Origin of the sequence: Halobaculum sp. EA56, from assembly GCF_051195075.1 — an archaeon.
Lineage (GTDB): Archaea > Halobacteriota > Halobacteria > Halobacteriales > Haloferacaceae > Halobaculum.
In genome coordinates, this window is record NZ_JBNTJX010000002.1 from 55208 (window position 1) to 486082 (window position 430875).

Below are 430875 nucleotides of genomic sequence, written 5' to 3' on the forward strand. Positions count from 1 at the left end.
CCGGCCGGTACGTGACCGTCTCGACGGCGCAGTCGGCCGGCAGGTCGGTCGGCTCGTGAACGACCACGTTCGCGTGCGCGGCGGCGTCCGCGAACGTCGTCTCCCGCGGCGTCTCGGCCGCATCCGGGTCGGTCAGCCGCGCGTCGGGGTCGGCGACGCGCCAGCTCCGTCCGCTCATCGACGACCTCCGCGTCGGGCACGCGGCCGGGACCCTCGCGGCGGTCGGAGCCGTCGTCGTGGTCGTCGCTGTCGTCTCGCCGGTCGGGGACCGTGTCGCATGCCGTCCCGGTGAGCGCGTGGGATCAAAAGGGCTCGCTGAAGCTCGTTTCTATCGACGAGCTGTCACCTCCCGGCGCCGGCACCGCCCCGCGGACCGACGGCCACGGAGCCCGGGGGCACGGGCTCGGTCGTCGGCGGTCGACGCCCGTCAGCGGTCGACGCCCGTCAGTCGGGGCGTCCGCGGGACCGACACCGTCATGGTCGTCCCGTCGTCCGTGTCGGTCGCCTCGACCGATCCGCCGTGTCCGGACACGATCCAGCGGACGAGCCACAGGCCCAGGCCGCTCCCGTGGAGGAGGGGTGACTCGGTCCCCGCGTTCAACACCTCCGCCTCGTGGTCCGGGAGGCCCGGCCCGTCGTCGGCGATCCGGATCTCGACGGCGTTCGGGACCGACTCGACGGCGACCGCGACCGTCGGCTCCTCGCCGCCGTGTTTGACGGCGTTCTCGACGAGTTCCTCGACGGCGCGCTCGAAGCTCGGCAGCAGGTCCGCGGTGGCTCGCCCGTCGGCGTCGACGGACACGGACGCGGCGGGGTAGTCCCCCGCGACCGACTCGACCACCCCCTCGACGAGCGTCGGCACGTCCACGGACTCGTACTCGAACTCCGCCGAGACGACCCGGTCCAGCTCGCGCGCCTTCTCGCTCAGTTCGAGGAGGCCGTCGATGTGGTCGAGGACGACCTCGCCCGCGGAGTCGTCCTCCAGCTCCTCGGCCATGAGCTGCGCGTGCCCGCGGACGACGCACATGTCGTTCCGGAGGTTGTGCCGGAGAACGCGGTTGAGTACGGTCGCGAGAGCGGTCTGTCGTTCGAGTTCGGCCTCGTGTCGCTCCCGCTCGAGTTCGCGTTCGAGCAGCCGGGCGACGAGTTCGGCGAACAGCAGTTCGTCGTCGTCGAACTCCTCGCGGGCGTCCGACGCGACGAAGCAGACCGTCCCGTAGGGGTCCCCGTCGAGGACGAGCGTCGTCCCCTGATAACAGCGGAGCTCGTGGGTCTCGTAGGCGGGGTCGTCGGCCCATCCCTGTTCCGGCGCGTCGTGGAGCGCGATCTGGCCGTCCGCCTCGACGGTCCGACGGCAGTACGTCTCGTTCAGGTCCAGTTCCAGGCCGGCGTGGAACCGTCCGTCATTCGGGTCGGTGCTGGCGAGCGCCTCCCAGTGGTCGGTCTCCCGGTCGACCCGGGTGAGGTGGCCGTTCTCCACGCCCAGGTATCGCCTCCCCAGTTCCAGGGCGTCCTCGGCCTTCCGGTCGAACGGGACGTCCCTGCGGACGCGCTCGTAGAGCTTCTCCCTCGCCTCCGGGGCGGCAAGTGCGGTGTCGCTCATGTGTTGGCTCCGTGATCTCCGGGCGGCCTCTCCTGGGTCCGGGGCGCGCTTCGATCTCGGATTTCGAGACGACAGCCCGTCGTTCACTCGTTCTTTCTTCGAAAAATATCTGGTGGCCCACGAATACGCGAACGCGATCGCAAAAATCTCCGGTACGCTCGCCCGACGACGCCGTCCTGCGGGCGGATGTCCGCGGTCGGCCGGTACCGTCGTCCGACCGCGCCCCGGCCCACCGGGTCGTCGACAGCCAGCGAACCCGACCTACCAGGCCGACCAGGCGGTCGTCCTCGTGTCGCGGGCGTACACCCGCTTCACGTCCTTCGCGTACACCATGTCGCCGTCGTGGTCGAACTTCTCGTGGCGGTAGTCGTCGCTCGCCTCGTCGCGCACCTGCACGCCCTCGATCTCGATCTCGTCGTCGCCGAACGAGACCGTCTCGCCGACGACGAACTCGTAGTCGCCGGGGACGTACACCTTCAGCGAGCGGGTCTCGTCGCGGCGGCCGTCCTTCGGGTGGACGGTGATGTTGACGGCGACGTTGTCGACGACGCGCGTCCAGACGGTCGCGGCGTGGTCGAGGTCGGACTCCTCGACGCGGCGATCGCCCGACAGCTCGATCGAGGTGACGCGCACCTGCTGGATCGCCTCGTCGGTCTCGACGATGAACTCGTCGCCGGTGGCGACGTGCTCTGCGGGGTCGCCCGACAGCGACGCGGTGTAGGACTCGCCGTCCTGAGAGACGACGACGTCCACGTCGACGGTCTCCGGCTCGGGGACCTCGATCTTGTGGGTGTGGCCGCACGCCGTACACTGCACCGTGGCGTGGCCGCCGGGCTTCAGCACCTCGTGGGGCGTCTCCTCGGCACAGCCCGGGCACTCGGCCGGGACCTGCGAGGGAACGTCGGAGTCGCTCATGTCGGTGGCTACCGCCTCGGGCCGTAAGAAGCCTCGTTTCTCCGGATGCGCGTGCGGCGGCGTGTCGCGGCGGGGGCGCCCGTCGAACGGCCGCGGAGCCGAACCGCTATACGCCGGGCGGCCCACGACCCGATAGCAGATGACGACCCCCCCGGCCGATCCGGACCTCCGCCTCGCCGTCACGACGCGCGCGGAGACGTTCGAGCGCCTCCGCGAGCGACTGGCCCCGCACGGCATCGCCGTCGAGCACGTCCGCGTCGACGAGCGGGTGCTCCGCGTCGCCGGCGGCGACGGGGACGGGACAGCCGGCGGCGGCGACGGGGACGATCCGGCCGACGAGTTCGCGGGCTTCGACGCGGGGTGGGTGTACCCCTCGCGGCTGATGGAGGGGGCGGTCGTCGACGCCCGCCTGGGCGTCCCGTGGGTGAACGGCCGCGAGGCGGTCCTGACCTCGCGCAACAAGGCGGGGACGCTCGCGCGCCTCGCGGACGCCGGCCTCCCGGTGCCCGACACCCGGCTGGTGTCGAACCCGGTGGACGACGACGCGGTCCTGGCGGCGGCCCAGGAGGTGGGATACCCCCTCGTCGTGAAGCCCAACTCCGCGACTCGCGGGGTCGGCGTCGCGAAGGTGGGCGACCCCGACTCCCTGCTTGGGGTGACCGACTACCTCGACCTGGTCCACGACTACCGCGCGACCGGCGACAAGTCGTTCCTGCTTCAGGAGTTCCTCCCCGGGGCGACCGACTACCGCGCGATGGTGGTCGACGGCGCCTACGCCGGCGCGGTCGAGCGTCGCCTCCCCGAGGCGGCGCTGGCGGAGGGGAGGTGGAAGCACAACGTCCACCGCGGGGCCGTCGCGGAGGGCGTCGACCTCGGGGGCGACGCCCGGCGGCTGGCCGAGCGGGTCGCCGGGACGCTCGACGTCCCGCTGCTCGGCGTTGACCTGCTGGAGTCGGACGGGCGCCTCGTCGTCTCCGAGACGAACGCCAGACCGACGGTCGACGCGGCCGAGAAGTACCGGGAGGGGTTCGACGCGGACCTCGCGGCGCTGGTGCGGCGGACGGCGGAGCGGTAGGTCGGCGGAGCGGCAGGTCGGCGAACCGGGGCGGGCGGCGTCCTCGCGCTACTCCACGTCGATGTCCGCGGAGGGTTCGACCGCGTCGAACGTCACCTCGAGGACGCCGTTGTTGAACGACGCCGACGCGGAGTGCTCGTCGACGCGGACCGGGAGGCGCACGCGCTCGTCGAAGCGGCGGCCCTCGCCCTCCGCGGAGATGGTGAGGACGGTCCCGTCGCACTGGAGGTCGATCCCCTCCTTGTCGACGCCGGGCAGGTCGGCGACGACCCGGAGCGTGTCGCCCTCCTCGTACACCGACACGTGGGTCTCGCCGGCGAACCCGGCGTCCCCGCCGGCCCCGGCGCCGGTCATCTCGCTCATCATCCGCTCGATCTCCTCGAAGATGTCGCCGAACGGATCGTCGCGGTCGTCGCGCATTCTATCCGTGGTAGTTCGTTCCACCGAATAAGCCTTCTCCCCGCGTCTGACGGCAGACTCGTGAACTGACCGACACGTCGTCGGCCGTGCCGCGACACCCGCAAGCGATAAGTTCCCGGACATCAGTAATTCGGATATGAGTAAATCGTACCTCGCGGCGGGCGACGACGTCGACGACCCCGTCCGTGTCGGGCTGAACGGGTTCGGCCGGATCGGTCGCAACGTCTTCCGCGCCGTGCTGGAGGATCCCCGCATCGAGCTCGCCGGGATCAACGACGTGATGGAGGGCGAGGAGATGCGCTATCTCGCCTCCTACGACTCGGTCATGGGCCGCCTCGACGGCGTGAGCTACGACGCCGACGCGCGCGAGCTGAGCGTCGGCGACACCGCCGTCCCGGTCCTCGACGAGCAGGACCCCGCCGACCTCCCGTGGGACGACCTCGACGTGGACGTGGCCCTGGAGTGTACCGGCGTCTTCCGGACGAGGGGGGACGCCGAGCGCCACGTGGAGGCCGGCGCGGACGTGGCCGTCATCTCCGCGCCGCCGAAGGGCGAGGAGCCGGTGAAGCAGCTGGTGTACGGCGTCAACCACGAGGACGAGTACGAGGGCGAGTCGGTCGTCTCCAACGCCTCGTGTACGACCAACTCCGTGACGCCGGTCGCGAAGGTGCTCGACGAGGAGTTCGGCATCGAGTCGGGGACGCTCACGACGGTCCACGCGTACACCGGCAGCCAGAACCTCGTCGACGGGCCGAAGGCGAAGACCCGTCGCGGCCGCGCGGCCGCCGAGAACATCGTCCCCACCTCGACGGGCGCGGCACAGGCCGCCACCGAGATCCTGCCGCAGCTGAAGGGCAAGCTCGACGGCATGGCCATGCGCGTGCCCGTCCCGAACGGCTCGCTCACGGAACTCGTCGTGGACCTGGAGGCGTCGCCGTCCGCCGCGGAGATCAACGACGCGTTCCGCGACGCGGCCGACTCGGGCCCGCTGGCGGGCGTGCTCGGCTACACGGACGACGAGGTGGTCAGCCGCGACATCCTCGGGCTCCCCTTCTCCTCGTACGTCGACCTGCAGTCCACGAACGTCGTCGGCGACGACGACGAGGGGATCGCCAAGATCCTCACGTGGTACGACAACGAGTACGGCTTCTCGAACCGCCTGCTCGACGTGGCGGCGTACGTCGACGCCTACTGAGCGGCCGGACCGCCCGCGCGAGTCTCCCCTTCCCGCACGAGTCTTCCCTCTCGGTGAGTCGCCCTCCCGCAGAACCGTCCGGGAACGCCGACGGCGTCGCCGTTCCCCGGCTATCTCCCGGCGACGGACGCCGATTCGCCCGACGCCCCGTCGGGGTTCTCGGCGTCGACCTCCGTGTACGCGTCCGACACGACGAGCCGGACCCCGCCCTCGTAGTCGGGGTCCACCTCGGCGCTCCAGCCGTGAACGCGCGCCAGCGTCCGGACGTTCGGAAGCGCGATCCCCGCCTCCGCGTCGGGCACCGCCCCGCCGTACTCGAAGAACGCCTCCGGGTCCATGTCGGGGTACTCGTCCCCGTCGCCGGCGACCGAGAAGCCGTCCTCGCGGAGGCGGACCGCGATCCGGTCGGCGTCGTTGTGGACGCCGAAGCGGAACGCGCTCGCGAGCAGGGAGGCGAGGCGGTCGGGGTCGGCCTCGATCCGGCCCTCCGCGTCGCGCACGAGCTCCGCCTCCCCCGTGTCGACCGACGACCAGGCCTCCTCGACGGCCGCGCCGAACGACACCGGCTCGGTCGCCTCGACGGTCCGGCCCTGCCGGGCCACGTCGGCGAAGTCCTCGACGAGCCGCTGCATTCGCTGGGCGGTCCCGGACGCGGTCCGCAGCGACTCGCGGGCCGACTGCACGTCCCCGGACTCCAGCTCGGCGCCCGCGACGTCGACGCGGCCCGCGACGATCTGGAGGGTGTTGAGCAGCTCGTGACGCATCGCGGCCGCGAGCGATTCGAGCTGGTCGTTCTGCCGCTCCAGCTCCCGCCTGCGCCGCTCGGTGTCGGTCACGTCGCTCACCATCGCCAGCTTCCCGACCGAGCCCCCGGCGCGCACGAACTCCGTGGTGGAGACGAGGTAGTATCGCGCGTCGCCCCCGTCGCGGCGTTCGAGGAGTCCCTCCTCGTCGGCGACGGCCGAGGCGAGGTCGGGGAGAAGCGATCCCAGCTTCCGTCCCTCCGCGCCCCGCAGTTCCGGGAACCGCTCGCGGGCGAGGCCGTTCGCCTCCCGGACGCGGTCGTCGCCGTCGAGGTAGATCAGCGCGTCGTCGACGCCGTCCGACAGCTGTATCGAGAGGAACCGGTCCTCGAAGACGTACAGCGTGCCGACCGCGAACACGGCGACGCCGACGGGCTCCAGGCTCAGGTCGGGGATCCGCGCGCTCGCCATCTCGACGAGGTCGAACGCCACCGGGAGGGCGGTCGCGCCGACGAGCGCGGCCAGCGGCCGCGTGTCGAAGTCCGCCTCGAGGAACTGGTCGAACAGCATGAAGAAGCCGACCGAGACCAGCGAGTACGACAGCCCGGTGACCACCCAGTGGACGAGCCCCTGCTGGATCGCGAGGTGGGGGAACGGCGTCGCCATGGGTTCGGCGGTGAAGTACAGGTTGTGGTAGGGGTTGGTCAGCTTCACGGCGACGATGCCGACGTAGACGGCGACGGCGAGCCGGCGGTACGTCCGGTTCCGGTGGAACGACCGGCCGGTGTACGCCGAGCAGAAGTAGAGCCACCCGCCGACGGTGGTGAGCCCCACGATCAGGCCGGCCAGGTACAGCGCGTACTGGAGCGGCCCGGTCGGGGCGAGCAGGTAGCCCAGCTGCGCGGCCGCCCAGCCGCCGCTCGTGACCAACAGCGCCACGAGCCCCACACGCGTCTCGCGGTCGTCCACCGCCCTCGCGCGGCGGAGCGCGACCGCGCAGCCGACCACCGCGACGACGTACGCCAGCACGTACCAGTAGAACGATCCGCTGCTCACGAGTTCGACCATCTGTCCGGAGACGATCCCTCGGTCGACTTAGGTGATGGCCTCGGATTATCAGAACGGATTGACGGCGGGCCGGGTTTGCCGCGTTCACCGGCGGGCGTCGAACGGTTCGGCGTGCTCGACCCGCCCGGGCCCCTCGCGCTCGGACGGACTCCGGCGGTCGCCCCCGGTCGGGGGGACCGCCGCGCGGACCGGAAATACCAAACCATTACTCGTCCCCGGCCGACCTCGCGGGTATGACGCTCCGGAAGCCGCCCCTCCGCGAGGCCCACGCCGAGCGCGGCGCGAAGTTCACCGAGTTCGGCGGGTGGGACATGCCCGTCGAGTTCGACTCCATCCGCGCCGAGCACACGGCGGTGCGCGAGGCCGCCGGCACCTTCGACGTCTCTCACATGGGCGAGATCGAGGTCGCGGGCCCCGACGCGACGACGCTCATGCAGCGGCTCACGACCAACGACGTGACCGCCCTCTCCCCGGGCGACGCGCAGTACGCCGCGATCGTCCGCGAGGACGGGGTCATGCTCGACGACACCGTCGTCTACCGCCTCCCCGACGAGGAGCGCGGCGGCAGCACGGTCCCCGCGTACCTGTTCATCCCGAACGCCGGCCACGACGCCGAGATGCACGAGCGGTGGGTCGACCACAGGGACCGGTGGGACCTCGACTGCGAGGTCCGAAACGTCACCGAGGACTGGGCGATGTTCGCGGTGCAGGGCCCCGAGGCGCCGGGCCTCGTCGCCGACGCGGTCGACGAGGGCGGCCCGGACGTGCTCGACCTCTCGAAGTTCTCGGCGACGTTCGCGCCGCTGGCGGGCGCGGAGTGCTGGGTCGCCCGCACCGGCTACACCGGCGAGGACGGCTTCGAGGTGCTGTGTCCGTGGGAGTCGGCCGGGGAGGTCTGGGACCTGTTCGCGGCCGGGACGACGCCGTGCGGCCTCGGCGCGCGCGACACGCTCCGCATCGAGCAGGGCTTCCTCCTGTCGGGGCAGGACTTCCACCCCGAGGACGAGCCGCGGACGCCCTACGAGGCGGACATCGGCTTCGTCGTCGACCTCGACACCGACTTCGTCGGGCGCGACGCGCTCGCCGAGCAGCGCGAGGCCGGCGTCGAGGAGACGTTCGTCGGCATCGAACTGCTCGACCGCGGGGTGCCGCGCCACGGCTACGACGTGACCGACGAGGACGGCCACGTCGTCGGCACCGTCACGTCGGGAACGATGAGCCCCTCGCTCGACAAGCCGATCGCGCTGGGCTACCTCCCGACCGACCTCACCGACCCCGGGACCGAGGTGACCGTCGTGGTGCGCGGCCAGCGCAAGCGCGCGAAGGTCGCGCGCGTCCCGTTCGAGTAGCGCCGTCGACACGGGGGCGGCCGTTTCCCCCGGCGACCCGGTCGGGTTCGGATACACCCAAGTACCCTGCCCCCGGCAACACGGGTATACGATGAGCTTCGAGGTACCCGACGACCTGCACTACCGCGAGTCACACGAGTGGATCGACCCGGAGACCGGCCGCGTCGGCATCTCCGACTTCGCGCAGGACGAACTCGGCGACGTCGTGTTCGTGGAACTGCCGGGCGTGGGCGACGCTCTCGACGCGGGCGCGGAGTTCGGCGTCATCGAGTCGATCAAGGCCGTCTCGGACCTGTACGCCCCCGTCTCCGGCGAGGTGACCGCCGTCAACGAGGCGCTGTTCGACGCGCCCGAACTCGTCAACGAGGACCCCTTCGGCGAGGGGTGGATGCTCGAACTCGACTTCGAGGAGGGGGACCTCGACGACCTCCTCGCGGCCGAGGAGTACCGCGAACAGATCGAGTAGGGACGGGGCCCCGGCGACGCCGGGACGTGCCTCGCGCCGTCGCCCGCGCGGGCGCCCGAGAACCGTCCGGCGCCACGTCGACCCGCATCGCGTCGACCGTCCGGCCCCCCTCGACCGAGCCTCCGCCGTCGCGATGTCTGAAACGGCCCTTTTAGTCTCCGCGGACTTCTTGGGCCGCTGTCGTGTAGTCGGCGGCATGTCCCTCGACCGCCGCTCGTTCCTCGCGACGACGGCGACCCTCGCGGCCGCCGCCGCCGGCGGCTGTACCGGCTGTGCGGCCTCCCCGACCGCCTCCCTCCGCATGACCGCCGAGACGGACGCCGGCCTCGCCCGCGAAGCCCTCCACACGTTCGGCGCGGACGCCGGCGACGGGGCCGAGGCAGAGCCGGATCCCGCCGGCGACCTGGCGGTCCGCGTCGTCGAGGAGGGGGCGGCGACGACGGAGGGCACCGACGTCCCGCTCCCGACCGACCGCCCGGTCGTCGTGGCCGGCGAGGGCGTGTACCGCTTCGCCGCAGAGCGCGTCGACTCGCGGGAGGTGCGCTCGTTCCCGGTGACGGTCAACCCGATCCGCGTCGACAAGGGCGAGGAGACGCCCGGCCCGGCCGACCGGATCCGGTTCGCGGACCTCCCGGCGGTGGACAGGGCACAGTTCCGGGAGTTGGGGTTCGTGGACGAGCGCCCGTTCGGGATCGGGACGAGCCTCTCGTACCGGCCGGCGGCCGTCGAGGAGTCCGTGCTCGTGCCCGAGCCGAAGTATCCCGTGATCGTGTGGCCCGACGGCCCGGCGCGGATCGAGGTCGACGGCGGCTCCACCTACACGGTGTACACGTACGAGCTGACCGCCGAGCGGATCGACTCCGTGGCAGCCTTCGGCGCGGACGTCCGGGAGCGGTTCGGCTTCTCGCTGGCGGTGCTCCCGCGCGAGGAGCGGGAGATCCTCGACGCGGCCGTCGATCCGGAGACGCCGGCACCCGACGGGGACGACTACTCCGGGTACCACGTCGCGGCCGACGAGGAGCCCTCGGAGTCGTTCCGGTCGCTCGTGGACCGCTTCCGCGCCCGCGACCCCGTGCGCTTCGAGTGGGAGCCCGACCGGGCGGCGTGGCGCGCGAGCGGCGAGTACGTCGTGCGCTACGACGGGGCCGTCTACTGGGCCGACCTCTCGGTGGAGGAGTCCGCGTTCACGGAGACGCCGACGGGCACCGCGGAGTGACGTACGGGGGGACCTCACGCGTCGTCGGCCGGGCCCGCTCCGCGGCGGGGTCGGGGCGTCCGCGTTCCGGGTCCGGCCCGCGGCGACGACGGCGCGTCCGCGCCACAGCCGGCCGCACCGCCCGGGAACGAACGACTCTTGGTGGGCGCGTCGTAGGCACGTGTATGGACAGACGTGGACGCGGAACGCCGGCGGACCCGCACGGACGTGACGGGGTGGACTCCCGATGAGCGGACGGAGCGCGGACGCGACCGGGTCGCCGTTCGCTCCCCACACCGCCGAGGAGACGGCGGCGATGCTGGAGGAGCTCGGCGTCGACTCGGAGGCCGACCTGTTCGACATCCCCGACGAGGTCGCCTTCGACGGGGAGTTCGGCATCCCGCAGCGCGGCGAGCGGGAGGTCGTACGCGACCTCCGGGAGACGTTCGCGCGCAACGACGACCTCACGGAGTTCCTCGGGCGGGGCCACTACTCCCACTACGTGCCCGCGGTCGTCGACGACCTCTCCTCGCGCTCGGAGTTCCTCACCAGCTACACGCAGTACCAGCCGGAGATCACGCAGGGCTTCCTCCAGGCGCTGTTCGAGTACCAGTCGATCCTCGTCGAGCTGACGGGCCTGCCGGTCGCCAACTGCTCGATGTACGACGCCGCGACCGCGCTGGCGGAGGCGGCCCTGCTCGCCGACCGCGTCCGGAGCGCCTCCGGGTCGACCGTGCTCGTCCCCGAGGACCTCCGCGACGGCAAGCGCGCCACGCTCGACAACTACGTCGACGGCTCCGACCTGACGGTGGAGACGTACCCGTACGCCGACGGCACCGCCGACCTCGACGCGCTCGCGGGGCGCGTCGACGCGGACACCGTCTTCGTGTACGCGGAGACGCCGACCGTGACGGGCGCCGTCGAGCCCGCGCTGTCGGCCGTCGGCGACCTGGCCGACGAGCACGACGCGCTCTACTGCGTCGGCTCGGACCCCGTCGCGCTGTCGCTGCTGGAGGAGCCGGCGTCGGTCGGCGCCGACGTCGTCGTCGGCGAGGCGGGCGCGCTCGGCCTCCCCACGAGCTACGGGATGGGCCTGGGGCTGTTCGCCTGCCGCGACGACTTCCTCCGGCAGGTGCCCGGTCGCCTCGTCGGCGCGAGCGAGGACGCCGACGACCGCCGCGCGTTCACGCTCACGCTCCAGACGCGCGAACAGCACATCCGCAAGGAACGGGCCACCTCGAACATCTGCACGAACCAGGCGTGGGTCGCCCTCCGGGCGGCGATGCATGCGGCGTACCTGGGGCCCGACGGGCTGTCGGACCTCGCGGAGACGTGCGTCCGCGAGGCGGCGGCGCTCGCGGACGACCTGGACGCGCTCGACGGCGTGACGGCGCCGCTGCACGACCGCCACCACTTCCGCGAGTTCGCCGTCGGCGTCGACGACGCGCCCGGCGTCGCCGCCGGCCTGCGCGAGCGCGGCTTCGCGGTCCACGTCCTCGACGACGAGACGCTACAGGTGTGCGTGACAGAGGTGAACGCGGGGGCGGCCGACGACCTCGTCGCCGCGTTCGCGGAGGTGACGGCATGAATTATGATCAGGCCCGCTACGGCGACGACGAGCGCAACGAGCCCCTGCTCTCCGAGAAGGACTCGACCGAGGTGGACCCGGGTGCGGGCTCGGCGCTCCCCGACGACCTGACCCGGGACTCGCTGGAGCTTCCGGGGCTGTCCGAGCCGGAGCTGGCGCGCCACTACACGCGGCTCTCCCAGATGAACTGGAGCGTCGAGGCGGGGCCGTACCCGCTGGGCTCGTGTACGATGAAGTACAACCCCTCGTTCGCGGACGACGTGGCCGCCGACCCGAACGCGGCGGTCCACCCGGACCGCGACCCCGGGACGGTGCAGGGGAACCTCGAACTCCTCCACGGCCTCCAGGAGTACCTCGCGGAGATCGGCGGCATGGACGCGGTGACGCTCCAGCCGCCCGCGGGCGCCGCCGGCGAGTTCACCGGCATCGCGATCGCGAAGGCGTACCACGAGCACAACGGCAACGACCGCTCGGAGGTGATCGTCCCGGCGTCCGCCCACGGCACCAACTTCGCCACCGCGGCGATGGCCGGCTACGACGTGGTCGAACTCCCCTCCGGCGAGGACGGCCGCGTCGACGTGGAGGCGCTGGAGGCGGCCGTCTCGGAGGACACCGCCGCGCTGATGCTCACCAACCCCAACACGGTGGGGCTGTTCGAGCGCGACATCGTCGAGATCGCCGAGGTCGTCCACGACGCCGGCGGCCTGCTGTACTACGACGGGGCGAACCTCAACGCCCTGCTCGGGCGCGCCCGCCCCGGCGACATGGGCTTCGACATCATGCACTACAACGTCCACAAGACGTTCGCCACGCCGCACGGCGGCGGCGGCCCCGGCGCGGGGCCGGTGGGCGTGGTCGAGGAGCTCGCCGAGTTCCTGCCGCGGCCGCGGGTGCGGCGGGTCGGCGCGTCCGGAGCCGCCGCCGGCGACGCGGCGACCGCCGCCGACGGCGGCGCGCTCGCCGACCCGGACGACACGGACGAGGCGTCCGACGGGAGCGCCGACGGCGCCGACGGCGACCCCGAGTACGAGCTGTTCGCCCCCGAGCGCTCCATCGGAAAGGTCCACGGCTTCTCGGGCAACTGGCTCGTGCTCGTCCGGGCGTACGCGTACATCCGGCGCCTCGGCGACGAGGGGCTGCTCGACGCCAGCGCGAAGGCGACGCTGAACGCGAACTACCTCGCCTCGCTGCTCGACATGGAGGTGCCGTACGGCCCGTTCCACCACGAGTTCGCCGCCACCGCCGGCGACCGCGACGCCGCGGACGTGGCGAAGGGGATGCTCGACTACGGCGTCCACCCGCCGACGACGAAGTGGCCCGAGATGGTGCCGGAGGCGATGCTGACGGAGCCGACCGAGGTGGAGAACAGGCGGTCGCTGGAGGACCTGGCGCGCGCGTTCAACGAGGCGATGGCCGACTCCGACGAGGCGCTCCGCGAGGCGCCGACGAAGACGGCGTCGCGCCGGGTGGACCAGACCTCCGCGGCGCGGAACCCGCGGCTGTCGTGGCAGGCGCTGGGCGAGGCGCGCGGCGCCTCGGGGAACGCGAGCGGGGAGTGACACGACCCGCGAGCGGGGGGAGAGGAGGAGTAACGACTTCGCCGTCGCGCTCACGGGACCGCAGGTTCGGACGCACCGCTCGACGTGGCGAGCGTTCGATACGACGGTCGGCGGCGACGCTCCCGGGCGTGCGGTGTGGACGCGTCAAAATCGAAGTAACCGGTCTGCGTCGCCGCCGCGGCGACGCGAAGTCGGCTTAGTTGCGGACGACGTTCGTCGCGCGCGGGCCCTTCGGGGCCTGTTCGATGTCGAATTCGATCTCCTCACCCTCCGTCAGATCCGGACCGCCAACGTCCTCCATGTGGAAGAACACGTCGTCGTCCTCGTCCTCGGTCGAAATGAAACCGTAGCCGCCAGTGTCGTTGAAGAAGTCAACCGTTCCGTTTGCCATTGCAAACAAACGTAACGGGCGTCGGGGGATAACCCTTCCGAGGGTCGTGGTACCACGAGGGTTCGGTCGGCCCGCGGACGCCCTACCTCGACGCGCTCGCCTTCAGCTCCGGGAAGTACCGCCCGTGGAAGTCGAACGGCACCGCGTGCGGGAGGCGCGCCCTGGCCCGCTCCGTGAACGTCTCGCCGTCGAGCACGACGAGCGACGAGCGACCGGTCGCCGGGTCGCCGTCGACGCCGACGCCCTCCTCCAGCGTCACCGCGAGGACGACGCCGTCGTCCTCGACGTCGCCGTCGGGGTTCGGGACGAAGATCGGCTCGCCGAAGTAGCCGCCGTCGTCGAACTCGGTCGCCTCGCCGGTCTCGGTGTCGAGCTTCAAGATCCCCCGCGCCCACTCGTTCACAGGGCGGTCGGTGCTCATCGCGTAGACGTAGCGGTGGCGCCGACACCACCGCGCGGGTGACACCGTCGGCAGCGCCGTGCCGCCGTCGTACAGCGTCTCCCGGGTCACGCTCGCGTCGCCGACGCGGTAGCGCCCCGACCCGGCCGCGCTCCCGAGGTCGACGACGAAGCGGTCCACCCCCGCGCCGAGGGCGCCGAAGCTCCCCGCGCGGAGCCGGTCGAGGTACAGCGAGTCGACCGTCGTCGCGTCCGGCACCGTCTCCAGGTCGAAGACGACTTCCCGGCCGCCGTCGCGCTCGAAGGCGTTGACGTGGTGGAAGCCGAAGACGGCGTCGGTCGTCGGGTCGGCGACCACCTCGCCGGTCGTGCGCTCCAACACGATCACGCGCGTCCCGCGCTCGGGCTCCCACTCGAACTGCTCGATGAAGGGGCGCTGTCGCCCCGGCGTGAACAGCCGGAGGGGGTCGAGCCGGAGGGGGAACTCCGCGATCACGACGTACCGCGGCGTGAGCGCGAAGCTGTGGAGGTACGCCGGCTTCTCCGTCGGGACGCTGCCGACGTGGCGGCGCTCGCCGTCCGGCGTCAGCGCGTGGACGTGGTAGCGGCTCGTGCGCCCGAACGCCGTCTCGACGTTGACGAGCGTGCCCGTCGCGGGGTCGCGCTTGAGGTGCGCGCACGCGAGTTGCCCGGTCGGGGCGTCCCCCTCGTACTCGTCGTCGCCGAGGGCGTCGAGGGTGTCCGGGTCGAACCGGACCCGCCGGGGCGACTCCGTGAGCGCGAGGTAGTCGTCGCCGACGCGCTCGACGACGATGTTCGCGTTGTCGTAGGGGTCGCGGAGGAACGTGGCCAGCCGCGAGCGGAGGGTAGTCTCGCCGGTTGCGAAGCCGCCGTCGAACTCCCCCGCGCGGGCGGCCTCGTAGGCGTCGGTGCGGAGGAAGCGGTTGCGGTAGTGGACGGCGTCGCCGTCGACGGCGTCGCCGCCGGCGCGCCCCCCGCCGCGGTTCCCGGGGTCGAAGGTGAACCGGTACAGCATCGCCAGCCCGTCGAACCAGTGGTCGACGGCGCTGCCGTCGGGGAACGAGAACGCGCCCGGCCCGTTGCGGATCAGGCTGCCCGCGAGCCAGTCGGGGAGCGACCCATCGACCGGGAGCGTCTCGGCGGTCTCCTCGTGGAGCGAGTGGAAGCCGGGGTGGGCGGTCACACCCACGGCAGGGGCGCGAGCGGCTAATCGGTGTCGGCGGTCGCGCCCCGCCCCGGTCGGGACGGTCGCCGGGTCGCCTCATACTGTCGGACGTAAGCATTTCAAGAATTTCGCCACCTCGGGGTGGCGAATATCTTCACGAAGTTACGTCCGACAGTATCAGCGGACGACCGTCACGGGGACCGGCGAGCGTCGGGTCACCTTCTCGGCGACGCTCCCGAGCAGCATCCGGCTCAGCCCGGTCCGGCCGTGGCTGCCCATCACGACCTGATCCACCTCGGCCTCGTGGTCCTCGATGTACTCGAGGATCGTCGGCGCGGGCCGGCCGACGAGCCGAACGGTCTCCGCCTCAACGCCCGCCTCGCGGGCGCGCTCGGCCGCCTCCTCCAGCAGTTCGTCGCTGGCCTCCTTGGCCGACTCCTCCAGCCGCTCGGAGTAGTACGGCTCCATGCCCTCGTCGTCGCCGGCGGAGATCCACCGCGTCGGGTCGACGACGTTGACGAGCACGAGCGTCGCGTCGGGGTGGACCGCCAGCGCGTGGTCGAGCGCCTTCGTGGAGTGGTCCGACCGGTCGAGGGGGACCAGGATGCGTCGGGTCACGTCGCCCCCCTCTCGGGGGAGGGACTACGGCGTTTCGGTCGCCTCGACGCCCGCGGCGGCTCGCGCGTCCCGCGGTCGGCCGCCGACCGACGGCGGTCGCCGCGCCGGTGTGGCAACCGGTGACAATTAAGGGGCCTTCAGGAGTGGAAACCGATTATAGAATATTATCATTATAGTTCGTTACATTTATTGTGTCCTCGCGGCTCGACGGAGGTGAGGCGACACAGCATGGGTGTACACGACCGGAAACACGCCGCACGCGCACAGCATCCGACGACCGACAGCGACCCGCCGACGCCGCCCACCCCACCCGAACGACCCACACCATGACGTTCAACCCGAACCCCGAGACCGACCTCGACGAGATCGACGACCGCGAACTGAGCCTGTTCTCGACGGAGGCCGACGACCGATGAGCCGTCGCGCCACCCGCCCCGCTCCCGGCGGCCGGCCGTCCGGGGAGACGGACGCGCCGCTGGTCCCGGATCTGGGGACGCGAACGGGCCGCACCGACACGACGACCGACGCCGCCGACACCCGTCACGACCGCGCCGAGCGCCGCCGTCGCCGCGACCCCTTCGAGATCGCGCTCATGGAGGACTCCGAATAATGCACCCCTCAGAACTCGACCAGGACGTCTTCACGAAGGACATCGACAACCCGCAGGGCGCCGAACTGCGCCGGATGCTGGACGAGCAGGACTACGTCTTCGCCCCCGGGCTGTACCACGCGCTCGACGCCCGGCTTGCGGAGATGGCCGGCCTCGACGCCGCCTACATGTCCGGCTACTCGACCGTCCTCGGCCAGTTCGGCTTCCCGGACCTGGAGATGGTGACGATGACCGAGATGGTCGAGAACGCAAAGCGCATCGTCGAGGCGACGAACCTGCCGGTGATCGCCGACTGCGACACCGGCTACGGCGGCACCCACAACGTCCGCCGAGCCGTCCGCGAGTACGAGAAGGCCGGCGTCGCCGCCGTCCACATCGAGGACCAGACCACGCCGAAGCGCTGCGGCCACATCGCGGGCAAGCAGATAATCTCCCGCGAGCAGGCACGCTCGCGCTTCGAGGCGGCCGTCGACGCCCGACAGAGCGAGGACACCGTCGTCATCGCGCGCACCGACGCCTACGGCTCGGCCAACGGCGACTGGGAGGAGCACCTGGAGCGCGGTCGCATCTACGCCGACGCCGGCGTCGACCTCGTCTGGCCGGAGATGCCCGACCCCAGCCGCGAGGACGCCGTCGAGTACGCCGAGACGATCCACGAGACGCACCCCGACCTGGACCTCGCGTTCAACTACTCCTCCTCGTTCGAGTGGGGCGCCGAGGAGGACCCGCTCACGTTCGAGGAACTGGGCGACCTGGGCTACACGTACCAGTTCATCACGCTGTACGCGCTCCACTCGGGCGCGCACGCGGTCTACGAGGACATGCAGAACATCGCCGAGAACGGCGCCGAGGCCCAGTGGGACCTGGAGGAGCGCTACATCGGCCACGAGACCGAGAGCCACCACGCGCTCTCGTTCGTCGACCGCTATCAGGACATCGAGACGCGGTTCGACCCCGAGGCCGAGGAGCGCATCGAGCGCTCCGCGGGCTTCTCGGAGGACCAAGCGGACCCCATCTCGACGGCCGACCGGAGCGAGGAGGAGGTCGAGTCCACGAGCGACGACGACTGACGGCGCGTCGCCACGCGCCCAGCCGACGCCGTTCTTTTTCCGTCCCGCGCTCCGCCGGCACCGCCGGAACTACGTCCCCCCGGGGCCAGACCCGACCGATGAGCGACAGCGACGCGGCGGACGGTCGCGCGGGCGACGGGGGAACCGCCCCCGACGGCGGCGCCGACGGCCGGACGGTCGACCCCCCCGACGGGGAGGACCCCGAGGCGACCGTCGAGGACCTGATCGAGCATCTGGAGACGCTGGAGGAGGTCGTCGACGACACGGACGAGCGCCGGAAGGTCCGCGCGGCGATGCGGACCGCCCGCGACCTGTCGACGTCGCGCCCCTCGGTGTTCGGGAAGGTCGTCCGCGGGTTCGACCGCGGCGACATCGCGGAGGCGCTGCTCGGGAGCGTCCTGTTCGGCATCCCGATGCTCGTCGAGGGTGGCACGACGGAGGTGGGCGCGTACCTGGCCGGCAACCCCGTCTACCTGACCGGGACGGCTGTGGTGACGGTCCTGCTGGTCGTCGGGATCATCTACGTCGCGGACTTCCAGGACGTGCGCGTCCACCGGCCGATCCTCGGCGTCGTCCCCAGACGGCTGGTCGGCGTTCTCGGCGTCGCCGCGCTCACGGCCGTCGTCGGCCTGACCGCGTGGGGGCGCGTCGACTGGGCCGACCCGGCGGTCGCGTTCGGGAGCACGCTCGTCGCCGCGCTCCCGATGGCGGTGGGGGCGGCTCTCGGGGACCTGCTGCCGGGGTGACCGCCGGGCGGGCGGGTCGCGGGGTCGGTCGCGGACGGCGGCCCGCGGGCGGGACGTCGTCGGGGACGGGGAGCCGATTCCGCCGTCCTACGCCGTGATGGCGGCGTCGCGGTCGCCGTTGATCCGCGTGAGGCCGTAGTCGCAGTCGTTGCAGCGCCACTTCGTCTTCTCGCCGAGGTGGAGCGTCATCGCGGCGACGCGCCAGAAGTCCCGGTCCTCGCCACAGCGCGGGCAGTAGAACTCCTTCTCCAGGCTCATGTCCGAGGGTGTGGGTGCCGAGACTTTCAAGACTCCGGTCCCGGACGGCCGTCGGGAGAGCGATACCCCGAAGCCCCCCGACCCCGATCACCGCGTATGACCTTCGAGACGACGGTTCCCGTCCGCTACCGCGACCTCGACCCGATGGGCCACGTGAACAACGCCGTCTACGCCACGTACCTGGAGGAGGTCCGCACCGCCTTCTTCCGCGAGGAGGTCGGCGTCGACCTCGCGGACGCCGACGCCGCGCTCGCGTCCCTCGACGTCGACTTCCGCGCGCCGATCGAGGGCACCGGCGAGGTCGCCGCCAGCCTCGACGTGGCCGACGTGGGCACCACCAGCCTCACCGTCGCGTACGAGCTCCGCGTCGACGGCGACCTCGTCGCCGAGGCCGAGACGGTGCAGGTCGCGATGGGCGATGACGGCCCGGTCCCGCTGCCCGAGGACGTCCGGGCCGCGGCCGAGCGCCACGCGACCGAATGAGCGGCGCGGATGGCTCGGACGCCGCGGACAGTCCGGACGGCGCCGGCGACGCGGACGCGAGGGGCCCGGCGGACGCCGCGAGCGCAGCGACCGGATCGGGCGCGACGGCCGCCGCCCGGACCGCCGGCCGCCGGCGCCTCGCGCTCGCGGCGATCGGCGGCGGCAACTTCAGCCAGCTCGGCGCGCGGATCCTGCTGGGCGCCGTGGTGCCGTTCGTCCTCGTGGAGTTCGACACGACCGAGGCGACGGTGGGGCTGGCGCTCACGGGGATGTGGGCGACCTACGCCCTCCTGCAGTTCCCCAGCGGCGTCCTCGCCGACCGCGTCGGCGAACGGCCGCTCGTGCTCGCGGGCGTCGTCGGCGCCGCCGTCGGCACCGCGCTGGTCGCGCTGTCGCCGTCGGTGCTCGCGTTCGGCGCCGCGACGGTGGTGCTCGGCGCGGGCGCGGGGCTGTTCTTCTCGCCGGCGACCGCGCTGCTCTCGCGGCTCTACGACGAGCGCGGGGGCGCCCTGAGCGTCCTCACGGGCGCCGGCGCGGTCGCCGGCGCGGCGTTCCCCGCGGCCGGCGGCGCCCTCGCCGAGCGGTTCGGCTGGGAGGTCGCCGTCGGCGCCGGCGCGGCCGTCGCCGTTCCGGTCGTCCTCGCGACGGTCGCGTTCGTCCCGGCGCTGCCGCCGGCGAACCCCGAGCGCGACCTCGCGGCGCTGGTCGACCCGGGCCGGATCGCGGGGATCCTCTCGCGGCCGCCGCTGGCGTACACGACGGCGCTCGCCGTGCTGTGCGGCTTCACCTTCCAGGCGGTCTCGTCGTTCCTCGCGGCGTTCCTCGTCGCCCACCGCGGGCTGGCCCCCTCGACGGCCGCGGCCGCGTTCGGCGCGGTGTTCGGCATCTCCGCGGTCGCACAGCCGGTCAACGGCCGGGTGTCGGACGCGCTCTCGCGGGACGCCGCCGTCGCGCTCAGCGTCACGCTCGCGGGCGCGGGCATCGCCGCGCTCGTGTTCGTTCCCGGTCCCGCCGGAACGGTCGCCGGCGTGGCCGTGCTCGGGGCGGGCGTCTCCTGGCCCGGCCCGATCCAGGCGCGGTTCATGGACCGCCTAGGCGACGCCGAGCGGGGGTACGGCTTCGGCCTGCTGCGGACCGTCTACATGTTCCTGGCGGCCTCCGGATCGGTGGTCACGGGCGCGGTCGCGAGCGCGGCGGGGTGGCCCGCCGCCTACGGGGTGGTGCTCGCGCTGCTGGCGTGCTGTCTGGGGCTGCTCGGGGCCAACCGAGCGTTGGGGCTCGGCTGGTGACTGCGGCCCCCTCGCCAGGGGATGTCAGTCGTCGTCGGGGCCGCCCGGGCCGGCGACGGGTGCGCCCGTATCGGGCCCCCGCTCGGCCGTCGCCGGCTCCAGGCGGACCGCGCACTGCTTGAGGTTCGGCTCGTCCGACTTCGGGTCCGTCTCCGGGAGGGTGAGCTCGTTCGTCCGGGGGTGGTGGACCGGCAGCCAGACGAGCCCCGTCGGAACCGCCGGGTCCGGCTCCGGGCGGACCGGAACCCGCCCGCGCCGGGAGGAGAGCGTCGCGGTCGTGTCCGCGTCCGCGTCCGCGTCGACCCCGTGCTCGGCGAGCGTCTCGGGGTGGACGCGCGCGAGCGGCCCGGGCTCGGTCACTTCCCCGCGCGAGCGCACGCCCGTATTGTACCCGCCGGCCTCCCGCGCGGTCGTCAACGTCAGCGGGTACTCGTCGTCCGTCGGTTCGGCGAGGCCGCCGTGGGTCGCCGTCGAGAACCGTGCCCGCCCGGAGGGCGTCTCGAACTCCCATTCGCCCGGATCGGTGAGGTAGCGGTACCCTCCCTCCGAGACGGCGTCGGGGGCGGGCCACCGCACCGCGCCGACCTCGTCGAGCCGGTCGTACGAGATGCCGGAGCAGTCCGCCGGGGTGCCCGCCGTCAGCGCCGCGAACTCCTCGAAGACGGCCTCCGGCTCGGTCGCGGGGAACAGCCCCGGGGCGATCCGCTCGCCGATCGTCGTGACCGCGTCGAGGTCCGTGCGCACGTCCGGCGGGAGGTCCGTGACGGGGCGGACGCGCGAGACCCGCCGCTCCATGTTCGTCGTCGTGCCGTCGGACTCGCCCCACGTCGCCGCCGGCAACACCACGTCCGCGAGCTCGGCCGTCTCCGTGCGGAAGGCGTCCTGCACCACGAGGAAGGCGTCCGAGAGCAGGTCGCGGACGCGGCCCGCGTCCGGCATCCCCGCCACGGGGTTCGTCGCGACGGCGTACACCGCCTCGACGGGACCGTCCGCGACCGCATCGAGCGTCCCGACCGGGCCGGGGCCGGCGTCGTCGGGGAGTCGGTCGACCGGCACGTCCCACGCCTCGGCGATCAGCCGGCGCTCGGCGGGGTCGTCGAACGGGCGCTGGCCCGGCCACGAGCCCTTCGAGGAGCAGATCCGGGTGCCCATCGAGTTCGCCTGCCCCGTCAGCGAGAACGGCCCGGACCCGGGGCCCATGTTCCCCGTCGCCAGACACAGGTCGACGAGCGCCGCGGCCGTGTCGGTGCCCTGGACGCTCTGGTTCACGCCCATGCCCCAGTAGATCAGGGTCCGGTCAGTCAGCGCGGCCGCGAGCGCGTCGACCGTCTCCTCGTCGACGCCGGCGGTCGCGGCGGCCGACTCGACCGGCGGGAGCGACGCGACGAGGTCGTCGAAGCCCTCGGTCGCCGCCTCGACGAACTCGCCGTCGACCTCGCCGCGCTCGACGACGCGCGCGAGGACGGCCCGCGCGAGCGCGAGGTCGGTTCCCGGCTCCGGTGCGACGTGGTCGTCCGCGACGCCCGCGGTCTTCGTCTCCACGGGGTCGACGACGATCAGGCGCCCGTCGTCGTCGCGGGCGCTCTCCTCGATCCACCGGAACATGACCGGGTGCGCGACCGCCGGGTTCGCGCCCCAGACGACGTGCGTGTCGGCGTCCTCGATGTCGTCGTAGGTGCAGGGAGGCGCGTCGCTGCCGAAGGCGTCGTAGTAGGCGGTCACGGCGCTGGCCATGCACAGCGTCGTGTTCGCGTCGTAGTACCGCGTCCCGAGGCCGCCGCGGGCGAGCTTCCCGAGGGCGTAGGCGGCCTCGTTCGTCTGCTGGCCGCTCCCGAGCACGGCGACGCCGTCCGGGTCGGCGGCGGCCGCGGCCGTCAGCCCCTCGACGGCGCGGTCGAGCGCCACGTCCCAGGTCGTCGGGTGGAGCCGGCCGTCCTCGCGGACCAGCGGCCGGGTGAGCCACTCGCCGTCGGGGTCGGCCGTCTCGCTGACCCCGCGCTGGCACGCCAACCCCCGGTTCGTCGGGTGGGAGACGTCGCCGCGGACGGAGCCGATCCCGTAGCCGGCGTCGACGCCGATCTGGAGGTGGCCGCAGCCGACCGCACAGCGCATGCAGGTGGTGGGGACCGGATCCGTCACGGCTCCGCCTCCGTGGCGTCGTCGGGGGCGGCGACGAACTCGACCGCGTCGCCGAGCAGTTCCGGCGCCGCGTCCGCCGGGGCGTTCGTCGGCGACCGCGGGTCCGTCCCCCCTCGGCCCCCCGTCGGCGGCTCCGTCGCCGCCGCGGCTCCCTCCTCAGTCATCGCTCGGGAGGGGCTCGCCCGCGGCGTCCGTCGGGGCCGGGCTCTCGCCGTCGGCGAAGGGGTACCACGACTGCTTCGCGTCCGTGAGGCAGGGGTCCTCGTAGTCGGTCTCTTCGGGCTCGGCGAGCTCGACCAGCGTCTCGTGGCCCGTCGCCTCCACCCACTCGCGGAACGTCTGCCCCTCCGAGCGGAGCGCGGCGAACGCCTCCACGAGGTTGCGGATCAGCCCGGGCACCTCGTCGGCGGGCACGCGCTGGCGGACCCACTCGATGAACGCCGGCTCGGCCCCGATGCCGCCGCCGACGCCCACGTCCATCGCCTCGACCATCTCGCCGTCCTTGCGGGCGCGCATCCCCTGGAGGCCGATGTCGGCGGTCATCGCCTGCCCGCAGTCGGCGGTGCAGCCCGAGAAGTGGATCTTCAGTTGCGTCACGTCGCCGGGCGTGTCGACGTTGCGCCGGAGCCACCGGAGCATCGTCGCCATCCGCGCCTTCGTCTCCGTCAGCGCGAGCGAGCAGAACTCCGTGCCGGTGCACGCGACGGCGCCGCGGTCGAACAGCGTCGGCTCGGGCGTGTGCGTCTCCAGCAGCGGCTCCGCCAGCAGGTCCCCGAGTTCGTCGTCGGGCACGTCCAGTATCAGGGGGTTCTGCCGCCGGGTGAGCCGGACCTCGCCGGAGCCGTACTCGTCTGCCAGGTCCGCCAGCTCGATCGCCTCCTCGGCGCCCATCCGGCCGACCGGGACGCTGAGCCCCACGTAGTTGCGGCCGTCGACCTGGTCGTGGACGCCGACGTGGTCGTGCTTCCCGCGGGTCGAACTCCGCCCGGCGTTGTAGGTGTACTCGTCGCGGAGGTTCGTCCCCGCGTGGGCCGGCTCGAACTCGACGCGCTCGACCAGCGCCTCGCGGATCGCGTCGGTGCCGAGGTCGTCGACGAAGAACCGGCCGCGGTTCCTGTTGCGGTTGTCGCGGTCGCCCTCCTCGTGGTAGAACTCGACGAACGCCCGGACGACCTCGTAGGCGTGCTCGGGACGGACGAAGAGGTCGAGCGAGCGCGCACGGCGCGGCTCGCGCCCGCCGAGGCCGCCGCCCGCGCGGACGTTGAAGCCGCGCACCTCCTCCCCCCCGACCAACTTCCGCGCCGGCTCCAACGCCACGTCGTTGATCGAGTCCTGCGCACAGCCCTCCCGGCAGCCGGTCACGGAGATGTTGAACTTCCGGGGCATGTTCGCGAGCGCGTCGTCGCCGCGCAGGTCCGACTGGATGCGGTCGAGCAGCGGCCGCGTCTCGACGTACTCGCGGGCGTCCTTCCCGGCGACCGGACAGCCGGAGATGTTGCGCATGGTGTCGCCGCCGGCGGACCGGGAGGAGACGCCCACCGCCTCCAGTTTCTCCCATATCTCCGGGATGTCCTCCAGCTTCAGCCAGTGGAGCTGGATCGACTGCCGGGTGGTGAAGTCGATCCACGCGTCGCCGAACTCGGGGTTCTCGACGGGCCCGGAGGCGTACTCGCGGGCGACCTCGCCGACGGCGCGGAGCTGTCCCGGCTCCAGCACCCCGCCGCAGTTGGTCAGCCGCATCATGAAGTAGCTCTCCTGGCCGCCGCGGTGGTGGAACACCCCCCAGAACTTGAACCGCGAGAACCACTCCTCGCGCTCGTCCTCGGGGATCGACTCCCACCCCTCGGCCGCGAACTCCTCGATCTTCTCGCGCACCGCGTCGCCGTACAACTCGTCCTTCCACCGTTCTTTTTTGTTTGTCATAGTCGAGTGCCCGGATAGTCGGGAATCGAGCTCGATAGCGCCCGAACGTATTCGATGTACGGTTGATTCGGGCACGATCGTCGGTAAAAAGTCCTCTCCTGTACCGTCCTTAATGTCATCAGAAGTCTTGAGAAGCGACGCCGAACGGACGATCAGCGGGACGTATTACCATGACTAGTGGATGACACACACGGATCGTCCAGTTTCGGGCGTGAGCCCCGGAGGGTTCGCGACCGTGTGTCGGGTCCGGCCTCGGCGACCGGCCGGCGAGCCGACGGCCCCCGGGGTCGCTGTCCGTCCCGAACGGTTCCGGCGGCGCCGGAGGTGGGATTTATCGCGCTCGCCGACGACCGCGCAGTCAGTTCCGCCCCGCGTCGCGGGCGCCGGAGCGCCACCATGGACCACGACACACAGCGCGACCGCGCGCGGACGTTTCGGGCGCTGCACGAGGACGCCGACGGGCCGCTCGTGCTGGCGAACGCCTGGGACGTCGCGAGCGCGCTCGTGTACGAGCGGCTGGGGGTCGCGGCGATCGGCACCTCCAGCGCGGGCGTCGCCGCCTCGGTGGGGTACCCCGACGGCGAACGGATCCCCCGGACAGAGACGCTCGCGGCGGTCGAGCGGATGGCCGAGCGCGTCGCGCTCCCGGTGAGCGCCGACATCGAGGCCGGGTACGGCGACGCGCCCGGGGGCGTCGGCGAGACGGTCGCGCGCGTCGTCGACGCCGGCGCCGTCGGCGTCAACCTGGAGGACGGAACCGGCGATCCCGACCGTCCCCTGCGCGACCCCGCCGACCACGCCGCGCGGATCGAGGCCGCCCGCGCGGCGGCCGACGACGCCGGCGTCCCGATCGTCGTCAACGCCCGGACGGACGTGTTCTGGGCCGGCGTCAGCGACCCGGACGACCGGCTGGAGCGCGCGGTCGAACGGGCGAACCGCTACCTCGACGCCGGCGGCGACTGCGCGTTCGTCCCGGGCGTCACGGACGCGGAGACGATCGCGGCCCTGGCGGACCGGATCGACGCCCCGCTCAACGTGCTCGGCGGCCCCGGCGCGCCGTCGGTCCCGGCCCTCGGGGAGCTGGGCGTCGCCCGGGTCAGCGTCGGCTCGGGGCCGATGCGCGCGACGCTCGCGACCCTGGAGGCGATCGGCGAGGAACTGCTGGAGACGGGGACGTACGACCGCATGGCCGACGCGCTCCCGTACGACGAACTGGCCGACCTGCTGGCGGACGGACTGGCCCGGCGCGAGCGCTGACGCGGGGCTAGCCGCCGTTCACCGTCGACTCGGTGCTCACCCCGTTCTTCGCGTCGGCGTCGCCCTCTGTGTGCGGGGCGGTACGCGGACCGCTCCGCCGGTTTCCGTGACCTCCCTCGCTTCGCTCAGTCGGCCACGCCCTGTTCGTGGGCGGCTCGGCCCGGAGACCTCGCCGCCGTCCTACCGTGACCTCGTTCGCTCCGCTCACTCGGCCATGCCCTGTTCGTGGGCGGAGCGGCACAGGACCGCTCCGCCGTCCTACCGTGACCTCGTTCGCTCCGCTCAGTCGGCCACGCCCGGGTCGTGCGTCTCGAACCACTCAGTCAACTCCTCGATGCGATGCGTCGCCCGCTTCGGCTTCCCGATGTTGTGGTGCTCGTTCGGGTAGATCACGAGCTTCGCGTCCACCCCCCGCTTGCGCACGCTGACGTACAGCTGCTCGGCCTGCGTCGGTGGACACCGCCAGTCCTCCTCGCCGGCGGTGATCAGGAGGGGGGTGTCGATCTCCCCGACGCGGGTGATCGAGGAGATGTCGCGGTACGTCCCCTCGTTCTCCCAGGGCATCCCGAACTCCCACTCGTGCCAGTTGTGGTTGTCGTCGGTCCCGAAGTTGGAGTAGAAGTCGTAGATGCCGTGTTCTGGCGCGGCGGCGGCGAACCGGTCGGTGCGGGTGACGACGTGCGCGGTCGTGATGCCGCCGTAGCTGAAGCCCGTGCAGAACAGCCGGTCTGGGTCGGCCACACCCGCCTCGACGAGGTGGTCCATCGCCGAGACCACGTCGTCGGTCTCCAGTTCGCCCCTGCTGCCCTTCAGGCGCTCGGAGAACTCGCGGCCGTAGGAGGTCGACCCGCGGTAGTTCGGCTTGGCGACGACGTACCCCCGGCTCGTCCAGTAGCTCACGTCGAAGCGGAACGCCGGGGCGTCGTAGCTCATCGGCCCGCCGTGGATGGAGCAGATCACCGGGGCGGGGTCGTCCGCGTCGGCGTCGTAGTCCGCCGGGTAGTAGACGACCGCCTCAACCTCGTCGCCGTCGTCGTTCTCGTAGGCGACGACCTCGCAGTCCGGGAGGTCGCCGGCGCGCTCGTCGACCCAGTCGCCGTTCAGGTCGCTGACGCGTTTCGTCGGGCCGCCGGCGTCCTCGCTCCGGAGTTCCGCGCCGGGGACCGCGAACACTTCCGGCGGGCTGTCCGCGCCCGTCAGCCCGAGCGCGACGGTGTCGCCCGCGAGGTCGAACGCCGCGATGCTCCGGTCGCGCCCCTGTCGGCCGAAGGCGCGCCGGGCGTCGCCGTCGACGGGGCACACCGCGAGCCTGGTCCACGCCTCGTCGGCGACCGGCGTGACGACCGTCCCCCCGTCGAGCCACGCGAGCGGCCCGCCGCCCAGCGGGAGCGTCCGGTCCAGGGATCCGGAGACGGACTCGAACGCGGCGTCGGCCTCGTCGGGCGCGACGTACACCTCCGTCGGCTCGTACCAGTTCTCGTAGTTGCCGCCGCCGAACGCGAGCAGGTCGCCGTCGGGCGACCACGTCGGGGAGCTACACCGCAGCGACCCGTCGGTGATCACGCGGCGGTCCGCGCCGTCGGGCGCGACGGTGCACACGTCGTAGGCGCCGGAGTCGTCGGGGTCGTCGTCGACGCAGGTGGTGAACGCGATGCGGCCGGTCGGCCCCCAGGCGGGCTGGAGGCCGGCGAGCGGCTCGGCCGAGCCCGCGCCGGCGGCGTCGTCCAGCCGGTCGAACGACTCGGCGTCCGCCTCGTCGGCGTCGAGGTCGCCGACGAACAGGTACGTGGTCACGTCGTCGAGCCACCCGGCGCCGTCACGCTTGTGCTGGAGGCGCGTCACCTCGATGGGGCCCCCGTCCTCCCGCCGGTCGAGGTACTCCTCCTCCTCGTCGGTCGGGTCGCGCGCGGAGACGACGAGCCGCTCGCCGTCCGGCCCGAGGTCGAACTCCCTGACGCCGCGCTCGAAGGCGGTCAGCTGGCGGGCGTCGCCGCCGCGGACGAGGTCGAACGCCCACACCTGCGACACGGGCTCGCTGTCGTCACCGTTTCCGCCGTCGTCGCCGTCCCCGACCTCGTCGGGGTCCTCCGTCTCCTCGTCCTCGTCTTCGCCCCCGTCGTCGACGCGGCCGCGCCTGCGGTCGAGGTCGTCCTCGCGGGCGGCGAGGAAGGCGAGCGTCTCGCCGTCGGGCCCCCACGTCGGCGACGACGCCGAGGAGGCGCGAGTGAGCCGGTGGGGGTCGCGGCTCCCGTCGGTCGGGGCGACGTACAGGCCCGTCCGCGTCTCGTCGGCGGCGGGGTCGGACTCCTGTGCGGTGAAGGCGACGCGCTCGCCGTCGGGCGACACCGCCACCTCCGCGAGCAGCCGGAGGTCGTAGAACGACTCCAGGTCGATTCCGTCCTGCATACCCCGCGCGTGTCTTGTCGGCCACTTCACCGTTCGGGAACCGGCCGGCGGGGCGGCGGGGCGGCGGGAACCGCCCCCCGGTCGGGGGAGGGCCTCGACCGCTCCCGCGTCGGGACGACGCCGTGGCAAGCTACTTCCGCCTCGCCGCCGACCGTCGATCCATGTCCGTAACGCTGTACGCGCTGGACGGCTGTCCGTGGTGCGAGAAGGTGCACGACGCCCTCGAGGAGGCGGGCGTCGAGTACGAGACGATCTGGACGGAGGGGCTCCACTCCGAGCGCGACGAGGTCGCCCGCGTCAGCGGCCAGCGGGCCGTTCCCGTCCTCGTCGACGAGGAGCGCGGCGTCACGATGAACGAGTCGGCGAACATCCTCGAGTACGTCGAGCGGACGCTCGCCGCCTGAGCCGCGGATGACGATCTACACCGGCCGCGGCGACGAGGGCAAGACCGACCTCCGCGACATGTCGCGGGTGTCGAAGACCTCCCCCCGGATCGAGGCGTACGGCACCGTCGACGAGGCGAACGCGCTGATCGGCACGATCCGCCCGACGGGGTACGACGACGTGGACGAGATGCTGCGCGACGTGCAGGACCACCTCCACGTCCTGCAGGCGGACTTCGCCAATCCCGACCCCGACGAGGGCGACCCGGTCGTCCGCGAGCGCCACACCGAGCAGCTCGAGGCGTGGATCGACGAACTGGACGAGGAGCTGGAGCCGCTCAGGAACTTCGTGCTCCCCTCGGGGAGCGAGGCGGGCGCGAAGCTCCACCACGCCCGGACGGTCGTCCGTCGAGCCGAGCGCCGCGCCGTCGACCTCGCGGACGACGAGCCGGTCAACGCGGAGGCCGTGGCGTACCTCAACCGGCTCTCGGACGCGCTGTTCACCTTCGCGCGCGTCGTGAACGCCCGCGACGGCGTCCCCGAGGACGCCCCGGACTACGAGTAACGGGGAGGGCCGTCCCGAGGGGCGCGACGCCGGCGCCGGCGTCGCGCCGCCCACAAACGATTTATTCGTCGTTCGTCAAAGGACAGGTATGTCCAAGCACTTCGAGGACGCGCGGTACTACCTGGGGCGAGCCGCCGACCACGCCAAGGAGGGCGTCAAGGAGGAACTGGAGCCGCTGGAGGAGCGCGTTCGCGTGCTCGTCGGCAAGGAGACGGAGCCGGAGCCCTCGCGGCTGGAACGGCTGGAGGCGGACCTGAAGGAGCTGTCGACGACCGCCGAGGGCGAGGCGAAGGCGGCCGTGCAGGACGCCCGCGACCGGCTGCGCGACTACCGGGAGAGCCGCTCGGAGGAGTAGAGCGCGGCCGCGGGGACCGGCCGGCGGTCGCGCGCCGACCGCGACCCGCCGACTCAGAACGTCGGCTCGTCGGTCGAGTCCTCGTCGAGCGCGGCGGGGTCCTGCTGTTCGTCGATGGCGTCGGTGAAGAGGTCCCCGTCGGCCTCCCCCTCGTTCGCGTTCTCCTCGACGTCGTACGCCTGGAGGCCGCGGGTGAGGAAGTCCTCGATGGCCTCGTTCCGGTTGAGGAACTCGCCCTGCTCGGCGAGGCGGGAGATCTCGCTGTCGATTCTGTCGGGCAGGTCGACTTCGATCTTCGTCACGCCCGGGGGTGGGAGGTCGGACGGGATTAATCCTCGGGTCGGGGCGGCCGTCGCGACGGGCCGTCCCGGACGGTAAGTCTTAAGCCCGCCACCGGGTTACGACGAGGTGCGGGTTGGTGGTCTAGTCCGGTTATGACGGCTCCTTCACACGGAGCAGGTCGGCGGTTCGAATCCGCCCCAACCCAGTTCTGAGGCGGCACAATGCGACGACGACTCGCGAGCGGCGCGAGCGAGTCGAGGAGCTGTGCCGCCGGACGGTGTCCGGCGGATTCGAAGCAGAGAGTGAAGCGAGCGAACGCGAGCGGAACGACCGCGGTTCGAATCCGCCCCAACCCACTCCTTCGGGACGTACCGACGGCGAGCGACGCGACCGACGTAGCGATTTTGGACCCCGGGTCGCTCACGCGGTCAGCGCGCTCTCGACTTCCGACCGGAGGGTGTCCTCCTCGACCGGCTTGGTGACGTAGCCGTCGGCGCCGGCCTTCACCGCCCGTTTCATCTGGTCGCGCTGTTCGACGCTGGTACACATCACGATCCGCGTCCCCGGGTCGCGCTCCTTGATGTCGCTGGTCGCCTCGATGCCGTTCACCTCGGGCATCATGATGTCCATGGTGACGAGGTCCGGCCGCGTCTCCTCGAACAGGTCGACCGCCTCGGAGCCGTTCTCGGCCTCGCCCACGACCTCGAAGTCGTCCTCGAGGATACCGCGGATGAGCGTCCGCTGGAACCCCGAGTCGTCCACGATGAGTACTCGCCTGGTCATGTCCGGAACTCCGCGCTTGCGCTCATAAGCGTTCACCCGGAGACTTCACGCGTGAGATTCGGACGACCCGGAACCGCGCGAGGGCGACGCGGCCGGCGGTCGCGACGGCCGGATCGTCCGCACGATACGGAAGGCTTAGTAATTCCTGCCCACTGAGTTAATACATGGGAGTCGTCAGCGTCTCCATGCCCGACAGCCTCGTCGACCGCATCGACGAGTTCACCGAGGAGCACGGCTACACCGGACGAAGCGAGTTCCTCCGGGAGGCCGCCCGCGACCTGCTCGGGGAGTTCGACGACCGGAAGCTGGAGGACCGCGAGCTCATGGGAATCGTCACCGTCGTGTTCGACTACGAGGGCACCAACGTCGAGGAGCGCATGATGCGGCTGCGCCACGAGCACGAGGACATCGTCGCCTCGAACTTCCACAGCCACGTCGGCGACCACAACTGCATGGAGCTGTTCATCCTCGAGGGGAACCTGGAACAGATCTCGACGTTCGTCGGGAAGATCCGCGCGACCACCGACACCAAGACGGTCGACTACTCCGTCACCCCCATCGGCGACGCCGAGGGCATCGTTTGAGCGGGCGGCCGTCGCGGCGGACCCGCCGCCGACCTGTCGTCGCGGACGGCGTATCGTCGCGGATCCCGATCCGGACCGGGCACGGAACGTGTTTCTGAACGAATAGCTCTGTCGCGAGCTGACGGGATCTCGGCGCGGTTCGACCGGAAGGGGCGCTCTATCCTCCGAAAACCGGTATTGGTTTGCTATACCATGGCATACCTCCGGGAGCCGGGAACCGAACCAAGCTTCAATACACGGGGGATCGTACCCCCGTATCGGAGTTATGGACATCGAAGACATCGCCGTGCCGGAGTTCGTCGAGGTCGACGCGGACGAACGACTCGGGAAGATCCGCTCCCTCTTCGACCGCGAGAACCCGAAGGGTATCATCGTGATGGACGACGGCGAGTACGCGGGCGTCATCGGCGAACGGGAGCTGATCAACTCCCGCGTCGACGACGACACCCGGGCGGCGGCGCTGATGAAGGCCGCCCCGGAGGTGTCCCGCACCGAGGACGTGCGCGAGGTCGCGCGCGTGCTGGTCGAGGGGAACGTGAAGGTGGCCCCCGTCTACCAGGGCGAGAAGCTGTACGGGATCGTCACCGTCGACGCCATCCTCTCGGCCGTCCTCGACAACCTCGACGCGCTGACGGTCGAGGACATCTACACCGCCGACGTCGTCACCGTCCCCGAGGACGCCCACGTCGGCCAGGCGATCAACCGCCTCCGCGAGAACGGCATCTCCCGGCTCCCGGTCGTCAACGACGACGGCCGGCTGGCGGGGATCCTCACCACCCACGACATCGTGGACTTCGTCGTCCGCGACGCCGAACGCCAGGGCCGCGGCGACCGGCGCGGCGACCTCGACCGGATGCTCGACCTCCCGGTGTACGACATGATGTCCTCGCCGGTGTTCACCGTCACGGGCTCGGAGTCCGTGCGCGAGGCCGTCGAACTGATGATGGACAACGACGTGAGCGGCCTCGTGGTCACGCCCGAGGAGCGCGACGACCTCGTCGCGGGCGTGCTCACCAAGACGGACGTCCTCCGCGCGCTCACGTTCACCGAGGAGGACGCGATGGACGTGCAGGTGACGAACGTCGGCCTGCTCGACACGCTCTCGCGCGAGGACATCCGCAACTCCATCGGCCAGGTGTCCGACAAGTACCAGGAGATGCGCGTGCTCCACGCGCACGTCCGCTTCCACGAGCACAAGGAGAAGCTCCGCGGCACGCCGCTCATCCAGGCGCAGATCCGGCTGCGCACCACCCACGGCCAGGTCGGCGGCTCCGGCGAGGGCTACGGCGCCGAGCACGCCTTCCACGTCGCGCTCGACAAACTGGAGCGCAACGTCCTCGAGGTGAAGGGCGTCACCGCCGACGAGCGCTACCGCGGCCAGCTCCTCCGCAAGCTCGGCGAACTGTAGCCGGCTCCCGACCCGACCGCACGGCGATACCGCGGCGGCGACCGCGCCGCCGCCGGGCTACCTGTCGAACAGTCCGCCCCAGTTCTTCCCCGCTCCCGCGTCCCCGAGCCCCGCGTCGGCGCGGAAGGTCCCGACGGCGTCGGCGTCGGCCTCGCCGGCGTCGACCCGGAGGGTGTCGGCCTCGCCCTCCGTCTCGACGACCACCTCGCTCCCGCGGGTGTACGCGTACGCCCCCAGAAGCGCCGCCCCGAGCAGCAGGGCGAGCGCGCCGACGACGCGCAGGGCGTCGTCGACGAGCGAGAGCACCGAGAGGACGCCGCCGATCAGCGAGAGGAGGCCGCCGACGCCCGTCGCGCCGGCGGAGTCGGGCATGCTCGCGCCCATCGCATCGAAGGAGACGACCGAGCCGCCGATCACCATCGCGAGTCCGCCGATCACCGTGTACGCGATCGGACGGACCAGCCAGTCGGTGCCCGTCGACGACAGCGACACGTCCGCGACGTTGACGCGGTGGACGTCCCGGAGGGTGGCCCGGTCGTCCGCCTCGGGGGCGTACGCGAGCACGCGCCGGTCGGTCGCGACGAGGTGGCCGTTCGCGACGGGGAGGCTCGCGCGCTCCTCCTCGTCTGCGTGCAACAGCGCGTCGAGGCGCGCCTCGACGCCGTCGTGCGTGGGCGCGTGCGCGTCCGTGTGAGAATCGAGGTCGGGGAGCGGCTCCGGGTCGGCCGGCGACACGGCCGTGTCGGCCCCGCCGTCGTCGTCGCTGCCGAAGTCGAAGCCGCCCATCCCGGGTTACTGCCCGGCGAGGCGCTCGGCGATGCGCCGGGCGCCCTCGGCGGCCGCGAGGTCGGGCTCGTCGGGCACGACCACGTTCACGTCGCGGTCGAGCTCCGCGCTGAGCCGGCGCTCGAACTCCTCGGGGAGGCCGGGGATGCACGCCATCCCGCCGGTGACGGCGATGTCGTTGCCCAGGGAGAGCTGGTACACCTTCATGTAGTCGTTGGCGAGTTCGGGGAGGAACTCGTTGGCGACCTCGTTCACCGCGGCGTCGAGATACCAGTCGAGCGCGTCGACGACCGAGTGCTCGATGGTGAACTCGTGGGAGCCGCCGCCGGGCTGCTGGATCACGTCCGAGAACGGCTCGAAGTTCCCGACGTCGCCGTGCTCCTCCTTGTACTCACGGGCCGTCGTCAGGTCGACGTGGACGCGTCCCTGCGTCTCCTCCTCGACGTTGGCGACGATGCGACGGTCCACGTCGTTGCCGGTGACCGAGCCGGTGGAGAACGGCACGAGCTGGTCGCCGCGGCGGTAGGCGCACGCCTCGAGGTTGGTCGACCCCATGTTCACGGAGACGAACACGTCGTCGACGGCCTCGACGCCGTCGCCCATCGCCGGGATGGCGCCACAGAGCGATTCGGGGTACGCCCGCATCGTGTGGGCGCCGATGTTCGAGGACTCGATGACCTCGGTGAGGTTCTCCAGCCCGTCGTCGTTCTCCATCGTCGGGACGGCGTACACGACCGCCGAGTCGGCGGGGACGCCGTTGGCCGCGAGCAGTTCGCGGAAGAACCGGTCGGCCAGCTCCGCGCGCTCGTCGTCCTCGGGGAGGCCCGACCGGAGCATGTACTCGACGCGGTCGGGGTACTCGGCTGCGGCCTGCTCCCCGAACAGGGCCTTCTCCTCGCCCGTGATGGCGTCCTCGTAGGTGGCGAGACACGTGAGCGTCCGCACCGTCGTCAGCTCCTCGCTCTCGTCGTCCTCCGGGTACCGGAGGACCGTGCGCGTGGAGCCGAGTTTGACGCCGATCGGGGTCGGGTTGCTGGACTCGAAACTGTCGTCGTCTGCGGATTCGGATTCTGCTGCCATGGGTCTATCGGAGCGCGGCGAGGCGGGCGACGAACAGCAGGCTCGTGCGGTGGTGGCCGATATCGAGTCGCTGCCCCTCGGTGTCGTCGAAGGCCTCGAGGTGCGCCACGAGGGCGTCCTCGACGGACTCGTCGAGCCACTCCACGTCCCGGTAGAAGGCGAGCGCCTCGCGGGCGCGTTCGCGCCCGCCGACGCCGACGAGGTAGCGGAGCCAGTCGAGCGCGAGCCGGGTTCCCACCACCGAGCCCGGGAGGCTCGGGAGGTAGGGCCTGCTCGCGCCGCCGGCCGCTGCCTGAAGGAGAAAGGCGTCCTCCACCTGCGCCGCCCGCACGCGCGCGTCCGCTCGGCCGAGGAAGTCGTCCGGCTCCGTCCACCGGTCCGGTTCCCCGTCGGCGTGCGTCGGCGCCGCCGCTCCCGTCAACGCTCGCAACTCCTTCGGGTCGTAGTCGCTCGGTCTGAGCATGTCCTGGTTCGTCCGCACTCCCTTTGCCGCTGCCTTCGGGTAGACCGAAACACGGTATATAGGTTCTCACCCGAATATCACGCCTGAAACCGGAGGACGGGCCGCGGACGGCTCAGCCCCGGTACAGCGACTCGACGCCGTGGTCGTCGACCCAGGCGAACGCGAACAGCCGCCGCGCCGGGAGCCGGTCGAGGGTGCCGCCCGGGGGCGACCCGTCGGCGCCGACCTCGGCGTCGTCGCCGGCGTCGCTCCGGTCGACGGCTTCCCCCGTCGCAGGGTCCCACAGGACGCCGCCGCCGCGGACGCCGTCGGCGGCCGGGTCCCAGTCGAACCCGGGGTCGCGGAAGGCGTGGATCCCCGCCTCGTCGGCCGCGAGGACGACGGCGTCGACGCCGCCGACGCGGAGGGTCACGACGCCCCCCGCCTCCGCGACGACCGGACGGGGCACCCCGACGGCGTCGCCGTCCAGTTCCAGCCCGCACACGACCGCCTTCGGGTCGAGCCGGTCGACGGGCCACCCGCGACGCTCGGTCCCGTCGCCGCGGTGGGCGGCCAGCCCGAACCCCTCGGCCGCGACGTACCCCTCGTAGGGGTCCTCCTCGTAGTCGATGGTCGCCGGGTCGTCGCCGTCGCCGGCGGCCTCGCTCTCGCCGCCCGGCGGCGCCAGCACGACGCCGTCGGGGTGGCGCTCGCGGAAGCGCGAGAGCGGGAACAGCGGCGCCGCCACCGGGTCGAGCCGTTCCCCGGCCAGGTCGCCGTCGATGCCGACGCCCGCCGACTGCTTCCACTCGGAGTCGGTCTCGCGGTCGTACAGCACGAGGTCGTCGTCCGCGAGCTTCCCGGAGACGCCGAACGACAGCGTCCGGTCGGCGACCCGGCGGTCGTAGACGACGGCCGACCCGCACAGCGGGCACCACGTCACCGCGACCGGCCGCCCGCCCACCTCGTCGTTGACGACCTCGTGGTAGTGGAGGTAGCGCACGGGGTAGGCCCGGGCGTCGCCGTCGACCGCGACCGCGACGACCTCGTCGTCGGCGTCGCCGTCGTACTCCCCCGGGGGGACGAACGCGGGGTCGTCGACAGCCGGGATCGCGTCGCGGGGGACGACCTGTCGGACCTCGTCGGGCTCGGGGGCGGGCACGTCGGCGTCCCGGGTCGCCTCGTCGCTCATGTCCCCGAGAGCGTGAACTCGACGCGCTCCCTGTCGCCGCCCTGTGTCGTCCGCCCCGTCACCGTCACCTCGCCGATCTCGTCGGTGGCGCCGACGTGCGTGCCGGCGCAGGCGGTACGGTCGAACGGGTCGTCCTCGTCGCCGACCTCCACGATCCGCAGCTCCGTGATCGAGTCCGGGAGCAGGTCGATCCGAGTGCGCTCGGTGTCTAGTTCGGCCTCCGCGACCTGGCGGTCCATAGTGTAGTGGCGGACGGGGAGGCCGTCGTCGACGAGGGCGTTCATGCGCGCCTCCACGTCCGCGAGGTCCGTCTCGGAGAACTTCGGGTGCTCGGCGTCGAGGCGGGCGCGGTCGGCGTACAGCTGGTTTCCGACGGTCCGGGCGCCGAACTCCTCCAGCAGCACCGCCGACAGGAGGTGCTGTGCGGTGTGATAGCGCATGTGGGCGTACCGGCGGTCCCAGTCGAGTTCGCCCCGGACGCGGGTCCCCGCCGGCGGCGCCGCGCCGTCCAGGTGGTGGTACACCGTGTCCGTCTTCTCCACGTCGGTGACGGCGAACTCCTCGCCCGCGGCGGCGCCGTCGGCGGGACCGTCGCCGGTCGGGCCGACACCCGCGTCGTCGTCGACGACCGCGAGGGCCCCCGTGTCGTTCGGCTGGCCGCCGCCGGTCGGGTAGAAGTGGGTGCGGTCGAGTACCACCCGGTCGTCGAGCGCGCGCTCGACGGTCGCCTCGAAGGAGGCGACGGTGCTGTCCTCGAGGTAGGCCTGCTCGGTCATACCGGGAGGGAGCCGCCGGGCCCACTTATCGGTTGGCGACCCGGCGGACGCCGCGGGGACGGCGCCACACGACCGACGGCGACGCCTCCACGGGACGGGACCGGGCCGCTCGGGCGCCCCGATCCGCGCGCCCACGGGCGAACCGGGGTGTCGTAACGACTAAGGACGAAACAGGCCGTATCGTTCCGTAATGAGACAATCGTCCGTCGCTTCCCGAACAGTTCTGCACCGGAGGTGGGTCCCGTGGGTGTCGAAATAAAGGGCTCGCGCGTCACCGACGAGGAGTTCGCGGAGATGGAACACTTCGTCCGCGAGTACCTCGCCGCCTCCGTCGAGAGCGAGGACGACGGCGGGCGGATGCGGTGGTACCCCTGGCACTCCGCCGAGTACCGCTTCAACCACATCCGCAACGTCGTCGACATCGCCGAGCGCATCGCCGCCAAGGAGGGCGCCGACGCCGACGTGGTGCGCGTCGCCGCGCTGTTCCACGACGTGGCGAAGCTGGAGGCCGACCAGGACGTCCACGCCGAGGAGGGCGCCCGCGTCGCCCGCCAGTACCTCGAGACGCACGGCGACTACCCCGAGTCGTTCGTCTCGGCGGTGTGTGCCTCCGTCGAGGACCACTCCTACCAGGGTCCGCTGTCGGACCTGTCGCTGGAGACCAGATGCCTGATCGAGGCGGACCTGCTCGACAAGGTCGGCGCCAACGGCACCGCCCTCATGCTCCTGCGGATGGGCTACGAGGCGCGCACCCACATGGACGCCGCCGAGATGGTCCAGCGCGTGCTGGAGCGCGGGCGCGAGCACGCCTCGCGCGTCGAGAGCGACACCGCCGAGTCCATCGCCCACGAGCGCATCAAGCGCGTGAAGTGGTTCCGCGAGTGGCTGGAGGACGAGGTGGCCGGGATGGACCACGCCCGATACGGCGCCGACGAGGACTGACCGGCGAGCGAACCCGGGGCCGGCCGCGCCGGGTCCCGCCCGAGCGGGGTCGGCGGGAGCCGACCCTCAGAGCGTGTCGAGCACGCCGAGCACGCGCTCCTCCGCCTCGCGGCCGGGGTCGTGCTCGCTCCCGTCGCGGTCGCTCTCGCGGTGGTCCGCGACGGTCCGCTCCATCGCCTCCGGGAGCGGCGTCGACTCCCAGCCGAGCGACGAGAGCTCGTTCGTGTCGAGGACGTGCGGGTAGTCGCGGTAGAGGACGAAGTCGTCGGGCGAGAGGTCGGCCGCCGCGAGTTCGCGCTCGCCCGCGTGGACGACCTCGACCTCGGTGTCTGCCGCCTCGGCGATCAGGTCGACCGTCCCCTCCATCGTGACCAGCGTGCGGTCGCCGACGTTGTACGCCTCGCCGGGGGTCCCCTCCTCGGCGACGATCCGCAGCGCGCTCGCCACGTCCTCGACGTACGCGCGGTGCCAGAGGTTCTGGCCGTCGCCGGGGACGACGACGCGGTCGTGCGTCAGCACGCGGTCGATCCAGTAGTCGAGCCGTTCGGTGTAGTCGTGCGGGCCGTATACGATGCAGGGGCGAACGCTCATCGCGTTCACGCCCGCCTCGGCGGCCTCGAAGACGGCGCGGTCGCCCTCGGCCTTCCGGTTGCCGTACGTCCCGTGGGAGTCGTCGGTCGCCTGCTCGGGCGTACACGGGCACAGCGGTGTCTCGCCCTCGCGTTTGGGGATCTCCTCGACGCCGTAGGCCGACCCCGAGGAGACGTACACGTAGCCGTCCACGTCGGCGAACAGGTCCGTGGCGACGCGAACGTCCTCCGGGTAGTAGGCGACGCAGTCGATCACGACATCGGGCTCCACCGAGAGCTTCGCCGCCCTCAGGTCCGTGTCGTCGCGGCGGTCGCCCTCGACGTGCGCGACGCCCTCGCGGTCGGCGAACGGGTTCTCGTGGGTCCCCCGGTTGAAGATCGTCACCTCGTAGCCGTGGTCGAGCAGGTCCTCGACGACGTGTCGCCCGATGAAGCGCGTGCCCCCGATGACCAGCGCGGAGTCTGCCATGGCGGGGTCTCGCGCGCGCCGGTGGAAATAGGACGCGGTGTCGGCCCGCCCCGCCGGGATCTCCCGGTCGCCGCGACGCCGTCCCGCCCCCGGCTACTCGGTCAGCGCCTCGATCGCCGCCTCCTCGCTCGCCCGGTCGAGCGAATCCTCCGGGCCGGTCACGCCCGCCTCGACGTGCGCGAGGGCGGTCTCGGCCACGGACTCCGCCGGCGGCGTCGGCTCCCACCCGAGCGCCGCGAGCTTCCCCGTCGACGCGAGCATCGGCGAGGGCGCGTACAGCGGGACGTCCCCCGGGTCGACGTCGTGGGCGGCGAGTTCGCGCTCGCTCGCGTGGACCGGCTTCACCTCCGTATCGAGCGCGTCCGCGATCAGCTCCAGCGACCGGTCCAGCGAGTACGCCGTCCGGTCGGCCGCGTTGTACGCCTCGCCGGGCTCGCCCTCCTCGGCGACGAGCAGGAGGGCGTCCGCGAGGTCCGCCACGTACACCCGGTGGAGGAGCGAGCCGCCGTCGCCGGGCACGAGCACCTCGTCGTGTTCCGCGACGCGGTTCACCCAGTAGCCGAAGCGCTCGGTGTAGTCGTGGGGGCCCTGAACGAGCATCGGCCGGACGGCCATCGCCTCGACGCCGTCGGCGGCGGCCGCGAAGACGGCGCGGTCGCACTCGGCCTTCCGCGGGCCGTACGTCTCGGCGGAGTCGTCGTCCTCCTGCTCGGGGTCGCACGGGTGCAACGGGGTGTGGTCCTCGCGCATCGGCACGTCGCCGGGGACGTAGGCCGACCCCGAGGAGACGTACACGTAGCGCGCGTCGGCGAACACGTCGGTCGCCTCGCGCACCTCGCCGGGGTGGAGGCCGACGAGGTCGACGACGACGTCCGGGTCGACCGCGTCGCGGGCGGCCGCCAGGTCCGCGCGGACGGTTCGGTCGCCGGTCCGGTTCTCCACCCCGTCCCGGTCCGCGAACGGGTCGTCGTGCTCGCCGCGGGTGAGCGTCGTCACGTCGTAGCCGCCGTCGAGGAACGCCTCGACGGTGTGGCGGCCGATGAAGCGGGTGCCGCCGACGAACAGCGCGGCGTCGTAGCTGGCCATGGGGAGTCCAGCGACAGCGGGGGGAAAACCGTTGGCGTCCCGGCCGTCCGGGGGACGACCGACGGGACGCTCAGACGATGGAGTTCCAGATCGGCTCGACGAGGAAGAACAGCGCCTGGTAGGAAGCGTACGCGATGACGAGCCCGGAGGCGACGATGGCGCTCTTGGGCTTGTCGACCTCCATGTCGTTGCGAGCCTCGACGCGGCGGGACTCGTACTCGAAGAAGTCCGAGATGACCATCCCGAGCACGAGGACCGACAGCACCATCCCGCCGTGGGGGTGGACGACCATGAACGCGAACGAGAGCACGACCAGCAGGACGTTCACGACCTCGTGCGGGAGGTACCGGCTGAGCTCCTCGTCGTCGTCGCCCTCGGCGGCCGCGCGCTCGAAGCTCTTCTGGGCGAGCAGGCGCGTGACGACGTTGACCAGCACGACCGCGAGGATGAGGAACGGCAACACCCCCGCCACGGACTCCAGCGCCCCGAGGGGGACGAGGAACTCCAGCGGTGACGGTAACATGGGGGGAAATCGGTCCACGACTCATTAGAAGCTTTCCAATCCCGTGCGGCGCCGCGGGCGGGCGGCGGTCGCGGCCCCGCCTCACTCGGAGCGGGCCATCCCGGGGGTGCGCACGAACGGGACGTGCCCGTCGACGGCGACCTCGATGTCCGTCTCGGGCGGCACGACGCCGGCGACCGCGCCGTCGACGATCAGGCGCACGTCGCACTCGTCGCGCTCCACCCGCAGGACCGTCCCGTCGTCGACCACCCACGTGTCGCTCCGGGTCGCGAACGGCGACACCGGGACGACCGACAGCCCGGTGCCGGGCGCGAGGACGGCCCCGCCGGCGGCGCGCGCGTAGCCGGTCGACCCCGCGGGCGTGGCGACGACGACGCCGTCCGCGCGGAACCGCTCGACCGTCCCGTCGCCCGTGCGCACGGCGTACTCGGAGATGCGAGCCGGCTCGACGGTCATCAGCGTCGCGTCCAGCAGCGCCCGCTCGCGGGGCTCGCCGCCGACGGAGACGCGCAGGGTCGCGTGCGAGGCCGTCCGCCGCTCGCCGGCGGCCGCCTCCGACAGCACGGCGTCGGCGTCGACCTTCGGGACGGCGTAGCGACCCACCCCGGCGGCGACCGGAAGCACCGGCGCCGCCGGTCCCGACAGCGCCGTCTCGACCAGCGCGGACTCGCCGAGGGTGACGACCGCGTCCGGGTCGGCGTCGGCGGCGACGACCGCGCCGCCGGCGGCCTCGACCGCCTCGCGGAGCGTGCCGTCGTCGCCGACGAGCGCCGCGCGGAAGTCGCTCATGGTGGCGGGGTAGACGTGGTGCCGACTTAACCGACGGGGTCTCGGGCGGCGGTCGAGCCGACGGCGGTTCCCGGGTCGGCTGCGGCGCCCCGACCGGCCGACGGCGACTACTCCGCGACGGCGCCGTCGTCGTCGTAGGGCCAGTCGCCGATCACCTTCATGCCGGCCGCCTGGTCCTCCGCCTCCAGCGCGGCCGCGATCTCGCTCGGGTCGCGGCGGGCGACCGCGGTTCCCTCGTCCGCCAGATCGGCCACGAGCGCCGTCAGGAGGATCGCCTGCTCGCGGAGGTTCCGCGGCTCCAGTTTCTCCAGGGTGTCGGCCTCGGTGTGGCCCCAGCCGCGCCCGCGACCCTCGGTCTCGCCGGAGACCATGTACCCCGGAACGCCGTGGATCACGAACGGCCAGTGGTCGCTGTGGGGCACCTGCTCCTCGCTCGTCGACACCGGGTGGTCGAACCGGTCCGCGAGGCGGTCGGCGGCGGCGGTCAGGTCGTCGAAGCCGTGCGTCGACAGCGACAGCGTCCGCCCGAAGACGTTGGAGTCGACGTTCACGATCGCCTCGATCGCCTCGCGGTCCGCCCGGTCGGCCTCGACCGAGGAGCCGACGAGGCCGACCTCCTCGGCGCCGTAGGCGACGAACCGGACGCGGGTGTCGAGTTCGTCCTCGACGGCGGCGAGCGCGTTCGCCACCTCGACGATCGTGGCGGTCCCGGCGCCGTTGTCCATCGCGCCCTCCGCGATGTCGTGGGCGTCGACGTGCGAGGAGACGAGCACCTCCTCCTCCGTGTCCGGACCCAACTCGGCCATCGCGTTGCCGCTCGTGGCGTCGGGCGTCTCGCAGTCGACCGAGACGGTGACCGAGTCGCCCTCCGCCCGGCGCGCGAGGCGCGCGCCGACCTCCGCCGAGACGCCGACCGCGGGGATCTGCCCGATGGGGTCGTCCTCGGTGCCGACGGAGCCGGTCGGGGGGAGACACCCCTCGACGTGGTTTCGGAAGACGAACGCGGCGGCGCCGTGCTCGACGGCGTAGTAGTACTTCTCCCGGCGGTGGACGAACCGGTCGAAGTCGTCGGGCACGTCCGTGGACACCATCACGACGTTGCCCGCGACGTCGCCCTCCTCGAAGTCCGAGGGGAGGCCGTGGCCCAGGTCGACGAACTCCGCGGTCGCCTCCCCCGCCGGCGACCGCGGGAGCGCGATGCACGGCTCCCGTCGGACGCCGTCCGCGATCCCGGCGTCGCCGCGGACCCACCCCTGGAGGTCGAACTCCTCGATGCGGGCGTCGCGACAGCCCGCCTCGGCGAGCGCGTCGCGGACGAGTTCGAGCCCCTCGCGCTCGCCGGGCTGGCCGGCCATGCGGTTGCCCACGTCGACGAGGTCCTCCAGCAGGTCCCAGCCGGCGTCGCTCGTGAACGTCTCGCCGATCCAGTCGGTCCGCTCCGTGAGGTCCGTCACGCCCGCCCGGTGCGCGTGTCCGGGCAAAGAGGTTCGGGAGGCGGCCGGCGCGACCGGCAGTCGCGCGTCCGGCTGGCGGTCGGTCGGTCCGTCGACCCCGCCGCTACCGCGCCACCCGGACGAACTCGAAGGCGTACACCCAGTTGAGCAGGACGTACGTCACGACGCCGAGCGTGAGCGAGACGATCCACGTCCCCGCGGCCCACCGACCGACCCGCCTGTGGGGCGTCTCCGTGCGCAACTCCTCGGGCGTGTGGGTCCACCCGAGCACGACGGCGTACAGGACCACCGGGACCGTCAGCACCGACAGCAGGATGTGGACCGCGAGCATCGCGAGGTAGGCGGCCTCGACGGCGCCCGCGTACGCGCCGAGGAACGCCGTCTCGCGGATCACGATGTGCTTCTCGCCCGGGCCGCCGCCCACCTTGGCGAGGTACATCACGAGGAACACCATGATCAGCCCGAAGGACGCGCTCATCGCGGCGGCGTGCTTGCGGACCTCCCCGCGGCGGATCCAGCGCCAGCCGAGCACGAGCAGCACCGTCGTCACGGTGTTGACCGCGGCGATAGCGTGGCTCAGGACGTTCACCTCCGCCTGCGTCAGCGTCGGGAACACCGAGTCCGGGACGACGCCGGCGAACGTCCCGATCACCAGCGCGTAGCCGACGACCGACACCACCGCGACCGTGGCGCGCGGGTACTCCTTCACCGTCCCCACGGGACCGCTCGCGTCCGCTGTTGCCATTGCCGGGGCTTGGACCGGCGACGCCTTGCGTCTTCGGGTTCGCGCGCCGAACGGTCGGGCTGCCTCAGGCCGGAGGCGTTTTCTTGCCCGCGCCCGCCCCGGGTCGCATGGTCACCGACGCCTCGCGCGAGGCGGTCGACGCCGCGGTCGCCCGCCTCCGCGACGAGTGGGGCGAGTGCCCGGTCGCCGAGCCCCGCTGGGAGGTGACGCCGGCCGAGTGGGACCGCGACCGGACCCGCTTCGAGGCGGACACCCTCGGCGGCGCGGGCGCGTGGGTCCGCCGCGCCGACGGCGCCGCGCTCCTCGTCCGCCACGTCGACGAGGACGGCTGGTCCGAACCCGGCGGCAAGCAGGAACCCGGGGAGTCGCTCGCGGAGACGGCCGTCCGGGAGACCCGCGAGGAGACGGGCGTCGAGATCGACCTCGGCGGACTGGTGATGCTCCATCGGGTGGCCGTGGAGGCGCCCGATCGGCCGACCCTGTTCCGACTGATCGCGGCCTTCGACGCCGACTACGCCGGCGGGGATCCGAGGCCCCGCGAGGGCGAGATCGCCGAGGTCCGCTGGGTCCACGACCACCCGGACGACCTGCTGTACCCCGAGGTGGCGGAGTACCCGCTGTAGCGGGTCGCCGTCGGTCCTCGGCGGGGAAAGGCCTACACGCTCCGACGCGAACCCGTCGGTGTGACCCTCCCCGCGCTGCTCGGCGCGGCCCTCTCGTGGGCCGTCGACTGGTGGGAGCTGTGGGCGCTCATCGCCGTCGGCCTCCTCGGCGTCCGCCTCGCGCCCGCCGTCGTCGCCCGCTCGGAGCGTCCCGAGCCCCTGCCCGAGGAGGTCGCCCGCGCGGTCGAGCGCGTCGGCGTCCCGGTCGAGCGCGTCGGCGTCCTCCGTCGCGACGGGCGGGTGCTCGCGTACGCCGCGGGGCTGACCGCCGGCCACGGCCGGGTGTTCGTCTCGACCGGCCTCCTCCGGGAACTCGACGCCGAGGGCGTCGCCGCGGTCGTCCGCCACGAGCACGCCCACCTCGCGCGCGGCCACGTGCCGATCAGGCTCGGGATCCCCTGCGCGTACGCCGTCGCGTGGGCAGTCGACGCGACGCTGTTCGGCCGCGCGGGCCTGCTCGTCGGCGCGGCGCTCGCGGTGCCGCTGGCGTACCTCTCGGTGCGCGTCGCCCGCTGGAGCGAATTCGACGCCGACGCGGACGCCGCGAGACACGCCGGCGGCGACTTCCGGGACGCGCTCGCCCGCCTCGCCGCCGCCGGCCACCTCGGGCGGACCGCCCCCGCGGGCGGTCGGCTCCGGCGGGCGCTCGCGGCGCTGTCGATGCACCCGCCGCTGCGCGAGCGGCTCCGGCGGCTGGACGAGCGAGACCGGCGCGAGTCCCCGGGGGCGACCGACCCGGACGCGACCCCCGACGCGCCGCCGGCTCCGGCGGCCCGCGGCGACGACTGACCGGATGTCGGGAGCGGACGGCGGTCGGCTCGCCGGGGCGACCCGGCCGGTGCGCCCTAGATGACGCCCGTGAACGTCGCGACCTCGGTCGCGGCGTCGCGGTTGACGCCGTCGCCGAGGATGGTGTAGCGGTCGCGGATGCCGTGTGCGGTCGTCAGCGCCTCGATCACGGTCTCGCCGTCGATCCCCAACTCGCCGGCTGTCGTCGGCGCGCCGATCGCCTTCAGGGCGTCGCGGATGGCGCGCCACTGGCCGGTCTCGCCGGTGTGGAGGTACTCCGTGAGGATGGAGCCGACGCCCACCTGATGGCCGTGCAGCGCCGGCGACTCGGCGACGCGGTCGAGCTGGTGGGAGAACAGGTGCTCGGCGCCCGAGGCGGGCCGCGAGGAGCCGGCGATCGACATCGCGACGCCCGAGGAGACGAGCGCCTTCGAGACGATCCACGACGACTCCTCGAGCCCCTGCTTGATCGAGTCGGCGTTGTCCACGAGCATCTCGGCGGTCATCTCCGAGAGCGCGCCGGCGTACTCGCTGTACTCGACGTTCTTCAGCCGGCGGGCGAGCCGCCAGTCCTTGACGGCGGTGTAGTTGGAGATGATGTCGGCGCAGCCGGCGGTCGTGAGGTCCCAGGGCGCGTTCGCCATGATCTCCGTGTCGGCGATGACCGCCAGCGGCGGGTCGGCCGCGACCGAATGGCGGGTGTCCCCCTCGGGGATCGACGAGCGGCCGGAGACGATGCCGTCGTGGCTCGCGGCGGTGGGGACGGAGACGAACCCCACCCCGAGCTCGTCGGCGGCCATCTTCGCGAGGTCGATCGGCTTGCCGCCCCCGAGCGCGACCAGGAACGTCGCCTCGGCGGCCTCCGCGGCCTCGACCACCCGTGCGACGGACTCGAAGCCGGCCGACTCGACGGTCACGGTCTCCACGCCGTCGAACTGCGCGCGCACCCGGTCGCCCGCGAGGTCGTTCGGCGTCGGCGAGGTGACGAGCAGGGGTGTGCCGGACAGCGACAGCTCCGCGACGGCCGTCCCGACGTCGTCGAGGACGCCGTGCCCGACGAGGACGTTCCGCGGGAGCTTGATCCACGTCGACTTCGCGAACATACCCTCCCGGTTCCGACCGGGGCACAAAGGCGTTGTCGTGTCGCCGGTGCGGGTCCCCGGCGTCGCCCCGCCGACGCGGCCGGCGCTCCGGTCGCCCGTCCCGCCGAGGGTTGAAGTCGGATCCCGGGGCCAGTCGCCCGCGTGACCTGATGACCGCTCCGGCGCGGGCGCGGGTGTGCGGCGGCACGCGTCGGAGGACGGGAGCGACCAGTTCGAGAGGGGGACGCTCCCGACGCGCGCCGTCGCCTGTCTGCCCCTAGCCGCCTATCCGGACGCGAGATCGGCGAACGCCGCCTCCGCGAGCGGGCCGAGCGTGCCTGCCGCGTCGGCCAGGAAGACGACACCGAAGCCGGCCAACAGCAGCGCGGACAGCGCGGCGACGGCGGGCGCGAGCGCCTCCACCCGGCGGCGGGCGGCGACCAACGCGCCGGGGAACGCAGTTATCCACAGCCCGATGCCGGCGAAGAAGCCGACGAGCAGCGTGGGGCTCCCCGTCTCGACGATCAGCCCGCCGGCGAGGGCGGGAACCTCCGCGACGGCGAACACGTCGATCCGGCCGGGCTCCAGCAGGCCGACGCCGACTGTGAGCCAGAACAGCACCTGATACGGGTTCGCCAGCGCCAGCGCCAGCGCCTTCCGGAAGCCCGCGGACTCGCCCTCCTCGACGGCCGCCTCGACGCCGAGGAACGAGCCGCGGACCGCGCGGGCGGCGCCGTACGCGTAGTACAGCATGAGGACGCCGCCGGCGCCCACCATGACGCCGCGGACGAGCGGCGCCCGGTCGAGGAAGCCGACGACGCCGACGAGCGCGAGCAGGAAGAAGATCCCGTCGGCGGTGGCGGCGCCCAGGCCGGCCCGGAAGCCGGCCGACCACCCGCGGAGCACGCTCTCCTCGGCGATGACGGCGTTCATCGGGCCGGGCGGCGCGGCCAACGCGAGGCCGAAGACGACGCCGGCGAGCAGCGACGCGAGCGCGGACACTACCCCGATCGGGGCGCCCGGCCGTGAATAACGCCGCGGTTTCGGGCGGCGGCGCGTCGGAGGTCGCGGCCCCGGGGCGACCTCACACCAGCGCGAGCACCGCGTTCGACACCGCGCCGACGAGGGTCTCCCAGATCGAGAACCCGGTGACCAGCGACAGCACCGTGTCGAGCCCGAAGAACGCGAACAGCGCCGCGCCCGCGAGGTGGGCCTTCCGCACGTCGAAGCGGTGGCTGAACCGGTGGAACACGTACGCGTTCGCCAGGCTCACGGGGATGACCGCGGCCATCTCCCCCACCCAGATCGCGGACGTGGCACCGTACTGGGCGGCGAGGCCGATGGTGATCAGCTGGGTCTTGTCGCCGAACTCGCCGGCGGCCATCATCGCGAAGATGGAGAGGAAGCTCCCGACCCGCCCGGATATCTCCCGGCCGAACAGGCTGACGCTCCCGTCGACGCCCGAGAGCACCTGCCCCCCGTCGGGCTCGGCGGCGTGCGGTCCGGCGCCGGACTCCGGCGCCGACCGGACGAGCAGCACGGCGAACGCGAGGAACATGACCGCGGTGAACGCGTCGAGCAGCGCCGCCGACAGTATCGACTGAAGGGCGGCGCCGAAGGCGATCTCCAGGGCCGTCCAGCCGGCGAAGGCGGCGCCCGCGGCCGCGACGACCACCGACGGGCGGTAGCGCGTCGAGAGCCCGGCGATGATGAACTGCACCTTCTCGCCGGGGAGGACCGCGAGCTGTGCGACCGCCGCCACGACGACGATCTCCCAGTACCCGCTCATGCCCCGCCGACCCCCCCGTTGGTCGTGGCGCGCTCGTCGGCGCCCTCGGCGGACCTGACCCGGACGGCGGCCGCGATCGCCTCGGGGAGGCTCTGTTCGCGCCCGGCGCCGTCCGGGTCGACCGTGACCGTCACCATCCCGAAGGGGGCGACGTCACGGACCTCGACGGTCGTCCCCGGGGTGATCCCGGCGCGGTCCAGGTACTCCAACTCCTCGTCGTCCCGGTCGCTGACGCGCGCGATGACGACCCGGTCGCCCACCTCGAACTCGGTGAGCGGCCGGGTGTCGTCCTCGGCGGGCGGTTCCAGATCCGCGCCCGGGATGGGGTCGCCGTGGGGGTCGACCGAGGGGTCGCCCAGCGCCGCGGCGACGCGCCGCTCGAACTCCTCGCTGATGTGATGTTCCAGCGCGTCCGCCTCCTCGTGGACCTCGCTCCAGGAGTAGTCGAGGTGCTCGGCGAGGTACGCCTCAAGCAGGCGGTGGTGCCGGATCACCTCCAGCGCGACCGTCCGCCCCTCGTCCGTCAGCTCCGCCCCCTTGTACTTCTCGCGCTCGACGAGCCCGCGGTCCTCGAGCGTCTCCAGCATGCTCGTCACCGTCGGCGCCGTCTTCCCGAGTCGGTCCGCGATCGCCGACGTGGACACCGGCGCCCCGTCCTCGGACTGGAGCACGTAGATAGCCTTCAGGTAGTCCTCCATCACGTCGCTCAACATTCAGTCGGGAGGGATTAGACGAGTCTAACTGATATAATCACCGGCTCGAATACCCGGGCGGGGGCACGTCTCGGGCCGCTTCCTCTCCGGTCAGATGCCCTTCCCCATCAGGTGACTGCGGAGCACGTCCGGCGTCTTCACGCCGGCGTCGGGGTTGACGATCACGACCGCGTCGTCGCGGCCGAGGTCGCCCGTCCCGGCGAGGTGCCACGCGCCCGCGAGCGCGACGCCGCCGGCGCCCCCGACCTCGATCACCTCGCTCTGAGCGACCGTGACGGCGCTCTCCAGGGCGTCGTCGTCCTCGACCGTGAGCGCGTCGCCGTCCGCCTCGTCCAGCGCCGCGAGCGCGAGGTCGCCGCCGGCGGGCGATTCGATCTCCAGTTCGCCGACGATCGTGTCGGGGCCGTTCCACGGCTCGACCCGGTCGGCGTCCGACCGGTGAGCCGTCGCGATGGGCGCACAGCCGGCGGCCTGGACGGCGTACACGTCAGGAAGCTCGTCGGCGAGCCCGAGCGCGACGAGGTCGCGGAGCCCGCGGACGACGCCGACGACCAGTTCGCCCGTGCTCGCGGGGAGGACGACCGCGTCCGGGAGCGGGGCGGCGCCGTCGGCGGAGTCGGCGTCGTCACCGGTCCCGTACCCGTCGACCGCGCCGAGCAGTTCGTACGCGAGCGTCTTCGCGCCGTCGTGGCGGTACGGCGTCGTGAACTCCTGGAGGGAGTGGTACTCGGCGGCCAGTTGCTCGTCGACCGCGGCGGCCGCGTCGCCGTACCGGCCGCCGACCACGCGCATCTCGCCGCCGTGGACGTTCACCATCGCCTTGTTCGAGAAGGCGGTCCTGGAGGGGACGAACGCGTACGAGCGGAGGTCCGTCCGGCCGGCGTACGCCGCCGCCGACTGTCCGGCGTTGCCGGCGGCCGCCAGCGCGAGCGGCTCGCGGCCGCGCTCGGCGGCGGCGGTCACCGCGAGGCTCATCCCGCGGTCGACGAAGGTGCCGGTGGGGTTGCGCCCCTCGTCCTTCACGAACGCGGCGGCGACGCCGAGTTCCTCTGCGAGGCGGTCCGTCCGCACGAGCGGGGTGTCGCCCTCGCCGGCGGTGATCGCGGCGTCGACCGGGAACGGAAGGAGCGCGCCGAACCGGTACTGTCCCGGTCCCGACCGGTCGCCGAACGCGGCAGGATCGACCGCGTCGAGGTCGTACGTCGGAGACAGCGGCGCGCCGCAGTCGGGACAGCGGCCGTGCTCGTCGACGCCGAACGGCTCCCCGCAGTCGGTGCACGACAGGCCGTCGAACGCGTCCGTCGTCTGCATCTGCCGGCGCTTGGGCCCGCCGCCGCATGGATGTGCTGGTTCGGTGTGGCGCTCGCCGGCCGACCGGAGGCGTCGACTGAGCCCCCTGGTCGCCGGACGGGACCGGGTACGCCTTTGTGCCGGAGGGCCCAAGCCGGGGTATGTCGAACTCGCCGAACGTCGTCGTCGCGGGCGCCGGCCTCGCGGGGCTGGTCGCCGCCCGACACCTCGCCGACGCGGGCGCGGAGGTCACCGTCTACGAGCGCCGTTCGGAGGCGGGCGGCCGGGTCCGCACCCGCCACGAGGACGGCTTCACCCTCGATCGCGGCTTCCAGGTGCTGTTCACCGGCTACCCGGCGGTCCGGCGGGAACTGGACGTGGACGCGCTCGACCTCCGGGAGTTCCGCCCCGGCGCCGTCATCTGTTCGACGGGCGAGGGCACGCGGAGCGTGCTCTCGGACCCGCTTCGCGACCCCCGCGCGTTGGTCGAGTCCGTCTTCAACCGGCGCGTGACGACGACCGACAAGCTCCGGACGCTCGCCCTCCGACAGGACCTCTCGACGCGCGACGAGTCGTGGTTCTTCTCGGGGCCGGACGCGAGCATCCGCGCGTACCTCCGCGACTGGGGCTTCTCCGAGCGCTACGTCGAGAACTTCGTGGCGCCCTTCTACGGGGGGATCACCCTCGACCGCTCGCTGTCTACCTCCAAGCACGTGTTCGCGTACACCTTCCGCGCGCTCTCGGAGGGCCGGATCGGCGTCCCCGCCGAGGGGATGGGCGCGGTCGCGAAGCAACTCCGGGAGGCCGCGGAGGAAGCCGGCGCGACCGTGGTCACCGGCGAGGGCGTCGAGGGCGTCGATCGCGACGACACGGGCGGTCCCGGCGACGGTCCGGCCGGCGGGAGCGACGGCGTCGTCGTCGAGACGACCGAGCGGGCCGTCGAGGCCGACGCCGCGGTCGTCGCCACCGACCCGCGGACGGCGCGCGAGTTGACCGACGTGGAGGCGATCCCGACGGAGGGCGTCCCGTCGACGACGCAGTACTACCGCCTTCCGGACTCGACACCCGTCTCCACGGGACGGAAGATCCTGCTCAACAGCGACGAACCCTCGCCGAACGTGGTCGTCCCGCTTTCGGACGTGGCGCCGGAGTACGCGCCCGACGGCGAGCAACTGCTGTGTGCGACGTTCCTCGGCGACGACGCCCGGTTCCGCGACGCCGACGACCTCGCCGCCGACGCGCGCGAGGCGCTGTCGGCGTGGTACCCCGAGCGCAGCTTCGAGGGGCTGGAGCCGATCCACACCGACCGGATCGAGTTCGCCCAGTTCGCCCAGCCGCCGGGCGTCCACGAGGGGTTGCCGGACGTGACCGACCCCGAGGGGCCGGTGTACCTCGCCGGCGACTACACCGAGTGGTCGTCGATCCAGGGGGCCATGGAGAGCGGCCGGACGGCCGCCCGCGCCGTCTGCGACGACCTCCGGTGAGCGGGGGACAGCGAGCCGAGCGGGGCTACTCCTCCATCGGTCGCGGCGTCACGTCGAACTGCGTGAGGAAGCGCCGGACGGCCTCGTCGGTCCCGACGATCACCAGCCGGTCGTCGGCCGCGATCGTCCGGTCCGGATCGAGACTCACGGTGAGTTCGCCCTCGTGCTCGATGGCGATGACGCGGCAGCCGGTCCGCTCGTAGATGCCGCTCTCGGCCAGCGTCCGCCCCGCGAACGGCTCCGCCGGCACCCGGTCGATCCGGATCTGGCTGCCGGCGCCGAGCACCTCCTCGCCGCGGAGTTCCCGGGCGACCATCCGGGCGCTGATACGGGGGACCGAGAGCACGTAGTCGGCGCCGGCGCGCAGCGCCTTCGTCGTCGCCTTCGCGTCGCTCATCCGCACGAGGATCTCGACGTCGGGGTTCAGTGACCGCGCGAGCACGGCCGTGAGCAGCGCCGTCGAGTCGTCCGGGACGCACACGAGGATAACCCCGGCGTCCTCGACGCCCGCCTCCCGGAGCGTGTCGCGGGAGCTCACGTCGCCGACGACGTCGACGTCCGGCCCCTCGACGACGTCGACGGTCGTCGTCGGCACGCCGGCCTCCTCCTCGACGACGGACAGCGCCGCGCGGCCCACCTCGCCCAGCCCCGCGACGACGACGCCCTCGTCGCGGCTGCGCGGACGGACCGGTCGGGCGGTCTCCCCGAGTTCCTCCAGCGCGTCGTGGTCGCCGGACACCAGCAACACCGTGTTCGCGCTGATGACCGCGTCGGGGTCCGGGGGGAGCTGGAGCTCGCCGTCGATCCACGCGCCCACGACGTTGGCGCCGGTCCGCTCCCGGATGCGCGAGTTCCGGATGCTGACGCCGTCGAGCGCGCTGTCGCGGCTCACGGAGATCTCCGTCACCTCCAGCCCCTCGGCGACGCCGACCGTGTCGTGGAGCTCCGAGGTGTACAGCGACATCGCCTTCCGCGCGAGGCGCTGGCCGAGGACGGCACGCGGTGAGAGGACGCTGTCGGCGCCGGTCGCCAGCAGCACGTCCCGCAGGGAGCTGTCGTCGGTCAGGGCGATCACCTCCACGTCCGACCGGATCGACCGGACCGTGAGGATCGTGTCCACGTTCGCCTCGCCAGCGTCCGTGATCACCGCCCGTGCGCCGCCGATGCTCGCGCGCTCGAACGCGCTCGTCTCCTGGGGCGAGCCGTGGATCGCCGAGTAGCCCTCGTCCGAGAGGTCGATCGCCTCCTCCTCGTCCGAGGAGACCAGCACGTAGTCGATCCCGAGCTGTTCGAGCTCCTCGAGGAGGACGGCGGAGTCGCGGTCGTACTCGCAGATGACGACGTGGTCGTTCTTCGGCGAGAGCCGGCTGTCGAGGTCGACTTCCGCCCCGGTGAACAGCGGGATGATGATCACCCGGAGCGTGAAGAACCCGACGCCGATGCCGCTGAGCTGCATGAACACCATGAACAGGTTCATCCACGGCGTCTCCCACGGCGAATCGGCGCCGTACCCCGTCGTCGTCATCGTCTCGGTGACCGTCTGGAACGACCGGAAGATCGACTGGGGCCGCCCCTCCAGCACCCGCATTCCGGTGTTGTAGAGGACAGTGTACAGCAGGACGAGCGCGGCCAGCCCGATCACGTAGTAGATGATGAGCCGGCTCCGTCGCGAGAGGTCGCCGGTCCGCGACGACCAGGGCATCCAGGGCATGAGGACTGTCCCCCGCTTGCGGGGCCTCCTACGAATCAGTTGCTGCCGGACCCCCGGATGGAGCGGGGTCCGGCCGGCGACCCGGGCGACGACTCGACGTCGACGCGGTCGCGGGCGGCGCGTTCGGGCGCCGGCCTCACCGCCGCCAGAACGCCGGCGTGAACACGACCAGCACCGAGAGCACTTCGAGCCGGCCGATCCACATCAGGAACACCATGTAGAGCTTCGCCGGGACCGAGAACGCCAGGAAGCTGTTCATCGGTCCGACGGGGCCGAATCCCGGCCCGACGTTCCCCAGCGTCGCGATGGCGACGCTCATCGCCTCCAACCCGGTCAACGAGACGTCCGGCGTCCGGAGGCTGTCGAGGTACAGCAGGACCGTGGAGAGCACGAACAGCAGGAGGAACAAGACGATGAACACGAACACGTCCCGGATGGTGTCGTCGTCGACGACCTCCTCGGCGAGCCGGATCGGCCTGACGGCATCGGGGTGAACCGAGGTGAACAGCGCCCGCCCGATCTCCTTTCGAACGAGCACCCAGCGGACGATCTTGATCGAGCCGGCCGCCGAGCCCGCCGAGCCCCCGAGGAAGTACGCGAACAACAGGATCGTCTGCGCGGAGGCGTCCCACGTGTTGAAGTCCATGCTCGCGTACCCCGTCGTGGTGACGACCGCGATCACCTGGAAGAGGCCCTGCCGGAGCGCGTTCTCCGGGTTGCCAGGGATCGGATCGACGGTCGTCGGGGTCTCGGCGAGGCCGACGCCGAGGAACAGCATCGCCGAGACGAGCGCGCCGACGGCGCCCATCGCGAGCAGGTACCCGCGGAACTCGGCGTTCTCGACCAGCCGGCGAGGCTCCCCCCGAAACACGTACCAGAACAGCGCGAAGTTCGTCCCCGCGACGACCATGAACGGCATCATCGCCCACTGGATCGCCGGCGCGAACGCCTCGGCGCTCCGGGCCTCCGGCGAGAAGCCCCCGGTGGGCAGCGTCGTGAGCGCGTGGGCGACCGCGTTGTACAGGTCCATGTTCGGCGCGACCCCCGCGAGGTGGAGGACGTAGTACACGAGCGCCGCCAGGAGCGTGAAGCCGGCGTAGATGCCCCACAGCGCGCGGGCCGTCTCCCGGATGCGCGGCGTCAGCTTCTCCAGGGACAACCCCGGCGCCTCCTCGCGTATGATCTGCGCCCCGCCCACCGACAGCTGCGGGAGGATCGCGACCATCAGGACCAGGATCCCCATCCCGCCGAGCCACTGGGTGAGCTGGCGCCACATGAGCATCGCGCGCCCGTGGCGCTCGACCGATATCTCCCCGAGCACGGTCGCGCCCGTCGTCGTGAACCCGCTCATGCTCTCGAAGAGGGCGTTCACCGGACTCGCGACGGTGCCCGTCCCGGCGACGAGGTACGGCACGGCCCCCGCGGCGGGGACGAGCAGCCACGCGAGGCTGACGAGCAGGAACCCCTCGCGGTTGCCCAGTTCGCCGTCGCCGCCGACCTGCTCCATGAGGGTCCCGGTCACGAGCATGAGGGCGCTGGTCGCCACGAACGGGAGCGGGTCCTCGGCGTAGTAGAGCGCGAGCGCCAGCGGGAACAGCGGCGTGACGCCGATGTACTTGAGCACGGTCCCGACGTAGGCCACGCTCACCCGGTAGTTCACGGAGACGTCCGGCAGACTGACCATCGAATAGCCCTATCAACTGACGGGCGCCTGATGGTCGTTTCGGGACGCGACGGCCCGACCGACCGCGACGGGTCGCGTCCCGGCGCGGGCCCGCCTCGCCCTCCCCTACTCCTCGCGCAGGAACGCGTCCTCGCCGTGGCGCTCGATCGCCGCCAGCAGGCCCTCCCGCTGGCGGTCCAGTTCGGGCGTCGTCTCGGCGTACACGTCCGCGAACATGTCGGCGGGGTCGGCCTCGAAGCGCTCGGCGGCGTCGATGACCTCGGCGACACGGTCGTCGGCCTCCTCGCGCACCGACTCGATCAGGTCGTCGTCGGCGATCCCCTCGCGCCGGAGGAACCCCTCCATGCGGGGGATCGGGTCCCACGCCCGCCAGGGCTCGGCCTCCCCGTCGTCGCGGTAGACGCTCGGGTCGTCGGCGGTCGTGTGGGCGCCGAAGCGGTACTCCACCGTCTCGATCAGCGTCGGCCGGTGGTCGTAGCCGCGGCCGCCGGCGTCCCCGTCGCTCCCGCCGTCAGCGTCGCCGTCGCCGTTGCCGCCGGCGGCGCGCGCCTTCCGCGCCGCCTCCGCGACGACCCGGTACACCGCCAGCGGGTCCATCCCGTCGACGCGGACGCCCTCGAAGCCGTACGCCTCGGCCTTCTGTGCGAGCGTCCGGCTCGCCGTCTGCTCCTCCCGGGGGACCGAGATGGCCCACTGGTTGTTGTGACAGACGAACACGCTCGGCGCGTCGAACACGCCCGCGAAGTTCAGCGCCTCGTGGAAGTCGCCCTCGCTGGTGGCGCCGTCGCCGAAGTGGGCGCACGCGACCCGGTCGTCGCCGCGGTAGTCGAACGCCATCGCCGCGCCGACGGCGTGGGGGAGGTGCGCCCCGATGCCGATGTTGAGCGGGAACACGTCGATGTCGGCGAGGCCGGCGGTGCCCGCCTCGTGGCCCATCCAGTAGGCGAGGTACTCGGCGGGGAACCCGCGGGCGATCACCGCGCCGTGCTCGCGGTACTGGTAGAACACCGGGTCGTCGTCGCGGAGGGCGTGCGTGGCGGCGACGGAGCTGGCCTCCTGGCCCTCGATGGCGGCGTAGGTGCCGATCCGGCCCTGGCGCTGGAGGCTGACCGCCCGCTCGTCGAAGCGGCGCGCGGTCACCATGTCGCGGTAGATGTCGACCAGCGTCTCCTCGGGGAGGTCGGGGACCTCGCCGACGACCTCGCCGTCCGGACCGAGCACGCGGTACACCTCGCCCATCGGGTCCGGGACCTCCCGCGCGTCCGCCGCGCGGTCGCCCCCGGCGACCGCTGCCTCCTCGCCGCCCGCCTCGTCGTCGGATCCGGTGTCGCTCATACCCGCACGTGTGACCCCGGGAGGGTAGCCGTTTCGGCGCCGGCTACGGCTCGATGACCGCCCGGCCGTCGATCTCGCCGTGCTCTAAGCGCTCGGCGACGGTGTTCACCTCGTCCAGCGAGTAGCGGCTCGTGTGCAGGTCGACCTCGCCGCGCTCGACGAGCGCGACGAGCTCCTGGAGCTCGGTGTACCGGCCCACGAGCGTCCCCTTGTAGCTGAACTCGCCGTTCACGAGCGACTGCGCCGGCTCGTGGATGTGGCCGCCGTAGCCGATCACGTGGTGGTCGCCGCCGGCGGCGACGATGTCGGGCGCCAGCCCCGTGGTCTGGTCGGCGCCGACGAAGTCGAGCACCTGCGCGGCGCCCACGTCGTCGGTGAGGTCGGCGATCACGTCCGGCACGTCCTCGCTCGCGGGGTCGACGGTGTGGCGTGCGCCGAGGTCGGCGGCCAGCTCGCGCGCCGACTCCTTCAGGTCGAGCGCGACGATGTCGGCGGCGCTCATCGCGTCGAGGCACTGGAGGCCGATGTGGCCGAGGCCGCCGACGCCGATGACGACCGCGGTGTCGCCGGGGTTGAGCTCGCGGGCGGCCTTCTTGACCGCGTGGTAGGCCGTGATCCCCGCGTCGGCGTGGGGCGCGATGTCGGTCGTGTCCACGTCGCCCGGCAGGGGGATGACCGCACGCTCGTTCGTGTGGAGGTACTCGGCGAAGCCGCCGTCGTGGGTGAGCCCCGGGAAGCGGACGTTCTCGCAGTACATGTCCTCGCCCTGCCGGCACGGGCGGCACGTCCCGCAGGTCATCACCGGGTGACAGATGACGCTGTCGCCCTCCTCGACGGTCTGTACCTCCGGACCGACCTCGACGACCGTCCCGGCGTTCTCGTGGCCGAGCGTGAGCGGGAGTTCCTGCGGGACGTACTCCTGCCACATCCCCTCGATGATGTGGTTGTCCGTCTGGCACCACCCCGCGCCCTCGACCTCGACGATCACGTCGTCGGAGGCCTCGGCCGTCGGTCGGTCGACCTCGTCGATCGTGAGGGCGTTCGCCATGTCGTCGGTGTACTCGTGGAGTCTAGCTGCTTGCATTGTGGTATCGTGTAACGTGATACGCGCACTGGCTCAAAAAGCCTCGCAGTGCGGAGGGCGTCTCCCGCTCGGTGCGTCCCGGGGTTCGCCGCCCGTGCGGCGGCGTTCGACGGGGCCGGGGGCGCCGTCCGGTCACGAGTCCCCCTCGCGAGGGACGCGGTCGGCCGGGTCCGCGTCGCCGACGGTCCACCCGACGGTGACTGCGGCGCCGACGAGGGCGACACCGACGCCCGCGAGCAGCGGCGTCGCCGACGACGCGGTCGCCAGCGCGGCGCCGGCCAGCGCGACCGCGACGAGCGCGGCGCCGGCCGCCCTCGTCGCGAGCGGCGACAGGCAGCGTCGCCCGGAGCGGTCGGTCGCGTTCAGGTACGGTCGAAGCTCCGAGAGCGCCGGCGTCGGCTCGACGACGCCGCGGCCGGCGTCGTATCGGACCACCCCCAGGTCGTCCAGCTTCGAGAGGTGGAACTGCTGGAGCGCGTTGTACACGCGCCGTCGCTCCTGGGACCCGACACGCTCGACGGGCTTGTCGTTCTCCCACGCCGCCACCTGTCGGGAGAGTTCCCGGAGGCCCACGCCCGAATCGCGACCCATGAGCCGGCGGACCACGAGGCGGCGTCGCTCGTTCGCGAGCGTCTCGAACGCCTCGCCGTCGCTCACTCCCCCGGGCGAGGCTCCATCGGCCGGCGTCCGTCGGGAGGAGTCCCGTGTCGCACACGGACGTCCCGATCCGTCCGGGGGAGCGTGTATGTGTGTACTGGTATCACGCATCACATGTACGGACCCGCCGCGACTCCATAGCGGTAGTCCCTATGTCCATAGGATCCGGGGCGAGTTCGTCCCCGGGCGGTCCGGCTCCGCTCCCCGTGCCCGACGGCCGCGGCCCGACGCAGTACGTGGATCTCGGACGCGGAACGTCGGGGAGACGACGGCCGCACCCGAGCCCCGTTCGGGGCATGAACGCGCAAACTCGCGGGGCCCGTGACCGGAACGACTCGCCGGAGGAGCCGGGGGAACTCACCGGAACGACTCGCGCCGACCCGCTCAGCGGTCGGTCGCGGCGCCGAAGAGCGCCTCGAAGAGGCGACGCTGGCCGGCGCGGAGGTGCTGGCTGAACGTCGGCTGGGAGATGCCGAGGGCGGCCGCGCAGTCCTCGGCGCCGTTGTCCCTGGGCCAGTTGAAGTACCCGCTCGCGTACGCCGTCCGCAGCGCCTCCTCCTGTCGCTGCGTCAGTTCGTCGAGCGGGCCCGCCTCGGAGTGGCCGACCCGGAGACACCGGTCGCGCTGCCGGTGGGCGAGCAGCTCCGACCCCGGGTGTCGCTCCGTGAACCGTTCGACCACGCGCCGGATCGTGACGTGGGAGGGGACCTCCGCCACGACGCGCCCCTCCCCGTTCGAGGCGGTCACCGATCGCGTGACCGCGCCCGCGTCCGCGAGCGTCTTCGTCACGCACGGCCCGGCGACGACGAACTCGAAGAGCCCGCCGTCGTCGGTCTCCCTGACGAGGTGCGCCTCGTCGATGGCGGGCGCGTCGGCCACGAGGTCGAGCACGCGCTCGGGCGCGGTCCCGCTGACGGTGAAGAACTCGAGCAGCCGGTCGTCCGACCGGTGGGCCATGTCCTCCAGCTCGACGGTGCAGCCGATGGACTCCGAGGCGGCGACGAAGAAGCAGTCCGGGTCCCGCACGAGGAGCTCCAGCTCGACGGTCCGCGGTCGTGCCTCGGCGGACTCGATTGACATGTTCATCGATACCACACCTCACTGATTAAGCGTTTGGCGAGTGGGTGATCGGGGGCCACGACCGACGGGTCGGGGTGGTCTCTCCCCCCTGCATCGCGGGCGGGGTCGGGTGAGTGGTAGCCGTGAACTACCGGGCGCTGGCCGCCTTTGTGGCACCGCTGGCCGCCTTTGCAGGGTCGGTCGGGCTTCCTTACACGCGATCTGGCTGTTCATGAATAAGCCCGATCGGCGGCGAGGGGAACCCGTGCCGACGGGGAGCGCCGTCGGCCACCGAGGTCACCAATGGAACGCAGAAACCTGATGAAGACGGTTGGCGGTATCGGCATCGTCGGCGCGCTCGGGACCGGCGCGGCGGCGGCGGACGAACATCGCGGCGAGGAGGACGGCGACGGGGACGGCCGCGGGTCCGGCGGTCGCGGCGGCCGATACACACCCTACGGCGGAACCGACGTGAAGACGGCGCCCGAACTCGGGACGTTCGACCACGTCCTCGCGTACCTGGCGGAGGGGATCGTCGACGGCCCGACGACCTCGCCGTACGCGGACCCGGACAGCGAACACTACGACACCGGCGGGGTAGAGGGCGACCCGCTCCTGGCGAAATTCTGGCACTTCGACATCCAGAAGCGGACGGTCGAGGAGATCATCGCCGACCGACAGGCGCACCACGACTTCCTGATCGACCACTTCGGGATCGACATGCAGGGCGCGGAGTACGGCGACGTGCGGACCGTCCCGCCGGGGACGTTCGCCCCGCCGCTGGGACAGCGTGGGAAGAAGGCACGCTGGGCGTTCCCGGGCGAGGGGCCCGACGAGTACACCGGCGAGGAGGTCACCGACGGCATCACCGAGGACAACATGTTCGACACGTTCGTGTGGATGCCGGACCCGGACGTGGACGCCACGGACGCCGTCGTTCCCGAGACGTCCCTCATGTTGGAACCGAAGGTCGCCTACACGAACTACGTCAAGAGCGGGGCCGCCGTCCCGGCCAACGACGAGGACGAACTCGGCGGGATGACCAACCGCGACACCTTCACCGCGAACAAGGTTCGGGACGGCGGCTACTGGATCTTCGCCGTCGAGGACGACGACGTTCCCCGGGAGTTCATCCGGGACAGCCTGGAGGACACGGACCACGGACGGCCGCAGTTCTGGTACAACACCCAGGCCGACGGCCAGCTCCGGATGGGACGTGGCGTCGCCGGTGGCAAGGACCCGGACGTCGACCCGCCGGACAAGCTCTTCCTCGACGAGGTCGGCCCGGACGCCGAGTTCCACAAGGGCCTGCCAGAGGAGATGGGCACGTTCTGGGGGCACTACAACATCAACCGCGGGGAGAACCGGGACCCGATATCGATCCACTACCGCTCGGGGTTCCCGACGGAATTCAATCCCCACAGCGGCATCCCGCGGGCCTTCATGTGCGAACTCCAGTGCGAGGAGTTCGTCACCGACCGCAATCCGCAGGGGCTGGGTCGCGTCCACGGCTCGACGTACCCGACCGGGACGACGGTGAACGGGAACACGAACGGCCACAACTACCGGGAGCACGGGCCGCCGGAGGGCGCCCCGGCCTCGACGATCCGCAACGTCCTGACGTTCCCGCCGAGCCTCACTCGCGGGCGCGCGAGCGACCCGGAGGGCGAGCGCCGGTACAACGTCGCCCCCGGATGGCCGGAGGCGATGCCCGACAGCCAGCACGACATCCCGGGATACCCGGACGCGCTGAACTGAGAGACACATGACGAGCTACGACGAGTGGACGGCGGCGCAGGACAGCACGACGGTAGCCGTGGACGACCACGACCTCGAGGTCGCCTACCGCGACGAGGGCGGCGGCGATCCGGTCGTCTTCCTCCACGGTATCCCGACGAACTCGTACCTGTTCAGACACCAGTTCGACGCCGTCGCCGCCGAGCGACGGGCGATCGCCCCGGACATGGTGGGGTACGGCAACTCCGCGATGCACGACGGCTTCGACCGGTCGATCCGCGCCCAGGAGGAGGCGGTCCGCGGCCTGATCGACGACCTCGGCCTCGGCACCGTCGACTTCGTCGGCCACGACCTCGGCGGCGGTGTCGGCCTCCGCCTAGCGGCGCGCTCACCCGACGCGGTCGACCGACTCGTGCTCTCGAACTCGGTCGCGTACGACTCCTGGCCCATCCAGATCGTCACCGACCTGGGGCTCCCCGAGTCGGCGCGGGAGAACAGCGTCGAGGACGTCCAGGGGATGCTCGACGGCCTCTTCCGGGACACGCTGTACGGCGATCCCGACGACGCGTTCGTCGAGGCGATGAAGGCGCCGTGGGCCTCCGAGGAGGGCGTCACGTCGCTCGTGCGCGACGCGAGCGGGACGAACACCAGTCACACGACCGAGGTCGACCCCGCGGACGTGACGGCGGACACGCTGCTGCTGTGGGGGATCGAGGACGAGTTCCAGCCCGTTCGGTGGGCCGAGCGACTGGAGGATGACATCGGCTCCTGTGAACTCGTGCGCCTGGAGGAGGCGAACCACTGGGTGCCCGAGGACCGCGGCGAGGCGTTCCGCGAGCACCTGACGGACTTCCTGCTCGGGGGTGGCTGACGCGGCGGGACCCCGTCGCGACCCGAGCCCGGACGTCGAGGGTGTCGGGTCGCCCCCGGTCGGGTCGGGCCGGGTCGACAGGCTCCGGCTCGTTCGCCGACGGCTGTGCGAGGGACGGTCGAATCGTGCAAACAATCATGAGGGATGACAACGAGTGACATAACACATGTACGTGACCGACGACGGCGAGGAACTGTTCGTGATCGACTCGCACGTCCACCTGTGGGACGCGAGCGAGGAGAACATCGTCCACGAGGGCGGCGAGCAGTTCATCCAGTGCTTCTACGACTACCACACGGGGTTCACCCCCGAGGAGCGGCAGTGGAGCCTGGATGAGTACCGGAAGTACGGCAAGGAGCGGATGACGGAGGACCTGTTCGGCAACGCGGCGGTGGACATGGGCGTCTTCCAGCCGACGTACCTCTCGGAGTTCTACGACGAGGGGTTCAACACGACCGAGCAGAACGCCGAACTCGCCGAGGAGTACCCCGAGCGGTTCGTCCTCAACGGGAGCTTCGACCCCCGGGACGGCGAGGAGGGGCTGGAGTACCTGGAGGAACTAGACCGAAAGTACGACCTGCAGGGCGTGAAGCTGTACACGGCCGAGTGGCGCGGCGACTCGAAGGGGTGGCGCCTCGACAGCGAGGAGTCGTTCAGGTTCCTCGACAAGTGCGCGGAGTTGGGCATCGAGAACATCCACCCGCACAAGGGGCCGACGATCCGCCCGCTCAACCGCGACGCCTTCGACGTGGCCGACGTGGACGACGCGGCCACCTCCTTCCCGGAGCTGAACTTCGTCGTCGAGCACGTCGGGCTCCCCCGGCTGGACGACTTCTGCTGGATCGCCGCCCAGGAGCCGAACGTGTACGGCGGGCTCGCGGTCGCGGCCCCGCTGGCGGTCCACCGCCCGCGCAAGTTCGGCGAGATCATGGGCGAGCTCCTGTTCTGGCTCGGGGAGGACCGCCTGCTGTTCGGGTCGGACTACGCGCTGTGGAACCCCGACTGGCTCGTGGAGACGTTCATGGAGGCCGAGCTCACCGACGAGCAGCGAGACGAGTACGGCGTCGACTTCGGCCTCGAGACGAAGCGGAAGATACTCGGGGAGAACGCCGCCGAGCTGTACGACATCGACATCGAGGCGAAGAAGGAGCAGTTCCGCTCGGACGACGTGACCGAGGAGTTCGGCCTCGCCGACCACTACGCCGGCGGCACCGACGCCGCGCCGGCGGACGACTGATGTCCTCGGAGTCGCCGCCGGCGGACACGGAGTCGGCCCCCCCCACGACGACGCCTCCCGCGGTTCGCGAGCGCCTCGACCGCGTGACTGACCCCGAACTCGACACGTCCATCGTCGAGCTGGACTACGTCGAGGAGATCCGGATCGACGCCGGCGACGGGAGCGACGGCGACGAGGTGTTCGTCGCGTTCACGCTCCCGACGGCGTGGTGCTCGCCGGCGTTCGCGTGGATGATGGCGGTCGACGCCCGCGAGGCGGTCGAGTCGCTTCCCGACGTCGCCCGCGCGGAGGTCGAACTCAGAGACCACATGCACGAGCGGGAGATCACCCGCGGCGTCAACGAGGGGCTCCCCTTCGAGGAGGCGTTCCCCGACGCCGACGGCGGGGTCGAGTCCGTCCGGCTGGAACTGGACCGCAAGGCCCGGACCGCCCGCCAGCACGACGCCACCGGGGCGCTACTCCAGGCGGGGCTGACCCGCGACCAGGTCGCCGGGGTGACCCGGTCGGATCTGGAGTTCGCGGACGCGCCCGAGGGCCGGGTCCGCGTATGGGTGCGGGACGGTGCCGTCGCGGTCGAGGCGGACGCCGAGCCCGTCGAGCGATACCTGGAGAAGGCCGAGGCGACCGGGCTGCTCGACGACGAACACCCCGAACTGTTCCGGACGCCCGAGGGGGAGCCGTTCGACGGCGACGAGGTCGACCTCGTCCGCAAGCGGACCCGCCTCGCCGGGGTGAACATGGGCGGGCAGGGGACCGTCTGTGACGCGCTCAACGACGCGCGCCACGCGGAGGACCGCCCGCCGCTGTCGATGCGCGAGGGCGCCCCGGTCGCCCCGGGCGACGAGGAGGACCGCGCGGACGCCGACTGAGCCGGACCCCCACCGTCTCAGAACCCGATCAGTCCCTTCGGACCCGGCGGCGGACCGCGCGAGCCCCCGTCGCGGTCGCCGTCCCCCTCGTCCTCGGGTTCGCCGTGGCCCTCCCTCGCCAGCCCGTACCGTCCGCGGTCGGCGAACTCGGCGGCGCTCCAGCCGCACTCGGGACAGACGCCGTCGCTGTGATCGAACTCGACACCGCAGCCGAGACACTCGTTGATCGCGGCCATCGATATCACGTAGCACGGACGCGTCAAAAGCGTTCGCCGCGTCGGCGGCGCCGGCCTCGCCGTCGCCGGCTACAACAGCCGCCGGAACTCCCCGAGCGGCGGGAACTCCAGCGGGTCGTCGCCGTCCCGGTCGGTTCCGCTCCCGCCTCCGCTCCCGGCGGCGTCGGCGTCCGTCCCGTCCCGGTCGCCGTCGTCGCCGCCGCCCCCGTCGGGCGCGACGATCGGCCGGAGCGCGTCGGCGTCGACGACGAACGGCGAGCGGAACTCGCTCGCGGTCAGCCGGTTCACCTCGACGCCGGCGGCGAGTCGGCTGAACGCGGGGAGCATCAGCAGGTCGGCGCCGCGGTAGGCGCGCTCGGCGTACAGGTAGCACGGGCGCCTGTCCCCCTCGATCGCGATGGCGGGGTGGTCGTGGCCGATCACGTACAGGCCCGCGGCCTCGTCCCCGGGCGGGGCCTCGTGACCGTGGCGCACGACCGCCGGGCGCCCCCGCACCCGGACGTCGAGCTCGTGGGCGTCGTGGACGGGGCCGTCCCACGCGGCCGACAGCGACGTGTCGTGGTTGCCGCGGACGAGCACGGGCCGGGCGCCGGCGTCGCGGCAGGCGTCGACCAGCCCCGACAGCGACCGCTCGGCGGCGACGGAGACGCGGTCGAACCGGTGGAGCACGTCGCCGGCGAACACGGCCTCCCCCGGGTCGAACCGGTCGAGCAGGGCGGTCAGTCGGTCCGTCAGGTCGGCCGCCTCGCCGAGGGGGTACTCGACGTTCGACGCCTCCGCGCGCCCGACGTGGAGGTCCGCGAGCACGAGCGCGTCGGCGTCGCGGAGGTACGCCGCGCGGTCGCGCAGGCCGGCGTTCAACACGGCCTCGCCTACCGGACGGTCGGAGTTAGCCCTGTCGTCGCCGGGGACGGTCGCGGGACGGGACCGGGTCGGGCGACGGGGGCGGATCCCGGAACGGGAGCGGCCCGGGTCTGCGGTCGCGGGCCACGACGACCGTAGCTACTTCACGCCCCGGCCGGAACGGGCACCCCATGCACGTGGCAGTCATCGGGGCCTACGGGAGCGCGGGCGCCGCCGCCGCCGAGACGCTCTCGGGGCACACCGACCCCACGGACCCGGACGCGCCGCTGGACAGGCTCACGCTCGTCGACGACGGCGAGCCCGGCGGCGGGCTCTGCATCCTCCGGGGCTGTATGCCCTCGAAGGAGGTGCTGTCGGCGGCCGGCCACCGCTATCGCGCGCGTCACGACGACCGGCTCGCCGGCCCGGCGCCGGGGATGGACCTCGACCGCGTCGTGGAACGCAAGGACGAGCACGTCTCCTCGTTCGCCGAGCATCGTCGGTCGGCGGTCCACGACATCGCCGCGATCGAGGGGGTCGACTTCCGGCACGAGACCGCGCGCTTCGTCGGACCCCACGAGCTCGAACTCTCCGGCGGCGAACGGCTCGCCCCCGACTACGTCGTCGTCGCCTCGGGGTCGACGCTGAACGTCCCGGACCTCCCGGGGATCGACGAGGTGAGCTACATGGACAGCGCGGCCGTGCTCGACGCGACCGACCTGCCGGACTCGGGGGTCGTGATGGGCTTCGGCTACGTCGGCCTCGAACTCGTCCCCTACCTCGCGGAGGCGGGGGTCGACCTCACGGTGATCGAACACGACGAGCGGCCCCTCGACGACGCGCCCGCGCCCGTCGGCGACGAGATACTCGACTGCTACCGCGAGGAGTTCGGCGTCGAGATCCTCACCGGGACCCGCGAGGAGTCGCTGGAGGCGACCGCCGACGGCGGCGTCCGCCTGCACACCGACCGCGACGACGACCGCGCGACCGTCGAGGCGGAGGAGCTGTTCCTGTTCACCGGCCGCCGGCCGAACCTCGACGGGCTGAACCTCGACGCGACCGACCTCGACCCGGGGCCGGACTGGGTCGACGCGACGATGCGCGCCGTCGACGACGCGACCGGGCGGACGTTCGTCGTCGGCGACGCCAACGGACGCCGGCCGCTGCTGCACGTCGCCAAGGAGCAGGGGTACCTCGCGGCCGACAACGTCCTCGCGGACGCCCGCGGCGACGACCTCGCCGAGTACGACCCGATCACCCACCGGGTCGTGTTCTCGGCGGCGGCCGTCTACCCCTACGCCCGGGTGGGCCACAGCGCCGAGTCGGCCCGGGCGGCCGGTCACGACGTGATCGAGGTCGGACGCGAGGCGGCCGACGACGGCGTGTTCGAGACGAAGGCGGCGTCGCGCGGGCTCGCTCGGCTGGTGGTCGACGCCGACGACGGCACGGTGCTGGGCTACCTCGGCCTGCACCTCCACGCGGACGTGATGGCGAAGACGATGCAGGTGATCGTCGAGGACGGCGCGGACGTGCGGGAGGTCCCGGACCGGGCGTTCCACCCGACGACGCCGGAGATCCTCGACGGCCTGTTCCGCGAGGCGAGCGGGGCGCTGTAGCCGGACGCGGCGGCCCCCGGAGCCCGGGTCGGAACTCAGTCCGGGTCCGAGGGGCCGTCCCCGCTCTCCCGCCCCGCGCCCGGCGGCGGCCCGGTGTCGGCGGACGCCTCCCCGCCGGATCCGTCGCCGCCCGCGAGCACGTCCGCGACCGCCGCGCTCCCGGTGAGCCGGACGACGTAGTAGGCCGCGACCAGTACCGCGAGCAGCAGCGAGAACGCCCCGGCGGCGACGAACGCCTGGTCGATGCTGGCGTACTCGCCGGGGCGGAAGGAGATCACCTTCCGGGTGATGGCGATGAGCGCCGCGCTGATGACGATCCGGACCACCGGCTCGTTCCGGGAGAACGCCACCACGGTCTGGTGTATCTCGACGATGATCAGGAGGACGAGCACCGTGTCGATGATGTCGATCACCTGGTTGGGGTCCGTGAACTCCCCGCTCGCGAGCAGGTCCACGAGCACCAGCAGGAGGTCGAGGAAGCCGATGGCGAACAGCACCATCAGGAAGTACGCCGTGCCGACCTCCAGCAGCTTCATCCCCTGTTCGGAGGGTTCGACGGCGTCCTCGATGCGCACGGGCCACGACAGGGACGGAACCGACAAAACGGTACGGGCACGCCGGACCGACCGTCCCGGAGCGACACGGGCTTACCGGCCGGGCCGCTCGATCCGGTATGGACGCAGGCGACGACCCCGAGGGCGACGACGGCTCGCTCGACCCGTGGGCCGACGACGGGGACGACTGGGCCGACGAGGCGGGACCATCGGCCGGAGCCCCCGAGGGCGACGCGGACGCGACGGCGGGGGACGACTGGGAGTCGACCGGCGGCGGGGGCGCGAGCGTCTCCGCCGGCGAGGGCGCCGCGCTCGGCCCGCGACGCTACCGGGTGCTCGACCGCGACGCCGACGCGGAGGCGCTCGTGCTCGTCGACCTCGACACGCCAGACCCCGGACCCGGCCCCGCCCCGGACGAGGGGTTCGAGCCGGTCAGGGTCGCGGCGACCGGCTACGACGGCGCCCTCGCGGAGACCGTCGACTCGCTGGATCCGGGGTACGTCGTTCGGGCGCGCCTTCGCTGGCCCGGCCACGGCGCCGGCGGCGGGGACCCCGACGCCACGCCGCTGGCCCGCTTTGACTCGGCCTCGATCGAGCGCGAGAGCCGCTACCTGTTCGCCGACGCCGTCGAGAACCTGTTCGAGGCCGCCCGCGACGCCTGGCAGGACGCCCGCGCCGCCGGCGAGGGGATGGCCTCGCGCGTCACCCGCGACACGGACGGCGAGCCGAACGGCGCGCTGTACGTGTTCGCCGAGGCGGGCGCGCGCGACCTGCTCGGGGAGTTCCGCTCGGGGACCACCCCCCTCGAACCGCTGGTCGAGCGCGTGAACGAGGACCTCGGGGACGACGAGCCGCGGGAGGTGTTCGTCCTCCGGCCCGAGCGGGGCGCCTTCGTCGTCGTCTACATCGCCTTCGAGCGGGACGGCCTGCTGGCGCGGACCGTCCGCGACACCTACTTCTGAGCGGTCCCGGACCCCCGACGGCCGCGGACCCGGTGCCGCCTCACAGCCAGTCGGCGTCGGGGTCGACGAGCCCCCGCGGCTCCTCCCCGCGGAACGCCCGGCGGATGTCGCGCGCGAGCGACTCGTTCAGGTCGCGCTTCGCCTCCGCCGAGTACCAGCCGACGTGCGGGGTGACGACGACGTCGTCGCGCCCGAGCAGCGGGTGGTCCTCGCCGGCCGGCTCCGTCTCCAGCACGTCGAGGCCGACGGCGGCGACCTCGCCGTCGTCGAGCGCGGCCTCCAGGGCGGACTCGTCGACGACGCCCCCGCGGCCGGTGTTGACGACGACCGCGTGCGAGGGGAGCGCCGCGAACGCGTCCGCGCCGACCATCCCCCGCGTCTCGTCGGTCAGCGGCGCGTGCACGGAGACGTGGTCGGCGCGGCGACACAGCGCCTCGAACGACACCGGCTCGACGCCCCGGTCGCGCAGTTCCCCGGGGTCGACGTACGGATCCGACGCCACCACCCGGTCGACGAGGGGGTCGATCCGCGCGGCGAAGCGGCGCGCGATGGGGCCGAAGGAGACGACGCCGACGGTGCAGTCGGCCAGGCGCGAGACCGGGTACGGCGGCTCCCAGTCCCACGCGCCCGCCTCCGCCCGGTCGGCGTACGCCGGGATCCCCCGCGCGAGCGACGTGAGCAGGCCCACCGCGTGGTCGGCCACCTCGTCGAGGCAGTAGTCGGGCACGCGGATCACCCGCACGCCGTGGTCGGCGGCCGCCCGGACGTCGATGCCGTCGAGGCCGACCGCGCCGCGGGCGAGCACGCGCAGGTTCAGGTCCGCCAGCACGTCCGCGGTGACGGGGACCCCGACGTTCACGACGGCGGCGTCCGCGTCGGCGGCGTGCTCGCGCAGCGCTGACGGCGTCGAGAGGTCGGCCGTCCGGACGCGGCAGTCCACCACGTCGCGCAGGCGGTCCGGGTCGTACTTCGGGTCGTCGGCGACGACGATCAGTTCGTCGGCGGCGCTCACGGCCGTCCCTCCGTCATGGGCGGATCCTCGGTCGGCGGCGTGAAAAGCGGGCGGGGCGGTTCCCGGCGGCTCGAAGCCCGCCGCTCCCCCGCCTTCCGGCCCCATTCCCGGACCCGGGCCGCCCCCGCCCCCTCCCCGCGCTCGCTTTCGATGTCACCGCCGGGCGGACGCCGGCGGGTCGAGCGACACGCCGCTGTCAACCGCGCCGCCGACGTGCTCGATCATCGCCCCCGGATCGCCGAGACGCCACCGGCCGTCGTGGACGGCGACGACCTCGCGGCCGTGCTCCGAGGCCGGGAGCGTGCCGATCGGATGGTCGTAGGTCGCGTCGAGGTAGACGTACTCGCGGCCGCCGGCCCGCACCGTCGCGACGGCGTCGCCGCCCGCGTCGGCCCCGACCCCGGGCGCGTCGGGCGCGACCCCGACGGCGGCGTGGCCGGGGAGGATCACCAGCGCGGGGTCGCAGTCGAACGGCGGCGCGGCGAGCACGCCCGCGAGCAGCGCGGCGTAGTCCTCGCAGTCGCCCTCGCAGTCCACGAGGGTCTCGGGGACGTAGCGGGGATACTCGACGGCGCCTGTCGACCCGGCGTCGGTCGCGTACGGCAGCGAACGGACGAACGCGAGCGCGCCGCGGAGCCGTCCGCCGGCGGTGTCGACGCCGGCGGCATCCAGCCGGGTCGCCAGGGCCCGCGCGACCGACCCCGCGAGGTCGTCCTCCAGCGCCGCGCGGAACGTCTCCCCCAGCGTTCGCTCGGCGGTTCGCGCTTCGCGGTACCGGTCCGCCGGCACCTCGACCGAGAGCGACCGCGCCGCGCCCCGGTCGCGCCAGCGGAACCGGAGCCGGTAGCTCCCCCCGCGCCGCACCCGCGAGACGGACCGTCCGCGTGCGGTCCCCCGCGGCCGCAACGAGTCGTCAGCCGGCGGGGTTCGTCCGCCGCTGACACATCGCTCCACGGCGCCCGCGAGGGCCGCGCCCGCCCCCGCGAGGAACCGCCGCCGGCCGTGGTCGGTCCCCCTCTCCCCCGGTTCGCCTCGTCCGTCCGTTCGCGGTGATGTAGATGCCACTCTCGGTGGTCGTGTGTCGCGGTCGGCCGCCGCTCGACCCGGTGCTCGTTTCGAGACCTCCCTCCGCGACCGTGGATCGGGACGCCTCCGAGAAACCGGTTGCTAAGAGGTGAACCGAGCGTCTCCGTGTGAAACAGTGTCGAGGGAACTCGCCCCCGACCGGGCCGAACGGCCGCCGGACCGCACGCTTTCCGGGGGTGGCATCACGAGAACCGGGAGTGGGCCCAGAGGGATTCGAACCCTCGACCGCCCGGTGTCCCATCCGGCGGCCAGGGCCGGCCGGAGTATGAGCCGGGTGCTATACCGGACTAAGCTATGGGCCCTCGTCGCCCCGGTTGTCGCGCCGCCGGCAAGTAGTTTCCCTTCCGGGTCGCCGTCGGCGGGACGAACCCGGTCGCGGCTACGGGACGCGAGTGAGAGAGAAGCGCCGAAGCCAGGACTCGAACCTGGGACCACCTCGTCTCTGCGGGAGACAGCGGAACTGAATCCCGTAACAGCGAGGCGCTCTACCAGCTGAGCTACTTCGGCTCGCACCTGCATGTACCGGGGTGAATTTGAAAGTGCTTTCGTTTCGTCCCGGCGCGAGCGGGTGATTCCCACACCGCAGCCGGCCGTGCCGGGCGGGACCGACACGCTCGTAATCCGGCCGGCGGAAGGGGCGGGTATGACCGATCCGGACGCCGACGGCGACGCCGGCGCCGACCCCGCCGACAGCGACCGACCGGACGGCGGACCCGACGACGACTCGGGGACCGACCTCGACGCCGTGCTCGCGGCGGTCCGCGAGCGCGTGACGCCCGATTCCGACGAGCGCGCGCGGCTGCAGGCGACCGCCGCGGACCTGGCCGACCGCGCCCGCGAGGCCGTAGACGACCTCCCGTCGCCGGCCGACGAGGCCGACGTCCTCACCGTGGGGTCGACCGCCCGCGGCACGTGGCTCGCGGGCGACCGCGACATCGACCTGTTCGTCCGGTTCCCGACCGACCTCTCCCGGGAGGACCTGGAGCGGTACGGCCTCCGCGTCGGCCACGCGGTCTTGCCAAAGGGCGAGGAGGAGTACGCCGAACACCCGTACGTCGTCGGCGAGCGCGACGGGTTCGACGTGGACCTGGTCCCGTGTTACGACGTGGACTCGGCGGGGGACATCCGTTCGGCCGTCGACCGGACGCCGTTCCACAACGAGTACCTCGCCGCCCGGCTGGACGACGACCTCGCCGGCGACGTGCGCGTCCTCAAGGCGTTCCTGAAGGGGATCGGCGTGTACGGCAGCGACCTCCGCACGCGGGGGTTCTCCGGGTACCTCACCGAGCTGCTGGTGCTCGAACACGGCGGCGTCCGCGAGACGCTCGCGGCCGTCGCCGACTGGCACCCGCCCGTCAGGCTCGACCCGGAGGGCCACGGGAGCGCCGAGTTCGACGACCCGCTCGTCGTGATCGACCCGACCGACCCCGAGCGCAACGTCGCCGCCGTCCTCTCGGCGGACAACCTCGCGCGCCTCCAGCACCACGCCCGCGACCTGCTCGCGGACCCCCGGACGGACCCGTTCTTTCCCGACCCGACCGACCCGCTCGCGCCCGAGGCGGTGCGCGCGCACGTCCGCCGCCGCGACACCGCGCCCGTCGCGGTCGTCTTCGACGTGCCGGACCTCGTGGACGACCAACTGTATCCGCAACTGCGTCGCTCGCTCGCCGGGCTCGACCGGGAGCTCTCGGGGCTGGGCTTCGACGTGCTCCGCTCGGCGACGTTCGCGGCCGAACGCGACGGCGACGGGAGCGACCGCCGGGCGGTCCTGCTGGTCGAGCTCGCGGCCCGGCGGCTCCCCGCGGTCGCACGCCACGAGGGCCCGCCAGTTCACGTCCGCGACCACGCCGTCGGATTCCACGACAAGTACGCCGACGACCCGGACGTCTACGGGCCGTTCGTCGACGACGGTCGCTACGTCGTCGAGCGCCCGCGCGGCCCCGAGGAGCGCGACGCGGTCGCCGTCCTCGACTCCGACCGGATCCTCGACGCGGCGCTGGGCGCGCGTGTCGAGTCCGCCCTCGAACGCGGCTACGACGTGCTCGCCGGCGAGGAACTGGCGCAGTTGGCCGGCGGCGACGCGGGCGACGGCGGCGACTTCGGCGTCGACCTCCGCGAGTACTTCGAGCCCGAGGTGTAGCGGCGACCCGACCCGCCCGGGCCGACGCCCCGCCCTACCCCAGGTCGAACCGCTCGCGGAGGTCCTCGACGACCGGGACGCTCCGATCCTCGGGGTCCTTGTCCGGTTCGATCGGCGGCCGACCGTCGAACGTCTCGTGGACCATCGCGACGCCCTCCGAGAGCGTGTCGAGGCCGTACCCGCCCTCCAGGACGAACGCGAGGCCGGCGTCGACCTCCCCGGCGAGCGTTCGCATCCGTTCCGTCATCAGCGCGTACCCCTCCGTCGAGACGCGCATCCGCGAGATGGGGTCGTGGCGGTGGGCGTCGAAGCCCGCCGACACGATCACGAGGTCAGCGTCGAACCGCCGCGTCACGGGTGCGATCAGGTCGTCGATGGCCAGCAGGAAGTCGGCGTCGCCCGCGCCCGCCGGCAGCGGGACGTTCAGCGTCGCCCCCGCGCCGTCGCCCTCGCCGGTCTCCTCGGGGTCGCCGGTGCCGGGGTAGAGCCCCTCCTCGTGGATCGAACTGTACAGCACGTCGCCGCGGTCGTAGAAGATGTCCTGGGTGCCGTTCCCGTGGTGGACGTCCCAGTCGAAGATCGCGACGCGCTCCGCGGCGCCGTCGTCGACGACCGACTGGGCGGCGACGGCGGCGTTGTTGACGAAGCAAAAGCCCATCGCGTCGTCCTCGACGGCGTGGTGGCCCGGCGGCCGTCCCAGCGCGAACGGCGTCCGGCGGCCCGGGTCGCCGGCGTCGGCGAGCGCCTCCTCGGCGGCCCACTGCGCCTGTCCGGCGGCCGCCCGGGCGGCCGCCCAGGTGCCGCCGGAGGCGACGGTGTCGGGGTCCCAGTTGCCGCCGCCGGACTCGCAGAACTCGACCACCTCGTCGACGTAGTCGGCGTCGTGGACGGCGTCGATGGCGGCGCGGGAGGCGGGGTCGGCCTCGACGTACTCGACGCCGTGCTTGCGCTTGAGCCCCTCGCGGATGGCCCGGAGGCGGTCGGGGTTCTCCGGGTGGCGTTCCCCGGTGTCGTGGTCGAGACACGTCTCGCTGTAGCCGAACCGCATCGCTACCCCTCGAAGAGCGCGAAGTACGTCTCGATGTCCTCGGCCTGGACGGTCCGTCGGTCCGCGTGACGCGCGAGGAGGGCGGCCGCGCGGGCGACGTTGTCGGCGTAGTCCTCGAGGATGTCCGCGAGCGCGACGCGGGCGTCCATGGAGACGCGGTAGGAGTCGTCGATGTCGAGTCGGGCGATGCGGTCGACGGGGGCGATGGGGAGCGTCAGCTCCGAACGCGCGACGACCTGCTCGACCCCGAAGTCCGCCGGCATCAGGGTCTTGCGCCCGTCGGCGGCCGCCCGCTCGGCCGCGTCGGCCGCCAGCGACGCCCCGTGCCGCTGGACGCGCCCGGCCAGCTCCTCGGCCGCGCCGGCGCTGACCCGGAGGTCACCCGCGTTCCGGCGGATGACGTCGTCGACGGGCGCGAACGGCAACTCGACAGTCATACACGTACGCCGGAGTGTGGCGTGTATAACGGTTTCCCTTGGCGTGATTCGTGGGGCCGTGCCCCACGCGGCGCGCCGACGCCCCGCCTTCTCGTCGGGGACCTTGCATGCGGGTGATTACGGTCGCGCGTGTCGCCGACGAGGGAGCGCCGGCGGGCGTCAGAACACGTCGTCGGCGTCGATGGTGCCGTCCTCCTCGACGCCGCGCACGGTGACCTCCTCGCCGAGTCGGAGCTTCGCCGAGGTCTCGACCGAGCGGGTCTGCGTGCCGTCGTCGAGGACGACGGGGTCGCCCGCCTGCACGACCGTGCCGGTGAACTCCACGACGCCGCCGGCGTCCGCGTCTCCGTCGTCGCGGTCCGCCCCGTCCGCGGCCTCCGTCGTCGCCGCCGCGGCGGCCGAGCCGCCGGAGCCGCTCGCGTCCCCCGAGTCGAACGAGTCGAGCCCGCCCTGCCCGGCGTCGCGCTCGGCCGAGCCGGAGGCCGCCGCGGCGATGTCGCCGTCGGCGTCCTCCAGCACGGTCACCGAGGAGCGCCACCCCGCGGATGCTTCGAGGTCGTCCTGCCAGCCGTCCTGGATCTCCACGTCGGTGAAGACGACGCGGTCGGCCAGGTCGATGTCGCGGTCGGCCTTGTCGCCCCACAGCGCCACCCGGATCTCGCCGGTGTCGTCCTTGACGCGGACGTTGCGCACCTGACCCTGGGAGCCGTCGTCGCGGTCGAACGTGCGCTTCTCGCTCGTCTCGATGACGCCGCCCGCGATGTCGACCACGTCGTCGAGCTCCAGGTCCGCGATGTCGGTCGTCTCGGGGACGTACTCGACCTCGGCGTCGACCTCCTCGATCGCCCCCCGCGAGCCGACGTGGAGTTCGAGGTCGCCGTCGCGCTCGCGGACGTAGCCGTCGACGATCTCGACGGTCTGCCCGGCTTCCAGCTCCTCGACGCGGTCGGCCATCTCGTCCCACATGGTGACGCGCACCCGCCCCGTCTCGTCGCCGACGGTCATGTTCGACACCTTCCCCTCGGAGCCGTCGTCGCGGTCGAACGTCCGGACGGTGTCGACGTCGAGGATCACACCGAGCAGGTCGACGTCGGAGGCGCCCAGCGTCAGGTCCTCGACGCGGTACTCCTCGACGGCCTCCACGTCCACCTCGGCGTCCGCGTCGGGCTCGACCTTGTCGACGGCGACCTCCAGCCCGCTGTACCCCTCCTTCGGGCGGCCCATGATCCGGAGCACGTCCCCCGCCTGGAGGTTCTCCTTCGCGTCGACGGCGACCTGGTCCCACAGGGAGATCGTGACCCGGCCGGACTCGTCGGCCACCTCCACGTTCAGGACGTGGCCGTCGTCGTCCTCGCCGTCGCGCTCGAAGGTGCGCACCTCGCCGACGGTCATCACCTTCGCGAGGAACTTCACCTCGTCCATCCCCGGCTCGATGTCGGCGACGCTGTTCACCTCCTCGTCGCGCAGTTCGTGCGCGATGAGCATCGCCGCGGTCTCCTCGTCGGCGAGCCCGCCCATGTCCTCGACCTTCTGCTCGACGGCGGCCTCGAACTCCTCGAAGGGGACGTCGGCGTCCAGGTCCTCGTAGACGTCCTCGATAGCGCCCATACTCGTATCCCCTCCCAGGCGAGTGTGCCGCATAAGGGTTCCCGTTCGTCCGGTATCGGCTCGCCCGGTGCCGGTTTCGTCGCCCCGTCCGTCCCGGTCGCGCGGGCCCGCGATCACGTCGCCCTCAACCGCGTCGTCCTTTGTCGCGTCGTCCTCAGCTGGAACGCCCTCTGCCGCATCGGCTCGTGTCGCGTCGCGCTTGCGGGCCGGCGCCTCGTCGGTCATACGCCGGGTGGGTCGGGATCGTATTTGAGGGTTCGCGGCGTCGGGTCGGGGCCGGGCGCCGTCGCCCGCTCAGCGCGTCACGTCGGCCACGGTCCGCACCTCGTCCATCGACTCGTGTTCGACGACGACGGACGCGGGGAGCCCGCCGGCGAACTCGACGGCGGCCTCGTAGCCGCGGTAGACGATCTGCTGGGTGCAGACGTCGCCGCCCTCGCGGACCGTCGTCACGCGGACGCGGAGCTCGTCCGCCCCGCGATCGTACTCGGCCGCCTCCAGCGACGCCTGCATACAGCCGTTCTTCCCGCGGATGACGCCGGTGACGGTCACCAGGTCGTCGTCGAACGCGACGGACGCGGACTCGCCCTGCTCGTCCGCGTCGCCGGTGCGGTCGAACGAGCGGTTCGTGATCCGCGGGAACTCCCCCTCCCCGCTCGGCGTCGCGCTCTCGGTCGGCGTCTCGGACTCGCTCGTCTCGCCGCCGCCCGAGCCGCCGCCTCCGCTTCCCCCGGTACAGCCGGCCAGCGCGGCCGACCCGACGCCGGCCGCCGCCGCGAGGACGGTTCGTCTGTCCATGTTTCAGGGAACGACGGCTGAACGCAAAAGTCCGACGTAGACGCAAGGGCGCGTTTGTGTCTCGGTGGTCGGTCGCACGGGTCGGCAGGATCGGAATCCCTTTACGTGGCGCCGGCGTCGGTCGAGTTGAGTCCGGGTAGGGTAGTGGACTATCCTCTTGGCTTGCGGAGCCAGGGACCGGAGTTCAAATCTCCGTCCGGACGTTCCTTCGCTCACTTCGTTCGCTCAGTCACGTCCGGCCTGTTCACGTTCGCTTCGCTCACGTGAACTCCGTCCGGACGTTTCTACCGCGCCGCCACACCGCGAGCGACTCCCGTCGCTTACGACTGCGTCGCCGCCCGTCCCGCCGCCACGGACAGACTGAAACGCTCGCCCGCACGAGTTCCGCTGTGGCTACCAGCGACGCCCCCGACGAGTCCGCCCGCGTCGCGGCGCTCCGCGCCGGCATCGCCCTCTACACCGCCGGCGAGTTCCACGCCGCTCACGATCCCTGGGAGGCCGTTTGGCTCGATCTGACGGAGGTGGCCGCCGCGGACGACGCGCCCGAGTCCGCCGTCCGCGACGAGCGTCTGTTCCACGGCCTGATCCAGTTCACCGCCGCACAGTACCACGCCCGGGGGCGCAACTGGTCGGGCGCGGTCGGGCTCGCCGAAAGCGCGGGGACGTACCTCGCCGGGGTGCCGGACGACTACCGCGGCGTCGACGTGGCGGCCGTCCGCGACGCGCTCGCGCGGCTGGCCGCGGACCCCGAGCGCGTCGAGCGCGGACCGGCGCCCCCGATCACACACGAGGGAGAGCGCGTCGCGCCCGGGTCGCTGTCGCTCGACGCCGCGGCGCGGGCGGCCGAGGCGCTCGCCGAGGAGCACGACCTCGACGCCGACGCCGTCGCGGACGCGGCGCGGTTCGCCCGCGCGGAGGAGCGGGCGGGCCGCTCCCGGTTCGCCGCGCTGTTGTTCGACCTCCTGCGGGCCGACGACCCGGGGACCAGGGGGCTGGTGTACGACCGGCTGACCGGGCTGGTCGAGCGGGAACGGCGCAAGGAGGAGGACGTGGAGGGGCTGTTCTGAGCGAGGGGCGGTCAGGCGGAGTCCGGCTCGGCCTCCTCCTTGGGTTTCCCCTCGAAGGTGTACTCGGCGGAGTTGTCCTGCGGGTCGTATCCGAGCACCTCGCGGGCGCGCTCGATGGAGTAGTACCTGCGGTCGTTGTCGGAGATGCCGTACACGATCTCGTAGCCGTAGTCGGCGCGGAGGCACCGGTCGAACAGGTGCGCGCAGTCGCGGTGGGAGAGCCACATCGCCTGCCCGCGCTCGTACTCCTTGGGCGGGTGGTCCTTCGTGAGGTTGCCGATGCGAACGCACGCGACCGTCAGGTCGTGGTGGTCGTGGTAGAAGCGCCCGAGCGTCTCGCCGGTCGCCTTCGAGACGCCGTAGAGGTTCGAGGGTCGCGGGAGCTCCGAGCCGTCCAGGCGGAACTCGTCGTCCGTACGGTACATGTCCGGCGTGCGGTCGTCCGTCTCGTAGGCGCCGACCGCGTGGTTCGAGGAGGCGAAGACGACGCGGTCGACGCCGGCGTCGGCGGCCGCCGCGAACAGCTTCTGGGTGCCGTCGATGTTGTTGGACAGCACCGAGTCCCACGGTGCGTTCGGTCGGGGGTCGCCCGCGAGGTGGACGACCGCGCCGACGCCCTCGACGGCATCGCGGACGGCCGTCTCGTCGGTCACGTCGGCGACGACGACGTCCTCGTCGCCGATCCCCGCGGGGAGCGCGTCCGCGGCGAGCGGTTCGCGGTCGAGGAGGCGCCAGTCGTACGCCCCGCCGAGGCCGGCGAGGATCGCGCGGCCGACGCGCCCGCCCGCCCCCGTGAGCAACACCGGTTCGTCCATTCGGTCGAGTCTCCGGCCAGCGAGGGTAAGTATCGTGCGGTTCGCGGGGCGCCCTCGCGGCCGCTGACAGGTCCGCCCGGCGTCCGCGCCATCCCCGAGCCCGGTACGCATTTCCCGGCCGCCGCCGACGATCGGGCATGGCAACCGACGCCCGGCAGGCGTGCTTCGAGGCCGGCATCAAGTTCGGCTCGCTGTACCACCAGTTCGCGGGGACGCCCGTCTCGCCCGCCAGCACGCGCTCGCTGGAGACGGCGATCGCCGAGTCGATCGAGAACCAGCCGTACTGCGAGGACGTCGCGGTCGCCATCGACGACGACGCCGTCGCGGCCGACATCGACCACGAGAACGGCTACACGGAGCTGTCGGGGCACCTGATGGAGGTCGACATGCGGGTCGAGTACGGGGGCGTGACCGTCCGCACCCGGATGGAAATGGAGGACGGGTACCCCCTCATGAAGCTGGTCGAGGTCGTCGACGGGGCAGACGGGGACGACGAGGAGTGAGGGGAGACGGGGCGGCTCCCGGGCCGCCCGCCGCGGCGCGACAGCGCTCCGAACCGGCCGCGGCGCGGATCCGACCGCGTCGGACCGCGCCGTGGGCGATTTCACTTTCACTTTCGGGCGACCGCTTAAGCGGGTCGGCGGCGAACCGGCGCTCATGGCGCAGGCGACGTTCGACGACGACGACCTGTTCGGGGAAGCGGCCGACGAGATGCGCGCGGACGTCGAGGAACACCTCCGCGCGGCGAAGTCGAAGCTGCCGACGGCGGACGCCGTCTGGGAGACGGACGCCGACAACGTCCTCGGCGCGCTCAACGGCCTCCGGTCGGCGCTCGACACCGGCGACGCCGTCGAGGAGCTCCGGCAGGCGAAGAAGCAGTACGTGCTCGGCGAGCGCGCCGGCGCGTTCGAGGACGACGACGAGCTGGCCGAGGAGATCGAGGGCCTCCAGGAACTCGTCGAGACGCTGGAGGAGGCGCACGGGCAGGTGGGCGACCTGACGAGCACCGTGCCGCAGATCAAGAGCGACCTGGAGGACGCCCACGCCGACGGCGTCGACGCGGACGCCGACGCGGACGACACGGAGGAGGCGGAGGCGTAGACGCGGCCGGCGGCGGCCCTCCCGCCCCGGCTCCGTGACCGCACACGCCCGCACCGCTATCGCTCCCGCCTCCCCCGCTCCCGCCCGGCGACCGCGCCGGCCACGTCACACAGCGCGTCGCTCGCGCGGTCCAGCAGTTCCTCCCCGAGCGCGGCCGTCCCCCCGGTCGGGTCGCCGACGACGCCGTTCCCGGTGAACTCGTCGCTGTCGTGCGCGAGGTTCACCCCGCGGACCCACTCCCCCCAGCGCCCGCTCCCCCCGTCGCGGGCGTCCGCGACCCGGTCCTCGCGGACGAGGTCGGGGGCGACGTGTCGCAGCATCGCGGTCTCGAGCGGGCCGCCGTGGCCCATCCGGCCCGCGTGCTCCCCGACCGCCTCGAACCAGGTGAACGAGACGGCGTAGGCGTCGGTCGCGTCGTCGCGCGAGACGCGACGGGCGACCTCCGCGAGCGCCTCGACGTTGCCGCCGTGGCCGTTGACGAGGACGACCCGGTCGACGCCGTGGTGCGCGAGGCTCTCGACGGTCTCGCGGACGTACGCGCGGAAGGTGTCCGGCGACACCCACAGCGTGCCGTCGAACGCGCGGTGTTCCTCGGCGACCCCGACGTGGACCGGCGGCGCGACGAGGAGGTCGCCGTCCCGGTCGGAGCCCTCGCTGTCGCGGTCGGGTCCGCCGGTACCGCGGTCCGGGTCGTCACCCTCCGACCCTCCGCCGTCGGCTCCGTCCCCGCTACCGTCCACGTTTCCGTTCTCCGCCCACCGCTCAGCGGCCGCGTCGGCGACCGCTTCGGCCGTCAGCGCGTCGGTTCCCAGCGGCGCGTGCGGGCCGTGCTGTTCGGTGCTCCCGACCGGGAGCAGCGCGGCGTCGACGTCGGCGTCGCGGACCTCCGTCCACGTCGCCTCCGAGAGCTTCATGCCCCGCACTCCGTCCCCGCGGGACTTGTAGCCGGCTATCGCGCGCAACGGTGGTAGCCGGCTATCGCGCGCAACGGTGGCGGCGGCCACGCGGAACGCGACGGATCGCGGGCGCGGCCGCCGGGGCGCTCGACCGCGGTTCCGTGGGGGTTATGACCGCCGCGCCCCAACGCGAGCGCAATGGGAATCCTCGAGGACAAGGACAACGCGCGGCTGTTCTACCGCTACTTCTCGCGCGTCTACGACACGATCAACCCCTACATCTGGGACGACCGGATGCGCAACCGGGCGCTGGAGTGGTTCGACGCCGACCGCGACGACCGCGTGCTCGACGTGGGCGCCGGGACGGGCTTCGCCACGGAGGGGCTGCTCAACCACGTCGACGAGGTGTACGCGCTCGACCAGTCGCGCGGGCAGTTCGAGCAGGCGTTCCGGAAGTTCGGCAAGCGCGGGAAGGTGCGCTTCCACATGGGCGACGCCGAGCGCCTCCCGTTCAAGGACGACTCCTTCGACAAGGTGTGGTCCTCGGGCTCCATCGAGTACTGGCCGAACCCCGTCGAGGCGCTCCGGGAGTTCCGCCGCGTCACGAAGCCCGGCGGCACCGTCCTCGTGGTCGGCCCGGACTACCCGAAACTGAAGCTCTTCCAGAAGCTCGCGGACGCGATCATGCTGTTCTACGACGCCGAGGAGGCCGATCGGATGTTCCGGGAGGCCGGCTTCGAGGGGACGCGCCACTTCATCCAGCAGCGCCACCGCGGCGCCCCGCGGGCGATCACCTCCGTCGCGACGGTCCCCGAGGACGCGCCCGGCGGCGAGGGCGACGCCGAGCCGCTCGCGGACACCGCTGGCGAGACGGCGGGGGACGAGGAAGCCGGGGAAGCCGAGGGGCCGGCCGCGACCGACGACTGAGCGGCCGCGGTACCCGACCCGCGCCCTTCACGGCTCACCCCCCGACCGCCCGCAGTGTCGCGATCCGGTGGTCGCGCCCGTAGATCGAGACCTCGACGAGCGCTCCGGACCGGAGGCGTGGGCTGTTCGTTCCGGCGACCCCGAGGGAGGCCGTCTCGCCCGCGGACCAGCCCGGGTCGCTCGCGGCGTTGAACGGCCCCGTCGGTCCGCTCTCGAACCCCCGCGCGGCGAAGAACGGGACCGGCGGCTGGAACCGGAGCGGGTCGCCGTCGACGCGGACGACGACCCGGAGGTCGCGGACGTCCAGCGCGTCGCCGCCGCGATGCGTGAACGTGAGCGTCCCGTCCTCGACCGCGAGATCGACCGCGGCGGTCGGCGGGGGCGAGGCCGGCGACGCCGCGAGCGCCGCCGCGCCGACCGCCGCCGAGAGCGCGACCGTCGCGAGCACCAGCAGCGCGACGCCGACGCTCGCGGCCGTCGCTCGCTCGTCGGCCGGGACGGCCGGCGTCGTCGGATCCATCGACGGGTCGCGGTGGTCCCCCTATCGGACAAGAACCCTCGGCACGCGACCGCGTCGTGTTGGCTCCGTTGGGGCCGAGTCACGTCCCGTCGTCGATCGACGGGGACCCGGTCGAGTTCGAGAACGCCTCCTCGACGGTATGCGGGTCGCTCGGCTCGACGCTGACCGTCGAGACCTCGGCGGACCCCACCTCGACGACCGTGACGACGAACGACCCGCGGGGAGAGACGGTCCAGAGGACTCCGTCGTCGCCGGTCGTCCCGACCTCGACGCTCTCGCCGCCCTCGCGGCCGATCTTCACGATCGCGTCGATCGGATCGCCCGTCTCGGGATCCGTGACGGCGACCCGGAGCGGCCCGCCGGGGAACGTCCGATTCACTGTGAGCGTGAGATCGAGCGTTCGCGACACCGGCTCGCCGGTGTCGATGCCGGCGAGGTCGACACGTTGCCACTCGAGGAACACGCGCTCGCTTCCGCCGCCGACGAACGCGGTCAGCGTCCCGTTGGGGTACCGCAGGTCGAACAGGAACGTCCCGCCGGAGCCCTGTCCCGAGACCGACCCGCCGGTCGCGGCGTAGACCTCGGGGTAACTCCGCTCGGTCACGTTCTGCGCCACTTCCTCGTTGATCCCGGTCTCGTCGCGGTCGCGGAGGTCCCCGCGGAAGGCCTCCCTGACGTATTCGTCGCCGGCGACCGTGGAGAGAACGACGCTCTCGCGGGTGGTTGCGACGTATATGCGGGTCGACGCGCCCGGCTCTCCGCGAAGCGCCGCGGCGGCTCTCTCCCGCACCGGCCCGTCGAACGTCTGGAGGTCGTAGATGATCGAGAACACCCGACTGTCGTCCAGGGAGAACTCCTCGGTTTCGTCGGCGAGCCGGTTCAGGAGTCTGACTCGTTCTTCGAGCGTCCGTGCTGTCGCGCGTATCTCCGCGAGTTCCACGAGCAACTGCCGCGCGGTGAGTTCGCCGTCGGCGTATCCCCGAAGCGCGGCCCGTTGGCGGCTGTGGAGCGTGATGACGTCCTTGTCGACCTCGTTGAGGCCGTCGAGGATCCGCTTCTGTCGCTCGTCGGTCGTGTTCGCGCTCTCGATCCGCTCGCGCATCGCGATCGTCTCGATCCGGGCGGCCGAGGCGTTCGCCCCGAGCCCGGTCGCGGTCCCGGCGTCGACGGTCACCACGTCGACGTCGGCCGTGACGCGCTGGCTCCCGTTGAGCGACAGCACCCTGAGGGCGCCGCTTCCGTTGTGGGGGGTGAACGCCGCGGTTCCGGTCCCGCCGTCGTCGGCTCCGGCGGCGGCGACCCCGACCTGGGTGCCGCGGTCCGGTGCCGCTGCCGGCGGCGCGGCGACGCCGACGCCGACGGCGGCACAGACGAGGAGGGCGGCGAGGGCGACGGGGATAGCTCGCATGGGAAGGCGCTACCGCGGCCTCGGATAAAAAACCGGCTCAAAGCCGGCCGGACGGCGCCGTCCGTCGCCGGGACGCGCGCCGGCGCTCCCCGGAACCGCCCGATGGGGGTCCGGCGCGTGTTATCGATGGAAAGGGTTTTGCGGGAACGCCAAGAGTCGAACATACAGAATGCGGCACGCAGCCCTCCTCGCCGCGCTCGTCCTTCTCGGCGCCGTCGTTACCGGATCGGCCGCCGCGACCGCCGGCGAGCCGACGGCTCCGTCCCCCGCGGTCGACGCGGCTCCCGCTCCGACGGACGGCCGCCCCGCGCTGGCCGTCGGCGCCCCGCGGACGAACTTCACCGTCTCGTTGCGCGCGAACGGCGACGCCCGCTGGACCGTCGAGACGCGGATCCCGCTCGGGGACGAGGCGGACCGCGACGCGTTCCGCGAGTACGCCGCCGCCTACGAGGCGGGCGACGCCGACGGCGGCCCCGCGGTCGGGCCGTTCCGCAACGCCGCCGCCGCGGCGTCGAACGCGACCGGCAGGGAGATGTCCGTCGTCCGGGTGAACCGGAGCGCGACGCTGCACAACGAGTCGGGCGTGCTCCGCCTCCGGTTCACGTGGTCGAACTTCCTCGCTCCCGGCGAGGACGGCGCGCTCGTCCTCGGGGACGCGCTCCGGACGCCGGATAACGGCACCTGGTTCGGGTCGCTGTCGGCGTCCCAGCGTCTCGTCATCGAGCCGCCGGCCGACTACGAGGTGAGCGACGTCTCCCAGGGATTCAGCTACTCTATCAGTAACCGGCGGATCGTCGCGGAGGGGCCCCAGACGTTCGATTCCGGGGATATCGAGGTCAGATACGAGCCGGGAGCGGCGCCGCCTCCGGGGAACCAGGGGCTCCCGATGGAACTGGTCGTCGGCGGCGGCGCGGTGCTCCTGTTCGTCGTCGCGGCGCTCGCGTACCGCCGCGGCGGCCTCCGGTCGGGCGAGCCGGTCGCGACCGAACCGAACGCCGCAGACTCGACTGCCGGACGCACGGGGGCCTCCCCGGACCACCACGGCGGGGAGAACGGCTCGACCGCGGCGGCGGCCGCCGACGCGTCGACGGACGGCACCGACGGGGGGGCGGACGGCGGCGGCGCGGCGGACGACCCCGCGACGGCGGCCGTCGGTGCGGCGGACGTCGACGGCGCCGACGACGTCGAGGAGGACCTCGAACTCCTCTCGGACGAGGAGCGCGTCGAGCGCCTGCTGGAGCGCAACGGCGGACGGATGCGCCAGGCCAACATCGTCAGCGAGACGGGCTGGTCGGACGCGAAGGTGTCGCAGTTGCTCTCCGCGATGGCGGACGAGGGTCGCGTCGAGAAGCTCCGCCTCGGCCGGGAGAACCTCATCTCGCTCGCGGACGGAGCCGACGACGGCGACGGAACCGGTGGCGACGGGGTCGGCGGACCCGGAGGCGGCGAGACCCCCGGCGTCGACCCGGACGACGGGGCCGGCACGTAGCCGCCTCCATCGCCGCACCGGGGCGCTCGCTCCCCACGGTTTCCGAAACTGTTTACCCCCGACCACGGCAACGTTTGCGCGATGAAGATCCTCGTCACGGTCAAGGAGGTCGCGGAGGCGGCCGACGACTTCGAGATCGACGGGACGGACATCGACGAGCAGTTCCTCGAGTACGACCTCAACGAGTGGGACGACTACGCCGTCGAGGCGGCCGTTCAACTCTCCGAGGAGTACGAGGACGTCGAGGTCGTCTCGGCCACGATCGGCCCGGAGCGCTCGGAGGAGACGATCCGGATGGCGCTCGCGAAGGGCGTCGACCGGGCGATCCGCGTGTGGGACGACGAGGTCGCCGGCGCCGACCTCGACGTGGCGGCGAAGACGCGGCTGCTCGCGGCGGTCGTCGACGAGGAGGAGCCGGACCTCGTGCTGACGGGCGTGCAGGCGGCCGACGACGGCTTCGGCGCCACCGGCGTCTCGCTGGCCGACGAGATCGGCTTCGACTGGGCGGCCGTCGTCAACCACCTGGAGACCGAGGACGACCTCTCGATGGCTCACGTCCACCGCGAACTTGAGGGCGGCGTCGAGGAGCTCACCGAGGTCGACTTCCCGGCCGTGCTCACCATCCAGACGGGGCTGAACGAGCCGCGGTACGCCAGCCTCCGCGGCATTCGGCAGGCACAGAGCAAGGAGATCGCCGAGTTCGGCCTCGCGGACCTCGGGCTCGACGCCGACGCGGTCGCCTCGCCGATGCGCCGGACCGCGATGTACGAGCCGGAGACGGAGTCCGACGCGACGTACTTCGAGGGCGACGCCGACGAGCAGGCGGCACAACTGGCCGACGTGCTCCGGACCGAGGGGGTGGTGTCGGAATGAGCGACGTGCTCGCGGTCGCCGACCACCGCCGCGGCGAGCTGCGCGACGTGAGCTTCGAGCTGGTCCGCGCGGGCCGCGAGCTCGCCGACGACCTCGACGGCGACCTCCACGTGGCCGTGATCGCCGGCGACGTGGAGGCGTTCGCCGACCGGCTCTCGCTGTCGGGCGTCGACGCGGTCCACACGGTCGAGGCGGGCGCGGAGTTCAACCACGACCTGTACGCCGGCGCGACCGCGGCGCTGTTCGAGGAGCTGTCGCCGACGGCGGTCCTGCTGCCCAACTCGGTCAACGGGCTGGACTACGCCCCGGCGGTCGCGAACCGGCTCGGCCTGCCGCTGGTGGCCGACGCGGTCGGGCTCTCCTACGACGACGGGCTCGAGGCCACCCGCGAGATGTACGGCTCGAAGGTCGAGACCGCCGTCGAGGTGAGCGAGGAGCCGTTCGTCGTCACCGTCCGCGGGGGCGAGTGGCCCGCCGTCGAGGAGCCCGCCGACGTGCCGATCGAGCCGTTCGAGTACGACTTCGACGAGGCCGAGTCGGGCGCCCGCGTGCAGGGCTACGAGGAGGTCGGCGCCGGCGACGTCGACATCGCCGAGGCGGAGTTCCTCGTCTCCATCGGCCGCGGCATCGAGGAGGAGGAGAACCTCGAACTGATCGAGGAACTGGTCGAGGTCACCGGCGCGACGCTGTCGGCGTCCCGGCCGATCGTCGACAACGGCTGGCTGCCGAAGAACCGCCAAGTCGGCCAGTCCGGCAAGCAGGTCACCCCGGACGTGTACCTCGCGATCGGGATCTCCGGGGCCGTCCAGCACGTCGCCGGCATGAAGGGCGCGGAGACGATCATCGCGATCAACACCGACCCGAACGCGCCCATCTTCGACATCGCCGACTACGGGATCGTCGGCGACCTCTTCGACGTGGTGCCGGCGCTGATCGAGGAGTTCGAGTGAACCTCTGTTAACGGGGCCCTCCTCGCTCGCGCCTTCGGCGCTCGCTCGTCGACCCCCGCCAAAACCCGTTCATGTCGTCGGATTCCGCCGGAATCCGACTACTAATCAGAATCGCTCCGCGATTCTGATGATGTCGTCAGACCGCTTCGCGTTCTGACTACCGACGGGAAATCTGCGATTTCCCGTAATGCCGAAACAGCCGCTCGCTCGCCAGCCCGGCGGCTGGCTCACTCGCGGTGAGCGCGTGGCGGTGCCGCCGACGGACGCGGCCGCGCCCCCCGATTCCGTATTCGGTACCCTCTTTTCCGCCCGGGCCCGTTACACGGTCGATGGAGTACCTGGAGCGTCGGGTCGCGATGGCGAACGAGCGCCTCGCCGAGGTGACGGGCGCCGTCGACCCGCCGCAGCTCTCCGAGGAGATCGAACACGTCGTGCTGGCGGGCGGCAAGCGGGTCCGCCCCACCGTGACGCTCCTCGCGTGCGAGGCCGCCGGCGGCGACCCCGAGGAGGCCGTCGACTTCGCCGTCGGCGTCGAACTGGTCCACAACGCCTCGCTGGTCGTCGACGACATCATCGACCGCTCTGACGTGCGCCGCGGGACCCCCAGCGCGTGGGCGGAGTTCGGCTACGGTCCGGCCATCGTCGGCTCCGACGGCATGCTCGGGGAGGCGTTCGCGCTGTTCTCGGCCGACGAGCAGGCGATGCAGATCGTCGCGGAGGCGATGGTCGAACTCGGCGAGGGCGAGGCGACCGAGCTCGTGGCGAAGCCGACGAACGAGGAGGAGTACATGACGCTCGCGCGCCGCAAGACGGGGGCGCTGTTCCGCGCGGCCGCCGAACTGGGGGCGGTCGCCGCCGGCGCCGACGGCTTCACGATCGAGGCGTTCGGCGACTACGCCGAGCGCGTCGGCGTCGCCTTCCAGATCCGCGACGACGTGCTCGACGCGACCGCCGACGCCGACGACCTGGGCAAGCCCACCGGCGTCGACGAGGCCGTCGACCGGCCCTCCCTGCTCCAGGTGACCGACCTCACGCCCGAGGAGGCCGACCGGCGCGCCCGCGACCAGGCCGACGCCGCGCTGGAGGCGCTGGAGACCGCCGGGATCGGGGAGTCCGACGCCCGGGGGTACTTGCGGGACCTGGCGGAGTTCGTGGTCGTGCGGGAGCGGTAGAATAGAGCCGGTACGTGAATCGCTGATCGGTAGAGATAGAGCAAGTAGCTCTCGAATTTCTCACTCTCCCGGCATAGTGGATTAGTCCGTCCTCGGTGTTCCAGACCATTGTCTGGAGATGAAGAGACCCCCACCGACCAGCACGAGCCAGAGGATCGTCAGTTCGAGCCGGTGCCTCGTCGTAAAGCGGCGGTCTAATAAAAACACATAGAACCACCCAATCCCGCTCAGTACCGCGAACACCGTCAGGATATTGTTTGGAGAGTTCTGTCTGTAGGCGTCGACGCTGACGATCACTACGATCCCTGCAATCGCCGAGGTCAACATCGTCGCCCCAGCAGTTATTCCCCCTGCCAGCCCTCTTCCGTTGTACATCCATGGCCTGAATACGAGCGGGCCTCCAACGAATATGCCCACCCCGACGATCGCCCCAATCGCTGGAAGCATGCGATTTTGATCCGGCGACCCGCGCCCGGCAAACCGGCGCGCCGCTACCAGCAACAGCCCACTGCCCATGAGAAGCCCCACCAGCATCACGAAGACCGGCTGTGATGAACGCCAGTGGTCTGGCTCTAACGCAACAATCGCAGCTGACCCACCCAGAAGCGACAAGCCCCACAGGGCGAGCAAACCCGCTTGCTGGCGTTTTGAAAGGTTACTCTCCACGAGAACCGTTCGTTTGGAGGGCATTGTCGTGAATTATGATCAAAGCGTTATGAATATTCAGAATTAAATGGCCGAAATATTCGAGCAACGGTGATGCATACGCAGTCGCTCTCTACCAGAGTATTCACTAAAATCCCACGTGTAATCAACATTGTGTGATCAGTTGTAGAGATACCTGAATTTCTGCGGGGTCACTACGCACCGTACCGCGAGCGAGCCAGCCGAAGGCTGGCGAGCGAGCGGCCTTTTGATCATGAACGGGTTTTGGCGGGGTTCGACGAGCGAGCGCCGAAGGCGCGAGCGAGGAGGACCCCGTTAAAAGTGGTTCAGTAGAACTCCCGCACGAGGTCCATCGCGCCCTCGGGGGCGCCGTCCTCGTCGATGTCGGCCATGTTCGAGTCGAGGCCGTGGGTCTCCTCGTAGGGGACCGAGTCCTCGTCCTGGTAGAGCACGCCCATGTACTCCTTGTCGGCGTCGAGCACCTTCTCCTTGGCCGCCTCGCGGTCGGTGGGGTCGTAGTCCTCCTCCTTCAGGTCGACCAGCGAGTCGCGGAAGTAGTCGTACGTGTCCACGTCGTTGAACGTCACGCACGGCGAGAACACGTTCACGAAGCCGAAGCCGTCGTGCTCGATGGCCCGCTGGACGATCTCCTGGTGACGCAGGGCGTCAGAGGAGAACGACTGCGCGATGAACGTCGCCCCGGAGGCGAGCGCGAGCGCGAGCGGGTTCACCGGCGGCTGCTGGGGGCCCTCCGGCGTCGTCGCCGTCTCGAAGTCCTCCCGGCTGGTCGGGGAGGCCTGCCCCTTCGTCAGCCCGTAGATGCGGTTGTCCATCACGACGTAGCTCATGTCGACGTTGCGGCGGACGGCGTGGACGAAGTGGCCCGCGCCGATGGAGTAGCCGTCGCCGTCGCCGCCGGCGACCATGACCTCCAGGTCGGGGTTGGCCATCTTCACGCCCGCGCCGACCGGGAGCGCGCGGCCGTGGACGCCGTGGAGCGCGTAGCTGTGCATGTACGTGCCGATCTTGCCCGAACAGCCGATGCCGGCGACCACGAAGGTGTTGTCGGGGTCGTTGCCCGTCTCCGCGAGCGCCTTCATCATGCCGTTCATCGTCCCGAAGTCGCCGCAGCCGGGACACCACGTGGGCTGTTTGTCGGATTTGAAGTCGGTGAACCTGACCTGGGAACTCATGCTTCCACCTCCTGGCCCTCGTCGGCGGCCAGCGTCTCCCTGATGTCGTCGGCGAGCTCGTCCGCCTTGAACTGCACGCCGTCGTACTTGTTCACGCGCTTCACGCGCTGGAGCGTGTCGTGTTCGAGCACGTCCGCGAACTGCCCCGTCGCGTTACACTCGACGACGATCACCTCGTCGGCGGCCTCGAACTCCTCGGTGAGGTCCGGCCGCGGGAACAGGTACGGCACCGAGAGGATGCGCACGTCGATGCCGTCCTCCTCGAGGAACTCCAGCGCCTCCACGAGCGTTCCCTCGTTCGACCCCCACGTCACGACCAGGTTCTCCGAGTCGGGGTCGCCGAACTCCCGCGGCGAGAAGTCCTCGCGCTCGCGGGCGGTCTCGACCTTCCGGGTGCGCTTGTCGACCTGCTTCACCCGCATCTCGGTGTCCTCGGTGCGGCGGCCCTGCTCGTCGTGCTCCAGCCCCGTGGACATGTGCGCGCCGCCGGCGGTGCCGGGGAACGCGCGCGGGCTGACGCCGTCGTCGGTGATCTCGTGGGGCTTGAAGCCGCCGGACTCGGTCTGGTGCTCCTCGACGGTGTCCTCGTCGACGACCTTGCCGCGGTCGATCTCGACGGCGTCCATGTCGAAGGCGTCCGGCTCGAACGTCTGCTCGGTGACGGCCATCGCGAGGTCGGACGCGAGGTACACCGGCGTCTGGTACTTCTCGGCGAGGTTGAACGCCTCGACGGTCTTCCAGAAGCACTCGTCGACGGTCGTCGGGGCGAGGACGAACCGCGGGATCTCGCCGTGGCCGCCGTACAGCATCATGTTCAGGTCGCCCTGCTCCTGCTTCGTCGGCATCCCCGTCGAGGGGCCAGAACGCATCACGTCGCAGATGACCAGCGGCGTCTCGGAGGTGGCGACGAGCCCGAACGTCTCGGCCATCAGGTCGATCCCCGGGCCGGAGGTGGCGGTCATCGACCGCGCGCCGGCGCGGGCGGCGCCCAGCGCGAGGTTGATCGCCGCGAGCTCGTCCTCCGCCTGGACCACGTGGCCGCCGAACTGCTCGATGCGGCCCTTCAGGTACGTCATCACGTCCGTCGCCGGCGTGATCGGGTAGCCGGCGTAGTACTTACAGCCGGCGGCGATGGCGCCCATGCCGATCGCCTCGTCGCCGTTGAGCAGGACGTAGTCGTTGTCGGTCGTCTCCAGATCGTAGTCCAGGTCGGCGTCGGCGTAGTGCTCCTGGACGTACTCCTGTCCGAGGCGGGCCGCCTGCTTGTTGTTCTCGACGAGCGCCGTCCCCTTGTCGCCGAAGCGCTTCTTCAGCGAGGAGTCGAGGTGCTCGATGTCGAAGTTCGTCGCCTCGCAGGCGGCGCCCAGGGCGACGACGTTGCGCATGATGGCGCCGCCGGCGTCCTCCGCGAGGCTCTTGAGGGGCACGTCGAGCCCGATCATCCCCTCGGGGATCTCGACGTCGGCCATCGTGGTCCGCTCGCCGTCGTAGATGATGACCGACCCCTCGTGCAGTTCGTCGAGGTTCTCCTCGATCGTTCGGGGCGTGAGCGCGACGAGGACGTCCAGCCGGTCGACGACCGACCGGACCTTCTCCGTGGACGTGCGCACCTTGTACGCGGTGTACCCGCCACGGATACGGGAGGCGAAGTCCTTCGACGTGAAGACGTGTCGACCCGCCCGGGAGAGCGCCTGCGCGAAGATCTTCCCGGTGGAGTCGATGCCATCGCCGGCCTCCCCGCCGATGGCCCAGTTGAAGTCCGCTGGCATGCTGGTCACACCTTCCCACGGTCGGTGGAAAAGCCTTCTGAATGGGGGGAGTCCGTGTTTCCGCGGGATCGTCGGACGAACGAACGTTCCTCGGAACGTATGTGGTATCGAATCCCCGAAGAATTGCCGGACGACCCACGAACGATCGATTCTGTCCGTCTCACGGCGACGGCGTGCGGGGACGGTTCGACCCCGCAGATCGCGGTACGACACGCGTACGACGTGGCTTCGACGGGCGACGACTGGCGGGTGGCGCGGGGAGGCAGACGGGAAGCGACAGCTTCGGGTACCCCGCGGGGCAAGGCCGGCGTATGGACGCCACAGTCGCGGTGCGGTCGGTCGCGGAGGTCGGACCGGACACGGTCGCGGTGACGCTGGACTCGCCGGAGGGCTTCGACGGGAAGCCCGGGCAGTTCGTGCGCCTCACCGCGACCGTCGACGGGGAGGAGCAGTCGCGGTTCTACACGATCTCCTCGCCCGACACCGAGGGGAGCTACGAGACGACCGTCGGCCTCGACGGCGGCGACTTCTCGGCGTACCTCGCGGACCTCGACGCCGGCGACGAGATCGAGATGAGCGGCCCCTTCGGCGACGACTACTACGAGGGGGAGGCGCGCGCCGTCGTGCTCGCGGGCGGGCCGGGGGTCGGGCCGGCGGTCGCCATCGCGGAGGCGGCGCTGGCCGCCGGCAACGAGGCGGCGGTCGTCTACCTGGACGAGGCGCCCGCCCACGTCGAGCGGCTCGACGCCGCCCGCGAGCGGGGCGCGAGCGTCGTCGTCACCGACGGCGACGTCGACGGGGCGGTCGCCGAGGCGGTCACGGGCGCGCCGGGCGAGCAGGCGTTCGTGTACGGCTTCGCCGACTTCGTCGACGCGGCGGTCGGGGCGCTGGACGCGGCGGGCTACGGGGGCGAGGCGAAGATAGAGAACTTCGGGTAGCCGGGTCGCGCGAGTCGGTCTACAGGAGACAGCCGCCGTCGAAGTCGGCGCGCGCGTACTCCACGTCCATCAGGTCGAGGATCGTGGGGGCGATGTCGAGCAGGTCGGCGTCGCCGATGGTCGCGTCGGGGTCGTCGATGAACAGGGTCGCGTTCTCGAAGCTGTGCATCCCGTTGCGGGGCCCCGTCGAGAAGACGCCGTCGTCGTGCGGCTTGAACTTCGCCTTCAGGTCGAAGCCGTGGTTCGGGATCACCGTCAGGTCCGGCGCGATGTCGTCGTGGTCGCCGCGGAACGCCTCCTCCTTCTCGACGACGCGCTTGGCGACCGGGGTGCCGTCCGGCCCCTCCAGCGACTCGATCGCCTCCTTCAGCTCGTCGCGGACGGACTCGTACTCCTCCTCGGGGACGGACCCGCGGGGTTCGCGCCCCTCCAGGTTGAGATAGAGGCGCCCGGGGATGAGCGAGTACGCCCGCGCGTCGTCGGCGATGTCGCCCAGCTCCTCGTGGTCGTCGTCCTCGAACGAGAGCCACCCCTCCTCCTCCAGCCACCGGTTCACGTCGACCTCGTAGTCCTGAACGGTGAAGCCGTGGTCGGAGGCGACGACGAGCGTCACGTCCTCGGGGAGCATGTCGCGGATCCGCCCGACGTAGTCGTCGACCTTCTCGTAGAACTCCATGTACTCCTCGTAGTACTCGCCCTCGCGGGCGTAGTCCTCGAACAGGAAGTGGTTCACCCGGTCGGTCGTCATGAAGACGCCGAAGAACAGGTCCCAGTCGTCCTGCTCGATGTAGTGGGTGAACGCCTCGAAGCGCCTGTCGATGGTCTCGTGGGAGACCTCCATGAACTCGGACTTGTCGTCCTTGTGCCCGAGCTTCGCGTTCGTGTCGATGCGGTAGTCGATCGACTCGAGGTACTCGCGGAGGTCGTCGGGGTACGCCGCCTTGTCGACGCCGGGCGAGAGGAACCCCGAGACCATGCGCTGGACGTTCCGCTGTGGCGGGAACGTCACGGGGACGTTCATCACCGTGGCATCGCGGCCGGCCTCGGCGACGCGGTCCCACAGGCGGGTCGCCTGCACGTCCCGGCCCATCGGCACGTACGTGTCGTAGCTCCCGTTCTCGCGGTCCTGGAAGCCGTACACGCCCGTCTCGCCCGGGTTGACCCCGGTCGTCAGGGCCGGCCAGCAGGCGGACGACTCCGGCGGCACGATGGAGTCGATGTCGCCCGCCGAGCCCTCGTCGGCCAGGGCGGCGAAGTTCGGGAACCGGTCCGGGTGATCCTTCAGCAGCGTGTGCGGCACCCCGTCGATGCCGACGAAGGCGACGCGGGGGTCGTCGTCCCCGCGAAGCCGATCGAACAGTCCCATACCGAGCCGTACCGCGGGGGCGGGTAAAGTAATTCAGGTATTCACCGCCGGTGTCACGGGTCGGAGATATCGGCAACACGTACCGCAACCCCCGCGGCGGGGCGCCGCGGTCGCCGTGTCCGCCTCGCCGCCGGTCGGGACGACGAGGATTTGAGGCGGCGGTCCCAACCGGAGGACGTGAACGAGGACCGCGCGGACACGGACACGGACGACGCCGACGCGGGCGGTGTCGACGCGGGCGGCGGTGTCGACACCGCCGACCCCGCCCCGGCACGCCCCGACCGGCCGCCGATAGCCGGCCTCGTCGAGGCGCTCTCGGTGAAGCGGAACGCCGCGGTCGGCGCGGCCGTCGGCGTCGCGCTCGCGACCGTCGCGTACCTGGTCCGGGCGCTGGAGTTGCTCGGGCCGGCCGGCGGGACCCGGGAGTACCCCGTGCTCGGCGCGGACGGCTTCTTCCTCATGCTGGCGTTCGTGCTGGCCTCGACGACGGCGCTGCTCGTCGCGACGGTGCTCACCGTCCTCGCCGCGGTCCGCGTGCTCCGCACGCCGGTCGAGTGACGCGGGCGTCGCCCCGACGGCGGCGGGCGGCACAACCGCCAATAGCATGGGTCACGTCCCCACACGGCATGGTCGGCGTCACGGCGGACCCGCTCGTCCGGCTCGTCCTCACGGGGGCGCTGTGCCTCGTGCCGACGCTCGCGTTCTACGGCCTGCTCGGCCTCCTCGACCGCATGCGAAACGACGTGCTCGTGGAGCACACCCTGCGGATGGCCGAGGAATCGGGCGACACCTCGGGGCTCGTCGGCGGCCGCCTCGCCCCGGCGGCGCTCGGTGCCGAACGGGACGGTCCGCCCGGCGTGCCGCACGGATCCGGGTCGGGCGACGCGACCGAGTGGGACGACCCGCCCCCGCGACGGCGGCTGGTGCTGTGTTCGGCCTGTGCGACGCTCCGGCCGTCGACGCCGGGACCGTGTCCCTCCTGCGGGGCGCCGCTCGCGGAGGACGAGGAGGGGGGAGGGGGACCCTCGTCGCCGAGGGAGTGAGCGGCGCGCGGTCGACGGGACCCCGGTCGCCTCCGGGATCAGTCAACGTCGAAAGACTCGGGCGACCCCGCGAGCGCGGAGAGCCGCTCGGCGCCCGCGCGGGTGCCCTTCGCGATGAGCACGTCGCCGGCCCGGATCCGCGTCTCCGGGCCCGGCGAGACGACCCAGTCGTCCTCATCGTCGTCCTCACCGCCCCCGTCGCCGTCCGCGTCCGCGACGCCGCCGGCGTCGCTCGACGCGCCCGCGTCGTCGCCCCCTCGGCGGACGGCGATGACGCGCATCCCCGTCTCCGTCTTCACCTCCCGGTCGCCGAGGGTCGCGCCCGCGAGGTCCGACCCGGCGGCGACGGCGAGGCGGACGATCACCTCGTCGGACTCCTCGACGGCCTCGGCGACGACCGGGTGGGTGTCCAGCCCCCGGAGGACGCCCTCGCTGATCTCGACGGCGGCGTCGCTGATCTCCTCGGTCGCGACCGCGAGGTGAACGAGCCCGCGGAGGCTGACGGGGTCGTCGACGCGGGCGGCCGCCCGGAGCGTCCACGCCTCGAACCGGGACTGCAGCGCGTCGACCTCCGCCTCCAGTTCGGAGACCTCCTCGGCGACGCCGCGGCTGTCGAACAGCACCGCGCCGTAGGCCAGGTCGACGGCGAGCTCGCTCATGTTCTTCATCAGCACGATGGAGTCGACCGCCCGCTCCAGGTCCGCGACCGTGGGGTCGGGCGCCTCCGGCGGCTCGTACCGCTCGCCGGAGGCGGCCTCGTACACCTCGCGGAGCCCCTCGTCGAAGCCGCGGAGGAACAGCGTGTCGCCCGCGCGAAGCTCCGTCTCCCGGTCGGGGTTCGTGATCCACCGGGCCTTCCCGGTCGCCTGGTCGCGGCGGACGGCGATGACGCGCACGCCGGTCTCGGTCTCCATGTTGATCGCCGCCAGCGACCGGCCGGCGTACGGCGAGTCGTCCGCGACGGGCGCGCGCACGAGGTTCTCGACCGCCTCCGGCAGCGCCGCCCGCATCGCGTCCGGGAGCCCGACCTCCTCGAGGACGACCTTGGCGATGTCGCCGGCGGCGTCGCTGATCTTCTCGGCCGCGCCGATCATGCCCAGGACCGGCGCCAGCTCCTCCACGTCCTCGGGCGAGCGCGCGGCCATCATCACGCTCATCCGCGCCTGAAGCTGGAGCACGTCCATCCGCGCCTCCAGCGCCAGCACCTCGCGGGCGAGCGCGGGGCTCCCGTGCAGCACCGCCGAGTACGACAGGTCGATGAGCAGCTCCGCGGTGTCCTTCATCTCGGCCAGCACCGCCTTCACGCTCACCGGCTCGTACTCGACGGGCTCGTCTCCGTGCATCGGTCGTGGAGGCGTTCGACGGGCCGACGCAAAAGGGTTGCTCGGGGCCCCGCCGAGCCCGGCTACCCGCGGTCGGCGTCCCGGAACAGGCGGTAGGAGGTCCGCCCCACGGCGACGTCCTTCTGCTCGCCGTCGGGGGCGACGCTGGAGACCAGCGTGTCGGTGAAGCCCATCGACCCGCCGGCGCGCAGCACCTCAGCCTCCACGCGGAGGTCGTTCGTCGCCGGCCGGAGGTACGTCACGTTCAGGTCGGTCGTCGCCAGCGACCCGGTGGTCGGGTCGTCGAACGTCGACCGGAGGGCGAACCCCGAGGCGGTGTCCACCAGCGTCGCCGCGATGCCGCCGTGAACCGAGCTCACCGGCGACCCGGGGTTCACGAGCTTCTCGTCGTACGGGACGGACATGACGATGCGGCCGCGCTCCAGCTCCTCGACCGTCAGGTCGAGCCACGAGAGGAAGCCGTGGCGCTCGATGAACGCCTGCAGGAGGTCGACGTGGTCGGCGTCGATGCGGTCGGTGTCGTCGCGCATGCGCCAACGGGCGCCGGCGGCGCACTTCACGGTTCGGTTCCGCGCGTTCGTCCGTCCCAGCGGCCGCCCGTCCCCGCGGCCGCCCGTGCGCTAGTCCTCCGCGGTCCGGTCCCCGTCCCGCTCGCTGCCGACGACCTCGCCGACGCTGGTCTCCCCGGGCGGCGACCGGCCGGCGCCGTCGCCCTCGCCGAACCCGGCCGAGAGGATCCGCGTGAGCGCCTGCTCGACCTTCTCGTCGGTCTCGGTGATGTCCGCGGGCTCGACCTCCATGACGAACCCGGTTGTGATGTTCGGGGCCGTGGGCAGGAACAGGACCTCGCGGCCGTCGTCGGTGCTCTTGCCGGTCTTGAACGCCGTCATCCGCATGCCGTCCCACGGCTCGACCTTCACCGGCGTCTGGAGGTCCTCGGTGCCGGTGAGCGCCGTCTCGACGGCCAGTTTCGAGGCGTTGTAGATGACGCGCAGGCCGGGGACGCGGTTGATCGCGTCGTCGATGATCCCCTCGGCGAGCCGACCCGCGGTCGTCCGCATGAGGTATCCCGCCGAGAACACGAGCAGGACGAACACGACCAGCGCCGTGACGACCTCCGCGAACTCGTACAGCGGGAGGTATCGGGGGTCGGGGTTGCGCGGGGTGATCGTGGGAACGAACGGCAGCGTCGACAGGAGGCTGTACAGCCAGTTGGCGACGAAGAGGATGACGAGGATCGGGGTGACGACGACCAGGCCGCTCGCGAAGTCGCGCTTCCACGTGGACATTCGGTGTTCACGTGCTTCTGTGGGACGGGGGCATATCAGACCTTCTACACGGGAGGCGAGGAGCCGCCCGCCGCCGCGGGACCCGGTTCAGACGCCGGCGACCGCGCGCAGCGCGAACAGCGCGTTCTCCTTGCGCTCGCGGAGGCGCCGGTAGAAGTACGAGAGCCACTTGTCGCCGTAGGGGGCGTACTGCCACGTCTCGACTCCCTCGGCGGCGAGACGGCGCTGTTCGTCCTCGCGGACCCCCATCAGCATCTGGACCTCGTAGTCGGCGCCGTACTCGGCGGAGAGTTCTCCGGCCAGCGAGATCATCTTCGGGTCGTGGCTCCCCACGGCGATCCCCGCCTCGCGCTCCTTGAACAGGAACTCCAGGTCCTCGCGGTACGCCTCGTTCACGTCCGCCTTGTCCGTGTAGGCGATCGACTCCGGCTCGTCGTAGGCGCCCTTCACCAGCCGGATCTTGCCGGGGACGTCGACGAGGCGGGCGAGGTCCTCGCGCGTGCGCCTGAGGTTCGCCTGCACGCACAGGCCGACGCCGCCGCCGAACTCGCGGGCGAGGCCCTCGAAGGCGTCCAGCGTCGCGTCAGTCGTGTCGGCGTCCTCCATGTCGCACCAGACGAACACGCCGTGCTCGTCGCCGGCCTCGACGACCCGGCGGTAGTGCTCGCGGAACACGTCGGCGCCGATGTCGATGCCGAGCTGGGACGGCTTGACGGAGACGCAGGCGTCGAGGTCGGTGTTCCCGATGTCGCGCAGGAGCGAGACGTACGCCTCGGCGTCGGCGTCGGCGTCCTCCCGGTCGTGGTAGTGCTCGCCGAGGAGGTTGAGGATCACCTTCACGCCGTCCTCGTTGGCCTCCCGGACGTGATCGAAGGCCGCGGCCGGCGTCTCCCCCGCGACGAAGCGGCTGGCGATGGGCGGGATCATGTTCGTGGCAACGCTTGCCGGCCGCGTGTCTTGAGTCTCGTGGATCCCGATCGGGCGACCGGAGCGGGATCCCACGGACTTAACACCGAACGCGAAGCACGCCACCACAGGATGGCCGGACTCGTCGGACTCGTCGCGGGGGCGCTGTGGGCGATGTTGCCGGCGTACGTGCCGAACAACGCCGCGGTGCTGGCGGGCGGCGGCGCGCCGATCGACGGCGGACGGACGTGGGGCGGTCGACGCCTCCTCGGCGACGGCAAGACCTGGCGCGGCACGGCCGTCGGGACGGCCGTCGGCGTCGCGCTCGCGTTCGGACTCAACGCCGTCGCCGACCCGGTCGGCGCGCTCGCCGACGTCGCCCTCCCGACGTTCCCGCCGTCGGCCGCGCTCGGCCTCGCGCTCGGGGCGATGCTGGGCGACATCGGCGCGTCGTTCCTCAAGCGGCGTACCGGCCGCGAGCGCGGCGCGGCGTTCCCCGGGCTCGACCAGCTGGACTTCGTCGTCGGGGCGCTGGCGCTGGCGTTCGTGTTCGCGCCCGGGTGGACGCTCGCGACGTTCTCGCCGGCTCGGGTGGCGGTCGTCCTCGTGGCGACGCCGCTGCTGCACGTCGCGACCAACGGCGTCGCGTACCTGCTCGGCGTCAAGAACGAGCCGTGGTGAGACGCGACGGCCGTCGCGGCCCCGCAGGGTTCCACCGCCACCGCCGCTGCCACCGTCCGAATCACGAGTGAGAATCGGGGCGACGGGGTTTTGCCCTCGCCACGTCGCGGTCGGGACGTGAGCGACCCGGAAGCCGCGGACATCGACGAGGCTCCAGACGACGAGGAGGAGCCGCTGTCGCCCCGCGAGCACGTCCGGACGCAGTTCCCGACCATCGCGCTGGCGTTCATGCTCCTCGCGGCCGCGAGCGTCGCCGGCATCGGCGGCGTCGTCGCCACCGGGATGGGCGGCGAGCCCATCGACCGGCCCGAGGGATTCACCTTCTCGCTGGAGGAGGACGGGGAGGACACCGCCATCGTCGTCACGCACGCCGACGGCCCCGTCCCCTCCGAGGAGCGCGTCGTCGTCGTCGACGAGGCCGGCACGAAGGTCCCCTGGACCGAGCTCAGAACCGACACCGGCGAGGCGCGGATCACCGGCCGGAGCGCGCTCGCGTGCCCGACGCAGGGCGCCACCTACCGCGTCGTCTTCGAGGGCCGGGCGGCCGACCACACCGTCGACGCCTACGAGGTGACCGTCCCGGTCCCCGCGAGCGTCGTCCAGCGGTGCGAGGCGTCGAACTGAGGGGGCGTCGCGTCGCGGATCGCCTCCGGAACGGACCGATAGCCTTTCGCGCCGGGGGGCACCTCCCACGGGTATGAGCGACACCAGCGACGCCGACGACGGCGACCACGACGGCGCGGACGCCGACCTCATCGCCGCGCTCCGCGAGGCGGAGGCGGTCCTGTTCGGGGAGTTCGAGCTCTCCCACGGCGGCACGAGCGACTACTACGTCGACAAGTACCGGTTCGAGACGGACCCGACCTGCCTGCGCCTCATCGCCGACGCGTACGCCGAGCGCGTCGGCGACGCGAAACTCGCGGGCGTCGCGCTCGGCGCGGTCCCGCTCGTCGCCGCGACGGCCGTCGAGACGGACTCGCCGTACGTCATCGTCCGCAAGGCGGCCAAGGAGTACGGCACGGGCAACCGCATCGAGGGCGAACTCGCCGAGGGAGAGGAGGTCGTCGTGCTGGAGGACATCGCCACCACGGGACAGTCCGCGCTGGACGCCGTCGAGGCGCTCCGGGAGGCCGGCGCCGTGGTGAACCGGGTGCTCGTCGTCGTCGACCGCGAGGAGGGCGCCGCGGACCTACTCGCCGACCACGGCGTCGAACTGGAGTCGCTGCTGACCGCCTCGCGTCTCCTCGAGAACCGCTGACCTCCCGGGCCGACTCCACGCCCGACCCCGTCGGGAGGGATCGAGCCCCCGCCGCATCGCCGGGGACGCCCCTATCCGCGGTCGACGCCCACGCGGCCGAGTACCACACGCCTGCACAGGACTGTCGAATATCTCCGGCTCGAAATCCGAAGTGTTCATACTTGCACGAACGAGCATAAGTACATGAACAGGGCCGAGAAGGCCGCCCTGCAGTTGCAGGCGGTCGCCGTGTTGCGGACGCTGAAGGAGACGCGAACGTACGACGAGCTCGCCGAGGTGACCGGCCTGCCCGCGGGCGACCTGAACCGCTACGTCAACGGGCACGTCCTGCCGGGCGCCGAGCGCGCCCGCGAGGTCGTGGAGGGCATCGGCCGCGAGACGCTCGCGGCCGAACTGGAGGCCCGGATCTCGTTCGACGAGGAGGGCTACGTCGACAACTCCGGCGTCGTCTTCGACCAGCCGTTCCTCGACCTGGTCGCGCCCGTCGCGGCCGAGTCGTTCGACTTCGGGACCCCGGACGTAGTGCTCACCGCCGCGACCGACGGCATCACCCTCGGGGCGGCGATGGCGAGCCACTTCGACGCGCGGGTCGCCTACGCGAAGAAGTCGAAGGAGACGGCCGTCGAGGAGTTCATCGAGTCGCGTCAGCGGCTCGCCTCGGGGATCGAGCTCACCTACTACCTCCCCGCGGGCGCCATCGACGCCGGCGAGTCCGTTCTCGTCGTCGACGACCTCATCCGGTCGGGCGAGACCCAGGAGCTCCTGCTCGACATCGCGCTGCAGGCCGACGCGGACGTGGCGGGCGTGTTCGCGCTCATCGCCGTCGGCGAGGAGGGTACCGACCGGGCGTCGGAGATAACCGAGGCGCCGGTGGGGGCGTTGACGCAGTTCGAGTAGGGCGAGGCCGACCGCAGGGAGGCCTCGGACGTACGGCGGCGATGTCCCCGTGCCGAGCCGTCCACGAAACGGGCGTCGTCGAGGGAGCGCAGCGACCGAGACGACGGCGAGCGAACGGGGAGCGGAGCGACCCGTGAGTAGGGCGAGGCCGACCGCAGGGAGGCCTCGGACGTACGGCGGCGAGGTCCCCGTGCCGAGCCGCCACCGGGTGGGTGCCGACGGCGGGACTCGACAAATATCCGATCCGAACACGGCGATATCTATCCACGTTCTCGTATATCTACGTCACTCAAAGCCGAACGCTTAAGTCAAATATGCACAAGCGTGCCGGTATGGCGCTGCACCAGCGGTTGGCGGAGTACTTCGAGTTCGACGAACTCGGGACGGACCTCCGGACCGAGATCGTCGCGGGGATATCCACGTTCCTGACGATGAGCTACATCGTCTTCGTGAACCCGAGCATCCTCGTCGGCATCGAGGGCGAGAAGCCGGGGATCATCGTGGACGGCGTCTCGTACGCACAGACCCTCCAGATGGTGGCGGTCGTCACCCTGATCTCGGCGGCGGTGGCGACGCTGATCATGGCGCTGTACGCGAAACGGCCGTTCGGGCAGGCGCCCGGCCTCGGGCTGAACGCCTTCTTCGCGTTCACCGTCGTCGGCGCGCTCGGCGTCCCGTGGGAGACGGCGCTGGCGGCCGTCGTCGTCGAGGGGCTGCTGTTCATCGCCCTCACCGCGGTCGGGGCCCGCGAGTACGTCATCAACGTCTTCCCGACCCCGGTGAAGCTCGCGGTCGGCACCGGGATCGGGCTGTTCCTCGCGATCATCGGGCTGGAGGCGATGGGCGTCGTCGTCGACGACCCCGCGACGCTGGTGACGCTCGGGTCGGTCGCCTCCGACCCCGTCGCGATCGTCTCGATCCTCGGCCTGTTCCTCACGTTCGGGCTGTACGCCCGCGGCGTCACCGGGTCGGTCGTCATCGGCATCCTGTTCACGACCGCGATCGGCTTCCTCGCGGCGCAGTTCGGCTTCGGCCCGGCGGACGCGCTCGTCGGCAACCTCACGGCGCAGGCGACGTACAACATCGCGCCGCTTGCGGGCGCGTTCGTCGGCGGGCTCTCGACCGTCGAACCGTTCGCCTTCGCGCTCATCGTGTTCACGTTCTTCTTCGTCGACTTCTTCGACACCGCCGGCACGCTCGTCGGCGTCTCGCAGGTGGCGGGCTTCCTCGACGAGGAGGGCGACCTGCCCGACATCGACCGGCCGCTGATGGCCGACGCCGTCGGCACCACCGTCGGCGGGATGCTCGGCACCTCGACGGTGACCACCTACATCGAGTCGGCCGTCGGCGTCGAGGAGGGCGGCCGCTCGGGCATGACCGCGCTCGTCGTCGCGCTGCTGTTCCTGGCGGCGCTGGCGGTCGTCCCGCTGGCGGCGGCGATCCCGCTGTACGCCAGCCACATCGCGCTGGTCGTCATCGGCGTCGTCATGCTGCGCAACGTCGTCGAGGTCGCGTGGGACGACCTGACGGCCGCCATCCCCGCCGGGATGACCGTCCTCGTCATGCCGTTCACCTACTCCATCGCGTACGGCATCGCCGCCGGCATCGTCACCTACCCGCTCGTGAAGGTCGCCGCCGGCCGCGCCGACGAGACGCGCCCCGGCCACTGGGTGCTCGCGGGCGCGTTCGTCGTCTACTTCTTCGTCCGGACGAGCGGCTTCCTCGCCGGCGCGGTCTGAGCCGACGGGGTCGGTCGCACACCGTCGGGGACCGGCCGAGCCACCTCCCGCGACGACCCACCCCCGTTCCCGCGACGCCGGACCGGAGCACAAGAGTTTCGTCCCCGCATCACGGCTTCCGCGGTATGGCTTCCTCCCTCCCAGTCTCGCGGCCGACGGCGGCGCGGGCGCTCGTCGCCCTCGTCGTCGTCGGGCTCTTCGCCCCCGCCGCGGCCCAGGCGCTCGCCCCCGACGACACCGGCACGCCGGGAACCGTAGGACTCGAGGCCGGGACGATCGAGTCCCCGGCGAACGACTCCACCGTGGTCGCCATCCAGGGCTTCCACTTCCAGGGACAGGGCTCGAAAAAGAAGCCCGCGCGCCTCGTGAGCGTCGCGGGGAACGGCTCGACCGAGTGGGTGTACGACGGCTCGAAACAGAACGCGCGGTGGTTCTACGACGTGGACCCGCTCCCGAACGGGAACCTCCTCGTCGTCGGCACCAACCCCGGCGGAACGACCGTCGCCGAGCTGGACCCGGAGACCCGCGAGCCGGTGTGGGCGGAGCGGTTCGACTTCCACGACACCCACGACGTGGACATGCTCCCGAACGGGAACCTCCTGATCGCGAACATGCGTAACTGGGACGAGTCGGCACAGCGCTCGGACGACCGCATCCTCGTGTACAACCGTTCGACGGAGGAGGTCGTCTGGGAGTGGACGTTCCGGAAGCACTACCCCAACTCCACCGACGGCGGCTTCAGCGAGGACTGGACGCACGTCAACGACGTGGACCGCATCGCCGAGGGACAGTACCTCGTCTCCCCGCGCAACTTCGACCAGGCGATCGTCGTGAACCGGTCGACGAAGGCGATCGACTACCGGCTCGGCAGCGACGGGAACCACGACGTGCTGAACGAACAGCACAACCCCGACTGGCTGATGAGCGAGGACGGCGATCCCACGATCCTCGTCGCCGACTCCGAGAACGACCGCGTCGTCGAGTACGAGCGCCGCGACGGCGAGTGGGTCGAGGTGTGGGAGGTCGGCACCGGACAGCTCTCGTGGCCCCGCGACGCCGACCGCCTGCCGAACGGGAACACCCTCATCGTCGACTCGCTCAACCACCGCGTCATCGAGGTGACGCCGACGGGGGAGATCGTCTGGGAGTACTACGCGACCTGGGGGCCGTACGACGCCGAGCGTCTCGGCACCAGCGACGAGTCGAACGGCCCGACGATGGCCGACCAGGGGGTCTCGGGGAGCTACCAGATCTACGGCTCCGCGGGCCTCATCGAGGGGACCGGCGGCTCGCTGACGTTCGCCGCCGCCGTCCAGAACACGTTCGCGGGCACTCCGCTCGGCGGCGCGGCCGAGGAGTTCGCCACCCGTTGGGCGCACGTCACCCCGTGGATCCGGCCGGTCTGGATGGGATCGTGGGCGTTCGCCGGCGCCGTCGCCGGGCTGATCGTCCTGTTCGGCTGGACGGTGACGGAGGTCGCGGTCGCCCGCGACGAGATCCGGAACGGTCTCCGGCGGGCCGTGCGGGACGTTCGGGCGCGATAGCCGACGCTCGGCCGTGGTGCGTCGTGGGCGCCGCGCCCGTACGCTCGCCGCCGTACCACCGCCGTCTCGCTTCGCTCACGGCTCACTTCGTTCAGCCTCACCCGTTCACCGACGCACGCCTCATGGGCGGCTCGGCCAGCAGACCTCGCCGCCGCGTTCCCGTCGTCTCGCTACGCTCACGGCTCACTCCGTTCGCCGTTCGCTCCGCTCGACGACGCGCGCGTTCCGCAAACACCTTATATCGACGTGGCACAACCCACAGACGACGAGTATCCATGCCGAGACCCGAAGTTCTCGAACGCGTGAAGGAGGCCGAAGCCGAGGCCGAGGAACTGATCGCCGAGGCTGAGGCCGACCGCGAGGCGCGGATCTCGGAGGCCCGGTCGGAGGCCGACGAGATCGTCGCCGAGGCCGAGGCGGAGGCCGATCGCATCGAGGAGGAACGCCTCGAGGAAGCGCGCGAGGAGATCGAGGAGAAACGGGAGGAGATCATCGCGGAGGGCCGCCGCGAGCGGAACGAACTCGTCGACGAGGCGAGCGACAGGGTGGACGATGTCGTCGAGTTCGCGGTGGAACGGTTCGAGGAGGCGGTACATGCTCAGGCCTGAGCGGATGAGCAAGGTCTCGGTGACGGGCTCGAAGGCGTACCAGGAGCCGGTCGTCGAGGCGGTCCACGACCTGAACCTCCTGCACGTCACCGAGTACGGCGGCGGCTGGGAGGGGTTCACCCAGGGCAACCCGCAGGCTGGCGCCGAGGACGCGGCGGACAAGTTGGTGACCGTTCGGTCGCTCAAGTCGATCCTCGGCGTCGAGGACGACCACGAGGGGCCGACCCGCGTGCTCGACGACGACGAGCTGACCGAGGAGCTGGAGGAGCTCCGCGAGGAGGTCAACGCGCTGGACGACCGGCGCGACGAGCTCCAGTCGCGACTCCGCTCGGTCGAGGAGCGCATCGAGGCGGTGGAGCCGTTCGCCGACCTCGGGATCGACCTCGACCTGCTGCAGGGGTACGACTCCGTGCAGGTCGCCGTCGGCGAGGGCGACCGCGGGACGATCGAGCGGGCGGTCGTCGACGCGCCCGAGCTCGCCGAGTACGAGGTCTTCGGCGAGGACGTGATCGCGGTGTTCGCCCGTCCCGAGCGCGGCGCCGACGAGGACGCGCTCGCGGACGCGCTGGTGAGCGCCGAGTTCGCCGCCCTGGAGGTGCCGGACGTCGAGGGCGACGACGTCTCGCCCGAGGTGTACGTCAGCGAGCTCGAGAGCGAGCGCGAGGAGATCGAGGAGGAGCTCGACGCCGTCGAGGACGAACTCGACGCCCAGCGTGCGGACGCCGCGGGCTTCCTGCTGGCGGCCGAGGAGAAGCTCGCCATCGAGGTCCAGAAGGCCGAGGCGCCGCTGTCGTTCGCGACGACGCGCAACGCGTTCGTCGCCGAGGGGTGGATCCCCACCGAGCGCTACACCGAGTTCGCCTCGTTCCTTCAGGACGCGGTCGGCAACCACGTCGAGGTCGAGGAAGTCGAGCGCGCCGCCTTCGGGGCCGACGGCGAGGTGCAGGTCCGCGAGGACGTGCCGCCGTCCGTCGAGGAGGCCGGCCCTGAGGAGGGTGTCGAGGAGACCCCCGAGGCCGAGGAGACCGAGGCCCCGCGGGCCGTCGCGGACGGCTCGGGCGGCCCGGTCGTCATGCGCGACGACGACCCGCCGGTGGTCCAGTCGAACCCGGGCATCGTCTCGCCGTTCGAGGTGCTCGTGCAGGCGGTCGGGCGCCCGAACTACCGGGAGTTCGACCCGTCGGTGATCCTGTTCCTGACGTTCCCGGCGTTCTTCGGGTTCATGATCGGCGACCTCGGGTACGGGATCCTCTACACCGCGATCGGCTACTTCCTGTACGCGAACTTCGACTCGAAGGCGTTCAAGTCCATGGGCGGCGTCACCATCGCGGCGGGGATCTTCACCGCGGTGTTCGGCGTCCTCTACGGCGAGTTCTTCGGGCTGCACGTCATCTCGACGTACTTCTGGGAGGGCGTCGTCGGTCTCTCCAGCGCCCCGATCCACAAGGGGCTCCAGCCAGCGGACATCTACTGGGCGCAGGCGTGGCTCGTCGTCTCGACGCTCGTCGCGCTGTTCCACCTGAACATCGGGTACGTCTTCGGGTTCGCCGAGGAGCTCGAGTTCCACGGGGCGAAGGCCGCCATCACGGAGAAGGGCTCGTGGCTGCTGGGCATGAACGGCCTCTGGCTGTTCGTGTTCAGCCGCCTGTACGCGGCCAAGAAGCCCGCGTTCATCTTCACCGTCTTCGACGGGTCCGGCGCGGCGCCGGAGGCGTCCGGCGAGTTCGCCTCCACGGCGTTCGCGCTCGGGTTCAACGGCTTCTCGCCCGTCGTCGGCTACCTCGGGCTCGGGCTGTTCCTCCTGGGCGCGCTCCTGTTGGTGCTCGGCGCGCCGGCGGAGATCCTCGAGATATTCGACGTGCTCGTGAACGTGCTGAGCTACACCCGGATCGCCGCGGTGCTGCTCGCCAAGGCGGGGATGGCGTTCGTCGTCAACCTCCTGTTCTTCGGCGCCTACCAGCATCACGGCGAGTTCCACTTCATGCTCTCGCACGGGCCCGAGTACTACGCGGCCGAGTACGGCCGCGAGGCGATCATGTTCGGCGGGCTGGTCCACGGCGGCGCGGCGGCGCTCGTGGGCGGGCTGGTGATCCTCGTGCTCGGGCACCTGCTCGTGCTCGCGCTGGGCGTCACCTCCGCCGGCCTGCAGGCCGTGCGTCTCGAGTACTACGAGTTCTTCTCGAAGTTCTTCGAGGGCGGCGGCACCGAGTACGAGCCGTTCGGCCGCGAGCGGCGCTTCACCGCCGAGGAGTGACCGTCCCGTCGGGGGGCGCCCCCGGCGCGACCTGCGGCACTGTTCCCGTCCCGATCGGGGCGATCGAATGGGGGTGGTTGGCACGGTAGCGACGCGTGACGACCGCGTATTCGGCCGTCTCGTCGTTCGTTTTGGGAAGCTTTATGCACTCCACAGGTGCAACCACGACTTGTCCGGAGTTAGGCATCCGCCTACCGAATACCATGCTCGAAATCGCACCCGAACTCGCTAACGTCGTACTGCAGGAAGGTAGCAACGCCCCGGCCATCCCGTCCGCGTCCGCCGCGGCGCTGGCGGTCGGTCTGGCCGCGTTCGGCGCCGGTTACGCCGAGCGCGGCATCGGCTCGGCCGCCGTCGGCGCCGTCGCCGAGGACGAGGACCTGTTCGTCACGGGCCTGATCTTCACGGTCCTGCCCGAGACCCTCGTCATTCTCGCACTGGTCACCATCTTCCTGGTCTAAACCGCCCCCTCCCTTTCCACCATGAGTCTGGAGACAGTCGTCGAAGACATCCGAGACGAGGCCCGCGCGCGTGCGGAGGACATCCGCGAAGAGGGCGAGGAGCGCGCAGCGGAGATCGTCGAGGAGGCCGAGGAGGAGGCCGAGAGCATCGTCGCGGAACGAGAACGAGAGGTCGAGCGGCAGATCGAACAGGAGCGCGAGCAGACGCTGTCGGCGGCGAAGCTGGAGGCGAAACAGCAGCGGCTGGAGGCCCGCCGCGACGTGCTGGCGGACGTTCGCGAGGGCACCGAGGAGGCGATCGAGAACCTCGAGGGCGAGCGGCGCGAGGAGCTGACGCGCGCGCTGCTGGACGCCGCCGCCCCCGAGTTCGAGGACGACGAGTCCGTCGCGGTCCACGGCCGGGCCGACGACGAGGAGCTGCTGACGGAGGTCCTCGACGACTACGAGGGCTGGTCGTACGCCGGCGAGCGCGAGTGCCTCGGCGGCGTCGTCGTCGAGAGCGAGGAGTCGCGCGTCCGAGTGAACAACACGTTCGACTCGGTCCTCGAGGAGGTCTGGGAGGACAACCTCAAGGAGCTGAGCGACCGACTGTTCGACGATGAGTAGTCGCGCCGGCACGTCGAACCCCGAGTACGTCAACGCGCGCGTCCGGTCGCGGCGCGCGTCGCTGTACGAGGAGGACGACTACCGGAAGCTGGTACGGATGAGCCCGGCGGAGATCGCCCGGTTCATGGAGGAGTCGTCGGCCTACGAGGACGAGATCAACGCGCTCGGGTCGCGGTTCTCGGGCGTCGACCTGATCGAGTACGCGCTGAACGCGAGCCTCGCGGAGGACTTCGAGGACATCCTCGGCTGGTGTGAGGGCGCGCTGTACGGGCACGTCGCCCGCTACCTGCGCAAGTTCGACGCGTGGAACGTCAAGACCGTGCTTCGCGGGATCTACGCCGACACCGAGCGCGAGGCCGTCGCCGACGACCTCATCCGCGCCGGCGAGTTCGACGACCGCCTGCTGGACCGGCTGCTCGACGCCGACTCCATCGAGGAGGCCGTCGAGGTGCTCGACGGGACGGTGTTCGGCGACTCGCTCGCGGCCGCGCTCGACGACTACGAGTCGACGGGCGTGCTGGTGCCGCTGGAGAACGCGGTCGACCGCGCGTACTACGAGCTGCTGCGCACGGACGACCTCACCGGCGAGGCGCTGGCGGAGTACCGGGAGTTCCTCGAGTCGGAGATCGACTTCCGGAACGCGATCAACGCACTGCGGCTGGCCCGCTCGGGCGCCGACCTGGACCCCTCGGAGTACTACATCGAGGGCGGCGTCCTCTTCTCGGCGGCCGAGCTCCGCCAGCTCGCCTCCAACACCGACGAGCTCGTCCAGCGGATCCGCGAGTCGCGCTACGGCGAGGCGCTCTCGGACGCGCTGAACGAGCTGGAGGAGGCCGACAGCCTCATCGCGTTCGAACGCGCGCTGGAGGCGGCCCTGCTCGAGTACGCGGACTCGCTGGGGCTGGTCCACCCGCTGTCGGTGACGCCGGTCGTGTCGTACGTCCTCGCCAAGGAGCGCGAGGTCGACAACATCCGCGCGATCGCCCGGGGCAAGGAGGCCGGCCTCGGCCCCGAGGAGATCGAGGACGAACTGGTGATCCTATGAGTCAGGAGATCGCGGTCATCGGCAGCCCCGAGTTCACCACGGGCTTCCGGCTCGCCGGCGTCCGCAAGTGCGAGAACGTCCCCGAGGACGAGAAGGACGACCGCCTCGACGAGGCGGTCGAGGGGACGCTCGCGGACGACGACGTGGGCATCGTGGTGATGCGCGACGAGGACCTCGAGCACCTCTCGCGGACGGTCCGTCGGGAGGTCGAGGGGAGCGTCGAGCCCGTGCTGGTGACGCTCGGCGGCGGCGCCGGGAGCGGCCTGCGCGAACAGATCAAGCGAGCCATCGGGATCGACCTGATGGACGAGGACGAGTGAACTGAACACATGAGTCAGGCAACCGAAACCGAGACGGCCGAAGGTACCGGACGCATCAAGAGCGTGAGCGGTCCGGTCGTGAAGGCAGTCGACCTCGACGCCCGGATGAACGACGTCGTCTACGTGGGCGACGAAGGGCTGATGGGCGAGGTCATCGAGATCGAGGGCGACGTCACGACCATCCAGGTGTACGAGGAGACCTCCGGGGTCGCCCCCGGCGAGCCCGTCGAGAACACGGGCGAGCCCCTCACCGTCGATCTGGGACCGGGCATGCTGGACGCCATCTACGACGGCGTCCAGCGCCCGCTCGACGTGCTCGAGGAGAAGATGGGCAGCGCGTTCCTCGACCGCGGGGTCGACGCGCCCGGAATCGACCTCGAGGAGGAGTGGGAGTTCACCCCCGAAGTCGAGGCCGGCGACAGCGTCGAGCCCGGCGACATCGTGGGCGTCGTCCCCGAGACGGTCACCATCGACCACAAGGTCATGGTGCCGCCGGACTACGAGGGCGGCGTCGTCGAATCCGTCGAGGAGGGCGAGTTCACGGTCGACGAGCCCGTCGTCACGCTGGAGAACGGCGAGGAGATCACGATGCGCCAGGAGTGGCCGGTGCGCGAGCAGCGGCCGACCGTCGAGAAGCGCACCCCGCGCACCCCGCTGGTGTCGGGCCAGCGCATCCTCGACGGCCTGTTCCCCATCGCCAAGGGCGGGACGGCCGCCATCCCGGGGCCGTTCGGCTCCGGGAAGACGGTCACCCAGCACAGCCTCGCCAAGTTCGCCGACGCCGACATCGTGATCTACGTCGGCTGCGGCGAGCGCGGCAACGAGATGACCGAGGTGATCGAGGACTTCCCCGAGCTGGAGGACCCGAAGACGGGCAACTCGCTGATGGCCCGCACCTCGCTCATCGCGAACACCTCGAACATGCCAGTCGCCGCCCGCGAGTCGTGCGTGTACACCGGCATCACCATCGCCGAGTACTACCGCGACATGGGCTACGACGTCGCGCTCATGGCCGACTCCACCTCGCGGTGGGCGGAGGCCATGCGCGAGATCTCCTCCCGGCTGGAGGAGATGCCCGGCGAGGAGGGGTACCCCGCGTACCTCGCGGCCCGCCTGGCGGAGTTCTACGAGCGCGCCGGCTACTTCGAGAACCTCAACGGCACCGAGGGGTCGGTGTCGGCCATCGGCGCGGTCAGCCCGCCCGGCGGCGACTTCTCGGAGCCGGTCACCCAGAACACGCTGCGCATCGTGAAGACGTTCTGGGCGCTGGACGCCGACCTCGCCGAGCGCCGGCACTTCCCGGCGATCAACTGGAACGAGTCGTACTCGCTGTACCAGGACCAGCTCGACCCCTGGTTCCAGGAGAACGTCGCCGAGGACTGGCCGGACAAGCGCCAGTGGGCGGTCGACACCCTCGACGAGGAGGGCGAACTGCAGGAGATCGTCCAGCTCGTCGGGAAGGACGCCCTGCCGGAGGACCAGCAGCTCACCCTCGAGGTGGCGCGGTACCTGCGTGAGGGGTACCTCCAGCAGAACGCCTTCATCGACGTGGACATGTACTGCCCGCCCGAGAAGACGTACGCGATCCTGGAGACGATCCAGACGTTCAACGACGAGGCGTTCGACGCGCTCGACGCCGGCGTCCCCATCGAGGACATCACCGGCATCGACGCGGCGCCGAAGCTCAACCGGATCGCCACCCAGGAGGACTGGGAGGAGTACGTCGAGGAACTGCAGGCCGAGATCACCGAGCAGCTCCGCTCGCTCTACTGAACCATGAAAGAGTACCAGACAATCACGGAAGTCAGCGGCCCGCTGGTGTTCGCCGAGGTCGACGAACCGATCGGCTACGACGAGATCGTCGAGATCGAGACGCCGAGCGGCGAGACGAAGCGCGGCCAGGTCCTCGAATCGGAGGACGGCGTCGTCGCCATCCAGGTGTTCGAGGGAACCACCGGCATCGACCGCAACGCCTCGGTCCGGTTCCTGGGCGAGACGCTGAAGATGCCCGTCACCGAGGACCTCCTCGGGCGCGTGCTCGACGGCTCCGGCAACCCGATCGACGGCGGCCCGGAGATCGTCCCGGACGAGCGCCGCGACATCGTCGGCGCCGCGATCAACCCCGTCAGCCGCGAGTACCCCGAGGAGTTCATCCAGACGGGGGTCTCGGCCATCGACGGGATGAACACGCTCGTGCGCGGCCAGAAGCTCCCGATCTTCTCGGGCTCGGGCCTGCCGCACAACGACCTCGCGCTCCAGATCGCCCGCCAGGCGACCGTTCCCGAGGAGGACGAGGGCGGCGACGGAACGGAGTTCGCGGTCATCTTCGGCGCGATGGGCATCACCCAGGAGGAGGCCAACGAGTTCATGCAGGACTTCGAGCGCACCGGCGCGCTCGAGCGCTCGGTCGTCTTCATGAACCTCGCGGACGACCCCGCCGTCGAGCGGACGGTCACGCCGCGGCTGGCCCTGACGACCGCCGAGTACCTCGCGTTCGACAAGGGGTACCACGTGCTCGTCATCCTCACCGACATGACGAACTACTGCGAGGCGCTGCGCGAGATCGGCGCCGCCCGCGAGGAGGTGCCCGGCCGACGCGGCTACCCCGGGTACATGTACACCGACCTGGCGCAGCTGTACGAGCGCGCGGGCCGGATCGAGGGCCGCGACGGGTCGGTGACGCAGATCCCGATCCTCACGATGCCCGGCGACGACGACACCCACCCGATCCCGGACCTGACCGGGTACATCACGGAGGGGCAGATCTACGTCGACCGCGACCTGCACAGCCAGGGCATCAAGCCGCCGATCCAGGTGCTGCCCAGCCTCTCCCGGCTGATGGACGACGGGATCGGCGAGGGGCTCACCCGCGCCGACCACGGCGACGTGTCCGACCAGATGTACGCGGCGTACGCGGAGGGCGAGGACCTGCGCGACCTCGTGAACATCGTCGGCCGCGAGGCGCTCTCCGAGCGCGACAACAAGTACCTCGACTTCGCCGACGCCTTCGAGGAGCAGTTCGTCCAGCAGGGGTTCGACACGAACCGCTCCATCGACGAGACGCTCGAACTGGGCTGGGACCTCCTGTCGACGCTGCCGCGCGAGGAGCTCAACCGCGTCGACGAGGACCTCATCGACGAGCACTACCGCGAGGACGCCTCCGCGGTCGACGCCGAGGCCGAGGAAGTCTCCGCGGACTGACGCCCCCGGCGCGGCGTCGTCGCTCCCGTTTTCTCTCTCTCCTTCGCCGACCGCTCCGCCCGGACAGCCGCAGGGTCGGGACCCGTCCCGCCGGTCCGGTCAGTCGCCGGGCGCGCGTCCGGAGAGCCCGCCGTCGCGCGCGTACGCGACGACGTGCTCGTACTGGAGTCCGTGGTCGGCGGCGACGCGGTCGGACGCGAGCCCCGGGAGCAGTTCGGCCCCCGTCTCGTAGGTCGTGCAGGCGACGCGGTAGGTCCCGTCCTCCCGGACCGGCTCTCCGCGACAGGTGAGTGCCGCCGGGTCGGCGCCCGACCAGACGACGGTTCCGTGGGTGTCGTCGAGGGGCCCGCGGCTCGCCCGCAGCGCCGCGCGGAGGTCCCCGCCCCGCACGTCGACGCTCACGAGCGAGGACTCGAACGGGACGGTGCCCACGAGGTGGCGCTCGCGCACGTCGGCGGGCAGCGGCTCCCGGACCGAGGCGGCGACGGCGAGGCCAGCGTCGGCGCCGGCGCGCTCGCGGTAGGCGTCGGCGACGAGTCGCCGGACCGCGGACAGGTCCATCGGCCCCGGGAGCGACGCGACCGGGTCGTCGAGCCCGAGGGCGGCGTGGCGCGCCCGGTACTCCTCGGCGACGGCCCGGTCGAGGGGGGCGTCGGCCGTCCGGCGGACGGTCGCCCGCGGCACCTCCCCGAGGTCGACGGCGACCGCCTCGCGGCCGACGCCGCCACCGCGGGCGACGAGGGTGCCGTCGACGCGGTCGATCGTCCGCTCGTGATCGTGGCCGCCGACGACCGCGTCGGCGTCGGTGCCGCGGGCGATGTCGGCGTCGAGCGCGCCGCAGTGCGAGAGGACGACGGCGTGGTCGACGCCGCCGTCGCGAAGGGCGGCCAGCTCCCGGCGGGCGGCGGCGACGGGGTCGCCGAACTCGACGTCCCGGACGGCCCGGCAGATATCGGGCGTGTCGGGGTGACAGACGCCGACGACGCCGACCCGTGAGTCCCCGGCGTCGAGGACGACCCGGCCGGGCAGGTCGAGCGCGGGGACGTTCGCGGCGAGCCACCGGCCCGGCGTGTCGGCGACGAACTCGGCGAGCGCGCCGAGGCCCTCGTCGAAGTCGTGGTTGCCGGGGACGTGCGCGTCGGGGGCGACCGCCCCGTGGAAGGCGGCCGCGGCCGCGCGGCCGGACTCCGAGACGACCGCGAGCGCGCCCATCGCCGTCGCGTCGCCGGCGTCGAGCAGGAGGGTGTCGTCGTCGCGCCCGCCGAGCAGGCCCGCGAGGCGGCCGACCCGGTCGGGGTGGTCGAAGGCGGTCTCCACGTCGTTGACGACGAGGAGGGAGGGGGCGTCGGAGCCGTCGGTCACGTCCGGAGGTGTCCGTCGTGCCACCTAAGCGTTCCCCGGGAGCGCCCCGGACTAACAAGGATTAACACCCTCGCCGCGCAACCCTGCGCCAAGACCATGGCGAACGACGTCAAACCGACCCGGAAGAACCTCATGGAGATCGAGGACCGGATCGACCTCTCCGAGCGGGGCCACGACACGCTCGAACAGAAGCGCGACGGCCTCATCATGGAGTTCATGGACATCCTGGACCAGGCCCAGGACGTCCGCGAGCAGCTGGAGGCCGACTACGACACGGCCCAGGAGAAGATCAACAAGGCCCGCGCCATGGAGGGCGACGTGGCCGTCCGCGGCGCCGCGGCGGCGCTGAAGGAGCACCCCGAGATCACCACCCAGTCGAAGAACATCATGGGCGTGGTCGTCCCGCAGATCGAGTCCTCGAAGGTGAAGAAGAACCTCGACGAGCGGGGCTACGGCCTGCTCGGCTCCTCCGCCCGCATCGACGAGGCCGCCGACGCCTACGAGGAGCTGATCGAGTCGATCATCCTCGCGGCCGAGGTGGAGACGGCGATGAAGAAGATGCTCGAGGAGATCGAGACGACGAAGCGCCGCGTCAACGCCCTGGAGTTCAAGCTCCTCCCCGAACTCAACGAGAACAAGGAGTACATCGAGCAGAAGCTCGAGGAGCAGGAGCGCGAGGAGATCTTCCGCCTCAAGAAGATCAAGGCGAAGAAGGAGGAGGAGGAGAAGGAGGAGGAACGCGAGGCCGCCGCGAAGGCCGAGGCCGAGGCGCTCGAGGCCGGCGTGGCCGAGAGCGACGACTGAGGCACCGCTCCCGGTCCCCACCCCCACCCTCCCCTTCCCTCCTCTCTCCCACGATCACGACCGCCCCGCCGGATCCCGTCCCGAGGGTTCCCTCTCCACACCGATCCCGACACACGTGACCGAGTACGACACCGTCGTCTTCGACCTGGACGACACGCTCTGTGTCAGCGACCAGACCGACGAGGAGATCCATCGCCGGGTGTTCGACCGGGTCGACGCCGAGCCGTTCTTCGAGCTCGAGGACATGTACGCGGTCGACGTGGCGTCGCTCCCCGAGGCGGACTCGGAGCGTCGACACTGGCGACAGGTGTACCGGGCGGTCGCCGACCGCGTGTCGGCCGACCCGGAGCCGGCGCTGCTGAGGGCGCTCGCGGACGCGACCGTCGAGGTGCTGGACCCGGCGGCCGTCTCGTTCCGTCCCGGCGCGCGGGCGGCCCTCGCGGACGCCCGGGAGCGGTTCGCGGTCGGGCTCCTCACGAACGGGACCGCCGACAGGCAGTCGCGAAAGCTCGAACGGCTCGGCATCGGGGACGCCTTCGCGGCGACGGTCTTCTGCGGCCCCGGCACGGGGATCGCGTCCAAGCCCGACCCCGAACCGTTCCGCCGGGTACTCGACGCGCTCGACGCCCGTCCGGGGACGTCGGTGTACGTCGGGGACCGGCTCGACGGCGACGTCCGGGGCGCACATAACGCCGGGATGGCGTCGGTGTGGGTCCCGACCGGCGGGGCCGCGGGCGACGCGACGCCGGCCCCCGAGCCGATCCACCGGATCGACACGCCCGGCGACCTCCCGTCGGTGCTGTGACCGGCTCGCGGAGCCCCCGTCGTTTACTACCGCCCGGATCACAGGTCCGGCATGGACTGTCCCGAATGCGACGGCGACCCCGTCCCGTTCGCCGTGCCGGCCGACCTCCGCGAGCACGCCCCCGAGTCGGCTGCGACGGCGAGCATCTGTCCGAACTGCCTCGCGGTCGAGCCCGCCCCGGAGACGGACGCCGCCGCGGGCACCGACTTCGCGCGCGTCCACGAGTCGTTCCCCGCCGGCGACGGCGGCGTCGCGTTCGCGCTGCTGGTCGGCACTTTGCCGTCGATCGCGTTGCGGAAGGGATCCGCGCGCGCCCTGCGCGAGCGCGCCGAGCGCGAGGGCGTCGACGTGGCGCTGGCGTTCGACCGGCTCGTCGACGCGACGCACGAGGCGGCCGTCGTCCCCGGGTTCGACCTCGAACGCCGCGTCAGGCAGCTCGACTCGCTGCTGGAGCGGTGACGCCGCCGGCGCTCGCGGGCGGGTAGACCGACCACGGGTGAGAGGACGCGACGGCGAAGGAGGGACGGGGACGCGGGGGCGTCGCCGACGAGGAGAGCCGGGCCGGGTCGCTTACACGCCGGTCGAGTAGCGGAGGATGCCGGCGACGCCGCCGAAGGCGTCCATTAGCTGGTCGCCCTTCTCGAAGTCGGTGGAGATGAACTTCGTCTCGGTGCCGCGCTGCTCGGCGATATCGATGAGGTGTTCGACCACGTCCTCGCGCTCGCCCGGTTCGGCGGGCTCGCCGCACTCGGTGCACTCGTGATCGGGGGTGGAGTGGCGGCGCTCGACGACCTCGCGCTCCTCGTGGCCGTTCGGGCAGGTGAAGGTGATCACGTCGTGGTGGAGGTCCTCCGACAGGAGGAGGCGCTCGACCGAGCCCATCACGAGGTTCCGTCTGGTCTCCTCGAAGCCGTAGGTGGCCTTCTCGCCGGTGTGGAGGTTCTCGAAGAACTCCTCCATCTGGCGCTTGTCCTTGACGACCTCCTGGTCCGCGAGCACGTCGCTGGCGGCGTCGACGAGGTCGTACAGCCCGGACTCGTCGGTGTAGGCCACGTCGAACTTCCCGAGGACGAGATCCTGGAGCTCGTGGTGGAGGTAGTCGCCGTCGAGGAACTCGTCCTTCGTCGGCGAGGGGCCGCCCACGAGGATGCCCTCGAGGTCGTGGCGCTTGTCCACCATCAGGTCGTTGGCCATTCCCGCGACCTCCTGGTAGAAGTTGTCGATGGCCTCCAGGCGCAGGCGGGCGAACCGCTGCGCGGACTGGCCGCCCTTGCGCTGCTTGCCGGGCACCAGCGAGGACGCCGACTTGACCGGCTCGACGCGCTTGCCCTTGAGCCAGCCGACGTTCGCCTCCCGCCGGTCGAGGACGATGAGCCCGAACAGGCCCTTGTCGGTCATCATGTCCTCCAGCGGCTGGGTGAGGAAGTCCGAGTCGCAGTGGTACCGGAACGACTGGATCGGCTCGGGCGGCGACTCCAGCACCTTCGTCACCATCTCCGTCTGGCCTCCCCCCGAGTCGACCGCGCCAGAGAAGATGACGATCCCGTTCTCGGGCGGGTAGGTGTCGTAGTAGCGGAGGCGGTCCTTGATGCTGGTGAGGGCGTCCTGCACGGCCGTCCGGGTCTGCTTGGACTTGATGTTGGACGCCTCGCTGTGCTCCTGGGTGACGTGGGCGACCACGTCCGAGATCTGCTTGTCGTCGGGGATGTAGATCGTGACGAGCTGGGTGCCCGAGCCCTCGAAGTCGTCGAGCTCGTCGAGGACCTTGCGGAACTCGTACTTCCGCCGGTCCTCGCTCGGCTGGCCCTCCTCGGCGTCGCTGCTCATTACGGGCTAGTTCGCCCGCCGCGGTGTAAGTACCTGTTGAATAGTGGGGTACCACACCGCACGCCCGGCCCGACGGCGGTCACGTCGGGGGAGGCGTCCCCGCCGTCGGGGTCGTCGCCGGCCGCCGGCCCGGCCGCGAACCCGTCAACGACGCGACGTTCTCTCCGTCCGGGCGGGACCCACATTTATAACGAGGGCCCGCCGTACCCACGGTAAATGCCGACTATCTACGCCGTCGCGAGCGTGAAAGGGGGGGTCGGGAAGACGACGACCGCCGCCAACCTCGCGGCCACGCTCGCGGCCGCGGGCCACGACACGGTCGCGGTCGACGCGGACCTCGGGTCGGCGAGCCTCGCGCCGACGCTCGGGGTGGAGCCCGGCGACGTGACCCTCCACGACGTGCTCGCCGGCGAGGCCGACCCGGTGGACGCGACCGTCGAGGGCCCCCACGGGCTCGCGGTGGTGCCCGGCGGCACGACGCTGGAGGCGTTCCGGAAGGCCGACCCCGAGGCGATCGTCGACGTACTGGAGTCGATCACCGGCGCCGAGTACGTCGTGGTCGACACCGGCGCCGGCCTGACCCACCAGACGGCGCTTCCCCTGTCGGTCGCCGACGGGGTGTTGCTCGTGTCGACGCCCACCCGGGACGGCCTCGCGAACACCCGCAAGACGCAGGACCTGACGGCGAAGCTCGACGGCGAGGTCGCCGGGCTGGCGCTGAACGAGGCCGACGGCGACGAGGACACAGGCGACGTCGACGTGCCGGTTCTGGGGGCGATCCCCGACGACCCGCTCGTCGCGGAGGCGCAGGCGGCCGGGAGCCCCCTGTCGGCGTACGCGTCAGACAGCGACGCCGCGGCCGCCTACCGGTCGCTGGCGTCCTCGCTCACCGGCGAGCCGATCCGGCCGGCGCCGACCCCCGACCGCTCGGAGGCGACGCCCGACGACCCGGCGTACGACGCGGCCGCGGGAGACGACACCGACTCCGGGTCCGACCCGGACCCCGCGTCCGAACCCGCCCCGGAGTCGGAACCGGCCGCCGATCCCGCCGCGGTCGACACCCCCGACGCGGACCCCGCCGACGCGGACGCCGACGCCGACGTTCCCGAGGACGCGGTCCCGTTCGCCGGCGACCCGGAGTCCCCGGAGGAGGACGACGCCGTCATCCTCGGCGACGAGGAGGACGGGGACGCTGCCGACGCCGAGGAGGACGAGGCGGCCGCCGCCGCCCGGGGGACGGTCCTCGCCGACGAGGAGTACGCGGCGTTCCGCGGCGGGGACGGCGACCGGGCGGCGACCGTCGAGGACGCCGAGACCGGCGAGTCCGCCGAGATCGGCGAGGACGTGATCCCGTTCGCCCAGCAGAGCAAGGAGCGCACCGAGCGGGCGAAGCGCGAGCAGGGGGACGACGACGGCGACGACGAGGAGCGCGACGGCGGCTTCCTCGGTCGACTGTTCCGCTGACAGCGGCGGACGAGGCCGGCGTCGACTCCGGCAGCCGAGCCGGCCGTCCGACCGGCTCACCCCGGGCCCCCGCCTCCCGGACGCAGGTCGGCCGCCCGCGGGAACCGGGAGTTTCTTTTCGTCGCCACGGCCTTTCCCGGGTATGAGCCAAGCAGGAAGCGACTCGGTTCCGCTGTGGTGGGTTCTCGTCTTCATCGTCCTCGCGCTCGGGCTGGGCGCGGTCGCGGTGCTCTCGGTCGGCGGGAGCCTCGTCACGCCGGCGGGCGCGCTGGTGCCGGTACCGGCGTAACCGCGGTCGAAGGGGCGGATCGGGCGGAGAGAACCGACTCGTTCTCCGCGATCGCCCCCGGCTACATCGACTCCGGCGCCTCGACGCCCAGCACGTCGAGCGCGTTCGCCACCGTGTTGCGCGCGGCGGCGACGAGGGCGAGGCGCGCCTCGCGGGTCTCCGCGTCCTCGGCCGTGAGCACCGGGCACTCGCGGTAGAAGGCGTTGAACGTCTCGGCGAACTCGCGGGTGTAAGTGGCGACGCGGTGGGGCTCCAGGTCCTCGGCCGCCTGCTCGACGACGGCCGGGAAGCGGGCGATCACCTCAAGCAGGTCGCGCTCCTCGGGCGTCGACAGCGCCGAGGGGTCGACCGCCGCGTCGGGGGCCAGCCCCTCGTCGCCGGCTTCCGCCACGATCCCGCAGCAGCGCGCGTGAACGTACTGGACGTACGGCGCGGACTGCGCCTCGAAGTCGAGCGCGCGCTCCCACTCGAAGGTGATCCCCTTGGTCGGCTGTTTGGAGACGATGTCGTAGCGGACGGCGCCGACGCCGACCTGGCGGGCGATCCGCTCGACGTCCTCGTCCGCGAGGTCGTCGTCGCGGATGCGGTCGTCCATCCGGGCCTCGACCTCCTCGCGGGCGCGCTCGACCGCCTCGTCGAGCAGGTCGTCGAGGTTGACCGCCGTCCCCGCGCGCGTGGACATCTTCCCCTCGGGGAGGTTCACGTACGAGTAGAACGTCGACTCCAGGCGGTCGGTGTCGTTGCCGAGGAGGTCGAGGGCGGCCTGGAGCTGGCCGGCCTGGAGCTTGTGGTCCTCCCCGAGCACCGTCACCGCGCGGTCGTAGTTGTCGAACTTCCACTCGTGGTGGGCCAGGTCGCGGGTGGTGTACAGGGAGGTCCCGTCCGAGCGGAGGAACACGAGCTTCTTCTCGTAGCCGTACTCGCTCAGGTCGACCTGCCAGGCGCCCTCCTCCAGGACGGACTCCTCCAGCGCCTTCAGGCGCTCGGCCACCTCGTCGCAGGAGCCGTCGCGGATGAACCGCGTCTCCTTGACGAACTCGTCGAACTCGGCGGGCAGGCGCGCGAGCGACTCCTCCATGCCCGAAAGCACCGTGTCGACGACCTCGCCGACGCGCTCGTAGGTGTCCTCGTCGCCCGACTCGAGGCCCTGGAGGATGGCCTGTATCTCCGCCTCGGCGGCCTCGACGGTTTCCTCTTCGCCCTCCTCCAGCACCTCGTTGCCCTTGCGGTAGTAGCGGACGAGGTCGTAGTCGTGTTTGTCGCGGGTCGGTTCGGGGAGGTCGGACTCGTCGAACGTCTCGTAGGCCCACGTGAAGATGGCCAGCTGGCGGCCGGCGTCGTTGACGTAGTAGTGGCGCTCCACGTCGTAGCCCGCGTACTCGATGGCGTTGGCGACGGCGTCGCCGATGATCGGGTTGCGCGCGCGGCCGACGTGCACCGGTCCGGTCGGGTTCGCGGAGGTGTGCTCGACGACGACGGACTCGTCTTTCGGGGGAAGGTGCCCGTACCCGGCGTCGCGAGCGGCGTCGAGGGTGTCCGCGAGGTAGGCGTCGTCGACGAAGAAGTTCACGTACGGGCCGCCGGTGTCGACGCGCGCGAGGTACTCCGTACCCGCCACGTCGACCGCCCCGGCGACCTCGGCGGCGACCTGCGGCGGCGGCGCGCCCGCCTCGCTCGCCAGCCTGAAGGCGACGCTGGAGGCGAGCGTGGCGTCGACGCCGTCGGGGGGGTCCTCGATGCCGAGGTCGTCGGTCGGGTAGCCGAGGTCGGCGAGCGCGTCCGAGAGCGCCGCGGCCACGGCCGACCGGAACTGTCTGAGCATGCGCGTCGCTTCCCCCGCCGCCGATAAATGGGTTTCCGATGCGTCCGCGCCCGCCCGCGGCCGGTGCGTCGCGAACGTGCTCGACGGGCTCGCCGCCGGGTGGCCCGTCCAACAGGCCGCCGTCACGGCCCGCCGACACCGACGCCTTTTGGTGCGTCGGCCTCTCAGATGCGGTAGCGGTCCCGGTCGCGTGACGCCACGTAACGATTCTGTTACGCGTACCGGATTCGGTATGCTTTTGGGCGGCGGGCCCCGAGTACGGCCAATGAGTTCCACCACGACGGCCGTCGGCCACGACGAGGTGGCCGCGCTGAAGACGGTCGCGCTCCGGGGCGGCCTCGGCGAGCCCGTGAAGGTCTCGTGTTCCACGCTCGGCGAGCGCCTCGACGCCTCCAGCCAGACGGCCTCGCGGCGGCTCCAGCGGCTGGAGTCGGCGGGCCTGCTCGACCGCGACGTCGTCGGCGACGGGCAGTGGGTGACGGTCACGGACGCCGGCGAGCGGCGGCTCCGCGCCGAGTACGCCGACTACCGCCGGTTGTTCGAGGGGGAGGACGGCCTGACGCTCTCGGGGACGGTCACCTCCGGGATGGGCGAGGGCCGCCACTACATCCAGCTGTCGGGCTACCACGAGCAGTTCGTCGAGCGCCTCGGCTACGAGCCGTTCCCCGGCACGCTGAACGTCTCGCTGACGGAGGCGGCGGTGCGCGCCCGCGCGGGGCTCGACTCCGTCGAGGGCGTCCCCATCGACGGCTGGGAGGACGAGGAGCGGACGTTCGGCCCGGCGACGTGTTACGCCGCGGAGGTGCGCGCCGAGGCCGACGCCGGCGCCGACGCGTTCGCGCCGGCGCACGTCATCGTCCCCAAGCGGACCCACCACGACGAGGACCAGCTGGAGGTCATCGCGCCCGCGAAGCTCCGCGAGGAGCTCGGTCTCGACGACGGCGACGGGATCGAGGTGCACGTCACCGACGCCGACCGCGCCGACGGGCCGGCCCCGGGGACCGACGAGGCGGGTGCCGGGGGATCGGCGTGAGCCGGCAGGCGGCGCGGCTCGACCGCGCGCTCGCGGGCTTCCGCGCCGGCGGGCCCGTCCTGATCCACGACTTCGACGACCGCGAGGGGGAGACGGACCTGGTGTACCCCGCCGGGTCCGTCTCGCCGGCGGACGTGGCGCGCATGCGCAACGACGCCGGCGGCCTGATCTGCGTGGCCGTCTCCGACGCCGTCGCCGACGCGGTCGACCTCCCGTTCCTGGAGGACCAGATCGACCACCCCGCGGCCGCGAGCCACGACCTCGGGTACGACGACCGCTCGTCGTTCTCGCTGCCGGTGAACCACCGCGACACCTTCACCGGCGTCACCGACGACGACCGCGCGCGCACCGTCACGGAGCTGGCGTCGATGGCCTCGGCCGTCGACGCCGGCGTCGAGTACGGCCCCGAGGAGTTCGCCGCCGAGTTCCGTGCCCCCGGCCACGTCCACGTGCTCCGGGGCGCGCCGGACGGCCTCTCGGACCGACTCGGCCACACGGAACTGGGGCTCGCACTGGCCGCCGAAACCGGACGCCCGCCCGCGGTCGTGGTCTGTGAGATGCTCGACGACGAGACCGGCCGGGCGCTGTCGCCGGCGGCCGCCCGCGAGTACGCCGACCGCAACGGCTTCCCGTACGTCGAGGGCGAGGAGCTGGTCGAGGCGCTTCGATAGGTTTTCTTCGGGGTTCCCCGATGCGGCGGACATGTCCCTCCGCCAGGGGTTCACGGTCGAGCACGGTCACGACCTCGACGCGGCGCTCTCGTTCGCCGTCGAGGCGGGCTTCGACTTCGTCGAACTGAACATGGACGCCGCCTTCGAGCGGTCGGAGGTCGACCCGGAAGCGGTGCGGGCGGCGCTGGCGGACGCGGCGGTCGACGCCGTCGTCCACCTCCCGTACCGGGTCGACCCGGGCAGCGTCCACGGGGCGGCCCGGGACGGGGCGTGCCGGGAACTGGAGGCGTCGGTCGACGCGGCGCTCGCCATGGGGGCCGAGCGTGGCGTGATGCACGCGACCTCGCGGGGGCACCCCGCGAAGCACGGGGGGCCGGAGATCCGCGACCTGATCTACGAGTCGGTCCGCCGCGTCGACGACTACGCCGCCGAGCGCGGCTTCTCGCTGGTCGTCGAGAACGTGAAGGGACCGTTCTTCGACGCCGGCGACCTCCCGGAGCTGTTCGATCGGACGGACGCGTCGGCCTGCCTGGACACCGGCCACGCCCTCGTTTCCGGGTACGACCTCGCGTGGCAGGCGGATCTGCTCGGCGAGCACGGCGACCGGATCGACCACGTCCACCTGAACACCCGGCGGGGCGAGTCCGGCGAGGACGAGCACCTGCCGGTCGGCGTCGGCGACCGGCCGTTCGAGGACCTCGCGGCGGCGATGCGGGAGACGGACTGGTCCGGCACCTGCACCCACGAGGTGTTCGGGTTCGACTACGAGTTCGTGGCGCTCGGGAGGCGGCGGTTCGACGGGTGGCTCGCGGGGGAGTGAGGCGGCCGGTGGGTCGCGCTCGCGTGGTCACACGCCCCCGAAACGGCTTTCCGCGCCGACAGACCACGACGTGACCGTGCCGACCGACCCCACGGTCCGTCCCGCCCGCGCCGGCGACCTCCGCGGGATTCGGGAGACGCTCGCGCGCTCGTGGCGACGCGGCTACGACGGGCTCCTCGACGCCGACGCGCTGGCGGAGGCGACGGCGGACCCCGCGGAGTTCTACCCGGCGGAGCGGTTCGAGCGCAAGCGCGCGGACGACGAGTTGCTGTTCCTCGTGGCGGTCGTCGACGACGGCGTCGCGGGGGTGAGCAACGTCGCGTGGGGGGAGACGAACACGCACGCGTTCGTCCCCGACGACGCCGCCCAGCACCGCGCGGTCTACGTCGACCCCGACCACTGGGGAGAGGGGATCGGGACGGCGCTCGTCCGGCGGGGGAGCGACGCACTCGACGACGAGACGCCGGAGTACGTCGAGTGTCTGGCCGCGAACGAGCGGGGTCGCCGGTTCTACGAGTCGCTCGGGTTCGAGCGCTACGGCGGGGGGACCGTGGAGTTGTTCGGGGAAGCGTACCCCACGGACCGGTTCAGGCGGTAGCGACGGGGTCGCCGGAGGCCCTGCCGCGGTTGCTCCGAGGCCTCGCTTCGCTCGCGTCCCGCCCTAATCGTCCGCGGGGGCGGCCCCCGCCGGGGCCTCCGTCGGCGTCGTCGCCCGCCCGGCCAGCGCCAGCCCGACGAGCGCGAGCGCCGACAGCGGCCCGAAGAAGTAGTACGGGACGAACGCCCACGACGTCTCGAACCCGAGCACGCCCGCCATGAAGACGGCGCCGGCGTGCCACGGGAACAGCGGGCCGGTGGGGGTGCCGGCGGCCTCGACGGCCCGCGAGAGGTCCCGGGAGTCGAGGCCGTACTCGTCGTACAGCTCCCGGAGGCTCACCCCGGGGACGACGATGCTCATGTACTGCTGGGCGGTGAACGCGTTCGTGAGGAGCGCGGCGCCGCCGGTGCCGACGACGAGGGAGTTGCGCGACCACACCAGGTCCGCGAGGGCGTCGGTCACCACCGCGAGGACGTCGGTGCCCTCCAGCAGGCCGCCCAGCGCGAGCGCGGCGACGACGACGGCGATGGTCCACCCCGACCCGGCGACGCCGCCGGTGGCGAGCAGGCCGTTCACCAGGTCGCTGCCCGTCTCCGGCGCGGTCCCGTTGAGGAAGGCGTCCCAGGCGGCGGTGAACGACCGCCCCTGCGCGAGCACGGCGGTGCCGGCCCCGGCGAAGACCCCGGCGACCAGCGACGGGAGCGCCGGGTACCCGCGGACCGCCAGCCCGAACGTGACGAGGAGGGGGAGGAACACCAGCGGGCCGAGCGCGTACGTCGACGCGAGCGGCTCAGTGATGGCGGCGGTGTCGCCGCCCGACCCGGTCACGGCGTACACGCCCAGGGCGGCGTAGCCGAGGACCGAGAGGCCGAGCGCGACGGCGGTGCCGAGCCGCATGGCGTTGATGTGGTCGTACAGGTCGGTGTCGGTCACCGCGGCCGCGAGGTTGGTGGTGTCCGAAAGCGGGCTCTGCTTGTCGCCGGCGTAGGCGCCCGAGACGACGGCGCCGGCGGTCATCGGCGCCGACACGCCCAGGCCGCTCCCGATGCCGATGAACGCGACGCCGAGCGTGCCGACGGTCGTCCACGACGAGCCGATGGCGAAGGCGACGACGGCCGCCAGCAGCGCGGTGGCGGGGAGGAACACCGCCGGCGAAAGCAGCCCGAGACCGTAGTACATCAGCCCGGGGATGGTGCCGGCGCTGGTCCACGTCGCGATCAGCCCGTAGATGACGAACAGGATGAGGATCGCCTGCATACCCGTCCTGAGGCCGCCCTCGGCGGCGTCGTAGACGGCGGGCCAGTCGTAGCCCAGCCGGTAGCGCGCGAACAGTCCGGTGAAGGCGATACTCCACAGCAGCGGCGCGTGCGGCGACAGCCCGAGCACCCCCGAGCCGACGCCCAGGGAGGCGACGACGACCGCGAGCGGCACGAGCGCCTCCCGGAGGCTCGGGCGCCGCTCCCCCGCGGACTCGTCGGCGACGCGTGGCGTCTGTGATCCCATCGACGCCCGCTAATTCTCTGAAGTAATTAAATATCTCGAATTTATTATTCATGGTCGTAAATGGGGGTCGGCGGGGGTCGGAACGGCCGGCCGGCGGGCGGGACGTGGCGGTCCGCGCTCGCGGTTTCTGTGGTATTTATTGTCCGGCAAATCCTGCGAGCGCGTATGGCCGGCTTCGCGGAGATGGACGTCGACACGATCTGGCACGACGGCGAGTACGTCGACTGGGAGGACGCGACCACGCACGTCCTCACGCACGGGCTCCACTACGGGACGGGCGTGTTCGAGGGCGTGCGCGCGTACGACACCGAGCGGGGGACGGCGGTGTTCCGCTGGGAGGAGCACCTCGACCGCTTCTACCAGTCGGCGAAACCGTACGACATGGAGATCCCGTACTCGCGCGAGGAGCTCACCGAGGCGACGATGGAGGTCATCCGCCGCAACGACCTCGAGTCCGCGTACGTGCGCCCGATCGCCTACTACGGCTACCACCAGCTCGGCGTCTCGCCGGGCGACTGCCCGACCGAAGTCGCGGTCGCGGCGTGGCCGTGGGGCGCGTACCTCGGGGAGGAGGCGCTGGAGAACGGCATCGAGGCGATGGTGTCGTCGTGGCGCAAGCACTCCTCCTCGCAGATCCCGACGAACGCGAAGACGACGGGGCTGTACGTCAACTCCCTGCTCGCGGGCGAGGAGGCCCGCCGCAACGGCTACGCCGAGGCGATCGTCCTCAACAAGGAGGGCAACGTCGCGGAGGGCCCCGGCGAGAACATCTTCCTCGTGCGCGACGGCGAGATCTACACGCCCGGGCTCTCGGAGTCGATCCTCGACGGGATCACCCGCGACACGGTGATCACGCTGGCCGAGGAGCGCGGCTACGAGGTCCACGACGACGTGAGCATCTCGCGCGGGGAGCTGAACACCGCCGACGAGCTGTTCTTCACCGGCTCCGCCGCGGAGGTCACCCCCATCCGGAAGGTGGACAACGTCGAGATCGGGAACGGCTCGCGCGGGCCGGTGACCGAGGAACTGCAGCAGGCGTTCTTCGACCTCGTGGAGCGGCGGACCGACGACCACGACGAGTGGTTCACGTACGTCTGAACCGGCTCGGCGGGGCCGCACGGTCGCTCGCGGAGAAGTAGCCGTCCGGCGTGGTCCGCCCCGCGCGGTCCACGCCTCGACGGTTCCGTTCCCTACTCGCTCCCGTCCGGTGTCCCGGTCGGCGTTCCGTCCGGGGTTCCGGTCGGCGGTTCGATGGTCAGGTCCGCCCAGGCGACCGTCCCCTGCTCGACGACGTTCGCGGGGGCGAGCTCCTCGGCCGCGAGGACGCGCCGGTCGTTCGGGAACAGGCCCTCGTCCCCGTAGCCGGCGAACCGGTCCTCCGACAGGTCGTGTTCCTCGGGGTCGAACACGACCACCCGGCCGACCATCCCGAGCCCGAGGTGCGGGAAGCAGAAGTAGTCGTACACGCCGGGGTCGGCGAACTCGTACACCCACGACTGGCCAGGCGTCGTCGGGGGCGAGGTGAACGGCGGGGTTTCCCCGGGAACCCGCCGCGGGAGCGAGAGGCTCGGCTCCGCCAGTTCGGTGAACGCGGTGACCGTGTGGAGCCCCTCGCGCGTGTAGAAGTGAACGAGGTCGCCGGGGCGGACGTGGAGCCCGACCGGATCGAAGAAGAACTCCGCGCCGACCTCCAGGAAGGACCCCGGCGTCTCCGGGTCCGGCTCCGACGGGAAGTCGGGGTGGTCGCCGTCCCCTTCCTGGGCGGTCACGTCGACGACGTGTTCCAGGGACACGCCGTCGGACTCGTCCGTGGCGAGCGGGTAGCCGAACGTCGGGTCCACCAGGTCGTCCAGCACCGCCTCGCTCCCGCCGGGCCCGTCATCCGATCCCTCCTCCTCGTCTCCGTCGCCCTCGTCGTCGCCGTCGTCCTCCTGTCCGGCCACCAACCCCGCGCCCCCGACGGCCGCGGCGACGGCGCTCGCCCCGCCGAGTTTCAGGAGGTTCCGCCGGGTCGACTCCGGGATCCAGCGTCGCTGTTCGTTCGGTTCGTCGCGCAGGTCGTCCGCGCCGTCTGGCTGGTTCGCCATGCCCTCGCCCGTTCGTCCGACCCCCACGTTTCTACACGCAGCGTACCGGCGCGGTACGACGGTCCTGTCGCGTAGTACGGCCGTCCTGTCGACCGAACTGACATCCGTTTCTGGAGATACGATGTCGGTCCGACACCGCGTAGACCGAGTACCGGCGTGAAGTAGCGGCGCGCTACGTCGGCGGACACGGCGCGCTACCGTCGCTGGCCGTTCCGTCGCGGGCGTCGCCGTCGCGTGCCGGCACGCTCAGCGCGGGTCGAGTTCCTCGTCTACGCACTCCCGCACGGGCCCGACGAGCTCGTCCGCCACCGTGTACGGGTCCGTCTCCCTCGCCAGCACGCGGTCCGCGAGCGCCTCGATGCCGCCCTCGTGCTCGATGACCTCCTCCAGCAGGTCGGCGGTGTCGGAGCGGACGAGCTGGCGGATCTCCTCGGCGTAGCGGTTCCGGGCCTTCTCCTCGATCCGTCCCGTCTCGTGGAGCCACGCGGCGTGGGCGTCGAGCGTGTCGATCAGCTCCGCGACCCCCTCGCCGTCGGTGGCGACCGTCTCGATCACCTCGGGGTCCCACGCCTCCTCGTCGCTGTCGTCGAGAGCGACCTCGGCCATCTCCTCCTCGTCGACCGGGCCGTGGTGGCCCGTGTTCAGGCCGGCGGCGGGGTTCTCGCGCATGTGGATCATCTCCTCCAGCTCGGCGACGGTGCGGCTGGCGCCGTCCATGTCGGCCTTGTTGACGACGAACACGTCGCCGATCTCGAGGATGCCGGCCTTCAGCATCTGCACGTCGTCGCCCGAGCCCGGTTGGACGAGCACGCACACCGTGTCGGCCGTGCGGACGATGTCCACCTCGTTCTGGCCGGCGCCGACCGTCTCGATGATCACCGTGTCCTTGCCGAACGCGTCGAGCGCCTTGATCGCGTCCGAGGTCGCCGTCGACAGGCCGCCGAGGGTGCCGCGGGCCGACATCGACCGGAAGAACACGTCCATGTCGCCGACGTTGGAGGCCATGCGGATGCGGTCGCCCAGCACCGCCCCGCCGGTGTACGGCGAGGAGGGGTCGACCGCGATGACGCCGACGGTGTCGCCGCGGTCGCGGTAGGCGCTCGCGAGCTTGTCGACCAGCGTCGACTTGCCGGCGCCCGGGCTGCCGGTGACGCCGATCACGTCCGCGTCGCCGGTGTGGGCGTGGAGCTCGGAGACGATGTCGCGGTAGCCCGGCGAGCGGTTCTCGATCTTCGTGATGACGCGGGCCAGGGCGCGGTGTTTCCCGTCCAGCAGGTCCGCGACCAGGTCGGCCTCCGTCGTCGATGCGGCGTCCGTCATCACTCGCGGTCGGGGACGTTCTCGCGCACGAACTCGATCGTCTCCTCCATCGGCGTCCCCGGGCCGAAGACGGCGGCCACGCCCATGTCGAGGAGCTCCTCGCGGTCGTCGTCGGGGATGATCCCGCCGACGAGGATGAGGGTGTCCTCGAAGGCGTCGTACTCCTCGAGTCCCTCGACGATCTTCGGGACGAGGGTGTTGTGGGCCCCCGAGAGGATCGAGATGCCGAGGACGTCGACGTCCTCCTGGACGGCCGCCTGAACGATCTCGTCGGGCGCGCGGTGGAGGCCGGAGTAGATGACCTCGAACCCCGCGTCGCGGAACGCCCGCGAGATGACGTGTGCGCCGCGGTCGTGACCGTCGAGGCCGACCTTGGCGATGAGACAGCGGATCGTCCGCTCCTCCTCGCGCTCCTGTGTGCTCATGGCGGCGCGTTCGACGCCGCCGGTGTTGACTTTAACGGACGTCCGTGATCACGGACCGGGGCCGTCCCGCGATCGGCGCGGCGACCGGGCGCGGTCGCGGCGGCGACGCTCAGTCGTCGGTCTCGACGGCGTACAGCCCGAAGGCCGACCCCGCCGGGCCGGCACTCTGCACCGGCACCATCCCGACGGTGAACGTCTTTGGTCCCCGGTCCGCCTCGCGCTCGATCGTCCGGCTGACAACCTCCTTCGAGCGGATCCGCTCGCCGAACAGCCGCCGCTCGACGTCCGTCGGGAACGCCTCGGGGACGGGCTCGCCAACGGGGGCCTCGCCGAAGAAGCGCTCGTAGGCCGGGTTCACCTCCCGAAGCGTCGCCTCGGACCCGGAGGCGGTCTCCTCGACGTACACCGCCGGCGAGCAGATCCCGTCGAAGAACGCGTGCAGCCGGTCGCGTTCGAGCCGCAGGTCCGCCTCCCGTTCGAGGCGCGCGAGCGCCTCGCCGGCGTGGGACCCGACGATCTCCAGGAACTCCGCGTCGCGCTCGTCGAAGGCGCCCTCGAGGTCCGACGTCACCTGCAGGACGCCGCGGTCGCCGACGGGGACGCTCACCACCGAGTTGATGTACTCGACGTCGCGGGCCTGGTCCGGGTCGGCGCCGTAGTCGTCGACGATCTGGGTCTCGCCGGTCCGATAGGTCCGGCCGGCGACCCCCTCGTCGGCGCCGAGTCGCACCTCGGCGTCGCTCGGGAGCGTGTGCCCGTACGCGTAGAACTCGTCGCCCTCCAGGATCGCCAGCGCGCACTGGCCGTGGCCCAGAGCCTGCGTCACGGCGTCGACGACGGTGTCGCTGACCTCGTCGACGGTCTCACAGCCGGTCAGCTCGCGCGTGTACGTGTTGAGCGCCGCGAGCTTCGCGTTCGCCTCCGCGAGCGCGTCGCGCTCGCGGGCGCGGTCGATCCGCTTCTCGACGCGGCGCGCGAGCACGCCCGTCCCCCCGTCGGTCGCGATGACGTCGTCGACGGGCACCGGGGGGATCTCGTCGCCGTACACGATCACCGGCACCTCGCCGGCCGCGACCGAGAGGGTCTCGACGCAGTCGGGGTCCTGCGCGACGCACACCACGCAGTCGATCGTCGGGCCGAGTTCCCGGAGGTACTCCGCCGCGACGCTCCCAGACTTGCGGAGCGTGGTGACCCCGAGGCGGGTCTCGATGTCCTCCGCGATGTCGGCGCCGACCGACGCCGAGGAGTTGTCCGACACCGCGACGAGCACCCGAGCGTCGTGCGGCGAGGACATCGTTGGGTTCACCGCTACCGATGTATCAGAGCGGTATAACTCATTCGCTCGTGTTCGGGCTCGCGGGGGCGTGAGACGTATGTTGCCGGTTTCTCTCCGGCCGGCGGCGGTCGCCCCGTCAGACGTGCTCGTCCAGGAAGTCGACGATCGCCCGGTACGCCTCGATCCGGTTCTCCAGTTTCGTGAACCCGTGTCCCTCGTCCTCGAAGATCAGCGTCCGGGTCGGGACGTGCTCGCTCGCCTCCTCGGCGATCTGTTCGGCCTCCCCCACCGGGACGCGCGGGTCGTTCGCGCCGTGGAGCACGAACAGCGGCGCCTCGATCTCCCCGACGTTGTTGATCGGCGAGACGGACTCGAGGAACTCGCGGTCCTCCTCGAGGCTCCCGTACTCGGCCTCGCGGAGTTCGCGGCGCCAGTCGCCGGTGTTCTCCAGGAACGTGACGAAGCTGGCGATGCCGACGATGTCGACGCCCGCGGCCCACAGGTCGGGGTACTCCGTCATCGCCGCCAGCACCATGAACCCGCCGTAGCTGCCGCCCATCGCGACGATCCGCTCCGGGTCGACGACCGGGTGGTCGTGGAGCCACTCGACGCCCGCCTCGACGTCGGCCACCGAGTCCATCCGCTTCTCCACGTCGTCGAGGTGCGAGTACGCCTTCCCGTACCCCGAGGAGCCGCGGACGTTCGGCTCGAAGACCGCGTAGCCGTTGTTGAGGAAGTACTGCTTCACCGCGTTGAACGAGGGGCGCCGCTGGCTCTCGGGGCCGCCGTGGATGTCGACGATCACCGGCGTGTCGCCCTCGGGCGCGTCGTCGGGCGTCGAGAAGAACGCCGGGATCTCGCGTCCGTCGAAGGTGGGGTAGCGGACGAGTTCGGGCTCCACGAACGTCTCGGGCGGGATGCCCGCGGTCGCGGCGTACGTCCAGCGGTCGGCCTCGCCGGTCTTCACGTCCACGACGTAGCAGTTCGTGTTCACGGTGCTCCCGGTGACAGTGACCGCCAGCCGGTCGGCGTCCGGACCGAAGGAGACGCCGCCGGCGACGCACTTCGGGAGGTCAGGCTCGGCGAACCGGTCGATGCGGTCAGGGGCGGTGAACTCCCCCACCGTGAGCTCGGTGTACCCCTCCACGTTGCGGGTGTAGGCGACACGGTTGGTGTCCTCGTCGACGGCGACCCCGTCGACGTTCCACTCGCCGCCGTCCTCGACCACGGTCAGGTCGCCGAGCGTGCCCGCGTCCGCTCCACCCCCGCCGTCGCTCCCCGCGTCGCCGAGCGCGATCCGCTCCAGTCGCAGGGTGTCGGAGGCGTGGTCGGTGCAGGCGTACACCGCGTCGCCGTCGGGCGTCCACTCGGGGCTCTGGAAGCGCGCCGCCTCCGCGTGGGGGGTGACGTGGGTCAGTTCACCCGTCTCCACGTCCAGCACGTGGAGGTCGTGGTCGAAGCTCCCGTGCGCCTCGTGGACGAGCAGGCGCGTGTCGTCGGGCGACCACCCCGCCACCGAGAGCCAGCCGTCGCCCTCGTACACCAGCTCGGCGGCCTCGCCCGTCTCCTCGCGGCCCTGCACGTACACGTCGAAGACGGCCTCGTCGCGGCGGTTCGAGGCGAACGCGAACCGTTCGCCGTCGTTCGACCAGCCGCCCCAGCGGTGTTTCGCCTCCGGCATCGCGGTCCACTCGGCGACCACGCCCGTGTCGGGGTCGAGCCGGTACAGCTGCGCCCGCTCGTCGCCCCCCTCGTCCATGCCGAACGCGAGTTCGCGGCGCTCGGGCGACCAGTCGACGAAGGTGACGCGCTCCTCGTAGAAGGTGTGCTGCTCGGGCCACGCGCCCGGCTCCCCGAGGCTCCACACCTGCGGGGTGCCGGTCGTGTCCATCAGGAACGCCAGCGTGCCGTCCGGCGCGAACGCGGCGCCGGAGGCCGAGCGAACGTTCAGGTATCGCTCGATGTCGTAGGTCGGGTCGCTCATGACGGATCCGTCCCGGCCGCGCGTCGAAAGCGTTCGGGTCGGCGAAGGGCCGTCGACGACGGGTCGTCGCCGGGAACGGGTCCGCGGACCCGACGGGGCGACGGCGACGGCGCCCGCGACCGCGCGGCCGTCCCGGTCGCCACCGCGGCCTATCGCCTCCCTTTTTGTTCCCCCACGGGTAGCCCGTCACACGATGCGTGTCGCGGTGGTCTCGATGGACACGGTGGAAACGCGGGACGCGCCCGCCACCCGCCGGACGCGACGCGTCGCCCGCGGGCTCGTCGACCGCGGCCACGAGGTCCACTGGCTGTGCGCGAAGTGGTGGGGCGGCCACATCGGGCAGTTCGAGCACGACGGCATCGAGTACCACGCCGTCACCGAGGGGCCGTCCCGGGGGTCGTTCCGCTCGAAGCTCCCCTTCCGCCTGCGGTCGGTCGACCCGGACGTGGTCCACGCCGTCTCCGTCCCGCCGGGACACGCGACGACCGCCAAGACCGCCGCGACCGTGCTGCGGACGCCGGTCGTCGTCGACTGGTGGGAGCGCGACCCCGACCGCGGGACCGACCGCCAGTACCGGAAGGCGGCGACGCGCGCCGACCGCGTGCTCGCGCCCTCCGAGACCGTCAGGACCGCGGTGCGCGAGCACGGCGCCGACGGCGTGAACACGCGTGTGATCCCCGAGAGCGTCGACTTCGACCTCGTCCGGTCGGCGGACACGGACGACCGCTTCGACGTCGTCTGGGCCCGGACGCTGGACGATGCCGCCAACGTCGGGGAGTTCCTCCTCGCGCTGGCGGAGCTTCGCGACCGCGACTGGGCGGCGGCGGTCGTCGGCGACGGCCCCGCCCGCGACGACGCCGAGCGGACGGCCGCCGACCTCCGGATCGACGACCGGGTCGAGTTCCTCGGCGACCTCCCGGAGGAGGAGTTGGTTCCGGTGCTGAAGGGGTCGCACGCGTTCGCCCAGACGGCGACGTACGAACCCTTCGCGACCGAACTGCTGTGGGCGCTCGCGTGCGGCTGCGTCGGGATCGTGGAGTACCAGGCCGGGTCGTCGGCGCACGAACTCGTCGAGGGGCTCGACCGCGGGCGGCTGGTGACCAGCCCGCAGGAGCTGGCCGACGAGATCGTCGCCTGCGGCTCCATGCCCGAGTGGGAGACGAACGAGGGGTTCGCCGGCTTCGACCACGACGAGGTGCTGGACGAGTGGGTCGAGTGCTACGAGGCCGTCGTGGACGACTACGGCTGGCTCTAAAGAACCTCTTTTCGCCTCGGGTTTCCTCGCGCGCCGCAAAGCGGCGCGCTGCGGGAACCGCTCGGCGAAAACCCGTTCATGTCGTCGGATTCCGTCGGAATCCGACTACTAACCAGAATCGCGAAGCGATTCTGGTAATGCCGAAAGGGCCGCTCGCTCGGGCTTCGCCCTCGCTTGCGGTACAATTGCTACTGACTTCCGCACCGCGACCGAATCCGCATCGCGACCGCACCACCGCCGCGACCGAACCGGGTCCGCCCCGCCCCGGTCCCCCGACACGGATTCGATCGACGGATATAGGTTCGGGAGACGCCAAGCCGCGAGCATGGAAGACGACACGCTCAGCCGCCGGAGCTTCCTCCGGGGGGCGGCGGGCGCCACCGCCGCCGCGGGCGCGGTCGCCGCGGGCTCGGGGACCGCCGCCGCGCAGGCGACGGCGGACGGTCAGGGAACCGTCGAGGTCGGCGCGGGGTCGCAGGGGCTCAAGTACGTTCCCGGCACCGACCAGACGTTCTACGTCACGCCCGGCACGACGGTCACGTTCGAGTGGGTCTCCGACGGCCACAACATCGTCGTCGACAGCGCCCCCTCGGGGTCGTCCTGGTCGGGCCACGAGCCGATCGAGGACGAGGGGTTCGTCCACGAGCACACCTTCGAGACGACCGGCACCTACGAGTACTACTGCGACCCCCACCGGTCGGTCGGGATGGTCGGGACGCTGGAGGTCGTCGAGCAGCTCCCCACCCCGACGCCCCAGCCGGCCGGCCCGCCGGAGGTGCCCGACTCCGCCAAGAGCCTCGGCGTCGCCTCCTTCATCGCGATGGTCGCGACGCTCGGCCTGACGTTCTTCTTCACGAAGTACGGCGGCGACTACGAGCCGCCCGAGGAGTAACGCCTCCCGGTCCGGAGTCGTTCGTTCGTCCGCCCCGACCGCCCCGATCGATCCGCCTGTGACCTCCGCCGAGCCCCGGGGCCGTCGGCTCGTTCCGGGCCCCCGCGTCGAGCGATTCCCCCGTGCCGTCCGAACGCCGACGGTACGATGCAACTATTCGGTAACAAATGAATTTGAATCAACACATTCAACACCGTGACCGAGAAGGCTCGCGTGGGGAGCACCGAGGGGGGTGTCAGAGGCACGCGACGGAGCGGCCCCCGACCCGTTCTCCGCGCGAGACACGAGCCGACCCGTCGAGCCGCCGGTTCCGGGGCCCGGATCGCCCCGTCGGCGCTCGGACTACAGCGAGTAGTCGTGGCCGCCGTCCTCGCTGGCGAGAAACGCCGCGAGCAGGTCGATCGCCGCCCTGATGTCGTCGCCGTGGGCCGTCTCAGTCACCGTGTGGAGGTAGCGCGTCGGGATCGAGATCGCCCCGACGGGCTTGGCGCCGTTCGACGTCTGGAAGGCGGCCGTGTCCGTGCCGCCCGACGGGAGCACCTCCAGCTGGTGCTCGATCCCCTCGGCCTCGGCCACGTCGCGCAGGCGGCGCGTCACCTTCGGGTTCGTGATGACCGAGCCGTCCTTCAACTTCACCGCCGCGCCGTCGCCGAGGCGGGTCACCTGCTTGTCCGCCTCGACGCCGGGCGTGTCGGAGGCGATGGTCACGTCCAGCGCGATCGCCAGATCCGGGTTCACGTCGACCCCGAGCGCCTCCGCGCCCCTGAGGCCGACCTCCTCCTGGACGGTCGCACAGAAGTGGACCGTCGCGTCGGGGTCCTCCAGCTCCCGGGCGGCCTCCAGCATCGCGAACAGGCACACTCGGTCGTCGAGCGCCTTGCCGGTGACGGTGTCGCCCATCTCGACGGTCGTCTGCTGCATCGTCACCAGGTCGCCGACGGCGACGACGTCCTCGACGGCCTCGCCGTCCATCCCGAGGTCGATAACGACGTCCTCGACGGCGTCCTCCTTCCCCTTCTCCTCCTCCGAGAGGGTGTGGGGCGGCACCGAGCCGATGACGCCCGTCAGGTCGCCCTGACCGGTGTGGACGGTGACGCGCTGGGCGCGAAGCACCCGCGCGTCCCAGCCGCCGAGCGCGTCCACCTTCAGGAAGCCGTCGTCGGTGACGTGTTTCACCATGAACCCGATCTCGTCCATGTGGGCGGCGACCGCGACCTCGTAGTCGCCGTCGCCCTCGATCGTCCCGACGACGTTCCCCATCGCGTCGGTGCGCACCTCGTCGACGGCGCCGTCGAGGACGGCGCGAACGCGGTCGCGCACGCGGTCCTCGTAGCCGGGCACGCCGCTCGTCTCGGTCAGCTCGCACAGCAGGTCGAAGTCGAAGTCGAACGACATACCTCCGGGTGCGGCCGCCCGCCGAATAACACCGGGGGTACCGGCCCCGACCGCCGGCTGTGGAAACTCTCCCGGTGTTCCTCGTGGTTCCGGAACGCTTTTGCGGCGCTCGCCCCGCCTTGGGCGTATGTCAGACGACGTGGAAGCCGACCTCCGCGAGCAGTTCGAAGAGGCGTTCTCCGGGGCCGACTTCCCGGTGTCCAGCCAGATGGACCTCGTCCCCGCGCTCCCGCAGGGTCCCGGCACGAAGTTCGAGTCCGGCGACGTCTCCTTCACCGCGATGGAGCTGGCCGCGAAGCTCGGCTCCGACCAGGACTTCCCCTACGAGGACGTCGACTCGCTCGTCGACGACGTCATCCAGGGCCTGAAGGACAACGGGATGATATAAACTACCCCACCTTACCCCCTCGGCACTCCGCGCCTCGGTCCTTGCGGGTGGGGCTTTGATGTGGACTCCCGACGATCAGTCGCCAGCAATAGGCCGGTGACTCTCGCCGTTCAGCGTCCCACCAGTTATACGCAGGTCTATTTCTGCGTCTCCGCTCCCCGACGTGGGCGAGGAACGGAGTCTGTGTGTCCGCTTCCGGGCGTACCGTAGCCCGATGTTCTTCACGCCGTTGTAGTCCGCGTTCACCTCGTAGCCGCACTTCTGGCAACAGAACTGTTCCCCGTGGCGGTTGTCCTCGTGCGTGAACCCGCAATCCGTCCGAGAACAGCGCTGGGACGTGTGGGTCGGCTCGACTTGCGCCACAGAGACACCCTGTTCCGGGGCCTTGTACGAAACGTACTCGAACAGGCGGTGGTACGCCCAGACGTGGTGCCACTTCGCGTGCGGAAGCCGATCGCGGATGTTGGTCAAGTCCTCGAACGCGATTACATCGCAGTCGTGTTCGACGGCTTCTGAGACGAGTTCGTTGGCGACCGTGTGGATATACTGTTTGCGCCATGCTTCCTCTCGTTTCCCGAGGCGAAGCAGGGCGTTGTGTGCGCTCTGCGTGCCGCGCTGTTGCATCTCGCCACGTCGCTTCTCGAACTCGCGGCACCAATGATCGTAGTCGTCTCCCTGCCAGAAGCGTCCGGTCGAGGAGACGGCGAGGCTGTTGACGCCGAGGTCGATACCGAGGACCGTTTGATCGGGGTGCCCGGTATCTGTCGGAACCTGTGCGTCGTCACCGCTAGTCCGCCGAGTCGAAATGTTGAGATAGAACTCGTCGGTGCCCCCGTCGTACCGAAGCGTACTCTCGCGGAACTCGTAGTCCTCGGAGAGTACGTACCGCTCGTAAGGAGTCGGGCTGTCTGCCGGAAGAACGAACGAGGGTTCGACTCGTCCCTCGACAGTTGCCAGCGACACCTTGTTGCGGTAGAAGGTGGCGCTTCGGGCGTCGTAGTCCATCGTCTCGGCGGTGAAGGTGGGACACGAGACGCGCTGTCCCTTCTTCCACCGTTCGATGACTCCTTTGACGGCTTCGACTGCGCGACGAATCGCGGCTTGAACGAGTTGTGCCTGTAGGTCCGTTTCCTCTCGAAGGTCGGAGTAGAGCGCGTCCCGTACCTGCCGTTTGTTGGTCTTGCAGTCGGTGTACGAGGTGTCGGACCAACAGTAGTCGGTGGTTCGGTTCGCGCAGTACAGGTATTGCTCGGCGGTTCGGTGGAGTGCATCGCGTTGCTCGTCGGAAACGGCGAGTTTCACGACGGCGGTTCGACGCACGTCTATACTTCAGAGGGGATCCGACGGTACTTGATCGTTCGGGAGTCGGTTGGTCGCAGTACACCGGTTGTATCGTACCATGTCGGGTTCCTCCCCGACCCACTCGCTCATTTCGTTCGTTCCGTGAGGTGGGGGCTCCACCTCGAATTTGCTGAGCCGTCGAACCGACCGCGCCGCACGCGACACGCTCGATCCTCGGCAGACTACGCCTCCCGGCCCCGAATCCGCCGAAGTGTGGCGTCCCACCGCTCAGTCACCCCTGCGTTCCCGTCCGTGCTCGGCGCACAGCACCTCGCCGGCCCCGCTGTCGAGGTAGAACGCGTCGCCGGCGCGGACGCGGTCGCCGCAGACCGCGCAGCCGTCGCCGTGGTACACCGCGTACTTGCCCACGTCGCTCCCCGTGCGGAGGCGGCCGGCCTCCCGGGCGGGGCGGGTGATCCCCTCCCCGACCGCCGTCAGGTCGTCGGTGTCGGCCTCCTCGAAGCGGATGATCGCCACGGAGGACCGGAGGGACGCGGGCGCCTTCAGCGGTTCGCCGCCCGGGTCGGCGAGGGGTTCAAGACCGAGCGACGCCAACCGCGGGTGTGTTCGGTGAGTGGATCGCGGCGCTGCCGGGGTGGCTGGTGTGGGGCGTCGCCGTCGGCCTGGCCGCCTCCGCCGGCGTCGCCGCCGTCTTCCTCGCGGCCAGCAGGCTGTTCCCGGACCCGCCGACCCGGACGGGCGGCCCGGACCGGGGGTCGCTGCGCCGGAAGGCGGAGATCCGCGACTACCTCCGGCGGATCGACGAGCGGTTCGTCGAGGACGCCGACCTCGACGGCACGACCGTCGCCTTCTACCTCCCCGAGCGGGCGGTCGCCATCACCTTCGACGTGCACGCCTACTTCCGCATCGGCAACGACGACGAGCGCGAGGAGTTCGTCATCCTCTGTGAACACGAGATGCCCGGCTCCCACCTCGGCCGACGGCTCCCGTTCGAGGTGCCGGAGGTCCACCTCGGCCCCGACCGGACGGCGACCCCCGTCGCGAGCGCCTTCGACACGCTCGGCCTCCCCGCGACCGCGGACGAGGGGAGCGTGGAGGAGGCGTACCGGGAGAAGGTGAAGCAGGTCCACCCGGACCAGGGCGGCAGCAGGGAGCGGTTCACCGAGGTCCGGGAGGCGTACGCGACCGCGCTGAACCACGCCGAGGAGTCGGGGCGCCGCCGGGCGTAGGCCGACCGCGTGGGCGGCTCGCCAGTCCGATCCCGGGACGGGATGCGTCTAGGCTCCGGCTACCGCGAGATGCCGCCCTCGCCCTCCTGGATCACGCGCTCGACCTCCTCGCGCGTGACGACCGCGAGGTCGCCGGCGATGGTCCGCTTGAGCGACGCCGCCGCGGCGCCCCACTCCAGCGCCCCGGCCACGCCGCCGCCGAGGCACCGCCGCGAGAGGTACCCGCCGACGAACGCGTCGCCGGTGCCGATGGCGTCGAGCGTGTCGGCCTCGTACACCGGCTGCTCGAACACCTCGTCGCCGTGGAGCGCGAGCGCGCCGCGGTCGCCCCGGGTGATCACGACGGTGTCGAAGCCGAAGTCGGTCGCCAGCCCGTGGGCCACCTCGACGGGTTCGCCCTCGCGGTCGAGCACCGCCTCGGCGTCGCGGCGGGCGACGAACAGCGTGTCGACGTGCTCGAACAGCTCCGTCAGCGTCGCGCGGGCCTCCTCGTGGCTCCAGAGCTTGCTCCGGTAGTTCACGTCGAAGCTCGTCCGCACACCGGCCTCGGCCGCCCGCTCCAGCACCGCGGCGGTCGTCTCGGCGGCCGTCGCCGAGAGCGCGGGCGTGATGCCGGTGGTGTGGAACGCCGTCGCGTCCCCGAGGACGGTGAGCGGGAGCTCCGGGGGCGTCGCCGTCGTCACCGCCGAGCCGGCGCGGTCGTAGACGACGTTCGTGCCCCGGGGCTCGCCGCCGGGTTCGAGGTAGTACGTCCCCAGGCGGGCGTCGTCGGCGTCGTCCCAGGCGACGCCCGTGCGGACGCCGTGGGCGCGCAGTTCGTGGGTGACCCGTCGCCCCAGCGGCGACCGCGGGAGCTTCGAGAGCCACACAGAGTCCAGGCCCAGCGACGCGCCCGCGACGGCGACGTTGCTCTCGGCGCCGCCGACGCGCACGTCGAACTCCTGGGTGGTCTCCAGCCGGGTGCCCTCCGGGGGGGAGAGCCGCAGCATCGTCTCCCCGAACGTGACGAGGTCGGTCATACCGCACCGCTCGACGGCGGCGCACAAAAAACGGTCCGAACTCGCTTCCGTCCGGGGCGGTCACGGGCCGAGCGCCCGCGACCGGGACGGGATGGGTCGACGCGACGCGCCGGGAGCCGTCAGGCCGAACCGGGCCGGGCCGGGCCGGACCGGCGCGTCGCCTCAGGCCGTCGCGCGCTCGGCGGCCTCCGGCGAGCCCTCGACGGTCTCGAACAGCGCGCGGGTGAACGCCGGCAGGTCGTCGGGCACGCGGGCGGTGACGAGGTTGCCGTCGGCGACGACGGGCTCGTCGATGAACGTCGCGCCCGCGTTCTCGATGTCGACCTCGAGGCTCCAGTAGCCCGTCACCTCGCGGCCCTCGATCACGCCGGCGCTGATCAGCAGCTGCGCGCCGTGACAGATCGCCGCGATCGGCTTCTCGCGCTCGTCGAAGGCGGCGACCACGTCGGCGGCCTCCGGCGCCTCCGTCCGGAGCCGCTCGGGCGCGCGGCCGCCGGGCACGACGAGCAGGTCGAACTCCTCCGCGAGCGTGTCGGGGTCGCGTACGGAGAGGTCGACGTCGGCGTCGAACTCGTAGCCGTATTCGCCCTCGACGGGCTCGCCGTCGGGGGTCGCGACGGACACGTCGAACCCCTCCTCGCGGAGGCGGTAGAACGGGTAGCTGAACTCGCTGTCCTCGAAGCCGTCGGTGGTGACGATCAGCCCTCGCATGGCGTGTCACCTCGCGTGCGCCGCCGACGGGGCCGTCGACCCCCGTCGACGGCTCGAACGGCTGTAAGGGGCCGACGCCGCTAAAATCCGACGGATAGTCGACCGGACAGAAGTGTCGAAACGAACGAATTTGGCGGGTGGTACCACCTGACAAGTGAGTCGGGGCGTCCGTCGCGGCTGCACTCTCTCCGAGGGAGCCGTCGCGTCACTCCGCGCGCCGGCCGCCGTGGCCGGGGTAGTCGCGCTCGAAGCGGTCCTCGATCTCCTCGCGGCCGAACTCGACCAGGACGGGGCGGCCGTGCGGGCAGGCGTACGGGTTCTCGCAGGCGTCGAGCGCGTCGAGCAGGTCGGTCACGCTCCCCTCGGTGAGCGAGGTGTTGCCCGTCACGGACGGGTAACACGCCAGGTCCGCCAGCAGCGCGTCCGCGACCTCCGCGACCGGGCGGTCGCCCGCGGTCACCTCGTCGGCGAACGCCGCGAGCACGTCCCGCAGGAGATCCGGGTCCAGCGTCGCGTCGAACACCGCCGGCACCGCCGTCACCGCGACGGTGCGGGCGCTCGTGTCGTCGTCGGGGGTCGATCTCCCGTCGCCGCGCTCGTTCGCGCGCTCCGCCCGGAAGCCGACCTCCCGGAGGGCGTCCCGAAAGGTCTCGAACAGCTCCGACTCCCGCGCCGTGAGTTCGAGTTCGACCGGCGCCGCGAGCGTCTGCGTCGGCGCGCCGTCGTCGACGGCCGCCCGCAGGCGCTCGTAGTTGACGCGCTCGTCGGCGGCGTGCTGGTCGACGAGCACGAGGCCGGCGTCCGTCTCGCAGACGACGTAGGTGTCGTCGTACTGGCCGAGCACGCGCATCGCCGGGAGGCGGTCGCGCTCGGTCCGCTCGTCGGTGGTGCCGCCGGCGAGCGTCGCCTGCGAGGGCGCGCCCCAGGCGCGGTCCCCGTCCCCGCCCGGGGCCCCGCCGGCCTCGGCGTCGGTCACCGCGTCGGTCGCGTCCGCGTCGGCCCCGCCTCGGTCGCCGTCCGCGTCGCCGCCGGCGGCGCCCCCGCCCTCGTCCTGCCACGAGCGGGGCGTCGGCGCGTCGCCCGCGGTCGCGTCGGTGGGGCCGCGCGGCGGGTGGTCCGTCGGCCGGTCGCTCGCGGACCCGCCGCCGACCTCGACGCGCCAGGCGTCCTCGGCCGTCCCGGGGGCCGCGTCGTCGTCGCCGCCCTCGCGGTCGGCGTCGGCCGTGCCCTCCCCGACCGTCACGTCGTCCGCGTCCGGGGAGCCGTCGGCCGCGTCCGGGGAGCCGTCGGCCGATTCGGTGGGCGACACGCCGTCGACGGGCGCGTCCGCCGGGTCGGCGGGGTCGGCGGCGTCGGATCCCCCCCACGCGTCCAGCACCGAGGCGGTCGCGTCGTCGCCGCCCCCCGCGTCGTCCCCGTCCGTTCCCGCGTCGCCGCGCTCGCCCGCGCGTCGCTCGGCGGCCGCGCGCTCGTGGTCGGTGCCGGCGCCGCCGACCACCTCCGGGTCGGCGTCGACCTCCTCGGGCGCCGAGCGGCCGCGCGGGGCCGACGAGCGCACCAGCCCGTGCTCCAGCAGGGCCTCCCGGACGCCCTCCCGGACCGTCCCGACCACGCCGGCGTCGTCGTCGAAGCGGACCTCCGTCTTCCGCGGGTGGACGTTCACGTCGACCGCCTCGCTCGGCACGTCGACGAAGAGGACGGCGAACGGGTAGCGATCGGTCGCCAGCTGGCCGCCGTAGGCGTCGACGACCGCCCCGCGGAGGTCGCCGTCCCGCACCCAGCGGTCGTTCACGTAGGTCGTGAGGTACTCCCGGCCCGCGCGGGTGGTCTCCGGGTGCGAGACGAGCCCCGAGACGCGGACCTCGCCCGAGTCGGACTCGTAATCCACGTCGACCATCGACTCGGCGACCTCGCGGCCGTACACCGCGAGGACGGCCGGGCGTCGGTTCCCGTCGCCCGGCGAGGCGAACACCTCGCGGCCGTCGTGCTCCAGCGAGACCGCCACGTCCGGGTTCGCGAGCGCGTACGCCGAGACGACGGCGTTCACCCGGTCGAACTCCGTCGCCGGCGTCTTGAGGAACTTCCGTCGCGCGGGCGTGCGCCCGAAGAGGTCGCGCACCTCGACGGTCGTCCCGACGGGACAGCCCGCCGGCTCGACCTCGCCCTCGTCGCCGTGGTCGACGACGAGTTCGGCGCCGGTGTCCGCGTCCGGGGTGCGCGAGCGGACGGTCAGCTCCGCGACCGCGCCGACGGAGTGGAGCGCCTCCCCGCGGAAGCCGAGGGTGGCGACGCCGGCGTCGAGGTCCTCCATCCCGTCGAGCTTGCTCGTCGCGTGTTTCGCCACCGCCATCGGGAGCTCCTCGGGGGGGATGCCCGCGCCGTCGTCGCGTACGCGGATCCCGTCGATGCCGCCGCGTTCGACGGCGACGGCGACCCTGTCGGCGTCGGCGTCCAGCGCGTTCTCGACGAGCTCCTTCACGACGGAGGCGGGCCGCTCCACCACCTCGCCCGCGGCGATCTCGCGGACGGTGCGGTCGTCGAGCGCGCGTATCTCCCCGGTCATCGGCCGATCCCTCGCGGTCGGCGCGTATCAATCCCGTGCTCGACGGGCCGCTCGCTGTGCTCCCCGTAACTGTCACGCGTGACCGATACCCAAACCGCCGCTCGTCGACAGGACTTTTTACCGGTCGACCGCCAGGGCCCATACTCACAGTGACCCGTCGCTTTTCGTCGGATACGACCGCAGTAGCGACCCGCAAGCCGATCCCCGCGAGCAGAGGTGTCAGGTAGTGTTCGGAACGGGCGTCCCGGCCGTCGGGCTCGCCGTGCTCGTGGTGCTCGGGTTCGCCATCGCCACGACGGTGAACACCTTCGCGATGGAGGCCGCCGTGCTGTTCGTTCCCGCGTTCCTGTTCGTGTTCCCGGCGCTGGTTCCCGGGTTCCCGCACCTCGCGGTCAACGCGGCCGTCGGGCTGGCGCTGTTCGTCGAGCTGTTCGGCTACTCCTCCAGCGTCGCCGCGTACTGGTACCGCCACCAGATCGATTTCAACGTCGCCGCGCGGCTGCTCGCGATCACGGTGCCGGTCGCCGCCGTCGCCCGCGTCGGCTCGTACTTCGTCCCCTCGAACGCGCTCATGCTCGGGTTCGGCGGCCTGCTCGTGACGCTCGCGGTCGTCCTGTACGAGGCGCACGAGCACGGCCCGTCGCTCGTCGATGCGGTCGCGGAGAAGCCGGAGCTGTCCGTGCTCGCCGTCCTCGACGCCGACTACGAGCCGCGGACGCGCGTCCTCTCGGACACGCACGACGCCGCCGAGACGCCGCCGAGCGACCACATGGGCGGCGCGGCCGATTCCCCGAGCCAGCGGGGCAGCGGCGACGCCGTCGTCGGCGACGGCGGCGACCCGGCCGACTTCCACCTCGAACTGCCGGACGTCCTCGTCACCGTCCTCGGGGGAACGCTCGCGGGGCTGGTGGGTATCGCCATCGGGGAGCTCACTCAGGCGATGCTCACGCTCCGCCGGCGCGTCCCGCTGAAGCTCTCGACGGGGACGAGCGCGCTCGTGCTCCACGTCACCATCGTCGCGGCGTTGATCACCAACCTCGCGCTCCTGCGGTTCGTCCCGTCGATCACCGGCGAGGGGTTCACCGTCCCCTTCGGCGTCGGTATCTTCGTCGCGACCGGCTGCCTGTTCGGGGGACAGGCCGGCGCCTACCTCAACAACCGCCTCTCCGAGTCGACCGTGATGCGGATGCTCATCGGCGTCTACTTCCTCGTCGGCGTGTTCGTCGTCGTCCGGACCCTGTTCCTCGGCGGCGCGGCCCACTGAGGCCGTCGTCGCGATCGGCCGGATATCGTCGGTGAGAATCCGGGGGAACCGATTACGTACACCACCCGCGTCGGCGGCGGTAGACAACATGAGCGGGCGCGGGAGGGCGGGACACGCGACGGGCGAGGGCGCCGGCGTCGAGGGGCAGGACGCCGGCGAACCGCGACCACGGACGGCGAAGGCTGAACTGGCGTTGACGCCGCCGGGTCCCGGACGGCGGACGACGCTGAAGCGGCAGGCCGTGACGGGGTACGTCGAGCACCCGACGGTGGTGGAGTTCACCTACGACGCCGACCCGGTGACGCTCCACGAGCGCTGGCGCGCGGAGGTCGGCTCCCCGCCGTGTCACATGGTGGTCGACGCCTCGGGGACGGGCGAGGTACCTGGCCCGCGGGTCGCCGCCGACGGGGGGTCGTTCGCCGCCGAGGCCGCCCACCCGCACGACCTCACCGGCCTGTGCATGAAGTGGCAGGACGCGCTCGACGAGGCGCGCACCCACGGCGGCCTCTTCGTCGCGTTCGACTCCGTGACCGCGCTGCTCCAGTACGTCGACCTGCGGGAGGCGTACCGCTTCCTGCACACGCTCGTGACCGGCGTCCACCGGACAGGCGCTCGCGCGCAGTTCTACCTCGACCCGCGGGCGCACGACGATCGGACCGTCTCCACGCTTCAGGGGCTGTTCGACGCCGTCCGTCACGTCGACTGAGGCGCCGAACGGGGCCGACCGGTCGGGCCGGTCGGGCCGGTCGGGTCGCTCCGTTCCGTCGCTCGCCGGGTGCCGCTTATACGCTCTCTCGCCGTCGGGTCCGGTATGGACTTCAAACATCGGTTCGCCGACCTCGACATCTTCTGGGAGCGACACGCGAACCCCAAGAGCGGGTGGTCGCGCCTGCTCGCGACGCCCCTGCTGTTGCTCGCGGCGTACACGCGGAGCCGCCGGGTGCTCGCGCTGGCGCTGGCGTGGACCGCGATCAATCCGGTCGCCTTCCCGCGCGTCGAGCGCGGCCCGGCGGTCGACCCCGCGTGGATAACCCGCGCCGTCGACGCCGAGCGCGCGTGGCTCCGCGGGGAGGTGTCCCCCGGGAGCTGGGAGCGTCTGAACGCCGTCTCCGGCTCGGCGACCGCCTACGCCCTCTACGCCGCCTACCGTCGTCGGCCGGTCCGCGCGGCCGTCGCGGGCGCGGCGTCGATGGCGCTGAAGCTCGCGTTCGTGTGGGGGCTAGAGCGGCGCTGGCGCGCCGGTACGGGCGGGCACTGATCGGTCCCCGACGACGGCTCGGGGATCTCACTTCCGGGCAGTCTCGCGGTTTCACCGCCCGGTTTCCGGGGGGTCGACGACCTCCTCCGCTTACGGCTTCGCCGCTCGCTCACCGCGGAAGTTTCACTTCCGCGCCGTCCGCGTAGACGGTCGGCTCGGTCACGATCCCGTCGAGGTGGAGGGGCGCGTCCGTGTCGCCGCCGATGCCCGCGTCGTCGCCGATGGCGATGTGGACGGTGCCGGCGGCCTTCTCGTCGAGCAGGACCGAGCCGACCAGGTCGGTGACGCCCACGTTCGTCCCGATCCCGAGTTCCGCGAGGTTGTAGGCGTCCTCGCCGACCTGCTCGGCGGCCGCCTCGACCTGCTCGCGCACCTCGTCGTCGGAGATGTCCGTGACGAAGCCGTCCTCGACCTCGAAGCGGAGTTCCCGCCCCTCCAGCAGCCCGTACGGCATCATCGTCCCGTCGACGACGTACGTTCCGTCGGCGGTCTCGGGGCTGACGAACACCTCGCCCGCGGGGAGGTTCGAGAACGACCCCGGCTCGCTCACGTCGCCGGTGTCGGACAGGAACTCGCGGTCGCCCGGCTCGAAGGTGATGTCAGTGCCGGCCTCGGTGGTCACCCGAATCTCCTCGGCGTCGTCGACCTGCTCGCGTACCTCGGCGCAGTGGCGGGCGATGGCCTCGTAGTCGGCGTCGAGGCCCGCGAGGAACACCTCCCGCGTGATGCCGGGGAGCGTCGCGCCGCGGGCGCCCGCGTCGCAGGCGGCCCCGCGGGCCCGGGTGTGGCTCAGGCTCTTGGTCGTCGGCGCGAGGAAGGCGTCGGCCTCCCGCATCGCGGCGGCGACGGGCGCCGGCGGCTCCTCGCCGTGCTGGCCCGCCGGCGGGTAGCGGATCACGCTCGCGTCGTCGGTCACCTCGGCGGCGACGGCGTACAGCGCCTCGCCGATGGCCTCGCGCTCGTCGTCGGTCACGACCGCGAGCGACTCGTCGCTCCCGAGGTCGAGACACTGGTGGATCGCCGTTTCCGCGGCCGAACGGAGGTCGTCGTCCATGCGTTCGCCTGCGCCCCGCCGCCGCTTGGACCTGTCGGAGCGGCGGTCCGTGACCGATCGGTCGTCGGCGTCACCCGGACGACGGGGATCGACGGATCGGCCGAATTCGGCGCGCTTACTCGGTCTGTAGTTGTTTTCCGGTTAGCGATCCCGTAACGATTAACCCCGGGCGCGAAGGATTTCCCGCCAATGATCCAGGTGGGCGTCAACGGCTACGGCACCATCGGCAAGCGCGTCGCCGACGCGGTGGCCGCACAGCCCGACATGCAACTGACGGGCGTCGCGAAGACGCGCCCGAACTACGAGGCGGAGGCGGCTGTCCGGAAGGGATACCCGCTGTACGCCGCGATCCCCGAGCGTGCCGACCGCTTCCACGAGGCGGGCATCGATCTGGCGGGGGAGGTCGAGGACATGGTGATGACCGCCGACGTCGTGGTCGACACGACGCCGTCGGGGATCGGCGCGGACAACCGCGGGCTGTACGAGCGATACGACACGCCCGCCATCTTCCAGGGCGGCGAGGACGCCGACGTCGCGGACGTGAGCTTCAACGCCCGCTCGAACTACGGGAACGCGGCCGCCGCCGACGTGGAGACCGCCCGGGTCGTCTCCTGCAACACGACCGGGCTCTCTCGGCTGCTGGCGCCCCTGCGGGAGGAATACGGCGTCGAGAAGGTCCGCGTCACGCTCGTGCGCCGCGGCGGCGATCCCGGCCAGACCTCCCGTGGTCCGATCAACGACATCCTCCCGGACCCGGTGGAGATCCCCTCCCACCACGGCCCGGACGTGAACACCATCTTCCCCGACGTGGACATCGACACCCTCGGCGTGAAGGTGCCCGCGACGCTGATGCACCTCCACTCGGTGAACGTGACGCTGGAGGCGGACCCCTCCGCCGCGGAGGTCCGGGAACTGCTCTCGGACGAGTCTCGGCTGTTCCTCGTGCCCGAGGAGACCGGCATCGACGGGACGGGCAAGCTCAAGGAGTTCGCGATGGACACCGGCCGCCCGCGCGGCGACCTCTGGGAGAACTGCATCTGGGAGAACTCCGTCTCGATGGAGGGCCGGGACCTCTACCTGTTCCAGTCGATCCACCAGGAGTCCGACGTGATCCCGGAGAACATCGACGCCGTCCGCGCCCTGCTGGACTGGGAGGACCGCGAGACCAGCATGGCGACGACCGACGAGACGCTGGGCGTCGGGCTGGAGTCGCTGTTCGACGGGCAGCGCCAGCGGGTCGTTCCGAAGAGCAACAGCGACGATTGAGGCGAGGCGTGAGCGACCGAAGGGAGCGAACGCCTCGGAGTGACGGCGGAGCGGCCCCCGTGCCGCTCCGCCCACGAACGGGGCGAGACGCGAACTGAACGGAGTGAGGTGAGCGTCTCGGGGAACGGAGCGAGGCCGACCGAAGGGGTGCCTCGGAGGGGCGGCGGCGCGCTCGCGGGCGCGCCCTGCCTACCCCAGGTCCCGGAACGTCACCTCCCCCGTCCCCGTCTCGACGAGCACCGCGGCGGGCTCCTCCTCCCGCCCCGGGATCGGGACCCCGCCGGGGTTGAGGTGGACCGTCCCGTCGCGCTCCTCGTGGACCCGCTCGTGGGTGTGGCCCCGGCAGACGTAGTCGTAGCTCCCGCAGTCGATCAGCGCCTCGACGATCGGCTCGCTGGTGCCGTGGTAGACCGCGAACGCCGTGCCGTCGAGTGTCACCTCGGCGAACTCGCCGTGGTAGGTGCCGAACGCCCCGACCGCGTCCGCCAGCGCCCACTCGCCGTCGTTGTTGCCGCGGACGGCGTGGAAGGCCCAGTCCGCGTCGGCCGCGTCGGGGTCGAACGGCGTCGCCGAGAACGGCGCGACCACGTCGCCGCAGTGGATCGCGACGTCGACGCCCGCGTCCGCGAACGCCTCGACCGCGCGATCGACGTACCGTGCGTTGTCGTGGGTGTCGGAGACGACGCCGACGAGCATGTCCGCCGGGTCGCGGCGGCGGCTAATCAATCCACCCCGTCGGCGCGCCCGACCGGGACGCCGCCGGCGGTCGGGTTACGTGTCGGCGTCCGCCTCGGCGCTCCGGATCAGCAGTTCCACGGCGGGCAGGGGCTCGCCCGTGAGCGCGCGGATGTAGGCGCCTCCGGCGATCGAGACGTGCGAGAAGTCGTCCTCGCTCAGCCCGTACATCTCGATGGCGCGGGAGGTGTCGCCGCCGCCGACGACCGAGAAGCAGTCGGTCCCGGCGATCGCTTCGAGGACGCCGACGGTTCCGTGGCTGAAGCGCTCGTCCTCGAAGACGCCCAGCGCGCCCTTGACGAAGACGGCCTCCGAGTCGCGGATCGCCGGTTCGTACGCCGCGACCGTCTCCGAGCCGATGTCGAGGAACGCGTGTTCCTTCTCCGCGATCTCGTCGACGGCGACCTCCGCGCGGTCGCCGTTCCCGTCCTCGTACGCCAGATCCGAGGCGAGCGTCACCTGCTCGCGCCGCTCGTCCAGCACCGAGCGGATGGTCTCCTCGTTGGCGGCCCACTGCTCGTCGAAGAGGTCCGTCTCGACGTCCTCGCCGACGGGGTACCCCGCCGCCCGGAGGAACAGCTCGCCGGCGACGCCGCCGAGCAGGAACCGGTCGACCTTGTCGTCGAGCGCCTCCATGACGCCGATCACGTCGGTGGCCTTCGTCCCGCCGACGACCATCGTCACGTCGGCGTCGAACTCCCGCTCGGCGATGGCGGTGTTGGCCTCGTACTCCGTCGCCATCACGCGACCGGCGTAGCTCGGGAGCTTCAGGGGGAAGCCGACCAACGAGGCGTGCTTGCGATGGGCCGCCGAGTACGCGTCGTTCACGTACGCGTCGAACTCCGGGGCCAGCGTCTCCACGAACTCGCTGCTCGCGTGTTCCTCGGGCTCCTTCTCCGGCAGCTCGTCGTCGGTCATCCGGGTGTTCTCGAGCAGGAGCACCTCGCCCGCGTCGAGGTCGCGGACCGCCGCCAGCGCCTCCTCGCCGAAGGTGTCGGCCACGAAGTCCACGTCGACGCCGGCGTGCTCGGCCAGGATGTCGGCGTGCTGCTCCAGCGAGACGAAGGTGTCCCTGCCGGGGCGCCCCTGGTGTGCCATGAGCGCGACGCGGTGGCCCGCCCCGGCGAGGTCGGCGACGGTCTCGGCGTGCCGGGAGAAGCGGCGGTTGTCCTGTACGACGCCGTCCTCGACGGGGGAGTTGAGGTCGAGGCGGGCGAGGACGCGCTGCTCCGGCGGCAGGTCGTCGAGCGTACGGAAGGAACTCATCGTCCGAGGTGACGGCGGTGGGCGACTTAGAAGGCGCGGATGACGCGAGCGCGGCGGCTCGAACGGTGCCGAACAGGTGGCCGTGCTCGGGGCAGCGGGTGCGCGGTGCGGGTGACCGTCGGCGCGTCGTCGGGCCACGCACGCTCACGGCTGTCGCCGTTCGCATCGGGGCCTCCTTCCGTCGGCCTCGCACCCCGTGTCCCGACGCGCCGCGAACGTCAGCGCATCGGGGTCGCTGGTGCGGTATCGGTAAAGAAGGTTCGTCCGTTCGCGTCCCACAGAGGGCCCCTACGGTCGCCCCGCTCCGTTCGTGAGCGGAGCGGCACGGGGACCCTCCGGCGTTCCTCCGTCGCCTCAGTCGTCGCCCGCCTCCGCCTCGGTCCGGGAGGCGCGCCGCGCCGCGCGGTCGATGAACTCCTGGGGGAGCTCGTCGATCTCGCCGGCCTGCACCCCCCACAGGTGCGCGTAGAGGCCGTCCTCCTCCAGGAGCTCCTCGTGGGTGCCGCGCTCTGCGATCTCTCCGTCCTCCAGCACGACGATCGTGTCGGCGTCCTTGATCGTCGAGAGCCGGTGGGCGATGGCGAAGGTGGTGCGGTCCTCGGTCAACTTGTCGATGGAGCGCTGGATGAGCATCTCCGTCTCCGTGTCGACGTCGGAGGTCGCCTCGTCGAGCACGAGGATCTCGGGGTCCTTCAGCACCGCCCGGGCGATGGAGAGCCGCTGGCGCTGCCCGCCCGAGAGCTTCACGCCGCGCTCGCCGATCTCGGTGTCGTAGCCGTCGGGGAGGTTCGTGATGAACTCGTGGGCCTCCGCCGCCTTCGCCGCCTCGACTATCTCCTCCTCGTCGGCGCCGAAGGTGCCGTAGGCGATGTTGTCGCGGACCGTCCCGTAGAACATGAAGGTGTCCTGGCTCACGTACCCCAGCGACCGCCGGAGGCTCGGGATCGTGACGTCGCGGATGTCCTGGCCGTCGATCTCGATGCTCCCCTCGTCCACGTCGTACATTCGCAGGAGGAGCTTCAGGACGGTCGACTTGCCGGCGCCGGTGGGTCCGACGAGCGCGAGCGTGTCGCCGCCGTCGACCTCGAAGGAGACGTCGTCGACGATGACCTCCTCGTCGTCGTAGCCGAACGTCACGCCGTCGTAGACGACCTCGCCGTCCTCGACGACGAGTTCCTCGGCGGCCGGGTCCTCGACGATGCGCGAGGGCGTGTCCATCAGCCCGAACAGCCGGGCGCTCGACGCGCGGGCGCGCTGGTACATGTTGATGATGGAGCCGAACTGCGCCATCGGCCAGATGAACCGCTGGGTGTAGAGGATGAACGTCGTGAACGTCCCGACCCGGAGCTCGGTGCCGCCGGTCAGCCAGAACGGCGCGTCGCCGAGCACCCAGAAGCCGCCGACGCCGAACGTGATCACGAAGCCGATGCCCGCGATCACCCGCAGCGCGGGGAAGAACTTGATCCGGGTGTTGATGGCGTCCCAGTTGGCGTCGTAGTACTCCCCGGAGACGTCCTCGACGCGTTCGGACTCGAAGCCCTCGGTGTTGAACGTCTTGATCACCTTGATGCCGCCGAGGTTGTTCTCCAGCCGGGAGTTGAGGTGCCCGACGGTCTTGCGAACGTCGGCGTACTTCGGCTGGATCACGTCGATGAACTTCCAGGTGGTGACGGCGATGATCGGCACCGGCAGCAGCGAGACGAGCGCCAGCCGGGGGTTCAGCCAGAACATGATCGACGCGATGCCGATCACCATCACCGCCAGCCGGAACGCCGAGTTCATGCCGTCGTTGAGGAACCGCTCCAGGCGATTCACGTCGTTCGAGAGGACGGACATCATCTCGCCGGTCTGCTTCTCGGCGAAGAAGTCCATGTTCAGCCGCTGCATCTTGTCGTAGGTGTCCGTCCGGATGTCGTGCTGGATGTTCTGGGCGAAGGAGTTCCAGCCGTAGTTGCGGACCCAGTGGAACACCGACCCGCCGAAGAAGGCGAACGCGATCAGCGCGAGGCTGAACACGAGCTGGTCGCGGGGCCCGGCCGGGATCACGCTGGCGGGGACCAGCGGCAGTTCGAACGGCGCGTCCTGCCGGAAGATGGCGTCGATCGCGAGGCCCAGGAGCAGCGGGGGGAGCAGGTCGAGGACCCGCGCCGCGACGCTGCCGAGGAATCCCAGCCCGAAGAAGCGGGCGTTGGGGGCCCCGTACTCGAGGAACAACCGCTTCATCGGGTTATCCGTCTTCTCACGGATGTCCTCGAAGGGATCGTCCTCGTCGGAGGGATGGCTCATCACATACTCTCAGCGACACCAACCCCCTAAACGGTTCGCTTCGATTCGAAATACGGTGGTGTCCTCGGGGTTCGGTCGGCCGTCGCCGCCGACCGACAGAGTCGACGGCGGTCCGCCGTCGTCACCGGCCCGCCAGTCGTCCTCGCGGCGTCAGTAGTCGCCGGCGATCTCGATCCGGTCGCCCTCGCACACGTCGTGTTCGTCCGTCCACCCGTAGGGCACCTCCAGCACGTACTTGCCGACCCCGCGGTAGCGCGTGAGGTCGGACTCGCCCGTCCCCTCGGGCGGGAGTTCGGCGTGGTGGATCCGCGTGATCGTGCCGTTAGCGGCGACGAACACGATGTCGATGGGGAACGCCATGTCGCGCATCACGTACGCGTACCGGTCCTCCTCGTCGTGGACGAACAGCATCCCCTCGTCCTCGCCGAGCGACTCGGTGTCGGAGAGCCCTGTGTAGCGCTTGCTGTAGGTGTCGGCGACGCGCACCTCGACGGTCGCGAGCTCGGTCCCGTCCTCGTCGTAGGCGGTGACGGTCGTCCGGTCGTACTCGCCGTCGTTCGCCGCGTCGGTCACGGTGCCGACACAGCCGGCGAGGAGGACGAGCGCCGCGAGGAGGACGGCCGCGAGCGGGACACGGTCTCGCACGTCACAGCTCACGGTCGCGGCGGGGGAAAGCGTATCGGGGAAGAGCAAGGGTTATTCACGCGCATCCGATCACTCCGGGTGCGGGCTCGTGGTCTAGTGGTCATGACGCTTCCCTTACAAGGAAGAGATCGGTGGTTCAACTCCGCCCGAGCCCAGTTCTGTCGCCGGCGCCGCGAGGAGCGCAGCGACGGTGCGCTTGCGTCCGGTCGGGTACCGCAGTCGCGGGGACCCGGACGGAGACCGGTGCGCCCGTCGCGCGAACACGTTCGGCCACGCGCCTTTCCCCGTCCGACTGGTACGTCCGGACGAGAATGAGCTCCGCTCACGACCACGACGACCACGACCACACGGAGGCCGACCCCGTCACCGACCGGACGCACGACACCTCGTGGTCGGCGAACCTCGAACAGCCGCGACACGCCTCCGACCGCGACCTCGTCGTCTCCCAGGCCGTCGACGCGATCGAACACACCGAGCCGGGGAACCACGTCAACCTCGTCACCCACGGCGACCACGGCCACCCCTCCGAGTACCTCTACGATGCCCTCGACGAACGAGTGGAGGGCTACGACCCGGAGTGGGAGTACGTCGAGCAGTGCGGCTGCGGCGGCCACGTGACCCGGGTGTACGTCGAGTAAGCTCGGGCTTCCGATACCCGAACAACCGCACGTAGCGTCACGACAGTTCGGTCGAACCGTCAGTTCCGACCGAGCATGGTCCACGGCAACAGCGTATGGTGACAGCCGGGAGCAGTCGCTGGTCGCGTCGGTTCGTCGTCCTCAGCGCGGGGTTCCTCGTCCTGTGGCGAGCCGTGGCGCTCCTCGGCGCTCCGCGTCGAACGGAGGTCGTGCTGGCCCTGTTCGGGTTCGTCTTCCACATGGTGTTCGGGATGGGCTATCTGCTGATCCCGTCCTACTTCGAGCGGGTACTGCGGGCGAGTTGGCCGCCCGGCGTTCACCTCGGCTTGACGGGAGGCGGCACGGCGCTTCTGGCGGTGGCGTCGATCCGTGAGCTTCCAGCCGCCGTCGAACGCGCGGGGACCCTCGCGTGGTTTCTGGGGGTCGTCGTGTTCCTCGGGACGCTCCTGTGGACGGTCCGTGACAACCTGACGGGACGCGAGACGGGGACCGGCGCGGGCAGGGAGGAGTTCGAGCGGGTCGACCGGTACGCGAACCCCTTCGTGCCTGTGGCCCTCGGCTACGTGCTGGTCGGGTCCTACGAGCTCCTCGCGCGGGCCACCGTCCTGCCCGGGATCACGGACGGATACGTCCCGCGCGTCAGTCACCTCCTCGCCGCCGGGGGCGCGGTGCTGCTCGTGTTCGCGCTCGGGGTCCGTCTCGCTCCCCGGTTCCTCGGCGTCCCTGCGCCGACCCGTCCCGTCCGCGTCGTCCTCCCGGCGGGCGCGCTCGCCCCGGCGTTGCTCGCCCACGGACTCGGCGGGGGTCCGACGCTCGTCGCCGGCGCGCTCGCGGAGGCGACGGCGGTGGTCGGGTTCGCCGGACTGTACGGCCTGTCGTTCGCCCGGTCGGACCGACGGTCGGTCGGGCTCGTCGGCGTCCTCGCCGGCGTGGCGAGCGGGGTCGCCGGGGTCTCCCTCGGCCTCTCGTTCGCGTTCGGACCGGTCACCGCCGAACGAGCGGCCGTCCACCTGGAACTGAACCTCCTCGGGTTTCTCGGGCTGTGTATCGTCGGCTTCGCGATGCAGTTCTTCCCGCCGAGCGCGGGTCGGTTCCGGGGGGCGACCGACGCCGTCGCGTGGCTGGCGATCGGCGCGCTGCTGGGCGGGCTCACGTCGGTCGCGGTCGGGACGCTCGCCGGGATCGCGGCTCTGGCGACCGTCGGCGACGCGCTCGCCCTGGCGGGGGCGGTCGTGTACGGCTACCTCGTCGTTCGACTGCTGGCCGCAGTCGACTCGCGGTGACCCGCCTCGATCCGGTCTTCCCTCCGTCGCCGACGGCGTGCCGAACGAAGCGACGGGGTGGGTGGATCCCGGGGTCCCGCCGCCGCGACTGTTCGGCAGACGACACGTTTCGGCGGCCGTTCGAAGGAATAATCCGCGTCACAGCGAAACGGGCCCGGACGAGTCATGAGCGAACGAGAGACGTGGACGTCACGGGTCGGGTTCATCCTCGCCGCCGTCGGGAGCGCGGTGGGGCTCGGAAACATCTGGTCGTTCCCCTTCCAGACCGCATCCAACGGCGGGGCGGCGTTCCTCGTCGTCTACCTCCTGGCGGTGTTCCTGGTCGGGTTCCCCGCGATGCTCGGGGAGTTCGTCGTCGGGCGGCGCAGCGAGCGCAACGCCGTCGAGGCGTTCCGGTCGCTCGGCTTCGGCGAGTGGTCGGTCGCGGGCGGCCTGGGCGTCGTGTCGTCGTTCGTGACGCTGGCGTTCTACAGCGTCGTCGGGGGGTGGGTGCTGAGCTACATCGTCGGCAGCGTCACCGGCGGATACCTCGGCGACGCGGGCGCGTACTTCGGCGCCGTCTCCGCGGGCCCGATCGCGGTCGCGGCCCACGCGGCGTTCATGGCGCTGACGGTCGGGATCGTCGCGCTCGGCGTCACGGACGGGATCGAGCGCGCGACGAAGCTGATGGTGCCCGCCATCTTCGTCCTCCTCGGCGGGCTGGCCGTCTGGGTGGGCACCCTCGACGGCGCGGGCGAGGGCTACGCGTACTACCTCTCGCCGGACGTGGGCGCGATCGCGGGCGACCTCGCCGGGATCGTCCCCTCGGCGGTCGGGCAGGCGTTCTTCACCCTCTCGCTCGGGTTCGGCGTGATGATCGCGTACTCCTCGTACCTCGGGCGCGACGACAGCCTCCCGGCCGACGGCTCGGCGATCGTCGTCGTGAACACGCTGGTCGCGCTGCTGGCGGGCTTCGTCGTCTTCCCGGTGCTGTTCGCCATCGAGGGGTCCGTCCCCTCCTCCGGCGGGGCGGGCACGGCCTTCACCGCCCTCGCCGGCGCGTTCAGCCAGATCCCCGCCGGCCAGGCCATCGGCCTCGGCTTCTTCGTCGTGCTCCTGCTGGCCGCGCTCTCCAGTTCGATCAGCCTCCTCGAGGTGCCGACCGCATACGTCGCCGACCGGACCGGGTACGACCGGACGCCGACGGCCGTGGCGCTCGGCGTCGTCATCGCGCTCGTCGGCCTCCCGACCGCGCTCGACACCGGGATACTCGGCTGGTACAACGACGTCGTGTTCAACCTCCTGCTGCCGCTGGCGGTGCTGTTCGTCTCGCTGTTCGTCGGCTGGGTCGCCGACGACCAACTGGCCGCGGAGCTGAACCTCGGGAGCTCGTTCGGGGAAGGCTTCTCGGCGGTCTGGCTCTGGTGGGTCCGGATCGTCATCCCGGTCGCGATCGGGGGGACGCTGCTGCTCGGGATCCAGTCGCTGCTCGTGAAGGCGGGGATCCTCGCGGCCCCCGTCGTCCTCGGGTAGCCGGCCCCCCCCCGCAGGTCCGCCCGCGCGGGCGGCCCGCCGGCGTTCGTCGTCGAACTCGGGTTAATCCGAGTTGAGCCGACCGAACGGCCACACCTCCTTTTACCCATCGGGGCGGTACGGCAGGTCGATGCTCGAACGCACCTGCGGAGGGAAGTCGCGATGAACGCGAAGGCCGTCGCGGCCGTCGTCGGCGTCGTCCTCGTGGTCGGCGTCGGCGGCGTCGCGGCGTTCGTCGCCGGCGTGGGGCCGCTGGGCGACGTGGGAGGCGGATCGAGCCAGGTCACGTCGACGCCGGAGTCGACCGGGACCGTCTACGACGGCTCGGGCGGCTCGGGCGGCTCCGGCGGGGACGCGGGCGGGTCGGACGGGTCGGCCGGCTCCGACGGCGGCAACTCGCCCCCGCCGTACACGTTCACGATCGAGTCGATCGAGAAGTGCGGACAGACCTGCCGCGACGTGACCGTCCGGCTGACCAACAACCGCAACGAGACGGCGACCGGCGTCAGCGTCTACACGCGGATCTTCGCGGGCAACTCCACGGCCAAGAGCGACAAGGTGTGGGAGGGGACCCGCGACGTCGGTACCCTCGAGGCCGGCGCGTCCACGACCGAGACCAGCCGGGTGGAGCTGTCGTACTCCGAGGCGTATCAGGTGCAGCAGAACGACGGCTGGATCACCATCGTGACGACCGTGGAGTCCGACGACGTGACGATCACGTTCAAGGAGCGGCGCGACGTCGCCTGACCGCCAGCCGGCGCGGCGTTTCGAAACGCTTTTTCTTGCCGCCGGGGTTCTTCGGGATGCGCGCCGCCTTAGCTCAGACTGGGAGAGCACTCGACTGAAGATCGAGCTGTCCCCCGTTCAAATCGGGGAGGCGGCATTTTCCGAATCCACCATCGCGAGCGAAGCGAGCGACCGGATTCGGAAGATCCATCGCGAGTCGATTTGAACACGGAAGTCGCAGCCCGCGCAGGCGAACGGACGTGAGCCGAGCAGGACCGTCTTCAGGAGTTCAAATCGGGGAGGCGGCATATTCTCCGGCCGCCATCGCGAACGAGCACAGCGAGTGAGCCGTCGGCCGGTGGTACTGCGTCCACGACCCGATTTGAGCAGACGAGCCGCAGCCGGGAACGGCCGCGAAGCGGCCGCAGGCTCGGACCGTCTCGGCGAGTTCCGATCGGGGGGCGGCATTTTCCCGCGTCCACGGCCGCGAGCGACGCGAGCGGATGTCCCCCACGTCCCGCCGGGGCAACGCACTTGCCCCTCCCCCGCCTTCGACCCACGGAATGTCGATCGAACCGAACCGCACGCTCGCTCGCCTCAAACGCCCGCTCCTGTACGTGATGGGTCCGCTCTACGTCGTCGCGGGGGTCCTCCACTTCGTCGCACCGAAGGTGTACGCCCAAGTCGTCCCGCCGGAACTGCCGCGGCCGCTCGACCTCGTTTACCTCTCCGGGATCGCGGAGGTCGCCCTCGGGGTCGGGGTGTTGATCCCGCGGACGCGACGCGCCTCGGCGTGGGGCCTCGTGGCACTGCTCGCGGCCGTCTTCCCGGCGAACCTGCACATGGCCGTCCGCGACGTGACCGTCGAGGGCGTCCCCGCGTGGATGCGGGACCCGCCGGACGCCGCGCTGTGGGCGCGGCTCCCGCTGCAAGGGGTGCTCGCGCTGTGGGCGTGGTGGTACACGCGGCCCATGCCCGACGAGGACGGGGCCCCGTGAGTCAGCGGCGGGCCCGGACGGGTCCGGCGATCCGTGGGGTGTCGCCTGCCCGCCCCGCGACCCTTATGTCGCCGGTGTCCGAACCGTCGCCCCGATGACGAAGCTCGCGATCACCCTCGACCGAGACGACGAGTGGACGTTCGAGGAGTTCCGGGAGTACTACCTGGAGGAGCACGCGCCGCTGGCGGCGGACCTGCCGGGGCTGGAGCGGTACACCGTCTCGTTCCCCGAGGACCCCGAGTCGGCGACCTACGACGCGCTCGCGGAGCTGTACTTCCCCGACGAGGGGACGATGGCCGAGTCGTTCGGCTCGGAACTGGGCGAGGAGGTGACCGCCGACGCCGCGACCTTCGCCGACATGGACGCCGCCGAGCGCGTCGTCCTCGACGAGCACGTCGAGGTGGAGTAGTTCGGGGCGGGAGCGGAGCGAACCACCCGTGGATCTCCGGCGGATCGCCCGCGAATCGGGGGGAGCGCCCCGGAGAACGGCGGGGCGAGTGGGTCGTTCACACGCGCGTCCGCGACTCGGAAGGGTTAACCGTGGTCCTGCGCTCGTGTCGTGTATGGCAACTGGGAAGGTCGACTTCTTCAACGACACCGGCGGCTACGGATTCATCGACACTGAGGACGCGGACGAGGACGTTTTCTTCCACATGGAGGACGTCGGCGGTCCGGACCTCGAGGAGGGGCAGGAGGTCGAGTTCGACATCGAGGAGGCCGAGAAGGGCCCCCGCGCGAAGAACCTGCAGCGCCTGTAAGGTTCCGACGAGGCGGTCGAAAGACCGCTCCGTACCGCAGTTCTCGCAGTTTTTCACCCGACACCGAGCGACGGCCGCGTCGAGCCCGGTTCGACGCGGGGCCCGCCCTCGGCAGCGACGGCTCCCGCCCGGCGCGTGCGGGTCGCGGCGGGCGCCGCCGCCCACGCGACGCGGCGCTTATTTCCGCCGACGCACAACGACGCACGTGATCCCGGTTCGGCGGCGGCGGTGGTGCCCGTGACCGCGACGACGCTCCACGAGCCCACGCACCGCGAGGCGCTGTGGGAACTGGAGGACGCCTTCGAGCGCGGCGACCTGGTCACGCTGTTCGGCACCTGTACGGTCGAGTACGACGGGCGCGCGGCCTCCTCGCTCGGGGCGGGCGCGCGCCTGCTCGTGTTGAAGCCCGACGGCGCGGCGCTGGTGCACACCGACGAGGGGCGCACGCCGGTGAACTGGCAGCCGCCGGGGAGCGAACACCGGGCGGCGGTGCGCGACGGCCGCCTGCGCGTGCGGAGCGTCCGGACGTCGCCCGACGAGACGCTGGACGTGCGCTTCTCCGCCGTGGAGCACCTCGCGGCCTACGGCGTCACCGGCGGCCGCGCAGTCGACGTGGTCGGGAGCGAGGCGGACCTGAAGGAGCGCGTGCTCGCGGACCCGGCCCTCGTCGACGAGGGGTTCGAGCCGCTGGCGACCGAGCGGGAGACCGAGGCCGGCCCGGTCGACGTGTTCGGCCGCGACGCCGAGGGCAGGCCGGTCGTCGTCGAGCTGAAGCGCCGCCGGGTCGGCCCGGACGCGGCGGGCCAGCTCGCGCGGTACGTCGACGCCGTCGAGCGCGAGGAGCCCGACGGCACCGAGGTCCGGGGCGTGTTGCTCGCGCCGTCGATCACCGACCGCGCGGCGGACCTGCTGGCGGCGAACGGCCTCGAACACGTCCCCGCGGAGCCGCCGGAGGGGGCGGCGGACCCGCCCGCAGACGACGAGTGACGGACCGTCGGCGCCGGGCGACGAACAGGGGACGGCGACCTCGACCGCCGTCGGCGAGCGCCCGGGTCCGACCGGCCCGTGCGGGTTCCGCACGCGGCGGGCCGGCGAAACGTAGGCTTTAACCACGGCACCGCCGTCGACTCGGACAAGTAACCATGTCCGACAAACCGGCCTCCATGTACCGGAACATCGACAAGCCGTCGTACACGCGACGGGACTACGTCACCGGGATTCCGGGCTCGAAGATCGCACAGCACAACATGGGCGACCTGACGACGGACCCCGAGGACTACCCCGTCCACATCTCGCTGGTCACCGAGGAGGACGTCCAGATCCGCCACGGCTCGCTGGAGTCGGCGCGCCTGTCGGCGAACCGCCACCTCATCCGCGAACTGGGCGAGGGCAACTACAAGATGGTCCTGCGGAAGTTCCCCCACCAGATCCTCAGGGAGAACAAGCAGGCGACCGGCGCCGGCGCCGACCGCGTCTCCGACGGGATGCGCCAGGCGTTCGGCAAGCCCGTGGGCACCGCCGCCCGCGTCAACGCCGGCGAGACCGTCTTCACCGCGTACGTCGACGTCGACCAGGCCGACGCCGTCAAGGAGGCGTACCGCCGCGCCTACAACAAGATGTCCCCGCCGTTCCGCGTCGTCGTGGAGAAGGGCGAGGACCTGCTCGTCCGGTAAGTCGGACGATAAGTCCCCCGATCGGAACTTCTCGCGCGCACAGACCCGCCAGCGGCGCCGCCGGCGACGCCCCCCGGTCCGGCCCCGTCGGCCGCCGGCGACCCTCTCGGACCCGGGCCCGTCGCCGCGCGGGGCGCCGGCCGCGTCCGCCGGCCCGCCCGCTCGAACGAGAACACGGATTCGAGTAACATCGCCGTGGAGCGGCGCCGACGGCGCGAAACTCCGGCAGGTCTTTGGCCCGCGGGCGACCACTCACGCGTATGACGGGAGTACGTGTCGCGGGCGTCGGCCTGACGCCGTTCGGCGAGCACGCCGGTCGGACGGGTCGCGACCTGTTCGCGGAGGCGGCGCTCGCGGCGCTCGACGACGCCGGCGTCGACGGCGACGAAGTCGAACACCTCAACTACGGCAACTTCATGGGCGCGCTCGCCGAGCGACAGGGCCACCAGGCCCCCATCGTGACCGAGGCGGCGGGGCTGCGCTGTGCGGGCACGCGCTACGAGGAGGCGTGCGCGTCCGCGGGCGTCGCCGTCCGCGAGGCCGTCCGGGCGGTCCGCTCGGGCGAGAACGACGTAATGCTCGCGGGCGGGATGGAGCGCATGACGAACCTCTCGACGGCGGAGGTGACCGAGTCGCTGGCGGTCGCCGCGGACGAGCTGTTCGAGGTGCGCGCGGGCGTCACCTTCCCCGGGGCGTACGCGCTGATGGCGCGCGCCTACCTCGAGGAGTACGGCGGGAGCCGGGAGGACCTGGCGCACGTCGCGGTCAAGAACCACGCGAACGCCGTCCCCAACGAGTACGCGCAGTACCAGCGCGAGATCACCGTCGAGCAGGCGCTCGACTCGCCGGCGGTCGCCTCGCCGCTGCACCTGTTCGACGCCTGCCCGATCACCGACGGCGCGAGCGCGCTCGTGCTCGTCTCCGAGGAGTACGCCGAGGAGCACGACCTGGACGCCCCGGTCGCGATCACCGGGACGGGCCAGGGCGGCGACCGCGCCGCGCTCCAGGACCGCGCGGACATGGCCCGCACGCCGGCCGCGGCCGACGCCGCCGCGGAGGCGTACGGCGACGCCGGCGTCGCCAGCGACGACGTCGACGTCGCGGAGGTGCACGACTGCTTCACCATCGCGGAGGTAATGGCGCTGGAGGCGCTGGACTTCTTCGACCCCGGCGAGGGGATCGGCGCCGCGCGCCGCGGCGACACCACCCGCGACGGCGACCTCCCGGTGAACCTCTCGGGCGGGCTGAAGGCCAAGGGCCACCCGGTCGGCGCGACCGGCGGCTCGCAGATCGCCGAGATGACCAGACTGCTCCGCGGCGACCACCCCAACAGCGACGCCGTCCCCGACGCGACTGTGGGCCTGACGCACAACGCGGGCGGGACGGTCGCCAGCGCCGTCGTCCACGTGTTGGAGGTGGCCGAATGAGCGACGCCGACCCCGGCGCGCCGGCGGACACCGGCTACGACGAGTGGGCGGACGCGCTCGCGGAGGGCGGCTACTACCTCGAGTGCGCGAACGGCCACGGGTCGCTCCCGCCGCGGCGGGTCTGTCCCGAGTGCGGGAACAGGGACCTGTCGGAGGAGCCCCTGCCCGACACCGGCCGGGTCGCGACGTTCTCGGAGATCCACGTCGCCCCCTCGGGCTTCGGCGAGGAGCCGCCGTACGTCACCGCGGTCGTCGACTTCGGCGCGGTGCGGCTGACCGGCATCGTCCGCGACCTGTCGGCCGAGGATATCGAGATCGGACACACGGTTCGGCCCGACGTGGAGGAGAACGGGGAGACGGGCAAGCGGCTGATCGTCTTCCGGCCGGCCTGACCCCGGCCGACCCGACCTGTCGGCCGGCCCGAGCCCCCGGCCGGTCCGGGACGGGCCGGGCGGCCCCACGCGCGGGCTGCCGGCGCCATCCCACCTATGTGCGACGGGCCCGCACGCCGTACCGAGCGATGGAGCTACGCGAGTCGGACCTGCGTGAGACGGCGGCGGAGTTGGTCTCGTACCGGAGCCTCCCGGGCGAGGAGACGGCGGCCCAGTCGTGGCTCCGCGACCGGCTGGACGACCTGGGCTTCCGAACCTACGAGTGGGAGCCCGACGCGGACGCGCTCGACGCGCACCCGTCGTTCCCGCCGGCGGCGGACCTCGACCTGGCGGGGCGCCCCAGCGTCGCGGGCGTGCTGGAACTGGGCGACCCGGACGCCGGTCCGACGGTCGTGTTGAACGGGCACGTGGACGTGGTACCGGCCGAGGAGGCCGACTGGACCGGCGACCCGTTCGCGCCCCGCTTCGAGGACGGCCGGCTCTACGGGCGGGGCGCCGCCGACATGAAGGGCGGCCTCGCCGCCTGCGTGTACGCCGCGCTCGCGCTCGCCGAGTCGGGGGCGGACCTCGACGGCCGGGTCGTCGTCGAGAGCGTCGTCGGCGAGGAGGAGGGCGGCGTCGGCGCCGCGACCGCGGCGGCGACCGCGCCGTACCCGTTCGAGCGGGACGCGGCGCTGGTGGCGGAGCCGACCGCGTTCGACGTCGTCCTGGCGGCCGAGGGGAGCCTGATGGCGCGGCTCGAACTCGTCGGCGCCGCCGCCCACGCCGCGCGGGCCTGGGAGGGCGAGTCGGTGCTCCCCCACTTCGAGCGGATCCGCCGCGCGTTCAAGGAGTTGGAGCGCGAGCGCGCCGAGTCGGTGACGCACCCGCTGTTCGAGGAGTACGACACGCCCTGGCCGGTGAACGTCGGCACCGTCGAGGCGGGGTCGTGGGCCTCCAGCGTGCCGGCGCACCTCGCCTCGGAGGTCCGGATCGGGGTCGCCCCCCACGAGTCCGTCGCGGAGGTCGAGGCGGCGTTCCGGCGCCGCCTCGACGAGGTCGTCGCCGACAGCGAGTGGCTGCGCGAACACCCCCCGACGTTCGAGCGCTTCTCCGTGCAGTTCGAGGGCTCGGAGGTCGGCCGGGACGAACCGATCGTGACGGCGCTCGCCGACGCGATAGCGACCCGCGGGCGTTCCGCCCCGCGGTACCGCGGGTTCACCGCCGGGACGGACGCCAGACACTACATCGGGGCGGGGATCCCGACGGTCGTCTTCGGCCCCGGATCGCCCGAGCGGGCGCACGGGCCGGACGAGTACGTCGAGTGGGAGGCGGTCGTCGAGGGCTGTGCGGTCATCGCGGAGGCGGCGCGGGGGTTCCTGCGGGAGAACTGATGGGGAACGCGGGCCGACCCCGGACGCCCCCTACTCGGCCTCCTCCTGCTCCACCGTCGCCGGCTCCTCCGGGCGGTCGCCCGACACCACCGAGACGAACTGCTCGCCGAACTCCACGTGCGGCAGCAGCATCGCGTCGTCGAAGACGATCAGCTCGCAGTCGGCCTCCTCCGCGAGGTCGCGCCCCGTCGACAGCGGCGGGAGGGTCGCCTCCCGCCCCCACACGAGCGTCGTCGGCACGTCGAGGGCGGCGATCGCGTCCGCCAGGTCGACGTCGCTGTTGAGGTGTCCGGAGACGAACGAGCCCGGGGCGAACCGCGCGCCCGGCTGGTGGGTGGTCCGCCACTCGTAGTCGGGCCAGTCGTCGCCGACCTTCTCGGGGTCCCAGTAGCCGTGGTCGGCGTTGAAGTAGGCGATGGACGGCTTCGAGGTGAGCAGGGCGAACGCCGCCTCCCCGAGGACCGGCACGCGGAACAGCTCCCGGACGGCCGTCTTCGGCGGATCCGGCCCGGCGACGGCGGTCGGGCACACCAGCGTGAGGTCCGCGAGGTCGAGGTCGTCGGCGACGGCGACGACGTACGCGCCCGTCAGCGACGAGGCGACCACCCGCGGCTCCTCGAACTCCGCGAGGAAGTCGCGCACGAAGTCCTCGTACAGCGCCGCCGAGTAGCGCAGCGGCGGGCGGTCCGAGCGGCCGAACCCGGGGAGGTCCGGCGCGACGACGTGGAACTCCTTCGAGAGGGGGCCGAACGCCTCGCGCCACTCGCCGGCCGAGCCGGCGGCGTTGATGCCGTGGAGCAACACGAGCGTCTCGTCGTCGTCGTCGCCGGCCTCAGTGTACGCGACGTCCATGCCGCGCCAGCGGTACGTCCGCTGGATCCCGTTCAGCGGCGGTTCGAGGTCGCCGGCCTTCGCGCGCAGCAGGCGGGTCGCCGCTACGGCGACGCCCGCGCCGAGCGCGGCGTACTTCGCGGCCGAGGCGAGCCTGGATCGGAGGGTCATGGCCGATCCTACGGCGGCCGCCGACTTAGTTCGCGTGGCGGCCGCGCCCCGGTCATCCCCGCCGACGGGGCCGACGCCTCACAGCGGCTCCTCCCCGTCGACGATCCGTAGGCACCGTTCGGCAAGCGCCGGGACGCGCTCCTCCATCGTCGGGTACAGCGGGTCGTCGCTGTTGCCCTCCAGGTAGCGCCGGTAGAACATCTCCCCGAGCGCGGCGAGCTTGTAGACCGCGAGCGTGCGGTAGAAGCGGTCGTGCTCGTACTCGATGCCGGTCGCGTCCTCGTAGCGGGCGACGAGGTCGCGTCGGGACGGGTAGCCCTCGCGCTCCATGAACGTCGATGTCAGCTCCGGCGTCGCCGGCGCGGGGTCGCCCGGGTCGCGCCAGAACGAGAGCATCCACCCCAGGTCCGTGAGCGGGTCGCCAAGCGCCGACAGCTCCCAGTCGAAGACGGCGACCAGATCCGGCGGCGTTCCCGGCGCGAACATGACGTTGTCCAGCTTGTAGTCGCCGTGGACGAGCGTGTGCTCGTGGCTCGCGGGGCAGTGCTCCCGGAGCCACTCTGTCACCTCGGCTATCTCCGGAACGGCCCGGTCCTCGGCGGTGACCTCGAAGGCCCACTCGAACTGTGTCGCCCAGCGGTCGACCTGCCGCTCGGTGAAGCCCGCGGGGCGGCCGAAGTCGCCGAGGCCGGCCGCCCCGTAGTCGACCGAGTGGATCGCCGTGAGGGTGTCGACCAGTTCCTCGCCGACGCGACGGCGGTGCGCGGGGTCGGCGAACCGCCCGGGCTCGTCGTCGCGGAGCACGTCGCCGTCGGTCCGGCCCATCACGTAGAAGTCCGAGCCGAGCACGTCGTGGTCCTCGCACGCGAGGACGGTGTCGGGGAGGGGCACCGCCGTGTCCTGCAGCGCGTCCATCACGCGGTACTCCCGGAGCACGTCGTGGGCCGTCTCGGCCGTCTCGCCGGGCGGGGGCCGCCGGATCACGAGTTCGCGGTCGCCGTGGGTGACGAACAGCGTCTCGTTGGAGTGGCCCTCGGGGTGGCGGCGCACGTCGAACCCGTCTGCGGGGCCGAGCTCGGCCGCGAGGTACGAGCGGAGGCGCTCGGGGTCGACGAGGCGACTGAAGTACGCCTCGGAGTCGCCGGCGTCGGCGTCGGTCATGGGACCGCGTTGCACACCGGGCCGCAAAAGCGACGGGGGTTGCCCGGGTACCGTCAGCCACCCTCCGCCGGCGCGCCGGTCCGCGCCGGGTTCCCCCGCCGTTCGGGGGTAGCGTTTTGCCGCCGCGGCCGGACCCGAGTGTATGGAGTACGACGACGGCGAGGCGGCCGACGCGCTCGCGGCGCGGACGCGGGAGTTCGTCGACGAGGAGGTGATCCCCGTCGAGCGGGAGGTGCTGGGGGACGGGCCCGTGAGCGACGGGCAACTGGCCGACCTGCGGGAGACGGCGCGGGAGTACGACGTGTTCTGCCCGCAGGTCGGCGAGGAGTTCGGCGGCATGGGGATGGACTTCCGGGACGTGCTCCCGATGTTCGAGCAGGCGGGCCGCTCGCTGCTGGGGGCGGCGGCCTGCCGCGTCGACGCGCCCGACGAGGGTAACATGCACACGCTGGAGCTGCTCGGCACCGACGAGCAGCGGGAGCGGTGGCTCCGGCCGCTCGTCGCCGGCGACGTCTCCTCGGGCTTCTCGATGACCGAGCCGATGCAGGGGGGCGGATCGGACCCGAAGATGATCAGGACGACCGCCGAGCGCGAGGGCGACGAGTGGGTCATCGACGGCCACAAGTGGTGGACGACGGGCGGGAGCGAGGCGGACGTGCTCATCGTGATGGCCCGCACCGACCCCGACGTCCACCCCTACGAGGGCTGTTCGCTGTTCCTCGTTCCCGCCGACACGCGCGGCGTCGAGGTCGTCCGCGACATCCCCCACGTGGGCGGCGAGGTGACCGGCGTCGGGCACGCCGAGATCCGCTACGACGGCGTGCGCGTCCCCGAGGAGAACCTCCTCGGGAACCTGAACGAGGGGTTCGCCCACGCCCAGCAGCGCCTCGGCCCGGCCCGCCTCACCCACTGCATGCGCTTCGCGGGGATGGCCGAGCGCGCGCTCGACGTGGCGAAGGCGTACACCAGCGAGCGCGAGGCGTTCGGCGGGCCCATCGCCGAGAAGCAGGCCGTCCGCCACGACGTCGCCGACGCCGAGACCGACCTCCACGCCGTGCGGACGACCGTCCGCGACGCGGCCGACCGGATCGCCCGCGGCGAGGAGGCGCGCGTGCAGGTGGCGATGAGCAAGAACTTCGCCGCCAACCGGGTGCAGGAAATAATCGACACCGCCCTCCAACTGTGCGGCGGGAACGGCATCGGGAAGGACCTCCCGATCGGCGACTTCTACGAGGCGGTCCGGCAGTTCCGGATCATCGACGGCGCCGACGAGGTCCACCGGCGGGTGATCGCCCGCGACGCCTTCGCCGACGTGGACGAGTCGGAACTGGCGAACGTGACCCGGTACGGGGAGCCGAACGGGTAGGGCAGGGAGGCCGGGGAGGACGAGGCTCCCGACACCCGGTGGTCGGTCGGCTCCGTCGCCGCGATTTTTGTCCCCGGCGGGCGACTCTGTGTCATGGTCGACATCGACGCGGACCACGAGGCGTGGAGCGCGGCCCAGTCGGAGACGACGGCGGCCGTCGACGGCCGGGAGCGCACGGTGGCGTACTACGAGGCCGGGCGCGGGAACGACGGCCCGCCGGTCGTGTTCCTCCACGGGATCCCGACGTGGTCGTTCCTCTGGCGGGGGATCGCGCCCGCCGTCGCCGAGGAGCGCCACGTGATCGCGCCGGACTTCCCCGGCTACGGCAACTCCCAGCGGACCGACGACTTCGACCGGTCGGTCCGGGCGCAGACGAACGTCCTGTCGAGCCTCCTGGCCGACGAGGGGTTCGACGCCGTGGACCTCGTCGCCCACGACATCGGCGGCGGGGTCGCGCTCCGGTACGCCGCGGCGCGCCCCGACGAGGTCCGCAGGCTCGTGCTGTCGAACGCCGCCTGCTTCGACTCCTGGCCGGTGGAGTACATCAACTCCCTCGGGGTGCCGGGCGTCGTCGAGGGGTGGGACGACGAGGAACTGGACGAGGAGCTCGACTTCCTGTTCGCGGAGGGCGCGTACGGCGAGGCCGACCCGGGCTTCGTCGCGGGGATGAAGGCGCCGTGGACGCGCGAGGGGGGCCGGCGGGCGCTCGCGCGGGCGGCCGTCGCGACGAACACGAACCACACGACCTGCATCGACTACGGCGCGATCACCGCCGAGACGCTGTGTCTGTGGGGGGCCGACGACGTGCTCCAGCCGATCGAGAACGCCGAGCGACTCGCGGAGGCGGTCGCGGGCGAGGCGCGCGTGGTCGGCCTCGACGACGCCTACCACTGGGTCACCCACGACCGGACCGACGGCTACCGGGCGGAGGTGCGCGCGTTCCTGACGGAGTGATCCCGCCGACCGTCGCGAACCGGACCGGAACGCACCCTCGATCGGTCGGACCGCCCCGGCGCTCGAACCTGTTCGGACCGTCGTCGACCGTTCGGGAACCGGCGGTGGCTATTTTACGATGGAAGGGCCGATCCCGGTATGGGGTTCCATCTTTCGAGCGAGCAGGAGGCGGTCCGCGACGTGGTCCGGGAGTTCGGGGAGAACGAGATCCGACCGGTCGCCCGCGAGCACGACGAGGAACGCGAGTACCCCCACGACCTCGTCGAGGAGGCCGCACGGTACGACCTCGTCGCGCCGACGATCCCCGAGGAGTACGGCGGCGCCGGGATGGACCTCCTCACGGCGTCGGTCGTCACCGAGGAGCTGTGGCGCGCGGACCCCGGGATCGGGAGCGCGATCGGGTCGCGCGGCTTCGGCACCACGATGATCCGGGAGTTCGGAGACGAGTGGATGAAGGAGGAGTGGCTCCCGAGGGTCGCCGCCGGCGACGCGGCCACCTGCTCGTGCATCTCCGAGCCGGCCCACGGCTCCGACGTGGCCGGCATCGAGACGACCGCCGAGCGGGAGGGGGACGAGTGGGTGCTGAACGGCGACAAGATGTGGATCACCAACGGGACGATCGCCGACGTGGCGGTCGTGATGGCGAAGACCTCGCCCGGCGAGCGCCACCGGGGGATCACCGCGTTCCTCGTCGAGACCGAGCGCGACGGCTTCCGGCCCACGAAGATCGACAACAAGCTCGGCATCCGGGCGTCCGACCTCGCGGAGATCGTGCTCGACGACGTTCGGGTCCCCGAGGACCACGTCATCGGCACGGTCGACCAGGGCTTCTACCAGCTGATGGCGTTCTTCGCCGGCGGGCGCGTCTCCGTGGCGGCGCAGGCGGTCGGCGCCGCGCAGGGCGCGCTCGACGCCGCCGTCGAGTACGCCGAGCAGCGCGAGCAGGGCGGCCAGAAGATCTCGGAGTACCAGGCGATCTCCCACAAGATCGCCGAGATGGCGACGGACGTCGAGGCGGCGCGCTCGCTCACCTACCGCGCGGCGTCCGTCGTCGACGAGGGCGGCGACGACCAGCTGGCCGCGAAGTTCGCGTCGATGGCGAAGCTGTTCGCGTCCGAACGCGCGGTGGAGGTCGCCGACGAGGGCATCCAGGTCCACGGCGGCGCGGGCTTCGTCACCGACCACCCCGCCGAGCGGTTCTACCGCGACGCCCGGATCACGAAGATATACGAGGGGACCTCCGAGATCCAGAAGAACATCATCTCCGACCGGATCTTCTGACCCCGCCGGCGGCGCGGCGAGCCAGCGGGTTTTGACCCCTCCCGGCGGTTTTTGACCCCGCCCCGTACATGTCGGACCATGACCGACGACGCGGACGACGGCGGACCCGACGACGCGGCCGCGACCGGCCCCGACGACGGCGGCGACGCGCGCGACCGAGCCGACGGCGGCGCCCCCGACTGGGACTTCTCCGAGCGCGACCTCGCGATCCTGGAGGAGCTCTCGGGGGACCCCGGCATCTCCTCGCGCGAACTCGCGGAGGTGCTGGAGGCGGAGTACGACATCGACGTGTCCCACGTCACCGTCAGCGAGTCGATCCGGAAGATGCGCGCGGAGGGCGTGTTCCGCGACGCCATCATCCCGAACGAGGAGTACTACGTGTTCGGCCTGTTCGAGTTCCAGCTCGACCCCACCCGCTTCGCCGACGAGTGGCGCGACGCCATGGCGTACATCCGCGACGACCCGCAGACGCTGTTCTACTTCCTCTCGACCGGCGAGTACCAGTGGCGGGCGGTGATGATGTTCCCCGACAGGGAGGCGCAGTCGCGCTGGGTCCACGAGTTCTACAAGGAGCACGGCGCCGTCGTCTCCAACGTCCGAAGCCACGTCGTCCACAACGTCCTGAAGTTCCGGACCGACCCCGAGATATTCCGGGAACTCCGCGAGGAGTGAGCCGGCCGGCACGGCGCCGTCCTCCCCGGCGTCCGGGCCGGCCCCCGGATTCATGTGACCCGCACCCACACCGACACCCGATGAGCCGAGGTTCCCTCCCGACCGGGCCGACCCGACGCGCGACCGCCGCCGCGACCGCGGGGTGGCCGGCGTGAACGACCCCGCCGACCGCTTCTCGCTCGCCGGCAACACGGCGGTGATCACCGGCGCGTCCAGCGGCATCGGCCGGGCGATCGCCGAGACGTTCGCGGCGGACGGCGCCGACGTGGTGGTGTGCTCGCGCGAGCAGGGGAACGTCGACCCGGTCGCCGAGGCGATCAACGGCGCCGCGGCGGACGCCGCCGACGCGGACGCGGACGCGGACCCGGAGGCCGGCGGCGAGGGGGGGCGCGGACGCTGTCTCGCCGTCGAGTGTGACGTGACCGACCGCGAGGCGGTGGACGCGCTCGTCGCGGCCGCCGTCGAGGAGTTCGGCGGGGTCGACGTGCTCGTGAACAACGCCGGCGCGTCGTTCATGGCCCCCTTCGAGGACATCTCCGAGAACGGCTGGAAGACGATCCTCGACATCAACCTCCACGGAACGGTTCACTGCACGCAGGCGGCCGGCGAACACCTCGCGGACGGCGACGGCGGCGCGGTCGTCAACCTCGCCAGCGTCGCCGGGCAGCGCGCCGCACAGTACATGAGCCACTACGGGGCGGCGAAGGCGGGCGTGATCAACCTCACCGAGACGCTGGCGCTGGAGTGGGCCGGCCGCGACGTGCGCGTCAACTGCATCGCCCCGGGGTTCGTCGCGACGCCGGGGGTCGAGCAGCAGATGGGCGTCTCCGCCGGGAACGTGGACCGCGCGGACGTGGACCGGCGGATCGGAACGAGCGAGGAGATCGCCGACGTGGCCCGCTTCCTCGCCAGCGACGCCGCCTCCTACGTGACCGGGGAGACGGTCGTGGCGCAGGGCGTCCCGCAGGGCGAGGAGTTGCCGGAGGCGTAGACGGGATGGCGTCGGACGACTACGACCACGCGGACCCCGACCGGGCCGGCCAACTGCACCACGTCGAACTGTACGCCTCGGATCTCGACGCCTCGGCGTCGTTCTGGGGCTGGCTGCTGGGGGAACTCGGGTACGAGCCGAAGAACGACTGGGAGGGCGGTCGGTCGTGGCGGAACGGCCCGACGTACGTCGTGCTGGTTCGGGCCGCCGCGGGCGGCGACTTCGACCGCGACGCTCCGGGCCTGAACCATCTCGCGTTCCACGCCGCTTCGCGCGGTCAGGTGGATCGGATAACGGAGGGCGTCCGTCGGCGCGACGACTCGGCGGTGCTGTACGGCGACGAACACCCGTTCGCCGGCGGCTACTACGCGCTCTACTGCGAGGACCCTGAGGGCCTGAAGGTCGAGGTCGTCGCTCCGGAGGAGTGAGCGGCTATCGGCGAGCGGCGGCCGGGGATCGGACGGCGAGCGGCACGGCCCGGACCGAACCGAGCAGTGCGTCAGATCGCGATGCTCGCCAGGCCGAGCGCGGCCAGCGCCGTCACCGCGAGGACGCCGGCGGTGGCCAGGCCGAGGCGGACCCGGACGGCAGTCTCGGTGCGCATACCCGTCGATCCGCGAGTACCTACTTCAACGCTCGGCTCAAGATATCAGAACTGAAAACAGCTATCGGTCCGCGGGCGTCGCGTCGACGACCTCGTAGGAGACGGCCGTCTCCCGGAGGCCGTCGGTGTGGGCGGACAGTTCCCCGGCGACGGCGACGAGCAGCACGTCGAGGCCGCGCATCGCCGCCTCGCGGACGGCGTCGACGGTGCCGAAGCGGACGTCGGGGTCGCGGCCGGTCCGTCGGACGGCCGCCAGCGCCTCCGTCCCGGCGGCGACGACGAGGTCCGCGTCGGCCGCGAGCGCCCGGAGGTCGTCCGGGTCGACGGCGGCGCTCCCGCCGTCGCGAACCGACGGGACGACGACCGCCGTGACCGCCCCCAGGTCGTAGTCGACGAGCCCCTCGAACTCCGCGACGCCCACGTCGGCGCCCGCCTCGGCCGAGGTGACCGCGACGGCCGTGGCGGTCCCGGCGCTCGCGTCCGCATCCGTGTCGCCGTCGCCGTCGTCGACCTCGCCCCCTTCGCCGTCGTCCACGTCCCCGTCCGGGACCGCCGTCGCGTGGAGGGTCCCCTCGCGCATCGAGAGGGCCACGGCGTCGCCCTCCGCGACGTCGCCGTCCGCGATCGCGGCCTCCACCTCGACGTCGCCGAGCACGTCGCCGGCGACGTGGTCGACGTACTCGCGCAGTTCGTCCGTGCGGGAGATGATCCAGTCGACGCCCTCCTTCGTGACCCGGTAGCGCCCCCGGCCCTCCCGGTCGACGTAGCCGTCCTCCACCAGGTCGCCGAGGTGTTCGGAGACCGCCTGGGCGGTGACGCCGATGGCGTCGGCGATCTCCCGCTGGCTCACCGCCGGCTGGCGCTCGGCGATCTCCACGAGGATGCGATAGCGCGTCGCCTCGCCCTTGTGGCGAAGCACGCCGAGGTCGCCGCCGTCCGTGCCGTCGTCGCTCACGACGCCACAGTCGGCGCACGAACACAAGTAGGTTTGTGGTCGTCGCGCCGAGCGAACAACATAGCTTGTTCTATCGCAACTCCGGTTGTGTTCGCCGCTCAGACGCCCTCGAGCAGGCGTTCGAGGTGGGCCGGCGGGACGGCGCCGCGGGCGGCGTGGCCGTCCGAGACGAACGTCGGGACGCCCGTGACGCCGTGCTCGCGGGCCTCATCGAACCGCGTCTCCAGTTCCCGCTCCAGCCGGTCGTCGGCGACGGCGTCGCGGACCTCGTCGGCGCCGACCCCGACGGACTCCGCGATGTCGACGATCACGTCGACGTCGCCGATGTCGCGCCCCTCCCTCCAGTAGGCGTCGAGGACGGCGTCGTAGAAGTCGCGGAAGGTGTCCGTGTCGTAGGTCTGCTTCACGTACAGCGCGACCTGCTGGGCGTCCCAGGAGTCGGAGTCGGCCACGTCGTCGAACTCGAGCATCTCGGCGTCGTACTCCTCGCGGAGGCGGCGGACGTTCTCGCGGACCCGGTCGTAGTAGTCCTCGTCCTTGCCGTCGTCCACGCCGTCGTGGATCTCGCCGTCGGGGCCCCGCTTGTGCCCGCGCAGGTCGAAGAACCGCCACTCCACGTCGAGGTCGGGCAGGTCCCGGTCGGTCCGCTCCTCGCGGTAGTTCCGCAGCGACTCGCGCCCGAGGTAACAGAACGGGCACACGAAGTCGGAGTAGATCGCGACCTCCTCGGCGTCCGCGTCGCCGTCGACGGCCTCGTCGGTGCTCATACTCGCCACGAGGGGCGCCCGGCTTTAGGGTCCGTCGCTCCCGGCCGTTCTCGGCGCACGAGCGTCGGGCGGTCCCGGCCCGGGCCCCGATCGCCACCCCGCAAGCGGGCGCCCGGCGGGCACCGGCGGATTTTTCCCGGGGGGCGTCCCCCGATCGGGGTATGAAGCTGTCCCGGCTCCGCCGGCCGACGGGTCCCAAGCGGCCGTGGCTCGCCGGCCTGCTCGCGCTGCTCGTCACGGGCCTGGGCCACGCGTACCTGCGCCGCTGGCTCCGCGGCCTCGGCTGGCTCGCGGCCACCTTCGCCGCCGTCGCCCTGCTGGTGCCGCCGGAGGTCGTCGAGGCGCTCAACGCCGGCGAGCCGCTCTCGAACCCCGCGGACGCCCTCCCGCCGGTAGTCGTCGTCGTCGCCAGCGCCGTCGACGCGTACCTCCTGGCCCGCCGGACGCGGTCGCGGGCGGCCGCGCCCGCCGGGGCGACCGGGCCGGGGCCCGCGGACGGACCGACCGCATCTGCCACGGCGGGCGCAGCGGCGGCCGACCCGGCCCACGGCGCCGAGGCCCGGGCGTGTCCCGAGTGCGGGAAGGACCTCGACGCCGACCTCGACTTCTGCCCGTGGTGCACGGCGGAACTGGACCGCCCCGGCCCGAACGGCGGCGGGGGCAGGAACGCCGGCCGGTAGCGGTCGCCCCCGGCCGGCGGTCGGTCGCTCGGTCCCGCGACCCCGGGGCGACGCGGGACCGCCACCCTTTCATCTTCTCCCGGCGCGCCGTACGGTATGGTCGTCGCACTCGTGAGTTCGCTCGTGGTCTTCGTCGTGAGCGCGCTCGTCGGGGGGCTGGGTATCTACGCGGGCGCGCGGCTGCTGTCGAACGCCCGGAGCTACGAGCACGCGGTGTGGACCGCGCTCGTCGGCGCGCTGGCGTGGGTGATCGCCTCGGCGCTGTTCGGCTGGCTGCCGCTGCTGGGGACCGTCATCACCTACCTCGTCTACCTCGGCGTCATCAAGTGGCGCTACCGGGGCGGGTGGGTCACCGCCGCCGGCATCGCGCTGGTCGGGTGGGTCGCGGCCTCGCTCGTGCTGGAACTGCTGTCGGTCCTCGGCCTCGGCGGCTTCTCCGCGCTCGGCGTCCCCGGCGTGTGAGGCGGAGGGACGACGGCGGCCGCCGCGCCGCGCACCTGCCCGTCGACGCGCGTCAGTCGTCGTCCTCGCGTGCGTCGTCGGTCTCGCCCGGGTCGTCGTTCTCGCGTGCGTCCGAGACCCGGCGCGCGCGCCGCTGATCGAGGCGCTCCTCGAACCACGCCCACTCCCGGGTGAACTGCCCGGACTCCTTCAGGTCCCACACGTCCGCCTCGAGGACGGGCGGCCCCATCCGGACCGACTGGACCATGTTGAACAGCCACAGCGTCACGCTGAGGCCGATGATCGCCGCGCCGAACGTGGCGACGAGGTGGAGCGGGAGCCACTCGGGATGGACGTCGAGGTGGATCCCGTAGGCCGCGTAGCGGCGCGGGTGGCCGGCGAGGCCCATGAGCAGCATCGGGAAGAACGTCACGAACACGCCGACGGTCATCGTCCACGCCTGCACGCGCGCCGTCCGCCGGGCGTACATCCGCCGGGTGAGGAGGGGGAACCAGTAGTACGACGCCGCGAACGCCGCCATCGTGATCACCCCCATGACGATGAAGTGGAAGTGGCCGACGACGTAGTAGGTGTCGTGGAGCACGCGATCCACCGGGATCGACGCGAGGAAGACGCCGGTGACGCCGCCGATCACGAACAGGCCGACGCCGCCGACACAGAGGATCATCGGCGCGGTCAGCCGGACCGCCCCCGTCCACATCGTGGTGATCCAGTTGAACGTCTTCACCGCCGACGGGATGGCGATGGCGAGCGTGACCGCCATGAAACTCGCCTGGAGCCGCGGGTCGATGCCCGTCGAGAACATGTGGTGGGCCCACACGCCGAACGAGAGCACGCCGATGGCGAGCGTGGAGTAGACGATGAACCGGAAGCCGAACAGCCGCCGCCCCGAGAACTTCGGGAGGATCAGGCTCACGAGCCCGAACGCGGGCAACACGAGGATGTAGACTTCGGGGTGGCCGAAGAACCAGAACAGGTGCTGCCAGAGGATGGGCCCGCCGCCCTCCACCGCGAAGAACGTCGTCCCGAAGTTGCGGTCCATGAGCAGCATCACGAGCGCCGACCCGAGCATCGGGAACGCGAACAGGATTATCCCCGCCGTCGTGAACAGCGTCCACGTGAGGATGTCGAGGGTGGCCCAGTTGACGCCGGGCGCGCGCTCCTCGTAGACGGTGACGATGATGTTGATCGCCCCGAGGATCGTCGCGATCCCCGAGAGGTGCAGGCCCAGCAGCATGAGGTCCACCTGCGGGTTCGCGAGCGTGGTCGACAGCGGCGTGTAGATGGTCCACCCGGTCGTCGGCGGTTCGAGCGCGTACAGCACCTCGACGCGCGGGCCGACCGTGTCGATCAGTTTGGCGATCACCTCGGTGACGAGCCCCGCGCGGACGAGCACGAGCGACGACGGCAGCAGCCAGAACGCCAGCGCGTTCACCCGCGGGAACGCCATGTCGTCGGCGCCGATCAACAGCGGGAGGAAGTAGTTCGCGACGCCGGTGAACGCCGGCGTGACGAAGAAGAACAGCATCGTCAGGCCGTGGGTGGTGAACAGGGCGTTGTACGTCCGCTCCGACCAGAGCGTCGCCCCGGGGGTGATCAGCTCCGTCCGGATCATGAGCGCGTCGGTGCCGCCCCACAGCGCGGCGACGAGCGCGAACAGGAAGTACAGCACCCCGATGTCTCGGTGGTCGACCGTCGTCAGCCAGCGGAGCGGGTCGAACGGGAGGAGGGCGGCCAGGTCGCCGCCGGCCCCGTACGTCCCCCCGACCTCGCCGCCGGGCCGTCCCCCGTCGGCGACCGTGCCGGCCCGGCGGCGGGCGACCCGGCCGACCCGCGCGGCGAGGAGGAGCGCCGCGGCGACGACGCCGACCGCGACCGCGGCCGCGACGACCGTGCGGAGACCGATCGACATACGTCACCACAGGACACGGACCGACTTATGGGTGCGGGCGGGTTCTCACCGCTCCGTGTCGTCGACCGCGTCCGGATAGCCCGGCCGTCGGGCCGCGGTCTCGCCCGAGAGCCGGCCGTACACCGACCCGAGGGTGAAGCCGTAGGCGACGTGCGCGAACAGGGTGAGCACGCCGAAGACGATGAGGATGGCGCCCGAGAGGTCGCCGCGGCCGAGGAGGACGAACGCGACCCACAGCGGGAGCGCGAAGCCGGCGCCGCGGAGGGCCGGGTCGGGGCCCATCGGCAGGTACGCCTCGAGGCCGACGAACACGAGCGGCCACGCGACCGTCCCCGCGAGGACGAACAGGACGAACCCGAGCGCGACGTTGTCGCCGACGCCGACGAAGCGGGCGACCACCTCGAACAGGCCGATCCGCGAGCGGGTCTCCACCTCGATGACGAGCAGCGCGACCGTGAGGACGGCAGTCCCGGTCGCCCCGCCGATCACGGCGCTCAGCGGCTTGTTCATGTCCCGGGGTGCTCGGCGGGAGCCCAAAACCCCACCGGCGACCCGAGGCGAAACGTAGAAGCGACCGGAGCCACCCAGTAGGTGCCGTCGCCGCTCCTCCGCGGGCGTCGGGTAGGGGCGTCGCCCCGGGTGGCGGCGGCTACGTACTGCCGGCCGATGTCCCGCGTTCTCCCCCGAAGGCAGATATACTCGGAGGGACAACCCGCCGTACGGCAATGATCCTCGTCCTCCCCGTGGACCTCGACGACGACCTCGGCCGCAAGACCGGCGTCCGAACGCCGGTCATCGGCCGGGACGAGGTCGAGGCCGCGGCGGTGAAGCTGGCGACGGCCGACCCGGAGGACTCGGACGTGAACGTGCTGTTCCAGGCGATCAACGCCTACGAGGAACTCCGGACGGATCCGACCGTCGACGAGGAGGTCGAGGTCGCGGCCGTCACCGGCGTCGACGAGGGCGACGTGAAGGCGAACCGCGCGGTGGGCGAGGAGATCGACACGGTGCTAGCGGCGCTGTCCACGGGCGAGGAGGTCCGCGCGATCGTCATCACCGACGGCGCACAGGACGAGTCGGTGCTCCCGGTGATCCGCTCGCGCGTCCCCCTCGACGGCGTCCGGCGGGTCGTCGTCCGGCAGGCGCAGGACCTCGAGTCGATCTACTACACGATGAAGCAGGTGCTGTCGGACCCGGAGACGCGGGGGACGATCCTCATCCCCCTGGGGGTTCTGCTGCTGGTGTATCCGTTCTCGATCATCGCGGGGATGCTCGACCTGCCCGGCGCGGTGGTGATCGGCGGCATATCCACGCTGCTGGGGCTGTACTCGCTGTGGCGGGGGCTCGGGCTGGAGGAGACCGTCGACGGCGTCGCCGAGCGGGTGCGCACCAGCCTGTACGCCGGCCGGGTGACGGTCGTCACGTACCTCGTCGCGCTCGTGTTGCTCGTCGTCGGCGGCGTGCAGGGCGTCGAGACGCTGTCTGCGGTCCGGTCGGCCGAGGGCGCGTCGTCGGTCGCCGCGGGCCAGTCGCTCGCGGTGTTCGTCCACGCCGCCGTCCAGTGGGCCGGAGCCGCGGGGATCACCTCCTCGCTGGGGCAGGTGACCGACGAGTACCTCGCCGACCGGTTCCGCTGGCGCTACCTGAACGCGCCCTTCTACGTCGTCGCCATCGCGGTCGTGCTGTACGGGCTCTCGGGGTACTTCCTCCCGCGGGTGCCGGCCGTCGGGCTGGCGCCGCTGTCGCTGACGCGGCTGGCGCTGACGCTCACCGCGGGGACGCTGCTCGGGGTGCTGTCGACGCTGACGTTCGCGGTCGCGGAGTCGCGCTTCTCGCGGGGCGGCGACGGCGAGGCGGGCGCGGTGTGAGCCCGGCGGGATACGCGCCTTTTTTGGGGGCCGATTGGGAAGGTGAGGCTATGACTGCGGCATCGGACTCGTACGATATCGTCGTCGTCGGCGCCGGGACGGCGGGGGCGTTCGCGGCGGCGACCGCCGCGGGCGAGGGCCTCGACGTCGTCGTCCTCGAGCGCAAGCCCGAGGAGGAGGCGGGCCACATCGCCTGCGGCGACGCGATCAAGGGGAAGTCGACGTTCCCGGACGTCATCGACCTCGACTACCTCCGCGAGGAGTCGTTCACGAACCAGCAGATCCGGCGCGCGGTGTTCGAGAACCCGAAGACGGGCGAGGACATCGACGTGCCGTTCGGCGACTCCGGGGCGGTCATCGACCGCAAGCGCTACGGCGAGGTGATCATCGAGGAGGCGACCCGCGCCGGCGCGGCGTTCCACTTCGACACCGTCGTCCAGGACGTGGTGCAGGACGACGACGGGCGGGTCACCGGCGTGCGCGCCAAGCGGGACGGCGACGCGGTGACCTACGAGGCCGAGCTGACGGTCGACGCGGCCGGGGCGCTCTCGATCCTGCAGGACAAGGGCGACTTCGCGGACGCCAGCTTCGACACGAACGTCTCGTACTCGCAGTTCTGTTCGGCGTACCGCGAGGTCGTCGAGGTGCCCGAGCCGGTCGACTACGAGGACGCCATCGTGTTCAAGCCGACCGAGGAGCTGGGGTACCTCTGGTACTTCCCGCGCAGCGGCACGGAGATCAACGCCGGGCTCGGCTTCCAGATGACCGAGCCGCCGATGAAGCTCGTGGAGGTGCTCAAGCGCGACATGAGCCGCCGCCCGGAGTTCGAGGGCGCGACCGTGAAGGACAAGCTCGGGGCGGCGCTGCCCACCCGCCGGCCGTACGACTCGGCGGTCGCGGACGGCTTCGTCGCCGTCGGCGACGCCGCCGGCCACGTCAACCCCACCACCGGCGGCGGCATCCCCGGCGCCGCGAAGTCGGCCCACTGGGCGGTCGAGCGCGCCGTCGACGCCGTCGTCGAGGGCGACGCCGTCGAGGACCGCCTCTGGCGCTACAACCACGACGTGATGACCGACTTCGGGAAGCGCTTCGCCGCGATGGACGTGTACAACATCTGGGGCACCGCCCACACCGTCGACGAGCTCACCGACATCGTCACCGCGCTGCCGGGCCAGCAGCTCGTCGACGCGATGACGAAGGGCGAGACCTCGATGGGGCTGCGCCTGAAGCTCAAGACGCTGCTGGAGACGTACGGCCACTGGGACACGCTGTGGGAGCTGTACAAGGTCCGAAACATCGCGGGGGAACTGAAGGACCACTACGACGCCTACCCCGAGCGGCCGAGCGGGTTCGAGACGTGGCTCGAGACGCGCGACTCCCTGATGGACGACCTGTACGCGGTGTCGGGCGCGGACCCGAAGTACTGACGCGGCCCGCCGACGCGACCCCCGTCACTCCTCGTCGCCGACGCGCGGGTCCAACACCGCGTACAGCACGTCCTGTACGAGGTTCCCCACGAGCCCGACGAACACGGGGATCAGGGTGGTCGCGAGGATCAGTCCGAAGTCGCGGTTCGTGAGCGCGCGGAACGCGAGTTCCCCGAGCCCCGGGACCCGGAAGACCAGTTCGACGACGTAGACGGTGACGAACAGCACCGTGAGCGTCTCGGTGAAGAACAGCGACACCAGCGGCAGCGACGCGTTCCGGAGGACGTGGCGCGAGCGGTCGCGGAACCCGGCGCCGGCGGCCCGCAGCGTCTTCACGAAGTCCGCGGAGGCGAACTCCAGCGTCTCCGCGCGGGCGTACCGGAGCTGGACGGCGAACACGTTCAGCGCGACGACGAGCGCCGGCAGCGTGAGCGTGACGAGGTTGTCGGCGCTCCACAGGCCGAACCGGGGGTCGTAGTACGTGCGGTACCACGACAGCTCCCGGATGAACACGACGACGGCGATCTCCCCGAGGAAGAACGCGGGGATCCCGAACCCGACGTAGGACACCGCCGAGCCGAGGGCGTCGGCGACGCGCCCGCGCATCGCGGCGAGGTGGCCGACGAGCACCCCGAGCACGTTCCCGAGGAGCAGCCCCGGAACGAGGTAGACGAGCGTGACCGGCGCCGCCTCCCGGAGGACCGCGGTGACCCGCCGGCCGTCGACGGTCGTGCCGAGGTCCAGGGTCGCGTAGCCGACGAGCCACGTGCGGTACCGATCGAGGAGGGGTCGGTCGTAGTTACGGGCCGCGGCGTACGCGTCGGCCGCGCGCTCGCCGGCGAAGAACTGGACGAGCACCTGGTCGGGGTCCGGCGTGAACGCGAACAGGAGGAACGCCCCCGTGAGCACGAGGTAGGCGGCGACGACCGTCCAGGCGACCCGACGCGCGAGGAACCGGCCGACGTTCACCGCCCCACCCCGCGGGCCCGCGTCGGCGTCGTCGCCGGGGGCAGGGGCCGTCCGGTCGCGTCGGCCGGGCGGCGCGTCCGTCTCGTCCGCATACGTCCCCCATCGACCACCCGTCGCAAGAAGGTACCGTGGCTGAAACGGCCGTCTCAGCCATGGCAACGTCTTTCACCCAGTCGCCGGTTCGACGGATCGAGCGATGCGACCCACTGACTCGACCCCGGCCGCGGCCGGAGGGTCACCGTGAGTCCGCCCGACTCGTTCGAGGAGGTCGACTGGGCGGAGCGGACGGGGGCCGGACGGCGGCCGTCGCGGCGGGCCGCCGGCGTCGTCGCGTCCGCCCTCGCCCTCGGGGCCGCGTTCGCGTACGACTACGTCGCCGTGCCGGACGACGAGCGCCTCGTCCCGGAGATGGCGGGGGCGGGTCTCCCCGGCTGGGACGTGACCGGGATCGACTGGCTGTTCCTCGCGTCCGTGCTCGCCGTCTGGTGGTACCTCCTGTACCCCCTCGCGGCCGACCGGAGGCTCGCGCGGTACTACTGGCGCCGGGTCAGACGGAGCCGCCGCGCCGTCCTCGGGCTCGCGGGCGTGTGCGTCTTCTACGCGGTCGGGATCGCCGGCCCGTTCGCGCTCGACCTCCTCCGCGAGTTCACCGGGGTCACCGCCGCGCAGGGGCCCCGCGGCGTCGCCCCGCTTCAGCCGCCCCTCGGGTTCGCCGTGTCGACGAGCGTGACGAACGGCATCTGCGTCGGCGAGGTCGTCGACGGGATGTGTCACGGGTCGCTCGCGCACCCGCTGGGCACGACCGAGGGACTGCGGGACGTCCTCGTGGTGACCGTGGAGGGGGCCCAGTCGGCGATGCAGGTGGCGACCGTCGTCGCCGTGCTCTCGGCGCCGATCGGGATCGCCGTCGGCGTGACGGCGGCGTTCGCCGGCGGCCGCGTCGACGCGCTGTTGATGCGCTACGTCGACCTCCAGCTGGTGGTGCCGCCGTTCTTCGTCTACCTGTTCCTCCAGGTGTTCGTCGGCCGGGGGTTCGTGCTGCTCGTGGTCGTGTTCGGCCTGCTCGACTGGGGGTCGCTCGCGCGGCTCGTTCGCAGCGACGCGCTCTCGAAGGCGGAACTCGGCTACGTGCTGGCGGCCGAGGACGCCGGAAGCGGGTCGCTGCCGACGATCCGGCGGCACCTCCTCCCGAACGTGTCGAACACGGTCGTCACCGGCGTCTCGCTGCTGATGCCCACGGTGATCCTCGTCGAGGTGACGCTGGCGTTCCTCCAGCTCAGCTCCCCGACCGAGACCTCCTGGGGGAACCTCATCTCCGGGGCGAACGTCCTCGGCGCCGGCACCGTCACCATCGACGGGTTCGACCCGACCGTCTGGTGGACCGAGGCGGTTCCCGCGCTGGCGCTCGTGTGCACCGTCGTCGCCTTCGGCGCCCTCGGCGACGCGCTCCGGGACGTGCTCGACCCGCGGACGGAGGCGGACCGATGAGCCGAGAGCGCCGCGACGGGCCGACGCCCCGCAACGACGGGGGGGACCCGCTCCTGTCGGTTCGGGACCTCCGGACGCACTTCCGGACCGACCGGGGGACGGTCCGCGCGGTCGACGGCGTCTCGTTCGACGCCTACCCCGGGGAGACGGTCTGTCTGGTCGGCGAGTCGGGATCCGGCAAGACCGTGACCTGCGAGTCGATCGCCCGGCTCGTTCCCGACCCGCCCGGCGAGTACGTCGGCGGGGAGGTCCGACTGGACGACCGCGACCTCCTGAAGGCGTCCGAGTCGGAGCTGGAGGCGATCCGCGGGGCGCGGGTGTCCTACGTGTTCCAGAACCCGGGGAACGCGCTGGACCCGGTGTACGCCGTGGGCGAGCAGGTGGCCGAGGCGGTCCGGTACCACAACGACTGCGGCGCGCGCGAGGCTCGCGAGCGGGCCGTCGACCTGCTCGACCGCGTCGGCATCCCCGACGCGCCGACACGGGCGCACGACCACCCCCACCGGTTCTCCGGCGGCATGAAACAGCGGGTCGTCCTCGCGCTCGCGCTCGCGAACGACCCCGACCTCCTCGTCGCCGACGAGCCGACGACCGCCCTCGACGTGACGATCCAGGCGCAGATCCTGGATCTGATCGCGGACCTGCAGGCCGAGCGCGACCTCTCGCTCCTGTTCGTGACGCACGACCTCGGCGTCGTCGCCGGCATCGCCGACCGCGTCGTCGTCATGTACGGGGGGAAGGTGATGGAGCGGGGGTCGGTGACCGACGTGTTCGACCGCCCCGCCCACCCGTACACCCGCGCCCTGCTGGAGTGTCTTCCCGGGCGCGGCGACCGGACCGAGCCGATCGGCGGGAGCCCGCCGGACCCGGTCGACCCGCCCGCAGGCTGTCGGTTCCACCCGCGGTGCGACCACGCGATCGAGCCGTGTCGGACGGGCGACCAGCCTCCGGTCCACGGCGTCGAGCGCGGCCGGGCGGTCTCGTGCGTCTTCTACGACGGGAGCCGCGACCCGGGCGTGCTCGACGGCGACCCGGTCGAGCCGGGGACCGACACGTCGGGGGACGGCGAGGGGTCGGCGGCGAGCGACGGGGGCGACTCGCCGGGAGGCGACGACGACGATCCGCCGGCCGGCGGCGGGCGCGCCCGCGGGGGAGGGGACCGATGAGCGACGCCGACGCCGACGCGGGCGCGGACGCCCGGCGGGACGCGGACCGCGAACGGGACCCCGACGGTGGGGCGGACAACCCGCTGGTGGCGGCCGAGGGGCTGGAGAAGCACTACCCGATCACCGAGGGACTGTTCGCCGGACGCGTCGGCGCCGTCCGCGCGGTCGACGGGGTCGACCTCGCTGTCCGGCGCGGGGAGGCGGTCGGGCTCATCGGCGAGTCCGGGTGCGGGAAGTCGACGGCGGCCGCCTGCCTCCTCGGCCTCGAGGAGCCGACCGGCGGGACCGTCCGGTTCGACGGCGACCCGGTGGCGGGCCGTTCGGGCGAGGCGCTCGCGCGGTTCCGTCGGCGGACCGCGACGGTGTTTCAGGACCCGAACGGGAGCCTCGACCCCCGGATGACCGCCGGGGAGTCGGCCGCCGAGCCGCTGGCGGTCCACGGCGTGGACGACCGTCGCCGGCGACGGGCGATCGTCGGCGACCTGTTCGAGCGGGTCGGTCTCGACGCCGGCACGCTCGACCGCTACCCCCACGAGCTCTCCGGGGGGCAGAAACAGCGGGTCGGCATCGCCCGGGCGCTCTCGACCGACCCCGAGTTCGTCGTCCTCGACGAGCCCGTCTCCGGGCTGGACGTGAGCGTGCAGGCGGAGATCCTCGCGTTGCTGTCGGAGCTCCGGGAGGCGTTCGACCTCTCGCTGTTGTTCATCTCCCACGACGTGAGCGTCGTCCGGGAGGTGTGCGACCGGGTGGCCGTGATGTACGCCGGCGAGGTGGTCGAGCGCGGCGCGACCGGGGCGGTGCTGTCGGATCCGCACCACCCGTACACGGAGGCGCTCGTGGCGGCGGTGCCGACGCCGGACCCGCACGCGGGCCGGGCGCGCAGCCCGCTGTCCGGCGACGTGCCGGACCCGGCGGAGCTCCCCGACGGCTGTCGCTTCCACCCGCGGTGTCCGTCGGTCATCCCGCCGGCGGAGACCGACCTGACGAGCGACGAGTACCGGGCCGTCCTCGACCTCCGGCGCGCGCTCGCCGCCGGCGAGGCCGACCCCGACGGGCTCCGCGAACTGGCGGCGGCCGGGCGGGACGCCTCGCCCGACGACCTCGACGGGGCGGCGCTGGCCGGGGCGCTCCGCGAGGAGTACGGGCTCGCGGAGCCGCTCGGGGACGAGTCGGCGGAGGCGACGCTCGCGGCGGCCGTCGAGACGGCGGTCGCCGGGCGGACCGGGGCGGCCGCGGAGGCCCTCAGGGACGCGTTCTCGTCGGTGTGCGAGCGCGAGCGGCCCGAGCGGTACCCCACGGGGGCGGGGCGCACGGCCGCGTGTCACCTCCACCGGGAGCAGTCCGGGGAGGGCGGTCGCGACCCGGAGCCGCCGGATCCGTGACCGTCCGCGGGAGGGCCGGCGGCGCCGCAGGACCGTATGGGTTTTAAGCGCCGGCACAGAATCGGGTGGTAAGAGGAGATCCCGTTATGGAGATGCCACGCCGGATGAACACGTACTGTCCGCACTGCAACGCCCACCACGAACACGAGGTCGAGAAGGTCCGAACCGGCCGCCAGACCGGCATGAAGTGGACCGACCGCCAGCAGGCCCGCGGCACGTCCGTCATCGGGAACGCCGGCAAGTTCTCGAAGGTGCCCGGCGGCGACAAGCCCACCAAGAAGACCCACCTCAAGTACCGCTGCGGCGACTGCGGCAAGGCCCACATGCGCGAGGGATGGCGCGCGGGTCGGCTCACCTTCCAGGAGTAAGCATGGCGGGGAGCTTCTTCCGCGTCCGCTGTCCCGACTGCGAGAACGAGCAGGTCGTCTTCGGCCGCGCCTCCACCGAGGTCAACTGCGCCGTCTGCGGCACGACGCTGTCGCGTCCCACCGGCGGCGACGCCGCGTTCGCCGGCGACGTGGTCGAGACCGTCGAAGCGCGGTAACCGGCCCCGACTTCTCTCTCGACCCGCCCGCCCGACCAGCGGTGCCGCCGTCAGGCGTTCGCCCCGGCCACGTTCGACGTCCCGACCCCGCGTCCCGGGCCCGCCCTCCCCGACCGATTGACAAACGGTATTAGCCTCGGTCCGAAACCAACGGGTATGAAATTCACCGGCTGGCCCGAGAAGGGCGAACTCGTCGTGGGCGAGGTCGACGAGATCGCCGACTTCGGCGTGTTCGTCGACCTCGACGAGTACGAGGACAAGCGGGGGCTGTGTCACGTCTCGGAGGTCGCCTCCGGGTGGATCAAGAACATCCGCGACCACGTGAACGTCGGCGACCGCGTCGTCGCGAAGGTGCTGGACGTGGACAGGTCGAGCCAGCAGATCGACCTGTCGATCAAGGACGTCAACGACCACCAGCGCTCCGAGAAGATCCAGGAGTGGAAGAACGAGCGCAAGGCCGACAACTGGATGAGCATCGCCTTCGGCGAGGACGTCGACGACGAGACGTACACGGAGGTCGCGCAGGCGCTGTACGCAGAGTTCGGCTCGATGTACGACGGCTTCGAGGCCGCCGCCATCCACGGCGCGGAGGCGCTGGAGGACACCGACCTCTCCGACGAGGAGGTCGAGGCCATCGTGGAGACGGCCCGCGAGAACGTCTCGGTGCCGTACGTGAACGTGACGGGCTACGTCGACCTGGAGTCGCCGGGCCACGACGGCGTCGACGACGTGCGCGCGGCGCTGACGGCCGCCGAGGGGAACGGCGAGGTCCCCGACGAGATCGAACTCGAGGTGTCCTACGTCGGCTCCCCGGAGTACCGCATCCGCGTCCGCGCCCCCGACTACAAGACCGCCGAGACCGAACTGGAGGCGTCGGCCGAGCGCGCCCGCGAGGCCATCGAGGCGCGGGGCGGCACCGGCCGCTTCCACCGCGAGCGCGAGAGCGAGGACGAGTAGAGCACCCCCGACGGCCGTGAAGTCCGACATCCGGGTGTGTTCGGCGTGGGAGGCGGCCCACGAGCGACCGGTGTACACCCTCGGCGACGAGTGCCCGGAGTGCGGCGCCGACGCGGTCAACTCCGCGCCCGCGCCGTTCAACCCCGAGGACCCGTACGGGGAGTACCGGCGGCGCGCTCGGGTCCGGGGCCGCGACGACGGGGAATCCGCCGACGCGAACGACGAGTAACGAACACTCGTTTTCCGCTGAGTCCGACTCCGATCAGCCGCCGGCGTACACACGGTGCAGACGCGGGCGATGACGCCCGTCCGAACCACGGGTGAGACTGGAAGGTGCGGGGGCTTCCGCGGTCGTCGTCGCGGTCGCGGGAACGCACGGCTCCGTCTCCAGCAGGAGCGGAACGCGGGACCCCGGATCGAACGGGGCGAGCCGACGCGCCTTTACCACGTCCGCCCCGTTCGACTGGGTATGGACCACATCGACATCGAGGTCGTCGCCGACCCCGAGCTCGAGGATCCCGTGTTCATCGAGGGGCTCCCCGGCGTCGGACACGTCGGCAAGCTCGTCGCGGAACACCTCGTCGAGGAGTTCGACGGCGACCTCGTCCGGCGCGTGTACACGACTGACTTCCCGCCGCAGGTGACCGTCGACGACGAGGGGCTGGCCGAACTCACCCACGCGAAGTTCCACCACGTCGCCGCCGACGGGCAGGACCTGCTCGTGCTCACCGGCGACCACCAGGCCGCCAGCAACGAGGGCCACTACAGCCTCACGAGCGCGTTCCTCGACGTCGCCGAGGAGTTCGGCTGCGAGCGCGCGTTCGCGCTCGGGGGCGTCCCCACCGGCGAGCTGATCGAGGACGACGAGTACGACGTGCTGGGCGCGCTCACCGACGGCGCCGACCGCGAGGCGTTCGAGGAGGCCGGCGTCGAGTTCCGGGAGGACGAGCCCGCCGGCGGCATCGTCGGCGTCTCGGGACTCGTGCTCGGCCTCGGCCGTCGGCGCGGCCTCCCGGCGGCGTGTCTGATGGGCGAGACCTCCGGCTACCTCGTCGACCCCAAGAGCGCGCAGGCCGTCCTCGAGGTGCTGCAGGACCTGCTCGACGTCGAGGTCGACTTCTCGGAGCTGGAGGAGCGCGCCGAGGAGATGGAGGAGGTCGTCGGCAAGATCCAGGAGATGCAGGGCGGCGGCGGGGGCGGCATGCCCAGCGAGGACGAGCTCCGCTACATCGGCTGAGCCGCGGCCCCGACCGAACCGGGAATTCACCCGAACCCGGGACCCGGTCGAACCGCGGACTCGCCCGGGTCGCGGGCGACGCCGGACGCGACGTGGGGGCTGCTAGCGTCCCACAAACCGGAACCGACCGCGCCTGCCACAACGCCTTTTCGCGCGAGGCGCCTCCGATCGTCCGATGACGGACCAGCAGTCGCTCGTTGCGGCGGACGCACCGACGGCAAGCGGGATGCCGATGCTCGGCCTCGGAACCTGGGAGAACACCGACCCCGAGGAGTGTCGCGAGGCTGTCGCGACGGCCCTGGAGACGGGATATCGCCACGTCGACACCGCCCAGATCTACGGCAACGAGGCGGAGGTCGGCGACGGCATCGCCCGCGCCGACGTGGACCGCGAGGAGGTGTTCCTGGCGACGAAGGTGTGGATCGACAACCTCGCGCCCGAGGACGTGCGCGCGACGACCGAGGCGAGCCTCGACCGCCTCGGCGTCGACTCCGTCGACCTCATGTACGTCCACTGGCCGGCCCGCGAGTACGACCCCGAGGCGACGCTCTCGGCGTTCAACGAACTGTACGACGAGGGCCTCATCGACCGGATCGGGATCTCCAACTTCGAGCCCGAGCAGGTGGCCGAGGCCGTCGAGCTAAGCGACGCGCCGGTGTTCGCCAACCAGGTGGAACTGCACCCCCTCCTCCAGCAGGAGGAGCTCCGGGAGGCCTGCGCCGACCACGACGTGGAGGTGGTCGCGTACTCGCCGCTGGCGCGCGGGAAGGTGTTCGATGTCCCGGAGCTGACCGAGATCGCCGAGAAGCACGGCGTCAGCGAGGCGCAGGTGAGCCTCGCGTGGCTCCGCGAGAAGGGCGTCACCGCGATCCCGAAGGCGACGAGCGAGGCCCACATCCGCGACAACTGGGAGTCGCTCGCGCTGGAGCTGGACGACGAGGACGTGGCGACGATCGACGCCATCGACCGCCGGGAGCGCCGCGTCGACCCCGGGTTCGCCCCCTGGAACTGACCCCGGTACTGAACCGCCTCGGCCGCTCCCCGCGAACGCGGCCGGCCGCGCGCCGCCGTGTCGGGTCGGCCGGCTGAGGGGTAGCGCGCGCGAGCGAAACCTTCAATCGGCGCCCCCCGGATCGCTTCCCCGATGGAACGACGCTCCACGGGGCTGGTGGACGCCGTCCGGATCGACGTCGCGAGACTCCACGCCACGTGGATGGAGCTGGCGTTCCCCCGGCAGCTCGACCCCGGCAGGGTCGTCGGGAAGTGGACGCCGGAGACGACGCCCCAGCGGGTCGCGTACTCCCTCTGGGCCGCGATCGGCGTCCCGCTGGTCGCGGTCGGCTACCCGCTCCTGCTGTGCGGGTTCGCCGCACGGTTCTACGCGCGCCGGGTCGACTCGGCGGCGACGCGGCTGGGCGTCGTCGGCGTCGTCCTGGTGTCGATTCTGGCGTGGGGGCTGCTCACCGTCGCCGCGTGGGTCAGGGAGTTCTCGACCGGCGGCCTGATCGCCGTCGGCGCCGCCGGGGCGGTGGCGACCGTCGCGGCGGCGGTCGCGGTCGGCGCCTCCCGCGCGGGCGGACGCGGGACGAGCGTCCTCGTCGCCTACCCGGCGGCGGTGACGGCGTTCCTGCTCCCGCCGGTGGTCGCGGCGCTGTACTCGCCGGCGCTGGCGGAGGTGGTCTTCCCCGGGACCACCACGCTCGCGGTGTGGATCCTCGACGGTCCGCTGGCGGTCGGCGGGCTCAACGACCTCATCCGCGCGCGCTTCGACCTCCGGGGGACCGCCTACGTGCTCATGTGGATCGGCATCTCCGTGCCCGTCGGCTGGCTGTTCGGCGTGCTCGTCGCGCTCGCTGACGTGGTCCGCCCCGAACGCGACCGCGCCTCCGGCGCGCGCTTCTGAGGACCGCTCCCGCGTCAGCCGGTCGACGGCCGCGGCGGACGCCCGCTCCCCGCCGGCCGCGGCGACGACCGGTCCCGCCGGGCTCCCCCGAGGCCGCGATCCGCGGCGGCAACGCTTACTCGCGTTCGGCACCTAGCGCCCACGATGCGTTTCGACCATCCGAACACGAGCCTCCTGTTCACAGTCATGCTGCTCGTCCTGATCGGCGGAACCGTCTCCAGCCCGATGCCGACGGCGCTGAGCGCCGGTATCGGCGTCGGCCTCGCGGTCTTCGGCGTCGCGTCGCTGGTGCTCGGTATCGAACACGGGGAGTACCGCGCGACCGGGTGCTGACGGCGCGGAGCCGGCCCGCCCGGGCTACCGGGGACCGCCGTCGCCGCGGCCCGGGTCGCCCGGCGAGCCCGAACCGGACCCCGTCTCGTCTATCACGTCGTCGAGGGTCTCGTCGGAGACGCTGGCGGCGACGCGGACGCCCACGAGCGCGAGGGCGATGCCGCCGACGATGAACACCGCGAGCCGCTCGGTCGGCGCGAGCGTGTGCCCGAGCACCGACAGCGGCTCCCGGCCGGCCTCCCGTTCGAGGAAGTAGCCGGCGAAACCGCGGAACAACAGCCCGACCGCGAGGACGCCGAACGGGAGGTTGAGGTACGGGCTGCGCACCCCCTCGTCGCGGATGAGCTCGTCCAGCAGGCGGCCGAACGAGGCGGTCAGCGCCGCCAGCGCGAGCCACGGGACCGCGGCGTAGGCGAACCGCATCGCCGCGACGAACTCCCCGCCGTCGACCGGGGACGCCGAGAGGACGCCCAGGAACACCCCCACGACGGACAGTCCGAGGGCCGCGACGTACGTCACGACCGACACCTGCCCGGAGTACAGCGCCTCGCGGGCGCGCTCGGGCAGCGACTCGACGAACTCGTCGATCCCGAGCCCGTAGTACAGCAGCGCCGCGCCCAGCAGGGTCGCGACGCCCGCGACGGCGATGGCCGGCGAGAAGTACACCAGCAGGACCGGGAGGATGAGCAGGCCGATCCCGATCGGCACGAGCACCGTCTCGCGGAGCTCCTCGTCGGCCATGAACTGCTTGAGCAGGTAGTAGGTGGACTCGATGTCGCGCGCCTGCCGGACGACCACGCGGTCGACCGCGTCCACCGGGAGCCGGGACTCGACCATGGGGACGGCCCGCTCGTCGGAGGCGGAGTCGATGACGACGACCGCCGAGTCGAACTCCCGCGTCGCGAGGACGTCGTCGAGCTGGCGCGCGAGCGCGCGGTCGGCGCGCACCGCCGAGTCGCCCGCGCCCGAGACGACCGCGACCACCGCCTCCTCGCCCTCGTCGGAGAGGTCGCGGGCGACGCGCAGCGACTCCAGCAGGCAGTTGACGCCGGCGTCCTCGGGGTCGGCGAGGCCGAGATCCGTCACGAGCGAGCGGACCGCCTCCCACCCCAGCACCGGGGTGTCGACGCCGGCCTTTCGGCCGACGTCGTTCGAGCGGTCCACACAGAGGACCAGCGTCGTCACGTGCAATGCGAGGTACCCCCGGGTCAAAAAGGCCACCCCGTACGGAAGCGGGGCGTACTTGTCGCCGTCGCGCGAGGTCGACCCATGGAGCGACGCCGCGTCCCCTCGGACACCGAGTGGGAACGGACGGTCGGCTACTCGCGGGCGGTCCGCGTCGGCGACCGGGTGGAGGTGTCGGGCACGACCGCGACCGGCGACGACGGCGCGGTGATCGCGCCGGACGACGCCTACGAACAGACGAGGCGGGCGATCGAGAACGTCGAGGCCGGCCTCTCGGGGGCCGACGCGACGCTCTCGGACGTGGTGCGGACGCGCCTCTACGTGACCGACATCGACCGCTGGGAGGCGGTCGGTCGCGCCCACGGGGAGGCGTTCGGGGAGGTCCGCCCGGCGACCACGATGGTCGAGGTGTCGCGCCTGATCGACCCGGACATGCTCGTGGAGGTCGAGGCCGTCGCGGTCGTCAACGACGGGTGAGACCTCGGCCCCGCGGTCCGGGTCTCCCCCGTCCTACCTGCGGAACCGGACGTCGATCCCCTCGGGGGCGCCCTCGCCGGGGAACGCGCTCGCGATCCCCGCCCCGAAGGCGTACGCCGTCGCCGCGGCGCCGCCGCGGAGCCGCGCGGCGAGCCCCTGCTGTGGGGTGAACTCGCGGACGGTCGCCTCCGTTCCCGTCAGCTCTCCGACCCGTTCGAGGACGGCCTCGCGGTCGCCGAGGCCGTCGACGAGGCCGCGCTCGTGCGCCTCCGTCCCGAGGAACACCCGGGCCTCGGTGTCGCGCACGGCCTCCTCGTCCATGTCGCGTCCCTCCGCCACCTGTTCGACGAACTGGTCGTAGTAGTCGTCGACGATCCCCTGGAGGTACGCCCGCTCGTCGGGCGAGATCTCCTTCAGCGGGAGGCCGGCGTCCTTGTACTCGCCGGCGGTGAACTGCTCGTAGCTGACGCCGAGGCGGTCGGCCAGCTCGTGGACGTTCGGCCGGGAGCCGATGACGCCGATGGAGCCGACGACGCTCCCCTCGCGGGCCCACAGCTCGTCGCAGCCGACCGCGATGGCGTAGCCGCCGCTGGCGCACGTGTCGGTCGCGTAGCCGACGGTCGGGCCGTCGAAGCGCTCGGCCGCGAGTCGGATGTCCTCGCTGGGGACGATCTGTCCGCCCGGCGTGTTCAGCTTCACCAAAAGCGCCTCGGCGTTCGGGTCCTCGTCGGCGCGCTCGATCTGTTCGACCACCTCGTCGGCCCCGGGGGTCGTCGGCGAGGAGGGCAGCCGGCCGCCGCCGCCGTCGCGTGTGATCGGCCCCTCGACGGCCACCTCGGCGACGGTGTAGTCGGCGAACCGGGAGCCGAGCGCCGAGGACGCGATCTTGACGGCGATCCCGACGACGGCGACGGTGATCACCACGCCGAGCAGTTCGGCCAGGTCGCCCGGGAACCACACGAACAGGAGAACGCCGACCAGCGCCGCGGCCGCCGCCGCGACGAGGAGGGCCGCCGCGGAGCCGACGGTTCGGAGGGTGGAGTTCGGGTCTGTCACGGCCGCGCTTGGACCGCCCCCGGCATAAGATTCCGGTGCGGGCGCGGCGCCCGCGCGTCGCGGGGACGCGGGCGTCGACGCGGCCGCGTACGGCGCGACGGCTCGGTGGGCGGTCGATCGCCGCCCGGCCGTCCGCGGCGCGGCCGCTCTCGGGCGTGGGAACGAAAACCGCAGAACCGTGCGCGTTCGAACGCGGCCTCGGGCGGACTTACAGAAGCCCCGTCTTCTGGAGCTTCATCAGGTCCTCGGTGTCGAGGGTTTCGCCTTCCTTGAACTTCTGGTAGATCTCCTCGGCCTCCTCGCGCTCCTCCTCCATCTTGGCCTCGCGCTCCTCCTTCTTCTCCTCCTCTTCCTCCTTGTCCAGCTCGCGCAGGCGCTTCTGGACGCGGACGAAGTCCTCGTGGTGCCGGTCGGCGGCCTCCTGCGCCTCCACGAACAGCTCGTGCATGGCGTCGGCCTCGTCCCGGATGTCGTCGGCCTCGCGGTAGGCCTCGATCATCTGGTTGTGGTGTTCCTGCGCCTCGTCGGCCAGCTCCGTCACCTTCTGGTGGTGCGTCGACGCCTCCGAGCGGACCTCCTCGGCCTCCTCGATGAGCTCCTCGAGCTCGTCGCTCTGGTCGACCTTGCCCTTCTTCTCGGCGAGCTTCTCGCGCTTGCTCTCGATCTTCTCGATGAGCTCGCGCTCCTCCTCGGCGCCGAGGACCTCGGTCTGCTGCTTGAACTCGAGGTCCTCGATCTCCTCCTTGAGCTCCTCGATGGACTTGCCCGAGCCGAGCTCGAGGTCCTGCTTCATCTCCTCGACCTCGTCGAACAGCTCGTTCGCCTCGGCGTTCAGCTCGTTGCGCGCCTCCTTGTGCTCCTGGACCTGTTCGTTGAGCTCGTCCCGCTTCTCGCGGTGCTCCTGGGCCTCGTCGACCTTCTCGCGTGTCTTCGCGTTCAGGTCGTCGCGCTTGGACGCGCGCTCGGACGCCATCTGGTTGAGCTCGTTACGTCGGTCGCGGAGCTGACCGGCCTTCTTGATCAGCTGGCCCTTCGAGTCGTTCTCCAGTTCCTCCTCGGAAAGGGAGACGTTTCGTGATTCGTCCAGCTGGTCGAGACCGTACTCTTCGAGAACTTCGTCTTTCGTTACCATGGTTCGTTACCTCGACACCATACTGCTTCGGACGGAGCGGACGCTGCGCGGGTGCGTGCGTCCGTCTGGGGGTGAAAACACCGTGTCATTCAGCGATCGATGCCACCACGCCCGAAGGCGTTCTGGTACCTACACATATACGGCTTCCGTATATAACTCCTTCGCTGTTCGAGCGCGAAAACGCGTGATACGGGCACTCACACCGCCGGAAACGTGTGATCCGGTCACACGCGCCGGTAGTCGCCGAGGCGGGTCCCGTCGAGGAGGTACGCCTCGGCGGACGCGAGCCCGTCCGGGAGGAACGGGGCGAGGAATCCCTGTCCCTCGACGTTCACCCACGTCCCGCCCGAGCGGTCGTTGAACGCCGGGAACACGACCAGCTCCGGGTCGCGCCACGCCACCCCCGAGAGGGCCACCTCGTCGGCGAACGCCTCGCGTGCGAGCGGACCGCGGAGCCACGCCTTCTCCGCGCGGCCGCCGCCGACGGCGTCCTCCAGGCGCACCGCGGGGTGCTCGTGGCCCATGCAGACCGTCCGGGCGCCGAGCACCTCGGGCGCCGGCCACGTGTGGCCGTGGAGCACGCCCACGTCGCCGAGGCGGGCGCCCCCCGCGGGCGTCACGTCGACCCGGTCGCCGAACGCCTCGGCCAGCCCGACGTCGTGGTTGCCGAGCGCGAGCGTGACCGGGACGCCGACCGCCGAGAGGAGCGCCTCGACCTCCCCGCGTTCGGCGTCGCCGGCGCCGGCGATGCGGTGGCCGAGGTCGCCGAGGACGACGAGCCGGTCGGCCCCGGTCCGGGCGAGGAGGTCGCACACGCGGTCGCGGCGCTCGTCGCCGGCGCTGTCGAGTTCGACGCCCCGCTCGTACCGCAGGCCCGCCTCGATGCCCGCGTGGTAGTCGGCGACGAGCAGGCCCGTCTCGCCGTCCAGGTCAGCCACGGCCGCCGGGGCGTCGGGGACCGGCTCGACGAGCGGGTCCGACGGCGCCGCCGGGGCGCCCGGACCGCCGCCGTCGCCGTCTTCGGCGCCTCCGCCGCCGCCGCGCTCCCCGTCGCGGCCGCCCATTCAGATCGCCTTGAGCGTCCCGTCGGTCGGCTCGAAGCACTTCCCGCCCATCAGCGCGTCCTCGATGGCGTCCTCGACGGCGCCCTCGTCGGCGCCGTAGCGGTCGACTGCCTCGGCGACGACCGCCCCGCGGTCGGCGCCGTCGCCGTCGTCGAGGTCGTCCATGACCGTCACGACGGCGTCCTCCAAGTCGACATCGGCGGCGGGCTCGTCGCCTCCGGCGTCGACCCCGCCGCTCACCTCGTCGGCGCTCGCGCCCGCGTCGACGGCGCTCGCCGCGGGGTCACCCCCGTCGTCGCCGTCGACGTCGCCCGCGTCACCCGGCTCGTCGTCCGCCGGCTCGGGGTCGGGCGTCTCGATGCCCGACTCGCCGGCGTCGGGGACCTCGGTCCCGGTGGAGAACTCGACGCCGTGCTCCTCCTCGACCTCGCGGCGCTCCTCGTCCGTGAGCGCGTCTTCGAAGTCCTCGGGGTCGGCGTCGGGGTCCACGTCCGCGTCGCCGGCGGCCTCCCCCGCGTCGAACTCGCCGAGGTCGTCGGTCGCGTCCGTGACGGGGACGTCCGAGTCCGTCCCGGCGTCGAAGTCTCCGAGGTCGTCGTCACCGTCGTCGAACTCCCCGGGACCGTCGTCGCCGTCGCCGTCGTCGAAGCCGCCGAGGTCCTCGGTCGACGCCGACTCCGCCGGCTCCGGTTCGGCGCCGGCGCCCGGATCCGCCTCGGCGACGTCCGCCGAGTCCGGCTCGGCGCCGGCCGCCTCCGCGGGCTCGGCCGCGGCGTCGACCGGGTCGGCCTCGTCGTCGACGTCGCCGTCCCCGGCTCCCGCGTCCGGTCCGTCGACCGTCGCGGCGGTCGAGGCGGCCGCGTCCGTGTCGGCGGCGGCCGGCTCCGCGGCGTCCCCGGCGTCGCCGGCGTTCGCGGGGTCCACGCCGGTCGCGTCCGCCGCCTCGACCGCGTCCGCGGGGGCGTCCGCCGTCGCCTCCGACCCGTCGTCCGCGGCCGCCTCGTCCGGGATCGCGGCGGCGTCGAGGTCGTACGGGACGTCCGGGAGCGGGCCGAGGTCGGCGCCGCCGCGGTCGCCGGGGTCGGCCGCGAGCGCGCGGACCTCCTCGCGCTCGTCGGCGACGACCTCCAGCGCGTCGACCGCGAGCGTGCGCACCGCCTCCAGGTAGCGCGTCCCCGTGTCGTAGTGGTCGATGGCCAGCGGGATGCCGGCCGCGAGCGCCGTCGGGACGCCCGCCGACTCCAGCGCCCCGCGGAGGCGGTCGCCGCGGGCGTCCAGTTCGAGCGCGCGAGAGAACACCGCCACCCGCCGGAGCGTCGCCTCCGCGGCGGAGACGACCCAGCGGTCGCGCGTGTCGGCGTCGACGGTCGCGAGGCTCTCCGGGCGGACGGAGGTGTACACCAGGTCGGAGTCCTCGGGCTGGAAGGTGCGCGCCTTCCCCGTGAGCGCGACGAACGCCGGCGGCGTCGTGCGGTCGAGGAACGCCGCCTCGTCGGGCTGGTACTGCCCGGCGTAGGTGACGAACGCGCCCGTCGGGTCGACCACGCGCCCGCGGAGCGTCTGCTCGTTCACCGACTCCACCTCGGTGAGCACGCCCACCGCGAACAGGCGGTTGACGCGCAGGCCGGTCGGGGTGACGACGTAGTTGGGCGCGCGCTCCTCGTCGCTCTCGGAGTGGTCGAGGTCGGCGTCGTCGAACTCGGCGGCGAACAGGCGGTGGGCGACCTCGCGGGCGCCCGGCCCGGAGTCGTCGCCCCCGTCGTCGCCGGCGCTCACGCGCCCACCTCCGCGAGCAGGTCGCGGGCGCGCTCGGCGGGGTCGTCCCCCGTCGCCTCGAACTCCGTCGCGTCGAGGTTCGCGCCGTACTCGTCGACCGAGAGGTGCCCGCGCACGCGGTACTCCCGCCCGACCAGCGTCTCGGCGATGTCGTCGGAGACGACCTCGCGGCTCATCGCGTCGCGGGCGGCCTCCAGCGCGTCCTGGAGAGTGCCGCCGTACACCTCCTCGGTGAGGTCGCGGTCGAGGATGGCCGTCACCGTCGCCGTGCCGTCGTCGAGGATCGCCTTCACCCGGAGGTCGTCCTCGGGGACGACCTGGCCGTGGCTGCGGCACTGCCCGTTCTGGACCAGGCGGCCGCACTCGGGGCAGCGCTCGATGAGCCCCGAGCCGTCCCGCACCTCCAGCACGTTGCCGAGCACCTCCACGTCGTACATGCCGCCGGAGGAGACGGCCTCGTCGATGCTCACGCGGGGCGCCTCGTCGCTCACCTCGACGCTCGCGGGCGACACCTCGGTGAACTCGGTGAGGTTCACCGAGGGGACGCCGCGGAACTCCCGGACGTACACGTCCTCCATGCGGAGTTCGGCGCCCTCGACCACCTCCTCGCGGGCCTGCCAGTCGGTGAACGGCAGGCGGGCGGTCTCGTCGCCGATCACCCCCGAGTGGATGGTCGTCTCGCCGTCGCGCCCGTCGATGGTGCGCTGCTCCAGTTCGAGCACCTTCGCCTCGACCGTGCGGCCGCGGTCGCCGGCCGAGAGGTCGACGAGGTCGCGCTCGCCGCCGACCTCGTAGGGAACCTCCAGCGGCTCCTCCTCCATCGCGACCGAGGAGGACTCGCCGATGTTCAGCTCCGGTTCGCCGTCCCACTCGCGGACGCCGGCGTTGCCGACGGTGACGGTGTCGCCGGGCTCGAACCCGAAGTCCTGCCAGGCGGTGTAGCTGATCCGCCCGGTCCCGTCCGCGAGTTCGCCCTCGCGGATGACGGTGTCGTCGCCCTGATAGCGGATCGAGCGCTTCCCGACCGTCAACACGCGCGCGGTGACGGTGACGTTGCCCGACTCCGGGGTGACGTCGGCGACGTCGACCGCCGACGGCGAGGCGTCGCCGCCGCCGGCGCCGCCGTACTTGCGGCGCACGGACTGCTTCGCCTCGTCGATCGGGACGCTGTACTCCAGCAGGTTCTCCAGGTCGCGTTTGACCTCCGCTTTGTCCTCGCCGAGGGCGGAGGCGAGCTCCTCGGCGTGTGCGTCGATGTCCATGTGTTCCGTCCGAACCTTCCGCCCGACTCCTGTTAAACTCACCGCGCGGGGGGCGCGCCCGCGAGCGCGGGGGGCCGGACCCGCCGGGACGGTCGTGCGCCGCCGGCGCCCGTTCGGGCGAACTTCCTTGTGCGGCGTCCCCCCAGGACGCGTATGGAACGCACCCGACGCTCGGCGCTCTCGGTCCTCGGCGCCGCGGGACTCGGCACGCTCGCGGGCTGTCTCGGCGGCGGGGGAGGCGGCTCCGGCGGCTCGGGCGACGGCGGCTCCGGATCGGGGACGCCGATCGGCGACCACCCGGCCGCCGCGGGCCTCTCCGAGCAGCCCTCCCTCGGGGCGGCGGACGCGCCGGCGACGGTCGTCGCCTTCGAGGACCCCTCCTGCCCCACCTGTCGGAACTTCGAGGAGAACGCCGGCGCGCGGCTCCGCTCCGGCCCGGTCGCCGACGGCGACCTCCGGTTCGTCTCGCGCGTGTACCCCGTCGTCTACCCGTGGGGGAAGCCGGCCGTGCAGGCGCTGGAGGCCGTCTTCGCCCGCGACGGGGGCGCGGAGGCCTACTGGGACCTGTTCGACTACTACTTCGCCTCCCAGAACCAGTTGAACGGCGACAACGTCCTCGACCGGACCGAGTCCTGGCTCGCCTCGAACACCGACCTCGACGCGGCGGGCGTCGTCGCCGACGCGGAGGCGAAGGCGTACGACGACGCGGTCCAGGCGGACCTGGACGCCGGCGAGGACGCCGCCGTCTCCCGGACGCCGACGCTGTTCCTCTTCCGGGACGGGACGTACGTCACGCTCGCCTCCGGCAGCGTGAGCTACGAGACGATCGCCTCCGCCCTCCAGCTATGAGCGGGGCGAGCCCGCTCACCCGCGCGCGCCGGCGGCTGGGGCTCCCGCGGCTCCCCTCGTCGCGGCGGGACCTCCGGCTGGTCGCGCGGACCGTCCGGCTGGTGCTCGGCGTGCCCGCGTACGCGGCGCTCGCGGTCGGGGTCGCCGTCGTGGCGCTGTCGGGGTTCGTCCTCTCCCAGAACGTCGCGCTCGTGCGCGACACGGTGATCGGGGGGGCGCTCCCGCTGGAGGCCCGGCTCACGATCCTCGTCGAGCAGTACCCGTTCGTCGGGACCTCCTACGAGCCGGCCGCGGGCGCGATGCTCGGGGTCGTGGCGGCGCTGACCGGCGCGAACGTCGCGGTCGCGGCGTACCACCTCCGGGAGAACGGGGTCCTCGGCGGCGTCGCCGACCGCGGCGGCCCGGACGGGGCGTCGGGCGGCGGCGACGACGGGTCCGGCGGGGCCGCCGGCAACGCGGCGGGCGGCGCCGGCAGCGTCGTGGGCGTGCTCCTGGGGGCGCTCGGGGCGGGGTGTGCCGCCTGCGGCTCGGCGGTCCTCGTCGGCGTCCTCTCGCTGGTCGGCGGCTCCGGGCTCGTCCTCCTGCTCCCGTTCGAGGGGCTGGAGTTCACCCTGCTGGCGCTCGTTCCGCTGGGGCTGTCGCTGTTCTGGCTCGCCGACGGGATGCGCGGGGCCGAGATCCGCGGCTGTCCGGTGGACGTCTGAGGGCGGGTGGCGGCTCCGGCCCGCCGTGACGCTCGTCCCACACGTTGGCGTGCCTTTACCACGGTTCCGCTCGCAGACCGGGGCGTGTACGGGTCCGAGGAGTTGGTGGCGCTGCTCGACAACGCCCACGACAAGATCGTCGTCGTCGACGGCGACGGGACCTACCGCTACGCCAACGCCGCGACCGAGCGGGTCGTCGGGTTCGAGCCCGCGGAGCTGCTCGGGACGGTTAGCTTCGGGTACGTCCACCCCGAGGACCGCGAGCGGGTGCGGTCGACGTTCGAGACGGTCATCGCCGACGAGCCGGGGGCGGCCACCGAGGTCGAGTACCGTCACCGGACCGCCGACGGGGGGTACGTGTGGCTGCGGAGCCGGGTGATGAACTCGACTGACGACCGCCTCGACGGGTACGTGGTCAGCTCCACCGACGTGACCGAGCGCAGGCGGGCGGAGACCGAGCGCGAGGAGATCCAGTCGCGCCTGCGGGAGATCGCCGCGAACACGACGGAGGTGCTGTGGATGTTCGACGCCGACTGGTCGGAGCTACTGTTCGTCAACGAGGCCTACGAGGACGTGTGGGGGATGCCGGTCGAGGACCTCCGGGAGAACCCGCTGGCGTTCCTCGAGGGGGTCCACCCCGACGACCGCGACCGCGTCCGGGCGGCCATGCGGGAGCTCTCGGCCGGCGAGCCGGTCGACATCGAGTACCGAGTCGCCCCCGACACGGACTACCGGCGGTGGGTGTGGGTGCAGGGCCGCCCCGTGTTCGGGGACGGCGAGGTCGTCAGGGTCGCCGGGTTCGTCCGCGACGTGACCGACCGACGCCGTCGGGAGCGACACCTGCGCGTGATGGGCCGGCTCCTCCGCCACAACCTCCGCAACGACCTCAACGTGATCCTCGGCCGGGTCGAACTGTTGCAGCAGCGGGAGGAGGTGCCCACCGACGCCACGCTCGCGTCGATCGTCGAGACGGTCGAGTCGCTGCTGGCGACCGCCGACAAGGAGCGCGTCATCGTCGAGACCCTTGCCGACACCGAGGAACTGGTCGCGGTCGACCTCTCGGGGGCCGTCCGGTTCGCGGCCGAGGAGGTCCGCGCCGACCACCCGGCCGCGACCGTCGAGACGAGCGTCGAGGAGGGGCACGACGCGCTCGCGGTTCCGGACCTCGTGGTCGCCGTGCGGGAACTCGTGACGAACGCCGTCTGTCACGCCGGGACCGACCGGCCCCGCGTGTCGGTGTCGACGGTCGCGGAGGGCGACCGCGTGGGCGTCGTCGTCGTCGACGACGGCCCGCCGATCCCGGAGGACGAGTACGCCGTCCTCACCGGGGACCACGACATCGACCGTCTCAGCCACGGGTCGGGGCTCGGCCTCTGGCTGGTCCACTGGATGGTCGAACTCTCGAACGGGGAGATCCGGTTCGAACACGGCCCGGACGGCGGGAACCGTGTCACGGCGCTGTTCCGCCGGCCGCCCGACGTGGACGGTGAGGACGTCCGCGCGAGGGAGGACGAGGGGTAGGAACTCAATCCAGCGTGATCTTCACCAGCGCGGCGAGCGCGACCGTCTCCAGCAGGTGCAACGTCAGCATCGCGCGCCACGCGACCGGCGGCACCGCCGAGGAGAACCACGCCGACAGCGTCGGGTCGACGAGGTAGTAGTACAGCGCGACCGCGTTCTCCGCGAACAGCAGCGCCGCGAACGTGCTCAAGCCGAGCGCGTGCGACGAGCGGAGCCGCACCGCGTTCCGTCCCCACACGACCAGCAGGGCGGCCAACAGCACGAGGTTGACCGCGGCCGCGACCCGCGCGACGTCCGCCCAGACGGAGACCACGCGCTACCTCCCGCCCCCGGGCGCCTCCGACGGTCGGAGGGGCGCGGCCGGACGCGGGGTGCGGTCGGCGGGCGTCGGGGTCCGGATGGGGCTGTCGGGAACCGTCAGCGGGGGGTCGAGCGCGGTCGGGCGGTCGGGGTCCGTGCCGGCGCCGAGGCGGGACCGGGGCCCGGACCGCGCGGCACGCTCGGACACGCTCACTCCTCGACGATGAACTGGCTCGCGATCTCCGTGACCTCCTCCATGGTCCGGGGCTGGTCGACCGCCATCGGGAACGGCGACTCGGCGTTCAGCTCGTTCAGGAAGGACGCGTGTCGCGCCTCGACGGCGTGGATGCCGACGGCCGCGCCGAACACCTGGTCGTTGGCGACGGTGCCGGCCTGCCCGGCGTACGCGGAGACGCCCGTGTTCTCCAGCGCGCGGGCGACGCCGAGGAACTCCGAGGGGTTCGTGTACCCGAAGTCGTACTCGGCCTCCTCGACCGGGGTGCCGCCGAGCTGTTCGACCGTCTTCGCGATCGCGTCGACGTGGGCGGCCTCGTGGGCGCCGACGGTTTCGAGGTGGCCGGGGACCGACATCCGGAGCTCCTCGCCGTAGTCGGAGAGCACGCTCGCGTTCATCAGCTCGTCGTCGGAGAACTCCGCGAGGCCGTCGCGGTAGAAGGCGTTCTCGAGGTGCTCCAGCGTCAGCGCGTAGTTCAGCACGTCGACGTCGCTGGTGTCGTCCTCGGCCTTCCGGTCGGCCGTCGGCTCGTCCTCGCCGTCGAGCGGCGCCGGCGAGGCGGCCTCGCTCGTGACGAACTGGCCGGCGATCTCCAGCACCTCGTCGACAGACTTCGCCTCCTCGACGCCCTTCGGGAACGGCGAGTCGCCGTTCACGAGGTTGAAGAAGGAGGCGTGGCGCGCCTCGACGCTCTGGATGCCCGCGGCCGCCCCGAGCACAGCGTTCTGCTTGATCGCCGCGGCCGCGCCCGTGTAGGCGGCGACGCCGGTGTTCTCCAGCGCCTGCGCCGTCGCGAGGAACTCCGAGGGGGTCGAGTAGCCGAAGTCGTACTCGGCCTCCTCGACGGGCGTTCCGCCGAGGTCCTCGATGGTTGCCGAGATCGCGCTCACGTGGGCCGCCTCGTGTTCGCCCGCGACCGCGAGGAACTCCGGCACGTCCATGCGGACCGCCTCGCCGAAGTCGGACAGCACGTCCGCCATCATGATCTCGTCGTCGGAGAACTCCGAGAGCCCCTCGCGGTAGAAGGCGCTCTCGAGGTGCTCCAGCGTCAGCGCGTAGTTCAGCACGTCCACGTCCGGGTTCGGGGGAGCCTCCTCCGTGTCGGTCTCCGTCTCCGTCGGCGTGTCCGTCGGGGTGTCCATCCCCTCGGTCGGTTCGTCGGTCTCCGCGCCGCCGCCGCCGCCGGCACAGCCGGCGATGCCGACGGCGCCGGCCGCCGCGACGGTGCCCGCGAACCGCCGGCGGGTGAACCGGTTCCCGGTCGAGTCGTCGTCCGCGTTCGAGCCGCGTCGTGGGGTCGTCATTGCTACACCTCCACCGACCACCTATCAGCATAAGTACCATTTCCGAACTCCGACGGGACTGTCTCCGGCGTCGGGGCGGAGTCTCTCCCAATTTCGTCCCGACTGGGCGACGGTCGTCCGACCGGGACCTGTTTGCGCCTCGGCCGCCTGCGCCTCGGCAGCCTACCGCACCCGTGCTCGGGCTCCGGTTCTACCCCTGCGAGGCGTGCGGGACGGGCCACGACGGGGTCGAGGAGCCGACGGCGTGTGCGGCCTGCGGGGGCGACCTGTTCGAGGAACGCACGCGGCGCCTCCGCGACGTACCGGGCGTCGCGCCGGCACGCGGGCGGACTGACCGGCCCGCGCTCCCGTCCCGGCCCCCCGGCCGACCCGGCCGACGGTCACTCCTCGTCCAGTCGCTCCTGCCACTCCTGCACCTTCGCCATGAGTTCGACGGGCGGCGTCTCGTTCACGTCGGTCTCCCGGAGCGCCGACAGCACCGCCTCGGCCTCCGGACCGAGTTCGGGCGCCGGGGACTCCGTCGCGTCCGCGTCGCCGGGGGCGGCACGGTCGCCGTCGGCCGTCGCCACCGCGGCGCCGTTGCCGGCGGCGGAGGCGGGGCGGTCGGCGTCGGCGTTCCCGTCCTCCCCGCCGCCGACGAACTCGCCGGCCGAGAGGTCGAAGACGGCCTGTCTCGTCCCCCCGTCGCCGCCGGCGTCCGCGCCGGTCTCGCCGCCCCGCGCCTCGATGGCCTTCTCCTCGCGCAGGCGGTCGAGCACCTCGTCCGCGCGGGCGACGACCGGGTCGGGCACGCCCGCGAGGTCGGCGACGTGGACGCCGTAGCTGCGGTCGGTCGGGCCCTCGCGCACGCGCCGGAGGAACGTCACGTCGCCGTCGCGCTCCTCCGCGGCGACGTGGACGTTCGCCACGCGCGGGAGGTGCTCCGCGAGCGCGGTCAGCTCGTGGTAGTGCGTCGCGAACAGCGTCCTCGCGCGCACCTCGTTGTGGAGGTACTCCGTCGCCGCCCACGCGATGGAGATGCCGTCGTAGGTCGCGGTCCCCCGGCCCACCTCGTCGAGGATGACCAGCGAGTCCTCGGTGGCGGAGTGGAGGATGTTCGACAGCTCCTGCATCTCGACCATGAACGTCGAGCGCCCCTGCGCGAGCTCGTCGAGCGCGCCCACGCGGGTGTAGACGCCGTCCACGAGCGGCAGGGTCGCCGCGTCGGCCGGGACGAAGCTCCCGGCCTGCGCGAGCAGCGATATCAGCGCGCACTGGCGCATGTAGGTCGACTTCCCGCTCATGTTCGGCCCCGTCACCACGAGGAAGCCCCGGTCGCGGTCCATGTGCAGGTCGTTCGGGACGAAGTCCGTCGTCTGCTCGACGACCGGGTGCCGCCCGGCCTCGATCCGGAGCTCGTCGCTGTCGGCGAACTCGGGACGGGTCCAGTCGTTCGCGGCCGCGTGGTGGCCCAGCGCGGCGAGCACGTCCAGCTCCGCCAGCGCCCGCCCCACGTCCTGCAGGAGCTCGGCCTCCTCGGCCACCCGGTCGCGGACCTCCGCGAAGATGCGCCGCTCCAGGTCCTCCCGGCGCTCCTCCAGGCGGAGTACCGCGCGCTCGCGCTCCTCCAGTTCGTCGGTGACGAACCGCCTGGAGTTCTTCAGCGTCTTGATCTCGCGGTAGTGTTCGGGGACGCCGTCGGCGGCGGACTTGCCGACCTGGATGTAGTAGCCGTCCGTCTTGTTCCTGCCGACCGAGACGTGGCTGAGGCCGTACTGTCGCTTCTCGCGCTCGGCGAGCGTGTCGAGCCACTCCAGCGACTCCTCGTACTCGGCGACGAGCTCGTCCAGTTCCCCGTCGTAGCCGCGGGCGACGACCCCGCCGTCCGCGGGGCTGGCGGGCGGGTCGTCCGCGAGCGCCGCCGACAGCTCGTCGTGGAGGTCGCGCGCGGCCGACTGATCGGGCCGCGCGAGCACCTCCGGCACCGGCGAGTCCGCGAGGGCGGTGCCCTCGACGGCCGCCGCCAGTTCCGGGAGCCGCCCGAGCGCGGTCCGCACGGCGACCAGGTCCCGCGGGTCGGCCGAGCCGTTCGTCGCGCGGGCGGCGAGGCGCTCCAGGTCGGCGGTGCCGTCGAGCGCGTCGCGCAGGCGGTCCCGCGCGAGCGCGGCGCCCGCGAACGCCTCGACGGCGGCGCTCCGGCGCTCCAGCTCCTCCCGGTCGCGTCGCGGGCGGGTGAGCCACTCACGGAGGAGGCGCGTGCCGGCCGCCGTCTCGGTGTGATCCAGCGTGGAGAGCAGGGTCCCGGACCGCTCGCCCTGTATCGTCTCCACGAGCTCGAGGTTGCGCTGCGTGGTCGCGTCGAGCGCGACGCGGCCGCCCGGGTCGAGCCCGCCGAGGCGCGTCATCGACGCGAGCACGCCCGCGCCCGTCTCGTCGACGTAGTGCAGGACCGCGCCGGCGGCGGCGACGGCCGGGTCCGCGTCGAGCCCCACCGCCTCAAGCGCCTGGCTCCCGAAGTGGTCGCCGAGGCGGTGGCGGGCCCGCCCGGGCGCGAACGCCTCCGACTCGTGGAGGGTGAGGCGGGCGTCGGTGGCCTCCCGGAGGTCCGCGAGGCGGTCGTCGTCGTCGCGCAGGCCCGGCCCGGGGAGCAGCTCCACGGGCGCGAAGCGGTGGAGCTCCGCCCGCACGTCGTCGAGGTCCGCGAGCGCGGCGGCGTGGAACCGCCCCGTGGTCACCTCCGCGAAGGCGACGCCCCAGGGCTCGTCGGCGCCGGGGTCGTGCTCGACGGCCGCGAGGTAGCGCGCCTCGGCGCCGTCGGGGTCGACGACGGTCCCCGGGGAGACGACCCGCTCGATCTCGCGAGCGTGGCCGTCGTCGGTCTCGTACTGCTCGGCGACGGCGACCCGGTACCCCCGCTCGACGAGCGCCTTCAGGTACGGCGTCAGCTCCGAGAGGGGGACGCCCGCCATGGGGTAGGAGGAGCCGTGGCTCGACTTCTGGGACACCTTGAGGTCGAGTTCGTCGGCGACGAGTTCGGCGTCCTCGGCGAAGAACTCGTAGAAGTCGCCGCACTGCATCGCGAGCACGTCCGCGTCCGTGGACTCCTTCAGCGAGAGGAACTCGCCCACGATGCCGCCGGCGTCGGTCGTCATTGTCTGGTAGGTGGTGGTGCCGTGGGCGGGTAAAACGCTACGGGTCCGATCCGAGGTGTGTCGGGTCGGTCGTATCGGTACAGGAGAGGAGGTAGATATCGCCACGACCACTGACCTGTGAACGACGACTGCGAAGGCCCCCTCGGCCCCTTGCATTCCTTCCCGGAGGTCGGGACGGGGCGATCGCCGCCCCGGACGGCCAGTGAGTGTGAACCGCATCGGCTGTGGCGCGTGCCGGCGCGGCTCCGTCCGCGCCGGGACCGCGCGAGGGGCGAGCGAGGGAGCGGAGCGACCGAGCGAGTCGGCTGGGGAGGGAGAGGCGCGGTGCGGTACTGTGCTGTGCGGTCGGGTGGGAATGAAAGGGGCCGCGGCTCTCGGGGAGGCACGGCCCCTCAAGCACCGCAGCGAAGTGAGCGAAGCGAACGGAGCGAGGAGCGCAGAGCGGGTCGCGCGAGTCGAGAGCCGTGGGGGCTTTCGGGAACTGCGAGGAGTCGATCCCGAGCGAGTCTCCTCTGACACCGACCTCCACAGACACAGGTGATCGCGGCAACCGACGCAGTCAACACGCCGCCCGGAGAACCCACGCCCGACAACCATGCGAGCGGCACTCGTCATCCTCGACGGCTGGGGCCTCGGCGACCACGACCGGCGCGACGCGGTGAGGGCCGCCGACACCCCGACCTTCGACCGGCTCCGGGAGGCGGGCGCGTTCGGCACGCTCACCGCCTGGGGCCGGGACGTGGGCCTGCCGGACGACCAGATGGGCAACTCCGAGGTCGGCCACATGAACATCGGCGCCGGCCGGACCGTCTACCAGGAGTACACCCGGATCAACGACGCCATCGAGGCCGGCGAGTTCGTCGAGGGCACCGCCATCGAGCGGGCCTTCGAGCACGCGGACGCGAACGACGGCCGCGTCCACTTCCTCGGCCTGGTCAGCGACGGGGGCGTCCACAGCGACCAGGCGCACCTCCACGCGCTGATCGACGCGGCCGCCGAACGGGGGGTCGAGGCCGTCACGCACGCGTTCACCGACGGCCGCGACACGGCGCCGAAGTCGGGCCGCGACTTCCTCGCGAGGCTGGAGGCACACGCCGCCGACCGCGGCACCGGCGACGCCGCCACCGTCTGCGGGCGCTACTACGCGATGGACCGCGACCGCAACTGGGAGCGGACGAAGCGGGCCTACGACGCGATCGTGAACCGGGAGGCCGAGCACTCGGCCGCCTCCGCGGTCGAGGCCGTCGAGGCGAGCTACGAGCGCGGCGACACCGACGAGTTCGTCGAGGCGACGACCGTCGACGGCGAACCGGGGATCGAGGACGGCGACGGCGTCGTCTTCTTCAACTTCCGCGCCGACCGCGCCCGCCAGCTCACACGGATGCTCGCCGACATCGACCCAGCCGACTGGGAGGCCGAGGGGATCGAGACGAGCCCGCCCGACGTCGAACTGGTGACGATGACGGAGTACGACAAGGAGTTCGACCTGCCGGTCGCGTTCCCGCCGGTCCAGCCCGAGGACACACTCGGCGAGGTGCTCTCGGCGGCCGGGCTGACGCAGTTGCGGATGGCCGAGTCCGAGAAGTACGCCCACGTCACCTACTTCCTCAACGGCGGCCGCGAGGTGGAGTTCGAGGGCGAGCTGCGGCGGATAATCGAGAGCCCGGACGTGCCCACCTACGAGGAGACGCCCGCGATGAGCGCCGAGGAACTCACCGACGCGGCCATCGACCTGATCGGGACCGAGGACCCCGACGTGCTCGTACTCAACTACGCGAACCCGGACATGGTGGGCCACACCGGCGACTTCGAGGCCGCCGTCGCCGCCGTCGAGGCGGTCGACCGCGAGCTCGGCCGGCTCGCGGAGGCCGTCCGGGCCGCCGGCGGCCACCTCCTCGTGACGGCCGACCACGGCAACGCCGACGACATGGGCACGCCCGAGGACCCCCACACGGCCCACACCTTCGCGCCGGTGCCGTTCGTCTCGGTCACGCCCGGGGGGACCGACGGCGGGGCGACGGTCCGGGAGGGCGGCTCGCTGATCGACATCGCGCCGACGCTGCTGTCGCTCCTCGGCGTCGACCGGCCGGAGCCGATGACGGGCGTGCCGCTGCTGGTCGACGGCGACGACGAGGAGTAGCGGGTGTGGCCCGGTCGGCGCCGGCGACGCGGCCGGTCGCCCGTTCCGTTCCGTTCCGTCCGCTACGCCGAGAGCATCCGGTCGGCGGTGACGACGCGGACGCTCGCGGGCCGTTTCACGTACTCGCCTTCGGACTCCGCGACGACCTGGGAGATGCCGCGCTGGGCGGCCACGTCGAGGACGCGCTGGGAGAGCTCGCCGTCCAGCACGAGCGCGACGGGCGACCCGTCGGCTCCGGAGACGGCGTCGAACACGTCCGCCGCGGGCACCTCCTCGACGACGCCGCAGTCGGCGTCCAGCAGCCGCGCGCGGTTCGAGCCCCCGCCCACGACCGCGGCGACGTGGTCCTGTAGCGACCGCGGACGGTCCTCGTCCGCCCCGGCGGTCGCGCCGCCTTCCGCGTCGTCGTCGGCGACCGGGCCGCTGTCGTCGGACTCGTCGCTCTCGGCGGGCGAGTCGGACGCGCTCGGCGTCTCGGGCGTCGTCGCGCTCGGCGGCGATTCGACGCTCCCGGGCGCCGGGTCGGCGTCCGGCGCGGGCGCCGCGCTGCCGTCGGTGGCGGCGACGGCGGACCCGTCGTTCGTGCCGTCGTCGGGGCCCGTTCCGCCGCCGGTGCCGGACCCCGTTCCGGCGTCGCCCTCGCCGTCCCCGTTCGTGACGTCCGACGCGTCGGCGTCGTCGCCTCCCCCTCCGACCGCGTCGAGGTCGACGGACTCGAACGGCACCTTCTCGCGCAGGGCGGCCATCAGCTCGTGCCGGCTGAGGTCCTCGACCGAGCGGCCCTCGGGCGCGAACGCGACGTAGTCAACGTCGCCGACCTGCGCCAGCTCCTTCAGGATGAGCTCGCCGCCGCGGTCGCCGTCCAGGAACGCCGTGACGGTGCGCTCGCGCGTCAGGTCCGCCACCGCGCCGGGGACGTTGGTCCCCTCGACGGCGACGCCGTTCTTGATCCCGTACTTCAGCAGCGTGAGCACGTCCGCGCGCCCCTCGACGACGACGATCGCGTCGGAGTCGTGGACCCGGGGTCCGGCGGGAAGCCCCTCGTACTCGTCGATGCGCTCGACGCGGTTGGACTCGCGGACCTCCGAGAGGATGTCCGTCGAATCCATCACCGAGTCGTCGAAGGAGCTGGCCAGCAGCTCCTTGGCGCGCTCGACCACCTCCCGGCGCTTGGCCGAGCGCATGTCCTCGATCTCGGTGACCTCGACGCGCGACTCGCAGGGGCCGACGCGGGTGATCGCCTCCAGGCTCGCCGCGAGAATGGAGGTCTCCACCTTGTCGAGGCCGGAGGCGATCGTGATCTCGCCGAAGCTCTGGCCGTTCTCGCTGTCGATGTCCACGTCGATGCGTCCGATCTTCGACGACTGTTGCAGGTCGCGGAGGTCCAGCTCGTCGCCGAGCAGGCCCTCCGTCTGTCCGAACACGGCGCCGACGACGTCGCTCCGCTCGACGACGCCGTCGGCCGTGATCCTGGCGTGAATGAGGTATTTGGCTGAATCGTCCATGTGATGTCCCCTCCGTGGGGCTGATGGTGATGTGCTGGCGGCGGGTACCGCCGACGAGTATATAAGTATCGGAGGGTGGAAATACCTGTCGTCGCGCGGGCGATGCCGCCCGGATCGCCGGTCACGGCCGGACGCACGCCGGGCGCGCTTGACGACCGATCACCGACGACCGCCGCGACGAAAGACCCATACGCTGAGGCGTCGTCCCGTCGGTATCGACGGATCCGGCCGCCGCGGTCGCGGGCCGGGATCGAACCCATGAACGAACCCCACCTGCAGGCGCTGTGCGATCAGGAGACGATGACCGAGCGGGCGCGGGCCGACGACGCCCCCTCGTGGCTCGCCCGCCACGTCGAGACGTTCACCGGCGCCCTCACGGGCGACCGGAACGGGACGCCGTTCCCCTGCCACTTCGGGACGAACGCCGTCGAGCGGGGGGACCTGCTGTACACCGCGGTCCCGTCGTTCACGGAGCCCGACGCCCTGTTCGCGTTCCGCGACACCGTCCTGGAGTACCTCGACGTCTACCCCGACCACGCCGACCTCGCCCCCCTCGTCGCGTTCTTCGCGCCCCCCGAAGACGGGGCCGAGTCGTTCTCGGAGGCCGACTGGCACGAGACGCTGTGGCACGTGCTCCAGTTCCTCCACGTGAACGACCCGGAGCCGTGGCCCGACGACGTCCCGACCGACCCGGACGGTCCCTACTGGGAGTTCTGTTTCGGCGGGACGCCGATGTTCCCGACGTGCCGTGCGCCGTTCTACGAGGAGCGCCGGAGTCGCTACTGTCCGGTCAGCCTGGAGATCACCTTCCAGCCGCGGGACGTGTTCGACGGCCTCACCCACGACACCGAGGCCGGCGCCCGCGCCCGCGAGGTCATCCAGGGTCGCCTCGGCGACTACGACGGCGTCTGTCCGCACGCCGACCTGGGCGACTACGGCGTCGAGGGCGACCGCGAGTGGCGCCAGTACCTCTTCTCGGCGGACGAGTCGCAGTTCCCCGACGAGTGCCCGCTGACCGTGACGCCCGAGGTGACCGCACTGGACGCCGGCGAGTCGCCGGCGACCCCCACGGCCACCGAGGAGGCGGACTGATGACGGCCGGCGGCCTGCCCGCGCTCCTGCTGGTCGACCTCCAGACCGGGTTCGAGGACCCGACCTACGGCGAGCGCAACAACCCCGAGGCGGAGACGAACGCCGCGCGGTTGCTCGGGGCCTGGCGCGAGCGCGACGGCGCGGTCGTCCACGTGCGTCACGACTCGACGGAGCCGGACTCGCCGCTCCGGGGCGACGCGCCCGGGTTCGCGTTCAAGGAGCCGTTCGTGCCGCGCGCGGGCGAGCACGAGGTCGTCAAGCGTGTCAACTCGGCGTTCGTCGGGACCGACCTGGAGCGGCGCCTCCGCGAGGCCGGCCACGAACGGCTGGTCGTCGCGGGGCTCACCACCGACCACTGCGTGTCGACGACGACGCGGACGGCCGAGAACCTCGGGTTCGCGCCCACGGTGGTGACCGACGCGACGGCGACGCACGCGCGGACCGGTCCGGAGGGGGAGGAGTTCGACCCGGAGACGGTCCACCGGACCGCGCTCGCGCACCTTCGCGGGGAGTTCGCGTCGCTCTCGACGACCGACGAGGTGCTGGCGTCGCTGGCGGCGGAGTGACCCTTCGCACCGCGCCGTCCGCCGCCCGGTCGCTCAGCCGTCGTAGCTGATGTAGGCCGCGGCGTCGTCGGCGAAGGCGACCGCGTCGCGCCCGAAGGAGTCGGCGTAGCGGACGACGAGCGCGATGACCGCCTCGGGGCGGGCCACGCGGTAGCCGTCCTCGGTGTCGAGCAGGCCCGCCTCGACGAGGTCGCCCGCGTACGTCGAGACGATCGCCCGCGACACGTCGAGCGCGCGCGCCAGGTCCGCGCCCGAGGCGCCGGGGTCGCGGAGCAGGCCGAGCAGCATCCCGCGCGGCGTGTCGCGCCGGAGGTAGCCGAGCGCCCGCCGCTCGAACGCCGAGAAGCGGCCCGCGGGGAAGTAGCGACGGTAGTCGCCGTCCTTCTGGGAGACGATCTCGTCGGCCGACTCCAGCCGACGGAGGTGGTGTTGGGCCTCGCCGGTCGCCAGCGAGAGGTCGTCCCGGAGCTTCGAGAAGTGGGCGCCGGGCGTCGTCGCGAGGTAGCCGCGGATGGCGTCGCGCGGGGCGGAGTCGTCGCCCTCCGCCCCGTCGGCGGCCGCGCGCCCGCTCGCCGCAAGCGGCGTCGCGGCGCCGAGCGCCGCGAACCGACGGAGCGTCGCGCGCTTGTCCGCGTCGACCTCGCGTGTCACACCGACCTGTAGCGAGGTTGCACGCAAAAGGGTGTCGTTGTGTCAGCCGGTGACAAGCCGATCGACGGCCGGTAGCGAGCCTGTCGCGACGGGACCGCAGACGGACGTATCCGATCGGGAGGCGGACGCCGGAAGGCCGACGCTCACGGACGCGGCGCCCGGTCGAACGGGAACACGAACGGAGACGGGGGGAGGGCGGACCGCTCCGTTACTCGGTCTCCGACTCCGCCTCGGCGTCGTCGGCCGACTCCGACCCGGGATCCGAGTCGGCGACGACCTCGTCGGCGGACGCGATCGAGTCCCCCTGGTCGGCCTCGGCGATCACCTCGTCGGCGGAGGCGATGTCGCCGCCGATGTCGCCGTCCTTGACGGCGGCGGCCTCCTGTTCGAGCGCCTCGGTGTCCATCTGGGCGGCCTCGTCGATCTCGCCGAGGATGTCCTCGATGTCGTCGAGGCCGAGCATCTCGCGGGTCTCCTCGTCGAACTCCAGGGAGTCGAGCCCCTGGCTCTCCTGCACGTCCGAGCCGGTGAGCTGCTTGCCGTAGCGCCCGACGAGGCTCGTGAGCTCCTGCGGGAGGACGAAGGTGGTCGACTCGCCCTGGCCGATGCGCTCCAGCGTCTCCATCCCCTTGTCGATGATCGCGCGCTCGCCCATCGACTCGGCGGACTTCGCGCGAAGCACCGTCGAGATCGCGTCGCCCTGCGCTTCCAGGATCTGGCTCTGCTTCTCACCCTGGGCGCGGATGATGTTCGACTGCTTCTCCCCCTCGGCGGACTCGACGGCGGAGCGGCGCTCCCCCTGCGCCTCCAGGATCATGGCCCGCCGGCGGCGCTCGGCGGAGGTCTGCTGCTCCATCGCCTGCTGGACGTCCTTCGAGGGGTTGACCTCGCGGACCTCCACGCTCTCGACGCGGATCCCCCACTCGTCGGTGGGCTCGTCCAGCTCCTTGCGGATGCGGGCGTTGATCTCCTGGCGCTTGTTCAGCGTGTCGTCCAGCTCCATGTCGCCCAGCACCGCCCGCAGGGTGGTCTGCGCGAGGTTGGAGACGGCGGTCTTGTAGTCTTCGACCTCCAGGAACGCCTTCTTGGCGTCCATCACCTTGATGTAGACGACGGCGTCGGCGGTCACCGGCGAGTTGTCGCGGGTGATCGCCTCCTGGCGCGGGACGTCGAGGGTCTGCGTCCGCATGTCGAAGGTGTACGTCCGCGAGACGAACGGCGGGACGACGTTGATACCCGGTTCGAGCAGCTTGCGGTACTCGCCGAACACCGTGAGCGCCTTCTTCTCGTAGGCGTCGACGATGACGATCGCCTGGTAGACGGCGACGATCGCGACGAGCAGGAAGAGGATCCCGATCGTCGCGGCGCCGATCCCGGCGAACTGGAGTGGTACGAGGACCATGTCCTAGCCCTTCGCCCGCCCCGGCTTAAGGGTTCGGCCGCTGTCACTCTCGGGGTGGTCGCGGCGGCCTCGACCCGGCCGCCCGCTTGCGGTCGGCCCGGTCACTCGCGTTCGCGTTCCCGCTCCCGCTCGTGCTCCCGCCCCCGCTCCCGCTCCGGTCCGCGTTCGCGTTCGCGCTCCCGCTCGGGATCCGAACCCGAGTCGGGGTCGTCGGCCGGCTCGCCCCCGGCGGCCGGCTCGCTCCCGGCGTCCGGCTCGCCCTCCGACTTCGATCGCGCCTCGGCCTCGCGCCGCTCGCGCCCCCGCGCGAGTTCGCGGTCGATGTCGTCGAGGCCGCCGCCGAGCGACTCGACGGTGACGACGTTCCCGCCGCCGGGGTCGACCACCATCACCTCCTCGCCCTCGGGGATCTCCCCGTCGATCGACCGGGCCGAGTAGAACGGGTTGAAGCCGCCGGCGTCGAGTTTCACCTCGCCGCCGGTGGGCGTGACCGTCTCGGTGACGCGCCCCGTCTCCCCGCGGAGCGAGCCGGAGTCGGTGGTCTGTGCCTGTCCCTTCCCGCCGTAGAGGTCGAACTCTCGGTAGCCGTAGAAGGCGAGAGCCCCGAACACGAGCACCAGCAGGCCGAGGACGAACGGGCCGAGCACGACGCCGAGGAGCGGGCCGAGCGCGAGGCCGACGAGCCCCGCGGCCAGCAGCGCCACCCCGATCACGACGAAGTGGGCGCCCGGCGCCAGCGCCTCGGCGATCGACAGCGCCAGCCCCGCCGTGATCAACAGGAGGGGGAGCGTCTCGGGACCGACCAGGCCCGACTGGAGCAGCATACCCGACCTTGGTGCTCGACGGGGTTAAAGAGTCACCGAGAACACGAGCAGGAGCGTCCCGAGGACGCCGGCGACGACGAACAGGGCGTTCTCGGCGTCGATCGACTCGGGCTCGATCGGGGGGTTGCGCGCGGCCTCCCGTTCCGCCTCCGCCTCGGGGCCCACTTCGTCGAGCGCGAAGCGCCACTCGTTGCCGTCGGAGTCGGTGTCGGCGTCGACCTCCGGGTCCGCGCCGGCGTCGGCGCGGGGATCGTCGGACATGGACGCGGCTAGCCGGGCGGTCGGTAAAGAGGTGTCGGGGGACGGAACCGATACGGCCGTCGGACGGGTCCCCGATACCCGGTTCAGCGCTGCTGCCGGTGGCCGATCACGTCGCCCTCGTAGACGACGCCCCGCTCGGCGTCGACGGTGACGACGGTGTCGTCGGCGACGTCGTCCGCGAGCGGCGCGCCCGACACCATCGGGATGCCGACCTCGCGTGCGACGAGCGCGGGGTAGCCCGTCATGCCGGCGCGGGCGTCGACGATGCCGCCGAGCCTCCCCGTGTCGCCGGAGAACTCCGCGTCGAAGCCCGCCGGGAGGTACACCACGGCGCCCTCGGGCACGTCCGTGAGGTCGCCGTCGGGGACGCGCCGGAGCGGGCCGGCGACGCGCCCGCCGACGACGTGGCGGCCGGTCGCGATGGTCTCGGCGGCGACGTGGAGCTTCAGGGTGTTCGTCGTGTTCGTCCCCTCCAGCTCGGTCATCATGCCCGAAAGGACGACGAGCGTGTCGCCCGACTCGGCGACGCCGGCGTCGAGGGCGGCCGAGACGGCCGAGTCCATCATCTGTTCGATGCTGGTCGAGTAGTCGGCGTACATCGCCCGTACTCCCCACGAGAGCGCCAGCTGACGGCGCACGCGGTCGCTCGGCGTCGTCGAGACGATCGGGACGCCGGGGCGGAACTTCGCGGTCCGGCGGGCGGTGTAGCCGGACTCGGAGGCGGCGACGATGGCGGCGGAATCGGTGTCGCGCGCGAGGAAGCGCGCCGACCGGGCCAGCGGCTCCGTCCGCGACTCCGTCTCCGCCAGCGGGACGCGCTCCTCGCGGGTCTCGGCGTACTCGGCGCTCGTCTCGACCTCGCGGACGATCCGGTCCATCGTCTCGACGACGCGCACCGGGTGGCTCCCGATCGCGGTCTCGCCCGACAGCATCACGGCGTCGGTGCCGTCCAGCACCGCGTTCGCGACGTCGGAGGCCTCCGCGCGGGTCGGCCGGCGGGAGGCGACCATCGAATCGAGCATCTCCGTCGCGGTGATGACGGGCGTGCCCGTCTCGATGCACGAGCGGATGATGCGCTTCTGGATCATCGGCACCTCCTCCAGCGGGCACTCGACGCCGAGGTCGCCCCGGGCGACCATGACGCCGTAGGCCGCGTCGATTATCCCGTCGAGGTTATCGACGGCGTCGGCGCGCTCGATCTTCGCGACGACGGGCACCTCGCCGGCGCCGCGCGCCTCCAGCGCGTCCGCGACGGCGTGCACGTCGCCCGCGTCGCCGATGAAGGAGGCGGCGACGAAGTCCACGTCGTGGGTGGCCGCGAGGTCGAGTTCGCGCTCGTCGCGCTCGGTGATCGTCGGGAGCCCGAGGTCGACGCCGGGGACGTTCACGCCCTTGCGCGACCCGAGTTCGCCCCCCGAATCGATCCGGACGAGGACGCCCTCGTCGGTCGACTCGGTCACGGTCCCCTCGATCCGGCCGTCGTCGAGCAGGACGCGGTCGCCCGGCTCGGTCGCGTCGATGGCGTGGGTCACGCCCACGCGCTCGGGCGTCGCCGTGTCGCCCTCGACGAACAACACCTCGCTGGCGGTCTCCAGATCGATCGGCTCGTCGATCTCGGCGGTGCGGACCTCCGGGCCCTGGAGGTCGAGCATCGCCGCCAGCGGCTCGTCGGTCGCGTCGTCGACCGCGCGGATGCGGTCGATCACCTCCCCCCTGTGGTCGGTGTCGCCGTGGCTCGCGTTGAGGCGGGCCACGGACATCCCCGCGTCGGCGAGCGCCCGTATCGTCGCCCGGTCGTCGGAGGCGGGACCGAGCGTACAGACGATCTTGGCTCGTCGCATAGTCTTACCCGAACCTCACGCGCCCCGGTATAAAGGCCTGCGGAGCGGAACTCGCGCCCGAGTGAACAGTTCGACCGCGGCGGTCCGGCGCCGACTACCGCGTGACCATCCAGGTCGTCCCGGAGGAGTAGCCCCACTTCTCCACGTCGATGTCGCGGGCCGCGTCGACGACGGCCGACATGTTCGCGCCGACCTCCTTCGCGGAGAGGCCGAGGTCCTCGGCGATGAGCCGCGACTTGAAGTACGTCCGGTCGGCGGCGTGTTCCCGGAGGTACGAGAGGATCCGGCGCTGTTTGTCGGTCAGGTCGGCGGCCGCGTCGAGGGCGACCCGCTCGGCGGCCTCGCTCGCGTCGGCGGTACCCGTCGCGCTCATACACGTGGCCACGCGAGGCCGGCACATAGGGGGTTTGGTACACGGGGTTAACACGTCGCTGTCTGCGGGTTTCACGGGGACACACCCCGCGTCCCGGCCCTCTCGACGGCGGCGTCGGTACGGTCGCCTAACACGCGGTACGGTTCGCGTACTTCCGTCGGCCCGCTCCTACCACCGGTCGACGGACGCCGCTCGCGAGCGGCGATCCGCGGGAAGGAGCCGGGATCGACCCGCCGCGACCTCGGCCCGCGATCCCCGGCTCGACGGAGGACAGAAGGTACTTACACCGCCGCGGACCATCGGACGGACAATGAGTGGTTCGGACGATCGGGCCTCCGAGGGACGCGTCCGCGTCAGCGTCGTCCTCCCCGCGTACAACGAGGAGGAGACCCTGGAGGCGACCGTCCGGACGACCGTCGAGACGTTGGAGGGGTTCCTTCCGTCGGACGCCTTCGAGGTGATCGTCGCGGAGGACGGCTGCGACGACCGGACGCCGGAGATCGCGGACCGGCTCGCCCGCGAGGACGGCCGCGTCCGGCACCTCCACAGCGACGAGCGTCTGGGGCGCGGCGGCGCGCTGGAGTTCGCGTTCGCCCGCGCCGCCGGCGACACGCTCGTGTACTTCGACACGGACCTGGCGACGGACATGCGCCACCTGGAGGAGCTGGTGGGCCGGATCGAGTGCGAGGGCTACGACGTGGCGACCGGCTCCCGGTGGATCCCCGGCGACGAGGCCGACCGGCCCGCGAAGCGGGGCGTCCCCTCGCGCGGCTTCAACCTCCTCGTGCGGACCGTGCTCCGCTCCGGGCTCCGGGACCACCAGTGCGGCTTCAAGGCGCTCTCCCGGGAGGCGTTCGAGGAGCTCCACCACGCCGTCGAGGACGAGCACTGGTTCTGGGACACCGAACTGCTCGTGCGCGCCCAGCGGCGGGGACTGCGGGTCGCGGAGTTCCCGGTCGACTGGGAGCCGAAGGGCGACTCGAAGGTCGACCTCGTCCGCGACGTGTTCGGGATGGGCAGCCAGATCGTCCGCCTGTGGTGGCAGCTCTCGGTGTCGCCACGGATCACCCGGACGCGCACGGTCGCCGCGGGCGCGGTGCTCACGGTCGCCGCGCTCGCGCTGATGACGGTGTACCTCGACCCGTCGGCGGTGCTCGGGGCGTTCAGGGAGGCGGACCCGGTGCCGGTCGTCGCGGCGACGGCCGTGTACCTCCTCTCGTGGCCGCTGCGCGGGCTCCGCTACCGCGACATCCTCACGGAACTGGGCTATCGTGAACGCGTCGGCTTCCTCACGGGGGCAGTGTTCATCAGCCAGACGGGCAACCTCGTGTTCCCCGCCCGCGCCGGCGACGCAGTCCGCGCGTACGTCGTGAAGGCGAGACGCGGCATCCCGTACCCGACGGGGTTCGCCTCCCTCGCTGCCGAGCGCGTGTTCGACCTGCTCACGATCACCGCGATGGCCGGCGCCGTCCTGGCCGGCCTACTGGTCACCGACGGGACCGGCGCCGTCGCCGCGGCGGTCTCGGGGAACGTTCCCGGTGTCTCGCCGGCGGCCGTCACGACGGCGGTCCGGGTCGCCGCCGGCGTCGGCGTCGTCGCCGTCGCCAGCCTGCTGTTCATCGTCGCGACCGCCCGGAGCGACCGCAACTACGTGCGGGCCGTCGTCTCGCGGTTCTCCGAGGACAGCTACGTCGAGTACGTCGTCGGCGTCCTCGAGGAGTTCGCCGCCGGCGTCCAAACGGTCGCGGGGACGCGCGCGTCGTTCGCCCGCGTCGGCGGCGTCTCCGCCGTCGTGTGGACGCTCGACGTGGCGACGGCGCTGCTCGTCCTCTCGGCGTTCCCCGGGGCGACGGACGCGATGACGGCCACGCAGTTGGTCGTCGTCGGCTTCTTCGCCGTCTCCGTCGGCAACCTCGCGAAGGTGCTCCCCCTCTCGCCCGGCGGGATCGGCCTGTACGAGGCCGCCTTCACCGCGCTCGTGGTCGGCCTCGGCGGCGTGCCGGCGGCGGTCGCGTTCGCCGCCGCCGTGCTGGACCACGCGGTCAAGAACCTCGTCACGGTCGTCGGCGGCGTCGCGGCGATGCTCGGGTTCAACGTCTCGCTGACGGCCGCGGTCGACGAGACGGAGCAACTCGACGAGGCCGACGCCGAGGGCGCGGAGTTCCCGACCGACGACGACTGAGCCGCGGGTCAGTCGTACAGGTCGGTCACGAACGGTCCGAGCGCGCCGGCGACGGCCGTCCGGAGCGCGTCCGTCCGGTCGACGCGCCCGCCGGTGAGCGCGCCCGCTGCGCCCTGGTTTCGCGCCACGTTCGACTCCCCGAGCACGTCGTCCATCACCGGCCCGAGTTCCTCGCCGTCGCGGACGCGGCCGGCGATCGACTCGGGGAGCACGAGGCTCGGGCCGTTCCCGACGCCGAGGCGGTCGCCGTCGCTGACGGCCGCCCACATCACGAGGAACAGCTCCTCGGAGCCGTCGTACTCCGCGACGCCGCCCTCGATACCGACGCCGAGGTCGTAGGCCGCCGGCGCGTCCGCCGCTCCCTCCCTATCGCTCGCCGGTTCGTTCCCCGCGTCCGTATCGAGGACCGCCTCCGCCCTGTTCACCGCCCCGGTGCGCGTCTCCAGGGTTCCCCGCGGCTGTTCGGAGACGCCCGAGGGGACCGGGCACGCCTCGACGACGGCGTCGTCCGGCCCGCCCGCGCCGTCTATCGCCCGTGCTGTCGCCTCGCGCTTCACCGGGTTTCCCGAGCCGACGCCGATCCGCATACCCGCCCGTTCGCGTCGACCCAGGTGTGTCTTGCCCTCCGCGGTCGTGGTCGGGCGGACCGATACGTCGCGGCCGCCCCGACCGTCGGCGGCGAGGGTTCAAATACGAACGCGGGACCACCCCTCCCGTGACGACGGCCCCGGGACCCGAGACGGACGACGTTCGCGAGGCGCTGCGGGCGCTCGCCGCGGGAGAGGCGCCCGCGGCGCTCGCGCCGGGCGGCGCGCGCCGGCTCGTCGCCGACGCGGAGGCGGCCCTGTCGAGCGTCGAGTCCGCCGCCGCGTTCGGCGAGGCCGACGGGTTCGAGCGGCTCCGCGTGCTCGTCGGGCGAACGCGGGACGAAGATATCCGTCGCCGCGCCGAGGCTGTCATCGACGCGCTGGATCGCTACCGGGTGGCCTACGCGGACGCTGTCGGCACAGCCAACGGGGAGGACGGCTCGGAACCCGCCGCGGACGGGTCGGACGTCATCCCTGCCCGTCACGTCGCCGCGGACCACTTCCACCCCGGTCACGACAGCCATATGCCGGGCGGGAGACAAGCGGGGGGCAACCGATGACGCGGATCATCCACACCGGCGACACCCACGTCGGGTATCGCCAGTACCACTCGCCCGTGCGGCGAGCGGATTTCCTCGACGCCTTCGAGCAGGTGGTCGCCGACGCGGTCGAGACGGACGTGGACGCGGTCGTCCACGCCGGCGACCTGTTCCACGACCGCCGGCCCGACCTCCCCGACCTGCTGGGCGTGCTGTCGGCCCTCCGCGACCTCGACGACGCCGGCATCCCCTTCCTCGCTGTCGTCGGCAACCACGAGTCCGCCCGCGGCGGCCAGTGGCTCGACCTGTTCGAGTCGCTCGGGCTCGCGACGCGCCTCGGGGACGAGCCGACGGTCGTCGGCGACACGGCGTTCTACGGGCTGGACCACGTGCCCGAGAGCAGACGCGACGAGCTGGACTACGAGTTCGGGCCCCACGACGCCGACGCCGCGGCGCTCGTCGCCCACGGGCTGTTCGAGCCGTTCGCGTACGCCGACTGGGACACCGAGACGGTGCTTGCCGAGTCGACCGTGGAGTTCGACGCGATGCTGCTGGGCGACAACCACACGCCCGACACCGCACGGGTGGACGGGACGTGGGTGACGTACTGCGGGTCGACCGAGCGCGCGTCCGCGAGCGAGCGCGACGGCCGCGGGTACAACGTCGTCGCGTTCGCCGGCGACGCCGACGGCGACGACGCGGTGGACATTCGCCGGCGAGCGCTGGAGACGCGCCCGTTCGTGTTCGTCGACGCGGAGCTCGGCCCGGGCGAGGGGGTCGACCGCGTCCGCGACCGCGTGCGCGAGCACGAGGTCGAGGACGCCGTCGTCATCGTCGAGGTGACCGGCGAGGGCGACCCCGTGGCGCCCGCCGCAGTCGAGGAGTTCGCCAGCGAGCGCGGCGCGCTCGTCGCCCGGGTCACCGACCGCCGCGAGGTGGAGACGGACGAGGAGCTGTCCGTCAGCTTCGCTGACCCCGACGAGGCGGTCCGCGAGCGCGTCTCGGAGCTGGGCCTCTCGGCGGCCGCCCGCGACGTGGACGACGTGGTCCGCGGGGAGCTCCCGGACTCGAACGTCCGCGAGGAGGTGAAACGGCGACTGGAGGGCCGGCTCGACGACGGCGACCTGGACGTGTCGGGAGGCGGTGACGATGAGGGCGACACCGACGCGGAGGCTACGACGGAGGACACGGACGCGGAGGACGCGAGCGACGACACCGCCGAGGCCGTCGCCACCGACGGCGACGCCGCGCCCGGCGACGACGGCCAGCTCACGCTGGGTGATTCGCGGTGAGGTTCGACCGCCTGCGCCTGCGGAACTTCAAGCCGTACGCCGACACCGACCTCCGGCTCTCCGAGGGCGTCACCGTCATCCACGGCCTCAACGGCAGCGGGAAGTCGTCGCTGCTGGAGGCGTGTTTCTTCGCACTGTACGGCTCGAAGGCGCTCGACGGGACGCTCGCGGACGTGGTGACCAACGGCGCCGAGGAGGCCGAGGTGGAGCTGTGGTTCACCCACGACGGGCGCTCCTACCACGTCCGCCGGGAGCTGAAGCGCTACGGCGACCAGATCCAGACGACGACCTGCACGCTGGAGTCCGACGACGGCGACGTCCACCGCGACGGCGCCACCGACGTGCGCGGGTTCGTCTCGGACCTGCTCCGCATGGACGCCGAGGCGTTCGTCAACTGCGCGTACGTCCGTCAGGGCGAGGTGAACAAGCTCATCAACGCCACGCCGACCGAGCGGCAGGACATGATCGACGACCTCCTCCAGCTCGGCACCCTGGAGGAGTACCGCGAGCGCGCCGGCGACGCCCGCCTCGGCGTCGAGGACGTGCTCTCCGAGCGCCGCGGCGCGCTCTCCAACCTCGACGAGCAGGTCGAGGCGAAGGAGGGGAAGGACCTCCACGACACCCTCAACTCCCTCCGGTCGGACCTGTCGGACCTCGACGCGAAGATCGAGAACTACGAGGACCAGAAGGCGAGCGCCGAGTCCACCCGCGAGGAGGCCCGCGAGGTGCTCGACGAGCAGGAGGAGCGGCGCGAGGAGCTGGAAACCCTGGAGTCGGAGATCGCGGATCTGGAGGAGACGATCCGTGAGGACGAGGCCGAGCGCGAGCGCCTGGGCGATCGGGTCGCCGACCTGCGCGACCGTATCGAGGAGCTGGAGGCGACGCTGTCGGACCGGCTCGACGGGGTCGCAGTCGACGACGCCGACCCCGAGACGATCGCGGCCCGTCGCGAGCGGCTCGACGAGCGCGAGGACGAGATCCGCGAGGAACTCCGCGAGGTCCGGTCGCAGGCGGACGCGTACGCGACCCAGTCGGAGAACCTCGCCGAGAAGGCCGAGGAGGCGGAATCCCGGGCGGCCGAGAAGCGCGAGCGCGCCGCCGAACTGGAGGACGACGCCGAGGAGGCGGCGGAGACGCTCGCCGAGCGGGAGGAGCAGCTCTCGAAGCTGCAGGCCGAGCGCGAGGCGAAGCGCGCCGCGTTCGACGACGCGCCGGTCGACGTCGGCGAGGCGTCCGCCCACCGCGACTCCGTCAGTGCGGATCTCGACGATGTCCGGGCCGAGATCCGCGAGACGAGCAACGAACTCGCGGCCGCGCGGTCGAGCGTCGAGGAGGCCGAGGACCTGCTTTCGGAAGGCAAGTGCCCCGAGTGCGGCCAGCCGGTCGAGAACTCTCCGCACGTCGACGCGCTCGAGGCGGACCGCGAGCGCGTCGCCGACCTGGAGGCGGATCTGTCCGACCTGAACGATCGCGAGGCGGAGCTGGAGGCGAAGCTGGAGCGCGCGGAGGCGCTCGCCGAGGCGGAGAACCGGCTCGCGCAGATCGAGGACACGCGGGACCTGCTCGCCGACGGCATCGCCGAGAAGGAGGCCGAGCTCGAGGAGAAACGCGAGCGCGCCGAGCGGCTCCGCGAGGAGGCCGAGGAGCTGGCGGCCGACGCCGAGGAGAAGCGCGACCACGCCGACCGGCAGGCCGAGAAGGCGGCGGAGACACGCGAGACGGTCGCCGACCTGGAGGCGGACCTCTCGGACCTCGAGGACGCTCGCGACCGCCTCGACGCGGTCGAGTCGACCCGCGAGGCGATCGAGGACGCCGAGGACGAGGTCGACCGGCTGGCAGAGAAGCGCGCCGACATCGCCGACCGTAACGAGGAGCGTAGGGAGTTCCTCGCGAGCAAGCGCTCGCGCCGCGACGAGCTCCGCGAGGCGGTCGACGAGGAGGCCGTCGAGTCCGCGCGCGAGCGGCTGGCGAACGCCGAGGACTACATCGAGAAGGTGACCGACGCGCTGGCGTCGCTGCGCGAGCGCCGCGACGACCTCACCAGCCGGATCGGCGCCGTCGAGAACGAGATCGAGGAGCTGGAGTCGCTGCGCGAGCGCCGCGACGCGCTCGCGGCCCGCGTCGAGGAGCTGGAGGCGCTCCACGGGGAGACCGAGGAGCTGGAGGCGATGTACGGCGACCTCCGGGCGGAGCTGCGTCGCGCGAACGTCGAGAGCCTGGAGCGCATGCTCAACGAGACGTTCGAGCTGGTGTACGGCAACGACGCCTACTCCCACATCGAACTCGACGGCGAGTACGAGCTCACCGTCTACCAGAAGGACGGCGAGCCGCTCGACCCCGAACAGCTGTCGGGCGGCGAGCGGGCGCTGTTCAACCTCTCGCTGCGGTGTGCGATCTACCGCCTCCTCGCGGAGGGGATCGAGGGGGCGGCGCCGACGCCGCCGCTCATCCTCGACGAGCCGACGGTGTTCCTCGACTCCGGGCACGTCTCGCGGCTGGCGGACCTGGTCGAGGAGATGCGCGGGTTCGGCGTCCGTCAGATCCTCATCGTCAGTCACGACGACGAGCTCGTCGGCGCCGCCGACGACCTCGTCCGGGTCGAGAAGGACCCCACCTCGAACCGCTCGACGGTCGAGCGCGCGGACGACCCGTCGCTGGCGGCGGTCGCGGGGGAGTTCGGCGACCCCGAGCGCGCCGACGACTGAGCCGGGCGGGCGGGCGCGGCGGCCCGCGGACCCGGGTGCCGCCCGCTCACCCGCGGAGCCGCTCGACGGCCGACAGCGCCGCCTCGGTCGGCTCGTAGCCGCGTTCGCCGGCGACGGTCGTCTCAGCGAGCAGCCCGGCCGCGCGGAACTCCGCGAGGAGGCCGTGGAGGTCCGACTCGCAGAGGTCGTAGGCGTCGAGGAGCGTCCGGACCGACAGCGCCCCGCGGTCGGCGAACTCGACGAGCAGGCCGAGCGCGCGCTCGTCTCGACACGCCAGCACCGCGTTGCGCGTCCCCTCCGGCAGCGCCCCGGCCGCCGCCGCCAGCGGCGACTCGCCCTCGGGTTCGAGCTCGCCGTTCGGGAGGTGGCGCTCCTCGCCGGTCGCGGGGTCGCGCACGAGGCTCGACTCCGCGGACCGCTTCACGAGCAGGTAGCGCCGGCCGTCGGCGTCCCGGACGGGCTGCATGGGCGGGCGAAGCACTCGAACGCGAAAAGGCGTGTCGGTAGGGCGGTCACCCGTCCGTGAGGTCGGCGTCGGCCGCCGCCGCGCTCGTCGACCCGTCCGCGTCCACGTCGGCGGGGTCGGGGTCGGCGGGGGCGTCGCCGTCGTCGTCGGTCCCGTCGTCCGCGTCGCCGTCCCCCGCGTCCCCGTCCGCCCGCTCCTCGCGCCGGCGCTCGAACGCCCGGTACGTCTGGTAGACCCGTACTCCGGCGAGGACGCCGACGACGGCGGCGGCGCCGCCCCAGCGCCACTGCCCGCGGAAGCCGACGAGCATGAGGCCGAGCGAGACGCCGAACAGGGCGACGTTGGCGTACACGACGGCCATCCAGAACGACCGCTGGACCGCGGGGTCGACGCTCTCGGGATCCGGGAGCGAGTCGGCCGGGTTGTCGACCGACGGGACGTCGACCCGCGGGCCGCGCTCTTCGGCCTCCGAGGCCTGCCGCTCCAGGCCGAACAGGTCGCCGTCGTCGTCGTCGTCGAGCACGCGCTCCGGTAGGCGAACCGCGGGCAAAAGGGTTGGCAGCCCGGCGGCCGCCGGCGCCGGAGGGTCCGCCGGCCTCAGGCGAGGTCGGCGAGCGCGACGGCGGTGCTCGCCTCGACCCACGCGAGCGGGTTCTCGGAGTCGTAGAGCACCGTTCGCCCGTCGTCCTCGTACGCCTCGACCGTCTCGACGGCCTCGTCCGGACTCTCGTCCGAGCGGTCCAACGGGGTGTCGGATGCGTGGGTCATCTCCGGCCCGTGGTATGGCTTGGCATGGTATATGCCTTTCCGTGGCGGCCGGGCTCGCCACCGCCGTCGAGTCCGGCGATCACGGGTCGAGTCGGACCCGAGCGGTCGGTCGCGGTTCGGGTCCCGATAATCGCGGCGTACCGCGTCGAACGGCGATCCTACCGCGGGAACCGTGCTCGTCGCGACCGGCGACGGGGACGCCGGTCCGGGCGAAAGGGAGGTTTTTACCGCCGACCGGCGAAGTGCGGACGATGACCGATTCGCAGGCGGGCCTCGACCAGTTCGGCGGGGACGCCGACACGGCGGCAGGGGCCGGCGGCGAGGACGCCCGTCCCGACGAGGAGGCGGCGTACGTCGCCGGCGCCGGCCAGGGCCGGGTGAGCGACGTGATCGACCGGGAGGACATCGTCGTCCCCGACTCCCAGGGGACGGTCGAGTTCATGGTCACGGCCGTCGACTACACCGTCGAGGGAACCGGGGTCGAGGAGTACCCCGTGGTCCACGTGTTCGGCCGCAGGGCCGACAACACCGCGGAGCACGTCCGCGTGCTCGGCATCGAGCCGTACTTCTACGTCCCGACGGCCGACATCGAGGACCGGAACCTCGTGGAGGAGTACGACGTGGTGCTCGACACCCGCGAGGAGGACCCCGACGGGGAGCGTTTCGAGTCCATCCGCGGCGAGCCGGTGACGAAGGTCGTCGCGCGGACGCCCCGCGACGTGGGCCAGATCCGCGACGACTTCGAGCGCACCTACGAGGCGGACATCCTGTTCCCGAACCGCTTCCTCATCGACTACGGCGTCACGTCGGGCCTGCGCGTCGAGGAGCGCCGCCTCGACGAGGCCGCCGACGCCGACGGCGGCGGCGACCGCGCGCGCCTGCAGGTCACGCCCGACCACCTGGAGCCGTGCGACGTGGACGCTGACATCCGCGTGAACACCTTCGACATCGAGGTCGACGACCGATCCGGCTTCCCCGAGGACGGCGAGGAGCCGGTCGTGTGTCTCACCTCCCACGACTCCTACCGCGACGAGTACGTCGCCTGGCTGTACGACGCGCCCGTCGGCGGCGTCGACGCCCCCGAGGTGCTCGACGACTACGAGCAGATCGGTGACCGCGACAGCGACGTGCGGGTCGAGACGTTCGCCGAGGAGGACGCCATGCTCGACGCGTTCATCAGGTACCTGGAGGAGACGGACCCCGACGTGCTCACGGGCTGGAACTTCGAGGACTTCGACGCGCCGTACTTCATGGACCGCTGCGAGGTGCTCGACGGCGCCAGCGACTACGACCTCTCGCCCGACCGGCTCTCGCGCGTGGACGAGACGTGGCGCTCCGGGTGGGGCGGGCCCGACGTGAAGGGGCGGGTCGTGTTCGACCTGCTGTACGCCTACCAGCGCACCCAGTTCACCGAACTGGAGTCGTACCGGCTGGACGCCGTCGGCGAACTCGAACTGGACGTCGGGAAGGAGCGCTACACGGGCGACATCGGCGACCTCTGGGAGCAGGATCCCGAACGCCTGCTGGAGTACAACGTCCGCGACGTAGAGCTCTGCGTGGAGATCGACCGCAAGCAGGACATCGTGGCGTTCTGGGACGACGCGCGCAAGTTCGTCGGCTGTCAGCTCGAGGACGCCCCCACGCCCGGCGACGCCGTCGACATGTACGTCCTCCACAACGCCTACGGGCAGTTCGTCCTCCCGACCAAGGGCCAGCAGGAGGGCGAGGACTTCGAGGGCGGCGCCGTCTTCGAGCCCATCTCCGGCGTCGAGGAGATGGTCTCCGTGCTGGACCTGAAGAGCCTGTACCCGATGTGCATGGTGACGATCAACGCCAGCCCCGAGACCATCGTCGACGACCCCGAGTCCTTCGACGGGGAGACGTACCGGGCGCCCAACGGCACCCGGTTCCGCAAGGAGCCCGACGGGATGATGCGCGAGATGGTCGACGAACTGCTCACCGAGCGCGAGCGCCTGAAGAGCGAGCGCGACGAGCACGAGCCGGGTACGGACGCCTACGAGCAGTACGACCGCCAGCAGGCGTCGGTGAAGGTCATCATGAACAGCCTCTACGGGGTGTCGGGGTGGGATCGATTCCGCCTGTACGACAAGGACAACGCCGCCGCGATCACGGCGATGGGCCGGCGCGTGATCGAGTTCACCGAGGAGGCCGCTCGCGAAATTGACCACGAAGTGACATATGGGGACACCGACAGCATCATGCTCGCGCTCGGGAGCGACATCTCCACCGAGCAGGCGATCGAGCAGTCCTTCGGGATAGAGGAACACATCAACGGCCGCTACGACGACTTCGCGCGCGATGAGCTCGACGCCGAGGAGCACCGCTTCGAGATCGAGTTCGAGAAGCTCTACCGGCGGTTCTTCCAGGCGGGCAAGAAGAAGCGCTACGCCGGGCACATCGTCTGGAAGGAGGGCAAGGACGTCGACGACATCGACATCACCGGCTTCGAGTACAAGCGCTCGGACATCGCGCCGGTCACCAAGCGGGTCCAGAAGCGCGTCATCGAGATGATCGTCCACGGGGAGGAGACCGCGGACATCGCCGACTACCTCCACGAGGAGATCCAGAGCTTCCTCGACGGCGACGCCGACCTCGACGAGGTCGGGATCCCCGGCGGCATCGGCAAGCGCCTGGAGGCGTACGAGACCGACACCGCGCAGGTCCGGGGCGCGAAGTACGCCAACCTCATGCTCGGCACGAATTTCCAGCGCGGCTCCAAGCCCAAGCGCCTCTACATCGAGAAGGTCCACCCGGACTTCTGGGCGCGGATGGAGGAGGAACACGGCCTCGACCCGCAGACGGACCCGCTGTACGGGGAATTCAAGCGCGACCCCGACGTGATCTGCTTCGAGTACGCCGACGAGGTGCCCGAGGAGTTCGAGGTGGACTGGGAGAAGATGCTGGACAAGACCCTGAAGGGGCCCATCGCCCGGATCATCGAGGCGCTCGGGATGTCCTGGGAGGAGGTCAAGAGCGGCCAGGAGCAGACCGGGCTCGGTAGCTTCATGTAGTCGGGCGATTACCCGACAGTCGAACGCTGTTTTTCGATACGGAAAACGAATTTCCGTGCGAAGGAATCACATAGTGGCTGATGCGAAACCTTGATGCGTGAAACGGCCCCATCGAAGGGTAGAGGCGTATTCACGAACATGGCAACACTCGAAATCGAAAACCTCCAGGCGAAGGTCGCGGAGACCGGCGAGGAGATCCTTCGGGGCGTCGACCTCGAAGTGAACAGCGGCGAGATCCACGCCCTGATGGGCCCGAACGGCTCGGGCAAGTCGACGACCGCGAAGGTCATCGCGGGTCACCCGGCCTACGAGGTCACCGGCGGCTCGGTGACGCTCCACCTCGACGAGGCGGACGTCGCCGACGTCGACGAGGACCTCGACGACGAGGACTTCCACTGGGACCTTCTGGACCTGGAGCCGAACGAGCGCGCCGCGCTCGGCATCTTCCTCGGCTTCCAGTACCCCGCGGAGATCGAGGGCGTGACGATGGTGAACTTCCTTCGCCAGGCGCTCAACGCGAAGGCCGAGGAGCGCGAGGAGCTCTTCGAGGACGAGGACGCCGACGAGGAGGAGGCCGAGGAGGACGCGGGCTACGACACCTCCCCGATGGAGGGCCCCGTCGACGACGGCGAGATCGGCGTCGCCGAGTTCCAGCAGCTCCTGAAGGAGAAGATGGAGCTGCTCGACATGGACGAGAAGTTCGCCGAGCGCTACCTCAACGCCGGCTTCTCCGGCGGCGAGAAGAAGCAGAACGAGGTGCTCCAGGCGGCGATCCTCGAGCCCTCGATCGCCGTGCTCGACGAGATCGACTCCGGGCTGGACATCGACCGCCTGCAGGACGTCTCCGAAGGCATCAACGCCCTCCGCGACGAGCAGGGCACGGGCATCCTCCAGATCACCCACTACCAGCGGATCCTCGACTACGTCGAGCCGGATCACGTCCACGTGATGCTCGACGGGAAGATCGCCAAGTCCGGCGGCGCGGAGCTCGCCGAGGAGCTCGAGGACGAGGGGTACGACTGGGTCCGCGAGGAAGCCTACGAGGCGGCGTAACCGCTTACGGTTACTGAATAGCCTAATATGTATACAACTGTAAACACGAGACAACACACATGAGTTCGGAACAGGACCATCTGAAGCGGACCGACACCGAGGAGCGCTTCGACTTCAAGAAGGACTCGAAGGCGGCGTTCGCCGCCGAGAAGGGGCTCACCGAGGAGACCATCCGCGCGATCTCCGAGGACAAGGACGAGCCCGAGTGGATGCTCGAGCGCCGCCTCCGCGCGCTCGAGCAGTTCCAGGAGATGCCGATGCCGACCGACTGGCCCGGCCAGCCGGACCTCTCGGAGGTCGACGTCGACGAGATCGTCCCGTACATCCGCCCCGACGTGGACGTCCGCGCGGGCGTCGACGACTGGACGGAGCTCCCCGACGACATCAAGGACACCTTCGACAAGCTGGGCATCCCGGAGGCCGAGAAGAACGCCCTCTCGGGCGTCGGCGCCCAGTACGAGTCGGAGGTCGTCTACCAGAACATGCAGGAGCGCTGGGAGGAGAAGGGCGTCGTCTTCTGCAACATGGACGAGGCCGTCCGCGAGCACGAGGAGCTCGTGCGCGAGCACTTCATGACGACGTGCGTCCCCCCGAGCGACAACAAGTTCGCCGCGCTCCACGGCGCCGTCTGGTCGGGCGGCTCGTTCGTGTACGTCCCCGAGGACGTCACCGTCGAGATGCCCGTGCAGGCGTACTTCCGGATGAACTCCGAGGGGATGGGCCAGTTCGAGCACACGCTCATCATCGCCGAGGCTGGCTCGGAGGTGCACTACATCGAGGGCTGCAGCGCGCCCAAGTACTCCGCGATCAACCTCCACTCCGGCGGCGTCGAGGTGTTCGTCAACGAGGACGCCCACGTCCAGTACTCGACCGTCCAGAACTGGTCGAAGAACACGTACAACCTCAACACGAAGCGCGCCATCGTCGAGAAGGGCGGGCGCATGGAGTGGATCTCCGGGTCGATGGGGTCGAAGGCGACGATGCTGTACCCCAGCTCCATCCTCAAGGGCCGCGGCGCCTCCGACAACCACATCACCATCGCCTTCGCGGGCGAGGGCCAGAACATCGACACCGGCGCGAAGGTGTACCACAACGCGCCGGACACGAAGTCGACCATCGAGTCGAAGTCGATCAGCAAGGACGGCGGCCGCACGAACTACCGCGGCCTCGTCCACATCGCCGACGGCGCCGAGAACTCCTCGACGGCCGTCGAGTGCGACGCGCTGATGTTCGACAACGAGTCGACCTCCGACACGATGCCGTACATGGAGATCAACGAGTCGAAGGTCGACGTGGCCCACGAGGCGACCGTCGGCAAGATCGGCGACGAGGACGTGTTCTACCTGCAGTCGCGCGGCCTCGACGACGACGACGCCAAGCAGATGATCGTCTCGGGCTTCATCGAGCCGATCACGGAGGAACTGCCCATCGAGTACGCCGTCGAGCTCAACCGGCTCGTCGAACTGGAGATGGAGGGCTCGCTCGGGTAACCCCCGGCGCCCCGTCTCCACCACCCCACATTCACCACACACAATGAGCACACAGCTACCCGCGAACCTCTCCGAGGGGACGGTGCGAACCATCTCCGAGGAGCGCGACGAACCGGACTGGCTCCTCCAGACGCGTCTCGACGCGCTGGCGGCGCTCGAGGACCTGGAGATGCCGAGCGTCATCGAGACGCCCGGCCGCCGCTGGACGAACCTCGAGGACCTCGACTTCGAGTCGCTGGTCGACCCGCTGAACCAGAGCGACGAGACCGAGCGCGTCACCGCCGAGGGCGCCCGCGTCCTCGACTTCGAGACCGCCCTCGCCGAGCACGGCGAGCTCGTCGAGGAGCACTTCGGCTCGGTCACCGACCCGGAGACGAACTACCTCACGGCCCTGTCGACGGCGCTGTTCACCACGGGCACGGTCATCTACGTCCCCGCCGGCGTCGACGCCGAGGACGTGAAGGTGCGCGCCGAGATGAACAGCCGCTCGCTGTTCAGCCACACGCTCGTCGTCGCCGAGGAGAACGCCTCCGCGACGATCCTCGAGCGGATCTCGAACGGCGACGGCGCCGCCGCCGAGGTCGACGGCGACCGCTACTTCAGCAACCTCGTGGAGGTCGTCGGCGGCGAGAACGCCTACGTCCAGTACGGCACGCTCCAGAACCTGGACGAGGACGTGTACAACTTCACGCTGAAGCGCGGCGACGCCGACACCTACTCCACGGTTAACTGGATCGAGGGGAACATCGGCTCCCGGCTCACCCGCTCGGACATCGAGACCGAACTGACCGGCGACTCCTCGGAGTCGAAGATCGTCGGCGCGTTCTTCGGTCACGAGGACCAGCACTTCGACATCAACGCCCGCGTCTGGCACCACGGCGAGCACACCACCGCCGACCTGGTGACCCGCGGCGTCCTCGACGACGAGGCGCGCTCGGTGTACGAGGGCGTCCAGGACGTCGGCCGCGACGCCTGGGACACCAGCTCCTACCAGCGCGAGAACACGCTGATGTTGAGCGACGAGTCCGAGGCAGACGCCTCGCCGAAGCTCATCATCCACAACCACGACACCGAGGCGTCCCACTCCGCGACGGTGGGCCAGGTGGACGCGGAGGACCTGTTCTACATGACCTCCCGCTCCATCCCGGAGAACACTGCGCGCAACATGCTCGTGGAGGGCTTCTTCGTCCCCGTCCTCGAGGAGGTCGAGGTCGACGAGCTCCGCGACGACATCGAGGACCTGATCGTCGCGCGCCTCGACTGAGGCGCGGTGCGGCGCCCGCGGCCCTCGCTGCACCCGCGTTCGGAACTCGCTGCCGCGGGCGTTCTGCGGTCCGTCCCGGACTCCGAGCGACGGCGACGGTGACCGCGGCGTCAGTCCCCGCCCTCGACCGTCTCCACCTCGAACGACACGCCGGTGCCCTCTAGTCGGTCGATCAGCGGTAGACCGATCCCGGAGGCGGGCGTCAACACGCCGCCGTCGTGAGGCGATTCGACCTCGCCTCTCGCGAGACACACCGCCGACTCCCCGAGCATCCGGCACGTCGAGCCGTACCCCGGGTCGCGGTCGCCGCGGACGGTCGCCTCGACGGCGAACCCGCCCGGGTACCCCTCGGAGGCGCCCGTCCCCCGGAGGCGGACCTCGAAGGAACTCCCCTCGATCGTCTCCTCGTCGGGGCCCTTCGCCGGGTTCGGGTAGCACGTAGCGGTCGAGGACCCGGCGTAGCGGGCCGACCGACAACGCCCCGGCGAGCAGCCCCTGTCCGGCGGCGAGCGCGCCGGCACGGACGGCGCCGCCGACGCCGTCGCCCGTCCCCGCCGCCTCGTCGTACCTGAACGTGTGGCCCCACGGGTAGCCGAGCAGGGCGTTCGACCGCCGGACGACGGGCTCGTTGACCTGCGCCATGACGAACGGCGCGGTCCAGGTGTCGAGGTCGCGGTCGTAGCCCACCCCGCGCTGGGGTCGATCGGCGGGCGCACCGCGGCTCTCGGGCGGGTCGAGCGCCCGCGGATCGGCGAGGATCCGGCGCACTTCGCGGTCCTCGGCGGCCGCCTCGTACGTCTCGACCATGCTGGCGACGGTGCCGCCGCTGAAGGCGCCGCCGCGGACCGAGACGCGGGCGCGCACTTCATCGCAGGGGGTTCCGAACGCCTCCTCGGCGTGCGACTGGAGCACCAGCGTGCCGAGGTCGCTCGGTACGGAGTCGAAGCCGCAGCTGTGGACGATCCGCGCGCCGGTTTCGCGGGCCCGCTCGTGGTGTTCGTCGATCGTCCGGCGCATCCAGTGGACCTCCCCGGAGAGGTCGCAGTAGTTCGTCCCGTGCTCGACGCAGGCGGTGACCAGCTCGGAGCCGTAACGGGCGTACGGGCCCACAGTCGTGCAGACGACGGCCGCTCGTTCGGCGATGGCGTCGAGACTCCCCCGCTCGAAGGCGTCGCCGACGAGGAGGTCTAGGGTCCCGAGGTCGGGATCCCGCTCGGCCAGCGAGTCGCGGACCGCCGCGAGCCGGTCCTCGCATCGTCCGCCCAACGCCCAGTCGAGGTCGCTCCCGTAGCGGTCGGCGAGATGCTCGGCGACGAGCCGGCCGGTGAAACCGGTCGCTCCCCAGAGGACGACGTCGCAGTCGCGGTCGTGGTCGGTCATGAACGGTCGGTGCCGGGAGGAACGGGCCGGGACGTTTCAGCCTTGTCGCGGTCGAGGGCGGACCGGGTCGGTCTCAGTCCCCGCCGCCGAACACCGCCGTCCGCCCGGAGCGCCGTCCCAGCCGGACGAGCGCCGGCAGCGCCGCCAGCGCGAGCAGGAACTCGCTGCCGCCGGCGACGACGAAGGCGGCTCTGAATCCGAACTCCGCGGCGACCGCGCCGCCGACGAGCGACCCCGCGAGGAAGCCGAGGCTCCCGGCGGCGTTGAAGCCCGCCACGGCGGCCCCGCGGCCGTCCTCGCCGGCGAGGTCGACCACGAGCGCGAGCGTCGCGGGCGCCATCAGCGCCCCGAGGACGCCGACGGCGACCATGGCGACCGCGACCAGCGGCACCGTCGGCGCGAAGCCGACCCCGACGACGACGAGCCCGTACGCCGCCGAGCCGGCGGCGACGGGGGCGACCCGGCCGACGCGGTCCGAGAGGAGCCCGAACGGGTACTGAAGCAGCGCGAACGGCGCGAAGAACGCCGCCAGCAGCAGTCCCGTCGCGCCCGGGCCGAGACCGAACGCCTCCCGGAAGTACAGCGTGCCGACGAGCGCGAAGAAGCCCGCGGTGAGGCGGTCGACGAAGGCGAACGCGTACGGGACCGCCAGGTCCTCCCTGTCGCGCAGGCCCGCCAGGATCGACGAGAGGCCGCCGTGGCGACGGGCGGCCTCGCTTCCGGCGCCGGCCGGCGGACGGTCCGGCGTGACGAGCGAGCCCGCCGCCGCGACCGCGAGGAGTCCGGCGGCGGCGTACAGCGGGACGGTCGCGCCCAGCTCGTACAGCTGGCCGCCGAGCGGGGCGCCCGTGGCGGTGCCGAGGCCGATGGCGATGCCGGCGATCCCCATGTTGCGGCCGTTGCCGCCGGAGCGGTCCGCGAGCGCGGAGATGGCGAGCGAGAGCGCCCCGACGGTCGCGCCCCCCTGGGCCGCACGGAGGGCGAGGACCGACCAGAACGGCAGCCCCGTGCCGGCGGCGAGCGCGAGGAGGAGGTATCCCGCGGCGCCGCCGGCGGCGGCGACCGCGACGAGCCGGCGGCGCTCGCCCATGCGGTCCGAGAGGGTACCCCACGGCCCGGCGAAGGCGACGAAGGCGGCGAACTCCACGGCGAGGAACAGCGTCGGCGCGGCGACGCCCTCGCCCCCGTACACCCCCGCGAGCAGGTCGACGCCGGGGTACACGAGCGTCTGCGCGAGCAGGACCGCGTACACGACGAGCGCGAGCGCGAGGCGGTCCCGACGCTCGTCGTCGGGACCGGCCGGGACGCCGCTCGCGTCGCTCATGGCCGGCCGTTGGACGGCGGCCGGCTTGAGCGTTCGGCGTGCGGGGCGCCGTGGCGGCGTCCCCGCGGGCGTCGGTGAGGGGAAGGCTTACGGTCGCCGTCGTCCGAAGCTACACCGATGAACGCCGAACCGACCGACGAGCACTCCGTCACCCTCGCCGGGGGTGCGGCCCGATGAGCGTGGGCCAGCGGGTCGCCTCGGACCACCAGCTCGCCCGACTGCTCCAGATCGGCGTGGTGCTGGAGGAGGTCGTCGAGGCGCGCTCGACGCGCCACCACCGGGAGATGGACGAGGAGTTCGACCCCGACCTCGAGGCGCTGCTGCAGGAGGCCGCCGAGGAGTCGGCGGAGCACCGACGCCGCCTGGAGGGGCTCATCGCGGAGCTCGACGCCGACTCCGTCTCGTACGACGAGATCGAGGCGCTCGTCGAGGCCCAGTACGGGCAGACGAAGCCAGAGGACTTCGACGGCGTGCTGTACGACCAGCTGTGTAACGAGGAGACCGCGTACAAGTTCTACGACGACCTGATCGAGGCCATCCAGGAGAGCGACTCGGAGTTCTCCGTCGACCGCGACCGGGTGCTCGACACGCTCCGGAGCATCCGCGCCGAGGAGGCAGAGGGCGTCGAGGAAGTGACGGCGATCATGGAGCGGCGATAACGATGAACACGGCAGATCAGTACCTGAAGGCGATCTACCTCGTGCAGGAGATGGAGGACGGCCCCGCCTCGACCGGCGCGGTCGCGGACGCGCTCGACGTGAGCCCTGCCTCCGCCAACGAGATGATCGGCAAGCTGGAGGAGCGCGGCTTCGCGGAACACGAGAAGTACAAGGGCGTCTCGCTCACCGACGACGGCATCGTCCGCGCGCGGGAGGCCCTCTCGAACTACTGCATCATCGAGCGCTTCCTCGCGAACGTCCTCGAGGTCGAGGAGTACCGAGCGGAGGCGCGCTCGCTGGAGGCGGTCATCGACGACACCGTCGCCGAGCGCCTCGACACCATCATCGACCGCTCGGAGGACTGCCCGGACTGCTTCGACGCCGAGGCCGACGCGTGCAAGTACCTCGCCGAGACCGAGGCGGAGAACCCCGCCGACTGAGCGACGCGAGGCCGACCGGAGAGAGGCCTCGGGAGTCGGCGGCGAGGTCTCCGTGCCGAGCCGCCCAGTGAGGAACGCGAGGCCGACCGGAGGGAGGCCTCGGGAATCGGCGTTCACAGATCGCGGCGCGATTCGTGAGCTCACGAGATCGGAGGTCTCGTGAACGGCGAGCGTTCGGGCGGACCGTCAACTGGGACCGACGCGAGACCGTCCTGAGGCCGTTTCGGCGCCCGAAACGCCCGGTATCGACAGATCTCGGAGGCGACAGAAATGGCGGCGGGGTTAAGTACGGGGCGTCTGTAGGACGTTCCTACATATGGGTGTGAGTGTCGCGAGTCGGATCAAGTCGCTCGTGGGGGCGGGCGACGACGATCACGACTTCGAATGCGGGGGGTGCGGTCGCGGGTTCGACGCGGACAGACAGCAGTGTCCGGAGTGCGGGGGGTTCGACATCCGGCGGGCGTGACGGACGGTCGTGGAAGGTAATCCTATTGTACGTCGGTCCAGTATCGTCGGATGCAGTCCCGTGGTGTAGCGGCCAATCATGAGGGCCTTTGGAGCCCTCGACGGCGGTTCGAATCCGCCCGGGACTACTTTCTTCGATAGAGATGTGTGAAAAGAATACGGTCGACGTCGGTTCTCGAGCGGGTGACGGTCCCGCACCGACACGCTGACGGCCGGTCGTCGCCCGGCACCCTCGTCGACTCCGGCGGCAGCGACGTTTTGCACGCCCGCGCCCTACGGCCGACCGTGACGCTCACCGTTCACGACATCCGCAACGGCATCCGCGACGGCGTCGGCCGGTTCAAGCGCGAGACGACCGCGACGTTCACCAAGGAGGAACTGGCGGCGATCGCCGACGCGCTCGACGTGCCCGCCGGGCGCCGGACGACGAACGGGACGACACGCGCGTCGATCAGGGCGGCCGTCGGGCTGGCCGAGACGGCCGACGAGGCGGACACGGGGAGCTTCTCGAAGCCGGAGTTACGGACGATCGCCGACGCGCTCGGCGTCGACCCCGTCGAAGGGGACGAACCCGATCCGCTGTACTGACCCCGATCAGATGAACGACACGGCGTAGGCGAGCGACGAGAACATCATCAAGCCCACGAGGATCAGCGCGAGCACCTGTTGGCGGTCCATACGCGGGCTACCGTCCGGAGCATCAAAACCCCACGGTGTCGCTACAGACTGAACAGCAGGTACGGAACGCCGAACAGCAGCAGCGTCATGACGGCGAGGATCGCGCCGTAGCCGGCGACGGTGCCGACGGCCGCGCGGAACGACTCGTGATCGAGCGTGCCGAGGTCCATGTCGCCACCTCCGCCGGCGGCGACAAAACCGTTTCCCCGGCCGCCCCGATCCCGCCGCCCGGCGCGGCCGCCCGGCTTCGAACCGTTGAAACTCCCGCGGCCGGAAGAACGGATATGGGAACGCCGCTCGGCTCGCGCGAGGCGCAGGTCGTCGAGGTGCTCGACAGGCTCTATGAGGAGTACCCCGACACGGACATCTCGCTGAACTTCTCGACGAAGCTGGAGCTGCTCGTGGCCGTCGTGCTGTCGGCGCAGTGTACCGACGAGCGGGTGAACGAGGTCTGCGAGGAACTCTTCGAGAAGTACCGGTCGCCGGAGGACTACGCGAACGCGAGCGAGGAGCAACTCGCAGAAGACATCTACGGGATCACCTTCCACAACAACAAGGCGGGCTACCTCAAGGGGATCGGCGAGATCCTCGCCGAGGAGCACGACGGCGAGGTTCCGGACACGATGTCGGCGCTAACGGACCTCCCGGGCGTCGGGCGCAAGACCGCGAACGTGGTGCTCCAGCACGCCCACGACGTGACCGAGGGGATCGTCGTCGACACCCACGTCCAGCGCATCTCGCGACGCCTCGGGATCACCGAGGAGGAGCGGCCGGAGGCCATCGAGGAGGATCTGATGGGCGTGGTCCCCGAGGACGACTGGCGGATGTTCACTCACCTGTTCATCAGCCACGGGCGGGCGACCTGCACGGCTCGGAACCCGGACTGCGACGACTGCGTACTCGCGGATATCTGTCCCTCCGAGCGGGGCGACTCGCCCGTCGACCTCGCCAGCGGCGAAGCCTGGTGAGCGGGCCCGCCGGCCGTCGGTCGGAGAGGGCCGAGGGCCCCGGGATCGACCCCGGCCCGGGTTCGGCCACCGGGCTTAGGTGACTCACGGACGAACGGCCGGCCATGAGCGACGGAGACGAACACGGCGTCGACGTCGAGGAGGACACCGACCTGGAGACGGCCGAGGACGCCACGTCCTCGAAGGACGACGCCGACGAGGGAGAGGTCCCGGAGGAGGCGATGCCGGACCAGGAACCCGGGCGCGACGACACCGACGGCGAGGAGCGCGAGGAGGAGGCGGCCGAGCAGGAGAACCCCGACGCCCACCGCGACGAGGAGCCCTACCAGTCCTGAGCGAGACGGTCGACGCGGCGGTCGCGGGGAACCGGATCGACACTCGGGAGACGGAGCGGCCGGCCGGGATCGTCGCGGGATCAGGCGACGTACAGCCCGTAGTAGCGGTACACGCCGACCACGTACGCGAGCAGCCAGAAGAGGACGTAGCCGAACACGCCGATCCGGAGTCGCCCGCGCCACGCGGCCATGTTCTCGTGGAGGTCGTTCAGGCTCGTGTCGGGGTCCTCCACCTCGTAGAGGTTCGCGTTCCGTTTCACCTGGAAGATGCGGACGATGCCGGTGAGGCCGAACGCGAGCAGGGCGTACGCCTGGAGGCCGAGGAACGCGTGGATCGCGGTTACGCCGCCGAACTGGTCGAACAGGCGCGGTATCATCCAGAACACGACCGGCACGGTGTTGAGGAGGAGGCCCGGGAAGATGACCCGCAGGTGTCGGACGAGCCGGTCCCACGTCACGTGGTCCCGCTCCCTGCCGACCATGATCCAGGCGCCGTAGAGGTAGAAGGGCAGGCTCGCCGTCACCATCGCGCCCGCGACCGTCGCCGTCGTCCCCTCCGAGAGCATCCGGTCGGGTCTCGGTGCGGCGGCGGCGTAAGCCCTCCGGAGCCGCGTCCGGCGATCCTGGCCAGGCGGAGCGACGGTCGCGCCCCAGGGCGGGCGTACGTCGCGGCGCTTATGCGCCTACAGTCCCGACTTCGAGGAGATGACCGACGCCTCGGACGAGCGGTCCGCCGAGCCCGCGAACGCGCCGACGGGGGCCGCGGACTCCGCCGACAGCGACGGGAACCCGTCCGTCGACGCGCTGCGGGCCGAGGTCGAGGAGAAGTACGACTTCGACAACTTCCGCCCGGCGGACATGGCCGAGATGACCGCCGCCGAGTGGGAGGCGGCGTTCGACCCCGACACGTGGATCACGGGCCGCGACCTGCTCGACCGCGTCGAGAAGGACCTCCGGAACCGGATCGCCTCCCGCGAGGTGTTCGCCGTGCTGGACCGCCGGGGCGACCCGCCCTCGGTCGTCGCCTACTCGGACGAGGGCTGGGCGATCGTGTACGAGGACGGGAGCGTCGAGGGGGAGGGAACGGTCCTCCGCGACGTGAAGCCGACGGTCGCGCTCTGCTCGATGGACTCCTACGAGGTGCGCGAGCCGCCCGAGGAGTACGAGCTCCCGACGCCCGAGGAGGTGGAGTCAGGGACCGGCGAGTTCGGGAACCTGATGATCCAGGCGGTCGCGGCGTTCCAGATCCTGGGCGGGATCGGGCTGTTCGTCGCGTGGCTGTTCCTGGGCGTCGACACGCTCGTCGCGCCCGTCGCCGGCGGGTTCTTCCTGCTGATCGGCGTGTTCCTGTTCGCCATCGTCGCGAACGCGCGCCTCTCGGACCGCTTCCGCGCCGAGGAGTACCGCGACCGCCTCCGCGCCGCGGGGATCGCCGAGCGCGGCGAGGCCGCCGAGTTCGTCCCGTTCGAGGAGGTCGCCGAGGAGGCGCTGGCCGAGGCCAGGGGCGATGAGCCGAGCGCCGCCGACCCGGCGGTTCGGCGGTCGACCGACGGCGCCGACCGTGCCGGGGACGGCGGCGACGAAACCGACGGGTAGCGGGCCGTGAACCGGAGACGGGCCGGCGGTGAGGTCGGTGGGTTTATGCGCGCCCAACCCCGACCGATCGGTACCGATGAAGAGGCGGGACTTTATGCGACAGGCCGGCGGCGCGACGGCCGCCCTCGGGGCCGGCGCCGCCGCGGCGTCCGGTACCGCCACGGCCCAGGAGGGCGGTGGCGGGGGGCAGAAACCCGACTTCGGCGGCTACACCGACGGCGCCAAGGGCGGTACGTACGAGGACGCCCGCGGCAGTTCGGAGGTGACCGTCGAGGTCGGCGGCGGCGGGGGGCTCGCGTTCCTGCCGACGGAGCTGTGGATCGACACCGGGACGACCGTCACCTTCGAGTGGGTCTCCGGCGGTCACAACGTCCTGTTCGAGGAGACGCCCTCCGGTGCCGGCGTGTCCGGTCACGAGCCCATCGAGAGCGAGGGGTTCTCGTTCAGCGTGACCTTCGACACCGGCGGGATCTACAAGTACTACTGTGACCCACACAAGTCGCTGGGGATGCTCGGCGCCATCGCCGTGGGCGGCGAGGTTCCGACGGTGTCCACCGGCGGCGGCGGGCCGAAGGAGCTCCACGAGCTCGGCGTCGCGATCCAGGCGCACTGGGTCGGCGCCGCGACCATCCTCGGCATCGTCATGAGCGTGATCTTCACGTTCTATCTGGTGAAGTACGGGGAGTCCGCCCACACGGGGACGGGGAGGTAACCCATGTCGAGCACCGGATCCACCTACGGCGACATCCACCGCTACGAACCGGCGCGCGAGAGCACCGCCGCGGCGATCGCGATCGTCCTCCTGACGATCGTCGAGATCGTGTTCGTGTTCATGTTCACCTACGGCCTCGTCAACGGCTGGGGCCTCTCGGACACGGGGAACATGTTCCTCGGCGGCATTCTCGCGGTGATATTCATCGACCTCGCGTTCATCCTCGCGCTCTACCGCAAGGAGTTCCTCCCGGACGTCGTGATCGTCAAGAAGCGGCGTCGCAAGTGGGAGGACCTCTACATCCGCGAGGAGGACGTCGACGGAACCACCCTGGGCGGCGACGCGTGGGAGCAGGTCAAGCGCGCCGTCTACCCCTACTACAAGCGGTGACACGATGAGCTTAGAGAAGAAAGACGAGTACGACCACAAGAACTGGCTCGAGAGCAAGGACCTGACGCCGGTCGAACAGACGTTCCTGACCGCGCTGATCTGGGTCGACAAGCGCCTCCGCATCGTCGACTACCTGGAGCTGCTGGAGTCGCTGTACTACCGGTCGAACCTCCAGATGCCGAAGTCGCACACGGAGCAGTACGACCTGGACAACAAGTTCTGGTACTGGTACGCGCTGTACACGCTGGGCTTCTTCAGCACGCTCGCGTACGTGGTGGCGGCGATATCGGGGGCTCTGCTCGGCTTCTACTACGTCCCCGCGGTCGGGAGCGCCGGGCCGGGCGAGGCGTCGATCGCCTACAGCCAGATCGCGTTCATCATGCGCGACCTCCAGTTCGGCTTCATGCTGCGCTCGATCCACCGGTGGTCCGCGCAGGTGATGACCGCCGCGGTGTTCCTCCACATGCTGCGCGTCTACTTCACGGGCGCGTACAAGGAGCCGCGGGAGCTGAACTGGCTGCTTGGCATCGTGCTCATCTCGCTGACGATGGTGTTCGGGTACTCCGGCTACCTCCTGCCGTGGGACCAGCTGGCCTTCTGGGCCGGCCAGATCGGCGTCGAGATGAGCCTCTCGATCCCGCTCATCGGCGAGTGGGTCGCCCAGCTGCTGTTCGGCGGCTTCTCGCTGAGCCAGGCGACGCTCCAGCGGATGTACATCCTCCACGTGTTCCTGCTCCCGTTCGTGGTGACGTCGCTCATCGCGCTCCACATCGGCATCGTGTGGGTGCAGGGCATCGCGGAGCCGCACTAAGACCATGACCGAAGACACCACCGACACCGAACCCCAGACGGACGGCGGCACCGGCATCGTCGCGCCGGACGACGAGACCCCGACGTGGCGCGAGCGCAAGGAGCGCACGGAGGGGCTCTCCCGGCTGACGTACGAGTACTTCGAGCGGGCGCGCCGCGAGGACGAGGAGCTCCGCAGGGAGTCCGACTACGTGGAACGCGACGTGCTCGCGTTCCCGACGTGGCCCCACGAGACGGTGCGCAACCTCGCGCTCACCAGCTTCTTCGTCGGGATGATCATCTTCCTGTCGGCGACGCTGCCGCCGCACATCGGCGACCCCGCGAACCCCAACTCGACGCCGGCGATCATCCTGCCCGACTGGTACCTCTACTGGTCGTTCGGCCTGCTCAAGCTCGGCCCGCTCAACCCCGAGCTGGCCATCCTGGGCGGGCAGAAACTGATGGCCGACCGCACGTACGGCGTGCTCGCGAACCTCGTCGTCGTCGGCGCCATCGCGATCGTCCCCTTCATCAACAAGGGAAGCGCGCGCCGCCCCGTCGAGCAGCCGTTCTGGGCGGCCGTCGGCATGTTCGGCGTGGTGTTCGCGTTCACCCTGTCGATGCTGTCGATCAAGAACCTCGTGCCGATGAACGTCCACCTGCTGTTCGACCTGACGTTCCTGGCGCCGGTCGTCGTGGGCTGCGTCACCTACGCGGTCCTGAAGACGATGCGGGAGGGGTACATGTACGACCTCAACCGTCGGTACTACCGGCTGCGTCCGCCGAAGTAGGCGGAGCGTCGCTGCCCTACCCGGCCTCCGGGGGTCGCTCCGACCCGCCGATCACGACTGCCGTTCTCTCGTTCTCCCGTCGCCCGACCGTCGGGTGTCGTCCCGCCGACCCACGTCGCAGGACATAGTACCGTCCGGCCCCTCGGACGACCCATGAGCGACGAGCCGACCGACCGGAACGACCCGGCGGTCGCGGCGGACCCCGACACGGGCGGGGGCGGCGACGCCGGCCCCGTCGCGGGCGGGACCGATCACGGTCCCGAAGCCGCCTCCGACGGGGACACGGCTGCCGGGCGACCGGACGACCCCGACGCCCCGCGCGCGAGCGGCGCGGGGCGCGCACGCGACGTGGTCGTCCCAATCGCGCTGTACAAGCGGGTGACCGCGTACGCGACGCTGACTGCGGTCGTGGCCGTCGTGTTCGGGTTCGTCATGCTCGACGCGGCGACGCTGCAGGTGTCGCTCACCCGTCGGTTCGTCGTCGGGCTGTTCGGGCTCGCGGGGGTCGTCCCGCCGGAGACGCTGTTGACGGCGCTGTTCTCGCTGCTGGGTCTGGGATCCATCGCGTTCGGGGCCGGCGTGTACGTCCTCGGCTCCCGGTTCCGGGCGGCCGGGATGGGCGCGGAGAACGGAAACTCTCAAGACGACGACCCCGAAGTATAGCCTAATGGCAGACGAGTTCATCAAGGGCCTCGGCCTGTTCTGCGGCGCGGGGCTGGCGTGGATGGTGCTCGCGGGCTGGTACCGGACGCCCTCGTTCGAGAGCCCCCGGCAGCTCATCGCGGCGCCCCCCGAACCCAACACCGTCTTCGACGCCATCGGTATCTTCCTCAACGACGTGTTCCTGTGGACGGCGCTGCTGGGCGCGCTCACCTTCTGGGTGCTCATCCCGGCGTTCAACGAGTTCCGAGGCTCGGGTCCCTCCGCGTAACCGGCGGGTGCGACCGAGGAGGGGGCTTTTGTCGGTCGCGACTCCACTCCCGCCATGAGCCGCAGGACCGCGGTCCGTCGGGTGGGCGTCGTCATCCTCGCGGCGAACGCGGTCCTCGCGGTCGCGAAGGGCGCCGTCTGGTACGCCACGGGCAGCCTCGCGGTCGGCTCCGAGGCCGTCAACTCGCTGGCGGACGTGGCCTACTCGGCGGTCGTGCTCGCCGGCCTGTACCTCACCACCCAGCCGCCCGACTTCGAACACCCCCACGGCCACGAGCGGATCGAGCCGTTCGTCTCGCTGTTCGTCGCCGCGGGCGTGCTCGTCGCCGGCGGCGCGGTCGCCTACTCCGGCGTGACGGCGCTGCTGGCGCCCGGCCCGCCGCGGACGTTCACCGGGGGCCCGCTCGCGGTCGGCGTCCTCGTCGCCGGCGGCGCGGTGAAGCTGCTCCTGTACCGCTACTGCCTGCGCGTCGGCCGGCGCCGCGACTCCCCGGCGTTGGTGGCGACGGCGCTGGACAACCGCAACGACACGCTCACCGCACTGGCGGCGATCGTCGGCGTGCTCGGGGCGGCGGCGGGCTACCCCTCGCTCGACGCGGTCGCCGCCGCGGCCGTCTCCGTCGGGATCCTCTACACCGGCTACGAGATCGTCCGCGACAACGTCGGCTACCTGGTGGGGGCGGCGCCCCCGGAGGAACTGCGCGAGGAGATCCTCGACCGGGCGCTGTCGCACCCGGAGGTGCGCGGCGCCCACGACGTGGTCGCCCACTACGTCGGCCCGGAGGTGGACGTGAGCCTCCACATCGAGGTGGAGGGCGAGCGCTCGCTGTTCGAGGCCCACGACATCGAGACGGAGGTGGTCGAGTCGATCCGGGCGATCCCCGCCGTCGACGACGTGTTCGTCCACGTCGACCCGAAGGAACTCGGCGAGTGGAAGGAGGTCTCCGACGCCCGCGTCGCCCCCGACGAGGCGCGGATCGACGGCGACGGCGACCGCTCGACCGACGCCGGCGGGACGGAGCCGCGCCCCGACGACGCTCAGTAGAAGTTCAGCTTCCGGCCGTCTTCGCCCGACAGCGACAGCGACGGGTCGCCGCGGTCCAGCGTCGCCTCGCCGGCGCCGCCGGTCTCGATCCGCGCGGCTGCGCGGCCGGCGGCCCGGAGCGCTGCCTCCAGTTCCGCGGCGTCGTCGCCGACGGCGGGGACCCCCGCGACGACCGTCCGGCGGCCCGCGACGCGGTCGCGCTCGTGGACCGCCAGCGCCTCGCCGTCGGCGGCACCCGCCGGCGTGATCACCAGGTCGCGGGGGTACTCGTCGTTCCGGAGGGTCACGCCGTCGGCCGGGAGGCCGTCCCCGAACGTCACGACCTCGGTGCCGAGGAGCCACCCGTCGGGGACGAGCGCGTCCACCGGGAGCTCGTGGAGCGTGTCGCGCAGCGTCCGCTCGGTCCGGGTCGCCTCCAGGTCGGCGGGGTCGTCCGGCCGCGGACGGCGGGACATGACCGCGTGTTGGTACCCATGAAGTATCAATCTATTGTCCCGTAAGTCGTCCTCGGGCCGTCACGCCCGAGTGCCGGGCGACCGACCGCCCGGGGAGCCGACGGGCGGCGACCTCGCCGGCGGGCCGTCGGAGGGCGTCGCTCGCGGGCGTACTGTCGTGTGGGCGTCAGTCCGCGGAGGAGGCGGCGTCGCCCGGTCACACCGGCTCGCCGAACGCGTACATGGTGTTCTGCCCGGTGATCTCCACGTCGAGGAAGTCGCCGAGTTCGACGCCGTGGTCGTCCGCGTGCCGAACGATCACCTGCCGGTAGGCGCCGTCGCGGCACTTCACCGAGTCGCCGGTGCCCTCCTCGACGGCGAGGACGCGGCGCTCGGAGCCGACCATCGCCTCGTACGCCTCGCCGACGATCTCGCGCTTGGCGGCGCTCATCTCCTTCGAGCGGTCCTTCTTGGTCTGTCCGCCCAGCCCTTTCATGTCCGCCGCCTCGGTGCCGGGGCGCTTCGAGAAGCGCGTGACGTTCACCTTCTCGGGGCGTACCTCCCGCAGCAGCGCCATCGACTGGGCGTGGTCGTGGTCGGTCTCGGTGGGGAAGCCGACGATGAAGTCCGTCGAGAGGGTCCACTCGTCGAGGCGCTCCTCGAACGTCTCGACGATCTCGAGGAACTCGTCGACGCGGTGCTGGCGGCGCATGTCCGCGAGCACGTCGTCGCTGCCGGACTGCACCGGGAGGTGGATGAAGTTGTACAGTTCCTCGTTGCGGGCGAACACGTCGGCCAGTTCCTCGCGGATGCCGTGGACGCCGCCGGGGTTCGCCATCCCCACGCGGACGCGGAACTCGCCGTCGATGTCGCAGACGCGGTCGAGCAGCTCCGGGAGCTTCCGCTCGCCTCCGTCCCAGCCGTAGACGCCGGTGTCCTGGCCCGTGACGCGGATCTCGCTGGCGCCCGCGTGGACGAGCGCGCGGGCCTTCTCGACGTTCTCGGCGACCGGCGGCGAGTCGATGCGGCCGGTCGCGAACTTCGTGATGCAGTACGAGCAGTTGCTCATGCAGCCGCGGGCGATGGGGAGGATGCCCACCTGGCCGTCGAGCACCGGCTCGGTGTCGGCCGTCGTCGTCGGACACTCGCCGTTCATCACGGCCGTGGGAACGTCCTCCCAGTGGAGCACCCGGGCGTCCACGTCGGCCTCGGCGAACGCCTCGCCCTGCGCGAGCGCCATACAGCCCGTGACGATGAGGTCGGCCGTCTCCTCGCTCAGCTCCTCGGCCCGCCGGAGCATGTTGCGCTCGGTCTTCTCGACGACCGTGCAGGTGTTGAGGATGGCCACGTCCGCCTCCGCCGGGCCGTCGGCGGGGCGGTGGCCGCCGTCCCTGAGCCGGCGTTCGATCTCCCGGCTCTCGCCCCGGTTGGACGTGCAGCCGTAGGTCTCGATGTGGTACGTCGCCATTCGCTTGTGTGTCCCTCCTCGCGCGCGAGGTTAAGGGGTACGGTCCGCGGCGTCGGGACCGGTCCGTCCGGACCGTGGCGGGGACCGACGCCGGGTCCCCCGCGTCGGTCGGGTCCCGGGATCGGGCGCCCGGGATGGGAAACAGATATCCCCCGCCCGTCGTAGTATCCGGCGAACCGATGCCCTCGCGCCGCGCCCTCCTCGCGGGACTCGCCGCCGGCGGAGCGTCCGGACTGGCGGGCTGTGCGACCGGGGGCGGCGGGTCGACCTTCTCGCCGGGGCGCGACGCCGACACGGAGTGGCCGCTTCCCGGCCGCGGCCCCCGGGCGACCAACTACGCGCCCGACGGGGTCGCGCCGCGGACGCCGCCGACCGAGCGCTGGCGCGCCGAGACGGGACGGGCCGTCGGCCGGCCGGTCGTCGCCGGCGACACGGTGTTCGTCCCCGCCGAGGACGGCCTCCACGCCCTCCGACTGCGCGACGGCGAGGAGCGCTGGCACGCGTCGATCGCCCCGTACGGCGTCGCCGTCGCCGACGGCGTCGCCTACGCGACCAGCCGCGAGGAGCCCGCGGCGTACGCGTTCGAGGCGGGCTCCGGCGAGCGGCGCTGGCGCGTCGAGACGGCCGCCGACTTCGGCGCCGGGCCGCTCCCCGCGCCCTCCGGCGACGCGGTCGTCGTCGGCGACACCGACGGCCGGGTGGCGGCGCTCGCGCCGCGGACCGGCGAGACGCGCTGGCGCTTCCGGGCGTTCACCGGCGTCTACTCGCTTGCCGCCCGCGACGACCGGGTGTACGTCGGGACAACCGGCGGCGAGGCCTACGAGCTGCACGTCGTCGAGCCCGAGGACGGGACGGTCCGGGGCGTCCCGCTGTGGCGGCGGAAGCTTCCGGGGACGGTTCGCGCGCTGAGTGCGGCCCGCGAGGGGGTGTACGCCGCGACGTTCGGCGGCGGGCTCTTCCGGCTCGCGACCGGGGCGGCCGCCGGCCGGACCGTCTGGCACGCCCGGGACGCCCCGACGGTGACGGACGCGCTCGTGCACGCGGGGGGCCTCGTCGTCGGCGTCGGCCCCGACGGGGTCGCCGCGGTCGACGCCGCCACCGGCCGCGGTCGATGGCGGACGACCACCGACCGGGCGGCGCCCGCGTCGCCGCCGGCGGCCGCCGGCGACACGCTGTACGCCGGCGTCGGCGGGTCGCTGCGGGCGTACGCGCTCGGCGGCGGCGTCGGCGTCGGCCCCTACCGCGTCGACGTGGAGCGGTGGCGGCGGAGCCTCCCGGTCCGGAGCGTCGTCGTCGCCGACGGCGCGCTCGTCGTCGCGTCCGACGACCTCGACGGGTCGCCGGGCGTCGCCGTGCTGGAGTGACCGCGGGGGTCGACGGCCCGGCGCCCGCGTCCCGTGGCTCCCCGACCTCAGGCGTCGGGGTGTCCCTCGACGATGGCGACGCCCGAGGAGGCGCCGACGCGCTCGGCGCCGGCCGCGAGCATCGCGCAGGCCTCCTCGTAGCTCCCGACGCCGCCGCTGGCCTTCACCGGGAGGTACTCGCTCATCAGCTCCACGTCGGCGACCGTCGCGCCGCCGTCGGCGAACCCGGTCGAGGTCTTCACCATCGCGGCGTCGGCGTCGCGGGCGGCCGCACACGCCCGCCGCTTCTCCTCGTCGGCGAGCAGGGCCGTCTCGATGATCACCTTCACGGGTACCGGGACGCACGCGACGACCTCGGCTATCTCCGCGCGGACGGCGTCGTCGTCGCCGGCTTTCAGCCGCCCGACGTTGATCACGAGGTCGAGTTCGTCCGCGCCGGCGTCCCAGGCGTCCTCCGCCTCCAGCCGCTTCGCCTCGGGCGTGTTCTGGCCGTGGGGGAAGCCGATCACCGTCGCCAGGGTCACGCCCGGGGCGTGTTCGGCGGCCTCGGCGACGTAACACGGCGGGACGCAGGCGTTCATCCCGTACCCGTCGGCCTCGTCGAGGACGCGCCGCACGTCGGCGACCGTCGTCTCGGGGCCGAGCACCGTGTGGTCTATCGTCGCCGCGAACGCCTCCGGCGAGAGCGCCTCGGGGTCGGCGAACCCGTGCGGTCCGTCGCCGTCCGCGGTCGTGTCGTCGGTCATACCCCGAGGCTCGGGACGCGTGTCGGAAAAGCTACCGAGTGGCGGCCGTCGTCTTCCCCCGCCCCCGGACCGTCCGCTCCCGCCGTTCCCGGGGCGGCGCCGCCGACGTCGCCGACCCGGCCGCCGCCGCGCTCACTCGCCCCCGTCGTCGGCCTCCCCGTCGGTCCCCCCGCCCCCGAGCGCGAGGTAGGCCGCCGGAACCGCGACCAGCGAGGCGACGGCGCCGACGACGATCGCTACCCCGCCCGTCGGGTCCGGGAACAGGACGAACGTCGCGAGCACCACCGGCGGGGCGATCGACACCGCGAGCAGCGCGCGCACGAGTCGATTCACGGCCGGGCGTGGCGGACCGCGAGGGGTAACGGTGGCGGTCGTCGCCCCCGTTGGCGGCCGATCCCCCGGCCGCCCCCGGACGCGTTCCCACAACGCTTTCACCCGCCGGGCCGGCCCCACGGGCATGGATCCGTTCGCGCCCCCGCAGTCGTTCCCCGCGTCGCTCCCGGGGCAGGTGCTCCCCTCCGGGTTCGGGCTTCCCCCGGTGCCGCACCTGCTGGCGCTCGCGGCCGCGCTCGCGGGCGTCGCCTGGGGCCTCCGCCGGCGCGACCCGCCGTTCGGCCGCGGGCACGTGCTCGCGCTCGTGCCGTGGATGTGCGTCGGCGCCGCCGGCCACGTGCTGTACGCCCTCGACGCGCTCCCGGCAGCGCTCGCACCGCTGTTCGGCACGCCCGCCGCGTACCTCACGACCGCGGCCGTCGCCGGCGCGACGTGGCTCGCCGCGCTCGCGTCCGGGCGCGACGACGCGCCCCTCCTGGCCGTCGGCGGCGTCGTCGCGCTGCTCCCGCCCGTCGGCGGCGTACTCCGGTACGGACTCTCGAACGGCACGCTCTCGCCGCTGCTGCCCGCGGCCGGGCTCATCGGCGGCGCCGCCCTCGGCGTCGCCGCGGGGGCGCTCCTGTTCCGCCTCCGCGAGGGCGTCGCGGTCACCGGCCGCGCGGGCCTGCTGGCGGTCGCCGCCCACGGCGTCGACGGCGTCACGACCGCCGTCGGCGTCGACCTGCTCGGCTTCGGCGAGCGCACGCCCGCCTCGCGGGTCATCATCGAGTTCGCCGCCGGCCTCCCCACGGCCGACCTGCTCGGCGCCGGCTGGCTGTTCGTGCTCGTGAAGCTCGCGGTCGCCTGCCTGGTCGTCGTCGCCGTCGCGCCGACGGTCCGCGAGGAGCCCCGCTACGGCTACGCGCTCCTCGCGCTGGTGACCGCCGTGGGGCTCGGCCCCGGGGTCCACAACGCGCTGCTGTTCGCGGTCGCGGCGGCGTAGCCCGTCCCTCCGTGGAGGGGTCGACACGTCGACTGTCCGACCGCAACCCCTTCCTCGCGTCCCCCCGTGTCGCCGGCGTGGTTCGCGTTCGCGAGGCGACCCCCGGGGACGCCGCGGCGGTCTGTCGCGTCCACGAGGCGTCGATCCGCGGGCTCGGCCCCCGCGCGTACGACGCCGAGCAGGTCGACGCTTGGGCGGGCGACCGGAGCCCCGGAGACTACGACCACCTCGGCGACGGCGACGCCTACAATATCGTCGCCGAGGTCGACGGCGCCGTCGTCGGCTTCGGGACGCTCGTGCCGGAGCCGCCGGACTACCTCTCGGAGCCGCCCGCGGCCCTCGAACTCCCGGACGGGAGCGGGACCGTCGGCGCCGTCGAGGCGGTGTACGTCGACCCCGACCGCGCCGGCGAGGGCCTCGGCTCGGCGCTGCTCGCGGACCTGGAGCGCGAGGCGCGCGAGCGCGGCCTCCGCGCGCTCGGCCTGCACGCCTCCCTCAACGCGGTGGGCTTCTACGAGCGACACGGCTACGAGCGCGAGCGCGAGGTCGTCCACGAGTTCGGCGGCGACGACTGCGACGTGACCGGGACGGTCGTCGAGCTGTGGACGCGCCTCGACGGGGAGTGAGGCCGGTCCGGGGGTCCACGGCTACTCCGGGCCGGTCGCGACGCTCGTCTGCATCCCCTCGGAGTTGTACGCCGACCCCGCGCCCCCCTCGTCGAGGACGATGACGCCCGCCGAGGAGCCGGTCAGCTCCCCGAACTCCGCGACGGCGCGGTCGGCGGCCGCCTGCGCGTCGAGGCCCTCCTCCAGGTGGCGGACCGCCCGCCGTGTGAGCGTCGCCCGCGCGATGTCCTCGCCCGCGCCGGTCGCGCTGGCGCCGCCCGCGGGCGCACAGAAGAAGCCGGAGCCGATCTGGGGCACGTCGCCGACGCGACCCGCGAGCGCGAACGTCCGCCCGCCGGTGGAGGTGCAGGCCGCGAAGGAGTCGTCGTCGGGGTCGTGCGCGACGGCGCCGACGGTGTCGTGCCCCGCGAACCTCTCGTCCAGCCACGCGAGGTGCTCGCGCGGCCCGGCGTCCGGCGCCGGCGGGTCGGCGTCCTCGTAGTCGGCGCGCGCGTCGTCGGTGAGCAGGTCGCGCTCCACCGCCACCCCGAAGTCGTCGGCGAGGTCGACCGCGTGGACGCCCGAGACGAGCACGTGGGGCGTCTCCTCCATGACGACGCGGGCGACGGCGGCGGCGTTGGCGACGCCCGGCATCGAGGCGACGGCGCCCGCCTCCCGGCCGTCGGTCATGATCCCGGCGTCCGTGCGGACGACGCCGTCCGACTGGACGGCGCCCCCGCAGCCGGCGTTGAACCGGGGCGACTCCTCGAGCACCTCGACGGCCGCGACGACGGCGTCGACCGCGTCCGACTCCGCCGCGCCCGTCCCGGCGGCCTCGTCGAGGACCGCCTGTCGGGGCTCCGGTTCGTCGGGGACGCCGCCCGCGCCGCCGTGGCAGATGACTCGCATGGGAACCCCGGCGGCGGCGCCCCGCATCAATCCACGGGAACCGGCGCGGCGAGCGGGAGCGCGCCGGCGGGCGCGGGGAGGCCCGTCAGTCGTCGCACGCGGTACCGACGTCGTCGCCCGGGGCGTCGACCCCGTCGGCCGTCGACCCGTCGGCGGCGTCGGGGCTCCCGTCGGCGCCGGTCGGCTCCGACCCGCCGCCCGGACTCCCGAGGCGTCCCGCGACGACGAGGTAGTCGCGGGCGAACACCGCGAGCGAGGGGGCGAGCACGACGGCCGCGAGCGCCGCGACCACCGACGGGGGCAGGACCGGCGCGAGCGCGACGGCGATGAACGCCATCTGGAGGCCCGCCAGCGGCCGGCGGACGCGGCTGTCGGGGAGGGGGAACACCGGGAGGCCGCGCCGGCGGCGGCGCCAGCGACCGAGCCTGTAGAGGTAGCGCGCGGCCGACAGCGAGAGGTACCAGACGGGCAGGCGCCCCCACGCGACGCCCACGAGGGGCGCGACGAGGAACCCCAGCGTGTCGACCCCCATGTCGAGCTTCTCGCCGAGGACGGTCCGCCGGCCGAGGGTCCGGGCGAGCGCGCCGTCGAGGGCGTCCAGCGCCGCGCCCGCCCCGTACAGCAGCGCCGGGGCCCACGCGAGCGCGCCGGCGATCGGCCCGGTCAGCAGGAAGCCCGCGACCCCGGCGTACAGCAGCCCGCGACCCAGCGTCACCGCGTTCGCGACGCCGACGCCGGCGCCGCCGGCGACGGACGAGGGCTCGTCGGGCGGGTGGTTCAGCCCCGTCCGCCGGAGCAGGAACAGGCACTCCCACGCGGCGACCGCCGCGGCGGGGACCAGCCACGCGCCGGCGGTCCCCGGCCCGACGGCGGCGGTGAGGGCGCCGGCGCCGCCGCCGACGGCCAGGAGCGCGAGGGCGACCCAGGCGACGGCGCCCGCACCCGGCGCCGATCGGTCGACCGCGGCGGGGTCGGCGTCGCTCATCGCTCGAACCCCGGATCGGCGAGGCCGTCCAGTCGCCGGCGCTGCCCCCCGGAGAGTTCGACCCGGGCGGCCGCGAGGTTCTCCACGACGTGGTCGGGGTCGGTGCTGGACGGGATGGGGACGACGCCGGCGGCGACGTTCCACGCGAGCACCGCGCCGGCGGGGGTCGTCCCGGCCTCCTCGGCCACCTCCCGAACGACCGGCTCCGCGAGCAGCCCCGGCGCCGACAGCGGCGAGTGCGCGACCACGCGGATCCCGCGCCCGTGGCACCACTCGACGAGGGCCGACCTCGGCGTGTACGGGTGCCGTTCCACCTGGACCAGCGCGGGCGCGACGCCCGTCTCGGCCACGAGGTCGCGCAGGCGGTCGAGGTCGACGTTGCAGATGCCGATCGTCCGGGTGAGGCCCGCGTCGCGGAGCGACGCGAGGTCGCGCCACGTGTCCGCGAGGTCGCGGTCGGCGGTCGCGCGCTCGCCGTCGGCGTCGGTCGGGAACGTCAGCGCCTCCCGCTCGTCGACGGGGACCTCCGCGAGGCGGCGCAGGGCCCCTTGGTACGCCCAGGCGTCCGGCCAGTGGAGCGCGTAGCAGTCGAACGCGTCGACGCCCAGTTCCGACAGCGACCCCTCGCAGGCCTCCCGGAGGTGGCCGTGGTTCGTGTTCCACGCCTTCCCCAGCAGGAACAGCCCCTCGCGGTCGGGGGAGCCGGCCGCGTCGAGCAGGTCGCCGATCCGCGACTCGTTGCCGTACAGCTCCGCCGAGTCGAGCAGGCGGTAGCCCGCGTCCAGGGCGGTCCCGATCGAGTCGACCCGGTCGACGTACTCCTCCCCCCGGTAGCGCGAGCAGCCGAACCCGACCGGCGGGAGCCGGAGCGCGGCGCCGTCGGGGACGACCCACGCGGGCGGGCGGACCGGCGGCGGACCGCGGGCGTCGCGGGCGGCTTCGCTCGCGTCGACGCCGGCGATCGGTCGACCGGTCCCGTCGGGGTCGCTCGCCTCCGCCTCGACGGCCGCACAGACGGCGACGACGTGGGCGGCCCGCCGGGCCGAGTCGCGCGGGCGGTCGCCCCGCTCGACGGCGCGGGCGAGGCGGGCGGGGCCGTCGAGGTGCGACCGTTCGCGTCGCGGGCGGGGGTGCGGCGCCGACACGGGCTCGCGGTCGCCGCCGCGCGCGCGCACCGCGTCGCGGTCGGCGGCCATCGCGCCGGCGTCCGAGAGGTAGAGCGTGCCGTCGTCGCCGTGGAGCTCCACGGAGTAGAACTCCCGGCTCCGGTGGTCGGCGTAGAGACTCGCCCGGAGGGAGACGGTCGGTCCGTCCGCGAACGCCAGCGTCGCCTCGACGTGCGGTAAGGCCCCCGGACGGTCGGTCTCGCGGTCGGGCCAGGCGTCGACGGCGTCGGCCGAGCGGACGCGCCCGACCGGGCCGAACCAGTCGACGAGCACCGACAGCGGGTACACCGCGCCGTCGTACAGCGGGCCGACCGAGAGGAACGAGCCGGGCCGGTCGTGCCACTCGGTGACGCGCCCGACGTGTGCGGTCGCGTACGCGAGGCGGACGTCCCCGAGGCGGCCGTCGTCGAGGAGGGTCCGGGCGTGGCGCTGGGCGTCGCACTCGGGCGCGATGGGCGCGCACCCGAGCGCCAGGTCGCGCTCGCGGGCGAGCGCGAGCAGGTCGGCCGCCTCGGCGGGGGAAAGCGCCAGCGGCTTCTCGGAGAAGACGTGTCGCCCGGCGTCGAGGCACGCACGCGTCACCTCGGCGTGAGACCCGTGGCTCGTGAGTGTGACCGCGAGCGGGGCGTCCTCGGCGGCGAGCATCGCGTCGAGGTCGGCGTAGACGGCGGGCCGATCGGGTGCGGGGGCGGGGGAATCGCCGTCCCCGTCCGCGTTCCCGGGGGCGTCGTCGTCGCCCGCGACGGCCGCCGCGAACGACTCGGCGCGCTCCCGGTCGAGGTCGCAGACGGCCGACAGCGACAGCGGCGAGTCCGCGAGTCCGGCGGCGTACAGCCGCGCGACCGAACCGGCGCCGACGAACAGGCAGTCCACGGATCCCGAACGGGCCGGCCGAGTAAATAACCCGAGGCCGACCCGCGTCGCGTCGGGCGGATCCGGCGCGGAGACGGAGAACGGCAGGCTTTTTCGCGCCCCGTCGGAATCCGAGGGTACGCCATGAGCTACGACATCGCCGAGCGCCCCGAGGAGGGCGAGGTCATCACCCTCGCCGACGAGGAGACGGGCGAACTCGACGTTCCCGATAACCCGATCATCCCGATCATCCACGGCGACGGCATCGGAACCGACGTCGGACCGGCCGCCCAGAAGGTACTCGACGCGGCCGCCGAGGCGACCGGCCGCTCCATCGCGTGGATGCGCGTGTACGCCGGCGAGAGCGCCCGCGAGAAGTACGACGAGAACCTCCCCGCCGAGACCGTCGAGGCGTTCCGCGAGTTCCGCGTCGGCATCAAGGGCCCGCTGACGACGCCGGTCGGCTCCGGGTTCCGTTCCCTGAACGTCGCGCTGCGCCAGACGCTCGACCTGTACGCGAACGTCCGCCCGACCTACCACCTCGAGGGCGTCCCGTCGCCGGTGAAGAACCCCGAGGAGATGGACATGGTCACCTTCCGGGAGAACACCGAGGACGTGTACGCCGGCATCGAGTACGAGGCCGGCACCGAGAAGGCCGAGCGGATGCGCGAGTTCGTCGAGGACGAGATGGGCAACGAGGACGTCATCCACGACGGCCCCGTCGGCATCGGCGTCAAGCCCATCTCGGAGTTCGCCTCCAAGCGCCTCATCCGGCAGGCGATCGACTACGCCCTCGACAACGACCGCGACTCGGTCACGCTCGTCCACAAGGGGAACATCATGAAGTTCACCGAGGCCGCCTTCCGCGACTGGGGCTACGAGCTCGTCGAGGAGGAGTACGGCGAGGACGTCATCACCGAGGACGAGCTGTGGGACGAGCACGACGGCGAGGCGCCCGAGGGCACGCTCGTCGTCAAGGACCGCATCGCGGACAACATGCTCCAGCAGCTCCTGACGCGCACGAGCGACTACGACGTCATCGCGACGATGAACCTCAACGGCGACTACATGTCCGACGCCGCCGGCGCCCAGATCGGCGGTCTCGGCATCGCGCCGGGCGTCAACTACGGCGACGGCAAGGCGCTGGCCGAGCCCGTCCACGGCTCCGCCCCCAAGTACGCCGGCGAGGACAAGGTGAACCCGACCGCGATGATCCTCTCGGGCCGCGAGATGCTCGAGTACCTCGGCTGGAACGACGCCGCGGACCTCGTCCGCGACGCCGTCGAGCAGCAGATCAGCGAGGGTCGCGTCACCTACGACCTCGAACGCCAGCGCGAGGGCGCCACGAAGCTCGCGACCTCCGAGTTCGCCGAGGAGGTCGTCGAGCGCATCCACGACCTCGCGTAGATCGGCCGCGCCCGACCCGGACCGGCGGTCCGCCGTCGCGTCCGAACCGCCGTCCGGCGCCCGCGTAGGTACGTCCCGCACACGACCGCACACCCGTTTTTCACGCTCCGCCGCCTACCCGTCGCCGTGGGTGACAACGACGAGGACCCCTTCGCGGGGATCCCGGACGACCCGACCGCGGACCTGGACCGCGCCGAGCAGACGCTCTCGATCCGCGTCGAGCGGCGCACGTACGACAAGCCCGTCACCGTGATCGAGGGGTTCGACCCCGACGCGGTCGACCTGCGCGAGCTGGCCTCCGAACTGAAGCGCGCCGTCGGCGCCGGCGGAACCGTCGACGACGGGGTCATCGAGGTCCAGGGCGAACACGCCGAGCGCGTCCGCGCCCTCCTCGAGGAGCGCGGCTTCACGGTCGCGTAGCGTCCCGCCTCCCTCGCCCGTTCCTGCCGTCCGCCCCGCGCTCCGCGTCCCGATCTCGGTGGCAGCAGCCTCAGAACGCCGAGAGCCGCGCGTCGCGCCCGTCGCCGAGGAACGCCTCCACGTCGTCGCGGTCGCTGCCGAACGGCGACGTGACGCTCGCGGCCGCCCGGATCAGCCGCTCGCGGTAGAACGCGGCGTCGTAGCCGTCCGGCTCCTCGAACGCGAGGCGGACCCGGCCCGCGCCCCGGGCGTCGTCGTCGACGACGACGTACGCGACCGACTGGCCGGCCGCGCGGTCGACGCCGGCGCGCTCGTACCGGTCGAGCGCGGCCGCCGTCAGCGTGTCGCGGTCGTACCCCTCGGGGTCCTTCGAGGCGCGGGTCCGGATCGTCAGGTCGGCGGGGTCGACGCCGCCCGTCCGGAGGTCGCGGAGGCGACGCGCGAGCACGCGACAGACGGCCCCGAGGGGGTCGTCGGCGAGGTCGGCGTCGGCGTCGCCGCGGTCACCGCCGCCGCCGTGTTCCCGGTCGCCGTCCCCGCCGAGCGCGCGGACCATCGCCCGCTGGGCGTCGGCGACGAAGTCGGTCGTGCTCCGCCGGCGACACTCGATCCCCCGGACGCGGTACGTCCCGTCCGCCCGTCGCCCGAAGTACTTCGTGAGCGCGCCGGCCCGCGAGCCGCGCTTCGGGACGAAACACGCCCAGTCGTACCGGGCCTCGAACTCCAGGGGGATCCCCACGGCGTCGCTCACCCGGGCGGCCACGTCGCGGGCGGGGGTCGCCGCGGGGCCGTCGACCGTGGCCGGGCCGCCGTCTCCGGACCCGCCCGCGCTGCCGCCGGCGTCCGCGGGGGTCACCCACAGGCTGTCGACGACGGCGTGAACCGTCCGCCAGCCGGCGGCCTCGAACGCGTCCTTCGCGTCGAGCAGCGCCTCGCGGGCGAACGCGTTGATCGCCTCGTGGCACTCGATCCGCCCGAACTTCGCGTTCCGGTAGCCCTGATAGCCGAAACACGACACGAGCACCCACTTGATCGCGTCGGCGACGCGGCCGGCGCGCTCGCGCTCGGCGGGGGCGGCGTCGTCGTCGTCGGCGACGCGCTTTGCGGCCGCGCGGTCGTCGAGCAGGCGCGCGAGCACGCCCGGGAGGAACCCCTCGCGGGCGCAGACCCGGTAGCCGAGGCCGGGGACGGCCGTCGTCCCCGAGTCGTCGTCGCCGCAGCAGTCGCAGCGGACCGTCTCGGGGCTGACGTTGTGCGCGCGGATGATCGCCGGGTACAGCGACGCGAAGTCCACCTCGACGACGTCGCGGTGAACGCCGACCTCCGGGGAGAGGGTGACGCCGCCGCGGTCGGCGTCGTGGAGCGTCCCGACCGGCTTGAAGCGCTCGGGCGTCCAGGGGCGCCACGGGGCGTGGACGCCCCGGCCGCGGGCGTGGTACACCTGCATCGAGGTGAGCACGCCGCCGATGCTCGCGCGGGCGGTCGCCTGCAGCGGGCGGCGCGAGCGCTCGGCGAGGTAGCACAGGCCGTCCAGGCCGGCCTCCGCCCACAGGAAGCTCCCCGCGCGGTCGACGACCGCGCGCCCGGGGACGGCGTACCGCGCCGGCGAGAAGCCCACGCGGCCGTAGCTCTCGTAGCTGTTCGAGCCGGCGAGCCGGCGCACCCCGCGTTCGTCGTGGCGTCCCCACCGGAACGGCACGCCGAGGTCGTCGGCGCGCTCGGCGACCAGCGGGAGCAGGTCCCCGCTGGACACCACCAGCACGTCCGGGTCGGTCCGGTCGAGCGCCCGCCCGAGCGCCTCCACGGCGGCCGCCTCGACCGCCTCGCCGCCGTCGGCCGCGTCGCGGGCCGCCGCCGGCTCGCCGTCGACCCGGAGGGGCGCCGCGTCGCCGGCCGCGAGCGCGTCTTCGGGGAGGTCGACCCGGAGCGTCGAGAGCGCGTCGGCGCCCCCGGCGGGCACCGGCGGCGTCCCCGTGTCGAGGCAGTAGCGGACCGTCGGGTCGAGGTCCACGTCGAACAGCCGGAGGGCGCCCGGCGGGTGCCGCGCGCGCTCGAACCCCCGGCGGACGCGCCGCGCGACGGGGCGGACCGCGTCGGGACCGGCGACGCGCACGCGGAGTATCCGCTCGCCCTCGCGGTCGGCCAGCGAGCGGTACCGGCGGACGCTCTCGACCCCCCGGACGCGGTCGTCGCCGGTGAGCCAGTCGGCCAGCCGGGCCCGCGTCCGCGAGGGGCCCGCGACGAGGAACGCCGGCTCGTACTCCGGGTCGCGCCGCGGGACGGCCGTCCGCAGGGCGTCGCAGTCGGTCGACTCCCCGCCGGACGCGTCGCCCGCCGTGCCCGCCGTCCCGCCGTCCTCCGGCCGCTCCCAGACGACGGCGTCGCCGTCGACGAACTCGACCGCGACGGTCATCCCGGCGTGTCCCCCTCGTCGCCGCGGGCGTCGGTCCCGGGACGGTCGCCCGCGTCGGCGTCGCCCTCGTCTCCCCCGTTCTCGCCCTCCTCGACGGCCGCCAGCCGCTCGCGGAGGCGACGGATCTCCGCCTCGTGGGCCAACAGCATCGAGAGGTACGTCGCCTCCAGCGGGTCCGGCGGGTTCTGCACGGCGGCGGCGTGGGCGTGGGCGGCCGCGCGCTCGAACAGGCGGTCGAAGTCGTCGCGGCGGCCGCGCCGGAGCGCCCGCCGGTACTCGCCCCAGTCGGCCTCGTATCCCTCCAGGAACCGGCGGTAGGTGGGCGTCGTCCGGCCCACTCACCCGCCCCCCGTCCCGTCGCCGCCGGCGGTCGCATCGAGCGGCCCGGGGACGCTCGCGGCCGCGGCGTCGGCGGGGGCCGGGTCCGCGAGCGGGTCCGCCGGGTCGACGCCGAACAGGTCGACCCAGTAGGGGACGGTCGTCTGCCAGCCGCCGGCGACGCGGTAGCCGCGCGGGACGTGTCCCGGCGCGTCGAAGCGCGTCCCGAACGGGGTCGCCTCGCAGTCGACGACGCGGTCGGCGGCGTCTGCGAGGGCCCCGGCGTGGTCGCCGTCGCCGGCGACCGAGACGAGGACGGGACAACCGAGCGCCGCCGCCAGCTCCGTCAGGACCGTCGTCCCCGCGCGCCGGAGCCGGCGCGCCTCGTCGGCCGGGGCGTCGCCCTCGCGGTACGGGAGCGCGGCGTTCGCGAGGACGACCAGCCGCGTCCCGGGGCGGGCGCGCTCGGGCAGCCGCCGGACCAGCTCGGCGTGCTGGTAGGCGGTGAACGCGCGGGCGACGCGGAGGCCGGCGAGCGTCCGGCGGGTCGGCGCGGCGTCGTACAGCCGTCGGGCGTCGGCGCCGCCGCCGGCGTCGACCCAGTAGGCGGGCCCCGGGTCGCGCGCGAGCCAGTCGGTCGCCAGGGCCGCGAGGGCGTCGGGGGTCGCCCCCGCGGTCCGGAGGACGGTGAGGCCGGGTTCGGGGGCGGGGCGGTCGACGGCGTCGTCTCGGGCGGCGGTCGCGGAGCGCATGGGGGATCGATCCCCCGCGGGGGTGTTAGGCGCGAGCCACGCGCGCGGCGGAAGTGAACGGGCCGCGCGCGGCCGCCCCCGCCGCGTCCGGCCGCGAGGCGGGCGGTTCGCGCGGGGTCGCCCCCTCGTCGCCGCGCGGAAGTGAACCGCCCCGCGGTCCCGCGCCCCGCCTCACTCCGCGAGGATCCGGTCGGCGCACTCGTAGCCGGCGACGACCCCGCCGTTCAGGCTCCGCTCGGGGTACTGCGCGCGGCTGGCCATCCCCGCGTAGTAGAGGCCGTCCGCGACCGCCCCGCCCAGGTCGTACGGCACCACCATGTCGAGGTAGCCGCGCTCGTAGATCGGCGCCGCCCGGGGGGCGCGGGCGATCCGGACGTCCGCGACCGAGTCCGGGTCGAAGTCGGGAAACATCTCGCCGATGTGCCCCAGCCAGCGCTCCTCGACCTCCGCGTCGCTCGCGCCCCAGAGCCACTCGTCCTCGCTCTGGACGTAGCTGGCGACGTACAGGAGGTGCTGGCCGCCGTAGCGCTCCGGCGGGACGAAGTTCGTGTGCTCGATGAGCGCGCCGAAGGGGGCGTCGTGGGCGACGTTGAGCCAGTAGGTGTCCGTCAGCGGCTCCTCCATCGTGACGACCGCGCAGACGGCCGCCTGGAAGTCGATGTCGCAGGCGTAGCCCGTCAGCTCCTCCAGCACGTTCGGCATCGTCGCCACGACCGCGCCGTCGACCGCCTCCGTCCGGGTCCCGCCGTCCCGCTCGACCGTGACCGCGGAGACGGCGCCGCCGTCGGTGTCGAGGTCGGTCACGCGCGCGCCCGCCTCGATGTGCTCGCGGCCCACGTCGTCGATCAGCGCCTCGATCAGGGGAGCGAACCCGCCGTCGAAGTAGCCGAGCACCTCCCCGCGCAGGAGGTCGCGCTCGCCGCGGAACTTGATCCGGCCGAGCAGCCACGCCGCGCTCACGTCGTCCTTGCGGGAGCCGAACTTGGCGTCGAGCAGCGGCTCGAAGAAGTTCTCGTAGACGCCGCGGGTGGTGTGCTCCACGAGGAACTCCCTGATGGGGACGTCCTCGAAGTCCGCGAGGTCGTCGTACGTGTCGAAGGCGGGGACGCCCCCGCGGACGTCGACCTCCATGGTGAGCATCCCCAGGCGGAACTTGTCGTACAGGCTCATGTGGGGGTACGCGAGGATCTGCCAGGGGGTGTCCAGCGGGTGGACCACCCCGTCGACGTAGTAGGCGTTCCGCCCGATCAGCCACTCCAGGCGGTCGCCGAGGCCCAGGTCCTCGGCCAGCTCGACGATGGTCTCCTCGGACTTCGAGAGGTGGTGGTAGAACTGTTCGACGTCGTCGCCCGCGGTCGGGTAGGTGCGCGCGAGCCCCCCGAGGGCGTCGGGGCCGCCGGCCTCGTACACCGTCACCTCGCGCCCGTTCGCGCGCAGGCGACGCGCGGCGGCGAGGCCCGCGATCCCGCCGCCGACGATGGCTATCATGGCCGGGAGTGCGGGACCGCGTGGCAAGTCGCTTGTGGATGGCCGGCGGTCGGACGCGGTCGACCCGGTCGACCCGGACCCGCGGTCGGCGTCGCGGCGTCGGTCGGTCCCTCCCGTCAGTGGTACCGGAACGGCCAGAGGGTCGGCCCCTCCGAGAGATGTCGTTTACTCGGGGTTCCCTCCTCGCGGTGCCACATGAACCCCCCGTACCAGACGACCGCGTCCTCCCACTCGGTGTCCTCGCCGTTCTGATAGAACGCCCGGTTGTACCGGTACGGCGTCCCGACGGCGGCGGTCTCGTCCCCCCGGTACCGGACGATGTCGACGTAGCGGACGGCGTAGTGGTCCGAGAACCGCGGTGCGATCATGTAGCCGCGATTCGGCGCCGCCTTGTCCATGACGGCCCACCTGACGGCCGTCCCGGGCGTCCGGGCGGCGGGTCCGGCGGACGGCCCGGTGGGCCCCTGGCTGTGCATTCGTCCCTCCGGGGAGTAGACCCACCAGCGCCGCTCGTTCCGCTCCGGGATCCAGCCCTTCCCCCAGCCGTGGCCGGTCGTCTCGGTGGGATCGTACAGCAGCGCCAGGTCGTCCGATGCGCCGGTCACGTCGAAGTCCAGACGCCAGTCGGGCATGTGCGACCAGTTCTGCTCCGTGTCGCGGGTGTAGTACGAGAACAACTGCGGCTGGATCTGCCCGTCCGCCCAGAAGCGCCACCGCTGCGTCCACCGCTGCGTCCCCCCGCCCATCGGAACGTCGTAGTGCGTCTCCAGGCCAACGTCCGACGTGTCGCCGTAGTAGCCCGTGTAGACGGAGACCTTCTTCCCGGGGGTCCCCGCGCGGTACTCGGCGGTCGCGTAGTTGAGCGACCAGGTGTGGAACTGCCCCGCGCCGGGCATGTTGATCGACGTGAGCGACGGGAGGCTCCCCCGGTACAGCACCTGCTGTCCGCGGTAGCGAACGTTCCGAACCGTGAGCCCGTCCGAGCGCGGCGGGGGGTCCAGCTCCCAGTCGAGTTCCCACAGCGGGTCCGACGCCGACGGCCACGTGATCCGCCCGCGCTCACTCATCGGGGTCACCCCCGGCGTTCCCCTCACCGTCGCCGGGGACCCGTCGGTCCCGGTCGCCCGTCCGGGACGGCCCCGAGCGCCCCCCGCCCGGGCCCTCGACGGGTCGGACCGTGAGCACCTCGTCGGTGCTCAGGTCCACCTCCGCGCGGTGGGTCGCGCGGACGCCCTCCGAGAGGCGCCGTCCGGCGCGCGCGTCGACCGAGACGACGGCGCCGCGGTGGGCGACCCGCGGGTGGGCCGGGTCGCCGGCGGTCACGGCGAAGGCGTCCGTGACCGCCCGCCCGCGACGGTCCTCGTCCACACGACCGGCCTCGACGAGGAGGTCGACCGCCCGGTCGACCTCCGCGGGCCCCAGTGGGACCGGACCGTCACGCTCGCTCAGTCCGACGACGTCGGTGCCGTCCGGCGTGACCGACACCTCGACGGCCGCGTCCTCGGTGTAGTCGTAGACGACGAGGCCGAGGGACTCGGTCCCCTCGCCGACGTCCCCCTCCCCGGGTTCGCCCTTCCGGTCCCGGCTGACGAGCCCGACCGGCTCGAAGCGGTGGCCGTCGAGGCGGTCCGCGACTCGGTCGTCGTCGAGCGCCGCGTCCAGCACGGCGCGGGCGCGCTCGACCGAGAGGTCCGGCGGGTCCGCCGGTACGTCGCCGTCGAACGGAGCCATCGGCGCCTCGCCGCCGTACGCAGTCCCGCCGTCGTCCGGCGACCCCGCCAGCGGACCGTGGTCGGGTTTCTCGCCCGGTCCGTACGGGGGTATCGGCCGTCGTTCCGTCCGTCCGTCGTCGTCCGATGGGTTGGTACCGCCCATCCACAGTAAGAATTTACTCCGACGATTAAGCGTATTTACACGTTGGTTCCACGAACCGGATCGGTTCGGGGTCGGCGACGAACGTGCGGCGACAACGCTGATACCGGATCGCGCCCAACCGTCGGTCATGGCAGACGACGACATCGAGGTGGACGTCGAGATGGAGGTCGAGGTCGACGGCGACGAACTGGAGGTCGAGGTCGGCGACGTCACCGAGTACGAGGCCGAACTGGAGGCCGACGGGCTGGAGATCGAGATCGAAGTCGAGGTCGAGCGTCACGGCGGCGACGACCACGAGGACCACGGGGAGCACGAACACGGGGAGACGGACGACGAGGACGAGGAGGACCACGAGGAGGGCAAGGGCGTGCTCGACCCGGACGAGCCGGAACACGGGGCCGACGTGGACGCCGAGCCGGACCCGGACGCCGAGGGGCCGGCCCACGAGGACTACGAGTAGGCCCGACGCGCGGACGGCCCCGCGGGCCCGCTCCGCCGTCGAACGCGCTTTTTAACCCGCGTCGCCGCCAACGCCGGGTATGAGCGAACCGCGCGTCCCCGGGGGCGGGGACGACGCCGTCGAGCTGCCGTGCGGCGAGACGCGGCCGATGTCGGTGTTCGACCTCGGCATGCGCGAGTACGACTGCGCCTGCGGCGCGAGCCACGGCGTCGTCACCGACGTGAACCCGCCCGAGCGCTTCCTCCCGGAGTTCCTCGTCACGACGCTGCGGGAGGCCGTCGAGACGACCAGCGAGGAGCTGCCGGAGTTCGGCACCCCGCACCTGATGGGCATCGTGCTGGAGGAGTTCCCCGAGCGGGTGACGGCCGTCGACGCCAGCGAGAACCCCGACATGGGGTACTCGATGCTGTGGGTGACCGAGTTCGACTCCCGCCGGCTCCACGAGGTCATCGTGGAACTGGTAGTGGAGCTGATGGAGCACGCCGTGAGCCACGCAGACGACTCCGCGGCGATGACGCAGTTCGAGGAGAAGATGCTCCAGTTCGACGTGGGCGAGTTCGTCGACCAGTACCGCGCCGAGCGGGACCTCGACGCCGACGACGTGTACGTCTGACCTGCGGGGCGTCCCTGCCCGTCGCCTTCGCCTCGTTGCCTCCACCCGCCGCCGCTTCTCGCGCCGCCTCCGACGGTTCCCGACCGACGCCGGGGAGCGGCGGGTCCGCCTCCGGGGTGTGTCACCCGTTCGCATTACGAATTTCGTAAACTCGCTACGAAAATCGGTGCGAGTCGTCGGCCTTATTACGATGAACGCACTCGGTGGCGGTAATGAGCCACGACACCGGGGAGGAGGACCGCACCATCCTCCTCATCGGCAGCGGCCCGATCCAGATCGGACAGGCGGCCGAGTTCGACTACTCCGGCGCGCAGGCGTGTCGCGCGCTGCAGGAGGAAGGCGCGCGGGTCGTCCTCGTGAACTCCAATCCCGCGACGATCATGACGGACCCGGAGATGGCCGACAAGGTGTACATCGAGCCGATCACCACCGAGGCCATCAGCGAGGTCATCGCGAAGGAGCGCCCCGACGGCGTCATCGCCGGCCTCGGCGGGCAGACCGGCCTGAACGTCACCGCCGAGCTGGCCGAGGAGGGCGTGCTCGACGAGTACGACGTCGACATCATGGGGACGCCGCTGGACACCATCTACGCGACCGAGGACCGCGACCTGTTCCGCCGGCGCATGGAGGAGCTCGGGCAGCCGGTCCCCGCCTCGACGACCATCTCGATGGACGAGGACGAGTCGGTCGAGGCGCTGACGGAGGCGGACCTCCGCGAGCGCGTCGAGGACGCCGTCGACGCGGTGGGCGGGCTCCCGGTCATCGCGCGCACGACCTACACCCTCGGCGGGAGCGGGTCGGGCGTCGTCGACGAGATGGACGAGCTGGTCGCCCGCGTGCGCAAGGGGCTGCGCCTCTCGCGCAACTCGGAGGTGCTCATCACCGAGTCCATCTCCGGGTGGGTCGAGCTGGAGTACGAGGTGATGCGCGACGCGGACAACTCCTGTGTCATCATCTGCAACATGGAGAACCTCGACCCGATGGGCATCCACACGGGCGAGTCCACCGTCGTCACGCCCTCGCAGGTCATCCCCGACGACGGCCACCAGGAGATGCGCGACGCCGCCCTCGAGGTCATCCGCGACCTGGGCATCCAGGGCGGGTGTAACATCCAGTTCGCCTGGCGCGACGACGGCACCCCCGGCGGCGAGTACCGCGTCGTGGAGGTGAACCCGCGCGTCTCCCGCTCCTCCGCGCTGGCGTCGAAGGCGACGGGCTACCCGATCGCCCGCGTCACCGCGAAGGTCGCGCTCGGCAAGCGCCTCCACGAGATCACCAACGAGATCACCGGCGAGACGACGGCGGCGTTCGAGCCGGCCATCGACTACGTCGTGACGAAGGTGCCGCGCTGGCCCATCGACAAGTTCGAGGAGACCGACTTCACGCTCTCGACGGCGATGAAGTCCACGGGGGAGGCGATGGCCATCGGACGGACCTTCGAGGAGAGCCTGCTGAAGGCGTTGCGCTCCTCGGAGTACGACCCTGCCGTCGACTTCGGCGACCTGGAGGACCAGGAACTGCGCGAGGAGTACCTCGAACGCCCCAGCCCCGACCGCCCGTACGCGATGTTCGAGGCGTTCGAGCGCGGCTTCGACGTGGAGGAGGTCGTCGAGGCAACGGGGATCTACGAGTGGTACGTCGAGCGCTTCGAGCGCATCGTCGAGGCGAGCAAGGAGGTCGTCGACGGGGAGTTCACCCCCGCGGCGATCGCCGGCTTCACGAACGCCGAGATCAGCGCGTTGGCCGGCAACGTCTTCGAGGACTCCAGCCTCACGTGGCTGCCGGAGACGCGCGGGGCGTGGCGCGAGGCCGCCGAGGTGCCAGCGGCCCACGCCGGCGGCGAGGAACTGCCGGTGTCGGCGGCCCGCGCGGGGGTCGGGGAAATCGAGGCGCAGGTGCCCGGCCGCACCTACAAGCAGGTCGACACCTGCGCCGGCGAGTTCGAGGCGTCCACGCCGTACTACTACTCCTCGCGCAAGCCGGAGTGGTTCTCGGGGCCCTACGAGGGCGACGCCGCCGCCGGCGAACTGCGCGTCGACCGCGACGCCGAGAGCGTCGTCGTCGTGGGCGGCGGCCCGATCCGCATCGGCCAGGGGGTCGAGTTCGACTACTGCTCGGTCCACGCGGTGCGCGCGCTCCGCGAGGCGGGCATCGAGGCGCACGTCGTCAACAACAACCCCGAGACCGTCTCCACGGACTACGACACCTCCGACGGCCTGTTCTTCGAGCCGATCACCGCCGAGGAAGTCGCCGACGTCATCGAGGCGACCGGCGCCGACGGCGTGATGATCCAGTTCGGCGGACAGACCTCCGTCGACATCGGCGAGCCGCTGCGCGACGAACTGGAGCGCCGCGGCGTCGACTGCGACATCATGGGCACCTCCGTCGAGGCGATGGACCTCGCGGAGGACCGCGACCGCTTCAACCGCCTCATGGACGAGCGCGGCATCGCCCAGCCCGAGGGGGGCTCCGCCACCAGCGAGGCGGAGGCGCTGGATCTCGCGCGCGACATCGGCTACCCGGTGCTCGTGCGTCCGAGCTACGTGCTCGGCGGGCGCGCGATGCGCGTCGTCGACGACGACGCGGAGCTGAAGGAGTACATCGAGGAGGCGGTGCGCGTCTCCCCGGACAAGCCGATCCTCGTCGACGAGTTCCTCGCGGACGCGGTGGAACTCGACGTCGACGCCGTCGCCGACGGCGAGGACGTCCTCGTCGGCGGCGTGATGGAGCACGTCGAGGCCGCGGGGGTCCACTCCGGCGACTCCGCGTGCGTCATCCCGCCGCGCTCGCTGGACGAGGCGACGATGACCCGCGTGCGCGAGGTGACCGAGGAGATCGCCGACGCCCTCGACACGGTCGGCCTTCTGAACGTCCAGCTGGCCGTGCGTGATGGCGAGGTGTACGTGCTGGAGGCGAATCCGCGCTCCTCGCGCACGGTCCCGTTCGTCTCGAAGGCGACGGGCGTCCCGATCGCGAAGCTCGCCGCCCGCGTGATGGCCGGCGAGTCGCTGTCCGACATCGACGTCGACGAGGCCGTCCCCGAGCACTTCTCGGTGAAGGAGGTCGTCCTGCCGTTCGACCGCCTGCCGAACTCGGACCCGCGCCTCGGCCCCGAGATGAAGTCGACGGGCGAGGTGATGGGCACCGCGAGCGACTTCGGCGTCGCCTACGGCAAGGCGCTCGACGCCGCCGGGGGGCGGCTCCCCGACGGCGGCACCGTCGTCTTCGAGACGGTCGGCGACAGCCTGCCGCGCGACGGCACCGAGGAGTTCGAGCACCTCCGCGCGGGCCTGGAGGAGTACTACGAGATCGGGGCGGTCGCGGACGTGGAGGAGGCGCTGCGCACCGGCGAGATCGACCTCCTCGTGAGCGACGAGGTCGACGCGCTGCGCGCGGCCGTCACCGAGGAGGTGGCGTACCTCTCGACGACCGAGTCGGTCGAGGCGTCGCTTGAGGCGCTGGCCTCCCGGGCGGCCGGGGAGGACCTCGACGTGCTCGCGGTGTCCGAGCGCCCGCGCCACCTCGAGGACTGGGGCCGGAGCGACTGAGCGCCGAGCGAGGCGACCGAGCGCCGGCCGAAGCGATCGACCCCCGCCTGTTTTACCCGCGGGGGCGAACCGCCGCCCGTGACCGACGACGCACCCGAGACCCTGCCGGAGGACCTGGACGACCTGTTCCCCGCGTACGCCGAGATCGAGGACCCCGATCTCCGCGCCGGCGTCCGCGACGCGTACGCGCTGGCGCTGGCGGAGACCGACTGGGACGACCTCGCGGCGGTGCCGTGGCTCCCGGACGAACAGGCCCGTCTCGGCCTCCCGGACGAAACGAACGTGGAGCACGTGAACGACGTGGCCGCGCTGGCGACGGCGACGGCGGACGTCCTGCTCGACCGTCGCCCCGACCTCGACGTCGACCGCGACCTCGTCGTCGCCGGCGCGCTCGTCCACGACGTGAGCAAGCTGTACGAGTTCGCCCCCGGCGACCCCGACGGCACCGACTACTACGACCTGCTGGGTCACCCGTACGTCGGCGTTCACGTCTGTGAGGCGGCCGGCCTGCCGGTCGAGCTCTCCCACGTCGTGCTCTCGCACACGGGCCGGACCGCGGTCGACCCGGCGACGCTCGAGGCCGAACTCGTGAAGCGCGCCGACGAGGTCGCGGCCGCGGCGATCCGAGCCCGCGCGCTCGACGACCTGCGGGACGCCTGAGCGGGCCGACGTCGCCGGGCGCGTCGCCCGCGTCGCCGACCCGCCGCCCGTCCGCGGCTACTCCAGTTTCCCGAGCGCCTCGAAGAAGTCCGGGGCGGGGCCTGCCAGCCGCATCGGCGGCTCGGTCGTCGACACGGTCACCTCCGCGGGCACGTCGACCGTCCGCTGCCCGCGCCCGTCGGTGATGACGACCGCCTCCCCGGCGTCGGTGAGGGTGACGCTCACCTCCGCGTCGGGCGCGACCAGCAGCGGGGGCATCCCGCCCTCGGCGCACATCTCGTTGACGACCAGCCCCTCGACCCCCGGGTGAACGAGCGGGCCCCGCTCGGAGAGGTTGTACGCGGTCGACCCGGTGGGCGTCGACACGAGCACGCCGTCGGCGTGCCCGCCGGCGTACAGGGAGCCGTCGACGCGCACCTCGTAGCCGACGCCGCCGCCGCGGCCGCGCCGGGCGCCCTGCACGACGACCTCGTTGGCGGCCGGCTCGGAGGTCCAGCCGTCGCACTCGGCGGCGATGCGGGGCGCCTCGCGGACGCGCATGCCGTCCCCGCGGAACGCCTCGACCTCCGCGAGCACGGCGTCGACCGCCTCGTCCGGCGGGACCGCGTTGAGAAACCCCACCTCCCCGAGGTTGACGCCGAGCACGGGGACGCCGCCGGCCCCCCGGGCCGCGTACAGGAACGTGCCGTCGCCGCCGATCGAGACGACCAGGTCGACGCCGTCCATCGCGGACACCGGGACGCCGTCGAGGTCGAGCGCGTCGGCGGTGGCCTCGTCGACCGCGACGCTCACGTCGGCCCGGCGGAGCCTGTCGCGCAGGTCGGCCGCGAGGTACGCCGCGCGGCCGTTCCCCTTCTGGGCGACGATGCCGACTTCCATGTCCGGGGCTCTCGTTCGTCCGGCAAAAAGCCATCCGACACCGGACGCCTCCCCCGGGAGTTCCCTGGGGAACATTCATGCTGACGGACGGTCTCGGCCCTGACGATGAGCGACCGACCGACGCCCGGCAGAGCGGCCGGCGCGGCCGCGGCGGTCCACGGGACGGCCGCCGACCGCGACGAACGGCCGGCGCACGTCGACCGGCGACGGGGAGGTGCCCTCCGGTGAGCGACGAGGAGGAGGGGGAAGACTGGTTCGAGCGGGCCCTGCGCGAGGACGGCGAGGAGGCGGCGGACGCGGCGGGAACCGGCGACGCGGACGGGTCGGCGGAGGACGACGACGTGGACCGGCCCGACGACGACGGGGACCACGACGCGGGCGACGATCCCTTCGGCGGCGACTTCGACGAGGACGTCGGCGACATCGGCGAGGGCCCGACGGGGGCGGGCGAGGCGGGGGCGGGCGACCCCGAGGGCTCCGACCCCTCCGAGGACCCGTTCGGCGACGGCCCCGCCGGGGAGGACGGCGCTCCGGCCCCCGGGGACGGCGACGGCTTCGGCGGCCTCGACGGGAACGGCGGCGTCGCCGGCGGCGAGGGTGCGGCCGGCGGCGAGTTCGGCGGCGCGAGCGACGACGCCGACGCGGACCCCTTCGGCGGCGCGAGCGACGACGCCGACGCGGACCCCTTCGGCGGCGCGAGCGACGACGCGGGCGAGGACCCCTTCGGCGACGACTTCGGCGCCGCGATGCGGGACGCCCCCGGCGGCGGGGACGTCTTCGGCGGGGGCGAGGGGTTCGGCGGCGGTGGCGGCGGCGACTTCGGGGGCTTCGGCGGGGGCGGCGGCGGGCCCGAGTTCGACGAGGAGGAGTTCGACTCCGACATCGACCGGATCGACGTCGGCATCGAGGGGCTCGACGAGATGATCCTCGGCGGGGTCCCCGAGCGTTCGCTGATGGCCGTCATCGGCAGCGCCGGGACCGGCAAGACGACGTTCGGGCTCCAGTTCCTCACCGAGGCGCTCGAGGACGACGGCGACGCCGTCTACATCACGCTGGAGGAGTCGCGGGAGGCCATCCTCTCGACGGCCGAGGAGAAGGGCTGGGAGTACCGGCGCTACGCCGAGGAGGACCGCCTCGCGGTCGTCGCGATGGACCCCATCGAGATGGCGAACTCGCTGGACTCCATCCGGGACGACATCTCCCGGCTGATCACGGAGTTCGAGGCCGACCGCCTCGTGCTGGACTCCGTCTCCCTGCTGGAGATGATGTACGACCACCCGAGCAAGCGCCGCTCGGAGGTGTTCGATTTCGCCCGCTCGCTGAAGCAGGCGGGCGTGACGACGATGCTGACGAGCGAGGCCTCCCAGGAGAACGCCTACGCCTCCCGCCACGGCATCGTCGAGTACCTCACCGACGCCGTGTTCGTCCTCCAGTACGTCCGGCCGTCCGACTTCCGCGAGACCCGCCTCGCGGTGGAGATCCAGAAGATCCGCGACGCGAACCACTCCCGCGAGACGAAGCCCTACGAGATCACGAACGACGGGATCAGCGTGTACCGGCAGGCGAACATCTTCTGACCGACCGCTTTCCGCGGAGTCCTTCTCGCTCGCGGTGGGAACCGAACTGCCCGACACGGCGGGGTCGCCACGTGTCCTCCGTCGGCCTCGATCCCGTACCGGCCGCCACGTCCGTCCGGCCCTCCCAGACCGCTGGCCGTTACGACGACGCCAATGTAATAGACGATCATCCGCTACGGAACGTTAATAGTCGATAATCGAATTATTTCGGAGGGAATAATGGACAAATATTTGCCGATGCGGCCCGTACGGTTCGGTAATGACAACGGACACTGCGGAGGTCGGCGGCGCGGGCGGGGCGTTCGACGTGGGGACGGAGGGAGGGTTCGACCGGATCCTCCTGCCCGTCGACGGCGACACGGACGAGCGGGTACACGAGGTGGCGCTGTCGCTTGCGGCCGCGCACGGGGCGCGCGTGGACGCGCTGTCGGTCGTCCCGATGGACGCGTCGGTGGACCACTGGGACATGGTCGTCGAGCGGCGCGAGGACGCCGCCGAGGCGGCGCTGGACGCCGTCGGCGACGCGGCCGCGCGCGCCGGCGTCGACGCGGAGAAGCGGCTCCGGTACGGGACGCCCGCCGAGGAGATCGGACTCTACGCCGACGGGAACGACGTCGACCTCGTCGTCGTCGGAGAGCCGGACCGGACCGGGCTGCGCCGGCTCCTCTCGCCGAGGAGCGTCGCCGCCGACGTCCGTCGGGAGACGTCTCTCCCGGTGGTCTCGGTGCCGACGGCGACAGACCGGACCGAGTGAACGTCCCTCCCGGACGACCGGGCCCGACCGATCCCTCCAGTTACGTTCCTCCGGTTACGTGCGCCGGTACGCCAGCACGCCGACGACCGCCAGCGACCCGACCAGCGCCGCGAGGGCGAACTCCGGCGTGTCGACCGGGCCGCCGAGCCCCTGACGCTTCACCGTGACGCTCATCGGCTCCGAGGCGTCGTAGCGGTGCGCGAGGTCGCCGTCGTACACGAGCACCTGCATCGCGTGCGTGCCGGGCGTGCTCGCGTCCACCGACTGCGTGACGGTGAGCGTCTCGCCCGGCTCCAGCGACCGCTTCCGGAGCTCGTAGGAGTTCGTCTCGTTGTCCGGGCTCGCGACGTTGAGCACGACCACGGCCGTCGCACGCTCCTCGCCGACGTTCTCGACCGTCAGCGACAGCTCGGTCGACTCCCCGGCCGACATCGTCTCGCTTCCCAGGGTCACGTCCGAGAGACACACCTTCCGGGCCCCGTTGGCCTCGCACGACGCCGACTGGGCGCCGGCCGCCCCCACGGCCGGCCCGAGCAGCAGCGCCGCGACGAACAGTACGACCGCGCCGATCAGGACCGATCTCCGCGCTCCCATGGACGCGAGGCGGCCGGGATCGGACCTAAACCCTCGCCCCCGGCTATCGATGGTGAAAACTGTGATCGCATCCGATCCGCCGCATCTCCGCGGAGGGGACGGCACGGAGTCCGCCCCGTCGGCCCCCCCGGGTCGGCCTCGCCTCATACTGTCGGACGTAACTTCGTGAAGATATTCGCCACCCCGGGGTGTCGAAATTCTTGAAGTGCTTACGTCTGACAGTATCAGTCGTCGGCGGGCGGGGCCGCTTCCCGTCCCTCGTCGGCCGCCAGCGTCGTCTCCTCGACCGGCTCGAACGTCTCGTAGTGGACGATCTCCTCCACGGGCCGGCGGAACTTCCGCTCCGCCTCGGGCTCGTCGGCGTCCTCGGCGGGGTAGCCGACCGCGATGAGCATCACCGGCTCGTAGCCGTCGTCGATGTCGAAGGCCTCGACGAGCGCGTCGTCGTCGAACCCCTCCATCGGGAGCGTCGCGACCCCCTCGTTCCACGCGGCGGTCATGAACTGCTGGGCCGCCAGCGCCGTCGAGCGGTTCGTCCACACCCGCCGTTCCGCCTCGGGAAGCTCCGACAGCCCCTCCACCGTGTCGATGAGGTAGCCCTTCGTCTCCTCGTCCGGGATGTATCCCTTCCGCAGCCAGTCCTCGAACACCGGTTCGGCGTGGGCGGACGGGTCGAGGTTGCCGAGGACGACGACCGTCGCCGACGCCTGCTCGACGTGCTCCTGTCCGTTCGCGACCTCCGCCAGGGTGGCGAGCCGCTCGTCGTCGCGGACGACGAGGAACTCCCACGGCTGGAGGTTGAAGCTCGACGGCGCGAACCGCGCCTGTCGGAAGATCTCCTCCAGCGTCTCCCGGGGGACCTCCTCGTCGCTGTACTCGTGAATCGACCGTCGGGTGGTGACGACGTCCTCGTAGTCCATCGACCGCCCGTACGGTCCGCGCCGGTATGAGGGCGTCAACGCCGGTCGCGACTTCCCGCACCGCGGGAGCTAAAGGGGCTCCCGTCGGGAGAATAAAGCGGTTTCGCGGGGTGACGCGTGCGTCACCGTCGCACGACGGCTCCGAGTGTCGGCCCGCCGAACGGCGGGCGGTCGGCGTGTCGGGCGCCCGGCTCGCGGTCCGGATCGATCGACCCTACCGAACGACGGTCACGGGGACGGGCGAGTTCCGCACGACCGCCTCCGCGACGCTGCCGAGGAGGATCCGCGAGATGCCCCGGCGGCCGTGGCTCCCGACGACGATGTGGTCCACGTCGTGGTCGCCGGCGTACTCCACGATGCCGGCCGCGGGCTTGCCGACCGTCGTCTCGGTCTCCACCTCGGCGGCGTCGCCGAACGACTCGGCGGCCTCGGCCAGCCGCGACTCCGCCTCGGACTTCGTGCGCTCGTACCACTCCTCGGCACCGCTGGGGACGCCCGCGGTGGCGGCGTAGCCGGCCTTCGAGGGGTCGATGACGGTCAGCAGGGTCACCTCCGCGTCGGGCCACTCGTCGGCGACGAACGACAGCGCCGCCCCCGCCTGCTCGGAGTCGTCGACGCCGACCAGCACGCGCTTGCTCATGGGCGGCGGTTCGTCGCCGGGGGAGAAAAGTTCGGTCCCGCCGTCCGTCCGGCCTGGCGTCCGGCCTCGGGCCCGCCCTCGGACGTCCGGCCCGTCCTCCGGCGTTCCTTCCGACCGGCGGCGGCCTACTCCCCGTGACGCGTCACGCACACCGGCAGGCCGGTCACCTCGACCGGCTCGGAGTTGTCGGGCGAGTACACCACCATCTGGCCCTTCTCCATGTACGGCACCTTCCGCGCCAGCGACGGCGGGATGTTCACCGAGGAGATGGCCTCCTCGTCGCCGAGGTTGAGCACGAGCCGCGTGTTCACCTGCTTGAACACCGGGTCTGCGATGTCCTGGGGGTCCTGGGTGACGAGGAACAGGCCGAGCCGTTCCTTGCGTCCCTGCTTGGCCGCCTCGGTGAACTTCGAGACGACCTGTCTCGCCTGGACGTTGTCCGCCCCCGAGAGGAAGTTGTGCGCCTCGTCCATCCCGAGCACCAGCGGCGTCTCGTCGATCCGCGCGCTCTCCGGGTCGTTCGACAGTTTGTCGTCGACGAGCAGCGCCGACACCGCGAGCACGAACATCTCCTTCGCGCGCGCCGACGAGAGGTGGTACGTCGGCACGACCGACAGCCCGCCGGGCCGGACGAGCGTCGTGTCCAGGTCGGTGATCGGCTTCGCGTCCTGGTCGAACACGCCCGAGGGGACGCTCCTGACGCGCCGCTTCACCGCGTCGAAGGTCGCCTCGTGGACGCGCCCGGACTCGTCGAGCTCCTCCTTCAGCGCCGGGTCGTCGAGGAACGAGCAGAACTGCCGGTACGTTCCCTCGTCGTAGTTGCGGAAGAAGCGGTTCAGCAGCGTCAACAGCGCGGGGTACTGGTTCTCGTTGAGCGACGCGCCCGCGACGAGCCACGGCATGTCGTACTCGTCGACGATGGAGAACGGGATCGTGAACTCCACCTGCTCGGCGCGGTGACCGCGCCCGGGGTAGCTCACGCCCGCCTCCTTCGGGACGAGCGCGACGGTGTCGTCGTGGCCGCCGTGCTCGATCCCCTCCCGCTCCAAGCGCCGGGCCCACTCCGAGTCGAGGGCGTCGTTGTCGTCGTGCATCTGGGCGTACTCGTCCTGTGGGTCGAACATCACGACCGCGGCGCGGGCGTCCCGGCCGTCGTCAGTCTCGTAGGTGCGCCCGAGGTACTGCCGGAGGACGTTCTTGGCGCCGTGGGTCTTGCCCGAGCCGGTGCCGCCGGCGACGAGCGTGTGCCGGAACACGAGCGGGTCGCCGTCGGCGTAGTCGTCCTTCAGCCGGTAGTCGACCGTCGGGGGCTCGGCGGCCGTCCGGACCTTCTCGCCGCCCACCGAGAGGTGGCCGAGGAACACGCCGTCCTCGGGGATGGCGAGCCCGGTCTTGATCTGGTCGGCCGCGGTCGCCTGCCGGACGAGCGCGCCCGGCTTCGGCACCCGGTCGACCATCCGGCGCTTCAGGTCGTCGCCCTCCCGGAACAGCACGGCGACGGGGGACAGCTCGGCGATGTACTTGTAGTCGGCCTCGGCGAAGTCGCCGCGGTCCGTCCGCATCCGCCGCCGGGCGGTCAGCTCCGTCGCGTCGTCGGTGCGGAACTCCTGGTCGTACTCCAGGGCGGTGATCCGGCAGAACAGTTGCTCGCCGTCGGGGTACGGCACCATGAGGTACGTCCCGATGCGCACCTCCTCGCGGTTGCCGGCGGTCACGAACGCCTTCAGGCTCGTCTCGTCGTCGTCCTCGGCGACGCGCAGCCCCTGGGCCACCGAGACGGTGCCGATCCCCTCGGCGGTGCCGGCGTCGGCGGCGTCCATGGCGAACCGCTCGAACCCGGACTCGGGCCCGTCCTCGTCCTCGCCCTCGTCTACGGCTCCCCCGCCCCGGTCCCCCGCGGGCGCCGCCCCGGACGCGCCGGGGTCGGCGCCGTCGGCGGCCGTCCCGTCGCCGCCGCTCGCGTCGTCGAACTGGCCGGGGTCCTCGAAGTCGCCGAGGTTCGGCTCTCCGCCGTCGGTCATGTCACGGCCCTCGTGGCGCGCCGTGAAAACCGTATCCGTCGCGGCGCGGCGCCGCCCGGGGGCACCCGGTCCCGTGCGCGTCGCCCGGCCGGATGCGACGCTTTTTCCGCGCTCGCCGACACGTTCCGGTATGCTACTGGTCCGCGGGAGCGGCGGCGGCACCACCCTCACCGGCACCGTCTTCGAGCGGGGCGAGCGCGCGCCGTCGTTCAAGGGCGCGCCCGACGAGGACGCGCCGTACGTCTGGGTGTGCGACTCGTTCTACGAGGTGGAGTCCGGCGGCTCCGAACTGGTGGTGAACGGCGAGCCCATCCGCGTCGCCTTCGAGTCGCCGGCGCCCCGGGGATTCGACACCCGCGACCAGGCCGTCGAGGCCGCCAAGGAGCACGTCCGGACCCAGTTCGCGCGCGTCGGCGTCCCCGAGGCCGAGGTAGAGATCGAAGTCGTCAAGGAGGACCCGTAGGCGGGCCTTCCTCCTCCCCCCGTCCCGCGGGCGCCGGTCCCCCACGGCCCCTATCCCCCGTCCTCGTCCCCCCACCGCACGTCGTCGTACGTCCGCAGGAACTCCGCGCCGAACCGCTCCTCGAACTTCCGCCGAAGCGCCTCCGTCTCGCCGACGCCGATCCGGGCCAGCTCGTCGGCCTTCGCGACCGCACGCGGGGGCCCGGCCTCGGCTGCGACCTCGCCGATCACCTGCCTCGTCAGCCGCTCGCGGGTCTCCGCGTCGGCGGTGAACGCCGCCGGCGCCTCCACCTTGAACAGCACGTCCTCGCGGGGCTCGTACACGTGCATGTACGTCACCTCGTACCCCGCCGGGTCGAGGCGCCGCTCGACGCCCAGCGGGTCGCCGTCGCTCGCGAGCGGTCGGTCGGAGCCGCCGCGCGAGCGGAGCCACGAGGTGAAGGTGATCGCGTCGTCGTCGCGCTCGCCGTCCGCGCGCCGCTCCAGCAGGCGGGTGAACAGCGCGGCGTCGTCGGGCCACGGCGCCTCGACGCCCTTCCGGTCGAGCGTCCGGGTGACGTACCCCGAGGTGGGATTCTTGACGAACCCGAGGACCGGCACGTCGCGCTCGATGCACGACTCGACGAGCCGGACGTAGGTGCGGACGGCCTCCTGGACCGTCTCGCCGTGGGCGACCTCCCGCAGCTCGCGGTCGCGGGTCGCCCAGTTGAGCAGGCGCTTCGGGTACAGCGGCCCGTCGAGCACGAGCAGGTCGCCGACCTCCCCGCGGTCGACGTGCCGGCGGGCGTGGTGTGACTCCGCCAGCGACAGCGCCAGCTCGTGGACCATCTCGTCGGCGAACCGGCGGCTCCGGGGCACCTTCAGCACGCGCCGTTCGGAGGCGCCCTCGTCGTACGGCATCCACCCGTCGGGGACGTCCGGGAACGCCACCGTCGCGTCGTTCGCGTGCACCGTGACGACGATGGAGCGCCCGCGGTGGAGGTCCAGGTCCGTCGGCTCCGCGCCCATCGCCGCCTGCGCGACGTCGAGGACGAGCCCGTTCTTGAACGACGTGGGGTTGAGCGTGCCCGAGTCGACGCCGTGGCTCGTCCCGAACGGTCGGTCCGCGAGCGCGGCGTCCTCGACGGGCGTCCGCCTGAGCTCGTGGTCGCCGAGCGCCTCAAGCGTCACCCGACCGTCGTCGCGGAGCGGGTCGAGCCACTCGCGCCAGGCCGTGCCCGCGAGGTCCTCGTGGTCGGCGTCGTCGACCCCGTCGGCGATGGCCGAGGCGAGGTACGCGATGGTGTCGACGTGTACGGGGTCCAGCGTCACGACCGGACGCGGGTTCCGGCGGCGCAAAAACGGTGCGGTCGGTCGCTGACTTCTTATCCCGTCGCGACCTGGCTCCGGTCGTGATACGGTCGGTCGGCTTCGACCTCGACTACACGCTCGCGGTCCCGGAGCGGTCGCGCTCGGCCCTCCTCGCCGACGCGCTCGACGCCGGCGGGGCGGCCGAGCTCGCCGGCACCGTGGACCGGCAGTCGTACCTCGACGCCCACGCCAGACACCGAACCGCCGACAGCCGGGAGCCGGTGTTCGCGGACCTGCTGGCCCCCCACGACGTGGAGGCCGATCCGGCGGACCTCGCGACCGCCTACCGGGAGGCCGTGACCGGGGCGATCGTCCCGGTCGAGGGCGCTCGCGACCTCGTCGCCGACCTCCGGGAGCGCTACCGCGTCGGCGTGCTCACGAACGGTCCCGTCAGGGCGCAGACCGCGAAGCTCGACCACCTCGGCTGGTGGGAGGACTTCGACACGGTCCACATCTCCGGCGACCTCCCCGCGGGCAAGCCCGACGAGCGGGCGTTCGCAGCCCTCCTGGAGGGGCTCGGCACCGCGCCCGAGGAGACCGTCTACGTCGGCGACCACCCGGTCGAGGACGTGCGCGGGGCCGCGGCCGTCGGCATCAACACGGTCCAGGTGCTCGGCGGCGGCGACGAGCCGGCCCCCGAGGCGGACGCGTCGGTCGCGCGCGACCGCCTCGCGGCCGACCTCCCGGGGATCCTGGCCGGGTTCTGAGGCGGACCCCGATCCGGCGGGGAGGCACCCGCGTCGGCGTCGCCCCCGCTCACGCCTCCCCGTCGCCGCGGACGGCCGCCTCGAACGCCGGGAGCACGCGCTTCACCTGCGCGCCGTCCTCGACGAACACGACCGTCCGCGGCGGCTCGACCGCCTTCGGGCGGACGCGCAGCCCCTCGGCGTCGGCCGCCCGCGCCGCCGCGTCCGGGGCGGCCCGGAACTCCACGCGGGCGCGGTCGGGGTGGACGAACACCTCGGCGACGACCGTCCCCTCCCCGCCGTCGGCACCGCTCCCGGCCGCGTCCCCGTCGTCCTCGGTGCCCTCCGCGCCCTCGACCACCCGGTAGGCCCGCGTCCCGTCGGCTGTCGGTTCCACCTCGGGGTCGGCGTCGCCGACGGTCACGTCCGCGAGGTAGTTCCCGTCGCCGACGAGTTCCGACGCGAGCAACTGCGCGATGCGGACGCCGTCGGCCGTCCGGTCCCCGACCATCACTCCGCATCTCCGGCGTCCGCGTCGCCCTCGGGGCCCGCGTCGCCGTCGCCGTCCTCGAACAGCTCCGCGCGGGCGTCGTCGGCGACCTCGCCGACGTCGACGCCGCGCTCGCGGGCGACGAGCACCGCCGCCGTCTCGAGGGTCACGCCGGCCTCGCGCTGCCGGCGGTTCGCCGCGGCGACCGCCTCGCGCTTCTCGACGCCGGCGGCGACGAGCGCGTCGACGGCCGTCTCGAAGGTTGACTGCTCGCGCAGGATCGACTCGTCGGGCTCGAAGTCCGGGGGGACGTGCACCTCCGCGGGGTCGAACTGCGCCACGAGGTCGTCGCCCGCCTCGGCGAGCAGGCCGCGGCCGGTCGCGATGTCGACGAGCCGCTTCGCCTGGTCCGGGGAGAACCAGTCGCGGTCGAGCGAGAGCGCCACGACGAACTCGCCCTCGCCCATCCGGTCGGTGCCGGCGCCGCGGAACGGCGCGGCGACGGCGGCCTCCAGCGTCATACCCGTCCCTGTGCCGGCCCCCCACAAAAGCCGCTCGTTGGCCGTCGCTCGGTGCCGTGGCCACCGGAGGGGAGCGGAGCGTAGCGGAGAAGCGGGGCGGCGGGACCGACCCGACCGGTCGACGCTACGCGAACGCCAGCGAGTCGTCGGCGTCGGCGTCGTCCGCCTGGGAGGTCTTCTCCCAGGCGTTCTCGAAGTCGGCCATCGTGATCTCCGTGCGGTCCTCGCGGATCGCGAACATGCCCGCCTCCGTGCACACCGCCTTCACGTCGGCGCCGGAGGCGCCCTCGGTGAGCTCCGCGAGCGCCGCGAAGTCCACGTCGTCGGCGACGTTCATGTCGCGGGTGTGGATCTCGAAGATGAGCTCGCGCCCCTCGGCCTCGGGCTTGGGTACCTCGATGAGGCGGTCGAACCGGCCCGGCCGGAGGATGGCGGGGTCGAGCATGTCGAAGCGGTTCGTCGCCGCGATGATCCGGATCTCGCCGCGCTCGTCGAAGCCGTCCATCTCCGAGAGGAGCTGCATCATCGTCCGCTGGACCTCGGCGTCGCCGGAGGTCTTCGAATCCGTCCGCTTGGAGGCGATGGCGTCGATCTCGTCGATGAAGATGACGGCGGGCTCGTTCTCGCGGGCGACCTCGAACAGGTCGCGCACCAGCTTCGCCCCCTCGCCGATGAACTTGTGGACCAGCTCCGAGCCGGCCATCTTGATGAAGGTGGCGTCGGTCTGGTTCGCGACGGCCTTCGCGAGCATCGTCTTCCCGGTCCCGGGCGGACCGTGCAGCAGCACGCCGCTCGGGGGCTGAATGCCCACGTCGGTGAACATCTCCGGGCTCTTCAGCGGCATCTCGACGGTCTCGCGCACCTCGTTCATCTGCTCGTCGAGCCCGCCGATGTCCTCGTAGGTCACGTCCGGCGAGTGTTCGACCTGCATGACGCGGGCGCGCACGTCCGTCTCCTTCTCCAGCTTCTTCACGACCGACAGGGAGTTGTTGACGGCGACGCGGTCGTCCGGTTCGAGGTCCTCGCGCATCTCGTCGGTGACCTCGGTGAGCGCCTCCTGGTTGTTGCCGTGCTGTTTGATCACGACGCCGTCGCCGGTCAGCTCCTGGACCGTGGCGACGAACAGCGGCGACTGCTTGAGCTTCTTGTTCTCGTGCGTGAGCCGCTCGAGCTTCTGCTGGTACTTGTTGTTCTCCGCGTTCGCGTCCAGGAGCTTGTCCCGCATCTCCTCGTTTTGCCCCTCGAGGACCTCGAGGCGCTCCTGGAGGGCCTCGATCTTCTCCTGTTGCGACGCCGTCTCCTCCTCGTACGGGAGGTCGACGTCGTCGACGGTGTCAGTCATCGGCGGAGGTAGGGCGGTCGTTAATAAGAGACTTCGGGTCGTGGTGACTCCCGTGATAACTGAATGTCCGCGAGTAATTCATTCGATAGAAAGTATTAACGGATAGCGGCCCGTTCGTCGGGACACCATGAGCGTATCCGACGCAGAAGCCGTCCCCGAGGGCGACGCGGCCGCGGACGAGTGGGAACGCGTGCGCGACCTGCCGCCGAGCGCGAAGCTCGTCGCGAAGGTGCTGGAGTACGAGGACACCCTGAGCCAGAGCGAGCTCGCCGAGGAAACGCTGCTCCCCTCGCGGACCGTCCGCTACGCGCTCTCGCGGCTGGAGGAGGCCGACGCCGTCGAGTCGCGGTTCTCCTTCACCGACGCCCGCAAGCGCCTCTACACGCTGGACCTGTGATCCCCCGCCCGGCCCGCCGGTTCCGCCGCGCTCGCCGGTCCGGCCGAACCGAACGATAGTTCCCCCGCCCGAGCCGTCAGCCACGGCGACCCGACGAGGTATCGGTCGGCGACGCCGACCCGACCTCGACGCCGTGGAGGAGGCCGGCGAGCGTCTCGACCCCGTCGATCAGCCGGGGGCTCGGCTGGTTCAACAGCGAGTCGTCGACGACGTGGACCGTCGCGTCGACGTCCCACCCGCGGTCGGCCAGCTCCGTCCCCGACGGCTCCCTGTCCTCGCCGCACCAGTGCAACACCGCGTGGTCGGGGTCGGCCGCCTCGACGGCCTCGCGGTCCGCCGCCGCCGAGCGCTCGCCGGGGGCGACGAACGGGGAGCGGCCGCCGGCGGCGGCGACGGCGTCGGGGACCCAGTTTCCCGCGGCCATCGGCGGGTCGCCCCACTCCTCGGCGTAGACGACCGGGCGCTCGGCGGGGTCGTCGGGGACCGCCTCCCGGACGCGCGCGACGCGCTCGCGGCACTCGTCCGCGAGGCGCTCGCCCGCACCGGGACCGCCGACGGCGTCGCCGACCGACGCCACGTACTCGAACACGTCCGTCAGTCGCGTCGGCTCGGCGTGCGTCACCGGGAGGCCGCGCTCGCGAAGCGCCCCGGCCGTCTCCCGCTGGAGCGGGTCGCACGTCAGCACCGCGTCCGGGTCCAGCCGCTCGACGGCGTCGAGGTCGGGGTTCGGCCAGCCCCCGACGACCGTCGGGTCCGCCCCCGCCGGCGGGTCGCAGGCGCGCGTGACTCCGACGAGCCGGTCGACCACGTCGAGTCCGTGGGATGTCCGCCCCCCGTCGGGCGACCCCGCCGCCGCCAGCGCCGCGACCGTCGCCGTCGCGCTCGGCGCGAGCGAGACGATCCGATCGGTCACCACGGGTTCTTCACCATCGTTAGGGCGTGGGATCTACTCACACAAATAGCTCCCGTCCCGCGGTTTTCCGATCGCGTCACGGCGTCCCACCGTCGTCGCGACACCGTTTGATTTATATATTGATCGCGCTTTCGTTGGGCACAGAGTCACCCGGGGTTTTTTGTATCCCCTTTCGGGCTCCCGCCCACCAGACGCAATGAGCGAGAACACCCACACCCGCCGGCGACCCGCCGGGCGCGAACGAGGCACAGCACACGAACACACCGACGAGACCGAGGAGGAGCGGACCGACGACGAGGGGTTGGTCTGCCCCGAGTGCAGCGGCAACGTCGTCCAGGACGAGGAACACGGCGAGACGGTCTGTGCGGAGTGCGGCCTCGTCATCGAGGAGGACTCCGTCGACCGCGGCCCCGAGTGGCGCGCGTTCGACGCCGCCGAGAAGGACCAGAAGAGCCGGGTCGGCGCCCCGACCACGAACACGATGCACGACAAGGGGCTGTCGACCAACATCGACTGGCGCGACCAGGACGCCTACGGCCGCTCGCTGGGCGCCCGCCAGCGCCAGAAGATGCGCCGCCTCCGCAAGTGGAACGAGCGGTTCCGCACGCGCGACTCCAAGGAGCGCAACCTCAAGCAGGCGCTCGGCGAGATCGACCGCATGGCCTCGGCGCTGGGCCTCCCGGACAACGTCCGCGAGACCGCCTCCGTCATCTACCGCCGCGCCCTCGACGAGGACCTCCTGCCGGGCCGCTCCATCGAGGGCGTCTCCACGGCCTGCGTGTACGCCGCCGCCCGGATGGCCGGCGTCCCGCGTTCGCTCGACGAGATCGCGGACGTCTCCCGCGTCAGCAAGGACGAGGTCGCGCGCACGTACCGCTACGTGGTGCGCGAGCTGAAGCTGGAGGTCAAGCCCGCCGACCCCGAGCAGTACGTCCCGCGGTTCGCCTCCTCGCTGGAGCTGTCCGAGGAGTCGGAGATGCGCGCGAAGCAGCTCCTGAAGAACGCCAAGGAGAAGGGCGTCCACTCGGGCAAGTCGCCGGTCGGCCTCGCGGCCGCCGCCGTCTACGCCGCGGCCCTGCTCACCAACGAGAAGACGACCCAGGCGGCGGTCTCGGAGGTCGCCGACATCTCCGAGGTCACCATCCGCAACCGCTACCACGAGCTGCTGGAGGCCGAGGACGGCCTCGTCGCGTAACCGCCTCCGCGACGGACCCGATACGACGCCGACCGCGGACGGGAACACACCACCCACGGTTTTGCTCCCCGCCGTCCACGTCGACCCATGAGCGACGCGTTCGCGCTGGACCCCGACTCGTTCTCGCTGGCGGCGGCGACCGCCGACCTCGACGCGGAGCCGGCCGCCCGCGAGCACGCCGACTGCGTGGAGTTCCGGATGGACATGGCCGACGACCCGCTGGACGCGCTCGCCGCCTACGACGGCGAGCTCCCCCTCCTAGTGACGAACCGCCCGCGCTGGGAGGGCGGGGAGACGGCGCCGTACGGCCGGCTCGACGCGCTGGCCGAGGCGGTCGAGCACGACGCGGTCGCGGCCGTCGACGTCGAACTCGCGACGCTGCGCGGCCGGCCCGCCGGGACGAACGACGTCGACGCGGCGAGGCTGGTCGGGCACGCCCGCGCGCACGGCGCCGCGGTCGTCGCGTCCGTCCACGACTTCGACGGGACGCCCGCGCCGGCCGCGCTCGACCTGCTCCTCCGGGCCGCGGCCGACGCCGGCGACGTGGGGAAGCTCGCGGTCACCGCGCGCACGAGGGGGGAGGCGCTGGCGCTCCTGTCGGCGACCCACCGAGCGACGGTCCGCGGCGACCGCGTCGCGACGATGGCGATGGGCGAGCACGGGAGCCACACGCGCGCCGTCGCGCCGGTGTACGGCTCCCGGATCGGCTACGCTCCCGTCGACGCCGCCGACGCGACCGCGCCGGGGCAGTACGACCTCGCGACGCTGCGGCGGCTGGTCGACGACCTCCTGTGACGGGGCCGGGCGACCCGTGACCGGCCCCGCCCGCGCCGCATCCGACGTACGGCCGCCGGGGAGCCGACGCGCGTCCGACGCCGGGTGAGAACCTTCTTGGCGATGGCTCGGGTGAGTGGGGGGTATGCGACGACGCCCGGCGTTCGCGGCGGCGCTGGCGGTCGTGCCGGCGCTCGGACACGCCTACCTCCGGCGCTGGAGCCGGGGGCTCGCCTGGCTGGCGCTGCTGGCGGGGTCGGCGCTCGTCTTCGCGGGCGTGTTCGGCGTCGACGACCTCGCGCCGGCGTCGCTCGACCCGTCCCTGACGACCGGGCTCCGGATCGGCGTGCCGCTGGCGGTCGTGCTCGCGCTGTCGGCTGTCGACGCCTACGTGCTGGCCCGGCGCGACGCCCGCCCGGCCGGCCTCACCTGCCCCCGCTGCGGGCGGGGGGTCGACCTCTCGATCGGCTTCTGCTGGTACTGCTCGGTCGAGTTCGAGTACGTCGACGAGTAGGACCCGCGGCCGTCGCGGCCGCCCGAACGGGTCGTTTACGCTTACTGCTCGATGATCGACTCCTCGACGGCCTCGCCGAAGTGCCGGGCCACGTCCTCGTAGTAGACGAGCACCTCGTCGCCCTCGGCCAGGTCGGTGACGGCTTTCCGCCCGTCGGCGGTGGCGACCTTCACGGTCTCGGCGTTCTGGATGAGCGTCTCGATGCGGTCGACCTCGCCGTCGTCGGTCTCGATCTCCGCCTGCACGCGGAACATCGGACGCTTCTCGATCTTCACGCGGCCGACGACGGCCTCGCGGGTGCGGCCCTCCGTGTCGAGCACCTGCACCTCGTCGCCCGAGCGCAGCTCCGAGAGGTACTTCGTGCCGCCGTCGGGCGTCCGGACGTACGCGTGGACCGCGCCGGCGTTCACGCGGAAGGGTCGCGAGGCGACGTACGGCGAGTCGGCCGTCTCCGCGTGGACGAAGAACAGCCCGCGCGACATCGACCCGACGAGCATCCCCTCGTCGTGGTCCATGATCGACCCGGTGTCGACGCAGACGCGGTCGGCCGAGCCCGCGCGCTCGACGGCCGTGACGGTCGCCGTCGAGAGGTCGAGCGTCTCGCGGTCGGCCTCGTCGCGGACCTCCACCGTCCTCCGGATCTCGTCGGGGTCGTCCGTGTCCAGCAGGACGCCCTCGGCTCCGAGCTCCAGGGTCTCGAACGCCGTCCGGGCCTCCTCGGCGGTGGTCGCGCCGGCGATGAGCATCGTGTCCTCGCCGATGCGGGCGATGAGGTTCTCCAGCGGGATGATCTGCCAGTTCTCGCCGGCGACGATGACGAACTCCGCGTCGCGGGCGGCCGCCTCGGCGAACGACTCGTACTCCTCGTCGAAGATGCGGACGTACGCGCCCTGCGCGCGGTTGTCGCTCCGGCGCAGCGTCGAGAGGTCCGCCGACCCCGAGAGGTCGGCGGGCATCTCGACGGTGCCGTCGCCCTCGCCGTCCTTGCCGACGATGTAGGCGTCCGCCTCGGCGTCGTCGCCGTCCCCCTCGGATTCGGGGTCGTCGATCACGTCCACGTCGGCGTCCGACCGGAACGCCGCGACGTTCACGTCGCCGAGCTCGCGCACCCTCGCCACGTCGCGCTCGTCGACGAGCACCCAATCGACCCCGGCCTCCAGCCCGGCGGTGATCCGTCGCCGTCGCGCGTCCCAGTCGCCGACGCCGTCGTCGGCGCGGATCCAGACGGACCGCGTTCGTGTCATTACCGGTCGCACTCGCGGCCGGCGCTTTAATATGGCGGATACGGAGACGGCTGCGACGCTCCGACGGCGAGGCCGATATCGGGACCGCGACGCCGACGTGGGAAGCGGACCGCCGGTGTCGGACCCGCGATGCGTGACGGCGGGACGGATCCCGGCACGGGCGAAACGATGTTGTCCCCGGACGCACAGGCGCCGGTAATGGCGATCCTGTTCGACCTCGACGACACCCTGTGTACGGACGACGGAGACCCGGCCGAGACGCTCGCGGCGGCGTTCGACCGCGCCGGCGTCGAGCGGTTCTGCGACGCCGAGACGTTCGTGTCGACGTGGACCGAGGTCGGCAACGTCGACAGCGACGTCGAGTTCTACCGCGAACAGCTCCGGATCGTCGCGGAGCGGATCGGCGGCGACGCCGCCGCGCCCGACCCCGACTCGCCCGCGCTGGACGCCGTGGCGCGCGCCTACGACGAGGCGCGCGACCACACGGCGGTGTCGTTCGTCCCCGGCGCCGAGGCGGCCCTGGAGGCGGCGGTCGCATCCGGGCGGCCCGTCGGGCTGGTCACGAACGGGAGCCGGGAGACGCAGACGACGAAGCTTGAGGCGCTCGGCATCCGCGACCGCTTCGACGCGTGCGTGTTCGGGGAGCCGGGACGTCCCGTGAAACCGGACCCGGAGCCGTTCGAGCGGGCGCTCGCGGCGCTGGACGCGGACCCGACTGACGCGATCAAGGTGGGGGACCGCCTCGCCGTCGACGTCGCCGGCGCGAACGCGCTGGGTATCGAGAGCGTCTGGCACCCGGCGACGGACGACGCGACGGTCGGGCCGGACGACCCGGCGCCCGACCACCGGATCGACTCGATGGCCGAGTTCGCGTCGCTGATCTGAGACCGAGTCGCGGCCGGAACGGGAACCCGAGGGACCGCCTCCCCCCTACAGTCCCGACGCGGAGAGAGCGTCCTCGGCGTCGGCATCGTCGTGGACCACGCCGGACACCGCCCGCGTCATCGCCTCGGGGTCGTCGTGCTGGAAGATGGTGCGGCCCATCGAGACGCCGGCGGCGCCGGCGTCCATCGCGCCGCGGACGTCGCGCAGCGTCTGGAGGTCGCCCGAGGGCGACCCGCCGGCGATGATCACCGGCAGGCGCGTCGACTCGCAGACGTGCTCGAAGCTGGCGGCGTCGCCGGAGTACGCCGTCTTCACCACGTCGGCGCCGCACTCCTCGGCCAGCCGGACCGCGTGGCCGAGGTACTCGGCGTCGTGTTCGGGGTCCTCGCCCTCCAGGTTGGCGCCGCGGGCGTACGCCATCGCGAGCACGGGGACGCCGTAGTCGCCGGCCTCCTCGCACAGCTCCGAGAGGAACGTCATCTGCCCTGGCTCGTAGTCGGAGCCGACGTTGATGTGCATCGAGACGGCGTCGGCGCCCGCGCGGATCGCGCCCTTCACCGTCCCGGTGGGCCGTTTGTCGTTGCTCTCGGGGCCGACGGAGGTGGAGGCGTTCAGGTGGACGACGTAGCCCGCGCCGTTGAGGTTGTCGTGGACGCGCGGGGCGATCCCCTTCTGGGTCAGCACCGCGTCGGCGCCGCCGCGGGTGACGGCGTCGATGGTGCCCTCGATGTCCTTGAGGCCCTTCACGGCGCCCAGTGTGATCCCGTGGTCCATGGGGACCATGAGGATCCGGTCGTCCGTGGAGATGCGATCCAGTCGTGCGGCGAGTCCGGCGTGTTCCATTGGTGTGGTATGGCGTGATCGGGGGTAAATGGCTTGCGAACGACTCACTCAAAAGAGCCTTCGGGTGCCGGCGTCCGTCGCCCGTACCCCTCCAGGGCTCCCTCCTTCAGCTCGCGCGCCTTCGATTCGAGGCGATCGGCCGTCGCCTCGGTCGTCTCCCCTCGCTCGTGCCCCTCCGCGACGATGTCGACGAGCGCGGAGCCGACGATGACGCCGTCGGCGCCCGCCTCGACCACCGTCGCCGCCTGCTCGCCCGAGGAGATGCCGAAGCCGACCGCCTTGGGCAGGTCGACGCCCTCCAGGCGCGCCAGCGACTCGGTCGTCCGGTCGGACACCGACGATGACGCCCCGGTGACGCCCAGCCGCGCCTGGACGTAGATGTAGCCCGAGGAGACGGCCACGAGCTTCTCCAGGCGGTCCTCGCCGGTCGTCGGCGCGACGATGGAGATCAGGTCGAGCCCGAACTCGTCGCACGCCTCCCGGAGCGGGCCGGCCTCCTCGGCCGGCAGGTCGGGGACGACGAACCCGGAGACGCCGACCTCGGCGGCCCGCTCGACGAACGGCCGGGGCCCCTGCTCGGCACCGAACTGGTAGATGAGGTTGTAGTACGTCATGCACACCAGCGGCACGTCCACGTCGAGGTCCGCGACGAACTCGAAGAAGCGCTCGGGCGTCATGCCGGCCTCCAGCGCGCGGACGACGGCGTTCTGGATGGTGGGCCCCTCGGCGATGGGCTCGGAGAACGGCAGCCCCAGCTCGATCACGTCCGCGCCGCCGCGTTCGAGCGCCTCGACGTACGCCAGCGACGACTCGTAGTCCGGGTCGCCGACCGCGAGGTACGGGACGAACGCGGGGCCGTCGGCGAACGCCTCGTCGATCCGGCTCATCACAGCCCCCCCTCGAACATCGACATGTCCGGCGCGTTCGGGATGTCCCGCTTCGTCGTCTCCTCGATGGCGGACTCCAGGTCCTTGTCGCCGCGCCCGGAGACGTTCACGACCGTCACCTCGCCCAACTCCCCGTTGTGCTCGTGGAGGTACGCGAGCGCGTGTGCCGATTCGAGCGCGGGGATGATCCCCTCCTCCTGGGAGAGCCGGTGGAACCCCTCGATCGCCGCGTCGTCGTCGACGTTGACCGGAGTGACGCGCCCCTCGTCGACGAGGTACGCGAGTTCCGGGCCGACGCCCGCGTAGTCCAGCCCCGAGGAGACGGAGTGGCTCTCGACGATCTGGCCGTCGTGGTCCTGCAGGAGCTTCGTGCGCGCGCCGTGGAGCACGCCCTCGCTCCCGGTCGACAGCGACGCGGAGTTGGGCGCGACGCCCTCCTCCTCGTCGACCGCGAGCGAGGAGCCGCCGGCCTCGACGGCGAACAGGTCGACGTCCCCGTCGTCGACGAAGTTGTGGAACGTCCCCATCGTGTTCGACCCGCCGCCGGCGCAGGCGACGACCGAGTCGGGGAGGCCGCCCGTCCGCTCGATGGTCTGCTCGCGCGCCTCCTCGGAGATGACCGCCTGGAAGTCACGAACCATCGACGGGAACGGGTGGGGACCCACCACCGAGCCGATGACGTAGTGGGTGTCCTCCACGTTCGTCGCCCAGTCGCGCATCGTCTCGGAGATGGCCTCCTTCAGCGTCCCGCGGCCCGTCGTCACCGGGGTGACCTCCGAGCCGTTGATCTTCATCCGGAAGACGTTCGGGCGCTGGCGGTTGATGTCGCGCTCGCCCATGTACACCTCGCAGGGCATGTCGAGGTGGGCCGCCGCCATCGCCGTCGCGGTGCCGTGCTGGCCGGCGCCGGTCTCGGCGATGATGCGCTCCTTCCCCATGTACTTCGCGAGCAGCACCTGCCCGAGCGCGTTGTTCAGCTTGTGGGCGCCGCCGTGGAGGAGGTCCTCCCGTTTCAGGTACACCTCGGTGTCGTAGCGCTCGGAGAGACGGTCGGCCCGCTGGAGCGGGGTTGGCCGCCCGCCGAAGTCGCGGATGCGGCGGCGGAACTCGTCCACGAAGCCGTCCTCGTTGTTCAGGACGTACCGCTCGTAGGCGTCGGTCAGCTCCTCGATCGCGGGCATCAGCGCCTCGGGCACGTACTGGCCGCCGTAGCGGCCGAACTTCCCGTCGCCCGCGACGACACGCTCGGCGTCGGCCGGCTCCCCGGCACCTGCGTCGCTTTTCATACCTCCTCCTCCGTCTCCGCGGCCGTAAAGCGACGGGTGTTGGCGGCGACGTCGCCGCCGGTGCCGGAGGCGTCCTCGTCCTCGGCGTCCATGATCGCGGAGCCGATGAGCAGCCCGTCGGCGCCGGCCTCGCGCATCCGCCGGGCGTCCGCGGGCGTCGCGATCCCCGATTCGGCGATCAGCGTCACCCGGTCGGGCGCCTCCGGGGCGATGGTCTCGAAGGTGGAGAGGTCGACCTCCAGGCGCGCGAGGTCTCGGTTGTTCACCCCGACGACCTCGGCGCCGGCCGAGAGCGCCGCCGCCAGTTCCTCGCGCGTGTGGACCTCGACGAGCGGCTGAAAGCCGCGGTCGCGGGCGGCCGTCACGAGGTCCGCGAGGTCGTCCCCGACGAAGCGCGCGATGAGGAGGACGAGGTCCGCCTCGACGGCGTCGAGCTGGTCCTCGCGGACGACGAAGTCCTTGCGCAGCACGGGCACGTCCACCGCCTCGCGGACCCGTCGCAGGTTCTCGACGGAGCCGCCGAAGTGTTCCGGCTCCGTGAGCACCGACAGCGCCGCGGCGCCGCCCGCGACCATCGCCTCCGCGAGGTCGACGGGGTCGTCGTCGCGGGCGCCGTCGGTCGTCGGGCTCGTCGGCTTCACCTCGGCGATCACCGGCACGCGCCCGTCGGCCTCGGCGGCCGCGAACGCCTCCGACAGCGGGCGCGCGTCGACCGAGACGCGCCCGTCGCCGCCGGGGCGCTCCGCGGCGGCGTCCAGAATGGACCGCACCGCCGGCGCGAGGTCCTCCGTTGGTGTGTTCATCTATGTACATCGATGGGCGCTTTCGCTCAAAAGGGTTGCGTCGGAGGGCGACATTGAAACGGCCGAGCGCCGTGGCTCCCGGTATGGACCGACGACCCGACGGCGGCCTCGGCGACACGGGCGTGTTCGCGCGGCGGTTCGACGCGCTCGGGCGGGCGGTGGAGGTGGGCACCGCCAGCGGGCGGGTCATCTCCGTCTCGTTCCCGGAGTCGCCGCCGGCCGACGCCGACGGCGACCACCCGCTGCTGGACAGGATCGGCGAGTACCTCGCAGGCGCCGAGGACGACTTCGCCGACGTGGAGGTGGCGATCACGGTGCCGACCGACCAGCGCGCCGTGCTCGACGCCGTGCGCAACGTCCCGTACGGCGAGTCGATCGACCTGGCGCGCGTGACGAAGATGACTGCCGGCCTCGATCACGAGGACGACGCCGACCTCGACACCGCCCGGACCGCGCTCCGGTCGAATCCCGTCCCGATCGTGATCCCCGACCACCGTATCAGCGGGGCACCCGGGGCGACGCCCGGTCCCGTGGCCGACCGGCTCCGGGATATCGAGGGCGTCCGCGACAGCTGAGCCGGCCGGGCGCGTCCGTCCGACTGCTACCCGTAGGCCCGCGCGAGGTAGTACGCGACCGCGATGCAGAACAGCGCCTCGCCGGCCGTCTCCAGCGCGCGGACCGCGAACTCGACGCCGGCTAGCTTCCCCGCCGCCGCGAGGAGGAACAGCCCCGCGTTCGAGAGCGCGCCGGCCCCGGTCGGGGACCCGTGCACCCACATCGTCCGCTGGGTCGCCAGCACTCCGACCGCCAGCATCCCGGCGCCGGCGGCCGCGCCCGCCGGCACCAGTCCGCGGACCCACCCGCCGGCGCCGCCGAGGGCGACCGCGGTGGCGACGAACACCGCCCCCACCCCCGAGGCGGCCGCGCCGCGATCCGACAGCTGCATATCGCCGTACGGGAGGGGGCGGAGGTAAGCGTGACGGTGCCGTCCGGCGATCGTCGGACGTGCGTCCGACGCGACGTGGTCGCGCCGTCTCCCGGTGAGTCCGTGCCCCGGCCGCCCCCGTCGCCCGGCGGACCCCGTCTCCCGACCGCCCCGGCCGCCCGGCACCCGCGTCAGCGGTCCGAGTAGTCGCGCTGTTCCACCTCGGCCTGCTCGTACCCCGCCTCCTGCCAGGCGGTGAATCCGCCGTCGATGTGGGCGACGTCCTCGAAACCCATGTCCCGCAGCGTCTTCGCCGCGAGCGCCGAACGGCCGCTCTCGTTGCAGTAACAGACGTACCGGCGGTGGGGGTCGAAATAGTCGCGGTAGTACTCCGTCTCGGGATCCGCCCAGAACTCCAGCATCCCCCGCGGCGCGTGGGTGTCGCCGGGGATCGCCCCCTCGATCCACCGCTCGCGCACGTCGCGCACGTCGAGGAAGAACGTGTCCGGGTCGCCCGCGTCGGCGTCGTCGTCACCGGCGTCGCCGCCGGCTTCCCGTCGCTCTCGGAGCCGTCGCCACTCCTCGTGGGCCTCCTCGACGCTCAGCACCTCGACGTGCTCCTCGGCCTCGTCGGCCATGTCCCAGGCGTGCTTGGTGACGGGTGGCATACCTAGGGGCGCGGGTGCCCGCGAGAAAGAACTACCGCCCGGCGCCGCCCCGCGCGCCGAGCGCGGCCGGGTCGAACTCGTGGACGACGAACGTGAGCGCGTTCACGAGGTAGTGCGCGACGGCGACGACGAGGAAGCTCCCGGTGAGCACGAACGCCCCGGCGAGCACGAACCCGAGCGCGCCCGTGGCGACGATCCCCGCCCGCCCCTGCGCGCCGTGGCCGAGCGCGAACGCGAGCGACGACCCCGCGGCGAGCAGCCACGGCCACGGGTCGACGCCGGCGACCGCCGCCGGCAGCCACGCCGGCGCGTCGAACCCGGCCGCGAACGCGCCGACGAGCACCGCGCGAAAGAGGAACTCCTCGAACAGCGCGACCGTCGGCAACACCGCCAGCAGCAGCACCGCCCACCCCGCGGGGGTCGCGGGCGCGAGCGCACCCCTGAGCGCCTCGTTCACCTCGATTCCGACCCGCTCGGCGACCCGGCCGGCCGCCTCGCTGGCGAGCCACAGCGCCGCTCCGAGGCCGGCGCCGAGCGCCAGGTCCGTCGCCGTCGCGAGGGGGACGAGCCCGAGCGCCGCCGCGGGGATCCCCGCCCACGCCGCCGCGGCGACGAGCATCGCGCCGAACAGCCCCTGCGAGAGCGCGACGTTCGCCAGCAGGGCGCCCGGAGACATCGCGCCCGTGCCCCCCGCCCTCGCCTCCGCCTCCGCGGCGGCGACGGGGCTGCGCTCGGGCGTCGAGAGGGTCGGGTCGGCGTCGCGGGCGGGGTGGTACGGGGAGGGGGCCGCGGGGCTCGCGTCCTCGGGACCCCGCACGGCCTCCTCGCCGTCGGCGCGAGCCCCCGGTCCCGCGGCGGGCGAGAACTGCGCGGCCGAGAGCCGCGCGAGACCGAGCAGCAGAAGGAGGACGACGCCCGTCAGCCCGGCGAACGCCGTCCAGCGCGTCACGGTCGCGGCGTTACTGCGGGCTCGGGCTGGTCGGGCCGCGGCCGGCGCCGGCGCCCTCGCCGGTCTTCTCCAGCGCGGAGCCGGTGATGCTCTTGAGCCGGTCGACGAGCGAGTCCTTCTCGGGCTCGCCCTCGAGGGCGATGTCGAGCACCTCCGAGATGTGCTCGACGGGGATGATCTCCACCATCTCCTTGTACTCGTCCTCGATCATCACGTCCTGCTCGTTGGCCTTCGGGATGATGACGCGGTCGCAGCCGGACTTGGCGGCGGCCTCGATCTTGTGGGTGACGCCCCCGACCGGGAGCACGTCGCCCCGGACCGACAGCGAGCCCGTCATCGCGAGGTTCTGGTCGACCCCCACGTTCTCAAGCGCCGAGATGACGGCGGTGGCGACCGTGATCGACGCCGAGTCGCCGTCGACGCCCTGCTGGCCCGTCTGGACGAACTGGATGTGGATGTCCTTCTCGGTGATGTCCTCGTCGGAGAACTTCTTGATGATCGCCGAGACGTTCTGGACGGCCTCCTCGGCCATCTCCTGGAGCTGGCCGGTGGCGATCACCTGGCCGGGCCCCTGCGAGGGCGTGACCTCGGCCATGACCGGGAGCATGATGCCCGAGTCCTGACCCATGACGGCCAGCCCGTTCACGCGGCCGACCTGGTAGCCCTCGGCGACCTGGAGCTCGTAGTCCTTGCGGCGCTCGATGTAGTCGTCGGCGAGCTGCTGCTCGATGGACCGGCTCCGTCCCTTCGCCTGGAGGACGTGGTCCCGGGTGACGCGGTCGGCGTCCTCGCCGCGGGCGATGTCGCCCGAGACGCGCACGAGCCCGCCGAGGTTCCGCAGTTCCAGCGTGAGGTGGCCCTTCCGGCCGGCGCGGCGCCGCGCCTCGAGGATGACCTCCTCGATGGCCTCGTCGTCGAACGGGGGCAGGCGGCCGTCCTTGGCGACCTCCTGAGCCACGAAGCGGGCGTACTTGCGGCGCATCTCGGGGGTGTCGTCGATGGTGTCGTCCATGTACACCTCGTACCCGTACCCCTTGATGCGCGAACGCAGCGCCGGGTGCATGTTCTCCATCGCGTCGAGGTTCCCCGCCGCGATCATGATGAAGTCCGTCGGCACCGGCTCCGTCTGGACCATCGCGCCCGAGGAGCGCTCGGACTGGCCGGTGATCGAGAACTCGCCCTCCTGGATCGCGGTCATCAGCTTCTGCTGGGACCGGATGTCGAGGGTGTTGATCTCGTCGACGAACAGCACGCCCTTGTTCGCCTTGTGGATGGCGCCGGCCTCGACGCGGTCGTGGCTCGGCGTCTCCATCCCCCCGGACTGGAACGGGTCGTGGCGCACGTCGCCCAGCAGCGCGCCGGCGTGGGCCCCGGTGGCGTCCTCGAAGGGGGCGGACTTCTCGTCGGCGTTGTTGACCAGCAGGTTCGGGATCATCGAGTCGCTCCCGCGGGAGCCGTAGCGGAACGCGAGGTAGATGATGCCCGCCGCGAGGATGCCCAGCAACACGTTGCTCACGACGAGCAGCGAGTAGCCGAGGACGACGGCGATGATGATCCACATGAGGAAGCTGCGCATCTGGTTGCGCTTTCTCGCCTCCTCCTTGTGGGCCTCGACGATCTGCTCGCCCTTGCCCGCCGGCACCGTCCGCACCTTGGGGTTGTTGCCGTCGTCGGGGTTGTGGTAGACGAGCACGTCCTGGAGCTCCTCCTTCGGGAGGAGTTCGGACATCGCCTTCGCCAGCATCGACTTGCCCGTCCCGGGCGAGCCGATCATCATCACGTGCCGCCGCTGTTTCGCCGCCTTCATCACCACGTCCCGGGCGTGCTCCTGCCCGATGACCTGGTCCACGAGGCGGTCGGGAACCTCGATGTCGTCGGTCGAGTCGATCTTGAGGCCGCCGAGGAGGTGGTCCTCCGCGATCTCCTCGTCGATCTCGGCGTCGATCTCGACGTCGCTGCCGAGGTCGTCGATGTCGGCGTCCTGGTCGGAGGGCTCGTTCGAGGCGCCCACCGACCGCCCGCCGGCCGGGTCGCCGCCCGCGCCGTTCGAGTCGGGGTCGCCGACGGGGCCGTCCTCGGGCTCCCGGACGTCGCCGCCGTCCCGACTGTCGTTTCGGTCGTTGCTCATAGAATCGTCGCTACCGTATCGGAGGGGACCTCAATTCATATACTTTCTCCCCCCTGGCGGGCCGATCGCCCGAGCGAAACCGCACGCGAGAGCCCCTCGAACCCACGTTTCCGCCGCCACCGGGGACTCGCCGGGCTTATAAACCCGCCGCGAGATACGTTCGCGTATGCGGGGGTTCTACATCGGGAGGTTCCAGCCCTACCACAACGGCCACCACCACATGGTCGAGGAGATCGCCGGCGAGGTGGACGAGCTCGTCCTCGGCATCGGGTCGGCGGGCGACTCCCACACCCGGCGCAACCCGTTCACCGCCGGCGAGCGCGTCATGATGGTGACGAAGGCGCTCGCGGAGCTCGACGTGACCACTTACGTGGTCCCCATCGAGGACCTCGAACGCAACTCCGTGTGGGTGAGCCACGTCCAGTCGATGTCGCCGCAGTTCGAGGTCGCCTACTCCAACAACCCGCTGGTCGTCCGCCTGTTCGAGGAGGCCGGCGTCGAGGTGCGCTCCTCGCCGATGTTCCGGCGGGAGGTGCTGGAGGGGAGCGAGCTCCGAGAGCGGATGATCCGCGGCGACGGCTGGACGGACCTCGTCCCCGACGAGGTCGCCGAGACGATCGAGGAGATCGACGGCGTCGACCGCATCCGGCAGGTGGCCTCCTCGGACGCCAACGGCGCCGACCCCGCCGCCGGAACCGACCGCGACGCCGCCCCCGACCCGGAGTGACCCCATGCTGACGCTCGCATCCGACTTCGGCAGCCCGTACCCCGCCGCGATGAAGGGGGTGCTCCGCTCGCACGGCGTCGCCGACCTGGTCGACGTCTCCCACGACCTCCCGCGGGGGGACCCCCGCGCGGCCGCGTTCTGGCTCCGCTTCCTCCTCCCGGAGTTCCCGCCGGGCGTCCACCTCGTCGTCGTCGACCCCGGCGTCGGCACCGACCGCGCCGCCGTCTGCGTCCGCGCCGGCGACCACGCGCTCGTGGGCCCCGACAACGGCTGTCTGCTCCCCCCGGCCCGCGCGCTCGCGGCCGGGTCCGCCGACGGCGGCGAGGACGCAACGGCCCCCGAGGACGCGATCGAGGTGTTCGAGGTCGAGGCGGAGGACCCCCGATCCAGCACCTTCCACGGCCGCGACGTGTTCGCGCCGGCGGCCGCCCGCGTCCACGAGGCCGGCGTCGACGCCGTCGGGTCGCTCGACGGCTTCTCGCGGACCGACGAGTACGACGACTACGCGCTGCCCGAGGCCTGGGTGGAGGCGGAGACGGCCGCCGGCGAGGTACTCGTCGTCGACGACTTCGGCAACGCGATCACGAACGTCCCCGGCTCGTTCCTCGACGGCCGCGTCGGCGAGGAGGTCGCCGTCGAGACCGCCGCCGGCCTCCGGACGGTCCCCGTCGTCGACACCTTCGCGGACGTGGACAAACACGACCCGCTGGTCACCGTCGGGAGCCACGGCTTCGTCGAGTGCGACGCGAACCAGGGGCGCGGCGACGAGGAGTTCGACCTCGCGCCGGGGCGGGCGGTGACGCTCTCGTTCGAGGAGGAGGTCGCGGCGACCGTGCCGACGGGCTGAGGACCGCCGTTACCTCCGTTCGGCCGCCACCCGTCCGAGCAGGTCCTCGGTGGTCAAGAGGAGGTTGTAGCTCACGGTGAGGGCGACGCCCGCGGCGAACAGCGCGAGCGCCCCCGGGAACCGACCCCGGGCGACGACCACCGCCGCGTGGACCGACAGCACCGTGCCGGTCGTGGCGAGCACGTGGACCGTCGAGACGACCGCGAGCGACCGGTCCTCTGTTTCGGTCTCGCTCAGCAGGCCCCCGAACGCGACCGCCGCCAGGAGCGCGAACCCCGCGACCGCGCCGCCGACGAACGCGCTCGCGCCGACGACGCCGGGGACGCCGACGTCGTGGACGACGACCGCGCCGCTCCCCCACGTCGCCAGCGAGAAGCCGTACGCCTCCGACTCGGCGGCGAGGTTGCGCGCGAGCCGCGAGCGCGGGCCGGCGGCGGTCACCGTCCGGTCCACGGGGCGCTCGTTCCCGGGCGACCGCGCCCCGTCGTCGACCCTGTCGACCCCCGTTGCCGCGGCCGTGCGGCGCCGCGGGGACTCACTGTTCCTCGGGGACGACGGCCGCCTCCGCCCTGTCGACCCCCTCGACGATGCTCTCGCGTTCGAAGTAGAGCGTCTCCAGCGTCACGACGACCGCCGCGACGCCGAGGACGGCCCAGAACGTCGACCGCTCGGCACGCCAGAGGTGCACCTCGAGCAGGACGGCGAACAGGGCACAGCCGACGGCGCCGAGGGCCGGCGGGATCGGGTTGATCGACTCGTGGTCGCGCTCGCGGAACGCGAGCGCGCTCATCGCCCCGAAGACGCCCATGAACGCGAGCGAGCCGAAGGAGGTGATCGCGTCGAGGCTCCCGTAGGCCGTGAACACGGCGGCGATCCCGCCGAGCAGAAGCACGGTCCGCTCGGGCGCGCCGTCGGCCTCGACCCGTCCCGTCTCGTCGGGGAGGAGGCCGTCGTCGATCATGCCCTTCGCGAAGTGGGCCGCCGAGAACAGCGTCCCGTTGATCGCGCTCCCGGTGGAGAACAGCGCCGCGATCGAGACGATCACGAAGCCGATCGACCCGATGATCGGCTCCACCGCGTTCGCCAGGGCGCGCTCCGGGTGTGCCTTGATCACTTCGGGGGCCGCGAGGCTCGTGACCACGATCGCGATCAGGCCGTCGATGAGGATCGTGACGACGATCGACGAGTAGATCGCCCTCGGGAGGTTCTCCTCGGGGTTCTTGATGCTCTCCTGGTCGTACATGAGCAGTTGCCACCCCTGAAAGGAGACGAACGAGACCGCCGTCGCCATCACGATCGGGGTCACCTGACGGATCTTCGCGAGCCCCAGCTCGATGGAGTTCTGGTTCAGACCGTACCAGACGCCGAGCAGCCCGAACGCGAGCAGGACGATCACCTTCACGACGACGAGCACCTCCTCGGAGGTGCCCGTCGCCCGCGCGCCGAGCACGTTCAGGCCGACGAAGACGCCGACCGCGAGGACCGAGTACGCCGGCCGCAACAGGGCGTCGCCCAGCGGGACGGCCGACTTCAGGCCCGCCGGCGAGAGCGCGACCGCGAAGCTCCCGAACGCGTACGCGTACATCGCGATGGCGCCCACGTAGCCGAACAGGAGCGTCCACCCGACCATCCCCGCCGGCGTGGCGTCGTCGAGGTACTCCTCCAACTGTGCGACCGAGCCGCCGCGGTTCTCCCCCATCGCGTTCAGCTTCAGATACGAGTACGCCGCGCACATCGAGACGAGACACGCGAGCGTGAACGCCAGCCACGAGGCCGCGCCCGCGATGGTCGCGACGACGCCGAGGACGGCGAAGACGCCCCCGCCGATCATGCCGCCCACGGCGATCGACACCGCGCCGAACAGCCCCAGCCGTCCGTCCTCGGAGTCGGCCGTCTCTCCCATGGCGGGGTAACCCGCGGAATCACACTAAAACGATCCGGCCGAGGCGTGAGGAAAAGGGGCCACACGGGCCGTGCCGCCCCCCGATCGCTCCCGGCGAACGGCGGCGGAGAGACGGCCTCAGTTCGCCGCGATCACGTCGTCGATGCGGAGGATCATCGTGGCCGCCTCGGTGGCGGACTCCAGCGCCTCCCGCTTGACGGCCGCGGGGTCGACCACGTCGAAGTCGGTCGGGTCCGCGATCTCGACGGCGCCGCCGTCGATCACGATGCCGGCGACGCCGTCGCGCTCGTGGCGCGCGCGCAGGTCGACCAGCGCGTCGATCGGGTCGAGGCCGGCGTTCTCCGCGAGGGTGCGCGGGACCGCGTCGATCGCGTCGGCGAACGCCTCGACCGCCAGGGCCTTCCGGCCGGTGACGGCGTTCGCGCCCGCGCGGAGGCGGTCGGCGACCGCGACCTCGACGGCGCCGGCGCCGGGGACGACCTCGCCGTCCTCGTGGGCCGTGACGACCACGCCGAGGGCGTCGTCGACGGCGCGCTCGGTCTCGTCGACCACGTGGTCGGTCGAGCCGCGGACGAACAGCGTCACGGTCCGGGAGTCGTCGTTCCCCTCGAGGAACGTCACGTCGTCGCCGCCGTGCTTCTCGACGCGGACGGACCCCGCGGTCCCGAGGTCGTCGGCCTCGACGCCGTCGAGGGTGCCGAGGCGGCGCGCGCCGGTCGCGCGGGCGATCGCCCGGGCCTCGCTCGTCTTCACGTTCGAGAACGCGAGGATCCCCGCGTCCGCGAGGTAGCCGGCGACGGGGTCGGAGACCTTCTTCGAGCAGACCACCACGTCGACGCCGGCCTCCGAGAGCGTCTCGGCGATGGCGCGCCGCTCGGCGTCCTCCGCCGAGAGGGCGGCGTCGAGCTGGTCGACGGAGGTGATCGTGTACTCGGTGTCGATCTCGCCCGAGCGGACGTCGAGCTTCGCGTCCAGCACCGCGACGGTGGCGTCCTCGACGGTCCGGGGCATGTTGTCGTTCGCCGGCTCCTCCTCCATCACGACGCCGCGTACGAGCTCCGTCGACGCCGCGGACGCGCCCGTCCGGGTGAACACCCGGATGTCGTCGCGGTCGACGCGGCGGTCCTCGTCGGCCACCTGGAGGACGGCGTCGACGACGATCTCGGCGAGCCGCTCGGTCGCCAGGTCGCCGGTGCCCTTGCCGGTCATCGCCGAGGCCGCGACCGTCAGGAGGGCGTCGCGGTCCGCCTCGCCCCCGACGAGCATCCCGTCGACGGCGTCGAGCGCGAGCCGGAGCGCCTCGTGGTACCCCTCGACCACCGCCGTCGCGTGGACGTCGTCGTCGAGGAGGTCCTCGGCGCGCCCGAGGAGTTCGCCCGCCAGCACCGCGGCGGTCGTGGTGCCGTCGCCCACCTCGGCCTCCTGGGACTCGGCGACTTCCACGAGCATCTGCGCGGCGGGGTGCTCGATGTCCATCTCCCCGAGGATCGTCGCGCCGTCGTTGGTGACGACCACGTCGCCCGAGGAGTCGACGAGCATCTTGTCCATGCCCCGCGGCCCGAGCGTCGTCCGGACCGCGTTCGCGACCGCGCGGCCCGCGGCGACGTTCGACCGTCGCGCGTCGAGGCCGCTGGTCCGCTGGGTCGACTCCCCGAGGATGTAGAGGGGCTGCTGCATGTAGCTCATGGAATGATCAACGAGTAGAATGGTTGCGATTCTATATGAAGTTTTCGAGAAAGACGACGCAAAAACTGGAAGACTGCGGCGTGATAGCGCGGATCACCCTCCCGTCCGGGTCCCCGCCGAACCGGGACCGGGGAACGTCCCGCGTCCGGCGTGGTGAGAGACTGCAACACTCAAGTCCGGGGAGTCGCTCGGGGAGGGTAGATGCTCGAACTGGAGCACGGGTTCCGCGCCGTGGACGTCCACGCCCGGCTCGACCCGGACGACGGGGCGGTGGTCGCCTCGCGCGGCCGGGAGATCTCCCCGGAGCGGCTCCAGCGCGAGATGCACCAGGCGGGCGTCGTCCAGTCGGCGGTGTCCCCCGGCCCCAGGCCCGCCGGCGAGGGGTACCTCCGCGCGAACAACGCCGTCGCACGGCTCTCGGTCGACCGGCCGTTCCGGGCGATGGCGCGGCTCAACGGGCCGCGCGACCCCGGCGACTCGCCGGTCGCGCGCCTGCGCAACCTCGCGGCCGCGCCGGCGGACCACCACACGGACCCGGGCGACGTGGAGCAGTACGCCTACGACAGCCGGCTCCACGGCTTCGTCCTCGATCCCCTCCACGACGGCCTCCCGACGGAGGCGACCCTCGAACAGGTCGCCGCCTCGGGCGAACCGGTGCTCGTCCACGCCGGCCGGGGGTTCCCGCCCCGGGCGGTCGCCGAGGCGGTGCTGGAGTACGACTTCCCGGTGATCCTCTCGTCGTTCGGCGGCTACCCCCTCGACCGGGACCTGATGGACGAGGCGCTGGCGCTGCTCGACTCCCACGACGACCTCTACCTCGACACCGCGTTCGTCCGCTTCCGCGACGTGCTCGAACGCGGCCTGCTCGAACACCCGGACCGGGTGCTGTTCGGCTCGGGCGCCCCGGACACCCACCCGGACGTGGGGGTGATGGAGGTGCTGACGCTCGACGTCCCGGAGGACCTGATGGAGCGGGCGCTCTCGAAGAACGCCGCCCGCGTAATCGAGGGGCTGGCGCCCGGCGCGGACGCGTAGCCGGCGGCGACCGTCGCCGCTCGCCCGGGCCGTGACCGGTCACGCCGGCAGCAGCCCGCTCGCGCGACCAGAACCGATCACTCCGTGCGGCGGTCGTACCGCGCCACCGCCCGGTCCGCCCGCGCGGAGACGCCGTTCGGGTTCCGCGTCGACGACCGGTCCTTCGCACGGGCGATCAGGCCGTCGGACGCGCCGGCCGCGATGCCCGCGGCCACGTCGCGGCCGTTGCCCACCCACCCGGTCGGGGTCGCGTCGCCGCCGAGCACGTCCCGGAACGTGCCGGCGGCGTCGCCGCAGGCGTGCCGGAGCGTCCGCCGGACGACCGTGGGCCGCACCCCGTAGTTCTTCACCAGGCGGTACGCCAGCGCCCGGTACTTCCACCCGAGGTCGCGCGTCTCGATCCCCCCGTCGGTGGCCTCCGACCGGCGGCGGGCCGCCATCTCGGGGCGCCACTCGACCTGCACGTCCATGCCGGCGAGGCGGTGGGCCGCGTCGCGGGCGCCGCCGGTCCGGAGGTACTCGTCGAAGCCGTCGAGGTCCGCCAGCACGTCCCGGTCGAAGACGACGTTCCGGCCGTTGAAGTACGACACCTCGCGGTCGGCGATCCGCCGCCGCTCGGGGCCCTCGCTGGTCGCGCCCCCCTTCACCGTCCGCCTGAGGGGCCCGGTGACCACCTCGGCGCCCTCCCCGACCGCCGCGGCGACGGTGTCGCGCCACCCGGACTCGACCCGGTGGTCGTAGCCGAGGAAGGCGACGGCGTCGCCGTCGGCGACCTCCAGGCCGGCGTTGCGGGCGACGTTGACGTTGCGCGCGGCGATCTCGACGAGGACGTCTACGTCGTCGCGCTCGCGCACCATCCCGGTCGTGCCGTCGGCGGAGGGACCGTTGACGACGATCACCTCCGCGTCGGGGGCGACGTCCGCCAGCGCGTCGAGGCTGGCGGCCAGCCTGTCCCGGCCGTTCAGGGTCGGGACCACCACCGAGAGTTCCATATCCGACCGTAGCGGGTCGAGGACTTAAAAGGGGGGTTTCGATCCGGCGCCGCTCGAACGGGACGCGCGGCGGGGTCGGCGGCGTCCGGCGTCAGCGGTTCAGGTAGTAGACCTGCTTGCGGGCGTCCTTGAACGAGTAGCGCGAGCCGACGAGGCCCTGCTCCTCCAGGCGGTTGAGCGCGTAGCGCACGGTGCGGTCGGGCAGCAGCGACTCCTCGGCGAGCTGCCCCTGCGAGAGCGGCGCGTCGCCCTCGAGGACCTTGGCGACGAGCTTCGCGCTCGGCGGCAGGTCGCTGAGGAGGTCGCGGTATTCGGTGTCGCTGAGCGCGTCTGCGGCGTCCGGGTCCGCGGTACTGGTGCTCATGTTACCGCGAAGTCCGAGGGTGGTGGTAAAGGTTGCCTCAATACAAGTCCAACTCGTGTATATCCCTTATACGCATTATATCACGTCCGCTGTCACGCGATCCGGCTCCCCGAGCGACGCGCGATCCCCCCGCGGTCGGGCGGACCGCGGGTCCGGTCGGACGGGCGCCCCGGTCCTGTCAGCCCGGTATCGTGTCCGACCGTGCCGCCGGATCGACCGCGACGCGAACGCCCAAGTGCGTCCCGTCCGAGTTCGCCGCCGTGATACCCGAGTCACACGCCGACGTCTTCGAGTCGGAGTCGTTCGCGCACCTCTCGACGGTCATGCCCGACGGCACGCCCCAGGTGACGCCGGTGTGGGTCGACCACGACGAGCGCGAGTACGTCCTCGTCAACACCGCCCGCGGCCGGCGCAAGGAACGGAACATCCGCCGGAACCCGAACGTCGCGGTCTCCGTGCTCGACCCCGAGGACCCGTACCGGTACGTCTCCGTGCGTGGCGAGGCGGAGCTGACGGAGGAGGGTGCCGACGAGCACATCGACGAACTCGCGCGGCGGTACATGGACGTCGACGAGTACCCCCACCACGGCGAGGAGTCCGGCGCGCGCGTGATCGTACGCATCTCGGCCGATCATGTCGTCACCAGCGGGTGAGCGAGCCGGACGGGCACCCCGTCGGGCGGAGCGGTGCGGCGATGCCCGACCCCGCTCCCGACGCACGCCCGTCCGTCGCCGGACCGCCGGCGGACGGGACACCCTCCGCGGGGAGACGGCGGGACGGAACCGCGGGCTATCAGTATCGTTTTACGGTTCGGCCGTGGACCCCGAGGTAGTGTGAAGGGCCAGGAGTGGTACCAGGCCGACTCGGTCGCCGAGGAGTACGACGCCAAGCGGTTCTCGAAGGGAGGAAGGCTCATCGACCGCCGCGAGAAGCGCGCCGTGCTCGAGGCGCTCGCGCCCGTCGAGGACGAGCGCGTGCTCGAGATCGCCTGCGGCACCGGCCGGTTCACGGTCATGCTCGCCGAGCGCGGCGCCGACATCGTCGGCCTCGACATCTCCGACGCCATGCTCGCCCAGGGACGCGAGAAGGCCCGCCGGGCCGGCCTGGAGTCGACCGTCGAGTTCATGCGCGGCGACGCCGCCCGCCTGCCGTTCCCCGACGACCACTTCGACGCCGTGTTCGCGATGCGCTTCTTCCACCTCGCGGACACCCCCGCCAAGTTCCTCGCGGAGATGGCCCGGGTTTCGAAGGACGTGGTCTTCTTCGACACGTTCCGCGGCTCCTCGCTGCGCGTCCTCTACAACTGGGCGCTCCCGATGGGCTCGCGGCTGTACTCCCGCGAGGAGGTCGAGCGCCTCATCGACGGCGCCGGCCTCAGCCTCCGCAGCGACGACCACGACTTCGTGTTCCCCTACGGCTTCTACCGGGAGGTGCCCAACAGCGTCGCCGACCCGTTCTGGTCGCTCGACCAAGGGATCGGCTCCTCGTCGCTGGGCGAGAAGCTCTCGTCGGTCTCGTACTGGACCGCCGAGGTCTGACGACGGGCCGGCCGCACCCTACAGCTCCTCGTCGATGACCTCGCCGACGGCGAAGTTGGACTTCACCTCGGTTATCTCGATCTTGACCCGCTCGCCGACCTCGGTGTCGGGAACGATGATCACGTACCCCCGCTCGACGCGGGCGATCCCGTCGCCCTGCTTCCCGAGGTCCTCGATCTCGACGTAGCGGACCTCGCCGCGCTCGACCGGCGGCTGCGGGCCGTCGGTCGTCGGCCGCCCGCCGTCGTCGTCGGCGCCGGTCGCCGACGCCTCCGAGCGGTCGATGAGCGCGACGCGGTAGACGTCGCCGGCCTCGACGGCGCCGGTGGCGACCTCGCGCTTCGGGATCTCGATGGTGTACCTGCCGTCGTCCTCGCGGACTTCGGCGCTGAACAGACAGAGGAGTTCGTCGGAGATTTCCACGGATACAGACCTCCACCGGCACCTTCGTCCGACGTGACATATACCTACCGCCGCGCGCGGCGGAGCCGGGGTCGGAACCGTCCCGTCTCCGTTACGTTTCGTCGAGGGGTGTCCCGTCCGGGCGCTTGGCGCCCTCGGAGTCGTGGACGACCGCCTCGCCGGGGTCGAGGTCGTGCGGCTCGTAGGCGTCGCGCACGCCGATCGCCTCCTCCAACTCGCGGACGGCGCGTTCCTTTAGCGCCGCCGCGAGCGATTCGGCGTCGGCGCGGTCGATGTCGCGGCCGAGCCCCTCGCACTCGTGGGCCCGGAGCGTCGGCCCGGCGTCGTCGGGGTTCAGGTCGGCCGAGGTCGCGCCGTCGGGTCCGGCGTCGGCGGATCCCGCGCCGTCGCCGTCCTCCGCTTCCCGTTCGGCTCCCAGCGCGACGCTGTCGACGGTCTCGCCCATTGGCTGGCTCGTCCCGCCGAGGCCGACCGAGAACGGGTACGTCTCGCAGATGAGCGGCCGGTCGTCGTGGACGGTGCAGGCACCGAGTCCCGACTCGTCGGCTTCGCCGGCTTCGCCGGCTCCGGGAGGCGTCTCCGACGCCTCCCTGTAGAAGACGCAGTCGCCGCAGGCGTCCGTCTGCAACGCCCACTCGAACGTCTCGCCCTCGGCCCCGTCGTCGCCGGCGGTCAGCCCGTACGGCATCGGCCGGGCCACGTCCCGCCAGTCGCGTTCGGCGGGCGCGTCGTCGCCGCCTCCCGCGCCGTCGGCACCGTCGGTTTCCCCGCCGTCCGCCCCCCGAAGCCGTCGGACCTCGTCGGGGAACACCGTCGCCGTGTGGGGGTCGTCGGCCTCGCTCTTGCAGCAGGCGCCACAGCGGGTGCACTCGAAGCCGACGGTCTCGATGGCGTCGGCGAGTTCGCCGACGTCGAGGTCGCGGGCGCGCGCCAGTTCGGCTTCGAGCGACTGCACGGACGGGTGTCGGGGCCTCGCGAACTAAACGCCGTCGGGTCGACCGGTGGCACACCGACCCGTCCACACCGCTACGGAGTGCTCGGGATCGACCGTGAGAAAACTTAGCGACGTTTAAGTACGTTCGCCGGGGTGACACGTGTATGTCGGCCGCATCCGATCGGTCACCCGACGACGTGCGTACACCCGACCCCCGCTTCTCGCCCCCCTCCGGCCTCCGAGCGGCGGTGGTTCGCCACGACGGCGAGCCGGACCGGTGTACGCTCTACCCGGAGGACGCCGACGACGCGGCGCTCGTGACGACGTGGCTCTCGGTCGACGCCGACTGCCTCGTCGCGCTCGAGGACGCCCGCTGACGGCGACGCCCCGCTCGCCAACCGCCCGCGGTCCCTCCCGGTTTTATCCGGTCGCGATCCCGACGGAGCCCGCCGTCGGTTCCCACCGTATTCGCCGCTCCCGCGCCAGCTTCTCCAGGTGCGCGACGACCGTCGCGCGCGCCAGGTCGCGCACCCCCGCGATGTCCTTCTCGTAGGCCGCGTCGAGCACCTCCTCTGGCGTGCTCGCGCCCGCCTCGACCGCCGCCAGCACGCGGCGTTCCCGGTCCAGCCGGTGGCGGATCAGCCGGGCGCAGGTCGCCCGGGCGTCGTCGATCTGTGGGCCGTGTCCGGGGAACAGCGCCGGGGGGTTCCGCGCGTGCAGGCGCCGGAGCGTCGTGAGGTACGCGCGCATGTCGCCCTCCGGTGCGGCGACGACGACGCTCCCCTCGGCGACGGCGACGTCGCCGCAGACGACGCCGTTCCCGGTCCCGAAGCCGACGCCGTCCGGGGCGTGACCGGGGAGGTCGAGGACGGTCGCCGGGCCGACGCGGTCGCCCGGGAGGAAGGTCCGGTCCGGCTCGACGCCCGTCGCCGCGGCGAAGCGGTCCCCGTATCCCCGTCTGGCCCACACGGTCGCGCCGGTCTCGGCGGCGTAGCCGGCGACGGCGCCGACGTGGTCGGGGTGGGTGTGCGTGACGGCGACGTGGTCCGCGACCTTCTCGCGGACGACGGTGTCGAGCGTGTCGGTCCGGGCGGCCGGGTCGACCAGCAGGGTCTCCCCCGTGCCGATGACGTACGCGTTCGTCTGCCCCGTCGGCGCGCGCGTCTCGACGGGGACCGAGAAGCGGTCGACGTGCGTGTCGCCCGTCGGCGCGGGGCCGCCGTCCGTGCGCGCGGCCTCGCGGTCGTTCCCGCCCGGCATCAGTCCGCGCTCCGCGGCGCCGGCGCGCCGGGGTACTCCGCGTCCGCGTCGACGCCGGGAACGCCCGCGTCCGCGAAGCGCGTCAGGTCGGCGTCGGCGCCCGCGACCTCGGCCGCCTCGGCGGCGCTGGCGTACGGCCGGTTCACGACCAGGTCGCCGGCGGTCCCCGTCCCGATCCCCGGGATCGCGGTCAGTTCGTTCATCGAGGCGCCGTTGAGGTCGAGCGGGTACGGCACGCCCGTCACCGAGCGGTAGCCCCAGTCGACGACGGCGACGTCGATCGTCCGTCCCAACTCGCGCTCGCCGGGGATCCCGACGAGGATGGGATAGGTGCCGAGCTGCCGGCCGAAGGTGGTGCCGTCCTCGTGGTACTCCAGGTACACGTCCGGGAGGACGGTTCCGGGGGGCATCACCCGCTCCAGCATCGGTCGGTCGACCGTCTCGCGCACCTCGCGCTTGTACCGCTTGAACTCCTTCTTGTGCTCGCGGGCGAGGCGCGCGCCGGTCTCTGCCATCTCGGTCCCCTCGAAGGCCATCACCTGCCGGATGTTCACGCGGCGGAGCATGAGCCCCTCGTCCATCACCGCGTCGAGGAAGTCCCTGTTGTGCTCGAACGTCTCGGCCGTCTCGCCCTCCAGCCCGTGAACGAGGTTGATGCCGGGGAGCAGTTTGGGGAGCCGGCGCGGCGCGGAGTCGCCGTAGCTCGGCGCGTCCTCCGGCCCCTCGCCGGGGCGCCAGCCCGCGGCCTCGTTGACCACGCGGACGGCCTCCAGGCACTCCTCGGCGCTCACGAGGAGGTTGTTCTCCTCGCGCACCTCGGGGTCGGCGGACTCGAGGCCGAAGGCGGCGGTGTCGCCGGGGGTGTTGTGCCGGGCGATCACCTCGATGGCCTCCCGCGACGCCTCCGGGTAGTCGGTGATCGTCACGGGGTTCATGTTGTCGAGGTGTAGCGTGCGGAGGTCCGGGGCCACCTCGCGGATGCCGCCGTACAGCTGCCGGAGCGCGTCCGGGTTCGGTGCCTCGCCGTCGCCGCCGAACGCGAGGATGTCGGCCTGCCTGCCGAGCCGGAAGTGTCGGACGCCGTGGTCCGACAGCGCGTCCACCTCCGACACCACGTCCGGCGCGGTTCGGAAGTCGGGGTCGCCGTACAGCGGCTCCGTGCAGAAGGAGCACCGGTAGGCACACCCCCGGGAGGTCTCCAGTTCCGCGATGAGGTACTCGGGGTGGTTGGGGTGCTGCTCGACGACGAACGCGCCCATGCTCGACCAGCGCGACACCTCGTCGTAGTCGCGGATGCGGTTGCCGAACCCCTCAAGCCCGCTGTCGACGATATCGAAGGCGGCCGCCTCCACGTCGCCCATGGCGACGAAGTCGTAGTCGAGGTCGTCGCGCTCCATCTCCTGGGCGCCCGCGTTCTCGTCGCCGACGCCGAAGCGGACCGGCCCCCCGAGGAGGGTGACGCCGTCGGCGGTCCACGCGAGCTCGCGCACCTCGTCGGGCTCGGCGGGCGTGCCGCCGACGTACTTGCCGGGGACGGTCATCCCGCCCACGTAGATCATGAGGTCGGCGTCGGCGACGTCGCCGCGCTTGCGCGGGTCGTCGCGCAGCTCGTCGATGGTGTGGTAGGTGACGTTCGACTCCGGGACGCCGGCGTCGACGAGCGCGCCCGCGGTGAAGCGGGGGTACGTCGAGACGTACGGGGGCACCCCGAAGTGCGCCGGCTCGTCCACGTAGCCGTCGACGATCGTGACCGAGAGGTCGGCCGGGTCCGGCGCGGTCATGCCCGTGGATGGACGGTCGAACGGCTAAAACCGTGCGGTCCGGGGGCGCGGCGCCACCCGGGCCCGTGCCGCCCCGCACCGGCCGGACCCGGCGCGGTCCGGCCCCTCCGGGGCGACCCGTGGCAGTCCCCCCTCGGTCGCCGTTCGGTTCCCCTCGCGAGCGCGTGCCCGCCGTCTCACCATCCGCCGCGGCGACGCGGGCCCTCGGCGTCGGCGTCGAGGCCGCCGACCCCCCCCTCGACCCCGCCGACGAGCGCGGCCTCCTCGTACGTCAGGCCGTCCCCGTCGGCCATCGTGTCGATCAGGTCGTCGACGGTCCGCGGCGGATCCGCCACCGTCTCCTCGGACACCGAGCGCTCGACCCGGTCGGCCTCCCGTCGGGCGCGCTTCTCCCGCTCGTGCTCCCGCCGTCTCGTGCGCATCTGTGACACACCCACATACCACACTGTCGGGCGGCCGCTAAAGTGTTGTGTCGCCCGCGACGGATCCCCCGCGGTCGGGTCGGAGCGGTCCCGACGGCGGAGATCGGTATCAGGCGTAGATCCGGGCCTCCAGCCGTTCGGGCTCCCCGTACTCGGCGTCGAGCGCGTCGGGGTAGTTCCGCGCGGCCGCGACCGCCGCCGCGACGGCGTCGAGGGCGTCGTCGGTCGCGACCGCGCAGTCGCGGGCCGCGTCGTCGCCGAACCGGACGCCGGCGTCGCGGAGCGCGGCGACGTTCCGCCGGCGCGCCTCCACGTGGCGGCGCTGGTCCCCCTTGTACCCCGTCCGGTCGGCGCCCGGGAGCCGGTCGAACACCGACGCCGGGTACGTCTCCAGCACGGTGAGGCCGGGCTCGGACGCGGGGAGCACCGGCGGGACGGCGACGCCTTCGTGGCCGACCAGTCGCCGCAGGAGGACGGAGATGCCGTAGTACGTCTGCGTCTTGATCCGGAAGCCGGCGGGAGCCTGTCCGCCGTGCTCGTCGTCGGTCGCCCGTCGCCGGGGCCGCCCGTCGGTCTCCGCGGCGGCCTCGACGGCGTCGTACAGCCCCCGCGGGCCGTCCACGTCGCCGAGGACGCCCCACCGGTCGGGCGTCCCCTCCACGAACGCCCGCCAGTCGTCGTCCCCGAGTACCCACGCCGGGAGGCCGAACGGGAAGTCCAGCCCCGCGACCGCGGGGCCCTCAACGGCCCCGAGGCGGTCGGCCAGCGCCGGGAGCACGTCGCCGCGGGCGGTCGAGTCCAGGCCGAGGAACTCCGAGGCGGACGAGAGGTCGTCGACGACGAGCGCGTCGCCGTCGGCGACGCATCGGGCCACCCACGTCGAGGCGCCCGCGCTCCGCTCGGCCGCGCTGAAGTCGACGCCGTACACCGCCGTCGGGGTCGGATCCGGGTCCACGGGTCCGCATCGGGCGCGAGCGACAAGTCTCCGGCGGCGTCCGACGCCGGCCGCGACGGGGGCGGACGGCCAGCGGCCGACCGACGGACCGACGGCCGCGACGGACCGCCGGGGTCGCGCGGTCGCGGAGTCGGCAAGCCCCGCTCCGCCCCACGCCGTTTATGCCGCGTGCGGTCCAAGCCGTGGGTATGCCCGCGACGAAGGAGATCAAGTGCACCAGCGCCGACTGCGAGTTGGACATGTTCGAGAACCACTACACCTACGACATCGCCGACGACCACACGGTCGCGGACCTGTCGTGTCCGCTGTGCGGCGGGACCGACTGCCTCGAAGAGATCGAGCTCTGATATGAGCGACCGAGACCCGGTGCCCGGCGGCGCCGAGCGCCTCAAGGACGTCGGCGAGTCCGCGGTGAACACGGTGCTCGACCGCGTCGGCCGGGGCGTCGCGAAGGTGCAGGAGCGGTCGCCGCTGGCGTACGACCTGCTGGAGTCCGAGGACGCCTACCTCGTCGTCTTCGACGCGCCCGGCGCCGAACGCAGCGACGTGCAGGTGCGGTTCAACGAGGGGGCCGTCGAGGTCCGGATCGACCGCTTCCGCGACTTCCGGGACGGCTTCGAGATGCGCTTCCCCGGCCGCGGCCTCGCGCTCGACGGGCGCGCCGAACTCCCGCCCGGCGCGGCCGTCGCCCCGGAGGACGCCACCTCGACGCTCGCGGGGAACGGGACGCTCCGGGTCCGGATCCCCAAGCGTGAGGACGGCACCGTCGCCGTCTCCGACGAGGAGCCGACCGGGGACGACGAGGCGGACGAGGAGGACGAGCCGGTCCGCCTGGAGATGGACGACGAGGAGGGTGACGGCGACGGCCACGGCGAAGCCGACACGGACGACGCCGACGCCGCGGAGGAGGCCGAGGGAACGGAGCCGGACGTCGACGCGACCGACGACGACGAGACGTAACCGGCCCGGATCTACTCCGGGACGCCGGTATCCTCGCCCGTCTCGACGGCCATCCCCTCGGTGATCTCGAACGCCTCGTCGCCGTCGAAGCGGCCCGGATCGAACTGCTCGACTCCCTCGTCCTCCCCGAGTACCTGCTCCGCGATGACCTCGCCGGTCGCCGGCGCGCGCATGAAGCCGTGGCCCTGCCACCCGGCGGCGACGTAGACGCCGTCGGCGACCTCGCCGAGCAGTGGGTCGCCGTCCGGCGTCGCCGTGCAGAGCCCGGCCCACGCCCGCTCGACGGCGGGGTCGTGGCCCGCCCGCTCGCGGAGGGTCTCCGATACCTCCGCTATGAACCACTCGTCCGCCCCGCGCTCCCACTCGTCCGGGTCGGCCTCCTCCGGGACCGTCCCGTCGCCCGCGAGCAGGCCTCCCGGGTTGGGGCGCGCGTAGACGCCGGCGGAGGCGTCGTACCACATCGGGCCGTCGTAGTCGCGCCCCGAAACGAGCGCCTGCACGCGGTAGGGCTTCAGCGGCACCCGGATCCCCGCGTCGGCGAGCACCCGCTTCGTGTGCGCGCCGGCGGCGACGACGACCGCGTCGAACCGACGCGTGACCGGGGCCTCGCTCGCGACGGCGACGCCCGGCGGCGTCGTCGACACCGACACCTCGCTGTCGGTCCGGATTTCGGCGCCGGCGGCCGCGGCGCGCTCGGCCATCGCGGCCACGTAGGTCCCGGGGTCGGTCCAGCCCGCGTTGCCGGCGACGGCCGCGACGGCCACGTCCCCCGCGTCGATGCCCGGGAAGCGGTCGGCGAGGGCCTCGCCGGAGAGGGTCTCCACCTCGCGCCCGTGGGCGCGCATGCGTCCGGCGGCGCCCTCGACGGCGTCGATCAGGTCGTCGTCGCCCTCGCGGGCGAGCATCACGTACGGGCACTCCCGGAACGCGAAGCCGTTCGTGCCCGAGAGGTCGCGGAACCGCTCCAGCGCGCGGGCGCCGACCCGGGCGTCCACGTCCTCGGCGTAGGCGTCGTACAGCACGCCGGCGGCCCGGCCCGACGCGCCCGACCCGAGGTCGCCCCTCTCGAACAGCGTCACGTCCGCGCCGGCGGCCGCGAGGTCGCGGGCGGCCGTCACGCCGACGGCGCCGCCGCCGACGACCGCGACGCGCCGCCCCGTTCCGGAGCCGGATCGGGGTCCGCTCCCGGCCATCAGCGGTGGGGCTCCGGCGTGAGCGCGTCGAACGGCCGCTCCGCGAGCCAGCCGACCAGCGCGTCGAGTTCGTCGGTCGCCTGCTCGAACAGCCGGCGGCCTTTCTCGGCCGTCCCCTCGGTGGGGGCGCCGACCGCGCCGGACTCGGAGAAGTCGGCGGTGTCGAAGCCGATCTTGGCCCCGTGAACCGACTTCCCCCACGAGTCGGCGGCGCCGTCCTCCGCCTCCGTGAGCAACGCCTCCCGGACCAGGTCGCCGGCGAGGTGCTGCACCATGCTCGTCTCCATCGCGTCCGCGTGACCGATCCCGGACTGGTCGAACAACTCCTCGTCGAGGCCGTCGAGGCTCGACCACCAGTTCCACGGCGCGGCGTAGGCGGTGTGATCGCCCCGAAGTCGCCGAGCGGCGCGCCGGAGCGCGTCCGTGTTGCCGCCGTGGCCGTTGCAGATCACCAGCTTGCGGACGCCGTGGCTGGCGACCGAGGCGCAGATCTCGCCCACGTAGTCCTCGAACGTCTCGGGGTCGGCCCACAGCGTGCCGTCGAACTGGCGGTGGTGCGCCGAGACGCCGACCGGCACCGTCGGGAGGACGACCGCGTCGTCGCGGTCGATCCCCCGGGCGACGGCCTCGGCCGCGAGGAAGTCGGTTCCCAGCGGGAGCGCCGGCCCGTGCTGCTCGACGGAGCCCGTCGGCAGGACCGCCACCTCGACGCCGTCCTCGAACGCCTCGCCCGCGCTCGTCGTCGTCTCCTCGTGGAGCAGTCGCATACCGGGCGGTTCGCTCGCGGCGACGTATGCGTTCGGGTGGCGGCGGGGGACGGGTCGGCGGCCCGGGGGCGTGTCGACCGCGTTACCGCAGCGTGTCGACGCCGGCCGCGGGGTAGCCGACGACCGTGTCGACGCCGGCGGCCCGGAGGTCGGCCACGCGCTCGCCGACCGTCCCTGGGTCGCCCACGAGCGCGAAGTCGCGGACGGCCTTCGAGAGCACCTCGCGGGCGCGGCCGGTCGCGGCGGCGTCCGTCGCGGCGCCCTCGGGGAGCGCCTCGCGGACGGGGCGGCGGCGGGCGGCGTAGGCGCCGACCGCGTCGAGGATCGCGTCCTCGTCGTCGCTGGGGACGACCGGGGCGTACACCGCCACGTCGCCGTCGAAGCCGGCGGCCCGGAGGGCGCGCACGTCGCGCTCGGTGGTCCGCGAGAGCAGTTCGTACTGGACGCCGCCGGCCGCGAGCGCGACCCGCTCGACGCCCTCGGTGCCGACCCACGGCACCCCGCCGGCCGCGCGGACGGCGGCCGCCGCGTCGCCGATGCGGGGGGCGACCGCGCGCCGGCGCTCCTCGTCGGTGAGGTAGGCGCCGTGACCCGCGACGAGCACCCGGTCGGCGGCGTCGGGGAGGGTCGCGACCAGCGAGTCGTCGCCGCGGGGGTCGAAGCCGTCGGCGCGCACGGGCGTCGTCACCCGGAGGTCGCGCGCGGCGGCGAGGGCGGCGAGGGTGTCGGCCTCCGGGAGCGCCTCGCGGCCCTCGTAGTCGAGACACACGAGGTCGACCGGGAGGTCCGCGGCGACGGAGACGTCGCACTCGGTCGGCTTGAGCGCGACCCCGTCGAGTCCTGTTCGGGCGGCGACGCTGTCGGCGGCTTCGGGTGCGGTGAGTGTCATCGGTGTGCGTGGGGGTGTCGGTCGGGGTCGGCTCGGCGTGCGCTCGCGGGCCGGGTCGCGGTCGACCGGGCGAGCGCGGCGGACGATGCGGCGCGGACAGAACGCGTCGCTCCCGGCCGGAGCGACGCCTCGTCGGGAGAACTAGGACCGTCGCGGAACGCGATCCATCGCCTGTGCGGCCATACACGTCCGATCGCGTTGTCGGGAATAAGCGTGGCGCCCGCGTCAGTATCGACCCCGGCGGCGGGCGACCTGCGGCCTCCCGACGGCCCGGGGCTTCTTGGGGCAGGCCCCGCAAGCGCGGGATATGTCAGACGCCGGCGGGGCCGACCGCGCGCCGATCGTCACGAGCGGCGAGCAGTCGATCACGGATCGGTTCGGGAGCGCCGACGGCTGGGTGAAGGCGTCCGTCGCGCTCGCGAGCGCCCTCGTGCTGTTTTTCCTCGCGCTCGTCGTTCTCAGCTACGTCTGATCCCGGGCGACGACGGCTACTTGCGTCCCCGCCGCCTACGCGGGGCGTGGACATCAGCAACCTCGTCGTGGACACCGACGACGGCGGCCGGAGCGTCGTCCAGTCGAGCCGCGTCGTCTCCATCCTCGTGCTGGCCGCCGTCCTCGTGTTGTTCTTCCTGACGCTCGTCGTCCTCAGCTACGTATAGGCCGGGCGTCACACCGGGAGGTCGGCGTCGGGGTCGACCACGCGGTCGACCTCCGGCGGCATCTCCCAGTCGGTGAGCAGCTCCAGCAACTGCACCAGCATCCGGCCGGTCGCGCCCCAGACCGTGTAGCCGTCGACGTGGAAGAAGTGGAGGCGGATGTCGCCGTAGTGGGGATGGTCGCGCCGCTCCGACTCGTAGTTCTCGCGGGCGGTGAGCGCCGAGACCGGGAGGACCGCGATCTCGGCGACCTCGTCGTCGCTGGGGACGTACTCGCGGTCGGGCGCGGTGGCGACGAACGGCGTGACGGCGTACTCCGAGACGGTCCGGATGTCGTCGAGCCGGCCCACGATCTCCGCCTCCTCGGGCAGGAGGCCGATCTCCTCGTTCGCCTCGCGGAGGGCGGTCGCGGTCAGGTCCTCGTCGTGCGCCTCGACGCCCCCGCCCGGAAAGCTCATCTGCCCGGGGTGGCTGCCGAGATGCTCGGCGCGCTTCGTGAACAGCACGTGGGGCGCGCCGCCGCGGTCGATGACCGGCGCGAGCACCGCCGCGCGCCGCTCGGCGTCGGTCACCCGGACCGGGGTGTGCCGGCGGACGCGCTCGAAGTCCATATCCCCCATGTTCGCCCGGTCGGCTTGAACCGTACGGTCGTGTCAGTCCGCGCGGGGTGTCGCCCCGACCCGGGCGAACTCACTCGTCCCCGCCGTCGATGGCGCCGTTCGCGGCGGCCTCGGCGTCGGCGTCGGCGGCCTCCGCGACGGCGTCCGGCGAGAGCGTCGTCTCCTCCCACGAGGGGAGGCGCGTGTCCGGACCGGGCGGGGCGATGGCGTCCGCGTACGTTCGCACCTGCTCGCGCTCGCCGGGCCGGTCGTACGAGAGGCCGTTGAACGCGGCGTCGGCGGCGTACCGGGAGACGTACGACTCGGCGGCCGCGCGGTAGGCGTCCGGGAGCGCGTCGTAGTCGACGGCGACGCCGTGCTCCTCGGCCGCACGCAGCAACGCCGCGCCCACGGACTCGCTCATGTCCGAGAGGCCGGTCGGCCCCGAGACGGCGCGGTGATCGTGTTCGTAGCTCCCGAGATCGACCTGCGCGGCGCCGTCGACGCCCACCTCGTCGTAGGCGGCCGCGAGCGTGCCGACCTCCAGCCCCCAGGTGCGCTGGACCGACAGCGACGCCGCCACGTCGCTCGTCGCGGCGAACTCCCCCGCGAGCGCGTAGCGGAACGCCCCCATGTACGCCAGGAACTCCGAGCCGGGGTTCGCGTCCCGGAGGGCCTGCACCAGCGGCGTGTAGAACAGCCGGAACAGCCGGCCGTACAGCTTGTCGTTCTCGACGCGGGCGTAGTACCCCTTCGAGAAGTCGAAGCCGTTCGCCAGCGGGAACAGCAGCCGGCGGACGTACGCCCGCGAGTACGACTTCGTGTCCGCGTCGTGGAGGACGACGAACTCCTCCGCCAGCGCCCGGCCGAGCGCGAGCCAGACGTCCCGACCCTTCCCGCGCTCGCCGTCGAGGCCGGCGTCCGCCAGCAGGTCGGCGACGCGGGGCCCGTCACACCACAGCGTCTCCAGCGGGAGGTCGAAGCCGTCGAGCCACTCGCGGAAGGCGCCCACCCGCTCGGCGGGCGCGCGCAGCGGCACGACCACCCGCGCCGGGTCGACCGCCTCCAGCTCCGAGAGGACGCGCTCGGCCGCGAGACCCGCGTACTCCCGCTCGGTCATCGGGACGACGACCGCCGCGCGGTCGGTCGGCGCGTCGGGGGCGCCCTCGCCGAACGCGTGGAGGGTGGCGACCCGCTCTTGCACGTACTCCATTCGTCTCCCGGGAGGGCCGGACGGCGAATAAACCCGGGGAAAGGGGTACGACCGTCGGCGATCGCCCGCCGACCGGCGGACGCGGATCCGACGCGTCACGGACGACCGGCCGACCGTGTCGAAGAGAAATTTTCTTCGATACTGGATATCGAGGAGATACTTAGTAATATTAATCACGTGTGAACCACTACCTCGTGTCGATGAGCCGGAACCGAGCCGATTATCTCTGGATAGCGGCCTTCGCGGTGCTCGTCGCCTTCGCGATCCCGTGGTTCCTGTGGGGCGACGCGACTGTCGCCGCGGGGCTCCCCCTGTGGCTGTGGTGGCACGTCGGGTGGATGGCGCTGGCGAGCGTCGCGTTCTACGCCTTCTCGCGCGGCGCGTGGGACCGCGGCGTCGACGCGGGGGTGATCCGCCGTGGCTGACCTCGGCGTCTCGCTGGGCGTCGTCGTCGGCTACCTCCTGGTCGCGCTGGCGGTCGGGCTGGTCGCGTACCGCCTCACCGACAACACCGCCGAGGACTACTACCTCGCGTCGCGGTCGGTGGGGACGGTGGTGCTGCTGTTCACGACGTTCGCGACGCTGCTGTCGGCGTTCACCTTCTTCGGGGGGCCGAACCTCGCGTTCGCGGCCGGGCCCGAGTGGATCCTCGTGATGGGCCTGATGGACGGCATCCTGTTCGCGCTGCTGTGGTACGCGATCGGCTACAAGCAGTGGCTCGTCGGGAAGGCCCACGGCTACGTGACGCTCGGGGAGATGCTCGGCGACCGCTTCGACTCGACGGGGCTGCGGGCGCTCGTCGCCGGCGTGAGCCTCCTGTGGCTGTTCCCCTACGTGATGCTCCAGCAGATCGGCGCCGGCCAGGCGCTCGTGGGGCTGACCGACGGCGCGGTCCCCTACTGGGCCGGCGCGGCGCTGATCACGGTGTTCATGGTCGCGTACGTCGGCCTCTCGGGGCTGCGCGGCGTCGCCTGGACGGACACGCTCCAGGGCGTGTTCATGCTGGGCGTCGTCTGGCTCGCGGTCGCGTGGATCGCGACCACCGCCGGCGGCGTCTCGGCCCTGACGGCCGGGATGGCGCAGGCGAACCCCGAGTTCGCGTCGCTGGGCGGCGGGCTCTACTCGCCCCAGTGGATGATCGGGACGGCAGTCGTCATCGCCTTCGGCGTCGCCGCCTTCCCGCAGGTGAACCAGCGGTTCTTCATGGCCGACCGCGTCGAGACGCTCAAGCGCTCGTTCGCGCTGTGGCCCGTGCTCGTGTTGCTGCTGTTCGTGCCGGCGTTCCTGCTGGGCTCGTGGGCGGTCGGGCTCGGGATCGAGGTGCCCGACGGGAGCAACGTCCTCCCGGTCCTGCTGACCGAGTACACCCCCGCGTGGTTCGCGGCGCTGGTCATCGCGGGGGCGCTGGCGGCGATGATGTCCTCCTCGGACTCGATGCTGCTGTCGGGGTCGTCGTACTTCACGCGGGACCTGTACCGCCCGCTCGTCGCGCCCGACGCGAGCGACGAGCGCGAGGGGTGGGTCGGCCGGATCGGGGTCGCCGTCTTCGCCGCCTCGACGTTCCTCGCGTCGCTGCTCGTCGGCGGCGGGGGCGGCCTGGACGTGCTGGTCACGCTCGGCGACACCGCCTTCGGCGGCTACGCCCAGTTGACCCTCCCGCTGTTGCTGGCGCTGTACTGGGCCGGGACGACCCGGACGGGGATGGTCGCGGGCATCGTGAGCGCCGAGGCCGTCTACCTCGCGCACGTCTTCCTCGTCGACCTGCTGCCGTTCCTCTCGTCGACCTACCTGACGTGGGACTTCGCGCTGTGGTGCATGCTCCTGTCGCTGGCGGTGACCGTCGGCGTGTCCGCGGTGACGGCGTCGGCGCCGGCGGAGAACGCGGAGAAGTTCGGGGTCGGCGCCGACTGAGGGCGGCGGGTCCGGGGGGCTCCGCCACGCGCCCAACGCTTATTCCGGCCGTCGACGACGGCGGGACATGGACGGCCACGCGATCCCGCACTGGTACGACCCCGAGGGCGCGGGCGGCCCGCTCACGCTCGTCGACGGCGAGGACTCGACGGTGTACGACGACGAGGGGAACGCCTATCTCGACTTCATGGCGCAGTTGTACTGCGTCAACGCCGGGCACTCGAACGGGGCGATCGTCGAGGCGATGACCGAGCAGGCGTCGCGGATCCCGTACGTCTCGTCGGCGAAGGGGAACGACGCGCGCGACCGGCTCGCGTCGATGCTCGTCGAGCGCGCGCCGGCGAGCCTGACCGACGTCCACTTCTCGGTGTCGGGCAGCGAGGCGAACGAGATCGCCGTGCAGGTCGCTCGCGCGTATCAGGACGCCCCGAAGGTCCTCACGCGGTGGCGCTCGTACCACGGCTCGACGTACGGCGCCGCGGCGCTCACCGGCGACCCCGAGACCCGCGCCGAGGTCGAGCGCTACGGCGCCGCCTCCGGCGTGTCGAAGTTCCTCCCGCCGCTGGAGTTCGGCGGGCCGTTCCCGGCGGAGACGCCCGAGGAGCTGGCCGAGCAGGCCGCCGACCACCTCGAGTGGGTGATCAGGAACGAGGGGCCGGACTCGGTCGCGGCGCTGATCACCGAGCCGGTCGCCGGGACCAGCGGCGCGTACCCCGCGCCGCCTGGCTACTTCGAGCGCGTCCGCGAGATCTGCGACGAGTACGACGTCCTCCTCGTCAGCGACGAGGTGATCGCGGGCTTCGGCCGGTGCGGCGACTGGTTCGGGATCCAGACGGAGGGCGTCGAGCCCGACGTGATCACGTTCGCCAAGGGCGTCACGTCGGCGTACGCCCCCCTCGCCGGCGCGCTCGTGAGCGAGGAGATCTCGGAGTACCTCGGCGAGGAGGGCACGCCGCTGGGACAGACGTTCGCGGGTCACCCGGTCGCGTGCGCCGCCGGCGTCGCGGCGGTCGAGGCGTACGAGGGCGGGCTGTTCGACAACGCGCGCGACCTCGCGCCGACGCTGGAGGAGCGCCTCCGCGCGGTGGAGACGGAGTTCGACGTCGTCGGCGACGTCCACGGCCGCGGGCTGCTGTGGGGCGTCGAGTTCGCCGACCCGGAGACGGGCGAGCACCTCTTCGACCCCCGCGTCGACGAGGGGGACAACCCCGTCGCCGCGGTTCGCGAGGAGGCGCGCGAGCGCGGCGTCCTGTTCGGCTCGGCGCGCCCGGACGTCCAGCTCGTTCTCTCGCCGCCGCTTTGCGTCACCGAGGCGGAGGTCGACGAGGCGGTCGGGACGCTGCGCGAGAGCATCGGGGCGGTGTTCTGAGCGCAGTCGGGTCCTCCGATCCGGCCGCGATTCCCGTATCGGCACTCGGGACGGCCCCGCCACGGCACGCTTTTCCCGTCACCCGAACACCACCCGAACATGCAGACACACGTCGTCCCGGTCGGCTTCGACTACGACCGGCTCATCGCGCCGCTCGTCCGCGACCAGTTCGACGTGGACCGCGTCGTGCTGCTGGAGGGTGCGGTGGGGAGCGAGGCCAACGTGGAGTACTCACGGAACCTCTCGCAGAAACTGGAGACGGACTTCCGGAACCTGCTCGGCGCCGAGACCGAACGCGTCCCCGTCGCCGACGTGTACGACTACGACGCCGCCTTCGAGCAGGCGTACGACCTCATCAACGGGGAGCTCGACGCCGGCCGGGAGGTGTGGGTGAACGTCTCCTCGATGCCCCGCCCCGTCTCGTTCGCGTTCGCCACGGCCGCCCACTCGGTCACGCTGGAGCGGCAGGCCGACCGCGACCGCATCCACACCTACTACACCGCCCCCGAGAAGTACCTCGAAACCGAGCTCGCCGAGGAGCTTCGCGCGGACCGCGACCTCCTCCGGGACCTCCTCGCTGCCGTCGAGGAGGGCGACGCCGAGGGGGGATCCGAAGCCGCCGTCGCCGACGGGGCGGACGCGTCGGACGCCGTCGAGGTCGACCGCGTCCGCGAGCGGCTCTCGACCGCGACGGACCTGCTCGCGGAGTTCGACGAGCGCGGAACGACCATCGGCGCGAAGGAGGTGAACGGCAGCCACATCATCGAGCTCCCGGTCGCCTCCTTCTCGAACGTGAAGCCGTTTGAGGAGGTGATCCTGTTCAAGCTCGGCGAGCACGGCGAGTTCGAGTCGGTGAGCGAGCTGGCGAAGGCGCTGGCGGCGGAGCTGAACGAGGAGTACACCGACTCGTTCCGCTCGAAGGTCATCTACAACGTCGACCGCCTCGGCCCGGGCGGGAAGGGATACGTCGAGCAGGAGTCCCACGGGAAGTCCTACCGGACGCGCCTCTCGCGGATCGGGGAGCTGTGGGTGCGCGCCCACACCGCCGACGACGCCTCCGACTACGACTGGTAGGCGTGAGCCGGGCCGGGCGGGGACGGAGCCGCCCTCCGCCGGCTCAGAACTCGAACCCGCGCGGCGCCGCCGACGGCGCGAGGGGGGTCGCCGGCAGCCGGTCCGGGACCGCGGGGTCGTTGAACGCGCCCGGCGCCACGTCGTTCGGCGCGTCGGGGTAGAACGCCGACGCGAGCGCGTGGAGCTGGTCGCGCCCGACGCCGAGTTCGAACTGGCCGCCGCCGTACAGGGTCACGTCGCGCTCGCGCGCCCACTCGATCGTTTCCGACAGCGCCTCCAGCGTCCCGAACCGCGAGGGCTTGACGTTGAGCCACGCGGGCTCCCACGGGAGCGCCTCCACGCTCTCGACGCCGTCGATCGGGTAATCCCACGAGACGCGGTGCTCCTCCCCCTCGAAGACGTGGCGTGTCTCGTCGGTGATCGCGGGGTCCTCGATCACCGCGTCCGGGAACGACGACAGCACCCAGTCGTAGAACTCGGCGTCCGGCTCCTGGTCCACCTCGGTCCCCTCGTACAGCCCCTTCAGGTCGAGCACGCGGACCCGCTCTGTCGGGAGCGCCCCGACCACCTCGTCGGTCCAGTCGTCGGTGGGGTCGAGCTTGAACCCGATCCCGGGGACGCGCTCGGCTATCTCCGTCACCCGGTCCGCGGACGGCGGGTCCCCCAGCCGCGTCGACGCCGCGAAGGAGACGGGCTCGCGCTCGCGGTCCAGCAGTCCCAGGAGGTCGGTGTCCGCCTGCCGGAGCGCGAGGTCCGTCGCGGCCGACTCGACGGCCCAGCGCCGGTAGGCGTGGCCGGTCTTCCGCTCCGGTTCCCCGGCCGGGAACAGGTCCACGTCGTCGAGGCGTTCGGAGAACTCGCGGAACGTCCACTCCCCGACCAGCGCCGCCTCGAACCCGAGGCCGTCGGCCGGGGTCCGCGGGTCGCGCTCGGGGTCCGCGAACAGCGCGTCGTGGTCGGGGGCGTCGTAGGTAACGTCCTCGCCGCGGCCGAGTTCGCCGTCGCCGCGGAGCCGGAACGTGGTGCTCACGCGCTCGAACCCCGAGGAGGTGTCGCGGGCGCGGCGCCTGAGGCCGACCGACTCGACCGTCAGCGGGAGGTCGGCGATCGCACGATAGAGGGTGGGAGTGCTCACGGGGGATCCGTCGCCTCGGCGGGAGATAATTACTCGCCCGTGTCGTCCGTGCCGACCGAGTCCCCCGTCCCGACCGGGCCGGCCGATCCACCCGCTTCGACCGCCCCGACCGAGTCGGCCGTGTCGCCCGCCCCGACCGCGCCGGCCTCGAGCAGTTTCACCCGCGTCGCCAGCGCGAGGAACGTCGCCGAGAGCGTGAGGACGACCGCGCCGGCGGCGGCGATCTCGTGGATCGGCGACAGGTGGGTGAACCCCTCCCCGGGCGCGATCACCTGCTGGCCGGGCAGCAGGGTGTGCGTCGGCGTCCCCGCGGGCGCGAGGAGGTAGTCGACCACGTCGTTGAGGCCGTACCACGCGGCCGCGACGGCGACCGCCCGGACGGGGAACTCGGAGATCCGGTACAGCAGGAACCCCTCGACGGTCATCGCGAGGTGCGAGCCGAACAGGAACAGGTACATCGGGAGCGCGGTCGTCGCGAGGAAGCCGTCGGCGAACGCCGCGAGCGCGAACGGCGTCCACAGCCCGAGCTTCCAGCAGCCGAAGAACGCGAGCACGGTCACGTACTCGTTCGGCCGACCCAGCACCCACAGCCCGAGCGCGAGCGCGATGAACAGCGTCGCCACCGGCGAGTCGGGGACGAACGGCCACATGCTCGCGGGCGTCCCCGCGAACTGCCACGTGATCAGCGGGTCAGAGAGCGGCAGCGGGTGGAAGCCGTAGTACCAGAAGCCGAACGCGGTGCCGACGAGGTTGACCGCGACGACGACCGCCGCGAGGCGGAGCCCGAGGTTCTCGACCGCGCGCGGGAGCGGGGCGACGTACCACGGGAGGTCCGGGCGGTCGGGGAGGCCGTCGTCGGACGTGAGGTCGGCGAGGAGGCTCATTCGGGTGTGGCGTGTGGTGGGGTGTGGGCGGCTTAGCCGTGGCGGTGGACGGATGTCGGCGCGTCCGTCTCGCGCCCCGGAACCACGTCCGGTTAAGCCGCGGGCGGTCGAAGCCGGGGCAGGACCGTGGCCGACGAGACGGACAGCCGGAACCCGGTTCCCGCGTCGCTGGCGGAGTTCTACCTCACCACCCCGTTCACGCTCGCGCTGTTGCTCGTCGCCAACGCCCTCGCGTTCCTCGTGGGCGTCCGCTACTACGTGGAGACGATGCCCGCGGTGGCGACGTTCCTGTGGCCGCTGTACGGCGACTCCCCGACCGCGCTCGCGCTCGGGACGCTCGTGCTGGCCGCGCTGATCCCGTTCGCGGGACGCCGGCTCTCGGCGGTCCCCCGGACGACCGCCCTCTCGTTCCTGACGACGCTCGCGGTCGTCTGGCTCGTGAAGACCGGGCTGTGGACGTTCCTCGCGCTGAACGTCCCGCTCGTCCGGCCGGACCTCCCCAACGACCTGTACGTCGGCTTCGACGCCGACTCGCTGTGGGCCTACTGGGGCATCCTCGCCACCCACGCGGCCTTCCTCGGGGAGGCGCTCCTGCTCGCACACGTCGGGCGCACGTCCCGGCGCACCCTCGCGGCCGTCGCCGCCCTCGCGCTCGCGAACGACCTCTTCGACTACGGCTACCTCCTCGGCCTCCCGCTCGCGAACCACCCGCCCGTGCGCTACGACCCGGGCTGGATGCTCGCGCTCGGAAGCCTCACGGCGACGGTCGTCGCCGTCGCGGTCGCGGCCGTCGTTCTGCCCTCCGGCGACTCCGGGGACCCCCGACGGAACGGGTAAATACGCGGAGAGTTTACCCCACGTGTATGGACTCCGCGGTACTGCTCGATCTCCTGGGAAACGAGAACCGCCGGCGGATCCTCCGGCTGCTCTCGCACAAGCCGTGTTACGTCACGGAGATCAGCGAGTACCTCGGCGTGTCGCCGAAGGCCGTCATCGACCACCTCCGCAAGCTGGAGGAGGCCGGGCTCATCGAGAGCCACACGGACGACCGCCGCCGCAAGTACTTCCACATCGCCCGGGACGTGCGCCTGGAGGTGAACGTCTCCCGGCACGGCTTCGGGACGAAGTCCGCCTACCCCGCGAACCCGAGCCTCGACATCCAGGGCCGATGCCCCCACATGCGGATCGACCTGGAGCTCTCCGCGGCGGACCCCGACGAACGGGAGGGGGTCGACGACCTCGCCGAGGAGTTCGACCGCCTCCAGGAGCTGGAGAACGAGCTCTCGCTGGCCCAGCGGTGGGTCCACGGGCGCGTCACCGACGTGCTCGACCGCCTGAACGACCGCCTCGGCGTCGACGCCGACTCCCGCTTCTACGCGAAGCTGCTCGCGGCCGTCGCGTCGACCGACGGCTCCCACCGCGCGGTGGTCGACGAGGTCGACGCCGACCCCGAGGCGGTCGGCGACGGCCTCCGGCGACTCGCGGAGGCGGACCTGCTCGTCCGCGAGGGCGACCGCTGGCGGATCGCCGAGGGGCAGGAGAGCCCGCAGGTGTAGCGCCGGCGACCGCGCGGTCGCCGCGTCGACCCGCGCCGGACGCCCGGCTCGTTCCCGGGACGGCCGAGACGGTCCCCGCCGGACGGACGGACGGACGGTCCCGCCGGGGTTACTCCAGGTCCGCGGTCAGACCGGCCTTCAGGTCCCGTCCGAAGTACAGCCCCGCGACCGACAGGAGTACCCCGACCGTCACGCCGACCCCGGCGATGGGGACGCCGTAATCGGCGAGGAGGTTCGTCCCGAGGACGACGCTGCCCGTCGTGAGCGTCCCGAGTAGGAACGCGCCCGCGGCCGCGAGCGCGCCGGCGACGGCGGTCTCCAGGTACGCCCGCCGCGAGCGCGTCAGCCCGAGCGCGAACGCGGCGACGAACAGCCCGAGGTAGCGCGCGAGCCCGCCGACGAGGGGGACCGCGGAGCCGGCGACCAGCCCGGCGACGAGGACCGCGAGGGTGAGGAGGAACCCCCTCGCCGAGAACGGCGTGCGGCCGAGCAGCGAGCGCGACCCCGAGTCGTCGGCTGCGGGGACGGCGCTCCCGTCCACCTCGGAGACGGAGGCGTCGCCGTCGCCGTTGCGCTCGGCGAGTTCCCGAAGCTCCTCCAGGCTCTTGGACATGGTCGACAGTCCGCGGCGCGTCGTGATGGGTCTTGCGCCGGCCCGGTCCGACCGCCCCGCGGCGGCGACGCGTCCGGCGTGCTCGGGGTCGGTCGCGGACCCGACAGCGGTCGCTCGCGTCCGGTCGAGGAGTGGCGGGGCCGCCCGCGTCGTGCGGTCGCGACCCGCCGTCGTCGTCGCGGACGGGCAGGTTCAAGTTCGCGCCGGCCGCTACCGTCGGGTATGACCCCGAGCCCCGGAGACCGCGTCCGCGTCGAGCGCGCGGGCGTCACCGACGAGGGCGTGTTGATGCCGTCCAGCGACGCCGACCACCTCGTGCTCAAGCTCGACGGCGGCTACAACGTCGGCGTCGACCGCGAGGAGGCGGCCGTCGAGGTGCTCGAACGCGACGTCCACGCCGTCGGCGACGAGGGGGCGGACGACGACGGGGGCGCCGCCTCGGCCGTCGAGTTCGACGGCGACCTCCCGACGGTCGCGCTCATCTCCACCGGCGGCACCATCGCCTCGACCGTCGACTACCGCACCGGCGCCGTCACCGCCCGCTTCGACGCCGAGGACGTCCTCCGCGCGGTCCCGGACCTGGCGGGCCGGGCGAACTACCGCGGGCGCGTCGTCGCCAACATCCTCTCGGAGAACATGAACCCCGAGATCTGGCGCGACCTCGCCGAGGCCGTCCGCGAGGAGGTCGAGGCCGGCGCCGACGGCGTCGTCGTCATGCACGGCACCGACACGATGCAGTTCTCCGCGTCGGCGCTGTCGTTCATGCTCGACACGCCGGTCCCCGTGGTGTTCACGGGCTCCCAGCGCTCGGCCGACCGTCCGTCCTCGGACAACGTGATGAACGCCGTCTGCGCCGTCGAGGCAGCCAAGTCCGACTGCGCGGAGGTGCTCGTGTGCATGCACGGGACGCCCTCCGACGACTACTGCGCGCTCCACCGCGGCACCCGGGTGCGGAAGAACCACACCTCCCGCCGGGACGCCTTCGAGACCGTCGGCGCCGAGCCCCTCGGGCGCGTCGAGTACGGCGCCGACGGGGACGACGTCTCCGTCGAGTTCCGCGAGGGACGGACGTACGCGCGCCGCGGCGACGCCGACCTCGACATCGCCCCCGACCTCGCGGAGGACGTGGAACTGGTGAAGTTCACGCCCGGGATGGACCCCGCGGCGCTCGACTACCTCGACGGGAAGTCCGGGGTCGTGATCGAGGGGACCGGCCTCGGGCACGTCCACACCGACCTGATCCCGCGGATCGAGGAGCTCGTCGACGGCGGCGCGACGGTCGCGATGACGAGTCAGTGTCTGGAGGGACGGGTCTGTGACCGCGTGTACGACACCGGCCGCGACCTGCTCGACGCGGGCGTCGTCGAGGCGGGCGACACGCTCCCGGGGACGGCGAAGGTGAAACTGATGTGGGCGCTCGCGAACGTCGCCGACCCCGAGGACGCGATGGGGCGGGACCTCGCCGGCGAGCTCACCGAGGAGTCGAAGCCGTGGGTATGAGCGGGAGCGACGTCGTCGACGAGGACCCCGACGAGGGGGTCCCGGTGGCGGGGACGGCCGACCACGAGTTCGCGGTCCGGCAGGCGCGCGAGTCGGACGTGGCGCACGTCGTCCGCTTCACGCGGGACACCTGGGGCGACAAGCACGGCGACTACATGCCGGACGTGTTCGCGGAGTGGGTCGAGACGGACGGCCCCCGCCAGCGCACGTTCGTCGTCGACGTGGACGACGGCGACGACGTGGCCGGCGTCGTGCAGTGCGTGCTGCTGTCGGACACCGAGGCGTGGGCCCAGGGGATGCGCGTCAACCCCGACTACCGGGGCAACAGCCTCTCGTCGCCGCTGTCGCGGGCGGGCTTTCGCTGGGCGCGCGAGCGGGGCGCGGTCGTCTCGCGCAACATGGTGTTCTCGTGGAACGTGGCCGGCCTCGGGCAGTCGCGCGGGGTCGGCTTCGACCCCGCGACGGAGTTCCGCTGGCTCCGGCCCGAGCCGGACGCCGACGCCGACCCGGCGCTCGACGTGACCGCCGACCCGGACGCCGCGTGGGCGTACTGGACGCGGTCCGAGGCCCGCGACCACCTCCGCGGGCTGGCGCTGGACGCCGGGGAGCCGTGGGCCTGCTCGGAGCTGACCCGGGCGGACCTCCGAGCGGCGGCCGACCGCGACGGCCTGTTCGTCGTCGCGGACGGCGGCACCCGCGGGTTCACGTCGCTGGCGTACACGTACGACCGCGAGACCGAGGACGGCGTCGCGGAGACCTGGGGCGTCTACCACGTCGCCGCGTGGGACGACCCCGACGCGCTGTCGGCGCTCACGGACGCGGTCGCCCGCGACGCCGCCGAGCGCGGGATCGACGCGACACGGATCCTGATCCCGGAGGGGGTTCGGTGGGTGTCGGACGCCGCCGCGACGCGGACGCCCGTCTCCGACGAGCCGGACTTCGTGATGGCCGCGGACCTCACCGACGACGCCCTCCTCTGACGCCGGGACGGATCCCCCCTCACGGACGACCCGACCGGACGTCCGCGCCCGACCGTCTCGCGGCCGACCCGATCCCCCCACGTCGGCGGGTCGCCGCCACAGGAGTTATTCTGTCGGCGACGGAAGGACGCCCCATGCCACTCGACAGCGCGCTCGTCGCGGCGACGCACCCGCTCCAGTTCGGCGTGCTCGATCCGGGCCTGTTCGGTCTCCTCAACGTCGTCGTGGCGATCGTCGTCGGGTACTTCACCTACCAGGACGCGAAGACCCGCCGGACGGACTCCCCGAAACTGTGGGCGGGCGCGATGGCGCTGGCGTCGCTGCTGTTGAACCTGCTCGGGTTCCTCCTCGCGTTCGCCGTGTACTACGTCGTCGTGATCCGCGACTGAGGGCGGGCGGGATCGCGGCGACCGTCGGCGCGACCGGAGCGACGGAGTTTTGCCGGTCGCGGGAGTCGCCGGCGGACATGGTCCCCCTCCCGCTGTTCGGTCCGTTCCCCGGCGGCGTCGAACTGCTGATCGTCTTCTTCGTGTTCGTCCTGATCTTCGGGCTCCTGATCCCGGTCGGGATGGCCTACTGGGTGTACCGCGACGCGCAGTCGCGCGGCAGCGACGACGCCACGCTGTGGGCGCTGGCGACGGTTCTCGCGGGGCTGTTCGTTTCGGTGTTCGGCGCCGGGGCCGTGCTGGTCCTCTACCTGCTCGTCGGCCGGGAGTGACGAGGGCGGGCGGAACCGGCTCACCGCCGGGTGACGAGCGCGTACGCGAACGCGACGAGCCGGGCGGTGAGCCGTCCCCCGAGACGGCTCAGACCTGCACTACCCACGCGCGGTAGTCCTCGGGCCGGTCGTACACCTCCAGGAACGCCCGCTCGATGAACCCCGCGAGGCGGTTCGCGTCCGAGCGCGCCGAGATGCGCACGTTCGTCCCCTCGGCCTCCTCCGGGGTCTCCCGCTCGTCGATCCGGAACTCCGGGTACTCGTCGAGGAGGTCGTGCAGGCGGGCCAGCTCCTCGTCGGTGCAGTCGAGGTTGAACGTCTTCTCGGCGAACTGGATCCACGGCGGCGCCCCGTCGCCCCTCCCGTCCCCGCCGTCCGCGTCGGCGTCGGCATCGGCGTCGACCTCCTCGCCGTCGCCGCCGGCCGACTCGCCGAACTGGAGTTCCTCGCGCGGCGGCTCGACCTCGACGGTGAGGAACGCGCTCCCGCGCTGACGGTGTGCGGTGACGGCGTCGGCGAACAGCTTCCGCCGGTCGGCGGGCGCGTCGGCGTCGAAGCGGGTCATACGCGGAGGTACGCCCGACCGGGGTAAAAACCGGGCGCTCCGGGGCGCGCGGCGCCCACGCCGTGTGCGTGCTGTGGCGACGGCGTCCGGGACGCCGCGTCGCGGTTGCGTTCCCGCCGAACCGCGCCGGATTCAGCACGCCTTTCACCGTGGCCCCGGAGCGTGGAGGTATGGCCGACCACCGAATCCTGCTGCTCGGTCCGCCGGGGGCCGGGAAGGGCACCCAGGCGAAGCGCCTCACGGCCGAGTACGACCTCGACCACATCACGACCGGCGACGCGCTCCGGCAGAACAAGGACATGGAGACGGAGTACGGCACGCCCGGCGAGTACATGGACGCCGGCGAGCTCGTGCCCGACCCCGTGGTCAACGAGATCGTCGTCGCCGCGCTGGAGGAGGCCGACGGGTTCGTGCTCGACGGCTACCCACGGAACCTCGACCAGGCGGAGTTCCTCAGCGAGGAGACCGACCTCGACCACGTCGTCTTCCTCGACGTGCCCGAGCAGGAGCTCGTCGACAGGCTCACGGGCCGACGGGTCTGTGACGACTGCGGCGCCAACTACCACGTCGAGTTCGACCGCCCCGAGGAGGAGGGCGTCTGCGACGAGTGCGGCGGCGAGCTGATCCAGCGCGAGGACGACACCGAGGACACCGTCCGCGAGCGCCTGCGCGTCTACCGGGAGAACACCGAGCCGGTCGTCGAGCACTACCGGGACGAGGGCGTGCTCGTGGAGGTGTCCGGCGAGGGGACGCCGGACGAGGTGTTCGGGCGCCTCCGCGACGTCGTCGAGAACTGAGCCGCGGCGCGGCCGCGAAGCGGTCCCGTCGGCGACCGCCGACGGACGTGCCGCCGCCGCGGGCCGAGAGTACAACCTTCTTACGTGGCTGTCGCTTAGCGGGGGTCAATGGCACGAATCGAGAAGCGCGTCCGGGAGCTCGCCTCCGAGCCCGAGATGCGCGAGGCGATCGAGCTCGTCCTCGAGCGCGCGGAGGACGGCGAGATCCGGTGGGTGGACGTGCGCGAGGACCTCTCCAGCGGGCAGTGGGGCCGCCTCATCGAGCGCGGCGTCCTCGAGGACGGCGAGGCCGGCTTCGCGCTCGCCGACCGCGAGGCGATCGAGGCCGGGCTGGAGTCGCCGGACGACGGGAGCGACCTCACCGCCGGCAGCGACGTGGAGCTCCCCGACTCCGACGGCGCCTCCTGGAGCATCTACGACAAGGGCGCGGCGGTCGTCACGCTGCTGTTCTTCGTCGGCTACTCCTACGGCCCGGTGCGCAACGTCGTCGGCAACGGGATCGACGTGATCTTCGGCCCCCTGCAGGACGTGCTCCCCCTGTACGCGGTCATCATGATCATCGCGACGCTCACCGGGCTGTACTCCACGCTCCTGCGCGCGAACCTCATGGACATGGACCGGATGTCCGCCTACCAGGAGCGCATGAAGGACATCCAGGAGCGCCGCAAGGAGGCGAAGGAACGCGGCGACGACGAGGCGATGCAGGCCATCCAGGAGGAGCAGATGGAGGCGATGGGGGACCAGCTCGGCATGTTCAAGGAGCAGTTCCGCCCGATGGTGTGGATCATGGTGCTCACCATCCCCGCGTTCCTGTGGATGTACTGGGGGATCGGCTTCCGCGGCGCCGAGGGCGTCTGGACCGACCTCCAGCCCGTCGTCCTCCCCATCGCGGGGCAGGTCGGCTGGACCGAGAACATCCTCGTCATGCCCACCTGGATCATCTGGTACTTCCTGTGCTCGATGGCGTTCACCCAGATCATCCAGAAGGGCCTGAACATGTCCATGTCGCCGTCGACGTAGGCGCGACGGCGCCGCACGGCTCGCTTCCTTCTGCTCTCTCCTCCCTCTCCCGCCCCGTCGGTTTCCCGCCCGCTTCCCCGAGTTCGGGTCTTCCCGCCTGCTTCTCCCGCCGCTACCTCGTCGCCGACTTCCACTCGCGGAGCCCGACGACCCCGCCGCCGTGTTCCGCGGGGTCGGCCTCTGTCGCCGCCCACACGAACATCGGCGCGACGTCCTCTGGGTCGCGGCCGCCCTGGTTGCCCGTGAGCGCGGTGTTCACGAGGCCCAGATCCAGCGTGAGCGCGGTCGCCTCCAGGTCCGCATGCGCCTGCCGGACGACCGCCTCCGCGCCGGCCTTCGAGACGGCGTAGGCGCCCATCCCGGGCTTCGCGTCGCGCGCGACCGACCCCGAGGGGACGAGCACCCGCGCGCCGTCCGCGAGGTGCGGGGCCGCCTCCTGCACGGTCGCGAACACGCCGCGGACGTTCGTGCGCACGGTGTCGTCGAACCGGCTGTACGGCTCGTCGTGGATCGGCATCTCGCCGGGCGAGCCGTGGTTGACAGCGGCGTTCGCGACCACGGCGTCGATCCCGTCCCGCTCGCCCGCGCGGGCGGCGTGCTCCATGAGGCGTTCGAGGTCGAACTCGTCGCGTACGTCCGCGCGCATGCCCGACACCGATCCCTCCGTGGAGAGCTCCTCGACCGTCTCCTCGACCGCGCCGCCGTCGCGCGAGCAGACGACGACGTGGGCGCCCTCCCCGGCGAACGCCGACGCGACCGCGCGGCCCACGCCGCGGGTCCCGCCGGTGACGACCGCTGTGGTTCCGTCCATGGGTCGTGGTGGGCCGGGGGCGACGTATGGGTTGCGGGCCGGACCGACGACGCCGGGCGCGGGCGGTCGCCGCGGCCGACGGGGATCCGGCCGGATCGATCCGCCCATCCTTTATGCACCTTCCCGCCGTATCCCGGTTGATGCGAGCACCTCGTGACCGCTCCTCGCTGGCAGGCGAGGACGTGGTCGTGGTCGGCGGCGGCTTCGGCGGGCTCTCGACGGCCTGCTACCTCGCGGACGCCGGCGCGGACGTGACCCTCCTGGAGAAGAACGAGCAGCTGGGCGGCCGCGCCTCCGTGCTGGAGGCGGACGGCTTCCGCTTCGACATGGGTCCCTCGTGGTACCTCATGCCCGACGTGTTCGAGACGTTCTTCGGCCACTTCGGCCGCGAGCCCGCCGACTACTACACGCTCTCGCGGCTCGACCCGCACTACCGGATCTTCTTCAAGGACGGGGACCGCGTGGACATGGTCCCCGACCGGGAGCGCAACCGCGAGACGTTCGAGTCCTACGAGGCGGGCGCCGGCGACGCCTTCGACGACTACCTCGCGAAGTCCGAGCGCAACTACGAGATCGGGATGAGGCACTTCGTGTACGAACACCGCGACGACCTCGCGGACTTCGTCGACCCGGACGTGCTCCGCTACTCGTGGGGGCTGTCGCTGATCGGGTCGATGCAGGACCACGTGGAGGAGTACTTCGACCACCCGAAGCTCCAGCAGATCATGCAGTACACCCTCGTGTTCCTCGGGGGGTCGCCGCACAACACGCCCGCGCTGTACAACCTTATGAGCCACGTCGACTTCAACCTCGGCGTCTACTACCCCGACGGCGGCCTCGGCGCCGTCGTCGACGGCATCGCCGAGCTGGGCGCGGAACTCGGCGTCGAGTACGTCACGAACGCGCCCGTCACGGCGATCAAGGGCCGGCGCGGCGGGTTCAAGGTGGAGACGGCCGCCGGCGACGGCGACGCGGGGGTCGGGGGGACCGCCGCCGCCGCGGACGGCGGGGCGGTCACCGCGGGGTCGGGGGAGTCGTACTTCCCGGACCTCGTCGTCAGCGACGCCGACTACGCCCACACCGAGCAGGAGCTCCTGGCGCCCCGCAAGCGCCAGTACGACGCCGACTACTGGGAGTCGCGGACGTACGCCCCCTCGGCGTACCTCCTGTACATGGGCGTCGAGGGCGACGTGGGGGACCTCGCCCACCACACGCTCGTGCTCCCGACCGACTGGGACGACCACTTCGCACAGATATTCGAGGACCCGGCGTGGCCCGACGACCCCGCCTACTACCTGTGTGTCCCCTCGAAGACCGACGACTCCGTCGCGCCCGAGGGGCACTCGAACCTGTTCGTCCTCGTCCCCGTCGCCGCCGGACTGGAGGACACGCCCGAACTCCGGAGCCGCTACCGCGACCTCGTGCTCGCGGACGTCGCCGACAACACCGGCGTCGACCTGCGCGACCGCATCGTCTTCGAGCGGGACTTCTGCGTCGACGACTTCGCCGGCCGCTACAACGCGACGAGGGGGACGGCCCTCGGGCTGGCACACACGCTCCGCCAGACCGCCCCGTTCCGGCCCGGTCACGAGTCCTCGGCGACGGACGGCCTCTACTTCACGGGGTCGACGACGACGCCCGGCATCGGCGTCCCGATGTGCCTCATCTCGGGGCTGCTCACCGCCGAGGCGATGGCCGAGTCGGCCTGAGGGCGCCCATGTACGCAGACGCCGCCGCACGGCTCCGCTACCTGCTGAAGCTCTCGCGCCCGCGCTTCTGGTTCTACCTCGCGGGGCCGGTCGTCGTCGGCGTCGCCTTCGGCGCCGCGAGCGTCCCGGAGCTGTTCCGGCCCGCCAACCTCCTGCTGTTCGGCTACTTCCTGATCCCGGCGAACCTGTTCCTCTACGGCGTCAACGACGTGTTCGACCGCGACGTCGACGAGGACAACCCCAAGAAGGAGGGCCGGGAGGTGCGCTACGACGGCGGGCCGCTCGTCCCGGCGGTCGTCGTCGCCTCGCTCGCGCTCGGGGCGGGCACCTTTCTGCTGACCCCGCGGGTCGCCTGGCCGTACCTCGCGGGCTTCTTCCTGCTGGGGGCGGGCTACTCGGCGCCGCCGCTGCGGTTCAAGACGACGCCGCTGCTGGACTCCGTCTCGAACGGCCTGTACGTCCTCCCGGGCGCCGCGGCGTTCGCGCTGCTCGCCGGCGACGCGCCGCCCGCGGCCGCGCTCGTGGGCGCGTGGCTGTGGGCGATGGGGATGCACACCTTCTCGGCCATCCCCGACATCGAACCGGACCGCGAGGCCGGGATCCGGACGACCGCGACCGTGCTCGGCGAGGAGCGCACGTACGCCTACTGTGCGGCCTGTTGGCTCTCCTCGGCGGTCGCGTTCGCGGTCGTGGACAACCGCATCGGCGTCCTCCTGCTCGCGTACCCGGTGGTCGTGTTCGCCATCTACTGGTCGGGCGTCGCCGTCGACCGGGCGTACTGGTGGTATCCCGCGATCAACACGCTCGTGGGCGCGCTGCTCACGATGGGCGCGCTCACCCGGATCGTCCCCCCGGAGGCGGTGCTGCCGTGAGTCCCGAAACGCCCGTGGGGCGCCTGACCGCCCTCCGGGAGGCGATGCCGGCCGACAGGCGCGAGGCCGAGGCGCGCCTCGACGCGCTCGTCCGCGACAACCGCTTCACCATCTCGGTGGTGTTCCCCGTCGTCGGGGCGGTGCTGCTCGTCGCCAGCGCGGAGGGGGTCTTCGCGGGGACCCCGCTGGAGCCGCTGGCGTTCAACGGGGCCATGATCCTGCTCGGCACGCTCGTGATGCGCTCGCCGCTCGTGGCCGGGCTCGCGCCGCTGGTCGGGCGGCGGGAACTCGTGGGGATCGGCCTGCTGTCGGCGTACGCCTACGCCATCGAGTACGTCGGGGTGACGACGGGGTGGCCCTACGGCGAGTTCGCGTACCTCGTCGCGCTCGGGCCGGAGCTGGGCGGCGTCCCGCTCGGCCTGCCGGTGTTCTTCCTCCCGCTCGTGGCGAACGCCTACCTCCTGTGCCTGCTGCTGCTCGGGGACCGGGCCGAGCGGACCGCCGTGCGCCTGCTCGCGGTGATCGGGCTCGTGCTGATCATGGACGTGGTGCTGGACCCCGGCGCCGTCGCGCTCGGCTTCTGGGCGTACGCCGGCGTCGAGAACGTCGGGGCGCTGGGCGTCCTCGCCGGCGAGGGGTTCTACGGCGTCCCCCTCTCGAACTACGGCGGGTGGGTGGTCTCGGCCACCGTCGCGACGGTCGTCCTCGACGCGGCCTTCGACCGCGCGGCCCTGCGCGCGCGGCTGGCCGAGTGCGAGTTCATGCTCGACGACATGGTGAGCTTCGTGCTCCTGTGGGGCGGCGTCAACTGCTGGTTCTGGAACCCGATCGCGGCGCTGGTCGCCCTCGGCATCGGCGTCGGCCTCGTCCGGGCGGACCGCTTCGACGCGGCGCTGTTCCGGCAGGCGTTCTGAGCGCCGGCGAGCGGTGTGGCGTGTCGGGGGAAGGGATCGCGGCGGGACTCCGCCGGTTACCGGACCGGGAGGCGGTCGCCGTGGCCGGCGCCCGAGCGGCTCGACTCGCTGTCGCCGTAGGGGACACAGGAGACGCGCCGGAACACCGTCTCGGGGTCCTTGCACCGGAACCACGCCCACCGGGTCCGGACGAACAGCTTCAGCTTGCGCACCGTCCCGAGTTCGGGCGTCTCGGTGAGGGTGTCGTACTCGCGCTCGCGGATGAGCGCGTGGTGTTCGGCGTACAGCACCGCCGCCAGCAGCACGGCGAACTGACAGTCCTCCGGGAGGTACTTGATCCCGGCGACGCCCTCCTTGTACAGCGATTCCGCCCGGCGGAGCTCGTGGCGCATCGCCGCGGCGACGGACTCGTCGAACTCGAAGTTCCGGAGCTGTTCCTCCGTGACGCCGTACTCGCGCAGCGTCTCCCGGGGCAGGTAGATCCGGTCGAGGTCGACGATGTCCTCGCGCACGTCCCGCAGGAAGTTCGTGAGCTGGAACGCCTCGCCGAGCGCGGTGGCGTGCGGGAGGGCGACCTCGGGCTCGTCCGGGGCCATCACCGCCGTCATCATCCGGCCGACGGCGGCGGCGGAGCCGTCCATGTACGCCTCCAGGTCGTCGTACGTCTCGTAGCGGTCGGTGTCGATGTCCGAGCGCATCGCCCCGATGAACGTCTCCACGTCCGAGTCGGCGATGCCGTGCTCCTCGCGCATCTCCGCGAAGGCGGCCAGCACCGGGTCGTCGGTCTCCTCGCGGCCGAGCGCGGCCTCGCGCAGGCGGTCGAGCTCCCGCCGCTGCTCGTCGGGCGGGGCCGTCTCGGCGGCGTCGACGACCTCGTCTGCGACGCGGAAGAACGCGTACAGGACGTACGTCGGCTCGCGGACCCGCCGGGGGAGGACGCGGGTCGCGAAGTGGAAGGTCTTCCCGGTGCGCTGCTGGATGCGCTTGCTCCGGGCGATCTGGTCGTCGTCTACCATCGGTGACTCGGCGCACCCCACGCGCTGTCAGCACTGTGCCGTCCCTGCATCTGGATGAACCGTGTTACGGGAGCCGACACCATAACACTTGGTGCGGTTCGGGCTTGCGGTTTTCGTCCCTCCGGCGTGCGGCCGGACCCGGGGGTTCCGCCCGTTGACCGCGACGGGTTCACCTGTAGAACGTGTCCGAACAGTCGAAGACGACCCCGTGTTCCGGACAGACGTACTCGCAGTGGCGATGGACCATCGACGCGCCGCAGTACGGACAGGGGCGGGTCCGCTTCACCGTCTCGCCGTCCTCCCCGGTCGCCATGCCCGTCGTTCGGGCCGCGCCCCTCAAAGCCGTTCGGGTCCGTCCGGGACGCCGCGTCGGCCCGTCGCGGCGACGACACGAGAGATCCCCGTGAACCCCGATGACCGGCGTCGCGGCCGGTCGCGCCCCGCGGAACCGATTTACCGCCGGGGCCCCTGGTGGGGACGAATGGAGTATCCCGCCCCCCGCCGCCTCGCCGTCGCCGCGGCCTCCGGCGTCGCCGTCGTCGCGGGGACGTTCCTCGTCGCCGGGTTCTCGCCCCGCTGGACGGTCGTCGCCCTCGCCCAGACGCTGTTGCTGCTCATGCCGGACGCGCTGCTCGCGGCGGGCATCCAGGGGCTCGGCAGCGCCGGCCAGGTGCTGCTCGTCGCGGGCGCGGCCGCGCTCGCGACGGTGGCCTTCGGCGCCGTCGCGCTGCTGGCCCTCCGCGTCGGCCGCCGGGGGGGACGCGAGCGCGCGGAGACGGTCTTCCTCGTCGGCGCCGCCCAGGCGCTCGCCGCGTTCGTCCTGTCGGTCGCCCCCGGCGCCGCCGCCGTCGGCGGCCTCCTCGGCGGGGCGACGGTCGCGCTCGCGGGCGAGGCGGCGACCGGGCGGGTCGACCGCGCCCGCCGGGGCGTGTTGCGGTCGGCCGGCGCCGCTGCCGTGGCGGTCGCTTTCGCCGGCGCCGGCCCGCTCGCCCGGGCTGTCGGCGGCGGATCGGACGCGGACGACGCGGGCGAGGAGACGTCGGTCGACCCGACGGTCGAGCGCCTCCTCTCGGTCGCGGACGACCGCTCCTTCGACCTCGCGGGCGCGGAGCCGCTCGTCTCGGAGTCGCACTACGTCGTGGACAAGAACGCCGCCGACCCGCGGGTCGACCCCGCGGCGTGGTCGCTGCGGGTGACCGGCGAGGTGCGCGAGGACCTCGACCTCGACCTGGAGGCGGTCACGGGGCGGCCCGCACAGCACCGCTTCGTCACGCTCCGATGCGTCGGCGACAAACTCAACGGCCGGAAGGTGGACACGGCGCTGTGGACGGGGGTCCCGATCGCGGGCCTGCTGGAGGAGGCGGGCGTCGACGCGGACGGCTGTTGCGTCATGGTCCGGGCGGCCGACGGCTACTACCAGGCGTTCCCGCTGTCGGCGCTGGAGCGGGGCTTCCTCGCCTACCGGATGAACGGTCGGCCGCTCCCGCGCGGGCACGGCGCGCCCGTCCGGGCGCTCATCCCCGGCCACTGGGGGGAGATCAACGTCAAGTGGATCACCGAGATCGAGGTGCTCGACGAGGAGGCCACCGGCTACTGGGAGGAGCGCGGCTGGCACGGCACCGGCCCGGTGGCGACGAACGCGAAGCTCCACCACGTCGAGACCGACGACGGCCGCGTCGAGGTGGGCGGCCACGCCTACGCCGGGACGCGCGGCGTCTCGGCCGTCGAGGTGTCGACCGACGGCGGCGACACCTGGACGGAGGCGGAGGTGACCGAGCGGCTCCCCGGGCCCACGCCCGCGGACGCGGACCCGGACGACCCCGCGGTCGCCGCCGGCGAGGCGGCCGACGCGTGGCGCGGGTGGCGCCACGAGTACGAGGCCGACGCCGAACACGAGGTGGTCGTCCGCGCCGTCGAGCGCGACGGCACCGTCCAGTCCCCTGAGGAGTCGGACCCGTTCCCCAGCGGCGCCTCCGGGTGGGTCTCCCGGACGGTCGACCCGTGAGCGATCGGAGGGGTTATTAACGAAAACGGCGGCGCTAGTAACATGACCGACCTCCTCGCCGGCCGCCCCGGCGGCGGCGCCTCCAGGGGGGCGCGGGTGCTCGGCGCGGCGAGCACGGCCGCGCTCGTGGCGGCCTCGGGGCTGGCGCTCGCGACCGGACGGGTCAAGCTGTTCGGCATCTCGTGGATCGCCTTCGCCGCGATGGCGGTCGCGGGGTGGTTCGGCGCGCGCGCCCCGCGGACCCACACCGGCACGCTCGTGTGGGGCTACGGCCTCGCCGCGGGCGCGATGATCACCAGCGCCGCCGTCTTCCTCCTGCCGCAGGCGATGGGCCAGCACGCCGTCTTCGGCGGCTTCGGCGTCGCGCTCGGCCTGCTCGTCGGCTACGGCGCCCACACGCTCGGCCACCGGCTGGCGCACATGGACCTCCCGATCGACCGCGCGCTCGCGGAGCTGACCGCCCACGCCGTCAGCGCCGGCGCGATCATCGGGATCGTCTACGGCAACATGCCGGAGCTGGGCCCCCTGCTCGGCGTCGCCATCGTCTCGCACAAGGGCCCCGCCGGCTACGCGGCCGTCCACCGGTTCACGGGCCGCGGCGGCGACCCGGTGGCGATCCTCCTGCCGGCCGCGGGCGTCGGCGTCGCCGCCGTCGCCTCCTCGTTCCTCGCGCTGCCGGCGTCGGGCGCGGTGCGCGGCGTCGTCTTCGGCTTCGCCACCGGCGTGTTCCTCCACGTCGCGATGGACTTCCTGCCGGAGTGTGAGATCGGCAGCGAGGTCCACGAGTCGCTGAGCCGGGAGGGCGACGCCCACGCGCTGCTCGACCGCCTCCGCGTCCACGCCGTCGCGAGCACGGTACTCGGCGGCCTGGCGGTGTTTCTCGCGTGGTCGGTCGTCGCCTGACCCGAGGACGCGAGCTGTCGGCGCGACCGCACGACGGGCCTCCGGGAGTGGACGCCCGGCCCGCGCGGACCGGGCGGCCGGCCCTCACCCCCGCAGTCGCCGGACCTGCCAGGAGATGCCCGCGGCGGCGACCAGCAGCACCGCGAGGTTGAACGCCGCGTGGAACAGCGATCGGTACTCGCGCACGATCCACTGATTGATCGTACGGGATACCGCGCCGTAGAACTGGATCCCCGCGACGAGCGCGAGCGCCACCAGCGCCGCCAGCGCGACGTAGTTCACGTACCGGGTGAAGTCGCCGGCGAGGCGACCGTCCGTCCCCGCGGCGTCGGGGACGGCCGCGGCCTCGCCGGTCGTGCCCGCCCCCTCGTCGGTCGCGGTCGATACGTCCTCGGTCGTGGATGGGTGTTCCTCGCTCATGATCGCGTTCGCCTCCGTGCGAGCAGCGCTGCGGCCGCCAGCGCGGCGACCGCGACCGCCGGGCCGAACCCCGGCCCGCCCGTCTCGGTCGCGCCCGCGGTCTCGGCGGGCGCCTCCGTCGGCCGTCCCTCGCCGCCGTCGCCGGCGAAGTCGCCGACCTCGAACTCGACCTCGCGGGTCGTCTCGTTGGCCGAGATGGTCTCGGTCGGGTCGAGGTTCGCGACCGACCGGGCGGTGTCGACGAGGACGCCGTCGCGGTACACCGCGGCGTCGACGTAGTAGTTGTAGTCGCTCGGGACCGTCAGCGTCGTCGTCGCGTCGGCGGTGCGTCCGGGACCGATGCCGCTGACGACGGTGGACTCGCGGGCGGCGACGATGTTCGAGTCGGCCTGCCGGAGGATCACCTCGACACGGAGGTCGCCGCTGTCGGACTGCCCGCGGTTCGTCAGCGACGCCGCCACCGCCAGCGTCGTGCGGTTGCGCTCCCGGTCGACGGAGTCGACCGAGACGGCCAGCGGCGGCACCGCCTCGCGCTCGGTGAACCGGACCTCCGTGCCGAGGGCGCCGAGCCCGGACACGCGCGTCCGCTCGCTGTCGACCAGCCGGCCGTCGTGGAAGACGGCCGTCTCGATGACGTACCCGCCCTCGCGGGGCACCTCGATCGTGACGTTCACCGGGACGCTCCGGTCGCCGGTCAGCTCCGGGAGGTCGACCGACCGCTCGGTCGTCAACAGCCCCGACTCGGCGTCGTACGCCCGGAACCGGACGGAGACGTTGTCGGTCGGGTTGCCGCGGTGGCCGACGCGCGTGTGGAGGATCAGCTCCGCCGTCGAGCCGTCGACCTCGCCGGGACCGATCGCGGGGGACTCGGCGATCCGGACCGGGCCGGGACGGACGGGGCCGTCCGCGGACGGGTCCGCGAGGACGCCGGGGACCACGGCGACCCCGAGGAGGGCGACGAGCAGGACGGCGACCGCGCCGACGGTCAGCCGTCGTTCTCGTGACATGCGGGCGAACCTCGATAGGGACGGGGTAAACCCTTTGTGCCGCGACAGGTCCGACGGTCGCGGCGAAGTTCACGATCGAAGGTACAGTTATGCGTGTCGCCGGAGCACCACGCCCACGTGCTCTACGTGCTCGCCACGAACTCGACGGAACGGAGCGCGGCGCTGTGTGACTACCTCGAACCGCGGGTGGACGGGACGGACGTGGTCCACGCGGTCAACTCACAGCGCGGGGGGGACACCACGACACAGCGGGAACTCGACCGGGGGAAGGACGCACTGGCGGTCGTGGAGACGCGCCTGTCGGGCCTGACGGACGTCGAGACCCACCAGCTCGTTCGGGGGAACTCCCCCGCGGAGGACGTCCTCGGCTTCGTCGAGCGCCACGACGCCGACGAGGTCGTGATGGGGATCCGGAAGCGGTCGACCACCTCGAAGCTCCTCTTCGGCAGCGTCGCCCAGGACATCCTCATGAACTCCGACGTGCCGATGCGGGTCGTCCCCGTCCCGGAGGCGTAGCGGTCGACGCCGACGCCGCGGCCCCGTGCCACTCCGTCGCACCCCACCGGTCGATTCAAGCGTCGACGGCCGGGATCGGTCGGATATGCCGGGCCCCGTGTTCCGCCGCGGCGAGACGGTCGAACTGCGCACGGTCGAGGAGGAGGACGCCGCGTTCCTCGCGTCGGTCGTGAACGACCCGCGGGTGCGGGCGGGCACCTCGATGGCCGACCCCAACTCCGTCGACGACGAACGCGAGTGGATCGACGCCATGGGGGACACCGACGAGGCGCACTTCCTGGTCTGCGTCGACGCCGAGCCCGTGGGCATCGTCGGGGTGAACGCCCCGAACGAGACGTGGGGGACCGCGGAGCTGGGGTACATGCTCGACCCGGACGACTGGGGCAACGGCTACGCGACCGACGCCGCCCGCGAGGCGTGCGGCTACGCCTTCGAGACGCGGCGGCTCCACAAGGTGTACGCCAAGGTGTTCGAGACGAACCCGGCGTCCGCGCGCGTGCTGGAGAAGGTCGGCTTCCGCGAGGAGGGGACGCTCCGCGGGGAGGCGTTCGTCGACGGCGAGCATGTCGACGTGACCCGGTTCGGCCTCCTCGCCGACGAGTGGTTCGCGGAGCGGTAACGTCGCGACCGCTACTCCAGCAGTTCCTCGGCGAGCATCGGGACGAACGTCCCGACGTCCGTCACCATCCCGACGGCCTGCGCGGAGCCGCGGTCGAGCAGTTGCGTGACCGTCGCGGGGTTGATGTCGACGCAGACGGTGCGCGTCGTCGACGGCAGGCAGTTCCCGACGGCGACCGAGTGCAGCAGCGACGACAGCATGAGCACCAGGTCCGCCTCGCGCGCCTGTTCGCGGATGGCGTTCTGCGCCTCCACGGCGTCGGTGATCGTGTCCGGGAGCGGCCCGTCGTCGCGGATGGAGCCCGCGAGGACGAAGTCGCGGTCGTTCTCGACGCACTCGTACATCACGCCCTCGGTGATCAGCCCCTCCTCGACGGCGGCCTCGATGCCGCCCGCCCGGATCACCTCGCTGATGGTGTAGATGTGGTGTTTGTGGCCCTTCCGGGGGTGCTCCATCGTCTCCACGTCCATCCCGAGGCTGGTGCCGTACATCGACCGCTCCATGTCGTGGACGGCGAAGCCGTTGCCGGCGGAGATGGCGTCGACGTACCCCTCGCGGACGAGGCGGGCCAGCCCGGGGCCGCCGCCGGCGTGGATCACCGCCGGCCCGGCGACGCACAGCACGTGCCCGCCCTGCGCCTTCGTCTCGGCGACCGCCTCCGCGATGTCGCGGATCAGCGAGGCGGACGGCCGCTCCGCGGAGACGCCGCCGCGCATGAACCCGAACGGCCCCGAGGAGTCGCGGGGACGCTCCGGCGGCTTCACGCGGATGCCCGCGTCGCCGGTGACGACCAGGTCGCCCTCCCCGATCCCGTTGAGCACCCTCGTCTCGGCGGTCACGTCGCCGTCCCCGGTCGGCTCGACCGTTCCGTCGGGGGCACGCTCGACCCCCTCGACGACCACCGCGCAGTCCATCTCGATGTTCCCGACGGGCACCCACTCGCCGTCGACCCGGACGTCAGTCGGGTGGTTCGTGGTCGAGTAGAAGCCGTCCGGGACGACGTGGTCGGCCGGAGCGGGCTCCAGCGTCGCGTCCGTCGGCGCCGCCAGCGTCGCGCCCGACTGGTGGAGCTCGTGGAGGATCGGGTGCAGCGTCGCCTCGTCCTCGGCGATCACCCGCATCCGACAGTACGACTCCTCGTCCTTGCTCGTCCCCACGCGGAACTCCTCGATGTCGAACTCCCCGCCCAGCTCCATCACGACGGTGAAGGCCCGCTCCATCAGGCCCGAGTCGATGATGTGGCCCTCCAGCTCGACCACGTCGCTGACAGTCATACCTGCCCTCTGCCCCCCGCCGGTGAAAAGCTACCCGTGACCGCGGTATCGGCCGGGACCGACGGCGGGGACGGACGGGTCGGCGCCGGCGGCGACGCCGTCGCGTACGGCGGGGTCGACCGGGGGCGTCGGCGGTCCCGCTCGCTCACCCGTCGAGCGCCTCGTCGAGGAACGCCACCTCGTGGGCGAGTACCTCGACGAACCGGTCCTCCCACGGGTCGAAGTGACCCATCGGGAGCGCCACCAGCGACGGCTCCGGGAGGGCGTCGACGAGGCGCTCGGCCGTCGGGTACGGGACCACCTCGTCCTCCGTGCCGGCGACGACCAGCGTCGGACACCGGACGTCGCCGGCGGCGGCGACGGGTCGGTACCGCGGGAGCGCGAGCAGCGTCCGCGCGCGCGTCCGGTTCTGCCACGTCGACTCCCGGGGGATCAGCGCGGCGTAGCCGTCGAGCGCGCCGGGCTCGTTCAGCGCCGCGAACTCGCCCGGCCGGCCGTACACCTTCACGCGGTGGGGACGGCCGACGAGCCCGCCGAGGCGGTCGCGCAACCCCGAGAGCGTCGCCCGCAGGAGGTACCGCGCGGACTTGCTCCGCAGGATCGAGCGCCCGTCGGCGAACGGGGTGCGCGCGACGACGGCGTCCACGTCGTGTCGGTCGGCGGCGACGCGGACCGCGTGGCCGCCGCCGAGCGAGACGCCCCACAGCGCGAGCCCCCGTCCGAGGTCCTCGACCCCGCGCACGCGGTCGACCGCTGCCCCCCAGTCGGCGACCTGCCGGCCCGGCAGGACGAGCGGCTCGTCCCCGGAGGCGCCGAACCCGCGGTAGTCGAACGCGAACGCGGCGTAGCCCGCGGCCGCCAGCCGCTCGGCGATCCGGCCGAGCCCGAACGCGGCCTCCGCGGCGAGTCCGTGCCCGAGCACGACGGTCGCGGGGTCGTCGACGTCGCGCGGGCGGTACAGCGTCCCGACGCAGGTGTCGCCCTCGACCCCGAAGGTGAGCCGGCGGGTGGAGAAGCGCTCGCGGGAGGGCCGGTCGCCGTCGACGCGCCGCGCGGGCGGGCGGTCCGGCGTCGTCCCGGCGGTCACTGCGGGCTCCCCTCGCCCCCGGCGGCCGGGGCGTCGACGTCCGGGTCCGTCTCGACGGAGTCGAGCACGCGCGCGGAGAACTCCTCCTCGGAGATGCGGTACTCGTCGAGCGCCTCGAACCACTCGCCCTCGACGTGCCAGGTCGCCTGTACGTCGTCCTCGAAGCGCAGCGACGTCGCTTCGACGCGACGGGGCTCGAACTCCCCCTCCTCGACGAGGTCGATGAACGCGGTACACAGGGTGCCCATCTCGCCGTGGTCCGGCTCGGCGCCCGGCAACGTCGTCGTGTAGGTAACCTCGACGCGGTCGGCGGAGACGCTGACGTCGGCCACGTCGATCCCGTTGTTCCGGAGCTCCCGGGCGAGCGCCGACTCGTCGATGCTCATGGGTGTCGGTAGAAACGCCGCGACCTTACCGATTCCGGGGCGACGTCGAACGGGACGGCGGGGGCGGAGGGGTGGGGAGTCCATGTCAGAGGCACAACGTCCCTCCGGCCCGTCGCCACCAGTACTCTCGGCGTAATCCGTCTTAACCGCTCGGTGAAGCGCAGTTCACCTCCTGTTCGTTCCCGGAAAGGAAACCGGTTTATTCGCCGGGGGAGTGGACGGACCGTGATGGGAGGTGACGAGTCGTCGCCGCGACGGACCTTCGAGCTGCTCGCCGACGAGACGCGGCTCGGGATCATCACCGCCCTCGGCGACGCAAGCGGCCGGGGCGGCTACGCGACCCTCGCGTTCTCCGAACTGCAGGAGGCCGTCGGTGTCGAGGACAGCGGCCAGTTCAACTATCACCTCCAGCAGCTGACCGGCGACTTCGTCGAGAGCGACGGGGGCGGGTACAAACTGACGCTCGCCGGGATCCGGGCGTACCAGGCGGTCGTCGCCCACAGTTTCACGCCGCGGACGCGTATCGAGCCGTTCCCGGTCCCCGACAGCGAGCCGTGCGATGCCTGCGGCGGGACGCTGGAGGCGTGGTACGAGGACGGGCGGGCCCACATCGCCTGCTCGGAATGCGGGGACGTCGTTCACTACTACCCGCTGAGCGCGAAGGACTTCGACATGGACGACCCGGGGTCGTTTCTCCGTGCGGCCGCGATCAGGGTGATACGGGACGAGTCCTCGATGCTCCACGGCGTCTGCCCCTACTGCACCGGCGAACCGGTGTGGTCCCTAGAGCCGTCGAGCGACCACTGGGAGGAGAAGGACCTCCGGGAAGAGGACCTGATCGCCCACGTCGCCTGCGAGCGCTGTGCGTGGTTCGTCTACGGGGACCCGGCCGGAAAGCTCCGGTTCCACCCGGTCGTCTCGTCGTTTCTCCTCGACCACGGCGCGGATCCCTGGGAGGACTTCCCGTGGCGACTCCCGTTCGACCGGGACCTGACGGTGCTGTCCATGGAGCCGCCGAAGGCGGAGATCGAGTACGCGATCGACGGCGACCGCCTGCGCGTCGTCGTCGACGAGCACTTCGAGGTCGTCGAACACGAGGAGATTGGCGGGGACTGATGGTTCGTCTCGTCGCTACGGGAGGGCGTCCGCGTCGATCCCCAGCCGTTCGCAGGCGAACCCCCACCGCTCGGCCTGCTCGCGCACCTGCATCGACAGCGGCTTGCCGACGCCGTGGCCGGCGTCGTCCTCGACGCGGAGGACCACCGGTCGGTCGCCGGTGTTCCGCTCCTGCAGGAGCGCGGTCATCTTCCGCGCGTGGCTCGGGTGGACGCGCGTGTCGCCGAGGGCGGTGGTGAACATCGTCGCCGGGTACGCCGCCTCCGGGGCGTTGTGGTACGGCGAGTACGCCCGGAGGTACGCGAACGCCTCGGGGTCCTCCGGGTGGCCGTACTCGGTGGTCCAGGAGGCGCCGAGCAGGAAGCGGTGGAACCGGAGCATGTCCAGCAGCGGGACGTGACACAGCGCCACCCGGAAGCGCCCGGGACGTCGGGTGATCAGCGCGCCGACGAGCAGGCCGCCGTTCGAGCCCCCGGCGACGCCGATGCGGTCGGGGTCGGCCCAGCCGCGCTCGGCGAGGCCGTCCGCCACCGCGAGCGCGTCGTCGAACACGCGCTCCTTGTGTTCGCGGCGGCCCGCCTCGTGCCAGGACTCGCCGTACTCGGTGCCGCCCCGAAGCGTCGCCAGCACGAACACGCCACCGGCCCCGAGGAACGGGAGCCGGAACCGGTCGAACGTCGGCGTCCGGTTCACCCGGAAGCCGCCGTACCCCGTCAGGAGGGCGGGGTTCGACCCGTCGGGCTCCACGTCGCCGCGGCGGACGACGAACGCGGGGACCTCGGTGCCGTCGGCGGACTCGAACCGCTCCTGGCTCACCTCGATATCGAACGGCACGTCCGTCGACTGCGCAGACAGCGTCTCGGCGCTCCCGTCCGCGAGGTCGACGCGGCGAACCGAGGGCGGTTCCGCGAACGACTGCACGGTCAGGTACGCCTCGGGCGCGTCCCCGGCGCCGTTGACCCCCGCGACCGTCGGGAACGCCGGCAGCGACACGTCGCGCTCTCGCTTCCCGTCGGCGTCGAGGACGACGACCTCGGACCTGGCGTCGCGGTGATAGTGCGCGAGCAGGCGGTCGCCGGCGGGCTCGACCCCGCGGAGGACGGCGTCCGTCTCCGGGAGGAGTTCCGCGTACTCCGACGGGTCGGCGCGGTCGCCGTCCAGCGCGGCGTCCAGGTCGGCCGACAGCACCCGCCCGAAGTCGGCGCCGTGGTTCGTGGAGAGCAGGAGGCGCCCGCGGTCGCCGTCGACGGTCGGCTCGAACACGGCGTCGTATCCCGTCAGAACCGGCGAGAGGGTCGCCTCCGCCGGATCGCCCCGGTAGCCGTACAGGTCGGACCGCTCCCACCCCTCCACGTACGCGGCGACGAGCGCGTCGCCGTCGGCGACGAGCGTCGGCCACGTCGTCTGGTCCACGTCCGCGGCGACGACGCGGTCCTCTGCGGGGTCGGTCCCCGACCCGAACTCGTGGAACCGGATCGTCTTTTCGAGCTGGCCGTCGGCGTCGTCATCCCCGTCCGGCCCCGCCGGGGCGACGCCGGTGGAGACGTAGTAGAAGCCGCGTGGACCGCTCCGCGCGTCGTCCTCACCGTCCCCGCCGCGCTCGACCCACGCGAAGCCGGCCGCCTGCGTCCGCCCGACGCCGGCGACCGTCTCGACGGCCTCGCCGGCCGCGACGTCGACGATCCGCACGTCGTACTGCTCGTCGCCCCCCTCGGCGACGCCGTAGGCGAGGTACTCCCCCTCCGGTCCCGGCACGAACCAGTCGACCGAGACGGTGCCGTCCTCGCCCCACCCGTTCGGGTCCGCGAGGACGGTCCCGTCCCCGGTGCCGACGGACTCCGGGCCGTCGTAGGCGTACAGCACCGGCTGTTCCTCCTCGGGCGCGCGCACCTCCTGGAACAGGCGGTCACCGGCGGGTGTGACGGGACCGTACTCGCCCACCCGCCCGAGGGACTCGAACCGCTCGGCCAGCGCCTCGCGGTGGGGCGTGTCGAGGACGGCCTCGGCGTACTCGTTCTGGGCCGCCGTCCACGCGGCGACCTCCTCGTCTTCGCCCTCCAGCCAGCGGTATGGGTCGACGATCGACTCGCCGTGGAGGTCGTCGGTGACCGGTCGTCGGGGCGTCTCGGGGGGACCCTCCGGGTCGGAAGCGTCGCTGTCGGCCATCGGTCCCTACTGCGGGCGTCGCCGGAAGTAGCTACCCCTCGGCGGGGCGGTTGCCGGGAGCGGGGGCCGCGGGGTACGACCGGGGCGTAGCCCGGGTCGGGTTCCGGCCCGGACGGCGGCTACCGCCCGAACAGCCGGTCGAGGAACCCGCGGTCGCTGGGGCGCTCGGCCAGCAGGACCGAGGCGTCGACCTCGTCGACGACGTCGAGCGCGAGCGCGCCCGAGACGAGCCGCGAGAGCATCCCGCGCTCGGTGGCGCCGATGACGACCAGCGAGCAGTCCTCGCTCTGGCGCTCGATCGCCGCCTCCACGTCGCCCGACTCGACGACCCGCTCCGCGTCCCCGAGCCCGTGTTCCTCGGCCCAGGTCTCCAGGAACGCCTCGCCCTCCTTCACGTCGTCTCTGACGTGGAGCAGCCTGACCGCCGAGCCGTACGCGTCCCGCAGGTAGCCCGCGACCTCCGCCGAGAGGTCGGAGTCCGGGCCGCCCGCCGTCGGGACGAGCACGCGCTCGGGGTCGAAGCCGCGGTCCCTGAGCACGAGGAAGTCGCACGGGAGGTTGCGCGTGAGCTCGTCGACGCGGCCCTCGACGCGGCCGGGGGCGCCGTGGCCCTCCGGCCCCCAGCCCATCACCACGAGGTCGGCCTCGTGGGTGCGGGCGGCGTCGAACACCTCCTCGAAGGAACGGTGGGAGACGATGGTGCTCGTCTCGACCGGGACGCCGACCTCCTCGGCGTCCAGGCGCGCGCGCTCCAGCAGCTCCTCGCTCCCCTCGTCGAACTTCCGGACGTTGTCCGCGGCGTACTCCAGGGCGGTCTGGTCGGGCACCGAGACGATGTGGACGGCGTCGACGACCCCGTCGCGCTGGCGGGCGATGTTCGCCGCCAGCTCGATGAGCGTTCCCTCGGTCGCGGGGTTCGCGAGCGGCACCATCACGCGGTACTCGCCGCCGTCGGGCGCCATCGCGTCGGCCGCGTCGACCGCGGCGTCGGGCATCCGGTCGGCGCGGGCCCGGACGTACTCCGAGAGCGCCCCCTCGGCGGTCGTGCGCGAGCGGGCGTACCCGAAGTACCACACGACCGCGAACGCGACGAACGCGCCGCCGACGAGGACGACCGTCGGCTCGATGAAGACGATGAGCGCCAGCGAGACGACCGCCCCGAGCACCGGAACCGCCGGGTAGAGGGGTACGGTGTAGCTCGGCTCGTACCCCTCGACGTTCGCCTCGCGGAACACGATGAGGGCGACGTTGAGCAGGGCGTAGATGACGAGGTGGAGCACCGACCCGAGCGTCGCGAGCGTGTTCACGTCCGCGAGGACGATGAACAGCAGGATGAGCGCGCCCGTGATGCCGATCGAGCGGTACGGCGTCCCGAACCGCGGGTGGATCTCGTTGAGGTCCGGGGAGACCAGCTTGTCGCGTCCCATCGCGAAGTTGATCCGCGAGGACGCGAGGATCGACGCGTTCGCGCTGGAGGCGGTCGCCAGCAGGCCGCCGATCAGCATCGCCACGGCGCCCGCCGGCCCGAGCACGATCCGCGCGACCTCGACGACCGCGATCTGTCCGTCCGGGATCCCCGCGATGAACCCCTGCTCGACGGCGGCGCTCATCACGACGAGCACGAGCGCGTAGATGACGGTCACGATGACGACCGAGCCGATGACGGCCCGCGGGAGGTTCCGTCCCGGGTCCTTGATCTCCTCGGCGACGGAGGTGATCTGGACGAACCCCAGGTAGGAGACGAAGATGAGCCCGGTCGTCGTGAGCATCGGCCCGAAGCCGGTCCCCTCGGCGAGGTTCGCCGGGTCCGCGCGGAGCGTGCCCGCGATCGTGAACACCGCGAGGATGAGCACCAGGAGCACGACGATCACGTTCTGGAGGCGCCCCGTCTCCTTGGCGCCCACGTAGTTCACGAGGACGAACAGCGCCGCGCCCGTGAGCGCGACCGCCTTCACGCCGACGGGAACCGCGACCCCGACGAAGGGGATCCCGATCGACCCGCCGGTGATGTTGACGACGTACTCCCCGAACCCGACCATGTAGAAGGCGGAGGCGAACGCCAGTCCCATCCAGTTGGCCCACCCGGCGACCGAGCCGAACATGGGCCCCAGCGCCTGGTTCACGTAGTAGTACGCGCCTCCCGACACCGGCATCGCGGTGCCCAGCTCCGAGGCGGAGAACGCCGTCAGGATCGCGATGGCGCCGCCGAGCACGAACGAGATCACCGCGAACGACCCCGCCTCGGTGATCGCGACGCCGGGGAGCACGAAGATACCGGCGCCGATCATCGTCCCGACGCCGATGGTCAGCGCCGCCAGCGGTCCGAGGTCCTTCGCGAGCTCCTCGTCGCCGCTCATTCGTCCTCGACCTCGACCCGGGGGAGGCTGACGACGGGGCGGTCGGCGTCGCGGACGAGGCGCAGCGAGAGGTCCCCGGTGAGCAGTCGGACGAACCGGCCGCCCTCGCGGGGCGTGAACACCACCGCGCTGGCGTCGACCTCCGCGGCGACCGCGAGGACCCCCTCGACGATGTCGGTGTCGTACACGATCCGCTCGTCGGCGACGACGTCCGGCAACGCCGCTTCGAAGGCCTCGAACGCCTCCCGGGCGACCGCCTCACGTTGCTCGACGCCCGCCTTGTCCGGCGCGCCGCCGGCCTTCTCGACGACGTACACGAGCGTCACGTCGCCGACCTCGGCGCCGTGGGCCCGCATCGCCGCGGCGGTCGCGCGCGCGTCCGCCTCGGAGGCGACCGGAACGACCGCGTTCGAGAGCAGGTCGCTCACGGACGGCCACCTCCGCGTGGGTCTCCGTCGCGAACGGGGGGCGAGGAACCGCGACGGCGCGTCGGTGGGACGGACGCACCGCTGCTGTCTCGTGTGTCCATACAGACGCCATACACCGAGCCGGATTAAGCGCTCGCACTCGTCGCCGGTCCCGACGCCGGTTCCGCGGCCGTCCGCCGGCGTCGACCTCAGCGGAGCTCGTCCAGCGACACCGCCACGTCGGCGTCGACGGTGATCCACGTCGTCTCCAGCGACTCCGGGGCGTACACCGTCACCGAACTCGGGCGCTCCCCGTCGTCGAAGAGGTACCGGAGGTCGAACTCCGGCAGCTCCTCGAGGCGCTCCCCCTCCAGTCGGGTGCGGCCGTCACTCGTGTGCATACGCGTGCTTCCCGCACCGAGTATTTCATACTGACCACTCGATTATCGAACCCGAGAACTGAGGGGTCCGACACGGTCTAGCCGGACGGCGACGGGAGGTCGCCGGTTCCGATAGCGCGAGAACTCAGGGGTCGGAGCGTCGGCGCCGGTCAGTCGTCGGACCCGAACATCTGGCGCATCATGGGGTGCATCTCCATGAGCTGCTCCTCGGCGATCTCCTCGTACAGTTTGTAGGTGATCGACACCGTCAGCAGGAGGCCCGTCCCGGAGACGCCCCCGAGCGTGCCGAGCATGTTCGCCAGCACCGCCAGCGCCCCGACGAGGGCGCCGCCGATGACGGTCACCTGCGGGATGTACCGCTCCATCACCTTCTCGATCACCTGCGGGTTCTTCCGGAAGCCGGGGATCTGCATCCCGGAGTTCTGGATCTGCTGGGCGGTGGACTCCGGCCCCATGCCGGTCGTCTCCACCCAGAACACCGCGAAGATCGCGCCGCCGACGATCATGAAGGTGAGGTCGACGAGCACCCGGATGACGATCTGCCACGGCTCGGCGCTCACGGTGAACGCGCCGGTGAACCACATCCAGTCCGAGCGCGACTGGATGGGCGCCAGGTAGTAGAACAGCCCGCTCACCGGCTGCCCCTGCGAGTAGACGCCGACGAACGCCGGCAGCGTGACGTAGTTGTTGAGGATCTGGCCGAGGAACTGGATGTTCGCCTGCAGCGCGCGAACGAGGATCATCGGCAGGACGGACGCGTAGATGAGCTTCACGGGGAAGCGACCGCGGGCGCCCTTCACGCGGGCGTGGCTCAGCGGGATCTCCACGCGCACGGACTCGGTGTAGACGACGATCGAGAAGATGAGGACCGTGGTGAACAGCGCGAGGAGGTTGCCTGGGTCGAACAGCAGCGACTGGAAGAACGGGTCGAGCTCGATGCTCCCGGTGATGATGCCGTACCACGCGGGGAAGAAGCCGGTGACCTGCGTGCCCAGCGCGGGAACGGCGAACAGGCCCGCGACGAGCTGCTGGCTCACGCCCGCGATGATGAACAGCCCGATCCCGGAGCCGACGCCCCACTTGGAGATGACCTCGTCCATGAACAGGATGAGCAGGGCGCCGACGAACATCTGCGCGAACAGGACCGTCTTCAGGCCGAAGACGCCGATCCCGAGCTGGTTCGCCAGTTGCGTGTTCACCGGGAGGTAGTTGCCCGCGAACACCATCGGCAGCCCGGTGAGACAGATCATCACGACCACCAGCAGCTTCTGGAGGCCCTGGTACAGCACCTGGTCGCGGGGATCGTCGGTGTCGAGACCGAGGAGGTCCGCGCCGCCGAGCAGCTGGAGGACGATGGACGCCGTGACGATGGGACCGATGCCGAGCTGGAGGATGGACCCGGAGGACCCGGCGAGGATCGACCGGAAGCGGCCGTAGAAGTCGCCCCCGGCCCCGCCCGTCGCGAGCCCGAACATCGTGATGTTCGTGAGGAAGAAGTACATTACGAGGATGCCCGCCGTCCAGGCCATCTTCCGCTTGAAGGGGACGTGCCCCTCCGGACGCTCGACCGTCGGCATCCGCGTGAGCACGGGTTCCGCGGTCTCTTTCCAACCCATATTGCGTGTGTCTGGTCGGCCGGCACACCTTAACGCTTCGATTGGATATTCCGCCCGCCCGGCCGCGGATGCGCCGCAGGCGAGGGGATCGGCCTCCCGCGACGGACGGGCGACGGGATCGGTAGTCGCCCGCTACCGGGCCCGCGAGGGCGACGGCACCGCCCCGCAGCGCTGCCGCTCGTCGACGGTGCATCGCGAAGAATCGGGAGCCGGAAACCGCGGCGGCGTGTCGGGCGACTACTCGTCGGTGTCGTCGCCGTCCCCGTCGTCGGCCGCCTCGTCGTCGGCCTGTGCCTCCTCGGCGCGCTCGGTCAGCTCGGCCGAGCCGCCGGCCTCCTCGATGAGGCGGCGGGCCTCGGCGGTGAACGCGTCCGCGACCACGTGCAGCTCCCCGCGGACCTGCCCGCCGCCGAGCACCTTCACCACGTCCGCCTCGTGGCCGTCCTCGGCCACGTCGCGGGCGTCGAGGGCGTAGCCGTCGCCCTCCTCCTCGGCGAGGCCGTCGGCCGCCAGGAGGGCGGCGTCCTCGTCCAGCTTCTGGACGGAGACCTCCACGACCTCGTCCTGCACGCCCTGCGGTCGCTTGAAGCCGTACTTGCCGAGCGGACCGTACAGCTGCCGTTCGTGCTTCTTGCGGCCGGCCGCGCCGCGGCCGCCCCGGTGACCGGCGCCGCGCCGGTTCTTGTGGGAGCCGCCGCCGTGCGTGCGCGAGCCGCGCTGGCGTCGCTTCTTGTTCGTCATTAGCGCATCGCCTCCAGCAGGGTGTCGATGTCGTCGTGGTGACCCAGCGCGCCGCCGTTCTTCACGGCGTGCTTGATGCCGTCGTGGCCCCCGCGCGGGGCGTGCAGCCGGAGGACGGGCGAGAGGCCCTGCTCGCGCAGGGTCGTCTCCTCGTCCACCAGCGCCGCCGCGAGCGCGGACACGTCGTCGTAGTCGGTGTTGTCGGCGACCCACCCGTCGTCGATGTCGGCGTCGCCCTCGAGGGGCTCGCCGCGGCGCGAGAGCAGCATCTCGACCGTCTCGACGTCGGGCTCGCCGAACGCGACGAAGTCGTTCACCTTCGCGATCATCCCGCGGTAGGTGTCCTCCTCGGGCACCAGCGCGCAGTGGTTGATCGCGTGGATGTTGAGCATCTTCAGGGTGTCGCGCTGGGCGGCGGACATGTCGATCTCGCCGCGCAGTTGGACGACCGCCTGCATCAGTTACCACCCTCGGCTTCGCGCTGGACGCGCCGCGCCCGGTCGGGCGTGCGCGCCTGCGAGGCGTTCTTCAGGGCGTTGAACGTCGCCTTCGCGAGGTTGACCGTCGTCCGCGTGTTCCCCGTCGAGGACGTCCAGGCGTCCTGGACGCCCGCCAGCTCGAGGATGTTGCGGACGGTCGGCGCCGCCGCGAGGCCCAGCCCCTGCGGGGCCGGCTTGATCTCGACCTCGACGGAGCCGGCCTTGCCGGTCGCCGTCCGGGTGAGGGAGTTGACCCCGCCGGCGGAGTCCTCCCAGGAGCCGGAGCCACGGTCGACCTTGATCATGTTCAGCTTGGCGACCTCGATCGCCTTCTGGATCGCGCCGCCGACCTGGTCGTCGCGGCCCTCGGCGTAGCCGAGGAAGCCGTCGCGGTTGCCGATTGCGACGACGCACCGGAACTTCACCCGGCGCCCGGAGTCGGTCATGCGCTGGACCATGTTGATGTCCAGCACCTCGTCCTCCAGGTCCGGGATGAGCTGGTCGACCAGCTCGGGCTCCTTCAGCGGGAGCCCCGAGTCCAGCGCCTGCTCCATCGAGGTGATGTCGCCCTCCTGTACCTTCCGGCCGAGCCGCGTGCGCGGCTCCCATCCGCCGTTTCTACTCATTGTCGAATTCCTCCGTCAGGGTCTCCCGAACCTCGTCGAAGTGTTCGGGCAGGTCCGCCGCGTCGAAGTCCCCGCTGTAGAGCGGCTCCTCGAGCTGCTCGGCGTAGGCGGCGATGTGCTCGCCGCGGTTGCGCGACCAGTCCGCGAGGACGCTCTCGTTGTGGGGGATCTCGAGCCCGGCGTCGATCGCTCCTTCCTGCACCGCGAACGCCTTGTTGCCCGGCGTCGCGGTGTTCAGGCCGATGTCGAGGACGGCCTCCTCGAGGCCGGCCTCGACCGCCCGCAGCCCCGCGAGGTAGCCCGTCAGGTACGCGCTGGGGAGGTTGCCCGTGGGGGCCTCCCAGCCGTACTCCGACAGGTCCTCGCTGGACGCGGCCGCGTGTGTCTCGTCGCCGTTCGGTCCGGGGGTGACCAGCTGCGCCCTGACGTGCTTGTTCGACAGGCGCGCCACGAGGCGCGGCTTGCCGGATTTCAGCAGGCGCAACCTCTGGTGGTAGTCCGTCCGGACCTCCCGGCGGCGACGCATCGGTACCTTGTAGCGTGGTCCGGTCGCCATCAGTCGTCCTCCAGTGTTACGTCGTAGTTGTTCACGATGTACGAGTCGAGCCGTCGCACGTCCTCGAACTCCCCGCCGGAGGCCTTGTTGTACAGCTCGCGGTACTGCGAGCTGTCCAGGGTCCCGTCGTCGCGGAGCTCCTTGAGGCGTGCGCGCTGGGCACGGATCCGCGCGATCCAGTCGTCCTTGGAGTCCTGCCGGCCGCCGGCCTTCCCCTTGCGGGTGCCGGCGCCCTTGCGGTGGCCGTACGAGCGCTTCTCGTCGCGCTCGCGGGCCCGGCCGCGGGAGTTCCCCTTGGCGTCCTTCTCGCGGATGTTGCCCTGTTCGATCTGCTCGCGGATGTCCTCGCGCGTGATCGCGTCCGCGAGCTCGTCCTGTGCCTCCGGGTTGAGCCACACGCGGCTCTTGCCGACGTCGAGTTCGTCGGCCGCGAGCCGGCGCTGTGCTGCCAGGTCGCTCATTCTTCCACCTCCACTTCGACGTAGGTCGGGTTGAGGACGCGGATCTCGCGCTCCTCGCACTCGTCCTCGATCGTCTCGCGCTTGCGCGCGCCGACCGACGACGCGATGCGCACCGCCTGCGTGGCGGGGTCGACGCCCTCGAGGTCGTCCGCGTTGTGCACGCGGACCTCCTCGAAGCCGCTGGGGTGCAGGCCGCGGGCGGCCTTCGGCGAGCGGAAGCCCGCCTCGACCGTCGGCCCCTTCCCCTTCATGCCGCGGCGCTGCTTCGACAGCGTGCCGCGCGGGCGCCGCCAGGAGGTCGGGATCCGCTTCTTCTTGTGGTAGTCCTGCCGGTTGAACTGCGGCGTGGACTCGCGGTGCTTCTGGGCGAGCGCGCGTGCGCGCTCGTCGTCGAGCTCCGGGGTCTTGTCCGCGTGACCGCGCGGGCGAAGCTCCGTCTCGACGTCCTCCTCCTCGGCCTCGGGTTCGTCCTCCTCGATCTCGGCCTCGGTCTCCTCCTCGACCTCGAGCCCGCCCACGTCCGCCTTGATGCGGGCGGCGAGGGCGTTCCCGACGCCGTCGACCTCGGCCAGCTCCGACTGCGAGGCCGCCTTCACGTCCTCGACGGTCTCGTAGCCGGCCTCGCGCAGCGCGTCGGCCTTCGACGGGCCGACCCCGGAGATGTCCTCGAGCTCCTCGACGTCGTCGCTCATTTAGACATCACCCGTGGGCGTTCGCGTGATGTACACGCCGTCCTGGAAGACGCGCGTGTCCTTGTCCGTCACGCGGGTGAGCTGTTCGATGCTGGCGGCCGTCTGCCCGACGTCCTCCTTGGAGGGGCCGGTCAGGACGAGCTCCTCGCCGTCGACCTGTACCTCGGTGTCGCCGCGGATCTCCGCGCGGCGGGGTGCCGTCTCCCCGAGGAAGTTCGTGATGACGACCTCGTCGCCCTCGACGGACACGTCCATCGGGAAGTGGGCGTAGAAGACCTCCATGCCGTACTCCCACCCCTCGGTGACCCCGTGGATCATGTTGTCCACGTGGCTCGCGAAGGTGCCGACGGTCGCGTTCGTCTGGCGGTCGGCGTCGTCCGGGTACGCGATGACGACGGCGTCGTCCTCCGCAGACACGCTCACGTCCGGGTACCACAGCCGACGCGTCACCGAGCCGTTCGGCCCCTCGATCGTGAGATCGAGGTGGTCGAGGTCGGCGGAGACGTCCTCGGGTAGTTCGATTGTTCGTTCTGCCATTGTCAGTAGACGTATGCGATCACCTGGCCACCGATGCCCTCCTCGCGGGCCTCGTAGTGGCTCATGACGCCGTGACTCGTGGTCACGATGAGCGCGCCGTAGTCGCGGGCGGGGAGGAACCGCTTCTCCCACTTCTCGTAGCCGTCGGCGGCCACGGAGTACCGCGGCTTGACCGCGCCGCACTCGTTGATCGCGCCCTTCAGTTCGACCTCGAACGTTCCCGCTCGGCCGTCGTCCACGAACTCGAAGCCGTCGACGTAACCGTTGTCGTACAGCACTTCCAGCGTGGAGCCGATGATGTTCGAGGCGGGCCGGACCGTGTGTTCCAGATGGCCGACGTCCTCCGCGTTGTCGAGGCCTGCGAGGGCGTCGGCGAGTGGGTCGTTTCCTGCCATAGTTATCGGTACTTCCGGAACCCCATGTCCCGGGCGACCTCGCGGAAACACTGGCGGCAGAGGTTGATGTCGTACTTGCCGACGAGCCCCTGCTTGCGCTCGCAGCGGCGGCACTCGACCTGCTGGCCGGTGCGCTTCGCCGCGTGCTCGCCCGTCTCCTCGGGTCCCTTCGTGTCGATGTCTGCGTCGCTCATGCTGTGACCTCCACGTCGAACTCGCGCTCGAGGAACTCGACGGCGTCCTCGACGCTCATCCGGTGCTTGCTCGGGATCGACCGGGTGACCTTGTCCCGCTTGGAGACGCGGTACCCCGGTCGCGTGAGCGTCACGGTGACGTCGAGCCCGTAGATGCCGATCTGCGGGTCGTACTCCTGGCTCGGGAACTCGGTGTGCTCGGCGACGCCGAAGCTGAAGTTCCCGGTGTCGTCGAACTGCGAGGCCGAGAGGTCGACCAGCTCCAGGGCCCTCTCGAGGAACTCGTCGGCGTCCTCGCCGCGGAGGGTGACCTTCGCGCCGATGGGGTCGCCGGGGCGGATGTCGAACTCGCCGATGGCCCGCTTGGCCGTCGTGCGAACCGTCTCCTGCCCGGTGATCTCCTCGAGGATCTCCTCGCCGTTGGCGAGCTCGCGCCCGCCCTGGCCGACGGCCATGTGGACGACGACCTTCTCGATGCGCGGCTCGCGCATCTCGTGGAGGGACTCGGAGTCGGCCTCGCTCATTCGTCGTCACCCCCGTCGGTCTCGCGGCGTCCGCCGCTCGACGTCTCCGACGCGGTTCCCGCGTCGCTCGTGAAGTTCTCGTCGATGACGACGACGTAGTCCTCGATCGTCTCGAAGCCGGCGTCGTCGCCGTCGTCCTGCGCGACGCTCACGGCGTTGTCGCCGGAGCCCGCGGTGACGGTGATCTCGTCGATCGTGCCGATCTCGCCGGCGTGACTGCCGGCGACGGCGGTGACGAGCGCGCCCTCCTCGTAGGGGAAGTGCGCGACGACCTCCTTGGTCTCGTTGTCGATCACCAGCGAGTCGCCGCCGGCGTAGCTCCCGTCCTCGCTCACGAGGGTCGTCCCGTCGTGGAGCGTGTACTGGAAGTCGCCGCCGGCGACCTGCGTCTTGCCGGCGACCTTCCCCAGCCGCGAGGAGGCGGCCTCCTCGTCGATGGGCGTCAGCGAGAGCCGGCCGCCCTCGCCGGGGAACACCCGGTAGTACTCCTCGCGCTCGTCGAACGCCAGGATGTCGAACATCCCGACCGGGCGGGCCTCGTCGGAGACCGCCTTGCCGTTGACGAGCACGGATCCGTGATCGAGCGCGTAGCGCGCCTCCTTGCGCGAGTCGACGTACCCCAGCACGTCCCGGAGGACGATGAGCAGGGGGACGCCCGACTCGCCGTGCGGGCCCGCGCCCGCCTTCACGGTGAACGTCTCTTCCTTCCGCTCGATCGGCCACGAGTTCGGGGCCGACAGTCGCTTCTGGTGGTTACTCATGTTATGCTGCCTCCTCGTCGGACTCCAGACGCGCCTCCCGGCGGTCGTCCTCGAGGTCGAGGTCGACGACGCGCACGTTCGAGGCGTCGAGCGGGCGCGGGGTCTCCTCCCCGTCGGCCTTCTCGACGACGACGTCCTCGACGTGGATCACCGACTCGCGGAGATCCACCTCGAGCACCTCGCCCTCCTCGCCCGCGAAGTCGCCGCGCATGACCTCGACGGTGTCGCCCGCGTTGACGCGGACGTTCCGCTGACCGTACTCCTCCCGGAGCTCCTCCGAGAGGGTGGCGCGGACGAACTTCTGCCGCTCGTGGAGCGGCGCGTCCCGGGTCCGTGTGCGCTGTTTGTGCGGTTGCTCGCTCATACGATCTGAGTCGCGGTCGACGCGATGCTCCCGAAGCGTTCTGCGACCTCCCGCGCGATGGGACCCTTGATCTCGGTCCCGCGCGGCTCCTCCATGTCGTCGATCACGACGGCGGCGTTGTCCGCGAACTTCACGCGGGTGCCGTCGGGACGACGGATGGCCTTACGCTGGCGGACCACGACGGCCTCCAGCACCTGACGTCGCATCTCGGGCGTGCCCTTGGTCACCGAGACGGTGACCTTGTCGGCGACGCCCGCCTTGGGGTGTCGGTTCTTGGTCCCCGAGTAGCCCGCGACGGAGATGACCTTCAGCTCGCGCGCGCCGGTGTTGTCGGCGCACGCGATCAGGGAGCCCTTCTCCAGGCCCTGCGTGACGTCGGCCTTCAGGGCCTCCATCAGGCATCACCCTCCGTCTCGAGCGTCTCGACGACCGCGTGGCTCTTCGTCTTCGACAGCGGCCGCGTCTCGGCGATGCGCACGCGGTCGCCCTCCTCGACGTCGAGGCAGGGCGACAGGTGTGCCGGCACGCGGCTGCGTCGCTTCATGTACCGGTCGTACTTCGGCACGAATACGTCGTATTCGCGCTCGACGACGACCGTCTTGTCCATCGATGTGGAGGCGACCGTCCCTTCGAGCGTCTGCCCACGCACGGAAAGCGATCCGTGGAACGGGCAGTTCTCGTCGGAGCAGGCCTCCTCCGGTTCTGTTACGTTCAGTCCGATTGCCATTGGTGATCACCCGCACGTTCCGTGCGGAAGGCGGGTCGTGAGAGCAGTCTGGCCCCATCCACCGTAACGGAGACCGCGTCCTCGCAACCGCCCGACTGACCGGGTCTGACGCCGGCAGTTTCGTACTGTCCTCGCCCCGCGGCCAGCGTGTGGGGCTCGGACGACGGAAGTTCGAACGCGGACCCGGGGGCCTTGCGGTCCCCCGCGGCTTCATCTATGGGCCCGGCCGAGCGGTGGCCCGCACCGCCGGCCGATTCCTGCGCGGAGAGGACGAACCGGAACGTCGTCCCCTCCTTCGGCACCTGCTTGTCCCCCCGGGACGTGCGCACCGTGAGGGTGCGCATGCTCTCGGACACGACGACGCCCGCGAGCCCGACGTGGGCGTCGCTGGCGGCGGCGGCCACCCGTACGGGCAGGCCGCGGAGTTCGTGTCGCGTGAGCGTCTCGGGGGTCAGTGCCATGTTATTCGTCGGTGTCGTCGAGGTCGCCTTCCTCGCGCTGGACCGTCTTGATCCGCGCGATGGTGCGCTTCAGCTCGCCGACGCGCCCCGGGTTCTCCGGGGCGCCGCCGGCCGCCTGCACGGCCTTCGCGTTGAGCAGCTCGGTCTCGAGCTCCTCCAGTTCGGCCGCGCGCTCGGCGGGCGTCATGTCGCGGATCTCCTGGACGTGAAGGATCGCCATCGGTTACTCCTCCTCCTCGTCGTCCGCGTCCTGTTCGTCGGCCTCCTCCTCCATCTCGGCGACGAGGTCCTCGGCCTCGGCCTCGACGTCCTCGTCGAGGTCGTCGAGCTCGGGCTCGGACTCCTCGTCGTCCTCGGGCTCGGCGGTCTCGGCGGCGTCGCCGTCGGCCGTCTCGTCGGCCTCGATGACCTCCTCGACGACCTCCTCGTCGATGACGTCCTCGTCGTCGCCGGCGACCTCCGGCTCCTCGAAGTCGGGCTCGCCGCCCGGGATCTCCGGCTCGGTCTCGGGGACCTCCTCGTCGTCCACGTCGGCCAGCAGGTCCTCGACGCCCTCGCCGGCGTCGGCCTGCTCGACCTCGGGCGCGTCGGCGTCCTCGGCGATCTCGAAGTCGTCGGGCAGCTCCGCGCCCGGCGGGATGATCTTCACGGTCACGCCGATGGTGCCGAGCTTCATGACGGAGACGCCCTGTCCCTCGTCGACGACCTCCTCGGCGGGCTCGCCGTTGTGCTTGATGTAGCCGCGGTTGAACTTCTCCACGCGCGATCGGGCGCCCGTGACCTTCCCGGAGAGGACGATCTCGGCGCCCAGCGCGCCCGCGTCCATGATCCGGTCGATGGTCGTGTGGCCCGCGCGGCGGAAGTACCAGCCGCGCTCGAGGGCGTTCGCCAGACGGTCCGCGACGATCTTCGCGTTGAGGTCGGGCTCGTCGACCTCCTGGACGTCGATCTGCGGGTCGTCCATGTCGAAGCGCTCCTCCAGTTCGGAGGTCACCTTACGGATGTTCTTGCCGCCCTTGCCGATCACCATCCCGGGCTTCTCGGCCTTGAGCACGATCTGGGTGCCCATGGGCGTCTTGGCGACGTCCATCCCGCCGTAGCCGGCGCGACCGAGCTCCTCCTCGAAGAACTCGTTGATCTGGCTCCGCTGGAGCCCGTCCTCGATGAACTGGTGCTCGTCCGCCATTAGGTATCGTCCTCCTCGATGATCATTTCCACGTCCACTTGCGGGGTGTTCCAGGCGCTCGCGCGGCCCATCGCGCGGGGCTTGCGGCCCTGCTGCTCGCCGACCTTGTGGGCGGCGACGTGTGTGATCGTCATCGACTCGCCGTCGAAGCCCTGTTCGTCGGCGTTGTTCCTGACGTTCTCGAGCAGCTTCAGGAAGTTCTTCGAGGCCTTCTCGGGGTACCGGCCGGCGTCCCAGCCGTCGATGTCCGAGCGGTGGCCGACGCCGGAGTTGTGCTGGCGGAACGGGACGGAACGCTCCCCGTCGATGACCGCCTGCAGGTACTCTTCCGCGTCGGCGACCGTCTCGCCCTTCAGCTCGCGGGCGATGGCCTTGCTGTGCTTGAAGCTCATCTGCCGCTCGCGGAGCATCCCCTTGGCGGTGGTCTCCGGGTCGGCGTCGACGCTGTAGCTGATTCCCATATTACTTGAGGGGCACGAACTTCGAGGACCGGGTCGCGCCGATTCCGGCCTGACCGTGTTCCACGGAGTTGCGCGTGAGGTTGAACTCGCCGAGGTAGTGCCCGATCATCTCGGGCTCGACCTCGACGCGCTCGAAGTGGCTTCCGTCGTACACCTCGAACGTGAGGCCGACGAACGACGGCAGGATCGGCATGTCCCGGACGTGCGTCCGGATCGGGTCGTTCGCCGTCCCCTCCTCCGTGGCGTCCTCGGCGGCCTCCAGCAGCTTCATCTGCTGGACGCCGAGACCGCGGTCGATGGTTCGCCGCGCACGGGCGGGGAGCAGTTCCGCGACTTCGTCGAGCTCCATCTCCTGCAGCTCGTCGAGCGTGTGGCCGCGGTAGGTGAACTCACCCTCGCGGCCGGTGCGGTATTCCGAACTCATGTTATCTGTCGCCACCTCGACCGGTCCGCTTCGAGGCGATGTCGCCGACCTTCCGTCCCGGCGGGGCGTTCCGCGAGACGGACTTCGGCTGGCCGGGGTGCTGGCGGCCGCCGCCACCGAAGGGGTGGTCGACGGCGTTCATCGCGACGCCCCGGACGCGCGGGTACTTCGTCCCGCGACTGCGCATCTTGTGGTACTTGTTCCCGGCCTTCACGAACGGCTTCTCCGTCCGGCCGCCGCCGGCGACGACGCCGACGGTGGCGCGGCAGTCGGGGCTGAGCCGCTTGACCTCCCCGGAGGGGAGCTGGACGACCGCGACGTCGCGGTCGTGGGTGAGCAGCGTCGCGCTGACGCCGGAGGCGCGGGCGAACTTGCCCCCGTCGCCGGGCTTGGACTCGACGTTGCACACGGGCACCCCCTCGGGGATCTCCGAGAGCGGGAGCGTGTTGCCGGGCTTGATCTCCGCGGAGACGCCGACGGACAGCGTCTCGCCGACGCTGATCCCCTCGGGCGCGAGCACGAGGCGGCGGTCGCCGTCCTCGAACTTCACGTCCGCGATGGGCGCCGACCGGGCGGGGTCGTGCTCGATGCCGACGACCTCGCCGTGGACGGTGTCGGCGTCGTCCTCCGCGATCTTCTTGTGCTGCTTGTCGGATTTGTAGCGGTGCGACGGGGCTCGGAACGTCGAGCCGCCGCGGCCGCGTCGTTGTCCCTGGATCCTGCGTCCCATGTCAGAACACCCCGATGCGGGAGGCGACTTCCTGTGCGTCGCTGTCCTCGTCGAGTTCGACGGTCGCCTTCTTTTTCCCCTGCGGGGTCACCTGCGTCCGGACCGACTCGACGCCCACGTCGAACTGCTCGGCGACGGCGTCGGCGATCTCGGGCTTGGCGGCGTCGATGTCGACGACGAACTGGAGCTTGTTCTGGAAGTCCATCTCGTCCATCGCCTTCTCGGTGACGAGCGGGTGGTGGATGACGGAGCTCATCGCTCGGCCACCTCCTCCAGCGCGCTCTCGGTGTACACCGTGAGGCGGCCGGGGTGCGTCCCCGGCGCCAGGTCCTCGACGTTGAGCTCGCGGCCGGTGGTCACGTCCGCGCCTGCGAGGTTGCGCGCCGCCTTCGACGGCTCGCCCGCGGTCACGAACAGCACCGACTTGGGCTCCTGCGTCTTCCGGCCGCGGGTCGTGCCGCGCCCGGCGCGGATCGTGCGCCCCTCGTCGGCGCGCTCGATGTCGTCGGCGAGCCCGACGGCCTCGAGGAAGGAGACGACCTCCTTCGTCTTCACGAGGTCCTCGAACTCGTCGGAGACGACGAGCGGGAGCTCGGTGTCCTCGTCGAAGGCGTGGCCGCGCTCGGCGACCAGCTCTGCGTCGGCGGTGGCCGCGATGGCCGACCGCGTCGCGAGCTTGCGCTCCTTGTCGTTCACCTTCTTGCTCTGGTCCTTCTCGGCCTTCGGCGGGTGGGCCTTCCGACCCTTGACGGTCTGCGGGACGCGGCGGCCCTGCCCGTTCGAACGGGGCACGTGGGCCATGCCGCGGCCGGAGCCGAACGACTCCGCGGGCGTGCGGAGCCCGGCGTACTCGTCTGCGCCGTAGGCCTGCTTCCGGTTCGCCTGCGCGGCGACGACGGCCCGCCGGATGAGATCCGAGCGGAACTCCGTCTCGAAGACGTCGGGGAGGTCGACCTCGCCCGCCTCGTCGCCGTTCAGGTCGCGTACTGTTGCCTTCATTATCCTTGGTTCGATGCGGTGGAGACGTAGCGCACCTCGGGGTCGAGGCGCGGCTGGTCGTTCGGCCGGATGGCCGGGCGGAACCGCAGGAGGCGCTTGGAGGGACCCGGCAGCGAGCCCTTCACGAGCGCGTAGTGGCCGTCCACCTCGCCGTAGCCCTTGAAGCCGCCCTCGACGGAGGCGTCGTCGCCCTCGCCGAAGTCGATGAGCCGCTTGTTGAGCTCCGTGCGCTGGTGGTAGCCGGTCTGCCCCTGCTGGGGCACGGTCGAGCGGACGCGCGAGGGGTTCCACGGGCCGAGGTTGCCGATCCGGCGCCGCCAGCCCTGCCGCGCGTGCTTGCCCTTCCGCTTCTGGACGCCCCAGCGCTTGACGGGGCCCTGGGTGCCCTTCCCCTTCGTGATGCCGGAGACGTCGGCGTACTCGCCGGCGCGGAAGACGTCGCCGAACTCGTGTTCGCCGCCGTCCTCGATCAGCTCCAGCGCGTAGTCGAGGCGCTCCTGCAGGGAGTCGCCGCCGACCCGCGTCTCCATCACGTCGGGCTTCTTCTTGGGGACGTTCGAGAGCGCGGCCGGCTCGGTGTGGGTGATGAACCGGAGGTCGTCGACGACGCCGTCGTCGACCAGCTCGCGCAGCTCCTCGGCGTCCTCCTCGAAGGTGTTCTCCGCCGGCAGGTCGAGCGTGCGGTCGAGCTCCTCGTGGAACTCGGTGGCCCACACCTCGGTGACCGGCTTCTGTCCGTACGGCGTGTCCTCGTAGGCTCGCAGGGCGGCCGCCCGCATGGGGGGCACCTCCACGACCGTCACGGGAACGGACTCCTCCATCCCCTCGCGCGGGGAGTCGGACTCGTCGTTCACCATGACGACGTGGGTCATGCCCGCCTTGTAGCCCGCGAAGCCCTGGACGCCGGCGGCGCCGTCGTCCTCGGGCCACGAGCGGATGCGGGGGACCTCGCTGCTCGCGCGCTTGCGCGGGCCGAAGCCCAGCGAACCCTTGCGTGGTCTGCTTGGTTGTGGCATTGTGTTTGGCTTACTCCGTGAGCGTGAGGGGCGAGAGCGCGGCGAAGATCGCCTCTTCGGTCCGCACGACCTCGCTCCCCTGTCGCGGAATCGCGTTCAGCCAGAGGTCGAACCCCGAGCCGTCCGTGGCGTCGGGGTCGACCGGGACATCCGCGGGGTCCATCCCGAGGATGGCCGGGAGCCCCCTGCCGGGCGCGCCGAACGCGACGGCGACGTGCGTGTCGCGCGTGCGATCGCGGACGTCGGACAGCCGGGACACGGTGAGTTCCCGGCCGTGGCGCGACGTGGCGATCGCGGCGTCGGCGGCGGCGAGGGCGTCCTTCAGGTCCGATTCCGCCACCCGGAACCCCGGCGCGGGGTCGTCGGTGAGGCGGGCACGGACCGGTTCTCTCGAAGAGACCCTGACGGTGACGCGCTCCCCCTCCACGACCTCCCGTCCGGGAGGCGCGTGCAGGGAGATCGGGTGTTGCGTTCCGCAATTGACCCGAACGCGGCCTTCAGGTCCGACCTCGGTCACGATTCCCTCTCGTAGTTCCGACCCGTCGGGGCCGGATCGAGCGGGCCGCATCGGCGGGAGCACCCCCACGTGCCGGAGCTCCTCGCGTTTCCCCCACACCTCCTTGCGGAGGTAGGAGGGGGTCGCGCAGTACTCCAGCAGCGTGCGGACGTACTCGCCGCCTCTGCGGCGTTCGCCTTCCCGGTCGGGGAAGACGACCAACCGGTCCGCCCGGAAGATCGTCGCCGCGCGGGCGACGTAACCGAGTTTCCGCGTGGCCTCGCGGCCGTCCTCGGCCTCCCGGACGAGCGACGACGGAACGAGCACGTCGAGCGTCGTTCCGTTCATTGTCGCTGCACCGGACTGTACTACGTCGATCCTCGGCCGCACCGTAAAAGGGTATTGACTCGTCTCTCCCGTAGTCACGCCGTCACACACCCGTCCGCGGACGTTTCACGTGCGAACCACTCACGTGCCGGGTGGCGTCACCCGGGTGGGATCGCGTCACACGAGAGGGGTGCACACGGCGGCCGCGGAGGAACGGATTTATGTACTCCCCTGCCGTTAGTGGTGAATGCGCACCGGGAGAAAGCCGGAGACGGCGCCCGGATGCAGGTACGCACTGGTAGTGTAGTGGTATCACGTGACCTTGCCATGGTCACAACCGGGGTTCAAATCCCCGCCAGTGCATCCTTCTCGGACGGCCGCTGACGAACGAGGCGTCGCCTCACCAGTCGCGGCCCCGCTCGTGTGCCACCCCGTGCCCCGCGACGCCAACGCTTATTCCACCCCCGCCGCATCCCCGGAGTACCCATGGAGGATCTAGACGACGTGTTCGTCGCGCAGGTGATGTCCGAGAGCCTCTACACCGTCACGCCCGACACGCTGGTCGAGGAGGCGGCCAAGGGCATGATGAAGCGGGGCATCGGGTCGGTCATCGTCGTGGACGGGGACGGGACGCTCCGCGGCATCCTCACGAACACCGACTTCGTGCAGATCGTCGCGGAGCGACAGCCGAAGGACCGGACGCCCGTCTCCGAGTACATGAGCACGGACCTCGTCACGGCCGCCCCCGGCGACTCGCTCGCGGACGTGGCCGCGACGATGCTGGAGCACCGGTTCCACCACATGCCCGTCACCGACGGCGAGAGCGGCGTCGTCGGCGTCGTCTCGACGACCGACCTCACGGCGTACGTCTCGGACATCCCCGCGTAGGCGAACGCGGATCACGATGCCCTCCGCGGCGGCGCCCTACTCCGGGTCCCCCTGCTCGACGTCCTCCCCGGCGTCCCCGCCGTAGCCCACGGCGTCGACGGTTTCGACGACCGCGAGCCCGTTCAGGTCGCACAGGGCCGAGACGGCCTCCTCGGGGAGCGCGACCCGGTAGGAGTCGAACGGCAGCTCCGCCTCCACGGTGCCGCCGAGGTCCCCGACGGCCCCGCGGAAGTCCTCGGCGTCGCGGTCGCCGAGTTCGACGACCAGGGTCGCCGTCTCTCCCGGGATCGGGTCGTCGCGCATCCGCCTGACCGGGTGGCTCAGATACACGTCGGGGCGAGGGGGCCCCGGAAGTTGTGGGTACCGCTTCCCGGCGGGCGCCCGAGCCCGTGCCGGTCCCGGACACGCCGCCTCCCCGCGTCGTCACCCACGGGCCGTCGCGCTCGGTCGGGGGAACCGCTTTCACCGCGGGCGACGTGTCCCCGCGCATGACCGTCATCGCGCTGTTGAGCGTCGCGCCGGTCGTCGAGGGGAGCATGTCGGGCGAGGTGGCGAAGGCCGTCGCCGCCCTCGACGACTTCGACGTGACCTACGAGACGAACCCGATGGGGACCGTCATCGAGGCCGACGACGTCGAGGAGCTGATGGCGGCCGCGACGGCCGCCCACACCGCCGTCGACGGCGACCGCGTCTCCACGTTCCTGAAGATCGACGACAAGCGGACGCGCGACCAGTCCGCCCGCGAGAAGGTCGAGAGCGTCGAGCGCGAACTCGGGCGGCCCGCCCGGAGCGACGTGGAATAATAACTCAGCCCGGATCTATTGCTAGGAACGAGCATCTATCGCGCCCGTATTGGCAGTCAGGTTAATACCCGACCGACCGCTACCGCAGGTAGGAATGACTCGTGACGACGCCGTCGACGGATCGTCCCCCGAGGACGGCCGCGGCGGAGGGGCCGACTCGGGGCAGTCGGGGGAGGGGCCGACGGACCGGACGGTCGACCTCTCGGTTCCCGACATGGACTGCGCCTCCTGCGCGTCGAAGGTCGAGCGGGCCGTCTCCGGGGTCCCCGGCGTCACCGGCGTCGACCCCCGGCCGACGACCGGCGACCTGACGGTCGCCACGGACGGCACCGTCGACCGGAAGTCGGTCGTCTCGGCGGTCGAGGGTGCAGGGTACGAGGTCGCCGACGGCCTGGAGTCCGTGACGCTGTCGGTGCCGGAGATGGACTGCGCCTCCTGTGCCGGCAAGGTGTCCGGCGCGCTGGAGCGCGTCGAGGGCGTCCGCGACCTCGACGCGTACCCGACATCCGGGACGGTGCGCCTCCGGTTCGACCCGGACGCGACGACGCTCGCGGCGGTCGTCTCGGCGGTCGAGGGCGTCGGCTACGAGGTGGTCGGGACCTCGCTCGACGGGGGCGACGGCGGGGTCGACGGCTCCGGCGGCGACTCGGTGTGGCGGAGCCGCCGCGCGTACGCGACGTACCTCGCGGCGGCGCTGACGGCGGTCGGCCTCGTGCTCGCGAACCCCCTGGCGCCCGCGGGGGCCGGTCCCGCCGTCGACCTGTTCGGCCGCGTGGTCCGGGTCGGCGACCTCGCGTACCTCGGGGCCGTCGCCGTCGGGGGCGTCGCCGTCTTCCGCGACGGCTACTACTCGCTGCGCCAGCGGAGCCTCGACATCGACCTGCTGATGAGCGTCGCCATCCTCGGCGCGGTGGCGGCGGGGATCGGCTTCGACGAGCCGCTGTACTTCGAGGCGGCGACGCTGACGACGCTGTTCTCCCTTTCGGAGCTGCTGGAGGCGGCGGCGATGGACCGCGCGCGCGACTCCCTCCGCGAGCTGATGGAGCTGTCGCCGTCGGAGGCCACCGTCCTGAGAGACGGCGAGGAAGTGGTGGTCCCCGCCGACGCCGTGGAGGTCGGCGAGACGGTCGTCGTCCGCCCGGGCGAGCGGATCCCCCGCGACGGCACCGTCACCGACGGGACGAGCGCGGTGAACCAGGCACCCGTCACCGGCGAGTCGGTCCCGGTCGACAAGGCGCCGGGCGACGAGGTGTTCGCCGGCACCATCGTCGAGGGCGGCTATCTGGAGGTGGAGGTGACGACCGAGGCGGGCGAGGACACCCTCTCGCGCGTCGTCGACATGGTCGAGGCGGCCCAGGGCGAGCGCTCCGAGCGCGAGCAGTTCGTCGAGCGCTTCGCGGGCTACTACACGCCGGTCGTCGTCGGCTTCGCCCTGGTCGTCGCGCTCGGCCCGCCGCTGGCCGTCGGCGCGGCGTGGGACACGTACGTCCTCTACGGGCTCACGCTCCTCGTCCTCGCGTGCCCGTGCGCGTTCGTCATCTCCACCCCGGTCACGGTCGTCTCCGGCATCACCGCCGCCGCCCGCAACGGCGTGCTGATCAAGGGCGGCACGCATCTGGAGGCGATGGGGGACGTGGACGCGGTCGCCTTCGACAAGACGGGCACGCTGACGAAGGGGGAGCTGACCGTCACCGACGTGATCCCGCTGGGCGACAACTCCGAGGCCGACGTGCTCCGGTGCGCCCGCGGGCTGGAACTGCGTTCCGAGCACCCCATCGGCGACGCCATCGTCGAGCACGCCGAGGCCGAGGGCGTCGACGACCGCGCGGTCGACGACTTCGAGGCGGTCGCCGGAAAGGGCGTGTCCGCGACGCTCGACGGGACGCCCCACTACGCGGGCAAGCCGGGCCTGTTCGCCGACCTGGGCTTCGACCTCTCGCACGTCCACGCCGCCACCGACGGCGGGGTCGTCACCCGGACATCGCGGGCCATCTGCGAGCGGAACAACTGTCTGGACCTCCTCTCGGACACGGTTCCCGAACTCCAGGCCGAGGGGAAGACGGTGGTGCTGGTCGGGACCGAGGACGACCTGGAGGGCGTCATCGCCGTCGCCGACGAGGTGCGCCCCGAGGCGCGCCGGACGGTCGAGCGCCTCCGCGAGGCCGGCGTACGCACGGCGATGCTCACCGGCGACAACGAGCGCACCGCCCGGGCGGTCGGCCGCGAGGTGGGGGTCGACGAGGTGCGCGCGGAACTGCTCCCCGACGAGAAGGTGGCCGCCGTGGAGGAACTGCTCGACGAGCACGACGGCGTCGCCATGGTCGGCGACGGCGTCAACGACGCCCCCGCCCTCGCCACCGCGACGGTGGGGATCGCGATGGGCGCCGCGGGTACCGACACGGCCCTCGAAACCGCGGACGTGGCGCTGCTGGCGGACGACCTCTCGACGCTCCCGTACCTCCGGACGCTCGCCGAGCGCGCCAACGCCGTCATCCGGCAGAACGTCTGGACGAGCCTCGCGGCGAAGGCCGCGCTCGCGGCCGCGGTCCCGTTCGGGCTCGTCCCGATCTGGTTCGCCGTCCTCGCCGGCGACGCGGGCATGACCGTCGGCGTCACCGCGAACGCGAGCCGGCTGGCGCGCGTCTCGCCCGACGACCCCGGCGCGGACGGGACGGACGCCGCGGGAACGGCCGGCCGCGACGCGGAAGCGAAGGCTGAGGCGGCGTCCGACGGTGAGGGGGAGCCGCCGTCGACGCCGCCCGCTCAGTCGGCCCAGTAGCGGGCCAGCCCCGCGCTGGTCGTCATCTCGACGACGCCGAACACCACCGCCGGAAGCGTCGCGGCCGGCGGGAACCCCGCGGCCACGAGCAATGCCGCCGCGACCGCGAAGTCGCGCATCCCGACACAGAGGGTCGAGGCGACCCGCTCGCCCGCGGAGAACCCGAGGGCGGAGCCGGCGAGCCACCCCGCGGCGTACCCCGCGAGGTTGAGCGCGACGGCGCCCGCGACGACCGGGAGGAGCACCCCCTCCCCCGACAGCACGAGCGCGGCGTTGTCCGCGGCGACGATGCCGATGACGAGCACGACCATCACGCCCGACACGGACGGGTAGAGGTCGTCGTGCGGGGCGATCCGGCCGGGGAATCGCGCCCGGAGCCCGACCGCGAGCGCCATCGGCGCGACCACCGCGACGAGGAGCTGTCGGACGATGGGCACCGCGTCGACGGCGACGCCCCCGGCGAGCAACGTCGTCGTCGCCGCCGGCACGATCCCGAGCGTCGCGACCCCGACGGCCACGAGCACGACCGTCGAGAGCGCGGTGTCGCCGCCGGCCAGTTCCGTCATCGTCGGCGTCACCAGCTCGGGCGTGACGGCGCCGAGGACGACGAACCCCGCGGCGAGCGCCGGCGGGAGCCCGAGCAGGCGCGCGAGCGCGAGGGCGGCCAGCGGCATCGCCGTCTGGACGGCCAGCACCGCCGCGAGCGGCCGTCCCCGGACGCCGCGGAAGCGCGCGGGCGACAGCGTCAGCGACACCGACCCGATCATCACGGCGAGCAGCGGCGTCGACAGCGGCTTCAGCGCGGCCAGCCGGGGGACCGCGAGCCCGACCGCGACGGCGCCGAGCACCCACGCGAGCAGGTAGTCGTCGACGGCGGCGGCGAGGCGACGGAGCACGGCGGTGCTCCCGCCGCCGGGGTGGTGTAGCTGTCGATGCCTCGCGTCGGGTCCGCACGACCGCCGGCGACGGTCGGCCCCGTCCCGGCCCCCGCCTCCGTCCCACCGGCCGGGGGGCACGCACCGGCAGAACCGGGAACCATTAGCCCACCCGCGCTGAATCTGGGCGCATGCCCGAGTTCAACGCCTTCTTCGAGCGCCTCCGCGACCGCATCGAGTCGAAGGACACCGTCGTCTCGGTCGGGCTGGACGCCGACCTCGACCGCATCCCCGAGCACCTCCTCGACAAGGACCTCCCCCGGTGGGCGTTCAACCGCCGGATCATCGACGCGACCCACGAGTACGCCGCCTGCTACAAGCCCAACGCCGCCTTCTACGAGGACGCCGACGGCTGGCGGTCCCTCAGGGAGACGGTGGCGTACGCCCACGGGAAGGACGTGCCCGTCCTGCTCGACGCCAAGCGGGGCGACATCGGCAACACCGCACGGAAGTACGCCGAGGTGCTGGAGCACGTGGACGCGATCACCGCGAACCCCTACCTCGGGCGCGACTCCCTGGAGCCGTTCCTCTCCAGGGAGGACAAGGGCGTGTTCGTGCTGTGTCGCACCTCGAACCCCGGCGGCGCCGACCTGCAGGACCTGGAACTGGACTCGGGCGAGCCGCTGTACCGGCGCGTCGCCGCGCTCGCCGACCTGTGGAACGAGCGCGGCAACGTCGGCCTCGTCGTCGGCGCGACCGCGCCCGAGGAACTGGCGGAGCTGCGCGAGGCGGTCCCCGACCTGCCGTTCCTCGTCCCCGGCGTCGGCGCGCAGGGGGGCGACGCCGAGGCCGCCGTCGAGCACGGCCTCGCCGACGGCGTCGGCCTCGTCAACTCCTCCCGGGGGATCATCTTCGCGGGGGAGGAGGGCGGGGCGCACAGCGCCTCGGGAAGTCGAGCGGCGAGGCCGCGAGACGCGGACGAGGACTTCGCGAAGGCGTCCGGGCAGGCCGCGAAGCGCCTTCGCGACCGGCTGAACCGGTACCGCGGCGACTGACGGAGCGCGGGCCGGCCGGCCGAGGCCCGGTCTCCCGTCGCGGGAGCCGAAGGGGGTGTCGTATTTACGTCTCCGCCGACGAGGGGGGACCATGTCGCCCGAGGGCCTCGCGGTCGTCCTCCTCGCGTTCCTCGCGGGCGGGACCGCGGTCGCCGTCGGGACGTACGCCTGGCAGAACCGCGGCGAGCCGGGCGCGACCTCGTTCGCGCTCCTGATGGCCGGGGTCGCCGTCTGGTCGCTGTCGTACGCGCTGGCGCTCACGGCGTTCGACCCGGGCACGCGCGAGCTGTTCGAGGTCCCCCTCGAGGTGGGGAAGGCCATCGTCGCGCCCGCGTGGCTGTTCTTCGCGCTCGGGTACACCGGCCGCGGCGAGTACGTCGACCGGCGGCTGATCGCGGTCGTGTCCGTCGTCCCGGTCGTCACCACCCTGCTCGTGGCCACGGCGCCGGCCCACGGGCTGATGTGGACCGACTACCGCATCGCGCCGACGTTCGGGACCGCGACGGTGCTGTTCGACCCCGGGATCTGGTTCTACGTCCACGCCGCGTTCGGCTGGGTCGTCATCGGCGCGGGGATGGTGTTCCTCCTGGAACCGGTCCTCTCCTACGGCGCCCTCTACCGCGACCAGGGGATCGCGCTCATCCTCGGCGCCGCCGTCAGCTTCGCCGCCCACGTGAAGGCGGTGTTCTTCCTCCCGCCGGTCCCGGCGCTGGATCTCACGCCGCTGACCCTCGCGATCACCGGGGTCCTGTTCGGCTTCGCCCTGTTCCGGTTCAGGCTCCAGGGCCTGCTGCCGGCGACGCAGGTGCTCGGGCGCCGGGCCGCCATCGAGGACGTGGGGGTGGGCCTCGTCGTCGTCAACGCCGAGGGGCGGCTCATCGAGTTCAACTCCGCCGCCGGGCCGGTGCTCGGCATCGGGGACGGCCGACCCCGCGCCGCCGCCGAGGCCGACGATGCGGGACCGGCGGGCGGCGGCGACAGCGCCGGCTCGGTCGCCGGCGACCCGCTCGACGCGTACGTCGCCGACATCGACCTCGACGACACCGAGCCCCAGCGGATCGAGCAGACGACCGACGCCGGCTACCGCGTGTACGAGGCGACCGTCTCCGGCATCGACGACCACCACGGCCGCGTCGTCGGCTACACCGTGACGTTCGCGGACGTGACGGACCGGGAGGCGCGCAGGCAGCGCCTCGAGGTACTCAACCGCGTCCTCAGGCACAACCTCCGAAACGACATGACGGTCGTCGTGGGCAACGCGGACCTGCTGACCGAGCGGGTGGACGAGGACGACAGGCCGCTCGCGGACGCCATCAGCAGGCGCGGCCGGGCGCTCCAGCGCCTCGGCGAGAAGGCTCGCGACGTGGAGGAGGTCCTCGACGACGCCGCCGCGGCGCGCGAGGTCGCCGCTGCCGAGGTCTGCCGCGACGTCGTCCGCGACGTCCGGGAGTCGTATCCGGACGCGGACGTCGCCGTCGACGTGCCCTCGGACCTCCGGCTGGTCGTGCGCGAGCGCGTGCTCCGGGTGGTGATCGGGAACCTCGTGGAGAACGGGATCGAACACGGCGACGGCGCGACCGTCCGGGTCGCCGTCCGGGTCGACGACGACGGGGTCCGGTTCGTCGTCGCCGACGACGGGCCGGGGATCCCCGAGGCCGAGCTCGAGAGCATCCGCTCGGGAACGGAGACGGCGCTGTCCCACGGGAGCGGCCTCGGCCTGTGGGTGGTCAGGTGGGGGACCCGCCTGCTCGGCGCCGACCTCTCCTTCGATGACCGCGACACGACCGGGACCGTGGTGACGGTGGCCCTCCCGGAGCGCGTGCTGGCCGACGCCGACGGCGACCACGACGACGGTACCGCGGTCCCCCCGGGCGCGGGGACGGAGCGGGGCGCTGAAGCGACGGACTGACGGCCGCGCCGGGGAACCCCGGCCGACGCGACGGGGCCGTCGCCGCGGGTCGACGGGGCCTACGTCATCCCCGGCCCCGCGGCGCAGTCGGCACAGAAGCCGGTGTCCGCGTCGTAGTGATCCCGGCAGACGGCCGCGCCGCAGCGGTCGCACGAGAAGTTCGCCGCGGCGACCTCACACACCTGACAGAGTCCGGTGACGCTCATCGTGGTGCCTCCGGACGTCCGTTGGGCGTCGGGGGACTTGGCCGCTCCGCCGGTTCCGGTCGCCCGGCGAGGGGTTTACGGTCGGCCGGCGCCGATCCGGGGTGTGGACCGCGACGTACTCCTGCTCGGGATCGCCGCCGTGCTCGCCGGCCTGACGGCGACGCTCGCGATGCTGGGGATCACTCACTCGCCGTTCGTGTTCGTCGCGGCGCTCCCGACGGGCGCGGCCGCCTACTTCATGTGGTACCAGGCGTCGGGCCGGATGAAGGAGGACCTCCGCTCGCGCGCCGCCGGCCGTCGCTCGCGACGGGGCGCCGCCGAGGGCCCCCGCGGGGGCGACTCCCGGTTCGCCCGCGAGGCGCGCGCCCGGATGGGCGACGGCGGACGGGTCGGACCCGGCGGCCCGCGGGGGCGCGGGCGTGGGACGACCGCCGGGGCCGCGGCGCCGAACGCGACCTCGGGGATGCCCCCCGGCGACGCCCGCCGGACGCTCGGCGTCGACGCCGGCGCCGACCAGGCGGCGGTGAAGTCCGCCTACCGGGAGCGGGTGAAGGAGACGCATCCCGACTCCGGCGGCGACGAGGAGGAGTTCAAGCGCGTCAACCGCGCCTACGAGACGCTGAAGGAGGACTGACGCCTCCGCCCCCGCCGTTCCGGGCGAACGCGGACCGTTCCGACGGTCCTGTCGTTCCGCTCGTCCCGCCCGTCCGTCGCCTCACGGCACCCGTCGAACGCCCGAGGTCCCCGTCGCTACTGTGCCATTGAGTCACATACGCGTGAAAACCGTTATACTCGCCCGACCCTACCCGACGGCTATGGGCGCAGACCGGGCCGTGCTCCGGCGTACCATCGAGCGCGGCGAGGAGGAGGGCGGGAACGTCGAGTTCAAGACCCGCCTCACTCGCGAGGTCCACCTGGCGGAGGGTCGCATGGAGTCGCTGGCCGCACAGCTGCGCCACCGGGTGCTCTCGGGCGACGGCGAGGCGCTGTACGTGGTCGGCGTCACCGACGACGGCGGCATCGCGGGCATCGCGCCGACCGCCTTCTCGGAGTCGATGGACGTGCTCTCGCTGTTGGCCGAGGAGGCCGACGCGCACATCCACGACGTGGAGACGTGGGCCGCCGGCGACGACGAGGCCGAGGGCGGGATCGTCGGCCTCGCGACGATCCGCGAGGGCGCGGCGTTCGAGGCGGACGACGACCACATCGTCGTCGGCACCGCCGGCCACGTCGACCACGGCAAGTCCACGCTCGTCGGCACGCTCGTCACCGGGCAGGCCGACGACGGCGAGGGCGGCACCCGCTCGTACCTCGACGTGCAGCCCCACGAGATGGAGCGCGGGCTCTCGGCCGACCTCAGCTACGGCGTGTACGGCTTCGACGACGACGGCCCCGTCCGCATGGACAACCCCGACCGCAAGTCCGACCGCGCCCGCGTCGTCGAGGAGGCCGACCGCCTCGTCTCGTTCGTCGACACCGTCGGTCACGAGCCGTGGCTCCGCACGACGATCCGGGGGCTCGTCGGCCAGAAGCTCGATTACGGCCTCCTGACGGTCGCCGCCGACGACGGCCCGACGAAGACCACCCGGGAACACCTCGGCATCCTGCTTGCGATGGAACTCCCGACGGTCGTCGCGATCACGAAGGTCGATGCGCCCCCCGAGGAGCGCGTGCGGGAGGTCGAGCGGGAGGTGGAGTCGATGCTCAGGGACGTCGGCCAGACGCCCCTCCGGACGGGCCGCCACGGCGTCGCCGCCGCCGTCGACGAGATCGGCGACGGCGTCGTCCCCGTGCTGCTCACCTCGGCGGTGACGAAGCAGGGCCTGGGCGAACTCGATCGGATGCTGGAGGCCCTCCCGAAACGCGCCGCCGGCGCCGACGGCGACTTCCGGATGTACATCGACCGCACCTACGACGTGAAGGGGGTGGGCGCGGTCGCCTCCGGCACCATCCGCTCGGGCGAGGTGGAGGCCGACGACGACCTCCTGCTCGGGCCGATGGCCGACGGCTCCTTCCGCGAGGTGGAGGTGCGCTCCATCGAGATGCACTACCACCGCGTCGACAGGGCGCGCGCCGGCCGGATCGTCGGCATCGCGCTCAAGGGCGTCAGGGAGGAGGAGATCCGGCGGGGGATGGCGCTGGTCCCCCGCGACGCCGACCCGCGACCGGTCCGCTCCTTCGACGCCGAGGTGATGGTGCTGAACCACCCCACCCGGATCGGGGAGGGGTACGAGCCGGTCGTCCACCTGGAGACCGTGAGCGAGGCCGCCGTGTTCTCGCCCGAGGGCGGGCGGCTCCTCCCCGGCGACACCGGCGAGACCGAGATCCGGTTCAAGTTCCACCCGTACCTCGTCGAGGAGGGCCAGCGGTTCGTCTTCCGCGAGGGGCAGAGCAAGGGCGTCGGCACCGTCACCGGCGTCGAGTACGGCGACGAGTAACGCCCACCCGCGTCCAGGCCGTCCGCGGGTGCGGATCCGTTCGCTCTCTCCGTTCCGTTCTCACCCGTCCACGAGCGCGGACAGCGACGGCACCCGGGCCGCGTCCTCGGGGACCGGTGTCCGGTCGCCGACGAGCACGGCGTCCATCCCCGCCGCGAGCGCGCCCTCGGCGTCCGACGCCGGCGAGTCGCCGACGTGGACCGCGTCGTCGGCGTCGACGCCGAGGGCGGCCAGGGCCGCCTCGAACGCCCCCGCCGCGGGCTTGGCGGGCGCGTCGTGACCGGCGTACACCACGTCGACCGCGCGCTCGTCGAGGCCGACGGCCCCCGCCTTCGCCGCCTGCGCGTCGGGCGGGCCGTTCGTCACGACCGCGTAGGGCACCCCGCGCTCGTCGAGCGCGTCCAGCAGGTCCGGGGCGCCGGGGCGCCACGTCACGTTCGACTGGTCGCGCTCGCGCTCGAACGCCCGGGCGACCTCGCGGCCCAGTTCCGGATCGCGGCCCCGGTCCGCGGCGAGTTCGGCGAAACACGCCGCACGGAGGTCCGCTATCGAACCCGTCCGGTCGTTGAACTCGGCGAAGCGGTCGCGGTACGCGTCGACGGGGAACACCGGGTCGGTTCCGACGGCCTCGAACGCGGCGGCCAGCACGTCGCCGGTGGTACGGCGGTACGAGACGAGCGTGTCGTCGAGGTCGAACGTCACCGCCCGGGGGTCGGCGAGCGGGGGCGCGAGGGTCTGAGCGGGGTCGGCCCCTTCGCTCCGGCCGTCGTTCCCGCGCTCACTCCGCCGGGTCATCCTCCCCCTGTCGAAGCGTCCGGAGCGTCCCGGTCGCGACGTACCCGCCGTCGCGTTCGGCGGCGAGGTCGAGCAGGACGAACCATCCGAGGATCCGGCGCACGCGTTCTCGCCACACCGACTCCCAGTCCTCGGTGCGGTAGCGTTCCCACTCGGGGACCCGGTCGGCGAACCCCGCAAAGGCCTCCTCGGCACTCAGCGGGTCGGCCTCGTCGGCGGCGTGGCCGCCGCCCGGCGTCGCTCCGCCGTCGGGGCCGTCGCCGTCGGCGGCCAGCAGGGCGTCGGCCACGTCGCTCGCGCCGTAGACGCCAGACAGCAGGCGCTCCCGCAGGCGGTCGACGGTCGGGTCCGCGCGCCGGCGCTTGAACCCCTCGTCGGTCTCCTCGGCCAGCCCGAGCGCCCGGAGGAAGGTGAGCCACGTCCGGGCCACGTCGCGCGAGCGGAGGCCGAGTCGGCGCATCAGCCGGGCGCAGCAGTCGTCCTCGCTGCCGGGGACCAGCGGGACGGCCGCCTGCGCGTCGGCGACGAACGCCGCCGTGTCCGGCGGTTCGGGGACGAGTTTGAACTTCATGGGCTCCCGTCGCTCAGATCACTGGTACCCGAAGGACTCCGCGAGCAGGTCCTCGTGGGTTCCCCCGAGCGCGTACGTCGGGCCGTCGAGCACGTCGACGGTGACGGCCGCGGGGGCGAACACGGACTCGTCGACCTCGTAGAAGTCGTAGTCGGCGTCGGCGAACACTGCCGAGAACGGCCGGCCGTACTCGTCGGCGGCGCTGGAGGGGAGTTGCTCGAACACGTCCGGGTCGTCGGTGGCGACGGTGAGGTGGGCCTCCCCGCCGTACGCGAGGGCGTCGTTCGTCCGGCCCATCGCCTCCGTCTCGTCGTAGCTGACCGGGGCGACCGGCGCCGACCCGGCGGCGGACTGCACGTCCTGGGGGTCGTACCCGAGCTCGAACAGGCGGAAGACGGCCAACTCCGCGGCGCGGGCGGCCGCGGTGACGCTCCCGGCGGTCGACCCGAGCGCCGTCGTCGGGAGGTAGACGGCCCCCTCGTTCACGTTCGCCTTCTCCGCGACGTGCTCGACGACGGCGTCGTCCGGGAGGACGGCGCTCTCGACGCACAGCACCGTCAGGTCGAACTCGTCGTAGTAGCCGAGCGCCTGGTACTCGCGCTCCTCGCCCACGAGCGCGCGGGCGGGGCCGGAGCCGAGCCCGGCGAACTCGCCGACGTCGAGCTCCCAGCCGGCCTTCTGACACCCGAGCAGGGCGATACCCGGGTGGTCGGTCGTCAGCTCGACGTACGGCGTCGGCGACCCGTCGACGCGGCCCATCCGCGTCTGGAGGGTGGCGAGGCCGGCGGTCTGGATCTCCGCGAGGAGCAGGCCCGCCTCCAGGCCGCCGTCCGCCTCGACGCCGAAGTCGATCACCGTCGCGCCCGAGTCGAGCTCGTAGCCGGCGACGTTGAGCTCGTCGGCGAAGTCGAGCGCCTCGTCGACCAGCTCCACCGCCATGCGATTGAGGCTGTCCATGGGCGGGCTTCGTCGGCCTGCGGTTTAAGCCCGGTCTTGCCCGGCGAGCGCCGCCCGCGCCCGGTCGCGCAGGCCCGACGGCTCGCGGTATCGCTCCGGCTCGTCGTACAGCGTCCGGTAGCGCTCCCGGCCGCCGAACTCCCCGGGCCCGAGGAACGCCGCCCCCGCCGCGTCGCTCGCGCCGACGGGCTCCCCCTCCGTCGCCCGGCGGGCGACGGCGTACAGGAGGACGAGGGCGTGGCTCCCCTCCACGACCTGTCGCGTGACGGCGTCGAACAGGCGGAGGTCGTCGGGGTCGACCGCCAGCCCGGTCTCCTCGTGCAGCTCCCGTGCCGCCGCCGTGTCCGGCTGCTCGTCCACCTCGAGGTGGCCGCCCGGGAGCATCCACTCCCGCTCGGGGTCGTCCGGCGACGGCTCGACCCGGTGGGCGTCGTCGATGCGGGCGAACAGGACGCGGTCGCTCTCCAGGACCGCGACGCGGCAGTTCGGGGTCGGGTTGTGGAAGACGAACTCGTCGCAGTCGCGACACCGGTGGACGGTCGGCGGGTCCGGGTGGGACAGCGCGCTCCCGCAGTCGGGGCAGTGCTCGGGCGGGCCGTGGCGGGTCATCGTCGAGTACCGGGTCGCGGCGGCACAAAAAACGCCGGTCGGGGGACGCTTCCGCGGGGATCGGGTCCCCGGAACCGAGTCGGCGGTGGGTCCTGTGTGTGGGCGACTCGGCACGGAGACCGTTGCGCCGTGTCTCCGGGACGCTCGCTTCGATCGTGTCTCGTTTCGTTCGTGGGCGGCTCGGCACGAGGACCTCGCCGTTCACGAGACCTGCGGTCTCGTGAGCTCACAAATCGCACCGCGATTTGTGAACGCCGCCCGTCCGTCGCCTCGCTTCGCTCGGCGACGCCTCGTTCGTGGGCGGCTCGGCACGGAGACCTCGCCGCCGACTCACCGAGGTCTCCCCGCGGTCGACCTCACCTCAGTCGTCGCCGACGGCGCCCGCCCCGAACTTCGCGGCGGCCTCCACCCCGTCCGCCGCCTCGGGGATCTCCTCGCGCACGTCGTCGCCGCGGCCCTCCGCGATCACCTCGGCGTACGCGTCCGGCAGGACGCGCGTGAAGTCGCCGACGACCGACTCCCAGTCGGCGAGCAGGTCGGCCGCGCGCTCGCTGCCGGTGCGGGCGTGGTGGTTCTCGACCAGGCGGCGAAGCATCGCCTCGTCCTGGTCGGTCAGGTCGTCGCTCAGGCTCACCATCCCCGTGTTCGTCTTGGCGGCCAGTTCGTCGTCCGGGTCGTGGACGTACGCGACGCCGCCGGACATCCCCGCCGCGAAGTTGCGGCCCACGTCGCCCAGCACCGCCACCACGCCGCCGGTCATGTACTCGCAGCCGTGGTCGCCGACGCCCTCGACGACCGCCTTCACGCCGGAGTTGCGGACGGCGAAGCGCTCGCCGGCCATCCCGTTGACGTACGCTTCGCCGTCAGTCGCGCCGTACAGCGCGACGTTGCCGATCAGGATGTTCTCGTCGGGCTCGAAGCCGGCGTCCTCGGGCGTCTCCACGACGACCGTTCCGCCGGAGAGCCCCTTGCCGACGTAGTCGTTGGCGGCGCCCACGAGGTGTGCGTCGACGCCCGAGGCGAGGAACGCGCCGAACGACTGGCCAGCCTCGCCGCGGAAGTCCAGGTCGAGCGTGCCCGCGGGGAGCCCGTCCTCGCCGTGGGCCTCCGAGATGCGGTTCGAAAGCGTGGCGCCGACCGCGCGGTCGGTGTTGTCCACGTCCGCCGCGAGCGCGGCTGGCTCGCCCGTCGCGACGCTGTCGCCGAGTTCGTCGAGGAGGTCCCAGTCGAGCGCCTCGTCGAGGTCGGGGTGGTCCTGTTCGCGGACCTTGTGGCGCGGGCCGTCGTCGGCGGGCTCGGCGATGAGCGCCGAGAGGTCGAGCTTGCTCGCCTTCGGGTGGTCGACCTCGCGCTGGGAGAGGCACTCGACCCGGCCGACCATCTCGTCGACCGAGGTGAACCCCAGGTCGGCCATGATCTCGCGCAGCTCCTGGGCGATGAACGTCATGTAGTTGATGACGTGCTCGGGCTCGCCGGGGAACCGGTCGCGCAGGTCCTCGCGCTGGGTGGCGACGCCCACCGGGCAGGTGTTCTGGTGACACTGTCGGGCCATCACGCAGCCCGAGGAGACGAGCGCGGCCGTCCCGAACGCGAACTCCTCGGCGCCCAGCAGGGCCGCGACGGCGACGTCGCGGCCGGTCTTGAGCCCGCCGTCGGCCGAGACGGTGATGCGGTCACGCAGGCCCGTCGCGCGCAGCATCTGGTTCGCCTCGGCGACGCCCAGCTCCCACGGGAGGCCGGCGTTCTTGATCGACGTCTTCGGCGACGCGCCCGTCCCGCCGGAGTGCCCGGAGATGTGGACCACGTCCGCCTCCGCCTTCGCGACGCCGGCGGCGATGGTGCCGATGCCCGCTTCGGAGACGAGCTTCACGTTGATGTCGGCCTCCGGGTTCGCGGCCTTCAGGTCGTAGATCAACTGCTTCAGGTCCTCGATGGAGTAGATGTCGTGCAGCGGCGGCGGCGAGATGAGCCCCACCCCGGGCGTAGAGTAGCGCACGTGGGCGATGTACTCGTTCACCTTCGGACCGGGGAGGTGGCCGCCCTCGCCGGGCTTCGAGCCCTGCGCCATCTTGATCTGGATCTCCTCGGCGCTCGCCAGGTAGTTCGACGTGACGCCGAAGCGCCCGGAGGCGACCTGCTTGACGTTGCAGTTACGCTCGGTGTCGAAGCGCTCGGGGGGCTCGCCGCCCTCGCCGGTGTTCGCCTTCGCGCCGATCCGGTTCATCGCGATCGCGTTGTTCTCGTGTTGCTCGGGCGAGAGGCTCCCCAGGCTCATCGCGGCCGTCGAGAAGCGCTCGACGATCTCCTCGACGGGTTCGACCTCATCGACGGGGACCGGGTCGCGCTCGGAGGAGATGTCGAGGAGGTTGCGAAGCTCCGCGGGCTCGTCGGGGTCGTTCACCTGCGCGGCGAACTCGTCCCACGCCTCGCGGTCGCCCTCGCGGACGGCGGTGTGGAGCGCGTTCACCGAGTGGGGATTCCAGCCGTGCTTGATCCCCGAGGAGCGGTGCTCGTACTCGCCCTGCGTCTCCAGTTCGGGGTCCTCCCCGAAGCCGACCTCGTAGCGCTCGCGCAGGTCCGATTCGATCTCGGGGAGTCCGATCCCCTCGGTCCGGATCTCGGTGCCCTCGAAGTACTCGCGCACGAGGTCGGAGTCGAGGCCGACCGCCTCGAAGATCTGTGCGCCCTGGTAGGACTCGACCGTCGAGATGCCCATCTTCGCCATCGTCTTGAGCAGGCCCATCTCCAGGGCGTCGCGGTAGGCGGAGAGCGCCTTCCCCTCGTCGGCGCCGTCGGGGCCGGCGACGATGTCGCGGACGGTGTCGTACGCGAGGTACGGACACACCCCGCCGGCGCCGTAGCCGACGAGACACGCGACGTGGTGGACCTCCCGCGGGTCGCCCGACTCGACCACGAGGCCGGCGCGGGCGCGCAGGCCCTCGCGGACGAGGTGGTGGTGGACCGCGCCCGTCGCCAGCAGGCTCGGGACGTGCATCCGGTCGGCGCCCATGTCGCGGTCCGAGAGGACGAGCACGTCGGCGCCGTCGCGGACCGCCTCGGCCGCGGCCGCGCGGAGGTCCTCGACGGCCTCCCGGAGGGAGTCGTCGGGATCGAACGTCATGTCCAGCGTGACGGACGTGAGCGTCCCGTCGGTCGCCGTCTCCAGGTCACGGAGCGTCGCGGTCTCCTCCTCGGTGAGCACCGGGGAGTCGTTGACGACCTGGCGGGCGTGCTCGGGTGTCTCCCCGAGGAGGTTGCGCTGGGGCCCGAGACGAGTCTCCAGGGAGGTGACGAGCTCCTCGCGGATGTAGTCGATCGGCGGGTTCGACACCTGCGCGAACAGCTGCTTGAAGTAGGTGAACAGCGGGCGGTCGAACTCCGAGAGGACCGAGAGGGGCGTGTCGTCGCCCATCGAGCCGACGGGGTCCTTCCCCTGTTCGGCCATCGGGCCGATGAGGTGGTTCAGCTGGTCCGTCGTGTACCCGAACGCCGCCTGCTTGCTCCGCAGGTCGTCGTCCGGTCCGGTCTCGGGGCTCGGGTCGGCATCGGCGGTCACGTCCGCCAGGTCGCGCTGCTCGGCGTCGACCCACTCGCCGTACTTCCCGTCGGTGAGGTCGGCGAACACCTCCTCGTCGTCGAGGACGCGGCCCTCGCCGCGGTCGGCGACGAACGTCTCGCCGGGGCGGAGGCGCCCGCGCTCTTTGACCTCGCTCGGGTCGTGCTCCAGCGCGCCGACCTCGCTGCCCATCACGAGGCGGTTGTCGGCGGTCACGTCGTAGCGGCACGGCCGCAGGCCGTTGCGGTCGAGCACGCCGGCGACGCGGTCGCCGTCGAAGCCGATAACCAGGGCGGGACCGTCCCACGGCTCGACCAGCGAGGCGTGGTAGTCGTAGAAGTCGCGGCGCGCCTCGCTCATCGCGTCGTCCTTGCGGTACGCCTCGGGGATCATCATCCGGAGCGCGTGGGGGAGTTCGCGCCCGCCGTTGAGCAGCAGGTCGAGCGTCTCGTCGACCGACGCCGTGTCCGACTGGTTCGGGTCGGAGATGACCGGCCGCACCGCGTCGAGTTCCTCGTCGGTGAAGCCGCCGTCGGCCAGGTCCGACTGGCGCGCGCGCATCCAGTTGACGTTGCCCTGGATGGTGTTGAACTCGCCGTTGTGGACGATGTTGCGGTACGGGTGCGCGAGGTGCCACGCCCCCAGGGTGTTCGTGGAGAAGCGCGCGTGCACCAGCGCGACGCCGGTGTCGAGGCGCCCGTCGCCCAGGTCCGGGTAGTACGCGGGGAGCTGATCCGCCTTCAGCAGGCCCTTGTAGACGACGCGCCGTCGGTCCAGCGAGCAGACGTAGAATCGCTCGCCGCCGTCGACGCCCTCGACGGCCGACTCCAGCGCCCGCCGCGCGACGTACAGCCGTCGGTCGAGGTCGTCGTCGCTCGGGTCGTCCGTCGGCGCGACGAAGACCTGCCACACGTCGGGCTCGGACTCCAGCGCCGTCTTCCCGAGGTCCGCGGCCTCGGCGTCGGTCGGCACGTCGCGCCACGCGAGCACCTCCAGGTCGTACCCCGCGAGCGTCGACTCCACGAGCGACTCCAGGTCGCCGCGCGCGGCGTCGTCGGTCGGCATGAACAGCGACCCCACCGCGTACCGCTCGGGCAGGTCGCCGACGACCGACTCGAAGAAGGCGTCCGGCCGTTCGATCATGATCCCGGCGCCGTCCCCGGTGTTCTGTTCGGCGCCCGTCGTCCCCCGGTGTTCGAGGTTCTCCAGCAGGTCGAGTGCGTCCGTTACTACTTCGTGCGACCGACCGCCGTCTAAGTCGACGACGGCGCCCACACCACAGTTCGAGCGCTCGTCACTGGGGTCCGCCAGGCCCCCGACGTGCGCCGACGCGTCCGGCTCAGTCATGTGGTACGGTACAGGCCACCCGGGTAAAGGGCTGACCCTAAACGGCTAAGGGTGTGTTATTGGCATATTAGGGTATCAAAGGACAACCCTATCCTCTCGGACGACCGTGAGGATCCCGAACCGCGGGACGGCTCGCCCTGACTCGGATTCGAGTTGTCATGTCGAGGGATGCGGGCGTGCTCCGGCGGCGGGAACGGACGGGAAAACGGGGGATGCGGACCGGCCGGCCGCGTGCGGGCGTGGTCGACGTCGGGCCCCTCGCCGACCGGGGCCGGAGCCGTCGGGGCGGGGTCAGTACGACTTCGCGAAGTAGGCGGTCCGCGTCGCCGCCTCCCCGCAGACGGCGCACGTCTCGTCGTGGTCGGCGTCGCGGAGGTCGTCGTCCCCCTCGAAGGGGACCATCACGATCTCGGCGGCGATCTGGTCTTTCACCTCGTCCTCGCAGGCCTCGTCGCCGCACCAGGGCGCCTTCACGTAGCCGCCGTGCTGGCCGATGGTTCCGAGGATCTCGTTCCGGGAGTCCGCCTCGCGGACCTCGCCCTCGAGGTTCTCCTCGGCGGCGGCGTACAGCTTCGCGTACACCTCGTCGAGGTGCTCGCGGGTCGTGTCGGCGATACCGTCGCGGGCGACGGTCGACTCCGCGCCGTCGGGCCGGTGGACGACCGTGACCTCGTCGTCCTCGACCTCGTAGGGACCGATCTCGAAGCGGACGGGGACCCCGTTGAGTTCGTGCTCGTTGAACTTGAAGCCGGGATTGCGCGTGTCGCGGTCGTCCAGTTCGACGCGGATCCCCGCCTCCTCCAGCTCCTCGGCGACGCCCTCGGCGTAGTCGAGCACCTCGTCCTTCGTGTCCTCCTGCCAGATGGGGACGATGGCGACCTGCGTGGGCGCGACCGTGGGGGGGAGCACGAGCCCCTGGTCGTCCGAGTGGGTCATGATGAGCGCGCCCAGCGCGCGCCAGGAGAGCCCCCAGGAGGTGGTGTGTGCGAGGCGCTCCGCCTCGTCCTCGTCGGAGAAGGTGATGTCGAACGCCTCCGCGAAGCTCGTCCCGAGGTAGTGGGAGGTGCCGCCCTGGACGGACTTGCCGTCGGGCATCAGCGCCTCCACCGTGGTGGTGGTGTCGGCGCCGGGGAACTTGTCGTGGTCGGGCTTCTGCCCCCGGAGGACGGGGATCGCGAGGAAGTCCTCGTACACCGACTCGTACTGGTCGAGCCGCGTCATCGTCTCCTCCCAGGCGCCCTCGCGGTCGGCGTGGGCGGTGTGACCCTCCTGCCAGAGGAACTCCTTCGTGCGGAAGAACGGCTTCGTCTCCGTCGCCTCCCAGCGCACCACCGAGCACCACTGGTTCACCCGCAGGGGGAGGTCGCGGTGGCTCCGCACCCACTGGCTGATGTAGGGCGTGATGATCGACTCCGAGGTGGGTCGCACCGCGAGGCGTTCCTCCAGTTCGTCGTGGCCGCCGTGGGTCACCCACGCGACCTCGGGATCGAACCCCTCGACGATGTCCTTCTCGGCCTCCAGATAGGACTCGGGGATGAACATCGGGAAGTACGCGTTCTGCACCCCGGTGTCCTTGAACTTCGCGTCGAGGAAGCCCTGCAGGCGCTCCCACAGCGCGTACCCGCGCGGCCGGGTGACGATGAACCCGGACATCCCCTCGGGCGCGTAGTTCGCCAGGCCGGCCTTTCTGACGACCTCGGCGTACCACTCGCCGGTCTCGTACTCCTTCGACTTCGTGATCCCCAACTCCTGGTCGTCGCTGCCGGAGTCGGCGGACTCGCCTTCGCTCATACTCGTGGGTATCGGACTGCCGTCTTAAACTCGGTGCGTTCGGTCCGTCGGAGGTGACAAGGGTGGGTGCGTGGCTACGCGCCACGCGGCGGGACGGGCGACCGAACGCGCCGCCCGTCGGCTCCGCGCGTGCGGACACGGCGGCGACGGCGGGCGTTCACACCCGAAGGACGCCCGCCGGCGGCAAGAGCGTTCCCCCGCCGTGCTACCCAGTGTCGTCCGGCGGCAACGCTTAGGGTCCGACCGGGGGGACTCGCCGGCGGAACCCGGACGACCGTCGAACTCGACGCCGACGGCACCGACGACCTGCTCGCGCTGTACTGACAGTACGATTAGGGACGACCGCGGGCGCGACGACGTGCGCCGCGCGCTCGCCTCCGGCAGCACCTCGCGGGCGGCGCGCTGTCCCCTCACGCCCCCGACGGTCCGTCCTGGGTCCGGTCCGGGGACCCGTCGCCGTCGTCGGAGCCGACCGGCTCGACCGCGAACGGGCTCCCGCCCTCCCGCCAGGACCAGCCCGGGAGCCTGGTCTGGAACCCCGCCGCGAGGGCGGCGTCGAGGTCGTCCGCGCCCGCCGCGTCGCCGGCGGCGCCGTGGACCCGGGTGTCGGCGAAGTGGAACGTCGCCTCCGCGAGCAGCGCGAGCGGCTGCCCGCCGGCGATGGTCGAGGCGAGGCGCCGCCCGAGGAGTTCGTCGACGACGAACCCCGGGTAGTCGCCCTCGACGTCCAGGTCGCGCAACAGTCCCGCGAGGGCGGCGACGTTGACCGCGCGGTCGCCGTCGGCGAACACGCGGTCGACCTCGCGGCGGTACTGCGCGTCGTCGATCGGGTCGACGTCGGCGTCGAACAGGTCGCCGAGCGCGGCGCGCGTCTCGTTCACGAGCGGCACGACGACCCGCGCGCGCTCGCGCAGGCGGTCGCGCTCGGCCGCGACGACGGCGGGCGTGAGTCGCATACGCCCGCTTCGGCCCCCTCACTGGTAGTGGTTTGCGAAGAGTTTTATAACACGCGGCGGTTACGTGGGGCCAAGCGGGTTTTCCGTCGCCCACGCGGGCAGCTACGAACGGAGCGTCCCGTACTCATGCAGTCTTCAACTCACAGTCGACCCGAGGGCGTGGCGTCCGACAGCCGCGCCCCGCGGTACCCGCGACGACCCTCTCAGTTATGAGTCAAGTCGAGAAACAGCTGGAATCCACGAAAGCACAGATCGAATCGGAGATCCCCGACGACATCTCCGTCACCGACGTGAAGTACGAGGGCCCCGAGCTGGTCATCTACACGCGTCACCCCAAGGAGTTCGCGCAGGACGGCGACCTCGTTCGCCGCCTCGCCTCGAAGCTCAGAAAGCGGATCACCGTCCGCCCGCACCCGGACGTCCTCTCGGATCCCCGGGAGGCGGAGGCGAAGATCGAGGAGATCATCCCCGACGACGCCGGCGTCGCCGACCTCGACTTCCACGAGGACACCGGCGAGGTCGTCATCGAGGCCGAGAAGCCCGGGATGGTCATCGGCCGCCACGGCTCGACCCTCCGGGAGATCACCCAGGAGGTCGGCTGGACCCCCGAGGTGGTCCGGACGCCGCCGATCGAGTCCTCCACGGTGTCGAACGTCCGCAACTTCCTGAAGCAGGAGCGCGAGGAGCGGCGCGACATCCTCGAGCGGGTCGGGCGCACCATCCACCGCGAGGAGATGGCCGACGAGCAGTGGGTCCGGATCACCACGCTCGGCTGCTGCCGCGAGGTCGGCCGGGCCTCGTTCATCCTCAACACGGCCGAGACGCGGATCCTCGTCGACTGCGGCGACAAGCCCGGCGCCGAGGGCGAGGTGCCGTACCTCCAGGTGCCGGAGGCGCTCGGCGCGGGCGCCCAGAACATCGACGCGGTCGTGCTCACCCACGCGCACCTCGACCACTCGGCGCTCATCCCGCTGCTGTTCAAGTACGGCTACGACGGCCCCATCTACTGCACGGAGCCGACACGTGACCTGATGGGCCTGCTCACGCTCGACTACCTCGACGTCGCGAGCAAGGAGGGCCGCACGCCCCCGTACGAGTCGGCGCAGGTGCGCGAGGCGATCAAACACACCATCCCGCTGGAGTACGGCGACGTCACCGACATCGCGCCGGACGTGAAGCTCACGTTCCACAACGCGGGTCACATCCTCGGGTCGGCCGTCTCGCACTTCCACATCGGCGACGGCCTCTACAACGTCTGCTTCTCGGGGGACATCCACTACGACGACACCCGGCTGTTCAACGGGGCGGTCAACGACTTCCCGCGCGTGGAGACGCTCGTGATGGAGTCCACCTACGGCGGCCGAAACGACTACCAGACCGACCAGGAGGACTCCGAGCGCAAGCTGGTCGAGGTGATCAACGACACCTACGACCGGGACGGGAAGGTGCTGATCCCGGCGTTCGCCGTCGGGCGCTCCCAGGAGATCATGATGGTGCTCGAGGAGGCGATGCGCACCGACAAGATCCCCGAGATGCCGGTCCACCTCGACGGCATGATCTGGGAGGCGACGGCGATCCACACGACCTACCCCGAGTACCTCCGAGACGAGCTACGGGACAGGATCTTCCACGAGGACGAGAACCCCTTCCTCGCCGACCAGTTCAACCACATCGACGGCGGCGAGGAGGAGCGTCAGGAGGTCGCCGACGGCGGGCCCTGCATCATCCTCTCCACCTCGGGGATGATGACCGGCGGCCCGATCATGTCGTGGCTGCGCCACCTCGGCACCGAGGAGAACTCCACGCTCACCTTCGTCGGCTACCAGGCCCAGGGAACGCTCGGCCGCCGGATCCAGAACGGTTGGGAGGAGATCCCGGTGCAGGACCCCCAGGACCGTAGCCGCACGTCGACGCTCACGCTCAAGATGGACGTCGAGACGGTCGACGGCTTCTCCGGCCACGCCGACCGGCAGGGGCTGGAGAACTTCGTGAAGACGATGAACCCCCGCCCCGAGAAGGTGCTGTGCGTCCACGGCGACGAGCGCTCGGTGCAGGACTTCTCGTCGGCGCTGTATCACGACTACAACATGCGGACGTTCGCGCCGAAGAACCTGGAGACGTTCCGCTTCAAATAAAGAACCGCTTTTCGGATGGGGGTTTCCTCGGTCGCTCGCTGCGCTCGCTCCTTGCGGGAACCCCCATTGAAAACCCGTTCACGACAAAACGTCCGCTCGCTCACCAGCCTGCCGGCTGGCTCGCTCGCGGTACGACACGGTAGTGGTCCCGCCCGTGGACCTCTCGTGAGACGCTCACGGTAGGTCGACCCACCACCGCCCCCACTCAAGTCCCGCCCCGCCGAGGACCCGGTATGCGCATCGCGCTCATCGCCCACGACGAACAGAAGGACACCCTCGTCGAGTTCGCTCGCGCGCACGCCGACGTGCTCGCCACCCACGACCTGCTCGCGACGGGGACGACCGGCAAGCGACTCAACGAGGAGACCGACCTGACGGTCGAGCGGAAGTCGTCCGGACCCCTCGGCGGCGACATGCAGATCGGCGCCGAGGTGGTCAACGGCGACTGTCACGGCGTCGTCTTCCTCCGCGACCCGCTGACCGCCCAGCCGCACGAGCCCGACATCTCCGCGCTCATGCGGATCTGCGACGTGCACGACGTGCCGCTGGCGACGAACCCCGCCGGCGCCGCCCACGTCGTCGAGGGGATCGGCGAGGCCCCCTAGCCGGGGTCGGCTGCGCTCGGTGTGCCGCTCCCCGGAACTGAGCGACCGTCGGCAAGGTATCAACTCCGATACGCGGTTCGCCCGTCTTTTTGTTCCCCTGCCGACAAGGACACGGCGTGAGGACCTGCCCCGCGATACGGATCGGGCTCGCGCTCCTCGTGTGTCTCTCGACCCTCGCCGCGTCGGCCGTCGCGCCCGCGACCGCCGCGCCCGAGGACTGCTTCGGCGACGGGGAGGACCTGACCGTCGGCACCGAGGGGCCGACCATCGACGTCTCGGTGTACACGTCGCTGTTCACCAACCTCGGCGGAAAGGGTGCGTTCGGCTTCTCGGCCGTCGGGTCCACGGGCGAGGCGGAGGTAGTCGACCTCGAGACCGGCGTCGTCTTCGCGGGCGTCGGCGACGCGGGGGACTTCCTCGCGGACCCGTTCTCGCGGTTCGCGCTCGTGTTCGACTACACCCTCTCGCTGCCGATGCTGGACATGGCCCCCGGCGACTCGACCTACGAACAGTCCGAGGCGCCCGTCGAGGGCGTCCCCGAGGCGGAGTGTTCCGTCGAGTAGGCTACTCAGTCGCCGGAGCCGTCGGCGACGGCCTCGCTCGGGTCGACCGCCTCGCCCGCGAGTTCGTCGATACCCACCCGGTCGCACAGGTCGTACAGCGGGCACGCTTCGGGACCCCCCAGACACGCCGGCTCGCGGGCGGTGCAGTACTCGCGGCCGAACTGGATCATCGCCGTGTGGCCGAAGCCGCACTTCCCGGGGGGAACTGACTCCTCCAGCGCCTCGCGGACTCCCTCGTGGTCGGCGTCCGCCGGCGCCAGCCCCATCCGCCTGGCGATCCGGTGGACGTGCGTGTCGACGGGGAAGACGCCGCCGCGGCCGCCCGCGAACAGGAGGACGCAGTCGGCCGTCTTCGGGCCGACGCCGTCCATGTCCAGCAGCGTCTCGCGGACCGTCCCGGGGTCCTCCCGCCGCACGAACGCGTCGAACCCGTCGGCGCCGCCGTACTCCTCGACGACGCGCTCGGCGAGCGCGACGATCCGCTCGGATTTCATGTTGTACAGCCCGGCCCCGGAGATGGTCTCGGCTACCTCGTCCTGCGCGGCGTCCGCGAGCGACTCGGCGAGGTCGTCCCCGTCGCCCCCGCCGTCCGCGCCGTCGTCCGCCGGTCCGTACCGCGCCATCAGCGCGTCGTGGGCGGGCTGGCTCGCCTTGTCGCTGGTGTTCTGCGAGAGGATCGTCCGGACCAGACACTCGAAGGCGTCCTGGCCGCCGTAGGCCTTCCGCCAGTACTGGTCGCCGAGGGCGTCGACGACCGCCTCCGCGCGCGTGGCGGGGTCCTCGGCCGCCTCGAACGCCGCCGGGCGGCCGCCGCCGGCGTCGCCGCCGCTGATGTTCTCGGCGGGTTCGTCGTCGCTCATGCGGGTCCCTCGGGCGGCATCGTACAAGAACCGTCGCCCGCGGTCCGGCCGCCTACGGCTCCACCCGGAGCGTCATCGTCAGCGGCGCCCCACGCTCCAGCGCGGCGACGAGGCGTCGGTCGAAGTCCGCCGCGGCCTTGTCGGCACCGACCATGACCGTCCGGTCGTCGACGTAGTCGCTCGTCCGGCCGACCATGCTCCGGTCGCCCTCGAACGTGAGATCCGGGTGTCCCCGCCCGGTGACCGTCTCGGTCGCGTCGGCGGCCTCGAACTCGGCGACGATCGTCGCCCCCCGGGAGCGACACGCCTCGACGAACGACCGGGGCACGTCGGCGGGCGTGGTGTCCGCCTCGACCGCGAGGATGCAGTCGCCGGCGGGCGTGAGCCAGTCGTCGCTGGTCACCTCGAAGGTGCTCGCGTGCCCGGCGCTGACGTGCTCGTGGCCGCTCGCGCGCACCGTCACCTCCCGGACCGCCGGCTCGGGGTCGGCGTCCTCGGTCATACCCCCGCTGCGGGCGGCGGCGACAAAACGGCCGCGACTCGCGGCGGTCGGTCGGGGTCGCCCCGCCCGGTCAGTCGAGGTCGATGCCGCCCGCGAGCCGGTCGAGCGCGAACACCGCGGCCGCGCCGACGACGGCGGCGACCGCGAACTCGGCGGCGATCCCGGCGGTCCAGGCGCCGGCCTCCTCGCCGACGCGGACGACCGGCGCGCGGAGGGCGCCGATCACGAGCCCGATCAGGAACGCGAGCGTCGCCGCCCGTCGCGCCGACAGCGCCGCGCGGACCGCGTGCGCGACGGTGAGCAGTCCGACGACGCCGCCGGCGAGGAAGGCGACGACGGGAACGCCCGTCTCGACCACCGTCGCGACGGGGCCGCCGGTCACGACCGCGAGCAGCGCGTCCACGAACGACGACAGCGCGCCGGTCATGCGGTCGTACTGCCCGAGGATGACCAGCAGCAGCGAGCCGGAGATGCCGGGGAGGATCATCGCGCTGACGGCGACTGCCCCCGCGAGGAACGTCGCGAGCGCGGTCTCCCCGAGCGCGGCCGACGCGCGGCCGGAGGCGACGAACGCGATGGCGACGCCGGCGACCGCCGCGGCCGCGCGCCCGCGGGTGTCCACGCGGAACTCCCCCCGGAGGACGACCGCCGACGCGCCGATCAGTCCGAAGAAGAACCCGTAGGTGAGCACCGGCTCCGTCTCGAGGGCGACGTGGAGCGCCCGCGTCACGGTGAGGATCGCGGTGGCGATGCCCGCGCCGAGCGCGAGCAGGAACCAGCCGTCGACAGCGGTCCACACCCGGCGAAGCTCCGCCCGGTCGCCCAGCAGGCCGTCGAGCGCGCGCCGCGCGAGCGCCGGCGTGGCGGCCGTGACGGCCGCGATGAGCCGGTCGTAGATGCCGGTGATCAGCGCGACGGTGCCGCCGGAGACGCCGGGGACGGCGTCGGCCGTCCCCATCGCGACGCCCCGCAGGTACGTCCCCAGCGGGCCGTGGTCGCGCTCGACGAGCGTCGCCTCCCCCGTCGACGACGTCGACGCCGCGGTCCTCCCCCTAGCGGCGGTCGACTCCGTCGGACCGGAGGCGTCGCCCGGTCCCGTCGCGTCGACCGCCTCACCCCCGCGGTCGTCGGTCATCTACGGCGCGAGCGTTCGCCGGTCCGGCGCGCGGACGGCGGGAGCGGCCTCCGTCACGGCCACCGTGTCCCCGGCCGGAAGCGACGCGTCGCCGGTCGCCCCGGCGTCGGTCCCGAAGCCGTCCGCCGTCGAGTCGAGGCCGTCGAGCGGGTCGAACTCGCTCGGCAGCGAACTGGAGTTGTCCGACCCGGTCGAGTTGTTCGTCTCCGAGCCGTTCTGCGCGCCCTCGGGCTCGCGGAGGACCTCCTCCTCCAGCGTGACGGTCACCGTGCCGTCCTCGGCGCCGTTGACCAGCCCCTCGCTCACGTTGAACGTCCCCTCGTTGCGGACGATGTACGCCGACTCGTTGCTCTCGACCTCGCCGGTGACGGTGTAGGCGCCCGTCGCGCGGACGCTCACGTTGGTGTATCCGTTCTCCGGACCGTACTCGTCGTAGCCGGTGGTCGAGTACGGGACGTGGAACGAGAACTCGCCGTCCTCGTTCGCGGTCGTCTGCTGCTCGTAGGTGAACGTCGAGGCGTTGCCGCCGGGGCCGCCGTTCGGCACCTTCAGCACGACCCGCGCTGTGAGCGTCTCGTTGGGGTCGGCCCCGTCGCCCTCGACGGTCGCGCCGGGCACCTTCTCGAACGTCTTCACCCACTGCGGGCTGGTCTGCTGGAGCATCGTCGGCCGGAGGCCGAGCGCCCGCGACTCGCGCAGCACCGTCCGCTGGTACTGGCTCGACGAGTACGCCGAGGTGTCGGAGGTGCTCACCAGCCGGTAGTGCTCCAGCGCGGGGACGGCCTCCCGCGGGAACGACCCGACCCCCCCGATCTGGGCGCTGCCGTCCTCCTCGACGTACTGCTCGGCGGCGCTCATGTTGCCGAACGTCCGGATCGCCGACTCGTTCTCACCGGTCGGGAGCACCTTGTAGGTGGTGCCGTCGTTCCCGGTCACCGTGTCGTAGTCGAAGACGACCACGCGCTCGCCGACGATGGTGTTCACCGTCGGCTCGGCCCGGCTCCCGTGGTACTTGTACAGCCGGATCATCATGCTCTCGTAGTACCGCTGTTTCTTGTCGTAGAACGCGACGCCGTACCGCGTCCCCTGCCGCGTCTCCTGCGCGCGCAGCGTCGGGGTGTAGAAGTCCGACCTGCTCACGTTCTCGTCGTCGTAGAAGACGACCGGCGCGCCGAACTTCGACCCCACGGTCGCCATCTGCCAGTCGACCATGACGTACCGCATCTGCTCGGCCTCGTTGCTCTCGGGGTCGATCTCCGAGAGGACCTCGGCCGCGCGCTCCTCGCTGGGCGCGAGCAGGTAGTCCGCGGCCGATCCCGCGCCCTGCTGGAACGGGTTGGCGTGCGGGATGCGCTCCCCCTCGGTGGTGATCCAGTGGCCGTAGTCCCACCACGACATCACGCCGTAGGCGCCCTCGGGGTAGTCGTGGTTCTCGTTGTCGGGGATCGGGTACGTCCCGTAATAGTCGAGTTCGCCCGCGTTCCCGGCGCCACCGAGGTTCCCCTCGGCGGGGGTGTTGTTGCTCATCCACTCGAGGTTCTCGTCCCAGATGGTCACCGCGCCGGGGCCGGTGTTCCCGCCGACGCTGACGGCCGTGTTCGTCCGGTCGATGGACGCCTGTCCGGTGTCCCCGAGCGAGAGCGGGACCACGAGCACCGGGCCGAGCACGACCAGGACCGCCATCGCGACGGCGATGATCTGATACGTCTCGACGTCCGGCACCGAGACGTCGGCGGAGAAGTCGACTCCGATGACCGCGAGGATCTCACGGAGGAAGTAGGCGTTCATCCCGGCGACGGCGACCGCGAGGTAGTAGTTGAACCGGACCTGGGTGAACGCCGCCGCGGCCATGAACGCCGCCCAGACGAACACGAACAGGTGCTCCGCGTCGTAGCGGATCCGCGCGGCCGCGCCGAACACCAGCGCGGCGACGAGGCCGAGGCCGGCCACCTGGGGGTTCAGACCGAGGCCGGACGCGATGGAGTTGAACAGCGGCCGGCCGACGAAGACGAACACGAGCAGGAGCGCCGACCCGCCGAGGTAGTAGTAGTCGCCGGAGGTGCCGCGCCGCCACAGCGGCTTGACGAGCAGCCAGACGGTCGCAGCCAGCGCCGTGACGAACGCGAAGCCGTACTCGGCGAGCACGACGCCGAAGCTCCCGTAGTACTGGACGAGCCCGGACTGGAGGAACGGCTGGGCCTCGCCGATGGTCCGCGCCTGCGCGCCCGCCGAGAAGCCGACGATGCGGAGGAGGTTCCCCTCGACCGTCGAGAACGGCGCCGCGTCGATCAGCACGACCAGCGCGAGCCCGACGAGCGACAGTGCCCCGATCGCGCCCGCGTACCCGTGGGAGTCGACCCGGGGGTCCTCGAAGGACGCGGCCTCGAACCGCCGCGCCAGCCACGCGAGCCCGACCGCGCCGGCGGCGACGCCGGCGGCGGCCAGCGGCTGGACGAAGCCGAACGAGACGGGGTTGAACGACGGCTCGTGGAAGGTGATCAGGCTCATCGCCAGGACGACCGACATCGAGACCGCGCCGACGAAGCCGACGTGGTCGACGGAGCGGCCGCCCGCGTGGTCGCTGACCGCCTGGAGGACGAGGTAGACGCCGAAGATGCCGACGAGGAACACGCCGGGGGGCCACGTCCAGATGTACAGCCCCGTGGCCACCCCCGCCAGCGCGCTCCAGGCGACCGTGGGCTTCAGCTCCTCCCACTCGCGGGTCTGCACCAGCTCCCAGATGGGGCGGTCTCGCTGTGCGACCGCGAGCGCGACCATCAGCGCGACGACCGCGAACGTCTGGAAGAACGGCTCGGCGATGTTGTGGTCGGCGAACCCGACGAGCCCGCGCCGGAGGAACGTCCCGGGCAGAAGCATGAGAACGACCGCGGCGAACAGCCCGCCGACGCGGCCGCCGAGACGCTTGCCGAGCAGGTACGTCGGGACCGCGACGAGCGCGCCGAACACGGCGGGCGCGACGAGCAGCGTCTTCGCGACCAGGTCCGCCGAGGGCGACCCGAGGCCGACGACCAGCGCGGCGGTCGCGACGATCTGGTCGTACAGGGTGCCGAACTGCCCCACGCTCGTCCCGAACGGGTAGTTCGTCCACGGGTCGAACGGCATCGTGAACGGCCAGTTCGCGACGGTGTACTCGACCATCCGGAGGTGGTACCACGCGTCGTTCCCGCTGAAGTACACCTCGCCGTCGCGGACGAAGTTGCCGTAGGACTGGAGGCGGACCCACAGCATGAACGCGACGACCGCCAGGAGTGCCGGGACGTGATAGAGGTCCCGGAGGACGTCGACGACCGACTTCCCCTCGAGGGAGTAGTCGAGGCCCGGAACGGAGGTGGCGGGCTTCCCGCCGTCCGGGGTCGTGTCGCTATCGCTTCGACTCATTGCATCGATGGATTCGGAAAACGAGGATAAGCCTTGTGAAGTGGTCGCCCGCCCGTTCGCGGGAATGCACAACACGTAAGCCACCGACCGTTCTGCTGTGGGGCGTGCGAGTCTCCGTCGTCCTCTGTACGTACGCGGAGTCGATGTTCGAGGAGTTCCGCGAGGCGGCGGACAGCGTGCTCGACCAGTCCTACGGGGACGTACAGCTGGTCGTCGTCGTCGACGGCAACGACGACCTCTACGACCGGGTAGTCGAGGAGTACGGAGGCAGATCCGACGTCGTGGTCCACTGCAACGACCGCAACGTCGGCCTGCTGGAGAGCCGGAACACCGGCGCGGACCTGGCCGACGGCGACGTGGTCGCGTTCATCGACGACGACGCCGTCGCCGACGAGCGGTGGGTCGAGGAACTCGTCGAGAGCTACGAGGCACAGGACGCCGTCGCGGTCGGCGGGAAGATGACCCCAGAGTGGGTCGCCGGCCGGCCGGACTTCCTCCCCGAGGAGTTCTTCTGGCTCGTCGGGGTGACCCACCGCGGGTTCGCCGACGGGCCCGGGTACGTCCGGAACACGTTCGGCTCGAACATCTCCTTCGAGCGCGAGGTGTTCCTCGACCTCGGCGGGTTCGACACGGAGGTCGGGGGCCGCAAGGGCGACAAGAACCTGCAGGGCGGCGAGACGGAGCTGTGTGCCCGCCTCCGCGACGAGTACGACGAGGGAGTCTGGTACAACCCCGACGCGACGGTCGCCCACAAGGTGTTCGAGTACCGGACGGACCCGGGCTGGCTGCTCGACAGAGCGTTCTGGCAGGGGTACTCGAAGCGCGCGATGCAACAGCTCGTCCCCGACTCCGGCGGCGAGGAGGGCGAGTTCCTCGGCGACCTGCTGGGCGAGTACGTCCCGGGGCGCCTCCGGGGACTGTTCCGCGACCCGTCGAGCGCGAAGGCACGACAGCTGGCGATGTTGCTGGTGCTGACGGGGGCGGTCGGCTGCGGGTACGTGTACGGGATCGCGGAGTGGGGGTGACGATGGGGAGCGAGGACACTCCCGGCGGTGACGACGCCGGGAACGACCCCCGCGGCGGCGCCGGGGACGGGGAGTCCGCGGCGGAGCCGGACGCGCTCCCCGGGGTCTGCGTCGTGACGCACCCGCTGAGTTCGGCCGGGGAGAACGCGACGCGGACGCTGTTGAACGTGCTCGCTGCGGTCACGACCGTCTCCCTGGTGACCGCGGACCTCCCCGAGGGGTCCTCGATCCGGGACGACCACCCCGTCTTCGAGGTGTCCGAGCGCGGGGCCGGACAGTCGAACGTCCTCGTCGCCGCCTCACGCTTCCTGCGCAACCAGATCCGGATGGCGGCGCGGATCCGCGAGCGCGACGAGGAGGTCGTGCTGTTCTTCGGCGCCACCTCCTACGTCCTCCCGCTCCTGTTCGCGAAGGCCGTCGGCAAGACGGTCGTCGTCGAGCCGCGGGGGGACGTGCCGCTCACGCTCCGGTTGAACTGGGAACGCCGGATGCCGGCCCCCCTGGCCCGGGCGCTGGCGGGGCTCGTGCGTGCGCTGGAGGAGGTGTGCTACCGGGCCGCCGACGGCATCGTGACGTACACGCCGTCGATGGCGGCGGAACTCGGGCTGACCCGCTTCGGGGGGAAGCTGTACCCCGACGGCGCCCGGTACGTCGATACCGACGCCTTCGACGTGCGGGTCCCCTACGAGTCGCGGGGGGAGGTCGTCGGCTTCGTCGGCCGGCTGGACGAGGAGAAGAACGTCCGTTCGCTCCTGGCGGCGGCGCAGAGACTGCCCGAGTCGGCGGAGTTCCGGTTCGTTGGCGACGGGCCGCTGCGCGGGGAACTGGAGGCCGCCGCGACGGACGACCGGGTGAGCTTCGCCGGCTGGGTCGACCACGGGGAGGTCCCCGAGGAGCTGAACCGGATGCGCCTGCTCGTCCTCCCGTCGGACCCGACGGAGGGGCTCCCGACGACGATCCTCGAGTCGCTCGCGTGCGGCACGCCCGTGTATGCGACGCCGGTCTCGGGCGTCCCGGACGTGGTCCGCGAGGGCGAGACGGGCTTCCTCATGGACGACCCGTCGCCCGAGGCCATCGCCGCCGACGTCTCCGCGATCCTCGACCGGGACGACCTCGCCGAGGTGAGCCGGCGGGGGCGCGAGGAGGTCGTCAGCGAGTACGACTTCGCGGCGGCGGCGCGCCGGTACCGCGACATCCTCTCGTCGCTCTCCTGACCGGGGAGGCTCGCCGTGGCGGCCCCTCCGCGGCCGACGACCCCCGGCGGCTCCCGAAGCGATTAACTCGGCGCCCGAACCACACCCGGGCATGACCGACGACGTCTGCGTGCTCCTCCCGACGTACGACGAGGCCGCCACCGTCGCGGACGTCGTCGCGGACTTCCGCGAACACGGCTTCGAGAACGTCCTCGTGATCGACGGGGGATCGACCGACGGAACACGCGACCTCGCCCGAGACGCGGGCGCGCGCGTTGAGATCCAGTCGGGGTCGGGGAAGGGACAGGCGATCCGCGAGGCGGTCCGCGATCACGTCGACGCGGAGTACGTGTTGATGGCCGACGCGGACGGCACCTACCGCGCGGCCGACGCCGACGCGATGATAGCGCCGCTGGTCGACGGAACCGCCGAGCACGTGATCGGCGACCGCTTCGCCGACATGCACGAGGACGCGATGAACGGGCTCAACCGCGTCGGCAACGCGATCTTCAACGCGCTCTTCGGGCTGATCCACCGGGAGGACTACGGCGACATCCTCTCGGGGTACCGGGCGTTCACGGTCGAGTCGTTCCGGCGGCTCCGGCTGACCGCCGACGGCTTCGGGATCGAGACGGAGATGGCCGTCGAGTGCGCCCGCCACGGCGTCCGGACGACGGTCGTGCCGATCACGTACCTGCCGCGCCCGGACGGCTCGAACACCAACCTCCACCCGGTGAAGGACGGCGGGATCATCCTGATGGCGATCTACCGGCAGGCGAAGACGTCCAACCCCCTGTTCTACTTCGGCAGCGCGGGCGGCGTGTCCGGCGCCGCGGGGGCGGCGCTGGCCGCCTTCGTCGCGTACGACTGGTTCGTCAACACGACCTCACACGAGGTGCTCGCGGTCGTCTCGGGCGTGGCGATCATCCTCGGGATCCAGCTGCTCATCTTCGGCGTCCTCTCCGACCTGCTCGTCACCCTCCACGAGGAGACGCTCGACCGCGTCGAGCGGCTGGAGAACCGGGTCGCGGGCGGCGACGCCGGCGCGGGCGTCGGCTCAGAAGGGCAGGAGCGCGCGGACCCGCCCGAGCAGTGACCCCGCGCCGCTGCGGCGGCGGTCCTCGAAGATCGGGTGGAGCCGGTTGAGCAGGTCGCGCTCGGTCTCGAACCGCTCCTCCGGGAGCTCCCGGAGCACCTCCGCGAGCTCGAGCGTGTTGCCGGCGGCGTCGTACGGCACCTCCGTGTCGCCAAGCGACCGGATCAGCTCCTCCGTGGTCGCCGGGAACCCGACGCCGGCCCGGTCGAGCCGCGCGTCGAGCGCCGCGATGCCGAACTCGATCGACTCGGGCTCGTCGGTGTCGCCCTGCGGCGGTCTGGCTGCCATCACGCGACGTTCTCGGCCCGGGAACTAAAAGCGACGGGGGACGGGGTCGCCGCGTTTATCGGCCGTCCCGTCCTCCCTCCGGACGTGACCGACTACACCACCGTCTCCATCCCGAAGGACCTCGCCGAGCGCGTCGAGGAGACCATCGAGGGGACGAGCTTCTCGTCCACCTCGGACCTCGTGCGGTTCCTCCTCCGGAGCATCGTCATCCAGCACCAGAAGCGCGGCGAGCTCTCGGAGGCGGAGTTCGAGGAGATAGCCGACCAGCTCCGCGACCTCGGCTACCTGGAGTAGCGTCGCGCCGCGGCCGCCGCACGAACCGTCGCTTCCCGTCGGGCGGGGACCGAACTCACTCGCCGTTCAGGAACCCCTCGTCCTCGACCCGCTCCTCCGGCGGGTGCGCGTCGACGACGATCAGGTCCCGGCGACGCCCGCGGCGGTCGTACGCCACCACGTCGTCCTCGCCGTACGGCGGCACCGCGACCAGCACCGCGGCCGCGAGGTCGTCCGCCTCGGTGAGCCGCCTGTCGGCGTCCGGGTGCGAGAGGAACCGGGCCGCCCCCGAGGGACGACCGAGGTCCATCCCGAACACCGCCGTCACCGACCCGCCGGCGGCCGGGAAGTAGAAGTGCGTCAGCACCGGCGTCGACGGGTCGAGGTCCCCGGGCGCGTCCACGAGGTCGCCCGCGGCGGTCGCGTCGAGCACGACGTTTTCCTCGTCCGGATCCGCGTCGGCTGCGCGGTCGAGCAGGAGCGCGAGCAGGTCGGCCGTGATGTGGACCGGGGGCGGGTCCGTCCTCCCGCGGCCGCCCTCGTCCCCGACCGCCCCCGTCGCCGCGGGCGGATCGTCCCACGTAGTCGCCTCGTCGGACGGGCGTCCGCCGTCTCGTGTACCGTCGGTGTCGAGCACGCCGTCGGCGTCGACCGCGCGGCCGTCGGTTCGTGGTTCGTCGGAGGTCACGGGTCCCGGGTCACCCGAGGAACGTCCTGAGGCTCTTCGCGTACAGTCCGGGGGCGTTGCTGCGTGCGACGTCCAGCGCCTCCGACAGCGCGTCCGCCCCGTCCTCGAGCACGCCGGGGCCGTGGCCGCACAGCACTCGCTCGGGATCGAGCCCGGACAGCGCGCGTCGCGGCGGCGTCAGGCGGAGCATCGGGTGGACGCCGAGTCGCTCGGCGCCCGTGCGCATGTACGCGGAGGTTCCGACGGCCTCGGGGACGTACAGCGTGCCCCCGTCCTCGTCGGACAGGGCGACCTCCTGCCACGGCGGGATCGAGGAGTCACGGACGGTGATCGCCCGGAGGCCGCCGAGCGTGCGGCCGAACCGCTCGACGGGCGCGTCGAGCTTCGCGGCGACGCCGGTCATCCAGTCGGGGACGTACACGGGGACGTCGTGTCTGGTCGCGACCGCCGCCGCGTCGCGCCTGTGGCGATCGAGACACACCGCGACGCCGGCGACGTCGCCGTCGAGGCCGGCGATCAGGTCGTCCACGCCGTCGGCGTCGACCGGGTCGAGCACCCACACCTCGCCGTCGACCGACAGGGCGTGGCTCGCGCGTTCCATCGTCTCGTCGGGGTAGGCGATCCAGCCGACGCCGCCGTCGAACTCGTCGACCGCGGCGAGGTCGGCGGCGCCGGATCCTTTCATCGGCATCGGGGGATCGGACGGGCGCCGCGGGCTTAAGTGGGGTGCCGTCGGAACGCCACACGAGATGCCCGCGGACACCGAGACGGACGACGCGTCGGCCGCGACCGACCACGCCGCCCCCGAGCCGCGTCCGGCGCTGGCGTCGCTCGCGCTGGAGGTGACCGACCTCGCGCGCGCGTCGGCGTGGTACGCGGACACCTTCGGGCTCGTCCCGACGCGCAGGACCGCGACCGAGTGCGCCTTCGACGTCGGCGGCACCGAGTTCGTCCTCCGACGGCCGGAGTCCGTCCCGCGCGGCGGCCTCCACACCCACTTCGCGTTCGAGACGACCGCCCGGGAGTACCCCGCGTGGCGCGCGCGGTTCCCGGACGCGCCCGAGGTCGACTTCGGGTCGTTCCGGTCGCTGTACCTGGAGGACGCCGACGGTCACGCCCCCGAGATCGGCGGGACCGCCCCCGAGGGCGCGGGGACGGGGCTGGTCGGGGTCTTCGAGGTGGTGCTGGAGGTGGCGAACGTCGACCTCGCGAGCGACTGCTGGTCGGCGCTGGGCTTCTCGGCGGTCGACCGCGGCGACGACCGACGCCGGGTGCGGATGCGCGGCCCCGCCGGCGCCGACCGCCAGTTCGACGTGGAGCTGTGGGAGCCGCAACTGGGGATCGCCGGCGCGCGCGGCGGCGTCCACGTCGACCTCGCGGTCCGGGTGCGCGAGCCCGCGGCGGTCGCCGGACACGCCTTCGGCGACCTCCCGTCCGTGACCGTGCGGGAGTCCCCGGACGGCTCGGTCGAACTGTACGACCCCGACGGCCACCACCTCGTGTTGCTGCCGGAGGCGTGAGGACGTCGCCGCCGCGACGGCGGGACTTTTGCTCCGGGCGGTCCGAGTCGTCCCCGTGACCGAGGACGCACGCGACGCGAACGACGGGAACGGGGGCGACGACGCCGGGCGCGAGGCGCCCCGCGGCGGGGACCGGAACGGCGAGTCGGATCACGGGTACAGCACGGTCGCCGTCGACGAGGTCCCGAACACGCCGAACCCGACGCGCGTCAAGCGCGAACTCGACGAGGCCCTCGGCGTCTCGCGGTTCGGCTGCAACTACTACGAGGCCGACCCCGGCGAGCGGGTGCCGTGGGGGTACCACCGACACCCGGACCACGAGGAGCTGTTCTTCGTCCTCTCGGGGGAGCTGGCGGTGGAGACGCCCGACGGGGAGTTCCGCGTCGGCCCCGACGAGGCGTTCTTCGTGCCGGAGGACGCCCCGAACCGCGCGGTCGCCGTCGGCGACGAGCCGTGCCGCTTCCTCGCGGTCGGCGCCCCCAAGGACGCCGACGGCGCGGTGATCGCCGAGGAGTGTCCCGCCTGCGGCGCGGAGACCGACCGCGACTACGAGGTGGAGGGCGTCGGATCCGGCGCGAACCCGGAGGACGAGGAGTACGTGCTCGTGTGCGCCGACTGCGGCGCGGAGACCGATCGCTTCTCGGGGTGAGCGTCGTCGGCGGCGGTCGGAACGGACGGGCGGGGCTCGCCCGAGTCAGCCGAGCCGCTCCGTGTCGATGTCCACGTTCGGCGGGGAGACGATGAGGAAGCCGCGGAAGTGGGTGAGCTCTCCGCCCATGTCCTTCACCTCGCGGGCGAACCCGCTGGCGCGCTCGTTGAGGTCGCCCTCCACGGCGAGCACGAGGACGTTGCCGTACTCGATGTTGCGGACCCAGTGCTCGGGCTCCGTCCCGCCGTCGAGGACGCCGAGGACGACGTCCCCCACCGTGCCCTCCGACTCCATCATGTCCTCGGCCTCCCGGAGGTCGAGCCCGAAGTCGCTCATGTCGCGAGCGAGGGCGTGTGCTCTCAAAAGCGTTCGGACCGCGTCGGACGGGCGTCCGACCGACGTTCGCGTCCCGGCCGCGTCGGTCCGGGTCGGTCGCCCGTTCCGACCACGCCCGCGTCGCCGCCGACCCACCCCGCAGTCACGGGAGCGATGACCGTCACCCGTCGAACGTCAATACAATGCATATTAGGAAGTATCAAGAACACCATCGAAACAGTAGTCGACGCTGTCGTGCGATTATCGGATCGGCCGGCCGATCGTGCGAGCTGCTCGCCCCGGTCGGTACCTGTCCGACCACAACGCTTTACAAGTACCTCCGGCCTCGGATGGGGTGATGTCCCATAATCAGGACTCGTCGGTAACCAGTCCGGCGGAACGGGTTCTTCCAGGGCACGCTGAGTGCAACTGACGAGTTCGATTCTGTCCGAATCTTCGACACGACGCTGCGAGACGGCGAGCAGTCGCCGCGCACGTCGTTCACCTACGAGGAGAAACGAGAGATAGCCACGGCGCTCGACGAGCTGGGCGTGTCCGTCATCGAGGCGGGCTTCCCGGTCAACTCCGACGCGGAGTTCGAGGCCGTCAGCGACATCGCGGCGTCCACGGAGACGACCGTCTGCGGGCTCGCCCGCGTGGTCGAGAAGGACATCCAGGCCGCGATCGACAGCGGCGTCGGGATGATCCACACGTTCGTCTCGACGAGCGACGTGCAGATCGAGGACTCCATGCACGCCACCCGCGAGGAGGTGAAAGAGCGCGCGGTGGCGGCCGTCGAGCAGGCCAAGGAGTCCGGCGCGGAGGTGATGTTCTCGCCGATGGACGCCACCCGGACCCAGGAGTCGTTCCTGGTCGAGGTGATCGAGGCCGTCGACGAGGTCGGCGTCGACTGGATCAACATCCCCGACACCTGCGGGGTCGCCACGCCGCGCCGCTTCGGCGACCTCATCGAGGTGGTCGCCGAGCACACCGACGCGCGCATCGACGTGCACACCCACGACGACTTCGGGCTGGCGGGCGCGAACGCGCTGGCCGGCGTCGAGGCCGGCGCCCACCAGATGCAGGTGTCGGTCAACGGCATCGGCGAGCGCGCCGGCAACGCCGCGCTGGAGGAGGTCGTCATGGCCGCCGAGTCGCTGTACGACGCCGACACCGGCATCGACACGACCCGGATCACCGAGGTGTCGCGCATGGTCGAGCAGGCCAGCGACATCGCGGTGCCGCCGAACAAGCCCGTGGTGGGGCGCAACGCCTTCAGCCACGAGTCCGGCATCCACGCCGCCGGCGTCATCGAGAACAGCGACACGTTCGAGCCGGGCGTCATGACCCCGGAGATGGTCGGCGCGACCCGCGAACTGGTGATGGGGAAACACACCGGGACCCACTCGGTCCGCCAGCGGCTGACCGACGCCGGCTTCGACCCGACGGAGTCGCAGGTGCGCGCCATCACCCGCCGGGTGAAGGACGCCGGCGCCGAGGGGCGCGTCACGATGTCCGACGTGCGCCGGTTCGCCCGCGAGGAGGGCGTCGCCGAGATGGAGGCCGACGAGGACGACGAGCGCGAGCGGGAGGCGCGCGTCTGACCGGTCGACGGCGATGGCCCCGATCCCAGCGAGGGCGGCGACGACGGCCCGGGTCGCCGAGGGGCCGGCGCCGGCCCCGCCGGTCCCGGCGGCGACGGACGCAATCGTTGCCAGCCGCGTCACGGTTATGAACGCCGGGACGAAAGGGGACAGCGAGATGACGTCGCGACTCCGGACGGCCGCCGTACGCCCGGCGCCCGCCGAGCGCGTCGTCGCCCTTCTCGCCGGGATCGCGGGTATCGTAGGGGCGTGACCGCCCCCACACCACCCAACACCGCCGGACCAGTGTACCGACGCCGACCGACCAGCGATCAGCGACCACCGAACGCGAACGAATGACACACACGCCAGGAGGCGAACGACGATGACCGAGCCAGCGACCCCCGACACGGCGTCGCCCGACGAGGGCGACGCGGAGGCGACGGGGCGAACCGACGGAGACCGCGAGGAGTCGCCGGCCCGAGACGACGACGACGGGGACGGGGCGGACGCCGCCGAGCGGGCCCGCGAGGACGCGGCGACCCGCGCGCCCGGCACGGGCGCGAACGCGGTCGTCGCGGCTCTGGAGGCCGCGGGCGTGGAGACGGCCTTCGGCGTGCAGGGCGGGGCGATCATGCCCGTCTACGACGCGCTCTCGGAGTCGTCCGTCCACCACGTCACGATGGCCCACGAGCAGGGGGCCGTCCACGCCGCCGACGCCTACGGCATCGTCCGGGGCGACCCCGGCGTCTGCATGGCGACCTCCGGGCCGGGCGCGACGAACCTCGTCACCGGCATCGCGGACGCGTCGATGGACTCGGACGCGATGCTCGCGCTGACGGGGCAGGTGCCCTCGGACATGGTCGGCTCGGACGCCTTCCAGGAGACCGACACCGTCGGCGTCACCGCGCCCATCACGAAGCACAACTACTTCGCGGCCGACTCCGACGAGGTCGGTCGGACCGTCGGCGAGGCGTTCGCGCTCGCGGGCACCGGCCGCCCGGGGCCGACCCTGGTCGACCTCCCGAAGGACGTCACGTTCGGCGAGACCGACCGGCCCGTCGGCCAGCCGACGCCCCCCGAGCGGTCGATCCCCGACCCGAAGGCCGACGAGGCCGAGGTCGAGGCGGCCGCGCGGGCCATCGAGGACGCCGAGCGGCCGCTGTGCCTGTTCGGCGGCGGCGTGATCAAAGGCGACGCGACCGCGGAGGCCCGGGCGTTCGCCCGCGAGTACGGGATCCCCGTGGTGACGACGATGCCCGGCATCGGGAGCTTCCCCGAGGACGACGACCTCTGCCTCTCGTGGGCGGGCATGCACGGCACCGGCTACGCCAACATGGCGATCACCCACACCGACTGCCTGATCGCCGTGGGGACGCGCTTCGACGACCGCCTCACCGGCGGCGTCGACACGTTCGCCCCCGAGGCGGAGGTCGTCCACGTCGACATCGACCCCGCCGAGATCTCGAAGAACGTCCACGCCGACTACCCCGTCGTCGGCGACGCCGGGACCGTCCTCGACCAGATCCGCGGGGAGATCCGCGACGCGCCCGACACCGCCGACTGGCGCGAGCAGTGCGACGAGTGGCGCGAGCGCTACCCGATGGACTACGCCATCGACCCGGACGAGCCGGTGAAGCCGCAGTTCGTCGTCGAGGCGTTCGACGCCGCCACCGGCGACGACGCGTACGTGACCACCGGCGTCGGGCAACACCAGATGTGGGCCGCCCAGTACTGGACGTACCGCGAGCCGCGCACCTTCGTCTCCAGCCACGGCCTGGGGACGATGGGGTACGGCCTCCCGGCGGCCATCGGCGCCCGCGTCGCCGCGGACGACGACCGCGAGGTGATCAGTTTCGAGGGCGACGGCTCGTTCCTGATGACGATCCAGGAGCTCTCCGTGGCGGTTCGCGAGAACCTCGACATCACGGTCGTCGTGCTCAACAACGAGTACATCGGGATGGTCCGCCAGTGGCAGGACGCCTTCTTCGAGGGCAACCACATGGCCTCCCAGTACGACTGGATGCCGGAGTTCGACACGCTCGCGGAGGCGTTCGGGGCGAAGGGCTTCCGCATCGACGAGTACGACGACGTCGAGGAGGTCGCCGAGGCGGCGCTCGCCTACGACGGCCCCTCGGTCGTCGACGCTCACATCGACCCCGAGGAGAACGTCTACCCGATGGTCGCCAGCGGCGCGGCGAACGGACAGTTCGCGCTCGCGGAGGACCAGCTATGAGCGGCGAGGCCGACCGAAGGGAGGCATCGGAGCGAACGGGGAGTGCGGGGCGCGAGCGAAGCGAGCGCCCCGAGACGTCGAGCGGGGAGCGAAGCGACCCGCGAGACGGCGAAGCGACCCGTGAGCAGGTCGACAACGGCGACGGGGCGGCTCCGGAGGAACACGCCGCCACGGACGGCGGCACGGACCACCCCGCCGAGTCCCCGGTCGCGGAGCACGCCCGGCCCGCCGGCGACGGCGTCCCCGAGACGGGACTGGCCGGGCCGACCCCGGAGGAGCGCCCGCACCCGACGGGCCGCCGGGACGAACACGGGGTCCGCAAGGAGCCCGACGAGGGGCCCGAGCCGACGCGCCGGGCGACCGTCTCGGCGCTCGTCGAGGACGAGCCGGGCGTGCTCGCGCGCGCGGCGGGCCTGTTCCGCCGCCGACAGTTCAACATCGAGAGCCTGACGGTCGGTCCCACGACGGTCGAGGGCCACTCCCGGATCACCCTCGTCGTCGAGGAGACCGAGGCGGGCATCGACCAGGCGAAGAAGCAACTCGCGAAGCTCACGCCCGTCATCGCGGTGGGGGAGCTGAGCGACGACGCCGTCGCCGCCGAGCTCGTGCTGCTGAAGGTGCGCGGGCAGGAGCCCGACAAGGTCCACGCCATCACCTCGATGTACGAGGGGCGGACGCTGGACGCGGGACCGCGCACGATCACGGTGCAGATCACCGGCGACGAGAACACGATCGACGACGCGATCGACGCGTTCGACCAGTTCGGCATCATCGAGATCGCACGGACGGGCCAGACCGCGCTGGAGCGCGGCGACTCCCCGACGACGCCCGGCGAGGAGCCGGGCCACTCGGCGGGCTCGACCGACGACGACGAGTTCACCAACTACGACGACTGAGACACTTCACACACCACACCACGATGACAGACTCCGATTCCACCTTCGACACCGAGGTATACTACGACGACGACGCGGACCGCTCACAGATCGACGGAAAGACCGTGGCCGTGCTCGGCTACGGCAGCCAGGGCCACGCCCACGCGCAGAACCTGGACGACTCCGGCGTCGACGTGATCGTCGGCCTGCGCGAGGACTCCTCCTCGTGGGACGCCGCCGAGGCCGACGGCCTGCGCGTGGAGACGCCCGACGTCGCCGCCGCGGAGGCGGACGTCGTCTCCGTGCTCGTCCCGGACACCGTCCAGCCGGCCGTCTACGAGGCGATCGAGGACGGCATCGAGGAGGGCGACACCCTCCAGTTCGCGCACGGGTTCAACATCCACTACAACCAGATCGTCCCGAAGGAGGGCGTCGACGTGACGATGGTCGCGCCGAAGTCGCCGGGCCACCTGGTGCGGCGGAACTACGAGGCCGGCGAGGGGACGCCCGGACTGCTCGCGGTGTACCGGAACGAGACGGGCGAGGCGCGCGAGGAGGCGCTGGCGTACGCGCAGGCGATCGGCTGCACGCGCGCGGGCGTCATCGAGACGACGTTTCAGGAGGAGGTCGAGTCGGACCTCTTCGGCGAGCAGGCGGTGCTGTGCGGCGGCGTCACGTCGCTCGTGAAGCACGGCTACGAGACGCTCGTCGACAACGGCTACTCCCGCGAGATGGCGTACTTCGAGTGCCTGAACGAGCTGAAGCTCATCGTCGACCTGATGTACGAGGGCGGGATGGGCGAGATGTGGGACTCCGTCTCCGACACCGCCGAGTACGGCGGGCTGACCCGCGGCGACGAGATCGTCGACGAGTCCGTCCGCGAGAACATGGAGGAGACGCTGGAGGCCGTTCAGGACGGCACCTTCGCCCGCGAGTGGATCGCCGAGAACCAGGCGGGCCGCCCCTCCTACACCCAACTGCGCGCACAAGAGAAGGCCCACGACATCGAGGACGTCGGCGCCGACCTGCGCTCGCTGTTCGCGTGGGGCGGCGACGACGCCGACGAGGAGGCCGCGGAGGTGCCCGCCGATGACTGACCGGGACGGCCGACGGGGGGAGAACGCCCGGGACGGCTCCGGCGAGAACCGGGCCGGCGACGCGGGCGACCGCGCCGCCGACGGCGGCCGCGTCGCCGACACGATCGCCGACGTGGACCACACCGCGCCGTACCCGGAGCCGAACGACGTCTGGTCGCGCGGCTTCTCGCGCGCCAGCGACGACCCGAGGGACGTACGCAGATGAGCAAGGGAACCCTGTACGACAAGGTGTGGGAGCGCCACAAGGTGGCGGACCTGCCGAACGGCCAGGACCAGCTGTTCATCGGCCTCCACCTCGTCCACGAGGTGACGAGCCCCCAGGCGTTCGGGATGCTCCGCGAGCGCGACATGGACGTCGCGTTCCCCGACCGCACCGTCGCGACGACCGACCACATCGTCCCGACGGACCCGGAGGGCCGCACCCGTCCCCTCGCCGACGAGCAGGCCGAGGAGATGCTCACCCACCTGGAGCGCAACACCGAGGAGGCGGGCATCCGCTTCTTCGGGCTCGACGACGAGCGCCAGGGCATCGCCCACGTCGTCGGCCCGGAGCTGGGGTTCGTCCAGCCGGGCATGACGGTCGTCTGCGGCGACAGCCACACCTCCACCCACGGCGCCTTCGGCGCCATCGGGATGGGGATCGGCACCAGCCAGATCCGCGACGTGTTCGCCACCGGCTGCATCTCGGCGGACAAGAAGGCCGTCCGCCGGGTCGAGGTCACCGGCGAGCTCGGCGACGGCGTCGGCGCCAAGGACGTGATCCTCCACGTGATCCGTGAACTGGGCGTCGACGGCGGCGTCGGCCACGTGTACGAGTACGGCGGCGAGGCCATCCGCGCGCTCGACATGGAGGGCCGACTCGCGGTGTGCAACATGTCCATCGAGGGCGGCGCCCGCGCGGGGTACATCAACCCCGACGAGACCACCTACGAGTACCTCCGGGGCCGCGAGTTCGCCCCCGAGGGCGAGGCGTTCGAGCAGCGCAAGGAGTACTGGGAGTCCATCCGCTCGGACGAGGACGCCCGGTACGACGACCGGGTCGAGGTCGACGCCGACGGCCTGGCGCCGCAGGTGTCGTGGGGCACCAACCCCGAGCAGGTCGTGGGCGTCGACGAGCCCGTCCCCGCGCCCGCGGACACGCGCGACCCCGACGCCGCCGAGTCCGCCCAGGCGCACACCGAGGTCACCCCCGGCGAGACCATGGAGGGGCACCCGGTCGACGTGGCGTTCCTCGGCACCTGCACGAACGGCCGGGTCGCGGACTTCCGCGAGGCCGCCCGGGTGCTGGAGGGCCGCGAGGTCGCCGACGACGTGCGCGCGCTCGCGGTGCCCGGCTCCGGCACGGTGAAGCGCACACTGGAGGCCGAGGGCATCGACCAGGTGTTCAAGGACGCCGGCTTCCAGTGGCGCGAGGCGGGCTGTTCGATGTGCCTGGCGATGAACGACGACGCGCTGGAGGGCGACGAGGTGTGCGCGTCCTCCTCGAACCGCAACTACGTCGGCCGCCAGGGGAGCACCGAGGGGCGCACCCACCTGATGTCGCCCGCGATGGTCGCGGCCGCCGCCGTCGAGGGCGCCGTGACCGACGTGCGCGAGTTCGACGTCGCCGACGCCGTGGGCAACCCGGCCGGCGACGCCGACGCGGAGGTGACGCGATGACCGACGACGCGCCCGGCGCCCCCGGCGACGACGTGCCCGTCGCCGACGATCGGAGCGACGAGCCCCGGGAGGGAACGGCCGTGCCCGCGATCCGGCGCGTCGCCGGCACGGGCGTCCCGCTGCGGGGCGACGACGTCGACACCGACCAGATCCTCCCCGCGCGGTTCCTGAAGGCCGTCACCTTCGACGACATGGGCGAGTACGCCTTCTACGACCAGCGCCGCGACGAGGACGGCGAGCTCAACGACCACCCGTTCAACGAGTACCGCGGCGCGAACGTCCTCGCGGTCAACGACAACTTCGGCTGCGGCTCCTCCCGCGAGCACGCCCCGCAGGGGCTGATGCGGTGGGGCGTCGAGGCCATCGTCGGCGAGTCGTTCGCGGAGATCTTCCAGGACAACTGCAAGTCGCTGGGCATCCCGACGCTCGCCGTCGACCACGAGGACGCCGTGGCGCTGCAGGACTTCATCGAAGAGCACCCCGACGCGGGCATCGAGGTCGACGTGCGCGAGGAGACGGTCCGCTACAGCGGCGAGACGGTCGAGGGCGAGGTGCCCGACGCGATGCGCGAGGCCCTCCTGGAGGGCATCTGGGACACCACCGCCGTGATGCGCACCAACCTCGACCGCGCGAAGGCCGTCCACGACGAGCTCCCGTACACCGATGACTGAGGTCCCCGAGATCGCGGTCATCGAGGGCGACGGGATCGGGCGCGAGGTCGTCCCGGCGGCCGTCGAGGTGCTGGACGCCGTCGGCGACTACGAGTTCGCGCGCGGCGAGGCGGGCGACGCGACCCTCGACGAGACCGGCGAGGCGCTGCCCGCCGAGACGTACGAGCTCGCCGCGTCCGCGGACGCGACGCTGTTCGGCGCCGCCGGCGAGTCGGCGGCCGACGTTATCCTCCCGCTGCGGGAGGCGGTCGGCTCGTTCGTGAACGTCCGCCCGGCGCGGGCGTACCCCGGCGTCGACGCGCTGCGGCCGGAGACGGACCTCGTGTTCCTCCGGGAGAACACCGAGGGCGTGTACGCCGGCCACGAGGACCGGCTCACCGACGACGTGTCGACGCTGACGCGCGTGGTGACCGAGACCGCCTCCCGGCGGCTCGGGGAGTTCGCCTGCGAGTACGTCGAAGAGCGCGGCCACGAGGGCTTCACCGTCGCGCACAAGGCGAACGTGATGCGCGAGACCGACGGACTGTTCCGCGACACCGTGCTCGCGGCCGCCGCGGACGCGGGCGTCGACGCGGACACGGTGCTGATGGACGCGTTCGCGACGCACGTCTGTCTCGACCCCGGGCGCTTCGACGTGGTGGTGTGTCCGAACCTCGCGGGCGACGTGCTCTCGGACCTGGCCGCGGGGCTGGTCGGCGGGCTCGGCCTGCTCCCGTCGGCGAACCTCGGCCCCGAGCGGGGGCTGTTCGAGCCGGTCCACGGCACCGCCCCCGACATCGCCGGCGAGGGGGTGGCGAACCCCTCGGCGACGCTCCTCTCTGCGGCGATGCTCGCGGAGTCGCTGGGCGACGACGACGCCGGCGCGCGGATCCGGACGGCCGTCGAGGGCGTCCTCTCGGACGGCCCGCGCACGCCCGACCTGGGCGGCGAGGCGACGACGCGCGAGGTGACCGACGCGGTGCTCGCGCGCCTGTGACCCGCGACCGCCCCGCTGACGCGGGCGTCGCGTCCCCCCGACGGCCGGGGTCGGCCCCGCCCCTTCCGTCCGCGACCGGGCAACAGATTCAATTTCCGCGGCGGCGTACTGTCGGGTGGCCATGTCCGAGGCAGAACTCACCCCCGAGGAGTGTCCGCACGACCTCGACGCCGAGTACCTCTACCCGTCCGACGCGGAGGTTCTGGCGCTCGAAGACGGCGACGACGGGATCCGCGTCACGCTCGCGATCCCGTGTCCCGACTGCGACGCGGCGCTCGAACTGGGGATGACCGTCGACAGCGTCGAGCGGTCGGCGCTGTCGCTGCCGCTCGACGACGCCGAGGACATCTACGACTGAGCGCGGCGACGGGGGCTCCCCGGGCCGCGGCGGCCGGACCACGTCGGCCGCTACTCCTGGTAGGCCACCCGGACCTGCTCGAACTTCCCCTTCCCCTCCAGGTGGCGCTGGAGTTCGTCGGCGTACTCCTGGGTGAGCCGCTCGGCGGCCTCGAGCTTCTCCTTGTCGGGGCCGCCGCCGGCGCCGCCGAAGAGGGCGTCCTTGATGTCGTCGACGACGCCGCCGAACACCCCCGAGGAGTTCCCCTCGGGGTCGCCCCCGCCGGCCATCGCGCCCATCTGCCGCGAGACCTTGTCCAGCTCCGGCATGATCTGCGGGAGCTTCGAGGTGTCGGCGACGATCCGGGCGTTCTCCGGGTCGTCGGCGTGTTCGATCTCGAACTCGACGGCCGTCATGATGAGGCCCCACTCCTGGTTCGAGAACTCGGACTGTCGGATCCGGTCGGTGAACTCGCGGTCGACGGTCATGCGCTCGCCGACGATGGCGTCGGTCCAGTCGCTCATACCTCCACGATGGCGGGGGGCGGGTATGTCGGTTTCCCTCGATCCCGGGGACTGCGGCGGTCGGTCGACCCGCGGATCACCGGAAGAACTTCCGGAGGTACCGATACGGAACGAACAGCACCTCGTCGAGACGGCCGCTGAGCCCCCCCGCGTCGGCGTCGGTGTAGACGACGACCGGGACGTCGCGCCCCGCGGCGCGATCGAGGACCCGGTCGGTCGTCGAGCCGAACACCCACCGGCGAAGGAGGCGGGTACGGGTCGCCCCGACGACGAGCACGCTGTCGGACTCGTCCGCGTGGTCTACCAGTTCGGTCGCGATGTCGGGACCGCTCACCTCGCGAACGACGAGGCGGTCCTCGTCGTCGAAGGCGGCGAGCGTCTCCCCCAGCGCCTCGTCGACGCCGGAGTCCCCCTCCGGCGTGACGTGTACCACCTCGATCTGGCTCCCCGCGTCGGCGAGCCGGTCGGCGAGGTCGAGCATGGCCGTGTGGTGCGGGCCGCCGCCGGCGCCGATCGTGAGCCGGGGGATCGTCTCGTTCCCCGCCACGTCGCGCACGAACAGGACGTCGCAGGGCGCGCCGTACTGGACCCTGTCGGTCACGCCGGGGTTCCCCTCGGGGACGCCCAGCAGTAATCGGTCGGCGCCGTCCTCCCGGGCGACGCGCAGCACGTCGAACGCGACGTCCTTCGAGACGTGTCCCTCGACGAGCAGGTCGGCGTCCAGCTCGTCCGCGAGGCCGGCGAGGCGCTCCTCGATCCCCGCGACGCGGTCCCGGGCCCGGTCGACGAACGCCGCGGGGTCGCCCTGGTCGGGGACCGCCACCGTCGTGTGGACCTTCACCCGCGGGCGGTCGTCGTACAGCGACCCGATCCGGGCGGCGAGGCGGACGCGCGAGGCCACCGTCCCGACGTCGTGGATCGGCACGAGGACCGTGAACCGCTCGTCGTCCGGATCCGCGGCGTCGCCCGCGTCGGACTCCCCGAGCGGCGTGACGCCGTCGCCGTCGCCGAGGGGCGCGCCCTCGACCGTCCGGCGGCTCACGACCTGCCGCTCGCCGGCGGCCTCCGCGACGAGTTCCTCCTCGGCGGGGCGCCCCCCCCACTCGACGTACGCGAGGACGACCGCGGCGGTCAGGCCGAGGCCGATGGCGACGCCGACGGGCGGGAGCTTGGACACCAGCGCGAGGTTCGCGACGACGCCGAGGACCGGCAGGTACGGCACCAGCGGGACGCGGAAGCCGCGGTCGATCCCCGGGTGGTTGCGCCGCGAGTAGATCAGCGCGACGTTGACGACCGACAGCGGGACGAGCAGGTTGAACGTCGCGAAGCCGGTGAGCGGTTCGAGCCCCAGCGTCGGGACGGCCCCGCCCGCGGCGAGCGCGCCGTGATGGCCCAGCAGCGTGATGAACACGAACACGAGCGCCGAGATCGTCGCCGTCGCGGTCAGGACCGAGTAGTACGGCGTGTCGTACTCCGGGTGGATCCGCGAGACGGCCCGCGGCGCGTGCCCCTGCCGGCCCATCAGCGATCCGATCCCCGAGGCGGCGAGGATCGAGGCGTTCGACGCGGACACCATCGAGAACACCGCGCCCGCGACGATGAGGTACTGCCCGACGGGCCCCAGGAACGCGGCGGCGACCTTCCCCATCGCCGTCTCGCCCTGCTGGAGGATCTCCGCGCGCGGCTGCCCGGCGATCGTCTCGGGCGTGTTCACCATCGCCAGGATGACGAGCGTGTAGAGGACCGTCACCGTCACGATGGAGGCGGCGATCGCCTTGGGCACCGTCTCGGTCGGCTCGACGATCTCCCCGGCGGAGGCGGCGATCGCCGAGAAGCCGAAGAACGTGATGAACGCCAGCGCCGCCACCGAGAGGATCTCCGTCGCCTGACCGGCGACGCTGCCGAAGTTCCCCGTGAACGTCGCGACCGCGTCCGCCGGCCCGGCGAAGTTGAGCGCCCCGCCGATGAACACGAACAGGACGGCCACCTTCGCCGCGGTCACGACCACCTGGAACGTCCCCGACTCCTCGGTCCCGCGGGCGTTGAGCACGCCCAGCGCCACCGCGGCCGCGATCCCGACGGACCCGTGCGGGAGGACGCCGGTCACGAACTCCGGGAGGACGAACAGGAAGAACCACTCGTCCATCGTCGCGAGGTAGAACGCCGTGGTCCCCGTGTACCCGAGGAACAGCGACGCGCCGATGCCGTACGTCACGAGGTCCCGGCCCTCGAACGTCCGAGATGCGAACAGGTACCCGCCGCCGTTCTCGGCGTAGATCGACGCGAACTCCGAGTAGGACGCGGCGGTGATCCCGGCGACGACCGCGGCGATGACGAACGCGATCACGGCGCTGGAGCCGATGCGATACACCGCCGTCCCCGAGAGCGAGAAGATGCCGGCGGCGATCATCGTCCCGAGTCCCAGCGCGAACGCGACGCGGAAGCCGAGCGTCCGGGTCGTCTCTACCATCCCGGCCACCCCCGACCGGGACGGCCGTTCCTCGCGACGCGCTCGCACCTCGGGGCCGCCGACGGTCCCCCGGCGTCCCAGCCCGGGCCGGCCGAGGTCGGAGACGTGGACGGTCGTGGGCCCCCCGCTGCTGTCGGGACGAACACGGAGGCGGTGCGCCGTCGGTGGAAATAAAAGCCGCGGTCGTCTGACGGGACGGAACCGGGGGCGCCCCGTCGACTACTGGTGCTCCGTGATCGTCAGCGTGTAGCTACCCGACCCGCTGTAGGAGTCCACGTCGACCTGCATGTCGGTGGAATCGTCGGGGTCGTCGATGGTGATCGACTCCCGGCTGTCGGTCGACGTCGAGGCGTAGTCGTAGTTGCTCGGCGAGGCGTTCTCGGTGGTTCCGGTGTTGACGTAGAGGTCGAAGTCGGCGTCGCTGGGACCGTCGAGTTCGACCACGACCCGGCTCGGGGAGGAGTAGGTCCACGACCACGTGTAGTCGTCGTAGTCCCAGTAACCCGAGAGGCTCCCGTCGACGGAGCCGGTGGTCGAGTCGTCGCCCCCGCCGCCACCGCCGGAGTCGGACGGGTCGGTCGTGACTGCCGCGAGGGCGTCGACCTGCCCGCTCCCCTGCTCCTCGGAGGAGAGCCCGACGTCGGCGGCGGTCGCCTTGAGGTGGTCGCGAAGCTCCCTGTTCGTGAGGCTCGACCACTGCGCGAGCGTCAGCCCGGCGACGCCGGAGACGACCGGCGTCGCCATCGAGGTGCCCGACAGCTCCTCGTAGGAGCCGCGCGCCTCCGTCGTCGTCGAGAGGACGTTCACGCCCGGCGCGCACAGTTCCACCTCGTCGCCGTACTGAGAGAAGGAGGCGAGGTCCTCGTTCGAGTCGACCGCCGAGACGGCCACGCATTCCGCGTACGCGGCCGGGTAGCTCACCGACGAGGAGCCGTCGTTGCCCGCGGCGGCGACGACGAGCGCGCCGTTGTCGTCGGCGTAGCTCACGGCGTTCTTCATCGTGTCCGTGTAGCCCCCGCCGCCGAGGCTGAGGTTGATCACGTCCGCCCCTTGGTCGGTCGCCCACTGGATCGCGTCCGCGATGTCCGCCGTGGATCCCGACCCGGACTCGTCGAGCGAGCGGCCGTTGATGAGGGCGGAGTTCCCCTGCCCGGCGACGCCGGTGTCGTTGTCGACGACCGCCGCCGCGCAGCCGGAGACGTGCGTGCCGTGGTACTCGTCGCTCGGGGCGTCCGGGTACGGGTCGGAGTCGCCGTCGGCGAAGTCGTAGCCCGGGTTCGAGGCGTAGTTGCCCGCCAGGTCCGGGTGGTCGTACTGCGCGCCGGTGTCGACGATCGCGACGGTGACCGAGGAGTCGCCGAGGGTCGTGTCCCACGCGTCGTCGGCGTTCACCTGCTGGGGGGCGTACTGGCTCCCGAACTGCGGGTCGTTCGGCGTGAGCTGTGTCTCCAGCGTCTCGTTGTCCTCGGCGTACTTGATGTGGTCCTTCTTCGTGACCGCGTCGACGAAGTTCTCCCGGGCCCCGTCGGCGGCCTCCTCCGGGAACTTCACCGCCACGTAGCTGAGCGTCTCGTTGCTGTGAACCACCTCCGCGTTGCCGGGGACGTACTGGGCGACCTCCCCCTCGATGTCGTCGACGGTGACGGAGACGCCGACGAGCACCTCGCCCTCCTTCGGTCCGGGGGCGCGCCCGGACCGCGCGGCGGCGACGCCGCTCGTCGCCGCCACGCCGGCGGCCGCGCCGGTCAGCTTCAGGAATCCACGCCGCTTCAGGTCGTCGCGTTCGGTGTGTTCTGACATGCGACGGATTCACAGGACGAAGGTCGATACTTAATTCTACTGTTCCTTTCGTAGTTATAATACGAAATGTTGTCTCGAATTAAAACGAAAACAAACCGACGTGCGGTGGATCGACCGGCCGTCGTTCGGCGCCGGCGGGGGTCGGCACCGGCGGGAGGGCGACAGCCCACGGGAGCGGAGCCACGACTCGGGTCGATCGACCCGTCATGCCCCGAACCGGAACGCGTATCGGCGACGGCGCGAACCCGGGGGCATGGGACTGTTCGACCGCCTGTTCGGGGGCGACGCGTCGGGGGACCGGGGCGACCGCCCCGGGACGGAGGGCGCCGGAACTCCCGGCACGGACGCCTCCGGGCGGGAGGGAGCCCGAACGGCCGGCCCGACGGGACCGTGGCGGGACGGGGACGGCGCCCTCGCGACGCCGCGGGGGGTCGCCCTGTTCGTCGACGGCCCGAACGTCTTCCGCGAGGAGTTCGACGTCGACTTCGGCGACCTGCGCGCGGCGGCGGCGGGCGAGGGCGAGCCGTCGAACGGCACGGGGGGCGAACTGGAGCACGGATCCGACATCGTCACTGCGCGGCTGTACCTCGACGAGCACGCCACGCCGGGGCTCATCCAGGCGGCCGAGGCCAACGGCTTCCGGGTGGTCACGACCAGCGGCGACGTGGACGTGAAGCTCGCCGTCGACGTGGCGACGTTCGCGGCCGAGCGTCGCGCGGCGACGATCGCTGTCGCCTCCCGCGACACCGACTTCAAGCCCGCGCTGGAGGCCGCCAACGAGTACGGCCTCCGGACGCTCGCTATCGCGCCGGGCAGTCACGGCCGGTCGGACGCGCTCCGCCGGAGCGCCGACGACGCCGTGACGCTGGGGGAGTGACGACGGGCGTCCCCGACCCGGAGGAGTTCCGGCGTCCGATCCCGGGATAGGCGTCGCCTACCCCGGCCGGACGGGACGCGTTCGGGTACGCCCCGGCTTCAGACGGCTTAATTCGGGTTGTGAACGGACCGGGTTTATTTCCCTCGGGGGACATGCCGAAGACATGTCGGAGATGGGGGACCGGAGGCACGGAACCGACACCGGGGACGGAACCGGCGGCGTCGCCGGGGCGTCCGGAACCGACGACGGCGAGAAGGACGCCGAGGGAGCGGGGGACACCGGGGGGCTCGACGACGACGTCGATACCGCCGCCGGCGACGCCTTGGCCGTACGACCGAGCGAGCGCGTGGTCGAGGCGGTCGCGTCCGCCCGCGACACCGACGCGACGGCGATCGAGGAACGGCTCCACGGGGCGGTCGAGGCCGACGCCCTCGACCGGATCGTCCGCGACGCCCCGCCGTCGACGACCGTGCGGTTCCGCTACGCGGGGTACCTCGTGACGGTGCGCGGCGACGGGTCCGTCGAGGCGATACCCGCCGACGGGTGACTCGGGGGCCGACGGACCTCGTTCCCGGCCGTCGTCACGCCAGCGGCGTCCGCTCGACGACGGTGCCGTCGTAGGTGGGGTACTGCTCGACGACCTCGCCGTCGTCGAGGTCGCCCTCCTCGATCATCTCCTCCAACAGCCACCACGCCACCTCGACGTGGTCGGACTTGACGGTGTAGAACTCCTCGGGGACCTCCAGCCGCTCGAAGCGCTCGGGGTCGGCGTACGTCTTGCCGTACACGAGCGTGCCGTCGTCGGTCACCTCGTCGAACGGGCGGCGGAGGTTGCGCGCCATCCGCTTGAGGCGGTTGCGGTGCTGGGCGGCGTCCTTGAACACGGAGGTGCAGAAGTACACCTTCGGGTGGTCGCCCATGACCTCCAGGATGGCCTCCTTCGAGCCGTCGACGGCGGACATGTGGCCCTCCTGCAGTTCGAACCCCTGCTCCTGCATCCGGCGGTAGTTGCCGTCGGACATCTCGAACTCGTTGACGTTGCAGAACTCGGCGGCGCCCTCGTCGAGGAACTCCAGGAACTCCTCCTCGGCGCGGATGCCGGGTATCTCGAAGGCGGGGGTGAGGCCCTCCTCGCGGGCGACGTGCAGGATGTCCTCCCACTCGGTGCCGTGGAGGTCGCCCCACTGCTCGACCGGCGGGTGAAAGCGTATCTCGTCGAGGCCGGCCTCCGAGAGCCGGCGCATGTTCTCGCGGCCGCCGGTGATGCCCGTGTAGAGGTGCGTGTGGTGGTCCTCGCCGAACTCCTCCTTCAGCAGGCGGAGGTACCGGCACGTCTTCCCCATCGCCTCCTGGGGCTCGCCGCCGGTGATGGAGGTGCCCAGCGCGTCCATGCGCCGGGCCTCCTCGAGGACGTCCTCGTCGGACTCGACGAGGCGCTCGTTGGCGTACACGTCGGTGACGTTCTTGCGGTTCTCCCCGAGCGGGCAGTAGAAACAGTCGCGCTGGTCGCAGTAGCCGTACACGAACAGCACCATCTTCCCCCCCTTGGCGCACTGTTCACAGCCCTTCGAGATCATTCGGTACCTCCCGTTCCCGCCCGAGCGGCAAAAACGGTGCGATACTCGCCGGTTCGTCCGTGTGAGCCGTTGTCGCGCCCGTCCGTCTCCGCACTCGGGGTCCGTGTGGCAACCACGAGACTCATACCGCTTCACGTCCACGTGGGAGCCATGTCAGGAGAGGCACGCAGGCGGCAGTTCCTACGGCGGACCGGCGCGGCGCTCGCGCTGGGGGGCGTGGGCGCGACCAGCGGCTGTCTCGGCGTCATCACCGGCTCCGAGCCCGCCGAGTTCTCCGCGAGCGTCGCGTCCGTCCCGAACTCGACGCTGGAGTCGACCGGGTTCGAGGAGTACCGGATCGAGCCGCTGGAGATCACCCGGGAGTTCACCGTCGCCGGCCAGACCCGCGAGGTCGTCGTGACGAACCAGCTCGCGCAGTACGACAAGGCCGCCGAGGTGCTCGGCGAGCGCGTCCGCGCGTCGATGTTCGTCGCGCTCTCGACGCCGGCGGTCGAGATAGCCGGCCAGACGCTCAACCCCGTCGGGGAGCTGAGCACGCGCGAGCTCGCCCGGCGGATGCTCACCCGGTACGAGGGGATCAGCAACCTGCAGGGGGACGGCGAGGAGACGGTCGAGGTGCTGGGCACCGAGACGACCGTCGGGCTGTTCACCGCCGACGCGACCATCACGGAGGGGGTCACGACGGAGGTGCGCCTGCACGTCTCGGAGGCCGTCCGCGCCGGCGCCGACTTCGTCGTCACCGTCGGGGCGTACCCCACGCTGCTGTCGGGGCAGGCCGACGACGTGCGCACGATGATGCGGTCCGTCACCCACGAGGGGGAGTAACGGAGCGGATGAGGGGGCCCGAGGGCGACGCGGGCGGCGAGCGGGGCGCCGGTCCCGACGCCGGCGGCCGCGGCGAGGGGGACGACACGACGGCGTCCGACGCGGGGGTCGCGCGCCGCGAGGTGCTGGCGGCCGCCGGCGCGGTCGGGGCGTCGTCGCTCGCGGGTTGTTCGGGGACGATCGGCGGCGGCGAGGCGCCCGAGACCGGCTCCGTCGACGAGGAGCGGGCCCGGACGCTCGCGGCCGCCCACGCCCCGGACCTCTACTTCGGCGTCGGGGAGCGGTGGTTCCCGACCGACCCCCGCGAGTACCTCGCGGACGGCGAGTCGGTGCTGGACGGCTTCGCCGCCCTCGACGGGTACTCCCGCGAGGTCGACGAGGCGGGCGAGCCGCCGAACCGGACCGTGTTCTACAACGCCGTCGACTACCCGGACACCGACCTCGTCGTCGTCCAGTACTGGATGTACTCGGCGTTCGACCAGTTCTCGGTCAACTTCCACTGGCACGACTGGGAGGTGCTACACGTCTTCCTCGACGTGAGCGAGGGCTCCGGCGACCCCGAGACGGGCGACCCGACACTGCTCGTCGCCTCGGCGCACTCCAGGAAGGTGCCGAACAACGAGTTCCTCGACCCCGAGACCGAGCGCGCGAGCGTCATCAGCGAGGTGGGGAGCCACTCGTCGGCGCTCGGCGTGAACGAGACGGAGGAAACCTTCGAGCGGCTCCCGGTGTCGACGGAGATCGCGGACATCTCGAACGGCACACTCGCGATCGCGGACATCCCGGCGGCGTACGGGCTCCCGCGGGGGGAGGGATACCGGCTCCCGTTCTCGGTGCCGGAACTCGACGGCGCGCCCGTGTACGAGCACCCCGATCTCCCGAACGTCACCGCCGACCACCTCGTTCCCCCGGAGTTCACCGTCGAGTCGTTCGCGGGGATCCCCTCCCCGCCGGACGACCTGCCCCTCCGAGAGACGGGGCTCATGTTCGCGTTCGAGGGGTCCGACAGCGTCGCGGAGGCGGACCACGACTACGCGCTCGAACCGATGGCCGACGTGGGGATCGAGGAGTACGCCGGCCCGCAACTGAGCTTCGAGTTCGCGGTCCCGTCCTTCGCGGAGGACGCGGTCGCCTCCCACCTCACGACCGTCGGGACGCCCCAGAGCCAGCCGCGGTTCGCGAACCCGGTCGACGACGTGACCGACCCGCGCCACCGCTCGGCGCTCTCCGAGCGGTTCGACCTGGACGTGACCGGCCTCGCGGGCGACGTGGTCGGCCTGCTCCGGGAGGCGACCGCCAGCGACGAGGCGCCCGGGAGCAACGGCGTCGACACGGCCGACCCGACCGTCGAGGGGATCGCCCTCCTGGAGTCCGACCCCGAGGCCGTCCCGACGTTCAACGGCGTGGTCGCGCTCCGGGACGTGCCCGAGGGCGAGCACACCCTCACGGTCAACGGTGCGGGCGTGGCCCCGTTCAGCCAGGGCCTCGCCCACGAGGAGGACGGCGAGCCGACGACCGCGGGCGTCGACGGCGACGTGGTCGTCGCGCCCAACGAGGACGCGGTGAAGGTGCGGGCGTCGCCGCCGGCGGACGCCCCGGGAGTCGGCCGCGTCGCCGTCGAGGACGACTTCGCCGGGGCCGTGTACGACGGCCTCCCCCCGAGCGTCGCCGACGGCGACGACGCGGGCGACGGCGAGGGCGGCGACACGGCCGGCGGCGACCGCGGCGTCGCGGTGTACGCCCACCGCGAGGGCGCCTACACCGCGGAAGTCGAGGACGAGGAGGGCGGGATCGGGGCCTTCCGGGTGAACCCCCGCGCCGACCAGTCGACCGCGACGATCCCGGAGGCCCGGACCGGGAAGGCGTCGCTCGCGTCGTTCCTGCTCACGATCCTCACGGAGACGACCGCGCAGGCGACGGTCTTCGAGGACGGCGACGCCGACGGTATCGACGAGGTCGGCGTGCCCGACAGCACCGCCGAACAGGAGGGGACCGCCGCGGACGTCGTCGACGACGTGCTGGCGGCCGCGGCCGAGGCGGCCGGCGACGACACCGGGAACGGCAACGCCGGCGACGGCGGCAACGGCGGGGGCGGCGGATCGAACGGCCTCACCGGCCTCCTGCGGGCGCTGGAGGCGACGACGACGGCCGCGAAGCGCGCGAACGAGGCGGCCCGGGCGGGGAACGCCGAGGGGGCCGACAACCGCCTCCGCGGCCTCCGGCAGCGGACCGAGGCGCTGACGGACGCGCTCGAACGGAACCGGGACGACCTGCCGGGGCGGCTCCCGGGCCTGGTCGAGCGGCGCCTTCCGCAGGTGGAAAAGCGGATCGACCAGGCGCTCGACGCCGACGGCTGACTGACGTGCGGCGCCGACGGCCGAGTCGGAGGCCGCGGCGACGCGTCCTCCCGCCCCGCCCGGCTCAGTTCGACGTCCGGTCGGGCTCGTCCGTGGGGTGCGGGCGGCTGCTCCCGTCGTCGGGGTCGACCCGGAGGTACTTCGCGAACAGGTCGGCGACGCGCGTGTAGGCGTCGACGACGTTCTCCCGGTCGCCGAAGCCGTGGGGCTCGCCCTCGTAGCGCCGGAACTCGAAGCGCTTGCCGTGCCGCTCCAGTTCGTCACAGAGTTGCTCCGACTGACTGATGGGCACGCGGGCGTCGTCCTCGCCGTGGAGCACGAGCAGCGGGGCCTCGATGTCCTCGACGTGCCGGATCGGGGAGGCCTCCCGGTAGTTCTCCAGGTCGGTGGCGACGTCGCCCAGCTCGCGCTTCATGAGCTGCCAGCCGACGTCGTCGGTGTCGTCGAGGAACGTCTCGTAGTCGTAGACGCCGTAGAAGGCGGCGCCGGCGCGGAAGCGGTCGGAGTTCCCGAGCGCGTTAACCGTCATCAGCCCGCCGCCGGAGCCGCCGTAGATGCCCGCGCGGTCGCCGTCGACGGCATCGTACGCCGCCGCCGCGGCGTCGGCCGCGCGGACCACGTCGTCGAGGTCGCCGCCGCCCCAGTCGCGGTCGTTCGCCATCCGGAACGCGCGGCCGTAGCCGTCGCTGCCGCGGTAGTTCGGGAGGATCACGCAGTAGCCGAGCGCCGCGAGGTAGGCCGCACGGTGGTCGAAGCGGAAGCGGTCGAAGGAGGTCGGCCCGCCGTGGGCCTTCACCAGCACCGGGACGGACCCGTCGTCGGCGTCGTCCGCGGGCGGGTAGACGACCGCCTGTATCTCCCCGTCGCCCGACTCGTAGGCGACCGTCTCGGGGTCGGGGATCCGCGCGCCGAAGTCGGGCGAGGCGCCCGGCGTCGCCCGCTCGCCCGCGGAGACGTTCCACACGGCCGGCGGGTCGTGGGGCGTGTCGCGGACCGCGAGCACGTCGCCGTCGCGCCACCGGGGCGCGGTGTGGAAGGCGTCGTCGTCGGTCAGCTCGTCGGCGAAGCCGTCGCGGTCGACGACGTGGACGTCCGCGCGGGCCTCCCGGGTGACCGTCACCGCGAGGGTCTTCCCCGACGGGCTCCAGGCGGGGTCGGCCACCTCGGCGCCCGCGACCGCGTACAGCTCCTCGGGGTCGGCGCCCGCGGTGTCGGCGGCCGCGCCGTCGACGACGTACACCGCGTCGAATCCGGACCCGTCGTGGACGAACGCCACCTCCGTCGAGTCGGGTCGCGGACGGACGTTCTGTACGCGGACGCCCTCCGCCGCGAACACCTCGCGGACGGCGTCCGCTCCCGCGTCGGTGCCGCCGCCGGCCGCGCCCGCCGCGTCGCCGCCGCGGTCCACGGCCACGAGGTCCGCCTCGTAGTCGAACAGGTGCCTGTGCTCGGCGCGGGCGGCGTACACTGTGCCGTCGTCGGCGACAGCCGGGTCGCCGTACAGGTACTCGTCGTCCGCGAGCGACTCGACGCGGGAGCCGTCGGCGGCGACGAGCGCGAGCGACGCCCGCGAGAAGTGGTCGGTGACGACCGCGAGTTCGTCGCCGTCGGGACCGTACGCCAGCCCGAGGTCCGGCTCGTCGTAGCCCGTCAGCGTCTCGACGCGGCCCGTCGCCACGTCGACGGTCGAGAGCGACCCCTCCGCCGAGAGGAACGCCACCTCGTCGCCGTCGGGGTGCCAGTCGAACCACGCGGGGTCGCCGCGGCCGTACCGCTGGGCGGTGATCCCCTCGCTCGTCAGGCGGGTGTCCGTCCCGCCGTCCCACAGCCACAGGTCCGTCTGTCCCTCGCGGGTCTTCGCGTAGGCGATGCGGTCGCCGTCCGGTCCGGGGGCCGCCTGCACGACCGCGTCGGCGCTCGCCATCGCCGCCAGCAGGTCGTCCGCCCGGGTGTCGCGGAGGTCTCGTCGGTACACGGGAGCGGGTCGCGCCCGCGGGGCTTGTAGCTCCGGGTCGCGGCACGCGGAACGGCCGATCGCGGGCCGCCGGCGGCACGCGAGACGCCCGAGGGCGGGGTGAAGGACAACCGTTACGTACGCACACCCGCAAGCGAAGGTATGACCGAGGAGACCGACCTGGAGGAGCTTCGACGGGGGACCGACCTCGTGAAGCGCGGCTTCGCACGGATGCAGAAGGGCGGCGTCATCATGGACGTCGTCGACCGCGAGCAGGCGCGGATCGCCGAGGACGCCGGCGCGGTCGCCGTCATGCACCTCGAGTCCGTCCCCGCGGACATCCGCAAGCGCGGCGGCGTCGCGCGGATGGCCGACCCCGGCAAGCTCGAGGAGGTCACCGACGAGGTCTCCATCCCGGTGATGGGCAAGTGTCGCATCGGCCACACCGCCGAGGCGCAGATCCTCGAGGCCGCCGGCGCCGACATGATCGACGAGTCGGAGGTGCTCACGACCGCCGACGAGCGCTACCACATCGACAAGCGCGACTTCACCGCGCCGTTCGTCTGCGGCGCCCGGAACCTCGGCGAGGCGCTCCGGCGCATCGACGAGGGCGCCGCGATGATCCGCACGAAGGGAGAGGCCGGCACGGGCGACGTGAACCAGGCGGTCACCCACCAGCGGAGCATCCAGCGCTCCATCCGCAAGCTCTCGGGCATGAACTATGAGGAGCGCGACGAGTGGGCCCGGAAGAACGAGGCGCCCCGCGAACTCGTCCACGAGACGGCCGAGATGGGCCGCCTCCCGGTCGTCAACTTCGCCGCCGGCGGCATCGCGACGCCGGCCGACGCCGCGCTCATGATGCAGCACGGCTGCGACGGCATCTTCGTCGGCTCCGGGATCTTCGGCGCCGAGGACCCGACGAGGATGGGCGAGGCGATCGTCAAGGCGGTCAACAACTACGACGACCCCGAGACGCTCAAGGAGATCGCGAAGGGCATCGGCGCCGGCATGAAGGGCCAGGCCAACGAGACGATGCCCGAGGAGGAGAAGCTCCAGGGCCGCGGCGTCTGAGGCGGGGGCGGGGCGCCCCGGTCGCGGCCGCCGCCACACCGTGCCGCACCACGCTGTACTGCACAGCCGCGCGAGCCTTTTTATCGGAAACCGGGGACAGAGCGACGCGACCGTCGTGACCTGAGACCGGCCGCGGGGCGCACGCGGGTGTGCGACACGCCGTTCCGCGGAGCGCGCGGGCCGTGTCGCCTGTCAGCCCACCCCGTCGCGACCGCGGTCGCGGCGTTGAAACCGCCTCGGACCGTAGCCTCGCCCATGTCCGACGTCGCCGCCGGCCCGCTCGCGGACGTCGACGCCGATCGACGTCCGGTGGTCCTCTTCGACGGCGTCTGCAACCTCTGCCACGGCGCGATCCGCTTCCTCGTGCGGCACGACGAGCACGGCGCCTTCCGGTTCGCGCCGCTGGACTCGCCGGTCGGGCGGGCGCTCCTGGAGGAGCACGGGCTCCCGACCGAGGACCACGACTCGTTCGTCCTCGTCGACGCCGACGGCGTACACCGGAAGTCGACCGCCGCGCTGCGCGTGGCCCGCCTGCTCGACTCCCCCTGGAACCTCGCGTGGGCGTTCCGGGTCGTGCCGCGTCGCCTCCGCGACGCCGCGTACGATCTGGTCGCCGAGTACCGCTACTACGTGTTCGGCAAGAAGGACGCCTGCGAGGTGCCGGAACCGGAGATCAGGGAGCGCTTTCTGGAGCGGTCGCTCGAGTGAGTGTCGGGGGCGGAACGGGAGCGAGACCGGGGACCGGGCCTACAGCACCGTCGCGCCGCGACCGACCGACGTCTGGTAGGCGCGCGCGCCGACGCCCGCGTCCGCGAACCCCTCGACCATCGCGGAGGCGACCGACCGGCGGTTCCCGCGTTCGCACACCGCGAGGACGCTCGGGCCGGCGCCGCTGACGGTGACGCCCGTCGCGCCCGCCGACAGCGCCGCCTCCCGGACGCCCGCGTAGCCGGTGATGAGCTCCGCTCGGGCCGGCGTTACCACCGGGTCGTCCATCCCGCGGCCGACGAGCACCGGATCCGAGCGACACATGCCCGCCGTGAGCGTCGCGGCGTTGCCCACCGTCTCGACGTGGTCGGCCATCGACACCGACTCGGGGACGACCTCGCGTGCGTCGCGGGTGGAGACGACCACCTCCGGGAGGCACGCCACCATCGGGAGGTCCGCGTCGACGCTGGTGGCGCCGTCGTCGCTGCGGACGACCGTGAACCCGCCCAGCAGCGCCGGCGCGACGTTGTCGGCGTGCGCCTCGCCGGAGACGACCGCCTCGCCCTCGGCCGCGACCGGAACGAGGTCTTGGCGGCTGTAGCCGCGGTCGTACAGTTCGTTCAGCGCCACCGCGGCCGCCGCCGACGAGGCGGCCGACGAGCCGAGCCCGGAGGAGGGACGGACGCCCTTGTCGATGTGGATGCGCGCGGGGGCGTCGAGCGCGTCGGCGACCGCGCCGACGACGTTCTTCTCCGGGTCGGTCGGGATGAAGTCCGCGCCCGCGCCGCTCACCTCGATCGTCGTCTCGGCCGCGCGCTCGACCGACACCGTGTCGGCCGGGTGCGAGAGCGCGACGCCGAAGGTGTCGAAGCCGCTCCCGAGGTTCGCGCTGGTGGCCGGCGCGCGGGCGGTTACCATGCCGCCTCGGTCCGGCGCGGCGGGCAAAAGGATGACGTTCGACGCGACCGTGACGCCGCTCCGTTCGGTCGTCGTTCGATCCGGAACGGCCCGCTCACTTCCGCGAGACGACGAACACGAGCGGGCCGACGACGCACAGGACGATGCCGAGGAAGAGGTAGTGGACGGGGACGAGCGACTGCGGCGTCAGCAGGAAGATCACGCCGAACAGCATCGTGTTCAGCGCCATCGCCTTCCGCGAGACCGGCAGCGTCGCGAGCGTCGTCAGCACGAACCCGAGGAGCAGCGCCTGGCCGACGTTGTACGGGAGCAGGAAGCTGTCGACGATCTGGAGCGGGATCATCTCTTGTCTGCAATAGGCCCGGGGCTCCGCATTAACGTTCCGTTCTCGCTCGTTTCTCCCCGCCGCCTCGCCGTCCGAGGCGGGTCACGACTCCCGAACGCGGTTCCACTCGTCGAGGCCGGCGGCGACGAACGGGACGTACTGCTCGGCCGGGTGCTGGCCGCCGTGGGTCCCGACGAACTCCAGCTTCCGCGACTCGCCGCCGAACCACACCGAGCGGTCCCGCGGCACCACGACCAGGTCGCCGACGCGCTCGCGGAGCAGGTCGGACGGCTCGCCGGGGCCGAACAGGCCGGCCTCCAGCGCCTCGGTCCCGGTGAGCACCCGCGCGTCGAACGGCGCCTCCTCGAGACGCCCCCGGGCGCGCTCGACGGCCGCGCCGTCGCGCAGGTGCAGGTGGACGTTCCGCGGCCCGCCGGTCGGCCGGACCGGACTCCCGTCCGGGTGTCGGTCGCGGCGGTCCCACACCGCAGGGAGCGTCGAGAGGTCGACCGCCGCCGACGGGTCGACGTCGACATGACCGTGATCGGCGGTGAGGACGAGGAGCGTCTCCTCGGCGGCGGCGGGGTCGACCGTCGCGAGTTCCCGCTCGACGGCCCCGCACACCGCCTCCAGCTCCGCGTCGTACAGCTCCGAGGTCGTCCCCTCGGCGTGGGAGGCGCCGTCGACGTTCGACCAGTAGGCGTACACGTACGTGGGATCGCCGCCGGCGGCGGCCGCCTCGACCCGCCGGCGGACCGCGAGCGCGAACTCCGCGAGCGACTCGCAGCCGTGGCGGGTCGCGCCGGCCGTCGTCGCCGCCGAGTAGGCGCCCTCCGAGAGCCGTGCCTCGTGGACCGTGTGGCTCTCGACGCCGGCGTCGGCGAGTCGCTCGTACACCGGCTCGGCGTCGAACAGGTCGGCCGCGTCCGGCGCCTCGTCGGTCGCCGCGGCGAGGTCGTCGCCGTCGCGGTCGACGAACGGGAGCGGCGCGCAGGTCCGTCCCCGCTCGGGGAGGCGGACGTTCCAGCCGAGGACGCCGTGTTCGGCCGGCGTCGCGCCGGTGTGCATCGTCGTGATCGCGGCGGCCGTCTCGGAGGGGTACACGGAGGTGAGCGGCGTCGTCCTCCCGGCCGCCGAAAGGGAGCCGAGCAGCGGCACGGAACCCCGGCGGGCCGAGAAGCGGTCCCAGCCGAGGCCGTCGACGAGCACGACGACGACCGTCGAGTAGTCGCCGTCGGGGAGCGCGCCGTCGGGGAGGGACCGCCCCACGTCGGCGCCGAGCGCGGCGCCGACCGTCCCGGGGACGTTCGCGACGCAGTAGCCGCCGTAGTCGGGGAAGACGTAGTCGCCGCGGCGACACCCCGGGAGGGACGGATCCTCGAGCGCGTCGTGGAGACCCACGTCGTCCCCGAGGTCAGTGTCGGCGTGGTCGTCGGACACGACGGGCGACTCGCGGGGGCCGATTGAAGGTGTTGTGGATCGGACGCGCCGGCTAGCGGTCGGCGTCGTCCGTCGCGGCCCCGTCTTCGGAGTTGCCGTCGCCGTCCGGGTCCGTCCCCGGACCCTGGTGCCCGTCGGTACCGGAGCCGCGAGGCTCGCTCCGGGAGTCATCAGCCTCACCCTCGGTCTTCCCGTACGTTCGCGAGGCGCCCCCGCCGGCGCTCGGGCCGGTGATGTCGAGCGGCCGGATCCACCCGTACCAGACGACGAAGACGGTCCCGCCGTAGCCGAGCACGAACACCAGCCGGCCCAGGTCGTTGTACCCGAGGAGCCCGAGCTGCCGGCGGACGATTCCGGTGCCGGCGATGCCGACGACTAGCACCGCGGCGAGCAGGATTCGGTCGCGGGTGAGGCGGTCCCGGAGGCGCGTGTCCTCGGCCATACCCAGACTCGGGCCTCCGGGACCGAGAACCCGGCGGTTCGTCGTGGGGGACGGTCACACGGCGACGCAAACGCTTTCACCGGCGACGCGGCCCGTCCTGTATGGAGTTTCGACCGGTCCCCGACGCCCACGACGACGCGTTCGAGGCGGCCCTCGCGTACGCGTTCGCCCCCGAACGCGGTCCCGACCCCGACCGCGACGGTCCCGGCCGCCCCGACTCGTTCCGCCCGCGCGGCCTGTACGACGTGCCGGAGGGGAGCGACGGCGAGCCCTCCCCGTCCGACCTCGCCGCGGTGTGCGGCTACTACGACCTCTCGGCGCGGATCCGCGGCGAGTTCTGTCCCGTCGCCGGCGTCTCGGCGGTCGCGTCGCCGCCGGAGTACCGCCGCCGCGGCCTCGTGCGCGAGCTCCTGACCGACCTCCACCGCGAGTGCCGCGACGAGGGTATTCCCCTGGCGGCGCTGTGGCCCTTCGAGTTCCCGTTCTACCGCCGCCTCGGGTACGCTCGCGTCAACGACTACACGCGGACGGTCGTCCCCGTCGACGCGCTCGACGGCGCGTGTGCGGACCCTGCCGGCGAGTTCGAGCGCCTGTCGGCCGACGACTGGGAACGCCTCGACGACGTGTACGCCGAGTGGGCCACGGGACCGCTCGGTCTCGACCGCACCGAGGGCTGGTGGCGCCGTCGGGTGTTCGAGTCGTGGGGCACCGATCCGTACGTCTACGGCTGGAGAGCGGACGCCGACGTCGGCGGGAGCGGGGAGGCTGACGACCTCCGGGGCTACCTCGTCTACACGATCGAGGACGGGGACGAAGACGGCAGGTCGATGGAAGTGAGCGAGCTGGCGTTCCGTGACCGCGAGGCGCGCGGACAGCTCCTGCGCTTCTGTCGCAACCACGACTCGCAGGTCGAGCGCGTGCGTCTCGTCGGGCCGCCGGACGTCCACCTGCTCGACGAACTCGACGACCCGCGGGCGGCCGAGACCGAGCGCCGGGCGGGCCCGATGGCCCGGGTCGTCGACGTCGCCGGCGCGCTCGAAACGATCGACTATCCGAGGGCCGCGGAGGGAGCCGTCACCGTCGACGTGACGGACGACACCTGCCCGTGGAACGACGGCACCTACCGCCTGCGCGTCGCGGACGGGCACGGACGGGTCGACGCCGTCCGCGACGGGGCAGACGCGGCCGTCTCGCTCGACGTCGGCGCCCTGACGCGGCTCGTGGTCGGGTCCCACGGCGTCGACCGGCTGGTCGAACTCGGCGACGTTACGGTCGTCGACGGGACGACCCGACGCACGCTCGCTGCCGCGTTCCCCCCGGCGGAGCCGTACCTTCGGGAGGGATTTTGAGCGTCCCCGCGAGGGTTCGTTTAGCGTCGCGTCCGCGGAGAACATGCGACACTCTAATGTTGGTGAAGTAATGTGTCCGGCGCATGGGAGGCGACCAGATACGGATCAGTTGTCCGGTGTGCGAAGACTGGCTGGAGACGAGCTACCGGGACACGCAGGTGCGGTGCGAGTGCGGTGCGGAGGTGGCGGTGACGGTGACCCAGATCAAGTAGCCGGCCGGACGGGGAGCCCCGGTCACGGCGTCGACACGGTTTCCGGCCGGATCACGACGGGACCCCATCGGGCGTTCCCGGGAGTGACGGTCCGCGACCGGGACCCGCGGGTTCCGGGAACGGAGTCCGAGCCGTTCGTGAGTTTACCGGTGCCGATCGGCATACAATTTTTAAATTAGCAACACGATACGAGTACGTGACCGAAACAGGAGAACCAGTCGGAAATTTCGCGCTTCCCGGAACGGAAGGTGACGGAATTCGTCGCTACCGGCTGAGCGACTACACGGACACCGGGGCCGTCGTCCTCGCGTTCTACCCGTTCGACTTCAGTCCCGTCTGTACCGACGTCCTCTGCCGGTTTCGGGACGCCGAGTTCCTCTCGCTCACCGAGGACGTGGACGTGTTCGG

At 72.1% G+C, this 430875-nt stretch carries 441 protein-coding genes, 8 tRNA genes and 2 pseudogenes (1 of these 451 running past the window's edge); 223 read left to right on the forward strand and 228 right to left on the reverse strand.

Annotation, left to right across the window (positions count from 1 at the left end; genetic code table 11):
- From ACQUQ1_RS03420 to ACQUQ1_RS03430, 3 genes are all read right to left on the reverse strand, one after another.
- On the reverse strand, nucleotides 1-178 hold the beginning of the coding sequence (locus ACQUQ1_RS03420; protein ID WP_435062864.1) for a hypothetical protein. It extends 908 nt beyond the left edge of the window; 178 of the gene's 1086 nt are visible here — the first part of the coding sequence; the start codon lies at nucleotides 176-178; its stop codon lies beyond the left edge, outside the window.
- A 249-nt stretch (nucleotides 179-427) separates the two neighbouring features.
- Entirely contained in the window at nucleotides 428-1603 is a 1176-nt protein-coding gene (locus ACQUQ1_RS03425) for a GAF domain-containing sensor histidine kinase (protein WP_435062865.1), read from the reverse strand.
- 261 nt (nucleotides 1604-1864) lie between these two features.
- Complete coding sequence (locus ACQUQ1_RS03430; protein WP_435062866.1) at nucleotides 1865-2518, reverse strand: HVO_0476 family zinc finger protein; 654 nt, start codon at nucleotides 2516-2518, stop codon at nucleotides 1865-1867.
- A gap of 139 nt (nucleotides 2519-2657) precedes the next feature.
- Here ACQUQ1_RS03430 and ACQUQ1_RS03435 point away from each other — a divergent pair, with 139 nt between their 5' ends.
- Entirely contained in the window at nucleotides 2658-3593 is a 936-nt protein-coding gene (locus tag ACQUQ1_RS03435; RefSeq protein WP_435062867.1) for an ATP-grasp domain-containing protein, read from the forward strand.
- Between the two features lie 48 nt (nucleotides 3594-3641).
- On the opposite strand, the gene ACQUQ1_RS03440 is transcribed toward ACQUQ1_RS03435, so the two are convergent.
- Nucleotides 3642-4013, reverse strand: a complete 372-nt coding sequence (locus ACQUQ1_RS03440) for an Hsp20/alpha crystallin family protein (RefSeq protein WP_435062868.1) — start codon at nucleotides 4011-4013, stop codon at nucleotides 3642-3644.
- A 136-nt stretch (nucleotides 4014-4149) separates the two neighbouring features.
- On the opposite strand from ACQUQ1_RS03440, the gene gap reads away from it, so the two are divergent.
- The gene (gap, locus tag ACQUQ1_RS03445; RefSeq protein WP_435062869.1) at nucleotides 4150-5208 is read left to right on the forward strand and encodes a type I glyceraldehyde-3-phosphate dehydrogenase; all 1059 of its coding nucleotides are present in this window, start codon (nucleotides 4150-4152) and stop codon (nucleotides 5206-5208) included.
- A gap of 110 nt (nucleotides 5209-5318) precedes the next feature.
- On the opposite strand, the gene ACQUQ1_RS03450 is transcribed toward gap, so the two are convergent.
- Nucleotides 5319-7019 (reverse strand): sensor histidine kinase, encoded by a 1701-nt coding sequence (locus ACQUQ1_RS03450; protein WP_435062870.1) that lies wholly within the window; start codon nucleotides 7017-7019, stop codon nucleotides 5319-5321.
- A gap of 233 nt (nucleotides 7020-7252) precedes the next feature.
- Between ACQUQ1_RS03450 and gcvT the strand changes: the two genes are divergently transcribed.
- The 5 genes from gcvT to gcvPB all read left to right on the forward strand — a co-directional run bounded on the left by gcvT (nucleotide 7253) and on the right by gcvPB (nucleotide 13176).
- A complete protein-coding gene (gene gcvT, locus ACQUQ1_RS03455; protein ID WP_435062871.1) occupies nucleotides 7253-8368 on the forward strand; it encodes a glycine cleavage system aminomethyltransferase GcvT in 1116 nt (371 codons plus the stop codon).
- A 91-nt stretch (nucleotides 8369-8459) separates the two neighbouring features.
- Nucleotides 8460-8834 carry a glycine cleavage system protein GcvH gene (gcvH, locus tag ACQUQ1_RS03460; protein ID WP_435062872.1) on the forward strand — a complete coding sequence of 125 codons (375 nt, stop codon included), beginning with the start codon at nucleotides 8460-8462 and terminating at the stop codon, nucleotides 8832-8834.
- A gap of 196 nt (nucleotides 8835-9030) precedes the next feature.
- A complete protein-coding gene (locus tag ACQUQ1_RS03465; RefSeq protein WP_435062873.1) occupies nucleotides 9031-10050 on the forward strand; it encodes a hypothetical protein in 1020 nt (339 codons plus the stop codon).
- Nucleotides 10051-10276: 226 nt separating this feature from the next.
- On the forward strand, nucleotides 10277-11617 hold the full coding sequence (gene gcvPA, locus ACQUQ1_RS03470; RefSeq protein WP_435062874.1) for an aminomethyl-transferring glycine dehydrogenase subunit GcvPA: 1341 nt from the start codon (nucleotides 10277-10279) through the stop codon (nucleotides 11615-11617).
- On the forward strand, nucleotides 11614-13176 hold the full coding sequence (gene gcvPB / locus ACQUQ1_RS03475; protein ID WP_435062875.1) for an aminomethyl-transferring glycine dehydrogenase subunit GcvPB: 1563 nt from the start codon (nucleotides 11614-11616) through the stop codon (nucleotides 13174-13176). Before gcvPA ends, gcvPB begins: the two co-directional genes overlap by 4 nt.
- A 196-nt stretch (nucleotides 13177-13372) precedes the next feature.
- Here gcvPB and ACQUQ1_RS03480 read toward each other — a convergent pair whose 3' ends face one another.
- From ACQUQ1_RS03480 to ACQUQ1_RS03490, 3 genes are all read right to left on the reverse strand, one after another.
- On the reverse strand, nucleotides 13373-13567 hold the full coding sequence (locus tag ACQUQ1_RS03480) for a cold-shock protein (RefSeq protein ID WP_435062876.1): 195 nt from the start codon (nucleotides 13565-13567) through the stop codon (nucleotides 13373-13375).
- An 82-nt stretch (nucleotides 13568-13649) separates the two neighbouring features.
- A complete protein-coding gene (locus tag ACQUQ1_RS03485; RefSeq protein ID WP_435062877.1) occupies nucleotides 13650-15170 on the reverse strand; it encodes a carotenoid oxygenase family protein in 1521 nt (506 codons plus the stop codon).
- Nucleotides 15171-15329: 159 nt separating this feature from the next.
- Complete coding sequence (locus ACQUQ1_RS03490; protein ID WP_435062878.1) at nucleotides 15330-15770, reverse strand: universal stress protein; 441 nt, start codon at nucleotides 15768-15770, stop codon at nucleotides 15330-15332.
- Nucleotides 15771-16182: 412 nt separating this feature from the next.
- Here ACQUQ1_RS03490 and ACQUQ1_RS03495 point away from each other — a divergent pair, with 412 nt between their 5' ends.
- From ACQUQ1_RS03495 to ACQUQ1_RS03505, 3 genes are all read left to right on the forward strand, one after another.
- Nucleotides 16183-16380: a hypothetical protein gene (locus ACQUQ1_RS03495; RefSeq protein WP_435062879.1), complete on the forward strand. Its 198-nt coding sequence runs from the start codon at nucleotides 16183-16185 to the stop codon at nucleotides 16378-16380.
- Nucleotides 16380-17450 carry an isocitrate lyase gene (gene aceA, locus ACQUQ1_RS03500; protein ID WP_435062880.1) on the forward strand — a complete coding sequence of 357 codons (1071 nt, stop codon included), beginning with the start codon at nucleotides 16380-16382 and terminating at the stop codon, nucleotides 17448-17450. Before ACQUQ1_RS03495 ends, aceA begins: the two co-directional genes overlap by 1 nt.
- Before the next feature lie 98 nt (nucleotides 17451-17548).
- Nucleotides 17549-18196, forward strand: a complete 648-nt coding sequence (locus ACQUQ1_RS03505) for a DUF2391 family protein (protein WP_435062881.1) — start codon at nucleotides 17549-17551, stop codon at nucleotides 18194-18196.
- A gap of 87 nt (nucleotides 18197-18283) precedes the next feature.
- Here ACQUQ1_RS03505 and ACQUQ1_RS03510 read toward each other — a convergent pair whose 3' ends face one another.
- Nucleotides 18284-18454 carry a hypothetical protein gene (locus tag ACQUQ1_RS03510; RefSeq protein WP_435062882.1) on the reverse strand — a complete coding sequence of 57 codons (171 nt, stop codon included), beginning with the start codon at nucleotides 18452-18454 and terminating at the stop codon, nucleotides 18284-18286.
- Between the two features lie 96 nt (nucleotides 18455-18550).
- Between ACQUQ1_RS03510 and ACQUQ1_RS03515 the strand changes: the two genes are divergently transcribed.
- Together ACQUQ1_RS03515 and ACQUQ1_RS03520 are read left to right on the forward strand one after the other, a co-directional pair.
- Nucleotides 18551-18937, forward strand: coding sequence for an acyl-CoA thioesterase (locus ACQUQ1_RS03515; protein ID WP_435062883.1), 387 nt, complete (start codon nucleotides 18551-18553; stop codon nucleotides 18935-18937).
- Complete coding sequence (locus ACQUQ1_RS03520) at nucleotides 18934-20226, forward strand: MFS transporter (protein WP_435062884.1); 1293 nt, start codon at nucleotides 18934-18936, stop codon at nucleotides 20224-20226. Before ACQUQ1_RS03515 ends, ACQUQ1_RS03520 begins: the two co-directional genes overlap by 4 nt.
- 24 nt (nucleotides 20227-20250) lie before the next feature.
- On the opposite strand, the gene nasA is transcribed toward ACQUQ1_RS03520, so the two are convergent.
- The 3 genes from nasA to ACQUQ1_RS03535 are packed head-to-tail and all read right to left on the reverse strand — an operon-like array spanning nucleotide 20251 to nucleotide 24288.
- Entirely contained in the window at nucleotides 20251-22365 is a 2115-nt protein-coding gene (nasA, locus tag ACQUQ1_RS03525; protein WP_435062885.1) for an assimilatory nitrate reductase NasA, read from the reverse strand.
- On the reverse strand, nucleotides 22362-22529 hold the full coding sequence (locus ACQUQ1_RS03530) for a hypothetical protein (RefSeq protein WP_435062886.1): 168 nt from the start codon (nucleotides 22527-22529) through the stop codon (nucleotides 22362-22364). The genes nasA and ACQUQ1_RS03530 overlap by 4 nt, the downstream gene beginning before the upstream one ends.
- Nucleotides 22522-24288 (reverse strand): nitrite/sulfite reductase, encoded by a 1767-nt coding sequence (locus tag ACQUQ1_RS03535; RefSeq protein WP_435062887.1) that lies wholly within the window; start codon nucleotides 24286-24288, stop codon nucleotides 22522-22524. The genes ACQUQ1_RS03530 and ACQUQ1_RS03535 overlap by 8 nt, the downstream gene beginning before the upstream one ends.
- Before the next feature lie 396 nt (nucleotides 24289-24684).
- On the opposite strand from ACQUQ1_RS03535, the gene ACQUQ1_RS03540 reads away from it, so the two are divergent.
- Nucleotides 24685-25545, forward strand: a complete 861-nt coding sequence (locus ACQUQ1_RS03540; protein ID WP_435062888.1) for an isocitrate lyase/PEP mutase family protein — start codon at nucleotides 24685-24687, stop codon at nucleotides 25543-25545.
- A gap of 282 nt (nucleotides 25546-25827) precedes the next feature.
- On the opposite strand, the gene ACQUQ1_RS03545 is transcribed toward ACQUQ1_RS03540, so the two are convergent.
- Complete coding sequence (locus ACQUQ1_RS03545) at nucleotides 25828-27951, reverse strand: LpqB family beta-propeller domain-containing protein (protein WP_435062889.1); 2124 nt, start codon at nucleotides 27949-27951, stop codon at nucleotides 25828-25830.
- 161 nt (nucleotides 27952-28112) lie between these two features.
- On the opposite strand from ACQUQ1_RS03545, the gene ACQUQ1_RS03550 reads away from it, so the two are divergent.
- The 3 genes from ACQUQ1_RS03550 (at nucleotide 28113) to ACQUQ1_RS03560 (ending at nucleotide 29254) form a co-directional block, all read left to right on the forward strand.
- Complete coding sequence (locus ACQUQ1_RS03550) at nucleotides 28113-28355, forward strand: glutathione S-transferase N-terminal domain-containing protein (protein WP_435062890.1); 243 nt, start codon at nucleotides 28113-28115, stop codon at nucleotides 28353-28355.
- A gap of 7 nt (nucleotides 28356-28362) precedes the next feature.
- Nucleotides 28363-28899 carry a cob(I)yrinic acid a,c-diamide adenosyltransferase gene (locus ACQUQ1_RS03555; protein ID WP_435062891.1) on the forward strand — a complete coding sequence of 179 codons (537 nt, stop codon included), beginning with the start codon at nucleotides 28363-28365 and terminating at the stop codon, nucleotides 28897-28899.
- 88 nt (nucleotides 28900-28987) lie between these two features.
- Entirely contained in the window at nucleotides 28988-29254 is a 267-nt protein-coding gene (locus ACQUQ1_RS03560; RefSeq protein ID WP_435062892.1) for a DUF7553 family protein, read from the forward strand.
- Between the two features lie 53 nt (nucleotides 29255-29307).
- Here the strand turns inward: ACQUQ1_RS03560 and ACQUQ1_RS03565 are convergent, their stop codons facing one another.
- The gene (locus ACQUQ1_RS03565; RefSeq protein ID WP_435062893.1) at nucleotides 29308-29556 is read right to left on the reverse strand and encodes a DUF7120 family protein; all 249 of its coding nucleotides are present in this window, start codon (nucleotides 29554-29556) and stop codon (nucleotides 29308-29310) included.
- 110 nt (nucleotides 29557-29666) lie between these two features.
- On the opposite strand from ACQUQ1_RS03565, the gene ACQUQ1_RS03570 reads away from it, so the two are divergent.
- Nucleotides 29667-29741 (forward strand) — tRNA-Val (locus ACQUQ1_RS03570).
- A gap of 215 nt (nucleotides 29742-29956) precedes the next feature.
- On the opposite strand, the gene ACQUQ1_RS03575 is transcribed toward ACQUQ1_RS03570, so the two are convergent.
- The gene (locus tag ACQUQ1_RS03575; RefSeq protein WP_435062894.1) at nucleotides 29957-30319 is read right to left on the reverse strand and encodes a response regulator; all 363 of its coding nucleotides are present in this window, start codon (nucleotides 30317-30319) and stop codon (nucleotides 29957-29959) included.
- A gap of 164 nt (nucleotides 30320-30483) precedes the next feature.
- On the opposite strand from ACQUQ1_RS03575, the gene nikR reads away from it, so the two are divergent.
- Together nikR and ACQUQ1_RS03585 are read left to right on the forward strand one after the other, a co-directional pair.
- Entirely contained in the window at nucleotides 30484-30903 is a 420-nt protein-coding gene (nikR, locus tag ACQUQ1_RS03580; protein WP_435062895.1) for a nickel-responsive transcriptional regulator NikR, read from the forward strand.
- Between the two features lie 265 nt (nucleotides 30904-31168).
- Entirely contained in the window at nucleotides 31169-32311 is a 1143-nt protein-coding gene (locus ACQUQ1_RS03585; protein ID WP_435062896.1) for a CBS domain-containing protein, read from the forward strand.
- A 57-nt stretch (nucleotides 32312-32368) separates the two neighbouring features.
- Here ACQUQ1_RS03585 and ACQUQ1_RS03590 read toward each other — a convergent pair whose 3' ends face one another.
- The 5 genes from ACQUQ1_RS03590 to ACQUQ1_RS03610 form a co-directional block, all read right to left on the reverse strand.
- Nucleotides 32369-33097 (reverse strand): hypothetical protein, encoded by a 729-nt coding sequence (locus ACQUQ1_RS03590; protein ID WP_435062897.1) that lies wholly within the window; start codon nucleotides 33095-33097, stop codon nucleotides 32369-32371.
- A 6-nt stretch (nucleotides 33098-33103) separates the two neighbouring features.
- Nucleotides 33104-34177, reverse strand: coding sequence for a hypothetical protein (locus ACQUQ1_RS03595; RefSeq protein WP_435062898.1), 1074 nt, complete (start codon nucleotides 34175-34177; stop codon nucleotides 33104-33106).
- 4 nt (nucleotides 34178-34181) lie between these two features.
- Nucleotides 34182-34640, reverse strand: a complete 459-nt coding sequence (locus tag ACQUQ1_RS03600) for a FlaD/FlaE family flagellar protein (protein ID WP_435062899.1) — start codon at nucleotides 34638-34640, stop codon at nucleotides 34182-34184.
- Nucleotides 34641-34752: 112 nt separating this feature from the next.
- Nucleotides 34753-35811 (reverse strand): DUF3179 domain-containing protein, encoded by a 1059-nt coding sequence (locus tag ACQUQ1_RS03605; protein ID WP_435062900.1) that lies wholly within the window; start codon nucleotides 35809-35811, stop codon nucleotides 34753-34755.
- Nucleotides 35808-36587, reverse strand: a complete 780-nt coding sequence (locus tag ACQUQ1_RS03610; RefSeq protein ID WP_435062901.1) for an alanyl-tRNA editing protein — start codon at nucleotides 36585-36587, stop codon at nucleotides 35808-35810. The genes ACQUQ1_RS03605 and ACQUQ1_RS03610 overlap by 4 nt, the downstream gene beginning before the upstream one ends.
- A gap of 243 nt (nucleotides 36588-36830) precedes the next feature.
- Between ACQUQ1_RS03610 and ACQUQ1_RS03615 the strand changes: the two genes are divergently transcribed.
- Nucleotides 36831-37529 (forward strand): HD domain-containing protein, encoded by a 699-nt coding sequence (locus ACQUQ1_RS03615; protein ID WP_435062902.1) that lies wholly within the window; start codon nucleotides 36831-36833, stop codon nucleotides 37527-37529.
- Between the two features lie 66 nt (nucleotides 37530-37595).
- Here ACQUQ1_RS03615 and ACQUQ1_RS03620 read toward each other — a convergent pair whose 3' ends face one another.
- The 6 genes from ACQUQ1_RS03620 to ACQUQ1_RS03645 all read right to left on the reverse strand — a co-directional run bounded on the left by ACQUQ1_RS03620 (nucleotide 37596) and on the right by ACQUQ1_RS03645 (nucleotide 43185).
- Nucleotides 37596-38588 carry an NAD-dependent epimerase/dehydratase family protein gene (locus tag ACQUQ1_RS03620; protein WP_435062903.1) on the reverse strand — a complete coding sequence of 331 codons (993 nt, stop codon included), beginning with the start codon at nucleotides 38586-38588 and terminating at the stop codon, nucleotides 37596-37598.
- A 93-nt stretch (nucleotides 38589-38681) separates the two neighbouring features.
- The gene (locus ACQUQ1_RS03625) at nucleotides 38682-39674 is read right to left on the reverse strand and encodes an NAD-dependent epimerase/dehydratase family protein (RefSeq protein ID WP_435062904.1); all 993 of its coding nucleotides are present in this window, start codon (nucleotides 39672-39674) and stop codon (nucleotides 38682-38684) included.
- Between the two features lie 70 nt (nucleotides 39675-39744).
- Nucleotides 39745-40197: a DUF7313 family protein gene (locus ACQUQ1_RS03630; RefSeq protein WP_435062905.1), complete on the reverse strand. Its 453-nt coding sequence runs from the start codon at nucleotides 40195-40197 to the stop codon at nucleotides 39745-39747.
- An 81-nt stretch (nucleotides 40198-40278) separates the two neighbouring features.
- Nucleotides 40279-40986, reverse strand: coding sequence for a hypothetical protein (locus ACQUQ1_RS03635; protein WP_435062906.1), 708 nt, complete (start codon nucleotides 40984-40986; stop codon nucleotides 40279-40281).
- 107 nt (nucleotides 40987-41093) lie between these two features.
- Nucleotides 41094-42440 (reverse strand): M28 family peptidase, encoded by a 1347-nt coding sequence (locus ACQUQ1_RS03640; protein WP_435062907.1) that lies wholly within the window; start codon nucleotides 42438-42440, stop codon nucleotides 41094-41096.
- A gap of 103 nt (nucleotides 42441-42543) precedes the next feature.
- On the reverse strand, nucleotides 42544-43185 hold the full coding sequence (locus ACQUQ1_RS03645; RefSeq protein WP_435062908.1) for a DUF420 domain-containing protein: 642 nt from the start codon (nucleotides 43183-43185) through the stop codon (nucleotides 42544-42546).
- A gap of 107 nt (nucleotides 43186-43292) precedes the next feature.
- Between ACQUQ1_RS03645 and ACQUQ1_RS03650 the strand changes: the two genes are divergently transcribed.
- Nucleotides 43293-43808 (forward strand): NUDIX domain-containing protein, encoded by a 516-nt coding sequence (locus tag ACQUQ1_RS03650; RefSeq protein WP_435062909.1) that lies wholly within the window; start codon nucleotides 43293-43295, stop codon nucleotides 43806-43808.
- Between the two features lie 60 nt (nucleotides 43809-43868).
- Nucleotides 43869-44636, forward strand: coding sequence for a M48 family metalloprotease (locus ACQUQ1_RS03655; protein WP_435062910.1), 768 nt, complete (start codon nucleotides 43869-43871; stop codon nucleotides 44634-44636).
- A gap of 56 nt (nucleotides 44637-44692) precedes the next feature.
- On the opposite strand, the gene ACQUQ1_RS03660 is transcribed toward ACQUQ1_RS03655, so the two are convergent.
- From ACQUQ1_RS03660 to ACQUQ1_RS03680, 5 genes are all read right to left on the reverse strand, one after another.
- Nucleotides 44693-45739 (reverse strand): NAD(P)-dependent glycerol-1-phosphate dehydrogenase, encoded by a 1047-nt coding sequence (locus tag ACQUQ1_RS03660; RefSeq protein ID WP_435062911.1) that lies wholly within the window; start codon nucleotides 45737-45739, stop codon nucleotides 44693-44695.
- Nucleotides 45740-46003: 264 nt separating this feature from the next.
- The gene (locus tag ACQUQ1_RS03665; protein WP_435062912.1) at nucleotides 46004-46720 is read right to left on the reverse strand and encodes a LysE family transporter; all 717 of its coding nucleotides are present in this window, start codon (nucleotides 46718-46720) and stop codon (nucleotides 46004-46006) included.
- Nucleotides 46721-46802: 82 nt separating this feature from the next.
- Entirely contained in the window at nucleotides 46803-47507 is a 705-nt protein-coding gene (locus ACQUQ1_RS03670) for a TMEM165/GDT1 family protein (RefSeq protein WP_435062913.1), read from the reverse strand.
- Entirely contained in the window at nucleotides 47504-48220 is a 717-nt protein-coding gene (locus ACQUQ1_RS03675) for a metal-dependent transcriptional regulator (protein ID WP_435062914.1), read from the reverse strand. The genes ACQUQ1_RS03670 and ACQUQ1_RS03675 overlap by 4 nt, the downstream gene beginning before the upstream one ends.
- A 90-nt stretch (nucleotides 48221-48310) precedes the next feature.
- Nucleotides 48311-49531, reverse strand: a complete 1221-nt coding sequence (locus tag ACQUQ1_RS03680) for a threonine synthase (protein ID WP_435062915.1) — start codon at nucleotides 49529-49531, stop codon at nucleotides 48311-48313.
- Nucleotides 49532-49671: 140 nt separating this feature from the next.
- On the opposite strand from ACQUQ1_RS03680, the gene ACQUQ1_RS03685 reads away from it, so the two are divergent.
- Nucleotides 49672-50994 carry an NAD(P)/FAD-dependent oxidoreductase gene (locus tag ACQUQ1_RS03685; protein ID WP_435062916.1) on the forward strand — a complete coding sequence of 441 codons (1323 nt, stop codon included), beginning with the start codon at nucleotides 49672-49674 and terminating at the stop codon, nucleotides 50992-50994.
- A 25-nt stretch (nucleotides 50995-51019) separates the two neighbouring features.
- Here the strand turns inward: ACQUQ1_RS03685 and ACQUQ1_RS03690 are convergent, their stop codons facing one another.
- From ACQUQ1_RS03690 to ACQUQ1_RS03715, 6 genes are all read right to left on the reverse strand, one after another.
- Nucleotides 51020-52705 carry a potassium channel family protein gene (locus ACQUQ1_RS03690; RefSeq protein WP_435062917.1) on the reverse strand — a complete coding sequence of 562 codons (1686 nt, stop codon included), beginning with the start codon at nucleotides 52703-52705 and terminating at the stop codon, nucleotides 51020-51022.
- 136 nt (nucleotides 52706-52841) lie between these two features.
- A complete protein-coding gene (locus ACQUQ1_RS03695) occupies nucleotides 52842-54389 on the reverse strand; it encodes a TrkH family potassium uptake protein (RefSeq protein WP_435062918.1) in 1548 nt (515 codons plus the stop codon).
- Nucleotides 54390-54494: 105 nt separating this feature from the next.
- Nucleotides 54495-55724 (reverse strand): thiamine pyrophosphate-dependent dehydrogenase E1 component subunit alpha, encoded by a 1230-nt coding sequence (locus ACQUQ1_RS03700; RefSeq protein ID WP_435062919.1) that lies wholly within the window; start codon nucleotides 55722-55724, stop codon nucleotides 54495-54497.
- A gap of 43 nt (nucleotides 55725-55767) precedes the next feature.
- Nucleotides 55768-56808, reverse strand: a complete 1041-nt coding sequence (locus ACQUQ1_RS03705) for an NAD(P)-dependent alcohol dehydrogenase (protein ID WP_435062920.1) — start codon at nucleotides 56806-56808, stop codon at nucleotides 55768-55770.
- Between the two features lie 132 nt (nucleotides 56809-56940).
- Nucleotides 56941-57465, reverse strand: coding sequence for a DUF7344 domain-containing protein (locus ACQUQ1_RS03710; RefSeq protein ID WP_435062921.1), 525 nt, complete (start codon nucleotides 57463-57465; stop codon nucleotides 56941-56943).
- A 384-nt stretch (nucleotides 57466-57849) separates the two neighbouring features.
- Nucleotides 57850-58545, reverse strand: coding sequence for a helix-turn-helix domain-containing protein (locus ACQUQ1_RS03715; RefSeq protein ID WP_435062922.1), 696 nt, complete (start codon nucleotides 58543-58545; stop codon nucleotides 57850-57852).
- 282 nt (nucleotides 58546-58827) lie between these two features.
- Between ACQUQ1_RS03715 and ACQUQ1_RS03720 the strand changes: the two genes are divergently transcribed.
- The 4 genes from ACQUQ1_RS03720 (at nucleotide 58828) to ACQUQ1_RS03735 (ending at nucleotide 63238) form a co-directional block, all read left to right on the forward strand.
- Nucleotides 58828-60282: a hypothetical protein gene (locus ACQUQ1_RS03720; protein ID WP_435062923.1), complete on the forward strand. Its 1455-nt coding sequence runs from the start codon at nucleotides 58828-58830 to the stop codon at nucleotides 60280-60282.
- A gap of 7 nt (nucleotides 60283-60289) precedes the next feature.
- On the forward strand, nucleotides 60290-61132 hold the full coding sequence (locus ACQUQ1_RS03725; protein WP_435062924.1) for an alpha/beta fold hydrolase: 843 nt from the start codon (nucleotides 60290-60292) through the stop codon (nucleotides 61130-61132).
- Between the two features lie 166 nt (nucleotides 61133-61298).
- The gene (locus ACQUQ1_RS03730) at nucleotides 61299-62369 is read left to right on the forward strand and encodes an amidohydrolase family protein (protein ID WP_435062925.1); all 1071 of its coding nucleotides are present in this window, start codon (nucleotides 61299-61301) and stop codon (nucleotides 62367-62369) included.
- Complete coding sequence (locus ACQUQ1_RS03735; protein ID WP_435062926.1) at nucleotides 62369-63238, forward strand: metal-sulfur cluster assembly factor; 870 nt, start codon at nucleotides 62369-62371, stop codon at nucleotides 63236-63238. Before ACQUQ1_RS03730 ends, ACQUQ1_RS03735 begins: the two co-directional genes overlap by 1 nt.
- A gap of 17 nt (nucleotides 63239-63255) precedes the next feature.
- Here the strand turns inward: ACQUQ1_RS03735 and ACQUQ1_RS03740 are convergent, their stop codons facing one another.
- Both ACQUQ1_RS03740 and ACQUQ1_RS03745 read right to left on the reverse strand, forming a co-directional pair.
- On the reverse strand, nucleotides 63256-63474 hold the full coding sequence (locus ACQUQ1_RS03740) for a hypothetical protein (protein WP_435062927.1): 219 nt from the start codon (nucleotides 63472-63474) through the stop codon (nucleotides 63256-63258).
- A 69-nt stretch (nucleotides 63475-63543) separates the two neighbouring features.
- On the reverse strand, nucleotides 63544-64338 hold the full coding sequence (locus ACQUQ1_RS03745; RefSeq protein WP_435062928.1) for a metallophosphoesterase: 795 nt from the start codon (nucleotides 64336-64338) through the stop codon (nucleotides 63544-63546).
- A gap of 170 nt (nucleotides 64339-64508) precedes the next feature.
- On the opposite strand from ACQUQ1_RS03745, the gene ACQUQ1_RS03750 reads away from it, so the two are divergent.
- Entirely contained in the window at nucleotides 64509-65933 is a 1425-nt protein-coding gene (locus tag ACQUQ1_RS03750) for a dihydrolipoyl dehydrogenase family protein (protein ID WP_435062929.1), read from the forward strand.
- A 35-nt stretch (nucleotides 65934-65968) separates the two neighbouring features.
- Here ACQUQ1_RS03750 and ACQUQ1_RS03755 read toward each other — a convergent pair whose 3' ends face one another.
- Nucleotides 65969-66508: a phosphate-starvation-inducible PsiE family protein gene (locus ACQUQ1_RS03755; protein ID WP_435062930.1), complete on the reverse strand. Its 540-nt coding sequence runs from the start codon at nucleotides 66506-66508 to the stop codon at nucleotides 65969-65971.
- Nucleotides 66509-66606: 98 nt separating this feature from the next.
- On the opposite strand from ACQUQ1_RS03755, the gene ACQUQ1_RS03760 reads away from it, so the two are divergent.
- A complete protein-coding gene (locus tag ACQUQ1_RS03760; RefSeq protein WP_435062931.1) occupies nucleotides 66607-67449 on the forward strand; it encodes a DUF6663 family protein in 843 nt (280 codons plus the stop codon).
- 40 nt (nucleotides 67450-67489) lie between these two features.
- On the opposite strand, the gene ACQUQ1_RS03765 is transcribed toward ACQUQ1_RS03760, so the two are convergent.
- The 4 genes from ACQUQ1_RS03765 to ACQUQ1_RS03780 form a co-directional block, all read right to left on the reverse strand.
- Nucleotides 67490-68461 (reverse strand): C-terminal binding protein, encoded by a 972-nt coding sequence (locus ACQUQ1_RS03765; protein ID WP_435062932.1) that lies wholly within the window; start codon nucleotides 68459-68461, stop codon nucleotides 67490-67492.
- Nucleotides 68462-68614: 153 nt separating this feature from the next.
- A complete protein-coding gene (locus ACQUQ1_RS03770) occupies nucleotides 68615-69325 on the reverse strand; it encodes a hypothetical protein (RefSeq protein WP_435062933.1) in 711 nt (236 codons plus the stop codon).
- Nucleotides 69326-69745: 420 nt separating this feature from the next.
- Nucleotides 69746-69849: transfer RNA gene (locus tag ACQUQ1_RS03775), tRNA-Ile, on the reverse strand.
- Between the two features lie 102 nt (nucleotides 69850-69951).
- Nucleotides 69952-70054 (reverse strand) — tRNA-Asn (locus ACQUQ1_RS03780).
- Between the two features lie 136 nt (nucleotides 70055-70190).
- Here ACQUQ1_RS03780 and cca point away from each other — a divergent pair.
- On the forward strand, nucleotides 70191-71687 hold the full coding sequence (cca, locus tag ACQUQ1_RS03785) for a CCA tRNA nucleotidyltransferase (RefSeq protein WP_435062934.1): 1497 nt from the start codon (nucleotides 70191-70193) through the stop codon (nucleotides 71685-71687).
- A gap of 34 nt (nucleotides 71688-71721) precedes the next feature.
- Here cca and ACQUQ1_RS03790 read toward each other — a convergent pair whose 3' ends face one another.
- From ACQUQ1_RS03790 to ACQUQ1_RS03805, 4 genes are all read right to left on the reverse strand, one after another.
- Nucleotides 71722-72735: a histone deacetylase family protein gene (locus ACQUQ1_RS03790; protein WP_435062935.1), complete on the reverse strand. Its 1014-nt coding sequence runs from the start codon at nucleotides 72733-72735 to the stop codon at nucleotides 71722-71724.
- 2 nt (nucleotides 72736-72737) lie between these two features.
- A complete protein-coding gene (locus ACQUQ1_RS03795; RefSeq protein WP_435062936.1) occupies nucleotides 72738-73172 on the reverse strand; it encodes a histone in 435 nt (144 codons plus the stop codon).
- A 159-nt stretch (nucleotides 73173-73331) separates the two neighbouring features.
- Entirely contained in the window at nucleotides 73332-74780 is a 1449-nt protein-coding gene (locus ACQUQ1_RS03800; RefSeq protein ID WP_435062937.1) for a single-stranded DNA binding protein, read from the reverse strand.
- 294 nt (nucleotides 74781-75074) lie between these two features.
- Nucleotides 75075-75578 (reverse strand): hypothetical protein, encoded by a 504-nt coding sequence (locus tag ACQUQ1_RS03805; protein WP_435062938.1) that lies wholly within the window; start codon nucleotides 75576-75578, stop codon nucleotides 75075-75077.
- A 130-nt stretch (nucleotides 75579-75708) separates the two neighbouring features.
- Here ACQUQ1_RS03805 and ACQUQ1_RS03810 point away from each other — a divergent pair.
- Nucleotides 75709-75781 (forward strand) — tRNA-Arg (locus ACQUQ1_RS03810).
- A gap of 186 nt (nucleotides 75782-75967) precedes the next feature.
- Nucleotides 75968-76645, forward strand: coding sequence for a DUF309 domain-containing protein (locus tag ACQUQ1_RS03815; RefSeq protein ID WP_435062939.1), 678 nt, complete (start codon nucleotides 75968-75970; stop codon nucleotides 76643-76645).
- A gap of 11 nt (nucleotides 76646-76656) precedes the next feature.
- On the opposite strand, the gene azf is transcribed toward ACQUQ1_RS03815, so the two are convergent.
- Entirely contained in the window at nucleotides 76657-77460 is an 804-nt protein-coding gene (azf, locus tag ACQUQ1_RS03820) for an NAD-dependent glucose-6-phosphate dehydrogenase Azf (RefSeq protein WP_435062940.1), read from the reverse strand.
- Between the two features lie 137 nt (nucleotides 77461-77597).
- Between azf and ACQUQ1_RS03825 the strand changes: the two genes are divergently transcribed.
- Both ACQUQ1_RS03825 and ACQUQ1_RS03830 read left to right on the forward strand, forming a co-directional pair.
- Nucleotides 77598-77963, forward strand: coding sequence for a dihydroneopterin aldolase family protein (locus ACQUQ1_RS03825; RefSeq protein WP_435062941.1), 366 nt, complete (start codon nucleotides 77598-77600; stop codon nucleotides 77961-77963).
- A gap of 154 nt (nucleotides 77964-78117) precedes the next feature.
- Nucleotides 78118-78561 carry a DUF5790 family protein gene (locus ACQUQ1_RS03830; protein WP_435062942.1) on the forward strand — a complete coding sequence of 148 codons (444 nt, stop codon included), beginning with the start codon at nucleotides 78118-78120 and terminating at the stop codon, nucleotides 78559-78561.
- A gap of 56 nt (nucleotides 78562-78617) precedes the next feature.
- Here ACQUQ1_RS03830 and ACQUQ1_RS03835 read toward each other — a convergent pair whose 3' ends face one another.
- On the reverse strand, nucleotides 78618-79475 hold the full coding sequence (locus ACQUQ1_RS03835) for a creatininase family protein (protein ID WP_435062943.1): 858 nt from the start codon (nucleotides 79473-79475) through the stop codon (nucleotides 78618-78620).
- A 180-nt stretch (nucleotides 79476-79655) separates the two neighbouring features.
- Between ACQUQ1_RS03835 and ACQUQ1_RS03840 the strand changes: the two genes are divergently transcribed.
- Complete coding sequence (locus tag ACQUQ1_RS03840; protein WP_435062944.1) at nucleotides 79656-80384, forward strand: methyltransferase domain-containing protein; 729 nt, start codon at nucleotides 79656-79658, stop codon at nucleotides 80382-80384.
- A gap of 34 nt (nucleotides 80385-80418) precedes the next feature.
- Here the strand turns inward: ACQUQ1_RS03840 and ACQUQ1_RS03845 are convergent, their stop codons facing one another.
- On the reverse strand, nucleotides 80419-80904 hold the full coding sequence (locus ACQUQ1_RS03845) for a type IV pilin (RefSeq protein WP_435062945.1): 486 nt from the start codon (nucleotides 80902-80904) through the stop codon (nucleotides 80419-80421).
- A gap of 79 nt (nucleotides 80905-80983) precedes the next feature.
- Complete coding sequence (locus ACQUQ1_RS03850; RefSeq protein WP_435062946.1) at nucleotides 80984-82312, reverse strand: DUF7096 domain-containing protein; 1329 nt, start codon at nucleotides 82310-82312, stop codon at nucleotides 80984-80986.
- Nucleotides 82313-82481: 169 nt separating this feature from the next.
- Here ACQUQ1_RS03850 and ACQUQ1_RS03855 point away from each other — a divergent pair, with 169 nt between their 5' ends.
- The 4 genes from ACQUQ1_RS03855 to ACQUQ1_RS03870 all read left to right on the forward strand — a co-directional run bounded on the left by ACQUQ1_RS03855 (nucleotide 82482) and on the right by ACQUQ1_RS03870 (nucleotide 86796).
- Nucleotides 82482-83801, forward strand: a complete 1320-nt coding sequence (locus tag ACQUQ1_RS03855) for a helix-turn-helix transcriptional regulator (RefSeq protein ID WP_435062947.1) — start codon at nucleotides 82482-82484, stop codon at nucleotides 83799-83801.
- An 81-nt stretch (nucleotides 83802-83882) separates the two neighbouring features.
- Nucleotides 83883-84674: an electron transfer flavoprotein subunit beta/FixA family protein gene (locus tag ACQUQ1_RS03860; RefSeq protein ID WP_435062948.1), complete on the forward strand. Its 792-nt coding sequence runs from the start codon at nucleotides 83883-83885 to the stop codon at nucleotides 84672-84674.
- Entirely contained in the window at nucleotides 84671-85624 is a 954-nt protein-coding gene (locus ACQUQ1_RS03865) for an electron transfer flavoprotein subunit alpha/FixB family protein (protein ID WP_435062949.1), read from the forward strand. Before ACQUQ1_RS03860 ends, ACQUQ1_RS03865 begins: the two co-directional genes overlap by 4 nt.
- Nucleotides 85625-85953: 329 nt before the next feature.
- Nucleotides 85954-86796 carry a polyprenyl synthetase family protein gene (locus ACQUQ1_RS03870; protein ID WP_435062950.1) on the forward strand — a complete coding sequence of 281 codons (843 nt, stop codon included), beginning with the start codon at nucleotides 85954-85956 and terminating at the stop codon, nucleotides 86794-86796.
- Nucleotides 86797-86877: 81 nt separating this feature from the next.
- Here the strand turns inward: ACQUQ1_RS03870 and ACQUQ1_RS03875 are convergent, their stop codons facing one another.
- The 3 genes from ACQUQ1_RS03875 to ACQUQ1_RS03885 form a co-directional block, all read right to left on the reverse strand.
- Nucleotides 86878-87486: a hypothetical protein gene (locus tag ACQUQ1_RS03875; RefSeq protein ID WP_435062951.1), complete on the reverse strand. Its 609-nt coding sequence runs from the start codon at nucleotides 87484-87486 to the stop codon at nucleotides 86878-86880.
- A gap of 302 nt (nucleotides 87487-87788) precedes the next feature.
- A complete protein-coding gene (locus ACQUQ1_RS03880; RefSeq protein ID WP_435062952.1) occupies nucleotides 87789-88655 on the reverse strand; it encodes a 2-oxoacid:ferredoxin oxidoreductase subunit beta in 867 nt (288 codons plus the stop codon).
- Nucleotides 88652-90424: a 2-oxoacid:acceptor oxidoreductase subunit alpha gene (locus tag ACQUQ1_RS03885; protein ID WP_435062953.1), complete on the reverse strand. Its 1773-nt coding sequence runs from the start codon at nucleotides 90422-90424 to the stop codon at nucleotides 88652-88654. The genes ACQUQ1_RS03880 and ACQUQ1_RS03885 overlap by 4 nt, the downstream gene beginning before the upstream one ends.
- A gap of 311 nt (nucleotides 90425-90735) precedes the next feature.
- Here ACQUQ1_RS03885 and ACQUQ1_RS03890 point away from each other — a divergent pair, with 311 nt between their 5' ends.
- On the forward strand, nucleotides 90736-91362 hold the full coding sequence (locus ACQUQ1_RS03890; RefSeq protein WP_435062954.1) for an FAD-dependent oxidoreductase: 627 nt from the start codon (nucleotides 90736-90738) through the stop codon (nucleotides 91360-91362).
- Nucleotides 91363-91381: 19 nt separating this feature from the next.
- Here the strand turns inward: ACQUQ1_RS03890 and ACQUQ1_RS03895 are convergent, their stop codons facing one another.
- Nucleotides 91382-92728, reverse strand: coding sequence for an alkaline phosphatase family protein (locus tag ACQUQ1_RS03895; protein WP_435062955.1), 1347 nt, complete (start codon nucleotides 92726-92728; stop codon nucleotides 91382-91384).
- Between the two features lie 177 nt (nucleotides 92729-92905).
- Between ACQUQ1_RS03895 and ACQUQ1_RS03900 the strand changes: the two genes are divergently transcribed.
- Both ACQUQ1_RS03900 and ACQUQ1_RS03905 read left to right on the forward strand, forming a co-directional pair.
- Nucleotides 92906-93286 (forward strand): DUF7536 family protein, encoded by a 381-nt coding sequence (locus ACQUQ1_RS03900; RefSeq protein ID WP_435062956.1) that lies wholly within the window; start codon nucleotides 92906-92908, stop codon nucleotides 93284-93286.
- 68 nt (nucleotides 93287-93354) lie between these two features.
- Nucleotides 93355-93771: a hypothetical protein gene (locus tag ACQUQ1_RS03905; RefSeq protein WP_435062957.1), complete on the forward strand. Its 417-nt coding sequence runs from the start codon at nucleotides 93355-93357 to the stop codon at nucleotides 93769-93771.
- Nucleotides 93772-93809: 38 nt separating this feature from the next.
- Here ACQUQ1_RS03905 and ACQUQ1_RS03910 read toward each other — a convergent pair whose 3' ends face one another.
- The 4 genes from ACQUQ1_RS03910 to ACQUQ1_RS03925 all read right to left on the reverse strand — a co-directional run bounded on the left by ACQUQ1_RS03910 (nucleotide 93810) and on the right by ACQUQ1_RS03925 (nucleotide 97330).
- Nucleotides 93810-95114 (reverse strand): potassium channel family protein, encoded by a 1305-nt coding sequence (locus tag ACQUQ1_RS03910; protein WP_435062958.1) that lies wholly within the window; start codon nucleotides 95112-95114, stop codon nucleotides 93810-93812.
- A gap of 62 nt (nucleotides 95115-95176) precedes the next feature.
- Nucleotides 95177-95644: a PaaI family thioesterase gene (locus tag ACQUQ1_RS03915; RefSeq protein ID WP_435062959.1), complete on the reverse strand. Its 468-nt coding sequence runs from the start codon at nucleotides 95642-95644 to the stop codon at nucleotides 95177-95179.
- A 90-nt stretch (nucleotides 95645-95734) separates the two neighbouring features.
- Nucleotides 95735-96403, reverse strand: a complete 669-nt coding sequence (locus ACQUQ1_RS03920) for a DUF502 domain-containing protein (protein WP_435062960.1) — start codon at nucleotides 96401-96403, stop codon at nucleotides 95735-95737.
- An 87-nt stretch (nucleotides 96404-96490) separates the two neighbouring features.
- Nucleotides 96491-97330: a proline dehydrogenase family protein gene (locus tag ACQUQ1_RS03925; protein ID WP_435062961.1), complete on the reverse strand. Its 840-nt coding sequence runs from the start codon at nucleotides 97328-97330 to the stop codon at nucleotides 96491-96493.
- A 111-nt stretch (nucleotides 97331-97441) separates the two neighbouring features.
- Here ACQUQ1_RS03925 and ACQUQ1_RS03930 point away from each other — a divergent pair, with 111 nt between their 5' ends.
- The 14 genes from ACQUQ1_RS03930 to ACQUQ1_RS03995 all read left to right on the forward strand — a co-directional run bounded on the left by ACQUQ1_RS03930 (nucleotide 97442) and on the right by ACQUQ1_RS03995 (nucleotide 111923).
- Nucleotides 97442-97990, forward strand: coding sequence for a CDP-2,3-bis-(O-geranylgeranyl)-sn-glycerol synthase (locus tag ACQUQ1_RS03930; RefSeq protein WP_435062962.1), 549 nt, complete (start codon nucleotides 97442-97444; stop codon nucleotides 97988-97990).
- 117 nt (nucleotides 97991-98107) lie between these two features.
- Nucleotides 98108-98614, forward strand: coding sequence for a hypothetical protein (locus ACQUQ1_RS03935; protein ID WP_435062963.1), 507 nt, complete (start codon nucleotides 98108-98110; stop codon nucleotides 98612-98614).
- Between the two features lie 73 nt (nucleotides 98615-98687).
- A complete protein-coding gene (gene pyrE / locus ACQUQ1_RS03940; protein WP_435062964.1) occupies nucleotides 98688-99248 on the forward strand; it encodes an orotate phosphoribosyltransferase in 561 nt (186 codons plus the stop codon).
- A 183-nt stretch (nucleotides 99249-99431) separates the two neighbouring features.
- A complete protein-coding gene (locus ACQUQ1_RS03945; RefSeq protein ID WP_435062965.1) occupies nucleotides 99432-100145 on the forward strand; it encodes a phosphoribosyltransferase family protein in 714 nt (237 codons plus the stop codon).
- 332 nt (nucleotides 100146-100477) lie between these two features.
- Nucleotides 100478-101884: an NCS2 family permease gene (locus tag ACQUQ1_RS03950; protein ID WP_435062966.1), complete on the forward strand. Its 1407-nt coding sequence runs from the start codon at nucleotides 100478-100480 to the stop codon at nucleotides 101882-101884.
- A 125-nt stretch (nucleotides 101885-102009) separates the two neighbouring features.
- Entirely contained in the window at nucleotides 102010-103428 is a 1419-nt protein-coding gene (locus tag ACQUQ1_RS03955) for an aryl-sulfate sulfotransferase (RefSeq protein ID WP_435062967.1), read from the forward strand.
- A gap of 275 nt (nucleotides 103429-103703) precedes the next feature.
- Nucleotides 103704-104036: an ATP synthase archaeal subunit H gene (gene ahaH, locus ACQUQ1_RS03960; protein WP_435062968.1), complete on the forward strand. Its 333-nt coding sequence runs from the start codon at nucleotides 103704-103706 to the stop codon at nucleotides 104034-104036.
- Complete coding sequence (locus ACQUQ1_RS03965) at nucleotides 104023-106290, forward strand: V-type ATP synthase subunit I (protein ID WP_435062969.1); 2268 nt, start codon at nucleotides 104023-104025, stop codon at nucleotides 106288-106290. Before ahaH ends, ACQUQ1_RS03965 begins: the two co-directional genes overlap by 14 nt.
- 203 nt (nucleotides 106291-106493) lie before the next feature.
- The gene (locus ACQUQ1_RS03970; protein WP_073306769.1) at nucleotides 106494-106751 is read left to right on the forward strand and encodes a F0F1 ATP synthase subunit C; all 258 of its coding nucleotides are present in this window, start codon (nucleotides 106494-106496) and stop codon (nucleotides 106749-106751) included.
- A gap of 21 nt (nucleotides 106752-106772) precedes the next feature.
- Nucleotides 106773-107357: a V-type ATP synthase subunit E gene (locus ACQUQ1_RS03975; RefSeq protein WP_435062970.1), complete on the forward strand. Its 585-nt coding sequence runs from the start codon at nucleotides 106773-106775 to the stop codon at nucleotides 107355-107357.
- Nucleotides 107350-108402 (forward strand): V-type ATP synthase subunit C, encoded by a 1053-nt coding sequence (locus ACQUQ1_RS03980; protein ID WP_435062971.1) that lies wholly within the window; start codon nucleotides 107350-107352, stop codon nucleotides 108400-108402. The genes ACQUQ1_RS03975 and ACQUQ1_RS03980 overlap by 8 nt, the downstream gene beginning before the upstream one ends.
- Nucleotides 108399-108722, forward strand: coding sequence for a V-type ATP synthase subunit F (locus ACQUQ1_RS03985; RefSeq protein WP_435062972.1), 324 nt, complete (start codon nucleotides 108399-108401; stop codon nucleotides 108720-108722). The genes ACQUQ1_RS03980 and ACQUQ1_RS03985 overlap by 4 nt, the downstream gene beginning before the upstream one ends.
- Before the next feature lie 9 nt (nucleotides 108723-108731).
- Nucleotides 108732-110495: an ATP synthase subunit A gene (locus ACQUQ1_RS03990; RefSeq protein ID WP_435062973.1), complete on the forward strand. Its 1764-nt coding sequence runs from the start codon at nucleotides 108732-108734 to the stop codon at nucleotides 110493-110495.
- A 3-nt stretch (nucleotides 110496-110498) separates the two neighbouring features.
- Nucleotides 110499-111923, forward strand: a complete 1425-nt coding sequence (locus ACQUQ1_RS03995) for an ATP synthase subunit B (RefSeq protein WP_435062974.1) — start codon at nucleotides 110499-110501, stop codon at nucleotides 111921-111923.
- Nucleotides 111924-112022: 99 nt separating this feature from the next.
- On the opposite strand, the gene ACQUQ1_RS04000 is transcribed toward ACQUQ1_RS03995, so the two are convergent.
- On the reverse strand, nucleotides 112023-113285 hold the full coding sequence (locus ACQUQ1_RS04000) for a 5'-nucleotidase C-terminal domain-containing protein (protein WP_435062975.1): 1263 nt from the start codon (nucleotides 113283-113285) through the stop codon (nucleotides 112023-112025).
- A 96-nt stretch (nucleotides 113286-113381) separates the two neighbouring features.
- On the opposite strand from ACQUQ1_RS04000, the gene ACQUQ1_RS04005 reads away from it, so the two are divergent.
- The 3 genes from ACQUQ1_RS04005 to ACQUQ1_RS04015 all read left to right on the forward strand — a co-directional run bounded on the left by ACQUQ1_RS04005 (nucleotide 113382) and on the right by ACQUQ1_RS04015 (nucleotide 115353).
- Nucleotides 113382-114089, forward strand: a complete 708-nt coding sequence (locus ACQUQ1_RS04005; RefSeq protein WP_435062976.1) for a V-type ATP synthase subunit D — start codon at nucleotides 113382-113384, stop codon at nucleotides 114087-114089.
- Nucleotides 114090-114204: 115 nt separating this feature from the next.
- Nucleotides 114205-114894: an HAD family hydrolase gene (locus ACQUQ1_RS04010; protein ID WP_435062977.1), complete on the forward strand. Its 690-nt coding sequence runs from the start codon at nucleotides 114205-114207 to the stop codon at nucleotides 114892-114894.
- 51 nt (nucleotides 114895-114945) lie between these two features.
- Nucleotides 114946-115353 (forward strand): DUF6276 family protein, encoded by a 408-nt coding sequence (locus tag ACQUQ1_RS04015; RefSeq protein ID WP_435062978.1) that lies wholly within the window; start codon nucleotides 114946-114948, stop codon nucleotides 115351-115353.
- Between the two features lie 111 nt (nucleotides 115354-115464).
- Here ACQUQ1_RS04015 and prf1 read toward each other — a convergent pair whose 3' ends face one another.
- Nucleotides 115465-116721 carry a peptide chain release factor aRF-1 gene (gene prf1, locus ACQUQ1_RS04020; protein ID WP_435062979.1) on the reverse strand — a complete coding sequence of 419 codons (1257 nt, stop codon included), beginning with the start codon at nucleotides 116719-116721 and terminating at the stop codon, nucleotides 115465-115467.
- Nucleotides 116722-116937: 216 nt separating this feature from the next.
- Between prf1 and ACQUQ1_RS04025 the strand changes: the two genes are divergently transcribed.
- Together ACQUQ1_RS04025 and ACQUQ1_RS04030 are read left to right on the forward strand one after the other, a co-directional pair.
- On the forward strand, nucleotides 116938-118185 hold the full coding sequence (locus tag ACQUQ1_RS04025) for a P-loop NTPase (protein ID WP_435062980.1): 1248 nt from the start codon (nucleotides 116938-116940) through the stop codon (nucleotides 118183-118185).
- A gap of 142 nt (nucleotides 118186-118327) precedes the next feature.
- On the forward strand, nucleotides 118328-118474 hold the full coding sequence (locus tag ACQUQ1_RS04030) for a hypothetical protein (RefSeq protein ID WP_435062981.1): 147 nt from the start codon (nucleotides 118328-118330) through the stop codon (nucleotides 118472-118474).
- Nucleotides 118475-118535: 61 nt separating this feature from the next.
- Here ACQUQ1_RS04030 and argS read toward each other — a convergent pair whose 3' ends face one another.
- Nucleotides 118536-120296 carry an arginine--tRNA ligase gene (gene argS / locus ACQUQ1_RS04035; RefSeq protein WP_435062982.1) on the reverse strand — a complete coding sequence of 587 codons (1761 nt, stop codon included), beginning with the start codon at nucleotides 120294-120296 and terminating at the stop codon, nucleotides 118536-118538.
- A gap of 265 nt (nucleotides 120297-120561) precedes the next feature.
- On the opposite strand from argS, the gene ACQUQ1_RS04040 reads away from it, so the two are divergent.
- From ACQUQ1_RS04040 to ACQUQ1_RS04055, 4 genes are all read left to right on the forward strand, one after another.
- Entirely contained in the window at nucleotides 120562-121329 is a 768-nt protein-coding gene (locus tag ACQUQ1_RS04040; RefSeq protein ID WP_435062983.1) for a DUF120 domain-containing protein, read from the forward strand.
- The gene (gene ribB / locus ACQUQ1_RS04045; RefSeq protein ID WP_435063296.1) at nucleotides 121320-122000 is read left to right on the forward strand and encodes a 3,4-dihydroxy-2-butanone-4-phosphate synthase; all 681 of its coding nucleotides are present in this window, start codon (nucleotides 121320-121322) and stop codon (nucleotides 121998-122000) included. Before ACQUQ1_RS04040 ends, ribB begins: the two co-directional genes overlap by 10 nt.
- Nucleotides 122001-122031: 31 nt before the next feature.
- Nucleotides 122032-122820 (forward strand): sugar phosphate isomerase/epimerase family protein, encoded by a 789-nt coding sequence (locus tag ACQUQ1_RS04050; RefSeq protein ID WP_435062984.1) that lies wholly within the window; start codon nucleotides 122032-122034, stop codon nucleotides 122818-122820.
- 76 nt (nucleotides 122821-122896) lie between these two features.
- The gene (locus ACQUQ1_RS04055; RefSeq protein WP_435062985.1) at nucleotides 122897-123418 is read left to right on the forward strand and encodes a GNAT family N-acetyltransferase; all 522 of its coding nucleotides are present in this window, start codon (nucleotides 122897-122899) and stop codon (nucleotides 123416-123418) included.
- A 63-nt stretch (nucleotides 123419-123481) separates the two neighbouring features.
- Here ACQUQ1_RS04055 and ACQUQ1_RS04060 read toward each other — a convergent pair whose 3' ends face one another.
- Nucleotides 123482-124921, reverse strand: coding sequence for a Na+/H+ antiporter NhaC family protein (locus ACQUQ1_RS04060; protein WP_435062986.1), 1440 nt, complete (start codon nucleotides 124919-124921; stop codon nucleotides 123482-123484).
- A 165-nt stretch (nucleotides 124922-125086) separates the two neighbouring features.
- Here ACQUQ1_RS04060 and ACQUQ1_RS04065 point away from each other — a divergent pair, with 165 nt between their 5' ends.
- A complete protein-coding gene (locus ACQUQ1_RS04065) occupies nucleotides 125087-126019 on the forward strand; it encodes a branched-chain amino acid transaminase (RefSeq protein WP_435062987.1) in 933 nt (310 codons plus the stop codon).
- Nucleotides 126020-126111: 92 nt separating this feature from the next.
- On the opposite strand, the gene ACQUQ1_RS04070 is transcribed toward ACQUQ1_RS04065, so the two are convergent.
- The 5 genes from ACQUQ1_RS04070 to ACQUQ1_RS04090 all read right to left on the reverse strand — a co-directional run bounded on the left by ACQUQ1_RS04070 (nucleotide 126112) and on the right by ACQUQ1_RS04090 (nucleotide 132013).
- Nucleotides 126112-127008: a plastocyanin/azurin family copper-binding protein gene (locus tag ACQUQ1_RS04070; protein ID WP_435062988.1), complete on the reverse strand. Its 897-nt coding sequence runs from the start codon at nucleotides 127006-127008 to the stop codon at nucleotides 126112-126114.
- 246 nt (nucleotides 127009-127254) lie between these two features.
- Nucleotides 127255-128328, reverse strand: coding sequence for a methylmalonyl Co-A mutase-associated GTPase MeaB (gene meaB / locus ACQUQ1_RS04075; protein ID WP_435062989.1), 1074 nt, complete (start codon nucleotides 128326-128328; stop codon nucleotides 127255-127257).
- Entirely contained in the window at nucleotides 128328-128753 is a 426-nt protein-coding gene (locus ACQUQ1_RS04080; RefSeq protein WP_435062990.1) for a cobalamin B12-binding domain-containing protein, read from the reverse strand. The genes meaB and ACQUQ1_RS04080 overlap by 1 nt, the downstream gene beginning before the upstream one ends.
- 109 nt (nucleotides 128754-128862) lie before the next feature.
- Entirely contained in the window at nucleotides 128863-130047 is a 1185-nt protein-coding gene (locus tag ACQUQ1_RS04085; protein ID WP_435062991.1) for a GAF domain-containing protein, read from the reverse strand.
- A 118-nt stretch (nucleotides 130048-130165) separates the two neighbouring features.
- Nucleotides 130166-132013 carry a S9 family peptidase gene (locus ACQUQ1_RS04090; protein WP_435062992.1) on the reverse strand — a complete coding sequence of 616 codons (1848 nt, stop codon included), beginning with the start codon at nucleotides 132011-132013 and terminating at the stop codon, nucleotides 130166-130168.
- Nucleotides 132014-132206: 193 nt separating this feature from the next.
- On the opposite strand from ACQUQ1_RS04090, the gene ACQUQ1_RS04095 reads away from it, so the two are divergent.
- A complete protein-coding gene (locus tag ACQUQ1_RS04095; protein WP_435062993.1) occupies nucleotides 132207-133268 on the forward strand; it encodes a glycosyltransferase in 1062 nt (353 codons plus the stop codon).
- A 325-nt stretch (nucleotides 133269-133593) separates the two neighbouring features.
- Nucleotides 133594-134160 carry a plastocyanin/azurin family copper-binding protein gene (locus tag ACQUQ1_RS04100; protein WP_435062994.1) on the forward strand — a complete coding sequence of 189 codons (567 nt, stop codon included), beginning with the start codon at nucleotides 133594-133596 and terminating at the stop codon, nucleotides 134158-134160.
- Nucleotides 134161-134502: 342 nt separating this feature from the next.
- Here the strand turns inward: ACQUQ1_RS04100 and ACQUQ1_RS04105 are convergent, their stop codons facing one another.
- On the reverse strand, nucleotides 134503-135555 hold the full coding sequence (locus tag ACQUQ1_RS04105) for a M42 family metallopeptidase (protein WP_435062995.1): 1053 nt from the start codon (nucleotides 135553-135555) through the stop codon (nucleotides 134503-134505).
- Nucleotides 135556-135682: 127 nt separating this feature from the next.
- Here ACQUQ1_RS04105 and ACQUQ1_RS04110 point away from each other — a divergent pair, with 127 nt between their 5' ends.
- Entirely contained in the window at nucleotides 135683-135943 is a 261-nt protein-coding gene (locus tag ACQUQ1_RS04110) for an MTH865 family protein (RefSeq protein WP_435062996.1), read from the forward strand.
- 75 nt (nucleotides 135944-136018) lie between these two features.
- Here ACQUQ1_RS04110 and ACQUQ1_RS04115 read toward each other — a convergent pair whose 3' ends face one another.
- Complete coding sequence (locus tag ACQUQ1_RS04115) at nucleotides 136019-137269, reverse strand: RNA-guided endonuclease InsQ/TnpB family protein (protein WP_435063297.1); 1251 nt, start codon at nucleotides 137267-137269, stop codon at nucleotides 136019-136021.
- 243 nt (nucleotides 137270-137512) lie between these two features.
- Complete coding sequence (locus tag ACQUQ1_RS04120; RefSeq protein WP_435062997.1) at nucleotides 137513-137761, reverse strand: hypothetical protein; 249 nt, start codon at nucleotides 137759-137761, stop codon at nucleotides 137513-137515.
- Nucleotides 137762-137847: 86 nt separating this feature from the next.
- On the opposite strand from ACQUQ1_RS04120, the gene ACQUQ1_RS04125 reads away from it, so the two are divergent.
- Nucleotides 137848-138474 (forward strand): J domain-containing protein, encoded by a 627-nt coding sequence (locus ACQUQ1_RS04125; RefSeq protein WP_435062998.1) that lies wholly within the window; start codon nucleotides 137848-137850, stop codon nucleotides 138472-138474.
- Nucleotides 138475-138533: 59 nt separating this feature from the next.
- On the opposite strand, the gene kdgK1 is transcribed toward ACQUQ1_RS04125, so the two are convergent.
- The 3 genes from kdgK1 to mutL form a co-directional block, all read right to left on the reverse strand.
- Nucleotides 138534-139493 carry a bifunctional 2-dehydro-3-deoxygluconokinase/2-dehydro-3-deoxygalactonokinase gene (gene kdgK1 / locus ACQUQ1_RS04130; protein WP_435062999.1) on the reverse strand — a complete coding sequence of 320 codons (960 nt, stop codon included), beginning with the start codon at nucleotides 139491-139493 and terminating at the stop codon, nucleotides 138534-138536.
- Between the two features lie 162 nt (nucleotides 139494-139655).
- Nucleotides 139656-140204 carry a type 1 glutamine amidotransferase domain-containing protein gene (locus ACQUQ1_RS04135; protein ID WP_435063000.1) on the reverse strand — a complete coding sequence of 183 codons (549 nt, stop codon included), beginning with the start codon at nucleotides 140202-140204 and terminating at the stop codon, nucleotides 139656-139658.
- 205 nt (nucleotides 140205-140409) lie between these two features.
- A complete protein-coding gene (gene mutL / locus ACQUQ1_RS04140) occupies nucleotides 140410-142767 on the reverse strand; it encodes a DNA mismatch repair endonuclease MutL (protein WP_435063001.1) in 2358 nt (785 codons plus the stop codon).
- 226 nt (nucleotides 142768-142993) lie between these two features.
- On the opposite strand from mutL, the gene ACQUQ1_RS04145 reads away from it, so the two are divergent.
- From ACQUQ1_RS04145 to ACQUQ1_RS04155, 3 genes are all read left to right on the forward strand, one after another.
- Nucleotides 142994-144031 carry a sulfite exporter TauE/SafE family protein gene (locus ACQUQ1_RS04145; protein ID WP_435063002.1) on the forward strand — a complete coding sequence of 346 codons (1038 nt, stop codon included), beginning with the start codon at nucleotides 142994-142996 and terminating at the stop codon, nucleotides 144029-144031.
- An 88-nt stretch (nucleotides 144032-144119) separates the two neighbouring features.
- The gene (locus ACQUQ1_RS04150; RefSeq protein WP_435063003.1) at nucleotides 144120-144737 is read left to right on the forward strand and encodes a DUF7504 family protein; all 618 of its coding nucleotides are present in this window, start codon (nucleotides 144120-144122) and stop codon (nucleotides 144735-144737) included.
- A gap of 105 nt (nucleotides 144738-144842) precedes the next feature.
- Entirely contained in the window at nucleotides 144843-145289 is a 447-nt protein-coding gene (locus ACQUQ1_RS04155) for a DUF6653 family protein (RefSeq protein ID WP_435063004.1), read from the forward strand.
- 109 nt (nucleotides 145290-145398) lie between these two features.
- Here ACQUQ1_RS04155 and ACQUQ1_RS04160 read toward each other — a convergent pair whose 3' ends face one another.
- The gene (locus tag ACQUQ1_RS04160) at nucleotides 145399-146343 is read right to left on the reverse strand and encodes an aminopeptidase (protein WP_435063005.1); all 945 of its coding nucleotides are present in this window, start codon (nucleotides 146341-146343) and stop codon (nucleotides 145399-145401) included.
- 189 nt (nucleotides 146344-146532) lie between these two features.
- Here ACQUQ1_RS04160 and ACQUQ1_RS04165 point away from each other — a divergent pair, with 189 nt between their 5' ends.
- On the forward strand, nucleotides 146533-147609 hold the full coding sequence (locus ACQUQ1_RS04165; RefSeq protein ID WP_435063006.1) for a type II glyceraldehyde-3-phosphate dehydrogenase: 1077 nt from the start codon (nucleotides 146533-146535) through the stop codon (nucleotides 147607-147609).
- Nucleotides 147610-147798: 189 nt separating this feature from the next.
- Here ACQUQ1_RS04165 and ACQUQ1_RS04170 read toward each other — a convergent pair whose 3' ends face one another.
- The 4 genes from ACQUQ1_RS04170 to ACQUQ1_RS04185 all read right to left on the reverse strand — a co-directional run bounded on the left by ACQUQ1_RS04170 (nucleotide 147799) and on the right by ACQUQ1_RS04185 (nucleotide 152541).
- Nucleotides 147799-148305, reverse strand: a complete 507-nt coding sequence (locus ACQUQ1_RS04170) for a metallophosphoesterase (protein ID WP_435063007.1) — start codon at nucleotides 148303-148305, stop codon at nucleotides 147799-147801.
- A 75-nt stretch (nucleotides 148306-148380) separates the two neighbouring features.
- Nucleotides 148381-149610 (reverse strand): phosphoglycerate kinase, encoded by a 1230-nt coding sequence (locus tag ACQUQ1_RS04175; protein WP_435063008.1) that lies wholly within the window; start codon nucleotides 149608-149610, stop codon nucleotides 148381-148383.
- Between the two features lie 354 nt (nucleotides 149611-149964).
- Nucleotides 149965-151896 carry an ABC transporter ATP-binding protein gene (locus ACQUQ1_RS04180; RefSeq protein ID WP_435063009.1) on the reverse strand — a complete coding sequence of 644 codons (1932 nt, stop codon included), beginning with the start codon at nucleotides 151894-151896 and terminating at the stop codon, nucleotides 149965-149967.
- A 150-nt stretch (nucleotides 151897-152046) separates the two neighbouring features.
- A complete protein-coding gene (locus ACQUQ1_RS04185; protein WP_435063010.1) occupies nucleotides 152047-152541 on the reverse strand; it encodes a DUF192 domain-containing protein in 495 nt (164 codons plus the stop codon).
- An 82-nt stretch (nucleotides 152542-152623) separates the two neighbouring features.
- On the opposite strand from ACQUQ1_RS04185, the gene ACQUQ1_RS04190 reads away from it, so the two are divergent.
- The 14 genes from ACQUQ1_RS04190 to ACQUQ1_RS04255 all read left to right on the forward strand — a co-directional run bounded on the left by ACQUQ1_RS04190 (nucleotide 152624) and on the right by ACQUQ1_RS04255 (nucleotide 163321).
- Nucleotides 152624-152696 (forward strand) — tRNA-Val (locus ACQUQ1_RS04190).
- Between the two features lie 156 nt (nucleotides 152697-152852).
- Nucleotides 152853-153179: a CGCGG family putative rSAM-modified RiPP protein gene (locus ACQUQ1_RS04195; RefSeq protein WP_435063011.1), complete on the forward strand. Its 327-nt coding sequence runs from the start codon at nucleotides 152853-152855 to the stop codon at nucleotides 153177-153179.
- 95 nt (nucleotides 153180-153274) lie between these two features.
- Nucleotides 153275-154462, forward strand: coding sequence for a hypothetical protein (locus tag ACQUQ1_RS04200; RefSeq protein WP_435063012.1), 1188 nt, complete (start codon nucleotides 153275-153277; stop codon nucleotides 154460-154462).
- 165 nt (nucleotides 154463-154627) lie between these two features.
- Nucleotides 154628-155974: a sodium-dependent transporter gene (locus ACQUQ1_RS04205; protein ID WP_435063013.1), complete on the forward strand. Its 1347-nt coding sequence runs from the start codon at nucleotides 154628-154630 to the stop codon at nucleotides 155972-155974.
- Between the two features lie 162 nt (nucleotides 155975-156136).
- Entirely contained in the window at nucleotides 156137-156721 is a 585-nt protein-coding gene (locus ACQUQ1_RS04210) for a hypothetical protein (protein ID WP_435063014.1), read from the forward strand.
- A 62-nt stretch (nucleotides 156722-156783) separates the two neighbouring features.
- A tRNA-Phe gene (locus ACQUQ1_RS04215) sits at nucleotides 156784-156857 on the forward strand.
- Between the two features lie 406 nt (nucleotides 156858-157263).
- Entirely contained in the window at nucleotides 157264-157698 is a 435-nt protein-coding gene (locus tag ACQUQ1_RS04220; RefSeq protein WP_435063015.1) for a DoxX family protein, read from the forward strand.
- A gap of 94 nt (nucleotides 157699-157792) precedes the next feature.
- Nucleotides 157793-158107, forward strand: coding sequence for an EthD family reductase (locus tag ACQUQ1_RS04225; RefSeq protein WP_435063016.1), 315 nt, complete (start codon nucleotides 157793-157795; stop codon nucleotides 158105-158107).
- Nucleotides 158108-158261: 154 nt separating this feature from the next.
- On the forward strand, nucleotides 158262-158456 hold the full coding sequence (locus ACQUQ1_RS04230; protein ID WP_435063017.1) for a cold-shock protein: 195 nt from the start codon (nucleotides 158262-158264) through the stop codon (nucleotides 158454-158456).
- A gap of 237 nt (nucleotides 158457-158693) precedes the next feature.
- Nucleotides 158694-159443, forward strand: a complete 750-nt coding sequence (nucS, locus tag ACQUQ1_RS04235) for an endonuclease NucS (RefSeq protein WP_435063018.1) — start codon at nucleotides 158694-158696, stop codon at nucleotides 159441-159443.
- A gap of 155 nt (nucleotides 159444-159598) precedes the next feature.
- A complete protein-coding gene (locus tag ACQUQ1_RS04240) occupies nucleotides 159599-160129 on the forward strand; it encodes a 50S ribosomal protein L16 (RefSeq protein ID WP_435063019.1) in 531 nt (176 codons plus the stop codon).
- 260 nt (nucleotides 160130-160389) lie between these two features.
- Nucleotides 160390-161556 carry a thiolase domain-containing protein gene (locus tag ACQUQ1_RS04245; RefSeq protein ID WP_435063020.1) on the forward strand — a complete coding sequence of 389 codons (1167 nt, stop codon included), beginning with the start codon at nucleotides 160390-160392 and terminating at the stop codon, nucleotides 161554-161556.
- Nucleotides 161553-161948 (forward strand): Zn-ribbon domain-containing OB-fold protein, encoded by a 396-nt coding sequence (locus tag ACQUQ1_RS04250; protein WP_435063021.1) that lies wholly within the window; start codon nucleotides 161553-161555, stop codon nucleotides 161946-161948. The genes ACQUQ1_RS04245 and ACQUQ1_RS04250 overlap by 4 nt, the downstream gene beginning before the upstream one ends.
- Before the next feature lie 128 nt (nucleotides 161949-162076).
- Complete coding sequence (locus tag ACQUQ1_RS04255; protein ID WP_435063022.1) at nucleotides 162077-163321, forward strand: ArgE/DapE family deacylase; 1245 nt, start codon at nucleotides 162077-162079, stop codon at nucleotides 163319-163321.
- A 30-nt stretch (nucleotides 163322-163351) separates the two neighbouring features.
- Here ACQUQ1_RS04255 and ACQUQ1_RS04260 read toward each other — a convergent pair whose 3' ends face one another.
- A complete protein-coding gene (locus ACQUQ1_RS04260) occupies nucleotides 163352-164323 on the reverse strand; it encodes an alpha/beta fold hydrolase (RefSeq protein ID WP_435063023.1) in 972 nt (323 codons plus the stop codon).
- Nucleotides 164324-164401: 78 nt separating this feature from the next.
- Nucleotides 164402-165484: a phosphotransferase family protein gene (locus tag ACQUQ1_RS04265; protein ID WP_435063024.1), complete on the reverse strand. Its 1083-nt coding sequence runs from the start codon at nucleotides 165482-165484 to the stop codon at nucleotides 164402-164404.
- Between the two features lie 142 nt (nucleotides 165485-165626).
- Between ACQUQ1_RS04265 and ACQUQ1_RS04270 the strand changes: the two genes are divergently transcribed.
- The 6 genes from ACQUQ1_RS04270 (at nucleotide 165627) to ACQUQ1_RS04295 (ending at nucleotide 171176) form a co-directional block, all read left to right on the forward strand.
- Entirely contained in the window at nucleotides 165627-166850 is a 1224-nt protein-coding gene (locus tag ACQUQ1_RS04270) for an acyl-CoA dehydrogenase family protein (protein ID WP_435063025.1), read from the forward strand.
- Between the two features lie 93 nt (nucleotides 166851-166943).
- Nucleotides 166944-167804 carry an alpha/beta fold hydrolase gene (locus ACQUQ1_RS04275; RefSeq protein WP_435063026.1) on the forward strand — a complete coding sequence of 287 codons (861 nt, stop codon included), beginning with the start codon at nucleotides 166944-166946 and terminating at the stop codon, nucleotides 167802-167804.
- Nucleotides 167805-167942: 138 nt separating this feature from the next.
- Nucleotides 167943-169085, forward strand: coding sequence for an acyl-CoA dehydrogenase family protein (locus ACQUQ1_RS04280; protein WP_435063027.1), 1143 nt, complete (start codon nucleotides 167943-167945; stop codon nucleotides 169083-169085).
- Nucleotides 169086-169163: 78 nt separating this feature from the next.
- Nucleotides 169164-169757, forward strand: coding sequence for an Lrp/AsnC family transcriptional regulator (locus tag ACQUQ1_RS04285; RefSeq protein ID WP_435063028.1), 594 nt, complete (start codon nucleotides 169164-169166; stop codon nucleotides 169755-169757).
- Nucleotides 169758-169908: 151 nt separating this feature from the next.
- Complete coding sequence (locus ACQUQ1_RS04290) at nucleotides 169909-170748, forward strand: SDR family NAD(P)-dependent oxidoreductase (protein WP_435063029.1); 840 nt, start codon at nucleotides 169909-169911, stop codon at nucleotides 170746-170748.
- Nucleotides 170749-170753: 5 nt separating this feature from the next.
- Entirely contained in the window at nucleotides 170754-171176 is a 423-nt protein-coding gene (locus ACQUQ1_RS04295) for a VOC family protein (protein ID WP_435063030.1), read from the forward strand.
- A gap of 237 nt (nucleotides 171177-171413) precedes the next feature.
- Here the strand turns inward: ACQUQ1_RS04295 and ACQUQ1_RS04300 are convergent, their stop codons facing one another.
- Both ACQUQ1_RS04300 and ACQUQ1_RS04305 read right to left on the reverse strand, forming a co-directional pair.
- Complete coding sequence (locus ACQUQ1_RS04300; protein WP_435063031.1) at nucleotides 171414-172307, reverse strand: MarR family transcriptional regulator; 894 nt, start codon at nucleotides 172305-172307, stop codon at nucleotides 171414-171416.
- Between the two features lie 98 nt (nucleotides 172308-172405).
- Nucleotides 172406-173074 (reverse strand): DsbA family oxidoreductase, encoded by a 669-nt coding sequence (locus ACQUQ1_RS04305; RefSeq protein WP_435063032.1) that lies wholly within the window; start codon nucleotides 173072-173074, stop codon nucleotides 172406-172408.
- A gap of 161 nt (nucleotides 173075-173235) precedes the next feature.
- Here ACQUQ1_RS04305 and ACQUQ1_RS04310 point away from each other — a divergent pair, with 161 nt between their 5' ends.
- Both ACQUQ1_RS04310 and ACQUQ1_RS04315 read left to right on the forward strand, forming a co-directional pair.
- Nucleotides 173236-173754 (forward strand): DUF7575 domain-containing protein, encoded by a 519-nt coding sequence (locus ACQUQ1_RS04310; RefSeq protein ID WP_435063033.1) that lies wholly within the window; start codon nucleotides 173236-173238, stop codon nucleotides 173752-173754.
- 96 nt (nucleotides 173755-173850) lie between these two features.
- Nucleotides 173851-174216: a hypothetical protein gene (locus ACQUQ1_RS04315; protein ID WP_435063034.1), complete on the forward strand. Its 366-nt coding sequence runs from the start codon at nucleotides 173851-173853 to the stop codon at nucleotides 174214-174216.
- A 52-nt stretch (nucleotides 174217-174268) separates the two neighbouring features.
- Here ACQUQ1_RS04315 and ACQUQ1_RS04320 read toward each other — a convergent pair whose 3' ends face one another.
- Nucleotides 174269-176128: a cbb3-type cytochrome c oxidase subunit I gene (locus ACQUQ1_RS04320; RefSeq protein ID WP_435063035.1), complete on the reverse strand. Its 1860-nt coding sequence runs from the start codon at nucleotides 176126-176128 to the stop codon at nucleotides 174269-174271.
- A 45-nt stretch (nucleotides 176129-176173) separates the two neighbouring features.
- Nucleotides 176174-176638: a DUF6789 family protein gene (locus ACQUQ1_RS04325; RefSeq protein WP_435063036.1), complete on the reverse strand. Its 465-nt coding sequence runs from the start codon at nucleotides 176636-176638 to the stop codon at nucleotides 176174-176176.
- Nucleotides 176639-176853: 215 nt separating this feature from the next.
- On the opposite strand from ACQUQ1_RS04325, the gene ACQUQ1_RS04330 reads away from it, so the two are divergent.
- Entirely contained in the window at nucleotides 176854-177996 is a 1143-nt protein-coding gene (locus ACQUQ1_RS04330; RefSeq protein WP_435063037.1) for a DUF373 family protein, read from the forward strand.
- Nucleotides 177997-178046: 50 nt separating this feature from the next.
- Entirely contained in the window at nucleotides 178047-179423 is a 1377-nt protein-coding gene (locus tag ACQUQ1_RS04335) for a geranylgeranyl reductase family protein (RefSeq protein ID WP_435063038.1), read from the forward strand.
- A gap of 24 nt (nucleotides 179424-179447) precedes the next feature.
- Here ACQUQ1_RS04335 and ACQUQ1_RS04340 read toward each other — a convergent pair whose 3' ends face one another.
- Nucleotides 179448-180392 (reverse strand): ABC transporter permease, encoded by a 945-nt coding sequence (locus ACQUQ1_RS04340; RefSeq protein WP_435063039.1) that lies wholly within the window; start codon nucleotides 180390-180392, stop codon nucleotides 179448-179450.
- Between the two features lie 240 nt (nucleotides 180393-180632).
- On the opposite strand from ACQUQ1_RS04340, the gene ACQUQ1_RS04345 reads away from it, so the two are divergent.
- The 11 genes from ACQUQ1_RS04345 (at nucleotide 180633) to ACQUQ1_RS04395 (ending at nucleotide 189402) form a co-directional block, all read left to right on the forward strand.
- The gene (locus tag ACQUQ1_RS04345) at nucleotides 180633-181880 is read left to right on the forward strand and encodes an ABC transporter permease (protein WP_435063040.1); all 1248 of its coding nucleotides are present in this window, start codon (nucleotides 180633-180635) and stop codon (nucleotides 181878-181880) included.
- Nucleotides 181877-183046 (forward strand): ABC transporter ATP-binding protein, encoded by a 1170-nt coding sequence (locus tag ACQUQ1_RS04350; RefSeq protein WP_435063041.1) that lies wholly within the window; start codon nucleotides 181877-181879, stop codon nucleotides 183044-183046. Before ACQUQ1_RS04345 ends, ACQUQ1_RS04350 begins: the two co-directional genes overlap by 4 nt.
- Entirely contained in the window at nucleotides 183043-184428 is a 1386-nt protein-coding gene (locus ACQUQ1_RS04355) for an ABC transporter ATP-binding protein (protein WP_435063042.1), read from the forward strand. The genes ACQUQ1_RS04350 and ACQUQ1_RS04355 overlap by 4 nt, the downstream gene beginning before the upstream one ends.
- A gap of 86 nt (nucleotides 184429-184514) precedes the next feature.
- Entirely contained in the window at nucleotides 184515-184796 is a 282-nt protein-coding gene (locus ACQUQ1_RS04360; RefSeq protein ID WP_073306840.1) for a 50S ribosomal protein L44e, read from the forward strand.
- A 2-nt stretch (nucleotides 184797-184798) separates the two neighbouring features.
- Nucleotides 184799-184972: a 30S ribosomal protein S27e gene (locus ACQUQ1_RS04365; protein WP_435063043.1), complete on the forward strand. Its 174-nt coding sequence runs from the start codon at nucleotides 184799-184801 to the stop codon at nucleotides 184970-184972.
- Nucleotides 184973-185128: 156 nt separating this feature from the next.
- Nucleotides 185129-185929 carry a translation initiation factor IF-2 subunit alpha gene (locus ACQUQ1_RS04370; protein WP_435063044.1) on the forward strand — a complete coding sequence of 267 codons (801 nt, stop codon included), beginning with the start codon at nucleotides 185129-185131 and terminating at the stop codon, nucleotides 185927-185929.
- A gap of 16 nt (nucleotides 185930-185945) precedes the next feature.
- Nucleotides 185946-186158, forward strand: coding sequence for an RNA-protein complex protein Nop10 (locus tag ACQUQ1_RS04375; protein WP_435063045.1), 213 nt, complete (start codon nucleotides 185946-185948; stop codon nucleotides 186156-186158).
- A gap of 240 nt (nucleotides 186159-186398) precedes the next feature.
- Complete coding sequence (locus ACQUQ1_RS04380) at nucleotides 186399-187166, forward strand: proteasome assembly chaperone family protein (RefSeq protein ID WP_435063046.1); 768 nt, start codon at nucleotides 186399-186401, stop codon at nucleotides 187164-187166.
- 175 nt (nucleotides 187167-187341) lie between these two features.
- The gene (locus ACQUQ1_RS04385; protein ID WP_435063047.1) at nucleotides 187342-188178 is read left to right on the forward strand and encodes an aldo/keto reductase; all 837 of its coding nucleotides are present in this window, start codon (nucleotides 187342-187344) and stop codon (nucleotides 188176-188178) included.
- Between the two features lie 132 nt (nucleotides 188179-188310).
- Entirely contained in the window at nucleotides 188311-189069 is a 759-nt protein-coding gene (locus ACQUQ1_RS04390) for a hypothetical protein (protein ID WP_435063048.1), read from the forward strand.
- 144 nt (nucleotides 189070-189213) lie between these two features.
- Nucleotides 189214-189402: a DUF7333 family protein gene (locus ACQUQ1_RS04395; RefSeq protein WP_435063049.1), complete on the forward strand. Its 189-nt coding sequence runs from the start codon at nucleotides 189214-189216 to the stop codon at nucleotides 189400-189402.
- A gap of 24 nt (nucleotides 189403-189426) precedes the next feature.
- On the opposite strand, the gene ACQUQ1_RS04400 is transcribed toward ACQUQ1_RS04395, so the two are convergent.
- Nucleotides 189427-190587: a DUF373 family protein gene (locus tag ACQUQ1_RS04400; RefSeq protein ID WP_435063050.1), complete on the reverse strand. Its 1161-nt coding sequence runs from the start codon at nucleotides 190585-190587 to the stop codon at nucleotides 189427-189429.
- Nucleotides 190588-190671: 84 nt separating this feature from the next.
- Between ACQUQ1_RS04400 and ACQUQ1_RS04405 the strand changes: the two genes are divergently transcribed.
- Nucleotides 190672-191064, forward strand: coding sequence for a RidA family protein (locus tag ACQUQ1_RS04405; protein ID WP_435063051.1), 393 nt, complete (start codon nucleotides 190672-190674; stop codon nucleotides 191062-191064).
- A gap of 33 nt (nucleotides 191065-191097) precedes the next feature.
- Here ACQUQ1_RS04405 and sppA read toward each other — a convergent pair whose 3' ends face one another.
- From sppA to ACQUQ1_RS04430, 5 genes are all read right to left on the reverse strand, one after another.
- Complete coding sequence (gene sppA, locus ACQUQ1_RS04410; RefSeq protein ID WP_435063052.1) at nucleotides 191098-192120, reverse strand: signal peptide peptidase SppA; 1023 nt, start codon at nucleotides 192118-192120, stop codon at nucleotides 191098-191100.
- A 208-nt stretch (nucleotides 192121-192328) separates the two neighbouring features.
- Nucleotides 192329-193252, reverse strand: coding sequence for a coiled-coil protein (locus ACQUQ1_RS04415; protein ID WP_435063053.1), 924 nt, complete (start codon nucleotides 193250-193252; stop codon nucleotides 192329-192331).
- A 224-nt stretch (nucleotides 193253-193476) separates the two neighbouring features.
- Nucleotides 193477-194316 carry a metallophosphoesterase gene (locus tag ACQUQ1_RS04420; RefSeq protein WP_435063054.1) on the reverse strand — a complete coding sequence of 280 codons (840 nt, stop codon included), beginning with the start codon at nucleotides 194314-194316 and terminating at the stop codon, nucleotides 193477-193479.
- The gene (locus ACQUQ1_RS04425; protein ID WP_435063055.1) at nucleotides 194317-196092 is read right to left on the reverse strand and encodes an RPA family protein; all 1776 of its coding nucleotides are present in this window, start codon (nucleotides 196090-196092) and stop codon (nucleotides 194317-194319) included.
- Nucleotides 196089-197354, reverse strand: coding sequence for a Single-stranded DNA binding protein (locus tag ACQUQ1_RS04430; RefSeq protein WP_435063056.1), 1266 nt, complete (start codon nucleotides 197352-197354; stop codon nucleotides 196089-196091). Before ACQUQ1_RS04430 ends, ACQUQ1_RS04425 begins: the two co-directional genes overlap by 4 nt.
- A gap of 153 nt (nucleotides 197355-197507) precedes the next feature.
- Here ACQUQ1_RS04430 and ACQUQ1_RS04435 point away from each other — a divergent pair, with 153 nt between their 5' ends.
- The 3 genes from ACQUQ1_RS04435 (at nucleotide 197508) to ACQUQ1_RS04445 (ending at nucleotide 200428) form a co-directional block, all read left to right on the forward strand.
- Nucleotides 197508-198203 carry a DsbA family protein gene (locus ACQUQ1_RS04435; protein ID WP_435063057.1) on the forward strand — a complete coding sequence of 232 codons (696 nt, stop codon included), beginning with the start codon at nucleotides 197508-197510 and terminating at the stop codon, nucleotides 198201-198203.
- A complete protein-coding gene (locus ACQUQ1_RS04440) occupies nucleotides 198200-198907 on the forward strand; it encodes a hypothetical protein (protein ID WP_435063058.1) in 708 nt (235 codons plus the stop codon). Before ACQUQ1_RS04435 ends, ACQUQ1_RS04440 begins: the two co-directional genes overlap by 4 nt.
- An 84-nt stretch (nucleotides 198908-198991) precedes the next feature.
- Entirely contained in the window at nucleotides 198992-200428 is a 1437-nt protein-coding gene (locus ACQUQ1_RS04445) for a PAS domain-containing sensor histidine kinase (protein WP_435063059.1), read from the forward strand.
- Between the two features lie 4 nt (nucleotides 200429-200432).
- Here ACQUQ1_RS04445 and ACQUQ1_RS04450 read toward each other — a convergent pair whose 3' ends face one another.
- The 3 genes from ACQUQ1_RS04450 to mutS all read right to left on the reverse strand — a co-directional run bounded on the left by ACQUQ1_RS04450 (nucleotide 200433) and on the right by mutS (nucleotide 205398).
- Nucleotides 200433-200741 (reverse strand): hypothetical protein, encoded by a 309-nt coding sequence (locus tag ACQUQ1_RS04450; protein ID WP_435063060.1) that lies wholly within the window; start codon nucleotides 200739-200741, stop codon nucleotides 200433-200435.
- 197 nt (nucleotides 200742-200938) lie between these two features.
- Complete coding sequence (locus ACQUQ1_RS04455) at nucleotides 200939-202267, reverse strand: ferritin-like domain-containing protein (protein WP_435063061.1); 1329 nt, start codon at nucleotides 202265-202267, stop codon at nucleotides 200939-200941.
- A gap of 380 nt (nucleotides 202268-202647) precedes the next feature.
- Nucleotides 202648-205398 carry a DNA mismatch repair protein MutS gene (gene mutS / locus ACQUQ1_RS04460; protein ID WP_435063062.1) on the reverse strand — a complete coding sequence of 917 codons (2751 nt, stop codon included), beginning with the start codon at nucleotides 205396-205398 and terminating at the stop codon, nucleotides 202648-202650.
- A gap of 595 nt (nucleotides 205399-205993) precedes the next feature.
- Here mutS and gpmI point away from each other — a divergent pair.
- Nucleotides 205994-207538 carry a 2,3-bisphosphoglycerate-independent phosphoglycerate mutase gene (gene gpmI, locus ACQUQ1_RS04465; RefSeq protein ID WP_435063063.1) on the forward strand — a complete coding sequence of 515 codons (1545 nt, stop codon included), beginning with the start codon at nucleotides 205994-205996 and terminating at the stop codon, nucleotides 207536-207538.
- A 62-nt stretch (nucleotides 207539-207600) separates the two neighbouring features.
- On the opposite strand, the gene dnaG is transcribed toward gpmI, so the two are convergent.
- Nucleotides 207601-209043: a DNA primase DnaG gene (gene dnaG / locus ACQUQ1_RS04470; RefSeq protein ID WP_435063064.1), complete on the reverse strand. Its 1443-nt coding sequence runs from the start codon at nucleotides 209041-209043 to the stop codon at nucleotides 207601-207603.
- A gap of 258 nt (nucleotides 209044-209301) precedes the next feature.
- Here dnaG and ACQUQ1_RS04475 point away from each other — a divergent pair, with 258 nt between their 5' ends.
- Together ACQUQ1_RS04475 and ACQUQ1_RS04480 are read left to right on the forward strand one after the other, a co-directional pair.
- A complete protein-coding gene (locus ACQUQ1_RS04475; RefSeq protein WP_435063065.1) occupies nucleotides 209302-210135 on the forward strand; it encodes a YqcI/YcgG family protein in 834 nt (277 codons plus the stop codon).
- Entirely contained in the window at nucleotides 210135-210701 is a 567-nt protein-coding gene (locus tag ACQUQ1_RS04480) for a cysteine hydrolase family protein (RefSeq protein ID WP_435063066.1), read from the forward strand. The genes ACQUQ1_RS04475 and ACQUQ1_RS04480 overlap by 1 nt, the downstream gene beginning before the upstream one ends.
- 33 nt (nucleotides 210702-210734) lie before the next feature.
- On the opposite strand, the gene ACQUQ1_RS04485 is transcribed toward ACQUQ1_RS04480, so the two are convergent.
- The 6 genes from ACQUQ1_RS04485 to ACQUQ1_RS04510 form a co-directional block, all read right to left on the reverse strand.
- Nucleotides 210735-211352: a winged helix-turn-helix transcriptional regulator gene (locus ACQUQ1_RS04485; RefSeq protein ID WP_435063067.1), complete on the reverse strand. Its 618-nt coding sequence runs from the start codon at nucleotides 211350-211352 to the stop codon at nucleotides 210735-210737.
- A 208-nt stretch (nucleotides 211353-211560) separates the two neighbouring features.
- Nucleotides 211561-212754 (reverse strand): SPFH domain-containing protein, encoded by a 1194-nt coding sequence (locus ACQUQ1_RS04490; protein WP_435063068.1) that lies wholly within the window; start codon nucleotides 212752-212754, stop codon nucleotides 211561-211563.
- Nucleotides 212755-212855: 101 nt separating this feature from the next.
- On the reverse strand, nucleotides 212856-213578 hold the full coding sequence (locus ACQUQ1_RS04495; protein ID WP_435063069.1) for an NfeD family protein: 723 nt from the start codon (nucleotides 213576-213578) through the stop codon (nucleotides 212856-212858).
- A 24-nt stretch (nucleotides 213579-213602) separates the two neighbouring features.
- Complete coding sequence (locus ACQUQ1_RS04500; RefSeq protein ID WP_435063070.1) at nucleotides 213603-213839, reverse strand: DUF7312 domain-containing protein; 237 nt, start codon at nucleotides 213837-213839, stop codon at nucleotides 213603-213605.
- A gap of 83 nt (nucleotides 213840-213922) precedes the next feature.
- Nucleotides 213923-215680, reverse strand: coding sequence for a pyruvate kinase (pyk, locus tag ACQUQ1_RS04505; RefSeq protein ID WP_435063071.1), 1758 nt, complete (start codon nucleotides 215678-215680; stop codon nucleotides 213923-213925).
- A 94-nt stretch (nucleotides 215681-215774) separates the two neighbouring features.
- Nucleotides 215775-216053, reverse strand: a complete 279-nt coding sequence (locus ACQUQ1_RS04510) for a DUF7123 family protein (protein ID WP_435063072.1) — start codon at nucleotides 216051-216053, stop codon at nucleotides 215775-215777.
- A 298-nt stretch (nucleotides 216054-216351) separates the two neighbouring features.
- Here ACQUQ1_RS04510 and ACQUQ1_RS04515 point away from each other — a divergent pair, with 298 nt between their 5' ends.
- A complete protein-coding gene (locus ACQUQ1_RS04515) occupies nucleotides 216352-218235 on the forward strand; it encodes a flippase-like domain-containing protein (RefSeq protein WP_435063298.1) in 1884 nt (627 codons plus the stop codon).
- Nucleotides 218236-218243: 8 nt separating this feature from the next.
- Here the strand turns inward: ACQUQ1_RS04515 and ACQUQ1_RS04520 are convergent, their stop codons facing one another.
- Entirely contained in the window at nucleotides 218244-218822 is a 579-nt protein-coding gene (locus tag ACQUQ1_RS04520) for a DUF84 family protein (protein ID WP_435063073.1), read from the reverse strand.
- A gap of 128 nt (nucleotides 218823-218950) precedes the next feature.
- Here ACQUQ1_RS04520 and ACQUQ1_RS04525 point away from each other — a divergent pair, with 128 nt between their 5' ends.
- The 3 genes from ACQUQ1_RS04525 to rad50 are packed head-to-tail and all read left to right on the forward strand — an operon-like array spanning nucleotide 218951 to nucleotide 223358.
- Nucleotides 218951-219382, forward strand: a complete 432-nt coding sequence (locus tag ACQUQ1_RS04525; RefSeq protein ID WP_435063074.1) for a hypothetical protein — start codon at nucleotides 218951-218953, stop codon at nucleotides 219380-219382.
- A complete protein-coding gene (gene mre11, locus ACQUQ1_RS04530) occupies nucleotides 219379-220653 on the forward strand; it encodes a DNA double-strand break repair protein Mre11 (protein ID WP_435063075.1) in 1275 nt (424 codons plus the stop codon). The genes ACQUQ1_RS04525 and mre11 overlap by 4 nt, the downstream gene beginning before the upstream one ends.
- Nucleotides 220650-223358, forward strand: a complete 2709-nt coding sequence (gene rad50, locus ACQUQ1_RS04535) for a DNA double-strand break repair ATPase Rad50 (protein ID WP_435063076.1) — start codon at nucleotides 220650-220652, stop codon at nucleotides 223356-223358. Before mre11 ends, rad50 begins: the two co-directional genes overlap by 4 nt.
- A 46-nt stretch (nucleotides 223359-223404) precedes the next feature.
- Here the strand turns inward: rad50 and ACQUQ1_RS04540 are convergent, their stop codons facing one another.
- The 3 genes from ACQUQ1_RS04540 to ACQUQ1_RS04550 form a co-directional block, all read right to left on the reverse strand.
- Entirely contained in the window at nucleotides 223405-223824 is a 420-nt protein-coding gene (locus ACQUQ1_RS04540; protein WP_435063077.1) for a DUF7346 family protein, read from the reverse strand.
- 46 nt (nucleotides 223825-223870) lie between these two features.
- Nucleotides 223871-224347: a DUF7322 domain-containing protein gene (locus ACQUQ1_RS04545; RefSeq protein WP_435063078.1), complete on the reverse strand. Its 477-nt coding sequence runs from the start codon at nucleotides 224345-224347 to the stop codon at nucleotides 223871-223873.
- A gap of 74 nt (nucleotides 224348-224421) precedes the next feature.
- A complete protein-coding gene (locus ACQUQ1_RS04550; RefSeq protein WP_435063079.1) occupies nucleotides 224422-224592 on the reverse strand; it encodes a DUF7331 family protein in 171 nt (56 codons plus the stop codon).
- Between the two features lie 251 nt (nucleotides 224593-224843).
- Here ACQUQ1_RS04550 and ACQUQ1_RS04555 point away from each other — a divergent pair, with 251 nt between their 5' ends.
- The 4 genes from ACQUQ1_RS04555 to sufD all read left to right on the forward strand — a co-directional run bounded on the left by ACQUQ1_RS04555 (nucleotide 224844) and on the right by sufD (nucleotide 231431).
- Nucleotides 224844-227624: a DNA-directed DNA polymerase gene (locus tag ACQUQ1_RS04555; protein ID WP_435063080.1), complete on the forward strand. Its 2781-nt coding sequence runs from the start codon at nucleotides 224844-224846 to the stop codon at nucleotides 227622-227624.
- A gap of 138 nt (nucleotides 227625-227762) precedes the next feature.
- A complete protein-coding gene (locus ACQUQ1_RS04560) occupies nucleotides 227763-228677 on the forward strand; it encodes an ABC transporter ATP-binding protein (protein ID WP_435063081.1) in 915 nt (304 codons plus the stop codon).
- Nucleotides 228678-228736: 59 nt separating this feature from the next.
- Nucleotides 228737-230167 carry a Fe-S cluster assembly protein SufB gene (gene sufB / locus ACQUQ1_RS04565; RefSeq protein WP_435063082.1) on the forward strand — a complete coding sequence of 477 codons (1431 nt, stop codon included), beginning with the start codon at nucleotides 228737-228739 and terminating at the stop codon, nucleotides 230165-230167.
- A 43-nt stretch (nucleotides 230168-230210) separates the two neighbouring features.
- A complete protein-coding gene (gene sufD / locus ACQUQ1_RS04570) occupies nucleotides 230211-231431 on the forward strand; it encodes a Fe-S cluster assembly protein SufD (RefSeq protein ID WP_435063083.1) in 1221 nt (406 codons plus the stop codon).
- Between the two features lie 110 nt (nucleotides 231432-231541).
- On the opposite strand, the gene ACQUQ1_RS04575 is transcribed toward sufD, so the two are convergent.
- The 3 genes and pseudogenes from ACQUQ1_RS04575 to ACQUQ1_RS04585 form a co-directional block, all read right to left on the reverse strand.
- Nucleotides 231542-231952: a hypothetical protein gene (locus tag ACQUQ1_RS04575; RefSeq protein WP_435063084.1), complete on the reverse strand. Its 411-nt coding sequence runs from the start codon at nucleotides 231950-231952 to the stop codon at nucleotides 231542-231544.
- Nucleotides 231953-232448: 496 nt separating this feature from the next.
- Nucleotides 232449-232811: pseudogene (locus ACQUQ1_RS04580) on the reverse strand (saccharopine dehydrogenase NADP-binding domain-containing protein); the annotation flags it as partial.
- A gap of 73 nt (nucleotides 232812-232884) precedes the next feature.
- Nucleotides 232885-234135 carry an MFS transporter gene (locus tag ACQUQ1_RS04585; RefSeq protein WP_435063085.1) on the reverse strand — a complete coding sequence of 417 codons (1251 nt, stop codon included), beginning with the start codon at nucleotides 234133-234135 and terminating at the stop codon, nucleotides 232885-232887.
- Between the two features lie 173 nt (nucleotides 234136-234308).
- On the opposite strand from ACQUQ1_RS04585, the gene ACQUQ1_RS04590 reads away from it, so the two are divergent.
- The 5 genes from ACQUQ1_RS04590 (at nucleotide 234309) to ACQUQ1_RS04610 (ending at nucleotide 236287) form a co-directional block, all read left to right on the forward strand.
- Complete coding sequence (locus tag ACQUQ1_RS04590) at nucleotides 234309-234794, forward strand: ferritin-like domain-containing protein (RefSeq protein WP_435063086.1); 486 nt, start codon at nucleotides 234309-234311, stop codon at nucleotides 234792-234794.
- 2 nt (nucleotides 234795-234796) lie between these two features.
- Nucleotides 234797-235234 (forward strand): metal-dependent transcriptional regulator, encoded by a 438-nt coding sequence (locus ACQUQ1_RS04595; protein WP_435063087.1) that lies wholly within the window; start codon nucleotides 234797-234799, stop codon nucleotides 235232-235234.
- 322 nt (nucleotides 235235-235556) lie between these two features.
- Nucleotides 235557-235700 (forward strand): hypothetical protein, encoded by a 144-nt coding sequence (locus ACQUQ1_RS04600; protein WP_435063088.1) that lies wholly within the window; start codon nucleotides 235557-235559, stop codon nucleotides 235698-235700.
- Between the two features lie 54 nt (nucleotides 235701-235754).
- A tRNA-Gln gene (locus ACQUQ1_RS04605) sits at nucleotides 235755-235827 on the forward strand.
- A gap of 157 nt (nucleotides 235828-235984) precedes the next feature.
- Nucleotides 235985-236287: a hypothetical protein gene (locus tag ACQUQ1_RS04610; protein WP_435063089.1), complete on the forward strand. Its 303-nt coding sequence runs from the start codon at nucleotides 235985-235987 to the stop codon at nucleotides 236285-236287.
- Between the two features lie 131 nt (nucleotides 236288-236418).
- Here ACQUQ1_RS04610 and ACQUQ1_RS04615 read toward each other — a convergent pair whose 3' ends face one another.
- Nucleotides 236419-236547, reverse strand: a complete 129-nt coding sequence (locus tag ACQUQ1_RS04615; protein ID WP_435063090.1) for a hypothetical protein — start codon at nucleotides 236545-236547, stop codon at nucleotides 236419-236421.
- A gap of 114 nt (nucleotides 236548-236661) precedes the next feature.
- Between ACQUQ1_RS04615 and nth the strand changes: the two genes are divergently transcribed.
- Nucleotides 236662-237345, forward strand: a complete 684-nt coding sequence (gene nth, locus ACQUQ1_RS04620) for an endonuclease III (protein WP_435063091.1) — start codon at nucleotides 236662-236664, stop codon at nucleotides 237343-237345.
- Between the two features lie 104 nt (nucleotides 237346-237449).
- Nucleotides 237450-237680, forward strand: coding sequence for a hypothetical protein (locus ACQUQ1_RS04625; protein ID WP_435063092.1), 231 nt, complete (start codon nucleotides 237450-237452; stop codon nucleotides 237678-237680).
- An 80-nt stretch (nucleotides 237681-237760) separates the two neighbouring features.
- On the opposite strand, the gene ACQUQ1_RS04630 is transcribed toward ACQUQ1_RS04625, so the two are convergent.
- Nucleotides 237761-238246, reverse strand: coding sequence for a DUF7321 family protein (locus ACQUQ1_RS04630; RefSeq protein ID WP_435063093.1), 486 nt, complete (start codon nucleotides 238244-238246; stop codon nucleotides 237761-237763).
- Nucleotides 238247-238385: 139 nt separating this feature from the next.
- Here ACQUQ1_RS04630 and ACQUQ1_RS04635 point away from each other — a divergent pair, with 139 nt between their 5' ends.
- The 8 genes from ACQUQ1_RS04635 to ACQUQ1_RS04670 all read left to right on the forward strand — a co-directional run bounded on the left by ACQUQ1_RS04635 (nucleotide 238386) and on the right by ACQUQ1_RS04670 (nucleotide 243933).
- Nucleotides 238386-239276: a DUF7319 domain-containing protein gene (locus ACQUQ1_RS04635; RefSeq protein ID WP_435063094.1), complete on the forward strand. Its 891-nt coding sequence runs from the start codon at nucleotides 238386-238388 to the stop codon at nucleotides 239274-239276.
- 76 nt (nucleotides 239277-239352) lie between these two features.
- Nucleotides 239353-239988, forward strand: coding sequence for a plastocyanin/azurin family copper-binding protein (locus ACQUQ1_RS04640; protein WP_435063095.1), 636 nt, complete (start codon nucleotides 239353-239355; stop codon nucleotides 239986-239988).
- Between the two features lie 3 nt (nucleotides 239989-239991).
- Complete coding sequence (locus ACQUQ1_RS04645; protein WP_435063096.1) at nucleotides 239992-240378, forward strand: DUF7318 family protein; 387 nt, start codon at nucleotides 239992-239994, stop codon at nucleotides 240376-240378.
- A gap of 4 nt (nucleotides 240379-240382) precedes the next feature.
- Nucleotides 240383-241189: a cytochrome b gene (locus tag ACQUQ1_RS04650; protein WP_435063097.1), complete on the forward strand. Its 807-nt coding sequence runs from the start codon at nucleotides 240383-240385 to the stop codon at nucleotides 241187-241189.
- Between the two features lie 4 nt (nucleotides 241190-241193).
- Nucleotides 241194-241958: a cytochrome bc complex cytochrome b subunit gene (locus tag ACQUQ1_RS04655; RefSeq protein WP_435063098.1), complete on the forward strand. Its 765-nt coding sequence runs from the start codon at nucleotides 241194-241196 to the stop codon at nucleotides 241956-241958.
- A 153-nt stretch (nucleotides 241959-242111) separates the two neighbouring features.
- Nucleotides 242112-242621 (forward strand): DUF7315 family membrane protein, encoded by a 510-nt coding sequence (locus ACQUQ1_RS04660; protein WP_435063099.1) that lies wholly within the window; start codon nucleotides 242112-242114, stop codon nucleotides 242619-242621.
- Nucleotides 242622-242625: 4 nt separating this feature from the next.
- A complete protein-coding gene (locus tag ACQUQ1_RS04665; RefSeq protein WP_435063100.1) occupies nucleotides 242626-242889 on the forward strand; it encodes a DUF7314 family protein in 264 nt (87 codons plus the stop codon).
- A gap of 54 nt (nucleotides 242890-242943) precedes the next feature.
- Nucleotides 242944-243933 (forward strand): cation diffusion facilitator family transporter, encoded by a 990-nt coding sequence (locus ACQUQ1_RS04670; RefSeq protein ID WP_435063101.1) that lies wholly within the window; start codon nucleotides 242944-242946, stop codon nucleotides 243931-243933.
- Here the strand turns inward: ACQUQ1_RS04670 and ACQUQ1_RS04675 are convergent.
- Together ACQUQ1_RS04675 and ACQUQ1_RS04680 are read right to left on the reverse strand one after the other, a co-directional pair.
- The gene (locus ACQUQ1_RS04675; protein WP_435063102.1) at nucleotides 243927-244388 is read right to left on the reverse strand and encodes a hypothetical protein; all 462 of its coding nucleotides are present in this window, start codon (nucleotides 244386-244388) and stop codon (nucleotides 243927-243929) included. The two genes, ACQUQ1_RS04670 and ACQUQ1_RS04675, sit on opposite strands and share 7 nt — an antisense overlap.
- Nucleotides 244389-244584: 196 nt before the next feature.
- Nucleotides 244585-245835, reverse strand: coding sequence for a tRNA (N(6)-L-threonylcarbamoyladenosine(37)-C(2))-methylthiotransferase (locus ACQUQ1_RS04680; RefSeq protein WP_435063103.1), 1251 nt, complete (start codon nucleotides 245833-245835; stop codon nucleotides 244585-244587).
- Between the two features lie 179 nt (nucleotides 245836-246014).
- Between ACQUQ1_RS04680 and ACQUQ1_RS04685 the strand changes: the two genes are divergently transcribed.
- Nucleotides 246015-247199 carry a PQQ-binding-like beta-propeller repeat protein gene (locus ACQUQ1_RS04685; RefSeq protein WP_435063104.1) on the forward strand — a complete coding sequence of 395 codons (1185 nt, stop codon included), beginning with the start codon at nucleotides 246015-246017 and terminating at the stop codon, nucleotides 247197-247199.
- Between the two features lie 47 nt (nucleotides 247200-247246).
- Here the strand turns inward: ACQUQ1_RS04685 and deoC are convergent, their stop codons facing one another.
- Nucleotides 247247-247945 carry a deoxyribose-phosphate aldolase gene (gene deoC, locus ACQUQ1_RS04690; RefSeq protein ID WP_435063105.1) on the reverse strand — a complete coding sequence of 233 codons (699 nt, stop codon included), beginning with the start codon at nucleotides 247943-247945 and terminating at the stop codon, nucleotides 247247-247249.
- A gap of 132 nt (nucleotides 247946-248077) precedes the next feature.
- Nucleotides 248078-248278, reverse strand: a complete 201-nt coding sequence (locus ACQUQ1_RS04695) for a hypothetical protein (RefSeq protein ID WP_435063106.1) — start codon at nucleotides 248276-248278, stop codon at nucleotides 248078-248080.
- Nucleotides 248279-248402: 124 nt separating this feature from the next.
- On the opposite strand from ACQUQ1_RS04695, the gene ACQUQ1_RS04700 reads away from it, so the two are divergent.
- Both ACQUQ1_RS04700 and ACQUQ1_RS04705 read left to right on the forward strand, forming a co-directional pair.
- Complete coding sequence (locus ACQUQ1_RS04700; RefSeq protein WP_435063107.1) at nucleotides 248403-249260, forward strand: DUF63 family protein; 858 nt, start codon at nucleotides 248403-248405, stop codon at nucleotides 249258-249260.
- A 77-nt stretch (nucleotides 249261-249337) separates the two neighbouring features.
- A complete protein-coding gene (locus ACQUQ1_RS04705; RefSeq protein ID WP_435063108.1) occupies nucleotides 249338-249886 on the forward strand; it encodes a GNAT family N-acetyltransferase in 549 nt (182 codons plus the stop codon).
- Between the two features lie 21 nt (nucleotides 249887-249907).
- On the opposite strand, the gene ACQUQ1_RS04710 is transcribed toward ACQUQ1_RS04705, so the two are convergent.
- The 3 genes from ACQUQ1_RS04710 to ACQUQ1_RS04720 all read right to left on the reverse strand — a co-directional run bounded on the left by ACQUQ1_RS04710 (nucleotide 249908) and on the right by ACQUQ1_RS04720 (nucleotide 253798).
- Nucleotides 249908-250774, reverse strand: coding sequence for an isoaspartyl peptidase/L-asparaginase (locus ACQUQ1_RS04710; RefSeq protein ID WP_435063109.1), 867 nt, complete (start codon nucleotides 250772-250774; stop codon nucleotides 249908-249910).
- A gap of 85 nt (nucleotides 250775-250859) precedes the next feature.
- Entirely contained in the window at nucleotides 250860-251759 is a 900-nt protein-coding gene (locus tag ACQUQ1_RS04715) for a CDP-alcohol phosphatidyltransferase family protein (protein WP_435063110.1), read from the reverse strand.
- The gene (locus ACQUQ1_RS04720) at nucleotides 251756-253798 is read right to left on the reverse strand and encodes an aldo/keto reductase (protein WP_435063111.1); all 2043 of its coding nucleotides are present in this window, start codon (nucleotides 253796-253798) and stop codon (nucleotides 251756-251758) included. The genes ACQUQ1_RS04715 and ACQUQ1_RS04720 overlap by 4 nt, the downstream gene beginning before the upstream one ends.
- Before the next feature lie 123 nt (nucleotides 253799-253921).
- On the opposite strand from ACQUQ1_RS04720, the gene icd reads away from it, so the two are divergent.
- Together icd and ACQUQ1_RS04730 are read left to right on the forward strand one after the other, a co-directional pair.
- The gene (icd, locus tag ACQUQ1_RS04725; protein ID WP_435063112.1) at nucleotides 253922-255184 is read left to right on the forward strand and encodes an isocitrate dehydrogenase (NADP(+)); all 1263 of its coding nucleotides are present in this window, start codon (nucleotides 253922-253924) and stop codon (nucleotides 255182-255184) included.
- Nucleotides 255185-255310: 126 nt separating this feature from the next.
- Nucleotides 255311-255604 carry a translation initiation factor gene (locus ACQUQ1_RS04730; protein ID WP_435063113.1) on the forward strand — a complete coding sequence of 98 codons (294 nt, stop codon included), beginning with the start codon at nucleotides 255311-255313 and terminating at the stop codon, nucleotides 255602-255604.
- A 70-nt stretch (nucleotides 255605-255674) separates the two neighbouring features.
- Here ACQUQ1_RS04730 and ACQUQ1_RS04735 read toward each other — a convergent pair whose 3' ends face one another.
- The 6 genes from ACQUQ1_RS04735 to ACQUQ1_RS04760 all read right to left on the reverse strand — a co-directional run bounded on the left by ACQUQ1_RS04735 (nucleotide 255675) and on the right by ACQUQ1_RS04760 (nucleotide 262450).
- Nucleotides 255675-258017 carry a type B DNA-directed DNA polymerase gene (locus ACQUQ1_RS04735; protein WP_435063114.1) on the reverse strand — a complete coding sequence of 781 codons (2343 nt, stop codon included), beginning with the start codon at nucleotides 258015-258017 and terminating at the stop codon, nucleotides 255675-255677.
- Nucleotides 258014-258355, reverse strand: coding sequence for a hypothetical protein (locus tag ACQUQ1_RS04740; protein WP_435063115.1), 342 nt, complete (start codon nucleotides 258353-258355; stop codon nucleotides 258014-258016). The genes ACQUQ1_RS04735 and ACQUQ1_RS04740 overlap by 4 nt, the downstream gene beginning before the upstream one ends.
- Entirely contained in the window at nucleotides 258356-259087 is a 732-nt protein-coding gene (locus tag ACQUQ1_RS04745; RefSeq protein WP_435063116.1) for a hypothetical protein, read from the reverse strand.
- Nucleotides 259088-259258: 171 nt separating this feature from the next.
- Entirely contained in the window at nucleotides 259259-260575 is a 1317-nt protein-coding gene (locus ACQUQ1_RS04750; protein ID WP_435063117.1) for an NAD(P)/FAD-dependent oxidoreductase, read from the reverse strand.
- A 116-nt stretch (nucleotides 260576-260691) separates the two neighbouring features.
- A complete protein-coding gene (locus tag ACQUQ1_RS04755; RefSeq protein WP_435063118.1) occupies nucleotides 260692-261642 on the reverse strand; it encodes a hypothetical protein in 951 nt (316 codons plus the stop codon).
- The gene (locus ACQUQ1_RS04760) at nucleotides 261635-262450 is read right to left on the reverse strand and encodes a hypothetical protein (RefSeq protein WP_435063119.1); all 816 of its coding nucleotides are present in this window, start codon (nucleotides 262448-262450) and stop codon (nucleotides 261635-261637) included. Before ACQUQ1_RS04760 ends, ACQUQ1_RS04755 begins: the two co-directional genes overlap by 8 nt.
- Nucleotides 262451-262577: 127 nt before the next feature.
- Here ACQUQ1_RS04760 and ACQUQ1_RS04765 point away from each other — a divergent pair, with 127 nt between their 5' ends.
- From ACQUQ1_RS04765 to ACQUQ1_RS04780, 4 genes are all read left to right on the forward strand, one after another.
- Entirely contained in the window at nucleotides 262578-262910 is a 333-nt protein-coding gene (locus ACQUQ1_RS04765; protein ID WP_435063120.1) for a hypothetical protein, read from the forward strand.
- A 79-nt stretch (nucleotides 262911-262989) separates the two neighbouring features.
- Nucleotides 262990-263523 (forward strand): DUF5815 family protein, encoded by a 534-nt coding sequence (locus tag ACQUQ1_RS04770; protein WP_435063121.1) that lies wholly within the window; start codon nucleotides 262990-262992, stop codon nucleotides 263521-263523.
- A 212-nt stretch (nucleotides 263524-263735) separates the two neighbouring features.
- Nucleotides 263736-267071, forward strand: coding sequence for a carbamoyl-phosphate synthase large subunit (gene carB / locus ACQUQ1_RS04775; protein WP_435063122.1), 3336 nt, complete (start codon nucleotides 263736-263738; stop codon nucleotides 267069-267071).
- 78 nt (nucleotides 267072-267149) lie between these two features.
- Entirely contained in the window at nucleotides 267150-267731 is a 582-nt protein-coding gene (locus tag ACQUQ1_RS04780; RefSeq protein ID WP_435063123.1) for an HD domain-containing protein, read from the forward strand.
- Nucleotides 267732-267788: 57 nt separating this feature from the next.
- Here the strand turns inward: ACQUQ1_RS04780 and ACQUQ1_RS04785 are convergent, their stop codons facing one another.
- Nucleotides 267789-268610: an NAD(+)/NADH kinase gene (locus ACQUQ1_RS04785; RefSeq protein WP_435063124.1), complete on the reverse strand. Its 822-nt coding sequence runs from the start codon at nucleotides 268608-268610 to the stop codon at nucleotides 267789-267791.
- Nucleotides 268611-268715: 105 nt separating this feature from the next.
- Here ACQUQ1_RS04785 and ACQUQ1_RS04790 point away from each other — a divergent pair, with 105 nt between their 5' ends.
- The 3 genes from ACQUQ1_RS04790 (at nucleotide 268716) to ACQUQ1_RS04800 (ending at nucleotide 270941) form a co-directional block, all read left to right on the forward strand.
- Nucleotides 268716-268838, forward strand: a complete 123-nt coding sequence (locus tag ACQUQ1_RS04790) for a hypothetical protein (protein WP_435063125.1) — start codon at nucleotides 268716-268718, stop codon at nucleotides 268836-268838.
- Entirely contained in the window at nucleotides 268835-270187 is a 1353-nt protein-coding gene (locus ACQUQ1_RS04795; protein ID WP_435063126.1) for a KaiC domain-containing protein, read from the forward strand. Before ACQUQ1_RS04790 ends, ACQUQ1_RS04795 begins: the two co-directional genes overlap by 4 nt.
- A 259-nt stretch (nucleotides 270188-270446) precedes the next feature.
- Nucleotides 270447-270941 carry a universal stress protein gene (locus ACQUQ1_RS04800; RefSeq protein ID WP_435063127.1) on the forward strand — a complete coding sequence of 165 codons (495 nt, stop codon included), beginning with the start codon at nucleotides 270447-270449 and terminating at the stop codon, nucleotides 270939-270941.
- A 54-nt stretch (nucleotides 270942-270995) separates the two neighbouring features.
- Here the strand turns inward: ACQUQ1_RS04800 and ACQUQ1_RS04805 are convergent, their stop codons facing one another.
- From ACQUQ1_RS04805 to ACQUQ1_RS04820, 4 genes are all read right to left on the reverse strand, one after another.
- Nucleotides 270996-271535 carry a CARDB domain-containing protein gene (locus ACQUQ1_RS04805; protein WP_435063128.1) on the reverse strand — a complete coding sequence of 180 codons (540 nt, stop codon included), beginning with the start codon at nucleotides 271533-271535 and terminating at the stop codon, nucleotides 270996-270998.
- 224 nt (nucleotides 271536-271759) lie between these two features.
- A complete protein-coding gene (locus ACQUQ1_RS04810; RefSeq protein ID WP_435063129.1) occupies nucleotides 271760-272455 on the reverse strand; it encodes a nitroreductase family protein in 696 nt (231 codons plus the stop codon).
- Nucleotides 272456-272669: 214 nt separating this feature from the next.
- Entirely contained in the window at nucleotides 272670-273095 is a 426-nt protein-coding gene (locus tag ACQUQ1_RS04815) for a universal stress protein (protein WP_435063130.1), read from the reverse strand.
- Between the two features lie 125 nt (nucleotides 273096-273220).
- Entirely contained in the window at nucleotides 273221-275116 is a 1896-nt protein-coding gene (locus ACQUQ1_RS04820) for an ATP-binding protein (protein WP_435063131.1), read from the reverse strand.
- 130 nt (nucleotides 275117-275246) lie between these two features.
- Here ACQUQ1_RS04820 and ACQUQ1_RS04825 point away from each other — a divergent pair, with 130 nt between their 5' ends.
- The gene (locus ACQUQ1_RS04825; RefSeq protein ID WP_435063132.1) at nucleotides 275247-275579 is read left to right on the forward strand and encodes a DUF7113 family protein; all 333 of its coding nucleotides are present in this window, start codon (nucleotides 275247-275249) and stop codon (nucleotides 275577-275579) included.
- 50 nt (nucleotides 275580-275629) lie between these two features.
- Here the strand turns inward: ACQUQ1_RS04825 and ACQUQ1_RS04830 are convergent, their stop codons facing one another.
- Nucleotides 275630-276889, reverse strand: coding sequence for a DNA double-strand break repair nuclease NurA (locus ACQUQ1_RS04830; protein ID WP_435063133.1), 1260 nt, complete (start codon nucleotides 276887-276889; stop codon nucleotides 275630-275632).
- 80 nt (nucleotides 276890-276969) lie between these two features.
- Here ACQUQ1_RS04830 and ACQUQ1_RS04835 point away from each other — a divergent pair, with 80 nt between their 5' ends.
- On the forward strand, nucleotides 276970-277635 hold the full coding sequence (locus tag ACQUQ1_RS04835) for an HAD family hydrolase (protein WP_435063134.1): 666 nt from the start codon (nucleotides 276970-276972) through the stop codon (nucleotides 277633-277635).
- Nucleotides 277636-277684: 49 nt separating this feature from the next.
- Here ACQUQ1_RS04835 and ACQUQ1_RS04840 read toward each other — a convergent pair whose 3' ends face one another.
- The 3 genes from ACQUQ1_RS04840 to pan1 all read right to left on the reverse strand — a co-directional run bounded on the left by ACQUQ1_RS04840 (nucleotide 277685) and on the right by pan1 (nucleotide 279967).
- On the reverse strand, nucleotides 277685-278125 hold the full coding sequence (locus ACQUQ1_RS04840) for a hypothetical protein (protein ID WP_435063135.1): 441 nt from the start codon (nucleotides 278123-278125) through the stop codon (nucleotides 277685-277687).
- Entirely contained in the window at nucleotides 278125-278625 is a 501-nt protein-coding gene (locus ACQUQ1_RS04845) for a DUF2240 family protein (protein WP_435063136.1), read from the reverse strand. Before ACQUQ1_RS04845 ends, ACQUQ1_RS04840 begins: the two co-directional genes overlap by 1 nt.
- A 124-nt stretch (nucleotides 278626-278749) precedes the next feature.
- Nucleotides 278750-279967 (reverse strand): proteasome-activating nucleotidase Pan1, encoded by a 1218-nt coding sequence (pan1, locus tag ACQUQ1_RS04850; protein WP_435063137.1) that lies wholly within the window; start codon nucleotides 279965-279967, stop codon nucleotides 278750-278752.
- A 127-nt stretch (nucleotides 279968-280094) separates the two neighbouring features.
- Here pan1 and ACQUQ1_RS04855 point away from each other — a divergent pair, with 127 nt between their 5' ends.
- On the forward strand, nucleotides 280095-280364 hold the full coding sequence (locus tag ACQUQ1_RS04855) for a MarR family transcriptional regulator (RefSeq protein ID WP_435063138.1): 270 nt from the start codon (nucleotides 280095-280097) through the stop codon (nucleotides 280362-280364).
- A 76-nt stretch (nucleotides 280365-280440) separates the two neighbouring features.
- Here ACQUQ1_RS04855 and ACQUQ1_RS04860 read toward each other — a convergent pair whose 3' ends face one another.
- Nucleotides 280441-281280, reverse strand: coding sequence for a helical backbone metal receptor (locus tag ACQUQ1_RS04860; RefSeq protein ID WP_435063139.1), 840 nt, complete (start codon nucleotides 281278-281280; stop codon nucleotides 280441-280443).
- A 193-nt stretch (nucleotides 281281-281473) separates the two neighbouring features.
- On the opposite strand from ACQUQ1_RS04860, the gene ACQUQ1_RS04865 reads away from it, so the two are divergent.
- The 3 genes from ACQUQ1_RS04865 to ACQUQ1_RS04875 all read left to right on the forward strand — a co-directional run bounded on the left by ACQUQ1_RS04865 (nucleotide 281474) and on the right by ACQUQ1_RS04875 (nucleotide 283760).
- The gene (locus tag ACQUQ1_RS04865; protein WP_435063140.1) at nucleotides 281474-282472 is read left to right on the forward strand and encodes a transcription initiation factor IIB; all 999 of its coding nucleotides are present in this window, start codon (nucleotides 281474-281476) and stop codon (nucleotides 282470-282472) included.
- Nucleotides 282473-282559: 87 nt separating this feature from the next.
- Nucleotides 282560-283267 (forward strand): type I 3-dehydroquinate dehydratase, encoded by a 708-nt coding sequence (locus tag ACQUQ1_RS04870; protein ID WP_435063141.1) that lies wholly within the window; start codon nucleotides 282560-282562, stop codon nucleotides 283265-283267.
- A gap of 124 nt (nucleotides 283268-283391) precedes the next feature.
- Nucleotides 283392-283760, forward strand: a complete 369-nt coding sequence (locus ACQUQ1_RS04875; protein ID WP_435063142.1) for a DUF7575 domain-containing protein — start codon at nucleotides 283392-283394, stop codon at nucleotides 283758-283760.
- 41 nt (nucleotides 283761-283801) lie between these two features.
- On the opposite strand, the gene ACQUQ1_RS04880 is transcribed toward ACQUQ1_RS04875, so the two are convergent.
- Nucleotides 283802-285004: a 3-dehydroquinate synthase II gene (locus tag ACQUQ1_RS04880; protein WP_435063143.1), complete on the reverse strand. Its 1203-nt coding sequence runs from the start codon at nucleotides 285002-285004 to the stop codon at nucleotides 283802-283804.
- Between the two features lie 198 nt (nucleotides 285005-285202).
- Here ACQUQ1_RS04880 and ACQUQ1_RS04885 point away from each other — a divergent pair, with 198 nt between their 5' ends.
- Complete coding sequence (locus ACQUQ1_RS04885; protein ID WP_435063144.1) at nucleotides 285203-285889, forward strand: HAD family hydrolase; 687 nt, start codon at nucleotides 285203-285205, stop codon at nucleotides 285887-285889.
- Between the two features lie 45 nt (nucleotides 285890-285934).
- On the opposite strand, the gene ACQUQ1_RS04890 is transcribed toward ACQUQ1_RS04885, so the two are convergent.
- From ACQUQ1_RS04890 to trpC, 4 genes are read right to left on the reverse strand one after another with little or no spacing between them, the layout of a single operon-like run.
- Nucleotides 285935-286732: a 2-amino-3,7-dideoxy-D-threo-hept-6-ulosonate synthase gene (locus ACQUQ1_RS04890; RefSeq protein ID WP_073306905.1), complete on the reverse strand. Its 798-nt coding sequence runs from the start codon at nucleotides 286730-286732 to the stop codon at nucleotides 285935-285937.
- A 44-nt stretch (nucleotides 286733-286776) separates the two neighbouring features.
- Entirely contained in the window at nucleotides 286777-287619 is an 843-nt protein-coding gene (gene trpA, locus ACQUQ1_RS04895; protein WP_435063145.1) for a tryptophan synthase subunit alpha, read from the reverse strand.
- Nucleotides 287619-288905, reverse strand: a complete 1287-nt coding sequence (trpB, locus tag ACQUQ1_RS04900) for a tryptophan synthase subunit beta (protein WP_435063146.1) — start codon at nucleotides 288903-288905, stop codon at nucleotides 287619-287621. The genes trpA and trpB overlap by 1 nt, the downstream gene beginning before the upstream one ends.
- Nucleotides 288902-289708, reverse strand: a complete 807-nt coding sequence (trpC, locus tag ACQUQ1_RS04905; RefSeq protein ID WP_435063147.1) for an indole-3-glycerol phosphate synthase — start codon at nucleotides 289706-289708, stop codon at nucleotides 288902-288904. The genes trpB and trpC overlap by 4 nt, the downstream gene beginning before the upstream one ends.
- A gap of 83 nt (nucleotides 289709-289791) precedes the next feature.
- On the opposite strand from trpC, the gene ACQUQ1_RS04910 reads away from it, so the two are divergent.
- On the forward strand, nucleotides 289792-290283 hold the full coding sequence (locus tag ACQUQ1_RS04910; RefSeq protein WP_435063148.1) for a methylated-DNA--[protein]-cysteine S-methyltransferase: 492 nt from the start codon (nucleotides 289792-289794) through the stop codon (nucleotides 290281-290283).
- Nucleotides 290284-290309: 26 nt separating this feature from the next.
- Here the strand turns inward: ACQUQ1_RS04910 and ACQUQ1_RS04915 are convergent, their stop codons facing one another.
- The 4 genes from ACQUQ1_RS04915 to lonB form a co-directional block, all read right to left on the reverse strand.
- The gene (locus tag ACQUQ1_RS04915; protein WP_435063149.1) at nucleotides 290310-290654 is read right to left on the reverse strand and encodes a hypothetical protein; all 345 of its coding nucleotides are present in this window, start codon (nucleotides 290652-290654) and stop codon (nucleotides 290310-290312) included.
- 170 nt (nucleotides 290655-290824) lie between these two features.
- Complete coding sequence (locus ACQUQ1_RS04920; protein ID WP_435063150.1) at nucleotides 290825-291301, reverse strand: rhodanese-like domain-containing protein; 477 nt, start codon at nucleotides 291299-291301, stop codon at nucleotides 290825-290827.
- Nucleotides 291302-291332: 31 nt separating this feature from the next.
- A complete protein-coding gene (locus ACQUQ1_RS04925) occupies nucleotides 291333-292250 on the reverse strand; it encodes a CPBP family intramembrane glutamic endopeptidase (protein ID WP_435063151.1) in 918 nt (305 codons plus the stop codon).
- 10 nt (nucleotides 292251-292260) lie between these two features.
- Complete coding sequence (lonB, locus tag ACQUQ1_RS04930) at nucleotides 292261-294378, reverse strand: ATP-dependent protease LonB (protein WP_435063152.1); 2118 nt, start codon at nucleotides 294376-294378, stop codon at nucleotides 292261-292263.
- Nucleotides 294379-294544: 166 nt separating this feature from the next.
- On the opposite strand from lonB, the gene ACQUQ1_RS04935 reads away from it, so the two are divergent.
- Nucleotides 294545-295105, forward strand: coding sequence for a nicotinamide-nucleotide adenylyltransferase (locus ACQUQ1_RS04935; protein WP_435063153.1), 561 nt, complete (start codon nucleotides 294545-294547; stop codon nucleotides 295103-295105).
- Nucleotides 295106-295109: 4 nt separating this feature from the next.
- Nucleotides 295110-295952: an SAM hydrolase/SAM-dependent halogenase family protein gene (locus ACQUQ1_RS04940; RefSeq protein WP_435063154.1), complete on the forward strand. Its 843-nt coding sequence runs from the start codon at nucleotides 295110-295112 to the stop codon at nucleotides 295950-295952.
- Nucleotides 295953-295961: 9 nt separating this feature from the next.
- Here the strand turns inward: ACQUQ1_RS04940 and ACQUQ1_RS04945 are convergent, their stop codons facing one another.
- The 3 genes from ACQUQ1_RS04945 to thsA form a co-directional block, all read right to left on the reverse strand.
- Nucleotides 295962-296405 (reverse strand): hypothetical protein, encoded by a 444-nt coding sequence (locus tag ACQUQ1_RS04945; protein WP_435063155.1) that lies wholly within the window; start codon nucleotides 296403-296405, stop codon nucleotides 295962-295964.
- 82 nt (nucleotides 296406-296487) lie between these two features.
- The gene (locus ACQUQ1_RS04950) at nucleotides 296488-297855 is read right to left on the reverse strand and encodes an APC family permease (RefSeq protein WP_435063156.1); all 1368 of its coding nucleotides are present in this window, start codon (nucleotides 297853-297855) and stop codon (nucleotides 296488-296490) included.
- A gap of 117 nt (nucleotides 297856-297972) precedes the next feature.
- Nucleotides 297973-299532: a thermosome subunit alpha gene (gene thsA / locus ACQUQ1_RS04955; protein WP_435063157.1), complete on the reverse strand. Its 1560-nt coding sequence runs from the start codon at nucleotides 299530-299532 to the stop codon at nucleotides 297973-297975.
- A 210-nt stretch (nucleotides 299533-299742) separates the two neighbouring features.
- Here thsA and ACQUQ1_RS04960 point away from each other — a divergent pair, with 210 nt between their 5' ends.
- On the forward strand, nucleotides 299743-300576 hold the full coding sequence (locus tag ACQUQ1_RS04960) for an amidohydrolase family protein (RefSeq protein WP_435063158.1): 834 nt from the start codon (nucleotides 299743-299745) through the stop codon (nucleotides 300574-300576).
- A gap of 77 nt (nucleotides 300577-300653) precedes the next feature.
- Here ACQUQ1_RS04960 and ACQUQ1_RS04965 read toward each other — a convergent pair whose 3' ends face one another.
- Both ACQUQ1_RS04965 and ACQUQ1_RS04970 read right to left on the reverse strand, forming a co-directional pair.
- The gene (locus ACQUQ1_RS04965) at nucleotides 300654-301568 is read right to left on the reverse strand and encodes a glycosyltransferase family 2 protein (RefSeq protein WP_435063159.1); all 915 of its coding nucleotides are present in this window, start codon (nucleotides 301566-301568) and stop codon (nucleotides 300654-300656) included.
- A 91-nt stretch (nucleotides 301569-301659) separates the two neighbouring features.
- Nucleotides 301660-301932, reverse strand: a complete 273-nt coding sequence (locus ACQUQ1_RS04970; protein WP_435063160.1) for a MarR family transcriptional regulator — start codon at nucleotides 301930-301932, stop codon at nucleotides 301660-301662.
- 260 nt (nucleotides 301933-302192) lie between these two features.
- Here ACQUQ1_RS04970 and ACQUQ1_RS04975 point away from each other — a divergent pair, with 260 nt between their 5' ends.
- Both ACQUQ1_RS04975 and ACQUQ1_RS04980 read left to right on the forward strand, forming a co-directional pair.
- Nucleotides 302193-302585, forward strand: a complete 393-nt coding sequence (locus ACQUQ1_RS04975) for a PPOX class F420-dependent oxidoreductase (RefSeq protein ID WP_435063161.1) — start codon at nucleotides 302193-302195, stop codon at nucleotides 302583-302585.
- Between the two features lie 180 nt (nucleotides 302586-302765).
- Nucleotides 302766-303470, forward strand: coding sequence for a class I SAM-dependent methyltransferase (locus ACQUQ1_RS04980; protein ID WP_435063162.1), 705 nt, complete (start codon nucleotides 302766-302768; stop codon nucleotides 303468-303470).
- An 18-nt stretch (nucleotides 303471-303488) separates the two neighbouring features.
- Here ACQUQ1_RS04980 and ACQUQ1_RS04985 read toward each other — a convergent pair whose 3' ends face one another.
- Together ACQUQ1_RS04985 and ACQUQ1_RS04990 are read right to left on the reverse strand one after the other, a co-directional pair.
- Nucleotides 303489-303893, reverse strand: a complete 405-nt coding sequence (locus ACQUQ1_RS04985; RefSeq protein WP_435063163.1) for a TRAM domain-containing protein — start codon at nucleotides 303891-303893, stop codon at nucleotides 303489-303491.
- Between the two features lie 91 nt (nucleotides 303894-303984).
- Nucleotides 303985-304848 (reverse strand): YkgJ family cysteine cluster protein, encoded by an 864-nt coding sequence (locus tag ACQUQ1_RS04990; protein ID WP_435063164.1) that lies wholly within the window; start codon nucleotides 304846-304848, stop codon nucleotides 303985-303987.
- 143 nt (nucleotides 304849-304991) lie between these two features.
- Here ACQUQ1_RS04990 and ACQUQ1_RS04995 point away from each other — a divergent pair, with 143 nt between their 5' ends.
- Nucleotides 304992-305204 (forward strand): DUF7511 domain-containing protein, encoded by a 213-nt coding sequence (locus tag ACQUQ1_RS04995; RefSeq protein ID WP_435063165.1) that lies wholly within the window; start codon nucleotides 304992-304994, stop codon nucleotides 305202-305204.
- A 43-nt stretch (nucleotides 305205-305247) separates the two neighbouring features.
- Here the strand turns inward: ACQUQ1_RS04995 and ACQUQ1_RS05000 are convergent, their stop codons facing one another.
- The 4 genes from ACQUQ1_RS05000 to ACQUQ1_RS05015 form a co-directional block, all read right to left on the reverse strand.
- Nucleotides 305248-306087, reverse strand: a complete 840-nt coding sequence (locus ACQUQ1_RS05000; protein ID WP_435063166.1) for an MBL fold metallo-hydrolase — start codon at nucleotides 306085-306087, stop codon at nucleotides 305248-305250.
- Entirely contained in the window at nucleotides 306087-307868 is a 1782-nt protein-coding gene (locus ACQUQ1_RS05005) for a radical SAM protein (protein WP_435063167.1), read from the reverse strand. Before ACQUQ1_RS05005 ends, ACQUQ1_RS05000 begins: the two co-directional genes overlap by 1 nt.
- A gap of 176 nt (nucleotides 307869-308044) precedes the next feature.
- Nucleotides 308045-308290 (reverse strand): hypothetical protein, encoded by a 246-nt coding sequence (locus tag ACQUQ1_RS05010; protein ID WP_435063168.1) that lies wholly within the window; start codon nucleotides 308288-308290, stop codon nucleotides 308045-308047.
- Between the two features lie 109 nt (nucleotides 308291-308399).
- Complete coding sequence (locus ACQUQ1_RS05015; protein WP_435063169.1) at nucleotides 308400-309245, reverse strand: DUF429 domain-containing protein; 846 nt, start codon at nucleotides 309243-309245, stop codon at nucleotides 308400-308402.
- A 188-nt stretch (nucleotides 309246-309433) separates the two neighbouring features.
- Between ACQUQ1_RS05015 and ACQUQ1_RS05020 the strand changes: the two genes are divergently transcribed.
- Both ACQUQ1_RS05020 and ACQUQ1_RS05025 read left to right on the forward strand, forming a co-directional pair.
- On the forward strand, nucleotides 309434-309592 hold the full coding sequence (locus ACQUQ1_RS05020) for a DUF7559 family protein (RefSeq protein ID WP_187347791.1): 159 nt from the start codon (nucleotides 309434-309436) through the stop codon (nucleotides 309590-309592).
- A gap of 1 nt (nucleotide 309593) precedes the next feature.
- Entirely contained in the window at nucleotides 309594-310205 is a 612-nt protein-coding gene (locus ACQUQ1_RS05025) for an Hsp20/alpha crystallin family protein (protein ID WP_435063170.1), read from the forward strand.
- A gap of 11 nt (nucleotides 310206-310216) precedes the next feature.
- On the opposite strand, the gene ACQUQ1_RS05030 is transcribed toward ACQUQ1_RS05025, so the two are convergent.
- From ACQUQ1_RS05030 to ACQUQ1_RS05040, 3 genes are all read right to left on the reverse strand, one after another.
- Entirely contained in the window at nucleotides 310217-311398 is a 1182-nt protein-coding gene (locus ACQUQ1_RS05030; RefSeq protein WP_435063171.1) for an NAD(P)/FAD-dependent oxidoreductase, read from the reverse strand.
- Complete coding sequence (locus ACQUQ1_RS05035; protein ID WP_435063172.1) at nucleotides 311398-312165, reverse strand: creatininase family protein; 768 nt, start codon at nucleotides 312163-312165, stop codon at nucleotides 311398-311400. Before ACQUQ1_RS05035 ends, ACQUQ1_RS05030 begins: the two co-directional genes overlap by 1 nt.
- Before the next feature lie 82 nt (nucleotides 312166-312247).
- A complete protein-coding gene (locus ACQUQ1_RS05040) occupies nucleotides 312248-313054 on the reverse strand; it encodes a DUF7388 family protein (RefSeq protein ID WP_435063173.1) in 807 nt (268 codons plus the stop codon).
- Nucleotides 313055-313361: 307 nt separating this feature from the next.
- On the opposite strand from ACQUQ1_RS05040, the gene ACQUQ1_RS05045 reads away from it, so the two are divergent.
- A complete protein-coding gene (locus ACQUQ1_RS05045) occupies nucleotides 313362-313526 on the forward strand; it encodes a hypothetical protein (RefSeq protein ID WP_435063174.1) in 165 nt (54 codons plus the stop codon).
- 46 nt (nucleotides 313527-313572) lie between these two features.
- Nucleotides 313573-313713 (forward strand): hypothetical protein, encoded by a 141-nt coding sequence (locus ACQUQ1_RS05050; protein ID WP_435063175.1) that lies wholly within the window; start codon nucleotides 313573-313575, stop codon nucleotides 313711-313713.
- A gap of 8 nt (nucleotides 313714-313721) precedes the next feature.
- On the opposite strand, the gene ACQUQ1_RS05055 is transcribed toward ACQUQ1_RS05050, so the two are convergent.
- The gene (locus ACQUQ1_RS05055; protein ID WP_435063176.1) at nucleotides 313722-314321 is read right to left on the reverse strand and encodes an NUDIX hydrolase; all 600 of its coding nucleotides are present in this window, start codon (nucleotides 314319-314321) and stop codon (nucleotides 313722-313724) included.
- Nucleotides 314322-314400: 79 nt separating this feature from the next.
- Nucleotides 314401-315522, reverse strand: coding sequence for a glycosyl transferase family 2 (locus tag ACQUQ1_RS05060; protein ID WP_435063177.1), 1122 nt, complete (start codon nucleotides 315520-315522; stop codon nucleotides 314401-314403).
- A gap of 200 nt (nucleotides 315523-315722) precedes the next feature.
- Between ACQUQ1_RS05060 and ACQUQ1_RS05065 the strand changes: the two genes are divergently transcribed.
- From ACQUQ1_RS05065 to ACQUQ1_RS05080, 4 genes are all read left to right on the forward strand, one after another.
- A complete protein-coding gene (locus ACQUQ1_RS05065; protein ID WP_435063178.1) occupies nucleotides 315723-315947 on the forward strand; it encodes a DUF3311 domain-containing protein in 225 nt (74 codons plus the stop codon).
- Nucleotides 315940-317433, forward strand: coding sequence for a sodium:solute symporter family protein (locus ACQUQ1_RS05070; RefSeq protein ID WP_435063179.1), 1494 nt, complete (start codon nucleotides 315940-315942; stop codon nucleotides 317431-317433). The genes ACQUQ1_RS05065 and ACQUQ1_RS05070 overlap by 8 nt, the downstream gene beginning before the upstream one ends.
- Nucleotides 317434-317500: 67 nt before the next feature.
- Complete coding sequence (locus ACQUQ1_RS05075) at nucleotides 317501-318802, forward strand: aspartate aminotransferase family protein (RefSeq protein WP_435063180.1); 1302 nt, start codon at nucleotides 317501-317503, stop codon at nucleotides 318800-318802.
- Between the two features lie 99 nt (nucleotides 318803-318901).
- Complete coding sequence (locus tag ACQUQ1_RS05080) at nucleotides 318902-319876, forward strand: HFX_2341 family transcriptional regulator (RefSeq protein WP_435063181.1); 975 nt, start codon at nucleotides 318902-318904, stop codon at nucleotides 319874-319876.
- Nucleotides 319877-319919: 43 nt separating this feature from the next.
- Here the strand turns inward: ACQUQ1_RS05080 and ACQUQ1_RS05085 are convergent, their stop codons facing one another.
- Nucleotides 319920-321011, reverse strand: coding sequence for a hypothetical protein (locus tag ACQUQ1_RS05085; protein WP_435063182.1), 1092 nt, complete (start codon nucleotides 321009-321011; stop codon nucleotides 319920-319922).
- A gap of 29 nt (nucleotides 321012-321040) precedes the next feature.
- Nucleotides 321041-321895, reverse strand: a complete 855-nt coding sequence (locus ACQUQ1_RS05090; protein ID WP_435063183.1) for a DUF1405 domain-containing protein — start codon at nucleotides 321893-321895, stop codon at nucleotides 321041-321043.
- 126 nt (nucleotides 321896-322021) lie between these two features.
- On the opposite strand from ACQUQ1_RS05090, the gene ACQUQ1_RS05095 reads away from it, so the two are divergent.
- Nucleotides 322022-322732: a DUF1405 domain-containing protein gene (locus ACQUQ1_RS05095; RefSeq protein WP_435063184.1), complete on the forward strand. Its 711-nt coding sequence runs from the start codon at nucleotides 322022-322024 to the stop codon at nucleotides 322730-322732.
- A gap of 26 nt (nucleotides 322733-322758) precedes the next feature.
- Nucleotides 322759-323451, forward strand: a complete 693-nt coding sequence (locus ACQUQ1_RS05100) for an ArsR/SmtB family transcription factor (RefSeq protein WP_435063185.1) — start codon at nucleotides 322759-322761, stop codon at nucleotides 323449-323451.
- Nucleotides 323452-323560: 109 nt separating this feature from the next.
- On the opposite strand, the gene ACQUQ1_RS05105 is transcribed toward ACQUQ1_RS05100, so the two are convergent.
- Nucleotides 323561-324064: a hypothetical protein gene (locus ACQUQ1_RS05105; RefSeq protein ID WP_435063186.1), complete on the reverse strand. Its 504-nt coding sequence runs from the start codon at nucleotides 324062-324064 to the stop codon at nucleotides 323561-323563.
- A gap of 222 nt (nucleotides 324065-324286) precedes the next feature.
- Here ACQUQ1_RS05105 and gatD point away from each other — a divergent pair, with 222 nt between their 5' ends.
- The 4 genes from gatD (at nucleotide 324287) to ACQUQ1_RS05125 (ending at nucleotide 327262) form a co-directional block, all read left to right on the forward strand.
- Nucleotides 324287-325564, forward strand: a complete 1278-nt coding sequence (gene gatD, locus ACQUQ1_RS05110) for a Glu-tRNA(Gln) amidotransferase subunit GatD (protein ID WP_435063187.1) — start codon at nucleotides 324287-324289, stop codon at nucleotides 325562-325564.
- Entirely contained in the window at nucleotides 325561-326544 is a 984-nt protein-coding gene (locus ACQUQ1_RS05115; RefSeq protein ID WP_435063188.1) for a GNAT family N-acetyltransferase, read from the forward strand. Before gatD ends, ACQUQ1_RS05115 begins: the two co-directional genes overlap by 4 nt.
- 134 nt (nucleotides 326545-326678) lie before the next feature.
- On the forward strand, nucleotides 326679-326933 hold the full coding sequence (locus tag ACQUQ1_RS05120; RefSeq protein ID WP_435063189.1) for a hypothetical protein: 255 nt from the start codon (nucleotides 326679-326681) through the stop codon (nucleotides 326931-326933).
- Between the two features lie 77 nt (nucleotides 326934-327010).
- Nucleotides 327011-327262, forward strand: a complete 252-nt coding sequence (locus ACQUQ1_RS05125) for a hypothetical protein (protein WP_435063190.1) — start codon at nucleotides 327011-327013, stop codon at nucleotides 327260-327262.
- Between the two features lie 88 nt (nucleotides 327263-327350).
- Here ACQUQ1_RS05125 and ACQUQ1_RS05130 read toward each other — a convergent pair whose 3' ends face one another.
- Complete coding sequence (locus ACQUQ1_RS05130; protein WP_435063191.1) at nucleotides 327351-327827, reverse strand: hypothetical protein; 477 nt, start codon at nucleotides 327825-327827, stop codon at nucleotides 327351-327353.
- 170 nt (nucleotides 327828-327997) lie between these two features.
- On the opposite strand from ACQUQ1_RS05130, the gene ACQUQ1_RS05135 reads away from it, so the two are divergent.
- Together ACQUQ1_RS05135 and ACQUQ1_RS05140 are read left to right on the forward strand one after the other, a co-directional pair.
- Nucleotides 327998-328624: an adenylate kinase gene (locus ACQUQ1_RS05135; RefSeq protein WP_435063192.1), complete on the forward strand. Its 627-nt coding sequence runs from the start codon at nucleotides 327998-328000 to the stop codon at nucleotides 328622-328624.
- 108 nt (nucleotides 328625-328732) lie between these two features.
- The gene (locus ACQUQ1_RS05140; RefSeq protein WP_435063193.1) at nucleotides 328733-329644 is read left to right on the forward strand and encodes a DUF106 domain-containing protein; all 912 of its coding nucleotides are present in this window, start codon (nucleotides 328733-328735) and stop codon (nucleotides 329642-329644) included.
- A 112-nt stretch (nucleotides 329645-329756) separates the two neighbouring features.
- On the opposite strand, the gene ACQUQ1_RS05145 is transcribed toward ACQUQ1_RS05140, so the two are convergent.
- Entirely contained in the window at nucleotides 329757-330455 is a 699-nt protein-coding gene (locus ACQUQ1_RS05145) for an SDR family NAD(P)-dependent oxidoreductase (RefSeq protein WP_435063194.1), read from the reverse strand.
- Between the two features lie 140 nt (nucleotides 330456-330595).
- Here ACQUQ1_RS05145 and ACQUQ1_RS05150 point away from each other — a divergent pair, with 140 nt between their 5' ends.
- Genes ACQUQ1_RS05150 through cruF form a run of 3 tightly spaced genes read left to right on the forward strand, consistent with a single transcriptional unit; the run spans nucleotide 330596 to nucleotide 333950 of the window.
- Nucleotides 330596-332164: a phytoene desaturase family protein gene (locus ACQUQ1_RS05150; protein ID WP_435063195.1), complete on the forward strand. Its 1569-nt coding sequence runs from the start codon at nucleotides 330596-330598 to the stop codon at nucleotides 332162-332164.
- An 8-nt stretch (nucleotides 332165-332172) separates the two neighbouring features.
- Complete coding sequence (locus ACQUQ1_RS05155) at nucleotides 332173-333036, forward strand: prenyltransferase (protein WP_435063196.1); 864 nt, start codon at nucleotides 332173-332175, stop codon at nucleotides 333034-333036.
- A gap of 44 nt (nucleotides 333037-333080) precedes the next feature.
- Nucleotides 333081-333950 (forward strand): bisanhydrobacterioruberin hydratase, encoded by an 870-nt coding sequence (gene cruF, locus ACQUQ1_RS05160; RefSeq protein ID WP_435063299.1) that lies wholly within the window; start codon nucleotides 333081-333083, stop codon nucleotides 333948-333950.
- Between the two features lie 56 nt (nucleotides 333951-334006).
- Here the strand turns inward: cruF and ACQUQ1_RS05165 are convergent, their stop codons facing one another.
- On the reverse strand, nucleotides 334007-334966 hold the full coding sequence (locus tag ACQUQ1_RS05165) for a phytoene/squalene synthase family protein (RefSeq protein WP_435063197.1): 960 nt from the start codon (nucleotides 334964-334966) through the stop codon (nucleotides 334007-334009).
- A 169-nt stretch (nucleotides 334967-335135) separates the two neighbouring features.
- A complete protein-coding gene (locus tag ACQUQ1_RS05170; protein WP_435063198.1) occupies nucleotides 335136-335279 on the reverse strand; it encodes an HVO_2523 family zinc finger protein in 144 nt (47 codons plus the stop codon).
- 168 nt (nucleotides 335280-335447) lie between these two features.
- Here ACQUQ1_RS05170 and ACQUQ1_RS05175 point away from each other — a divergent pair, with 168 nt between their 5' ends.
- Nucleotides 335448-336971 carry a molybdopterin-dependent oxidoreductase gene (locus ACQUQ1_RS05175; protein WP_435063199.1) on the forward strand — a complete coding sequence of 508 codons (1524 nt, stop codon included), beginning with the start codon at nucleotides 335448-335450 and terminating at the stop codon, nucleotides 336969-336971.
- 42 nt (nucleotides 336972-337013) lie between these two features.
- Complete coding sequence (locus tag ACQUQ1_RS05180; protein ID WP_435063200.1) at nucleotides 337014-337874, forward strand: ZIP family metal transporter; 861 nt, start codon at nucleotides 337014-337016, stop codon at nucleotides 337872-337874.
- 84 nt (nucleotides 337875-337958) lie between these two features.
- Here the strand turns inward: ACQUQ1_RS05180 and ACQUQ1_RS05185 are convergent, their stop codons facing one another.
- Both ACQUQ1_RS05185 and ACQUQ1_RS05190 read right to left on the reverse strand, forming a co-directional pair.
- A complete protein-coding gene (locus ACQUQ1_RS05185; protein ID WP_435063201.1) occupies nucleotides 337959-338294 on the reverse strand; it encodes a hypothetical protein in 336 nt (111 codons plus the stop codon).
- Nucleotides 338291-339301 carry a DUF7490 domain-containing protein gene (locus tag ACQUQ1_RS05190; protein ID WP_435063202.1) on the reverse strand — a complete coding sequence of 337 codons (1011 nt, stop codon included), beginning with the start codon at nucleotides 339299-339301 and terminating at the stop codon, nucleotides 338291-338293. The genes ACQUQ1_RS05185 and ACQUQ1_RS05190 overlap by 4 nt, the downstream gene beginning before the upstream one ends.
- 117 nt (nucleotides 339302-339418) lie before the next feature.
- Between ACQUQ1_RS05190 and ACQUQ1_RS05195 the strand changes: the two genes are divergently transcribed.
- Together ACQUQ1_RS05195 and ACQUQ1_RS05200 are read left to right on the forward strand one after the other, a co-directional pair.
- Complete coding sequence (locus ACQUQ1_RS05195; RefSeq protein ID WP_435063203.1) at nucleotides 339419-339817, forward strand: universal stress protein; 399 nt, start codon at nucleotides 339419-339421, stop codon at nucleotides 339815-339817.
- Between the two features lie 85 nt (nucleotides 339818-339902).
- Nucleotides 339903-340436, forward strand: a complete 534-nt coding sequence (locus tag ACQUQ1_RS05200; protein ID WP_435063204.1) for a GNAT family N-acetyltransferase — start codon at nucleotides 339903-339905, stop codon at nucleotides 340434-340436.
- Nucleotides 340437-340447: 11 nt separating this feature from the next.
- Here ACQUQ1_RS05200 and ACQUQ1_RS05205 read toward each other — a convergent pair whose 3' ends face one another.
- From ACQUQ1_RS05205 to ACQUQ1_RS05215, 3 genes are all read right to left on the reverse strand, one after another.
- Nucleotides 340448-341710 (reverse strand): TIGR00300 family protein, encoded by a 1263-nt coding sequence (locus ACQUQ1_RS05205; RefSeq protein WP_435063205.1) that lies wholly within the window; start codon nucleotides 341708-341710, stop codon nucleotides 340448-340450.
- Nucleotides 341711-341855: 145 nt separating this feature from the next.
- A complete protein-coding gene (locus tag ACQUQ1_RS05210; RefSeq protein WP_435063206.1) occupies nucleotides 341856-342797 on the reverse strand; it encodes an alpha/beta hydrolase in 942 nt (313 codons plus the stop codon).
- Nucleotides 342794-343183, reverse strand: a complete 390-nt coding sequence (locus ACQUQ1_RS05215) for a hypothetical protein (protein WP_435063207.1) — start codon at nucleotides 343181-343183, stop codon at nucleotides 342794-342796. The genes ACQUQ1_RS05210 and ACQUQ1_RS05215 overlap by 4 nt, the downstream gene beginning before the upstream one ends.
- A 228-nt stretch (nucleotides 343184-343411) precedes the next feature.
- On the opposite strand from ACQUQ1_RS05215, the gene ACQUQ1_RS05220 reads away from it, so the two are divergent.
- On the forward strand, nucleotides 343412-344299 hold the full coding sequence (locus tag ACQUQ1_RS05220) for a winged helix-turn-helix domain-containing protein (RefSeq protein ID WP_435063208.1): 888 nt from the start codon (nucleotides 343412-343414) through the stop codon (nucleotides 344297-344299).
- Between the two features lie 15 nt (nucleotides 344300-344314).
- Here ACQUQ1_RS05220 and ACQUQ1_RS05225 read toward each other — a convergent pair whose 3' ends face one another.
- From ACQUQ1_RS05225 to ACQUQ1_RS05365, 29 genes are all read right to left on the reverse strand, one after another.
- Complete coding sequence (locus ACQUQ1_RS05225; protein WP_435063209.1) at nucleotides 344315-346465, reverse strand: prolyl oligopeptidase family serine peptidase; 2151 nt, start codon at nucleotides 346463-346465, stop codon at nucleotides 344315-344317.
- 119 nt (nucleotides 346466-346584) lie between these two features.
- Nucleotides 346585-348822, reverse strand: a complete 2238-nt coding sequence (locus ACQUQ1_RS05230) for an amino acid permease (protein ID WP_435063210.1) — start codon at nucleotides 348820-348822, stop codon at nucleotides 346585-346587.
- Nucleotides 348819-349250 carry a universal stress protein gene (locus ACQUQ1_RS05235; RefSeq protein ID WP_435063211.1) on the reverse strand — a complete coding sequence of 144 codons (432 nt, stop codon included), beginning with the start codon at nucleotides 349248-349250 and terminating at the stop codon, nucleotides 348819-348821. The genes ACQUQ1_RS05230 and ACQUQ1_RS05235 overlap by 4 nt, the downstream gene beginning before the upstream one ends.
- Nucleotides 349251-349438: 188 nt before the next feature.
- Nucleotides 349439-349630: a DUF7511 domain-containing protein gene (locus tag ACQUQ1_RS05240; RefSeq protein ID WP_435063212.1), complete on the reverse strand. Its 192-nt coding sequence runs from the start codon at nucleotides 349628-349630 to the stop codon at nucleotides 349439-349441.
- Nucleotides 349631-349779: 149 nt separating this feature from the next.
- The gene (secY, locus tag ACQUQ1_RS05245) at nucleotides 349780-351246 is read right to left on the reverse strand and encodes a preprotein translocase subunit SecY (RefSeq protein WP_435063213.1); all 1467 of its coding nucleotides are present in this window, start codon (nucleotides 351244-351246) and stop codon (nucleotides 349780-349782) included.
- Nucleotides 351247-351483: 237 nt separating this feature from the next.
- The gene (locus ACQUQ1_RS05250; RefSeq protein ID WP_435063214.1) at nucleotides 351484-351987 is read right to left on the reverse strand and encodes an uL15m family ribosomal protein; all 504 of its coding nucleotides are present in this window, start codon (nucleotides 351985-351987) and stop codon (nucleotides 351484-351486) included.
- A complete protein-coding gene (gene rpmD / locus ACQUQ1_RS05255) occupies nucleotides 351987-352445 on the reverse strand; it encodes a 50S ribosomal protein L30 (RefSeq protein WP_435063215.1) in 459 nt (152 codons plus the stop codon). The genes ACQUQ1_RS05250 and rpmD overlap by 1 nt, the downstream gene beginning before the upstream one ends.
- A complete protein-coding gene (locus ACQUQ1_RS05260; RefSeq protein ID WP_435063216.1) occupies nucleotides 352445-353092 on the reverse strand; it encodes a 30S ribosomal protein S5 in 648 nt (215 codons plus the stop codon). Before ACQUQ1_RS05260 ends, rpmD begins: the two co-directional genes overlap by 1 nt.
- A complete protein-coding gene (locus ACQUQ1_RS05265; RefSeq protein WP_435063217.1) occupies nucleotides 353085-353648 on the reverse strand; it encodes a 50S ribosomal protein L18 in 564 nt (187 codons plus the stop codon). Before ACQUQ1_RS05265 ends, ACQUQ1_RS05260 begins: the two co-directional genes overlap by 8 nt.
- Nucleotides 353648-354109, reverse strand: a complete 462-nt coding sequence (locus ACQUQ1_RS05270) for a 50S ribosomal protein L19e (RefSeq protein ID WP_435063218.1) — start codon at nucleotides 354107-354109, stop codon at nucleotides 353648-353650. Before ACQUQ1_RS05270 ends, ACQUQ1_RS05265 begins: the two co-directional genes overlap by 1 nt.
- Entirely contained in the window at nucleotides 354106-354801 is a 696-nt protein-coding gene (locus ACQUQ1_RS05275; RefSeq protein ID WP_435063219.1) for a 50S ribosomal protein L32e, read from the reverse strand. The genes ACQUQ1_RS05270 and ACQUQ1_RS05275 overlap by 4 nt, the downstream gene beginning before the upstream one ends.
- The gene (locus tag ACQUQ1_RS05280; protein WP_435063220.1) at nucleotides 354802-355338 is read right to left on the reverse strand and encodes a 50S ribosomal protein L6; all 537 of its coding nucleotides are present in this window, start codon (nucleotides 355336-355338) and stop codon (nucleotides 354802-354804) included.
- Between the two features lie 2 nt (nucleotides 355339-355340).
- Entirely contained in the window at nucleotides 355341-355733 is a 393-nt protein-coding gene (locus ACQUQ1_RS05285) for a 30S ribosomal protein S8 (RefSeq protein ID WP_435063221.1), read from the reverse strand.
- 2 nt (nucleotides 355734-355735) lie between these two features.
- Entirely contained in the window at nucleotides 355736-355927 is a 192-nt protein-coding gene (locus ACQUQ1_RS05290; RefSeq protein WP_435063222.1) for a 30S ribosomal protein S14, read from the reverse strand.
- A complete protein-coding gene (locus ACQUQ1_RS05295) occupies nucleotides 355924-356451 on the reverse strand; it encodes a 50S ribosomal protein L5 (RefSeq protein WP_435063223.1) in 528 nt (175 codons plus the stop codon). The genes ACQUQ1_RS05290 and ACQUQ1_RS05295 overlap by 4 nt, the downstream gene beginning before the upstream one ends.
- Entirely contained in the window at nucleotides 356448-357212 is a 765-nt protein-coding gene (locus ACQUQ1_RS05300; protein WP_435063224.1) for a 30S ribosomal protein S4e, read from the reverse strand. The genes ACQUQ1_RS05295 and ACQUQ1_RS05300 overlap by 4 nt, the downstream gene beginning before the upstream one ends.
- A 1-nt stretch (nucleotide 357213) precedes the next feature.
- Nucleotides 357214-357576, reverse strand: a complete 363-nt coding sequence (gene rplX, locus ACQUQ1_RS05305) for a 50S ribosomal protein L24 (protein WP_435063225.1) — start codon at nucleotides 357574-357576, stop codon at nucleotides 357214-357216.
- Complete coding sequence (locus ACQUQ1_RS05310) at nucleotides 357573-357971, reverse strand: 50S ribosomal protein L14 (protein ID WP_435063226.1); 399 nt, start codon at nucleotides 357969-357971, stop codon at nucleotides 357573-357575. The genes rplX and ACQUQ1_RS05310 overlap by 4 nt, the downstream gene beginning before the upstream one ends.
- Nucleotides 357971-358303, reverse strand: coding sequence for a 30S ribosomal protein S17 (locus ACQUQ1_RS05315; RefSeq protein WP_435063227.1), 333 nt, complete (start codon nucleotides 358301-358303; stop codon nucleotides 357971-357973). Before ACQUQ1_RS05315 ends, ACQUQ1_RS05310 begins: the two co-directional genes overlap by 1 nt.
- Entirely contained in the window at nucleotides 358288-358764 is a 477-nt protein-coding gene (locus ACQUQ1_RS05320) for a ribonuclease P protein component 1 (protein ID WP_435063228.1), read from the reverse strand. The genes ACQUQ1_RS05315 and ACQUQ1_RS05320 overlap by 16 nt, the downstream gene beginning before the upstream one ends.
- A 1-nt stretch (nucleotide 358765) precedes the next feature.
- The gene (gene rpmC / locus ACQUQ1_RS05325) at nucleotides 358766-358984 is read right to left on the reverse strand and encodes a 50S ribosomal protein L29 (RefSeq protein ID WP_435063229.1); all 219 of its coding nucleotides are present in this window, start codon (nucleotides 358982-358984) and stop codon (nucleotides 358766-358768) included.
- Between the two features lie 3 nt (nucleotides 358985-358987).
- Nucleotides 358988-359950 carry a 30S ribosomal protein S3 gene (locus ACQUQ1_RS05330; protein ID WP_435063230.1) on the reverse strand — a complete coding sequence of 321 codons (963 nt, stop codon included), beginning with the start codon at nucleotides 359948-359950 and terminating at the stop codon, nucleotides 358988-358990.
- Nucleotides 359950-360411 carry a 50S ribosomal protein L22 gene (locus ACQUQ1_RS05335; RefSeq protein ID WP_435063231.1) on the reverse strand — a complete coding sequence of 154 codons (462 nt, stop codon included), beginning with the start codon at nucleotides 360409-360411 and terminating at the stop codon, nucleotides 359950-359952. The genes ACQUQ1_RS05330 and ACQUQ1_RS05335 overlap by 1 nt, the downstream gene beginning before the upstream one ends.
- 1 nt (nucleotide 360412) lies before the next feature.
- On the reverse strand, nucleotides 360413-360835 hold the full coding sequence (locus tag ACQUQ1_RS05340) for a 30S ribosomal protein S19 (RefSeq protein ID WP_435063232.1): 423 nt from the start codon (nucleotides 360833-360835) through the stop codon (nucleotides 360413-360415).
- A gap of 1 nt (nucleotide 360836) precedes the next feature.
- Complete coding sequence (locus ACQUQ1_RS05345; RefSeq protein ID WP_435063233.1) at nucleotides 360837-361565, reverse strand: 50S ribosomal protein L2; 729 nt, start codon at nucleotides 361563-361565, stop codon at nucleotides 360837-360839.
- Nucleotide 361566: 1 nt separating this feature from the next.
- Nucleotides 361567-361821, reverse strand: a complete 255-nt coding sequence (locus tag ACQUQ1_RS05350) for a 50S ribosomal protein L23 (protein WP_435063234.1) — start codon at nucleotides 361819-361821, stop codon at nucleotides 361567-361569.
- Nucleotides 361818-362564: a 50S ribosomal protein L4 gene (gene rpl4p / locus ACQUQ1_RS05355; RefSeq protein WP_435063235.1), complete on the reverse strand. Its 747-nt coding sequence runs from the start codon at nucleotides 362562-362564 to the stop codon at nucleotides 361818-361820. Before rpl4p ends, ACQUQ1_RS05350 begins: the two co-directional genes overlap by 4 nt.
- The gene (locus ACQUQ1_RS05360; RefSeq protein ID WP_435063236.1) at nucleotides 362564-363580 is read right to left on the reverse strand and encodes a 50S ribosomal protein L3; all 1017 of its coding nucleotides are present in this window, start codon (nucleotides 363578-363580) and stop codon (nucleotides 362564-362566) included. The genes rpl4p and ACQUQ1_RS05360 overlap by 1 nt, the downstream gene beginning before the upstream one ends.
- A gap of 10 nt (nucleotides 363581-363590) precedes the next feature.
- Nucleotides 363591-364424, reverse strand: a complete 834-nt coding sequence (locus ACQUQ1_RS05365) for a putative RNA uridine N3 methyltransferase (protein ID WP_435063237.1) — start codon at nucleotides 364422-364424, stop codon at nucleotides 363591-363593.
- A gap of 271 nt (nucleotides 364425-364695) precedes the next feature.
- Between ACQUQ1_RS05365 and ACQUQ1_RS05370 the strand changes: the two genes are divergently transcribed.
- Together ACQUQ1_RS05370 and ACQUQ1_RS05375 are read left to right on the forward strand one after the other, a co-directional pair.
- A tRNA-Gly gene (locus ACQUQ1_RS05370) sits at nucleotides 364696-364766 on the forward strand.
- A gap of 123 nt (nucleotides 364767-364889) precedes the next feature.
- Nucleotides 364890-365291: a CBS domain-containing protein gene (locus ACQUQ1_RS05375; protein ID WP_435063238.1), complete on the forward strand. Its 402-nt coding sequence runs from the start codon at nucleotides 364890-364892 to the stop codon at nucleotides 365289-365291.
- A 36-nt stretch (nucleotides 365292-365327) separates the two neighbouring features.
- Here the strand turns inward: ACQUQ1_RS05375 and ACQUQ1_RS05380 are convergent, their stop codons facing one another.
- Nucleotides 365328-365621 (reverse strand): hypothetical protein, encoded by a 294-nt coding sequence (locus ACQUQ1_RS05380; protein ID WP_435063239.1) that lies wholly within the window; start codon nucleotides 365619-365621, stop codon nucleotides 365328-365330.
- A 158-nt stretch (nucleotides 365622-365779) separates the two neighbouring features.
- On the opposite strand from ACQUQ1_RS05380, the gene ACQUQ1_RS05385 reads away from it, so the two are divergent.
- Complete coding sequence (locus ACQUQ1_RS05385; RefSeq protein WP_435063240.1) at nucleotides 365780-366094, forward strand: MTH1187 family thiamine-binding protein; 315 nt, start codon at nucleotides 365780-365782, stop codon at nucleotides 366092-366094.
- A 94-nt stretch (nucleotides 366095-366188) separates the two neighbouring features.
- On the forward strand, nucleotides 366189-368873 hold the full coding sequence (locus tag ACQUQ1_RS05390) for a heavy metal translocating P-type ATPase (RefSeq protein ID WP_435063241.1): 2685 nt from the start codon (nucleotides 366189-366191) through the stop codon (nucleotides 368871-368873).
- Here the strand turns inward: ACQUQ1_RS05390 and ACQUQ1_RS05395 are convergent.
- Complete coding sequence (locus tag ACQUQ1_RS05395) at nucleotides 368858-369769, reverse strand: bile acid:sodium symporter family protein (RefSeq protein ID WP_435063242.1); 912 nt, start codon at nucleotides 369767-369769, stop codon at nucleotides 368858-368860. The two genes, ACQUQ1_RS05390 and ACQUQ1_RS05395, sit on opposite strands and share 16 nt — an antisense overlap.
- A gap of 170 nt (nucleotides 369770-369939) precedes the next feature.
- On the opposite strand from ACQUQ1_RS05395, the gene pyrF reads away from it, so the two are divergent.
- Together pyrF and ACQUQ1_RS05405 are read left to right on the forward strand one after the other, a co-directional pair.
- Nucleotides 369940-370803: an orotidine-5'-phosphate decarboxylase gene (gene pyrF, locus ACQUQ1_RS05400; RefSeq protein ID WP_435063243.1), complete on the forward strand. Its 864-nt coding sequence runs from the start codon at nucleotides 369940-369942 to the stop codon at nucleotides 370801-370803.
- 91 nt (nucleotides 370804-370894) lie between these two features.
- Complete coding sequence (locus ACQUQ1_RS05405) at nucleotides 370895-372712, forward strand: histidine kinase N-terminal 7TM domain-containing protein (RefSeq protein ID WP_435063244.1); 1818 nt, start codon at nucleotides 370895-370897, stop codon at nucleotides 372710-372712.
- 59 nt (nucleotides 372713-372771) lie between these two features.
- Here ACQUQ1_RS05405 and ACQUQ1_RS05410 read toward each other — a convergent pair whose 3' ends face one another.
- A complete protein-coding gene (locus ACQUQ1_RS05410; RefSeq protein ID WP_435063245.1) occupies nucleotides 372772-372918 on the reverse strand; it encodes a hypothetical protein in 147 nt (48 codons plus the stop codon).
- Nucleotides 372919-373021: 103 nt separating this feature from the next.
- On the opposite strand from ACQUQ1_RS05410, the gene ACQUQ1_RS05415 reads away from it, so the two are divergent.
- Together ACQUQ1_RS05415 and ACQUQ1_RS05420 are read left to right on the forward strand one after the other, a co-directional pair.
- Nucleotides 373022-373552 (forward strand): J domain-containing protein, encoded by a 531-nt coding sequence (locus ACQUQ1_RS05415; protein ID WP_435063246.1) that lies wholly within the window; start codon nucleotides 373022-373024, stop codon nucleotides 373550-373552.
- 181 nt (nucleotides 373553-373733) lie between these two features.
- Nucleotides 373734-375356, forward strand: coding sequence for a GTPBP1 family GTP-binding protein (locus ACQUQ1_RS05420; RefSeq protein WP_435063247.1), 1623 nt, complete (start codon nucleotides 373734-373736; stop codon nucleotides 375354-375356).
- A 60-nt stretch (nucleotides 375357-375416) separates the two neighbouring features.
- On the opposite strand, the gene ACQUQ1_RS05425 is transcribed toward ACQUQ1_RS05420, so the two are convergent.
- The 7 genes from ACQUQ1_RS05425 to ACQUQ1_RS05455 all read right to left on the reverse strand — a co-directional run bounded on the left by ACQUQ1_RS05425 (nucleotide 375417) and on the right by ACQUQ1_RS05455 (nucleotide 385938).
- Nucleotides 375417-376151 (reverse strand): HAD family hydrolase, encoded by a 735-nt coding sequence (locus ACQUQ1_RS05425; RefSeq protein WP_435063248.1) that lies wholly within the window; start codon nucleotides 376149-376151, stop codon nucleotides 375417-375419.
- Nucleotides 376135-376722 (reverse strand): hypothetical protein, encoded by a 588-nt coding sequence (locus ACQUQ1_RS05430; RefSeq protein WP_435063249.1) that lies wholly within the window; start codon nucleotides 376720-376722, stop codon nucleotides 376135-376137. Before ACQUQ1_RS05430 ends, ACQUQ1_RS05425 begins: the two co-directional genes overlap by 17 nt.
- A gap of 18 nt (nucleotides 376723-376740) precedes the next feature.
- Nucleotides 376741-377679, reverse strand: coding sequence for a methenyltetrahydromethanopterin cyclohydrolase (mch, locus tag ACQUQ1_RS05435; protein WP_435063250.1), 939 nt, complete (start codon nucleotides 377677-377679; stop codon nucleotides 376741-376743).
- A 24-nt stretch (nucleotides 377680-377703) separates the two neighbouring features.
- Complete coding sequence (locus ACQUQ1_RS05440) at nucleotides 377704-378288, reverse strand: NUDIX domain-containing protein (protein ID WP_435063251.1); 585 nt, start codon at nucleotides 378286-378288, stop codon at nucleotides 377704-377706.
- A gap of 361 nt (nucleotides 378289-378649) precedes the next feature.
- A complete protein-coding gene (gene gltB, locus ACQUQ1_RS05445) occupies nucleotides 378650-383191 on the reverse strand; it encodes a glutamate synthase large subunit (protein WP_435063252.1) in 4542 nt (1513 codons plus the stop codon).
- Between the two features lie 291 nt (nucleotides 383192-383482).
- A complete protein-coding gene (gene proS, locus ACQUQ1_RS05450) occupies nucleotides 383483-384982 on the reverse strand; it encodes a proline--tRNA ligase (RefSeq protein ID WP_435063253.1) in 1500 nt (499 codons plus the stop codon).
- 410 nt (nucleotides 384983-385392) lie between these two features.
- A complete protein-coding gene (locus ACQUQ1_RS05455; protein WP_435063254.1) occupies nucleotides 385393-385938 on the reverse strand; it encodes a hypothetical protein in 546 nt (181 codons plus the stop codon).
- A 209-nt stretch (nucleotides 385939-386147) separates the two neighbouring features.
- Here ACQUQ1_RS05455 and ACQUQ1_RS05460 point away from each other — a divergent pair, with 209 nt between their 5' ends.
- The 3 genes from ACQUQ1_RS05460 to ACQUQ1_RS05470 all read left to right on the forward strand — a co-directional run bounded on the left by ACQUQ1_RS05460 (nucleotide 386148) and on the right by ACQUQ1_RS05470 (nucleotide 389241).
- Nucleotides 386148-388073, forward strand: coding sequence for a beta-CASP ribonuclease aCPSF1 (locus ACQUQ1_RS05460; RefSeq protein WP_435063255.1), 1926 nt, complete (start codon nucleotides 386148-386150; stop codon nucleotides 388071-388073).
- A gap of 233 nt (nucleotides 388074-388306) precedes the next feature.
- Nucleotides 388307-388678, forward strand: a complete 372-nt coding sequence (locus tag ACQUQ1_RS05465) for a methylglyoxal synthase (RefSeq protein ID WP_435063256.1) — start codon at nucleotides 388307-388309, stop codon at nucleotides 388676-388678.
- Nucleotides 388679-388794: 116 nt separating this feature from the next.
- Nucleotides 388795-389241: a DUF7332 family protein gene (locus ACQUQ1_RS05470; RefSeq protein WP_435063257.1), complete on the forward strand. Its 447-nt coding sequence runs from the start codon at nucleotides 388795-388797 to the stop codon at nucleotides 389239-389241.
- Between the two features lie 5 nt (nucleotides 389242-389246).
- Here the strand turns inward: ACQUQ1_RS05470 and ACQUQ1_RS05475 are convergent, their stop codons facing one another.
- From ACQUQ1_RS05475 to ACQUQ1_RS05490, 4 genes are all read right to left on the reverse strand, one after another.
- Nucleotides 389247-390101, reverse strand: coding sequence for an endonuclease III domain-containing protein (locus ACQUQ1_RS05475; protein ID WP_435063258.1), 855 nt, complete (start codon nucleotides 390099-390101; stop codon nucleotides 389247-389249).
- 52 nt (nucleotides 390102-390153) lie between these two features.
- Nucleotides 390154-390603 (reverse strand): DUF371 domain-containing protein, encoded by a 450-nt coding sequence (locus ACQUQ1_RS05480; RefSeq protein WP_435063259.1) that lies wholly within the window; start codon nucleotides 390601-390603, stop codon nucleotides 390154-390156.
- Between the two features lie 70 nt (nucleotides 390604-390673).
- A complete protein-coding gene (locus ACQUQ1_RS05485; RefSeq protein ID WP_435063300.1) occupies nucleotides 390674-391561 on the reverse strand; it encodes a DUF368 domain-containing protein in 888 nt (295 codons plus the stop codon).
- A 177-nt stretch (nucleotides 391562-391738) separates the two neighbouring features.
- Nucleotides 391739-395137: an oligosaccharyl transferase, archaeosortase A system-associated gene (locus tag ACQUQ1_RS05490; protein ID WP_435063260.1), complete on the reverse strand. Its 3399-nt coding sequence runs from the start codon at nucleotides 395135-395137 to the stop codon at nucleotides 391739-391741.
- A 104-nt stretch (nucleotides 395138-395241) separates the two neighbouring features.
- On the opposite strand from ACQUQ1_RS05490, the gene aglG reads away from it, so the two are divergent.
- The 3 genes from aglG (at nucleotide 395242) to aglJ (ending at nucleotide 398451) form a co-directional block, all read left to right on the forward strand.
- Nucleotides 395242-396162 carry a glucosyl-dolichyl phosphate glucuronosyltransferase gene (gene aglG, locus ACQUQ1_RS05495; protein ID WP_435063261.1) on the forward strand — a complete coding sequence of 307 codons (921 nt, stop codon included), beginning with the start codon at nucleotides 395242-395244 and terminating at the stop codon, nucleotides 396160-396162.
- Nucleotides 396163-396164: 2 nt separating this feature from the next.
- Nucleotides 396165-397376: a glycosyltransferase family 4 protein gene (locus ACQUQ1_RS05500; RefSeq protein WP_435063262.1), complete on the forward strand. Its 1212-nt coding sequence runs from the start codon at nucleotides 396165-396167 to the stop codon at nucleotides 397374-397376.
- Nucleotides 397377-397467: 91 nt separating this feature from the next.
- Nucleotides 397468-398451 carry an S-layer glycoprotein N-glycosyltransferase AglJ gene (gene aglJ, locus ACQUQ1_RS05505; protein ID WP_435063263.1) on the forward strand — a complete coding sequence of 328 codons (984 nt, stop codon included), beginning with the start codon at nucleotides 397468-397470 and terminating at the stop codon, nucleotides 398449-398451.
- On the opposite strand, the gene ACQUQ1_RS05510 is transcribed toward aglJ, so the two are convergent.
- Complete coding sequence (locus tag ACQUQ1_RS05510) at nucleotides 398413-398739, reverse strand: hypothetical protein (protein ID WP_435063264.1); 327 nt, start codon at nucleotides 398737-398739, stop codon at nucleotides 398413-398415. The genes aglJ and ACQUQ1_RS05510 overlap by 39 nt on opposite strands.
- An 84-nt stretch (nucleotides 398740-398823) precedes the next feature.
- On the opposite strand from ACQUQ1_RS05510, the gene ACQUQ1_RS05515 reads away from it, so the two are divergent.
- Entirely contained in the window at nucleotides 398824-399033 is a 210-nt protein-coding gene (locus ACQUQ1_RS05515) for a ribbon-helix-helix domain-containing protein (RefSeq protein ID WP_435063265.1), read from the forward strand.
- Between the two features lie 55 nt (nucleotides 399034-399088).
- Here ACQUQ1_RS05515 and ACQUQ1_RS05520 read toward each other — a convergent pair whose 3' ends face one another.
- A complete protein-coding gene (locus ACQUQ1_RS05520; protein ID WP_435063266.1) occupies nucleotides 399089-399700 on the reverse strand; it encodes a hypothetical protein in 612 nt (203 codons plus the stop codon).
- Nucleotides 399701-399710: 10 nt separating this feature from the next.
- On the reverse strand, nucleotides 399711-400385 hold the full coding sequence (locus ACQUQ1_RS05525; RefSeq protein ID WP_435063301.1) for a hypothetical protein: 675 nt from the start codon (nucleotides 400383-400385) through the stop codon (nucleotides 399711-399713).
- Nucleotides 400386-400449: 64 nt separating this feature from the next.
- Here ACQUQ1_RS05525 and ACQUQ1_RS05530 point away from each other — a divergent pair, with 64 nt between their 5' ends.
- Together ACQUQ1_RS05530 and ACQUQ1_RS05535 are read left to right on the forward strand one after the other, a co-directional pair.
- The gene (locus ACQUQ1_RS05530) at nucleotides 400450-401220 is read left to right on the forward strand and encodes a VOC family protein (RefSeq protein ID WP_435063267.1); all 771 of its coding nucleotides are present in this window, start codon (nucleotides 400450-400452) and stop codon (nucleotides 401218-401220) included.
- Nucleotides 401221-401275: 55 nt separating this feature from the next.
- A complete protein-coding gene (locus ACQUQ1_RS05535) occupies nucleotides 401276-401869 on the forward strand; it encodes a cupin domain-containing protein (RefSeq protein WP_435063268.1) in 594 nt (197 codons plus the stop codon).
- Between the two features lie 45 nt (nucleotides 401870-401914).
- On the opposite strand, the gene ACQUQ1_RS05540 is transcribed toward ACQUQ1_RS05535, so the two are convergent.
- Complete coding sequence (locus tag ACQUQ1_RS05540; RefSeq protein WP_435063269.1) at nucleotides 401915-402205, reverse strand: DUF5779 family protein; 291 nt, start codon at nucleotides 402203-402205, stop codon at nucleotides 401915-401917.
- A gap of 398 nt (nucleotides 402206-402603) precedes the next feature.
- Here ACQUQ1_RS05540 and ACQUQ1_RS05545 point away from each other — a divergent pair, with 398 nt between their 5' ends.
- From ACQUQ1_RS05545 to ACQUQ1_RS05585, 9 genes are all read left to right on the forward strand, one after another.
- The gene (locus ACQUQ1_RS05545; RefSeq protein WP_435063302.1) at nucleotides 402604-403788 is read left to right on the forward strand and encodes a LeuA family protein; all 1185 of its coding nucleotides are present in this window, start codon (nucleotides 402604-402606) and stop codon (nucleotides 403786-403788) included.
- A gap of 364 nt (nucleotides 403789-404152) precedes the next feature.
- Nucleotides 404153-406003: a biosynthetic-type acetolactate synthase large subunit gene (gene ilvB, locus ACQUQ1_RS05550; protein ID WP_435063270.1), complete on the forward strand. Its 1851-nt coding sequence runs from the start codon at nucleotides 404153-404155 to the stop codon at nucleotides 406001-406003.
- Nucleotides 406004-406257: 254 nt separating this feature from the next.
- Nucleotides 406258-406899: an acetolactate synthase small subunit gene (gene ilvN, locus ACQUQ1_RS05555; protein ID WP_435063303.1), complete on the forward strand. Its 642-nt coding sequence runs from the start codon at nucleotides 406258-406260 to the stop codon at nucleotides 406897-406899.
- 23 nt (nucleotides 406900-406922) lie between these two features.
- Nucleotides 406923-407975 carry a ketol-acid reductoisomerase gene (gene ilvC / locus ACQUQ1_RS05560; RefSeq protein ID WP_435063271.1) on the forward strand — a complete coding sequence of 351 codons (1053 nt, stop codon included), beginning with the start codon at nucleotides 406923-406925 and terminating at the stop codon, nucleotides 407973-407975.
- Nucleotides 407968-408180, forward strand: a complete 213-nt coding sequence (locus ACQUQ1_RS05565; RefSeq protein ID WP_435063272.1) for a hypothetical protein — start codon at nucleotides 407968-407970, stop codon at nucleotides 408178-408180. Before ilvC ends, ACQUQ1_RS05565 begins: the two co-directional genes overlap by 8 nt.
- Nucleotides 408177-409634: a 3-isopropylmalate dehydratase large subunit gene (gene leuC, locus ACQUQ1_RS05570; RefSeq protein ID WP_435063273.1), complete on the forward strand. Its 1458-nt coding sequence runs from the start codon at nucleotides 408177-408179 to the stop codon at nucleotides 409632-409634. The genes ACQUQ1_RS05565 and leuC overlap by 4 nt, the downstream gene beginning before the upstream one ends.
- Complete coding sequence (locus ACQUQ1_RS05575; protein ID WP_435063274.1) at nucleotides 409631-410305, forward strand: 3-isopropylmalate dehydratase small subunit; 675 nt, start codon at nucleotides 409631-409633, stop codon at nucleotides 410303-410305. Before leuC ends, ACQUQ1_RS05575 begins: the two co-directional genes overlap by 4 nt.
- Nucleotides 410298-411281 (forward strand): isocitrate/isopropylmalate dehydrogenase family protein, encoded by a 984-nt coding sequence (locus tag ACQUQ1_RS05580; protein WP_435063275.1) that lies wholly within the window; start codon nucleotides 410298-410300, stop codon nucleotides 411279-411281. The genes ACQUQ1_RS05575 and ACQUQ1_RS05580 overlap by 8 nt, the downstream gene beginning before the upstream one ends.
- A 121-nt stretch (nucleotides 411282-411402) precedes the next feature.
- Complete coding sequence (locus ACQUQ1_RS05585) at nucleotides 411403-411639, forward strand: hypothetical protein (protein ID WP_435063276.1); 237 nt, start codon at nucleotides 411403-411405, stop codon at nucleotides 411637-411639.
- Between the two features lie 50 nt (nucleotides 411640-411689).
- Here ACQUQ1_RS05585 and ACQUQ1_RS05590 read toward each other — a convergent pair whose 3' ends face one another.
- The 3 genes from ACQUQ1_RS05590 to ACQUQ1_RS05600 all read right to left on the reverse strand — a co-directional run bounded on the left by ACQUQ1_RS05590 (nucleotide 411690) and on the right by ACQUQ1_RS05600 (nucleotide 416412).
- Nucleotides 411690-412142, reverse strand: a complete 453-nt coding sequence (locus tag ACQUQ1_RS05590; protein ID WP_435063277.1) for a DUF5799 family protein — start codon at nucleotides 412140-412142, stop codon at nucleotides 411690-411692.
- A 76-nt stretch (nucleotides 412143-412218) separates the two neighbouring features.
- Entirely contained in the window at nucleotides 412219-414612 is a 2394-nt protein-coding gene (locus ACQUQ1_RS05595) for an amino acid permease (protein WP_435063278.1), read from the reverse strand.
- Nucleotides 414613-414831: 219 nt separating this feature from the next.
- Nucleotides 414832-416412, reverse strand: coding sequence for a S8 family serine peptidase (locus ACQUQ1_RS05600; protein WP_435063279.1), 1581 nt, complete (start codon nucleotides 416410-416412; stop codon nucleotides 414832-414834).
- Nucleotides 416413-416665: 253 nt separating this feature from the next.
- Between ACQUQ1_RS05600 and ACQUQ1_RS05605 the strand changes: the two genes are divergently transcribed.
- Both ACQUQ1_RS05605 and ACQUQ1_RS05610 read left to right on the forward strand, forming a co-directional pair.
- On the forward strand, nucleotides 416666-417289 hold the full coding sequence (locus ACQUQ1_RS05605; RefSeq protein ID WP_435063280.1) for an NYN domain-containing protein: 624 nt from the start codon (nucleotides 416666-416668) through the stop codon (nucleotides 417287-417289).
- 163 nt (nucleotides 417290-417452) lie between these two features.
- Entirely contained in the window at nucleotides 417453-417836 is a 384-nt protein-coding gene (locus tag ACQUQ1_RS05610) for a HalOD1 output domain-containing protein (RefSeq protein WP_435063281.1), read from the forward strand.
- Nucleotides 417837-417870: 34 nt separating this feature from the next.
- Here the strand turns inward: ACQUQ1_RS05610 and ACQUQ1_RS05615 are convergent, their stop codons facing one another.
- Nucleotides 417871-418866 carry a radical SAM protein gene (locus ACQUQ1_RS05615; RefSeq protein WP_435063282.1) on the reverse strand — a complete coding sequence of 332 codons (996 nt, stop codon included), beginning with the start codon at nucleotides 418864-418866 and terminating at the stop codon, nucleotides 417871-417873.
- A gap of 150 nt (nucleotides 418867-419016) precedes the next feature.
- Between ACQUQ1_RS05615 and ACQUQ1_RS05620 the strand changes: the two genes are divergently transcribed.
- A complete protein-coding gene (locus ACQUQ1_RS05620; RefSeq protein ID WP_435063283.1) occupies nucleotides 419017-419691 on the forward strand; it encodes a DUF6517 family protein in 675 nt (224 codons plus the stop codon).
- Nucleotides 419692-419699: 8 nt separating this feature from the next.
- On the forward strand, nucleotides 419700-422048 hold the full coding sequence (locus ACQUQ1_RS05625) for a hypothetical protein (protein ID WP_435063284.1): 2349 nt from the start codon (nucleotides 419700-419702) through the stop codon (nucleotides 422046-422048).
- 64 nt (nucleotides 422049-422112) lie between these two features.
- On the opposite strand, the gene ACQUQ1_RS05630 is transcribed toward ACQUQ1_RS05625, so the two are convergent.
- Entirely contained in the window at nucleotides 422113-424023 is a 1911-nt protein-coding gene (locus ACQUQ1_RS05630) for a S9 family peptidase (protein WP_435063285.1), read from the reverse strand.
- 141 nt (nucleotides 424024-424164) lie between these two features.
- On the opposite strand from ACQUQ1_RS05630, the gene pdxS reads away from it, so the two are divergent.
- Together pdxS and ACQUQ1_RS05640 are read left to right on the forward strand one after the other, a co-directional pair.
- Nucleotides 424165-425073, forward strand: a complete 909-nt coding sequence (gene pdxS, locus ACQUQ1_RS05635; protein WP_435063286.1) for a pyridoxal 5'-phosphate synthase lyase subunit PdxS — start codon at nucleotides 424165-424167, stop codon at nucleotides 425071-425073.
- Between the two features lie 255 nt (nucleotides 425074-425328).
- Entirely contained in the window at nucleotides 425329-425781 is a 453-nt protein-coding gene (locus tag ACQUQ1_RS05640; protein WP_435063287.1) for a thiol-disulfide oxidoreductase DCC family protein, read from the forward strand.
- 39 nt (nucleotides 425782-425820) lie between these two features.
- Here the strand turns inward: ACQUQ1_RS05640 and ACQUQ1_RS05645 are convergent, their stop codons facing one another.
- The 4 genes and pseudogenes from ACQUQ1_RS05645 to ACQUQ1_RS05660 form a co-directional block, all read right to left on the reverse strand.
- Entirely contained in the window at nucleotides 425821-426699 is an 879-nt protein-coding gene (locus ACQUQ1_RS05645; RefSeq protein WP_435063288.1) for a homoserine kinase, read from the reverse strand.
- A gap of 94 nt (nucleotides 426700-426793) precedes the next feature.
- Nucleotides 426794-427042, reverse strand: coding sequence for a hypothetical protein (locus ACQUQ1_RS05650; protein WP_435063289.1), 249 nt, complete (start codon nucleotides 427040-427042; stop codon nucleotides 426794-426796).
- An 84-nt stretch (nucleotides 427043-427126) separates the two neighbouring features.
- Nucleotides 427127-428464, reverse strand: a complete 1338-nt coding sequence (locus tag ACQUQ1_RS05655; RefSeq protein WP_435063290.1) for an alkaline phosphatase family protein — start codon at nucleotides 428462-428464, stop codon at nucleotides 427127-427129.
- Between the two features lie 220 nt (nucleotides 428465-428684).
- A pseudogene (locus ACQUQ1_RS05660) lies at nucleotides 428685-428906 on the reverse strand (hypothetical protein); the annotation flags it as partial.
- Nucleotides 428907-429007: 101 nt separating this feature from the next.
- Between ACQUQ1_RS05660 and ACQUQ1_RS05665 the strand changes: the two are divergent.
- Both ACQUQ1_RS05665 and ACQUQ1_RS05670 read left to right on the forward strand, forming a co-directional pair.
- Nucleotides 429008-430255, forward strand: a complete 1248-nt coding sequence (locus tag ACQUQ1_RS05665; RefSeq protein ID WP_435063291.1) for a GNAT family N-acetyltransferase — start codon at nucleotides 429008-429010, stop codon at nucleotides 430253-430255.
- Between the two features lie 408 nt (nucleotides 430256-430663).
- Nucleotides 430664-430875: redoxin domain-containing protein (locus ACQUQ1_RS05670; protein WP_435063292.1), on the forward strand; the 212-nt coding region annotated here is incomplete at its 3' end.

Excerpts from the sequence above, each read along its gene's own strand:
- ACQUQ1_RS04820 (WP_435063131.1), bottom strand. The coding sequence starts at position 275,116 with ATGACCGACGGCGGAGAGCCGAACCTCGGCGACTTCGAGGACCCCGGC.
- ACQUQ1_RS05300 (WP_435063224.1), bottom strand. The coding sequence starts at position 357,212 with ATGAGTAACCACCAGAAGCGACTGTCGGCCCCGAACTCGTGGCCGATC.
- ACQUQ1_RS04315 (WP_435063034.1), top strand. The coding sequence starts at position 173,851 with ATGGTCGTCGCACTCGTGAGTTCGCTCGTGGTCTTCGTCGTGAGCGCG.
- ACQUQ1_RS03725 (WP_435062924.1), top strand. The coding sequence starts at position 60,290 with ATGACGAGCTACGACGAGTGGACGGCGGCGCAGGACAGCACGACGGTA.
- ACQUQ1_RS04770 (WP_435063121.1), top strand. The coding sequence starts at position 262,990 with ATGAGCGAACCGCGCGTCCCCGGGGGCGGGGACGACGCCGTCGAGCTG.
- ACQUQ1_RS04245 (WP_435063020.1), top strand. The coding sequence starts at position 160,390 with ATGACGGGAGTACGTGTCGCGGGCGTCGGCCTGACGCCGTTCGGCGAG.
- ACQUQ1_RS04910 (WP_435063148.1), top strand. The coding sequence starts at position 289,792 with ATGGACCGACGACCCGACGGCGGCCTCGGCGACACGGGCGTGTTCGCG.
- ACQUQ1_RS03685 (WP_435062916.1), top strand. The coding sequence starts at position 49,672 with ATGTCGAACTCGCCGAACGTCGTCGTCGCGGGCGCCGGCCTCGCGGGG.
- ACQUQ1_RS05080 (WP_435063181.1), top strand. The coding sequence starts at position 318,902 with ATGCAGACACACGTCGTCCCGGTCGGCTTCGACTACGACCGGCTCATC.
- ACQUQ1_RS03830 (WP_435062942.1), top strand. The coding sequence starts at position 78,118 with ATGGCGCAGGCGACGTTCGACGACGACGACCTGTTCGGGGAAGCGGCC.
- ACQUQ1_RS03970 (WP_073306769.1), top strand. The coding sequence starts at position 106,494 with ATGCTCGAAATCGCACCCGAACTCGCTAACGTCGTACTGCAGGAAGGT.
- ACQUQ1_RS04825 (WP_435063132.1), top strand. The coding sequence starts at position 275,247 with ATGCTACTGGTCCGCGGGAGCGGCGGCGGCACCACCCTCACCGGCACC.
- rpmC (WP_435063229.1), bottom strand. The coding sequence starts at position 358,984 with ATGGCGATCCTTCACGTCCAGGAGATCCGCGACATGACGCCCGCCGAG.
- ACQUQ1_RS05315 (WP_435063227.1), bottom strand. The coding sequence starts at position 358,303 with ATGGCAATCGGACTGAACGTAACAGAACCGGAGGAGGCCTGCTCCGAC.
- ACQUQ1_RS05105 (WP_435063186.1), bottom strand. The coding sequence starts at position 324,064 with ATGTCCAAGAGCCTGGAGGAGCTTCGGGAACTCGCCGAGCGCAACGGC.
- ACQUQ1_RS04510 (WP_435063072.1), bottom strand. The coding sequence starts at position 216,053 with ATGAGCGCGACGGGTACCGCCGACGCGAGCGAGGCCGCCGAGCGGGTC.
- rpmD (WP_435063215.1), bottom strand. The coding sequence starts at position 352,445 with ATGCAGGCGGTCGTCCAACTGCGCGGCGAGATCGACATGTCCGCCGCC.
- ACQUQ1_RS05150 (WP_435063195.1), top strand. The coding sequence starts at position 330,596 with ATGCGAGCACCTCGTGACCGCTCCTCGCTGGCAGGCGAGGACGTGGTC.
- ACQUQ1_RS03695 (WP_435062918.1), bottom strand. The coding sequence starts at position 54,389 with ATGGTCAGTCTGCCGGACGTCTCCGTGAACTACCGGGTGAGCGTGGCC.
- ACQUQ1_RS04335 (WP_435063038.1), top strand. The coding sequence starts at position 178,047 with ATGACTGCGGCATCGGACTCGTACGATATCGTCGTCGTCGGCGCCGGG.
- ACQUQ1_RS04390 (WP_435063048.1), top strand. The coding sequence starts at position 188,311 with ATGGAACGACGCTCCACGGGGCTGGTGGACGCCGTCCGGATCGACGTC.
- proS (WP_435063253.1), bottom strand. The coding sequence starts at position 384,982 with ATGAGCGAAGGCGAGTCCGCCGACTCCGGCAGCGACGACCAGGAGTTG.
- ACQUQ1_RS05205 (WP_435063205.1), bottom strand. The coding sequence starts at position 341,710 with ATGACTGTCAGCGACGTGGTCGAGCTGGAGGGCCACATCATCGACTCG.
- prf1 (WP_435062979.1), bottom strand. The coding sequence starts at position 116,721 with ATGAGCAGCGACGCCGAGGAGGGCCAGCCGAGCGAGGACCGGCGGAAG.
- cca (WP_435062934.1), top strand. The coding sequence starts at position 70,191 with ATGACCGATCCGGACGCCGACGGCGACGCCGGCGCCGACCCCGCCGAC.
- ACQUQ1_RS05045 (WP_435063174.1), top strand. The coding sequence starts at position 313,362 with ATGTCAGACGCCGGCGGGGCCGACCGCGCGCCGATCGTCACGAGCGGC.
- ACQUQ1_RS05250 (WP_435063214.1), bottom strand. The coding sequence starts at position 351,987 with ATGACGAACAAGAAGCGACGCCAGCGCGGCTCGCGCACGCACGGCGGC.
- ACQUQ1_RS03505 (WP_435062881.1), top strand. The coding sequence starts at position 17,549 with ATGAGCGACAGCGACGCGGCGGACGGTCGCGCGGGCGACGGGGGAACC.
- ACQUQ1_RS04295 (WP_435063030.1), top strand. The coding sequence starts at position 170,754 with ATGGCGTCGGACGACTACGACCACGCGGACCCCGACCGGGCCGGCCAA.
- ACQUQ1_RS04700 (WP_435063107.1), top strand. The coding sequence starts at position 248,403 with ATGGATCCGTTCGCGCCCCCGCAGTCGTTCCCCGCGTCGCTCCCGGGG.
- ACQUQ1_RS03675 (WP_435062914.1), bottom strand. The coding sequence starts at position 48,220 with ATGTTGAGCGACGTGATGGAGGACTACCTGAAGGCTATCTACGTGCTC.
- ACQUQ1_RS04875 (WP_435063142.1), top strand. The coding sequence starts at position 283,392 with ATGCGACGACGCCCGGCGTTCGCGGCGGCGCTGGCGGTCGTGCCGGCG.
- ACQUQ1_RS05525 (WP_435063301.1), bottom strand. The coding sequence starts at position 400,385 with ATGAAAGGATCCGGCGCCGCCGACCTCGCCGCGGTCGACGAGTTCGAC.
- ACQUQ1_RS04915 (WP_435063149.1), bottom strand. The coding sequence starts at position 290,654 with ATGCAGCTGTCGGATCGCGGCGCGGCCGCCTCGGGGGTGGGGGCGGTG.
- ACQUQ1_RS03735 (WP_435062926.1), top strand. The coding sequence starts at position 62,369 with ATGTCCTCGGAGTCGCCGCCGGCGGACACGGAGTCGGCCCCCCCCACG.
- ACQUQ1_RS04455 (WP_435063061.1), bottom strand. The coding sequence starts at position 202,267 with ATGACGACCCCACGACGCGGCTCGAACGCGGACGACGACTCGACCGGG.
- ACQUQ1_RS04665 (WP_435063100.1), top strand. The coding sequence starts at position 242,626 with ATGGCAGACGAGTTCATCAAGGGCCTCGGCCTGTTCTGCGGCGCGGGG.
- ACQUQ1_RS04495 (WP_435063069.1), bottom strand. The coding sequence starts at position 213,578 with ATGCTGCTCCAGTCGGGCCTGGTCGGTCCCGAGACGCTCCCCCTCCTG.
- ACQUQ1_RS04110 (WP_435062996.1), top strand. The coding sequence starts at position 135,683 with ATGTCAGACGACGTGGAAGCCGACCTCCGCGAGCAGTTCGAAGAGGCG.
- ACQUQ1_RS03870 (WP_435062950.1), top strand. The coding sequence starts at position 85,954 with ATGGAGTACCTGGAGCGTCGGGTCGCGATGGCGAACGAGCGCCTCGCC.
- gap (WP_435062869.1), top strand. The coding sequence starts at position 4,150 with ATGAGTAAATCGTACCTCGCGGCGGGCGACGACGTCGACGACCCCGTC.
- ACQUQ1_RS04685 (WP_435063104.1), top strand. The coding sequence starts at position 246,015 with ATGCCCTCGCGCCGCGCCCTCCTCGCGGGACTCGCCGCCGGCGGAGCG.
- ACQUQ1_RS03885 (WP_435062953.1), bottom strand. The coding sequence starts at position 90,424 with ATGCCAGCGGACTTCAACTGGGCCATCGGCGGGGAGGCCGGCGATGGC.
- ACQUQ1_RS04440 (WP_435063058.1), top strand. The coding sequence starts at position 198,200 with ATGAGCGGGGCGAGCCCGCTCACCCGCGCGCGCCGGCGGCTGGGGCTC.
- trpA (WP_435063145.1), bottom strand. The coding sequence starts at position 287,619 with ATGAGCCGGATCGACGAGGCGTTCGCCGACGGCCCCGCGTTCGTCCCG.
- ACQUQ1_RS04280 (WP_435063027.1), top strand. The coding sequence starts at position 167,943 with ATGGGGTTCCATCTTTCGAGCGAGCAGGAGGCGGTCCGCGACGTGGTC.
- ACQUQ1_RS04085 (WP_435062991.1), bottom strand. The coding sequence starts at position 130,047 with ATGTCCTCGCCGCACGACGCTCGGGTGCTCGTCGCGGTGTCGGACAAC.
- ACQUQ1_RS05090 (WP_435063183.1), bottom strand. The coding sequence starts at position 321,895 with ATGAGCCTCCTCGCCGACCTCACGTCCGACGACGGCCTCCCCGACCGC.
- ACQUQ1_RS03965 (WP_435062969.1), top strand. The coding sequence starts at position 104,023 with ATGCTCAGGCCTGAGCGGATGAGCAAGGTCTCGGTGACGGGCTCGAAG.
- ACQUQ1_RS04645 (WP_435063096.1), top strand. The coding sequence starts at position 239,992 with ATGTCGAGCACCGGATCCACCTACGGCGACATCCACCGCTACGAACCG.
- ACQUQ1_RS05185 (WP_435063201.1), bottom strand. The coding sequence starts at position 338,294 with ATGAGCGAGGAACACCCATCCACGACCGAGGACGTATCGACCGCGACC.
- pyk (WP_435063071.1), bottom strand. The coding sequence starts at position 215,680 with ATGCGACGAGCCAAGATCGTCTGTACGCTCGGTCCCGCCTCCGACGAC.
- ACQUQ1_RS05115 (WP_435063188.1), top strand. The coding sequence starts at position 325,561 with ATGAGCGGGAGCGACGTCGTCGACGAGGACCCCGACGAGGGGGTCCCG.
- ilvC (WP_435063271.1), top strand. The coding sequence starts at position 406,923 with ATGACAGACTCCGATTCCACCTTCGACACCGAGGTATACTACGACGAC.
- ACQUQ1_RS04710 (WP_435063109.1), bottom strand. The coding sequence starts at position 250,774 with ATGCGAGTCATCTGCCACGGCGGCGCGGGCGGCGTCCCCGACGAACCG.
- ACQUQ1_RS03670 (WP_435062913.1), bottom strand. The coding sequence starts at position 47,507 with ATGAGCGGGTACTGGGAGATCGTCGTCGTGGCGGCGGTCGCACAGCTC.
- ACQUQ1_RS03630 (WP_435062905.1), bottom strand. The coding sequence starts at position 40,197 with ATGTTACCGTCACCGCTGGAGTTCCTCGTCCCCCTCGGGGCGCTGGAG.
- meaB (WP_435062989.1), bottom strand. The coding sequence starts at position 128,328 with ATGACGGACGCCGCATCGACGACGGAGGCCGACCTGGTCGCGGACCTG.
- ACQUQ1_RS04675 (WP_435063102.1), bottom strand. The coding sequence starts at position 244,388 with ATGTCCCGCCGTCCGCGGCCGGACGACCCCGCCGACCTGGAGGCGACC.
- ACQUQ1_RS03840 (WP_435062944.1), top strand. The coding sequence starts at position 79,656 with ATGGGAATCCTCGAGGACAAGGACAACGCGCGGCTGTTCTACCGCTAC.
- ACQUQ1_RS04175 (WP_435063008.1), bottom strand. The coding sequence starts at position 149,610 with ATGAGTTCCTTCCGTACGCTCGACGACCTGCCGCCGGAGCAGCGCGTC.
- ACQUQ1_RS03535 (WP_435062887.1), bottom strand. The coding sequence starts at position 24,288 with ATGACAAACAAAAAAGAACGGTGGAAGGACGAGTTGTACGGCGACGCG.
- ACQUQ1_RS04750 (WP_435063117.1), bottom strand. The coding sequence starts at position 260,575 with ATGATAGCCATCGTCGGCGGCGGGATCGCGGGCCTCGCCGCCGCGCGT.
- ACQUQ1_RS05640 (WP_435063287.1), top strand. The coding sequence starts at position 425,329 with ATGTCCGACGTCGCCGCCGGCCCGCTCGCGGACGTCGACGCCGATCGA.
- ACQUQ1_RS03605 (WP_435062900.1), bottom strand. The coding sequence starts at position 35,811 with ATGAGCGACGAGGCGACCCGGGACGCCGACGTGCCCGCCCCCGAGCCC.
- ACQUQ1_RS04815 (WP_435063130.1), bottom strand. The coding sequence starts at position 273,095 with ATGAGCAAGCGCGTGCTGGTCGGCGTCGACGACTCCGAGCAGGCGGGG.
- ACQUQ1_RS05140 (WP_435063193.1), top strand. The coding sequence starts at position 328,733 with ATGGCACGAATCGAGAAGCGCGTCCGGGAGCTCGCCTCCGAGCCCGAG.
- ACQUQ1_RS04005 (WP_435062976.1), top strand. The coding sequence starts at position 113,382 with ATGGCGAACGACGTCAAACCGACCCGGAAGAACCTCATGGAGATCGAG.
- gcvT (WP_435062871.1), top strand. The coding sequence starts at position 7,253 with ATGACGCTCCGGAAGCCGCCCCTCCGCGAGGCCCACGCCGAGCGCGGC.
- ACQUQ1_RS04265 (WP_435063024.1), bottom strand. The coding sequence starts at position 165,484 with ATGACCGACGCCGACGCCGGCGACTCCGAGGCGTACTTCAGTCGCCTC.
- ACQUQ1_RS05665 (WP_435063291.1), top strand. The coding sequence starts at position 429,008 with ATGGAGTTTCGACCGGTCCCCGACGCCCACGACGACGCGTTCGAGGCG.
- ACQUQ1_RS03985 (WP_435062972.1), top strand. The coding sequence starts at position 108,399 with ATGAGTCAGGAGATCGCGGTCATCGGCAGCCCCGAGTTCACCACGGGC.
- ACQUQ1_RS04520 (WP_435063073.1), bottom strand. The coding sequence starts at position 218,822 with ATGCGGATCGGCGTCGGCTCGGGAAACCCGGTGAAGCGCGAGGCGACA.
- ACQUQ1_RS03920 (WP_435062960.1), bottom strand. The coding sequence starts at position 96,403 with ATGTCCACGTGGAAGCGCGACTTCGCGAGCGGCCTGGTCGTCGTCACC.
- ACQUQ1_RS05625 (WP_435063284.1), top strand. The coding sequence starts at position 419,700 with ATGAGGGGGCCCGAGGGCGACGCGGGCGGCGAGCGGGGCGCCGGTCCC.
- ACQUQ1_RS04325 (WP_435063036.1), bottom strand. The coding sequence starts at position 176,638 with ATGAACAAGCCGCTGAGCGCCGTGATCGGCGGGGCGACCGGGACTGCC.
- icd (WP_435063112.1), top strand. The coding sequence starts at position 253,922 with ATGAGCTACGACATCGCCGAGCGCCCCGAGGAGGGCGAGGTCATCACC.
- trpC (WP_435063147.1), bottom strand. The coding sequence starts at position 289,708 with ATGAACACACCAACGGAGGACCTCGCGCCGGCGGTGCGGTCCATTCTG.
- secY (WP_435063213.1), bottom strand. The coding sequence starts at position 351,246 with ATGGGTTGGAAAGAGACCGCGGAACCCGTGCTCACGCGGATGCCGACG.
- ACQUQ1_RS05365 (WP_435063237.1), bottom strand. The coding sequence starts at position 364,424 with ATGAACGGAACGACGCTCGACGTGCTCGTTCCGTCGTCGCTCGTCCGG.
- ACQUQ1_RS03465 (WP_435062873.1), top strand. The coding sequence starts at position 9,031 with ATGTCCCTCGACCGCCGCTCGTTCCTCGCGACGACGGCGACCCTCGCG.
- ACQUQ1_RS04885 (WP_435063144.1), top strand. The coding sequence starts at position 285,203 with ATGGCGATCCTGTTCGACCTCGACGACACCCTGTGTACGGACGACGGA.
- ACQUQ1_RS03805 (WP_435062938.1), bottom strand. The coding sequence starts at position 75,578 with ATGGACAGACGAACCGTCCTCGCGGCGGCGGCCGGCGTCGGGTCGGCC.
- ACQUQ1_RS03720 (WP_435062923.1), top strand. The coding sequence starts at position 58,828 with ATGGAACGCAGAAACCTGATGAAGACGGTTGGCGGTATCGGCATCGTC.
- ACQUQ1_RS05025 (WP_435063170.1), top strand. The coding sequence starts at position 309,594 with ATGAGCGACCGAGACCCGGTGCCCGGCGGCGCCGAGCGCCTCAAGGAC.
- ACQUQ1_RS05270 (WP_435063218.1), bottom strand. The coding sequence starts at position 354,109 with ATGAGCGACCTGGCAGCACAGCGCCGGCTCGCGGCCGACGAACTCGAC.
- sufB (WP_435063082.1), top strand. The coding sequence starts at position 228,737 with ATGAGTTCGGAACAGGACCATCTGAAGCGGACCGACACCGAGGAGCGC.
- ACQUQ1_RS05350 (WP_435063234.1), bottom strand. The coding sequence starts at position 361,821 with ATGAGCTCCGTCATCCACCACCCGCTCGTCACCGAGAAGGCGATGGAC.
- ACQUQ1_RS05610 (WP_435063281.1), top strand. The coding sequence starts at position 417,453 with ATGTCGGAGATGGGGGACCGGAGGCACGGAACCGACACCGGGGACGGA.
- ACQUQ1_RS04840 (WP_435063135.1), bottom strand. The coding sequence starts at position 278,125 with ATGGTCGGGGACCGGACGGCCGACGGCGTCCGCATCGCGCAGTTGCTC.
- ACQUQ1_RS04405 (WP_435063051.1), top strand. The coding sequence starts at position 190,672 with ATGGAGCGACGCCGCGTCCCCTCGGACACCGAGTGGGAACGGACGGTC.
- ACQUQ1_RS04585 (WP_435063085.1), bottom strand. The coding sequence starts at position 234,135 with ATGAGCGACGCGAGCGGCGTCCCGGCCGGTCCCGACGACGAGCGTCGG.
- ACQUQ1_RS03540 (WP_435062888.1), top strand. The coding sequence starts at position 24,685 with ATGGACCACGACACACAGCGCGACCGCGCGCGGACGTTTCGGGCGCTG.
- ACQUQ1_RS04745 (WP_435063116.1), bottom strand. The coding sequence starts at position 259,087 with ATGCGCTCCGCGACCGCCGCCCGAGACGACGCCGTCGACCGCCCCGCC.
- ACQUQ1_RS05230 (WP_435063210.1), bottom strand. The coding sequence starts at position 348,822 with ATGAGCGGCGACGAGGAGCTCGCGAAGGACCTCGGACCGCTGGCGGCG.
- ACQUQ1_RS04170 (WP_435063007.1), bottom strand. The coding sequence starts at position 148,305 with ATGCTCGTCGGCGTCGTCTCCGACACCCACGACAACGCACGGTACGTC.
- ACQUQ1_RS03865 (WP_435062949.1), top strand. The coding sequence starts at position 84,671 with ATGAGCGACGTGCTCGCGGTCGCCGACCACCGCCGCGGCGAGCTGCGC.
- ACQUQ1_RS04560 (WP_435063081.1), top strand. The coding sequence starts at position 227,763 with ATGGCAACACTCGAAATCGAAAACCTCCAGGCGAAGGTCGCGGAGACC.
- ACQUQ1_RS05485 (WP_435063300.1), bottom strand. The coding sequence starts at position 391,561 with ATGGGGACGGCCGACGCCGTCCCCGGCGTCTCCGGCGGCACCGTCGCG.
- ACQUQ1_RS04785 (WP_435063124.1), bottom strand. The coding sequence starts at position 268,610 with ATGGAAGTCGGCATCGTCGCCCAGAAGGGGAACGGCCGCGCGGCGTAC.
- lonB (WP_435063152.1), bottom strand. The coding sequence starts at position 294,378 with ATGAGCAACGACCGAAACGACAGTCGGGACGGCGGCGACGTCCGGGAG.
- ACQUQ1_RS04590 (WP_435063086.1), top strand. The coding sequence starts at position 234,309 with ATGAGCGTGGGCCAGCGGGTCGCCTCGGACCACCAGCTCGCCCGACTG.
- ACQUQ1_RS05220 (WP_435063208.1), top strand. The coding sequence starts at position 343,412 with ATGGGAGGTGACGAGTCGTCGCCGCGACGGACCTTCGAGCTGCTCGCC.
- ACQUQ1_RS04670 (WP_435063101.1), top strand. The coding sequence starts at position 242,944 with ATGAGCCGCAGGACCGCGGTCCGTCGGGTGGGCGTCGTCATCCTCGCG.
- ACQUQ1_RS05330 (WP_435063230.1), bottom strand. The coding sequence starts at position 359,950 with ATGGCGGACGAGCACCAGTTCATCGAGGACGGGCTCCAGCGGAGCCAG.
- ACQUQ1_RS05320 (WP_435063228.1), bottom strand. The coding sequence starts at position 358,764 with ATGGCACTGACCCCCGAGACGCTCACGCGACACGAACTCCGCGGCCTG.
- ACQUQ1_RS04095 (WP_435062993.1), top strand. The coding sequence starts at position 132,207 with ATGCGTGTCGCGGTGGTCTCGATGGACACGGTGGAAACGCGGGACGCG.
- ACQUQ1_RS05310 (WP_435063226.1), bottom strand. The coding sequence starts at position 357,971 with ATGGAGGCCCTGAAGGCCGACGTCACGCAGGGCCTGGAGAAGGGCTCC.
- ACQUQ1_RS03600 (WP_435062899.1), bottom strand. The coding sequence starts at position 34,640 with ATGCTCAGACCGAGCGACTACGACCCGAAGGAGTTGCGAGCGTTGACG.
- ACQUQ1_RS05180 (WP_435063200.1), top strand. The coding sequence starts at position 337,014 with ATGACCGACCTCCTCGCCGGCCGCCCCGGCGGCGGCGCCTCCAGGGGG.
- ACQUQ1_RS04555 (WP_435063080.1), top strand. The coding sequence starts at position 224,844 with ATGACCGATTCGCAGGCGGGCCTCGACCAGTTCGGCGGGGACGCCGAC.
- ACQUQ1_RS03595 (WP_435062898.1), bottom strand. The coding sequence starts at position 34,177 with ATGGCAGCAGAATCCGAATCCGCAGACGACGACAGTTTCGAGTCCAGC.
- leuC (WP_435063273.1), top strand. The coding sequence starts at position 408,177 with ATGAGCAAGGGAACCCTGTACGACAAGGTGTGGGAGCGCCACAAGGTG.
- sufD (WP_435063083.1), top strand. The coding sequence starts at position 230,211 with ATGAGCACACAGCTACCCGCGAACCTCTCCGAGGGGACGGTGCGAACC.
- ACQUQ1_RS03715 (WP_435062922.1), bottom strand. The coding sequence starts at position 58,545 with ATGTCAATCGAGTCCGCCGAGGCACGACCGCGGACCGTCGAGCTGGAG.
- ACQUQ1_RS04970 (WP_435063160.1), bottom strand. The coding sequence starts at position 301,932 with ATGAGCACCAGTACCGCGGACCCGGACGCCGCAGACGCGCTCAGCGAC.
- ACQUQ1_RS05440 (WP_435063251.1), bottom strand. The coding sequence starts at position 378,288 with ATGACCCGCCACGGCCCGCCCGAGCACTGCCCCGACTGCGGGAGCGCG.
- ACQUQ1_RS04105 (WP_435062995.1), bottom strand. The coding sequence starts at position 135,555 with ATGTCGTTCGACTTCGACTTCGACCTGCTGTGCGAGCTGACCGAGACG.
- ACQUQ1_RS04100 (WP_435062994.1), top strand. The coding sequence starts at position 133,594 with ATGGAAGACGACACGCTCAGCCGCCGGAGCTTCCTCCGGGGGGCGGCG.
- ACQUQ1_RS05075 (WP_435063180.1), top strand. The coding sequence starts at position 317,501 with ATGGACGGCCACGCGATCCCGCACTGGTACGACCCCGAGGGCGCGGGC.
- ACQUQ1_RS03425 (WP_435062865.1), bottom strand. The coding sequence starts at position 1,603 with ATGAGCGACACCGCACTTGCCGCCCCGGAGGCGAGGGAGAAGCTCTAC.
- ACQUQ1_RS04870 (WP_435063141.1), top strand. The coding sequence starts at position 282,560 with ATGAGCGACGCGTTCGCGCTGGACCCCGACTCGTTCTCGCTGGCGGCG.
- ACQUQ1_RS05595 (WP_435063278.1), bottom strand. The coding sequence starts at position 414,612 with ATGGTAGAGACGACCCGGACGCTCGGCTTCCGCGTCGCGTTCGCGCTG.
- ACQUQ1_RS04790 (WP_435063125.1), top strand. The coding sequence starts at position 268,716 with ATGAGCGACCGACCGACGCCCGGCAGAGCGGCCGGCGCGGCCGCGGCG.
- gpmI (WP_435063063.1), top strand. The coding sequence starts at position 205,994 with ATGCGAGCGGCACTCGTCATCCTCGACGGCTGGGGCCTCGGCGACCAC.
- ACQUQ1_RS05590 (WP_435063277.1), bottom strand. The coding sequence starts at position 412,142 with ATGAGCGACTGGACCGACGCCATCGTCGGCGAGCGCATGACCGTCGAC.
- rplX (WP_435063225.1), bottom strand. The coding sequence starts at position 357,576 with ATGAGCGAGCAACCGCACAAACAGCGCACACGGACCCGGGACGCGCCG.
- ACQUQ1_RS05360 (WP_435063236.1), bottom strand. The coding sequence starts at position 363,580 with ATGCCACAACCAAGCAGACCACGCAAGGGTTCGCTGGGCTTCGGCCCG.
- gcvPA (WP_435062874.1), top strand. The coding sequence starts at position 10,277 with ATGAGCGGACGGAGCGCGGACGCGACCGGGTCGCCGTTCGCTCCCCAC.
- ACQUQ1_RS05100 (WP_435063185.1), top strand. The coding sequence starts at position 322,759 with ATGGACTCCGCGGTACTGCTCGATCTCCTGGGAAACGAGAACCGCCGG.
- ACQUQ1_RS04395 (WP_435063049.1), top strand. The coding sequence starts at position 189,214 with ATGCGTTTCGACCATCCGAACACGAGCCTCCTGTTCACAGTCATGCTG.
- ACQUQ1_RS04640 (WP_435063095.1), top strand. The coding sequence starts at position 239,353 with ATGAAGAGGCGGGACTTTATGCGACAGGCCGGCGGCGCGACGGCCGCC.
- ACQUQ1_RS05005 (WP_435063167.1), bottom strand. The coding sequence starts at position 307,868 with ATGACCGCGCCGGACCCGGCCGACCTCTCGGTCACGATCGTCGACGGC.
- ACQUQ1_RS04500 (WP_435063070.1), bottom strand. The coding sequence starts at position 213,839 with ATGTCCGACGATCCCCGCGCCGACGCCGGCGCGGACCCGGAGGTCGAC.
- dnaG (WP_435063064.1), bottom strand. The coding sequence starts at position 209,043 with ATGGACGATTCAGCCAAATACCTCATTCACGCCAGGATCACGGCCGAC.
- ACQUQ1_RS03575 (WP_435062894.1), bottom strand. The coding sequence starts at position 30,319 with ATGACCAGGCGAGTACTCATCGTGGACGACTCGGGGTTCCAGCGGACG.
- ACQUQ1_RS03680 (WP_435062915.1), bottom strand. The coding sequence starts at position 49,531 with ATGCAGACGACGGACGCGTTCGACGGCCTGTCGTGCACCGACTGCGGG.
- ACQUQ1_RS04060 (WP_435062986.1), bottom strand. The coding sequence starts at position 124,921 with ATGGGATCACAGACGCCACGCGTCGCCGACGAGTCCGCGGGGGAGCGG.
- ACQUQ1_RS03825 (WP_435062941.1), top strand. The coding sequence starts at position 77,598 with ATGGCAACCGACGCCCGGCAGGCGTGCTTCGAGGCCGGCATCAAGTTC.
- ACQUQ1_RS05260 (WP_435063216.1), bottom strand. The coding sequence starts at position 353,092 with ATGAGTAGAAACGGCGGATGGGAGCCGCGCACGCGGCTCGGCCGGAAG.
- ACQUQ1_RS04810 (WP_435063129.1), bottom strand. The coding sequence starts at position 272,455 with ATGGACTACGAGGACGTCGTCACCACCCGACGGTCGATTCACGAGTAC.
- ACQUQ1_RS05010 (WP_435063168.1), bottom strand. The coding sequence starts at position 308,290 with ATGCGCACGAGACGGCGGGAGCACGAGCGGGAGAAGCGCGCCCGACGG.
- ACQUQ1_RS03850 (WP_435062946.1), bottom strand. The coding sequence starts at position 82,312 with ATGCGAGCTATCCCCGTCGCCCTCGCCGCCCTCCTCGTCTGTGCCGCC.
- ACQUQ1_RS04080 (WP_435062990.1), bottom strand. The coding sequence starts at position 128,753 with ATGAGCACACAGGAGCGCGAGGAGGAGCGGACGATCCGCTGTCTCATC.
- ACQUQ1_RS04625 (WP_435063092.1), top strand. The coding sequence starts at position 237,450 with ATGAGCGACGGAGACGAACACGGCGTCGACGTCGAGGAGGACACCGAC.
- ilvB (WP_435063270.1), top strand. The coding sequence starts at position 404,153 with ATGACCGAGCCAGCGACCCCCGACACGGCGTCGCCCGACGAGGGCGAC.
- aglJ (WP_435063263.1), top strand. The coding sequence starts at position 397,468 with ATGACCGACGACGTCTGCGTGCTCCTCCCGACGTACGACGAGGCCGCC.
- ACQUQ1_RS05605 (WP_435063280.1), top strand. The coding sequence starts at position 416,666 with ATGGGACTGTTCGACCGCCTGTTCGGGGGCGACGCGTCGGGGGACCGG.
- ACQUQ1_RS04270 (WP_435063025.1), top strand. The coding sequence starts at position 165,627 with ATGGAGTACGACGACGGCGAGGCGGCCGACGCGCTCGCGGCGCGGACG.
- cruF (WP_435063299.1), top strand. The coding sequence starts at position 333,081 with ATGCCGGCCGACAGGCGCGAGGCCGAGGCGCGCCTCGACGCGCTCGTC.
- ACQUQ1_RS05620 (WP_435063283.1), top strand. The coding sequence starts at position 419,017 with ATGTCAGGAGAGGCACGCAGGCGGCAGTTCCTACGGCGGACCGGCGCG.
- ACQUQ1_RS05565 (WP_435063272.1), top strand. The coding sequence starts at position 407,968 with ATGACTGACCGGGACGGCCGACGGGGGGAGAACGCCCGGGACGGCTCC.
- ACQUQ1_RS03795 (WP_435062936.1), bottom strand. The coding sequence starts at position 73,172 with ATGACTGTCGAGTTGCCGTTCGCGCCCGTCGACGACGTCATCCGCCGG.
- ACQUQ1_RS04025 (WP_435062980.1), top strand. The coding sequence starts at position 116,938 with ATGCCGACTATCTACGCCGTCGCGAGCGTGAAAGGGGGGGTCGGGAAG.
- ACQUQ1_RS04960 (WP_435063158.1), top strand. The coding sequence starts at position 299,743 with ATGCTCGAACTGGAGCACGGGTTCCGCGCCGTGGACGTCCACGCCCGG.
- ACQUQ1_RS03800 (WP_435062937.1), bottom strand. The coding sequence starts at position 74,780 with ATGGGCGCTATCGAGGACGTCTACGAGGACCTGGACGCCGACGTCCCC.
- ACQUQ1_RS03860 (WP_435062948.1), top strand. The coding sequence starts at position 83,883 with ATGAAGATCCTCGTCACGGTCAAGGAGGTCGCGGAGGCGGCCGACGAC.
- ACQUQ1_RS04225 (WP_435063016.1), top strand. The coding sequence starts at position 157,793 with ATGACGAAGCTCGCGATCACCCTCGACCGAGACGACGAGTGGACGTTC.
- ACQUQ1_RS04040 (WP_435062983.1), top strand. The coding sequence starts at position 120,562 with ATGAGTTCCACCACGACGGCCGTCGGCCACGACGAGGTGGCCGCGCTG.
- ACQUQ1_RS04490 (WP_435063068.1), bottom strand. The coding sequence starts at position 212,754 with ATGGTCCTCGTACCACTCCAGTTCGCCGGGATCGGCGCCGCGACGATC.
- nikR (WP_435062895.1), top strand. The coding sequence starts at position 30,484 with ATGGGAGTCGTCAGCGTCTCCATGCCCGACAGCCTCGTCGACCGCATC.
- ACQUQ1_RS05225 (WP_435063209.1), bottom strand. The coding sequence starts at position 346,465 with ATGGCCGACAGCGACGCTTCCGACCCGGAGGGTCCCCCCGAGACGCCC.
- pdxS (WP_435063286.1), top strand. The coding sequence starts at position 424,165 with ATGACCGAGGAGACCGACCTGGAGGAGCTTCGACGGGGGACCGACCTC.
- thsA (WP_435063157.1), bottom strand. The coding sequence starts at position 299,532 with ATGCAGCAGCCCCTCTACATCCTCGGGGAGTCGACCCAGCGGACCAGC.
- mch (WP_435063250.1), bottom strand. The coding sequence starts at position 377,679 with ATGGACAGCCTCAATCGCATGGCGGTGGAGCTGGTCGACGAGGCGCTC.
- ACQUQ1_RS04755 (WP_435063118.1), bottom strand. The coding sequence starts at position 261,642 with ATGAGTGAGCGCGGGCGGATCACGTGGCCGTCGGCGTCGGACCCGCTG.
- ACQUQ1_RS05375 (WP_435063238.1), top strand. The coding sequence starts at position 364,890 with ATGGAGGATCTAGACGACGTGTTCGTCGCGCAGGTGATGTCCGAGAGC.
- ACQUQ1_RS03635 (WP_435062906.1), bottom strand. The coding sequence starts at position 40,986 with ATGAGCGACTTCCGCGCGGCGCTCGTCGGCGACGACGGCACGCTCCGC.
- ACQUQ1_RS05280 (WP_435063220.1), bottom strand. The coding sequence starts at position 355,338 with ATGGCAGAACGAACAATCGAACTACCCGAGGACGTCTCCGCCGACCTC.
- ACQUQ1_RS05405 (WP_435063244.1), top strand. The coding sequence starts at position 370,895 with ATGTCGCCCGAGGGCCTCGCGGTCGTCCTCCTCGCGTTCCTCGCGGGC.
- ACQUQ1_RS03530 (WP_435062886.1), bottom strand. The coding sequence starts at position 22,529 with ATGACTGAGGAGGGAGCCGCGGCGGCGACGGAGCCGCCGACGGGGGGC.
- ACQUQ1_RS03790 (WP_435062935.1), bottom strand. The coding sequence starts at position 72,735 with ATGCGGTTCGGCTACAGCGAGACGTGTCTCGACCACGACACCGGGGAA.
- ACQUQ1_RS05215 (WP_435063207.1), bottom strand. The coding sequence starts at position 343,183 with ATGAGCATCGACGAGTCGGCGCTCGCCCGGGAGCTCCGGAACAACGGG.
- ACQUQ1_RS04230 (WP_435063017.1), top strand. The coding sequence starts at position 158,262 with ATGGCAACTGGGAAGGTCGACTTCTTCAACGACACCGGCGGCTACGGA.
- pyrE (WP_435062964.1), top strand. The coding sequence starts at position 98,688 with ATGAGCGACACCAGCGACGCCGACGACGGCGACCACGACGGCGCGGAC.
- ACQUQ1_RS05035 (WP_435063172.1), bottom strand. The coding sequence starts at position 312,165 with ATGCGACTGCTCCACGAGGAGACGACGACGAGCGCGGGCGAGGCGTTC.
- ACQUQ1_RS04260 (WP_435063023.1), bottom strand. The coding sequence starts at position 164,323 with ATGACCCTCCGATCCAGGCTCGCCTCGGCCGCGAAGTACGCCGCGCTC.
- ACQUQ1_RS04615 (WP_435063090.1), bottom strand. The coding sequence starts at position 236,547 with ATGGACCTCGGCACGCTCGATCACGAGTCGTTCCGCGCGGCCGTCGGC.
- ACQUQ1_RS03625 (WP_435062904.1), bottom strand. The coding sequence starts at position 39,674 with ATGGCCAGCTACGACGCCGCGCTGTTCGTCGGCGGCACCCGCTTCATC.
- ACQUQ1_RS04155 (WP_435063004.1), top strand. The coding sequence starts at position 144,843 with ATGGACTTCAAACATCGGTTCGCCGACCTCGACATCTTCTGGGAGCGA.
- ACQUQ1_RS03520 (WP_435062884.1), top strand. The coding sequence starts at position 18,934 with ATGAGCGGCGCGGATGGCTCGGACGCCGCGGACAGTCCGGACGGCGCC.
- ACQUQ1_RS03905 (WP_435062957.1), top strand. The coding sequence starts at position 93,355 with ATGGTCGGCGTCACGGCGGACCCGCTCGTCCGGCTCGTCCTCACGGGG.
- argS (WP_435062982.1), bottom strand. The coding sequence starts at position 120,296 with ATGCTCAGACAGTTCCGGTCGGCCGTGGCCGCGGCGCTCTCGGACGCG.
- ACQUQ1_RS03435 (WP_435062867.1), top strand. The coding sequence starts at position 2,658 with ATGACGACCCCCCCGGCCGATCCGGACCTCCGCCTCGCCGTCACGACG.
- ACQUQ1_RS05615 (WP_435063282.1), bottom strand. The coding sequence starts at position 418,866 with ATGATCTCGAAGGGCTGTGAACAGTGCGCCAAGGGGGGGAAGATGGTG.
- ACQUQ1_RS05530 (WP_435063267.1), top strand. The coding sequence starts at position 400,450 with ATGCCCGCGGACACCGAGACGGACGACGCGTCGGCCGCGACCGACCAC.
- ACQUQ1_RS04630 (WP_435063093.1), bottom strand. The coding sequence starts at position 238,246 with ATGCTCTCGGAGGGGACGACGGCGACGGTCGCGGGCGCGATGGTGACG.
- ACQUQ1_RS05345 (WP_435063233.1), bottom strand. The coding sequence starts at position 361,565 with ATGGGACGCAGGATCCAGGGACAACGACGCGGCCGCGGCGGCTCGACG.
- ACQUQ1_RS04150 (WP_435063003.1), top strand. The coding sequence starts at position 144,120 with ATGAGCGGGCGCGGGAGGGCGGGACACGCGACGGGCGAGGGCGCCGGC.
- gatD (WP_435063187.1), top strand. The coding sequence starts at position 324,287 with ATGACCCCGAGCCCCGGAGACCGCGTCCGCGTCGAGCGCGCGGGCGTC.
- ACQUQ1_RS04540 (WP_435063077.1), bottom strand. The coding sequence starts at position 223,824 with ATGCAGCCCGTCCGGGACGCCGACGGCCGGCGCTACCTGCTCGTGAAG.
- ACQUQ1_RS04650 (WP_435063097.1), top strand. The coding sequence starts at position 240,383 with ATGAGCTTAGAGAAGAAAGACGAGTACGACCACAAGAACTGGCTCGAG.
- ACQUQ1_RS03750 (WP_435062929.1), top strand. The coding sequence starts at position 64,509 with ATGCACGTGGCAGTCATCGGGGCCTACGGGAGCGCGGGCGCCGCCGCC.
- ACQUQ1_RS05575 (WP_435063274.1), top strand. The coding sequence starts at position 409,631 with ATGACCGACGACGCGCCCGGCGCCCCCGGCGACGACGTGCCCGTCGCC.
- ACQUQ1_RS05295 (WP_435063223.1), bottom strand. The coding sequence starts at position 356,451 with ATGAGCGAGGCCGACTCCGAGTCCCTCCACGAGATGCGCGAGCCGCGC.
- ACQUQ1_RS04320 (WP_435063035.1), bottom strand. The coding sequence starts at position 176,128 with ATGTCGATCGGTCTCCGCACGGTCGTCGCGGCCGCGGTCGCGGTCGGC.
- pan1 (WP_435063137.1), bottom strand. The coding sequence starts at position 279,967 with ATGACTGACACCGTCGACGACGTCGACCTCCCGTACGAGGAGGAGACG.
- ACQUQ1_RS04370 (WP_435063044.1), top strand. The coding sequence starts at position 185,129 with ATGAAATTCACCGGCTGGCCCGAGAAGGGCGAACTCGTCGTGGGCGAG.
- ACQUQ1_RS05175 (WP_435063199.1), top strand. The coding sequence starts at position 335,448 with ATGGAGTATCCCGCCCCCCGCCGCCTCGCCGTCGCCGCGGCCTCCGGC.
- ACQUQ1_RS03995 (WP_435062974.1), top strand. The coding sequence starts at position 110,499 with ATGAAAGAGTACCAGACAATCACGGAAGTCAGCGGCCCGCTGGTGTTC.
- ACQUQ1_RS03740 (WP_435062927.1), bottom strand. The coding sequence starts at position 63,474 with ATGGCCGCGATCAACGAGTGTCTCGGCTGCGGTGTCGAGTTCGATCAC.
- ACQUQ1_RS04365 (WP_435063043.1), top strand. The coding sequence starts at position 184,799 with ATGGCGGGGAGCTTCTTCCGCGTCCGCTGTCCCGACTGCGAGAACGAG.
- ACQUQ1_RS04920 (WP_435063150.1), bottom strand. The coding sequence starts at position 291,301 with ATGCCACCCGTCACCAAGCACGCCTGGGACATGGCCGACGAGGCCGAG.
- ACQUQ1_RS04165 (WP_435063006.1), top strand. The coding sequence starts at position 146,533 with ATGATCCAGGTGGGCGTCAACGGCTACGGCACCATCGGCAAGCGCGTC.
- ACQUQ1_RS03975 (WP_435062970.1), top strand. The coding sequence starts at position 106,773 with ATGAGTCTGGAGACAGTCGTCGAAGACATCCGAGACGAGGCCCGCGCG.
- trpB (WP_435063146.1), bottom strand. The coding sequence starts at position 288,905 with ATGAAAAGCGACGCAGGTGCCGGGGAGCCGGCCGACGCCGAGCGTGTC.
- ACQUQ1_RS04855 (WP_435063138.1), top strand. The coding sequence starts at position 280,095 with ATGAGCGTATCCGACGCAGAAGCCGTCCCCGAGGGCGACGCGGCCGCG.
- ACQUQ1_RS04090 (WP_435062992.1), bottom strand. The coding sequence starts at position 132,013 with ATGAGCGACCCGACCTACGACATCGAGCGATACCTGAACGTTCGCTCG.
- ACQUQ1_RS05465 (WP_435063256.1), top strand. The coding sequence starts at position 388,307 with ATGCGCATCGCGCTCATCGCCCACGACGAACAGAAGGACACCCTCGTC.
- ACQUQ1_RS03835 (WP_435062943.1), bottom strand. The coding sequence starts at position 79,475 with ATGAAGCTCTCGGAGGCGACGTGGACGGAGGTCCGCGACGCCGACGTC.
- ACQUQ1_RS05170 (WP_435063198.1), bottom strand. The coding sequence starts at position 335,279 with ATGGCGACCGGGGAGGACGGCGAGACGGTGAAGCGGACCCGCCCCTGT.
- ACQUQ1_RS05285 (WP_435063221.1), bottom strand. The coding sequence starts at position 355,733 with ATGGCAGGAAACGACCCACTCGCCGACGCCCTCGCAGGCCTCGACAAC.
- ACQUQ1_RS03495 (WP_435062879.1), top strand. The coding sequence starts at position 16,183 with ATGAGCCGTCGCGCCACCCGCCCCGCTCCCGGCGGCCGGCCGTCCGGG.
- ACQUQ1_RS04475 (WP_435063065.1), top strand. The coding sequence starts at position 209,302 with ATGAACGAACCCCACCTGCAGGCGCTGTGCGATCAGGAGACGATGACC.
- ACQUQ1_RS05130 (WP_435063191.1), bottom strand. The coding sequence starts at position 327,827 with ATGACCCGCTTCGACGCCGACGCGCCCGCCGACCGGCGGAAGCTGTTC.
- ACQUQ1_RS04420 (WP_435063054.1), bottom strand. The coding sequence starts at position 194,316 with ATGGGCGGCCGCGACGGGGAGCGCGGCGGCGGCGGAGGCGCCGAAGAC.
- ACQUQ1_RS05460 (WP_435063255.1), top strand. The coding sequence starts at position 386,148 with ATGAGTCAAGTCGAGAAACAGCTGGAATCCACGAAAGCACAGATCGAA.
- ACQUQ1_RS03550 (WP_435062890.1), top strand. The coding sequence starts at position 28,113 with ATGTCCGTAACGCTGTACGCGCTGGACGGCTGTCCGTGGTGCGAGAAG.
- ACQUQ1_RS04765 (WP_435063120.1), top strand. The coding sequence starts at position 262,578 with ATGGCAGACGACGACATCGAGGTGGACGTCGAGATGGAGGTCGAGGTC.
- ACQUQ1_RS04935 (WP_435063153.1), top strand. The coding sequence starts at position 294,545 with ATGCGGGGGTTCTACATCGGGAGGTTCCAGCCCTACCACAACGGCCAC.
- ACQUQ1_RS05040 (WP_435063173.1), bottom strand. The coding sequence starts at position 313,054 with ATGACACTCACCGCACCCGAAGCCGCCGACAGCGTCGCCGCCCGAACA.
- ACQUQ1_RS04195 (WP_435063011.1), top strand. The coding sequence starts at position 152,853 with ATGAGCTCCGCTCACGACCACGACGACCACGACCACACGGAGGCCGAC.
- ACQUQ1_RS04015 (WP_435062978.1), top strand. The coding sequence starts at position 114,946 with ATGGACTGTCCCGAATGCGACGGCGACCCCGTCCCGTTCGCCGTGCCG.
- ACQUQ1_RS03690 (WP_435062917.1), bottom strand. The coding sequence starts at position 52,705 with ATGCCCTGGATGCCCTGGTCGTCGCGGACCGGCGACCTCTCGCGACGG.
- ACQUQ1_RS03590 (WP_435062897.1), bottom strand. The coding sequence starts at position 33,097 with ATGGGCGGCTTCGACTTCGGCAGCGACGACGACGGCGGGGCCGACACG.
- ACQUQ1_RS05475 (WP_435063258.1), bottom strand. The coding sequence starts at position 390,101 with ATGAGCGACGACGAACCCGCCGAGAACATCAGCGGCGGCGACGCCGGC.
- ACQUQ1_RS03875 (WP_435062951.1), bottom strand. The coding sequence starts at position 87,486 with ATGCCCTCCAAACGAACGGTTCTCGTGGAGAGTAACCTTTCAAAACGC.
- ACQUQ1_RS04305 (WP_435063032.1), bottom strand. The coding sequence starts at position 173,074 with ATGAGCACCGACGAGGCCGTCGACGGCGACGCGGACGCCGAGGAGGTC.
- nth (WP_435063091.1), top strand. The coding sequence starts at position 236,662 with ATGGGAACGCCGCTCGGCTCGCGCGAGGCGCAGGTCGTCGAGGTGCTC.
- ACQUQ1_RS05290 (WP_435063222.1), bottom strand. The coding sequence starts at position 355,927 with ATGAGCGACGCAGACATCGACACGAAGGGACCCGAGGAGACGGGCGAG.
- ACQUQ1_RS04715 (WP_435063110.1), bottom strand. The coding sequence starts at position 251,759 with ATGAGCGACGCCGACCCCGCCGCGGTCGACCGATCGGCGCCGGGTGCG.
- ACQUQ1_RS03585 (WP_435062896.1), top strand. The coding sequence starts at position 31,169 with ATGGACATCGAAGACATCGCCGTGCCGGAGTTCGTCGAGGTCGACGCG.
- ACQUQ1_RS03980 (WP_435062971.1), top strand. The coding sequence starts at position 107,350 with ATGAGTAGTCGCGCCGGCACGTCGAACCCCGAGTACGTCAACGCGCGC.
- ACQUQ1_RS05060 (WP_435063177.1), bottom strand. The coding sequence starts at position 315,522 with ATGGAGTACGTGCAAGAGCGGGTCGCCACCCTCCACGCGTTCGGCGAG.
- ahaH (WP_435062968.1), top strand. The coding sequence starts at position 103,704 with ATGCCGAGACCCGAAGTTCTCGAACGCGTGAAGGAGGCCGAAGCCGAG.
- ACQUQ1_RS04355 (WP_435063042.1), top strand. The coding sequence starts at position 183,043 with ATGAGCGACGCCGACGCCGACGCGGGCGCGGACGCCCGGCGGGACGCG.
- ACQUQ1_RS05155 (WP_435063196.1), top strand. The coding sequence starts at position 332,173 with ATGTACGCAGACGCCGCCGCACGGCTCCGCTACCTGCTGAAGCTCTCG.
- mre11 (WP_435063075.1), top strand. The coding sequence starts at position 219,379 with ATGACGCGGATCATCCACACCGGCGACACCCACGTCGGGTATCGCCAG.
- ACQUQ1_RS04760 (WP_435063119.1), bottom strand. The coding sequence starts at position 262,450 with ATGGGCGGTACCAACCCATCGGACGACGACGGACGGACGGAACGACGG.
- ACQUQ1_RS04310 (WP_435063033.1), top strand. The coding sequence starts at position 173,236 with ATGAAGCTGTCCCGGCTCCGCCGGCCGACGGGTCCCAAGCGGCCGTGG.
- ACQUQ1_RS05540 (WP_435063269.1), bottom strand. The coding sequence starts at position 402,205 with ATGAGCGACTTCGGGCTCGACCTCCGGGAGGCCGAGGACATGATGGAG.
- ACQUQ1_RS03730 (WP_435062925.1), top strand. The coding sequence starts at position 61,299 with ATGTACGTGACCGACGACGGCGAGGAACTGTTCGTGATCGACTCGCAC.
- ACQUQ1_RS03705 (WP_435062920.1), bottom strand. The coding sequence starts at position 56,808 with ATGCAAGCAGCTAGACTCCACGAGTACACCGACGACATGGCGAACGCC.
- ACQUQ1_RS03440 (WP_435062868.1), bottom strand. The coding sequence starts at position 4,013 with ATGCGCGACGACCGCGACGATCCGTTCGGCGACATCTTCGAGGAGATC.
- ACQUQ1_RS04800 (WP_435063127.1), top strand. The coding sequence starts at position 270,447 with ATGACAACGGACACTGCGGAGGTCGGCGGCGCGGGCGGGGCGTTCGAC.
- ACQUQ1_RS03760 (WP_435062931.1), top strand. The coding sequence starts at position 66,607 with ATGGACGCAGGCGACGACCCCGAGGGCGACGACGGCTCGCTCGACCCG.
- ACQUQ1_RS03890 (WP_435062954.1), top strand. The coding sequence starts at position 90,736 with ATGGACGCCACAGTCGCGGTGCGGTCGGTCGCGGAGGTCGGACCGGAC.
- ACQUQ1_RS05600 (WP_435063279.1), bottom strand. The coding sequence starts at position 416,412 with ATGTCAGAACACACCGAACGCGACGACCTGAAGCGGCGTGGATTCCTG.
- ACQUQ1_RS04435 (WP_435063057.1), top strand. The coding sequence starts at position 197,508 with ATGGAACGCACCCGACGCTCGGCGCTCTCGGTCCTCGGCGCCGCGGGA.
- ACQUQ1_RS05135 (WP_435063192.1), top strand. The coding sequence starts at position 327,998 with ATGGCCGACCACCGAATCCTGCTGCTCGGTCCGCCGGGGGCCGGGAAG.
- ACQUQ1_RS03855 (WP_435062947.1), top strand. The coding sequence starts at position 82,482 with ATGCGGCACGCAGCCCTCCTCGCCGCGCTCGTCCTTCTCGGCGCCGTC.
- ACQUQ1_RS04360 (WP_073306840.1), top strand. The coding sequence starts at position 184,515 with ATGGAGATGCCACGCCGGATGAACACGTACTGTCCGCACTGCAACGCC.
- ACQUQ1_RS04330 (WP_435063037.1), top strand. The coding sequence starts at position 176,854 with ATGATCCTCGTCCTCCCCGTGGACCTCGACGACGACCTCGGCCGCAAG.
- ACQUQ1_RS03430 (WP_435062866.1), bottom strand. The coding sequence starts at position 2,518 with ATGAGCGACTCCGACGTTCCCTCGCAGGTCCCGGCCGAGTGCCCGGGC.
- ACQUQ1_RS05390 (WP_435063241.1), top strand. The coding sequence starts at position 366,189 with ATGACTCGTGACGACGCCGTCGACGGATCGTCCCCCGAGGACGGCCGC.
- ACQUQ1_RS04220 (WP_435063015.1), top strand. The coding sequence starts at position 157,264 with ATGTCGATCGAACCGAACCGCACGCTCGCTCGCCTCAAACGCCCGCTC.
- ACQUQ1_RS04550 (WP_435063079.1), bottom strand. The coding sequence starts at position 224,592 with ATGACCCACGCATCCGACACCCCGTTGGACCGCTCGGACGAGAGTCCG.
- ACQUQ1_RS03515 (WP_435062883.1), top strand. The coding sequence starts at position 18,551 with ATGACCTTCGAGACGACGGTTCCCGTCCGCTACCGCGACCTCGACCCG.
- ACQUQ1_RS03915 (WP_435062959.1), bottom strand. The coding sequence starts at position 95,644 with ATGCGCGACGACACCGACCGCATCGACGCCGACCACGTCGACCTCCTG.
- ACQUQ1_RS04070 (WP_435062988.1), bottom strand. The coding sequence starts at position 127,008 with ATGGCGAACCAGCCAGACGGCGCGGACGACCTGCGCGACGAACCGAAC.
- ACQUQ1_RS05585 (WP_435063276.1), top strand. The coding sequence starts at position 411,403 with ATGTCCGAGGCAGAACTCACCCCCGAGGAGTGTCCGCACGACCTCGAC.
- ACQUQ1_RS03650 (WP_435062909.1), top strand. The coding sequence starts at position 43,293 with ATGGTCACCGACGCCTCGCGCGAGGCGGTCGACGCCGCGGTCGCCCGC.
- ACQUQ1_RS03645 (WP_435062908.1), bottom strand. The coding sequence starts at position 43,185 with ATGGCAACAGCGGACGCGAGCGGTCCCGTGGGGACGGTGAAGGAGTAC.
- ACQUQ1_RS05385 (WP_435063240.1), top strand. The coding sequence starts at position 365,780 with ATGACCGTCATCGCGCTGTTGAGCGTCGCGCCGGTCGTCGAGGGGAGC.
- ACQUQ1_RS03990 (WP_435062973.1), top strand. The coding sequence starts at position 108,732 with ATGAGTCAGGCAACCGAAACCGAGACGGCCGAAGGTACCGGACGCATC.
- ACQUQ1_RS05480 (WP_435063259.1), bottom strand. The coding sequence starts at position 390,603 with ATGACCGAGGACGCCGACCCCGAGCCGGCGGTCCGGGAGGTGACGGTG.
- ACQUQ1_RS04865 (WP_435063140.1), top strand. The coding sequence starts at position 281,474 with ATGAGCGAGAACACCCACACCCGCCGGCGACCCGCCGGGCGCGAACGA.
- ACQUQ1_RS03620 (WP_435062903.1), bottom strand. The coding sequence starts at position 38,588 with ATGGCAGACTCCGCGCTGGTCATCGGGGGCACGCGCTTCATCGGGCGA.
- ACQUQ1_RS04595 (WP_435063087.1), top strand. The coding sequence starts at position 234,797 with ATGAACACGGCAGATCAGTACCTGAAGGCGATCTACCTCGTGCAGGAG.
- ACQUQ1_RS03555 (WP_435062891.1), top strand. The coding sequence starts at position 28,363 with ATGACGATCTACACCGGCCGCGGCGACGAGGGCAAGACCGACCTCCGC.
- ACQUQ1_RS05425 (WP_435063248.1), bottom strand. The coding sequence starts at position 376,151 with ATGACCCGGCGGAGTGAGCGCGGGAACGACGGCCGGAGCGAAGGGGCC.
- carB (WP_435063122.1), top strand. The coding sequence starts at position 263,736 with ATGAGCCACGACACCGGGGAGGAGGACCGCACCATCCTCCTCATCGGC.
- gltB (WP_435063252.1), bottom strand. The coding sequence starts at position 383,191 with ATGACTGAGCCGGACGCGTCGGCGCACGTCGGGGGCCTGGCGGACCCC.
- ACQUQ1_RS05500 (WP_435063262.1), top strand. The coding sequence starts at position 396,165 with ATGGGGAGCGAGGACACTCCCGGCGGTGACGACGCCGGGAACGACCCC.
- ACQUQ1_RS03910 (WP_435062958.1), bottom strand. The coding sequence starts at position 95,114 with ATGCACGGAGACGAGCCCGTCGAGTACGAGCCGGTGAGCGTGAAGGCG.
- ACQUQ1_RS05200 (WP_435063204.1), top strand. The coding sequence starts at position 339,903 with ATGCCGGGCCCCGTGTTCCGCCGCGGCGAGACGGTCGAACTGCGCACG.
- ACQUQ1_RS05240 (WP_435063212.1), bottom strand. The coding sequence starts at position 349,630 with ATGCACACGAGTGACGGCCGCACCCGACTGGAGGGGGAGCGCCTCGAG.
- ACQUQ1_RS05420 (WP_435063247.1), top strand. The coding sequence starts at position 373,734 with ATGGGCGCAGACCGGGCCGTGCTCCGGCGTACCATCGAGCGCGGCGAG.
- ACQUQ1_RS04890 (WP_073306905.1), bottom strand. The coding sequence starts at position 286,732 with ATGGAACACGCCGGACTCGCCGCACGACTGGATCGCATCTCCACGGAC.
- ACQUQ1_RS04160 (WP_435063005.1), bottom strand. The coding sequence starts at position 146,343 with ATGGACGACGACCTCCGTTCGGCCGCGGAAACGGCGATCCACCAGTGT.
- ACQUQ1_RS05275 (WP_435063219.1), bottom strand. The coding sequence starts at position 354,801 with ATGAGCGACGACGTCGAGGAGCTCGAGGACATCTCCGGGGTCGGCCCG.
- ACQUQ1_RS04210 (WP_435063014.1), top strand. The coding sequence starts at position 156,137 with ATGAACGCGAAGGCCGTCGCGGCCGTCGTCGGCGTCGTCCTCGTGGTC.
- ACQUQ1_RS05165 (WP_435063197.1), bottom strand. The coding sequence starts at position 334,966 with ATGGTAGACGACGACCAGATCGCCCGGAGCAAGCGCATCCAGCAGCGC.
- ACQUQ1_RS04415 (WP_435063053.1), bottom strand. The coding sequence starts at position 193,252 with ATGGTAACGAAAGACGAAGTTCTCGAAGAGTACGGTCTCGACCAGCTG.
- ACQUQ1_RS04205 (WP_435063013.1), top strand. The coding sequence starts at position 154,628 with ATGAGCGAACGAGAGACGTGGACGTCACGGGTCGGGTTCATCCTCGCC.
- ACQUQ1_RS05340 (WP_435063232.1), bottom strand. The coding sequence starts at position 360,835 with ATGAGTTCGGAATACCGCACCGGCCGCGAGGGTGAGTTCACCTACCGC.
- ACQUQ1_RS04255 (WP_435063022.1), top strand. The coding sequence starts at position 162,077 with ATGGAGCTACGCGAGTCGGACCTGCGTGAGACGGCGGCGGAGTTGGTC.
- ACQUQ1_RS03925 (WP_435062961.1), bottom strand. The coding sequence starts at position 97,330 with ATGATCCCGCCCATCGCCAGCCGCTTCGTCGCGGGGGAGACGCCGGCC.
- ACQUQ1_RS04030 (WP_435062981.1), top strand. The coding sequence starts at position 118,328 with ATGAGCCAAGCAGGAAGCGACTCGGTTCCGCTGTGGTGGGTTCTCGTC.
- ACQUQ1_RS04950 (WP_435063156.1), bottom strand. The coding sequence starts at position 297,855 with ATGGGAGAGACGGCCGACTCCGAGGACGGACGGCTGGGGCTGTTCGGC.
- ACQUQ1_RS04135 (WP_435063000.1), bottom strand. The coding sequence starts at position 140,204 with ATGCGAGGGCTGATCGTCACCACCGACGGCTTCGAGGACAGCGAGTTC.
- ACQUQ1_RS04480 (WP_435063066.1), top strand. The coding sequence starts at position 210,135 with ATGACGGCCGGCGGCCTGCCCGCGCTCCTGCTGGTCGACCTCCAGACC.
- deoC (WP_435063105.1), bottom strand. The coding sequence starts at position 247,945 with ATGACCGACGACACGACCGCGGACGGCGACGGACCGCACGGGTTCGCC.
- ACQUQ1_RS04065 (WP_435062987.1), top strand. The coding sequence starts at position 125,087 with ATGGCCGGCTTCGCGGAGATGGACGTCGACACGATCTGGCACGACGGC.
- gcvH (WP_435062872.1), top strand. The coding sequence starts at position 8,460 with ATGAGCTTCGAGGTACCCGACGACCTGCACTACCGCGAGTCACACGAG.
- ACQUQ1_RS04430 (WP_435063056.1), bottom strand. The coding sequence starts at position 197,354 with ATGGACATCGACGCACACGCCGAGGAGCTCGCCTCCGCCCTCGGCGAG.
- ACQUQ1_RS05030 (WP_435063171.1), bottom strand. The coding sequence starts at position 311,398 with ATGGCCGGGAGCGGACCCCGATCCGGCTCCGGAACGGGGCGGCGCGTC.
- gcvPB (WP_435062875.1), top strand. The coding sequence starts at position 11,614 with ATGAATTATGATCAGGCCCGCTACGGCGACGACGAGCGCAACGAGCCC.
- ACQUQ1_RS04880 (WP_435063143.1), bottom strand. The coding sequence starts at position 285,004 with ATGACACGAACGCGGTCCGTCTGGATCCGCGCCGACGACGGCGTCGGC.
- ACQUQ1_RS04965 (WP_435063159.1), bottom strand. The coding sequence starts at position 301,568 with ATGGAACTCTCGGTGGTGGTCCCGACCCTGAACGGCCGGGACAGGCTG.
- aceA (WP_435062880.1), top strand. The coding sequence starts at position 16,380 with ATGCACCCCTCAGAACTCGACCAGGACGTCTTCACGAAGGACATCGAC.
- ACQUQ1_RS04240 (WP_435063019.1), top strand. The coding sequence starts at position 159,599 with ATGTCCGACAAACCGGCCTCCATGTACCGGAACATCGACAAGCCGTCG.
- ACQUQ1_RS05430 (WP_435063249.1), bottom strand. The coding sequence starts at position 376,722 with ATGAAGTTCAAACTCGTCCCCGAACCGCCGGACACGGCGGCGTTCGTC.
- pyrF (WP_435063243.1), top strand. The coding sequence starts at position 369,940 with ATGCCCGAGTTCAACGCCTTCTTCGAGCGCCTCCGCGACCGCATCGAG.
- ACQUQ1_RS04995 (WP_435063165.1), top strand. The coding sequence starts at position 304,992 with ATGTCGGCCGCATCCGATCGGTCACCCGACGACGTGCGTACACCCGAC.
- ACQUQ1_RS05510 (WP_435063264.1), bottom strand. The coding sequence starts at position 398,739 with ATGGCAGCCAGACCGCCGCAGGGCGACACCGACGAGCCCGAGTCGATC.
- ACQUQ1_RS03895 (WP_435062955.1), bottom strand. The coding sequence starts at position 92,728 with ATGGGACTGTTCGATCGGCTTCGCGGGGACGACGACCCCCGCGTCGCC.
- rpl4p (WP_435063235.1), bottom strand. The coding sequence starts at position 362,564 with ATGAAGGCAACAGTACGCGACCTGAACGGCGACGAGGCGGGCGAGGTC.
- ACQUQ1_RS04635 (WP_435063094.1), top strand. The coding sequence starts at position 238,386 with ATGACCGACGCCTCGGACGAGCGGTCCGCCGAGCCCGCGAACGCGCCG.
- ACQUQ1_RS03950 (WP_435062966.1), top strand. The coding sequence starts at position 100,478 with ATGGCGCTGCACCAGCGGTTGGCGGAGTACTTCGAGTTCGACGAACTC.
- ACQUQ1_RS04940 (WP_435063154.1), top strand. The coding sequence starts at position 295,110 with ATGCTGACGCTCGCATCCGACTTCGGCAGCCCGTACCCCGCCGCGATG.
- ACQUQ1_RS04680 (WP_435063103.1), bottom strand. The coding sequence starts at position 245,835 with ATGGCGACGTACCACATCGAGACCTACGGCTGCACGTCCAACCGGGGC.
- ACQUQ1_RS03480 (WP_435062876.1), bottom strand. The coding sequence starts at position 13,567 with ATGGCAAACGGAACGGTTGACTTCTTCAACGACACTGGCGGCTACGGT.
- ACQUQ1_RS05650 (WP_435063289.1), bottom strand. The coding sequence starts at position 427,042 with ATGATCCCGCTCCAGATCGTCGACAGCTTCCTGCTCCCGTACAACGTC.
- ACQUQ1_RS05490 (WP_435063260.1), bottom strand. The coding sequence starts at position 395,137 with ATGAGTCGAAGCGATAGCGACACGACCCCGGACGGCGGGAAGCCCGCC.
- ACQUQ1_RS05335 (WP_435063231.1), bottom strand. The coding sequence starts at position 360,411 with ATGGGAATCAGCTACAGCGTCGACGCCGACCCGGAGACCACCGCCAAG.
- ACQUQ1_RS04385 (WP_435063047.1), top strand. The coding sequence starts at position 187,342 with ATGACGGACCAGCAGTCGCTCGTTGCGGCGGACGCACCGACGGCAAGC.
- ACQUQ1_RS04735 (WP_435063114.1), bottom strand. The coding sequence starts at position 258,017 with ATGACCGTCGCGGTCGAGTTCGTCGACGGCGACGCCGTCGTCTGGGAG.
- ACQUQ1_RS05145 (WP_435063194.1), bottom strand. The coding sequence starts at position 330,455 with ATGGACGGAACCACAGCGGTCGTCACCGGCGGGACCCGCGGCGTGGGC.
- ACQUQ1_RS05000 (WP_435063166.1), bottom strand. The coding sequence starts at position 306,087 with ATGCCGGGCGGGAACGACCGCGAGGCCGCGCGCACGGACGGCGGCCCC.
- ACQUQ1_RS03930 (WP_435062962.1), top strand. The coding sequence starts at position 97,442 with ATGGCCGGACTCGTCGGACTCGTCGCGGGGGCGCTGTGGGCGATGTTG.
- ACQUQ1_RS03880 (WP_435062952.1), bottom strand. The coding sequence starts at position 88,655 with ATGAGTTCCCAGGTCAGGTTCACCGACTTCAAATCCGACAAACAGCCC.
- ACQUQ1_RS05055 (WP_435063176.1), bottom strand. The coding sequence starts at position 314,321 with ATGGACTTCGAGCGCGTCCGCCGGCACACCCCGGTCCGGGTGACCGAC.
- ACQUQ1_RS04655 (WP_435063098.1), top strand. The coding sequence starts at position 241,194 with ATGACCGAAGACACCACCGACACCGAACCCCAGACGGACGGCGGCACC.
- ACQUQ1_RS05645 (WP_435063288.1), bottom strand. The coding sequence starts at position 426,699 with ATGGTAACCGCCCGCGCGCCGGCCACCAGCGCGAACCTCGGGAGCGGC.
- ACQUQ1_RS03845 (WP_435062945.1), bottom strand. The coding sequence starts at position 80,904 with ATGGATCCGACGACGCCGGCCGTCCCGGCCGACGAGCGAGCGACGGCC.
- ACQUQ1_RS04050 (WP_435062984.1), top strand. The coding sequence starts at position 122,032 with ATGTCCCTCCGCCAGGGGTTCACGGTCGAGCACGGTCACGACCTCGAC.
- ACQUQ1_RS04250 (WP_435063021.1), top strand. The coding sequence starts at position 161,553 with ATGAGCGACGCCGACCCCGGCGCGCCGGCGGACACCGGCTACGACGAG.
- mutL (WP_435063001.1), bottom strand. The coding sequence starts at position 142,767 with ATGACCGGGGAGATACGCGCGCTCGACGACCGCACCGTCCGCGAGATC.
- ACQUQ1_RS05190 (WP_435063202.1), bottom strand. The coding sequence starts at position 339,301 with ATGTCACGAGAACGACGGCTGACCGTCGGCGCGGTCGCCGTCCTGCTC.
- ACQUQ1_RS03945 (WP_435062965.1), top strand. The coding sequence starts at position 99,432 with ATGAACAGGGCCGAGAAGGCCGCCCTGCAGTTGCAGGCGGTCGCCGTG.
- ACQUQ1_RS03955 (WP_435062967.1), top strand. The coding sequence starts at position 102,010 with ATGGCTTCCTCCCTCCCAGTCTCGCGGCCGACGGCGGCGCGGGCGCTC.
- mutS (WP_435063062.1), bottom strand. The coding sequence starts at position 205,398 with ATGACGACCGACGCCGGCGGCATCGTGGGCGAGTTCCTCTCGCTGAAG.
- ACQUQ1_RS05125 (WP_435063190.1), top strand. The coding sequence starts at position 327,011 with ATGGTCCCCCTCCCGCTGTTCGGTCCGTTCCCCGGCGGCGTCGAACTG.
- ACQUQ1_RS03560 (WP_435062892.1), top strand. The coding sequence starts at position 28,988 with ATGTCCAAGCACTTCGAGGACGCGCGGTACTACCTGGGGCGAGCCGCC.
- ACQUQ1_RS04660 (WP_435063099.1), top strand. The coding sequence starts at position 242,112 with ATGAGCGACGAGCCGACCGACCGGAACGACCCGGCGGTCGCGGCGGAC.
- ACQUQ1_RS05020 (WP_187347791.1), top strand. The coding sequence starts at position 309,434 with ATGCCCGCGACGAAGGAGATCAAGTGCACCAGCGCCGACTGCGAGTTG.
- ACQUQ1_RS04200 (WP_435063012.1), top strand. The coding sequence starts at position 153,275 with ATGGTGACAGCCGGGAGCAGTCGCTGGTCGCGTCGGTTCGTCGTCCTC.
- ACQUQ1_RS03510 (WP_435062882.1), bottom strand. The coding sequence starts at position 18,454 with ATGAGCCTGGAGAAGGAGTTCTACTGCCCGCGCTGTGGCGAGGACCGG.
- ACQUQ1_RS05410 (WP_435063245.1), bottom strand. The coding sequence starts at position 372,918 with ATGAGCGTCACCGGACTCTGTCAGGTGTGTGAGGTCGCCGCGGCGAAC.
- ACQUQ1_RS04350 (WP_435063041.1), top strand. The coding sequence starts at position 181,877 with ATGAGCCGAGAGCGCCGCGACGGGCCGACGCCCCGCAACGACGGGGGG.
- ACQUQ1_RS05065 (WP_435063178.1), top strand. The coding sequence starts at position 315,723 with ATGAGCCGGAACCGAGCCGATTATCTCTGGATAGCGGCCTTCGCGGTG.
- ACQUQ1_RS05265 (WP_435063217.1), bottom strand. The coding sequence starts at position 353,648 with ATGGCGACCGGACCACGCTACAAGGTACCGATGCGTCGCCGCCGGGAG.
- kdgK1 (WP_435062999.1), bottom strand. The coding sequence starts at position 139,493 with ATGACCGACCTCGTCACGTTCGGGGAGACGATGCTGCGGCTCTCCCCC.
- ACQUQ1_RS04845 (WP_435063136.1), bottom strand. The coding sequence starts at position 278,625 with ATGACGCTGGAGGCCGCCGTCGCCGCGCCGTTCCGCGGCGCCGGCACC.
- ACQUQ1_RS05580 (WP_435063275.1), top strand. The coding sequence starts at position 410,298 with ATGACTGAGGTCCCCGAGATCGCGGTCATCGAGGGCGACGGGATCGGG.
- ACQUQ1_RS03545 (WP_435062889.1), bottom strand. The coding sequence starts at position 27,951 with ATGCAGGACGGAATCGACCTGGAGTCGTTCTACGACCTCCGGCTGCTC.
- ACQUQ1_RS05120 (WP_435063189.1), top strand. The coding sequence starts at position 326,679 with ATGCCACTCGACAGCGCGCTCGTCGCGGCGACGCACCCGCTCCAGTTC.
- ACQUQ1_RS04380 (WP_435063046.1), top strand. The coding sequence starts at position 186,399 with ATGGACCACATCGACATCGAGGTCGTCGCCGACCCCGAGCTCGAGGAT.
- ACQUQ1_RS03450 (WP_435062870.1), bottom strand. The coding sequence starts at position 7,019 with ATGGTCGAACTCGTGAGCAGCGGATCGTTCTACTGGTACGTGCTGGCG.
- ACQUQ1_RS04180 (WP_435063009.1), bottom strand. The coding sequence starts at position 151,896 with ATGAGCCATCCCTCCGACGAGGACGATCCCTTCGAGGACATCCGTGAG.
- ACQUQ1_RS03660 (WP_435062911.1), bottom strand. The coding sequence starts at position 45,739 with ATGTTCGCGAAGTCGACGTGGATCAAGCTCCCGCGGAACGTCCTCGTC.
- ACQUQ1_RS05455 (WP_435063254.1), bottom strand. The coding sequence starts at position 385,938 with ATGCGACTCACGCCCGCCGTCGTCGCGGCCGAGCGCGACCGCCTGCGC.
- ACQUQ1_RS04275 (WP_435063026.1), top strand. The coding sequence starts at position 166,944 with ATGGTCGACATCGACGCGGACCACGAGGCGTGGAGCGCGGCCCAGTCG.
- ACQUQ1_RS04285 (WP_435063028.1), top strand. The coding sequence starts at position 169,164 with ATGACCGACGACGCGGACGACGGCGGACCCGACGACGCGGCCGCGACC.
- ACQUQ1_RS03610 (WP_435062901.1), bottom strand. The coding sequence starts at position 36,587 with ATGACCGAGCAGGCCTACCTCGAGGACAGCACCGTCGCCTCCTTCGAG.
- ACQUQ1_RS03700 (WP_435062919.1), bottom strand. The coding sequence starts at position 55,724 with ATGAGCGACACCGGATCCGACGACGAGGCGGGCGGCGAGGAGGCAGCG.
- ACQUQ1_RS04805 (WP_435063128.1), bottom strand. The coding sequence starts at position 271,535 with ATGGGAGCGCGGAGATCGGTCCTGATCGGCGCGGTCGTACTGTTCGTC.
- azf (WP_435062940.1), bottom strand. The coding sequence starts at position 77,460 with ATGGACGAACCGGTGTTGCTCACGGGGGCGGGCGGGCGCGTCGGCCGC.